The sequence below is a fragment of the Synechococcus sp. CC9311 genome (assembly GCF_000014585.1).
Classification (GTDB): domain Bacteria; phylum Cyanobacteriota; class Cyanobacteriia; order PCC-6307; family Cyanobiaceae; genus Synechococcus_C.
The window spans coordinates 1,131,917-1,586,301 of the sequence record NC_008319.1 but is presented as its reverse complement, the minus strand read 5'-3'; the positions used below and the strand labels follow the sequence as shown (position 1 = coordinate 1,586,301).

Annotated in this window: 453 protein-coding genes, 4 tRNA genes, 1 other RNA gene and 1 pseudogene (2 of these 459 running past the window's edge); 225 read left to right on the top strand and 234 right to left on the bottom strand. The window is 50.5% G+C overall.

Features of this window, described 5'->3' with window-relative positions; translation table 11 throughout:
• On the bottom strand, positions 1-79 hold the start of the coding sequence (locus SYNC_RS08080) for a hypothetical protein (protein ID WP_237699190.1). The gene continues 350 nt to the left of window position 1, outside the view; the window shows 79 of its 429 coding nt (coding positions 1-79); the start codon lies at positions 77-79; its stop codon lies off the left edge, out of view.
• A gap of 242 nt (positions 80-321) precedes the next feature.
• Here SYNC_RS08080 and SYNC_RS08075 point away from each other — a divergent pair, with 242 nt between their 5' ends.
• Positions 322-615 (top strand): c-type cytochrome, encoded by a 294-nt coding sequence (locus SYNC_RS08075; RefSeq protein ID WP_369791608.1) that lies wholly within the window; start codon positions 322-324, stop codon positions 613-615.
• A 399-nt stretch (positions 616-1,014) separates the two neighbouring features.
• Here the strand turns inward: SYNC_RS08075 and SYNC_RS08070 are convergent, their stop codons facing one another.
• The gene (locus SYNC_RS08070; RefSeq protein WP_148201884.1) at positions 1,015-1,386 is read right to left on the bottom strand and encodes a hypothetical protein; all 372 of its coding nucleotides are present in this window, start codon (positions 1,384-1,386) and stop codon (positions 1,015-1,017) included.
• Between the two features lie 843 nt (positions 1,387-2,229).
• On the opposite strand from SYNC_RS08070, the gene SYNC_RS08065 reads away from it, so the two are divergent.
• The gene (locus SYNC_RS08065; protein WP_041426591.1) at positions 2,230-2,742 is read left to right on the top strand and encodes a hypothetical protein; all 513 of its coding nucleotides are present in this window, start codon (positions 2,230-2,232) and stop codon (positions 2,740-2,742) included.
• A gap of 214 nt (positions 2,743-2,956) precedes the next feature.
• Here the strand turns inward: SYNC_RS08065 and SYNC_RS13825 are convergent, their stop codons facing one another.
• A complete protein-coding gene (locus SYNC_RS13825) occupies positions 2,957-3,124 on the bottom strand; it encodes a hypothetical protein (RefSeq protein WP_167897209.1) in 168 nt (55 codons plus the stop codon).
• A gap of 322 nt (positions 3,125-3,446) precedes the next feature.
• On the opposite strand from SYNC_RS13825, the gene SYNC_RS08060 reads away from it, so the two are divergent.
• Positions 3,447-3,635, top strand: coding sequence for a hypothetical protein (locus SYNC_RS08060; protein ID WP_041427037.1), 189 nt, complete (start codon positions 3,447-3,449; stop codon positions 3,633-3,635).
• A 116-nt stretch (positions 3,636-3,751) separates the two neighbouring features.
• Here the strand turns inward: SYNC_RS08060 and SYNC_RS08055 are convergent, their stop codons facing one another.
• On the bottom strand, positions 3,752-4,348 hold the full coding sequence (locus SYNC_RS08055) for a PCC domain-containing protein (RefSeq protein ID WP_041426590.1): 597 nt from the start codon (positions 4,346-4,348) through the stop codon (positions 3,752-3,754).
• A gap of 94 nt (positions 4,349-4,442) precedes the next feature.
• On the opposite strand from SYNC_RS08055, the gene SYNC_RS08050 reads away from it, so the two are divergent.
• Complete coding sequence (locus SYNC_RS08050) at positions 4,443-4,679, top strand: CopG family transcriptional regulator (protein ID WP_011619652.1); 237 nt, start codon at positions 4,443-4,445, stop codon at positions 4,677-4,679.
• An 8-nt stretch (positions 4,680-4,687) separates the two neighbouring features.
• Here the strand turns inward: SYNC_RS08050 and SYNC_RS08045 are convergent, their stop codons facing one another.
• Positions 4,688-5,737 carry a transporter substrate-binding domain-containing protein gene (locus tag SYNC_RS08045; protein WP_011619651.1) on the bottom strand — a complete coding sequence of 350 codons (1,050 nt, stop codon included), beginning with the start codon at positions 5,735-5,737 and terminating at the stop codon, positions 4,688-4,690.
• 285 nt (positions 5,738-6,022) lie between these two features.
• Here SYNC_RS08045 and pdeM point away from each other — a divergent pair, with 285 nt between their 5' ends.
• Both pdeM and SYNC_RS08035 read left to right on the top strand, forming a co-directional pair.
• Positions 6,023-6,748 (top strand): ligase-associated DNA damage response endonuclease PdeM, encoded by a 726-nt coding sequence (gene pdeM, locus SYNC_RS08040; RefSeq protein ID WP_369791607.1) that lies wholly within the window; start codon positions 6,023-6,025, stop codon positions 6,746-6,748.
• The gene (locus SYNC_RS08035; RefSeq protein WP_148201883.1) at positions 6,745-8,250 is read left to right on the top strand and encodes a hypothetical protein; all 1,506 of its coding nucleotides are present in this window, start codon (positions 6,745-6,747) and stop codon (positions 8,248-8,250) included. Before pdeM ends, SYNC_RS08035 begins: the two co-directional genes overlap by 4 nt.
• A gap of 119 nt (positions 8,251-8,369) precedes the next feature.
• Here the strand turns inward: SYNC_RS08035 and SYNC_RS08030 are convergent, their stop codons facing one another.
• The 3 genes from SYNC_RS08030 to SYNC_RS08020 form a co-directional block, all read right to left on the bottom strand.
• Positions 8,370-8,666, bottom strand: a complete 297-nt coding sequence (locus SYNC_RS08030) for a hypothetical protein (protein WP_167897207.1) — start codon at positions 8,664-8,666, stop codon at positions 8,370-8,372.
• A 697-nt stretch (positions 8,667-9,363) separates the two neighbouring features.
• Complete coding sequence (locus SYNC_RS08025) at positions 9,364-9,642, bottom strand: hypothetical protein (RefSeq protein ID WP_011619646.1); 279 nt, start codon at positions 9,640-9,642, stop codon at positions 9,364-9,366.
• A gap of 15 nt (positions 9,643-9,657) precedes the next feature.
• Positions 9,658-10,251, bottom strand: coding sequence for a L,D-transpeptidase (locus tag SYNC_RS08020; RefSeq protein WP_011619645.1), 594 nt, complete (start codon positions 10,249-10,251; stop codon positions 9,658-9,660).
• On the opposite strand from SYNC_RS08020, the gene SYNC_RS08015 reads away from it, so the two are divergent.
• Positions 10,210-11,394: a hypothetical protein gene (locus tag SYNC_RS08015; RefSeq protein ID WP_011619644.1), complete on the top strand. Its 1,185-nt coding sequence runs from the start codon at positions 10,210-10,212 to the stop codon at positions 11,392-11,394. The genes SYNC_RS08020 and SYNC_RS08015 overlap by 42 nt on opposite strands.
• Here the strand turns inward: SYNC_RS08015 and SYNC_RS08010 are convergent.
• Positions 11,391-11,861 carry a CBS domain-containing protein gene (locus tag SYNC_RS08010; RefSeq protein ID WP_011619643.1) on the bottom strand — a complete coding sequence of 157 codons (471 nt, stop codon included), beginning with the start codon at positions 11,859-11,861 and terminating at the stop codon, positions 11,391-11,393. The two genes, SYNC_RS08015 and SYNC_RS08010, sit on opposite strands and share 4 nt — an antisense overlap.
• 31 nt (positions 11,862-11,892) lie before the next feature.
• Here SYNC_RS08010 and SYNC_RS08005 point away from each other — a divergent pair, with 31 nt between their 5' ends.
• Positions 11,893-12,441, top strand: a complete 549-nt coding sequence (locus SYNC_RS08005; RefSeq protein WP_011619642.1) for a CDP-alcohol phosphatidyltransferase family protein — start codon at positions 11,893-11,895, stop codon at positions 12,439-12,441.
• Here the strand turns inward: SYNC_RS08005 and SYNC_RS08000 are convergent.
• Entirely contained in the window at positions 12,407-13,330 is a 924-nt protein-coding gene (locus SYNC_RS08000; protein WP_041427034.1) for an NAD-dependent epimerase/dehydratase family protein, read from the bottom strand. The two genes, SYNC_RS08005 and SYNC_RS08000, sit on opposite strands and share 35 nt — an antisense overlap.
• A 106-nt stretch (positions 13,331-13,436) precedes the next feature.
• Between SYNC_RS08000 and hisA the strand changes: the two genes are divergently transcribed.
• The 20 genes from hisA (at position 13,437) to fba (ending at position 31,352) form a co-directional block, all read left to right on the top strand.
• Positions 13,437-14,207, top strand: a complete 771-nt coding sequence (hisA, locus tag SYNC_RS07995; protein WP_011619640.1) for a 1-(5-phosphoribosyl)-5-[(5-phosphoribosylamino)methylideneamino]imidazole-4-carboxamide isomerase — start codon at positions 13,437-13,439, stop codon at positions 14,205-14,207.
• Between the two features lie 181 nt (positions 14,208-14,388).
• The gene (locus SYNC_RS07990) at positions 14,389-14,763 is read left to right on the top strand and encodes a Fur family transcriptional regulator (RefSeq protein WP_237699306.1); all 375 of its coding nucleotides are present in this window, start codon (positions 14,389-14,391) and stop codon (positions 14,761-14,763) included.
• Positions 14,764-14,832: 69 nt separating this feature from the next.
• Entirely contained in the window at positions 14,833-16,470 is a 1,638-nt protein-coding gene (locus SYNC_RS07985) for a DUF3685 domain-containing protein (RefSeq protein ID WP_049750396.1), read from the top strand.
• A 14-nt stretch (positions 16,471-16,484) separates the two neighbouring features.
• A complete protein-coding gene (locus SYNC_RS07980; protein ID WP_148201882.1) occupies positions 16,485-17,063 on the top strand; it encodes a thylakoid membrane photosystem I accumulation factor in 579 nt (192 codons plus the stop codon).
• 59 nt (positions 17,064-17,122) lie between these two features.
• The gene (locus SYNC_RS07975) at positions 17,123-18,289 is read left to right on the top strand and encodes a hypothetical protein (RefSeq protein WP_011619636.1); all 1,167 of its coding nucleotides are present in this window, start codon (positions 17,123-17,125) and stop codon (positions 18,287-18,289) included.
• 17 nt (positions 18,290-18,306) lie between these two features.
• Entirely contained in the window at positions 18,307-19,371 is a 1,065-nt protein-coding gene (locus SYNC_RS07970) for a hypothetical protein (RefSeq protein WP_148201881.1), read from the top strand.
• 23 nt (positions 19,372-19,394) lie between these two features.
• Positions 19,395-19,850 carry a Holliday junction resolvase RuvX gene (gene ruvX, locus SYNC_RS07965; protein WP_041426587.1) on the top strand — a complete coding sequence of 152 codons (456 nt, stop codon included), beginning with the start codon at positions 19,395-19,397 and terminating at the stop codon, positions 19,848-19,850.
• Between the two features lie 19 nt (positions 19,851-19,869).
• On the top strand, positions 19,870-20,415 hold the full coding sequence (locus SYNC_RS07960; protein WP_011619633.1) for a DUF3727 domain-containing protein: 546 nt from the start codon (positions 19,870-19,872) through the stop codon (positions 20,413-20,415).
• Positions 20,415-20,924, top strand: coding sequence for a YqeG family HAD IIIA-type phosphatase (locus SYNC_RS07955; protein ID WP_011619632.1), 510 nt, complete (start codon positions 20,415-20,417; stop codon positions 20,922-20,924). Before SYNC_RS07960 ends, SYNC_RS07955 begins: the two co-directional genes overlap by 1 nt.
• The gene (gene proB, locus SYNC_RS07950) at positions 20,921-22,036 is read left to right on the top strand and encodes a glutamate 5-kinase (protein WP_011619631.1); all 1,116 of its coding nucleotides are present in this window, start codon (positions 20,921-20,923) and stop codon (positions 22,034-22,036) included. Before SYNC_RS07955 ends, proB begins: the two co-directional genes overlap by 4 nt.
• A 4-nt stretch (positions 22,037-22,040) precedes the next feature.
• Positions 22,041-23,081, top strand: coding sequence for a UDP-3-O-(3-hydroxymyristoyl)glucosamine N-acyltransferase (lpxD, locus tag SYNC_RS07945; RefSeq protein ID WP_041426586.1), 1,041 nt, complete (start codon positions 22,041-22,043; stop codon positions 23,079-23,081).
• Positions 23,082-23,109: 28 nt separating this feature from the next.
• On the top strand, positions 23,110-24,183 hold the full coding sequence (gene leuB / locus SYNC_RS07940; protein ID WP_011619629.1) for a 3-isopropylmalate dehydrogenase: 1,074 nt from the start codon (positions 23,110-23,112) through the stop codon (positions 24,181-24,183).
• 74 nt (positions 24,184-24,257) lie between these two features.
• On the top strand, positions 24,258-25,160 hold the full coding sequence (locus SYNC_RS07935; protein WP_041426585.1) for a phosphoribulokinase: 903 nt from the start codon (positions 24,258-24,260) through the stop codon (positions 25,158-25,160).
• A gap of 52 nt (positions 25,161-25,212) precedes the next feature.
• Positions 25,213-25,542 carry a hypothetical protein gene (locus tag SYNC_RS07930; protein ID WP_011619627.1) on the top strand — a complete coding sequence of 110 codons (330 nt, stop codon included), beginning with the start codon at positions 25,213-25,215 and terminating at the stop codon, positions 25,540-25,542.
• Positions 25,539-26,372, top strand: a complete 834-nt coding sequence (locus SYNC_RS07925; protein WP_011619626.1) for an A24 family peptidase — start codon at positions 25,539-25,541, stop codon at positions 26,370-26,372. Before SYNC_RS07930 ends, SYNC_RS07925 begins: the two co-directional genes overlap by 4 nt.
• Positions 26,373-26,568: 196 nt before the next feature.
• Complete coding sequence (gene accD / locus SYNC_RS07920; protein WP_011619624.1) at positions 26,569-27,447, top strand: acetyl-CoA carboxylase, carboxyltransferase subunit beta; 879 nt, start codon at positions 26,569-26,571, stop codon at positions 27,445-27,447.
• Positions 27,444-27,842: a hypothetical protein gene (locus tag SYNC_RS07915; protein ID WP_011619623.1), complete on the top strand. Its 399-nt coding sequence runs from the start codon at positions 27,444-27,446 to the stop codon at positions 27,840-27,842. The genes accD and SYNC_RS07915 overlap by 4 nt, the downstream gene beginning before the upstream one ends.
• Positions 27,843-27,861: 19 nt before the next feature.
• Entirely contained in the window at positions 27,862-28,950 is a 1,089-nt protein-coding gene (locus SYNC_RS07910; RefSeq protein ID WP_011619622.1) for a Gfo/Idh/MocA family protein, read from the top strand.
• A gap of 134 nt (positions 28,951-29,084) precedes the next feature.
• Positions 29,085-30,152, top strand: a complete 1,068-nt coding sequence (locus tag SYNC_RS07905; protein WP_011619621.1) for a class I fructose-bisphosphate aldolase — start codon at positions 29,085-29,087, stop codon at positions 30,150-30,152.
• A 126-nt stretch (positions 30,153-30,278) separates the two neighbouring features.
• Positions 30,279-31,352, top strand: a complete 1,074-nt coding sequence (fba, locus tag SYNC_RS07900) for a class II fructose-bisphosphate aldolase (RefSeq protein ID WP_006853056.1) — start codon at positions 30,279-30,281, stop codon at positions 31,350-31,352.
• Between the two features lie 54 nt (positions 31,353-31,406).
• On the opposite strand, the gene SYNC_RS07895 is transcribed toward fba, so the two are convergent.
• The 3 genes from SYNC_RS07895 to purS all read right to left on the bottom strand — a co-directional run bounded on the left by SYNC_RS07895 (position 31,407) and on the right by purS (position 33,536).
• Entirely contained in the window at positions 31,407-32,339 is a 933-nt protein-coding gene (locus tag SYNC_RS07895) for an LD-carboxypeptidase (protein WP_011619620.1), read from the bottom strand.
• A 295-nt stretch (positions 32,340-32,634) separates the two neighbouring features.
• Entirely contained in the window at positions 32,635-33,285 is a 651-nt protein-coding gene (gene purQ, locus SYNC_RS07890) for a phosphoribosylformylglycinamidine synthase subunit PurQ (RefSeq protein WP_011619619.1), read from the bottom strand.
• Positions 33,282-33,536, bottom strand: coding sequence for a phosphoribosylformylglycinamidine synthase subunit PurS (gene purS, locus SYNC_RS07885; RefSeq protein WP_011619618.1), 255 nt, complete (start codon positions 33,534-33,536; stop codon positions 33,282-33,284). The genes purQ and purS overlap by 4 nt, the downstream gene beginning before the upstream one ends.
• Positions 33,537-33,637: 101 nt before the next feature.
• Here purS and SYNC_RS07880 point away from each other — a divergent pair, with 101 nt between their 5' ends.
• The 3 genes from SYNC_RS07880 to SYNC_RS07870 all read left to right on the top strand — a co-directional run bounded on the left by SYNC_RS07880 (position 33,638) and on the right by SYNC_RS07870 (position 35,287).
• Entirely contained in the window at positions 33,638-33,982 is a 345-nt protein-coding gene (locus SYNC_RS07880; protein WP_237699187.1) for a hypothetical protein, read from the top strand.
• 14 nt (positions 33,983-33,996) lie between these two features.
• On the top strand, positions 33,997-34,575 hold the full coding sequence (locus SYNC_RS07875) for an isoprenylcysteine carboxylmethyltransferase family protein (protein WP_011619616.1): 579 nt from the start codon (positions 33,997-33,999) through the stop codon (positions 34,573-34,575).
• 79 nt (positions 34,576-34,654) lie between these two features.
• Positions 34,655-35,287 carry a L,D-transpeptidase gene (locus SYNC_RS07870; protein WP_011619615.1) on the top strand — a complete coding sequence of 211 codons (633 nt, stop codon included), beginning with the start codon at positions 34,655-34,657 and terminating at the stop codon, positions 35,285-35,287.
• 110 nt (positions 35,288-35,397) lie between these two features.
• Here SYNC_RS07870 and cobW read toward each other — a convergent pair whose 3' ends face one another.
• Together cobW and SYNC_RS07860 are read right to left on the bottom strand one after the other, a co-directional pair.
• Positions 35,398-36,474 (bottom strand): cobalamin biosynthesis protein CobW, encoded by a 1,077-nt coding sequence (gene cobW / locus SYNC_RS07865; RefSeq protein ID WP_011619614.1) that lies wholly within the window; start codon positions 36,472-36,474, stop codon positions 35,398-35,400.
• Positions 36,474-36,992 carry a pentapeptide repeat-containing protein gene (locus tag SYNC_RS07860; protein ID WP_011619613.1) on the bottom strand — a complete coding sequence of 173 codons (519 nt, stop codon included), beginning with the start codon at positions 36,990-36,992 and terminating at the stop codon, positions 36,474-36,476. Before SYNC_RS07860 ends, cobW begins: the two co-directional genes overlap by 1 nt.
• 85 nt (positions 36,993-37,077) lie before the next feature.
• Between SYNC_RS07860 and SYNC_RS07855 the strand changes: the two genes are divergently transcribed.
• From SYNC_RS07855 to ilvD, 3 genes are read left to right on the top strand one after another with little or no spacing between them, the layout of a single operon-like run.
• Complete coding sequence (locus SYNC_RS07855; RefSeq protein WP_041427030.1) at positions 37,078-37,695, top strand: uracil phosphoribosyltransferase; 618 nt, start codon at positions 37,078-37,080, stop codon at positions 37,693-37,695.
• A gap of 24 nt (positions 37,696-37,719) precedes the next feature.
• Positions 37,720-38,010, top strand: a complete 291-nt coding sequence (locus tag SYNC_RS07850; RefSeq protein WP_011619611.1) for a hypothetical protein — start codon at positions 37,720-37,722, stop codon at positions 38,008-38,010.
• Positions 38,011-38,063: 53 nt separating this feature from the next.
• A complete protein-coding gene (ilvD, locus tag SYNC_RS07845) occupies positions 38,064-39,737 on the top strand; it encodes a dihydroxy-acid dehydratase (protein ID WP_011619610.1) in 1,674 nt (557 codons plus the stop codon).
• A gap of 131 nt (positions 39,738-39,868) precedes the next feature.
• Here the strand turns inward: ilvD and SYNC_RS07840 are convergent, their stop codons facing one another.
• The 7 genes from SYNC_RS07840 to glpX form a co-directional block, all read right to left on the bottom strand.
• Positions 39,869-40,252: a hypothetical protein gene (locus SYNC_RS07840; RefSeq protein ID WP_011619609.1), complete on the bottom strand. Its 384-nt coding sequence runs from the start codon at positions 40,250-40,252 to the stop codon at positions 39,869-39,871.
• On the bottom strand, positions 40,249-40,785 hold the full coding sequence (locus SYNC_RS07835; RefSeq protein WP_041426583.1) for a CIA30 family protein: 537 nt from the start codon (positions 40,783-40,785) through the stop codon (positions 40,249-40,251). Before SYNC_RS07835 ends, SYNC_RS07840 begins: the two co-directional genes overlap by 4 nt.
• A gap of 26 nt (positions 40,786-40,811) precedes the next feature.
• The gene (gene pgl / locus SYNC_RS07830; protein WP_011619607.1) at positions 40,812-41,528 is read right to left on the bottom strand and encodes a 6-phosphogluconolactonase; all 717 of its coding nucleotides are present in this window, start codon (positions 41,526-41,528) and stop codon (positions 40,812-40,814) included.
• Positions 41,529-41,536: 8 nt separating this feature from the next.
• Complete coding sequence (gndA, locus tag SYNC_RS07825) at positions 41,537-42,955, bottom strand: NADP-dependent phosphogluconate dehydrogenase (protein ID WP_011619606.1); 1,419 nt, start codon at positions 42,953-42,955, stop codon at positions 41,537-41,539.
• A 115-nt stretch (positions 42,956-43,070) separates the two neighbouring features.
• Positions 43,071-44,366, bottom strand: a complete 1,296-nt coding sequence (locus SYNC_RS07820) for a glucose-1-phosphate adenylyltransferase (RefSeq protein ID WP_011619605.1) — start codon at positions 44,364-44,366, stop codon at positions 43,071-43,073.
• A 93-nt stretch (positions 44,367-44,459) separates the two neighbouring features.
• Positions 44,460-45,773, bottom strand: a complete 1,314-nt coding sequence (locus SYNC_RS07815) for a glutamyl-tRNA reductase (protein ID WP_011619604.1) — start codon at positions 45,771-45,773, stop codon at positions 44,460-44,462.
• Positions 45,774-45,800: 27 nt separating this feature from the next.
• Entirely contained in the window at positions 45,801-46,805 is a 1,005-nt protein-coding gene (gene glpX, locus SYNC_RS07810) for a class II fructose-bisphosphatase (RefSeq protein ID WP_041427028.1), read from the bottom strand.
• Between the two features lie 156 nt (positions 46,806-46,961).
• Between glpX and rpe (SYNC_RS07805) the strand changes: the two genes are divergently transcribed.
• Both rpe (SYNC_RS07805) and rpe (SYNC_RS07800) read left to right on the top strand, forming a co-directional pair.
• On the top strand, positions 46,962-47,696 hold the full coding sequence (rpe, locus tag SYNC_RS07805) for a ribulose-phosphate 3-epimerase (RefSeq protein ID WP_011619602.1): 735 nt from the start codon (positions 46,962-46,964) through the stop codon (positions 47,694-47,696).
• A 49-nt stretch (positions 47,697-47,745) separates the two neighbouring features.
• A complete protein-coding gene (rpe, locus tag SYNC_RS07800; RefSeq protein WP_011619601.1) occupies positions 47,746-48,417 on the top strand; it encodes a ribulose-phosphate 3-epimerase in 672 nt (223 codons plus the stop codon).
• 236 nt (positions 48,418-48,653) lie between these two features.
• On the opposite strand, the gene SYNC_RS07795 is transcribed toward rpe (SYNC_RS07800), so the two are convergent.
• The 3 genes from SYNC_RS07795 to SYNC_RS13820 all read right to left on the bottom strand — a co-directional run bounded on the left by SYNC_RS07795 (position 48,654) and on the right by SYNC_RS13820 (position 49,809).
• Positions 48,654-48,860, bottom strand: a complete 207-nt coding sequence (locus SYNC_RS07795; RefSeq protein ID WP_011619600.1) for a hypothetical protein — start codon at positions 48,858-48,860, stop codon at positions 48,654-48,656.
• 118 nt (positions 48,861-48,978) lie between these two features.
• Entirely contained in the window at positions 48,979-49,536 is a 558-nt protein-coding gene (locus tag SYNC_RS07790) for a YqhA family protein (protein ID WP_011619599.1), read from the bottom strand.
• Between the two features lie 30 nt (positions 49,537-49,566).
• Positions 49,567-49,809, bottom strand: a complete 243-nt coding sequence (locus SYNC_RS13820) for a hypothetical protein (RefSeq protein WP_011619598.1) — start codon at positions 49,807-49,809, stop codon at positions 49,567-49,569.
• An 81-nt stretch (positions 49,810-49,890) separates the two neighbouring features.
• On the opposite strand from SYNC_RS13820, the gene mfd reads away from it, so the two are divergent.
• The 4 genes from mfd (at position 49,891) to SYNC_RS07775 (ending at position 54,791) form a co-directional block, all read left to right on the top strand.
• A complete protein-coding gene (gene mfd / locus SYNC_RS07785; RefSeq protein ID WP_011619597.1) occupies positions 49,891-53,433 on the top strand; it encodes a transcription-repair coupling factor in 3,543 nt (1,180 codons plus the stop codon).
• An 84-nt stretch (positions 53,434-53,517) separates the two neighbouring features.
• Positions 53,518-53,682: a hypothetical protein gene (locus SYNC_RS14705; RefSeq protein WP_011619596.1), complete on the top strand. Its 165-nt coding sequence runs from the start codon at positions 53,518-53,520 to the stop codon at positions 53,680-53,682.
• 84 nt (positions 53,683-53,766) lie between these two features.
• Positions 53,767-54,291, top strand: coding sequence for a hypothetical protein (locus tag SYNC_RS07780; protein ID WP_237699186.1), 525 nt, complete (start codon positions 53,767-53,769; stop codon positions 54,289-54,291).
• 35 nt (positions 54,292-54,326) lie between these two features.
• Positions 54,327-54,791, top strand: coding sequence for a hypothetical protein (locus tag SYNC_RS07775; RefSeq protein WP_011619594.1), 465 nt, complete (start codon positions 54,327-54,329; stop codon positions 54,789-54,791).
• Here the strand turns inward: SYNC_RS07775 and SYNC_RS07770 are convergent.
• Genes SYNC_RS07770 through SYNC_RS07755 form a run of 4 tightly spaced genes read right to left on the bottom strand, consistent with a single transcriptional unit; the run spans position 54,782 to position 58,403 of the window.
• Positions 54,782-56,134 (bottom strand): S41 family peptidase, encoded by a 1,353-nt coding sequence (locus SYNC_RS07770; protein ID WP_011619593.1) that lies wholly within the window; start codon positions 56,132-56,134, stop codon positions 54,782-54,784. The two genes, SYNC_RS07775 and SYNC_RS07770, sit on opposite strands and share 10 nt — an antisense overlap.
• Positions 56,135-56,170: 36 nt before the next feature.
• Positions 56,171-57,364 carry a (E)-4-hydroxy-3-methylbut-2-enyl-diphosphate synthase gene (gene ispG, locus SYNC_RS07765; RefSeq protein ID WP_041426582.1) on the bottom strand — a complete coding sequence of 398 codons (1,194 nt, stop codon included), beginning with the start codon at positions 57,362-57,364 and terminating at the stop codon, positions 56,171-56,173.
• The gene (locus SYNC_RS07760; RefSeq protein ID WP_011619591.1) at positions 57,364-57,969 is read right to left on the bottom strand and encodes a uracil-DNA glycosylase; all 606 of its coding nucleotides are present in this window, start codon (positions 57,967-57,969) and stop codon (positions 57,364-57,366) included. The genes ispG and SYNC_RS07760 overlap by 1 nt, the downstream gene beginning before the upstream one ends.
• Positions 57,970-57,989: 20 nt before the next feature.
• On the bottom strand, positions 57,990-58,403 hold the full coding sequence (locus tag SYNC_RS07755; protein WP_041427025.1) for a VOC family protein: 414 nt from the start codon (positions 58,401-58,403) through the stop codon (positions 57,990-57,992).
• 112 nt (positions 58,404-58,515) lie between these two features.
• Here SYNC_RS07755 and SYNC_RS07750 point away from each other — a divergent pair, with 112 nt between their 5' ends.
• The 6 genes from SYNC_RS07750 to SYNC_RS07725 all read left to right on the top strand — a co-directional run bounded on the left by SYNC_RS07750 (position 58,516) and on the right by SYNC_RS07725 (position 64,813).
• A complete protein-coding gene (locus SYNC_RS07750; RefSeq protein WP_011619589.1) occupies positions 58,516-59,694 on the top strand; it encodes a pyridoxal phosphate-dependent aminotransferase in 1,179 nt (392 codons plus the stop codon).
• 18 nt (positions 59,695-59,712) lie between these two features.
• Positions 59,713-60,627 (top strand): putative selenate ABC transporter substrate-binding protein, encoded by a 915-nt coding sequence (locus SYNC_RS07745; RefSeq protein ID WP_049750341.1) that lies wholly within the window; start codon positions 59,713-59,715, stop codon positions 60,625-60,627.
• On the top strand, positions 60,624-61,385 hold the full coding sequence (locus SYNC_RS07740) for a phosphonate ABC transporter ATP-binding protein (protein WP_011619587.1): 762 nt from the start codon (positions 60,624-60,626) through the stop codon (positions 61,383-61,385). The genes SYNC_RS07745 and SYNC_RS07740 overlap by 4 nt, the downstream gene beginning before the upstream one ends.
• Positions 61,382-62,911 carry a phosphonate ABC transporter gene (locus SYNC_RS07735; protein ID WP_011619586.1) on the top strand — a complete coding sequence of 510 codons (1,530 nt, stop codon included), beginning with the start codon at positions 61,382-61,384 and terminating at the stop codon, positions 62,909-62,911. The genes SYNC_RS07740 and SYNC_RS07735 overlap by 4 nt, the downstream gene beginning before the upstream one ends.
• 25 nt (positions 62,912-62,936) lie before the next feature.
• A complete protein-coding gene (locus SYNC_RS07730; protein WP_041426581.1) occupies positions 62,937-63,617 on the top strand; it encodes a GDSL-type esterase/lipase family protein in 681 nt (226 codons plus the stop codon).
• A gap of 380 nt (positions 63,618-63,997) precedes the next feature.
• Positions 63,998-64,813, top strand: a complete 816-nt coding sequence (locus SYNC_RS07725; RefSeq protein WP_011619583.1) for a sigma-70 family RNA polymerase sigma factor — start codon at positions 63,998-64,000, stop codon at positions 64,811-64,813.
• On the opposite strand, the gene SYNC_RS07720 is transcribed toward SYNC_RS07725, so the two are convergent.
• Positions 64,772-65,551: a TIGR00297 family protein gene (locus SYNC_RS07720; protein WP_148201879.1), complete on the bottom strand. Its 780-nt coding sequence runs from the start codon at positions 65,549-65,551 to the stop codon at positions 64,772-64,774. The genes SYNC_RS07725 and SYNC_RS07720 overlap by 42 nt on opposite strands.
• Positions 65,552-65,610: 59 nt before the next feature.
• On the opposite strand from SYNC_RS07720, the gene SYNC_RS07715 reads away from it, so the two are divergent.
• Positions 65,611-66,075 carry a hypothetical protein gene (locus tag SYNC_RS07715; protein WP_041426580.1) on the top strand — a complete coding sequence of 155 codons (465 nt, stop codon included), beginning with the start codon at positions 65,611-65,613 and terminating at the stop codon, positions 66,073-66,075.
• A 17-nt stretch (positions 66,076-66,092) separates the two neighbouring features.
• Here the strand turns inward: SYNC_RS07715 and SYNC_RS07710 are convergent, their stop codons facing one another.
• The 7 genes from SYNC_RS07710 to SYNC_RS07685 all read right to left on the bottom strand — a co-directional run bounded on the left by SYNC_RS07710 (position 66,093) and on the right by SYNC_RS07685 (position 71,593).
• Entirely contained in the window at positions 66,093-66,857 is a 765-nt protein-coding gene (locus SYNC_RS07710; RefSeq protein ID WP_011619580.1) for a 16S rRNA (uracil(1498)-N(3))-methyltransferase, read from the bottom strand.
• 5 nt (positions 66,858-66,862) lie between these two features.
• The gene (locus tag SYNC_RS07705) at positions 66,863-67,795 is read right to left on the bottom strand and encodes a glycosyltransferase family 2 protein (protein ID WP_011619579.1); all 933 of its coding nucleotides are present in this window, start codon (positions 67,793-67,795) and stop codon (positions 66,863-66,865) included.
• Positions 67,796-67,896: 101 nt separating this feature from the next.
• Entirely contained in the window at positions 67,897-68,052 is a 156-nt protein-coding gene (locus tag SYNC_RS14350; protein ID WP_006171625.1) for a hypothetical protein, read from the bottom strand.
• A gap of 38 nt (positions 68,053-68,090) precedes the next feature.
• Positions 68,091-68,783: a DevA family ABC transporter ATP-binding protein gene (locus tag SYNC_RS07700; protein WP_041426579.1), complete on the bottom strand. Its 693-nt coding sequence runs from the start codon at positions 68,781-68,783 to the stop codon at positions 68,091-68,093.
• A gap of 4 nt (positions 68,784-68,787) precedes the next feature.
• Positions 68,788-69,960, bottom strand: coding sequence for an ABC transporter permease DevC (devC, locus tag SYNC_RS07695; protein ID WP_011619577.1), 1,173 nt, complete (start codon positions 69,958-69,960; stop codon positions 68,788-68,790).
• Positions 69,957-70,859, bottom strand: a complete 903-nt coding sequence (locus SYNC_RS07690) for an HlyD family efflux transporter periplasmic adaptor subunit (protein WP_011619576.1) — start codon at positions 70,857-70,859, stop codon at positions 69,957-69,959. Before SYNC_RS07690 ends, devC begins: the two co-directional genes overlap by 4 nt.
• Complete coding sequence (locus SYNC_RS07685) at positions 70,856-71,593, bottom strand: phycocyanobilin:ferredoxin oxidoreductase (RefSeq protein WP_011619575.1); 738 nt, start codon at positions 71,591-71,593, stop codon at positions 70,856-70,858. The genes SYNC_RS07690 and SYNC_RS07685 overlap by 4 nt, the downstream gene beginning before the upstream one ends.
• 1,172 nt (positions 71,594-72,765) lie before the next feature.
• Between SYNC_RS07685 and SYNC_RS07680 the strand changes: the two genes are divergently transcribed.
• The gene (locus SYNC_RS07680; RefSeq protein WP_011619573.1) at positions 72,766-73,254 is read left to right on the top strand and encodes a hypothetical protein; all 489 of its coding nucleotides are present in this window, start codon (positions 72,766-72,768) and stop codon (positions 73,252-73,254) included.
• 217 nt (positions 73,255-73,471) lie between these two features.
• Here SYNC_RS07680 and SYNC_RS07675 read toward each other — a convergent pair whose 3' ends face one another.
• Together SYNC_RS07675 and SYNC_RS07670 are read right to left on the bottom strand one after the other, a co-directional pair.
• Complete coding sequence (locus SYNC_RS07675) at positions 73,472-73,762, bottom strand: Nif11-like leader peptide family natural product precursor (RefSeq protein ID WP_011619572.1); 291 nt, start codon at positions 73,760-73,762, stop codon at positions 73,472-73,474.
• 471 nt (positions 73,763-74,233) lie between these two features.
• Positions 74,234-74,533, bottom strand: coding sequence for a hypothetical protein (locus SYNC_RS07670; RefSeq protein ID WP_041426577.1), 300 nt, complete (start codon positions 74,531-74,533; stop codon positions 74,234-74,236).
• 106 nt (positions 74,534-74,639) lie between these two features.
• Here SYNC_RS07670 and SYNC_RS07665 point away from each other — a divergent pair, with 106 nt between their 5' ends.
• From SYNC_RS07665 to SYNC_RS07655, 3 genes are all read left to right on the top strand, one after another.
• Positions 74,640-75,911 carry a pitrilysin family protein gene (locus tag SYNC_RS07665; RefSeq protein WP_237699185.1) on the top strand — a complete coding sequence of 424 codons (1,272 nt, stop codon included), beginning with the start codon at positions 74,640-74,642 and terminating at the stop codon, positions 75,909-75,911.
• On the top strand, positions 75,908-77,170 hold the full coding sequence (locus SYNC_RS07660; protein ID WP_041426576.1) for a pitrilysin family protein: 1,263 nt from the start codon (positions 75,908-75,910) through the stop codon (positions 77,168-77,170). Before SYNC_RS07665 ends, SYNC_RS07660 begins: the two co-directional genes overlap by 4 nt.
• A 405-nt stretch (positions 77,171-77,575) precedes the next feature.
• On the top strand, positions 77,576-77,995 hold the full coding sequence (locus SYNC_RS07655) for a cupin domain-containing protein (protein WP_011619568.1): 420 nt from the start codon (positions 77,576-77,578) through the stop codon (positions 77,993-77,995).
• Between the two features lie 91 nt (positions 77,996-78,086).
• Here SYNC_RS07655 and SYNC_RS15030 read toward each other — a convergent pair whose 3' ends face one another.
• A complete protein-coding gene (locus SYNC_RS15030; RefSeq protein ID WP_041426575.1) occupies positions 78,087-78,329 on the bottom strand; it encodes a hypothetical protein in 243 nt (80 codons plus the stop codon).
• A gap of 364 nt (positions 78,330-78,693) precedes the next feature.
• Between SYNC_RS15030 and SYNC_RS07645 the strand changes: the two genes are divergently transcribed.
• Complete coding sequence (locus tag SYNC_RS07645; protein WP_011619565.1) at positions 78,694-79,164, top strand: hypothetical protein; 471 nt, start codon at positions 78,694-78,696, stop codon at positions 79,162-79,164.
• Between the two features lie 204 nt (positions 79,165-79,368).
• On the top strand, positions 79,369-79,593 hold the full coding sequence (locus SYNC_RS07640) for a hypothetical protein (RefSeq protein ID WP_011619563.1): 225 nt from the start codon (positions 79,369-79,371) through the stop codon (positions 79,591-79,593).
• A gap of 238 nt (positions 79,594-79,831) precedes the next feature.
• Here the strand turns inward: SYNC_RS07640 and SYNC_RS07635 are convergent.
• The 6 genes from SYNC_RS07635 to SYNC_RS07615 form a co-directional block, all read right to left on the bottom strand.
• A tRNA-Pro gene (locus SYNC_RS07635) sits at positions 79,832-79,905 on the bottom strand.
• Positions 79,906-79,919: 14 nt separating this feature from the next.
• On the bottom strand, positions 79,920-80,267 hold the full coding sequence (locus SYNC_RS07630) for a hypothetical protein (RefSeq protein ID WP_011619562.1): 348 nt from the start codon (positions 80,265-80,267) through the stop codon (positions 79,920-79,922).
• A gap of 67 nt (positions 80,268-80,334) precedes the next feature.
• On the bottom strand, positions 80,335-80,496 hold the full coding sequence (locus SYNC_RS14700) for a hypothetical protein (protein WP_011619561.1): 162 nt from the start codon (positions 80,494-80,496) through the stop codon (positions 80,335-80,337).
• Positions 80,497-80,500: 4 nt separating this feature from the next.
• Complete coding sequence (gene msrA / locus SYNC_RS07625; RefSeq protein ID WP_011619560.1) at positions 80,501-81,223, bottom strand: peptide-methionine (S)-S-oxide reductase MsrA; 723 nt, start codon at positions 81,221-81,223, stop codon at positions 80,501-80,503.
• 24 nt (positions 81,224-81,247) lie between these two features.
• On the bottom strand, positions 81,248-81,499 hold the full coding sequence (locus SYNC_RS07620) for a hypothetical protein (RefSeq protein WP_011619559.1): 252 nt from the start codon (positions 81,497-81,499) through the stop codon (positions 81,248-81,250).
• Positions 81,500-81,573: 74 nt separating this feature from the next.
• Positions 81,574-83,325, bottom strand: a complete 1,752-nt coding sequence (locus tag SYNC_RS07615) for an ABC transporter ATP-binding protein (protein ID WP_011619558.1) — start codon at positions 83,323-83,325, stop codon at positions 81,574-81,576.
• Between the two features lie 209 nt (positions 83,326-83,534).
• Between SYNC_RS07615 and trpD the strand changes: the two genes are divergently transcribed.
• The 8 genes from trpD to SYNC_RS07575 all read left to right on the top strand — a co-directional run bounded on the left by trpD (position 83,535) and on the right by SYNC_RS07575 (position 93,798).
• Positions 83,535-84,581 carry an anthranilate phosphoribosyltransferase gene (gene trpD, locus SYNC_RS07610; RefSeq protein WP_011619557.1) on the top strand — a complete coding sequence of 349 codons (1,047 nt, stop codon included), beginning with the start codon at positions 83,535-83,537 and terminating at the stop codon, positions 84,579-84,581.
• A gap of 30 nt (positions 84,582-84,611) precedes the next feature.
• A complete protein-coding gene (gene carA, locus SYNC_RS07605; RefSeq protein ID WP_011619556.1) occupies positions 84,612-85,751 on the top strand; it encodes a glutamine-hydrolyzing carbamoyl-phosphate synthase small subunit in 1,140 nt (379 codons plus the stop codon).
• 85 nt (positions 85,752-85,836) lie between these two features.
• A complete protein-coding gene (locus tag SYNC_RS07600) occupies positions 85,837-86,193 on the top strand; it encodes an STAS domain-containing protein (RefSeq protein ID WP_071813689.1) in 357 nt (118 codons plus the stop codon).
• Positions 86,190-86,597, top strand: coding sequence for a Mini-ribonuclease 3 (locus SYNC_RS07595; protein ID WP_011619554.1), 408 nt, complete (start codon positions 86,190-86,192; stop codon positions 86,595-86,597). The genes SYNC_RS07600 and SYNC_RS07595 overlap by 4 nt, the downstream gene beginning before the upstream one ends.
• A gap of 11 nt (positions 86,598-86,608) precedes the next feature.
• Entirely contained in the window at positions 86,609-88,378 is a 1,770-nt protein-coding gene (gene rlmB, locus SYNC_RS07590; protein ID WP_011619553.1) for a 23S rRNA (guanosine(2251)-2'-O)-methyltransferase RlmB, read from the top strand.
• Between the two features lie 55 nt (positions 88,379-88,433).
• A complete protein-coding gene (locus SYNC_RS07585) occupies positions 88,434-88,679 on the top strand; it encodes a DUF1816 domain-containing protein (protein WP_011619552.1) in 246 nt (81 codons plus the stop codon).
• Positions 88,680-88,722: 43 nt separating this feature from the next.
• Positions 88,723-90,186, top strand: coding sequence for an Asp-tRNA(Asn)/Glu-tRNA(Gln) amidotransferase subunit GatA (gatA, locus tag SYNC_RS07580; protein ID WP_011619551.1), 1,464 nt, complete (start codon positions 88,723-88,725; stop codon positions 90,184-90,186).
• 87 nt (positions 90,187-90,273) lie between these two features.
• Positions 90,274-93,798, top strand: a complete 3,525-nt coding sequence (locus tag SYNC_RS07575; RefSeq protein WP_011619550.1) for a DNA polymerase III subunit alpha — start codon at positions 90,274-90,276, stop codon at positions 93,796-93,798.
• 33 nt (positions 93,799-93,831) lie between these two features.
• Here the strand turns inward: SYNC_RS07575 and SYNC_RS07570 are convergent, their stop codons facing one another.
• The 3 genes from SYNC_RS07570 to ruvA are packed head-to-tail and all read right to left on the bottom strand — an operon-like array spanning position 93,832 to position 95,255.
• The gene (locus SYNC_RS07570) at positions 93,832-94,242 is read right to left on the bottom strand and encodes a PAM68 family protein (RefSeq protein ID WP_011619549.1); all 411 of its coding nucleotides are present in this window, start codon (positions 94,240-94,242) and stop codon (positions 93,832-93,834) included.
• 27 nt (positions 94,243-94,269) lie between these two features.
• Positions 94,270-94,539, bottom strand: coding sequence for a 30S ribosomal protein S15 (gene rpsO, locus SYNC_RS07565; protein ID WP_006852884.1), 270 nt, complete (start codon positions 94,537-94,539; stop codon positions 94,270-94,272).
• Positions 94,540-94,595: 56 nt separating this feature from the next.
• Positions 94,596-95,255, bottom strand: a complete 660-nt coding sequence (ruvA, locus tag SYNC_RS07560; RefSeq protein WP_011619548.1) for a Holliday junction branch migration protein RuvA — start codon at positions 95,253-95,255, stop codon at positions 94,596-94,598.
• A 2,255-nt stretch (positions 95,256-97,510) separates the two neighbouring features.
• Between ruvA and SYNC_RS07545 the strand changes: the two genes are divergently transcribed.
• The 4 genes from SYNC_RS07545 to SYNC_RS07530 all read left to right on the top strand — a co-directional run bounded on the left by SYNC_RS07545 (position 97,511) and on the right by SYNC_RS07530 (position 100,837).
• Positions 97,511-97,924 carry a hypothetical protein gene (locus SYNC_RS07545; RefSeq protein WP_041426573.1) on the top strand — a complete coding sequence of 138 codons (414 nt, stop codon included), beginning with the start codon at positions 97,511-97,513 and terminating at the stop codon, positions 97,922-97,924.
• A gap of 936 nt (positions 97,925-98,860) precedes the next feature.
• Entirely contained in the window at positions 98,861-99,136 is a 276-nt protein-coding gene (locus SYNC_RS07535) for a hypothetical protein (protein WP_041426571.1), read from the top strand.
• Positions 99,137-100,109: 973 nt separating this feature from the next.
• On the top strand, positions 100,110-100,235 hold the full coding sequence (locus SYNC_RS15155; RefSeq protein ID WP_255321977.1) for a hypothetical protein: 126 nt from the start codon (positions 100,110-100,112) through the stop codon (positions 100,233-100,235).
• Between the two features lie 128 nt (positions 100,236-100,363).
• Positions 100,364-100,837 (top strand): hypothetical protein, encoded by a 474-nt coding sequence (locus tag SYNC_RS07530; protein ID WP_041427016.1) that lies wholly within the window; start codon positions 100,364-100,366, stop codon positions 100,835-100,837.
• Positions 100,838-100,855: 18 nt separating this feature from the next.
• Here SYNC_RS07530 and SYNC_RS07525 read toward each other — a convergent pair whose 3' ends face one another.
• A complete protein-coding gene (locus SYNC_RS07525) occupies positions 100,856-101,770 on the bottom strand; it encodes a DMT family transporter (RefSeq protein WP_041427015.1) in 915 nt (304 codons plus the stop codon).
• A 103-nt stretch (positions 101,771-101,873) separates the two neighbouring features.
• On the opposite strand from SYNC_RS07525, the gene dnaG reads away from it, so the two are divergent.
• Both dnaG and SYNC_RS13815 read left to right on the top strand, forming a co-directional pair.
• Positions 101,874-103,955 (top strand): DNA primase, encoded by a 2,082-nt coding sequence (dnaG, locus tag SYNC_RS07520; RefSeq protein WP_041426570.1) that lies wholly within the window; start codon positions 101,874-101,876, stop codon positions 103,953-103,955.
• Positions 103,956-104,173: 218 nt separating this feature from the next.
• The gene (locus SYNC_RS13815; RefSeq protein WP_071813688.1) at positions 104,174-104,371 is read left to right on the top strand and encodes a hypothetical protein; all 198 of its coding nucleotides are present in this window, start codon (positions 104,174-104,176) and stop codon (positions 104,369-104,371) included.
• Between the two features lie 211 nt (positions 104,372-104,582).
• Here the strand turns inward: SYNC_RS13815 and SYNC_RS14340 are convergent, their stop codons facing one another.
• A complete protein-coding gene (locus SYNC_RS14340) occupies positions 104,583-104,789 on the bottom strand; it encodes a hypothetical protein (RefSeq protein WP_148201878.1) in 207 nt (68 codons plus the stop codon).
• A gap of 85 nt (positions 104,790-104,874) precedes the next feature.
• Here SYNC_RS14340 and SYNC_RS07515 point away from each other — a divergent pair, with 85 nt between their 5' ends.
• Together SYNC_RS07515 and SYNC_RS07510 are read left to right on the top strand one after the other, a co-directional pair.
• Positions 104,875-105,132: a hypothetical protein gene (locus SYNC_RS07515; protein ID WP_011619533.1), complete on the top strand. Its 258-nt coding sequence runs from the start codon at positions 104,875-104,877 to the stop codon at positions 105,130-105,132.
• Entirely contained in the window at positions 105,132-105,431 is a 300-nt protein-coding gene (locus tag SYNC_RS07510; RefSeq protein WP_011619532.1) for a hypothetical protein, read from the top strand. The genes SYNC_RS07515 and SYNC_RS07510 overlap by 1 nt, the downstream gene beginning before the upstream one ends.
• Positions 105,432-105,457: 26 nt before the next feature.
• On the opposite strand, the gene SYNC_RS07505 is transcribed toward SYNC_RS07510, so the two are convergent.
• Positions 105,458-106,420: an AEC family transporter gene (locus SYNC_RS07505; RefSeq protein ID WP_011619531.1), complete on the bottom strand. Its 963-nt coding sequence runs from the start codon at positions 106,418-106,420 to the stop codon at positions 105,458-105,460.
• 246 nt (positions 106,421-106,666) lie between these two features.
• On the opposite strand from SYNC_RS07505, the gene SYNC_RS07500 reads away from it, so the two are divergent.
• Positions 106,667-107,791: an NAD(P)/FAD-dependent oxidoreductase gene (locus SYNC_RS07500; protein WP_011619530.1), complete on the top strand. Its 1,125-nt coding sequence runs from the start codon at positions 106,667-106,669 to the stop codon at positions 107,789-107,791.
• An 82-nt stretch (positions 107,792-107,873) separates the two neighbouring features.
• On the opposite strand, the gene SYNC_RS07495 is transcribed toward SYNC_RS07500, so the two are convergent.
• The 3 genes from SYNC_RS07495 to SYNC_RS07485 form a co-directional block, all read right to left on the bottom strand.
• Positions 107,874-109,148: a Y-family DNA polymerase gene (locus SYNC_RS07495; RefSeq protein ID WP_011619529.1), complete on the bottom strand. Its 1,275-nt coding sequence runs from the start codon at positions 109,146-109,148 to the stop codon at positions 107,874-107,876.
• 16 nt (positions 109,149-109,164) lie between these two features.
• Positions 109,165-109,608 carry a LexA family transcriptional regulator gene (locus tag SYNC_RS07490; protein ID WP_011619528.1) on the bottom strand — a complete coding sequence of 148 codons (444 nt, stop codon included), beginning with the start codon at positions 109,606-109,608 and terminating at the stop codon, positions 109,165-109,167.
• A gap of 419 nt (positions 109,609-110,027) precedes the next feature.
• Positions 110,028-110,783: a GAF domain-containing protein gene (locus SYNC_RS07485; RefSeq protein WP_011619526.1), complete on the bottom strand. Its 756-nt coding sequence runs from the start codon at positions 110,781-110,783 to the stop codon at positions 110,028-110,030.
• Between the two features lie 301 nt (positions 110,784-111,084).
• On the opposite strand from SYNC_RS07485, the gene SYNC_RS07475 reads away from it, so the two are divergent.
• Positions 111,085-111,498: a hypothetical protein gene (locus tag SYNC_RS07475; protein WP_011619524.1), complete on the top strand. Its 414-nt coding sequence runs from the start codon at positions 111,085-111,087 to the stop codon at positions 111,496-111,498.
• Between the two features lie 19 nt (positions 111,499-111,517).
• Here the strand turns inward: SYNC_RS07475 and SYNC_RS07470 are convergent, their stop codons facing one another.
• Genes SYNC_RS07470 through SYNC_RS07450 form a run of 5 tightly spaced genes read right to left on the bottom strand, consistent with a single transcriptional unit; the run spans position 111,518 to position 114,308 of the window.
• Positions 111,518-112,261, bottom strand: a complete 744-nt coding sequence (locus SYNC_RS07470) for an SGNH/GDSL hydrolase family protein (RefSeq protein ID WP_148201877.1) — start codon at positions 112,259-112,261, stop codon at positions 111,518-111,520.
• A gap of 36 nt (positions 112,262-112,297) precedes the next feature.
• A complete protein-coding gene (locus SYNC_RS07465; RefSeq protein WP_041426569.1) occupies positions 112,298-112,732 on the bottom strand; it encodes a 23S rRNA (pseudouridine(1915)-N(3))-methyltransferase RlmH in 435 nt (144 codons plus the stop codon).
• A gap of 33 nt (positions 112,733-112,765) precedes the next feature.
• Positions 112,766-113,191 (bottom strand): hypothetical protein, encoded by a 426-nt coding sequence (locus SYNC_RS07460; RefSeq protein ID WP_011619521.1) that lies wholly within the window; start codon positions 113,189-113,191, stop codon positions 112,766-112,768.
• Positions 113,188-113,667, bottom strand: coding sequence for a pentapeptide repeat-containing protein (locus SYNC_RS07455; RefSeq protein ID WP_041426568.1), 480 nt, complete (start codon positions 113,665-113,667; stop codon positions 113,188-113,190). Before SYNC_RS07455 ends, SYNC_RS07460 begins: the two co-directional genes overlap by 4 nt.
• Positions 113,668-113,693: 26 nt before the next feature.
• Positions 113,694-114,308, bottom strand: a complete 615-nt coding sequence (locus SYNC_RS07450; RefSeq protein ID WP_041426567.1) for an AAA family ATPase — start codon at positions 114,306-114,308, stop codon at positions 113,694-113,696.
• A 67-nt stretch (positions 114,309-114,375) separates the two neighbouring features.
• Between SYNC_RS07450 and SYNC_RS07445 the strand changes: the two genes are divergently transcribed.
• The gene (locus tag SYNC_RS07445) at positions 114,376-114,810 is read left to right on the top strand and encodes a YraN family protein (RefSeq protein WP_011619518.1); all 435 of its coding nucleotides are present in this window, start codon (positions 114,376-114,378) and stop codon (positions 114,808-114,810) included.
• Here SYNC_RS07445 and SYNC_RS07440 read toward each other — a convergent pair.
• Entirely contained in the window at positions 114,799-115,410 is a 612-nt protein-coding gene (locus SYNC_RS07440) for a uridine kinase (RefSeq protein WP_041427013.1), read from the bottom strand. The genes SYNC_RS07445 and SYNC_RS07440 overlap by 12 nt on opposite strands.
• A 62-nt stretch (positions 115,411-115,472) precedes the next feature.
• On the opposite strand from SYNC_RS07440, the gene rsmA reads away from it, so the two are divergent.
• The 8 genes from rsmA (at position 115,473) to SYNC_RS07400 (ending at position 121,972) form a co-directional block, all read left to right on the top strand.
• Positions 115,473-116,306, top strand: coding sequence for a 16S rRNA (adenine(1518)-N(6)/adenine(1519)-N(6))-dimethyltransferase RsmA (gene rsmA, locus SYNC_RS07435; RefSeq protein WP_011619516.1), 834 nt, complete (start codon positions 115,473-115,475; stop codon positions 116,304-116,306).
• Between the two features lie 4 nt (positions 116,307-116,310).
• Positions 116,311-117,243: a 4-(cytidine 5'-diphospho)-2-C-methyl-D-erythritol kinase gene (ispE, locus tag SYNC_RS07430; protein ID WP_011619515.1), complete on the top strand. Its 933-nt coding sequence runs from the start codon at positions 116,311-116,313 to the stop codon at positions 117,241-117,243.
• The gene (locus SYNC_RS07425; RefSeq protein WP_011619514.1) at positions 117,240-117,557 is read left to right on the top strand and encodes a DUF3082 domain-containing protein; all 318 of its coding nucleotides are present in this window, start codon (positions 117,240-117,242) and stop codon (positions 117,555-117,557) included. Before ispE ends, SYNC_RS07425 begins: the two co-directional genes overlap by 4 nt.
• Before the next feature lie 200 nt (positions 117,558-117,757).
• Positions 117,758-118,741 (top strand): pyruvate dehydrogenase complex E1 component subunit beta, encoded by a 984-nt coding sequence (locus SYNC_RS07420; protein ID WP_011619512.1) that lies wholly within the window; start codon positions 117,758-117,760, stop codon positions 118,739-118,741.
• A gap of 3 nt (positions 118,742-118,744) precedes the next feature.
• Positions 118,745-120,229 (top strand): protein translocase subunit SecD, encoded by a 1,485-nt coding sequence (secD, locus tag SYNC_RS07415; RefSeq protein ID WP_011619511.1) that lies wholly within the window; start codon positions 118,745-118,747, stop codon positions 120,227-120,229.
• Between the two features lie 3 nt (positions 120,230-120,232).
• Entirely contained in the window at positions 120,233-121,234 is a 1,002-nt protein-coding gene (secF, locus tag SYNC_RS07410; protein WP_011619510.1) for a protein translocase subunit SecF, read from the top strand.
• Positions 121,227-121,457 (top strand): hypothetical protein, encoded by a 231-nt coding sequence (locus SYNC_RS07405; RefSeq protein ID WP_049750340.1) that lies wholly within the window; start codon positions 121,227-121,229, stop codon positions 121,455-121,457. Before secF ends, SYNC_RS07405 begins: the two co-directional genes overlap by 8 nt.
• A gap of 32 nt (positions 121,458-121,489) precedes the next feature.
• Positions 121,490-121,972, top strand: coding sequence for a flavin reductase family protein (locus SYNC_RS07400; RefSeq protein ID WP_041427011.1), 483 nt, complete (start codon positions 121,490-121,492; stop codon positions 121,970-121,972).
• On the opposite strand, the gene SYNC_RS07395 is transcribed toward SYNC_RS07400, so the two are convergent.
• From SYNC_RS07395 to mnmH, 4 genes are read right to left on the bottom strand one after another with little or no spacing between them, the layout of a single operon-like run.
• The gene (locus SYNC_RS07395) at positions 121,904-122,971 is read right to left on the bottom strand and encodes an AI-2E family transporter (protein ID WP_011619507.1); all 1,068 of its coding nucleotides are present in this window, start codon (positions 122,969-122,971) and stop codon (positions 121,904-121,906) included. The two genes, SYNC_RS07400 and SYNC_RS07395, sit on opposite strands and share 69 nt — an antisense overlap.
• The gene (locus tag SYNC_RS07390) at positions 122,968-124,047 is read right to left on the bottom strand and encodes an AI-2E family transporter (protein WP_011619506.1); all 1,080 of its coding nucleotides are present in this window, start codon (positions 124,045-124,047) and stop codon (positions 122,968-122,970) included. Before SYNC_RS07390 ends, SYNC_RS07395 begins: the two co-directional genes overlap by 4 nt.
• Positions 124,044-124,430, bottom strand: a complete 387-nt coding sequence (gene psb28 / locus SYNC_RS07385) for a photosystem II reaction center protein Psb28 (RefSeq protein WP_011619505.1) — start codon at positions 124,428-124,430, stop codon at positions 124,044-124,046. The genes SYNC_RS07390 and psb28 overlap by 4 nt, the downstream gene beginning before the upstream one ends.
• A 29-nt stretch (positions 124,431-124,459) precedes the next feature.
• The gene (gene mnmH / locus SYNC_RS07380; RefSeq protein ID WP_011619504.1) at positions 124,460-125,515 is read right to left on the bottom strand and encodes a tRNA 2-selenouridine(34) synthase MnmH; all 1,056 of its coding nucleotides are present in this window, start codon (positions 125,513-125,515) and stop codon (positions 124,460-124,462) included.
• A 40-nt stretch (positions 125,516-125,555) separates the two neighbouring features.
• On the opposite strand from mnmH, the gene SYNC_RS07375 reads away from it, so the two are divergent.
• Both SYNC_RS07375 and SYNC_RS07370 read left to right on the top strand, forming a co-directional pair.
• Positions 125,556-126,269: a GUN4 domain-containing protein gene (locus SYNC_RS07375; protein ID WP_011619503.1), complete on the top strand. Its 714-nt coding sequence runs from the start codon at positions 125,556-125,558 to the stop codon at positions 126,267-126,269.
• A 63-nt stretch (positions 126,270-126,332) separates the two neighbouring features.
• Positions 126,333-126,839, top strand: a complete 507-nt coding sequence (locus SYNC_RS07370) for an ATP-binding protein (protein ID WP_011619502.1) — start codon at positions 126,333-126,335, stop codon at positions 126,837-126,839.
• Here SYNC_RS07370 and SYNC_RS07365 read toward each other — a convergent pair.
• Positions 126,799-127,053 (bottom strand): DUF6439 family protein, encoded by a 255-nt coding sequence (locus SYNC_RS07365; protein ID WP_011619501.1) that lies wholly within the window; start codon positions 127,051-127,053, stop codon positions 126,799-126,801. The two genes, SYNC_RS07370 and SYNC_RS07365, sit on opposite strands and share 41 nt — an antisense overlap.
• Before the next feature lie 73 nt (positions 127,054-127,126).
• On the opposite strand from SYNC_RS07365, the gene SYNC_RS07360 reads away from it, so the two are divergent.
• Positions 127,127-127,393 carry a hypothetical protein gene (locus tag SYNC_RS07360; RefSeq protein WP_148201876.1) on the top strand — a complete coding sequence of 89 codons (267 nt, stop codon included), beginning with the start codon at positions 127,127-127,129 and terminating at the stop codon, positions 127,391-127,393.
• A gap of 21 nt (positions 127,394-127,414) precedes the next feature.
• Here SYNC_RS07360 and SYNC_RS07355 read toward each other — a convergent pair whose 3' ends face one another.
• Both SYNC_RS07355 and SYNC_RS07350 read right to left on the bottom strand, forming a co-directional pair.
• On the bottom strand, positions 127,415-127,729 hold the full coding sequence (locus tag SYNC_RS07355; protein WP_011619499.1) for a hypothetical protein: 315 nt from the start codon (positions 127,727-127,729) through the stop codon (positions 127,415-127,417).
• Between the two features lie 75 nt (positions 127,730-127,804).
• Complete coding sequence (locus SYNC_RS07350; protein ID WP_011619498.1) at positions 127,805-128,860, bottom strand: class I SAM-dependent methyltransferase; 1,056 nt, start codon at positions 128,858-128,860, stop codon at positions 127,805-127,807.
• Positions 128,861-129,011: 151 nt separating this feature from the next.
• Between SYNC_RS07350 and SYNC_RS07345 the strand changes: the two genes are divergently transcribed.
• Positions 129,012-129,278: a hypothetical protein gene (locus tag SYNC_RS07345; protein WP_041426566.1), complete on the top strand. Its 267-nt coding sequence runs from the start codon at positions 129,012-129,014 to the stop codon at positions 129,276-129,278.
• Between the two features lie 410 nt (positions 129,279-129,688).
• Here SYNC_RS07345 and SYNC_RS07340 read toward each other — a convergent pair whose 3' ends face one another.
• From SYNC_RS07340 to glnA, 6 genes are all read right to left on the bottom strand, one after another.
• Positions 129,689-129,886 (bottom strand): Nif11-like leader peptide family RiPP precursor, encoded by a 198-nt coding sequence (locus tag SYNC_RS07340; protein ID WP_011619496.1) that lies wholly within the window; start codon positions 129,884-129,886, stop codon positions 129,689-129,691.
• A gap of 203 nt (positions 129,887-130,089) precedes the next feature.
• Positions 130,090-130,266, bottom strand: coding sequence for a hypothetical protein (locus tag SYNC_RS14695; protein WP_167897205.1), 177 nt, complete (start codon positions 130,264-130,266; stop codon positions 130,090-130,092).
• 130 nt (positions 130,267-130,396) lie between these two features.
• On the bottom strand, positions 130,397-130,789 hold the full coding sequence (locus SYNC_RS07330) for a hypothetical protein (protein WP_041426565.1): 393 nt from the start codon (positions 130,787-130,789) through the stop codon (positions 130,397-130,399).
• Between the two features lie 197 nt (positions 130,790-130,986).
• The gene (locus SYNC_RS07325) at positions 130,987-132,582 is read right to left on the bottom strand and encodes an urea transporter (RefSeq protein WP_011619493.1); all 1,596 of its coding nucleotides are present in this window, start codon (positions 132,580-132,582) and stop codon (positions 130,987-130,989) included.
• Positions 132,572-132,997 carry an arginase family protein gene (locus SYNC_RS07320; protein ID WP_041426564.1) on the bottom strand — a complete coding sequence of 142 codons (426 nt, stop codon included), beginning with the start codon at positions 132,995-132,997 and terminating at the stop codon, positions 132,572-132,574. Before SYNC_RS07320 ends, SYNC_RS07325 begins: the two co-directional genes overlap by 11 nt.
• A gap of 127 nt (positions 132,998-133,124) precedes the next feature.
• Entirely contained in the window at positions 133,125-134,546 is a 1,422-nt protein-coding gene (glnA, locus tag SYNC_RS07315) for a type I glutamate--ammonia ligase (protein ID WP_011619491.1), read from the bottom strand.
• Positions 134,547-134,768: 222 nt separating this feature from the next.
• On the opposite strand from glnA, the gene SYNC_RS07310 reads away from it, so the two are divergent.
• Together SYNC_RS07310 and SYNC_RS07305 are read left to right on the top strand one after the other, a co-directional pair.
• Complete coding sequence (locus tag SYNC_RS07310) at positions 134,769-135,293, top strand: allophycocyanin subunit beta-18 (protein WP_011619489.1); 525 nt, start codon at positions 134,769-134,771, stop codon at positions 135,291-135,293.
• A gap of 108 nt (positions 135,294-135,401) precedes the next feature.
• Positions 135,402-136,586, top strand: coding sequence for an alanine--glyoxylate aminotransferase family protein (locus tag SYNC_RS07305; protein ID WP_041427009.1), 1,185 nt, complete (start codon positions 135,402-135,404; stop codon positions 136,584-136,586).
• On the opposite strand, the gene SYNC_RS07300 is transcribed toward SYNC_RS07305, so the two are convergent.
• Positions 136,516-137,070, bottom strand: coding sequence for a nucleoside deaminase (locus tag SYNC_RS07300; protein WP_237699184.1), 555 nt, complete (start codon positions 137,068-137,070; stop codon positions 136,516-136,518). The genes SYNC_RS07305 and SYNC_RS07300 overlap by 71 nt on opposite strands.
• A 42-nt stretch (positions 137,071-137,112) precedes the next feature.
• On the opposite strand from SYNC_RS07300, the gene SYNC_RS07295 reads away from it, so the two are divergent.
• Positions 137,113-138,549, top strand: a complete 1,437-nt coding sequence (locus tag SYNC_RS07295) for an aminotransferase class V-fold PLP-dependent enzyme (RefSeq protein WP_011619486.1) — start codon at positions 137,113-137,115, stop codon at positions 138,547-138,549.
• Between the two features lie 90 nt (positions 138,550-138,639).
• On the opposite strand, the gene SYNC_RS07290 is transcribed toward SYNC_RS07295, so the two are convergent.
• The 4 genes from SYNC_RS07290 to SYNC_RS07275 are packed head-to-tail and all read right to left on the bottom strand — an operon-like array spanning position 138,640 to position 143,456.
• The gene (locus SYNC_RS07290) at positions 138,640-140,235 is read right to left on the bottom strand and encodes a YcjF family protein (RefSeq protein ID WP_011619485.1); all 1,596 of its coding nucleotides are present in this window, start codon (positions 140,233-140,235) and stop codon (positions 138,640-138,642) included.
• Positions 140,232-142,418 carry a transglycosylase domain-containing protein gene (locus SYNC_RS07285; protein WP_011619484.1) on the bottom strand — a complete coding sequence of 729 codons (2,187 nt, stop codon included), beginning with the start codon at positions 142,416-142,418 and terminating at the stop codon, positions 140,232-140,234. Before SYNC_RS07285 ends, SYNC_RS07290 begins: the two co-directional genes overlap by 4 nt.
• Complete coding sequence (lspA, locus tag SYNC_RS07280) at positions 142,399-142,887, bottom strand: signal peptidase II (protein ID WP_011619483.1); 489 nt, start codon at positions 142,885-142,887, stop codon at positions 142,399-142,401. The genes SYNC_RS07285 and lspA overlap by 20 nt, the downstream gene beginning before the upstream one ends.
• A complete protein-coding gene (locus SYNC_RS07275) occupies positions 142,884-143,456 on the bottom strand; it encodes a biotin transporter BioY (protein ID WP_011619482.1) in 573 nt (190 codons plus the stop codon). Before SYNC_RS07275 ends, lspA begins: the two co-directional genes overlap by 4 nt.
• Positions 143,457-143,512: 56 nt before the next feature.
• Here SYNC_RS07275 and SYNC_RS07270 point away from each other — a divergent pair, with 56 nt between their 5' ends.
• Positions 143,513-143,740, top strand: a complete 228-nt coding sequence (locus tag SYNC_RS07270; RefSeq protein ID WP_011619481.1) for an NAD(P)H dehydrogenase assembly family protein — start codon at positions 143,513-143,515, stop codon at positions 143,738-143,740.
• Between the two features lie 107 nt (positions 143,741-143,847).
• Here the strand turns inward: SYNC_RS07270 and SYNC_RS07265 are convergent, their stop codons facing one another.
• A complete protein-coding gene (locus SYNC_RS07265; RefSeq protein ID WP_011619480.1) occupies positions 143,848-144,165 on the bottom strand; it encodes a hypothetical protein in 318 nt (105 codons plus the stop codon).
• 112 nt (positions 144,166-144,277) lie between these two features.
• Positions 144,278-145,069 (bottom strand): 3'-5' exonuclease, encoded by a 792-nt coding sequence (locus tag SYNC_RS07260; protein ID WP_011619479.1) that lies wholly within the window; start codon positions 145,067-145,069, stop codon positions 144,278-144,280.
• Between the two features lie 83 nt (positions 145,070-145,152).
• Here SYNC_RS07260 and SYNC_RS07255 point away from each other — a divergent pair, with 83 nt between their 5' ends.
• The 3 genes from SYNC_RS07255 to SYNC_RS07245 are packed head-to-tail and all read left to right on the top strand — an operon-like array spanning position 145,153 to position 146,853.
• Positions 145,153-145,611: a peroxiredoxin gene (locus tag SYNC_RS07255; RefSeq protein WP_011619478.1), complete on the top strand. Its 459-nt coding sequence runs from the start codon at positions 145,153-145,155 to the stop codon at positions 145,609-145,611.
• Positions 145,608-146,351, top strand: a complete 744-nt coding sequence (locus SYNC_RS07250; RefSeq protein WP_011619477.1) for a DUF1350 family protein — start codon at positions 145,608-145,610, stop codon at positions 146,349-146,351. The genes SYNC_RS07255 and SYNC_RS07250 overlap by 4 nt, the downstream gene beginning before the upstream one ends.
• A gap of 25 nt (positions 146,352-146,376) precedes the next feature.
• The gene (locus tag SYNC_RS07245) at positions 146,377-146,853 is read left to right on the top strand and encodes a TerB family tellurite resistance protein (RefSeq protein ID WP_011619476.1); all 477 of its coding nucleotides are present in this window, start codon (positions 146,377-146,379) and stop codon (positions 146,851-146,853) included.
• A gap of 52 nt (positions 146,854-146,905) precedes the next feature.
• Here SYNC_RS07245 and acs read toward each other — a convergent pair whose 3' ends face one another.
• Positions 146,906-148,876: an acetate--CoA ligase gene (acs, locus tag SYNC_RS07240; RefSeq protein ID WP_011619475.1), complete on the bottom strand. Its 1,971-nt coding sequence runs from the start codon at positions 148,874-148,876 to the stop codon at positions 146,906-146,908.
• A gap of 100 nt (positions 148,877-148,976) precedes the next feature.
• Here acs and SYNC_RS07235 point away from each other — a divergent pair, with 100 nt between their 5' ends.
• Complete coding sequence (locus SYNC_RS07235; RefSeq protein WP_071813710.1) at positions 148,977-149,696, top strand: HAD family phosphatase; 720 nt, start codon at positions 148,977-148,979, stop codon at positions 149,694-149,696.
• On the opposite strand, the gene sds is transcribed toward SYNC_RS07235, so the two are convergent.
• The 5 genes from sds to SYNC_RS07210 are packed head-to-tail and all read right to left on the bottom strand — an operon-like array spanning position 149,680 to position 154,186.
• Positions 149,680-150,651: a solanesyl diphosphate synthase gene (gene sds, locus SYNC_RS07230; RefSeq protein WP_011619473.1), complete on the bottom strand. Its 972-nt coding sequence runs from the start codon at positions 150,649-150,651 to the stop codon at positions 149,680-149,682. The genes SYNC_RS07235 and sds overlap by 17 nt on opposite strands.
• A gap of 37 nt (positions 150,652-150,688) precedes the next feature.
• A complete protein-coding gene (murI, locus tag SYNC_RS07225) occupies positions 150,689-151,480 on the bottom strand; it encodes a glutamate racemase (RefSeq protein ID WP_011619472.1) in 792 nt (263 codons plus the stop codon).
• Entirely contained in the window at positions 151,477-152,571 is a 1,095-nt protein-coding gene (locus tag SYNC_RS07220; RefSeq protein ID WP_011619471.1) for an N-acetylmuramoyl-L-alanine amidase, read from the bottom strand. Before SYNC_RS07220 ends, murI begins: the two co-directional genes overlap by 4 nt.
• Before the next feature lie 5 nt (positions 152,572-152,576).
• Positions 152,577-153,398, bottom strand: a complete 822-nt coding sequence (locus SYNC_RS07215; RefSeq protein WP_011619470.1) for a carbon-nitrogen hydrolase family protein — start codon at positions 153,396-153,398, stop codon at positions 152,577-152,579.
• 47 nt (positions 153,399-153,445) lie between these two features.
• Positions 153,446-154,186, bottom strand: coding sequence for a 2-phosphosulfolactate phosphatase family protein (locus SYNC_RS07210; RefSeq protein ID WP_011619469.1), 741 nt, complete (start codon positions 154,184-154,186; stop codon positions 153,446-153,448).
• A gap of 65 nt (positions 154,187-154,251) precedes the next feature.
• Here SYNC_RS07210 and SYNC_RS07205 point away from each other — a divergent pair, with 65 nt between their 5' ends.
• Positions 154,252-155,808, top strand: coding sequence for a UbiD family decarboxylase (locus tag SYNC_RS07205; RefSeq protein WP_011619468.1), 1,557 nt, complete (start codon positions 154,252-154,254; stop codon positions 155,806-155,808).
• On the opposite strand, the gene SYNC_RS07200 is transcribed toward SYNC_RS07205, so the two are convergent.
• Complete coding sequence (locus tag SYNC_RS07200; RefSeq protein ID WP_011619467.1) at positions 155,786-156,790, bottom strand: extracellular solute-binding protein; 1,005 nt, start codon at positions 156,788-156,790, stop codon at positions 155,786-155,788. The genes SYNC_RS07205 and SYNC_RS07200 overlap by 23 nt on opposite strands.
• Positions 156,791-156,896: 106 nt before the next feature.
• Between SYNC_RS07200 and SYNC_RS07195 the strand changes: the two genes are divergently transcribed.
• Positions 156,897-157,559, top strand: a complete 663-nt coding sequence (locus SYNC_RS07195) for a Fe2+-dependent dioxygenase (protein WP_011619466.1) — start codon at positions 156,897-156,899, stop codon at positions 157,557-157,559.
• A 51-nt stretch (positions 157,560-157,610) separates the two neighbouring features.
• Entirely contained in the window at positions 157,611-157,868 is a 258-nt protein-coding gene (locus tag SYNC_RS07190) for a hypothetical protein (RefSeq protein ID WP_011619465.1), read from the top strand.
• Positions 157,869-157,989: 121 nt separating this feature from the next.
• Here SYNC_RS07190 and SYNC_RS07185 read toward each other — a convergent pair whose 3' ends face one another.
• The gene (locus tag SYNC_RS07185) at positions 157,990-159,612 is read right to left on the bottom strand and encodes an iron uptake porin (RefSeq protein ID WP_041427005.1); all 1,623 of its coding nucleotides are present in this window, start codon (positions 159,610-159,612) and stop codon (positions 157,990-157,992) included.
• A 471-nt stretch (positions 159,613-160,083) separates the two neighbouring features.
• On the opposite strand from SYNC_RS07185, the gene SYNC_RS07175 reads away from it, so the two are divergent.
• A complete protein-coding gene (locus SYNC_RS07175) occupies positions 160,084-160,677 on the top strand; it encodes a Crp/Fnr family transcriptional regulator (protein WP_011619462.1) in 594 nt (197 codons plus the stop codon).
• A gap of 266 nt (positions 160,678-160,943) precedes the next feature.
• Here the strand turns inward: SYNC_RS07175 and SYNC_RS07170 are convergent, their stop codons facing one another.
• Complete coding sequence (locus SYNC_RS07170) at positions 160,944-161,492, bottom strand: ferritin (RefSeq protein WP_011619461.1); 549 nt, start codon at positions 161,490-161,492, stop codon at positions 160,944-160,946.
• A gap of 309 nt (positions 161,493-161,801) precedes the next feature.
• Positions 161,802-162,356: a helix-turn-helix domain-containing protein gene (locus SYNC_RS07165; RefSeq protein ID WP_011619460.1), complete on the bottom strand. Its 555-nt coding sequence runs from the start codon at positions 162,354-162,356 to the stop codon at positions 161,802-161,804.
• A 431-nt stretch (positions 162,357-162,787) separates the two neighbouring features.
• On the opposite strand from SYNC_RS07165, the gene aroA reads away from it, so the two are divergent.
• From aroA to SYNC_RS07150, 3 genes are read left to right on the top strand one after another with little or no spacing between them, the layout of a single operon-like run.
• On the top strand, positions 162,788-164,107 hold the full coding sequence (gene aroA, locus SYNC_RS07160) for a 3-phosphoshikimate 1-carboxyvinyltransferase (protein WP_011619459.1): 1,320 nt from the start codon (positions 162,788-162,790) through the stop codon (positions 164,105-164,107).
• The gene (locus SYNC_RS07155; RefSeq protein WP_011619458.1) at positions 164,088-165,035 is read left to right on the top strand and encodes a tRNA (5-methylaminomethyl-2-thiouridine)(34)-methyltransferase MnmD; all 948 of its coding nucleotides are present in this window, start codon (positions 164,088-164,090) and stop codon (positions 165,033-165,035) included. The genes aroA and SYNC_RS07155 overlap by 20 nt, the downstream gene beginning before the upstream one ends.
• A gap of 19 nt (positions 165,036-165,054) precedes the next feature.
• Positions 165,055-165,366, top strand: a complete 312-nt coding sequence (locus SYNC_RS07150) for a hypothetical protein (protein WP_237699183.1) — start codon at positions 165,055-165,057, stop codon at positions 165,364-165,366.
• A gap of 127 nt (positions 165,367-165,493) precedes the next feature.
• On the opposite strand, the gene SYNC_RS07145 is transcribed toward SYNC_RS07150, so the two are convergent.
• Positions 165,494-166,168, bottom strand: coding sequence for a hypothetical protein (locus SYNC_RS07145; RefSeq protein ID WP_237699182.1), 675 nt, complete (start codon positions 166,166-166,168; stop codon positions 165,494-165,496).
• Between the two features lie 737 nt (positions 166,169-166,905).
• Between SYNC_RS07145 and glmU the strand changes: the two genes are divergently transcribed.
• Both glmU and SYNC_RS07135 read left to right on the top strand, forming a co-directional pair.
• A complete protein-coding gene (gene glmU, locus SYNC_RS07140) occupies positions 166,906-168,270 on the top strand; it encodes a bifunctional UDP-N-acetylglucosamine diphosphorylase/glucosamine-1-phosphate N-acetyltransferase GlmU (protein WP_011619455.1) in 1,365 nt (454 codons plus the stop codon).
• Positions 168,271-168,375: 105 nt separating this feature from the next.
• Entirely contained in the window at positions 168,376-168,570 is a 195-nt protein-coding gene (locus SYNC_RS07135; RefSeq protein ID WP_011619454.1) for a hypothetical protein, read from the top strand.
• 1 nt (position 168,571) lies between these two features.
• Here the strand turns inward: SYNC_RS07135 and murF are convergent, their stop codons facing one another.
• From murF to menD, 6 genes are all read right to left on the bottom strand, one after another.
• Positions 168,572-169,942, bottom strand: a complete 1,371-nt coding sequence (gene murF, locus SYNC_RS07130) for a UDP-N-acetylmuramoyl-tripeptide--D-alanyl-D-alanine ligase (protein WP_041426559.1) — start codon at positions 169,940-169,942, stop codon at positions 168,572-168,574.
• A 2-nt stretch (positions 169,943-169,944) separates the two neighbouring features.
• The gene (locus SYNC_RS07125) at positions 169,945-170,772 is read right to left on the bottom strand and encodes a hypothetical protein (protein ID WP_011619452.1); all 828 of its coding nucleotides are present in this window, start codon (positions 170,770-170,772) and stop codon (positions 169,945-169,947) included.
• 18 nt (positions 170,773-170,790) lie between these two features.
• Positions 170,791-172,347 (bottom strand): glycogen synthase GlgA, encoded by a 1,557-nt coding sequence (glgA, locus tag SYNC_RS07120; RefSeq protein WP_011619451.1) that lies wholly within the window; start codon positions 172,345-172,347, stop codon positions 170,791-170,793.
• Positions 172,348-172,405: 58 nt separating this feature from the next.
• A complete protein-coding gene (locus SYNC_RS07115) occupies positions 172,406-173,095 on the bottom strand; it encodes a L,D-transpeptidase (RefSeq protein WP_148201872.1) in 690 nt (229 codons plus the stop codon).
• 70 nt (positions 173,096-173,165) lie between these two features.
• Positions 173,166-174,041, bottom strand: a complete 876-nt coding sequence (gene menB / locus SYNC_RS07110) for a 1,4-dihydroxy-2-naphthoyl-CoA synthase (RefSeq protein WP_041426558.1) — start codon at positions 174,039-174,041, stop codon at positions 173,166-173,168.
• A gap of 5 nt (positions 174,042-174,046) precedes the next feature.
• Entirely contained in the window at positions 174,047-175,780 is a 1,734-nt protein-coding gene (menD, locus tag SYNC_RS07105) for a 2-succinyl-5-enolpyruvyl-6-hydroxy-3-cyclohexene-1-carboxylic-acid synthase (protein WP_011619448.1), read from the bottom strand.
• A gap of 86 nt (positions 175,781-175,866) precedes the next feature.
• On the opposite strand from menD, the gene lepB reads away from it, so the two are divergent.
• Together lepB and SYNC_RS07095 are read left to right on the top strand one after the other, a co-directional pair.
• On the top strand, positions 175,867-176,481 hold the full coding sequence (gene lepB, locus SYNC_RS07100; RefSeq protein ID WP_011619447.1) for a signal peptidase I: 615 nt from the start codon (positions 175,867-175,869) through the stop codon (positions 176,479-176,481).
• Between the two features lie 15 nt (positions 176,482-176,496).
• On the top strand, positions 176,497-176,850 hold the full coding sequence (locus SYNC_RS07095; protein ID WP_041426557.1) for a DUF760 domain-containing protein: 354 nt from the start codon (positions 176,497-176,499) through the stop codon (positions 176,848-176,850).
• Between the two features lie 85 nt (positions 176,851-176,935).
• On the opposite strand, the gene SYNC_RS07090 is transcribed toward SYNC_RS07095, so the two are convergent.
• The 3 genes from SYNC_RS07090 to SYNC_RS14690 form a co-directional block, all read right to left on the bottom strand.
• The gene (locus tag SYNC_RS07090) at positions 176,936-178,141 is read right to left on the bottom strand and encodes a DUF4336 domain-containing protein (RefSeq protein ID WP_011619445.1); all 1,206 of its coding nucleotides are present in this window, start codon (positions 178,139-178,141) and stop codon (positions 176,936-176,938) included.
• 142 nt (positions 178,142-178,283) lie between these two features.
• The gene (locus SYNC_RS07085) at positions 178,284-180,563 is read right to left on the bottom strand and encodes an FdhF/YdeP family oxidoreductase (protein WP_237699181.1); all 2,280 of its coding nucleotides are present in this window, start codon (positions 180,561-180,563) and stop codon (positions 178,284-178,286) included.
• Between the two features lie 474 nt (positions 180,564-181,037).
• Positions 181,038-181,202 (bottom strand): hypothetical protein, encoded by a 165-nt coding sequence (locus tag SYNC_RS14690; RefSeq protein ID WP_167897203.1) that lies wholly within the window; start codon positions 181,200-181,202, stop codon positions 181,038-181,040.
• A gap of 257 nt (positions 181,203-181,459) precedes the next feature.
• Between SYNC_RS14690 and SYNC_RS14685 the strand changes: the two genes are divergently transcribed.
• The gene (locus SYNC_RS14685) at positions 181,460-181,729 is read left to right on the top strand and encodes a hypothetical protein (protein WP_011619441.1); all 270 of its coding nucleotides are present in this window, start codon (positions 181,460-181,462) and stop codon (positions 181,727-181,729) included.
• Positions 181,730-181,766: 37 nt separating this feature from the next.
• Here the strand turns inward: SYNC_RS14685 and SYNC_RS14325 are convergent, their stop codons facing one another.
• The 11 genes from SYNC_RS14325 to SYNC_RS07030 all read right to left on the bottom strand — a co-directional run bounded on the left by SYNC_RS14325 (position 181,767) and on the right by SYNC_RS07030 (position 195,896).
• Positions 181,767-181,952, bottom strand: a complete 186-nt coding sequence (locus SYNC_RS14325) for a hypothetical protein (RefSeq protein ID WP_148201871.1) — start codon at positions 181,950-181,952, stop codon at positions 181,767-181,769.
• 141 nt (positions 181,953-182,093) lie between these two features.
• Positions 182,094-182,396, bottom strand: a complete 303-nt coding sequence (locus SYNC_RS07075) for a hypothetical protein (protein WP_011619440.1) — start codon at positions 182,394-182,396, stop codon at positions 182,094-182,096.
• A gap of 477 nt (positions 182,397-182,873) precedes the next feature.
• On the bottom strand, positions 182,874-184,637 hold the full coding sequence (locus tag SYNC_RS07070; protein ID WP_202795156.1) for a CocE/NonD family hydrolase: 1,764 nt from the start codon (positions 184,635-184,637) through the stop codon (positions 182,874-182,876).
• A gap of 133 nt (positions 184,638-184,770) precedes the next feature.
• On the bottom strand, positions 184,771-185,298 hold the full coding sequence (locus tag SYNC_RS15265; RefSeq protein WP_011619437.1) for a class I adenylate-forming enzyme family protein: 528 nt from the start codon (positions 185,296-185,298) through the stop codon (positions 184,771-184,773).
• A 27-nt stretch (positions 185,299-185,325) separates the two neighbouring features.
• Positions 185,326-186,666: a GGDEF domain-containing protein gene (locus SYNC_RS13570; RefSeq protein ID WP_049750338.1), complete on the bottom strand. Its 1,341-nt coding sequence runs from the start codon at positions 186,664-186,666 to the stop codon at positions 185,326-185,328.
• A gap of 122 nt (positions 186,667-186,788) precedes the next feature.
• Complete coding sequence (locus SYNC_RS07055) at positions 186,789-187,760, bottom strand: ABC transporter substrate-binding protein (RefSeq protein WP_011619435.1); 972 nt, start codon at positions 187,758-187,760, stop codon at positions 186,789-186,791.
• Between the two features lie 262 nt (positions 187,761-188,022).
• Entirely contained in the window at positions 188,023-189,645 is a 1,623-nt protein-coding gene (locus SYNC_RS07050) for a bifunctional diguanylate cyclase/phosphodiesterase (protein WP_167897201.1), read from the bottom strand.
• 633 nt (positions 189,646-190,278) lie between these two features.
• Complete coding sequence (locus tag SYNC_RS07045; RefSeq protein WP_011619433.1) at positions 190,279-190,665, bottom strand: hypothetical protein; 387 nt, start codon at positions 190,663-190,665, stop codon at positions 190,279-190,281.
• A gap of 89 nt (positions 190,666-190,754) precedes the next feature.
• Positions 190,755-193,859 (bottom strand): efflux RND transporter permease subunit, encoded by a 3,105-nt coding sequence (locus SYNC_RS07040; protein WP_011619432.1) that lies wholly within the window; start codon positions 193,857-193,859, stop codon positions 190,755-190,757.
• A 12-nt stretch (positions 193,860-193,871) separates the two neighbouring features.
• Entirely contained in the window at positions 193,872-194,459 is a 588-nt protein-coding gene (locus SYNC_RS07035; RefSeq protein ID WP_041426556.1) for an efflux RND transporter periplasmic adaptor subunit, read from the bottom strand.
• Between the two features lie 375 nt (positions 194,460-194,834).
• The gene (locus SYNC_RS07030) at positions 194,835-195,896 is read right to left on the bottom strand and encodes a GTP-binding protein (RefSeq protein ID WP_041426555.1); all 1,062 of its coding nucleotides are present in this window, start codon (positions 195,894-195,896) and stop codon (positions 194,835-194,837) included.
• A gap of 601 nt (positions 195,897-196,497) precedes the next feature.
• On the opposite strand from SYNC_RS07030, the gene SYNC_RS07025 reads away from it, so the two are divergent.
• Positions 196,498-197,193: an SgcJ/EcaC family oxidoreductase gene (locus SYNC_RS07025; RefSeq protein WP_237699180.1), complete on the top strand. Its 696-nt coding sequence runs from the start codon at positions 196,498-196,500 to the stop codon at positions 197,191-197,193.
• A gap of 250 nt (positions 197,194-197,443) precedes the next feature.
• Here SYNC_RS07025 and SYNC_RS07020 read toward each other — a convergent pair whose 3' ends face one another.
• The 4 genes from SYNC_RS07020 to SYNC_RS07005 all read right to left on the bottom strand — a co-directional run bounded on the left by SYNC_RS07020 (position 197,444) and on the right by SYNC_RS07005 (position 201,575).
• Positions 197,444-197,701 (bottom strand): hypothetical protein, encoded by a 258-nt coding sequence (locus SYNC_RS07020; RefSeq protein WP_011619427.1) that lies wholly within the window; start codon positions 197,699-197,701, stop codon positions 197,444-197,446.
• A 329-nt stretch (positions 197,702-198,030) separates the two neighbouring features.
• Positions 198,031-198,930 (bottom strand): alpha/beta fold hydrolase, encoded by a 900-nt coding sequence (locus SYNC_RS07015; RefSeq protein WP_011619426.1) that lies wholly within the window; start codon positions 198,928-198,930, stop codon positions 198,031-198,033.
• Positions 198,931-199,176: 246 nt separating this feature from the next.
• Positions 199,177-200,514 (bottom strand): di-heme oxidoredictase family protein, encoded by a 1,338-nt coding sequence (locus SYNC_RS07010; protein ID WP_011619425.1) that lies wholly within the window; start codon positions 200,512-200,514, stop codon positions 199,177-199,179.
• Positions 200,515-200,567: 53 nt separating this feature from the next.
• Positions 200,568-201,575, bottom strand: coding sequence for an imelysin family protein (locus SYNC_RS07005; protein ID WP_011619424.1), 1,008 nt, complete (start codon positions 201,573-201,575; stop codon positions 200,568-200,570).
• Between the two features lie 359 nt (positions 201,576-201,934).
• Between SYNC_RS07005 and SYNC_RS06995 the strand changes: the two genes are divergently transcribed.
• The 9 genes from SYNC_RS06995 (at position 201,935) to SYNC_RS13565 (ending at position 210,589) form a co-directional block, all read left to right on the top strand.
• Entirely contained in the window at positions 201,935-203,533 is a 1,599-nt protein-coding gene (locus SYNC_RS06995; RefSeq protein ID WP_083756071.1) for an iron uptake porin, read from the top strand.
• Between the two features lie 177 nt (positions 203,534-203,710).
• Positions 203,711-205,273 carry an iron uptake porin gene (locus SYNC_RS06990; RefSeq protein ID WP_041426553.1) on the top strand — a complete coding sequence of 521 codons (1,563 nt, stop codon included), beginning with the start codon at positions 203,711-203,713 and terminating at the stop codon, positions 205,271-205,273.
• A gap of 103 nt (positions 205,274-205,376) precedes the next feature.
• Positions 205,377-206,294 (top strand): metal ABC transporter solute-binding protein, Zn/Mn family, encoded by a 918-nt coding sequence (locus tag SYNC_RS06985; RefSeq protein WP_237699179.1) that lies wholly within the window; start codon positions 205,377-205,379, stop codon positions 206,292-206,294.
• 2 nt (positions 206,295-206,296) lie between these two features.
• Entirely contained in the window at positions 206,297-207,073 is a 777-nt protein-coding gene (locus SYNC_RS06980; protein WP_041426551.1) for a metal ABC transporter ATP-binding protein, read from the top strand.
• On the top strand, positions 207,066-207,902 hold the full coding sequence (locus tag SYNC_RS06975) for a metal ABC transporter permease (protein WP_011619419.1): 837 nt from the start codon (positions 207,066-207,068) through the stop codon (positions 207,900-207,902). Before SYNC_RS06980 ends, SYNC_RS06975 begins: the two co-directional genes overlap by 8 nt.
• Before the next feature lie 85 nt (positions 207,903-207,987).
• Entirely contained in the window at positions 207,988-208,509 is a 522-nt protein-coding gene (locus SYNC_RS06970) for a thioredoxin domain-containing protein (RefSeq protein WP_148201869.1), read from the top strand.
• A 6-nt stretch (positions 208,510-208,515) separates the two neighbouring features.
• Positions 208,516-209,364: a cytochrome c biogenesis protein CcdA gene (locus SYNC_RS06965; protein ID WP_011619417.1), complete on the top strand. Its 849-nt coding sequence runs from the start codon at positions 208,516-208,518 to the stop codon at positions 209,362-209,364.
• The gene (locus SYNC_RS06960; protein ID WP_049750336.1) at positions 209,361-209,873 is read left to right on the top strand and encodes a sigma-70 family RNA polymerase sigma factor; all 513 of its coding nucleotides are present in this window, start codon (positions 209,361-209,363) and stop codon (positions 209,871-209,873) included. The genes SYNC_RS06965 and SYNC_RS06960 overlap by 4 nt, the downstream gene beginning before the upstream one ends.
• Positions 209,874-209,875: 2 nt before the next feature.
• On the top strand, positions 209,876-210,589 hold the full coding sequence (locus tag SYNC_RS13565) for an anti-sigma factor (RefSeq protein ID WP_011619415.1): 714 nt from the start codon (positions 209,876-209,878) through the stop codon (positions 210,587-210,589).
• Positions 210,590-210,749: 160 nt separating this feature from the next.
• Here SYNC_RS13565 and SYNC_RS14315 read toward each other — a convergent pair whose 3' ends face one another.
• Complete coding sequence (locus SYNC_RS14315) at positions 210,750-210,950, bottom strand: hypothetical protein (protein WP_148201868.1); 201 nt, start codon at positions 210,948-210,950, stop codon at positions 210,750-210,752.
• A 23-nt stretch (positions 210,951-210,973) separates the two neighbouring features.
• Here SYNC_RS14315 and SYNC_RS06950 point away from each other — a divergent pair, with 23 nt between their 5' ends.
• Together SYNC_RS06950 and SYNC_RS06945 are read left to right on the top strand one after the other, a co-directional pair.
• Entirely contained in the window at positions 210,974-212,680 is a 1,707-nt protein-coding gene (locus SYNC_RS06950; RefSeq protein ID WP_011619413.1) for an alpha-keto acid decarboxylase family protein, read from the top strand.
• A gap of 784 nt (positions 212,681-213,464) precedes the next feature.
• Positions 213,465-214,145, top strand: a complete 681-nt coding sequence (locus tag SYNC_RS06945; RefSeq protein WP_148201867.1) for a DJ-1 family glyoxalase III — start codon at positions 213,465-213,467, stop codon at positions 214,143-214,145.
• 191 nt (positions 214,146-214,336) lie between these two features.
• Here the strand turns inward: SYNC_RS06945 and SYNC_RS06940 are convergent, their stop codons facing one another.
• Positions 214,337-215,941 (bottom strand): multicopper oxidase family protein, encoded by a 1,605-nt coding sequence (locus tag SYNC_RS06940; RefSeq protein WP_011619411.1) that lies wholly within the window; start codon positions 215,939-215,941, stop codon positions 214,337-214,339.
• A gap of 665 nt (positions 215,942-216,606) precedes the next feature.
• Here SYNC_RS06940 and SYNC_RS06935 point away from each other — a divergent pair.
• Complete coding sequence (locus SYNC_RS06935; protein ID WP_237699178.1) at positions 216,607-217,161, top strand: 2'-5' RNA ligase family protein; 555 nt, start codon at positions 216,607-216,609, stop codon at positions 217,159-217,161.
• 17 nt (positions 217,162-217,178) lie between these two features.
• Here SYNC_RS06935 and SYNC_RS06930 read toward each other — a convergent pair whose 3' ends face one another.
• From SYNC_RS06930 to SYNC_RS06920, 3 genes are all read right to left on the bottom strand, one after another.
• Positions 217,179-217,733: a CAAD domain-containing protein gene (locus SYNC_RS06930; RefSeq protein WP_237699177.1), complete on the bottom strand. Its 555-nt coding sequence runs from the start codon at positions 217,731-217,733 to the stop codon at positions 217,179-217,181.
• A 307-nt stretch (positions 217,734-218,040) separates the two neighbouring features.
• A complete protein-coding gene (locus SYNC_RS06925; RefSeq protein WP_011619405.1) occupies positions 218,041-218,883 on the bottom strand; it encodes an ABC transporter ATP-binding protein in 843 nt (280 codons plus the stop codon).
• Between the two features lie 425 nt (positions 218,884-219,308).
• Positions 219,309-221,495 carry a mechanosensitive ion channel family protein gene (locus SYNC_RS06920; protein ID WP_237699176.1) on the bottom strand — a complete coding sequence of 729 codons (2,187 nt, stop codon included), beginning with the start codon at positions 221,493-221,495 and terminating at the stop codon, positions 219,309-219,311.
• 454 nt (positions 221,496-221,949) lie between these two features.
• On the opposite strand from SYNC_RS06920, the gene SYNC_RS13560 reads away from it, so the two are divergent.
• Together SYNC_RS13560 and SYNC_RS06910 are read left to right on the top strand one after the other, a co-directional pair.
• Positions 221,950-222,186, top strand: coding sequence for a hypothetical protein (locus SYNC_RS13560; RefSeq protein ID WP_011619402.1), 237 nt, complete (start codon positions 221,950-221,952; stop codon positions 222,184-222,186).
• A gap of 851 nt (positions 222,187-223,037) precedes the next feature.
• Positions 223,038-223,331, top strand: coding sequence for a DUF3764 family protein (locus SYNC_RS06910; protein WP_011619400.1), 294 nt, complete (start codon positions 223,038-223,040; stop codon positions 223,329-223,331).
• Between the two features lie 481 nt (positions 223,332-223,812).
• On the opposite strand, the gene SYNC_RS06905 is transcribed toward SYNC_RS06910, so the two are convergent.
• On the bottom strand, positions 223,813-224,214 hold the full coding sequence (locus tag SYNC_RS06905) for a hypothetical protein (protein ID WP_041426547.1): 402 nt from the start codon (positions 224,212-224,214) through the stop codon (positions 223,813-223,815).
• 1,223 nt (positions 224,215-225,437) lie between these two features.
• Positions 225,438-225,923: a hypothetical protein gene (locus tag SYNC_RS06900; RefSeq protein WP_041426546.1), complete on the bottom strand. Its 486-nt coding sequence runs from the start codon at positions 225,921-225,923 to the stop codon at positions 225,438-225,440.
• A 218-nt stretch (positions 225,924-226,141) separates the two neighbouring features.
• Between SYNC_RS06900 and SYNC_RS06895 the strand changes: the two genes are divergently transcribed.
• On the top strand, positions 226,142-226,402 hold the full coding sequence (locus tag SYNC_RS06895; protein ID WP_041426545.1) for a hypothetical protein: 261 nt from the start codon (positions 226,142-226,144) through the stop codon (positions 226,400-226,402).
• Positions 226,403-227,508: 1,106 nt separating this feature from the next.
• Here the strand turns inward: SYNC_RS06895 and SYNC_RS06890 are convergent.
• Positions 227,509-227,808: a DUF3104 domain-containing protein gene (locus SYNC_RS06890; RefSeq protein WP_011619396.1), complete on the bottom strand. Its 300-nt coding sequence runs from the start codon at positions 227,806-227,808 to the stop codon at positions 227,509-227,511.
• 136 nt (positions 227,809-227,944) lie between these two features.
• On the opposite strand from SYNC_RS06890, the gene SYNC_RS06885 reads away from it, so the two are divergent.
• Positions 227,945-228,319, top strand: coding sequence for a hypothetical protein (locus SYNC_RS06885; protein ID WP_011619395.1), 375 nt, complete (start codon positions 227,945-227,947; stop codon positions 228,317-228,319).
• Positions 228,320-228,364: 45 nt separating this feature from the next.
• Here the strand turns inward: SYNC_RS06885 and SYNC_RS06880 are convergent, their stop codons facing one another.
• On the bottom strand, positions 228,365-230,437 hold the full coding sequence (locus SYNC_RS06880; protein ID WP_041426992.1) for a 4Fe-4S binding protein: 2,073 nt from the start codon (positions 230,435-230,437) through the stop codon (positions 228,365-228,367).
• 120 nt (positions 230,438-230,557) lie between these two features.
• On the opposite strand from SYNC_RS06880, the gene SYNC_RS06875 reads away from it, so the two are divergent.
• Positions 230,558-232,090, top strand: a complete 1,533-nt coding sequence (locus SYNC_RS06875; RefSeq protein WP_011619393.1) for a class I adenylate-forming enzyme family protein — start codon at positions 230,558-230,560, stop codon at positions 232,088-232,090.
• A gap of 245 nt (positions 232,091-232,335) precedes the next feature.
• Entirely contained in the window at positions 232,336-232,629 is a 294-nt protein-coding gene (locus tag SYNC_RS06870) for a hypothetical protein (protein ID WP_011619392.1), read from the top strand.
• Positions 232,630-233,242: 613 nt separating this feature from the next.
• Here the strand turns inward: SYNC_RS06870 and SYNC_RS06860 are convergent.
• Positions 233,243-233,623 (bottom strand): hypothetical protein, encoded by a 381-nt coding sequence (locus tag SYNC_RS06860; protein WP_011619391.1) that lies wholly within the window; start codon positions 233,621-233,623, stop codon positions 233,243-233,245.
• A gap of 383 nt (positions 233,624-234,006) precedes the next feature.
• On the opposite strand from SYNC_RS06860, the gene SYNC_RS06855 reads away from it, so the two are divergent.
• Positions 234,007-234,483 (top strand): ureidoglycolate lyase, encoded by a 477-nt coding sequence (locus SYNC_RS06855; RefSeq protein WP_011619390.1) that lies wholly within the window; start codon positions 234,007-234,009, stop codon positions 234,481-234,483.
• A 444-nt stretch (positions 234,484-234,927) separates the two neighbouring features.
• Here SYNC_RS06855 and SYNC_RS06850 read toward each other — a convergent pair whose 3' ends face one another.
• Positions 234,928-236,568, bottom strand: coding sequence for a glycoside hydrolase family 44 protein (locus SYNC_RS06850; RefSeq protein ID WP_011619389.1), 1,641 nt, complete (start codon positions 236,566-236,568; stop codon positions 234,928-234,930).
• A gap of 177 nt (positions 236,569-236,745) precedes the next feature.
• On the opposite strand from SYNC_RS06850, the gene SYNC_RS06845 reads away from it, so the two are divergent.
• The 5 genes from SYNC_RS06845 (at position 236,746) to fghA (ending at position 242,753) form a co-directional block, all read left to right on the top strand.
• The gene (locus SYNC_RS06845; protein WP_011619388.1) at positions 236,746-237,927 is read left to right on the top strand and encodes an HlyD family secretion protein; all 1,182 of its coding nucleotides are present in this window, start codon (positions 236,746-236,748) and stop codon (positions 237,925-237,927) included.
• Positions 237,928-237,931: 4 nt separating this feature from the next.
• Entirely contained in the window at positions 237,932-239,920 is a 1,989-nt protein-coding gene (locus tag SYNC_RS06840) for a glycosyltransferase (RefSeq protein WP_041426543.1), read from the top strand.
• Positions 239,921-240,121: 201 nt separating this feature from the next.
• A complete protein-coding gene (locus tag SYNC_RS06835; protein WP_011619386.1) occupies positions 240,122-240,487 on the top strand; it encodes a DUF2834 domain-containing protein in 366 nt (121 codons plus the stop codon).
• 269 nt (positions 240,488-240,756) lie between these two features.
• Complete coding sequence (locus SYNC_RS06830) at positions 240,757-241,869, top strand: S-(hydroxymethyl)glutathione dehydrogenase/class III alcohol dehydrogenase (protein ID WP_041426990.1); 1,113 nt, start codon at positions 240,757-240,759, stop codon at positions 241,867-241,869.
• Positions 241,870-241,886: 17 nt separating this feature from the next.
• On the top strand, positions 241,887-242,753 hold the full coding sequence (gene fghA, locus SYNC_RS06825) for an S-formylglutathione hydrolase (protein WP_011619384.1): 867 nt from the start codon (positions 241,887-241,889) through the stop codon (positions 242,751-242,753).
• Positions 242,754-242,919: 166 nt separating this feature from the next.
• Here the strand turns inward: fghA and SYNC_RS06820 are convergent, their stop codons facing one another.
• The 4 genes from SYNC_RS06820 to SYNC_RS06805 all read right to left on the bottom strand — a co-directional run bounded on the left by SYNC_RS06820 (position 242,920) and on the right by SYNC_RS06805 (position 246,502).
• Complete coding sequence (locus SYNC_RS06820; protein ID WP_237699174.1) at positions 242,920-243,429, bottom strand: DUF411 domain-containing protein; 510 nt, start codon at positions 243,427-243,429, stop codon at positions 242,920-242,922.
• A 106-nt stretch (positions 243,430-243,535) separates the two neighbouring features.
• Entirely contained in the window at positions 243,536-244,630 is a 1,095-nt protein-coding gene (locus SYNC_RS06815) for a type III polyketide synthase (RefSeq protein WP_011619382.1), read from the bottom strand.
• Positions 244,621-245,781, bottom strand: a complete 1,161-nt coding sequence (locus SYNC_RS06810) for an NAD(P)/FAD-dependent oxidoreductase (protein WP_011619381.1) — start codon at positions 245,779-245,781, stop codon at positions 244,621-244,623. Before SYNC_RS06810 ends, SYNC_RS06815 begins: the two co-directional genes overlap by 10 nt.
• Before the next feature lies 1 nt (position 245,782).
• Positions 245,783-246,502, bottom strand: coding sequence for a class I SAM-dependent methyltransferase (locus SYNC_RS06805; RefSeq protein WP_041426541.1), 720 nt, complete (start codon positions 246,500-246,502; stop codon positions 245,783-245,785).
• Positions 246,503-246,703: 201 nt separating this feature from the next.
• Between SYNC_RS06805 and SYNC_RS06800 the strand changes: the two genes are divergently transcribed.
• Both SYNC_RS06800 and SYNC_RS06795 read left to right on the top strand, forming a co-directional pair.
• Positions 246,704-247,972: a cytochrome P450 gene (locus SYNC_RS06800; protein WP_041426540.1), complete on the top strand. Its 1,269-nt coding sequence runs from the start codon at positions 246,704-246,706 to the stop codon at positions 247,970-247,972.
• A gap of 404 nt (positions 247,973-248,376) precedes the next feature.
• Positions 248,377-249,225 (top strand): NAD-dependent epimerase/dehydratase family protein, encoded by an 849-nt coding sequence (locus SYNC_RS06795; RefSeq protein ID WP_011619378.1) that lies wholly within the window; start codon positions 248,377-248,379, stop codon positions 249,223-249,225.
• 287 nt (positions 249,226-249,512) lie between these two features.
• Here SYNC_RS06795 and SYNC_RS06785 read toward each other — a convergent pair whose 3' ends face one another.
• From SYNC_RS06785 to SYNC_RS06775, 3 genes are all read right to left on the bottom strand, one after another.
• Positions 249,513-250,178, bottom strand: a complete 666-nt coding sequence (locus tag SYNC_RS06785; protein WP_011619377.1) for an SDR family oxidoreductase — start codon at positions 250,176-250,178, stop codon at positions 249,513-249,515.
• Positions 250,179-250,790: 612 nt separating this feature from the next.
• Positions 250,791-251,018 carry a hypothetical protein gene (locus tag SYNC_RS06780; RefSeq protein ID WP_011619376.1) on the bottom strand — a complete coding sequence of 76 codons (228 nt, stop codon included), beginning with the start codon at positions 251,016-251,018 and terminating at the stop codon, positions 250,791-250,793.
• Positions 251,019-251,193: 175 nt separating this feature from the next.
• The gene (locus tag SYNC_RS06775) at positions 251,194-251,928 is read right to left on the bottom strand and encodes a 16S rRNA (uracil(1498)-N(3))-methyltransferase (RefSeq protein WP_011619375.1); all 735 of its coding nucleotides are present in this window, start codon (positions 251,926-251,928) and stop codon (positions 251,194-251,196) included.
• Between the two features lie 212 nt (positions 251,929-252,140).
• On the opposite strand from SYNC_RS06775, the gene SYNC_RS06770 reads away from it, so the two are divergent.
• Positions 252,141-252,953 carry a J domain-containing protein gene (locus tag SYNC_RS06770; protein WP_011619374.1) on the top strand — a complete coding sequence of 271 codons (813 nt, stop codon included), beginning with the start codon at positions 252,141-252,143 and terminating at the stop codon, positions 252,951-252,953.
• Between the two features lie 23 nt (positions 252,954-252,976).
• Here the strand turns inward: SYNC_RS06770 and SYNC_RS06765 are convergent, their stop codons facing one another.
• Positions 252,977-253,768: a DUF3598 family protein gene (locus SYNC_RS06765; protein WP_011619373.1), complete on the bottom strand. Its 792-nt coding sequence runs from the start codon at positions 253,766-253,768 to the stop codon at positions 252,977-252,979.
• 212 nt (positions 253,769-253,980) lie between these two features.
• Here SYNC_RS06765 and SYNC_RS06760 point away from each other — a divergent pair, with 212 nt between their 5' ends.
• From SYNC_RS06760 to SYNC_RS06750, 3 genes are read left to right on the top strand one after another with little or no spacing between them, the layout of a single operon-like run.
• Positions 253,981-254,484: an NfeD family protein gene (locus tag SYNC_RS06760; RefSeq protein ID WP_011619372.1), complete on the top strand. Its 504-nt coding sequence runs from the start codon at positions 253,981-253,983 to the stop codon at positions 254,482-254,484.
• A gap of 57 nt (positions 254,485-254,541) precedes the next feature.
• Complete coding sequence (locus SYNC_RS06755; RefSeq protein WP_083756068.1) at positions 254,542-255,858, top strand: flotillin family protein; 1,317 nt, start codon at positions 254,542-254,544, stop codon at positions 255,856-255,858.
• Positions 255,859-255,860: 2 nt separating this feature from the next.
• Positions 255,861-257,096 (top strand): flotillin family protein, encoded by a 1,236-nt coding sequence (locus tag SYNC_RS06750; protein ID WP_041426538.1) that lies wholly within the window; start codon positions 255,861-255,863, stop codon positions 257,094-257,096.
• 110 nt (positions 257,097-257,206) lie between these two features.
• On the opposite strand, the gene SYNC_RS14310 is transcribed toward SYNC_RS06750, so the two are convergent.
• A complete protein-coding gene (locus SYNC_RS14310) occupies positions 257,207-257,539 on the bottom strand; it encodes a hypothetical protein (protein WP_148201866.1) in 333 nt (110 codons plus the stop codon).
• A 478-nt stretch (positions 257,540-258,017) separates the two neighbouring features.
• Between SYNC_RS14310 and SYNC_RS06745 the strand changes: the two genes are divergently transcribed.
• Positions 258,018-258,500 (top strand): hypothetical protein, encoded by a 483-nt coding sequence (locus SYNC_RS06745; protein WP_011619369.1) that lies wholly within the window; start codon positions 258,018-258,020, stop codon positions 258,498-258,500.
• Between the two features lie 422 nt (positions 258,501-258,922).
• Here the strand turns inward: SYNC_RS06745 and SYNC_RS06740 are convergent, their stop codons facing one another.
• Complete coding sequence (locus SYNC_RS06740; protein ID WP_148201864.1) at positions 258,923-259,438, bottom strand: tetratricopeptide repeat protein; 516 nt, start codon at positions 259,436-259,438, stop codon at positions 258,923-258,925.
• Between the two features lie 714 nt (positions 259,439-260,152).
• Here SYNC_RS06740 and SYNC_RS06735 point away from each other — a divergent pair.
• The gene (locus SYNC_RS06735; RefSeq protein ID WP_237699173.1) at positions 260,153-261,244 is read left to right on the top strand and encodes a class I SAM-dependent methyltransferase; all 1,092 of its coding nucleotides are present in this window, start codon (positions 260,153-260,155) and stop codon (positions 261,242-261,244) included.
• A 1,077-nt stretch (positions 261,245-262,321) separates the two neighbouring features.
• On the opposite strand, the gene SYNC_RS06725 is transcribed toward SYNC_RS06735, so the two are convergent.
• The 9 genes and pseudogenes from SYNC_RS06725 to nadA all read right to left on the bottom strand — a co-directional run bounded on the left by SYNC_RS06725 (position 262,322) and on the right by nadA (position 273,535).
• The gene (locus tag SYNC_RS06725; protein WP_011619365.1) at positions 262,322-263,467 is read right to left on the bottom strand and encodes an acyltransferase family protein; all 1,146 of its coding nucleotides are present in this window, start codon (positions 263,465-263,467) and stop codon (positions 262,322-262,324) included.
• A 245-nt stretch (positions 263,468-263,712) separates the two neighbouring features.
• Complete coding sequence (locus SYNC_RS06720) at positions 263,713-264,093, bottom strand: hypothetical protein (RefSeq protein ID WP_041426535.1); 381 nt, start codon at positions 264,091-264,093, stop codon at positions 263,713-263,715.
• Between the two features lie 652 nt (positions 264,094-264,745).
• Positions 264,746-264,991, bottom strand: a pseudogene (locus SYNC_RS15025) (DUF1651 domain-containing protein); the annotation flags it as partial.
• Positions 264,992-265,680: 689 nt separating this feature from the next.
• Complete coding sequence (locus SYNC_RS06710; RefSeq protein ID WP_011619363.1) at positions 265,681-266,235, bottom strand: PAP/fibrillin family protein; 555 nt, start codon at positions 266,233-266,235, stop codon at positions 265,681-265,683.
• A complete protein-coding gene (locus tag SYNC_RS06705; protein WP_011619362.1) occupies positions 266,235-266,804 on the bottom strand; it encodes a DUF427 domain-containing protein in 570 nt (189 codons plus the stop codon). Before SYNC_RS06705 ends, SYNC_RS06710 begins: the two co-directional genes overlap by 1 nt.
• 83 nt (positions 266,805-266,887) lie before the next feature.
• Complete coding sequence (locus SYNC_RS06700; RefSeq protein WP_041426533.1) at positions 266,888-269,332, bottom strand: ligase-associated DNA damage response DEXH box helicase; 2,445 nt, start codon at positions 269,330-269,332, stop codon at positions 266,888-266,890.
• A gap of 206 nt (positions 269,333-269,538) precedes the next feature.
• The gene (locus tag SYNC_RS06695; RefSeq protein WP_011619360.1) at positions 269,539-271,236 is read right to left on the bottom strand and encodes an ATP-dependent DNA ligase; all 1,698 of its coding nucleotides are present in this window, start codon (positions 271,234-271,236) and stop codon (positions 269,539-269,541) included.
• A gap of 10 nt (positions 271,237-271,246) precedes the next feature.
• Entirely contained in the window at positions 271,247-272,224 is a 978-nt protein-coding gene (locus tag SYNC_RS06690; protein ID WP_041426988.1) for a ligase-associated DNA damage response exonuclease, read from the bottom strand.
• Between the two features lie 375 nt (positions 272,225-272,599).
• Positions 272,600-273,535 (bottom strand): quinolinate synthase NadA, encoded by a 936-nt coding sequence (nadA, locus tag SYNC_RS06685; RefSeq protein WP_011619358.1) that lies wholly within the window; start codon positions 273,533-273,535, stop codon positions 272,600-272,602.
• Positions 273,536-273,629: 94 nt separating this feature from the next.
• Between nadA and SYNC_RS06680 the strand changes: the two genes are divergently transcribed.
• From SYNC_RS06680 to SYNC_RS06670, 3 genes are all read left to right on the top strand, one after another.
• Positions 273,630-274,487, top strand: coding sequence for a TIGR04168 family protein (locus tag SYNC_RS06680; RefSeq protein ID WP_011619357.1), 858 nt, complete (start codon positions 273,630-273,632; stop codon positions 274,485-274,487).
• Positions 274,481-275,569 carry a hypothetical protein gene (locus SYNC_RS06675; protein WP_011619356.1) on the top strand — a complete coding sequence of 363 codons (1,089 nt, stop codon included), beginning with the start codon at positions 274,481-274,483 and terminating at the stop codon, positions 275,567-275,569. Before SYNC_RS06680 ends, SYNC_RS06675 begins: the two co-directional genes overlap by 7 nt.
• A 272-nt stretch (positions 275,570-275,841) precedes the next feature.
• Entirely contained in the window at positions 275,842-276,585 is a 744-nt protein-coding gene (locus tag SYNC_RS06670) for a glycoside hydrolase family 104 protein (RefSeq protein ID WP_011619355.1), read from the top strand.
• A gap of 27 nt (positions 276,586-276,612) precedes the next feature.
• On the opposite strand, the gene SYNC_RS06665 is transcribed toward SYNC_RS06670, so the two are convergent.
• Positions 276,613-277,422: a TPM domain-containing protein gene (locus SYNC_RS06665; RefSeq protein ID WP_011619354.1), complete on the bottom strand. Its 810-nt coding sequence runs from the start codon at positions 277,420-277,422 to the stop codon at positions 276,613-276,615.
• 30 nt (positions 277,423-277,452) lie between these two features.
• Between SYNC_RS06665 and SYNC_RS06660 the strand changes: the two genes are divergently transcribed.
• A complete protein-coding gene (locus SYNC_RS06660) occupies positions 277,453-278,715 on the top strand; it encodes a class I SAM-dependent methyltransferase (RefSeq protein ID WP_041426532.1) in 1,263 nt (420 codons plus the stop codon).
• On the opposite strand, the gene aroB is transcribed toward SYNC_RS06660, so the two are convergent.
• Entirely contained in the window at positions 278,687-279,820 is a 1,134-nt protein-coding gene (gene aroB, locus SYNC_RS06655) for a 3-dehydroquinate synthase (RefSeq protein ID WP_011619352.1), read from the bottom strand. The two genes, SYNC_RS06660 and aroB, sit on opposite strands and share 29 nt — an antisense overlap.
• 50 nt (positions 279,821-279,870) lie before the next feature.
• Between aroB and SYNC_RS06650 the strand changes: the two genes are divergently transcribed.
• The 3 genes from SYNC_RS06650 to ssrS all read left to right on the top strand — a co-directional run bounded on the left by SYNC_RS06650 (position 279,871) and on the right by ssrS (position 282,183).
• A complete protein-coding gene (locus SYNC_RS06650; protein ID WP_041426531.1) occupies positions 279,871-280,767 on the top strand; it encodes a carbohydrate ABC transporter permease in 897 nt (298 codons plus the stop codon).
• Positions 280,768-280,827: 60 nt separating this feature from the next.
• On the top strand, positions 280,828-281,997 hold the full coding sequence (locus tag SYNC_RS06645; protein ID WP_011619350.1) for a 5-(carboxyamino)imidazole ribonucleotide synthase: 1,170 nt from the start codon (positions 280,828-280,830) through the stop codon (positions 281,995-281,997).
• A non-coding RNA gene (gene ssrS / locus SYNC_RS13620) (6S RNA) lies at positions 281,996-282,183 on the top strand. Before SYNC_RS06645 ends, ssrS begins: the two co-directional genes overlap by 2 nt.
• Positions 282,184-282,719: 536 nt before the next feature.
• Here ssrS and SYNC_RS06640 read toward each other — a convergent pair.
• Positions 282,720-282,908, bottom strand: coding sequence for a hypothetical protein (locus SYNC_RS06640; protein ID WP_041426530.1), 189 nt, complete (start codon positions 282,906-282,908; stop codon positions 282,720-282,722).
• 92 nt (positions 282,909-283,000) lie between these two features.
• Complete coding sequence (locus SYNC_RS13800) at positions 283,001-283,285, bottom strand: DUF2103 domain-containing protein (RefSeq protein ID WP_011619349.1); 285 nt, start codon at positions 283,283-283,285, stop codon at positions 283,001-283,003.
• Positions 283,286-283,358: 73 nt separating this feature from the next.
• On the opposite strand from SYNC_RS13800, the gene SYNC_RS06630 reads away from it, so the two are divergent.
• Positions 283,359-283,586, top strand: a complete 228-nt coding sequence (locus SYNC_RS06630) for a hypothetical protein (RefSeq protein WP_041426528.1) — start codon at positions 283,359-283,361, stop codon at positions 283,584-283,586.
• Position 283,587: 1 nt separating this feature from the next.
• Here SYNC_RS06630 and SYNC_RS06625 read toward each other — a convergent pair whose 3' ends face one another.
• Entirely contained in the window at positions 283,588-284,988 is a 1,401-nt protein-coding gene (locus SYNC_RS06625) for a BCD family MFS transporter (protein WP_011619347.1), read from the bottom strand.
• A gap of 5 nt (positions 284,989-284,993) precedes the next feature.
• Complete coding sequence (gene clpS, locus SYNC_RS06620) at positions 284,994-285,290, bottom strand: ATP-dependent Clp protease adapter ClpS (protein ID WP_011619346.1); 297 nt, start codon at positions 285,288-285,290, stop codon at positions 284,994-284,996.
• 73 nt (positions 285,291-285,363) lie between these two features.
• Here clpS and petN point away from each other — a divergent pair, with 73 nt between their 5' ends.
• Genes petN through SYNC_RS06610 form a run of 3 tightly spaced genes read left to right on the top strand, consistent with a single transcriptional unit; the run spans position 285,364 to position 287,048 of the window.
• Positions 285,364-285,465, top strand: a complete 102-nt coding sequence (petN, locus tag SYNC_RS06615) for a cytochrome b6-f complex subunit PetN (protein WP_011619345.1) — start codon at positions 285,364-285,366, stop codon at positions 285,463-285,465.
• A gap of 1 nt (position 285,466) precedes the next feature.
• Positions 285,467-285,616, top strand: coding sequence for a hypothetical protein (locus SYNC_RS14670; protein ID WP_011619344.1), 150 nt, complete (start codon positions 285,467-285,469; stop codon positions 285,614-285,616).
• On the top strand, positions 285,603-287,048 hold the full coding sequence (locus SYNC_RS06610; protein ID WP_011619343.1) for a hypothetical protein: 1,446 nt from the start codon (positions 285,603-285,605) through the stop codon (positions 287,046-287,048). Before SYNC_RS14670 ends, SYNC_RS06610 begins: the two co-directional genes overlap by 14 nt.
• Here the strand turns inward: SYNC_RS06610 and psb29 are convergent.
• Complete coding sequence (gene psb29, locus SYNC_RS06605) at positions 287,000-287,743, bottom strand: photosystem II biogenesis protein Psp29 (RefSeq protein ID WP_041426987.1); 744 nt, start codon at positions 287,741-287,743, stop codon at positions 287,000-287,002. The genes SYNC_RS06610 and psb29 overlap by 49 nt on opposite strands.
• Positions 287,744-287,824: 81 nt before the next feature.
• Between psb29 and clpP the strand changes: the two genes are divergently transcribed.
• Positions 287,825-288,415 (top strand): ATP-dependent Clp endopeptidase proteolytic subunit ClpP, encoded by a 591-nt coding sequence (gene clpP / locus SYNC_RS06600; RefSeq protein ID WP_011619341.1) that lies wholly within the window; start codon positions 287,825-287,827, stop codon positions 288,413-288,415.
• 86 nt (positions 288,416-288,501) lie between these two features.
• On the opposite strand, the gene ftsH (SYNC_RS06595) is transcribed toward clpP, so the two are convergent.
• The 3 genes from ftsH (SYNC_RS06595) to pyk all read right to left on the bottom strand — a co-directional run bounded on the left by ftsH (SYNC_RS06595) (position 288,502) and on the right by pyk (position 293,534).
• A complete protein-coding gene (gene ftsH / locus SYNC_RS06595) occupies positions 288,502-290,433 on the bottom strand; it encodes an ATP-dependent zinc metalloprotease FtsH (protein ID WP_011619340.1) in 1,932 nt (643 codons plus the stop codon).
• 68 nt (positions 290,434-290,501) lie between these two features.
• Positions 290,502-291,731 (bottom strand): ABC transporter permease, encoded by a 1,230-nt coding sequence (locus SYNC_RS06590; RefSeq protein WP_011619339.1) that lies wholly within the window; start codon positions 291,729-291,731, stop codon positions 290,502-290,504.
• A gap of 18 nt (positions 291,732-291,749) precedes the next feature.
• Positions 291,750-293,534 carry a pyruvate kinase gene (gene pyk / locus SYNC_RS06585; RefSeq protein ID WP_011619338.1) on the bottom strand — a complete coding sequence of 595 codons (1,785 nt, stop codon included), beginning with the start codon at positions 293,532-293,534 and terminating at the stop codon, positions 291,750-291,752.
• A gap of 89 nt (positions 293,535-293,623) precedes the next feature.
• Between pyk and SYNC_RS06580 the strand changes: the two genes are divergently transcribed.
• The gene (locus SYNC_RS06580) at positions 293,624-293,953 is read left to right on the top strand and encodes a nucleoside triphosphate pyrophosphohydrolase family protein (RefSeq protein ID WP_041426526.1); all 330 of its coding nucleotides are present in this window, start codon (positions 293,624-293,626) and stop codon (positions 293,951-293,953) included.
• Between the two features lie 21 nt (positions 293,954-293,974).
• On the opposite strand, the gene SYNC_RS06575 is transcribed toward SYNC_RS06580, so the two are convergent.
• From SYNC_RS06575 to ilvA, 3 genes are read right to left on the bottom strand one after another with little or no spacing between them, the layout of a single operon-like run.
• Positions 293,975-294,277 carry a YggT family protein gene (locus tag SYNC_RS06575; protein WP_011619336.1) on the bottom strand — a complete coding sequence of 101 codons (303 nt, stop codon included), beginning with the start codon at positions 294,275-294,277 and terminating at the stop codon, positions 293,975-293,977.
• Positions 294,278-294,310: 33 nt separating this feature from the next.
• Positions 294,311-294,841 (bottom strand): SMC-Scp complex subunit ScpB, encoded by a 531-nt coding sequence (scpB, locus tag SYNC_RS06570; RefSeq protein WP_041426525.1) that lies wholly within the window; start codon positions 294,839-294,841, stop codon positions 294,311-294,313.
• A 60-nt stretch (positions 294,842-294,901) separates the two neighbouring features.
• A complete protein-coding gene (gene ilvA / locus SYNC_RS06565) occupies positions 294,902-296,428 on the bottom strand; it encodes a threonine ammonia-lyase, biosynthetic (protein WP_011619334.1) in 1,527 nt (508 codons plus the stop codon).
• Positions 296,429-296,507: 79 nt separating this feature from the next.
• Here ilvA and dxs point away from each other — a divergent pair, with 79 nt between their 5' ends.
• The gene (dxs, locus tag SYNC_RS06560) at positions 296,508-298,451 is read left to right on the top strand and encodes a 1-deoxy-D-xylulose-5-phosphate synthase (protein WP_011619333.1); all 1,944 of its coding nucleotides are present in this window, start codon (positions 296,508-296,510) and stop codon (positions 298,449-298,451) included.
• A 58-nt stretch (positions 298,452-298,509) separates the two neighbouring features.
• On the opposite strand, the gene psaK is transcribed toward dxs, so the two are convergent.
• Genes psaK through SYNC_RS06545 form a run of 3 tightly spaced genes read right to left on the bottom strand, consistent with a single transcriptional unit; the run spans position 298,510 to position 299,429 of the window.
• Positions 298,510-298,767, bottom strand: a complete 258-nt coding sequence (gene psaK, locus SYNC_RS06555; protein ID WP_041426524.1) for a photosystem I reaction center subunit PsaK — start codon at positions 298,765-298,767, stop codon at positions 298,510-298,512.
• Between the two features lie 33 nt (positions 298,768-298,800).
• A complete protein-coding gene (locus tag SYNC_RS06550; RefSeq protein WP_011619331.1) occupies positions 298,801-299,130 on the bottom strand; it encodes a DUF3593 domain-containing protein in 330 nt (109 codons plus the stop codon).
• Positions 299,127-299,429 carry a DUF2499 domain-containing protein gene (locus SYNC_RS06545; protein ID WP_011619330.1) on the bottom strand — a complete coding sequence of 101 codons (303 nt, stop codon included), beginning with the start codon at positions 299,427-299,429 and terminating at the stop codon, positions 299,127-299,129. Before SYNC_RS06545 ends, SYNC_RS06550 begins: the two co-directional genes overlap by 4 nt.
• 72 nt (positions 299,430-299,501) lie before the next feature.
• Between SYNC_RS06545 and csaB the strand changes: the two genes are divergently transcribed.
• Positions 299,502-300,581 carry a polysaccharide pyruvyl transferase CsaB gene (gene csaB, locus SYNC_RS06540; RefSeq protein ID WP_011619329.1) on the top strand — a complete coding sequence of 360 codons (1,080 nt, stop codon included), beginning with the start codon at positions 299,502-299,504 and terminating at the stop codon, positions 300,579-300,581.
• Between the two features lie 67 nt (positions 300,582-300,648).
• Here the strand turns inward: csaB and SYNC_RS06535 are convergent, their stop codons facing one another.
• The 12 genes from SYNC_RS06535 to SYNC_RS06480 form a co-directional block, all read right to left on the bottom strand.
• Positions 300,649-301,620, bottom strand: a complete 972-nt coding sequence (locus tag SYNC_RS06535; protein WP_011619328.1) for an ABC transporter ATP-binding protein — start codon at positions 301,618-301,620, stop codon at positions 300,649-300,651.
• Entirely contained in the window at positions 301,617-302,429 is an 813-nt protein-coding gene (locus tag SYNC_RS06530) for a carbohydrate ABC transporter permease (protein WP_011619327.1), read from the bottom strand. Before SYNC_RS06530 ends, SYNC_RS06535 begins: the two co-directional genes overlap by 4 nt.
• A 2-nt stretch (positions 302,430-302,431) precedes the next feature.
• Positions 302,432-303,307: a carbohydrate ABC transporter permease gene (locus tag SYNC_RS06525; protein WP_011619326.1), complete on the bottom strand. Its 876-nt coding sequence runs from the start codon at positions 303,305-303,307 to the stop codon at positions 302,432-302,434.
• Positions 303,304-304,575: an ABC transporter substrate-binding protein gene (locus tag SYNC_RS06520; protein ID WP_041426523.1), complete on the bottom strand. Its 1,272-nt coding sequence runs from the start codon at positions 304,573-304,575 to the stop codon at positions 303,304-303,306. Before SYNC_RS06520 ends, SYNC_RS06525 begins: the two co-directional genes overlap by 4 nt.
• A gap of 14 nt (positions 304,576-304,589) precedes the next feature.
• The gene (ggpS, locus tag SYNC_RS06515) at positions 304,590-306,074 is read right to left on the bottom strand and encodes a glucosylglycerol-phosphate synthase (protein ID WP_011619324.1); all 1,485 of its coding nucleotides are present in this window, start codon (positions 306,072-306,074) and stop codon (positions 304,590-304,592) included.
• A 68-nt stretch (positions 306,075-306,142) separates the two neighbouring features.
• Positions 306,143-306,694: a peroxiredoxin gene (locus tag SYNC_RS06510; RefSeq protein WP_011619323.1), complete on the bottom strand. Its 552-nt coding sequence runs from the start codon at positions 306,692-306,694 to the stop codon at positions 306,143-306,145.
• A gap of 34 nt (positions 306,695-306,728) precedes the next feature.
• A complete protein-coding gene (gene rpmB / locus SYNC_RS06505; protein ID WP_006852613.1) occupies positions 306,729-306,965 on the bottom strand; it encodes a 50S ribosomal protein L28 in 237 nt (78 codons plus the stop codon).
• 61 nt (positions 306,966-307,026) lie between these two features.
• Complete coding sequence (htpG, locus tag SYNC_RS06500) at positions 307,027-308,931, bottom strand: molecular chaperone HtpG (protein WP_041426522.1); 1,905 nt, start codon at positions 308,929-308,931, stop codon at positions 307,027-307,029.
• Positions 308,932-309,074: 143 nt separating this feature from the next.
• Positions 309,075-309,299: a ferredoxin family protein gene (locus tag SYNC_RS06495; protein WP_011619321.1), complete on the bottom strand. Its 225-nt coding sequence runs from the start codon at positions 309,297-309,299 to the stop codon at positions 309,075-309,077.
• A gap of 26 nt (positions 309,300-309,325) precedes the next feature.
• On the bottom strand, positions 309,326-310,504 hold the full coding sequence (locus SYNC_RS06490) for an ATP phosphoribosyltransferase regulatory subunit (RefSeq protein WP_041426986.1): 1,179 nt from the start codon (positions 310,502-310,504) through the stop codon (positions 309,326-309,328).
• A gap of 47 nt (positions 310,505-310,551) precedes the next feature.
• On the bottom strand, positions 310,552-311,418 hold the full coding sequence (locus tag SYNC_RS06485; RefSeq protein ID WP_011619319.1) for an inositol monophosphatase family protein: 867 nt from the start codon (positions 311,416-311,418) through the stop codon (positions 310,552-310,554).
• Positions 311,418-311,786 carry a 2Fe-2S iron-sulfur cluster-binding protein gene (locus tag SYNC_RS06480; protein ID WP_011619318.1) on the bottom strand — a complete coding sequence of 123 codons (369 nt, stop codon included), beginning with the start codon at positions 311,784-311,786 and terminating at the stop codon, positions 311,418-311,420. The genes SYNC_RS06485 and SYNC_RS06480 overlap by 1 nt, the downstream gene beginning before the upstream one ends.
• Positions 311,787-311,832: 46 nt before the next feature.
• On the opposite strand from SYNC_RS06480, the gene SYNC_RS06475 reads away from it, so the two are divergent.
• Positions 311,833-311,919, top strand: a tRNA-Ser gene (locus SYNC_RS06475).
• A gap of 352 nt (positions 311,920-312,271) precedes the next feature.
• On the opposite strand, the gene pstB is transcribed toward SYNC_RS06475, so the two are convergent.
• Genes pstB through pstC form a run of 3 tightly spaced genes read right to left on the bottom strand, consistent with a single transcriptional unit; the run spans position 312,272 to position 315,002 of the window.
• Positions 312,272-313,090, bottom strand: coding sequence for a phosphate ABC transporter ATP-binding protein PstB (gene pstB, locus SYNC_RS06470; RefSeq protein WP_011619317.1), 819 nt, complete (start codon positions 313,088-313,090; stop codon positions 312,272-312,274).
• 58 nt (positions 313,091-313,148) lie between these two features.
• Complete coding sequence (pstA, locus tag SYNC_RS06465) at positions 313,149-314,051, bottom strand: phosphate ABC transporter permease PstA (RefSeq protein ID WP_011619316.1); 903 nt, start codon at positions 314,049-314,051, stop codon at positions 313,149-313,151.
• 3 nt (positions 314,052-314,054) lie between these two features.
• Complete coding sequence (gene pstC, locus SYNC_RS06460; RefSeq protein WP_011619315.1) at positions 314,055-315,002, bottom strand: phosphate ABC transporter permease subunit PstC; 948 nt, start codon at positions 315,000-315,002, stop codon at positions 314,055-314,057.
• 142 nt (positions 315,003-315,144) lie between these two features.
• Between pstC and dnaK (SYNC_RS06455) the strand changes: the two genes are divergently transcribed.
• From dnaK (SYNC_RS06455) to murQ, 4 genes are read left to right on the top strand one after another with little or no spacing between them, the layout of a single operon-like run.
• Positions 315,145-317,139 carry a molecular chaperone DnaK gene (gene dnaK / locus SYNC_RS06455; protein ID WP_011619314.1) on the top strand — a complete coding sequence of 665 codons (1,995 nt, stop codon included), beginning with the start codon at positions 315,145-315,147 and terminating at the stop codon, positions 317,137-317,139.
• Positions 317,123-318,028 carry a DnaJ domain-containing protein gene (locus SYNC_RS06450; protein WP_011619313.1) on the top strand — a complete coding sequence of 302 codons (906 nt, stop codon included), beginning with the start codon at positions 317,123-317,125 and terminating at the stop codon, positions 318,026-318,028. Before dnaK (SYNC_RS06455) ends, SYNC_RS06450 begins: the two co-directional genes overlap by 17 nt.
• A 44-nt stretch (positions 318,029-318,072) precedes the next feature.
• Entirely contained in the window at positions 318,073-318,474 is a 402-nt protein-coding gene (locus SYNC_RS06445; protein ID WP_011619312.1) for a DUF3110 domain-containing protein, read from the top strand.
• Positions 318,471-319,406, top strand: a complete 936-nt coding sequence (murQ, locus tag SYNC_RS06440; RefSeq protein ID WP_011619311.1) for an N-acetylmuramic acid 6-phosphate etherase — start codon at positions 318,471-318,473, stop codon at positions 319,404-319,406. The genes SYNC_RS06445 and murQ overlap by 4 nt, the downstream gene beginning before the upstream one ends.
• On the opposite strand, the gene mtnP is transcribed toward murQ, so the two are convergent.
• On the bottom strand, positions 319,400-320,317 hold the full coding sequence (gene mtnP / locus SYNC_RS06435; RefSeq protein ID WP_011619310.1) for an S-methyl-5'-thioadenosine phosphorylase: 918 nt from the start codon (positions 320,315-320,317) through the stop codon (positions 319,400-319,402). The two genes, murQ and mtnP, sit on opposite strands and share 7 nt — an antisense overlap.
• A gap of 86 nt (positions 320,318-320,403) precedes the next feature.
• On the opposite strand from mtnP, the gene SYNC_RS06430 reads away from it, so the two are divergent.
• Complete coding sequence (locus SYNC_RS06430) at positions 320,404-320,829, top strand: peptidylprolyl isomerase (RefSeq protein ID WP_006852597.1); 426 nt, start codon at positions 320,404-320,406, stop codon at positions 320,827-320,829.
• A gap of 4 nt (positions 320,830-320,833) precedes the next feature.
• Here the strand turns inward: SYNC_RS06430 and ribBA are convergent, their stop codons facing one another.
• Positions 320,834-322,444, bottom strand: a complete 1,611-nt coding sequence (gene ribBA, locus SYNC_RS06425; protein WP_193328843.1) for a bifunctional 3,4-dihydroxy-2-butanone-4-phosphate synthase/GTP cyclohydrolase II — start codon at positions 322,442-322,444, stop codon at positions 320,834-320,836.
• 101 nt (positions 322,445-322,545) lie between these two features.
• Between ribBA and argC the strand changes: the two genes are divergently transcribed.
• Positions 322,546-323,610 (top strand): N-acetyl-gamma-glutamyl-phosphate reductase, encoded by a 1,065-nt coding sequence (argC, locus tag SYNC_RS06420; protein WP_011619307.1) that lies wholly within the window; start codon positions 322,546-322,548, stop codon positions 323,608-323,610.
• On the opposite strand, the gene purN is transcribed toward argC, so the two are convergent.
• Complete coding sequence (purN, locus tag SYNC_RS06415; protein WP_011619306.1) at positions 323,601-324,311, bottom strand: phosphoribosylglycinamide formyltransferase; 711 nt, start codon at positions 324,309-324,311, stop codon at positions 323,601-323,603. The two genes, argC and purN, sit on opposite strands and share 10 nt — an antisense overlap.
• A 9-nt stretch (positions 324,312-324,320) precedes the next feature.
• Between purN and SYNC_RS06410 the strand changes: the two genes are divergently transcribed.
• The 3 genes from SYNC_RS06410 to SYNC_RS06400 are packed head-to-tail and all read left to right on the top strand — an operon-like array spanning position 324,321 to position 327,291.
• The gene (locus tag SYNC_RS06410; RefSeq protein WP_011619305.1) at positions 324,321-324,692 is read left to right on the top strand and encodes a DUF1257 domain-containing protein; all 372 of its coding nucleotides are present in this window, start codon (positions 324,321-324,323) and stop codon (positions 324,690-324,692) included.
• Positions 324,692-326,389 carry a PDZ domain-containing protein gene (locus tag SYNC_RS06405; RefSeq protein ID WP_011619304.1) on the top strand — a complete coding sequence of 566 codons (1,698 nt, stop codon included), beginning with the start codon at positions 324,692-324,694 and terminating at the stop codon, positions 326,387-326,389. The genes SYNC_RS06410 and SYNC_RS06405 overlap by 1 nt, the downstream gene beginning before the upstream one ends.
• Entirely contained in the window at positions 326,371-327,291 is a 921-nt protein-coding gene (locus SYNC_RS06400) for an N-acetylmuramoyl-L-alanine amidase (protein WP_011619303.1), read from the top strand. Before SYNC_RS06405 ends, SYNC_RS06400 begins: the two co-directional genes overlap by 19 nt.
• Positions 327,292-327,349: 58 nt before the next feature.
• Here SYNC_RS06400 and SYNC_RS06395 read toward each other — a convergent pair whose 3' ends face one another.
• Entirely contained in the window at positions 327,350-328,036 is a 687-nt protein-coding gene (locus tag SYNC_RS06395; RefSeq protein WP_369791618.1) for a helicase DnaB, read from the bottom strand.
• A gap of 195 nt (positions 328,037-328,231) precedes the next feature.
• Between SYNC_RS06395 and SYNC_RS06390 the strand changes: the two genes are divergently transcribed.
• The gene (locus tag SYNC_RS06390) at positions 328,232-329,830 is read left to right on the top strand and encodes a glucose-6-phosphate isomerase (RefSeq protein WP_011619301.1); all 1,599 of its coding nucleotides are present in this window, start codon (positions 328,232-328,234) and stop codon (positions 329,828-329,830) included.
• Positions 329,831-329,834: 4 nt separating this feature from the next.
• Here the strand turns inward: SYNC_RS06390 and leuS are convergent, their stop codons facing one another.
• Positions 329,835-332,438 carry a leucine--tRNA ligase gene (gene leuS / locus SYNC_RS06385; RefSeq protein ID WP_011619300.1) on the bottom strand — a complete coding sequence of 868 codons (2,604 nt, stop codon included), beginning with the start codon at positions 332,436-332,438 and terminating at the stop codon, positions 329,835-329,837.
• A gap of 42 nt (positions 332,439-332,480) precedes the next feature.
• Positions 332,481-332,711 (bottom strand): hypothetical protein, encoded by a 231-nt coding sequence (locus tag SYNC_RS06380; RefSeq protein WP_011619299.1) that lies wholly within the window; start codon positions 332,709-332,711, stop codon positions 332,481-332,483.
• Positions 332,712-333,253: 542 nt separating this feature from the next.
• Here SYNC_RS06380 and SYNC_RS06375 point away from each other — a divergent pair.
• The gene (locus SYNC_RS06375; RefSeq protein WP_237699293.1) at positions 333,254-334,447 is read left to right on the top strand and encodes a site-specific integrase; all 1,194 of its coding nucleotides are present in this window, start codon (positions 333,254-333,256) and stop codon (positions 334,445-334,447) included.
• 114 nt (positions 334,448-334,561) lie between these two features.
• Here SYNC_RS06375 and SYNC_RS13795 read toward each other — a convergent pair whose 3' ends face one another.
• Together SYNC_RS13795 and SYNC_RS14660 are read right to left on the bottom strand one after the other, a co-directional pair.
• A complete protein-coding gene (locus SYNC_RS13795) occupies positions 334,562-334,789 on the bottom strand; it encodes a DUF1651 domain-containing protein (RefSeq protein WP_011619296.1) in 228 nt (75 codons plus the stop codon).
• Positions 334,790-335,153: 364 nt separating this feature from the next.
• Complete coding sequence (locus tag SYNC_RS14660; RefSeq protein ID WP_167897193.1) at positions 335,154-335,348, bottom strand: hypothetical protein; 195 nt, start codon at positions 335,346-335,348, stop codon at positions 335,154-335,156.
• A gap of 896 nt (positions 335,349-336,244) precedes the next feature.
• On the opposite strand from SYNC_RS14660, the gene dapF reads away from it, so the two are divergent.
• From dapF to dacB, 5 genes are read left to right on the top strand one after another with little or no spacing between them, the layout of a single operon-like run.
• Entirely contained in the window at positions 336,245-337,387 is a 1,143-nt protein-coding gene (dapF, locus tag SYNC_RS06360) for a diaminopimelate epimerase (protein WP_011619293.1), read from the top strand.
• Complete coding sequence (locus tag SYNC_RS06355) at positions 337,374-338,561, top strand: cysteine desulfurase family protein (RefSeq protein ID WP_041426520.1); 1,188 nt, start codon at positions 337,374-337,376, stop codon at positions 338,559-338,561. The genes dapF and SYNC_RS06355 overlap by 14 nt, the downstream gene beginning before the upstream one ends.
• A gap of 35 nt (positions 338,562-338,596) precedes the next feature.
• Positions 338,597-339,298: a DUF1995 family protein gene (locus tag SYNC_RS06350; RefSeq protein ID WP_011619291.1), complete on the top strand. Its 702-nt coding sequence runs from the start codon at positions 338,597-338,599 to the stop codon at positions 339,296-339,298.
• Positions 339,299-339,344: 46 nt separating this feature from the next.
• Positions 339,345-339,860, top strand: coding sequence for a DUF4330 domain-containing protein (locus SYNC_RS06345; RefSeq protein WP_011619290.1), 516 nt, complete (start codon positions 339,345-339,347; stop codon positions 339,858-339,860).
• Positions 339,857-341,134, top strand: coding sequence for a D-alanyl-D-alanine carboxypeptidase/D-alanyl-D-alanine-endopeptidase (gene dacB / locus SYNC_RS06340; protein WP_011619289.1), 1,278 nt, complete (start codon positions 339,857-339,859; stop codon positions 341,132-341,134). The genes SYNC_RS06345 and dacB overlap by 4 nt, the downstream gene beginning before the upstream one ends.
• On the opposite strand, the gene SYNC_RS06335 is transcribed toward dacB, so the two are convergent.
• Both SYNC_RS06335 and coaD read right to left on the bottom strand, forming a co-directional pair.
• Positions 341,109-342,059, bottom strand: coding sequence for a hypothetical protein (locus tag SYNC_RS06335; protein ID WP_011619288.1), 951 nt, complete (start codon positions 342,057-342,059; stop codon positions 341,109-341,111). The two genes, dacB and SYNC_RS06335, sit on opposite strands and share 26 nt — an antisense overlap.
• 10 nt (positions 342,060-342,069) lie before the next feature.
• On the bottom strand, positions 342,070-342,552 hold the full coding sequence (coaD, locus tag SYNC_RS06330; protein WP_011619287.1) for a pantetheine-phosphate adenylyltransferase: 483 nt from the start codon (positions 342,550-342,552) through the stop codon (positions 342,070-342,072).
• 55 nt (positions 342,553-342,607) lie between these two features.
• Between coaD and uvrC the strand changes: the two genes are divergently transcribed.
• The 6 genes from uvrC to SYNC_RS06300 are packed head-to-tail and all read left to right on the top strand — an operon-like array spanning position 342,608 to position 348,168.
• On the top strand, positions 342,608-344,563 hold the full coding sequence (gene uvrC, locus SYNC_RS06325) for an excinuclease ABC subunit UvrC (RefSeq protein ID WP_011619286.1): 1,956 nt from the start codon (positions 342,608-342,610) through the stop codon (positions 344,561-344,563).
• The gene (locus SYNC_RS06320) at positions 344,560-344,874 is read left to right on the top strand and encodes a hypothetical protein (RefSeq protein WP_011619285.1); all 315 of its coding nucleotides are present in this window, start codon (positions 344,560-344,562) and stop codon (positions 344,872-344,874) included. Before uvrC ends, SYNC_RS06320 begins: the two co-directional genes overlap by 4 nt.
• A 6-nt stretch (positions 344,875-344,880) precedes the next feature.
• Positions 344,881-346,287 carry a cryptochrome/photolyase family protein gene (locus SYNC_RS06315; protein WP_011619284.1) on the top strand — a complete coding sequence of 469 codons (1,407 nt, stop codon included), beginning with the start codon at positions 344,881-344,883 and terminating at the stop codon, positions 346,285-346,287.
• A 35-nt stretch (positions 346,288-346,322) separates the two neighbouring features.
• Entirely contained in the window at positions 346,323-346,916 is a 594-nt protein-coding gene (gene hemJ, locus SYNC_RS06310) for a protoporphyrinogen oxidase HemJ (RefSeq protein WP_011619283.1), read from the top strand.
• Positions 346,906-347,562, top strand: a complete 657-nt coding sequence (locus SYNC_RS06305) for a PHP domain-containing protein (protein WP_011619282.1) — start codon at positions 346,906-346,908, stop codon at positions 347,560-347,562. The genes hemJ and SYNC_RS06305 overlap by 11 nt, the downstream gene beginning before the upstream one ends.
• A 27-nt stretch (positions 347,563-347,589) precedes the next feature.
• Positions 347,590-348,168, top strand: a complete 579-nt coding sequence (locus SYNC_RS06300) for a hypothetical protein (protein WP_041426984.1) — start codon at positions 347,590-347,592, stop codon at positions 348,166-348,168.
• Here the strand turns inward: SYNC_RS06300 and cobN are convergent.
• A complete protein-coding gene (cobN, locus tag SYNC_RS06295) occupies positions 348,158-351,922 on the bottom strand; it encodes a cobaltochelatase subunit CobN (protein WP_011619280.1) in 3,765 nt (1,254 codons plus the stop codon). The genes SYNC_RS06300 and cobN overlap by 11 nt on opposite strands.
• Before the next feature lie 76 nt (positions 351,923-351,998).
• Here cobN and SYNC_RS06290 point away from each other — a divergent pair, with 76 nt between their 5' ends.
• The 3 genes from SYNC_RS06290 to SYNC_RS06280 are packed head-to-tail and all read left to right on the top strand — an operon-like array spanning position 351,999 to position 356,921.
• Positions 351,999-352,916 carry a branched-chain amino acid transaminase gene (locus tag SYNC_RS06290; protein ID WP_011619279.1) on the top strand — a complete coding sequence of 306 codons (918 nt, stop codon included), beginning with the start codon at positions 351,999-352,001 and terminating at the stop codon, positions 352,914-352,916.
• 58 nt (positions 352,917-352,974) lie between these two features.
• Positions 352,975-356,595 carry a methionine synthase gene (gene metH, locus SYNC_RS06285; RefSeq protein ID WP_011619278.1) on the top strand — a complete coding sequence of 1,207 codons (3,621 nt, stop codon included), beginning with the start codon at positions 352,975-352,977 and terminating at the stop codon, positions 356,593-356,595.
• Between the two features lie 53 nt (positions 356,596-356,648).
• Complete coding sequence (locus SYNC_RS06280) at positions 356,649-356,921, top strand: DUF4090 family protein (protein WP_041426983.1); 273 nt, start codon at positions 356,649-356,651, stop codon at positions 356,919-356,921.
• 29 nt (positions 356,922-356,950) lie between these two features.
• Here the strand turns inward: SYNC_RS06280 and SYNC_RS06275 are convergent, their stop codons facing one another.
• A complete protein-coding gene (locus SYNC_RS06275) occupies positions 356,951-357,181 on the bottom strand; it encodes a hypothetical protein (RefSeq protein WP_006852568.1) in 231 nt (76 codons plus the stop codon).
• A gap of 111 nt (positions 357,182-357,292) precedes the next feature.
• Between SYNC_RS06275 and SYNC_RS06270 the strand changes: the two genes are divergently transcribed.
• A complete protein-coding gene (locus SYNC_RS06270; RefSeq protein WP_049750334.1) occupies positions 357,293-357,700 on the top strand; it encodes a DUF2237 family protein in 408 nt (135 codons plus the stop codon).
• Here SYNC_RS06270 and SYNC_RS06265 read toward each other — a convergent pair.
• A complete protein-coding gene (locus SYNC_RS06265) occupies positions 357,682-358,410 on the bottom strand; it encodes an SDR family NAD(P)-dependent oxidoreductase (RefSeq protein ID WP_041426518.1) in 729 nt (242 codons plus the stop codon). The two genes, SYNC_RS06270 and SYNC_RS06265, sit on opposite strands and share 19 nt — an antisense overlap.
• A 55-nt stretch (positions 358,411-358,465) precedes the next feature.
• Here SYNC_RS06265 and SYNC_RS06260 point away from each other — a divergent pair, with 55 nt between their 5' ends.
• The 3 genes from SYNC_RS06260 to SYNC_RS06250 all read left to right on the top strand — a co-directional run bounded on the left by SYNC_RS06260 (position 358,466) and on the right by SYNC_RS06250 (position 360,985).
• The gene (locus SYNC_RS06260; RefSeq protein ID WP_041426981.1) at positions 358,466-359,386 is read left to right on the top strand and encodes a SpoIID/LytB domain-containing protein; all 921 of its coding nucleotides are present in this window, start codon (positions 358,466-358,468) and stop codon (positions 359,384-359,386) included.
• Positions 359,376-360,263, top strand: coding sequence for an ATP adenylyltransferase (locus tag SYNC_RS06255; protein ID WP_011619272.1), 888 nt, complete (start codon positions 359,376-359,378; stop codon positions 360,261-360,263). Before SYNC_RS06260 ends, SYNC_RS06255 begins: the two co-directional genes overlap by 11 nt.
• 65 nt (positions 360,264-360,328) lie before the next feature.
• Positions 360,329-360,985 carry a sigma-70 family RNA polymerase sigma factor gene (locus SYNC_RS06250; RefSeq protein ID WP_011619271.1) on the top strand — a complete coding sequence of 219 codons (657 nt, stop codon included), beginning with the start codon at positions 360,329-360,331 and terminating at the stop codon, positions 360,983-360,985.
• Here SYNC_RS06250 and SYNC_RS06245 read toward each other — a convergent pair.
• Positions 360,958-361,143, bottom strand: coding sequence for a hypothetical protein (locus SYNC_RS06245; RefSeq protein WP_071813708.1), 186 nt, complete (start codon positions 361,141-361,143; stop codon positions 360,958-360,960). The two genes, SYNC_RS06250 and SYNC_RS06245, sit on opposite strands and share 28 nt — an antisense overlap.
• A 209-nt stretch (positions 361,144-361,352) precedes the next feature.
• On the opposite strand from SYNC_RS06245, the gene SYNC_RS06240 reads away from it, so the two are divergent.
• Both SYNC_RS06240 and SYNC_RS06235 read left to right on the top strand, forming a co-directional pair.
• The gene (locus SYNC_RS06240; RefSeq protein ID WP_049750395.1) at positions 361,353-362,933 is read left to right on the top strand and encodes a DUF3370 family protein; all 1,581 of its coding nucleotides are present in this window, start codon (positions 361,353-361,355) and stop codon (positions 362,931-362,933) included.
• 42 nt (positions 362,934-362,975) lie between these two features.
• The gene (locus SYNC_RS06235) at positions 362,976-364,049 is read left to right on the top strand and encodes a molecular chaperone DnaJ (protein WP_011619268.1); all 1,074 of its coding nucleotides are present in this window, start codon (positions 362,976-362,978) and stop codon (positions 364,047-364,049) included.
• A 739-nt stretch (positions 364,050-364,788) separates the two neighbouring features.
• Here the strand turns inward: SYNC_RS06235 and SYNC_RS06230 are convergent.
• The gene (locus tag SYNC_RS06230; protein ID WP_011619267.1) at positions 364,789-365,283 is read right to left on the bottom strand and encodes an allophycocyanin subunit alpha-B; all 495 of its coding nucleotides are present in this window, start codon (positions 365,281-365,283) and stop codon (positions 364,789-364,791) included.
• Positions 365,284-365,363: 80 nt separating this feature from the next.
• On the opposite strand from SYNC_RS06230, the gene rlmD reads away from it, so the two are divergent.
• Positions 365,364-366,758, top strand: a complete 1,395-nt coding sequence (gene rlmD, locus SYNC_RS06225) for a 23S rRNA (uracil(1939)-C(5))-methyltransferase RlmD (protein WP_011619266.1) — start codon at positions 365,364-365,366, stop codon at positions 366,756-366,758.
• Here rlmD and pheT read toward each other — a convergent pair.
• The gene (gene pheT, locus SYNC_RS06220) at positions 366,736-369,186 is read right to left on the bottom strand and encodes a phenylalanine--tRNA ligase subunit beta (RefSeq protein WP_011619265.1); all 2,451 of its coding nucleotides are present in this window, start codon (positions 369,184-369,186) and stop codon (positions 366,736-366,738) included. The two genes, rlmD and pheT, sit on opposite strands and share 23 nt — an antisense overlap.
• A 128-nt stretch (positions 369,187-369,314) precedes the next feature.
• Here pheT and rpmG point away from each other — a divergent pair, with 128 nt between their 5' ends.
• The 3 genes from rpmG to SYNC_RS06205 are packed head-to-tail and all read left to right on the top strand — an operon-like array spanning position 369,315 to position 371,819.
• A complete protein-coding gene (gene rpmG / locus SYNC_RS06215; RefSeq protein WP_011619264.1) occupies positions 369,315-369,515 on the top strand; it encodes a 50S ribosomal protein L33 in 201 nt (66 codons plus the stop codon).
• A gap of 38 nt (positions 369,516-369,553) precedes the next feature.
• Positions 369,554-369,775 carry a 30S ribosomal protein S18 gene (gene rpsR / locus SYNC_RS06210; protein WP_006041316.1) on the top strand — a complete coding sequence of 74 codons (222 nt, stop codon included), beginning with the start codon at positions 369,554-369,556 and terminating at the stop codon, positions 369,773-369,775.
• Positions 369,729-371,819 (top strand): ribonuclease catalytic domain-containing protein, encoded by a 2,091-nt coding sequence (locus tag SYNC_RS06205; protein WP_083756067.1) that lies wholly within the window; start codon positions 369,729-369,731, stop codon positions 371,817-371,819. Before rpsR ends, SYNC_RS06205 begins: the two co-directional genes overlap by 47 nt.
• Here the strand turns inward: SYNC_RS06205 and SYNC_RS06200 are convergent.
• Both SYNC_RS06200 and SYNC_RS06195 read right to left on the bottom strand, forming a co-directional pair.
• The gene (locus SYNC_RS06200) at positions 371,816-373,642 is read right to left on the bottom strand and encodes an FAD-dependent oxidoreductase (protein WP_011619262.1); all 1,827 of its coding nucleotides are present in this window, start codon (positions 373,640-373,642) and stop codon (positions 371,816-371,818) included. The genes SYNC_RS06205 and SYNC_RS06200 overlap by 4 nt on opposite strands.
• The gene (locus SYNC_RS06195; RefSeq protein WP_049750333.1) at positions 373,639-374,289 is read right to left on the bottom strand and encodes a Mo-dependent nitrogenase C-terminal domain-containing protein; all 651 of its coding nucleotides are present in this window, start codon (positions 374,287-374,289) and stop codon (positions 373,639-373,641) included. The genes SYNC_RS06200 and SYNC_RS06195 overlap by 4 nt, the downstream gene beginning before the upstream one ends.
• Positions 374,290-374,349: 60 nt before the next feature.
• Here SYNC_RS06195 and metG point away from each other — a divergent pair, with 60 nt between their 5' ends.
• Positions 374,350-375,894, top strand: coding sequence for a methionine--tRNA ligase (metG, locus tag SYNC_RS06190; protein WP_011619260.1), 1,545 nt, complete (start codon positions 374,350-374,352; stop codon positions 375,892-375,894).
• Between the two features lie 137 nt (positions 375,895-376,031).
• The gene (gene lptC, locus SYNC_RS06185) at positions 376,032-377,108 is read left to right on the top strand and encodes an LPS export ABC transporter periplasmic protein LptC (RefSeq protein WP_237699292.1); all 1,077 of its coding nucleotides are present in this window, start codon (positions 376,032-376,034) and stop codon (positions 377,106-377,108) included.
• On the opposite strand, the gene SYNC_RS06180 is transcribed toward lptC, so the two are convergent.
• Positions 377,038-377,703 carry a cofactor assembly of complex C subunit B gene (locus tag SYNC_RS06180; protein WP_049750394.1) on the bottom strand — a complete coding sequence of 222 codons (666 nt, stop codon included), beginning with the start codon at positions 377,701-377,703 and terminating at the stop codon, positions 377,038-377,040. The two genes, lptC and SYNC_RS06180, sit on opposite strands and share 71 nt — an antisense overlap.
• 67 nt (positions 377,704-377,770) lie before the next feature.
• On the opposite strand from SYNC_RS06180, the gene SYNC_RS06175 reads away from it, so the two are divergent.
• From SYNC_RS06175 to SYNC_RS06145, 7 genes are all read left to right on the top strand, one after another.
• A complete protein-coding gene (locus SYNC_RS06175) occupies positions 377,771-378,178 on the top strand; it encodes a tellurite resistance TerB family protein (protein WP_011619257.1) in 408 nt (135 codons plus the stop codon).
• Between the two features lie 30 nt (positions 378,179-378,208).
• Positions 378,209-378,886, top strand: coding sequence for a photosystem II repair protein Psb32 (gene psb32, locus SYNC_RS06170; RefSeq protein ID WP_011619256.1), 678 nt, complete (start codon positions 378,209-378,211; stop codon positions 378,884-378,886).
• A 6-nt stretch (positions 378,887-378,892) separates the two neighbouring features.
• Positions 378,893-380,041: a proton extrusion protein PcxA gene (gene pxcA, locus SYNC_RS06165; protein WP_011619255.1), complete on the top strand. Its 1,149-nt coding sequence runs from the start codon at positions 378,893-378,895 to the stop codon at positions 380,039-380,041.
• A 7-nt stretch (positions 380,042-380,048) separates the two neighbouring features.
• Complete coding sequence (locus SYNC_RS06160; protein ID WP_011619254.1) at positions 380,049-380,612, top strand: bifunctional adenosylcobinamide kinase/adenosylcobinamide-phosphate guanylyltransferase; 564 nt, start codon at positions 380,049-380,051, stop codon at positions 380,610-380,612.
• The gene (locus tag SYNC_RS06155) at positions 380,609-381,139 is read left to right on the top strand and encodes a tRNA (cytidine(34)-2'-O)-methyltransferase (protein ID WP_011619253.1); all 531 of its coding nucleotides are present in this window, start codon (positions 380,609-380,611) and stop codon (positions 381,137-381,139) included. The genes SYNC_RS06160 and SYNC_RS06155 overlap by 4 nt, the downstream gene beginning before the upstream one ends.
• Before the next feature lie 109 nt (positions 381,140-381,248).
• Entirely contained in the window at positions 381,249-382,250 is a 1,002-nt protein-coding gene (locus SYNC_RS06150; protein WP_011619252.1) for a M23 family metallopeptidase, read from the top strand.
• 35 nt (positions 382,251-382,285) lie between these two features.
• Positions 382,286-382,359, top strand: a tRNA-Met gene (locus SYNC_RS06145).
• A 38-nt stretch (positions 382,360-382,397) separates the two neighbouring features.
• Here SYNC_RS06145 and SYNC_RS06140 read toward each other — a convergent pair.
• The gene (locus tag SYNC_RS06140; RefSeq protein ID WP_011619251.1) at positions 382,398-382,691 is read right to left on the bottom strand and encodes a hypothetical protein; all 294 of its coding nucleotides are present in this window, start codon (positions 382,689-382,691) and stop codon (positions 382,398-382,400) included.
• Positions 382,692-382,848: 157 nt separating this feature from the next.
• Between SYNC_RS06140 and SYNC_RS06135 the strand changes: the two genes are divergently transcribed.
• Positions 382,849-383,451 (top strand): peroxiredoxin, encoded by a 603-nt coding sequence (locus tag SYNC_RS06135; protein ID WP_041426515.1) that lies wholly within the window; start codon positions 382,849-382,851, stop codon positions 383,449-383,451.
• A gap of 370 nt (positions 383,452-383,821) precedes the next feature.
• Here SYNC_RS06135 and SYNC_RS06130 read toward each other — a convergent pair whose 3' ends face one another.
• Both SYNC_RS06130 and ftsH (SYNC_RS06125) read right to left on the bottom strand, forming a co-directional pair.
• Positions 383,822-386,626, bottom strand: a complete 2,805-nt coding sequence (locus SYNC_RS06130) for a UPF0182 family protein (protein WP_011619249.1) — start codon at positions 386,624-386,626, stop codon at positions 383,822-383,824.
• 14 nt (positions 386,627-386,640) lie between these two features.
• The gene (gene ftsH / locus SYNC_RS06125; protein WP_011619248.1) at positions 386,641-388,503 is read right to left on the bottom strand and encodes an ATP-dependent zinc metalloprotease FtsH; all 1,863 of its coding nucleotides are present in this window, start codon (positions 388,501-388,503) and stop codon (positions 386,641-386,643) included.
• A gap of 87 nt (positions 388,504-388,590) precedes the next feature.
• Here ftsH (SYNC_RS06125) and rpmF point away from each other — a divergent pair, with 87 nt between their 5' ends.
• Positions 388,591-388,761: a 50S ribosomal protein L32 gene (rpmF, locus tag SYNC_RS06120; RefSeq protein WP_011619247.1), complete on the top strand. Its 171-nt coding sequence runs from the start codon at positions 388,591-388,593 to the stop codon at positions 388,759-388,761.
• 2 nt (positions 388,762-388,763) lie between these two features.
• On the opposite strand, the gene SYNC_RS06115 is transcribed toward rpmF, so the two are convergent.
• The 3 genes from SYNC_RS06115 to SYNC_RS06105 are packed head-to-tail and all read right to left on the bottom strand — an operon-like array spanning position 388,764 to position 390,809.
• Positions 388,764-389,720, bottom strand: a complete 957-nt coding sequence (locus SYNC_RS06115) for a kinase (RefSeq protein ID WP_237699291.1) — start codon at positions 389,718-389,720, stop codon at positions 388,764-388,766.
• Positions 389,710-390,045: a DUF565 domain-containing protein gene (locus SYNC_RS06110; protein WP_011619245.1), complete on the bottom strand. Its 336-nt coding sequence runs from the start codon at positions 390,043-390,045 to the stop codon at positions 389,710-389,712. Before SYNC_RS06110 ends, SYNC_RS06115 begins: the two co-directional genes overlap by 11 nt.
• The gene (locus tag SYNC_RS06105) at positions 390,045-390,809 is read right to left on the bottom strand and encodes an HAD-IA family hydrolase (RefSeq protein ID WP_011619244.1); all 765 of its coding nucleotides are present in this window, start codon (positions 390,807-390,809) and stop codon (positions 390,045-390,047) included. Before SYNC_RS06105 ends, SYNC_RS06110 begins: the two co-directional genes overlap by 1 nt.
• Positions 390,810-390,870: 61 nt before the next feature.
• Here SYNC_RS06105 and recJ point away from each other — a divergent pair, with 61 nt between their 5' ends.
• Positions 390,871-392,766, top strand: coding sequence for a single-stranded-DNA-specific exonuclease RecJ (gene recJ / locus SYNC_RS06100; RefSeq protein ID WP_011619243.1), 1,896 nt, complete (start codon positions 390,871-390,873; stop codon positions 392,764-392,766).
• Entirely contained in the window at positions 392,763-394,127 is a 1,365-nt protein-coding gene (locus tag SYNC_RS06095; RefSeq protein WP_041426513.1) for a chloride channel protein, read from the top strand. The genes recJ and SYNC_RS06095 overlap by 4 nt, the downstream gene beginning before the upstream one ends.
• Here the strand turns inward: SYNC_RS06095 and psb30 are convergent.
• Positions 394,106-394,213 (bottom strand): photosystem II reaction center protein Ycf12/Psb30, encoded by a 108-nt coding sequence (gene psb30 / locus SYNC_RS06090; RefSeq protein WP_038013133.1) that lies wholly within the window; start codon positions 394,211-394,213, stop codon positions 394,106-394,108. The two genes, SYNC_RS06095 and psb30, sit on opposite strands and share 22 nt — an antisense overlap.
• A 118-nt stretch (positions 394,214-394,331) precedes the next feature.
• On the opposite strand from psb30, the gene SYNC_RS06085 reads away from it, so the two are divergent.
• From SYNC_RS06085 to fmt, 11 genes are all read left to right on the top strand, one after another.
• On the top strand, positions 394,332-394,706 hold the full coding sequence (locus SYNC_RS06085) for a YkgJ family cysteine cluster protein (protein ID WP_011619240.1): 375 nt from the start codon (positions 394,332-394,334) through the stop codon (positions 394,704-394,706).
• Positions 394,699-395,028: a TMEM165/GDT1 family protein gene (locus SYNC_RS06080; RefSeq protein WP_011619239.1), complete on the top strand. Its 330-nt coding sequence runs from the start codon at positions 394,699-394,701 to the stop codon at positions 395,026-395,028. Before SYNC_RS06085 ends, SYNC_RS06080 begins: the two co-directional genes overlap by 8 nt.
• A gap of 7 nt (positions 395,029-395,035) precedes the next feature.
• A complete protein-coding gene (locus tag SYNC_RS06075; protein ID WP_011619238.1) occupies positions 395,036-395,341 on the top strand; it encodes a TMEM165/GDT1 family protein in 306 nt (101 codons plus the stop codon).
• A gap of 126 nt (positions 395,342-395,467) precedes the next feature.
• Positions 395,468-397,849, top strand: a complete 2,382-nt coding sequence (locus tag SYNC_RS06070) for an RNB domain-containing ribonuclease (RefSeq protein ID WP_011619237.1) — start codon at positions 395,468-395,470, stop codon at positions 397,847-397,849.
• A 13-nt stretch (positions 397,850-397,862) separates the two neighbouring features.
• Positions 397,863-398,483 (top strand): flavin prenyltransferase UbiX, encoded by a 621-nt coding sequence (locus tag SYNC_RS06065; protein ID WP_011619236.1) that lies wholly within the window; start codon positions 397,863-397,865, stop codon positions 398,481-398,483.
• Positions 398,462-399,016 carry a hypothetical protein gene (locus SYNC_RS06060; protein WP_237699290.1) on the top strand — a complete coding sequence of 185 codons (555 nt, stop codon included), beginning with the start codon at positions 398,462-398,464 and terminating at the stop codon, positions 399,014-399,016. Before SYNC_RS06065 ends, SYNC_RS06060 begins: the two co-directional genes overlap by 22 nt.
• A gap of 45 nt (positions 399,017-399,061) precedes the next feature.
• Complete coding sequence (locus SYNC_RS06055) at positions 399,062-399,499, top strand: DUF2996 domain-containing protein (protein WP_041426511.1); 438 nt, start codon at positions 399,062-399,064, stop codon at positions 399,497-399,499.
• A 74-nt stretch (positions 399,500-399,573) separates the two neighbouring features.
• Positions 399,574-400,659: a magnesium-protoporphyrin IX monomethyl ester (oxidative) cyclase gene (acsF, locus tag SYNC_RS06050; RefSeq protein WP_041426510.1), complete on the top strand. Its 1,086-nt coding sequence runs from the start codon at positions 399,574-399,576 to the stop codon at positions 400,657-400,659.
• 79 nt (positions 400,660-400,738) lie between these two features.
• Entirely contained in the window at positions 400,739-402,184 is a 1,446-nt protein-coding gene (locus SYNC_RS06045) for a TldD/PmbA family protein (protein WP_011619231.1), read from the top strand.
• Positions 402,185-402,186: 2 nt separating this feature from the next.
• Positions 402,187-403,554 carry a TldD/PmbA family protein gene (locus SYNC_RS06040; protein WP_041426509.1) on the top strand — a complete coding sequence of 456 codons (1,368 nt, stop codon included), beginning with the start codon at positions 402,187-402,189 and terminating at the stop codon, positions 403,552-403,554.
• A 10-nt stretch (positions 403,555-403,564) separates the two neighbouring features.
• Positions 403,565-404,593 carry a methionyl-tRNA formyltransferase gene (fmt, locus tag SYNC_RS06035; protein ID WP_011619229.1) on the top strand — a complete coding sequence of 343 codons (1,029 nt, stop codon included), beginning with the start codon at positions 403,565-403,567 and terminating at the stop codon, positions 404,591-404,593.
• A gap of 10 nt (positions 404,594-404,603) precedes the next feature.
• On the opposite strand, the gene SYNC_RS06030 is transcribed toward fmt, so the two are convergent.
• From SYNC_RS06030 to SYNC_RS06010, 5 genes are all read right to left on the bottom strand, one after another.
• Complete coding sequence (locus SYNC_RS06030; RefSeq protein ID WP_011619228.1) at positions 404,604-405,884, bottom strand: DEAD/DEAH box helicase; 1,281 nt, start codon at positions 405,882-405,884, stop codon at positions 404,604-404,606.
• Positions 405,885-405,916: 32 nt separating this feature from the next.
• Positions 405,917-406,129 carry a hypothetical protein gene (locus SYNC_RS06025; protein WP_011619227.1) on the bottom strand — a complete coding sequence of 71 codons (213 nt, stop codon included), beginning with the start codon at positions 406,127-406,129 and terminating at the stop codon, positions 405,917-405,919.
• A gap of 137 nt (positions 406,130-406,266) precedes the next feature.
• Positions 406,267-406,635, bottom strand: a complete 369-nt coding sequence (locus SYNC_RS06020; protein ID WP_237699289.1) for a hypothetical protein — start codon at positions 406,633-406,635, stop codon at positions 406,267-406,269.
• A gap of 113 nt (positions 406,636-406,748) precedes the next feature.
• A complete protein-coding gene (locus SYNC_RS06015) occupies positions 406,749-407,090 on the bottom strand; it encodes a DUF6464 family protein (RefSeq protein ID WP_011619224.1) in 342 nt (113 codons plus the stop codon).
• A 4-nt stretch (positions 407,091-407,094) separates the two neighbouring features.
• A complete protein-coding gene (locus SYNC_RS06010) occupies positions 407,095-407,817 on the bottom strand; it encodes a membrane protein (protein ID WP_011619223.1) in 723 nt (240 codons plus the stop codon).
• Positions 407,818-407,854: 37 nt separating this feature from the next.
• On the opposite strand from SYNC_RS06010, the gene SYNC_RS06005 reads away from it, so the two are divergent.
• Positions 407,855-408,640, top strand: a complete 786-nt coding sequence (locus SYNC_RS06005; protein ID WP_041426507.1) for a hypothetical protein — start codon at positions 407,855-407,857, stop codon at positions 408,638-408,640.
• 218 nt (positions 408,641-408,858) lie between these two features.
• Entirely contained in the window at positions 408,859-410,739 is a 1,881-nt protein-coding gene (gene dnaK / locus SYNC_RS06000; protein ID WP_011619221.1) for a molecular chaperone DnaK, read from the top strand.
• Between the two features lie 1,016 nt (positions 410,740-411,755).
• On the opposite strand, the gene SYNC_RS05995 is transcribed toward dnaK (SYNC_RS06000), so the two are convergent.
• From SYNC_RS05995 to SYNC_RS05950, 10 genes are all read right to left on the bottom strand, one after another.
• Positions 411,756-412,052, bottom strand: a complete 297-nt coding sequence (locus SYNC_RS05995; RefSeq protein ID WP_011619219.1) for a DUF3104 domain-containing protein — start codon at positions 412,050-412,052, stop codon at positions 411,756-411,758.
• 483 nt (positions 412,053-412,535) lie between these two features.
• Positions 412,536-412,730: a hypothetical protein gene (locus SYNC_RS05990; protein WP_041426506.1), complete on the bottom strand. Its 195-nt coding sequence runs from the start codon at positions 412,728-412,730 to the stop codon at positions 412,536-412,538.
• Positions 412,731-413,563: 833 nt separating this feature from the next.
• Positions 413,564-414,496, bottom strand: coding sequence for a c-type cytochrome biogenesis protein CcsB (gene ccsB / locus SYNC_RS05985; RefSeq protein ID WP_041426975.1), 933 nt, complete (start codon positions 414,494-414,496; stop codon positions 413,564-413,566).
• Positions 414,497-414,538: 42 nt separating this feature from the next.
• Positions 414,539-415,717 (bottom strand): LptF/LptG family permease, encoded by a 1,179-nt coding sequence (locus SYNC_RS05980; protein WP_011619217.1) that lies wholly within the window; start codon positions 415,715-415,717, stop codon positions 414,539-414,541.
• Positions 415,714-416,442, bottom strand: coding sequence for an LPS export ABC transporter ATP-binding protein (lptB, locus tag SYNC_RS05975; RefSeq protein ID WP_011619216.1), 729 nt, complete (start codon positions 416,440-416,442; stop codon positions 415,714-415,716). The genes SYNC_RS05980 and lptB overlap by 4 nt, the downstream gene beginning before the upstream one ends.
• Complete coding sequence (locus SYNC_RS05970) at positions 416,439-416,864, bottom strand: LptA/OstA family protein (RefSeq protein WP_148201967.1); 426 nt, start codon at positions 416,862-416,864, stop codon at positions 416,439-416,441. Before SYNC_RS05970 ends, lptB begins: the two co-directional genes overlap by 4 nt.
• 66 nt (positions 416,865-416,930) lie before the next feature.
• Positions 416,931-417,290: a DUF309 domain-containing protein gene (locus tag SYNC_RS05965; RefSeq protein WP_011619214.1), complete on the bottom strand. Its 360-nt coding sequence runs from the start codon at positions 417,288-417,290 to the stop codon at positions 416,931-416,933.
• A complete protein-coding gene (gene typA / locus SYNC_RS05960) occupies positions 417,287-419,089 on the bottom strand; it encodes a translational GTPase TypA (RefSeq protein WP_011619213.1) in 1,803 nt (600 codons plus the stop codon). Before typA ends, SYNC_RS05965 begins: the two co-directional genes overlap by 4 nt.
• A gap of 63 nt (positions 419,090-419,152) precedes the next feature.
• Positions 419,153-421,663 carry a U32 family peptidase gene (locus SYNC_RS05955; protein ID WP_049750392.1) on the bottom strand — a complete coding sequence of 837 codons (2,511 nt, stop codon included), beginning with the start codon at positions 421,661-421,663 and terminating at the stop codon, positions 419,153-419,155.
• Between the two features lie 53 nt (positions 421,664-421,716).
• Positions 421,717-422,484, bottom strand: a complete 768-nt coding sequence (locus tag SYNC_RS05950) for a M15 family metallopeptidase (RefSeq protein WP_049750332.1) — start codon at positions 422,482-422,484, stop codon at positions 421,717-421,719.
• A 100-nt stretch (positions 422,485-422,584) separates the two neighbouring features.
• Here SYNC_RS05950 and chlP point away from each other — a divergent pair, with 100 nt between their 5' ends.
• The gene (gene chlP / locus SYNC_RS05945) at positions 422,585-423,973 is read left to right on the top strand and encodes a geranylgeranyl reductase (RefSeq protein WP_011619210.1); all 1,389 of its coding nucleotides are present in this window, start codon (positions 422,585-422,587) and stop codon (positions 423,971-423,973) included.
• Positions 423,974-423,990: 17 nt separating this feature from the next.
• On the opposite strand, the gene glyS is transcribed toward chlP, so the two are convergent.
• Positions 423,991-426,150, bottom strand: coding sequence for a glycine--tRNA ligase subunit beta (gene glyS, locus SYNC_RS05940; protein ID WP_011619209.1), 2,160 nt, complete (start codon positions 426,148-426,150; stop codon positions 423,991-423,993).
• A 128-nt stretch (positions 426,151-426,278) separates the two neighbouring features.
• Here glyS and SYNC_RS05935 point away from each other — a divergent pair, with 128 nt between their 5' ends.
• On the top strand, positions 426,279-428,036 hold the full coding sequence (locus SYNC_RS05935; RefSeq protein ID WP_011619208.1) for an NADPH-dependent assimilatory sulfite reductase hemoprotein subunit: 1,758 nt from the start codon (positions 426,279-426,281) through the stop codon (positions 428,034-428,036).
• Here the strand turns inward: SYNC_RS05935 and SYNC_RS05930 are convergent.
• From SYNC_RS05930 to SYNC_RS05905, 6 genes are all read right to left on the bottom strand, one after another.
• Positions 428,020-428,763, bottom strand: coding sequence for a M15 family metallopeptidase (locus SYNC_RS05930; protein ID WP_041426971.1), 744 nt, complete (start codon positions 428,761-428,763; stop codon positions 428,020-428,022). The two genes, SYNC_RS05935 and SYNC_RS05930, sit on opposite strands and share 17 nt — an antisense overlap.
• 87 nt (positions 428,764-428,850) lie before the next feature.
• Positions 428,851-431,385, bottom strand: a complete 2,535-nt coding sequence (gene recG / locus SYNC_RS05925) for an ATP-dependent DNA helicase RecG (protein WP_041426505.1) — start codon at positions 431,383-431,385, stop codon at positions 428,851-428,853.
• Positions 431,349-432,521 carry a hypothetical protein gene (locus SYNC_RS05920; RefSeq protein ID WP_011619205.1) on the bottom strand — a complete coding sequence of 391 codons (1,173 nt, stop codon included), beginning with the start codon at positions 432,519-432,521 and terminating at the stop codon, positions 431,349-431,351. The genes recG and SYNC_RS05920 overlap by 37 nt, the downstream gene beginning before the upstream one ends.
• Before the next feature lie 2 nt (positions 432,522-432,523).
• Entirely contained in the window at positions 432,524-433,180 is a 657-nt protein-coding gene (gene tsf, locus SYNC_RS05915) for a translation elongation factor Ts (RefSeq protein WP_011619204.1), read from the bottom strand.
• An 86-nt stretch (positions 433,181-433,266) separates the two neighbouring features.
• Positions 433,267-433,983, bottom strand: coding sequence for a 30S ribosomal protein S2 (rpsB, locus tag SYNC_RS05910; RefSeq protein WP_006852470.1), 717 nt, complete (start codon positions 433,981-433,983; stop codon positions 433,267-433,269).
• A gap of 134 nt (positions 433,984-434,117) precedes the next feature.
• Positions 434,118-434,567 carry a DUF3531 family protein gene (locus tag SYNC_RS05905; RefSeq protein WP_011619203.1) on the bottom strand — a complete coding sequence of 150 codons (450 nt, stop codon included), beginning with the start codon at positions 434,565-434,567 and terminating at the stop codon, positions 434,118-434,120.
• 107 nt (positions 434,568-434,674) lie between these two features.
• On the opposite strand from SYNC_RS05905, the gene SYNC_RS05900 reads away from it, so the two are divergent.
• A complete protein-coding gene (locus SYNC_RS05900) occupies positions 434,675-435,316 on the top strand; it encodes an ABC transporter ATP-binding protein (RefSeq protein WP_011619202.1) in 642 nt (213 codons plus the stop codon).
• Between the two features lie 12 nt (positions 435,317-435,328).
• Complete coding sequence (hslO, locus tag SYNC_RS05895) at positions 435,329-436,234, top strand: Hsp33 family molecular chaperone HslO (protein WP_011619201.1); 906 nt, start codon at positions 435,329-435,331, stop codon at positions 436,232-436,234.
• A 9-nt stretch (positions 436,235-436,243) separates the two neighbouring features.
• Here hslO and SYNC_RS05890 read toward each other — a convergent pair whose 3' ends face one another.
• The 5 genes from SYNC_RS05890 to SYNC_RS05870 form a co-directional block, all read right to left on the bottom strand.
• Positions 436,244-436,933, bottom strand: coding sequence for a CPP1-like family protein (locus SYNC_RS05890; RefSeq protein ID WP_011619200.1), 690 nt, complete (start codon positions 436,931-436,933; stop codon positions 436,244-436,246).
• A gap of 64 nt (positions 436,934-436,997) precedes the next feature.
• A complete protein-coding gene (locus SYNC_RS05885) occupies positions 436,998-437,234 on the bottom strand; it encodes a hypothetical protein (RefSeq protein ID WP_011619199.1) in 237 nt (78 codons plus the stop codon).
• Between the two features lie 60 nt (positions 437,235-437,294).
• On the bottom strand, positions 437,295-438,959 hold the full coding sequence (locus SYNC_RS05880) for a peptide chain release factor 3 (RefSeq protein ID WP_049750391.1): 1,665 nt from the start codon (positions 438,957-438,959) through the stop codon (positions 437,295-437,297).
• Between the two features lie 55 nt (positions 438,960-439,014).
• Positions 439,015-439,704 (bottom strand): trans-aconitate 2-methyltransferase, encoded by a 690-nt coding sequence (locus SYNC_RS05875; protein ID WP_011619197.1) that lies wholly within the window; start codon positions 439,702-439,704, stop codon positions 439,015-439,017.
• On the bottom strand, positions 439,704-440,072 hold the full coding sequence (locus SYNC_RS05870) for a hypothetical protein (protein ID WP_041426503.1): 369 nt from the start codon (positions 440,070-440,072) through the stop codon (positions 439,704-439,706). The genes SYNC_RS05875 and SYNC_RS05870 overlap by 1 nt, the downstream gene beginning before the upstream one ends.
• Positions 440,073-440,275: 203 nt before the next feature.
• Between SYNC_RS05870 and nrdJ the strand changes: the two genes are divergently transcribed.
• From nrdJ to SYNC_RS15020, 3 genes are all read left to right on the top strand, one after another.
• Positions 440,276-442,618, top strand: coding sequence for a ribonucleoside-triphosphate reductase, adenosylcobalamin-dependent (gene nrdJ / locus SYNC_RS05865; RefSeq protein WP_011619194.1), 2,343 nt, complete (start codon positions 440,276-440,278; stop codon positions 442,616-442,618).
• A 198-nt stretch (positions 442,619-442,816) separates the two neighbouring features.
• Positions 442,817-442,903 (top strand) — tRNA-Ser (locus SYNC_RS05860).
• Between the two features lie 323 nt (positions 442,904-443,226).
• Positions 443,227-443,511 (top strand): hypothetical protein, encoded by a 285-nt coding sequence (locus tag SYNC_RS15020; RefSeq protein ID WP_041426502.1) that lies wholly within the window; start codon positions 443,227-443,229, stop codon positions 443,509-443,511.
• 286 nt (positions 443,512-443,797) lie between these two features.
• Here the strand turns inward: SYNC_RS15020 and SYNC_RS05850 are convergent, their stop codons facing one another.
• Positions 443,798-444,646, bottom strand: a complete 849-nt coding sequence (locus SYNC_RS05850; protein WP_011619193.1) for an RNA polymerase sigma factor RpoD/SigA — start codon at positions 444,644-444,646, stop codon at positions 443,798-443,800.
• Positions 444,647-445,543: 897 nt separating this feature from the next.
• Between SYNC_RS05850 and SYNC_RS05845 the strand changes: the two genes are divergently transcribed.
• The gene (locus tag SYNC_RS05845; RefSeq protein WP_011619190.1) at positions 445,544-447,403 is read left to right on the top strand and encodes a M10 family metallopeptidase C-terminal domain-containing protein; all 1,860 of its coding nucleotides are present in this window, start codon (positions 445,544-445,546) and stop codon (positions 447,401-447,403) included.
• 357 nt (positions 447,404-447,760) lie between these two features.
• Here the strand turns inward: SYNC_RS05845 and SYNC_RS05840 are convergent, their stop codons facing one another.
• Together SYNC_RS05840 and SYNC_RS05835 are read right to left on the bottom strand one after the other, a co-directional pair.
• Complete coding sequence (locus tag SYNC_RS05840; RefSeq protein WP_011619189.1) at positions 447,761-448,033, bottom strand: hypothetical protein; 273 nt, start codon at positions 448,031-448,033, stop codon at positions 447,761-447,763.
• 406 nt (positions 448,034-448,439) lie between these two features.
• A complete protein-coding gene (locus SYNC_RS05835) occupies positions 448,440-448,877 on the bottom strand; it encodes a thermonuclease family protein (RefSeq protein ID WP_011619188.1) in 438 nt (145 codons plus the stop codon).
• Between the two features lie 687 nt (positions 448,878-449,564).
• Between SYNC_RS05835 and SYNC_RS05830 the strand changes: the two genes are divergently transcribed.
• On the top strand, positions 449,565-449,771 hold the full coding sequence (locus tag SYNC_RS05830; protein ID WP_049750390.1) for a hypothetical protein: 207 nt from the start codon (positions 449,565-449,567) through the stop codon (positions 449,769-449,771).
• A 486-nt stretch (positions 449,772-450,257) separates the two neighbouring features.
• Positions 450,258-450,491 (top strand): hypothetical protein, encoded by a 234-nt coding sequence (locus tag SYNC_RS05825; protein ID WP_041426501.1) that lies wholly within the window; start codon positions 450,258-450,260, stop codon positions 450,489-450,491.
• A 1,452-nt stretch (positions 450,492-451,943) separates the two neighbouring features.
• Here the strand turns inward: SYNC_RS05825 and SYNC_RS05810 are convergent.
• On the bottom strand, positions 451,944-452,579 hold the full coding sequence (locus SYNC_RS05810) for a DUF938 domain-containing protein (protein WP_011619184.1): 636 nt from the start codon (positions 452,577-452,579) through the stop codon (positions 451,944-451,946).
• A 322-nt stretch (positions 452,580-452,901) separates the two neighbouring features.
• Here SYNC_RS05810 and SYNC_RS05805 point away from each other — a divergent pair, with 322 nt between their 5' ends.
• Positions 452,902-454,385, top strand: partial view of a glutamine synthetase III gene (locus SYNC_RS05805; RefSeq protein ID WP_041426499.1) — the 5' portion only. It continues 688 nt past the right edge of the window; only the first 1,484 of its 2,172 coding nucleotides appear in the window; it begins with the start codon at positions 452,902-452,904; the stop codon falls past the right edge of the window.

Here is a 454,385-nt window from a genome sequence, read left to right as displayed (position 1 = left end):
GGAGGTGCTCGTTGATCTCTGATTGGGGCATTCCCCAGGCCAATCCTTCAACACAAGCGACCGCTGTGGACGGACCCATGACGAAGCAGGTCACTAGAGCGAAGGCGAAAAGTGCGGAGCGCACAGTTCGAATCATGGCTTAGCCAATTTGGGACATTCCTCTAGTTTGTTCGATTTTGGGGCTGACTTTACAAAACAAAAATGAAGCTCTATCTCGGTGAGCTTTGAATGGGGCGTCATTTGATCGAAAATAATGCGTCATCAACTCGAGTCATGCGTCACATTATTTCAGTCGCTTTGGTTGCCCTCATTGGCCTCATCATGCCCTCGTTTGCTCTTGCAGCAGATGTTGCCCATGGAGAACAGGTGTTTTCTGCCAATTGCGCTGCATGCCACATGGGCGGAGGCAATGTGGTGAATGGCCAGCGCACCTTGAAGCAGGATGACCTGAAGGCTTACTTGTCTGATTACAACGATGGCCATGAGTCTGCCATCGCTCACCAAGTCACCAACGGTAAAAACGGTATGCCAGCCTTTGGCTCCAAACTTGGCAGTGACGATATCAGTGATGTTGCAGCTTATGTTGAATCTCAATCAGTAAAAGGCTGGGCTTGATAGCAGGTATGGTTTTTGATTAAAAACCTATCGTTGATTGTTCCTATCCTCTGCTCTTCAAGGAGTAGAGGAGTTTTTTTGTCAAAATCCCTTTAAAATCTCAGACTTTTTTCCTCCCAGAGAGAAGCTTGTGAAATGTCAATGTGCTTGGCATTTAATCTAAAATGACCAAATTCCTTGCATCAAAGGGGCTTTGGCTGCTGGAATAATGGTTGAAATAATTGCTTTAGTTGAGTCTTGCAAAAATCAATTAAAGATTGAGATACATCTTTTCGGACTATGATTGTCGCGAAATTGCATATATATTGTGCTATTCAGGCTTCTTGATGGCGTCATTTTGCTCGCTTTGTGTGATTCTTGACCGGTGAAGAGATGTATATGGAGTTGATTTTTTGCGTTTCATTTGTAATCACACACCAATTCACTTTCTAATTGTGTTTGTGATTTGGGTGCTGCCTTATGCCATTGCATCTTGATTGTGGCCTCTTTAGGTTTGGCAGTTTTGACCTTGACGAGGTACCAATATCTGACCAAGATTTTGTTGTCTTCGCATCTTACAAGAATAATATTATTGTCTTCGTTTTGATAGGAAAACTCTTTGTCTCCTAATCTTCTGATGTTTTTGATAGAGATCTCCTGGAGATCTTGTGATGGTCCAACGTGATTCCAGCCTTTACCTTTTTTGTCACTCGCTGATGCAGTATTTAATATTGTTAATCCCGTCAGAATCATAATAACAAAAGCATATTTTCTGCGAATCAGTGTCTGCATTCTGTTGTTTTTGCTTTGCAAATTCTACACACTGTTGATTCCATACTATTGTTCTTGGCCGTTTGGCTTTTGATGTAGAGGTGGTTTGTCTTTTGTTGAGGTCATGAACTAGGTCCTGCATGACCATTTGCTCTGACACTTGATTTGCGTTGAATGCGACCCATTGATGGAGCCCTCCTTTCAAGAGCCGTTTCTTTTGCTGATCACTGCTCAACGCACGCACGTTTTCCCTCATTTGTTCGTGGGATACGGCTTTGCTTGTAAACCTTGAGATCCTATGGCCTCACTGGGATTTGTGCACTACATGCTCTATTGAGATATCTCTTTCACGAAGGAATAATAAGAACTCGTCACAAACTTTTATTCGTCGTATTGTCATGTGATCTCTCAGGGTAAAAGTTATGGCTGAAATCCAAAGGCGTATTCGTTTCAATACCATCACCATGAGCGTACTGATGATTACAATTGCTGTAGGAGTGATGACAGCGATGTGGATGTATGCAGATGCACTTGTTTGATTTTTAACAACTTCAATGGGGGACACTGGTTCTCTATTGACTAGTTCTTTCTCATTTGTTGTCTTGATCTGATGTTTGTTGTTTGCGTCTATAAAAGTAAATGATTGATGAATTGGTTGGTGCTTGATATTTGATGGGTCTGAGCTAAGTGCATTGATTCTGCAGATTTGCCCCCTATTGTTAATTCATAGATCCTGTTTCTTGATGGCATTTGGTCTTTTTGTTGTCTTTGAGCAACCTTAGACTCGTTGTTTAGGTGCACTTTCTCTTTTGTCAAATTGCTGGAGCCGTAACAGTTGTCGTTTTTAACTGTTATTTTGTATTCATGACCATTTCAGAAGACCGAGTTAAACGATTGGTGGAGGAGTTGTCTGATCCTCTTGCGGTGATAGCTGCTGATGTGAAAAAGCGTCTCGTATGGGACTTCAGCCTTCCTGTGGCTGTCATTGATGCTCGACAAGAGCCACCTGTGTTAACTCAAGCATCGGTTGGAAGTTTGGGAAATGTTTTGCGTGTCTCTACCAAGATTGATCACCCTTTGATTCGCCAATTATTTGATCTATACCCTGATCGTGGTTCTGATGCCGCTATCGAGGAAATGCTAAATGGCCAGAATGGAAAAGAGTTCTCTGATGTGTTTGAGGAATATCAAGAAGAAAAAAAAGCGGGACCCTTGATGTGGGGAGCTGATGATCTAGCCAGTTTTGTTGTCAAATCTCGGACATGCTTTGAGGGTGACGAATTAGCGATCGCAGCGGTCTTTCCTACAGATACAGGGGACAACGGTCATGCACTGGCTACCTTTGGTATTCCATGGAGATATTTCACTGTTATTTGATCTTTTTTAGCCATCAACCCTTACGCGTAGTTTTTTTGTTGCACCCATTAAAGCTTTAAATATTAAGACAATAGTCGCTAATTATTCCGTTTGCTGGCGGTTTAAACTGCTTTTTGTAGCAAGGCTGGTCTGTCACTTCCCTTTTCGGAGTGCATTTTTGGCTTCTGATTCTTTGTTTATGAATAACATTAGCTTGATTGAGCGATGATTATAATTAGTAATGTTCCCAGTCCAAGCGCCCACCAAATCCACTGTCGGTTGGCTGAGCGGAATGACTGTTGTTTGCCTCGATAGGTTTGTCCTTGACCAACTGAAGCACCACAATTAGTGCAAACGATGCGTCCTCCAAGGGAGCGATCAGCCCGAAGGGAGGTTGATCCACAGCGCGGGCAGCATCGGTTGGACATTGACTGTTCTCTCCTGAGGGTGTTAGCCCTGCAGGTTCCGTTTTGTGTGCTTAGATTATACTGTTTATCCTTGCCTTGCCGATTATCTGATCGATTGTTGATTCATAATCTTGTTTGTTTATTACTAGCTTTTGGTGATTTGCCGCGTCCGTCTATCTTGGTTTTTCATAATACGCTTTCTTTTGCGCTTTGTTGAATGGTTTGGCTTTTGGTAAGGCTTATACCTCTGCTTCGGTTACAAATGCTTTTCAAGACCCCTACGGTGTCATAGCCTCTTTTTGTGTGACAAGCTCAGCCATGAATTTCACAGCAAAAATTGATGCCTTGCAGCTGATGCTGACGGATCTACGAACGCGAAACGAGCCGATTCGCCATAAAGCTGCATTTCGTGGTTGCCAGCCTGAATTTCAGGCGCTTGTCACGAAGTTGATTCATCAATTAGAAACTGAGTTGCTTCATGAGAAGCAGCAGTTTAGAGAGAAGTAACGATTGAACTTAGTGAAATGATTTAGCCAAGAGCGCTCAACGTTGTTTTGGCCATCATCTCTTTATAAGTTGTCACTTGTGGACAACTTAAAATCTAGCTTTGATGATTGCTCTGCTCATTTGAGTGTGAGCAACTCGCCTGAACGTTGTAGTTTTTCAAGACTATCGAAGCCACCAACAGTGGCTCCATCAATAAACACCTGTGGGAAGGTATTCATCCCACTGCGTTGCTTACACTGTTGAAAGGTGTTGTCGTTATCAACAGTGATGACCTTGTTTGGAATGTTGTACGCGTCTAAGAGCCGAAGTGCACTGTCGCACCATGGACATCCAGGCAGTACTGCAATTTCTAGCCGTGTTTCGCTTTGGCTTCGTGCTTCCTGACCCTGTTTGAGAATTCCTAGGAGAAGATCTGTACCTTTCAATACCAGTGAGCCTGTTTCGAGATGGCCCCCCCAAACCTGACATGCACCATCAGAAAGGCTTAAGTGGAGATGAACTCCATCTACATCAAAGGTTCCATTCAAGGTGATGATTTCTAGTTCACCTTCTAGAACTGTTGGCTTATCTCGTCCGGGACATTGAAATGATGCTTTTGATAAATTTCCAACAACCCCTAATAAAAATCCGCTGACCCTCTTCTCTTTGGCTACCTCAGAAAGAGATAGAAGTAAGTCTTGGCCTGGCTCAAGATGAAGCGTCAGCGTATCCATTCGTCGAGTTGGACTTCCCTTTTGTAGTAAGAACAATAACCCGAGCCTGATCCTTTGCTAAGGTACTCAATAGAGCCGTAAGCGTTACGTAGCCGTGTCATTTCTCGAAAGTCTCTTGCATGAGTTGCAGGACCAACTTGCTTCTGCTGATTCCTCAGTCAGCGCAGGCCATGTGGCCGAGGCAGCCACATCTGAGCGTCTCAACGTGACTCTTCCCGCTGGCATTATGAGCCGGCTTAAGCAGCAAGCTCTCAAGGAAGGGAGGAGTTGTAGCAGTTTAGCAACATTTTTGATTGAAGATGGTTTGCGACGTCACACAGTTATTCGATAAAAGAGTTTTTAATCTAATAACTTGCTTTCAATTTTTTCTGTCTCCCCGTTTCGCTCCATAGCTAGTAGCTCAATATTTAATGGGTTTCTTAATGGGCTGCCCATAGGCAGTACGAAGCCATAGGTTTGAACGGCTAGTGGAAAGTTTGCTAGCTTTAGTTTGCTCTGTTCATTTTCTTTGAGATAATGCCGTAGAGGTGCCTCGTCAAAAATTACTCCTTCAACTTTTCCTTGATTAAGCATATTAATTGCTTCGTTCAGGTTTTTTGTTAGGGTTGGATCTATCTCGTATAATTTCCCCCATCTTAGACTTGTAGTTCCTTCTACAACGGCTATCTTTTTGCCCCTTAAGTCTGATTTGTCTCGAATTGATGAAGGAGCCAGCTCTGCAAGAGATAAGGTAAATGCTGATGCAAGTCCTGCGGTAATTGACGACACTGCTACAAGCGACATTACCATCCAAATGCCTGCAATGGTGCGACCACTTCTTGAAACTGGTGCTCGATCGCCGTATCCAACTGTGGTAAGTGTGACGAGGCCAAACCACATTCCGTTTCCGACGCCACGCATGTATTGCCGTGGAAATTGGTCGGTGTTGTTGCGTCGCTCAGCCAACCAAATCAGATTGCCAAAAATGAATAGAAGCGAGACAAGTATTCCAACCGATGACAATGCAGCCCAGCCAATAAATGGACGCAGACGTGTGATGAGTCCGGGTGGTTTCTGAGGGATTAGCAATCCTTCGTAGCCATGGAAATAGGGTTGTGTAAAATCAATCTTTGGATTGGCCAATCGTGCTGGAGTAATGCTGATTGGACCGATGGCGAGATCAACACTGCCATCAGCAACAGCTTTTATATTCGCATTGGTATTCGGCTGAATAACCAATTTGTAGGGTTGATCGAGTCGCTTTGCGACGTCCTTCCAGATTTCAATGCTGATCCCACTGAGATTGCCATCCTCATCCATCACAAATGGAGGAGATCCACTCACTCCCACCTGCAACTCCTTGGCGACTGTCTGAATGGGAAGTGAAATCAGGACGATTCCTGCGAGCAAAAGCGTACGTAACACGACGACCTCGGCTTGATTAGCCCCTTTCGAGGCGGCGAATAATGAAACCCATGGCCATCAGCGATCCAAGGAGTGCAAGTAGCAATGCCAGGGTCATCGTTCCAATGCGTCTTCCTTCAAAGACTCTAATTGCGGCTGTCTGGAGGGAACTCTCTAACGAACACTTGCGTGATAATTGCAATCAAACTGCGGCCTAAGTGCTCGTCTTACTTTGATCGGGATCCTGAGGCCGCCAGGTTGTCGTTGGGGACGCACCTTTTGAATCCAGAGTTGATCCCATCAAGACACGGTGATCGAAGAGAAGGGTATGGCCTGTCTTGGGGCTGGGAGCAGGAGCGCCTTGAATTTCTTGCTGAAAAGGCTCTCTGGCGTCCTGAAGGGCGTGAGCTTCTGATTGCCGATCTGCATTTGGGCAAAGCCGAAGTGTTTCAAGCCCATGGCATTCCCCTACCGAGTGATGGGGATCGCGGCACGTTGAATCCATTGCTTGAACTGTGCGCGCGGGTACAGCCCAAGACCCTCATCATCCTTGGGGATCTTGTCCACGGCCCTCTTGGGTTGACTGAATCCCTTCATCAGACGTTGTCTGCACTTCCTGAGCTCATTGGTTGCCCCATCACCCTTGTCGGTGGCAACCATGATCGTCACTGCCGCACGTTGGGTTTAGTTCAGCAACCGAGTTATCGCCTCGGACAACTTTGGCTCAGCCATGAACCTGACTATCCACCCGATCATTCCGGCCAACACGCTCGTTTGCTTAATGTCTGCGGGCACATTCACCCTGTTGCGAACCTCAGCTCTGGCAGTGATCGCCTTCGTCTTCCTTGCTTTGCCTACAACTCTTCTGAGGCGAGATTGTTGATTCCTGCCTTTGGTGAGTTGACGGGAGGGCATGAATGCGATCAGCTTTACCGCAAATGGTTGGTGGCTGAGGGCACCATCGTTCCTTGGCAGAACCCAGAATCCCGAGCTCGAAAAAAAAGGCTGGTCCGGTGATTCGCAATCGGACTACAGCTTCTGCTGCAGATATCTCCTCTAAGAAGAAGAGACGCAAGCCCAAGCCACGCCCCCAGCGTTCGATCCTTTGGCGCAAGCGTTGGCTAATCGTGGTTGTTCCTGTCACGGTCTTCACGGGTTTGATTGCTCTTGCGCCTGGAACTCCCGAAAACAACGAGATCTCGACCGAGCCCGAGCCCACCGAAACTTCCAACTCTTTGGCGGGGCCTTTTGCTTACCAACCTGACGATGAGGTCTATGCACTTGACTTTGACCCTCGTGATGTGCGGCTAGGCCTACTTGAAGGTTGGGATCGTGAACAGGATGCCTTTGAAGACACTGCTGCTCTCGCCTACGTCTCAGGACCGATGTACGAGCGCCATATTGATGAGTCTGGACAGGAAATCACCGTTCCCCTGGGTGATCTAAAACTTGGCAGCAGGGTGTGGCGTGGTCGCAATCGAACGGCCTCAAGACAACGTGCCTTTATCGGCATCCTTAAGGATGGAACCGTTGATTTTGGATATGGAGAGTTAACTCCGGATCGGGCCAAGGCCTACGACATGTTTGTGGGGGGGCTGCACAGCATCTACAACGACCTGGAGGAGCCACCTGAGAGCTACAAGGGGGCTTACAGCATCAGCATGGGGCAACGGATTCGTTATTACCTGCCTCGCATTCGCATGGTCTATGGCTTAAGGGCCGATGGTCGAATTGAAATGCTGATGAGTAAAGACGGTCTCACTCTTGAGCAAACAAAAGATCTGGCACGCAGGCGGGGTCTTGTGGCGGCCTACATGCCCGATCACGCCTCGAAGAGTCGTCTAATCATTCCTGGCGTGAAAGGTTTCACTGAAGAGGATGCCAACTGGATTAGTGGTGGTGCCACCAGTTTTGTGCATGTCCCCTACCTACTCCGGCTGAGTGAGCGTCGTGTCCCACTGGAAGGAGGGCTGATGGCTGATTTGACCAGACGCATCGAGTCCAGCAAGCGCTGTGATGGTGCATCGGATTGCGCGTTCTTTTATGGAGGGCAACTGATGGATCGTGCTTTGGCTGGTTTGAACCGTGTGATGGAGCAAGGTGTTGAGCCAATTGCGCGCATGATCTGGGCGCCCAAGCCCACACCACGTCTCGATCACAATCAGACCACCCCTGTCACTGAAATGGTGCCGACGAGGCAACCGCTGAGGGAACCTCCGATTACCGCCGACCCACTCGTGCTCCGAGAACGGTCGGACGTAGAGACCGAACAGGAGGAGCCTCTCAACTCAGATACGGAGTCTCCGTCATGGGATTTCGATCTTCCTCCCGACCTGCCCCCACCCGTCTTGCTTCAGGAGGATCAGATTCTTCCGGAGGATCCTGAAGCCTGGCCTGAACCCATCCCACCCACCTCTGGGCTTGAGGAGCAGGAATCTCTGTCGACAGCTGAGCAAGAGAAGAGCATCATTTATGGAGCACCACCTCCACCGGTGCTCCCTCCTCCGCCCTTGCCTTGATCGTTATCTGAAGGCACTTTAGTTGAGACACTTTTATGTATCCAACCATGTCTATGTACCACTAGCAAATGCTTCTGATGTATTGATCCGGCCGTGTCTTGTATAACTTATTCTCTTGGTTATTCGATAGACAAGGTAGTGCTTCCGTCTGCATTTATGTCGTATGTCAACTCTGAAATTAACGTAGCTCTTAACCAATGTTCAACGTAATCGCTTAGTGCGAAGCCAGGAGCATTTTTAATAACACTTGTCTCACTAATCAGCTGATTCCACGTCATTATTGCTACAAGAGCTTTATAACTTTCTAATGGGATCCCGTTAGCTTGTGTCCCGCCATCAGCGGCACATTGTTGAGCGTAATCGTTGATCACGGCCTGACGTAACTCGTCTATGGTTACTGATTCAATCATTGGCATCCTTCTGAGTTGAATGTTTGTAGAAGTCCTGATACAAGTTGCCGTAGGTTCCCGCTTTTTGATGTAGTTCAGGGTCTTGCTCCACATCTGCTAATAGTCGAGAAGCAGCGGCTCTTTGCGTAGCTTTCATTGAATTAAATTCAAGGTGTTAGCGATTATCAGAAGGAGAGGAAGAATCCTGATGCTTTAAGTTTCGCTGATTTCTTTGTTGTTTAAATCCCCCATTTGGGGGATGCTGGTCCCATTGTCACGCCAATCAGGCACAACCCAGAAACAATGGCCACGACATCTCAAAGGCCAACTGTTGTTCTGATGGCAAAAGGAATAAAGTTCAGAGAGCTAGCAAAGAAAGCATCTTTTGAATTCATGTCAGAGGGAGAGGCAAAAGCTGCATGAGCCATCCTCAGCTTGATGGCTTTTCATTTCTTCAACAGCTTCCATTCAACTCATGCTTTCAAAGGGATTGTCAAACACATTAGCAATGCGTCAATCTAAGTTTTAATTCTATTCAATATTAGAATAAAGCAATTTTCAGCGATGAAGCGTGCTCTCATGCGGCTGAATTCAACCAAGAAAAGTGTTCATGTCGCTTTAGAACCTAATGATCTGACCTCGGTGAGATCATTAGGTCAAGAGTTAAGTCACGTTTTTGGTTATTTGCGTTGGCTGTCTGCGTTCTCAGTTGCCGTATGCGTCGTTATCGTTTGAACAAACCGTTGCAATCTCCCTTGGGTGGATTGCTGAAACACACATCGTCGGGAGACCAGTAGCCCACAGCCGGAAATTTGAGTCCTTTGCGCCGGGCTTCAGCGTTGACAGCTTCAGCACCACGGGCTGAAATCAGAACATGACCAGGGGCTTCAACTTGATCTAAAAATTGTTGCTCTGGCATCTCTCGGCTGGATGAGCTTTGAGATTGAGCGGGGGCGGCGATGCAGGCTGAAATCGCAACCAACAGGAGGGGATTTAAACGCATGGCTTGATGGTGGGGTTATTTGGATGTCACAACGACGGGAGTTCCGACGTCCACTTGATTGAACAGGCTGATCACGTCTTTGTTGAGCATGCGAATGCAGCCAAGACTGACAGCAGCTCTGAGATTGACCCAGTTGGGCCAGGCTGTTCCGTGGATGGCGTATTCACCGGAACCAAGCTGGAAGTAGGCCATGTAACGCACTCCAACAGGATTCTTGGGGCCAGGCGCGATGACCTTTCCTTTCTTGTGATACACCGGCGCATCTTCCATACGGGTGATCTCGTAGCTCCCTGCAGGCGTTGGTGATTCAGGAGCTCCTATGGCAACGGGATAACGAGCGACAACAACCCCGGAATCCAGCAGCTTCAAATAGCGATCCTTCAAGCTGATTTCGATCGTCTTCTCAGCGCGGGCTGGAAGCTGCGTGGCTGAGGCAACCACCGCGAGACCGATGCAAACAGCCACTCGGCGTATCCAGGAATTTGACATGCGCCGCAAGCAAAACTGTGCGTATTTTGACTCATTAAAATAGGGAGCTACCGTCTCTGCACGTTTGATCACCAACCAATGATCCGCACATCGCGCCAGAAGACCCGTCAACAACTCCATGGCCGAGTGCTGCTGATCTGCACCTTGCTGGCTTCAGCTGTGATCAGCCCCCAGCGTGCTCTGGCTGGATTCAATGACGAGCAACTGGCTGGTTTTGAAGTGACGGAGCTGACAGGCACTGTTAGCGAAGCTCTGGCCAAAGAAAAAGTGATCGAAATTGTTGATCCAGAGGGGCACACCGAGGTTTATACGGTTGGCCTGGATCTAGCGCCCCTTGGCTTGCAACCTGGAGATGAGGTCAGCCTGTCCGTTCTCGATGGATTGCTGATCGACCTTGAGCCGAGCCAAGATCAAGATCTGAGCTTTAGTCGTGAAGACATCATCCTTCCTGGTGATATGGGGAGATTGAAGAAAGGAATGCGCGTCGCTCTTGCCTCAGGAACGGGAAGGGTGGTGAAGCTGGATCGTCAGGATGGAAGTCTGAGCCTGATGGGTCCGTTTGGGGGCATCAATAATCTCGACGTTTTAGTGACGCCAGAGAATGATCCTCTTGAGGATTTGAAAGTTGGCGAGTTCGTTGATTTCCGGTTGGTGCAGCCCATCGCAGTTGATGTTCGCAAGCTATCTAGCTCTGCAAGCCGTCCTTCTGCCTTAAAGGCTCCCTTAAAGGCCAATCTGCTTCGGTCTGGAACCACCCTGAAGGCGGAACTTCTGGAGTCGTTTGAGATCACCCATCTCCACGCAACCGTGACACGCCTTCTTCCAGATCAGAAAGTTCTGGAAATTGAAGGCCCAGAAGGCCACAACATTCTTGTGACTTCAGCCGTGGATCTCAACAGCTTGAAGTTGAGTCCAGGCACAGAGATTGCGATGGACATCCTGGATGGGTTGGTGGTTGACCTTCGCCCTGCCACAAATAAAGCCCTCAGTTTTGAGCGCCAGGATGTTGAAATTGCAGGAGATTTTGGTCCTGTTCCGAAGGGCACTCGCGTGGCGATGGCTACAGGCAGCGCCGAAGTGGTGAGGATTTCGCGGACCGATCGCACCTTGAGTCTCCGCGGACCATTCGGGAAGGTTCACAATCTCGACGTCAGCAACCGAATGCCTGAAACGGTGTTCGATGAGCTGGTGCTCGGGGATCTAGTGGAGTTCCGTTTCATCAAGCCAGTGGCGATTCGAATCACGCCACTTGCTTCTCGCTAAGGCTGCTCTGAGGCCAAGGCTCGGACGATGTCACCCCGTGTCAACACACCCACGGGGTGTTTGTCGTCATCAACCACGATCAGTCGCTGGGTGCTGCGCTCATGCAGCAATGATGCGGCTTTGGGAAGAGGGAGACTCTCTAAACAGCTGTGAAGGTCACGTCCCATGAGATCGCCAACAGTGGTGCCAAGCACTTGATGCACCTGTTTGTCCCAGTTGAGCGGGTTCTTCAGATAAATCACGCTGTCCAACAGCATCACGTAGGGGCCAGCATCCACTCCGCTTTCGCGAACCATGAGGTCTTGTTCCGTCAGCTCACCGATCAGAAGTCCGCTCTTATCCACCACTGGCAGGCCACTGATGTGGTGATCGCTCAGCAGACTCACGGCATCTTTTAATGCCGTTTCTGGTGTCACAGTCAATACGGGCGATGACATCACCTCTTTGACAGTCTGCTGAAGCACCATGGAATCCACGCATCTCAATGCATTCTGAGCCTTGATCTCTCCCTGGCGCCTCTGGGCTGATCGACTCACCCTGGCTCGAGCCCTGATGGGACTCCCGCTTCTTCTCGCTTTGGCGTTGCAATACGACGCGTTGGCCTGGTGGTTATTGCTGCTTGGAGGCTGGAGCGATGCAGCGGATGGGTGGTTGGCGAGACGTGCCGACGGTGGCAGTACCTGGGGTGCCCGGCTTGACCCTCTCGCTGACAAGTTGTTGATCAGCGCACCTCTGGTCTGGTTGGCGTCAGACGGAATCCTTCCGGTATGGGCTGTTTGGCTTTTGCTGGCCCGTGAATTGCTGATCTCTGGCTGGCGTGGTGACAGCAGTGATGGGGCGCCAGCATCCGCTGCAGGTAAAGCCAAAACAATCCTCCAATTCCTCAGCCTTGCCCTCATGCTTTGGCCTCCTCTCTGGGGAGATCCAGCACTGGTTCAGGCTTTGAAAGGGGTTGGTGTGGGGTTGTTTTGGCCCTCGTTGCTTTTGGCTTTGTGGTCAGCTTGGGGGTATCTCAAGCCTTGCCGATCAAAGCCTGGTCAGCGCTGAAGTCGGGATTGGACGTGGGCAGGTCTTTGTACTCCCGTTGATAACTGTCAACAAGCGAGGCACAAGCATCAAACCGCGGCTCCCAAGCCAGTTCACGCCTGACCCTGGTGATGTCGGTCAAAAAGTGACTCAGCCTTAGAGGGAAGGCCTTGCGCGCTTTGGGGTCAAGTCCACTGGGGTCAAATGGTCGTAAATCCAAGCTTTTGGGGTCTCGGCCACAGGCCACGGCTGCCGCTTCGATCAAGCCGCGGAAGGTGATGCCCCGGCTTGCGCTGCAGTTGTAAATCCGATTGCTAGCGGCATCCACCTCAAGTGACCGAGCCATCGCCTCAGCAAGGTCTTCTGCATGGCCGATCTGGGTGATGGTTTCACCTGATCCTGGAAGGGGAATCGGCCGATCATTCACGATTCGGTCAAAGAACCAGCGCTCCACTGGGTTGTAATTCCCAGGCCCCACGATGTAGGTGGGACGGAAGCTGGTGAATGGTATTCCCTGCTCTTGAAGCCATTGTTCGGTGTCAGCCTTGCCGGAATGTCGACTGGCGGGATCGATCGCAGCTGTTTCATCCAACGGCCATTGCGTCGATGCGGCATAGACCCCGGCGGAACTCACATAAAGAAAGCGATGTGTGGGGGCGCCTGTCATCGCTAAGACGCGACGACTGTCGTCCAAACTGCGCCCCGAGCTGTCGATGATCACCTCAAAGCCGCGTCCCTTGAGTTGTTCGAGATCGGCATCAACGCTGCGATCTCCTTGGACTGACTCCACTCCTTCGGGAGAAGGAAGGCGCCCTCGTGTGAACAGGGTGAGTGCATGCCCCTGGTCCTGAAGCCTTGCTACCAATGGCTTCCCAACAAAGCGGGTGCCACCCATTACGAGAATCTTCATCAGCAAGGCGCTCAACCCAGCCATTGAAGCGCGCCCATTCAACCGCAGGCATGAAGCTTGACCCCCTGGCCTGCAGGATGGGAGTGAGAAACGTGCCACGGGCGTCATGGAGATCATCCCCGCCATTGACCTCTTGCAGGGAAGCTGTGTTCGTCTGCACCAGGGTGACTATGACCAGGTCACGCGCTTTAGCGACGATCCACTCGCACAGGCTCAACAGTGGGTGAAACAGGGTGCAACCCGCCTCCATCTGGTGGATCTCGATGGTGCGCGCAGTGGTCAGCCCATCAATGATCAAGCGGTGCGCTTGATTGCCAAAGAGTTATCGATTCCCGTGCAACTGGGTGGCGGAGTGCGGTCGTTGGAGAGGGCTGAAGAGCTGCTCAGTTGTGGACTGGATCGGGTCATTCTCGGCACCGTGGCGATTGAGAACCCCGAGTTGGTGATGGAGCTTGCTAGCCGCCACCCGCACAAAATTGTGGTGGGCATTGATGCACGCAACGGGTTCGTCGCCACGCGTGGCTGGGTCGAAGAGAGCGAGGTGGAGGCCACGGCTCTGGCTCAGCGTTTGAGTAAGGCGGGAATTGCAGCAATTATCAGCACCGATATCGCAACGGATGGCACGTTGGCTGGTCCGAATCTGGAAGCATTGCGCGCCATGGCTCAAGCGAGTGAGGTTCCCGTCATCGCCTCTGGAGGCGTGGGTTGCATGGCAGATCTGCTTTCGTTACTAGCCCTGGAACCGTTGGGTGTGGAGGGAGTCATCGTGGGTCGAGCGCTCTACGACGGTCGCGTCGACTTGCATGAAGCCATCCAGGCGATTGCGGAGGGCCGTCTGCAAGACCCTCTGAGTGATCAGAGCCGCACGATCGCTTGATACGAATTGAATTCATTGGAACCCTGGAGACTCCTCGTGTTCAACGAAGTCTTGAATAGGGTTTTAAGATGCCGTTAATAAACTTGCATTAGTGGCGGTCGATAGCAGGAATCAAAGTTCGGAATTGTCCACTGCTTCCAGTGGACTCCAAGCCACTTTTGAGTTGTGCCGAAAGCTGGGAATGCGCCTCAGTCAGCAGAGGCGGATGGTTCTTGATCTGCTATGGACTGAAGCCAGCCACTTGAGCGCGAGGGATATTTTTGAAAAATTGAATGATCAAGGTCGACGAATTGGGCATACATCGGTGTATCAAAACCTCGAAGCTCTCCAGAGAGCTGGCGTGATCGAATGTTTGGATCGAGCGAGTGGTCGCCTTTACGGTTATCGAAGTGACCCTCACAGTCATCTCACCTGCCTCGAGAGTGGACGAATTGAGGATCTCGATGTTCAACTGCCTGATGAACTCCTGCGGGAAATCGAGGAGCGCACTGGTTACACAATTGAGACCTACACCCTTCAACTCAGTGGACGTCCCAGAGAGTTAGATGACCGCTGATCATTCTTGCTGGAGCATTTGCTCCTGCACCATTTCCCTGCGATCATTCGCGTGGGATGGATTACAGCGGTGAACGGGATTCCAAACAAGATTTTGCTTATCGCAAGGAATCTGCTTGCTGAATCTCTTTTGTCGGGGCTGGCTGGCAACAAAGATCTAGAGGTCTCTGTTTCAACAGATCAGCTGGATGGGCAACCTGATCTTGTGATCTGGTCCATTGAAACGGTTGCATCTCCGGCACTTCTTCAGCTCGAGGTTTTAAAGCTTCAAAGTCGTTGGGGATCAGCTCCTCTGTTGTTGTTGCTCCCCGCGACCCTCCCTTGCGACCCCACTGAGCTTCTTTCCCTGAACTGCGCGGGATTGCTTCAAGACCCTGATCTCACGCAATTGCAGCAGAGCATTGAAACTCTGCTGTCTGGGGGCAGGGTGGTCGAATTGACGGCGCACTCTTCGTCTGAGCCGTTTGAACCTTTTCAGACACCAGGGCTTGGGGCTTGGTTGTTGATGACTGGGCTTCAGCAAATTAATCATGACCTTCGCTTGATCGAGGTCATGTTGAACCCACCACCTGAGAATCCGATGTTGCGATTCATGCTGGAGGGACGCTGTCGTGAATTGTGCAGTGCCCGTCAGCTGTTGCTCTGGCTTTGGGGTCCATTGCAATTGGGGCTTGAAGGTTCTGTTCCCCTCCAACAATCGTCTTCCTTCAGTGAACCTCCAGGAACTTCGATTCAGTTAAAGGAGAGAAATGGTGCTGCGGTATGGGACGCCATTCATCAACGCCTTGAAACAGCGGTCTCTGGAGGCCTCAGCAACGCTACCGGTCAGATGCTGGCGATTGAAGGTCTTCACCCTGAGCGACGACGCGAGCTCCTGCTTGCCCTTTTGGGACAGCTCAATGCAGTTCTGCAAAGGTTGCGCCTCGATCAGCAGGCTTGCGTCGAAAAGCGATCCGATCAGGCGCTTTCGGAGCACTGGCAGGCTCTTCAACCTGAATTGCGTCAGCAGGCTTTGTGCACGATGGCGGGTCATTACGTGCGCCTTCCGATGGGAGAGGAATTAAGCGGTGTCGCCGATCACCTTCTTCTCAATACCGAACTCGAAGACATCGATGAGGAATTACCAAATCCGAAGCGGATGCTGGCTCCTTTTCTGGACGACCAGCCTGTTTTGGTCGATGGACAGCTACTGCCTGCCGATGATCCCCGCGCCTTGCTGCAGCTTGAAACGTTGGTGAGCAATTGGTTGGTGCGCACAGCGGAACTGATTGGCTCTGAGCTTCTTGGCGTCTGCGGAGATTGGCCTGAGTTAAGGCGCTATCTGTTAGAGCAACGCTTGATCTCCACCCGAGAGCTGGAACGTCTACGCAACCAACTCAATACCCAGTCTCGTTGGCAAACCTGGATTCAACGTCCGATTCGCCTCTACGAAAGCCAGCGGCTTCTCTATCAACTCAACAATGGAACGATTGCACCGTTGCTGCTAACGGAACCCAGAGACGAAGAGTTGCGTCGTCTTGGCTGGTGGCAACAACAGGTTGCTCTTCTGCTGGAAGCGCGGGATGCCCTGGCTCCTCAGGTTCAACTTCTCGTCCGCAGAGTGGGTGATTTGCTGGCTGTGGTTCTAACCCAAGTGATTGGTCGAGCGATTGGACTGGTGGGTAGAGGCATTGCTCAAGGGATGGGCCGCAGCTTCAAGCGCAGCTGATCCAAGCGGTCAGAATGCTGCATCAACTGTTCAGCACCATGCCTCTGCTCAGCATCATGCGCCCGGTCCTGCGTTCTCTCATCGTTGTGGGATTGAGTTTGCTGCTGCTTGCTAGCCCTTCCGAGGCAGCTAGGGACACCGATAGTTACGACGGCAATATTTTTGCGCTGTATGCAGGTAATGGGTCGCTTGTTCCACCCGCGACAACTCTGAAAGACGCTTTAGAGAAAGAACGCACCAGCGTGATCGTCTTTTACTTGGATGACAGCAGCACTAGCAAGATTTTTGCCCCTGTTGTGTCTGAACTTCAGCGCTTTTGGGGGCGTGAGGTGGATCTTCTGCCATTCACCACCGATGCCTTTCAAGGTGATGACAGCCAAGACCCATCCAATCCAGCGACCTATTGGCATGGCACGATCCCGCAGGTTGTGGTGATCGATGGAAAGGGCACGGTCCTGCTCGATGAGGACGGACAGGTTCCTCTTGAAGCCATTAACGCTGCCATCAGTGCAGCCACTGGAATTGAGGCACCTGCCAAGGGCAGTACAACAATCAGTTTCAACGAGCTCAATACAGAAGTGCTCTCGCGCTGATCAATCCACTGGAACGCTTTACGCTGCTTGATTGTTTCCGGTCGGCTGGCCGTTTCCCTATGTGTACGCTGCTGCTGATCTTGCTCCTGCTCGGCATCGGTGTTCTCTGGATTGAGGCACGGCACAGACTCAGGCCTTCGTCACCCCTTCAATTACGCGCTCACGATTGGCAAGTGCAACACACGCCCAAGAGCCTCGTTCTTGAGGGTTGGTTGACGATCACCAATCCGCATCAGCGCATGGAAGTGATGGTGCCTGAGATTGAAGTGAAACCGACCTTGCTCGGAAACAACGACCTCAGTTCACTCAACGTCCAAACCAACATCACACCGCAGCACCCTGATGAGGACGCACGTCCAGATGGGTATTGGGCTGCCTACATCGTGAAAGGTCGTCAGAGCACTCAGGTGAAGGTGCAACTCACAGTCAGTGCGGATCAAGAGGTTGCGATCAAGGATCGCGTCGACAGCGTTTGGGTTGATGTGCGGTGGGTGAATTATGGGCCGTTTGGCCGTTTACAACGTCGACAGGGCATGGTGGTTCCAACCCGTCAACCCGAACCGCTGCAGGTGGCTCATGCCTCATTCCGTCAGGGTGATGGATGCGCGGTTTTGCCAATCAAGACGCATTTGCTCGGTCCTTTAGATGACACGGTTGATGTGCTGAGGCATTACGCAGGAGGTCTGATTCAGCCTGAAGATGTTCTCACGATTGGGGAAACGCCTGTTGCTGTGATTCAAGGCCGATACGCTCACCCCTCCACTGTTCAGCCAAGTTGGATCGCCCGATTGCTCTGTCGTGTGTTCCATCCCACCAGCAGCCTCGCAACAGCCTGTGGCCTTCAAACGTTGATTGACCAGGTCGGTCCTACTCGCGTTCTGGTGGCTTGGAGTGTGGGGCTTGTTTTAAAACTCGTGGGTCAGAAGGGTTGGTTCTATCGACTTGCTGGTGACCAAGCACGCCTGATTGACGACATCACTGGCACCACACCTCCCTACGATCAAACGATTGTTCTTGGTCCGGACTCTCCCGCAGAGCTTTGCAACGCTGCTGCTGAGTCGCTGGGCGTGTCGGTGGCAATCGTTGATGTCAACGATCTAGGTCGGGTCAAAGTGTTGGCTTCCAGTCGTGGTTGCGATGAAGCGTTGCTCCACCGTGCTCTGAAGCCAAACCCTGCTGGTAATGCCAACGAACGGACGCCTCTTGTGTTGGTTCGACCTGACTAAATCCTCGGCTGCTCGAGGTGAGCGATACATTAAAGACCTACAGCGGACGCGATGTGGATCAAGCATCCGGCAGCTCTCCACGGGTGGAAGCTCTTAAAGCAGCCCATTTGCGCCTGCTGTTGACGTCTGCTCAGGTCAGCTCATCGAACCAATGGGCCGATCAACCGCAGGCGATGATTCTCCAGAGCTGGCTTCTCCGCAGGCTGAGAGTGCTCGTTGCTTTGGAGCAAGACGAAACAAGATCTGACCAATTGCTCTCCCTTGTGGTTTTGCGGTCATTGAATCGTCGCGGTAGCTGTTGGCAGCTCGAACTCGAGGAACGGCTAGCGCCAAGGTGTACCAGCAGAATTTCGGTGATCAGGCAGTTGCTGCATGAGGCCCTCAGCGATGGAGTTGCCCGTTCACAGAGTTGGTTGATTCGTTGCGATAGCAACGATCAAGATCAGCTTGATCTGTCCCGTGAACTGGGATTTCAACCGCTGAGAAGGTTTGGGATTTGGCGGGTTGATCCTTCCTCCCTCTCAGGGAAACCAATCTCTGAGCTGCCGCCTCACTGCCGTTGGAGCGCTCTCGACAACAGCACTGCGAGACAACTGCTCGCTCTCGAGCAAGCCTGTTGTTCGACGCATCATCGGCAACTTCTTGATCGCCAATGGCAAGACCTGGTGGATCAAGGTTCCAAGGGTTGCGGTCTCTTAGAACAGATCGACTCCGATCAAAATCAAGTTCTTGCAGGACTGGTTGCAAGACCCTCTGGCTTTGCCAAACCAAGGCTTGAGCTGTTGCGTGGTTTGGCCTGGGATGATCGCCTCACGGATGCCCTACCTCCTGCTTTGGAGCGCTTGGCAAGGCTTCAGTCAGCCCCTGAACTCCTGGTCGATGAGGATGATGACCGTCTCCAGACCATCGTTCAGCGTTCTGGATTCCAGTTGCGGCAAACCCAGCTCGTCCTTGGCCGTAGCCTCTGGCGCAAACTTGGCAGCCGAGAGCTCAGTGGTATTCGTCCCCTTGAATCGATGCTGGGTCGTCTCAAGCCGCAGCAGCCCCCCTTGCCGACACCAACATTGGGTCGTGAGCGCTGATCGTGAGCCCATCCTCCCGTTCAATGTTGAGCCTTGATGTGGGCCGAAAGCGTATTGGGTTGGCTGGTTGTGATGCTCTAGGGATCACGGTCAGTCCCCTCCCCGCACTTTTACGCAGGGCGTTTAAGCAAGACCTTGGGCATTTGGAACAGGTCTGCCTGACCCGTCGTGTGCAAGGGCTGGTTGTGGGTCTACCTCTGGATGCAGCGGGCCAATTCACAGAGCAAGCTGCCCATTGCCAGCGCTATGGCCAGCGCTTGGCCATGGCGTTAAAGCTGCCTCTTGCTCTTGTGAATGAACACAGCAGTAGTTGGGCCGCGGCCGAACGTTATGGCTTACAAGGTGATCGAAGCGGCAGACTCGATAGTGCTGCCGCCTCACTCCTGCTGGAGCAATGGCTTGCTGATGGGCCAGAGCCTGAACCGGTCGACATGGCGACCCTGTCTGCTAGCGAGACGGTCAGCAATGAAGGATCCTGAATGTACTGATTCCTGAGCAATGAGTTCTAGCGGCCCGAACAACAGCGGAGACGTGCCAACTCTGCTGGTGAAAGACAGTGAAGGTCGTGATCTTCTTTGTTTCCTTGAGCAGCTCATCCCCCTCGATGGTCAGGATTATGCGTTACTCACTCCTGTCGACACTCCGGTCTGCTTGTTTCGGTTGAAGGATGGAGATGAGCCTGAGCTCATCGACAGCATCACAAGCAATGAACCGATTCTTTCGGTTGCTGATGTGGTTCTACAAGAGCATGACCTCACCCTCGTGCGCTCCGCGGTAACCCTCACGGTGAATGGTGAGCTGGATGAGCCCGATCCTGAAGATCTCGATGAGGATGAGGCGGGTGACGATGAATCGGAGACCTATGAATTGCTGGTGAGTTTTTTGGTTGATGAATTGGAATATGGGCTTTACATCCCCTTAGATCCTTTCTTTGTTGTGGCTCGAATGGATGATGGCGCTGCAGTTTTAGTGGAAGGGGATGAGTTTGACCAAATTCAACCTCGAATCGAGGCTGAGCTTGATGAGCGTGAGCTTTCTGAGTGATGCGTCGTGATTGGCTGCGACCTGATTGGGATCCGGGGTTAACCCTGGCCAATCTTCCCTTGGAGCCCTTACTTGGCAGAGGCATCAAGGCTCTTTTGCTTGATGTTGATCGCACCCTGCTTCCAGGACGCGATGTTGAGTTGCCTGCCACCGTTCTTCGCTGGGTCCAAACGGCTCAACGCCATGCCCATCTTCACTTGATCAGTAACAATCCCTCCCGCCAGCGGATTGGGGCTGTCGCTGATCAGCTTGGGATTGGATTCACCAGCTCAGCCGCCAAACCGCGTCGGGGAGCGATCCGACGTGTCATTGAGACCCTAGATCTCAAGCCAGAGCAGATCGCCATGGTGGGCGATCGCGTGTTTACCGATGTTCTTGCCGGAAATCGACTGGGTCTGTATACCGTTTTGGTCAGACCCCTCAAAGAAGACGGAACACCTTGTCGTCACGATCGTGTTCAGGTGTTGGAGCGACAACTCGCCCGATGGCTTGGAGCAGGCCACGCATGAGCCTGCGGGTGGTGAAGGTGGGAACCAGTTTGCTGCGCAGCACGGAAAGTCGCAGCACTGCTGATGCCATCTCAGCTCTGTGTCTGAATCTCGCCCAATGTCTCCATCGAGGCGACCGCGTTGTCTTAGTCACGAGTGGGGCTGTTGGCCTCGGATGTCAGCGCCTTGGCCTGAAGGCCAGGCCTTCAACGCTGAGGGGTCTTCAAGCTGCTGCAGCGATCGGTCAAGGCCATCTGATGGCTCTGTACGAAGACGCGATGGCTGTCCATGGGATCCCTGTAGCGCAGGTGCTTCTCACCCGATCTGACCTGGCCGACAGTCGCAGCTATCACAACGCTTCCGCAACCTTGCATCAGTTGATCGAATGGAAGGTTTTACCCGTTATCAATGAAAATGACACGGTGTCTTCCGCTGAGTTGCGTTTTGGCGACAACGATACGCTCTCAGCCTTAGTGGCAGCAGCGATTAATGCGGACGATCTGATCCTTTTGACCGATATCGACCGCTTGTATTCCGCTGATCCGCGCAGTGATGCATCGGCTCGCCCGATTTCGGACGTGCATCACCCAGCAGAGCTGCAGGCCCTTCAACAGGGCGCAGGAGATGGAGGCCGTTGGGGAACCGGCGGGATGACCACCAAGCTCGCGGCCGCTCGGATCGCCACCGCGAGTGGAATCACAGTGCATCTGGCGGATGGTCGTGATCAGCACATGCTTGAAACCATGTTGGCGGGGGGGCGCGGAGGCACGGTCTTTCATCCCCATCCCCAGCCCCTTGGTCATCGAAAAAGCTGGCTGGCGCATGCTTTGCAACCTCTGGGCAGCCTGCAAATCGATCGCGGTGCCTGCAAGGCGCTCTGCAATAAAGGCGCCTCCTTACTTTTGGTTGGGATTACGGATTTCAAGGGGGAGTTTCAGGCCAACCAACCTGTGCAGATTCTTGATCAGGAAGGCCATGAAGTAGCCCGAGGTCTGAGCTCTCTCAGTAGTGAGACCCTTCGAAGTCTTGTGAAAGAGCCGGCGCGGACTGATCGGCAAGGGAGCTCGCCTGTGGTGGTTCATCGCGACGTGCTTGTCCTCAGCACGCCTACGATCCGCCAACCAGACCCCTGACTCCATGCGTTTCAGCCAGTTAATCGCCATCCTTCAGGACGGAGAGGCAGGCCTGCTGGAGCATCAGCTCAGCAGCAATCCTGAGCTCCGTGGTGCGGCATCTTTGGAGAGAGCCGGTTCCGATCAACTCAGCTTCCTTGAAAAGGGCAACGCTCTGATTCAGAGCTTGGAAACCAGCCATGTCGGCGCCGTTTTGATTCCTAATCAGGACGACCTCAAGGCCATGGCTCAGCAGCGCGGCTTGGCTTGGGCTGTGATGCGAGATCCCCGTTTGGCCTTTGCAGAAGCGCTCGAACGTTTGCATCCTCGGCCCAGAACACAAGCAACCATTCATCCTTCTGCGGTGATCGGTGAGAGGGTTCAAATTGATGCTGGCGTCTCGATTGGCCCTCACGTTTGCATTGGCGACGACACACGCATCTGTGCCAACAGCACCATTCATGCCGGTGTGGTGATTTACGGCGATGTGAAGGTTGGTCAGTTCTGCGAATTGCATGCCAATGCAGTGCTTCATCCCGGAGTGCGTTTAGCCAGCCATTGCGTGGTTCACTCCAACGCGGTGGTGGGCTCCGAGGGGTTTGGATTTGTTCCGACTGCTAAGGGATGGCGAAAAATGCCTCAAACGGGTCTGGTGGTCCTGGAGGAGGGTGTTGAAGTGGGTTGCGGCAGCACGATTGATCGCCCATCAGTTGGTGAAACCAGAATTGGGGCGGGAACAAAGATCGATAATCTCGTTCAAATTGGCCATGGCGTTGTCACCGGACAAGGCTGTGCCTTGGCTTCGCAGGTGGGTATTGCCGGGGGTGCTCGCCTCGGTAATGGGGTGATATTGGCTGGACAGGTTGGTGTGGCCAACCGAGCGGTGATCGGTGATCGTGCGATTGCGAGCTCCAAGAGCGGGATTCATGGTGAGGTGGAGTCCGGTGAAGTGGTGAGTGGCTATCCAGCGATTCCCAACAGGCTTTGGCTGCGATGTTCGGCAGCATTCAGCAAATTGCCTGAGATGGCGAAACAGATCCGTGAACTCAAGAAAGCCGCTCAGTAACCTCTCAGGTTCCTCCCTCTGAAAACCAATGCCACAGCATCGCGTTGTTTTGCTTCCTGGTGACGGCATTGGTCCAGAGATCACTGCCGTGGCGAAGCAGCTCCTTGAAGCCGTGTCTACTCGTCATGGTTTCTCGCTCGAGTTCAGTGAAGCGCCGATCGGTGGCTCTGCCATCGATGCCACGGGTGAGCCGTTACCGGCGAGCACCCTTGAAGCTTGTAAGGCTGCCGATGCCGTTTTGCTTGCAGCGATTGGGAGCCCTCGATTTGATTCGTTGCCCCGTGAGAAACGACCTGAAAGTGGATTGCTAGCCCTGCGCGCGGGCATGGAGCTCTTCGCCAATCTCCGGCCAGTCAAAATTGTTCCAGCGCTGATTGGTGCCAGCAGCCTGCGACCTGAAGTGGTGGAAGGAGTGGATCTGATGGTGGTGAGGGAGCTCACGGGCGGAATTTATTTCGGTCAACCGAAAGGTCGGGTGCAGGCCGATGGTGAAGAGCGTGCGTTCAACACCATGACCTACTCCGATTCTGAGATCGACAGAATCGCCAGGGTGGCTTTCAAACTCGCCTGTGAGCGTCGCGGGCAACTCTGCTCGGTGGATAAGGCCAATGTGCTCGACGTCAGCCAACTGTGGCGTGATCGCGTGGAGGGAATGAAAAGTGACTACGCCGCAGTGGATGTCAGTCACCTCTATGTGGACAATGCGGCGATGCAACTGGTGAGAGATCCTCGCCAGTTCGATGTGGTGCTCACAGGCAATCTTTTCGGAGACATTCTCAGCGATATCTCTGCCATGCTCACTGGCTCAATTGGCATGCTTCCCTCAGCTTCTCTGGGAAGCGAGGGGCCTGGTCTGTATGAACCGGTTCATGGTTCAGCCCCCGATCTCGCTGGTCAAGACAAGGCCAATCCGATGGCCATGGTGCTCTCCGCAGCGATGATGTTGCGGACTGGTCTCAAGCAAAACGCAGCTGCGGACGATCTTGAACACGCTGTCGATCGCGTTTTGGCAGCCGGATTCCGTACTGGAGATTTGATGTCTGAAGGCTGTACTGCTCTGGGCTGTCAGGCGATGGGGGAGGAACTTCTTAAGACACTCTGATGCGACCTGGCATGAAAAATGTGGAATTTGCCCTTTGACCTGCCAAACTCATCGGGCCATTTCCTCCTCCGTCGATGTCGAAGCGTCACCCCGTCGTGGCTGTCACGGGTTCCTCAGGTGCAGGCACTAGCACTGTTAAGAGGGCTTTTGAGCACATCTTCGCTCGGGAGAACATCACTCCTGCAGTGGTGGAGGGCGACAGCTACCACCGCTTCGAGCGGATGGCGATGAAGACCGCCATGTCTGAATCGCTTGCGAAGGGTGAGAATTTCTCCCACTTCGGTCCTGAAGCCAACCTCTTCGACAAGCTCGAAGAGCTCTTCCGCGTGTACGGCGAAACAGGTGGAGGCCAGAAGCGCTACTACCTTCACAGCCCAGAAGAGGCTGCTGAACACAACGCTCGCCTCGGTGTGAGCTTGGATCCAGGTCAGTTCACCCCTTGGGAGGACATCCCTGGTGGCACAGACGTGTTGTTCTATGAAGGCCTTCACGGTGGCGTTGTCGGAGACGGCTACGACGTGGCGTCGCACGCTGATCTACTCGTGGGTGTGGTTCCGATCACCAATCTCGAGTGGATCCAAAAGATTCAGCGTGACAACGCCGAGCGTGGCTATTCAGCAGAAGCGATCGTTGACACGATCCTGCGCCGCATGCCGGATTACATCAATCACATCTGTCCCCAATTCAGCCTCACGGACATCAACTTCCAGCGGGTTCCCACGGTTGACACCTCCAACCCATTCATCTGCCGGAACATCCCGACGCCTGATGAAAGCTTCGTGATCATTCACTTCCGCAAGGGAGCTCGTGAGAAGTGGGGAATTGATTTCAGCTACTTGCTGAGCATGATTCATGACTCTTTCATGAGTAGTCCCACCAGCATTGTTGTGAACGGAGGAAAGATGGGCTTCGCGATGGAACTCATCTTGACCCCCATCATTCACCGCATGATTGAGGAGCAAAGCAAGCTCTCCTGATTGCTTTGCTCGATACATGTTGAGCATTCACATCTATCGTGGACTCATCTGATTGATCAGGTGGGTCCTTTTTTTGTCGTCTCCCTCATTTGAGATTGCAGGTGCCAGTGGATCAACAACTCCTCCACCGCGCTGGGACAGAGTGGATAGTCGTCGTTTGATCGCTTTGGCACGACGGATCTACTTCCGCTTTTTAAGCGACTCAGGACAGCAGCTTGAACCGATGGGTGTTGTTGTGAATGAGCATTTAGATGAGGGCAGGGTTGTGTTCGAAAGCCCCACGCTGTTGCTTCAAGAACATTTCATCAGCATCGATCTGATCGGTCGAAGACTGCGGCGGCCGCGTGGCTGGCGAGAGCGACCAAGAGGGTCAGGGCTGTGAATAGTGCACTGGGCTTGGTCCTTGTGGTGGCTGGAGCCTGTGTGGGGAGTTTTGCCAATGTGGTGGCCTGGCGATTGCCTCGCGAAGAATCAGTGGTGTGGCCTGGCAGCCACTGCCCGAAGTGTGGGCAAGCAGTGCGCTGGCACGACAATGTGCCTGTGTTGGGGTGGCTCTGGCTTCAGGGACGTTGTCGCGATTGCCATCAGGGCATCTCGAGCCGTTACCCATTGGTGGAACTTTTGAGTGCCCTCCTTTGGCTGAGTGCATTGTGGGGAGATGGATTGCTCGCTGCTTCCGATCAATTAGGCCTGGCATTTCTCAATGTGCTGGCAGGAATTGTTCTCATCAGCGTGCTACTTCCATTGGTGTTGATTGATATCGACCATCTTTGGCTCCCCGAACCTCTTTGCAGGATGGGGGTGTTGCTTGGCCTTGCCTTCACCGGGGCTCTCTATCTGGTGATCCCAGGGCCAGAAGCCAGTGCCGTGCTTCTCAATCATCTTTTGGCGGCATCAGCAGGATTGCTGGCGCTGGAAGGGTTAAGCGCCCTTGCAGAGCGCATGCTTGGACAACCCGCCCTTGGCCTTGGTGACGCCAAATTGGCAGCTGTCGCGGGAGCTTGGCTCGGCTTGGGCGGCGTTTTGGTTGCTTTGGCAATCGCCGTTTTTAGTGGTGCAATCTTTGGCTCGATTGGACGAGTGTCTGGACGGTTAGGGCCGAGACAGCCCTTCCCCTTTGGCCCCTTTATTGCCCTTGGAATTTGGCTGACCTGGCTCGGCGGTCCTGAATGGTGGGGCCAGCAATGGCTCAGCCTGTTTGGTGGCGTTTAAAAGAAGAGAAATCAGCTCCATGGCTGGCGCACCGAGAGATTGCAACATCCCTGTCCTAGCCTTAGGTGATTGGTACAAGATTCAGGCCTTTGGTTTGATCATTCGTACCCTCGGATCTCCCCAATGTGGCTCTCGTACAAACCGAAAGCCCCAATGCCAACTGAGATCTGCTGTTGAAATTAAGGAGTAATCAACCTTGAGTTTGTTCGACTGGTTCGCTGACCGCCGTAAGGGTCAGTACGTCGGCAAGGTGAATCAAGAGCCCGATGAAGGGGATGGTCTTTGGAGTAAGTGCCCAGAGTGTGGGCAGGTGGTGTATCGCAAGGATCTGCTGAGCAACGCAAGTGTTTGCGGCAACTGTGGGTATCACCACCGCATCGATAGCACTGAGCGCATTGCGGTGTTGGTGGATCCCAACAGCTTCGTGCCCATGGATCAAGAGCTTCAACCCACGGATCCATTGGGTTTTAAAGACCGCAGGGCCTATGCGGATCGCCTGCGCGAAACTCAGGCCAGCACAGGGCTTCGAGACGGTGTTATCACTGGGCTCTGTGAGGTTGAGGGCATCCCTATGGCTCTTGCCGTGATGGATTTCCGTTTTATGGGCGGTTCGATGGGTTCGGTGGTTGGTGAAAAGATCACCCGCTTGGTGGAAGTCGCGACTGCCAAAAAGCTGCCACTCCTCATTGTGTGTGCGTCAGGTGGAGCAAGGATGCAGGAGGGGATGCTCAGCCTGATGCAGATGGCCAAGATTTCTGGTGCTTTGGAGCGCCACCGTGAGGCGGGCGTGTTGTACATGCCTTTGCTTACTCACCCCACCACCGGGGGAGTTACAGCAAGTTTTGCGATGCTTGGTGATCTGATTTTGGCGGAGCCAAAAGCTCTCATTGGCTTTGCAGGGAGGCGCGTGATTGAACAGACCCTGAGGGAAAAATTACCGGATAATTTTCAGACTGCTGAATATCTGCAAGAGCACGGATTCGTGGATTCGATTGTTCCGCGTACACAATTGCGATCGACCTTGGCGAGTTTGCTCAGATTGCACGGCTGTGAATCTCGGGTCGCCAGCTCATGATTCAAGTTTTGGCCTCACGCTTCAGGACGGTCGCTGTAGTTGTTTTAGCCCTGATCCTTTGCGTTGCTCCTGTTAGCGCAGGTCAGGTTGAATGGCGAGAAGTGCCTTCCAGTGGAGAGGGACAGCAATGGTGGGATGCCGGAAGTTTGCGGCTTAAGAAGGATGGCACCGTGTCAGTCCTGAGCCGCTACAGCTTGCGTCAGGAGGATGATCGCCCTGCTTTGGGAACGCTTGTTGTGATGGAGATTGACTGCAGCCAACAGCTGTATCGAGACAAGCAAAAAAATGGTTTGCCTCAATTCAGAGCCGAATGGCAACCTTCTGGTTCTGATCCTTTGATCGACGGTGTTCTCTCCGGTGTGTGCTCATCGGACGAGCTTTCGTCGCTTTCCTGACCCCAACTCGGCCTTCCTTATGGCGCTCCCATCTTCAAGCCATTCCCCCATTGGAGTGGCGATTGCGGGTCTTGGCTTTGGTGAATCGGTTCATCTGAAAGCCCTTGCCGCTCAATCTGATCTGGAAGGAGTAGCGCTCTGGCATCCCCGCCGTGAACGCCTAGATCAGGCCTGCCTTGAGCACAATCTCCCTGGTTATCACGATTGGGAGTCTTTGCTCAGCGACCCTCGCGTGCAGGCGGTGATCATTGCCACTCCTCCTGAGCCTCGCTTTGCGTTAGCCCTTCAAGCGCTAAAAGCAGGCAAACACTTGTTGCTTGAAAAGCCTGTTGCTCTCAAGGCTGAATCGGTGGCAGAGCTGCAACGCATCGCCATCCAGAACCGGCTCAGTGTTGCGGTGGATTATGAGTATCGGGCTGTGCCTCTGTTCATGCAGGCTGCGAGGATGCTGGAGGCAGGAGCCGTAGGCACTCCGTGGCTGGTGAAACTCGACTGGTTGATGAGCAGCCGTGCGGATGCGTCTCGACCATGGAGCTGGTATTCACAACGGGAAGCCGGTGGAGGTGTGCTCGGTGCCCTTGGTACCCATGCTTTCGACATGTTGGCTTGGTTGATCGGACCGATTCGATCCGTTCAAGGTCTCAATAGCGTGTCGATTAAGGAGCGTCCCCATCCCAGTGGGGGCATGGCTCCAGTGGATGCTGAAGATGTCTCGCTGATTCAGATGCAGCTCGATTGGCAGGGCCGCTCTGATCAGAGGGTTCCAGCCCAGGTCAATTTGGCGTCTGTGGCCCGCAATGGTCGAGGTTGCTGGCTGGAGATCTATGGATCTCATGGAAGCCTCACGCTCGGTAGCTCAAACCAAAAGGATTATGTCCATGGCTTCGGGCTGTGGCACACGCCGATGGGAGAGGCCACTCGCAATATCGAGGCGGATGCTGAGTTCATGTTCCCCACCACTTGGAGTGATGGTCGTGTGGCGCCGGTGGCCCGCATCCAGAGCTGGTGGGCGCACAGCATTCAAACCGGTGCTCCCATGGTGCCTGGCCTGTCAGAGGGGCTGATCAGTCAGCAAGCATGTGATCAATCACTCGCGGGAACCGATTGAATTTGACAGATTAAAGAATTAATAATCAATTTTCTCTGCGGCCTTCGATACAGGCATCAGCATCAAAAAATCTTTTTTCAGCTTAGATTTGGTGTGTATAGTTCTGGCGCTTTCGTCGTTGTTGCTTCATTCCTATGTCTCTCTCCGCTTATTCCAAAGAGTTAATTGCAACAGCCAACGCTTTGGCAGAGTCGGGGAAGGGAATCCTTGCTGTTGATGAGTCCACTAAGACCATCGGGAAGCGACTAGGTGGAATCCAAGTTGAAAATACTGAGGCTAATCGCCAGGCCTACCGTGGAATGCTGTTTACAACGGCAGGTCTTGGTGACTTTATTAGTGGCGCAATCTTGTACGAAGAAACCTTGTTTCAGAGCCATGCTGATGGCGAAACAATGGTTCAGAAGTTAAACAAAGCGGGGATAATTCCTGGTATCAAAGTGGATAAAGGCCTTTGCCCTTTACCCGGAGCCAAATCCGTTGAAACCGTTTGTACAGGCCTTGATGGCTTGGTGGAGCGGGCTGCAGATTATTACGCCCAAGGCGCACGTTTTGCAAAATGGCGAGCTGTACTTCAGATCACGGCTGATGGATGCCCCTCTGACCTGGCCATTCGTGAAAATGCATGGGGCCTAGCCCGTTATGCACGTTCTGTTCAGGAATCAGGTCTTGTGCCAATCATTGAGCCTGAGATTTTGATGGATGGTGATCATTCGATTGAAGTCACAGCAGCGGTTCAAGAACAGATTCTTAAGGAGGTGTACTTCGCTTGCCAGCTCAACGGAGTTCTGCTCGAGGGCACTCTTCTCAAGCCTTCGATGACAATTCAAGGAGCCGACTGTGCTCACAAATCTGATCCTCAAATTGTTGCAGAAATGACCGTGAGAACACTGGAGCGTTGTGTTCCTGCCAGTGTTCCTGGAATTGTCTTTTTATCAGGCGGTTTGAGTGAAGAAGCGGCGTCGGTGTATCTCAACAACATGAATAAGATTTCAAGAAAAGCGCAATGGAATCTTGGTTTCTCCTACGGACGCGCTTTGCAGCATTCCTGCCTCAAGGCATGGGCTGGTAAGGATCAAGTGGCAGGCCAGGCAGCCTTGCTTGCGCGGGCAAAAGCCAACTCTGAGGCCTCACAAGCGCGTTACGTGCCAGGCTCTCAACCCTCATCAGACGAGCAGCTTTTTGTAGCCGGCTACACCTACTAAGCCATCATTTGCTGGCACTCCGGTGTGATTTCTGCAACGGAGTGTCGTGACATTCACACGACTCAACTGTAAAGTCTCGCGGCTACGGACACATGTCCGTTTATCGGCCTTCGTTAGGACTTCACTATGGCGCTCGTTCCGCTTCGACTTCTGCTCGACCATGCCGCGGAAAACGGCTACGGCATCCCTGCTTTCAACGTCAACAACCTTGAGCAGGTGCAGTCGATCATGGAGGCGGCTCACGAGACTGACTCTCCTGTGATCCTCCAGGCTTCACGTGGGGCACGCACTTACGCAGGTGAGAATTTCCTGCGTCATCTGATCCTGGCGGCCGTTGAGACCTATCCCGACATCCCTGTCGTGATGCACCAAGACCACGGCAATAGCCCTGCAACTTGCTTCGGAGCAGCTGCTAACGGCTTCACCTCCGTGATGATGGATGGTTCCCTTGAGGCTGATGCCAAGACTCCTGCGAGTTACGACTACAACGTCAACGTCACCAAGGAAGTGGTGGACGTTGCCCATGCCATCGGCGTGAGTGTTGAAGGCGAATTGGGTTGCCTTGGCTCCCTTGAAACCGGTAAAGGCGAAGCCGAAGACGGCCACGGTTTTGAAGGTGAGCTTTCCAAGGATCAGCTGCTGACCGATCCCGCTGAAGCTGCTGACTTCGTCGCCAAGACCAAGGTGGATGCCTTGGCAATCGCCATCGGTACAAGCCACGGTGCCTACAAGTTCACCCGCAAGCCCACGGGTGAAGTGCTTGCGATCAGCCGTATCGCTGAAATCCACAAAGCCATCCCCAACACCCATCTGGTGATGCATGGCTCCTCCTCCGTTCCCCAGGAATGGTTGGAAATGATCAACAAGTACGGCGGTGCCATCCCTGAGACCTACGGCGTTCCAGTGGAAGAAATTCAGGAAGGCATCCGTAACGGTGTTCGCAAAGTGAACATCGACACCGACAACCGTTTGGCCTTCACCGCTGCCGTGCGTGAAGCAGCCATGGCTGATCCTGCCAACTTCGACCCCCGTCACTTCAACAAGCCCGCTCGTAAGTACATGAAGCAGGTTTGCTTGGATCGCTACCAGCAGTTCTGGGCTGCCGGTAACGCCAGCAAGATCAAGCAGCGCGACATCAACTTCTACTCCGGCCTTTATGCAAAAGGCACCCTTGACCCCAAGACAGCAGTTGCTGCCTGATCGTTCGGTCAAAACCAACAAAGCGGGGGGCACCAGCCCCCTTTTTTGATGGCTTCATGACTGCGTGCGATCGGGATCCAGAACTAGCGTGCCTCGATTGGCGTTGAGCGTTGCTGCGGCACCAAGGGGGAGAGCCATATTGGGAAGTCCATGCCCAAGGGGCAAATTCATGACCAAGGGGATGCCGAGATCAGAGAGTCGCTCCTCGAGGATCCCATCCATTGAAAAATCACCTGGCTCTACCTCTCCTTTCCAGCTGAAGCGTCCCGTTGCTACTCCCGCAAGGCCACGCAGTACGCCGGAGCTGCGCCACTGCGTAAGCATGCGATCCACTCTGTAGGGAGCTTCTCCAACATCTTCCAGCACCAGGATTGATCCACGCAGATCAGGGAACCAGGGTGTGCCAATCAAATGGGTTGCAACCGTGAGATTGGTCACCACGAGCGGACCTCTGGCCACTCCGGCACGTACGGAACGCCCTTGCAGTGGAGCGACCGGTTCCCCTCTCAGGAGATTGACCGTTCGCTCCCACTGTTGGTCAGGTCCAGTGGTGGATCCGTGGATGGCGCCACGCAAGCCAGCTGACCATTGCGCCATCAGCATCGAGCTGGTGTCAGAAAACCCCAGGGTCCAGAGCGGTCGATTGGGGAAGCGAAATCCAGCTTCTAAAACCCTGGCGCCTCCCCAGCCAGCACCGACATAAATCAGACCATCCAGGGAAGGATTGCGCCAGGCACGCTCAAGATCATCGACTCGCTGTTGATCGGTGCCCGAAAACCATTGCCATTGACGTTTCACCGATTCTGGGACTTCTAACGTCCAACCCTCTGCTTCACAGCGCTCCACTAACGGGCCAAAGTCTGTTTCAGGCTCGAGCCAAGTTCCGGCATTAACGGCTCGAAGCCTTGAGCCCTTTTTTAATGGACGAAGTGGGGGCTTCTTTTGAATCGATGCAGCTAAACCATTAGTAGAGAATGGAACGGCCATAGCGATGGCCGCTGGAACTCCCAACATTAAAAATGATCGACGACGCATCAAAGGGCTTCATCTCTGGCTAAGACGAGTCTGACAATTTGATCGGTTATATGCCTAAGTTATTAATAAAGTGCAGCCTTGAAAATAGGTGCAATAGTGCAGATCAGTTCGCAACTATTGATCAATGATGATCTGACTGCTTCAGATAAAAGCATGTCTTTATTGCATTAATTCTAGTTAGCGTCATTGAACTGATGCTCATGAGTTCCCTGGTTTCTTCTAGGGCTGATCAGGCTGGGTCATATTCCTAGATCAGGGCTTCCATCAGTCGACGTCCATCAACGCCACCCGTTGCAGGATCACAGGCCCGTTCAGGATGGGGCATCAACCCGAGCACATTGCCTGCTGGATTTGTAATTCCGGCAATGTCGGCAATGGAGCCATTGGGATTGTTGTTGTATTTCAGCGCGATGCCGTCGTTGTCTTGAAGAGATTTGAGCGTGTCTTCGCTGCATTGATAACGGCCCTCTCCATGGGCAATGGGCAGCTGAATTTCACGTCCTGCTTGTTCGTGAGATAACCAGGGAGTTCGAGCGCTCACCACGTTGAGAGGAGTGTCTTCGCAGATGAAATGGAGACCGCTATTACGAGTGAGTGCTCCCGGCAATAAGCCGAGCTCAGTGAGCACTTGAAATCCGTTGCAGATGCCTAACACCCTCCCGCCCTTGTTCGCGAAATCGATCAAGGATTCCAGCACTGGGGCAAACCTGGCGATGGCTCCGCAGCGTAAATAGTCGCCATAACTGAACCCTCCCGGTAGGACCACAGCGTCTAGGTCGCTCAGATCTGTTTCCTCATGCCAGAGGTAACGGGTTTTCATGCCAAGGCATCCCTCCGTTGCCCAACGGACATCCCGGTCGCAATTGGAACCAGGAAAAACAACAACACCAATGCTCATGACAACTTGAGTTCCAGGGTCCAGTTCTCAATCACAGGATTGGCGAGGAGTCGATCACTCAACAGTTCAACCTGTTGGCGTGCATCGGCTTCATCAGACGCTTCCAGTTCAAGTTCTACAGCCTTGCCGATGCGAAGGCGTTCGATGCCTTGCACCCCTAATCGGCTGGCAGCCGAACGCGTGGCCTCACCGGCTGGATCGAGGACAGAAGGGCGCAGATGCACCAGAACACGAGCTTGATAACGCGGCACGGGCTCGGAGCAGGAATTGTTAAATCTTGGCAGGCCGTAGTCCCGTTCCAGTGAGTTTCTCTTCACGTTGAAAACAGACCACGACCTCATGTCTTTTTTCTGTGATCCAATCCATCGGATTCACACTCAGATTGATCACACCACTGGTGTTGCTTGCGCCAGGCTTGATGCGTCTCTCACACGCTGAGCCGGTGGCCGTTGATGTGGAGTGTCGCTGGAGCCATCAGGCCTGGGAGCCATGCCGTTTTGTGGCCGATCCCGTGGGTAGCCGCTGGAATTTGGCATTCAACGACCACAGGATTCAGTTTGAGCATGACGGCACCGGTTTGATGCGGATGCGGATCAATGAACGCTCTTCTTGGAACAGCGTGCAGGCCAGTTGGAGTGATGAGGGTGCGCTTTGTTGGGGTGAGGTCTGCGCTCGAGGCGACCTTCCGATGGACTAAGCCTGAAGATCTCCATGGAAAACAATGACCTTCCCTGCGAGGAGCCAAGGCATCAGGTTGATTGGCGGGAGAGTTTTCAGGGTTGGGGGTTGAGCTGGACAGGTTTGCTCAACAATCAAAAGGGTGAGTGGTGGTTGCTGGCGCAACTGGCTTTGATCTGCGCTCATAGTCTTCCGACCTGGCCCTCTGAGCTTTTCGAGGATTGGAGTTGGCCTGTATGGCTTTTGTTTACGGGGTGGACGGTATTTGCTGTTGGGCTTGGGTTGGCTCTGCAGGGTTTTCTGGCGTTAGGCCCCAGCTTGTCCCCCCTACCCGATCCAAAGCCCAATGCCGCTTTGATTACCACTGGGGTGTATGGACGTTGCAGGCATCCTCTGTACCGAGCAGTTGTGATTTGCTCGTTTGGTGTGGTGGTGGCTAAGGGAAGTTTGCTTCACCTGGCGCTGTTTTTGCTCTTGGTTGCGGTGTTAAACGGCAAGGCCCACCGCGAAGAGAAGCGCCTCTGCTCTGTCCATCCGGACTATTTGATCTATCGCAGAAACACGCCAGCCATCCTGCCCGGCATTCCTGGCTTGGATTGGCGCAAGGGCTAGGGCCAGCTGAACAACCGTTTATTGTTTTCAAAAAAAATAAATAAAACCCTTAAGACAGGGGCGCTTTTGATCGTTCGGGATGGTCTGGTCTGCGCCCTTTCAGCTTCTGGCGAGTAGAGCAACCCCTTGCATGTTGCTGCTCAGTGCTGTTTGCGCAGGTCACGAATTCAGCGCCCCAAGTCAGGCCAACGACTTTGTGCTCAATAGCCCCCAACCCGTTGAGGTCAGTTCAAGGCTTTTAGCGATTCTGGAGCCTCCGATCGCAATCCCGGATCCCGAGCCTCAGCTGGTCCTTAACCGTACAAAGAGACAGATCCGCTCCACAGGAGATCCCATCTGGGATTTGCGGCTTGAGATACCTGGACAACCGTCGCGTCATTTCGATGCAGTAAGTGGTCGTGCGCATCGCCAGAACGCCGACCGTGATCAGATGGGGAGCAAAGCCCCCTTGCCAACTGGGAGCTACACCCTCGGACCAGTGGAGCCTCTTGCCAAAGGAGCTTATCCAGAACTAGGGCCGGTGTGGATCGGCATAGAACCGACCTTCACCACGGGCCGAAGGGTGCTCGGGATTCATCAAGACCCAAGTGCGGGTCTCAATGGAAACAGTGGCACCTTGGGATGTATCGGACTGATTCGTGAACACGACTTGATCGAACTGTCTCAGTTGATCCAAGTCAGTGATGTGCGTTTATTGGTCGTTGAAGATTAAAGATAGTGGCCAGTCTTAAGCGAATGAAAAGATGGATGTTTGGTTAAGTTGACGATTAAGTTTTAAATAATTGTGCTGAGATTGGTTAGCGATTTAAACACTTACTTAACTCATTGGCTCGCGCCGAGGAGAAGGGCTGTGAGTTTTTCAGAGGCCGTTGGGTCAAAGCCAATCACGACCAGATCCACTCCACACTGGCTTCCAGGGGTCCAGGCCTGATCGGGAGCCGCTTCAAACCAAGTCTCTAAGCGAGGACCAACCATTTGCACTTGCAATGGAAGCGATTTTCCAGGTAGCCAAACCCTCCCCTTGAGGCGCACCACCTGATGTTCGATCACAAAAGGAGGAAGGATTCGCTCGAAATCCTTACGTTGGATCACGCCTTCGAAACGAACATTGCCGCCCTCAACATCTAAGTGCGTGTGATCGTGGTGATCGTGCGCATGGTCGTGATGCTCATGCTCATGCTCATGCTCATGCACCTCATGGTCGCTAGATGTCTCACGTTCCACTCCCAGAAGCAAGCTCGGGTCGACTTGACCGCGAGTCATGGGGATCACAGATGTACCGGTTCGGATCTTGGGGACCAGTGATTGCTGGATCTGGTCCAGCTCGGCGGGCTCTAAGCAATCTGAACGGCTGACTAACACCAGGTCAGCGGATTGAAGTTGATCGGCGAACAACTCATCAATGGCCGTGAGGTGGTCCAGGCTTGGATCCTCTTGCCGTTGTCGTTCCAACGCCTCTGGATCTCCCACGGGACTTCCGTTGTTCAGGGCTTCTCCATCCACAACAGTGATCACCCCATTCACATGTACCCGAGCCCTGATCTCGGGCCATTCGAGGGCCTGAAGTAGGGGTCTAGGAAGAGCTAGCCCACTGGTTTCAACAACAATTCCATCGAGCTGATCAGCACGTGCAAGCAGCGTTTCCATCGTGGGAAGAAAATCGTCCTGCACGGTGCAGCACAAACACCCGTTATTGAGCTCAACAAGACGCCCATCGATTTCATCCTCTGGGCAGAATCCGCAGCTTCGGATGAGATCGCCATCCAGGCCCACAGTTCCGAATTCGTTGACCATCACTGCGAGGCGTTGGCCGCTGTTGATCAAGAGATGACGCAATAGTGTTGTTTTCCCGGCTCCTAAAAAGCCGGTAATGACAGTGACGGGAAGGCGTTCAGACATCAACGGCACCCCAGGCTTTCACGGGTGCTCACACCGCTGACGCTATTCACACCACTGGCGCGACCGCATAAAGCCTTCAACTGAGTGAGGTCGATCACTGCGTTGGTGAAATCCGTTCCCTCAATGCGCGCATCCACAAACCGGCTTTGCATCAGCATCGCGTTCGTGAAGTTTGCGTCGCTTAGGTCGGTTTCATCAAATCGGCTGGAGAAGGCCACCACATCCTCAAGGTTCGCTCCATGGAGATCAGCGCCCTGCAATTGGGAGGTATTGATCACTGCTCCGCGCAGATCGGTGTCGCTGAGGTCAATGCCACGGAGGTCGGCTTTCAAAAATTCTTTTTCTTTTAAATCACGGCCATGCATGTCTTCGCTGATGTCTTGCAGTGCAAACTGGCCGCGCAATTCAGGCGCCGTGATGGCTTGAGCAGCAAAGGGAAAGGCGATCAAGCTCGACGCAAGAAGCACCCCGAAGAGAACGGGTAGTAGGTGTTTGCGGAACAAATCGGGAAGGGGCATCAGAAATGGATGCAGCCGGCCTCAGGCTGCAGCTGCCGTAACTTGAATGGTCACGTTATGGCAGACACCTGCCCCTCCACGTGCCATGGCCAAAACCTTGAGGGTGGTTGTTCCTCCCCATCCACTCGTTGCTCACTGGCTCACGATGTTGCGCCATGCCGGCACACCACCATCGCTGTATCGAACTGCGCTCGAGGAATTGGGACGTTGGCTGACCTATGAAGCCTTGCGAGATTGGCTTCCCCATCGCCGTGAGGAGGTACAAACCGCGCTGGAGCTCACGGAAGGAACTGTGATTGAAACGGGTGTTCCCCTGCTGGCCGTTCCCTCTCTTCCTGGTGGGTTGATGCTCTGGGAAGGGGCAAGGCAAGTGCTGCCTCACGCAGAGCTCTGTCTTGGTGGCCTGCCAGAAATAATCGAAGCCAACGCAGGTCTTGTCTTGCTGATGGATCAAATCAGTGATGGAGAGGAGCTATCAGTGCTCATGGAAGAGCTCGTCTCAAAAGGTGTCGAAAGCCGAAGGCTTCGTGTGATTGCGGCTTTAACAGCCAGCCCTGGGCTCAAACACCTGGGAGAAGCATTTCCCGAACTCACCATTCATACCGCCTGCATCGACGAAGAAGTCAATGCAAACGGTCAAATTTCTCCTGGGATTGGCAACACATCTCAACGGCTGCAAATCAGAACAGCTCCCTCGACCTAGGCTTGAATAAATCCATCGGCGGCGATGAGCAGGCAGCAGGAATCCACCTCAGGGACACTTTTCACACTCCTGAGCGGAGCCCTCATTGGGGCGGCAGGAGTGGGTTGGTGGCTGCTCACAGAAGCAGAACGGCGTCAGCGGCTCAAGCGTCAGCGTTCCATGCTCTATGCGCCAAGGATGCAAGACGGCAGTGAGGCTTTTGAGGCGAATCAATACGCCGATCGTGATGATCAGCTGGAACATCGCGTTGAGCAGCTCAATTCAGCCATCTCTGATGTCCGTCGTCAGCTTGAAGACCTCGGCTCAAAGTCTTAATCCCCACGGCCGGTAAGTTGGGATTTGTCTCCAACTGCGATCCAGTCGTTGCCATGCTTCGCTCAGACGCCGTCACTCAAGGCATTCAGCGCTCACCCAATCGAGCAATGCTGAGAGCGGTTGGCTTCGGTGATGAAGATTTCGGCAAGCCCATTATCGGGATCGCTAACGGTTACAGCACGATTACACCTTGCAATGTGGGATTGAATGGTCTGTCCCGTCGTGCCGAAGATTCGGCTCGAAAGGCAGGTGGAATGCCTCAGACTTTCGGAACCATCACCGTCAGCGATGGCATCTCGATGGGCACGGAAGGAATGAAATATTCCTTGGTGAGCCGTGAAGTGATTGCTGATGCAATTGAAACGGCCTGCAATGGGCAAAGTATGGATGGCGTTCTGGCGGTTGGTGGTTGCGATAAAAATATGCCTGGCGCCATGTTGGCGATGGCACGTATGAATATCCCCTCGATTTTTGTGTACGGGGGAACAATTAAGCCGGGAAAATTAGGTGGCTGTGACCTCACTGTTGTGAGTGCTTTTGAGGCTGTCGGTCAGATTACGAGTGGGAAAATTGATGAAGAGCAGCTAACTGCGATTGAAAAAAATGCCTGCCCAGGTGCTGGCAGCTGTGGAGGCATGTTCACGGCCAATACGATGAGTGCTGCGATTGAAACGATGGGGCTGAGTCTTCCCCACAGTTCAACGATGGCTGCCGAAGATGAGGAAAAAGCAGAGAGTGCGGCTCGTTCTGGTGAAGTCCTCGTTGAGGCAATTAAATCCAATATTCGCCCCCTTGATTTGCTCACGCGGGAAGCCTTTGAAAATGCCATCAGCGTGATCATGGCGGTGGGCGGCTCCACCAACTCTGTGTTGCATTTGCTTGCTATCGCGCGCACAGCAGGCGTGGATCTCAGCATCGACGACTTTGAACAGATCCGCCAACGCGTTCCGGTGATTTGTGATCTAAAACCGAGTGGTCGTTTTGTCACCGTGGATCTTCATCAGGCTGGGGGCATTCCACAGGTGATGAAATTGCTTTTAGATGCGGGCTTGCTCCATGGCGATTGCCGCACGATTGAAGGGAAAACATTGAAAGAATTGTTGGCTGATATTCCTTCAACGCCTCCTGAAGGACAAGAAGTGATTAGGCCGTTAAGTAACCCCCTTTATGCCAAAGGGCATTTGGCCATTCTGAAAGGAAATTTGGCAAGCGAAGGAGCTGTCGCCAAAATCAGCGGCATCAAAACGCCTGTCCTCACAGGTCCTGCTCGCGTTTTTGAAAGCGAAGAGGATTGTTTAGCGTCGATTATTGGTAAACATATTCATGCTGGTGATGTCATCGTGATTCGCCAGGAAGGTCCAGTGGGAGGTCCTGGAATGCGCGAAATGCTTGCACCAACTGCTGCCATTGTTGGGCAGGGACTCGGTGACAAGGTGGCGCTGATTACGGATGGTCGATTCAGTGGTGGAACCTATGGTTTGGTGGTTGGCCACGTGGCTCCAGAAGCTGCCGTTGGTGGAGCAATCGGCCTTGTTATGGAAGGAGACAGCATCACTGTGGATGCCAATCAAAACCTTCTTCAACTCAATGTGAATGAGGCTGAACTCGAAACACGCCGCCGCACTTGGTCAGGACATAAGCCTAGATACAAGACTGGAATTCTTGGCAAATATGCTCGACTTGTCTCGAGTTCTAGTCGTGGTGCCGTGACAGATCAGCCTGATTAAGCTACTGCTACAGGGGTATTGAATTATCACTAAGGGTATGGCGTGGTTGATTGGCAGCCGAGTTATCCATGTGTTTAAAATATATTTTATTGACGAGTTGTCCAGAGGAGAGTTTGTTGGAGATCGCTTATTCAATCCGCTCGAGATTGACCAACCAGTTGTGCTCTGAGCCGTCGGGCGATCGCTTCTAAGGGTTGTCCGTCGGCTGGAGCTGTGCAACGCATGCCGTTGTCTGCATGCATCCAAACGGGATGTTGCCCTTGCCAAAGCATGGGACGCTCCGCTTGATCACACCAACTCAGCATGAGATTCACATCACTGCCGCTCCGATAGATCTCGAGTTCAAGATCCATGGCCTTCATCCGAGATCCGGACGCATCACGGGTCTCGATTCGAACGAAGAAATCGTCAATGCTGGCTGGTCCTTCCTCCTCGTGAATCGGAACAACAGCATGCTGATAAGGCTTGCGGCAAAGATCAGCCGTGTGGGCAATCACAACAGCTAAATCAATCATTGGTAGGCTTCGATCGAATGAATCAGAAGGCGGATTGCACCTGCACGGAAGCCCGGATTCGTGGATCCTGCCTCATCAAACCGTGAATGGAGCACTTGTAAGCGGGTAATCGCGGACGCATCAAAACGCAAAGGCAGTCCTACTGGTTTGGCACGAACAACAGGCTGAAGATCTTCGAAGGCAATCTCTGCAAAGGTGGTGCCTTCCACCTTTGTGGGAACGGGTGTTACCCAGCGCAGTCCGCCAGGAATCATCTCTGTGAGTCCCATCAATCCATCAGAGCAAGCCACTGCAAATTTCAAGGTTCGACCTTCACCTTCCACCGCTAAGCGCAATCCTCTGAAGGCGGAAAGATCGAGGGGCGGTCTGAGCAAGGGGGAACGGCAACTTACAAAACCTCCTCCATCTGCGACTAGCTCACCCTCCAGCAGCAGACCTTCGGGAGTGAGGCGGCAGCCGGCTTGGCTCGTCCCACCCATGATCGTGTCGTTGAGTGTGGCCCAGGAATCGAATGAAACACGGGACGTGGTCATCTCAATCCTGCACAAGGAATGCTTATTTAAAGACCTTCGCAGGCAGCTTCGTCGACAAGGACGATGATTTCTGACTCCGGTTGTGCCAATTTTGCTGGAGTTCGTTTTGGGGATTCAGTTGGATCGAGCAAGCGACGCAGGGCTTCCCTTTTCTTGGCTCCACTCACTAGGAACATCACGGTTCGAGACGCGCTGAGCACTGGAGCTGTGAGTGTGATGCGCTCCAATCCTTTACCCCGTCCAATCGTGGTCCAGCGATCACAAACGTCAGGAGCCTCAGTGCCAGGGAAAAGTGAGGCGGTGTGCCCGTCATCCCCAAGACCCAAGACCATCATGTCGAAGATGGGTGGCTCTCCAGTACAGGTTTTGCTGATCAGCTCTGCGAAAGCATCAGCGCTGGCTTCTGGTGAGGGAAGCTCAACGGTTGGAACAGGTTGAAAACAGGCTGCTGCTCCTGGCTCTCCGGTTTGCAGCAATGTGGCGCGGAGCATGCGTGCATTGCTGGACTCGTCATCCGCGGAGACCCAACGTTCGTCTCCAAGAAAGACATCCACGCGATTCCAGGGCAAATGTTGTTGGCCCAACCTCTGATAGGCCTGGGAGGGAGTGGTCCCTCCAGAGAGTGCAATCTGAGCACGATCGCGTTGATCAAGCGCCAGTTGTATTGCTGTGGCGATGTATTCAGAGGCCCGCAGCGCTAGATCCTGCGGATCTCGGGCTCGTTCAATTCGATAGGAGGTCATCAATCAGCTCAATCCAACCACTCGGTGTGAAACGTTCCTTCTTTATCAACGCGTTGATAGGTGTGGGAGCCAAAGCAGTCGCGCATGGCTTGAACTGCATTCTGAGGCAGACGAGCTGTGCGATAGCTGTTGATGTAGTCGAGTGTGTTGCTCAAGCAGGGCACAGGAATTCCGGCCTCAGCGGCTCCTGCAACGACTTGGGCTAAACCAGGAAGTCGGGTGTTGACCTGATTGGCAAACCAAGGATCAATGAGCAGATTGTTCAGCTGCGGATCGGTTGTGAAAGCATCCTGAATCCGTTGGAGAAGTCGCGCGCGAATGATGCAGCCACCCTTCCAGATCTGAGCGATCGAGGGCATGTTCAAGTTGTAATCATGCTCTGCGGAGGCAATCCGAAGAAGCTCCATTCCTTGGGCATAGCTGGCCATGCAGGAGAGCACCATCGCATCCATCAGTGGTGCCATGCCATCGGCAGGGGTGCCAAGATCAAAGGCTTTGACCGCAGGGCCTTTGAGGATGGTTTCCGCTTTGACTCGCTGATCTTTCATCGAACTCATCACGCGGCCATTGAGAGCTGCATAAATGGTTGGTACAGACGCACCCATCTGCAAGGCACTCACCACAGTCCATAAGCCTGTGCCTTTTTGTCCTGCTTTGTCCTGGATCTTTTCGATCAGATCGCTCCCATCATCAGGATCCTTCGTACGCAAGCAGACCTCTGTGATCTCAACGAGGTAAGAGGCGAGCTCCTCGGTGCTGTTCCAATGGGCAAAGACATCGGCCATCTGGGTGCCATTCATCCCCCCAACCCTCTTCATGAGGTCATAGCCCTCAGCCAGGATTTGCTCGATGCCGTACTCGATGCCGTTGTGCACTGTTTTGACAAAGTGCCCTGAACCGCCTGGGCCGATGTAGGTGACACAAGGACCGTCTTCGACTTGGGCCGCCATTTTTGTGACGAGACTCTCAATGGCGTCGTAAGACGCTTTGGTGCCGCCAGGCATCATGCTCGGCCCTTCAAGAGCACCTTTGGCCCCCCCGGACACGCCCATGCCAATAAAGCCAAAGCTCTTGCTTTCCAACTCGGCAACACGACGCTCCGTGTCGTGATATTCCGAGTTGCCACCATCAATCAGGAGATCACCTTCGTCTAAAAAGGGAGAAATCTGTTCAATCACTGCATCAACAGGACCACCCGCTTTCACCATCATCAAGATGCGGCGAGGTCGTTCTAATTTGTTGACAAAATCCTGAAGGTCGGTTGCTCCTTGAATGTTTTTTCCGGCACCTCGACCTTTCAGAAAGTCTTCCGTCTTTGAATAAGTGCGGTTGTAAACAACACTTGAAAAACCATTGCTCTCAGCATTGAGAACAAGGTTTTCGCCCATCACGCCTAGACCGATAAGACCAAAGTGAGACTTCGACATCAAAAACTGCATTCACTGAAGTCAGTGTGACCACAGGATCAAAAATCCGCTGCAAACTGGTCCACCTCTGTCAGGGATAAGAGATGGAGGAGCCAATCTTCTATGCAGTTTGTCGTCAAATCACTGTGTCGTCGGCAATCGATGCATTTTTAACGACAACGATGATTCCATTACGAATGTAGAAGCCTTGGTCAGGGCGATCAGCTTCTTCCACGCGATCCTTATTCACGATGGTGACGTTTTTACCAATGCGAGCATTTTTATCAAGAATGGCTCCCTTCACAGTGGTGCCTTCACCAACTCCAACTGGAATACCACCGCGTGCCCTTAAAGTTTCGCGTTCGCCTTGCGATTCAAAGAAGTCAGCTCCCATCAACAATGAATCCTGGAGGACCACATTGTTTTCCACGCGACTGCGCACACCCAGTACAGAGTGGTGGATGCTGCAGGCCTTGATAATCGATCCTTCACTAATAATCGAATCTGTGATCTGGCTGTCCACAAACTTGCTAGGGGGCAAATACCGAGGACGTGTGTAAATCGGGAAGGCTTCGTCGTAAAAGCTGAAGGGCGGTGTTGGCTGTTGAGTGAGAGCCAGATTGGCTTCATAGAAAGCACCGATGGTTCCGATGTCTTCCCAATAATCGTCAAAGACGTAGCTCTTGAGATTGTCGCCACGTGACAGCGCTTCTGGGATCACTTCCTTGCCGAAATCCTTATGGCCGGGATTGGCGTCAAGGAGATCAAAAAGAGTTTTGCGACTGAACACATAGATGCCCATGGAAGCCAGGTAAGGGCGCTCCTTCGAGGACTCAACACTGAGGCCAAAACGGGACGTGTCAACGGCCATTGCCTTTAAGGAATCTCCCTTGGGCTTCTCGCGGAATTCCTTGATATTCCCGACCTCATCGGTGCGCATCAAACCGAATGCTTCTGCTTGCGCAGCATCAACAGGCAGTGCTGCAACCGTGAGGTCAGCGCCGGTACTGCGGTGATGCTCCACAAAACGGCTGTAGTCCATTCGATAGAGCTGATCACCGGAGAGGATCAGGTATTCATCAACATCCCATTCTCGGAACAGGGTTTGGTACTGGCGCACGGCATCAGCCGTTCCTTCGAACCAGGACGGGCTGTCGAGCGTTTGTTGCGCAGCTAAGACTTCGACAAACCCTTGTCCAAATCCGGCGTTGAGGTTGTATGTCTGGCTGAGGTGACGATTCAGTGACGCACTATTGAATTGCGTCAACACATACATCTTGTTGATGCTGGAGTTGATGCAATTGCTGATAGGAATATCAATCAGTCGATATTTGCCCGCCAAAGGCACTGCTGGCTTGGCTCTCATCTTTGTCAGTGGTTGGAGACGGGTGCCAGCCCCTCCCCCGAGAATGATTGCCAGTACTCGCTTCATGCAGCTCCCGCCTTTCGGCTATGCGGGGCAAACTTACTGGATTTTTTGCATTCCAAACCAACCCTTGGGCCAGATCGTGGAGATTGCAGGAAATTAATCTTGCGTCGCAGCTCCAGATTCCAAATCAAAGATTTTTTCGACGACCTGGAGTGCCTGTTGTCGTTCGCTGCGTTGCTGTGGACTGCGGAGCTGAGTCACAGGTGTGTGGAGGATTTTGTTGATCATTCCCTTGGTTAAGGCTTCCACAACCTTGCGTTCTCGCGCTGAGAAATCAGGACCCATGCGGCTCAGTGCTTTGGTGAGTTCCTCGACTCGGATCTCCTCAAGTGAGGCCCTCAAACGGTTGATGGTGGGAACGGCCTCCAGGCTGTCCCACCACTCGAGGAACAGGCGTCCCTCTTCTAACAACAGTCCTTCAGCCTCCCGAGCAACCTGCTGTCGAGCTTCTTGGTTGCGCTCTACAACCTCCTGAAGATCATCCACATCGTGAGATTCAACCCCGGACACCTCGTGTACATCGGAAGCAATGTTGCGAGGCACCCCGATATCAATCAGTCGCAATGAGCTGCGGCGATTGAGAGCGTTCAATCTGTTGGCGTCAATGATCGGGTCATCGACTGCTGTGCTTGTAAAGACCAACGAACAGGTGCTCAGGCACTGATCAAGGTCGTCGAGTCCTCTGCACTGAATGGGCAGGTTTGGAAAGTCAGTTGCTAATGCTGAGGCTCGTTCAATGGTGCGATTCAGCAACACCACTCCAGAGGCTCCCTTCGCTTGGAGATGTTGGAGCAACAAACGGCTCATGCGTCCAGCACCAACAACGGCGATTTGCTCCGTTTCAAGGGTGACCAACGCATCTTGGCCGCGAGATTGTCCAAGTTTGAGTTGAGCCAATTCAACCGCTGCTGAGCTGACGGACACAGCACCGGTGCTGAGATTGGTTTCAGAGCGGACTCGCTTTCCTGTGCTGACAGCCTGCGTCAACAGACGATTGAGAATTGGACCGATTGATTTGTGCTCTTGGCCCAGGCGCATCATTTTCTTGACCTGGGACAAGATTTGTCCTTCACCAAGAACAAGGCTGTCGAGTCCAGCAGTCACTCGCATCAAATGCGCAATGGCTTCGTCATGGTGATAAGTGAAGAGGTGCGGAGATAGATCACGGCTTTCCAAACCGGAGTGTCCACTCAGAAAATCGCGTACAGCAGCAATCCCTAAATCCGGATTGCGCACCAAGGTGTAAATCTCCAGTCGGTTGCAGGTGCTGAGGATCGAGGCCTCCAACACCTGCTCATGATTTCGCAGGTTTTGTAGGGATTCCTCCATGGTTTGCTCAGGAATGCTGAGCTTTTCCCGCACTTCGACCGGAGCCGTTCGATGACTGAGGCCGACTACGGCGATATGCATGGAGAAATCCCTCTGTTGCTGCGTGAATCAGTTCAAAGCGATGCTTTGAGCTCCATCCTTCATGTGGATGGTGTTAGTGAAACTGCAGGTGTTGTTCAGGTTGCTGATGATCAAGCTGCTCGTGCGGGTGCAATCAGTTTCGAACTTCACTCCGTTGAAAAGAAGACCATCTGTGATGCCGCTGCCGGCGAACACAACGTGCTCTCCGCAGGCAAGCTCACTGGCTTCGTACACCTTATCGGGGTCGGTAATGCCCATTTCTGCGAGGCGGGCGAGATTGCCTTCCTTCGTCATATCTGCCCACTCAGAGGTCTGAGCAATGGCTGGGTCATACACCAGTTGTCCTTGGAAGTGTCCGCCTAATGCGCGCATCGCGGCCGCGGAGATCACACCCTCAGGAGCAGCACCAATGCCCATCAGGCAGTGGGTTCCAGTTCCAGCAAAACCACAAGCAATAGCCGCTTGTACATCACCATCTGAGATGGGCTGAATACGAGCACCGGTGGCGCGGATTTCAGTGATGAGGTCTTTGTGACGGGCACGGTCCATCACCACGATGGTGAGTTCATCAGGAGCAAGACCCAAGCACTCACTCAGAATCTTGATGTTTTCAGTCGCAGACTTGCGAATGTCAACCTTGCCTTTCGCTGCCGGTGGAGCAGCCAATTTCTTCATGTAGAAGTCGGGAGCGTTGAACAGTCCACCGCGGTCGGACGCTGCGAGAACCGCCATGGAGCCGCGTTGGCTGTACGCACAAAGGTTTGTGCCTTCGCAAGGGTCAACAGCGAAGTCGACTCCAGGGCCAGTGCCGGTACCGACTTCTTCACCGATGTAGAGCATGGGAGCTTCGTCGCGTTCCCCCTCACCGATCACAATGCGGCCCTTCATTTGAATCTGATTCATGCGCTTGCGCATGGCATCAACAGCCAAAGCATCGGCTTCATCCTTCAGACCTTTGCCGGAGAGCGTGGCGGAAGCGATGGCGGCCTGCTCGACGATCTCGAGAATTTCCTGGATGAGAGTGCGATCCACGTAAGTGCTGCGGGGGGTAAAGGGAGGCTTTGAGGAGAAAGCCTGCAACAGCAGGGATTTCTGTCTCATATGCGCGGCTCACTGTATCAGTGTTATCTGGACACCTCTAGAGCCCCAAAGCTTCTATAAAATTTCGCGAGTTAATGACAATTTTTAATGGCTGCGACGCATCGCCCTATTCAGATCATTCCCTCTGTTTTGCCTGCTGACTGGGCAGCAATGGGGCAATGCGTAAAAGATCTCGAAGATGCTGGTGTTGATCGCATTCAGTTTGATGTGATGGACGGGAATTTTGTTCCCAATCTCACCTTTGGCCCCGAGCTGATCAAAGCCTGCCGGCGTTACTGCAACGTCCCGTTTGAAACTCAGCTCATGGTGAGTCAATACAACTGTGAAACCATGCTCGAGGAGTACGTAGAGGCCACCAAAGGGGCCAATGGGGAGCCAGGAGTCGTTATCGCCCACGTTGAAGCGAATACCCATTTGCACCGAATTCTAGGAAGGATTCGTCAACTGGGTGGAAGCCCTTCTGTGGCACTCAATCCACACACTCCAATGGAAATGGTGAAGGACGTTTTGGACCTGGTTGACCACGTGCTGGTGATGACCGTCAATCCTGGCTTCGGTGGGCAGGCCTACATCCCAACCATGCTCAACAAAATCTCCGAGCTAAGAAAGAACATCGTTGAGCGAAATCTTGACGTGGATATTGAAGTTGATGGCGGCATCAAGGCCAACTGGACTATTTCCCAGTGCTGCGCAGCTGGTGCGAACTGCTTTATCGCTGGAAGCGGAATGTTTGCTTATCCGAGCCTGAAAGAAGGATGCGATGACCTCCGTCGCGTTGCTAGCGAAGCTCAGTCTGGAAACGTGTTATCGACACCAGCCTGACATCGTGTAACAGATGTAACGTAGAGGTGTATTAATCCATCTCTACTCGATGTCCCGCCAATCTCTTGTGGTGTCTCCGTCGATATTGTCTGCAGATTTTTCACGCCTTGGTGAAGATGTCAAAGCTGTTGACGAGGCAGGTGCAGACTGGATTCATGTCGACGTGATGGATGGTCGATTCGTCCCCAACATCACGATTGGTCCACTGATCGTTGAGGCTCTTCGTCCGGTCACCAAAAAACCTTTGGATGTGCACCTCATGATTGTGCAGCCAGAGAATTATGTGGAGGACTTTGCGAAAGCTGGGGCAGACATCATTTCTGTACAGGTTGAGGCCTGCCCACACCTGCACAGAAATCTTGCTCAGATTAAGGATCTTGGGAAAATGGCGGGAGCTGTTCTTAATCCGAGTACTCCACTCGATACTCTTGAGTATTGCTTAGAGCTTTGTGATCTGGTTTTGATCATGAGTGTGAACCCTGGTTTTGGCGGTCAGAGCTTTATTGATAATCAAGTACAGAAAATCCGCGATTTACGTCGCATGTGTGATGAAAAAGGTTTGGACCCTTGGATTGAAGTTGATGGTGGCGTGAAAGCAGCGAATGCCTGGAAAGTGATTGAAGCCGGTGCAAATGCAATCGTGAGTGGTTCCGGTGTGTTTAATCAACCCGATTATGCAGCGGCGATTCAGGGAATCCGTAATAGCAAGCGCCCTTCTTGATTCAGCGTTTTGCCAGGGAACTGGACGTTGGTTTAGGTTTAATGTAATTGTCTCTGGCCTCTGCCGCATGGCAGGGGTTTTTTGATAGGGCGACTATCAATTGTTGTAAGAGATGCGGCTTTTGTATTTTAAGCTCTCTACCTGAAGAATGCTTTGAAGGAATTGGTTGTATGTAGCTATTGCTTGCTTAGATCTATGGGTTACAACGACTATCGGTTGATAATCTCTTTAGCTCTTTAGATTTTTTCTTCGACCATTTTTCTGTAGTCTTGGCACTGGTAAGAGGAGTGAAGGCTTCGAGTTGTTTCGTCGATTGCACAACTAAAACCTTCTCTGAAGGCGGCACGCTTCATGGCTTCGATTTGAGAGACGGCGTAAATACCAAGTGCAATCACAATGAACAGTGAAATGCCTGCTCCCGTGCCTTTTGGATAAAATTTCATAGCAATTGGTCATGTCATGAATCAGTTTAGGGTGCTGATAATGACAGATCAAGATCTTCGGCTTGAGTCTGCTCTGTGATGGGGTTTCTATCGTTGATGGGCTGGCTGGCTGAAACCTTTATGTGCTTTTGTGGTTTTTGCCCACGAGCCAAGCACTAAATGCAAGCATGAGTACGCATCCACAGTATTGAAGTATGTCTGATATTGATTCCACTTCATAGCTAATCATTAGCTTGAATGCTGTTACGATTAAAGCAACAATGATGACGTTTGTTAGCTTCTGTTTGAGGGCTTCAAGTGAATTGATGCTCAGAATATTTCGCCTTTCTTTTGATAGGTCTTGGAGTCTTGGGTCGATGTCAGAAATGATCAGTTCGTAGATTCCATATCCGAAAATAAGCAAGGCGATGCCGATCACATAGTAATCGATTCCGCCAACTACTTTTCCGAGTAAAATAATACTTTTGTCTGGGTTGAAGGATCCTTGGAATAAATGGCTAAGTGCATGGACCTCCTCCTGAGTTCCAAGGATGAAACAACTAACGCTGCCAAGGAGACTCATCACAACAGGCAGGATGGTTACCAAGCGGAATCGCCAAAGAAAATGTTCAAAACGAGATTCGAATCGGGCTCTTCTACTTTTTTTGATTTTTAGTTCCGCCATTTGCTCATTCATGGTTGATTGTTAATGCCTAGGTTGTTGCGATTAAACTGTCCTGCCCGGTGGATTGGATTGAGGCGGTAGCGGCCGCGGAGTAAACAGTGCCGGAATCGACAGCGTGATTAAGGCGCTGCCTACGGCTAGCAATACGAGCAAGGGCACTGGTTTGACGAGGGGCTGCTTCTCTAAAACGGCTCCACAGCGCACACAAATCGGCGTCGCTCCAGGTGGTGGGTGAAGGACAACAGCTGGTCCACAACAGCATTCTGGGCAGCGAAAACGGGGCATGAATATTTTGGGTAGTTAGCGAATCACGCGCTACCAGGCAATGAATTGCGACAATCATGCGTTGCCGACGTTTGTTCTGCCATGCCCCTCAGCTCTTTGGTGCGTCTGTTGCAGACCTCAGCGCTGAGCGGTGAGTTGTGCGAACGAGCGCAACGTGACCAACGACTGCTAATGCGTGGGGCTGGCAGAGCGGCTCGTGCATTGGTTGCCAGTGCGTTGGCACGGCGGATGGATCAGCCACTGCTGGTGGTTGTTCCCACCTTGGAGGAGGCCGGACGCTGGACAGCCCTCTTGGAGCTTATGGGGTGGTCCCGGGCACAGCTTTATCCCACCAGTGAGGGCTCTCCCTACGAACCTTTTGACTCCACGACTGAAATCACCTGGGGTCAGCTCCAAGTCTTAAGCGAACTGCAAACAGACCGCAGCAAAAGCGATTTAGCGATCGTTGCCACTGAGCGATGTCTGCAGCCCCACTTGCCACCTCCACAGACCTTGGCAGAGCATTGCCGGGCTTTAAAGAAAGGCGACCTTGTCGATCTTGAAGAATTATCGACCTACCTAAGCCAACTTGGCTACGAGCGCGTCTCGACGATTGATCAGGAGGGAACCTGGAGCCGACGCGGCGACATTGTTGACGTTTATCCCGTAAGTAGTGAACTCCCCGTACGTCTGGAGTTTTTTGGGAATGAACTCGACAAACTTCGTGAATTTGATCCAGCCAGTCAGCGCTCCCTGGACGCCGTCGACACACTCAAGCTCACTCCAACAGGCTTCAGTCCGCTGATTGCTGAAGGTCTGCGCGAGCAGGTGCCTGACGACCTGGATCAGTTGCTGAGTGAGGCGCAGATTACTGAGCTTCTTGAGGGAGGAACTCCCGAGGGCATGCGTCGCCTGATGGGATTGGCCTGGGATGCACCTGCGTCGCTCCTTGATTATTTGCCTGCCGAGTGCTGTATCGCTATCGATGAGCGCCGGCATGGGAGCGCCCATGGGCAGCAGTGGCTTGACCACGCTGAAGAGCAACATGCTGAGCTTCCTGTTTCTATTCCTCCTCTGCATCGGCCCATTAAGGAGGCGATGGAGCTTGCCGAGTCGTTTGCTGGATTCGATCTGGCAGAACTTCAGGAACACGACAGCCACCCCAATGCCTTTGATCTCGCCAGTCGCCCAGTTCCGTCCTATCCCAATCAATTTGGAAAACTCGGTGAATTGATCAAACAGCACCAACGTGAGCGTCAGGCTGTTTGGTTGTTGTCAGCGCAGCCCAGCCGTGCCGTGGCTCTGCTTGAAGAACACGACTGCATTACGCGTTTTGTACCCAATGCAGCGGATACGCAAGCGATTGATCGCCTGATTGAGCAGGGCACACCTGTGGCCTTGAAAACCCGAGGAACAGCTGAGCTCGAAGGACTGCAACTCCCTGCTTGGCGGGTTGTGCTGCTCACTGACCGCGAATTTTTTGGACAGCAATCACTCACCAGTAGTGGTTATGTGCGACGGCGACGCAAAGCGGCCAGTCGCACCGTTGATCCCAACAAGATGCAGCAAGGGGATTTCGTGGTGCATCGCAACCATGGAATTGGTCGCTTTAAAAAACTCGAAAAGTTAGCGATCAGTGGTGAGGTTCGCGATTACCTCGTTGTGCAGTACTCCGATGGCATCTTGCGAGTAGCTGCCGATCAGCTCGGGAGTTTGGGGCGGTTTCGCGCCAATAGTGATACTCCGCCGCAGCTCAGCAAAATGGGCGGCTCCGCTTGGGTGAAGGCGAAGGAGAGGGCCACCAAGGCGGTGCGCAAAGTTGCCCTTGATTTGGTGAAGCTGTACGCCGAACGCCACCAAGCTGCAGGGTTTGCCTTCCCGATCGATGGGCCATGGCAGGTGGAGCTCGAGGATTCCTTCCCCTACGAACCCACCTCTGACCAGCTCAAGGCCACGGTGGATGTCAAGCGAGACATGGAAAAACCAGAGCCGATGGACCGTTTGGTCTGTGGTGATGTGGGCTTCGGGAAAACGGAAGTCGCTATCCGAGCGATCTTTAAAGCCATCACCGCTGGCAAACAAGTGGCGATGTTGGCTCCCACAACCGTGTTAGCGCAACAGCATTGGCGCACGCTCTCGGAACGCTTTGCCCCTTATCCAATCAAGGTGGCTCTTCTGAATCGTTTCCGCACGGCAGGTGAGCGCAAAACAATTCTTGAGGAGTTAAAAACCGGCACGATTGACGCCGTAGTAGGCACGCACCAGTTGCTCAGTAAGAACACCGCTTTCGACAAACTTGGCTTGCTGGTGGTGGACGAGGAACAACGCTTTGGTGTGAATCAAAAGGAAAAAATCAAGGCCTTGCGCAAGGACGTGGATGTCTTGACGCTCTCAGCGACGCCTATCCCTCGAACCCTCTATATGAGCCTGTCTGGGGTGCGTGAAATGAGTTTGATTACGACTCCACCACCTTTGCGCCGTCCGATCAAAACCCACTTGGCGGCATTGGATGACGAGGCTGTACGGAGCTCTATCCGACAAGAACTGGATCGAGGCGGTCAGGTGTTTTACGTGGTGCCCCGTGTGGAGGGCATTGAGGAGGTGGCCGGCAAGCTTCGTGAGATGCTTCCCGGTCTCAAGCTCCTAGTAGCCCATGGACAAATGGCTGAAGGCGAGCTGGAGAGCGCGATGGTGGCGTTCAACGGTGGAGAAGCTGACGTCATGCTCTGCACCACCATTGTGGAGAGCGGGCTTGATATTCCTCGTGTGAACACCATCTTGATTGAGGATGCGCACCGATTCGGTCTTGCTCAGCTTTATCAGCTAAGGGGACGCGTCGGTCGCAGCGGCGTCCAGGCCCATGCCTGGTTGTTTTATCCCGGTGATGCCTCACTTAGTGAAGCGGCTCGCCAACGCTTGCGTGCCATTCAGGAATTTGCCCAGCTTGGCAGTGGGTATCAACTAGCGATGCGCGATATGGAGATCCGTGGGGTGGGCAACTTGCTCGGTGTGGAGCAAAGCGGACAAATGGAGGCCATTGGTTTCGATCTCTACATGGAGATGTTGCAAGAGTCGTTGGCGGAAATCCAGGGGCAAGACATTCCCGCCGTGGACGACACGCAAGTGGATTTGCAGGTCACTGCCTTTATCCCTGCGGATTGGATCGTCGATGCCGACGAGAAGATGTCTGCGTATCGAGCCGCATCCGAGTGCCTCAGTTCAGAAGCTTTGGTGGAACTGGCTGCTGGTTGGGCTGATCGTTACGGGGCCCTGCCCGGACCTGTTCAATCCCTGTTGCAGTTGATGGAACTCAAGCTGCTCGCGAAACGCTGCGGATTTGCGCGGATTCGCCCCGAAAAACCCAATATTGCGTTCGAAACGCCGATGGAAGAACCTGCATTTCGTCTTCTTCGACAGGGTTTGCCGCAACATCTCCATGGCCGACTTGTTTATCAGGCAGGCACAGGAAGCGTGGCCAAGGTGCTGGTGCGAGGCCTAGGTGTGTTGCCTATGGAGAGGCAGCTGGATGAGCTCAAAGGCTGGCTAGAGCAGATGGCAGCCCAGATTCCGGATACGGATGGACTGACGCGTGAGCAGCGCGACCAACAGCAAAAAGACCGGAACGAAGCGGTTTTGACGGTTTGAGCTCAAGCCAGCACTTCAAAGATGAGAAAGTGCAACACAATTCGCAATCCTTCGTTACCATGGGGTCACACGAAGTGATACCAAGTGGCTGAATTCATCGACCCAATCGCTTCGGGAAGCTCTCTCAGCCTTCTAGGCAGTTTGGTCGGCGCAGCAGCAGTTGGGATTTTTGCTCTTTGGCAGAACGATACGGAAAACGACGACGACGATTCTTCTCCAGGTGGTGGCTTGATGCAACCCATCGCTTGAAGCGAGAGCCCCCACTCACATTTAGTCATATGAATCACCCGTTTGGGTGATTTTTTTTATGGATTGATCGTCGATTCTGGTGAGGTGCCCCGATGGCGGACCATGCCAATCAAGCCGCTTTATTCCTTCAAGCAATGGTCATGGATTGCATGCTTTACCCCTGTGCTGCTGCTTCTCGTAACAGCACCTGTTCATGCTCACTCTTGGGCAGCGGTTGATGCCTTGCGCCACAAACTCACGTCTCACGGCGTGAGAGTAATTCAACGGAATTGCTCAACACGGGGGTTGCAGGGGGCTTACCACCCGAAAAATGACACCTTGATCGTGTGTCGCACTCACCGCAATGCGGCACAGGTTTGGAACACCCTGGCTCACGAAGCGACGCACAGAATGCAGCGCTGCGCCGGTGGAGCGATCACCCTTCCCAGCCAACATCTCATGATGTCTCGCGTGCTGAGACGGGAAACACCGCAGGAGTGGAAATCAATTAGGGCTTATCCCCGGAGTCAGCAACTTGCTGAACTTGAGGCGCGCTATACGGCAAAACTTCCTGCCAACGATGTCATGAAGCTGTTCGATCGCTATTGCGGATCAACAGTTCGCGTCTAAAAACGTCTCCCTAACTAACGAATACCTATCAACTTATGAATAATCTTCTTCTCCAATTAGCCATGGCAGCTCTTGGGCAAATGTCTGGAGGTGGACCATCGCAAATGCCGCTCAATATTCCATCGAGGCCTTTCACCGTGAGTCGCCAGAGCCGACCTCTGTATCCCACTCGCTCATCTCAAGCGCCCAATCTTCAGGTTGCCACCTTGGCAACGACCACCTGTTTGATGCGATCAGGTTCAATCGGTCGTGGAGAGGCGGTCGCGTTGTTGGAACGTCAAGGACAAACCTGGGGATGGCCTAGGACTTGGGGACAACGCATTCCGTTGGGGGTCCTGGATCAGGCAATCCAATCAGCTGGTGGTTGCAATGCACTTGTGCAGAGGGCACGCGAGGCTGCCCCAAGACACACAACTACTATCCCAGCTATCCACAGAGGCAGAGGCTACGAAGGCAGTCAAAGTGAACGCGAAGGGTTCGGTTTAGCCCCTTATCGCTGAAGTGCCGACTGAAGGTTTGCCTCTCCTGGTTGATAGGTCTTACCAGTTTTTGGCGCTTGCAACGCTTTGAGCAGGGTGGTTTCCGCTACGCGGTACTGCCCATCTTTATTGGTCCCCAACTGTTCAACAGTGAGGGTTTTAATTTCCTTCTCACTCATCTCCACGGGAACATCTGGCCGGATGCCGTTTTTGTGGATGTCGGTGCCCTTAGGTGTGAGGTATTTCGCAATCGTGACGGTCATCCCAGATCCGTCAGAGAGGCCTCGCACGGATTGGACCAGTCCTTTGCCAAACGTTTTTTGGCCCACCAGAAGCCCGCGCTCATTGTCCTGAAGAGCTCCTGAAAGGATTTCGCTGGCACTTGCTGAGCCTTCGTTCACCAACACCACGACTGGACGGTCGGTTAAAGCATTTCCTGTGGCGCGGCGCACGTCCTGAATACCCTCACGGGTTTTTGTGCTGACAATCGTTCCTTCATCCAGCCATTGACGAGCAATGTCGACGCTGGCTTCAAGCAATCCACCTGGATTGCTGCGTAGATCAAGGACGTAACCCTGAGATCCTTGCTTCTCCAGCTCACGGATGGCCGCACGCATCTCTTTGGATGCGTTGGCATTGAATTGCTTCAGACGGATGTAGCCCACCTTGGTGCCATTGGCACTGGTATTGAGTTGACTATCAACTGCATGAATTTCAATGCGAGCCCGCGTGAGGGGGACGTCGATGACGGAGCCCTTGCGGCGCAAGCCCAGGACTACTTTGCTTCCTTCTGTCCCTCGAATGAGCTTCACCGCATCTTCCGTGGTCATCCCCTTGGTGAGTTGACCATCAATCGAAACGATGACGTCTTTGGGTTGGACCCCTGCTTTTGAGGCAGGTGTGCCTTCGATTGGCGACACCACCACGATCTCTTTGGTGTCTTTATCCAGTGAAATTTGAATGCCGACACCGGTTAATTCACCTGAAGTGTCGATTTGCATTTCCTTGAACTCTTTCGGGTCCAGGAATCGGGTGTAAGGGTCGTCAAGACTCGCCAACATGCCGCGAATCGCTTCATACGATTCCGCTGTTCCGGCATAGGACTTGGAGAGTAAATCCTTTCGAAGAATGGACCACTGATCCAGGTCATAACCGCCCGATGAATCCAGGAAATCTCGATAGACGATCTGCCATACCTGATCAATCACCTCTTTGGGGCTGTTGGTGATAGACGATGAGGATGTACTTGGCAAACCCAAACCAGGATTCGCCACAACCACGGCCGCTGTGACAGCCCCTGCGCCAAGAGCTACAAACCAGGTGCGACGTTGAGAAGCTTTGATGCTGGATTTTTTAGCGCGCATGCCGTCCATGAGGACCTTTTGATCACCCTAACGACATCAGTCGGGTTCAACCCAGCGACCGTCGTCTTTGATCAACTGCACTAGGGCCTCTACACCCTCCGACTCGGGGACTTTTCGGATCTCATCGCGGTTGCGATACAGGGCGATTACCCCAGGCCCCTTACCCACATAACCGTAGTCAGCGTCAGCCATCTCGCCAGGACCATTGACAATGCAACCCATCACCGCAATGTCGAGTCCGGTGAGATGACAGGTGGCGTTTCGGACCTGATGAAGCACCTCCTCAAGATTAAACAAAGTGCGACCGCAGCTCGGACAGGCCACGTACTCGACCATCGTCTTGCGGATTCCCAACGCCTGCAGGATCGAGAAGCACACAGGAATTTCCTTTTCAGGGGCTTCTGTTAAGGACACGCGAAGGGTGTCGCCAAGGCCTTCCGCCAGCAGTGTTGCGATTCCGGCCGTGCTCTTGATGCGCCCGTAGTCGCCATCACCTGCTTCAGTGACTCCTAAGTGCAGTGGGTAGTTGAACCCTTCCCGATCCATGGTGTCGGCCATTAATCGGTACGCCGCCAGCATCACGGGTGCACGGGATGCCTTCATCGAAATCACGATGTTGTGAAAATCGAGTGAATCGCAGATGCGTACAAACTCCATGGCCGACTCGACCATTCCTTGAGGTGTATCTCCATAGGTGAACAGCATTCGTTCAGCCAAAGAGCCGTGATTCACTCCAATCCGCAAGGCCTTGTTTTGCTCTTTCAGCACCTGCACGAGTGGGGCAAAGGTTTCCTTGATCCGATCTCCAATCGCATCAAACTCCTCTTTGCTGAACTCCTGGCGATCGGGATCCGGTTTGTCGAAAACAAATAACCCAGGATTAATGCGAACTTTGTCGACGTGCTTCGCGACTTCTAGGGCGATGCGCGTGCCGTTGTGATGAACATCAGCCACGAGCGGGATTTTGCATCCCTGAGCTCGAAGCGCTGAGCGAATCTTCCCCATCGCTTTGGCATGACCGATCGACGGAGTCGTGACACGCACGATTTCGCATCCGGCATCGGCTAGACGAAGAATTCCCGCGACCGAACCGTCGATATCAAGTGTGTCTTCATTGATCATCGATTGCACCGCAATCGGGTGCTCACTTCCGATGGGCACATCGCCGACCATCACGGTGCGCGTCACCCGGCGATGAATCTTTGTGTCGTAACGCTGCGAGGCGGTCATCAACGATCGCTCGAATCTGGGGTTAACCCTGACACAGCCCCGTTCAGTGCGTGCTTGACGTGGGTTAGGTCAGCCATGAACAGCGAGTGTGGTTTCCCAGGTTCCCGCGAAGGATTGCGCAAGAGGTAAGAGGGATGAAAACTCGGCATCACACAACGCCCTTTCCACTCCGTCCAATGACCCCTTAAGCGACTAATCGGTGTGCGGCATTCGAGCAGTGTCGCTGTGGCCGTCGCCCCAAGAATGAACAGGATCTCAGGATTGACCTCAAGAATTTGACGATCAAGCCAGGGTCTGCAGGCCTTGAGCTCGGCTGGGGTTGGACGTCGATTTCCAGGGGGACGGCATTTGATCAAGTTGCAGATGTAAGTGTCATCGGCTTGATCAAGCCCAACCTCTGTCAGGCATGCATCCAAGAGTCGTCCGGAACGTCCAACAAAGGGACGACCTTGAGCATCCTCATCAGCCCCTGGCGCTTCTCCAATCACCATCAGCCGTGCTGAAGGATGTCCGCGACTGACCACAACATGCTTTCGTTCTTTCGCTAAGTCACAGCGCTGACACTGGAGACAGGATGCCTTTAAGTCTTCTAACGACACGCGCATGGATCGCTCAGTTCAAAACCCTATGAGCCAACGAAACCTTGCTGCAGCACCAAGGTGAGAAAGGGCTGTCCCTCAGGATCCTCCATCCAGCATTCCGCTCCAAATGATTCAAGACGAGCGGGTTCGCGCCGCCGTGCTCCCAAGACCTCCAGTTGCTCGATCCAACCGGCGAGCTCCGTCTCAGGATGGTCGGTTCCGATCCGCTGAAAACAAGGGGCCAGGGCTGCACCTCGCACGGGCCAAGGCCGTTGATGAGAAGGGCGATAAATCTGCAGTGTTTCTCCCGTGGGTAGAGACACCATCCAGTGCTGGTCTGATAGTCCTTTACGGCACGAACATCCCAGAGCGTTCGCATAAAACTCCGCGAGAGATTGGGGATTATTGGCCGCCAACACCCAACTCAATGAGGTCGTTTCAGCGGACATGGTCGGCATGGTCAACATTTCGATCCAGGCTGTCATCAGCACATCGGTGTTGTCACCGACGCCACATCAGGCAGGATGTTGTTTCACATATCCGAGCATCCATCGAGGGGGTGCCGTGCTGATGCCAGGCCCCCCATCTCTCTCGCACCGAGCTTTGGCTCTTCAGCCATCGCTCACACTTGCCATTAGCGCCCGAGCAAAAGCCCTGCAGCAAAAGGGTGTGGATGTGTGCAGCCTGAGTGCGGGGGAGCCGGATTTCGGGACGCCAGACTTCATTGTTGAGGCGTCAATCCAAGCCCTCAGGGACGGCATCACCCGGTATGGCCCCGCTGCTGGCGATCCAGAGCTGAGGGCTGCGATCGCGCAGAAATTGAGTCTTGAAAACAACATCCCCACCAAAACCGATCAGGTCTTGGTCACCAATGGCGGCAAACAGGCGATTTACAACCTGTTCCAAGTGCTTCTGAACCCAGGCGACGAAGTCATCATTCCGGCCCCATTTTGGTTGAGTTACCCAGAAATTGTTCGCTTGGCCGGGGGAAATCCGGTCACGGTGCCGTCGTCAGCAAGCGATGGGTTTGGACTTGATTTGAACAAGATTGAACAATCCATCACACCGTTAACCAAGGTGCTGGTGCTCAATTCACCCGGCAACCCAACAGGTCGTGTGTTGTGTCTTAGTGAACTAGAAGCCCTGGCAGAGCTAGTGCGAAGGCATCCGCACCTGATGGTGATGAGCGATGAGATCTACGAATATCTGTTGGAAGAGGGTGAATCCCACCACAGCTTCGCCGCAGTGGCTCCAGATCTCAGAGAGCGGTGTTTTGTGGTGAACGGTTTTGCCAAAGGCTGGGCCATGACCGGTTGGCGACTCGGATATCTCAGTGGTGACAGCACGGTGATCAAGGCCGCGGCTGCCCTTCAAAGCCAAAGCACCAGCAATGTGTGCAGCTTTGCTCAACGGGGAGCTTTGGCGGCGCTTCAGGGGTCTCGGGATTGCATCCGGGCGATGGCCGCTAGCTACAACACGCGGCGAGCCGAGCTCTGCAATGGGCTGCAACAGATGAAGGGCATCACCCTTGTGCCGCCAAGAGGCGCGTTTTATGCGTTCCCTCGCTTGCCTGACTCCATTACCGATTCGCTGGCCTTTTGTGAGCGTGCTCTTGAGGAGGAAGGATTGGCGATTGTTCCGGGTGGTGCCTTTGGCGATGATCGTTGCGTCAGGCTGTCTTGTGCCGTCTCGCGTGAGACGATTTCCGATGGACTGAGTCGGTTTCAGAATTTGCTGACTCGTCGCTAACTCCATCATTTTTCAAGCATGACCAAGCTGTTGACACGGGTCCGAAAAAAAGGGGCCGTTGTTCTTTTGGCTTTTCTTTGTAGCCAGGGCTCAGCGGTCCTTCCAGCGAACGCTCAAGCAACACTCAGGATCGGAGCAATACCCGATCAAAACCCAGAACGGTTAAACCGTCGTTACGGCCAACTTGCCACTGAATTAAGCGACAAACTCAAGGTCCCTGTTCGGTACGTGCCGGTTAGCAATTACCCAGCAGCCGTGAGTGCTTTTAGGACAGGAAGTCTTGATCTTGTCTGGTTTGGAGGGCTCACAGGTGTTCAGGCCCGTCTTCAAACTCCAGGTGCCAAGGTTCTGGCGCAACGAGCTATTGATGCAAAGTTTCAAAGTGTCTTTATTGCCAATACTTCAGCGGGTTTAAAACCCTTCAGCAACATTAATGGTCTGAAAGGATTAAAGGGAAAGCGCTTCACCTTTGGATCAGAAAGTTCAACATCGGGACGACTAATGCCTCAGCATTTTCTGGCCAAAGCGGGCGTGACTCCGAAGCAATTTGCCGGCGGACAAGCAGGCTTCAGCGGAAGCCACGATGCCACGATCGCGTTGGTGCAGAGCGGCTCTTATCAGGCTGGCGCTCTTAATGAATTGGTATGGGATGTGGCCGTTAAAAAGGGGAACGTAGATCCCACAAAGGTGAAGGTGATTTGGAAAACACCCCCTTATGTGGATTACCACTGGGTGGCAAGACCCAATCTCGATCAACGTTTCGGGAAAGGATTCACAACCAAACTCCAGAAGGCCATTTTGGGTTTAACCCCCAGCACCCAGCGGCAGAAAACCATCTTGGAATTGTTTGGAGCCAAACGTTTTATTCCGGCACAGGAATCTGAATATCAACCCATTGAGCAGGTGGGCCGTCAGCTCGGCAAGATCCGTTGACCTCTCTCCTTGAGTTGGTGAATGTCAGCCTGAGTGGACCGAGAGGAGATCGACTGCGCTCGATTTCCCTCTCGGTGTTTGAGGGGGAGCGGATCGCTCTATTGGGACGAAGTGGGGCCGGCAAGAGCACTTTGCTGGCCATCGCCAATGGCAGTCTTCGTCCAGAACAGGGAGAGGTGCGTTGGTGTGGTGCGTCGATTCGCACCATGCCTCGTCGCAAAAAAAGGGAGATTGGAATGCTCTGGCAAGACCTGCTGCTTGTGGAGGAGCTCAGCGTTGGTCAAAACGTCAACAGCGGTGCCTTGGGCCGTCACAACCTGGTCTGGGGATTGGCCAACCTGTTGTTCAACGTGGATCAATCTTCCTGCAAAGATTGCTTGCAGCGAGCAGGTCTGGATTCAGAACTCATCGAGCGTGGATTGATCGATGCTCCGATTCGTCAGTTGTCAGGAGGGCAGAGACAACGCGTGGCTCTGGCCCGCTTGCTCCGTCAGCAACCGCAGCTGATCTTGGCCGATGAACCGATCGCGAACTTGGATCCTGCGATCGCCTCTGACTTATTGGATCACCTGCTGAATCGTTCACCAGACGGGCGGCTGAATTGTGGCGCTCAGGCCATTGTGATCAGCTTGCATCAACCCCAACTCGTTCATCGATTTGATCGTGTGATCGGTTTGCAGGATGGCGAGCTTGTGATGGACCAACCGTCTGACCAACTCACTCCTGCTGACCTTTCCAGGTTGTACGAGGCCGGATGAATCGCCCGAGACCAGCCGCACCACTACTAACCCTGTTGCCTTCCTTGGCGCTGGTGCCCGTTTTGATCGTGACTTGGACAGGGCTGCATGGAGGCGGGCTGTCGATTTGGCAGCAATGCCTTTCAGGCGCTTTGCATCCATCTTTGGATCCCAATGTTTTGCGCGCCGTTTGGCATGGTCTCGGAGTCACCATGGCCACTGCTTTTCTGAGCTGGAGTCTCAGCTTGTTGTTTGGTGTGCTTTTAGGCAGCGCTTGCGCGGATGTGGTCTGGAGAAGCTGGGCTTTTCCCACCTGGCCAGCGAAAGGTCTACGAGGGGCACTTGCCATCCCAAGAGCGTTGCATGAGCTGGTTTGGGGCCTGTTGTTGCTTCAGGTGTTTGGTCTTCATCCCTACGTTGCTGTCGCTGCTATCGCGATTCCTTACAGCGCCCTCGTGGCAAGGATTTGGCGAGATCATCTCGACAGCGCAGACCATCGTGCCCTCAACGCCTTGATCAGCGCAGGAGTGCATCCGCTGTCGGCCTTGATGACGGCTCTCAACCCAGGTATGGGCACGGTCTTGATGAGCTACGGGGGGTACAGGCTCGAATGTGCCTTGCGAAGCGCCACTTTGCTGGGGGTTTTTGGTTTGGGGGGGCTTGGCACCGAACTGCAGCTCACCCTTCAGTCGTTGCAGTTCCGCGAGCTTTGGACAGGCTTGTGGGTTCTAGCAGCTGTGATGTTGATTCTTGAGCAGCTCTTGAGAGTTTGGCGAGGACGTTCTGGAGACGGGGTTCATGGTCAGCGTCGAATTCTGTTGTTCGCCGCCTTGACGATCGTTTTGGGAGTGATTGGCATGTTTTGGCTACGGCTCATCGTTCCTGATCAGTTTTCTGGACTCAGCTGGATCGGGATGGCGGTTCCTTCTTGGACCCAGCTGAGTGCCGCCGCCACTGAACTTCCTTGGCTACGCATGATTTTGGAAACGCTGGTTCTAACCCTGCTGGCTGCGGGGATTGCGATCGGACTTCCACCCCTGGCCTTGCTTCTTTGGCCCTCGTCAAGGTGGCATCAGTTTTGCTCGATGTTCTGGGCCTGCATGCGCTGGATCCCACCGCCATTGATGGTGCTCCTCCTCCTGCTTAGTAATCGCCCAAGCCTGGCGATTGGTGCTTTGGCGATCGGCCTTCACAACAGTGGGGTGATGGGGCGTTTGCTGCTCGAAGGGCTCCAGCAACAAAGTGGCCAGCGTCAAGAAGCCCTCAGAGCGATGGGGAGTTCAGAGCGGATGAGTTGGTTGTACGGCCTGCTCAGTCCTCAAAGCCCTAGTTATTTGGCTTATGGGGCCTACCGCAGCGATGTGATTCTCCGCGAAACAGTGGTGGTGGGAGTCATCGGGGGAAGTGGTTTGGGCTGGCAGCTGCTGGAATCACTCAGCTCCTTTCATTGGGCTGCAGTGGTTTTAGTGCTGTGTTGCTATTGCGCCCTCACGATCAGTGGGGAATCACTCAGTGACAGCTTCCGTTCGCTCTGGCTGCAAAGCTGACGTCTGGATTGCGTGACCGCCAGTGATGACAACAGCGCCCCGGCAGCTTGTCGTGATCGGTGATAGCGGTGTGTATGGATGGGGTGATCCAGAGGGAGGGGGATGGTGTGAACGGTTGAGGCGTCAATGGATGACGATGCCCTCAGCCCCGGTGGTGTATGGGCTTGGTGTGCGTGGGGATGGACTGGAGCGCATCGCTCAGCGATGGCAACAAGAATGGGGTTGCCGCGGTGAGCTCCGGCGCCAGCAGCCCGATGGTTTGCTGCTCTCGGTGGGACTCAATGACAGTGCACGGGTGGGCCGGATTGATGGACGCCAGCAATTGAGTGCTGAAGCATTTCGCTTCGGACTGGAGCAATTGCTAGCAGCGATGACGCCAGCCACCCAAGTCATGGTGATGGGTCTGAGTGTTGTTGATGAAGCGGTCATGCCTTTCGCTGACTGCCTTTGGTACAGCAATGAGGCAGTGGCTATCCATGAAGCGCAATTGGAGGAAACGTGTCTGGAAGCCGATGTTCCGTTTTTAAGCCTGCACCGAGCGATGGCTGCAGAGCCTGATTGGCTGACCTGGTTGGAACCTGACGGCATTCATCTCAACAGCACAGGTCATCATTGGATTCATCAACGACTTCAGGAGTGGAAGCCCCTTCTCAATTGGGCTGGTCTGGAGCCCCATCGTCAGTTCACATCCTTGATGACGTATTGATCCGGGGTCGGAAAATTCGCGCAAGGGTCTGAGTCTCTTCCCCCGGGGAGTTGATCTGGTCGAATTGCCCCAGAGCGATAAAGCTCACAAAGTTGTGCTGGTGGGCGGCTTTCATACCATTCTTCAATCGATTGGGCGTGACTAGGCATGGCTTGTGTGATTGCTATGCCGCTTAAAAGAGACATGCAAACGAAAGCAATTGAGTGGCGATTGCGTGGTTTGATCATGGTTTAAGGGGTTGCCTCGTTCCACTCATAGCAAGTATTCACTCTTTGGATGACTTGGCTTTCATCCTTTCGAGTGGAACCTTTCATTGGAAAGGAGGAGGGTGGAAAGGCAGATGAAAGCGACGTTGAAAGGGTCCGAATAATCCATAGTTCATGCCTTCCACTCAGAGTCTTCGACGGCGCGAACAGCGCAGATCGTTGCCCAAGTCAATTCTTGAGCGCAATGATGCTGTGCTTGAACATCTTGGCTTAGCGCACCATGCCGCCATCCATCAGGCGGCTCGCTACCCAGGAGATCCAGACGATTTAGTGCAAGAAGGTTGCTTGGGCTTGATCAATGGAATGGCCAACTTTGATCCTCAACGTGGATTTCGTATCAGCACCTATGTGTTGGCCAGAGTTAACGGCCAAATCCTGCATTTCCGTCGCGATCGACAACATGCGCTGAGGATTCCTTGGCGCTTGAAGGACTTGCACAGTCGAGGTGTACGTCTTCAGGCGCAACGGTTGCAACAGAGCCTGGATCCACTGGATGAGCTAGGACTCGCAGCATCCCTCAACGTGAGCCCTCAACGTTGGCGAGAGGCTCTGATCGCCCACTCCTTCGGCCATGTCGATTCGCTTGATGTTGCTCCTTCCATTCAGTCGGTAGACGGAGAGCTGAGAAGCTCTCTGATCAATCAAATCGAGGATCCCTCATCTGTGCCTGCTTTGGTGGAGGAACCAACCCTTCGCTGGTTAAAGGACGCAATGATGAGCCTCGAGCCTCAACAGTGTTGTTGGCTCCTTGCTCGTTATGTCGACAACATTTCAATCAAAGACCTTGCTTTGAGAGACAAGGTTGATGCAGGGCTGTTACGCCAATCAATTCGAGAGTCGCTGAGCCGATTGCGACAGGCAGCACGACCTCTACAGCAGTGCCTCCCATTAGCCAGCAAGACCAAGAGGAACCGCAATCAGCATCGCTAAGACGGCGGCCCAGGCGGTTTGCAAGCCGTTGACGATCTCATTGGTGAGCCAGGTCACCCTCTCCTGAGCCAGAGCTCCCAGCAGGCTTTCCAGCAGGGTGGCGACCAGACCCACAATTGCGACCACGATCATCGCCGTGGGAGAGGTCAAGATCGATAGCCCCGCCATCACCAGCATCATCAGCAGGCTGCCAGCGGCACTTGCCAGGGTGCCTTCCAGGCTCACGGCACCCTCCGTTCCTGCTGGCACTCTGCGAAGACTGGTGATCAAAACGGTTGTTCGTCCCCAGCGTTTGCCGATCTCACTTCCAAAGGTGTCAGCAAGTTTGGCCGCGAAGCTGGCAGCAAATCCAATCAGCAACAACGTTGGGGAGCCGATACCTGCTCCAATGACAAGGGCGATCACCGTGCCAGTCAAGGCAGATCCCCAAACGTTTGCTGGACCTCGACGGCCACCTCGCGCCTCTGCAAGCCCTTGCTTTTGCTTTTGTGCAAAACCAAGGCGCGTGACTAGTGATCCCAGTACGAGGTAGATCACAACTGCAACCCAGCCTCTCCAGCCCAGGCAGCCCCAGAGGATTGTTCCAAGGATTCCGGCATGCACCCAGCCCCTGCTTGTCAGCAGGGGAACGCGCTGTGCCATGGCAATCAGCACGCCATTGAGAAGCAGGGCAATCCCCCACATCGTGATGTTCTGGTCAGGCAAAACCATCGAGCTGTGTTGCACTGCTCTAAGCATCAGCCCATTCAGACTGTTTGGATTGGATAATCAGCCCACGTTGTCCACCGGAACCTGGCATGGTGCTGAAGAGCAAAGGCTTTTTCCTCAACCTCGAGGAAGCTGCTTCGACCGACCAGGTCATTCAGATAGCGCCTGTGCGAGATCTTCCTGTCGAGGATGATCAAGAGGTCTCTCTTGCCCCGATCCCTGCCATCTCCAAAATGGTTGATGGGAGTAGCAAGGTTGAGCCCGCCAAACCAGTTCAAGCGGTTTCGACGCCAGTTACTGCAACTAAACCAGCAACTTCTGCACCCACAGCCTCTGCCCCAGCTGCCCCCGCAGCGGCAACAGGCTCCCTCACGACGGCGGAAGCTATCGCAGCTGCTCTAGCTGAAGCAGAAGCCGCCCGTCCTGTCGTAACGCTCAGTACTTTCGCTCCTGAGATGATCCGGCCCGGTCGTGCTTTGCGTCTTCAGCGTCGTCGTCCGGGAAGAAACTTGAAGGGGTTCAGCGACATGGCATCAGAACTGTTCAGTAGCTGACGCCATTTCAGTTTTTCTCAGCAGTTGGTTCTCTCACTGGTCAGCGTCGTCCGACGCCAATTGCTGAGTGTTGTCACTCCTGCAATTGCTGCTGTGGAAGAGCGCAAAATGTCCTCACTGAGACTGATCGGTGCCCATCCTTCGCTCAGAGCCTTGGCTTGTTCCAGAGGGTCCCAGCCTCCCTCTGGGCCAATAGCAAGCCAGATGCAGTTGTCCTTTAGGGTCTGGCGCCGCAACCAGGGCTCCAATGCAGTCAGCTCTTCTAAGCGTGTGGTGGCAATCGCCAGAGTGTCGTTGTTCCCATGCATCGTCCACCAGTCATCCGTGGATGCCAGCGGTAGGAGCCGGGGCATCCAGAGCCGCTCGCATTGCTCGACCGCTTCCTTGAGGATCAACTGCCACCGTTCTGGTTTGTAGTCCGCCTGGGGTGTGCTTCGCGCTGCTTGCAAGGGCTGGATGCAATCCACGCCTAATTCACAAGCCATACGCATGACGTCATCCATGCCTCGTCGCACCAGCGCAATCGCAAGGCCCAGCTGAGGTGTTTTGGCTGGGGTTGTGGTTTCACAACTGTTGGGGAGCAGGAGCTGTCCTTCCTCCTGAAGCGATCCCTCCCAAAGATGGCCGCGGCCATCCACAACTGCCACAGGCGATCCAGAACGCAGCCGTAAAACTCGGCGCAGGTAATGACGTTCGTCATCACGAAGGACAAGACATCCATTGCCATCACGATCGGCCAATCGCTTGGGCTCGATCAGTAGCCGACGCAGCTCCGCCACCATTCGGTTCAGTTCAAGCCAGCTTGTCGGGCTTCTCGATACAGCGCTTCAACACCAATTCTGTTGAGGGGGAGGCGCAATAACTCCATAGCCAGGGATGGTTGCCCCCTTTGAATCAGCCAAGCCATGAGCGGCCGAAGGCTGTGTTCATTGAGAAGCCCTCCGATCGTGAGCAAGGACCAAAGCAAGCGATGTAACCACGTGAATTGGATGATGAACCGGACCCGAAGACTGGGGTGTTTTCGATAGAACACCAATCCCATCCGGGCGCGTTCCCGCTCCACACGAATCAGGTTGGGGATTTGGTCCAGGTGAAATGCTGGATGCCAGTGATAGCCAACCGCTTCAGGACATTTCACAAGCTCCACACCCATTTGCCTGAGCCGCTCTCCGAGCTCCAGGTCTTCCCATCCGTACAGGCGGAAACCAATATCAAATAATCCGGAACGCTCCAATACATCCCGATCGATTGCCACGTTTCCCGTTGCGAAATACGCCCAAGACAAATCACGCAGTTTGTGCCGTTCTGCTGTTGGTTGATCAAAGTTGGCCGTATTGATCACTGCTCCATAGGTGAAACAGAGACGATTCCCCTGCTGATTCCAACGCCGACTTAGGGCACGCGCATGGGATGCCAGGAAGCTTGATGTGACGACTAAATCGCTATCGATAAAGACGATCACATCTCCTTTGGCATGATCAACGCCGCGATTACGGCCTTCGGCAGGTCCGCCATGTTGTTGTTCCACCAAGCGGACATGGGGGAATCGAGCTTCCTCTTGACGCAACCAATCGGGGGTGCCGTCACTGGAGCCGTCATCAACGACAACCACTTCGTAGTTCTCGATTTCTCCGCTGGGATCTTGGTGTTCCAGTGCCTGCAGACACTTCTCAAGAATGGAGCGTCGGTTGTAGGTGGGGATGACGACGCTGATGAACATCCGTGTGAGACAGGGAAAACAGTTCTTCAGCCTAAAGCCACAAAAAAAGGGGGATCTCCCCCCTTCCTTAATGCAAACGATGCAGAGTCACGCCAACGCGATCAATCCGCAGCACCACCGTTGTTGGCAGTACCGGTTACGCCGTTACCAGCACCTTCGCCACGGCCGTCATTGCGGAGCTTGCGCTTTTTAAATTTGCGGGCGTAAGCGCGATTGCGCTCCTGCTTTTCCTTCTTGAGGTTTCTGCGCTTGGCCATGCGTTTTGGAAGATTCCAACTCTTAAACTCAGACCAACTTAACTAATCGTCTGGTAAAGACGTCCATCTTCCATTCGAACAAGACGATCTGCCACATCAAGGATGCGCGGATCATGCGTCACCATCAGTACAGAACAGGACTGTTCTCGCGCTAAGCGCTTCAATAACTCAACAACTTCTCGGCCGGTGCCGCTGTCGAGAGCCGCTGTTGGTTCATCGGCGAGCAGGAGCTGAGGTTTAGCTGCAAGGGCTCTTGCGATCGCCACTCTCTGCTTTTGGCCCCCGGAAAGGTCATGGGGAAGTTTTCCTAACTCGTCTTCAAGTCCTACAGAGCGCAACCACTCTCGTGCTTGGTCGCGACGAGCTCTGTATCCAAGATTGGGCAAAAGATCAGCGCCCATCTGAACATTTTGTTCGGCGGTAAGACAGCGCAACAGATTGTGGCCCTGGAAAATCATGCCAATGCGACGGCGCAACCTCTGACGCTGTCCTCGAGCGGCTCCAAGTAGTTGCTCCCCAAATACTTCAACATCACCCTCTTGAACCTTTCGTAATGCTCCGATCAAGGTGAGCAGGGTTGTTTTGCCGCAGCCGGAAGGACCGGTGAGCAGCACCACCTCACCTGCAGAAATTTGCAAGTCCACACCTTGAAGCACCTGCCTACAGGTGGAGCCTTTGCCGTACCAATGGCTCAGAGCATGGATATCAACTGTGAGTGGACCCTTTCCCATCGCTTTAAAAAATCTCCGCAGGATCGGCATCAACGAGTCGGCGCATGGCAAGACCAGCGGAGAGCATGCACATGATCAAGATCATGCTGAATACGCTCACGGCTCGAACCGTGTTCATCGCCACTGGTAACTGGGTGGCATTACGCACCAATAAATACAAGCCCTGTCCGGCGGCATAAGCGGGTAGGTAGCCAAACAGAGCAAGCAACAATCCTTCTCTGACCACAACTCCCAGCAAGCTATTGAGCTTGTAACCCATCGCCATCAGGGTGGCGTATTCAGGAAGATGGTCGCTGACATCTGAATACAGAACCTGATACACAATCACGCATCCCACCACAAAACCCATTGCGGCGCCGAGGGTAAAAATGAATCCGATTGACGTGCTTGTTCGCCAATAATTTTGCTCGAAATCAATGAATCCCTGCTTGGTCAGCACGGTGACATCGTCTGGTAACTGAGATTGGAGATGTTGCGCTACCTGGTCTGCATCACTTCCAGGTTTGAGGCGAACTAAGCCCACTTCGATACTTCCCGAGGGGGTATTTGGAATTAAATCCAAAAATGTTTCGCTGCTCGTTATTAAGTTGCCATCAGCACCAAAAGAAGCCCCTAGGCCAATTAGACCCGCTACGCGAACTCTTTTGCCTGCAATTTCACTTTCAACGGTGCGTCCCTCACGAAACCATTTGGCAACAGGACCAAATTCTGCTCGCGATTTTTCATCAAATAAGACCCTGCCTTTTTGGGTGAGCAGATTGGCTTTTGCGGACAGGGTTGGATCGGTAAAGAGGGAATGGCTGGGTTCAAATCCCAACGCAAGAATCGAGCGTGTTCCAAGCGTTTCGGGATTTCTCCAAAGCAGAAGATTCCAGTGGACGGGCGTAATCCCCTCCACCTCTGGAGAGGCCATGGCTTGAATGAGTCGCCTGCGAGGGAAGCCGGCCATGCTCACCGAACTGGTGGAGCGTGGGCTGATCAAAACGATGTCTGCATCGAAAAGACGATGCACGGTGACGCTGGCGTCAAACAAGCCGTCGCGAAAGCCCAGCTGCATGAACATCAGAATTCCGGCAAAGCTGATGCCTGCCAGAGCAACCGCTAAACGGACGGGCTGGCGGATCAGCATCAACGATGCCAAAGGAATTCTGCGCCGCTGCCACAAGGCCCGGATCATCGGCTTTTGAAGCGAGCAATCACTTTCAAACCAGAAAGTTGCGTCACTCGCTGAGCCGACTCTGGTGAAAGAACCACATCCACCTCAATGATCCTGGCATCTGCGTCACCGGTGGGATCTGTTGAAAGAACCTGTCGCTGTCGTACCTGCGGAGTGATTCGCTCAACGCGGCCCTCGAGGGTCCCTTGGAATCCGCCATTTTCACTGGTCAAGGTCACGGGCTGACCAATTGAAATTCGATTGATATCCGATTCGTACACTTCAACCAGGGCCTCCATGCTTTGGCTGGCTCCCACCTCCATTACACCGTCGCTGCTAGGACGCTCTCCAACGCGGCTGTGAATTTTGAGCACCGTGCCATTGACGGGAGAAAGCAACTCGCTTTCAGCAAGGTCGGTTTCGAGGCTTCGTCTCTTTGCGATCAGTTCGACGCCTTCTCGTTGGAAGCGTCTGAGTTCATCCTGCTTTTCCTCATAGGCCACCATTGCAGCAGCTCCTACCTTGGCCGCGGCTGCGTAGCGGGACACCTCCCGCTGTTGGAGCTCGACTTCGATGGCAGCCGATTGAATTTGTGCGTCAACTTCAGCGATTTCGGCTTCGATTTGGGGTCGGCTGTCAAAGATTGCCAAGGGTTGGCCCTTGCGAATCTGGTCCCCTTCGTTAACCAGCAGGGCCAAAATGCGAGGGGTACCGCCAAACCCACTCACTGGAGCCGCCAAGCGACGCACTTCTCCAGCCGGTTTGAGTTGCCCTAGGGCAGCAACCGCTTCGGGAGCACGGACTTTTGGAGCTGCAGCCGCAAGTGGGGCGTCCGGCGCTGGCCTGCGTGTGATCCAGACACCGGCACCGACTACAGCAGTTCCAAGCACCCCAACGATCACCCACTTAGGTGGCTTCATTGAAGAGCTGGAGGATCGTCGAAGAGCATCTCTTCGATGTAGCGATCGGCCCAAGCGCTCCCGAAGGCTTTCTCTAAGACACGTCGAGTCTTGTCGTTGCGTTTCTGTTGCCGGCAATAGGAGAGTTGGCCCTGATGACGATTGATCGTAGGGAGTTCATCAAGGGCATTGGGAGCGGTTGCCAGAATCGCCTGGCGAAGGATGTTGAGGTACTCGCCAACGAGATCAACAAACCATGCCTCCTCTTGCTCATCGATGGGACGAATGAATTTCACATAAGGGGAAAAAATAGTTCCCCATGCAGGTAGGTCTCTCACTTGCTGAAATGGAGGCAATTGCAAAGCACTGAGCGGTTCACTTACCGCATCAGGTAATGCATTGCATACGGGTGAGAGATCAACAATGGCTGCCGAAATCCCTGCTTTGCTGGCAACAATATCGGCACCAAAGACTGGTAGGTCGAACCTGGGATCCGGAAAAAAGACGCAATGAAGGATCTGCAATCCCATGCCCAGGCGAGCAATCTCAAGATGAAGTTTGCGTAAACCAAGGCATTGATGCAGCTCGTTGCGAATGAAGAGCGTTTCGCCATCAAGCATTCCGCTGATTGCTTCTAAAGCGGGGTCTACAGCCAGAGGAGAGAGGTCAGGGAGGGCTGTCCGACACGTGCGAATTTGCTCCGCTAGAGAGGTCACCAGCGGGTGCAATTCAAGACCGTTGGTGGATTCGGACATCAGTCCAGCGAGGGACAACACAGAGTGGTACTACCCCTGACTTATCAACTGATCAAGGCTATGACTGGGGTTTGCTCAACCTTTTGTCACCGTACTGTCAGTGAATTGTCAGTGGCTAAGGGCCATCTGTTGGATAGGTAAGGCTACTTGAGGGTGTTGGCGAGGAGAGATCAACTGTCGAGAGTCTTTAAGCCTTGATGGCTCCACTCGGTCACGGTCGTCAACTGGTGTTGCCTCATGCCCCCCTACAACTCTTTCGAACACGAGCTAGGCCGTCTGTGATGGTCTATTCGCTGCTACTACAGCAGTGAGCGGCGGCGATGTTCATGAGGGGCTGGACCTGTTGACGTTGTTTGTTCGTGGATGAGCCGAGGTAGTTTGCCGATAGAGGTTGTTTTGCCTATTTGTCTTTTATCATTTGATGAGCGTTGGTTGGTTTCTGACGGCTGTTACTTGCCTAGTTTGTTCATCATCTTTCAATTGAATTCATAGGGCTGATAAGCCCACATTTGTTCAGGCGTATTTCTTAATGTAGGCATTAAGAAAATGATTTATGCCTGCCCTGCTCCTTTTTGCTGGACCTTGTAGAAGCATTTTTGGCGTGCACTAGAAGCATGGTCTCATTTAAGCCATTAATGAAACAAGCCTGGGTTCTGACTGCAAAGCAAAGAGCTGTCGAAACGTTTTAGCTAGATACTTTGTTGTGTTGTTCGTCGTTTCTTGAATCCACTAGAAGTTGCTTTCACGATCCTCTTCATTATGCAGGATTAGGATTTGTAGCTCTGCTGGCGAGAGGTGGATGGAGACTGATTTCCTTTTGCCGATGCCATGTAGGTTTTATGAATCGATTGAGTTGTCTCCCAAGGCTTAGTGGTGGCTCGATTTAGGTATGTCTTTGGCCATCGTTAGCTTTTTGCAAGCAGCGGCACGACGTTTGTAAGGTTATCTCGGTTCTCTCTGGAGTTTCTCAGAGTCTAGAATGAGAAGCTGATCGTAAGCTCAAGAAGCTATATATGGAAAGGAAAGATAGTGCATGGCTTCGATTAAGAAGTTTTGTGCATTCTGGTAAAGACTAGCCCATAAGTTTTTATTTAACCACGTTAAGGCAATCGATAATTTTAGGTTTCATCGTCTATGCTGTCTTGAAGGCTATATGAATAAAACTTGCCGGAATGAAGCAGCTGCTTTTTGGTCTGGGTGTCTTGCTGAGGAATTCTCTTGTTAAGAGCGACCATGCAGATCTTTCCAGCTTTGTTGGTAGTCTGCATCCTGGAGTGATCCAATGCAGCTGGAAAATTAGAGAAGGAACAAAGTGGCTGATAGATAGCAAATTTAACTCTGCTCTATTTTTAAGAATCAGGGATATCTCAGGCGATGGAACAAGTGCTTCGTTGATAATAGAAACAACAACCAGTCAAAACAATGCAGAGATTCCTCTTCCTACCGACAGCGGAAGAGTTTTGCTAGAGCTGGGTTATAAGGCAGAAGGTGGAGGCTTTATAACCCTTGAGTATATAGTTTATGACTTAGGGGTGAAAAAAATTGAAACACCTAAATATGTTGATTGGTTTCAGACAGAGTCGTCGAATATTCATCAAGAGATGTATGAATTGGGAAGAAGAAGTCTTGCTTTTGGAGGCTCGGAAGAGCGTATGGCTTGATCTTTGGTTTGAATAAATGCCTGTACGAAAGTGTTCAATGACAGGCTGTGAGTCAGTCATGGAGAATGCTGCTGGTACTGGCTTTCCCTTTTGTTAAACGTGGGAGGGGGGTGCATGCATGCCGCCATGGATGCGAACAGTAAGGGGGCCCAGTGATCGCTGAGCCCTAGTCTCTAGCATGAAAGATTAAGCGCTCATGTTTAGCAGAAAGTATAACTTAGTCTGATTCATAGCCGTTGAAATAGCACCCGCGAATTCCAGCTTTTCTTCTAAAACTTCGGTCTTCGTAGAGCCAAATATCTTCTGTGGAAGGGCAAAATCCTGCTTCCTTGGCAATCCTTACGAGGTCATCGTCATTGTTTGCAGTGCTAACTTTCTCGCGTAATTTGTGGTCGTTTCCAACTTCCTTCAAGAAAGCTAATGCCTGTTTCCGTCTCTCGGAGCAGTGGTAAAAGGCAAAGGGTTGAACTTCTTTCAGCAAGGTTTTTTGGTGCAGTTCAGCGATCACTGTGCAATGGTTTTGACTGGACTCACGAAAATTATTTAATACTTAAGTATTTATACCATCTCGCAATGATTGGTAGTTTTAATTCATCAAGTTTTATGCACACAGCTTGGTCTTTGGCGTATGTCCTCGCCATGAGCCATCCGTAAGGTTTTGTGCATCAAGTTTTGGTGGTCTCCAGGACACGCTTTCAACCATTGTCCTGCTGTAATCAGTGTTGCTAATCAAGCATCTTTCCCTTGCAGTTGGGAGCAGTTCCTGAGTATTCGGTCATTCCAGCTTCTTGATATTTTTCTTATATCTTCTCTTCTTGTCTCTCTTGACTTCTATTTCCTCTGCCTTGGACCACGAATTCGCTTTCTTGGAAATATGAATAGAGCTTGTATTTCTTTCCTATCAGGCCATGGGAGTTAAACAGATTGATTCACTTTGCTTTGGTGTGGCTCATCGCTCCAGCTCAGCTTATGTTTCAGGCTATCTGCTCATCGCCGTACTCTTCAGCTTGGTGTTGAGTGAGATGTCGTTCCGCTGTATTTGATCATTTTGACGAGGACCTAATGCCCGTTTTGTCCATCCTCTTAACGCCTGCTGGTACTTGGGGCATAGACATTGCAGCTCTACCTGATCTTCTTGTTCACAATGAGCGTCCAGTCGCTGTGAGATTTTCCTTTCGCAGGACAGCGCTTTGTCGCTTTCATCGTCAAACTGTTCTCTATAAGACTGATAAGCAATCACAGCTGGTCGGCACTCGTTGAGTCGTTCTTCAATGGTCATTAGCTCAGCCCGCAGTGTCAGTAGAGATCAGTTTTCATTACTACATGTCAGTCGTAGCAAGGCATCTGCTCCTGCCCATAACAGTTTGGGACTTTGCCACGGGACCATGAATGAGATCGCCTCTGGCCCTGGATTGCAGCATCAGCGCTTGAACAACGGTTGCCGGACCGTGTGTGCGGAGATGCCTGATGCAGACCTGACTTGTCTTGACTTCTGGTGTCGAGGAGGAAGCACCTGGGAAGGCCACGGGGAAGAAGGTCTCGCCCACTTTTTGGAGCACATGGTGTTTAAGGGCAGCGAAACCCTTCAGGCCGGAGAATTTGATCGTCGGATTGAGGCCCTCGGTGGCAGCAGTAATGCGGCAACAGGTTTTGATGATGTGCACTTTCACGTCTTGGTGCCTTCCAACTGCGCTCAGAACGCCCTGGATCTGCTGCTTGACCTTGTGCTCAATCCAGCGTTGAGAGAGGACGCTTACGGCATGGAGAGGGATGTGGTTCTGGAAGAAATTGCCCAGTACCGAGATCAACCCGATGAACAAGTCTTTCAAACCCTTTTGTCTAAAGGGTTTGGACAACACCCTTACGGCCGTCCAATCCTCGGATGGGAACAGAGTTTGATTAATAGCACTCCTGAGGGAATGCGCCAATTTCACAACAGGAGGTATCGCGGTCCCAACTGTTGTTTGGCCATCAGTGGAGCTGTGACATCGAGCGTGTTGGAGCAGATTCACTCCAGCCGTCTCACCGAGCTCGAAGGCAGTCTTGATCCTGAGGATGAAATCGCATCTTCTTCAAGTTCGCTCGCATTTCAAAGTGGCCGGCAAACCCTCCGTTTCCCTCGCCTTGAGGCAGCACGGTTGCTGATGGCATGGCCGATGGCTGCAGCCAACGACCAATACAGCGTGATGGGTGCCGACCTCGCGACCACCCTGCTAGCGGAGGGAAGGCGTAGTCGTTTGGTGCAACGCTTGAGGGAAGACCTGCAAATTGTGGAATCCATTGATATGGACGTCACGGTGATGGAGCAGGGAAGTGTGGTGATGTTGGAGGCATGTTGTCCTGAAGACCAGATTGAGCAGGTTGAAGCTGTGATCGAGGAGGAATTGAAACGGGTCACGGTGGATGCCATCGCTGATGACGAACTCCATCGAGCAAAGCAATTGGTGGGGAATGGCCTTCGATTCAGCTTGGAGGCGCCAGGATCAGTTGCTGCAATTGCTGGATCCCAATCTCTATGGGGGCGAACCCAAACGTTGCTATCTCCGCTCAGTCATCTGCAGACTTGGACGGCTGAGCGCTTGCAACAGTCCCTTCTGACTCGCTTGCAACCGAATCAAGCGTTCACCCTTTTGGCCTTACCTGAGGACTCGGAGTGAACACGACAGATTTGGTGCTGGATCCTGTTCAGACACCCGGGGTATTGGCCGCCAAAATGTGGATCGGTCGTGGTAGCTCTGCTGATCCGATCGGCCAGAGGGGAGCGCATCAATTGTTGGCATCCGTGATGACTCGCGGGTGTGGCTCCCTCGATGCCATGCAAATGGCCGATCTCGTGGAGGGGTGTGGCGCTGGCCTGCGCTGCGACACCAATGAAGATGGCTTGCTGATCAGCATGAAATGCCGGGATCTCGATAGTCCCCAATTGCTTCCGCTCTTGGGCTCGATGGTTCATGAACCGCATCTGCAAGCGGATCAGGTGAACCTGGAGCGGGAGTTGAGTCTTCAGGCTTTGCAGCGTCAGCGAGAAGATCCCTTCCACCTGGCTTTTGATGGCTGGCGTCAACTGGCCTACGGCGTGGGCCCCTATGGCCATGACCCCCTTGGAGTTTCGGCTGAGGTAGAGCAACTCAACGCTGAGTCTCTCCGACCAATTGCCACATCGCTCAGTTCCGAAGCAGCGATTTTGGCGTTGTCGGGTTCGATCCCAGCAGGATTGTTGGACCAGCTTCAAGCAGACGGAATTTGCTCTCAACCCCAATCCGCTGAATCGGATCTGGATGCCAAAGAATCGAGTAACCGAGCATCACTGAGCGCAGAACAAACCGTTCACCTCCACCCGCAGTCCACCGAGCAGGTTGTGCTGATGCTCGGTCAGCCAACGCTCCCTCACGGACACCCAGACGACCTTGCTCTTCGTTTGCTGCAAACCCATTTGGGTACCGGTATGTCCAGCTTGCTTTTTCGCCGGCTTCGCGAAGACCATGGCGTGGCCTACGACGTTGGCGTGCACCATCCAGCAAGAGCCAAAGCCTCACCTTTTGTTTTGCACGCCTCTACCGCAGTCGATAAGGCCTTAACCAGCTTGGACCTGCTGATGATGAGTTGGCAGGAACTGATGGAACACACGCTTGTGAGCGCAGATCTCAATCTGGCGCGTGCCAAATTACGTGGTCAGTTGGCCCACGCCTCGCAAACAACAGGTCAGAGAGCTGAACGTCGCGCTCAGCTCCGAGGCCTTGGCTTACCCGACAATCACGACCATTCCTGCATGGAGGCTTTAGAGACCCTTGATGGCACTGCATTGCGCTTGGCAGCATCCCGCCATCTTGTCAATCCTCTTCTCAGTCTTTGTGGACCACAATCTGCCATCGAATCCTTGGCTGATCGTTGGCAACAAGCACTTGGTCAACGTTGAATATCTGGAGGGCTTTGGTTGCTTTAAAACCAGGTTGTCATCCTTTCAATTGAAACCCTTAATAAGGGATTAAATGTATTTATTGTGGGATTTTGTTGAGGATATAAACAACGGATACATGACGATTGAATCTTGAACAGCGGTTTAGAAATGAATCCATATATTTGCTTGGGATCATCGTCTGATTTGTTAATCGTTTGTTCGAACTTGGTGTGACTCCCGTAATGCTTGTTTGCTCGATCAGTGAATCCATGAATCCGTTGAAATGTTTTTGATCTGATGGGCCAACCTTTAACTTCGCCAGAGTGTTCTTCCAAGCTTGTTCAGGCCTTTCAGCCAGATGATAAGGAACTTGTAAGGATTTCCGTTCTATGCTGCTAACGAATGGACTCATTGTGTTGAACAATGCAATTGCCAACGATTAAGTACTGGCGTGTCTGGGTCAATGAAATGGGGGCCAGCTCTCAGTCGCTTCATGCATTTGACAATCACCAGCAATCTGTTTTTGCTCAAGGTGCTGCGCCAATATGGAATGCACGTCACTCCACGGTTGAAAGTCAACTAGTCACATTGATTTTGATGCCTGGAGACGTGTTTGAGTGGCATGAAAATCCTGTTCCTCAATGGATCATGACTCTTCGCGGTCATTGGGCAGTGAAAACCATGGATGGCACAGTGGTGGAAATGGGTCCTGGGGATATTAGTTTCGGTGGCGATCAAGGAACATTCAATCAGCAAGGTCATTGCTCTTGGTGTATTGGTGACCTACCTGCTGAATTGCTCTTGGTTCATGCTTCAGAGCCACCGAGCTGGAATCCTTGCTGATGACCTCTAGGGTTTAATGGCCTTAATAGCTCCAATATCCATAGGTATTTATTTTCTTGTTTGTTGTTGGATTCTGTGCACGCAAATAGTACTAATCTTCAAATACTGCAAATTCCTTCACTCGTGACATGAAGTCTTTCATTTCGTGTTCGGAAATGCTGCATGCCATATCGGTCCAGCGATCAAGATGCATCTGTAGTTTTTGGCCAGAGTATTTGTCTGCAAATCTATGGAATGTATGGTGCAGGATTAATATTAAGTCACGCTTTGGAATCCATGGGTGGGCGAATGAAATCTGATCGAGTCTGTTTAGTCTGCCGATTTGTAAATCCATGAATGTATTAATGCCAGATGATTTAGACTACGAAGACAGGCTCAGCTCTTTTTATTCAAAAGAAAAGGAGATCAGTATCAAATGAATGAATGAAGACAATGATGTTTTACGAACCTGATTGCTGTCTGGATCTTCAAGGATATGTACCCACGACGACCATTGTGGATGTTTTGAATGGAGTGTGATCTGGTTCAGTGACAGCTGAAGCAACCATTCCTGCAGTCATTGATGATCTTTGCGTTTCAGGCTTGATACTGCTCTGGTTGCTGCTTTCGTGTGTGTTGTTTGAAAGCACTGCCTAGTGTTTTGTGGTAGACGTTGATCTAAGACACGGTGAAGGGTCGAAACTCGTCAAAATGGCCTTATGAAAAAGCAACTTCTTAAACTGATAGGTCCGCTGTTTGCGGCAATTGGCGTGTTCGGTCTGGCTGGATCAGGGATTGTTTGGAATTTCCTGGGCCGATCGCTGGGTCTACCCAGCACAGTGATCTCTTTGCTGGTGTTGATGCTTGGGTTTGTGCTTCTCCGCCCTTTGGCTCGTGCATCGGAATCAATCTCAGCTTCTGCTTCAGCGCCAGTTTCTCCAAGCGAATCTGAAGAGAGTCAGAAAGAGCTAGATCCTTCTTCCGGGGAGATGAAGCGGGCGCTTACGACAGCGGAATCAATTGCGCAAGAGCTCGCGGAATCGCAAAAATTTGTTGAGGATGCTCCTCCGGTTAATTTTGCTCCAGAAAGGCTTCTGCCCGGACAGGGCTTGCCAAACCGCAAGCGACGTCCAGGAGCATCCTTGAAGATTTATCAGGCGATGGCTGGCGAGTTATTTGAAACTAAATAGACATAGGCGATCAATTATTTAATTTGTGTTTATTCGCATTCGTCTGAAAATAATAAGTGCAGATGTGATCGCCAATGCTGCTTTTTTGAATAATGATCATGATCTTATTTTGAAAATACCATTTCAAGCTTTTGCTTAAGCTTTCTTTTTGGCAAATCCTGAATGTGTTGCTATAGAGGAGTTCATCTTCTTTATCGCTTGTCTATGAAAGCCATTCTTTCGCTTGCATCTGCTTTCATCCTGCTGGTTACCTGCGGGGTTGCTGTTGCTGGATCAGCAACTCAAGAAGCGATGGATGAAGAAGTCGCGACAAACAGGGCTTTATCTAAAGTTCCAGAAGGTAAAAAAGTGACAGGTACCTCATGTATATCCATTGAGATCGGCATGGGTGGTGAAACGTCCTATCGCTGCACAGCAACTTGGGAGTGAAGACGCAGCAATTCATGCTTGGTGCGTCACTGCTCAGTTGTACCAATGTTCTGACTGAATCGTTGCTACTGTCCCAGATCACAAATTATCTTTAATTTTGTTTGTTTTTGGGGGGCTTTCATCCCAAAGCGGTATGCAATTTATTGGCCAGATTTAAGACTATTGGAGTGATAGTGCAGGTCATGAAAAAGCCGGTTCTAAGAACCGGCTTGGTGAAAGGGATTTGAGCTTTTTGAAATCGGAGCGGCGGGATTTGAACCCACGACCCCCACTACCCCAAAGTGGTGCGCTACCAAGCTGCGCTACGCCCCGTCAGAAGGAAGCTATCACAGCGCATTCCCCGCTTTGTTCAACCGTGTGGAGCGTTTCAGCAGGCGGTTTGTCAATTTGTCGCGGGGGTCGCTGCTGTAACCCCAGAGGCGCAAATCCCTTGCAAGGAGACGCAACTCACAGAGCGTCATTGAAGCCAACTGGAGCTCAGGCAGGGTTCGCCAAGCTCTGCTGGTCATTGGCATTGCAGAGCGGCTAGGGCGCTCATTTAACGCAAGCGTTCCATCCGCAAGCCACTCAGGAATGAGCACAACCAAAACGGCAATCAAGCCATAGAGCTCCACCAACCCTTTAGGTAATGGGTGTAGCCGACGGCGCTGGCATGAGTCAGGTGAGGGCTTCACGAACCTTTTTTAGGTGCCTTAGTTGATCTAAATAAGCTGATTTTCACATTCAAATCTCTGTTTGTGATCAAATCGCCAAGGAGCTCCCGCTTGGGGTGGATTGCTCTTTCCAGAGAAATGGCTCTGCGTTGTTGTCATTGGGCCTCAGGCTGAAGATCAAAACGAACACCACAACAAGTGTGAGCGCAATTGCCGCCATGACAACCCTGTCTGGTAAAGCGTTGTTCATGGGTTTAAGCCTTCAGAGAAATGGGGCTGTTGTCACCGCGTAAAACACAGTGATTGATGGACCAGTCGTAGTGGCTCCAAACAGAACTGGGAAGCTTGTAGTTTGCACCTGCGAAGTCTCCTAGTAAGACACCGCTTGGCATGGCTGAGCAATATGGTCTGCTGCCTGGTCGCGCTAAGTATTGCTGGTGGTACTCCTCGGCCCTAAAAAAGACTTGGTTGGCTGCGATCTCCGTTGTGATTGCAGCAGTGTTTTGCTTGCTCAACGCAGACTGATACCAATCACGGCTTGCGAGTGCCAGCTCTGCTTGGTGCTCTGTGCTGGTGTAAATCGCTGATCGATACTGGCTGCCACGGTCGTTTCCTTGTTGATCGCCTTGCGTTGGGTTGTGGCATTCCCAAAACAACTTCAAGAGATCGCTGAAATCAATGGCCGTTGTGCTCCAAACCACTCGAACGACTTCCGAGTGGCCTGTGCGTCCGCTACAGACCTGTTCGTAGCTTGGATTTTCTACTTTTCCGCCTGCATAACCAACAGCTGTTGAAACCACACCAGGAAGTCTCCAAAAGCCTTTCTCAGCTCCCCAGAAACAGCCGCAACCAAATAGGGCCTCTTCCTGATCGTCCATGAGTGGCGCATTCAGTGCAGTGCCGAGCACCACATGCCGCCCTTGATCGCTGGACGGCTGTGATTGTGTTGTTTGTCCAGTAAGCCAGGAAGGCAGCATTGCGGGTAAGCCAATGCCAAAACCCTAGGCAACTGATTTGGGTTCCAGCTGAATGTGATTCAGGAGGGTCGTGACAAAGGCGAATAAAAGAAAGGGCAAGCTCAACACAAGAATCAGACCCACACCTACAAGCGCAAAAAGTGGCTTAGAAGACCCCATGAGCGCCAGGCCGGAGGCCAAACTCACAAATATCACTGCCATCCAGGCCAAGATTTGGCCGTAGACGTCGCCGAAGGTGAGGGTGCAGCGCACCGCGAAGGGAGTGCTGGAAGACATCGTTAAAACCTTTTGATCCAGCTAAGCCCCGAACGCAACATTTGTCGTGGCTTTATGGATAAGCGTTTCATGTTTCAAGCAACGGCATCCAAGCGTTCTGCTGCCTGCTCCCGCTCCCAAAGGCTGCGGTAAGGACCTTTGATGCTGATGAGTTCGTTGTGGTGGCCTTGTTGGACGAGGCGTCCCTGTTCCAGAACAAGAATCCGATCGCAAGCAGCTGCAGCCGACAATTGGTGACTGATCATCACAATCGTGCGTTGCGTTTGCCGACGGACGGACGCGAGAATTTCTGCGGCGGTGTTGTTGTCAACGCTGGCTAGAGCGTCGTCTAAAACCAACAACGGTGATGTCATCAATAAAGCTCTGCCAAGAGCCGTCCGTTGCCGTTGACCTCCGCTGAGCGTGATCCCTCTCTCTCCAACCAAGGTGTCAAAACCATCGGGAAAGCCTTTCACATCGGCGAGTAATCGGGCCTGATCAGCTGCTGCTTCGACGCGATCCATGCCTGCTTCAGGATCTCCATAGCGCAGGTTGTCGGCAAGGCTGCTCGTGAACAGATAGCCCTCCTGTGGCACTAGAGCGATCTGTTCTCTGAGGTCTTGGAGTCGAAATTGTGTGAGATCGGAGCCATCGAGAAACAGCTGTCCTTCAGGGACTTCCACCATGCGACCAAGGGCACGTGCAAGGGTGGTTTTTCCGCAACCAACAGGACCAACAACAGCCACCAATTCTCCAGGCGCAATGCGGAACGAAAGGCCTCTCAAGGTGTCTTGATCACTTCCGTCGTATCGAATATGCAAATTTTTTGCGATCAGTTCGCCCTGCATCGCTTTTTGAACCACAACAGGTTCGAGGGGATCTTGAATCCGAGGACGGCGAGAGAGCAATTCCTCAACCCGCTCCAGGCTCACCTGGCCCGTCTGAAAAGTGTTGAGCGTGAAGCCCAACAACGCCGTTGGAAAGACCAGTCTTTCCACGTAAAGGATGAGCGCAACCAAACCGCCGATGGTGAGCGTTCCGCGTTCCAACTGCCCACTGCCGAGTGCAATCAGGAGCAGCAAAGAGATGGAGGAAATGCCTTCCAGTAATGGGAACAGGGTGCTGCGGGTTCGAGCCAATCGAATGGCTGAATCTCTATAGCTTTTGTTTCGGGCGCCAAAGGCGTCTAGTTCCGGAGCCTCTTGTCCGTAAATCTTGATCGCTGCGATGCCAGAGAGATCTTCTTGGATGAGCTCACTTAGACCAGCTAGGTCTTCTTGTTGGCGTCGCTGTTGGCGCATCATCCGGCCGCCAAACAAGCGCACCGATCCAAGCATGACTGGATACAACGCGATTGCGGCAACGGTCAGTCCTGGATCAATTGCCAACATCGCTGGGAGCGTGAAGGCGTAAGCCAAGACGGTGTTGGTCAGGCTGAGGACAGCAAAGCCAAGAAGTCTTCTGACGTTTTCAACATCGCTCGTGGCACGGCTAATAATTTCTCCACTTCCTGTTTGCTGCACCCAGCCGGGCTCTTGCAGCAGCATTTGATCAAATAATTTTTGGCGTAATTCCACCTCGACTTGCCGCCCAACCCCAAACACCAATTGGCGTGAAATCAGCCTTGCCACCCCCATACTCGTGGCCAGCAGCACGATGAAGCCGGCTTGACGCAGCACGTCGGAGATTGCGAACCCGTCTTGTAAGTCATCAATCACTCGCCTTACTTCAAGCGGGATCGTGACGCTGAGAATATTCACCACAACCAGCGTCAGGGCTCCCACTACAACCGTGCGACGGTGCGGGCGCAGATAGCGACCGATTAAATCGAGGCGGAAGGCGGCCATGCCTGGTGCAGAACAGCCATCAACCTAGGCATTCGGCTTGGTTAGAAGTTGGTTCTCAACCTGTTCCTCGGCGAGTCATAGCTGGTTACTGATCGATCTGGTCATTGACTCGTTTGTGGGTGATAGTGGAGAAGTCCCCATCACCCGGCCCGGCGTGCATCTGCACACCGGGCTTTTTTCTGACCAGCTACTTCCATCGCGTTTCTCTCATGGTCACTGCATCAGAGTCCTGGCCCCAACTTCTTGAGCAGTTGTTGGTTGGAAACGTCTTGTCCAAGGAGAACGCTGCTGCGCTCATGGAGGCGTGGCTGGCGGAAGAGCTCACGCCAGTTCAAACCGGTGCCTTCCTTGCGGCGTTCCGTGCACGCGATGTTCAAGGCTCAGAACTCGCTGCGATGGCCGAGGTTTTGCGCAAGGCCTGTGCGCTCCCAGACGCGAAACCCAATCTCGGGCTGGTCGATACCTGTGGCACTGGTGGAGATGGAGCCGATACCTTCAACATCTCGACAGCTGTAGCTTTCACAGCGGCGGCCTGTGGGGCTCATGTCGCTAAACATGGCAACCGCAGCGCCAGTGGAAAGGTTGGATCCGCTGATGTTCTAGAGGGTTTGGGACTGCATCTCAAGGCTCCTTTGGAATCAGTGCTGGGTGCCTTGCCTGCTTCGGGAGTGACGTTCCTCTTTGCTCCTGCATGGCATCCAGCACTGGTCAACCTCGCGCCGCTTCGCCGCAGTTTGGGGGTGAGAACGGTTTTTAACCTGCTCGGCCCTCTTGTGAATCCACTCACACCAGAAGCTCAAGTTCTCGGTGTTGCAAAAGCTGAACTGTTGGACCCGATGGCGGAGGCATTGCAACAACTTGGGCTCACTCGCGCCGTTGTGGTGCATGGCGCAGGAGGGCTGGATGAAGCCTCGCTGGAGGGACCCAATGAAGTGCGCATACTTGAAAACGGAAACGTTCGTTCCGATCAACTCAGTGCCTCTGATTTTGGCTTGACACTTGCGCCCTTAGAGGCCTTAAGAGGTGGGGATTTGGTGACCAATCAGCAGATTCTTGAGGCGGTCTTGAAGGGTGAAGCTCCCGATGCGCACCGTGATGCGGTTGCCTTGAATACCGCGCTGGTCCTTTGGGCTGCAGGTGTTCAGTCTGACCTATCTGAGGGAGTCAAACAGGCTTTAACAAGCCTGGAGGAAGGTCAGCCGTGGCATCGACTTGTGTCTCTACGTGATGCCTTGGAAGGTCGCAAGGAAGAATGAAGAGGCCATGGCCGACACTTGCTTCCGCTAATGACCGCTCCTAACCCATTCACAGCGCGTCTGGTTCTGCAGGACGGCACAGTTCTCGAAGGTTTTGCCTGCGGTCAGCGCGGCAGCGTGATTGGCGAGGTGGTGTTCAACACCGGGATGACGGGATACCAAGAGGTTTTGACGGATCCCAGTTACTCAGGCCAGCTCATTACCTTTACGTATCCGGAAATAGGCAATACGGGTGTTAACCCAGATGATCAAGAGGCGGATCAGCCTCATGCCCGTGGATTGATCGTGAGGCAGTTGGCCCCACAAGCGAGCAACTGGCGCAGCCAACAATCTCTTCCTGAATGGATGGAGCAAAACGGTGTGATCGGAATTCACGGTGTCGATACCCGCGCTCTGGTGAGGCATCTGCGCGAGTTGGGCCCCATGAACGGTGTGATCAGCAGCGATGGTCGCCCGGCGCTTGAGCTTTTAGAGGAATTGAAGCAAGCCCCTTCGATGGAGGGGCTCAACCTGGCTGATCAGGTGACGACTTCCACTGCATACAGCTGGACCAAGCCTTGCAATGTCACGTTTGACCAACGGTTTCAGACGAGTCCTGCACGCCCTTATCGAGTTGTAGCCATTGATTTCGGAATTAAGCGAGCCATCCTTGAACGTCTGGTGAGCCATGGCTGTGACCTAACGGTTTTGCCCGCCAACACCGATATCAACACCGTGCTTTCCCACGAACCAGAAGGTGTTTTTCTGTCCAACGGACCTGGCGATCCAGCGGCTGTGCAATCAGGCATCACACTGGCCAGCAGCTTGCTGGAACACAGGCAGCTGCCGATGTTTGGGATCTGTCTGGGGCATCAAATTCTGGGATTGGCCCTCGGGGGCACAACGTTCAAGTTGGCGTATGGCCATCGGGGCCTCAACCACCCATGTGGCAGCACAGGTCAGGTGGAAATCACAAGTCAAAACCATGGTTTTGCTCTTGACGCAGCTTCATTGCCTTCAGAGACCGTAGAAATCACTCACTTCAACTTGAACGACCGCACCGTGGCGGCATTGGCCCATCGAACTCAACCGGTGTTTGGCGTTCAATATCACCCTGAAGCAAGCCCAGGCCCCCATGATGCCGACCATCATTTCGCCCGATTTGCTCGCTTGATGGCTGATCGCCGTTGAATCGTGATCAGATCGTGGTGAGAAGGAGCCAAGCTCACTAGTATTTATCGCAACAGAATTTCGGGGGATTAGTCCCATTACTGAACTGCAGCGATTAACCGTTTCGCTTCGGGGTGGCTTCGAGCAGAAGGGTGGCTGCGTGGTGTTTCATTTCACCGGTCAGCTTGATGCCTATTCCGAGAGTCAGTTCATGACCTACGTGACTGATGTTTTGAAAACGAATAAGTCACCGGCCGTGATCGACCTCATCAAGGTCGATTTTCTAGATTCTTCTGGCTTAGGTGTTCTTGTTCAATTTGCCAAACAATGCAAAGACTCCAAGCGACGCTTTGCGGTCGTTGGCAACGCCCGAGTTGTTCAAACCGTCAAATTGGTGAGACTTGAAGAGTTTCTCCACCTTTCCGAAGATCTTCATAAAGCTGTTAGCCAATTTGCAAGTTGAGTGACTGGATTCGTTCTCAGTTGCCTCAAGAGCCTGAGCGTGATCTTGGATCGTTGCAACTCGCTTGGCTTGGAGATGCTGTTTGGGAACTGCATCAACGACTGAGATTTTGTAAAACTCCGGGACGTTCTCAGGATCTACACCAAGCTGTTGTATCTCTCGTTAGGGCTGACGCCCAAGCGGCTGCACTTGAGAAACTTGAGCCGTTTTTAAATGATCAGGAACGCGATTATGTGAGGCGTGGTCGCAATAGGGCTGGGCGAGGACCCAAGCGAGCTGATGCCGGCATCTATGGAAGGGCAACGGGATTTGAGACAATGATTGGCTGGCTCTTTTTGCAGAATCCGGCGCGGCTTGCGCAGCTCTTGGATCGACTCGAGGAGACCGACACCGTCCTGTCATAACCACCCCTGCAATGAGCTCACGATTCGATCGCCGCCCCCCTTCCGCCTCTGGCAGCGGCTCAGGTTCACGTGGTCGACGTCCGTTTCGTGATGAATCACCACCCATGCGTCGCGATCGGAACGACAGCTGGGGAGGTCGTTCTGAAAAGGGGAACAGCGACCGTCGCTCCAGTGACCGGCGTCCTTCGGATCGACGCTTTTCAGAACGGCGTTCTGGTGAACCTTATGGAACCGACCGTCGGCCTGCTTTTGATCGCCGCTCTTCCGACCGAAGACCCTCGGACCGACCGTTTTCGGACCGACAGCCTTCTGATCGGCGTTTTTCAGAGCGTCGATATGGCGACTCGGGTTCCAATGATCGCCGGCCCTCCTTTGATCGTCGCTCCCCTGAGGGCCGTCCTTCAGGGAACCGTTTCCCAGAACGTCGCTCAAGAGATTCTGGCTCGATTGACCGTCGGTCTTCCTTCGACCGTCGCCCCTCCCTCGATAGCTCCTCAGACCGGTTTACCGAAAGTCGCCCCCCTGAAGGTTCGTTCTCAGATCAGCGTTTTTCTGAACGACGTTTTAAAGATTCGGGCACAACGGATCGCCGGCCATCTTTTGATCGCCGGTCGTCAGATCGCTCCTATGGAGAGCGTCGAGCACGTTTTGCAGAACGTCGTGGTCAGGGCGGCAGCGGCGGCAAAAGGCTTTCTTCGCCACGTTTGGACGATAAACCTCGTGGTGAGTCGAGTCCACATGCCGCGGAGGCTGTGGCCGATGACTTGCTCTGGGGGCGCCATGCCACTCAGGCGGCTTTAGAGGCAGGCAGGCCTATTCATCGCATTTGGTGCACCTCTGAGTTGCGCAGTGCTTCGAAATTCCTTCAGCTGCTCAAAGATGCCAAATCGTCTGGAGTCTTGGTTGAGGAGGTCACCTGGGCAAGGCTTGGCCAGCTGACCGGTGGCGCTGTGCACCAGGGCATTGTCTTGCAAACTGCCGCTGCTGAAACCTTCGATCTTGAGGATTTGGTGAAGGGATGCAGCGCCTTGGACGAGGCACCGCTGTTGTTAGCCCTCGACGGTTTGACCGATCCCCATAATTTGGGTGCCATTGTGCGCTCAGCTGAAGCGCTAGGCGCTCATGGTGTTGTGCTCCCTCAGCGAAGAAGTGCTGGGTTAACGGGCTCTGTTGCCAAGGTGGCTGCCGGCGCACTTGAGCACTTACCCGTTGCGCGGGTTGTCAATCTCAACCGTTCTCTTGAAACCTTGAAATCGTCTGGTTATCGGGTGATCGGATTGGCTGAGGAAGGAGATCTCACTCTCGAAGAAGTGGATCTGGATGGTCCCCTGGTGATTGTGACCGGCTCTGAAGGGCAAGGATTGTCGATGTTGACGCGTCGTCATTGCGATCAGTTGATCCGCATTCCCTTACGAGGTGTCACCCCAAGCTTGAATGCATCGGTGGCCACTGCCCTCTGTCTGTACGAGGTGGCACGTCGCGGTTGGATGAAGGGTCTCAAGGGACAGAACCCATCGCCACGAATCACAAGGCCGCAATTGGCTGGACCCGCTGTCGAAACACCCCCCGTTGTTTCAGAACCCGGCGATTCCTCCATCGCTGCTCAATCTTCTGCTCAACCTTCAGATCAGCTTCTAGATCAACCCCCAGAACAGCCATCTGGAGTGGCTTCTGAGCAGGTCACTGAGCAGGCCTCGGAGGCTTCACTAGTCAGTCTTGATTTACAGCGAGAGACTGAAATGTCAGGACCTGATGCTTTTGCAGTGAGTATTGATCTCTAATTTCGACCAAATGTCATGAAGCAAGGCAAAATATATTGACCTTGACCGCTCTTCCATGAGCCCCTTGATCAGGCCCCTGCGCAGTCTCGCCAACGGTCTTGGCTTTGCATGGTGGGCACGCGTCCAGACCCATGAGCCTGATGTCACGTATTGGTTTGGTCCTTTTGTGACCAAGAACGGTCTTGAACAAGTCTTGCCGGCATTTCTCGAAGACCTTTCTTCAGAAGCTCCTTCTTCAATCGATCATTCAGTTCTCCGCTGCCGTCGTTCCGAACCTCTAACCATCAACGCTCAGGGGTGATCCTGAGGCTGATAGCGTCGATGTTGGAACCTAAATCCTTCAGATGGCGATTGCCGAGTGGCGTCAGCAACTTGAAAGCGGTGAAGTCTCCGCCAGGGAGCTGACTGATCATCATCTGGCCCGAATCAAGGCAGTTGATTCAAGCGTTCACGCCTTTTTAGAGGTCACGGCAGATCGTGCTCGCGCCGATGCTGATCGATTGGATGAGGCCCGTGCTGCAGGGGAGGATCTTCCCCCCTTAGCTGGTGTGCCGATTGCTATCAAGGACAATCTGTGCACGAAAGGCATTCGCACAACTAGCTCCAGCCGAATGTTGGAGTCTTTCGTTCCGCCCTATGAATCCACCGTCACTGATCGCCTCTGGCGTTCAGGAGCGGTTCTGATCGGCAAGACCAATTTGGATGAGTTCGCCATGGGCGGCTCAACCGAAACCTCAGCATTTGGACCAACAGCCAACCCATGGAATACGGGATATGTGCCTGGGGGCAGTTCTGGCGGAAGTGCAGCTGCCGTTGCGGCAGGCGAATGCATGGCCTCCCTGGGATCCGATACAGGTGGATCCATCCGACAACCAGCATCTTTTTGTGGCGTGGTTGGTCTGAAACCCACCTATGGCCGCGTCAGTCGCTATGGGCTGGTTGCCTTTGCAAGCTCGCTTGACCAAGTGGGTCCCTTTGCCACGTCCGTGTCCGATGCAGCCGAACTTCTGCAAGCGATCGCTGGGGAAGATCCACGAGATTCAACCTGCCTCAAGGCCCCTGTTCCCAATTACCGCGAGGTTCTTGGGCGCTCAGTGAGCGGTCTTCGCATCGGAGTGGTGCGCGAATGCTTTGACCAGGAAGGAATCGATCCTCAGGTCAAAGCATCGGTGCTTGCCGCTGCTGAGTTATTGCAGTCCTTAGGGGCTGAGCTCGTTGATGTGAGCTGCCCTCGCTTTAACGACGGGATTGCCACTTACTACGTCATTGCCCCTTCCGAAGCATCAGCCAATTTGGCTCGCTACGACGGCGTTAAATATGGCTTTCGAGCTGAAGATGCCTCCAGCCTTGCCTCGATGACTGCTCGAAGCCGAACCGAAGGCTTTGGTAGTGAAGTGCAACGGCGAATTTTGATTGGCACCTATGCCCTCTCTGCCGGATATGTGGATGCTTATTACCGCAAGGCTCAGCAGGTTCGCACCTTGATCCGTCGTGACTTCGAGACGGCCTTTGCCTCCGTGGATGTGCTGTTAACCCCCACCGCTCCGTCAACGGCCTTTGCCGCTGGTGCCCATGCAGACGATCCGCTGGCGATGTACCTGGCGGATCTACTCACCATTCCTGCCAATCTCGCCGGTCTGCCAGCCATCAACGTGCCTTGTGGGTTTGACAGCGAGGGTCTGCCGATTGGTGTTCAACTCATTGGCAACGTGCTCGAGGAACCCTTGCTTCTTCAGGTGGCCCATCAGTACGAGCAGTCTGCGGATGTGATGTCCCGTCGCCCCGAGGGCGCTTTTATTCCCGTTTGAAGGAGCAGAACAGAGTCTTAACCCCTGCATGTGGTGCTTGCAGGGATTGTTACCTCTACATCTTGCGCATGCGCTTAGGCTGGGGGTATGGCATTTGTTCCCCTCCATAACCACAGCGATTACAGCCTTTTAGACGGAGCCTCACAGCTCCCTCAGATGGTTGGCCGTGCCAAAGAGTTAGGGATGCCGGCACTGGCACTCACTGATCACGGAGTGATGTATGGAGCCGTAGAGCTTCTCAAGCTGTGCAAAGGAGCAGGCATCAAGCCGATTATTGGCAATGAGATGTATGTCATCAATGGTTCGATTGATGACCCGCAACCCAAAAAAGAGCGCCGCTATCACCTCGTGGTTCTGGCCAAGAATGCCACTGGCTATCGCAACTTGGTGAAGCTCACCAGCATCAGTCACCTGCGTGGAATGCGAGGACGAGGAATTTTTTCCCGTGCATGTGTTGATAAACAGTTGCTGAAGCAATATGGCGAAGGTTTGATTGTGGCCACCGCTTGTCTCGGCGGTGAAATTCCTCAGGCGATCATGCGTGATCGTCCTGATGTGGCACGTGATGTGGCTCTTTGGTATCAGCAAACATTCGGCGATGACTTTTACTTAGAAATTCAGGATCACGGCTCACCTGAAGATCGCATTGTCAATGTAGAAATCGTTCGGATTGCAAAAGAACTAGGAATCCCTTTAATCGCAACCAATGATGCTCACTATCTCACGCGTAACGATGTTGAAGCACATGATGCCTTGCTCTGTGTTTTGACAGGCAAGTTGATCAGCGATGTTAAAAGGTTGCGTTATACGGGAACCGAATATCTTAAAAGTGAAGAGGAGATGTCACGGCTCTTTGTAGACCATCTTGAGCCGGATGTGGTGGCGGAAGCGATCAGTAATACCGTGCAAGTTGCTGACAAAGTAGAGGATTACGACATCCTTGGTCGGTATCAGATGCCGCGTTTTCCAATCCCAGAGCCACATACTCCTGTGAGCTATTTGCGGGAAGTAACTGAGCAGGGTTTACGCAATCGTTTGGAGATTGATTCCGAAACGGCCATTGATCCGAACTATGGAGATCGGTTGTCCCATGAGTTAAAGATCATGGAACAGATGGGATTCCCCACCTACTTCCTTGTGGTGTGGGATTACATCCGCTTTGCACGAGAGCAGGGAATTCCTGTTGGACCGGGGAGAGGCTCAGCGGCTGGATCACTGGTGGCCTACGCCCTAGGAATCACCAATATTGATCCTGTCAGTAATGGCCTGTTGTTCGAGCGATTCCTGAATCCTGAACGTAAGTCAATGCCTGATATTGATACCGATTTCTGTATCGAACGCCGGGGTGAAGTGATTGATTACGTCACCCGTCGCTATGGCGAAGACAAAGTGGCTCAGATCATCACGTTTAACCGCATGACGTCCAAGGCGGTCCTGAAAGATGTGGCAAGAGTGCTTGATATCCCCTATGGAGATGCCGATCGATTAGCAAAATTGATTCCGGTTGTTCGCGGTAAACCTGCCAAGTTGGCAGCGATGATCGGCGAGGAATCTCCCAATCCTGAATTTCGCGAGAAGTACAAAAAGGATCCAGTGGTGAAGCGCTGGGTTGATATGGCGATGCGTATTGAAGGGACCAACAAAACCTATGGAGTTCACGCTGCAGGAGTTGTGATTGCAGCGGATCCTCTCGATGAACTTGTTCCACTTCAAAGAAATAATGATGGGCAGGTCATTACTCAATACTTCATGGAAGATGTGGAGTCGATGGGACTTCTAAAGATGGATTTCTTGGGTCTCAAAAATCTCACGATGATTGATAAAACTCTGGAGTTGGTCGCCGCCACGATCGGAGAAAAGGTCGATCCAGACAAGCTTCCATTAGAAGATCCTGAAACGTACGCCCTGCTTGCCCGTGGTGACTTAGAGGGAATCTTCCAGCTGGAATCAACGGGAATGCGTCAAATCGTTCGTGATCTCAAGCCCTCATCCTTGGAGGACATTTCCTCGATTTTGGCTCTTTACCGACCCGGTCCTTTAGATGCAGGCTTGATTCCAAAATTTATCAATCGCAAGCATGGCCGTGAGACTATTGATTTTGCGCATCACTCGATTGAACCAATCCTTCAAGAGACCTACGGGATCATGGTTTATCAAGAGCAAATTATGAAAATTGCTCAAGACATGGCTGGGTATTCCTTGGGTGAAGCTGATTTGCTTCGTCGCGCCATGGGCAAGAAAAAAGTGTCAGAAATGCAGAAACATCGTGGGATCTTTGTGCAAGGTGCTTCCGATCGTGGTGTGGATAAAAAAGTTGCTGATGAACTCTTTGACCAAATGGTGTTATTCGCTGAATATTGCTTTAACAAAAGCCACTCCACGGCCTACGGAGCTGTTACTTATCAAACGGCCTATCTAAAAGCTCATTACCCGGTGGCTTACATGGCTGCCTTGCTCACAGTGAATGCTGGAGCCAGCGATAAAGTGCAGCGTTACATCTCCAATTGCAATGCGATGGGCATCGAAGTGATGCCTCCCGACATCAATGCATCAGGGATTGACTTCACTCCTAAGGGTGATCGCATCCTGTTTGGTTTGTCAGCTGTTCGGAATCTCGGCGATGGAGCGATCCGTGCCGTGATCGGGTCTAGAGAATCAGAAGGCGCGTTCCAATCACTCGCTGATCTCTGTGATCGTCTTCCTTCTGCGGTGCTGAATCGCAGAAGTATGGAGTCGCTGATCCATTGCGGGGCGATGGATGCTCTTGAGCCCGAGGCGAATCGGGCTCAACTGATGGCCGATTTAGATCTCCTTCTTGATTGGGCCACGTCGAGGGCCAAAGATCGGGCCAGTGGGCAGGGCAATTTGTTTGATCTGATGGCAGCAGCCTCCAGTGATGGTGCTGAGGATGCGGGAACGGATCTCAGCTTGGCGCCAAAGGCTCCTCCGGTGAAGGATTACCACCCCACCGAAAAGCTTAGGCTGGAGAAGGATCTGGTTGGTTTCTATCTCTCTGATCACCCGTTAAAACAGCTCACTCCTCCGGCGAAGCTTTTGGCTCCCATTGGGCTAGGGAGTCTTGAAGAACAAGCCGATAAAGCCAAGGTCAGCGCGATCGCAATGGTGAGTGAGATGCGCCAGGTCACCACTCGCAAGGGAGATCGAATGGCGGTCTTGACCCTCGAAGACCTCACTGGATCCTGTGAAGCGGTGGTCTTTCCCAAAAGCTACGCACGTTTGGCTGATCACCTAATGGCTGAGGCTCGTTTGCTGGTTTGGGCAGCTGTGGATCGCCGCGACGAGCGGGTGCAACTGATCGTTGATGACTGCCGGGCCATCGACGATCTACGTCTACTGATGGTGGAACTTGATCCAGAACAGGCCAGCGATGTGGCGGTCCAACACAAATTGCGTGAATGTCTTCAGGCCTACCGTCCAGATCAGGAACAGTTGGGAGTTCGCGTTCCCGTTGTTGCCGCAGTTCGACAGGGCAATACGGTTCGCTATGTGCGGCTTGGACCTCAGTTTTGTGTACGCGACGCATCCGCTGCAGCGCTTCATCTCCAAGAGAAGGCTTTTAAGGTGAAGTGCAGCGAACCTCTACTGAATTAAGTGGGGGTATGGATCACAAATTACAGCGTTGATTTAACTCTGTTTTTGAGCACGAATTGATTCGCGCATTCGTTGGATATTGGGCTTGATGTGCTCAAATCCAAGCAAGGATCCGGGATTCTGTTCCCAACTGGCAGAGAGAACGCCATAACTCAGACCTCCAAGCCCCAGCAAAAAGAAACCACCTGAGCCAAGCAAGGTGATCCCAGGAGGGACATCCATAATTTGCCTTGAGACCAGGAAATAACTTCCTACAAAAACACCCATCCCCATAATCGAAGGAATGCCAGTGGCGATTGCTACGCGTCTCGCCATTCGGTTAGCAACCGCCTTAGGGATGGGTTGACTGCTTTCTGATTTAGAAGCAGATCGTTTGGATTTTGATTTCGTTCCTTCAGCTGATCGGCTCGGCTCGAAGGGCAGAGAGTTGCGTCGATCAGCCATGCGCTCCTGAAGTCCTGTGCAGCTTGCTTAGCCGCGGATTCCAAGCTTAGAAATGAGATCGCTGTAGCGCTGCTCGCTTTTGCCTCGGACGTAACCAAGCAGACGCTTGCGACGGCCAATCATCTTCAGCAGACCCTGGCGGGATGAATAGTCGTGGATGTTTTGCTGTAGGTGGCTGCTGAGCTTGGAGATGCGCTCGCTCAGCATGGCGACCTGAACCTCTGCCGATCCGGTGTCGGTGGCATGGGTTTGGTGACTGTTGATGAGTTGCTGCTTTTCAGTTGTATCGAGCGACATGCGAAGCGTCCGGCCCTACTTGTGCAAAGAACCAATTTACCTCTTCATGGGCACTCTTACGCTGAAGGGCGGTTCAACCAACGCAGACTGGCGCGTAACCACCCATCCCCGTCATTGGCTGCCGGGACCTCTTCCCCGGTGGCAACTGCACGCATTGCGCGACGGATCTCTAAATCTTCATACCCCAGTGTGCTGAGGGTGAGCTGTAAATCTTGCAGTGGGTCGGGTTCAATCGGCAGCGATTTGAGATCACTCCTGTCCACAAGGGAGAGGTCAGAATGATCACTGTTCTTCTCTGCACTCCAAGCCCCCAGACGATCGCGAAGTTCGACTGCAAGACGTTCTGCTGTTCGTTTTCCGACTCCCTGCGCTTGGGTGAGGCGACGCAGGTCCCCATCAATGATCGCTTCGATCAACTCTGCAGCGCTGCAGCTCTCCAACAATGCCAGTCCCACCTGAGGACCAATACCATTCACGCTGATTAAAACGCGAAACAGGTCCCTTTCCCTTCGATCCGGAAAGCCAAACAAACTCGATCCATCGTCCCTTTGAACCTGATGAATCCAGACGGTGCAAGTTGCGCCTGCGGAGAGAGGTTGCAAATACCTCGAGGCAAGTTGAACCTCATACCCCACTCCAGCGCAAGCAATGACTAATCCCTGACGCCCACCCTGACTCCAGTGTTCGATTCGTTCTCCTCGCAGCCAGCCGATCATGCGAATCCTTCCAATGGGCCTATTGAGGCGTCTAAGGGTGTGTTGTGGTGAAAGGCATTGGACCAGTCAAGCCACCGATCACTGACAGCTGAATCTTGAACAAGCCTCAACATGCAACAACCAACCTTCAGGAGTCTGATGCAGCGACCCTGTGCCATCGAGGGGAGTCAATCCTTGCTTGAACGGTCAATAGGTGATCGCCTCGCTGCCCTGTCAGGGCACAAAAAAAGAAGGCGAATACGCCTTCTTTGGGGGTGTGAGGAGCCAAATCTTGTGAGGAGATGGCCACATCCATAATTAATAAGCATCTGCCATTCAGTCAACTAATCGATACGTAGAGACTTGTTTGCTCAGAGGCTTGAGTCATTTTTTACTGGAAGAGAGGGTGTTTCTTGGGGTGTCAACAAAAACCAAACCTGCTCAAACACAAGGAAAAACTCAACCTGTGTTTGATTTTCAGTCTATTTGGAAGTTCTTAAAGTGTTTGCAAGCCGTTGAGGCCCACCGGTGGCCAGGAGCAACTTGCACTAGCCTCGAACTGTTGTGATACAACGGAGTGGGTAGACACTAGAGATGCATTGTTCGATGCATAAAAGTGTATTTGATGCCTTCTTTGGTAGGCATTAGGAGTTAATCCTATGTCAGCAGTTGACGATTTCTTTATCAGTGAATGGTCTGGTTTTATGGCAATCCAATAAGTAACAAGACGTGTATTGCAGGAAGTTTCCCAACAACTAAGAAAACTTTGTGAGGAGAGCTTCTTCTTGAAATGGAAACGAGGCGACACGTCCTAAAAGAAGCCGAGAAACTCTGCTTTTGGAGTGGTTTCCTTTTGGTATTTGCCTTCTCCAAGGCCTAGTCCACTCTGCTTCACATCCGTCATGCATCTTGTTCCCAGGGATTGTCTTGATTCACGCTTGGTCGAAGAGCCAGGCTGATTGTTGACTAACAACCAGGGACTTGCGCAGCTTCATCAAGTTGTTTCGATGGAAAGGACAGTGCTGCTGACTCCAGCGGGACAACACACGTTTCTTGAGCCTGTCCAAAGCCAGTTGACTAAAGGCACGCGCTCGAGCTAGTACAGGTGTATTGCTTGTGAGGGACTGTGGAGGAGTGGGCCTATGTGGATGAAAGCGAGTTGAGCAACTGCCGTTGTTCAAGCGTGTGTGTGGCATGCCAGCACTTTCGCCATGGCGTAGACCAGCATTGCCGCACGTTGGTGGGGTGCAACATTCGCCTGAAACAACTGCAACAGGGCCAACACCTCACTAAAACCTGCAAGCTATGGGCTCCAACGTGGCAAAGCACAGTGGGCTGGGCCCCGGAGATGGGGTGATTGCGTGCACGCCTTCTGGGCCATGCCTTGTGTGTTGATCTCTCCAGCATGAGCAAGTTCACGAACCCTTGCTTCAAAGCCTTTTGATGGGGTCTATTTTGTTCTCTATTGCTGGATGGCTTTAAACCGTCTGATCGACTTCTCTCTCTCGGCGCTGATTGTTTTTGGAGGTGAATCATTCGTACTCCGCCAATGTTTGATCTAAAACATTTATTAGTTGGATTTTGTTTTAAATGATCATATGGCACGAGCAAATTGGCTGAGATGACAACTTGGTCGAATCGGCTACATCAGCTTGGCTTCACTAAAGAGAAGGAAACAGATGGATCCGAAAGATACCGTCTCTTTCCTGGTAAAAGTACGAATTCGTTTTGGACCCAAATTCTTGTCATCCCAATCGATTACTGCTGGCAAGTCACCTATTCCAGGTCAGAAGTCCAAGTTGGGCTTTGGGAGACGCATGATATTGTGAAAAAAATTGATGTTAATGTTCATTTTAGCCCTATTAGGATGATCGAAGAGATCGTTATTGAAAAGAATAAAAAGCCTGGACTACTTCGACGCTTTTAATATCGATGAATCCATTGGATGAATTTATTTCAGAATATTGGTATTACGAGTACTGCTTTTGGTCCAATAAGCCTTTGAGTAATAGTGACTTGCTTCGCTCTGCTCACTTAGGTTAGGAATCTTGGTTGAATCGTTTAGAGGACCTGCGGTTTTCAGGTCATGAGCTGGTAAGCCAACGGGGCAAAGGGCAGTAGCGACCATTAGGTGCTTTGGATCGCTTTCAGCCCGTTTTCAACGCTTGGCATGGAGACGAGCCTAAAGCTGCTTTGTTCATCGAGTCTTCCATCGTCTAGTAGTGACTAGAGGCTTGCTTCTCTTATGATTGAAATGTGGTTAAAAAAGTGAAACGATGAATCGTCTTAAAGTCTTCGTTGCAATGGCTGGACTAGGGGCTGCAACGATCGCAATGTCTTCGTTGCCTCAGGCCAAGGCAGAAACGAATTCCAATAATCCAGATGGACTCACTATTATGACGTTTAAGCAATGGGCTGATGTGAAGGATAATTGTGTTATTGAGGGCACTGAGGTTTATTCTCGTCTTGGGAATGCAGGCCGCTGGGAGAAAAAAGCTCAGCTCTGGGATAAGGATTGCGTGAAGAAGACAATGAAAAAAAGAGGATATGCAAATGCTGTTGTTTTCGATCCTGACGAAATGTCTGATTTCAAAAAGAAAACCTGCGATCTTTATGAAACATCAGTTGTCCGTGTTGATGGAGTTGTTGTTGAAAGAAAATTCGGATCTGCCTTTGAAAAATGTCAATAGTCCCTTTGTGACGGTGAAGGCTGGTTCATTCTTGGCCTTGTCTCAGGGATGATGGAGTCCGATCGTTCTTCCAATGTTCCTGTCTATGTGGAATGGATAGAGCCTTCGCCTCATGCCCTGACTTCAGGAGCGTCACGCTCAAAGCCCTGGAAAGCATTTGAGAGCAAGGCAATGTCCCTCAACTTCTTGCGGGCTTCTAAATCGCAAGAAGTTGATTGATTGTGGGACTGTCGACCCCGTCCAAAGAGTCACTCGACCATTCTTTGCCAAACGCCGTCACGGCAGGTGAGAAAAGTTCTCAATAGCTGTGACGAATGAGTGAGTTGCGTGAATAAAGCTGAGTCCTCGTGATTGCAACCTCTTCCACTCCTTCGCTCAGCTCTTTCAGTCAGCAGTCCGACCCTATCCATGACATCCAGGCCGACAACCCATCCATTTGCAGCTGGGTTGAACAGTCAATGTGTTGTCGGGAGTTGGCTGGACCAGTTCACTTGGAAACGGTGTGACAATCGCTTTAGTGTTGGTGATTACTGGCACAGTGCCAGTCCAGACGCAGAATGGTCGTGTGAGGAGGGCTTCTTCACGGAGTGGAAACAAGGCAACACGCCCTACGAGAAGCCGAGAAACCCTGCCTTTGGCGGGGTTTTCTTTTGTCCGACGATTCTGAGATGCCCGGAAGGTGAAGATCACTTCATTGGCTGGATTCAGTCAACCAGTCGTAGTTGTTGATCACGGACCAAAAAAACGAGCGGTTTCTCAGGCCGCTCGCGTTCTCCCTTGTGTCAGCAGCTCGACGCCGCTGGGCAAAGCATCTTGGATCTCCCTGCTTTTGTTTGTAGCGATACACACCCATTGCTGAGCCGTTCAAACTTCAGTGATGGGAAGTTTTCGAAGAGATTCTGCTTGTCATCGTTGAACTGAAGGGAGGCAATCGGCATGGTCACCAAGATGTATATGCGAGCTCATACGCAGCAGCGCAACAGCTCGAATGAAGCAGCATCCAATCGCGATCAGAGATCGATGCATGACAACTACAAACCGAATGTCTGCGGTCGGATTGCCTTGATGGTGGTGAACAACTGCGGAAGGGATTCAGGTGCTGATGCGTGTGAACCAAGCGGTGGCTTCACCACCAAAGTTGATACGCCTAAGCCTCGCTGGGTCCACGGTTGTCGCGTTTGTCGAGGAGTTTGGCGTTTCGATTGCCAATAACCCTGAGTGCTTGATAGAGGACGGGGTGGCTGAAATGCTGACAACAAGGCTTGATGCAGCAATGAATCAGCATTCTTCTTCCATAAGGAGAGGCCGCCTCTCCCAGATGGAAAAGACGGCCTAGCTCGCTCGTTTATTCATATCGCAAACCATTAATCAGTGAATCTGTATCGCGGAAGACTGAACCTCGTATCGAAAACAGTGAACTGAAAGATTGGCGCGAAGCGACTGTCTGCAGGATCACCTGGGGCCGGGGCTCTAGGTGTGGGGTCGTGTTCTCCGTAGGGCACCTAGGACGGTGCAGATGGAGTATCGATTGGCGTGGCGCGCAAGGCATTGCCTACCAAAGGAACAACCCACGTCTTGTTGAGACTGTTGGAGCAGGGACCTGAAGTCAGCTTGCTTCTGCTGATAACTCAGGTGGAGTGTCGTCTGTCAAAGCGCCTCCGATCTCGATGTCCATAGTTTGCGTCAGCGGAGCACACTTGCCATCGGTGTAAAGGCGCATTGCCTTCACAGCAAAAACCACTGAAACTTGGAATGGCGTGCCTCATCAGCAGAGGTCGTCAGCCAGTAGCGATCTTCTTCCATCATTCAGTGAGATGGAATCCACGGCTTTAGAGACGCTTGATTGGATCGTTTCATGATGAAAACCGATCAAATCTGCAACTCTCGAGCGTCTTATCGGTTCACTGCGTCAACAGCTAATCCTTGATCTTTGAGTGATTCCAAGCGTCTGATTCGCTTCGTTCATGTTGGAGTTCGGGACCACCTTCGATCAACGAAGGATTGAATGAGTCGATTTTGCTCATTCGATCGCCTACTCCATTGTGATGTCGCAGTCATAACCGCTTTCCGAACAGTGCGGCCTTTCGCCACAAGGGTGTGGGTGATAACCACCACGGATGGGCGGTTCTACCTATCGCATCTGGCTCATCGCCTTCCTAGAACAAATGCATTGGAACATTCACTCATGGAAATCCATACCGCTCATGCTCAACCGATGGGGAGCTTGATTTTTGAAGGCCATCACAAACCGTTTCATGCCTTGGCCTGTCCTCTCAATCCTCAGTTGGTACGGATTGCCAAGAAAAAGTAATCAGGTCATACCGCATCCGTCATTCAGCAGCCCTCCGCTTCGGGCAAATTTTTTGCTCCTTGACTGCTGGATTGCTGTCAAAATTCATTCAATTGGCAACTATCGTTGTCAGCATTGATTGGCTGCTCATGCCGCCTGCCCCGCCAAGCCTGAACGTTTGGATGAGATCGCTAAAGCGCAGCGTTCAACGTGTGCTGGTTGTTTGCGTGCTGTTGCTTCTTAACCTTGGATTAACCGGTTGCGGACCAGCCGATCAACCTCCACGCGGTGTGTTGCTGAAAGCGCTGGGGCTGCAAATTCAATTGACTCAAACAGCGATTGCCCAGTCCCTTGAATTAGATCCTGTGGGTGTGCCAGAAGTGAGTCGTGTTCGCATAGAAGAGCAGGAGTCCATCCGTCTTGGTGAGCAACGTGGAATTCATCTCACCGGACGCTTCGATTGGCGCCTTCCCGCTGATTCAGTGCGTGTAGATAGTCCTTTTGAGCTGTTCTTAGAGCGGGGTGAACGTGGGCAAAGTTGGCGTTTAGCCCGACCGGTTGGTTCCAGCGATGGAACCTCACAAGATTGGATCACCCATCCTTTGCCGATCGATTCGCTTTGATGTGTCAGTCGATAGGTTTCAGCTTTCAGCCTTGCGAGCAGTCCTGGCACTCAGGCTGATCAGCGTGGCCCCTAATACGCATAAGGCTCCAAGCACCACAGCACCGGTAATCGGTTCGGCAAAAAACAGCACGCCCCAAAGTGCCGCAAACACCACTTGGACGTAATTGATCGAGGTGGCACGCGCTGCGGGCAGGGCGGATAGGCCTTCGGTTAACCAGATCTGTCCGATCTGCGTGAACAACCCAACTCCGATCAGCCAGACCCACTCGGTTGGATTGGGCCACAGCGTGGCCTGCCCCCAGAGCAACGGCAGGGTTGCTGGAACCGATACCAAGGGGAAATAAAAGACGATCACGAGTGGGTGCTCTTGAACCGAAAGTTGACGCACACTCACGTAGGCCAGTGCCGTCAGCAACGCACCGCCTAGGCCGATCAAAGCTGCCATGGCAGGCAGGCTTCCCATCGTGCCGCCCACCCATTCGGGCTGAACCACCAACGTCACCCCCAGTAGGCCTAACAGCACAGCGATGCCGATTCGGCGTCGGATGGGTTCGCCTAAAAGTAGCCATGCCGCCAGTGCTGTCAGCGTTGGGTAGGTGTATTGCAGCAGGGTTGCTGCCGCGAGTGGAAGCCGAGCGAGGGCCTCAAAGAAACACAACAAGGCTGCAGTCCCTAATCCTCCACGGATCAACAACAACCCACGTTGCTCGCCCCAGGGCGAGACCTTGAGACGACGCAACATTGCCAGGGTGATGGCAATGCTGATCAAGGAGCGCACCAGAACGACTTCTGCCACTGGCAGGCGTCCTCCCAGGTGTTTCACGCAAACAGTCATCAAACTGAACGCCAATGCACAGGCGATCAGGGCACCGCAGGCTCGCCACTCCTTAGCGGACTGGCTGCCTCGTATCGCACCTAACAGCCCCTGCATGGTTGTTCCGACGACACCTGCCAACCATGGCGCATTGCGTTGAACAGTCACTGCGCATCGTGTTGAACAGCCAAAACGGCATCGGGGCTCGCAGAATGGAGACATGGCGATGCCCCGTCTACATCCCCGCACCATCGACGCCGTTAAGGAGCGCGCCGACATCGTTGATGTGGTGGGTGAGCACGTGGTGCTCAAAAAAAAGGGACGGGAATTCGTTGGCGTTTGCCCGTTTCATGACGACAGCAAGCCGTCGATGACGGTGTCGCCGCAAAAGCAGTTTTATTACTGCTTTTCCTGCGGCGCGGGTGGCAATTCCATCAAGTTTTTGATGGAATTCCAACGGCAGAGCTTCAGCGACGTTGTTCTGGATTTGGCGCGACGGTATCAACTGCCGGTGGAAACGGTTGACGGTCCTCAACAGGAGCGTCTCCGTCAACAACTCTCGCGGCGTGATCACCTGCATCGTGCGTTGGCCCTCGCCTCCGGTTGGTTTCGCAGTCAGCTGAAGAGTGCGTCGGGCAAAGAGGCCCTGGCTTACCTGCGCGATCAGCGTGGCTTGAGCGAAGCCACGATGGAGACCTTCGAGCTCGGCTATGCCCCCGATCAGTGGGACGGTTTGCTCAAGCATCTTCAACACGTTGAGGGTTTATCGCCAGAGCTGCTTGAGTCAGCAGGCTTGGTCGTCCCAAGGAAAGGAGGCAACGGGTTTTATGACCGCTTCCGTGGCCGTGTCATCGTTCCGATTCGTGATCGCCAGGGACGGGTCATTGGCTTTGGCGGTCGAAGTCTCGATGGCAGCGATCCCAAGTACCTGAACTCACCTGAAACAGAGGTCTTTGAAAAAGGCAAGCACCTCTTTGGTCTCGATCAGGCGGCCAATGCGATCCGTAAGGACGATCGCGCTGTGGTGGTGGAGGGCTATTTCGACGTCATCGCCTTGCATGCGGCGGGAGTCACCAATGCTGTGGCGTCACTTGGTACGGCCCTTAGCGGTCAACAGATCACCCAACTGTGCCGGTGCAGTGACGGCAAACGCATCGTTCTTAATTTTGATGCCGATCGTGCAGGGATCCGAGCTGCGAACCGCGCGATCGGTGAGGTGGAGCAGCTTGCGCTTCAAGGACAGTTGGAGTTGCGAGTTCTCCATACACCTTCTGGGAAAGATCCAGATGAGTATTTAAAGGATCATGGAGCTGGTGACTATCGCGCCCTGCTTGATCAGGCACCGCTTTGGCTCGATTGGCAGATCGAACAGGTGCTGGAAGGCCGTGATCTGACCAAGGCTGATCAGTTCCAACAAGCTGTTAGCGGTTTGGTGGAGCTGTTAGGCAAGCTTCCTCAATCAGCAATTCGCACCCACTACCTCCAGCAAGTTGCGGAGCGCTTAAGCGGTGGCCAAGGCCGTTTGGCGTTGCAGTTGGAGCAGGATTTGCGCCAACAGGTGCAAGGTCAACGCTGGCATGGACGCTCAGCCCGGCATGAAAAGGCTGGTGAAGTCAGCCAACGAGAGCGTTGTGAAGCCGAGATCCTGCGCATTTACCTGCACTGTCCGATTCACCGCTCCCAGGTGCGGTGCGAATTACGCCAACGTGAGTTGGAAGACTTCGCTCTTCAGCACCACCGTCTGTTGTGGTCTGCAATTACCGACCTTGAAGAGGGCAATATCGGCTCCGGTCGGCTAGAGGCGATCAGTCGGGGCAAAGATCCTGGTCATGAGTTGGCCGATCTGGATCTACCTCGTTTGCTTACCGATCAGCTGCTGCTGGAAAACAGCGCCTTAGTGGCCAGGTTGACGCCGCTTTTAGAACCCGCGGAGCTGCAGCGTTTGGCGTTGGCGCGTCCCATGGATGTTTTACGGGGCACCGCGGCTATTTTGGAGCGACAGAAGAGTCATAAACGTTGCCGTCACTTGCTAGAGGCTTGGGGTAGTCAACGGCTTGAAACTCTGGAACGGTGCATTGCTTCGCTGATTGCTAAAGAGCAAGAGCAGACAGAATCGGCAGGGGGAGAGGATATGGAAGGTCGTATTCAGGAAATGTTTGAACAGCTGAATGCGGATGCACTTCGATTGCAAGAGCTTTATTACTCCGAGAGGAAGCATATTCAGCATCTTGATCAACAACGCTGTGCTGGTTATGAGGTTGCTGTTGCTAACCCCCCTGAATTCATTCCTCCTGCGGCTTGATGGATTGGCGCTAGCCCAGCACCTGTATATCTTGATTTCACAACACCAGTGTTCCTCACCCTTGAATCAGCGGATGCAGATCGTCGCGTGGATGTGTCATTTGATCCAACGAGGTGTTCAAGATGATGGACAGAGACGGAGAACCCCTCCGTTTGACCTCATAAATGATGCCGCAGTGTTTTTTTAGAGCTAGACATAAAGGGTGTTCTTCAATACCAATGAAAACTGCGCTCGCCACTCTCATTGTTGCTCTTGCAGCACCTATGGCTGTCTCAGCTGCTCCAGAGGTACCTGACTCTGTCATGAGTGCAATTCAAGAGGCGTGCAATGCCTCTGTTGCTGGTAATAGTCAAGCTACTCAATCAGATGAAAACTGCATTGCAAGAGCGGTAGCCGTTTATAAGAAATCCCACTGATAGGACTACCAATATATCGCTGATCTAAGCGATAGAAGTTGAGCCTGAATCTTTTCTCGGTCCATCGCTCAATTTTGGTTTTTTGAGCCCTGCTGTCAGCAGGGCTTTTTTTTGCCAATCTTCACGTTGAGCGATTCTGATTGTTGTTCAGAGTAGGAATAGTTTTTTGCTTTTCTATCAAGCAAATCAACGAAGCTGTCGGCTTTCAGGATCAGATCGAATCTTTTGCTATGGCTACATTCGTCACAACGTCATCGTGATGGCTAACAGTTAGAACCGCCACTGCTCCACACGGATGGCTTGCGATGGTGATGGAAAACCATCCCGGCTCTTTCAAGTGTGGATCAACCTCAAGATCACTTGGCTTCACTGAGACGTGCCAACAGTGTTCGGTGTGGCAAGCAGCCAACGACGCCATCACATCTCAATGGCCTTCGAGAAAGGCTTGCAATAGTCCTGGAGATCTTGCATCACTGATAATGGGTGAACAGTTCTTCTCAGCGATGTCTGAATTTTTTGAAGCGATCTGGCATGGAGAAGGAATCGGTGATGGTGGCGATCTCGATGAAGCCCTTCAGGCCTTCGTGGTTGTGAAGCCTCAAAATAATGATTGGATCGAGGCGTGTGCTGTTGAGGGTGCTAACCCTCGTATCGAGCGTTTCGCCTCCTTCGATTCCTATCTTGATAATCAGGATGCTCTTGAAGTGATTACGGTGACTCCTCAGATGATTGCAGTCGCGATTGAGCAGTTGCCCGTTTGATGGCTGATTCCACGATTGACTTTTCGACCTACACGCCAGTGAACCACCTCTGGCCTGCTTTTGTGGAACGATTGGGATCTGAGAAAGCACAGCAAGCAGTGCGTCAGGCTCTTGATCTTCAAGGCATGAGTGGGAATGCCCGCAGCCTTCCCGTTCTGTTTGTTGAAACCTGCGGCCTGGCTCTCGCTCATACAGATCTTGTGCGAGAACAGACAGGCCTTAATAGCCACGGATATCGCATGGTTTTATTGCTCAGTCGACGTGAATTGGAAGTGCAGTTGTTGCAAGATTCTTTGTGAATTAGTGTCTATTCTTTAGCGTACACTTAAGTCACTAATGTTGGGTATTCCCTGGCAAGCATGGCAATAACGACTGCCATTGTCACCATGGAAAGAATCGTTGTTCCCGCTACAATTGATTCAGTTTCTTCAACATAAACATCGTGTGATCGGGCTACGGCATATTGGCATTTTGCTGTAGGTACTGCGCTGCATAGAATCACGGCAACCGAAGGTGCCGGTGGCAACTTGACCAGGTCACAAATTATCCAAGCAAGTACCGGCATCAGGAATAATTTAAAAAAGGTACATTCACTTACGATGCGAATGTGGTTTTTGAAAAGCGTGAAATTCAACTGAGCTCCAATGGCAAAGAGTGCGACTGGTGCTGTTGTGATACCAACTGCGTTTAAGCTCGTGCTTAAGATGCTTGGGAATTGGAAGCCTAGGAAAGAAAGAATTAAGCCCAACACCATAGCAATGAAGTAATTTGCTTTCATTGCTTTGCCGATTGAAACGAGTATTTTTCGCACATCTAGTTTTGAATTGTCTTCTGAGGTGTATTCATAGATGATAGATGTTGTTTGTAGTCCAATGATTAAAACAATCACTCCGATCACGCCATACGTTGCACCTCCCACTGGAAGCATGATGGCCAGGATTGGCAGTGCAATCATGCAGGTATTTGAATAGGAAGCGGCAGCGGAAAAGTAAGATCCAATTAATAGATTCTGACGCTTAACGATCCTTGCGTATGAATAGGCTATAGCGAATACAATCGCGGATACTAATAGGTATCCGCCGAAGAATTCAGCATACTTTGAAAGGTTTTTGAACATGTCCTGCCTTGTCATGTCAAGGACAATCATGCAGGGGATTGATATGTTTAGGACATAGCCAATTAAGATTCCGCTATTGCTGGGGTCGAATTTCTTGGTTCGTTTCGCGATGTAGCCAATGCATAAGTATGCAATGACTGGAAAAATTGCCTTGAGGATTGATCCTGGCATTTTGAGCCTATTTGCGTGCTTGTATTTAAGGCGTAAAAAGTGACGGTGTCAATTTCTTGTTGCTATAATCTGTTTTCTTTAGCGCTTAGGAAATTAGCATGCATAATCACGGTGGCCGAGGGTGCTGATAGCAGTATTAAGTTGTCTTTTCTGATGTTGATATTTCCTGTTCTTGGCTATAAAATTATCTTAACCACTCAGATCGGCTCGCTTTCGTCTTCTGGGTTCATTGCTTGGGATTGACTGATGAAAAAGGTGTTGGTGATAGGTGGAGGGATAGCTGGATTAACGCTTGCCTTAGCCCTTAAGAAAGTTGGGATTCCTGTCGCCGTTCATGAAAAATATAATCATTACCAAAATCAGAAAACAGGATTTCTGATTTGGAGTTACGCGATCAAAATCTTGCAGGATTTAGGAGTTCCTGTCGATGAGGTAGGCGCACCCCTCGAAGCGTTTCGAATCCATGGTCGAAAGGGAAGATTTGTTTGTAAGATGCCAATCGGTTCGGTTTCGCGATTGCATGGAGCAAATAGTTATGAAGTTAATCGATATCGTCTTTCCGAATTGCTATCTAGGATGGTTGGTGATGATTTAATTCTTGGGAGTGAATGTACTTCCGTCTCTAGTGTTGATGGCCAAGCGATAGCAACTTTTGCTGATGGTGGTTCGGATCAAGGTGATATTTTGATTGCCTGTGATGGCTCTAATAGTGTTGTTAGGAAGTTTATTCATCCAGGAGTTCATCTCAGAATGCTTGGTGCTGGTGGTTGGATCTCAGTGATCAATCAGCGACCTCCATTGTTGCCATTGAACACTCAAATGGAGTTTTGGCAGCCAGGGGTGAAAGCAGGTGTTGCTGATCTTGGGCATGGTGAAACACGCTGGTATGTTGCTTTTAAAAACTATGTTCCTAGTGCAGTTGAATCCAAAAAAGATCAGATTCTCAATCGCATGAAGCCGCTTCCTGAGATCATCAAGTCTTGTTTGGAATGCACTGATGAAGATCAAATGGTGCCTACTCAGGCCGGAGATCTTTTGGCTTTGTCACCTTGGTATCGTGATCGGGTTTTGATGATTGGTGATGCTGCCCATGCCACTAGTCCGTATGCCGGAATGGGTGCCTGTTCAGCGATTGCTGATGCTTCATTGCTTGCAGATTTGATTGCTTCTGGTCGGTCAGTTCCTGCCATATTTCAAGACTTCCAAGCGGTACGTAAGCCAGCAGCAGATTCAGTGATTAAGGACTCTCGACGTGGCCTTGATTTATCAACTTGTGGTGATCTCAAAGGCTGGGTTCGCGATTGGATGTTTACGAACATGCCAGAGAAGAAATTGAATCAGATCGTGACTGACATGGTGACTGGTCATTGAACAATTCCATCGTCTTTGATCTTTGTTTGTGGTGTCTATGAAGCACGGCGCTCTTTTGGATCTTTTTTGAGGCTTTCATCTCTTATGCCTTCACCACAGGCACGTCACTCAATCGAGTTGTGGCGGCCCGACCCAGCCGTTCGCGTCGCATGGCCCAGCTGGGATCCAGACCGCAGGCGGCCCATTGCACCGTGCCTCGCCCATAGCGGTGATTGAGACGATCGACCGTTGCCATCAATCGCTCCCGTCTCTGCTGATCTTCCTCCGTACAGGGCACCCATAGATGTTGTTGAAGTTGATCGACTCCCTGTAGGTGTTGCATCAGCACTCCTGCCTTCGCTAGCGCGCGGTGCGGTTGAAAAATGCGTTCCACCAGGGGTAACGCAGCTTCCAACAACACACCCGTGTCGTTGCTGGGTAGATCAAGGCTGGTGCTGGCAGCTCGGCTGTAAAAGCCTGGAATGAATGGGCTTGTGCGCGTATAAATCGTGAGAGCTGCTGTGCGTTGATGCTGCTTTCGCAGTTTTTCAGCCGCTCGCACCACATAGGTCGCTACCGCTTCGCGGAGTTCTTCCAGGCTGGTAATTGGATGACTGAAGCTGCGGCTGACGCAGGTCTCCTGTTTTGGAGAGGGGTCGAGATCAAGAGGCAGGCAGGCATGGCCTTGCAGTTCTCTTTGGAGCCGAACTCCCACCACACCGGCTTTAGCGCGCAGATATCCACTGGGCATATCACGGAGCTCACGGGCGTTGACCACTCCCCGCATTCGGCACCAGAGAGCGAGTTTGCGGCCGATCCCCCAGACGTCCTCAATGGAAATCGTTTCCAGCCAGCGATCGGGATCACGACACAATCCAAGATCAAAGAATCCGGCGTGGGCCGGTACTACTTTCGCTAGGCGGTTGGCGAGCTTGGCTTGTCCTTTGCTGGCTCCGAGACCAATGGCAATGGGTAAACCGAGGTTGCGTCGAGCCAAGGTTCTCAATCGCTGTGCCCATGGATGCAGATTTCCGTCCGATGGGCGGCTGAGCCGGGCAAACGCTTCATCAATGGAATAGATCTCCAGATCCTCCACCTGGCTTTCCAGCAAACTCATCAGCCGTTGACTCATGTCGGCGTAGAGCGCGTAATTCGAGCTGCGAATCACAACATTGTGCTGTTCTAGATGCCGCTTCGCCTTGAAATAGGGGGTGCCCATAGCGATGCCAAGAGCGCGTGCTTCAGCGCTACGGGCCACGATGCATCCATCATTATTTGAGAGCACCACCACTGGCCTGCCGATCAGGGCCGGATCCAGGCTCTGCTCGCACGAGGCATAAAAATTGTTGGCATCAATAAGAGCCGTGACCTGGGTCATTGCGACGACGTGAGCGTTAAAGCGGATGGATGACGTGAATTGCGACGCCCCAGATCTGCACATCTCCGCAATGATGGAGATCTAAATGGGGATAGTCAGGGTTGGCCGCTTCCAGGCGTAGATGGCCGCGATGGCGAACTAGGCGTTTGAGAGTGAAAGCCCCATCCAGGATGGCTACCACCACTCGGCCAGGGTGAGGGTCGAGGCTGCGATCGACCACTAATAGATCGCCATGATGAATGCCCTCGCCAGTCATCGAGTCGCCGCTTACACGCAGAAAAAAGGTGCTGCTGGGATGGCGAATCAGTTGTTCATTGAGATCGATCCCCACGTCGATGTAGTCGTCAGCTGGGGAGGGAAACCCTGCGGCAATCTGGTCATGCGCCAGAGGAAGGCAGAGGCTTTCACGCTGGAGTCGCAGAGGCTGGGGTGGCTCCAGCGATATCCGATCCACTTTCACGGAAGCTCACGTTCACACTCATTTAATAGTACAAACGTTCTGATTGCTTTTCTGTTGTTTCCCGGCGTGCGCCGTCCGCGGCATGGGCTTGCCAAGGCCTAACTGCTCGTTCGCCCACTGTGCTGTTAGGACTGCGAGTAAGTCGTCCCTGGTGCCGAAAAGACGGATCATCGCAGTTTAATGAGAATTGTTCGCAATTCAATCCGAAAGGGGGCGAAATTGCAAGTGATTCTCATTTGCTGGGGATTGAGGGGAAGCTGGCCCTCTGGATCCCCGCTTGCAAGGCCATCTTTGGCTGATCCCTGGGTGGCCATGCTTTGAAGCCGATGCCAGGCCTATGGACACCAATCTCAAAGACAGGAGGCCTGGCGTTTTGCGTAACTTGAAGGAGGCGGTATGCGCTGTTTCAGTAGCAACTTTTAGAGCACAATCTTTTGGTTTGTTGACTTGCATTCCAGCTTGGACTGTTCTTCTGACTGCCAGACTTCAAGAACATCAGGAAAGTGTTCTTCAATGCATGAATCGCAAATTCCATGACTGAAATTCAGATTAGTACGCTTAGATAGATATCGATCTAGATGTAACCAATGCCCATCAGTGTCTTTTGCTTTTCGACAGTAAGAACAGGTTGAAATGATATTTCCATTGTCTGCGAGTGAACAATAAGATTCAATTAATTTGATGGATCTTTTCCTTAGCTCAAGAAAGGCAACTGCTTGCCTGGACAAGGATTCCATGATGCTGAATTGTATGTCTGTAAGCCCATGTGGCTCTCGATCAATCACACAGAGCGTCCCAATTCTGTGATTTTCGTCGTTCTGCAAGGGAAAGCCTGCATACAGTCTGATCTTTGGGTCTCCTTTGACCAGGGGATTGTCAAAGAAGCGTTCGTCTTTTAACGCATCTTCAACGATTAACGGTTCAGAGGAGTGAATCGCATGAGCACAGAATGACCAGTCGCGCACAGTTTCTTCGGCTTCAATGCCAACCTTGGCTTTAAACCATTGTCGATCTGAATCAACCAGGCTCAGGAGAGCAATGGGAGTGCCACATGTAAGAGAAGCTATTTTCGTTATATCATTGTAATTTTCTTCGGGTTTTGTGCCAAGAATTCTGTATTCACTAAGTGCTTTTAGTCTTTCCGATTCATTTTTGGGAATATCTGGCTTTTTCAAGTGAGAAGTAGTGCTGATTCCAATAGTTTTATTCGCAATCGCTTGAAGTGCATAAAGCACAATAAAAGTTTATTTGATATCGCTGATGCTTTTCGTTGTTCCTTCGTTGTTGGCTAGTAGGGATTTGCAAAATTGCTGAACTGAATCGGATGGTTGCAGCGTTCAATGGGCGTGAGCCGGTGAGCTGTGCCGTGGACAGTCTTGGTTGGTCTGATTGGAGTTGTAGAAGTTCCCTGCAGGCGCAAAAACGAGGCGAGGAGTTCGTAGTCGATCAAGATGGTTGTCTCTGAAGCTTCTGCTGATGGCCGATTCTCCCTATCTCCTGGCAATCGCCCTGTTTGAGCAGAATGGGAAACGAGCCATGCCCCTCGGGGGACGATCTTTGCCATTGGATGCGACGCAAGCTGGAGAGGGGGTTCCTGAGCAGATAGCCCGTGAGCTGGCTTTGGAACTCCTTCTTCGCATCTGGCAACGCAGTGATCAGGGGCCTTTGCAACGTGACGAGGTGGCTGGAAGTTTGCTGATGGCTGAATTGGGCATGGAGCATTTGCCTGAGGCTTTACCGCGTCTCAAAGCGTCCTGGCTTAACACCGGGGATAGCGCAGCCTTTCAGCAGGGACTGTTGGCGATCACGTCACGCTGTTGGAGTGTGAGTATTGCCAAATTTGAGCCAATTACATTTACTGCACTTGAAGCCTTGCCGTTGGAAGGCTGAACGGGCAGCTGACTCGGTCTCACGATGAAATGGCTGTGATGAGTTCTGCCAATCCAGCAGCAATGGAGTCCTGCTGATCTGCACCGAAGTGAACACCGTCTAAAGGAGATGTTTCAGCAATAGCTTGAGTATCGAAAAAGAACACCGACTCCTGTTCAGCAAGGTTGCGATAGAGGGAGGGAAGCATTCGAGACTTTTCGGCGGCTCCTTTGAATCCCCAAGCAAGAGATTGTGGTGTGGTTTGAATGACTCCAGGAGTCACTAAAACAATCGTGGGGGGGTGATTGGAATAACGCGGCCCACATTGATAGGACATGCGTATATCGTGGATAAGAATTTTAGCTCCAGATGTAATCTCTTCCGGAGATAAATGTAAGTGGCTTTTGCAGTCATTGCATCCAAGCGCAAGAAGTACAACGTTGAGGGGTTTACAGCTGTGCAGAATCATGGACAAGTCTTGTCTGCCATTGCAGCTGTAGTCACCACCATAATTAACAGCTCCCAGAGGATCATCCATCACCCAGGTTCTTGAATTTAAGCCTTGTTCAATGACATTCCAGCTTTGATGATTGAGATTTTGCTGATTCAGAATCTGTTGGAGACGATTGGGCCAGCGTGTTTTAAATGGCAGGCGCCCACTCCCATCAGGCGCCATTCCCCAGGTGTTGGAGTCTCCAAAACACAAAATACTTTTTGGCTCCATGATGTCTTGATCCAATGCCTGGATCGATGATTGATCTGATGATTGAGTGGAAGACAGCATTACGACTCGCAGTAGGCCAAGGAGAAAGTCTCTTGCTTAGGCACGGTGATAAGGACTTCCTTGCAAAATGGCTTGGGCTCGGAACAATTGCTCGATCAAGAGAAGTCTTGCAAGCTCATGGGGGAATGTCATCGGTGAGAGGCTGAGCTTCCAATGGGCTAAGGCTTTCAGTTCTGCTGTTAATCCATCAGCACCACCAATCACGAACGCAAGCCGCTGCGATCCAAGGCTGCGGAGCCGCTCAGAAAAGTTGATCGACGTCAGCGTTTCACCCTGTTCCATCAACATCACAGGCCATTCATCCCTTCGCAGTGTCTGGCGAATCGATTCGGCTTCTTTTTCGGGATTGCTATCCCGTAATTCAACGATCGTGAGTCCAGGAAGGCGTTTGCGATAGAGCTCAATTCCGTCCTGAACCCAGGATTTGCGAACTTTGCCGATGGCGATAATGCGGCAGCGAGACGGATTCATCCCTGGGAATCCCAACGCATGCAGTCCTCAAGCTCAGTCTTCGTCATCTTCTAAAAGAAGCTGGCTAAAGGCCACATACAGCGACTCTTCTTCGCTCCCAGCTGCCACATTCGGACGGGAGGGACGGGTGGTTTTTCCCTGGCCGCCACGAAGCGGTTGTCTGGAAAGGGTCTGAGAAGACGACGGAATCTGGGCCTTTGCTTTCGCCTTGTTCTGAGTCGCAAGGTGACGCTCAGCATCCTTGAGCCGCGCCATCAAATGCTCAGGAACAGTGCCATCACTGCTCGCTTTCATCAGTTCCTGAAACAGGCGTTCCGGATTGTCTTCGGTTTCAATACGGTGGCGCTTTTCGGTCGCCTTCACTGGGCGATCAGGGTTTTGTTGGGGAGGCGCGATCGGCTCAGGCAACGAGCGGCCCAACTCCTTAAGACGCTCCAAGCTACGGGGATCAAAGCTCATGAGCAGCCCAGGGTCTCGCGAGTGTCTCGACCGGTGACAGGGTTCACCCCTTCAGCGTTGGCACACAGAACCTTGAGCGCGTCCGTTCGCAAAGGCACGTTGGTGAAATCAGCGCCTTCTACGGTGACGTTGATGAAGCGTGTGTTGAAAGCAAACGCATCCTCAAGCACTGCATTGGTGAGGTTGGTGCCGTCAAAGACCGCAGAATCAAGGGTGGCATCACGAAGGTTGCTGTTGCTTAGATTGGCGTCTTGAAGTTTGGCCCCATAAAGGCTTGCACCCTGCAGATCACTCCCTGAAAGATCGGCCTCTCGAAGATTGGTGAGGTTGAACGTCACACCTTGCATTTCCCGGTTTGAAAAATCGGCTCCAATCAACACCTGCTTGGCATAATCCATCGCGGCAAATGCCGGTTGCATCGGCAAAGCCAGCGTGACCCAAAGAACCATCAGCGGAGCCAATAAGCGCAATCGCATCGGGAGTGAGGTATCTGTTGTTCAGCCTAGGACTTTTGAATCCGTTTGTTCTTTTCGCATTGAATTGCCTGTTCCAAGCTGTTCAAGCGATCGTCTCTGGCACCCCAAAGCTCAATCAAGACTGGTGGGTTGTTAATTGGCATCACTGAGAACCGTTGCTCTCTGTAAATTTGTTTAAAAATGGCATCCACTTGATCGCGATAAGGAATGTCAATCGGGCGAATCCCATCATTTTCCATCGCAACTGGCCACTTACTTGTAATCGGTAAAAAGATTAGTAGATCAAGTTTCTGGAGAGAGTCCCTGACTCTTGCTGCTAGTGATTCGACAAATTCATTGTCAATGTCAGTGGTTCCATGATTGGCGGTATATTGTGAATAAGCGATGTAATCAACTGGGCAGCGATCGAAAATAACGCAATCACTATCTTTCTGATAGTTCATTAGTCTGCTTATATTGTAGTACATCTGAATCCCGTTATGTAGTCTCGTGCTTTCTTGGCGAAAGCGAATGTCATAGCCCTCTTCATGCAACGCTCGAAAAGGTTCTTCTTCGCGAATGTAGTGATCATGACGCTTGATCCAGTCGTGCACGAATGTGCTTTTCCCTTGTGAATGAGTGCCGCTAATCGCGATTCGCATACAACGATTCAATCTTTAAGGTTTATAGCCATTAAATTTCGCTTTTGAACCCTGCTCATCAGGGGGAATGGTTGAGATCAAGTTGTTACGCCATCCCTTGTTGTCTAACTCTCAAGCGCTAGGAGCTCAGGCAGAGCTCTATGTCAAAGAGGTTTTGCTGCGCCATGGATGGCGCTTGTTGGAACACAACTGGAGCTGTCGGTATGGAGAGATTGATCTGCTCTTCACGAAACAGTCCTTTCCAGCGAGTCGAATCCTGGTGGTTGAGGTGAAGGCTCGTCACCGTTCAGGGTTGGATGGTTGGGGTGTTGCTGCGTTTCATCAAGCCAAGCGAAGGTGTTTGGCCCGCACTGTCGAATGTTGGCGAGCAGCCAACGCTTGGAGTGAGGCCAGCTGTTTCGAAGTTGTGTTGGCGCTCGTGGTCCTTCCAGTGCACAGGCATGGCTTGCGCTGGATCCCTATCGACGTGCTTGATGGCATTAGTCGGAGATCACACGGCTGATTCAGTGAGCAGGGCTTGGATGAATGCAAGAGCAGCCTTTTGTCCCCGGCGTGGGTTGGTAATCACAAGCTTCGAGAACGATCGCAGTGGGTGGATAAAGGTTCGTTCACCCGGAATCATGTGCATCAGCATGTGTTGGATGATCTGCATTGGGTTTCGTCCGCGCTCTTGTTGATCCCGTCGGAGTCGTCGAATCATGCGCAGCACTAAGGGGGCTTCGAGATAGAACAACTCCGTGATCGAGCCGTCGTCTAGCAGGTCTTGTGGTCCATAGGCACCTTCAAGCAAGACAAGCTGATAGCGCTGATTGAGGGATTTGCGACCGACGTCACGCGTGTGCATGTCGTAGGTACGCAAGCTGCTTGCTGTGTAATGCGTGATCTGATCCAGCTCAGCTCGCAACGCATCGATCTCAATGGCTTCCGCCGTGTCAAATCCGAAGCGTGGGTGAGGTTGTCCATGCTGTTTGTAGTAGTCGTCGCAGCAGATCACGAGCACTTCAATCTCGATCGCGCTCAGTGCTTCTGCCAGTGCCAGGGTGAACCTGGTTTTCCCAACTGCGGAGGGGCCAGTGATGCAAACCACAGGAACCTTTGCCATCACGCTTTTGCCCCAGTCGTTCATTCCTGCATAGGGCACAGTGAATCAACGCTGTGAATGTCATGACCTTTTCAGGGCACACGGCCCGCAAGCGTTTCGGACAGCACTGGCTGATCAATGAGCGAGTGCTGGATCGAATCGTTGAGGCCGCCGAACTTCAGGACGGGGATCGAGTCTTGGAGGTGGGTCCCGGTCGTGGGGCTCTGACAGAACGACTCCTGGCCTCAGCGGCAGCGGCCATCCATGCGGTGGAGCTTGACCGTGACCTCGTCGCTGGGCTTCAGCAGACCTTTGCAAGCCATCCAAAGTTTTCCCTGCAGGAGGGAGACGTGCTGTCCGTTCCGTTGGAACTGTCCGGTGGGGTACCAGCTAACAAAGTTGTGGCCAATATCCCGTACAACATCACAGGACCCTTGCTGGATCGTTTGATTGGTCGTCTCGACCGTCCCGTCGACTTCTCCTATCAACGACTGGTTTTACTGGTACAGCATGAGGTTGCTCAACGCATTCGTGCTCGTCCTGGACACAGCAATTTCAGTGCCTTAAGTGTGCGCATGCAGTTGTTGGGACGGTGCAGCCATGTGTGTCCTGTGCCCCCGCGTTGCTTTCAACCACCCCCAAAGGTGCAGTCCGAGGTGATCTGCATCGATCCCTTTCCTCCTGAACGGCGTCCTACCGCTGCCCTGTCCCGTGGGGTGGAACGTTTGCTGAAGATGGCCTTCTTGAGTCGCCGCAAAATGCTGCGCAACACCCTGGCTCCTGTGGGCTCCACAGACCTCTTGCAATCCTTGGCAGAAGAGGCCGGCATCAGCCTTCAGCAACGACCTCAGGATGTGGCACCAGAAGCCTGGGTTGCCCTGGCGAAGGGTTTGAATCAGGTCGACTCTGTTGCTTGATCGGATGACCGCCACCGTTCGCGTCACCGCTCCCGCCAAAATCAATCTTCATCTTGAGGTGCTCGGTCAGCGCTCTGATGGATTTCACGAATTGGCGATGGTGATGCAAAGCATCGACCTCGCTGATCAGCTGGACTGTTCCAACAGAGCTGATGGATTGATTCAACTGAGCTGTGATCAGCCCGGTCTTAGTTGCGGCAATGACAACCTCGTGTTCCGTGCCGCCGCACTGCTTCGGCAGCGGTCTGGCTTTCATGAGCTTGGCGCTCAAATTCATCTGCGCAAACGCATTCCCATAGGAGCTGGGCTTGCTGGAGGTTCCAGTGATGGTGCTGCAGCTTTGCTGGCGCTAAATACGCTCTGGGGGCTCGGACACACCCATGACCATTTATGCGCCATGGCTGCTGAACTTGGCTCCGACATGCCGTTTTGTCTTGCCGGTGGGATTCAGCTCTGCTTCGGTCGAGGCGAATGTCTTGAATCAGTCCCGGCGGCTGAGCAGTCTTTAGGGGTGGTACTGGTGAAAAATCCCACCGTCAGCGTTTCGACGCCCTGGGCCTATGGCGAGTGTCGTCGTCTCAAGGGCGACCATTATTTGAGCGATGAAGTGGCTTTTGCACAACGGCGGCAGGATCTGCGTGCAGCGTCATGGTTGAACCCTCTGCGAGCCGCTGAGCCACCTCCACTTCGCAATGATTTGCAGGATGTTGTGGAACCTCAAACAGCTTCAGTGCAAATGGCCCTGCGCTTGCTCCAGGATCTTCCTGGTCAACTAAGAACAGCGATGAGTGGATCCGGCCCTAGCTGCTTCGCCCTGTTTCCTAATCGATTGGATGCTGATCAGGCTCTGGATGTAGCCCGTGACTCCTTCGCACAAGCCGGTTTTGACGCGTGGAGTTGTTCATTTGTGGGGCATGGCGCCAAGCTGATGCCATGAGCAGCAACGACATCCAGAAGCCAGAGGCGACTTCAGAACGCAAGAAGGGACCGATCAGTTTCCTTTCTGGTTCTCTTACAAGTTTGCTGATGAGCTGGCTCAGCTTCAGATTGAGCACAGGGATGGTGACTTATTTCGCTAACCGTCCATCCACATTTAGTTCTGCCACCGCTCAAAGCATTGCCTCTGCGCTGAAGACGTTGTTGATCGGCATGTGTTTCCTAGCCACTTTTAGTTGTGCCTTTGTTGGGATTGGCTTGTTCCTTGTGTTTCTTCGCAGTCTTTTCACAGGCAAAGAAGCTGATGCTGTCTAGCCTCAGATCTCTGTCCTGAACTGCCAGAGGCGGTTATTGGTGATGACTCCCCACGATCTTGGTCAGCTGATCTTGCTGCTCTCTCCGGGGTTACTTCTCTCCGTGCTCCTGCTCACGACGTTTGCTGCAGGGGGCTAATTATTTCGTTGCTGAGATAGCTTGGCCACTCACGCCGGCTTGGCCGGGATTGCAGCAACGCCGTGGCAGGGACTCTTCTCTTCAACGCACTTCGTGAGGCCATCGACGAGGAGATGGCCCGCGACCCCCACGTTTGCGTGATGGGTGAAGACGTCGGTCAATACGGCGGCTCATACAAGGTCACCAAGGATCTCTACGAGAAATACGGCGAGTTGCGTGTGCTCGACACGCCGATTGCTGAAAACAGTTTCACGGGCATGGCGGTTGGTGCAGCCATGACAGGCCTCAGGCCAATCGTGGAAGGCATGAACATGGGCTTCCTGCTTTTGGCGTTCAACCAGATCTCCAACAACATGGGGATGCTTCGTTACACCAGTGGCGGTAATTTCACGATCCCCACAGTGGTGCGTGGACCAGGAGGTGTGGGCCGTCAACTGGGAGCAGAACATAGTCAGCGCCTTGAGGCCTATTTCCATGCTGTTCCTGGCATCAAAATTGTGGCTTGCAGCACGCCTACCAATGCCAAGGGGCTGATGAAGGCTGCGATCCGCGACAACAACCCTGTGCTCTTTTTTGAGCATGTGTTGCTGTACAACCTCACAGAAGAATTACCGGATGGTGATTACACCTGCGCCCTTGATCAAGCCGATCTGGTGAAAGAAGGCAGTGACGTCACGATCCTCACTTATTCACGCATGCGGCACCATTGTTTGAAAGCTGTGGAGCAGTTGGAAGCGGATGGAATCAATGCTGAGTTGATCGATCTGATCAGTCTCAAGCCTTTCGATATGGAAACGATCGCCCGCTCGATCCGTAAGACCCATCGGGTGATCGTGGTTGAAGAATGCATGAAGACCGGCGGCATCGGCGCTGAGTTGATTGCGCTAATCACGGAGCATTGCTTCGATGATCTCGATGCCCGGCCCATTCGCTTGTCCAGCCAAGACATTCCCACGCCTTACAACGGCAATCTTGAAAATCTGACGATTATTCAGCCCCATCAAATCGTGGAAACGGCTCAGGCCATCGTGCGCAAGGGGCTCTGATTCATGGCCCGTCAACAGGGGTGGTTCGCCCTCATCCTCGCTCTGGCCATCGCAGCTGGATCCGTTCTCACAAGCTTCCCTCTTCAATTGGGGCTCGATCTCCGCGGAGGTAGCCAGCTCACGCTTGAAGTGCAGCCATCGGGTGAGATCACCAAAGTGAAAGCCGAGCAGCTGGAAGCCGTGAAAGCCGTGCTTGATCGTCGCGTGAATGGTTTAGGTGTCGCCGAATCAACCCTCCAGACCGTGGGTGATAACCAACTGGTTTTGCAGCTTCCAGGCGTCACCGATCCATCTAGGGCAGCTCGCGTATTGGGCAGCACAGCGTTGTTGGAGTTTCGGGCACAGAAGCCTGGTTCAGAACAGGAATTACGCGGATTAATTCAACTCAGAGCCCAGCTGAGAAGCGTGCTGGCACTAAACGCGAGCAAGGATGCCTCAGATCCAGTCGATCAAGAGGATGGCCCCACCCGTGAGCAGTTAGCCAAGGCTCAAAAAGAGTTGGGCCTTGAAGGAACTGCTGATTCTGAGCAAGAGCAGTTGGAACAGCTACTCGCTCGTGCCAACGAAGAAATTGTGGATCGGTTCGAGCCGGCGGCACTTACCGGTAAGGATCTTGTGACAGCAGGTCGCCAACAGCAGCAAAACGGCAGCAGCTGGGAAGTGACACTCACCTTCAACCGAGAGGGGGGTGACAAATTTGCAGAGCTCACCCGTTCGATCGCAGGCACAGGGCGTCTACTCGGCATCGTGTTGGATGGCCGGCCCATCAGCGAAGCTGGCGTGGGTGAGCAATTCAAAGCCGCTGGTATTACCGGTGGTTCCGCTGTGATCACAGGTAATTTCAGCGCTGAGGAAGCCCGGGACCTCGAGGTGCAGCTGCGTGGTGGCTCCTTGCCCCTTCCCGTGGAAATTCTTGAGGTGCGCACGATTGGCCCCAGCCTGGGAGCTGAAAATGTGCGTCGCAGCCTGATTGCTGCACTTGCAGGCTTGGTGTTGGTCGCCATTTTCATGCTGCTCGTCTATCGACTTGCAGGAGCGGTGGCTGTGCTGGCCCTCAGCCTTTATGCCTTGTTCAACATGGCCGCTTACGCGCTGATACCGGTCACCCTCACCCTGCCGGGAACGGCCGGGTTCATCCTCAGTATTGGTATGGCCGTGGATGCCAATGTGTTGATCTTTGAGCGCATCAAAGACGAATTGCGTCGAGGCAACACCTTGATCCGCTCAATCGAAACTGGGTTCTCTCAAGCCTTTTCCTCGATCGTTGATGGTCACATCACCACGCTGATTAGTTGTGCTGCGTTGTTCTTCCTCGGAACGGGTTTGGTGAAAGGTTTTGCTGCAACGCTAGGAATTGGTGTTCTGCTCAGCCTGTTCACGGCACTGACCTGCACGCGCACGCTCTTGCGTTTCTTGATGAGTTATCAATCTCTGCGCCGTCCAACCAATTTTCTGCCCGCAGGGCAGCTGCCTTCCTCCGCTGCTTGAGCCATGGCTGTGTCCTCCCCAACTGGTCAAGAACGCCCCTTGCGTTTTCCCCTGAGCCGCCAACGGCGAAAGGTTTGGTTGATCTCCGTGCTCGTGCTGTTGTTCAGCGCGCTTGGTTTGGTGCTGAGCTGGACGAATCCTCAGATTCGCTCCCCCTTAAAGCCTGGACTTGATTTCACAGGTGGAACCCAAATCCAGCTCGAGCGTTTGTGCACAGACAATTGCCAAGACGTCAGGGCCATCGACATCCAGGAGAAGCTGGCCAGCCTCACCTTGCCTGCTGAAGGTCGCGATCAAGACGCCGAGACCCTGCCGAACCTTGCTACGGCTCGGGTTCAGTTGCTCGATCGAGGCGAATCGGTGGTGTTGCGTATGCCGGCCCTAACCGCCTCACAGGGGCAGGCTGTCATCGAGGCTGTTGAGCCCATCGCTGGCCCCTTTGAAGTGGGTGGCCAATCTGTTGACACGATTGGGCCCAGTCTTGGCGGCCAGTTGCTGCGCAGCAGCTTGATCTCGTTGCTGGTGGCGTTTGCCGGCATCGCTCTCTACATCAGCATTCGCTACGACGGTCGTTATGCCGTTTTGGCACTTGTGGCCTTAGTTCATGACGTCTTGATCGTTTGTGGATTCTTCGCCTGGCTTGGACTGATCAGCGGTTTGGAAGTCGACAGTTTGTTTGCTGTTTCACTCCTCACCATCGCCGGCTATTCGGTGAATGACACCGTGGTGGTGTTTGATCGCATTCGCGAACGTCAACGAGAAGATGGTGACTTACCTCTGGATGCGCAGGTAGACCGTGCCGTTTCCGCCACTCTCACCCGCACCCTTTACACCAGTGGCACCACCTTGCTCCCCCTCTTGGGTCTGATTTTGTTTGGCGGATCCACCTTGTTTTGGTTTGCAGTGGCGCTTGCGATTGGCGTGATTGTGGGCAGTTGGTCGAGTATTGCTCTGGCCCCTTCCCTCCTCAGTATCTGGCCCAGACAACGTACGGCGGGTGCGTGATTTGACCATTACATCCAGCTCCCCAGCCCAACGCTGGGTCCCCCTGTTGTTGGGCATATTGGCTCTCTTGGATTTACGCGTGGAGCTTCGGCTTCTGCTCGATCACATCACTCTGACCAGTTTGATGTTTGCGATTCGGCACCATCTCCTGGCGGTTGTGGTCATCGTTCTCCTTCCCTCTATCTGGCGTCACTACGGACCTGTGCGTCGGTCTGAGCTCTGACTCCTAAGTTGGATGACCGCCTCGAATGCACGATGTCGCTCGATCTCGACGCCAAGAAAACCCTGCTTAGAAAAATCCCCCATGGCTTGTTCATCTGTGGTGTCGCAGAAGGGGATCAGGTCAATGGGTTCACTGCTAGTTGGGTGACGCAGGGATCGTTCGATCCACCCCTGGTGGTCATGGCTGTTCGTGCTGATAGCACCAGCAACGGCATGATCCAACGCACGCGTCGCTTTTCTCTCAACGTGTTGGCAGCCGATCAGAAGGATTTAGCTGCTGTGTTTTTCAAACCCCAGCAGGCGGTTGGCGGACGCTTTGAGGCCGCTCCTTTCACAACAGGCGAGCTGGGTTTACCGATTCTCAAGGACGCCCTCGGTGCCGTGGAGTGCGAGCTCGTAGGTGAACTTGCCCATGGCGATCACACCGTGTTTCTTGGGCAGGTGAAATCAGCGGTTCTCCACCGTGACGCTGCTGCCCTCGAGCTCAGCAGCACGGGATGGCAATACGGGGGATAACTCCCAGCGATCCATGATCTGCTTGATCACCACTTGCTGCATGATCACCTGAAGCACCACCACTAGAGGTAAAGCGAGTAAAACGCCTGGCAGCCCGAGTAGGGCTCCCAGGCTTAATTGAGCGGTTAACGCCACAGTTGGCAATAAATTCACTGTCCGACTGAGCAACACAGGCGTCAGGACAAAAGCTTCGAGGTTCTGCAGTGCAAACCGCAAGACCAACACCTGCAACATCAGGTTTGGGGAGATTAAAAGTGCAATCCCCATCGGCAAAAGCGTTGCTGCTGAAGGTCCAATCGTGGGAACAAAGGTGAGCAAGCCACACACCAAGCCGCTGAGCAAGGCCAATGGCACACCGAGGATGGCGAGCCCTGTCCAGGTGAGAACAAACACTGCAGTTGCTGAAATGGTCATGCCGGCAAGCCATCCGCCAAGAGCGTCTCGGCAGCGATCCAGCAGTTGCGTGACTTGAGCCCGTGCAGGACGAGGACTCACGGCGATCAGCATTTGCCGATGAGATTTGGGATCCAGTGCGAGCAGGATCGCTAACAGACTCATCAAAAGAACTTGAATCAAGCCATTTGCAGCACCACCTGCATAACCAAGCAGCTGCGCACCAACGGGCTGAATTCTCGTCCAGCTGAGCGATTCAGATGGACTGATGTTGAGGTCTGACAGGCTTGGTTGGCTTGCGATGATCGACCTGATCTTGTCGATCAGATTGGGCAAAAGAGCGGTGAGTTGTTCGAATTGTCCCAGCAGTTCTGGGAGGAGGAGTTGAACCACCAAGGTTCCGCCCAGGAACAGAATCACAAGAACGAGCAATAGGGCAACGGGCCGCTGGAGCCTGAAGCGTTCCATCAACTTCAGGATCGGAACATCGAGTGTCACGGCCAACACAACGGCTCCAAACAGAATCAGCAGCACCCAGCGCAGCTGCCACAACAACAGTGTGAGCAGGATGGATGTGAGCGCAATCAGCAGGGTGCGAGCGTTCATGAGGACAATTTCTGCCGCTTCCAGGGGTCAAGAAGATCGTGAACGACGACTTCGCGAATAAGAACCTGCAACACAACTGCTAAGGGCAGGGCGAGCAACAGACCAAGCGGACCGAAAAGAACAGTGAACACCAATTGAGCGGCAAGGGTGAGCCCTGGCAGCAAATTGACCTGGCGCTGCATCACGGAAGGCGTGATCACATAGCTCTCCAGGTTCTGAATGAATATGTAGAGCCCCAAGACAGCTAAGGCTTTCCAAGGGGCGTCGAGCAGAGCGACGGACATCGGAAAGACCGTGCTGAGGGTTGGCCCCACATTCGGAATCACGTTGAGTAAGCCAGCCAGCAAGGCATTGGCCATTACCAGCTTCACTCCCATCAGTGAGAGTCCGATTCCAGCCAAAACAGCAACGCAAACGGAACTGATCAATACGCCGATCATCCAGTTGCTGAGGGCTTCCCCGCACATGTTGAGGATTACGCGGGCCCGCCTTCGATAGAAGGACGGCAACATCTGAATGCCAACATTTTTGTAGGCATGGGGTTGGACTGCCACCATCAAAGTGACGGCAAAGACGATAAGAAGCTGAAGCAGACCACTGCCAACATTGCCTGCCAATCCAAGAAGTCCCAACAAGCCTCCGGTCAAGCTGGAGGCAATCGCAGGTCCGCCTGAGCTGTTGGCCAAGCCTTTAGGGAAGAGCAGCTGGCTCCAATTACTGGAACTCTCACTTCCGTACACCATGGAGCTAACCGACGAGAAAAACTGCAAAAGCAGGTCTTTCAGGGCTTTGGCAGCCGATGGCAGCTGAAGAATAAGTTGTTGAAATTGGCTCGTGAAAGGCGGCACGATCACGGTTAAACCAATGGAAACCATCACCACGAGACCCGCAATGCAGACCAGCAGTGCCAAGGGTCTGGGAAGGTTCCAGCGCTGACGAAGCGCTCCTACGAGTGTGCACAGCGCCATTGCCAAAACAATGGCCGCAAACAAGTGGATCAGGACTTCACGCAAACTCCAGAACAACAGTCCTGTTGCCAGTAAGGCGCAAAGTCCAAGCCAGTGTTGAAGCTTCACCCGTTCGAGCTGTCACTCGCAGGAGCTTCTCCTGAATCCTGGGAATAACCAAGACCTGAGGAATCGGCATACCTCTGAGCGAAGCGCATGAAGCGCTCAAAATCCTGTTCGCTTTTCCAGGTGTACGTGGCCTCCAAGGCGCTTGCTTTGCCGTTCACGAACTTGCCATTCACCTCACGGGTGACGAGCATGCCCTCTTCGTCAAGCATGAACATGCCTGTGATGGCTTCCATGACTTCAGGCGCAAGTGCCTCGGGTTGTTCAAACACGAAGATGGCCTGTCCAGTTCGTCCATCACGACTGCGAGTCACGCGGATGTCTGGAACGACGGGTTCATCCACACCACGAAGGAACTGGATCACTGCCTTGCTTCCGTCTGCCATGAATGCTGATTCAGTACCTAAGCGGGATCTTAGGGGGCATCGATCGGTGCAACGCGACCGGAGTTCAGCAGTTCTATCGCCGCATCCTGTGGAGTGCGGCCACTGAGATCAAGATGGGATGTTTCTTTGGCTTGTTTGAGCTCGTGGTCGTAACAGCGGTCGTAATAGTCGAGCATCGCTCTGCAAGCATCCCGCCAGCGCTGATCTCTGATCGCCTCTAAGGCAGTTTGCGTCCTTTGAGGACCCAGCCTGCGCTGGATGCGTTCCGTGGCTTGTTGCAGCTGATCGGGGTCTTGGCAGGCATACACCTCCACGAGCTGATCAATCCGCTCCTCGAGACTGCGGCGAATTTCGAGCACCGGTGCCTTTTGCATCTGCAGGAACAGTGCTTTCGGGATGCGGCAGCAGCCCACCGAGGAGCTCTCGGCTTCCAGCCAAATTTGTGTGGCTTGTCGTTGCCGATAGTCATCTAAGGCTTCAGCTAATCCATTTTCGTAATGCTCTGTGCTGGGCTGACGGGGTTGACCAAGACCCCCAAAGCTGCTTCCACGGTGATGAGCCAACCCCTCCAAATCCACCACAGCCACATTTAAGGCTTGCAAGGCGATCAGTAGATCTGTTTTTCCCGTGCCCGTCCGTCCGCCAAGAAGCTGGACGGGCCAACGGCGTTCAAATTGCTCGAGCACCCAGCGGCGATACACCTTGTATCCGCCTTCGAGTACGAGGGTGGGATGGTCCTTGAGAGCCGCAAGCCAGGCCATGCTGTTGGAGCGCATCCCTCCTCGCCAGCAATACAACCGAAGCGGCTGGTCGGGCCCTCCAGCTGCCTTTGTCAGCGCTTTGGAAAGATCGACAAGGGCTGGGCCGGTGAAGCTCAGGCCCAGCTCTATGGCTTGCTTCCGGCCCTTTTGCTTGTAGGCGCGTCCCACGATGGCTCTCTGTTCATCGTTGAAAAGTGGGATGTTGATTGCGCCAGGCCAATGACCCTGAGCAAATTCTGATGGAGTTCGTACATCAACCAGCGTTCCGCTCGCTGCCCGAAACAGATCGATACCGCTCACGTTTGTGGATCCCATCCCTGACATAGTGGGTCAACGCCGTGCCAGTTAGAGGCGGTAGTCCGTCATGCTTTCTGGTCTTTCTTCTTCTTCCGATCTCAGCGTCGACCAGCTCCTCGAGAAATTCTCCAGTGGCTCATCACGACAAAAACGCTCCTTGATCCCAGCAGTCGAGAAAGCGGCTGATCAGCTGGCTGCCATGGGTGAGGCTGCTCTTTCCTCCTTTGATCGTGAAGGAGACGAGTGGGCTGCGGGTTGGATTTTGCAGACCCTTCATCGTCATCAACCTTCGGCTCTGAGCTCTCTGTTCGATGCTTCACGGGGATGGTTTACCACCGGTTCGGAATCCGATCTGGATTACTCCCCTCTTCAGCAGGCTCTTCTTGAAGAACGCTTTGAAGAAGCTGATCGCCTCACGAGTGCCTTCCTTCGCAAGCTGGCCGGTGAGCAGGCCGAACGGCGCGGGTATGTCTACTTCAGTGAAGTGTTGTCGATGAGAGGGCTTGATCTCGTCACGCTCGATCGTCTCTGGATCGCTTACTCCCAAGGCCGGTTTGGGTTCACAGTGCAGGCTCGCTTGCTGGCCACTCTCAATGGTCGTTACGACAAGCTTTGGCCTCGGATTGGCTGGAAACAGGAAGGTGTGTGGACGCGTTATCCCAATGCTTTTGATTGGTCATTGAAGGCTCCAGAGGGCCATATGCCACTGATCAACCAGCTTCGAGGCGTTCGATTGATCGATGCCTTGCTCAACCATCCGTCTCTGGTTGCTCGTCAATGAGTTAATGCCCTATGGCATGGATCAGCTCAAGGGGTATGGTCAAAACAGAATGCTTCGGTCCTGATGTCATCACGGCTTGGATCGACTTCAGGGTCGTTCAGTTTCAATCTCACCCCTTCGTTCCAACGAACGCGATGGGCTGACTTCATTCTTCCTTCCACTCTGCAACTCTCTCCGTTGTTGGAGCTGCTACTCGACCCCGTGGATTGTGTGGAAACAACCGGTCGGCTTCAACTCGGTCTTCAGGAAGCTCTCGTGAATGCTGTTCGTCATGGGAACTCTGGAGATCCCAACAAGTGTTTGCGTGTGCGGCGCATCCTCACCCCTCAATGGATGATTTGGCAGATCCAGGATGAAGGTGAAGGAGTCCCTACCCATGCACGTCTTGGGGAGCTGCCTGATTGCATCGAAGCCAATCAAGGCCGTGGACTGTTTTTGATTTATCAGTGTTTTGATGATGTGCGTTGGAGTCGACGCGGGAATCGCGTCCAGCTGGCAAGCCGCCGGCCCGATGCTCGAGTGGCGTCCCTTAACGGTGCGGACAGCCAGGATCTTTCAGTTCCCGTCTAATCCAGCGGAGCGCTTGCTCGGTGAGCTCTTCAACATCGTGGCGCTCTCCCCCCTGGATGAGTTGCGATAAGGCCGCAGCCATCAGTTCAGCGCTACGACGGTCGGCATCGGTTTTTAAACGATGCCAGTCACGGTCGCCAAGACTTAAGCAACGATGGAGTTCTTTGGCGAGTTCAGGGGCGGGTTCTGGCCAGCGTGATTCAGTCGTTGGCATTGTCTTCTGATGGTCGGTTGCCTTTATCCTGATGCTTCACGTCTGACGCTGTGACGTGCGCAGTGAACGCTCCATGGCATCAGCTTCCCGTCGTAAACAGCCGCGTCCGTTACATGCCTTGGGCACTCTGATTCACGTTCAGCCAAGGCGTTGGGAAGGAAACGAAGTTCGCTCCAGACGACGATTGCAACGTCGAAACCTTCTTCAACAACTTGTTGAAGGCCAAGATGAATTTAAGTGGCTCTTTAAACCAAAATCGGCTCAAATCTTTTGGCGTTCTCTTCGTTGGGGAGGCCCTGGTGTTTTGATTGGATTTGTATTGGCGAAACTATCAGCGTGAAGCAATGACAAATTGTTGGATTTAACTAACAAGGGTTTTGTGTTGCACAACTACAAGGGATTCAGGTGCTGAAGTAGGTGTTTCAGCAAAACAGGGCAGTTCATTGGAATGAGCTGGCACTGCCTGACCTTTCAACCAAGCTTGATGCAAGGCGTGGCGCCGCGTATCTTCCTCGAGAACGAGTCGATCGGCGGCATCCTGAGGTGTTTCGCCATGCAAAAGAGCTGTACGGATACAGATTCCAAAACCATGTGCCTCCACCTGCACTTTCCCTTCCATTAAGACCAACTGAAATGTCCAGCCTTGAAGCCAACGGACATAAAAAGGGTTGATCATCAAAGCCCTCGGCAAGGGTTCCTGCACCTTATGGGGCGCTGGTCGACATCAATGCACGTATGTCAGGGAATCACTTCAAGGCTTGTTGGCAGTCCAAACTCTCACCATGAAATGGGATTCGGCTGAAATCCCTGTGAAGCCAGCTTCGCTCAGGCGTGATTCGATGTCATCTGAAATGAAATCTCTGTAAAAAGGCTCATGAAAGATCTTTCGGAAGTTATCCATCGGCACGCTGTACTGCGGTGAATCTTTGAGTTGGATGGAGTCGGCAAGAACAAGAACTCCACCAGGCTCAAGCACTCGGTAGGCATCATTGAGAACAGCCTGGCGAGCCTCAGCAGGAAGCTCATGCATTAGGAAAACGCATGTCACAGCCTGCATGCTTTCATCACCAAAAGGCATGGATTCACCATTGCCTCGTAGCAGCTGCACGAGGCTGTCGCGTCCCTTATTCAGCCAACGATTGGCCTGACGCAAATAGGATTCGGAAAGGTCAAGACCAAACAGTGAGGCTTTCGGTAGAGCAGCTCGGATTTGATGGAGCGTCCGACCGGTTCCTGTGGCGACGTCAAGGATGCGAAGACTGGCTTCGGGACGATCGCTAAATCGTTTCAAACCCCGTTTTAGAGGAGCAATCAGCCTGCGGCGCATCGAGTCGGCAGCACCGTTGAAGAGAATGTCGACCTGTAAGTCGTAAAGCTCAGCAGAGTGATCGCTGAGATAACCATCCGTTTGATGATGGAAGTTCTGTAAGTAATAATCTGGATACAGCTCTTTGTCGTGCGTGTCAGGGATGTCCTGGACGTTTCGAGACCTTCGCCTGGCCCAATTTGAGGGAAGGTCAAGCCAAACGCGTGGGTAACGCTCAGCCCACTCCAGCCAGGGAATATCAAACAGCAGAGATGAGGGATAGAGCCCTTGCTCTGATTCCTGCCAATCGATGTCCTGCAAAGCGCTTAATGAGCGCCGGAGTTCGCCCAGTAATTCGTCAGGAACAGGTTCTGTGTTGGGGACAACGTCGGGTGCCAACAGCTCCATGGCTTTGGTGCTCAGCTCCTTATGGGCCAGTCCTGCCAGGCTCCTGCCCTGCTGGATGGTGCGGTAAGCGATTTCAGTCAGGCTCGAAGCCATTGGGCTGTGGTCCCATCAACCTGACCATTTCAATGGATAAGTCCATGCAACCGGGGCTGTAAATCGGGCCAAATGGGCAAGAATTGTGAAGCTGGCGCAAATTCCGTATCAACCGATACAGAATGTTTGCATCGAAACGAGGCCTCATCCCATGACAGTCGTTCTTCGTTCTCTTCCGATTGACTACAGCGGCAATGTGCTGGAACGTCGCCAAAAGTCAGCTGCTGAGTTTCTTGCCTGGGCCGACCATCACGCCCATGAGCAAAGACTGAGCGAATCCAGCCATATTCAGCTCGAGGGACATCCAGACCTTCTTGATTCCAACAACGCTCTGGCTCAACAGCGCGTTTGGGCGGATCGCCATGCTCACGAAAGGCATCTACACGACAGCGCCATGGCCCATCTGCGCCATGGCTGAGTCCATAGGATAAATGCCTGCTCCTGTGTGTTGTCGTGGACGTGCGAAAAACATCAGTTGATCGTCTTCGCAGCGAATCAATGCTGAACACCAGGAACAGGCATTGACCGAGCCAATTCATTCCATGAGGTTTGGATGATGGCTCGTTAGTTGAGAGAATGCCACTTAAAGCAGCGATTCAATTACGCATTTCGCTGAATTTGTTGTTTGAAAAAACAACTTGGTGAATGCTGTTCAACTGCTGCTCAATTCTTTTTTTTCTATCAAAGATGCAGTCTCCTGAAAAAGGGACTTTGTGTCCTCATAGAACCTCTAAAAGAATTAATTGCTTTTAACTCACGCAATTAATGATTGATCAAGATGGAGCTGAGCAGGCCTGAAGGAGGCGATTGGGTTGAAGGCATTGGCTTTCAATCTCCACCTTCTAATTCTGCTTCTTGAAACTCCCACATCAGCATCCGTAAAGCGTTATCTGGCTTGAGCTGAAATCCGTTCTCGGCTGCAATAGCAGCGACCGCTTCGACGTCTGCGGCAGCTTTGAGCTGGCCTTGAAGAATGGCGTTGGATTGGACCTTTTCTATGAAGGCGTTTAATTGCTCTTCTGACATCGGTTCATTGCTTATCCGTTAGTAGGTATAGCACTAGGTATTGGGACATTATGTTCATGCCAGCGGGCGTGAATGGATCGGCTTCAAGGCGGAGGAATGTTTAAAGCTTGACTGGATCTCAAAATTTCAGGGGCCTTTGTTGAGCCTGCTAGTCAGCCTGCAAGGTGCATGCCTTTCAAGCCGAAGCAACCGAGCGAATGAAGTCAGCGTGTGGAGAGCTCTTCAATCGAAAACTCACCCCGCAAGGCCCTTGCATCTTGAATTCTTTGTTGGCTCACCAGGTGTCTCAAGCGCTCGTCAAGCCATTTCCGTAGGCGAGGGGTGAACAGCTGAGATGAGGGTGCATCAGATGGTTGGTAGTCGCCAAATGGAATCGTCATCAGATTCGCCAGGTGGTTCACATTAACGAGAAGCAAACAAGCCAGTGGTGAGGTTTGTTTAAGTCAGATAAGAATAATGATGATCTATTGGGATCATTCTATGCGGCGGATTGTGCATTGTTTGAGCTTTTCAATTGAATGATGACCAACATCCTTTGTCGTGCTTGTGAACCTTCTCCCCAATGCTGATTTTGTAGATGTCGGAACTGTCGAGACGGCATTTTTCCTCTTTATTGGCAATGGGAGCAGCTGCTTCTGTTTTCTCAAATCCCTCTTTACAGTATTTTTGGGCTATTGAATATGCCCAGTCTTTGAAGGCTACTTCGTTCGAAGTCTCTGCAGAACTTGAAGAATTAGTACATATCGTTTCTGCTGAAGCCCCGTTGCGAATATCAGATTGGATGGATTCGGCCCATTTTTTTTCATTGACGCCTTGCCATTGTGCTTGTGCGGATGGAGGAGCCCAGCAGAGTGCTGTGAACAAGAACAGTGAAGTAGCGGAGATTGGGACCAGGGGTTTCATTGGCTGTTGAATGGAGGATGTCCTTATAGACTTTGCTATTGTTTTATTGGATTCACAATAACCCAAGTCAAGTTGATGTCTGAGACTATCTAAACAGCAAGCGAACTATTTATTGGTGGACGTTCTCATTTAAAATTCAGTTAATGACTAGGTTGCTATAGGGATTTTTGTTGATTCGTTTTTATCCTCACCATTGCTTAGCTCAACAACAAGCGATCCACGAAATTGTGCCAGCTAAGACTTTGCTGCTGGTTTGGGAACACCAACGCTTGTTCCCCGGCGGTGAGCGGCGGTTGGCCGATGCTTTGCAGGAGTCGCGTTAATTCCTCTTGATCGAGACGATCGTTGCCATTGGCATCGACGGGCATTAAGTACAGCAGCAACCGCTCCTCTCCCTCTCGGAGTCGTTGCAAGCGTTGGATGAACTGGCTGAATTCAGCGGAGTCGATATGGCCATCACCATTGAGATCCATTGATCTCATCGTTGCCAACACTTGATTGTTCAGGGATGACGTTCGTCGCAGATGGGTTTTATGGTTCACACCGCCTGACAGCAGCGCATTGCGAAGCTCGTCAAGGCTGAGATGGCCATCACGATTTTGGTCGAGCTGATCGAAAAGATGTTGGATCTGGCTGTTCAGATCGGTTTGAGGCTGTTCCCCCTCAGCGTTGGGGGCCATGCCGTCCACCCTCTGTTTCAAGTTGCGGCGGAAGCTTCCTAACAGTTCACTCGCCACGAGAAACCGTTTGCGGTGTTCCTCAGGGGTGACGACTGCATGCACGGCAACAGGAATCAGTGCCGGCAGTGTTCTTCCAGCCAGACGCTGCATCATCCAAGTTGTGAGCACGAAGCTCAGAGTGAGAACTGGAAGGTTGCCCATCAACCTCCCCTGTAGCGCCTGTAGCAGGCTTGCAAGCCCGGCTCCCATGAGAGCTAAGACAAGGGTTCTGCGTCCGGGCACGTGGAAGATCCCACCGAGGGCGATCGCAACCAAAACGCCGTTGTAACCCCATAAACCTTGTGCCACAGCAGCGGTGTCGGTACCGCTTGCTAAGGCGGTCATCATCCCCATCAGGGCACCACACGCTCCCAGCGCGGCGGCGATGGGGCTAGCGATAGCAACCGCCAGGAGTATGAGCCATCCGCTGACAAGATCGGAGCAGAGAAAGACTTGTCCGAAGCTGTGGGGAAGTCCGACAGCCAACACCTGAACTGCAGTAGGGGAAGCAGCCGCTTTCACCGTCTCGATTGTGTCTGGTATGCGAGGGCTGACCAATGCCACAAGTCCCCAGGTGATGAGACAGAACGGCAGGGTGAGCGCCGGCGGGTCTCCGCGGCGATGAAAGCGGCGACGCCAAAGTTCGAGAATCAGCGTTGTGAGTCCGCCTCCGAACGCCACCAACACCGCGATCAGCCCAGCATCTTCCACTGAGCTGGAGTCTGATAAAACTGCCGCGGCACATCCCACAAGTGCACCGTTGAAGCCGTGGATTCCCTGATCGCGCAGGCTTTGGCCAAGATTCAGCAGCTTGGAAACGGAGTTTGCTGCAGCCATTCCCAAGGCAGCCAAAAGAGCCATCCAAGGCGATTGGATCAGAAAGGCCAGCAGCAGCAGCGCACCACTGAGTGGATGGTTGATAAAGATCACTTGGGAAAAGCTGCGTAGCCCGCTTCCCCAGGAGCCTGTCGGGAAATGCTGTTCAGCAAACAATCCTTTTCGTTCTACCGGTGGTGGCGGCGGAGGCAGTAGAGCTTGCAGCAGCTCATAACTAGAGGGTGCATCAGCTTGCATGGGATGAAGATGTCGAGCTGAACCGTTCCCCGAGAACCTCCAGCCCAGCCTGGAAGATGCCCAAAGACAGCTCGGCAATGGTAGTTAGCTCATCACGGTAGGGATTGATTTCACAAATTTCCCAGCAACAAACGCGTGGATCTGAGAGAAGCCTGAATAGCAGGAGAATGGCCTCATTTGCCCAGAGACCTCCTCGCCTCTGAAAAGTTGTCCCCATGCATGTTCCCCGAGGAGTCGTGAAGGGGGCATGATTATCAGCGTGGGAATCATTCCAGATCACCCCAAGCCGCGACTGAGGATGGGCAGGGCGGATTCCTGCAATTGTTGAGGCAGCAGTGGAGTGGTCTGCCGCAATGACGAGTGGGAATCTCTGCTGCTGAACAGTTGTGCACAACAAATTCGCTGCGTCGTGCATCACGCCAGCGATGGTTTCGCGGCAGATCTAACTTGTGTCACCCGTCTTTTCCCATAAAAAATGATCCCCATGACGGGGATCATTTGGGGGCCTGATTAAGGCCTGAGTGCTGTCAGGCCGCTTTTGATCAAGCGTCGTAGTACATGGTGAATTCGTGGGGATGGGGTCGCTGACGCAACTGCTGCACCTCTTCGTACTTGAGGTTGATCCAGTTGTCGATGAAGTCTTTCGTGAACACTCCGCCTTCCATTAAGTAGTGGTGATCAGCATTCAAAGCTTCCAAAGCTCCGTTCAGTGATGCTGGAACGGTGGCTATGTCCTTGAGCTGATCGGCTGGCAGCTCGAAGAGGTCACCATCGAAGCCATCGCCAGGATCAATTTGGTTTTTGATGCCATCGATCCCAGCCATCATCATGGCGGCAAAGGCCAAATAGGGATTCGCTAAAGCATCACCGGAACGGAATTCCAAGCGCTTGGCTTTTGGACTGGGGCCGGTGAGGGGGATCCGAACTGCAGCAGATCGGTTGCCTTCGGAGTACACCAAATTCACAGGTGCTTCGAATCCAGGAACAAGTCGCTTGTAGCTGTTTGTGGTGGGGTTGGTGAAGGCTAGGAAGCTCGGCGCATGCTTCAAAATTCCGCCGATGTACCAGCGGGCTGTCTGAGACAAGTTGGCGTAGGTTCCTTCCCCGAAGAACAAGGGTTGATCGCCCTTCCAAAGGCTTTGGTGCACGTGCATGCCAGTGCCGTTGTCATTAAAGACAGGCTTCGGCATGAAAGTTGCTGTTTTGCCGTACTTTTTTGCAACGTTGCGAACAACGTATTTGTAGGTCATTACGTTGTCGGCAGCTTGAATGAGTTCGTCGAACTTCATTCCTAATTCGTGTTGGCCAGCACCAGCCACTTCATGGTGATGCTTCTCAATGGGGATCCCCAATTGGGCCATCATCAATAACATCTCGGAGCGAATATCTTGCGCTGTGTCGTTTGGTGCGACAGGGAAATAACCTTCCTTTAGCTGAATTTTGTAAGCAAGGTTTCCGCCTTCTTCCATCCTCCCGGAGTTCCACCCAGCCTCAATGGTGTCAACGCTGTAGAAACAGCCGCCTTCGCTCGAGTTGTAGCGAACGTCATCGAAGAGAAAAAATTCAGGCTCGGGACCAAAGAATGCTTTATCGGCCAGACCTGTATTGGAGAGATAAGCCAAAGCTTTCTGCGCCAACGCACGGGGGCAGCGCTCATAGGGGTCCCCTGTTCTTGGGTCCTGGATCGAGCAGATCAGGCTGAGGGTTTTATGGCGATAAAAAGGGTCGACCCAGGCTGTGGCGGGGTCTGGAACCATGGACATGTCAGACGCGTTGATCGCTTTCCAGCCGCGTATGGAGGATCCGTCAAAGGCCAAACCTTCCTTGAAGGCATCCTCATCGACCATGTCTGAACACACGGTGAGGTGTTGCCACTTGCCGTGCAGATCGCTGAATTTGAGGTCGATCAGCTCGATTCCTTCGTCCTTGATCTGGCGAAGTACGTCCTGAGCAGTTTTAGCCATGGTTGAGGCTTCAGCCGTAAGTATCTTTTCTAACCGTAGGCATCGATCTGACACCCTTTTGTATCAACGCGCACTTTTTTGCTAGTGGAGGCCTCTTGGCGAGGCTTGGAGCTGCGCTAGGTAACCGTTTCTGTCAAATTCCTTGGATCCCAGGTGATGAGAGCGTTCTGGTCACCTTTGTGGTGTTACCTTCCAGCCAGTGATCCCTAGCGTCCCACCATCATGCGTGATGCCATCACCGGGTTGATCGGCCGTTACGACCAATTGGGTCGCTATTTCGATCGATCAGCGATCGATCGTATTGAGGGATATTTCGGCCAAGCCGAGTTGCGACTTAAGGCCGTTGAGTTGATTAATCGCGAAGCGGCTGAGCTGGTACGAGAAGCGAGTCAAAGGCTTTTTGTAGGCGACCCTGAGTTGCTTCTGCCTGGTGGCAATGCCTACACCACCCGCCGGCTTGCGGCTTGTTTGCGCGATATGGATTACTTCCTTCGTTACGCCAGCTATGCCCTGATTGCCGACGACAGCACGATCCTCAATGAACGGGTGCTGAACGGTTTGGACGACACCTACAAGAGCCTGGGTGTTCCAACTGGACCCACGGTTCGCAGCATGATCCTTTTGGCAGATGTTCTCTGCGAACGCATGGTGGCTGAAGGATCAAGTCCCAGCGAGTGCCAGACGCTTCGCAAGCCCTTCGATCATCTTGCCTCAGGTCTTTCCGCAAACGACATCAGCCAGCGCTGAGCGATCAATGATTGACCTCATTACAAGAGGCGTTGCAAGCAACCTTTTTGCTCCCTTTTTAGGCCTGTCTATGCGTAGGCTGCTGCCCATTGATTGGTGATCCTGGCTTTGGCGACGACGCACTCCCCCCTGTTGGTTGATTCGTCCCATCGAAGGGCTATTGCCCCGATCAGCACCCCCGATCGTTTGCTGCTTGGTCCAGGGCCTTCGAATGCCGATCCAACGGTGCTCAAAGCTTTGTCTCGAACTCCGATTGGTCATCTCGATCCGCTTTATGTGGAGCTGATGGGCGAAGTGCAGGAGCTTCTTCGTTATGCCTGGCAGACCGACAATCGCTTGACCTTGCCAATGAGCGGCACGGGCAGCGCAGCCATGGAAGCAACGCTTGCCAACACGGTGGAACCCGGCGACACCGTTCTCGTTGCTGTGAAGGGTTATTTCGGTAATCGACTTGTCGACATGGCCGGTCGCTACCGCGCCAATGTGAAGGTGATCGAAAAGCCCTGGGGTGAAGCCTTTACGAAGGATGAGCTCGAAACGGCACTGATTGAGCACAAGCCCACCATCCTGGCGATGGTGCATGCCGAAACGTCCACCGGCGTGTGTCAACCGATGGAAGGGATTGGAGATCTCTGCCGCAAGCACGATTGTTTGCTGTTGCTCGACACCGTCACCTCTCTTGGAGGCGTTCCCCTCTATCTCGATGAATGGAAAGTTGATCTGGCCTACAGCTGTAGTCAGAAAGGATTGAGCTGCCCTCCAGGTCTTGGTCCATTCACCATGGGCCCCAGAGCTGAAGCCAAGCTTGCAGCGCGTCAAGACAAAGTGCCCAATTGGTATCTCGACGTTTCCCTTCTCAATCAGTACTGGGGCAGTGACCGTGTGTATCACCACACAGCACCGGTCAACATGAATTTCGGCATGCGTGAAGCGCTCAGGCTGCTGGCAGAAGAAGGATTGGATATGGCTTGGGCGCGTCACCGCAGCAACGCTGAAGCGCTGTGGTCTGGTCTGGAATCAATGGGTCTTGAAATGCATGTACCCGAGGAGCTTCGATTGCCCACCCTCACCACTGTTCGTATTCCTGATGATGTGGATGGAAAGGCCTTCACTCAGCACCTGCTCAACAACCACGGCATCGAAGTGGGTGGTGGTCTTGGCGTTCTTGCCGGAAAAATATGGCGAATTGGACTGATGGGTTACAACTCAAACCCACAGAACGTCAGCAGGTTGTTGAACCTGTTTGAAACGGAGCTGCCCCAGTTCCGTCAGAACGTCGCCGTCGCTGCTTAAACCAGCTCGACAGCATCTCTTTCGCCTCCTCACCCAGCACACCACCGATCACGGTCATTCGGTGGTGTGCACTGATGTGGGTGGCCAAGTTGATCGTGCTTCCCATCGCTCCCCGCTTCGGGTCAGTCGCGGCAAAAATGACCTGGCCGACTCTCGCTTGAACCAAGGCGCCAGCGCACATGGGACAGGGTTCCAAGGTCACCAAAAGAGTGCAGTCATTGAGGCGCCAGTCACCACGCAGACGGCAGGCCTGACGAACGGCCATCAACTCAGCATGACCAAGGGGATCGTGATGCAGCTCTCTCTGGTTGATGCCATGGCCAATGCAGCGACCATGGTGATCCAACACAACGGCACTAACGGGAACTTCTCCTCGTTCGCCGAAACGACGCGCGCGTTCGATCAAAATCCCCATCCAGGCTTGCATCTTCTGCGGAGACAGTTCGATTGGAGACTGCATCGTCAGGCTCTTGGCTGAGCGCATCGTTTGATGTGCCACCACTTTGATGTGCCACCACAGGGGAGAATGTTCACTCCCCATCTTGTCTTCTTGGTCGGACCTTCAAGGAATCCTGAACCGTTGGCGCTTTCGGCGTTTGCCTCACCCGATGCGCTCGACCCTCAACTCCTTCAGTTTTTGGAGGGTGCTTCAGAGCGGCTATGCAGTTGGATCGCTTCGGCCAGTGAGCGGGGTCCACTGCCAGCGCTCCGGATCCTCCCCGATGCTGCACCGCAGGTTCATGGTCGCGACATGGGACAACTGCTGGATGACCTTCAGCAGGTGATGGATGGTGCGTTTCAGCCTTCCCATCCAGGCGCGCTGGCCCATCTCGATCCGCCGCCGCTAAGTGCGTCAATCGCTGCAGATTTGATTTGCGCTGGGCTGAATAACAACCTTCTGGCCGAGGAGTTGTCCCCCAGTTTGAGTCATCTCGAACGCCAGCTTTGTGCCTGGTTTGCTGAGCGCATTGGCTTTCCTGTCGGGGCTTCTGGTGTTGCCGCCAGCGGGGGCTCGCTGAGCAATTTGATCGCCTTGGTTTCCGCCCGGCATCAAGCTGGCTTGGATCACAACCCAGATGCTGTGGTTGTGGTCAGTGCTGATGCGCATGTGTCCTGGCGTAAGGCAGCCCGCGTGATGGGCCTTCAAAGCGACGGAGTTCGTTCCATCCCGGTGGATGAGCAAGGCCTCATCGATCTGCAGCAACTGGAGGATGAACTCTCAGCACTTTCCAGGCAAGGACGTCCCTGTATGGCAGTGGTTGCTACCGCAGGCACCACGGTGCGAGGTGCGATCGACCCCGTTTCTGCAATGGCTGATCTCTGCAGCCGCTTGGACCTTTGGCTGCATGTGGATGGGGCGATCGGCGCGGTTTTTGCTCTCAGTCCCATCACCACCTATCTTCTCGATGGGATAGGACGCGCTGATTCGGTCACAGTGAATCCCCAGAAAGTTCTTGGTATCACAAAGACGTCATCCCTCCTGTTGGTTCGCGAGGCCAGAGTTCTGGCCGAAGCGTTCTCCACAGGTCTCCCTTACATGGAGCCAGCCCTAGAGAACGATCACGGTGGAGAACTGGGTCTGCAGGGGAGTCGGCCGGGGGAAGTGCTCAAACTTTGGCTTGGCTTGCGCCAGCTCGGTGAATCAGGGATTGAACAGGTGTTGTCCGCCGCGATCGCTCGACGTGAGTATTTCCAGCAGCAATTGGATCCCAACAGGTTGATGATTCTCACCGGTCCCTTGCATGTGCTGGCCTGTAGGCCCCAACGCGGACAGGCGCAGCAGCACGAAGCCTGGTCGAACGAGACACGCCGGCTCTTGCTCAGCCGGGGAATCATGGTTTCGAGGCCGCTTCATCAAGGACGGCATTTCCTCAAGACTGTTCTTGGCAACCCGCACACCGATCACGGTTTGCTGGACCAACTGGCATCAATCTTGAATCAATCCGTGGAGGCTCTGCCCTAATGGCTGCCCCAAAACAGCAACGCGGCCGTTGGGTGGCGATCGTCACAGGCATTGTGTCCGTACTGATTGGTGTGGCCTATTTGGCTTTGATCACGGTTCTTGATGCCCGCGGCCCGATGCGTCCTCCTCCGCCCGAGGCCCTGGTTGGGGTGGTAACCGCTTCTTTGCCGTCTGTCGCAGTGGTTCCACCACTTGTCTGAGAGCGGTGTCGAGAAAGCGTTTGAGGGCACTATCGCGTCGGTTGAGGTCGTAGTGACGTTGCACTACGTCTTGCACGCCACCATCTCCCCAATCTTGATCTTGTTGGAAATAGGTGATGAAACTGGCTCCTGCAATCCGGGTTAACCACGCAGCAGCCACACCCTGAACGGCTTTTCCGAGTAGCAGGGTGGGCAGATTCACGCTGAGTGCGGTGCCGATCAAGGCGACACCGCCTTTGACAACGCCCAGGCCCGCCAGAGTTCTACCCACCGACACGGCCAACTCCTGAGCTTTGGCGCGGGTCAACTGCACGTTGTAGACCTTCGCGACCTCCATCACCATCTGGGCATTCACCGCCGCGGTGCCAAGCAAGTCGATACCCGGGAGTGGTGTCGCTGCCACAACGCCTGCACTAATCCAGCTGTAACGATCCACGATTCGTCGCGCTTCGGTCTGACGCTGTCGGTTGAGAAGCGATCGACCCTTGTCTCCCAGTGTTCTGCATTGCAGAAGAATGTTGTCGGCCAGAAGCTCTTCGCCGTCGGCATGGAGCACCACGGCCATGCGTTGGAGCAGCACAGCTACCTCAGCTGGAGGTTGCCAAGGTTTCTGGCCAGGTCTTGGCAAAGATTGGGGAGAGGCACTGGTCGGGATCACGTCTTCAGCGGAGAGAAGGCCTTGGCAACGTCCGCGAAGCAAGGCCAGTAGACGCTTTTCCTCCTCCTCTCCTCGTAAATCGCATTTGTTCAAGACCAACATCAAGCGCTTGCCCAAGCCCGCAAGGCTGCGCACTACATCCCATTCAGCAGAACGAAGATCACCATCCACCACCACCAGCATCAAGTCAGCACGGCTAGCGCGTTCACGGGCTTCTTGTTCACGATCTCTTCCATCCAGTCCGCTTTCGAGGATTCCTGGTGTGTCGACCAATTGCAGTCCGCGCTCCAGCTTGTTGAGACGCAGCCGATAGGTTTGGCTGCCAGTTGTGGAGCCCATTGGAGCTCCAACACTCCCAACGATGTCTTGGAGGAGGGCACGAATCAGGGATGTTTTCCCACTGGAGCCTGTGCCAAACACCACCACCACTAAATCTCCGCGTGCCAATTCACGTGCGACGCGCTCGCGCTCCAGATGTAGTGCTTTCCGGGCGACATCGTCTTGGAGACGTTCCAGAAGGCGATCAATGCTTTCCAGACTTTGTTCAGCCGCTTGACGACGCGACCCCGGTGGAGAAGGAGCTGTCGTGGTGGCTTTTGTGGCACCGCGACGGCTTTTCCATCCCTTCCACAACGGCCAGCCAACCTGCACGACTAAGGCAATCACCAGGATGGTGCCGATGAGCAGCACTGGACCCACAAGCCAGGGCGGAAGGATGTAGCTGAGATCCCAGAGCAGGTTGCGAATGGCTTGGAGCACCAGCCCAAGCACCAGCAGGACGATCAGCCCCGCTGCACCCAACAAAATCAGGCGATTGGATCCCTTCATCGGCCCGCCACACCCCCCTGTCCAGCAGCACGCATGATGCGACTCCAGAGCGAGGCTGCTAAGGCGCTGGAACTGGCTGAAGGACTGTTGTCATCGTTGCCCAGCCAGATTCCCAGCACCCAATGGCGACTCGGTTCGTAGCCAATGAACAGCAGGTCACGCCCATCGTTGGTGGTTCCTGTTTTTCCTCCTTCCTGTCCACCGAGCGAGGCTGAACGGCCGGTGCCGCTGCGAATGACTGCTCGCATTAAGCCCTGCATGTGCTGAGCTGTCTGTCCCTTCAGGACACGACGAGACGTTTGGCGCTGACTGCTTTGTTCAGAACTGCCATCTCCAGTATCTCCATCTCCAGTGAGGCTGCCGCAGCCACTTGGGCGATCCAAGCGGCAGGTTTCTGCATCGAGCAAACGACGGATGGTGGTGGGAGGTTGCCAGATGCCGCCATTGGCCACAGCGGCATAGGCACTGGTGAGCTCAATCAAGCGGACTTCACTCTGTCCAAGAGCTAGCCCCGGTACAGGATCTAGGGGAGTGGAGATTCCAAGACGTTTCGCCATGCTCACCACTTGGTCCAGACCTACGCGTTGGGCGAGGCGCAACGCTGCAGTGTTGTGGCTTGAGGCGAAGGCGCGAGCCAGGGTCAGTTGGCCTGAACAGGAGCTGTCAAAGCGTTGTCCTCCCCAGCGAAGTGGGCTGCAATCCAAGGTGTCGTTGGGTTTTAGTCCTTGCTCAAGGGCCGCTAGGTAAGTGATGAGTTTGAAGGTGCTGCCGGGTTGGCGCATTGCCATCGAGGCACGGTTGAACTGGCTCGAGTCGTAGTCACGACCACCCGCGATGGCGAGAACCCCGCCTGTGCGGCTGTCCAGCACAACAGCGGCTCCCTCCTGAACGCCATGTGTTGCATTGTTGGCTAATACACCGCTCAGCTGGCGTTCCACCACGGATTGCAGAACAGGGTCTAAGTGGGTTTCGATCAAGAAATTTCCTTCATCAGCCACGTCTGGGCCCACGAGCTCTGTGAGGTCTCGGCGCACTTGATCGGTGTAAAAGGGTGCGGAACGACTGACCTGTTCTCGACTGCAGGCCTGTTTTGCCAATTGAATCGGTTGTCGACGCGCCAGTCGTGCCTGCTCCAAGGACAGGCGACCGCCGTCGGCCATTTTGTTGATAACCCGGTTGCGAGCCTTGAGCGCGCGCTGTGGAAACTGACAGGGATCATGGCCATTGGGTGATGGCAACAAACCCACTAAGAGTGCTGCTTGCTGCACATTCAGGTCTGTTGCTGATTGATCAAAAAACACGCGTGAGGCATCTTCAAATCCCCAACCAACGCCTAAGTACACGCGATTGAGGTAGCTCAGCAGCAACTGGCTTTTGCTGAAGCGACTTTCCAACTGCAAGGACACGAGCAGCTCTTTCCATTTCCTGGCCAGGGTGTCGCCATCCCCCACGTAATCGGGATAGAGGCTGCGCGCTAATTGCTGCGTGAGACTGCTGCCTCCCTCCAGCACCTGTCCGCCGATCAAATTGGTGCTGAAGGCTCTCAGCGTGCCAATGGGATCGACCCCCGGATGCCACCAGAAGCGGTTGTCTTCACTGCTCAGCAGAGCGTCAACGAGTTGGGGGGAAAACGCATTCACCGACTTGAGCTCGCGATGACGACTGGAGTCAACCGAGGCCAGCGGTTGGTTATTGCCGTCGTAGATGGCGACAGGACCGCGCACGCGTGCCAATTGACCGCGGATCGGCATGGTGAGGTTGGACAGCAATAACAGCGCACCACCACCACCAAGGCATCCCAATAAGCACAGGCCCAACCAGCGTTCAATTCGATGGCGTCGTCGCCCTGTTGCATCGTCGAAGTGCAGAAAGGGAGCCGTTGCATCTAAGGCCGGCGCAAACTGAACGTTGTCTCCATCGCGAAGTTCCAGCTGCTTCACCCGGCGACCCTTCCACCACAAGCCATTGGTGGAGTCCAAATCTTGAAGGATCCACCGCCGGCCTTGGCGTTGCAGCAAAGCGTGTTGGCGACTGACGGCCGGATGATCGATGCTGACTTCCAGAGGACCATCGCGTCCAATCCGATAGCCATCGCCATGCAATGCAATGGTTCGATCTGCTTGACCTGGCTGATGAATGATCAGTTGGGCTGAGGAGGGGCCGTCAGGATTTCGCTTGTCCATTGCGTTGGGAGAGAGCGTCGATGGCGAAGCAGAGGACGGCGAGGTTGATGGCGATGTCTGCGCCGTTGAAGATGGGAAAACGGAAGGGCACGAGCTCCAGGAAGTCGGTGACATAGCCCAGTTGCCAGCGGTCGATGCCATTGCCAAGCGTTCCGCCCAGTAGGAAGGCCAGGGCCAGTCCTAACCAGAGGTCGAGTCGCTTGGATCGCCAGATCCAGCCCAGCAAGCCAAGCGAAACAAGCATGCTGAGGAGTCCGAGCAGGGCGGTGGAATCACTCAACATGCTGAAGGCGGCGCCCGTGTTGCGCACAAGCCTTAACTGCAGCAATCCAGGTAGGAATGGCTGCGACAGATTCGGTAGCAGTTGGGAACGAGCCCAATATTTCGAGGCTTGATCCAGCAGCAGGATCAACAGGCTGATCAACACAATCGTGCGACGCCGGATCAGTCGGTTGCTGCGGCTGATCATTCGATCCAGAGCAGACGACGAATTGGAAGCGCAATCAAGGCGATTGCGACGCAAAGAGCCAGTTGGGCTAGCAACGGGCCGATGCTGTAGCTGAACAACAAATCAAGAAGTGAATCATTCCAACGGCCCAACCCCGCTCCGAGCAACAAATTAAGAATTCCGCACAGCTGAATTGTGACCACACCGGCGATGCCCGCCAAAGTGAGCCTTGCTAAGTCGTTCATTCCCGCTTGATGGGCGAGCCGTCCGGTGAGCCAGGCTGCTGGCACAAAGCCAGCGAGATAACCAAAGGCGGGAGTGAGCACGTAGGCCAAACCTCCACCGTCATGAAAGACAGGAAGATCAACCAGTCCCACAGTGATGTAAGCAACCGCTGCGATCACGCCTGATCGTGGGCCGCAGACAAGGGCGCACAGCAGGAGTGCTGGAACTTGCCAGGTGCTGGGCAAACTCAGCAATCGGGGGGGGAGTTCTGCAACCGGCAGCAGGATGGCAGCCGGGATCAAACCTCCCACAAGAATGAGAAGCAGTCCCGCGATTGCGCCGCTCCAGGTGGCAAGAGCCCGCACGGGCAACGATCAACTGCCACCATCCTGCTGTAGGAGAGGGTGATTGCCCAGGTGTCATGACCGTTTCTATCGGTGACCAAGTTCAACTGATCAGCCCGATGCCCTATCTCAAAACGGCAGATCCCATGCCGATGCTTCGTCCTTCCGATCTCGTTGGCAGTGATGAATCAGGAGCGGTGGTGGCTCTTCATCCCCTCGAGATTGCCGCAGTGCGCTTCCGTCGCGGCACATTTTTAATTCCGATTGATCGTTTATGTCCTGCTGAATCAGAAAAGGAGCAATAAGCACTCACCGCGTTGACGAGGAATCCAGTGACGTAGTCCATTCCTTAACGAAAGCTATGTTCGCCTAGGACAAATGATTTCCTTGTTAGACAATCAAATCGATCGAATCATGTGTAGCGATGGTCTTGATTTGTGAGTGTCGTGCGATTGTCGGTTTGATCGTTTTGAGGGCAAATCAATCGCGTTGCGACGGAATAGCGATTGAGCCAACGGTTCACTCGGATGCGCTGCATCGGAGGTACTTCCTCTAGCAATTGTGAAAGTTCAATCGCTCCAAGCCGTCTTAATTCACGAACATCCACGTGCCAAAGGGATTCCGCTTCCCTGATCAGACGAGCCCAGGTGCGCACCTGCTGCCAGCGTCTCAATCGCCTCCGCAAGGGATCACATGTCCGGAAATCGCAGTGACTGATAGATCTCTGCACGCTGGACCGAAGGTAGAGAACAACCGTACTGACAGCCTGATGCCGTCCACCTGTCCTGTGAAAAATCCCCTATGTGGCTTCGGATTGCTGAAACAAAACAGGGTGGTTAATGTCAAATCTCGTCTTGTGGCACCACTGCAAATGGCAGTTCGTTTACTTCACGTTCGCTGAGACGCCTGGTCCAGGCTCCTTTCACCGGATCATTCCAGCGGAAGCCTGCATCTCGAGCGAGCTGGCGATCGTCGTACGAGACCTGAGCTTTCATTAAGGAACGGGGTTCGAGTCCACGTTCAATCAGTTGTTCAAGTTGATCGCAACGTCGGAACACTTCGGCCAGATAGATGCAATCGCTGAGAGCGCGATGGGCAGCCCAAACCGGAATCTCGTAGGCCAATGCCAGGTCTCGTACGGAGGGGCGAGATCTGAGCTGCTTTTCTTTCGGCCATCGCATGTCTTCCATGCTGCAGAGCCACGGCAGATCTGTTGCAGGAAGATGGCCCCTGCCAAACCACTGTTGGTCGAAGGCCGCGTTGTGTGCCACCAGAAGATCTGCAGCTTTCAGTAATTCTTGGAAGTAGTGGAGTCCTGGTTCCCAGGGTTGTGGCAGACGCGTCACTGCCGCGGGGATGCGATTGATGGCCTCAGCTGCATTGGATTCAACGGGCAACAGACAAGACATCTGGGCCAGGATCTGCCGGCTTGACACATCAAACAAAATTGCCCCGATTTCAAGGCAGTGATGGGCTTCAGGGTCCAGGCCTGATGTTTCCGTATCAATGATCAAGAGGGTGCGCGCAGCGGAGGCATCGCGCTCTTCCCTTGGTTGCTCCGGCAGAGGCTTCGGCTCTTCAACCTGGAACTCACCCAGAAGATTCAATTGACCAGGAACAGCGCCTGATTCCATCACTCCAGCTCGCTCGTTCTGCAACCCATTCTCCCGCCTAGCCCAGGTGCTTCCTAGGGTGCTGCCAATTCTTGATTCCCTCCATGGCGCTCACGATCGGAGACCGGGCACCTGAGATCGCCCTCGAAGATCAAGACGGCGTGTTGCGTCGTCGTGATGAGCTGCAAGACAAGGTCTTGGTGTTGTTTTTCTACCCCAAAGACGACACCCCTGGTTGTACGGCAGAAGCTTGTGCTTTTCGCGATACCTACGCCACTTTCGAGGCTCTCGGTGCTGTGGTTTGGGGTGTGAGCAGCGACGATGCTGTGAGCCATCGAAAATTTGCTCAGCGCTACCAGTTGCCGTTCCCTCTCCTTAGTGATCAGGGGCAGCGCCTGCGCACGAGTTTCGGGGTTCCAAAAGTTCTTGGCCTGCTTCCAGGACGGGTGACCTATGTCATTGATGCAGAGGGCACCATTCGCCATCTCTTCAACAACATGCTTGATGGCCCGGCGCACGTGCGTGAAGCCGAGCGGATCGTGACGGAGCTGTCAAAAGGATGAGCCGCTGGCAGCGACAACAGGGCTGCTGGTGCCTCTGGCCTGCTTCACCGCAAGGATTGATCGAATTCATTGGCGGAAGCTACCTCGCCACCAACCCGCAGATCAGTTACCGGCGTCTGTTGGAAGGATTGGCTGCCCGTCAGTTCGCGGTCCACGCTTGGAGCTATGTGCCAGGTTTCGACCATCAGCTGCAGGCGCGAGAAGGTTGGCAAGCCCTGCGCACCTGTCGCTCTGCTTTAAATCAGCGTTTAGGACAAGATCTCCTTCCAGTCCGCGTTGGTCACAGCTTGGGTTGCAAGTTGCATTTGCTGGCCCCGGACGGCGGACGCAACAGTCTTGCGATGGCCGCATTGAGTTTCAACAATTTCACCGCTGAACGGTCGATTCCCCTCCTTGGCACCCTGGCGCCAAGCCTCGGTGTGGTCACGGAATTCAGTCCTGGTCCTGAGGAAACACTGCGCTTGATCGAACGCTATTACTTGCAGCCCCACAATTTGGTGATTCGCTTTGGGACGGATCAGCTTGATCAAAGCCAGGACTTGATGCAGGCGCTGAGTAGGCGATCCGGTGACCAAAGCCAGTTTGTTGCCATGAAGGGAGATCACCTCACCCCCGCCAGTGCGGGACTTCGACAGGGGCTCCTCGGAGATTGGGCCGATGATCCATCAAGAGCCAGGGTGATCGGCGAACTGATTGATTCCATCGCCAACGTGGGACTTGGTCTTGAACGTCAGCGATGATTGAAGAAGCTCTTGTTCGATCGTTGTGAGCGACAACAACACACAAACAGTTCTTCTGCAGATTGCGAGGTCCATCGCGTTGAGTGATGGCAACATTTCAGATGAGGAAGAGCGTTTGCTCAAAGACTTACCTGAGCGCCTTTATCTCAAGGAAACCACCCCTGATTACAGGCCTAATCAGCCACAAAGTTTGACTGAGCTGGCCAAGTTGCTCACGAATCACACCGATCAGTGCACAGCGGTCAGGGTTGCTTGTTTGGTTGCTGGTGTGTCAAGGAACCCAGGCGATGATTCTGATATCAATCCAAAAGAACGGTTGGCTTATCGCGAGTTGATCGCAGCTCTTCAAGTTTCGGAGGAGGAATTAAGCGAAATTCAATGGTCTGTAAAAGAGGAGCTTCAACAGAAACCCTCGCTTCTCAACGTGATTTTGGACGCCATTTATGGAAAAGATGGATGGCCCGACCAAGCCTTGCTCCCACCTGATTTCCCAATGATTTGAGAGGTACCCATGCAGATACAGCGAACGCTGCTGCTGCATGGGCTGATTGGTTTTATCCGCGTAAACGATCAAGAACGGAGCGGTCTTCAAGAGTGCTGGTGTCGCCAGTTACTTCTTCGCCGGCAGCAAGCGCTCTCAGAATCCGGCGCATGATCTTGCCACTGCGCGTTTTTGGCAAGGCATCGCTGCAGCGAATCTCGTCGGGTCTTGCGATCGGCCCGATCTCCTTGCCGACATGGGTGCGCAGCTCGGCAACGAGGGCGTCGTTGGACTCTCGTCCCAGCTCCAGCGTGACGAAGGCAACAATCCCCTCACCCTTGAGATCATCGGGTCGTCCGACCACAGCCGCTTCCGCTACGGCGGGATGGCTCACCAAGGCCGACTCGATCTCCATCGTGCCAAGACGATGGCCTGAGACGTTGATGACATCATCCACACGCCCCATCACCCAGAAATATCCGTCGGCATCTCGACGTGCTCCGTCACCAGCGAAGTAGAGATGCGATCCATCTGAAGGGCGAATCGCTTCCCAGTAGCTCTCCCGGAACCGCTGGGGATTTCCATGAACGGTGCGCATCATTCCTGGCCAAGGAGCTCGCACCGCCAGGTATCCGCCCTCGTTTGCTCCACAGCTATTGCCCTCTGCATCAATGATGTCGGCCTGAATCCCAGGTAAGGGCAAGGTGGCAGAGCCTGGTTTGGTGGGGGTCGCTCCAGGTAAAGGGCTGATCATCACGCCACCGGTTTCGGTTTGCCACCAGGTGTCGACGATCGGACAGCGTTCACCGCCCACCACATCGCGATACCACATCCAGGCTTCAGGGTTGATTGGCTCACCGACGGTGCCGAGCAGGCGCAGGCTGCTCATGTCGTACTGATCAGGTACCGCACGGCCACTCCTCATAAAAGCGCGAATAGCCGTGGGAGCGGTGTAGAAAATGCTGACTCTGTGTTTCTGGATCAGCTCCCAGAACGCCCCTGGCTTGGAGGGTCGAGGAGCACCCTCGTACATCACAGTGGTGGCACCGTTCGACAGAGGTCCGTAGACGATGTAGCTGTGACCAGTGATCCAGCCCACATCGGCCGTGCACCAAAACACATCGTCGTCACGGATGTCGAAGATCCATTGAAAGGTCAAATGGGTCCAGAGGTTGTACCCGGCAGTGGTGTGGACCACACCTTTGGGTTTCCCGGTTGATCCAGAGGTGTAAAGCACAAACAAGCGGTCTTCGCTCGCCATGGGCTCAGCGGTGCACTCATCGGATTGATGGGCCACGAGTTCGTGCCACCACTGATCTCGCCCATCCACCATCTCCACCGGTTGGTCGGTGCGTTTCACCACGAGTACAGACTTCACCGTTGGGCAAGCACTGTTGGCAAGCGCTGCATTCACAGCAGGCTTCAGCGATACAGGCTTGTCTTTTCGGAAACCACCATCGGCCGTGATGACCGCTTTGACTTCACCATCGATGAGACGATCACGCAGGGCTTCTGCTGAGAACCCACCAAACACCACTGAGTGAGGAGCACCAATGCGTGCACAGGCCAGCATCGCGATGGCGGCCTCCGGAACCATGGGCATGTACAGAGCGACTAGATCGCCTTTGCCTATACCGATGGCCTTTAGCGCGTTGGCAGCACGGCAAACCTCGGCATGCAGCTCTTGGTAGGTGAAGGTGCGCACATCTCCGGGCTCGCCCTCCCAGATCAGGGCTGTCTTGCTGGCCTTCGGTCCATTCAGATGACGGTCAAGACAGTTGTAAGACAGGTTGGTTGTTCCTCCCTCAAACCAGCGTGCAAACGGAGGGTTATCCCAGTCGAGAACGGTGTGAAACGGTTCAAACCAATGCAGTTCACGACGTGCCGCGTCTCCCCAGAACGTGTCTGGATCAGATTTGGCCGCTTCAGCCAGAGCGCGATAGGAGTCCATCCCAGAAATTCGCGCATCCCTGGCGAGGTCCGCCGGTGGATCAAAGACACGCTGTTCTTGAAGCACGCTCTCAATGGTGGAACCCTCACTCATCGCTTGCTGCTCAAATGCACTGACAGCACAACACTATCGACGCTTTCAGTATCCGGACCAGTCGCGTTGTCAGAATCCACAGAAGAGTGATACGGCAACGATGCCAAAGGCTGGATCCTTGTCAGCACCAAAAGCATGCCTGTTTGACCTTGATGGTCTTTTGCTCGATACCGAACCCTTGCAGGCAGAGGCTTGGAAGGCAGCGGCAGCCTGCTTCAACGAATCCTTATCGCCTCAACAACTTCAACAGCTCAAGGGACGTCGCCGGGATGACAATGCCAAATTGGTGTGTTCATGGTTGCAGCAGTCAGTTTCAGCGGAGCAGCTCCTGACAGCGCGGGAGCCGATTGCTAAGCGATTAGTTGCTACGGCTCCAGCGGTTTCTGGCGCTGAGTCACTCATCCGTTTTTGCAGCTCTAAGCATTTGCCCATGGCGCTGGTCACCAGCAGTAAGGAAGCGTCCCTGCTCTACAAAATCTCTGGACATCCTTGGTTGGATTTGATTCAAAGCCGCGTGTTGGGCGATGACCCTGAACTTCGTGCAGGAAAACCAGCTCCTGACCCTTACCTGTTAGCGACCCAGCGGCTTGGGGTTTTGCCCAGTGAATGCTGGGTGTTTGAAGATTCAGAGGCTGGATGTCAGTCGGCTTTAGGAGCAGGCTGCTGGGTGTGGCAGCTGGTCGCAGACCCCAGTGAAACTGCACCCAGCAAAATCGCGTTCGGTGGGACCGATGTGCGACTCCATTCTCGGCTCACTCGTATCACCAGCTTGGGCGAAGCAGAGAGACAACTCCGCAAAAGCCTTAATACAAACGACTAAGAACGAAGTCTGGTAATTCGAGTAATGCAGTTCGTGACGGGGATTCTGGCAACCAATCCAAGGATTCTCTAGCTTCGCGAGCAAATGTTTTGGCGAGTTCGCGTGTGCGAGGAATCGCTTCTGACTCACGAACCAAAGCCAAAGCGGTTTCGAGATCACCGTCTCCACTGAACTCCCGTTCGATCAAACCCGACAAGGCAGGCCGCTCCTCAAGGGCATAGAGAGCAGGAGCTGTGAGATAGCCGCTCGACAAATCACTAGCTGCAGGCTTCCCAAGTTGTTGGTCACTTCCGGTGAAATCAAGGATGTCATCCACAACTTGGAACGCCAGGCCTAGCTGGCGGCCGTAGTGATACAGAGACTCGAGCTGAGGCTCAGACAAGCCACTTAAAACACCAGCTGCTTTTGCGCTATTGGCAATTAATGACGCTGTCTTGCAGTAACTCTTCTCGAGATAAGTTTCAAAGGATTGACCGGTATCGAAGCGAAACAAGCCTTGCTTCACTTCACCGTCAGCGAGATCCATGATTACGCGGCTGAGCAATTTCACGACATCGAGGTTGTCGAGATTTGCCAAATGCCAACTCGCCTGGGCGAACAGGAAATCACCGGCTAATACGGCAACTCTGTAATTAAAACGGCTGTGGACGGTTTCAACACCTCGGCGTGTGGACGCTTCATCGACAACATCGTCGTGGACGAGCGAGGCGGTGTGGATCATCTCAGTGATCTCAGCCAGGCGTCTATGCCGTGAACTCAACTCTCCGTCTGCTGAGAGCGCCCTTGAAATCAGCAACACGATTCCAGGTCTAAGACGTTTGCCCCCAGCGCTGAACAGGTGCTCAGCTGCTGCTTGGAGAATCGGGTGACCGGCTCCTATCAGGCTGCGAAGGTCGCTTAGCAGGATCTCAAGATCCGCCTCGACCGGCTGCAGCAACTCGGTGACGGTGGCCATGAATCCTCTCGGTGCATAGATCCTAGGAAACGCAGACCTATGGCTGCAGATTCACGAGATCAACGCAAGGCCTTTGGCCCAGCCAAGCCGTGGCTCTTTCAGCAAACCCTTGGGCGTCTTTCGTGACGCAAAGATGGGCTGCTTCCAGTGATACCGGTTGATTTTGGCTTCCTGGTAACGGTTGACCCAGAAAGGCGTCGAGTTGCGTTGCGACGGCGACAGCAGGGTCGATCAGACGCATGTGAGATGGCAATAAGTTCGCAAGAAGCGGAACGAGCAGCGGGTAGTGGGTGCAGCCGAGCACCACCGAATCAACCGAGGCCTCAAGTAAGGGTTGTAAATATCGAATTGCCGCTTCACGAAGTTCATCAGAACGGAGATCTCCGGCTTCGATCAGTGGAACAAAGTCTGGACAAGCCTGTTGCACGACCAGGGTTCCCGGATGGAGCGCTTCGATGCTCTCTCGATAGGCCCCAGAGGCCACCGTTGCTGGCGTGGCGAGAACGCCAACTCGCGATTCTTTAACCAAAGCAGCGGCAGCTCCAATCAGCCCTACAACCGGAACGCCGGCTTGTCCCTCGGTGACGTCTCTGGCGAGAGCATTGGTGGTATTGCAAGCCATCACAACGGTGGAGACCTGTTGTGCTCTCAACCAAGCCACAACCTCAGCCGCAATCGAACGTATTTCTGAAGGAGAGCGACTTCCGTAGGGAACACGGGCGGTGTCGCCTAAGTACGTCACTGGAACTGCACCGTGACGCTCCAGGATTCTGCGCAGCACGGTGAGCCCGCCAATGCCACTGTCAAACAGTCCAAGACGAATGGTCAACGCACCCCTTTCAGATAATCAAGAATGCCGGTGGCAATCGCTAAAGCAAGCCGCCGACGGTGGGACGAGGATGCGAGGCGCGGAGAATCAATGTTGCCAGTGACGAATCCCATCTCGACGAGAGCTGATGGCATCGTGGTGCGCCTAATCACAAAAAATCGACCTCTCTTAACACCCCGATTCGGGCTACCGGGTGACACATTTAGCATTTGCCGCTGAAGATGAGTGGCTAAGCGGGCGGAACGACGGTCGGAGTAAAAGAACGTCTCGATCCCATTCACATCTGGCCTGGCCATGCTGATCGCGTTGGCATGAATGCTGACGAAAGCATTCGCACCCACGCGATTGGCAATCGAAACTCGGGGTGGTAGGTCCACATCCACTTCCGCTGTACGCGTCATGGTCACCTGAACCCCCCTGGCTTCCAGTAATCGAGCGACTTGAAGCGAGATATCAAGAACGATTTCACTCTCCCGGATGCCTCGGATCCCTACAGCACCAGGATCGGGACCACCATGTCCTGGATCGATAACGACGCGATATTTTCCTCGAGTCACGGTGGGTAAGCCCGCCGCATTCACCGGAGTTCGGCTGGGTTGGATGCGTAGGCCACCGGTCCAGGACCTAGAGGATGCACGATTGATATTTCCTTCCCCGATCGCTCGCAATCCAGTGGTGGAAAGCCCTTGAAAACTCAGCTTCCAGCGATTTGAAGCGGTACCGATCAATTTCAATTGACTGGGATCGAGATCAACCCCTGGCTGAAACTCGATCACCAAACGGGTTTCACCCGGGCTCGGTTTACCAAGACGAATTTCGCGAACAGGGCCAGAACCAGGCAGGCTTCTGGCGCGGCTGAGCTCTCCTGGAAAATCGATCCACACCCTTGGACCACGCTTGCGATCTCCCGCTTCGAAGAAGGCTTGAAGTCGTGCACCCGCAGCGGTTCGTAACAGGAGCTCCCCTGAAGAGCTGAGTTTCCACGCTGCAAGGGCACTAGCGGCCTGGGCAGGCAGGCTAATCAGCAGCGATGAAGCTTGGACAGCTGCAGCAAGTAGTAGCGCACTGAGGCGAAAGGGCAGCGGGGCCATGACCTTCAGAACAACGCGGGTTGGCGGTGCTTCAGGCTCGGCATCTGGCCGCGGATGCGTTGGAGATGGCTTGGGTCAACCGGAGCGATGGCTGCTCCTGGCGCAACCCCAGCATCGGACAACACCGTTCCCCAAGGGTCCACCACCATGGAATGACCGTGGCTCTGTCTGCGCATGTAATGCACGCCCGTTTGGGCTGGTGCCAGCACGTATGCCGTGTTTTCGATCGCCCGAGACTGGAGCAAGACCTGCCAATGATCCTTACCTGTAAAGGCTGTGAAGGCAGCGGGAATCATTAACAACTCGGCTCCGGCTCCAACGAGATGGCGATACAGCTCAGGGAAGCGCACGTCGTAGCAAATGGATAGCCCCACCCGACACAGTCCAGGCACATCGACAACGGGAGGGGGCGACATTCCTGGGCTAAAGCTCGCTGATTCCCGGTACGAGCTCCCGTCTGGGAGATCTACGTCAAAGAGATGGATTTTGTCGTAACTCGCCAAGACTTGACCATCACGGCCTACGAGTTGTGACCTTTGAAAATGGTGTTGCCCATCACCTGTGGGAACGGGAAACCCTCCACCTAGAACAACGATCTGGTACCGGCGAGCCATCGTGACCAGAAAGCGAGACGCCTGTTCAGACAACGCCGGTGCAACTTCGAGTCGCTGTGCGTCGTCTCCCATAAAAGCGAAGTTTTCGGGCAGAGCGACAAGCTCTGCGCCACGACGTGCCGCTAAATCAATTTGCTCCTCAGCGGCCGCAAAATTGCTTTCAGGGTCTGTTGTGCTGGTGAGTTGCAGGGCCGCAGCCAAAAAGTCACTCACTTGCGTTATGTCCGATTGGCAAATGGTATTGGCTTACAGCTTTTCGGCTACCCAGAGACGGCACGAAGTACGCCTTGTTCTGCCTGTGTGGGCACCACCGAGAGCTGATCAAGACCAGCACAGCGTTGGAAATCAGCGTCGTGATCACCCAAGCGAATCAAACGCTGTCCGTGGGATGCGATCCGTAAACAGGCTTCAGGATTGTCTTTCCATTGGGACCACAGAGCGAGTGCCGCTTGCATTTCATCGTTCGCAACGGTGGCTCCTGCGGCAAGGAGGGAGTCGGCGAGAGCACCAGCTGCTAATGAATCCTCCAAGGAATAGGTGCCTTCCCAGCCGCTTCCCACCATCCACACCTGTTCTGGCTGATCATTGATCAGTCGTTGTGCCACCGCCTCACGGTTAGGCAATGCCACCGTGAGAACACAGGCCACCTCTCGAACCCGGTGCAAGGAGCGGGTGCCATTGGTGGTGCTCATGAAGAGGCGTTTGCCCTTCACTGTGTCGGGAACAACAGACATAGGGGAATTGCCAAGATCAAAGCCATCGAGCTTGCAACCTCCTCGCTCGCCTACCAGCAGACGCTGTTCATCGGGCCAGGAGTTGGCCTCCGCCCGAAGTTCATCGAGATCAGCAAAGGTTTGGACCGCTTCTGCTCCGTTATGCAGGGCCCAGGCAATGGTGGTGGTGGCGCGCAGTACATCGATAACAACAGCAGCGTCAGGACCATCTGGTCCATTGATGGTGTCTGGTACTTCACCAGCAACGTGGAAATAGGACACCTTCATGGCCACGATCTCGATCAGCGTGCGTCACAGTAACGAGATTGCTACCTGATCACCCTTTCATCTCCATGGCTTTGATTGGCCCCGGCCCTGGAACGAGAGATCTGCGGGACTTCCTCAAGCTGCTGGACGAGCGTGGGCAGCTACGTCGCATCACGGCGCCGGTTGATCCAGACCTTGAACTAGCAGCCATCGCTGATCGTGTGCTTGCTGCTGGTGGACCAGCCCTTCTGTTTGAGAACGTGATTGGCTCAAGCATGCCTGTCGCCGTTAACACTCTTGGCACTGTGGAGCGTGTGGTCTGGAGCATGGGTCTGGAGCGGGCTGAACAACTCGAGGAGCTTGGATCCCGACTGGCAATTCTTCAGCAACCGAGGCCTCCGAAAGACCTCAAGGAGACCAAACAATTTGCAAGGGTGTTTTGGGATTTGGTGAAGGCACGACCAGATCGCGATCTCGTCCCTCCCTGCCGTCAGCAGGTGTTTCTTGGAGATGACGTCAATCTTGATCAGATCCCTCTGATACGACCTTGGCCAGGTGATGCTGGTGGTGTGATCACGTTGGGACTTGTGATCACGAAGGACCCTGAAACAGGGGTTCCAAATGTGGGGGTGTATCGGTTGCAGCGTCAATCGGTCAACACCATGACCGTGCATTGGTTGAGCGTTCGTGGTGGGGCTCGTCATCTGCGCAAGGCAGCGGCGATGGGCAAAAAGCTGGAGGTTGCCATCGCTATTGGTGTGCACCCTTTGCTTGTGATGGCGGCAGCAACGCCGATCCCAGTGCAGCTCAGTGAATGGCTGTTTGCAGGCATTTATGCAGGGGAGGGTGTACGGCTCACCCCCTGCAAAACGATTGACCTGCAGGTGCCAAGTTGCAGTGAGGTGGTGTTAGAGGGAACGATTACCCCTGGAGAGGTGAGCCCAGACGGTCCATTTGGCGACCATATGGGTTTTTATGGTGGCGTAGAGGATTCACCCTTGGTGCGCTTCCACTGCATGACGCAGCGGCGGTCACCAATCTTTCTCACCACGTTCAGTGGACGGCCACCGAAAGAGGAGGCAATGCTGGCGATTGCTCTCAACAGAATTTACACGCCAATTTTGCGTCAACAAATTCCAGAAATCAGAGATTTCTTTTTACCAATGGAAGCCCTAAGTTACAAACTAGCGGTTATTTCTATTGACAAAGCCTACCCAGGTCAAGCAAAAAGAGCTGCAATGGCATTCTGGAGTGCACTCCCACAATTCACTTACACCAAGTTTGTTGTCGTTGTTGACGAACATATCAATGTGCGGGATCCACGTCAGGTTGTTTGGGCTATTGCTGCACAAGTTGATCCACAAAGAGATCTATTTGTTTTAGAAAATACACCCTTTGACACCCTTGATTTTGCAAGTGAACAATTGGGACTTGGTGGAAGAATGGCTATCGACGCTACAACTAAAATTGGACCAGAAAAGAATCACGAATGGGGTAAACCTCTGAGCCGACCAGCTGATTTAGAGCAAAAAGTATCAGATCGGCTCGAGGAGCTTGGCTTGTCAGATCTGGGCAATGCTGAACCAGATCCTGCACTATTTGGCTATGTATTGGACAAGCTTATTTCCATCCAGCCTCGGTAATAAGACGGATGGCTTCTTTGTTGTAACGACTTAGTTGCGAAATAGTGACTTGATCAGGAGTGAATTTTGTCATTCCTTTGAGATAAGTTGAACCACCAACACCTTGTAAGGGGAACTCATAGGTGGGCCCTGCAATGCCAGCGCTTCCCTTAGGTGATGCCAGAAATTCGATTAATTTGACTGCATTTTTTTTATTCTTAGAGTAACGCGAAACTGCTGCAGCACTAATATTTACATGAGCAGGATTTGGCATCACGATTTTTACATCATTGGCAAATTGCTGATCTTTTTTCCCGTTAACCCCCGCTCTCATGCGAGCTAAGTAATAGTGATTCACAACTCCAACGCCACACTGTCCTTGAGCGACAGCCCGAATGAGCCCGATGTCTCCACCAAAATACGGTTGACTGACATTGCTAGTAAGACCTTTCAGCCAGGATTTAACCTTGGCTGTGCCCTTCAGTGCTAGTTGATCAGCAACAAGTGATTGATTGTAGACATTTTTTCTCTTCCTTAGACATACTTTTCCTTTTAGAGCTGGGCTTGCTAGTTGTGAATATGACGTAACTGAGGATGGATTCACAATGGCTGGATTCACGATAATCGCGCGCACTCGTCGAGTTAAACCAAACCATCTTTTGTTTGGATCTCGATAGCGAGAAGGTACGGATTTACTTAGTGAAGAAGATTGAATTGGGGCAAAGAGCCCGGCGTTGGCTGCATTGTTGATGCGTGCAGCATCAACTAAAATGATTACGTCTGCTTTGGTGTTCTTGCCTTCACTTTTTAGTCGTTGAACTAAAGAAATGCCCGATGCTTCTACTAAGCGAACTTTGATTCCGGTTTGATCTGAAAACTTTTTATATACTTGACGGTCAGTATTGTAATGACGACCTGAGTAAACTCTGACTTCTTCTGCCGCATAAGCTGGTGCAAATAGAGCTAGTGGCAAAAGAGATGTGAGAAACAGAAAAGGTTTCATCTCAATAAAGCATTTTCTTTTATTATAGAAGCCTGTTGGGACGCAAACGAATCATTTGTCACAGGGGTACGCTTCGCCGATTTTCCAGAGATACAAGGACTGAACAATGAATCATTTGCGATTGCAAATACTGGATCAAGCAACCTGCGAGCGCTTGCTTGAAAGACTTGCTAACGAAGCGGAATGGCTGGACGGTTCGCTAACCGCTGGTGCTCACGCTAAGGGGGGTAAAAGAAATTTTCAAATTAACTATGACTCTGCATTGCGAAAAGAAATTCATGAGCTCGTAGAACGCGCAATGTGGAATCATCCAGTAGTGAAGGGGTTTTGCCTTCCTCGCAAACTCCACCGATTCTTGATTTCTAAAACAGAAAAGGAAGGTGGGTATGACACTCATGTGGATAATGCCTACATGAGTAGTGGAAGAAGTGATTTGTCTTTTACTTTATCTTTGACGGATGACACGATGTATGAGGGTGGTGATCTAGAGATTGACAGTATTTCTGAGTCATACCCTATCAAGCTTAAGCAGGGAGAAATTTTGATCTACCCCAGTACATCGTTGCATCGTGTTTGTAATGTCACCAGTGGTATTCGCACCGTTTGTGTGGGTTGGATTGAGAGTTATGTTCAAGCCGAAAATGATCGAATCTGTTTATTTCAGCTTGAAAGTGGTGCACGTGCGGTTTTGGCAAAGCACGGCCGAAGTGACGAACTTGATTTGATCTTTTTGGCTTATACAAACCTGTTACGCCGGTTAGGTGGCTAAGCATGTATAAAAAGATTCACTCTGCTCTCGATTTTTTCAGTAAGCTGATGTATGTGCTCAAATTTCATGAAAAAGACGACTGCCCTTTCAATATTTCTTGCTAGTGCAGCTGCACTATCAGGCCAGTTAGCAATCGTCGAACCAGCTCAAGCCGATCAAGACATGATTGGCGGAGGACTTCAGGAATGGTCGACAGATCAAGATCTTGATGCAGAAGCTAAGAAAGATGCTGATGCCAAGGCAGCAGCTGAAAAGGCAAAAGAGCAGGATATCTGTATTCCGATTGGTGAAGGTGAGAACTGCTGGTAACATCAATATTATTTTCTGACTTTTAGGAGGGACTTGTGAGTCCCTCCTTTTTTAATGGCAATTTGAAAGCAAAAAAAAGGAGGGTATGACCCTCCTCGTTTATGTGATTAGATTTAAAGTTCTAGAACTTAAATGTAGTCAACACAAGACCACCAAGGGTACTGAACTGGTCTGCACCAGTACCTCCTCTGGCTGCGCTATCCCCAGTTTCTTGGCCAAAAGGACGGCTCAAGTAGAACAAAGCAGGAGTCACAGTGATGTTATCGGTGACTTGGAAGTCGTAATACAGTTCGAAGGCATAGTTGCCGTCAGCTGGATACTTCTTACCGTTGCTTGGGTCTGTGCCTTTGATTTGAGTTACAAACTGAGGTTGCCCAACTGCGAAACCTAAGCGGTTGCCTCGCATAAATGCATCTTGCCAGTTTAGGCCCACAAGCCAACCTTGAGCCTGCTGACGTGTACCATCAGCAGCACCATCTTCCAAATTGAAACTGGTGAGGCTCCAGCCAACGCTGATGCTTGGAATCCAACCGCTATCGAGGGGCTGGTAATAAGCATTCAAGTTGAACTGGTTGGCATCGTCGTAACCGCTAGTGGATTTACCGAGTGGTGTACCTGCTCCACCCACAGTCATGCCAGCCTGTGAATAGGCGTAAGCCGCAGAAACTTGCCATGAAGGTGTTCCATAGGCGATTTGGCTCAGGAACTTACCTTTGGAACGATCACCTGCGATACCACCATCATTGGGGTCACTCTTGGCACCATTCTTAGCGACGTAGTTGACGCTAACTTTGAACTTAGGATCGCTGTAGTCAGCATTTCTATTGCTGATCCAGTTGATACCTGCGCCAGGTGATGTACTTGCGCCATAGGCACCGTAGTAGCCACCGAGCTTGAACTGCTTCAGTACATGCTTGTAAACGCCAGGGGTGGCGGCCAGCATGTAGTAGTTCTCGATTAGAGGACCAGCAAAGACTTGGAAATCATTTCCGAGGGGGAATTGATACCAGAGCTTGTCAACCTTCAGGCTGTTTGCGCTGGATTTGGAAGCCTCGATTTGAGTTTGGCTTCCGGTGTAGCTATCACTCTTACCGGAGAAACCGTTATCACCAAAATTACCCGTTCTTAAACGGGTATAGAGCAAATCCTTGCCCGTGAAGCTGGTGTTGAGGTTGAGAGTGGTGCGGTAAGAGAAGACCGTACCTGTATCACCTAGGTATTCACCAGTTGCTGGATCCTGCAGATTGTTGGTTTCATCTCCGCCATAGCTTTGAGCACCAATGGTGAACTCGGCTTTACCGGTCAACTTAGTAGTGGTGGAGAACTGAGTTGCTTCCAGTTCGCCAACGCGAGCTTCAAGTCCGTCAACACGGCCCTTGAGGATGGCGAGTTCCTTTTCGAACTCTTTCATCAGGCGCTTCAGCTCGTCGGTCACTTCGGTGACGCGGTCGAGACAGGCGTTCAACAGAGCAGCCGCTTCAAAGCGGGTCATGGCCCTGTTACCGCGGTAGGTGCCGTTGGGGTAACCGGCAACACAGCCGTAGCGCTCGATCAGGTTGCTAAGAGCCTGATAAGCCCAGTCGGTTGGGTAAACGTCAGAAAACTGAGTGATGCTGGTGACTTGCTCGCCAGAAGCGGCGTAGTCAGACACACCATTGATATTGAGCTCAGTGGCGTTTGCAGCCAAAGGTGCCAAAAGGCCCAATGCAGCTGGAGCCACCAACAGTTGTTGGAAAAGTTTCAAAATGATCCTCACACAAGATGACGCAAAATGCGTCGACGGAAACTTAATTGTTCTTTGTGGAAAATGCAATTTAAAAAAGACACTTACACCCGCTTGTACGTCACATACTCTTTTTGCATAAAGCACAAGTGCTCGTGTCATTTGATACGTAGCAGCTCGAGCCCGTCTGGTCCGTTGGATAATAACGCTGGATTTTTCTAGAGAATTGAACCTCACCAAATTCATTCTTAGAGCATCTTTGCTTGTTCTTGCAGTGCTTGTTGCGGTTGCGTTTGTTCTGGTAAGACGCGATTCGATTGTTGGCGGGGATTCATTTGTCGGCGATCAGACGAAAAGTCAGCGGTTTTTGGTCAGGAACGGTCGAGATCGCACACAATCTCCATCAACAAGCAACAGCTATTGAGAATCGATTGCAGAAAGCCTCTGATTCGTTTATGTTGCTATCAATTCTCATTAGCGTTAAACCACTCCGTGAGCTTCCGCTTTCTGCCTGACGATCCCACGTCTTCAATCCAAATCCCAACTGGGCAAACCGTTCTTGTTGACACTCACGGCCGCAGTGAGTGCATGAAATTAAATGTGCTTGAGGGAATTGCCAGGGTGTATTGCCCTTGCGAGGAAACAGAAGGCATGACACTTGCTTTCTTGCAGACGGGCGATCAGCTCCGCACCGATTGTTTGTGCAGTGATGGCATTTGCGTCGAAGCCATGACTCCTTTGAGAATCGAAACCAAATCGTTGGAGCCATCACCGAACGGTTATGACTCTGTGAATGAGTGGACTTTGCAACTGCTGCGAATTCGCCACTTAGGACAAGCAGAACAGCGACTTCACGCATTGTTGAGCCTTCTCGTGAATCGATTGGGTAAACGTTATGGAGAATGGTGCAACCTTCCTTTTCGCCTCACGCACGACCGAATTGGTGAATTGATTGGTTCCACACGAGTGACATCAACTCGTTTGATTTCCAAGCTTCGTAACGGGGAGATGTTGGTCACAAACTCTGGCGAGGCCACAATGAAACTCTCTCCCAGGTTGATTGAATCAAGTCCACTAGGTTTTTAGGTAATGGTATGGAAAGAATCTCAAGTGATTGCTTAGTTCTTGCCTTGAGCAAAGAAATAGAACATTTATCTAGCTATCAACGCATCGCGATCGAAAGAACAATTAAATCAATAACTCCATCTCTCAAACAGCGTTTGAGAGATGATTTGGAATCAATTCATAGAAGACTCGTTGAAATTTATGAGACTTTTGATGTCCTGAATATTGAGCAGCTAACAATCAGTACTCGTTTGCTCTATGAACAAAGCAAACGAGCAACGCTTAGGTCAACCTCGCTGCGTTTGACCTGCTCTTAGTTCGTTATCAATGACAAGCAGTGCTGTTGGGTCACCATTCGCGAATTTCACTCGTCCGAGTAAGTAAGCGAATTGATCTTCTGATTGAATTTGGGCTTCGATCAATGGGTCTAGAAATACGGTTGTTCTGGTATCGCTGTTTCTTTCAGCTAGGGCATACACACTTTGAATCGACGATGTCGTATCTGCTTCCATTTGAAACGCTGTTGCCATCAAGGAAGCTAGGCTGTCCCAGTTTTGGCGTGGTGCGTCCAAGGTTTGCAGGTCGTTGGACTGACTTCGCGCTATCAAATATTGGGTGAAATGCACTGCATGGGACTGTTCGTCTTTGGCTTCGCCGTCGAAAAATTGATAGAAACCAGCAAGCTCACGCTCCGCACACCAAATGGACATGGCCAAATAGGTGACCGAGGCATATCTCTCGATCGAAATGTGTTGTTGGATTGCGCTGAGTAAATCAGGATTCATGGACTCGGCGAGTGCACGCCCGTTAGGCCCCTGAGCAACGTCGGTAGCCATTTGGGTTGACGAATTTGAAGACGTCATATTGAACACCCCTTTGAATCAAAAAGCACACTTCGATTATTCACTTTATTGACTGTGTCGTCAAGCAACACTGTTTATTTTGTGCGCTTTCGACCATGTATAATGAGAGTCAGTCTCAAGATAGTTCGGATGTCGCGACTTCAGGGTTCACAAGAAAGCCTTGGGATCGAAAAACTTTCAAAAAAACTTTCAATTCCGATTTTGTTTAGTAAGAAAAAAGGTTGCAAGAAATCAAAATGTTCAAAGTGGAAAGGTGGGCATTGTAAATGTGGTAGGGGATGATCAGGTAAATTGTAGTTGATCCACAAATATTGATTCCTGTATAATTAATTTTTCGCTAACAAGAATCCTGTTATTGTTTTTGTCGGAGCTGATTAATTTTTTCTCTTTCAACAGCCCAAGTTGACGTGTGACGGTTGAGCGTGTGCAGCCTACTAGTAGAGCAATTTGTGAGTGGCTTAACTCAAATGGAAGCGTATAGCTCTCTTTATTTCTTCTTCCAAAAGAAAATACTAAAATAGCGATTAATCGGCAAATGCGAATTTCAACTTGATTTGATGATTTAATCATGCATAATATTAGTAACCAGTGAGAATGAAATACGGATTCTATCTTTTTTGTGGGATCATGGCTGGATGAGATTTTAAATTTGACTTCGTTCAAAGCTTCCAGTCGCAATGAAAAATCTCTAAGCCTCTCCTTTTCAAGTTGTAACCATTCTGATGCAAAAAACCCGATTGGAAACAACTCGGAATTGATTGTTGAAATGAGGCTGATCCGAACAACCCCTTCTTCTATGTTGATGAATTTTGAGGTTTTGGACTCATCAAGATCCATGAATGTGATATCTAAGCTCTGACCCCTTTTGAGGCAATGCAATTAATTTCTTTCAAGCTTGTCGAAGTACCATATCTAAGTCTTGCGAGGTGAAGGTCATCATATGAATCACGGGTTTGTATCAAATGATTGAAAGTTTGAGGGAGGCTTTCGTGGGTCCAGTTGTGGTAATCGTGTCACTATTCATTTGCTTCGAATGAATGAATGATTCACTTATGCGTGAACTTATTCATTTATCCTTTTTGAGTAGTTTTGCGAGAATTGACTGGTTTATTCTGTAGTTGTTTGAGTCGTTACTGCCACCTGCTGTCGGTTATCCCGCTTGATTTTTTTTGGTTAGTCCCGAGAGTTGGTGACAACTTCAACTTCAAGCCAGGCGTTTGAAGATCGAGCTAATAGGATTGTTTGAATCAACCACAGGCTGTTCAACGGTGTCGGGTTCAAATGGCTCCCCAAGGGATCTGAAGGCAGGTGGCAGCCTAAGAGGCCGTGTCCGCGTTCCAGGCGATAAATCTATTTCCCACAGAGCTTTGCTTTTCGGTGCCATTGCAGAGGGCACAACCACCATTGAGGGCCTCTTGCCAGCAGAGGATCCGATTAGTACGGCTGCCTGTCTGCGATCGATGGGGACAACGATTTCGCCTATTCAGAGTGGCGAAATTGTCACCATTGAGGGCGTTGGTCTTGATGGTTTGGAAGAACCTTCGGAAATTCTTGATTGCGGGAACTCCGGAACCACAATGAGACTGATGCTGGGTCTCCTCGCTGGCCGAGAGGGTCGTCATTTTGTTTTGACCGGTGATTCTTCTCTCCGTCGCCGGCCGATGAACAGGGTTGGACAACCGCTTTCCTTATTAGGGGCAAATGTGCGTGGTCGCGATCACGGAAATTTGGCTCCGCTTGCTGTTCAAGGCCAAAGGTTGAGGGGTGCTGTGGTGGGGACACCTGTTGCCAGCGCCCAAGTGAAATCTGCCATTTTGCTGGCGGCTCTCACGGCAGAAGGGTCAACGAGTGTGATCGAACCAGCTCATTCCCGTGATCACAGTGAGCGCATGCTTAGAGCCTTTGGTGCTGACCTTGAAGTTGGTGGTGAGATGGGCAGGCATATTTTGGTGCGTCCAGGCGCCACGTTGAAGGGACAGCATGTTGTGGTGCCAGGAGATATCAGTTCTGCTGCCTTCTGGCTTGTGGCTGGTGCCCTCGTTCCTGGGGCAACGATCACGGTGGAAAATGTGGGCTTAAATCCAACCCGTACTGGAATTCTCGAAGTGTTGGAGATGATGGGCGCTTCCATTGAAGTGTTGAATCGCCGCGATGTTGCAGGTGAACCTGTAGGCGATCTTCAGGTGAGTCATGGACCTCTCAAGGCCTTTCAATTTGGAGAAGAAATCATGCCGCGCTTGGTTGATGAAGTCCCAATCCTGAGTGTGGCGGCCTGTTTTTGTGATGGAGAAAGTCGAATCAGCGGTGCAGCTGAGCTGCGTGTCAAAGAAACGGATCGACTGGCTGTGATGGCTCGGCAACTCAAAGCGATGGGTGCCGATATTGATGAACATCCCGATGGCCTCACGATTCGAGGTGGCCACTCCCTGAAAGGTGCTGAATTGGATAGTGAGACAGACCACCGTGTGGCTATGAGCCTCGCTGTTGCTGGCTTAATGGCTGAGGGTGATTCAAGAATTACCCGCAGTGAAGCAGCGGCTGTGAGTTATCCCACCTTCTGGGACGATCTTGAGAGATTGCGTCGCTGATCTTTCTGTGCTGAGTGCGCGCTTCACGGCAGACGGCAGCTTCAGTTTGCATAGCCACAGCTTTGCCGAAAGCTTCCATAGTTCCGGCGGTGCCCTTGAGGAGGCCAACAGCAAGTTTGTGCTGCCCGCTCAGCTCGATCGCTTTCCCAACGACAGTTGTTTACGCGTTTTAGATGTTTGTTTTGGGCTTGGTTACAACACGGCTGCATTGCTAGCGGCCCTCCCCAAGGTGGGTGGTCCAGCTTTGGAATGTTGGGGGTTAGAACTCGATCGATCGCCTTTGCAGTTGGCCCTCGCTGAGCCGAGATTCAAAGCCCTTTGGCCTGACCATGTTGTGGCTTGTTTAGAAGCAGTTTCTACTCAGGGGTGTTGGCAGGATGCCTCTCGCCAGAAGTCGGTTCAGATGCTCTGGGGTGACGCACGACAACAACTCCGCCACTTACCAACGGGTTTGCGTTTGGATTTGATTCTTCTGGATGCCTTTTCGCCTGGAAAATGTCCCCAGCTCTGGAGTGAGGAGTTTCTACAGAGCCTTGCAGATTTGCTTGCTCCGGGGGGACGTTTGTTGACCTATTGCAGAGCAGCAGCAGTGCGAAGCAGTTTGCGCGATGCCGGTCTTGAGTTGCGCTCGCTCCTTCCTAAGCCAGGAGAAGGTGCAGGGTGGAGTTCTGGGACCATGGCGTTGCGACCCAGTAACGATGACGATCGGCATTTACCTGAAATCGGAGCTGGTTGGCGTTGTTTAAGCGTGATGGAGGAAGAGCACCTGCTGACGCGTGCTGGCGTCCCCTACCGAGATACATCAGGCACTGATACGGCTGCTTTGATTTTGAAGCGACGCGAGCAAGAACAGGCTTTAGGTCATCGCCCAAGTACCAGTTCTTGGCAGCGAAAGTGGCAGGGTGGTGAATTTCAGCGTTCATACTGAGGAATTGGGAGGCTTCACTTTGCGCAAGCTTTTGAGCGTTGTTGCTGCTACGTGTTTGCTGACTGCCACTCCATCCATCGCCGTGCCTGCTCTTGGCGATCTTGAGATCAAGTTGCGCGGAGAGGCCCAGGGTTGGTTGAATGCCACTTGCATGTATTACGGCCTTGGTTGGCTCCAACCTGATCAGGCTCGTCAGGCTTTAAAACGTTTGATGCTCTTAATTACCGCCCATCAACTTGGCAATCTGGATGTGGAGCAAGTGAAGGCTGCCGCATTAGCTCGAGACCCAGGATGTAAGGCGATATGGCCTGAAAGGATGGATGAAAATTAATCCATTTGTTGACAAAACTAGTGTGATGTGCGCCTATCGTGCGTAGCAATTGATTTGACTTTTTACTTGTCTTTGCAGCCATCAAAATTACTTGGAGCAGTGTTTGGTGCTCGTTTTGTTGTATGGGTTACCAGTGAATACTTGCATCGGCAATGCTCATGAGTGGAGGGATCACGTTGAACTCTTCGCGTAGTTGTTTCAGTGGAACCGTGGCCATTTCAATGTGATCAATCGTACTGAAATCTCGGTTGCACTTTGATCCCCTTTCAAATGCGTCAGCCAACATTTCAGGAGCACCATTCAAGGTCATCACACCCCGTTTCCCCTCAAGGCCATCAAATGGATCTCCATTGGCTCCGAAAGGTTCGTATTGAGCGCTATGCCCAGGTTTGAACACCCCGGCTTCGTGGATTAAAAAATTAGTCATGGATGCCATCCAATTGGCATCACAATCATTCATGCTCAATTTGAAAGCTCCTAAGCAAATTTCTCCAATGCCCGTTGGTTCGTATCCCGTAATCACATGGTTCATATCATGGCAAACATAATAGCCTGGGTTGATCGATGTTCTGCTCGGCAAACGCATTCCATTGCGCTCATAGAAGTTGAAAAATTCCTTACCCAAACTACCTTGATTCATGCTGGAGAATGAATCAAGTGTTTTGAAAAATGATTCGTCATATTGGCGGCTGCCATCATGATTAAAAGTCTGTGCCCCATGCTGTTCCTGTAGGGCTAAAAAATATTGTTCGTAGCGTCTGATGTAATCTGTGGTTGCTTCAAGTGCGGACAAATCGATCATTGTTCTGCAAACAGTTAAAGCATCTCCACCGAGCCCGAGTAATTCGGCTGATGATTCCAGTTTGCTGAGTTGTTGATGGGATTTTGGGTGTCTGCAAAGTTCAAGCATGATCGCGAATTGGATGTAGCGTCTTCTCAGAAATGGCTCAATCACAGCCTTGCCTAGCTTCTGCTGGCTGATCGGTTGTAGGTTGTTATAAGTCTCGCGAGGTATTTTAAAGATTCCGAGTGCGATCGCTTTGAGAACACTTAATTGCTCTTCAGTGCCGTAATCGCCGCAATCGATTAGGTCTTTGAGGCCGGCAATAAACATTTCACAATGCAGATTCTTTTGCATTTCTGTTCCTTGTCTTGTTTGAATTTATCATATCTTTTCTTTGTTGTTTTGTGTTTGAGCCTTTCCGGCTGTGGTTTAGTGGTGGCTAGAAACCGCCGGTATTTTTGAATCCAGGCTCTTTGTTTGTTGCAATGATTCCTTGCTTAGCTGTGTAGCGTGATTCTGATTTCTCCTGTTCATAGGTTTGACGAGTGTGATCAGTGTTGATTCCTATATCTGTTTTGGCTCTGTGTTTTAGGTCTTAGTGTTGAAGTCGCTGGCCTGGCGGCGGTCGGAGTGCCTGCGCAGCTTTCTTCTCGATACCCAAGTGTCAAGTGGCGATCTGACTGCAGCCGTTCACTGTTGGCGTGTTCCCAGAGTGAGGTTTCGCCGGTAGATTTCGCCGGTCTTGCACCCGTCTCATGCTCGCCGTTGCCGTTCTTGCTGCTGGGAAAGGCACCCGCATGAAAAGTGCGCTTCCGAAGGTGCTGCAACCCTTAGCGGGAGCCACCCTGGTGGAGCGCGTGCTCGCTAGTGCCCGTAATCTCGCGCCAGAGCGCCGGCTGTTGATCGTTGGCCATCAAGCTGAGCGTGTGGAAGCTCAGCTCAGCTCCAATGGCGGGCTCGAATTCGTGCTGCAACAGCCCCAGAACGGAACAGGGCATGCTGTCCAGCAGTTGTTGGCTCCCCTTCAGGGTTTTCAGGGAGAGTTGTTGGTGCTGAATGGTGATGTTCCCCTTCTGCGAGCAGAAACGATCGAAGCACTGGTGAGCACTCACCGAAGCAGCCAGGCAGATGTGACCTTGTTAACGGCGAGGCTCGATGATCCCACTGGCTACGGCCGTGTCTTTGCTGATGCCAATGGTCGTGTGAGCGCAATCATTGAACATCGCGATTGCAGCGATGAGCAACGGTCCAACAACCTCACCAATGCGGGAATCTATTGCTTCAACTGGGGAAAACTTGCTGAGGTGTTGCCGCAGTTGAGCACCGACAACGATCAGGGCGAGCTTTACCTCACTGACACGGTTCAGCTCTTAGACGTGGCGATGCAGATGGAGGTGAGCGATCCCGATGAAGTGAATGGAATCAACAACCGCAGACAACTGGCTCAGTGTGAGGGCGTTTTGCAACAGCGGTTGCGTGATCACTGGATGGATGAGGGGGTGACCTTCGTTGACCCTGCCAGTTGCACCCTCAGCGAAGACTGCAGCTTTGGCTGTGATGTGGTGATCGAACCACAAACCCATCTGCGAGGTGCCTGTCGTATTGGAGACAACTGCCGGTTAGGTCCAGGCAGCTTGCTCGACAATGCCGAACTCGGTTGTGATGTCACGGTTGTGCAATCTGTGGTGCGCGATGCACGCGTTGGTAACGATGTTGCGATTGGTCCCTTCGCCCATATCCGACCTGCCACGGACGTTGGTGATTCCTGCAAGATTGGCAATTTCGTTGAAATTAAAAAAAGTGTGATCGCTGCCGGCAGCAAAGTGAATCACCTCAGTTATATCGGTGATGCGGAATTAGGTGCCAATGTGAATGTGGGAGCTGGCACAATTACGGCCAACTTTGATGGCACGAACAAGCACCTCACCGTGATTGGTGAGGGCAGTAAAACGGGTGCTAATTCTGTGTTGGTCGCTCCTGTTGTGATCGGAAAAAATGTCACGATCGGGGCAGGATCCACGATTACCAAAGCTGTTCCAGATGGTTCGCTTGCGATCGGCCGTGCGAAGCAACTCACTAAGGAAGGATGGGACCGCAACACTCAGGCTGCTCAATCTTGAGCAGTGGTTTGTTGATGGCTGAGCTAAATCAACAGACTTTTTTCACAGCTTGGCCTTGCTTGCACTCATGGATGCGTAAGCGTGGGGCGTCAGGTTGTTAGTCCCATGACTGAACACAAGCGTTTCACCGTTCGCTATCGCGATGCGAGTAGTGATTACCAAGAAGAATGTTTCTATGCAGCCGATGCCTTTGAAGCTCGGGTTTTAGCGATGGAGAAAATTCGCTATATCCATGATCATCCGCATGCGATCGATTTGATCCGCTGCGAAGGCCAGTCTGATTCGCTGAGAGTCGCCTGATCTAAAGCTGTGGCAGTAGCGGCAGCAATCGTTCAAGAGCAATTCCTCGACTCGCTTTCAAGAGCACGGTGTCTCCAGGCCTGAGCCACTCGATCAGAGGCTCTGCAGCCTGTTCGGGGGTTTCCACCTGTTGAAATTGTGGCCATCTTGAACTGGCATCGCTCATGGCCTTGGCCTCCGCGCCGGTTGCTACAACCACCAGTCCATCAAGGTTCAGCGTTGCGGCATGGTCGATGACCGCTCTGTGCAAGCCAACACTGTCTGTTCCAAGCTCCAGCATCGTGCCAAGAACTGCGAAACGTCGACCTGGCTGAGCCGCTAGGAGATCCAACGCCGCAAAGACGGCTTCCGGTGATGCGTTGTACGTCTCATCGAGAATCGTTAATGAACCGATTTGCCGCTTACGATTGCGACCTCCTGGCACCTCAACCTTGAGCTGTACAAGGTCTGCGGGTGCAACGCCGAGGGTGCGAGCGACGGCGATTGCCAACATGAAATTACGGGCATTGTGCCTCCCTTCCAGGGGGCAGTTATAGGAGTCATTTCCCAGGCTGATGCGACCTGTGAGTGGGTTGTAGTCGCCGAGATCATCAGCGACATGCTCCGAGTCATTGGCATCGTCGACCAGTGCAACACGTCGAACGCGACCACTCCAGCATTGGGCCAGGGCTGCATCCAAGAGAGGGTCTCCAGCTGGAATCACAACAAGGCCATCGGGTGAGAGCGCTGCTGTGATTTCACACTTGGCAGCGGCAATTGCCTCGCGACTGCCCAAGCGGCCAATATGTGCTGTGCCGATATTCGTGATCACAGCAATCTCTGGTTCTGCACAACGAGACAAGCGTTCAATTTCACCGGGCCCGCGCATTCCCATCTCCACCACCACAGCAGCATGCTGCTCGTCTACTCCGAGCAAGGTGAGTGGCACGCCAACGTCATTGTTGTTGTTGCCGATACTGGCTTGGACGGCACCAAGGGGCGCCAGTGCGGCACGAATCAGCTCTCTTGTGGTTGTCTTACCGGCTGATCCTGTAATGGCGACAACAGCGCTGTTCAGGTTGCGTCGCACTAAACAGGCCATCTGTTGGTAGGCCTCGAGCGTGTCGTCCACGATCCAGTGCAGCAAACTCTGCGGTACGGGGATGTCGCTATCACGGGCTACAACGGCTGCCTGGATGCCTTGTTCAGTGGCAGATGCGAGGAAGCGATGGCCATCAAAGCGCTCACCGCGTAACGGCACAAAAAAGGCGCCTGCAGTGAGCAGTCGGCTATCTGTACAGACAGGGCCCAAGCGTTGTTGGAGGTTGGGTACGGCTCCATCAGCCTGTTGGGGTGGCCCCCAGAGCGAAACGAGATCAGCCAGATCCAGCACTTTCAAACCCTCTTTGGATCGAACACGATCATGCCTCCACCAATCCTGGCGGGTCGAGCCAAGAGGTTTTGTTGTGCATCCACCAGACGCAAATCGACGTAACCCTGGTCTTCCAGCCGGTTCCACCAGGCTTCTGCCAGTTGTTGGCGCTGATCTGGAGAGCGTTGCAGCCAAGTGGCAGCATCGATTTGCAGAATCACAGCATTCCGCTCCGGTTGCGGTTGGGCCGAAACAATCAGATCTGATCCCTGGCTGTCATCTGAGTTGCCTTCCTCCGCCAGAAGATCCAGGAGAGGGTCAAAGCGCAACAGGTCTTCGTCTGTTTCTGCAGATAGAGGCTCAACCTCCTGGTCGCTCAGCGGTGGGGATTCCTCAGCTGCCATGAGCTCTTCAGGATGATTGAGCTCGGTGATGTTCGGTTCCGCTGGGGCATCCGCCGTGCCTTGGTGGTCGAGATCGGATTCGAGGTTGGTGGTGATGGGTAAGGGACGTGCTTCAGGAAAGGCAGTGGTGCGGACGCGCTCCACCACTGGCGGTGCGGGTGGCGACTGGTCTTGAAGGGCCTGACGCAGTTGAATTCCGCCCAGGATCAGCACAGCGAGGCTGAACCCCAGCAGCACTGGCCAAAACAGAGCTGCCCATTGATCGGGCCAGAATGCTGGAACCGAAAGATCTCCCTCGCGGTTCCGTCGCCAGATCTCTTGGACGCGCAGACGTAGATCGGCGCTTACCGCCTTCAGATCTTGGCCAAGGGCCTTCCAGGGGCTGTTGTAAGGAGCCGGAAGGTCGCTTTGTTTGTTAAGAGACTGCGGTTCGAAGGAATCCTGCATTCGTGGTTGCCTGCAGCATCAGCGTCGCTGACCGCCAAACAGTTTGGCTAGGGGGTTGCGTGAGCCGGGTCCCTTGGACAGGTCTTCGCTGGATTGTTCAGGAGGGCTGGTTGGGGCTGCATGTTGTCCTTGGGCCAAGGAGGGATCGGCATCCTGTCCCTGGGAAAACTGTTCCACAGCAGCGGCATCGGGGCCTGGTTCCTTAAGGCCACAGACCTCGCGGTACATCTGGTCGTATTCCATCGCTGACCGGGCCCAGCTGTAGTCCTGCCGCATGCCCCTTCGCTGGAGTTCGCGCCAGCTGTCTTGATGGCGGAAGGCTTCCCAGGAGCGCACAAGGGCTGTGAAGAAGTCCACGGGATCGAAACGATCGAAGCAGAAGCCAGTACCGCTTTGCTGGGCTGGATCGTGCGGTGGAACCGTATCGACCAGACCACCTACCTTTCTCACCACAGGCACGCATCCGTAGCGCATGGCGAGCAATTGACTGATGCCACAGGGCTCAAAGCGACTGGGCATCAGGAAGGCGTCACTGCCTGCATAAATCAAGCGTGAGAGGTCGTCGTCGTAGGTGAGGAACACGGATACGCGTCCTGGATGGCGGGAGGCCATCTGCCACAGACCGGACTCCAAGCCGCGATCACCGGTGCCAAGCACCACGATCTGGGTGTCGGTGTAAGCGAGTAAGCGATCCGCCACTTGCAACAGCAGGTCAACGCCTTTTTGATCCACCAGACGGCTCACCATGCCCAGCAGATAGGCATCAGGTCTGACTTCAAGACCCATTCGCTCCTGCAGCACCTGCTTGTTGCGTGCGCGACCCGACAAATCATCGGCACTGAAGGTGGCGGGCAAGGCGCGATCAGTGGCTGGATTCCAGGCCTCAAGATCAATACCGTTCAGGATGCCGCGCAGCTTGCCGGAGATGTAATTGAGCAACCCATCCAGCTTTTCGCTGTATTCCGAGGTGCGGATCTCTCTGGAGTAAGTCGGTGAAACCGCATTAACGCCATCGGCATAGAGCAGGGCGGCAGCCATGGTGTGGTCGCCTTGCATGTACCAAGGGCACCAGGTCATCCGGTCCAGCTTCCAGCGCCAGGGGCCCTGGTATTTCAAGTTGTGGATCGTGTAAACGGTGCTGATCTCTGGGTCCTGGTGCATCCAGACCGGAATCATTCCGGTGTGCCAGTCATGGCAATGAAGAACATTCGGCTTCCAGACGTTCCAGGCAAATTCAGCCGCAGCGCTGGCAAAAAATGTGAAGCGCCAATCTTCATCTTCTCCGCCATAAATCCGTTCTGGATCAAAGACGGGGTGACCAACCAGGTAGATGGTGAGGCCATTGGTGGGATGACGGGTTTCAAAAACCGCAAACTCGGTACCCATGGTCTGGCCTCGCCAGATCGGTTCCGCAGGGATCTCCAATCGAGACCAGAGCTTGCCGTATCCCGGCATGATCAAGCGCACGTCGTGACCCAGAGCCTTCAAGGCAGGGGGAAGGGATCCGACCACATCGCCCATCCCACCGACTTTCACCATGGGGGCGCATTCGGCGGCGGCAAAGAGCACGCGCATGGACGATCAAACCTGTAAGCCGCGAGACTGTAGACGCATTACCGCGTTGTGATCGCTTTCACGGCAGGACGGTCACTTGCGTTCCCACTCTGACGAGATCAAAGACCTCCTGAACGTTCTCCTCATAAAGACGCACGCAGCCGTGGGAAACGGCCCGTCCCACTGTCCAGCGATACGGTGTGCCGTGGAATCCGGCCACGGTGCAGCCGTTGATATCCAGGTATTGCTCACCGTCCCAACCCGAGCGTCCATTGCAGTCGCGGTAGAAGCCAATCCAGCGTGAGCCCAGGGGGTTTCCCTTGCTTTCAGCATCCACAAGATCACCGCTCACCGGATGGGTCCACACCGGGTCTTTCACCTTTTCAAACACCCGGAAGCGTCCGGCAGGGGTCTCCCAGCCAGTGGTGCCAACTGCCGCTGGAAACCGGCGCGTCATCTGGCCATCCTTCAGCACCAGAAGTTGATGGTGCTTGCGGTCGAGCACGAGCTGCAAACCCTTGCGCTCCATCAGATCGTCTGGAATTCGGGCCAACGAGGCCGTATCGCTCAACGGGATCGCTAGTGGTGGGATCGGATCGGATTTGCGCTTGGGGGCTTCCTCTGGAGCTTCCACCAGAATCTCGCCCTTAATTTCTCCTTGACGCTCTTCCGCAACCTCTTGCGCTGTTGCAATGCCTGCTCCTCCAACGCCTGCTCCTCCAACGAGGCACAGCAGCGAGGCGGCTAGCAGCGAAGTACGCAGGCCCATCGACGGAGCATGCTTTGGACAACGCATCAGACAAGGCGAATCGGGCCTCCTGTTTTAGCGACTTCTGGGGCTATGGCAGCCATGGCGTGTCGGAAAAATCAGGATTTCGTTTCTCCAGAAAGGCATTGCGGCCCTCCTGGCCCTCCTCGGTTCGATAAAAAAGATGGGTGGCTTGTCCGGCCAACTCCTGGATGCCAGCCAAGCCATCGGTTTCTGCATTGAAAGCTGCTTTCAGGCAGCGAATTGCGGTGGGACTGTGCTGCAACACCTCTCTGGCCCAACGCACCCCTTCGGCCTCCAAGGCATCTAGGGGTACCACCGCATTGACGAGTCCCATTCGAAGGGCCTGTTCAGCGCCGTATTGCCTGCAGAGGAACCAGATCTCCTTGGCTTTGCGTTGCCCCACCACGCGAGCCAAATAGCCGGCCCCGAAGCCGCCATCAAAACTGCCAACCCGTGGCCCGGTTTGACCAAAGACAGCGTTATCTGCCGCCAGGCTGAGGTCGCAGAGCAGATGCAGCACCTGACCGCCACCGATTGCGTAACCCGCTACTAAGGCGATCACCACCTTGGGGAGGCTGCGAATGATGCGCTGAAGGTCGAGCACGTTGAGGCGTGGCAGGCCTGTTTCGTCGAGATAGCCCCCATCTCCGCGCACGCTTTGATCGCCGCCGGCGCAAAAGGCATAACCCCCATCGGCAGCAGGACCTACACCGGTGAGCAGCACCACTCCGATGCGGCTGTCATCGCGGATTCGGGCAAAAGCATCACAAAGCTCTGAGACCGTGCGAGGCCGGAAAGCGTTGCGCTTGGTGGGTCGATTGATCGCTAGACGGGCGATGCCCTCATCAGATCGATCCAGGAGCACATCCTCATAGCTGCCCCATGGCTGCCAGTTCACTCCGCTGGATCCTGGGAGCACCTGTCGGATGACGGGCTCTGGCATGGCGATCAGGAAAGGCTTTTGCTCTGTTGTAACGCCTTACGCAGATTCCGGCGAAGCTGGGCATCGCTGCTGCGATCGGTGCAGACCCGCAGGAGTGTTGGTCCAGCACTCCCCAAGCCCCATTCCAAAGCGCTGGGGAGATCGTCGAGGCAGGCGAGCTGACGAACAGGGATTGAATGGGCGGCCGCCAAAGCCAGTGGGTCCACCTGTTGAGGCATCGCAAACAGCTGGTTAAACCCATCTCTGGGGGTGGTTTCGATCGGCAGCTGTTCAAAAATGCCGCCTCCGGCGTTGTCGATCAACAGCACCAATAAGGGCTGCTGGGCAGCGCTGGCCAGCAGCCAGCCGTTGCTGTCATGCAAAAGCGCTAAGTCACCTGTGATCAGCACCGTTGGACCGAGCTCGGCCGCTATCCCCAGTGCCAAGGAGAGGGTGCCATCGATGCCTGAGGCTCCGCGAAAGCTGTAACAGCGCCTGCGGCCGGTATCGCTTGCGGCAAAGGCTTGCCAATCGCGCACCGGGCTGCTGGCTGCAAGCATCACGGGCAGCTCTGCGGGCAAGAGCCGCGCCAAAGCAAACATCAATGCCGGTTCATTCGCGGGGCCATGCCCTGGCAGCAGTTCATAGAGGCGCTGTTGCAGTTCAAGATCTGCCGTGCGCCAGGCCTGCAGTGGCGACCCTCCACGAGCCTCAATATCCGGCTTTGTTGCGTCAATAACTCGCAGCCTGGGGTTCAACTGCTTCCACCACTGCGCCAGGCCGCCGCTCCATTGCTCGGCGATTTCAAGGGGATCTAGCGGGCGGGGATCGCCTTCTGTGATCAGCAGTTGTGGGCCCTGTTGGTTCGCAATCCAGGCCTCGAGGCGACGACTGGCAGGCATCGAGCCCAGCCGCAGCACCTGGGCGTTTGCTGGTAGCTGGCTTAAGCCGTTTGGAAGCAACAGATCCCAAGAGCGAATCACGCCCCCTAAGTTGCTTGGGATGGCTGCGAGGGGATCGGCGAGCACTGGCCAGCCACTGCGCTGCTGCCAGGCGATTAAGGCGGCTTGATAGGGCTCAAGCGTGGCGCTCAGTCCTCTCCAGGGTCCGGCAACGATGACACCGGGTTGATCGGGATCGAGGGATGGAGCCTCGGAGTGGCTGGTGGGTTTGCAGAGCTCAGGGTTGTGGGTGATGGCCACGGACTCTGAACTATTCCATTGGCTCCAAAACGTGCTCTGCTGATCCAGATCAGGGTGCAGGGGCTCCTCAAAGGGGAGATTGAGATGCACAGGTCCGGGCTGCTGATGCAAATGCCTCCAGGCGTTCTGAGCAAGGGCTTGCAGCTCCTGATCCAGCCCTGCGCTGAGGCCATCTAAAGGTCCTGATCCGCACCAGCGGCACACCGGGGTTAGGAAGGCTTCCTGATTCACGGTTTGATTAGCCCCTTTGTTTTTGAGCCTTAGGGGGCGATCTGCGCTGATCAGCAGCAGCGGCTGGCTTGAGCGATCCGCTTCTACGGCGGCGGGCAACAGGTTGGCCACCGCCGTTCCGGAGGTGGTGATCACGGCTGTGGCAACACCAGAGGCGCTGGACCGACCCAGGGCATAAAACCCAGCAGATCGTTCATCGATTGCTGTGCTGAGAGTGATCAACCCAGCGCGCATCAAGCCTGCGGCGGCAAGGGCTAACGGGCCGGAGCGACTGCCAGGACAAAGCACCACATGGCGCAGACCCTGTTGCTGGAGGGTCTGAAGCAACAGGACAGCAGCCTGCAGATTGGTGAGGGCCTGCGTCAGGGAAGCGGCGATGGCTAATGCGATCCTCGGCTAACGCAGAACCTGCCATGGCAACCACTCCCAACTCAGAACCCAAGCGCAACAGTTGGAAAGGCCTCTTGTTGTGGGTGTTGTTGGCCCTCTTTCTGCGATGGCAGGTGATCGAACCCCGCTGGATTCCTTCGGGATCGATGTTGCCCACCTTGCAGTTGCAAGACCGCATCCTGGTGGAAAAGATCACTCCAAAATTGAGCCGCCAACGCCATACGCCGCTGGGCTTGAATCAAATTGTGGTGTTTGCAGCACCGCCTCAGCTTGTGGAGGCTGGTTATGACGCGAATGCCGCCTTGATCAAGCGCGTGGTGGGACTTCCCGGAGACACGATTGAAGTGCGAGGCGGCCAGTTGCTGCGCAACAACAAACCGGTGCTGGAAGACTGGATGCCAGCGGAGATGGATTACGACCAGGGGCCGCTCAGCGTGCCTGAGGGGCAGTACTGGGTGTTAGGCGACAACCGAAATGCCAGCCTCGATTCCCATGTGTGGGGGGCACTTCCTGATGAAAGGGTGATAGGGACAGCGGTTTGGCGCTACTGGCCCTTGAACCGGTTCGGTCCGATTCGGTTCTCACACCAAAATTCAGAGGGGCCTCAGATCACAGCTGCGATAAGGTTTGATGACTGACGAACGGTGGGCAGGATGTTCAATCCAGAGTTCCTAACCACGGACAGCCAGGACGGCCAGCCCGTTAACAGCTTGATCCAATACCTGCAGGACCAATCGCCAGACGTGCTCCAACGGGTGGCTCGTTCAGCAAGCAACGATATTCAAGACATCATTCGCCACAACGTTCAGGGATTGCTGGGCATGCTCCCCGGTGAGCAGTTTGAGGTGAAAGTCACGTCCAATCGCGACAATCTGGCCAACATGTTGGCCTCCGCGATGATGACTGGTTATTTCTTGCGTCAGATGGAGCAGCGCAAGGAACTCGAGGAATCGCTCTTCGCTGACGATGAAATGGCTGTAAACCCAGACGAAGATCTCAATCTCTGAAGCTTTTCTCTTGGCTTAAAGGGTTTAATCGTTCCCTTTTGAATGATTATTGGTTGTTTGATTATTGGACTAATCTTTATAAGGATTAGTCTTTTTTTAATGGATTCTCGGGCACGAATCCAAGCTCTAAAAGACGCTGATCGATGCCACCGAGGAAGGTCCAATTTCCTTCATTGGGTGCCCAGTTTTTTTGTTGTAGTTCCGATCGCAACACCGATGCCTGTTGCGCGTTAAAAGCAAGCGGCGCGCTGTAGTGGGCGGGGATCAACCAGCACAGATCCGATTTTGATTCCAGTTGTTGAAGCCAGGCGTTGATCGCTTGTTGGGCTCGCGGTAACACCAGTCGTTCCAGCACTGGGGCTACCTGCAGCTTGGCGGTCTCATCGCCCATCAAGACCGCAGCATCGTCACGCCACCCGTCTTGCCAATCGAACGGATACAGCCCGAAGTGGGCTTTCCACGACCGCAACCCAGGGCGAAAGGCATGGCGCAACAGCTCGGCGATGGGTGGCACTCGCAGGCAATGGGGCCTGAGATATGAGGCGAAGAGCACCAATCGTGCCCAGCCACGCCGGCGAGCCTCTGGCGAATCAGTGAGGGGTTGATCACCACGCTCGCGCGCATGAAACAGCACAGGCGTGGGATCGCGATCAAAGATCGCGGGTGGTGTGGAGTGAATGCCCACCAGGGCATCGGTAATCAACAGGGAGCCACTGGGTTGATGCAGGCAGCTGATCTCTTGAAACCGGCCCACACCGAGATCGAGTGGACCAAGCGAAATCCATTGGCACACCTCGGGATGGGGTACACCATCCGTGAGCAAAACTTTGGTGCGTGTTGCCGGTACCCCGAGCCAGCTCAGAGGAAGTTGCACCGGAAAACTCCACTGGCCTGGGCAGACCCACACGTCAGCCTTGGGAAAGGCGCGAGCGAGGGGGCCAAGCGGAAGCTTGTGCTCCAGGCCGGATGCGGTGGGTAACACGATCGTGCATACCGGCCCATGTTCCGTTTCCAGTGCCGCCAGGCCTGCGAGCAATTCCGTCGTGGGGGGCAGTGGATTCACCAGCATCAAGCCACCTGGCACCTTCACCACGGTGAGCCGGATCGGCACCGCCACGTAATAGACCCCCTGAAGCTGCTCAAAGCTCCAAACCTGGCCTGGGATCAGTTCTTCAAAGTGGGTGGCGCGCTTGCCATAGGGATACAGCGGCAGCAGCGGCCACCAAGGCCAGCGTTGCTCGCGCACTGAGGCATTTGATTCGTTTGTTTGCTGGGGTAGGGGATCGCTCATGAGCTCAGATCCATGACACTCATTTGACGACCTTGATCCCCGCTGAAGCACCTCTCAGGATAGGTGCACTGCCATTGATTCCAGAAGTAAGAGAAAGGATCTGCTTGAGTCGGTCACGATCGCAGGCAAATGAGAGTGGCGATCAGTTCATGCTTGCAAGAACTTGTGCTCGGATTAGAACAGGAACGCGCTTGAAAGCCGGCGTACCACAGGTCTGATCGGATATGCCACGCATTAATACATTGGCTTCCGGGAAAAACATCAGTCCGCACCCCTGTCTGATCGATCCTGGGATTAATTCAATCTGCTCAAGGCTCCCCGCTTCACCCTGAACTGTTACTCGATCGTGGGCCTCAAAACCAAAAGTCTGTAAATCCTCAGGGTTAATCAGCAATGTTTGTCGGTGGGGCATGCCGCGATACCGATCAGCTGCCTTATACACAACCGTATTGTGCTGCCCATGGCTGCGGGCGGTGATGAGATTAAGCACAAAACCCCGCTCACCATCGGCTAACCCACCAAAGTGATCCACATCGGGAAAACTCAATTCTGGCAACGGTGTTGGCGTGAGCTGAGCCCGTCCATTTTGTGTGGAAAAACGGGGCACTGAAAATACCCTGCCACTCACTTCGAACTCGCGATTGGAGGCATCAATACCCGCCATCCCCTCATATCCCGGCACAGTCTTGGCAATTAATTCACGCACGTAAATCGGATCCTGCAGACGTTTCCAGTGGATCGGCTCATCTCCAAAGAGGCGATGAGCCAATTCGGCTAAAAACCCCACTTCGCTGGTTAAATTGGCTCGTTTTAAATGGGTAGTTCCAGGCTCATTCAATCGAACCCAGTTGTTACCAGACTCCACCGTTGTGCGGTGAGGTGTCTCAAAACGGTTAAAGACAGGGAGGAGCAAGGTCTGGCGAGCACCCAGTCCATGAAAATGGCCCTGATTGGGTTTTGTTGCGAGATAGGCGATGGTGTCAATCCTTCCGAGAGCCCGACGAGCCTGAGTGCTGTCCGGATTGGCACCAAACAGATTTCCGCCAAGGCAGAGCAGTGCATCCACCTCCCCACGATCGGCGGCCTCAATCAGATCCCTGGCGTGAAAACCTGGGGTGCGGCTCAAGGGGCGTTGGAGCAAAGCCTCGAGGGCCAATCGCATCGGTTTGCGTAAACGAACTGACACCCCCATCGAGCCAAAACCCTGAACGTTGGAATGACCACGGATTGGCATTGTTCCCGCCCCAGGACGGCCCACATTTCCGCTTAAAACAGCCGAGTTGGCGATGGCCTGAACATTGGTCGTTCCATTGGAGTGATGTGTGATTCCCATCGCCCAGGCAAACACCACAGCACGGCAAGTTGCCAAACGGGCAGCGGTGTACTCCAACTCTTCGCGGCTGAGGCCACAGCACTGGGTAATCGACTCCCAGCTGCTGCCTATCAATTGTTCTTGCAAGGCCTCCCAGCCGTCGCTGTGAGACTTCACAAACTCCCATGCGATAGCGCCACTCTCCAACCAGGCCTTTTGAAGCCCAAGGAATACGGCTGTATCGGATCCCGGAATCGGTTGCAAATAAAGAGAAGCGATCTCACTGCTTAGCAATAAAGAACGGATCGGGAAGGCAGGAGAACCAAACTTGAGCAGCCCCCCCTCAATAACAGGATTGATGACCACCACCGTGCCCCCTCGTTCTCTGAGGCGAATCAACTCATTCATCAAGCGGGGGTGATTTGCCGGAGCATTGGAACCCACAAGCACCACACCATCGGCCTGACGCAAACTCTCCAGGCTCACATTGGAGGTGCCGCTTCCGAAAACGCGAGTGAGTCCCACACTCGATGGTGCATGGCAAAGATCAGAGCAATCAGCCAGGTTGTTCGAACCTCGAGCTCGCATCAGCAACTGAAGTAGGTAAGCCGCTTCATTGGAAGAGCGCCCCGAGCTGTATGAAGCCAGCCTCTCTGGAGTCGAGGTCTTGAAGGCATCGGCAAGAAGGTCGTGAACCTCGTCCCAACTGATCGGTTCATAGAAGTCGTGACCCGCGCGCTGAATCAAGGGATGGTCCAGGCGACCTAACCGGTCACAAGAGGCTGAATTCAACTGCTGCAGTTCCCCCAAGCTGCGACGATTAAAAACAGAACGAGGAACGGCAGGCTGCAGTTCGGCCCGGATCGCTTCCACGCTCTTGATACAACGCTGGAACGGCTCCCCGAGCTCATCGCGAAAGCCACCGTTCTGGCCTCCAGTCCCCCAAGCACAGGACAAACAAGCGCTCTTGTGATTCAAGGTTTGCCAGAGCCTCTTGCCTTTGCGGCTGAAGGTTGCCCTTCCCCACCCAGTGATTACGGACCAACCGCCACCACGTTTGCTGTCATCTAGTGGCAACTTACTGGGATCGACATCCATGGTTTGAGCCATCCGACAGCGTCTTGAAACTAGATAGCTCTGCTTGGCTCAACAAGAATCGAATACAAACGCAACTTCTTTAGGGGCTGAACTGGGCTTCAGCACAGAAAGCTGAAGTGCAGACTCAACGCTGAGGTAAGCCTTCAAAGAAAATTAAATAGCAATCGATGAGCTATAGACGCCCTTTTTGATCATTAATTACAACGTTTAGACAAGTTCTAGACCAGATTTATCTCTGAAGTCAGCAGAGCTCTCATTAAGTGATAGGCCAACCTTAAAGGTTGGGATCGCCTCCGAGAGTGGAAACCAAAGCTGAATGTCACTGCTGTAACTGGAGCGAATCTCAAGTGCAAAACTCAAACTCATCAATTGACATCTCGTGTAATACATCAAGAGAACGTTCTCAACGATCCGGATGATGCGGGGAGCCTCCTGATCAGTATCAGGTGCAATCCAGTTGGTCGTCGTATTGGGCCTGATTGCTAGTTACTGAGGATCACCACCCCCCAACCCGAGATGCTGTCGCAAGAGTCCAGCCGTTAGAAGACCGGGAAGCGTGGACTTTCGCCCTTGTTCTTTGATCGCGTTGCCATAACCAGGGTTCAAGAGCCTTAAATACCTTTCATCAAGTGGTTCTTCAGCGAGATGCATGATGCGGAGGAAAGTCTTTTTCAGTAACGGATCGAAAACCTTTATATACAAAGTACGAGGTTTTGTTTTTACTCTCAATACATCACTCAGTTGCATATATTCTTGCCCAGTTGCACAAAAAATAAGAGACGTCTCAGGGACTCGCCTCTTGCATTGGTTGCCATCAGTAGCTCTGAGGTGGCAGCAGCGGCCAGAAACTCCAGCGTTGATCAGAAGGATTCAGACCAGCTTCAGACACCACGCTCCCCATCAATGCAGTGATTCTGCAGACGAATGGATCAGGCCAGGGGGAAAGCACCAACCGCGGCACAAAACAGCACCAGCCGCCACGCCGGTTGCCGTCAACTCACCAACAGCACAAACGCGACCAAAGCCATGCTGAACTCAGACCTGCCGCGGATTCCCGTTTGCCCCAGGCACTGCTCAATTTGGCGGGGTTCACCACTGAGAGGAAGCTCGTTCGCTCAAGGGGGTCTCGGTCCTATCGCTATGAGGTGAACACCCTGGAGGTGTCCCCACTTTTTTAATGAGCTCTAAGGGCTTATTAACTCCATAACAAAACGGTCACATTAGCTGTCGCTCACGATCCCGTCTCGACCCCATCGGGATATGCATCCCTTTTTCGTCCATGCGAGGGAGTCGACCACAGCGAGCGACGAAGAACTCGCAAATCCCCTTGGCGGTTGAGTCATTGAGTACTGGGGGCGATGTGACCTCTGCCTCGCAGAAAACACAGTTCAGGTAGCTCATCGCTTCGCCCTCCCGATGCCGTAGCCAACTGCTAGCGCGATTGCACTACCGAGGGCCCCCGCACTGATTGAGTCAAGGTCTTTTTAATCCTGGTGACGGGGATGCGTCAAAGCCAACGCCAGAAGCTGCGAGCAGAAGGCATCACCACGATCGAGGAGTTGGCGTTCCATTGATGAACAGCTCGACTGCTCGGGAGATGTCTACGAAGTTGCTCACTTTGGAGGCAGTTTTCTTCGTTGCAAAACCGCCCTTGGTGAATGTGAGTTCACCAAGGCGAGATTTCAGTTTCTTGGGTGAACTTTCTCCATAGGCCCTGAGTGCACTGGGGCTGAGTTCAGCTTTGATGTCTGTGACATCAACGGATTGAGCATGGGCGATCGGTCCCCGTTCAGCTAATCCGCCAAAAACCAGACCTAAAGACAAAGTAATCGGGAGAGCACGCATGAAGATGAAAAAACTCTTGCTTGAGTCGCTTTTATTTAATCTGAATGATATTTGAGCTGCAAAAAAATTTGGTCCTGATAGTCCATTCTTTCTCTTATGGAGGTATTCAGCGTTGCCAACCGATTTTCTGCAGGTTGATCCATAGTTCGATGAATAGGTGCTAAGAATCCGCTGCTGCCTGATGGGTTTCCCAAGCCGTGTTGACTATGGGTAGTAGCTCACGGGAATGTACTGAGCATGTCGCGTTGCTGCATCGGCCTTGAATGAATTAGCATCCTTTATTGGCCATCAGTTAAGCCTTTGCCGGCTTACATTCCTTAAAAATCTGAATCAGCTCATGAGTTCTGCGTTCTCCCTGTAGACATCACAAAATAAAGATGATGAGTCATGATTGGATCACAATTTTTGCTTTATAGGCTAAGCAAATTATTGAAAGTCAAGCTACTAATTAGACATCTACGGTCTTAGCTCTTCACGCTAGATCTTTGGGACGAGAAGATGTGAGTCATATTTACCGCCATAGTGAATAATATGCTTTCCATGATTAAAAGAACTATTTTTTATATATGGAGGAGTAGAAATGATTTCGCTTGATCCAATTATAAGTTTGATGCTCTCACCTGCCATAAAAAATGTACTGCTGGGATACAAAGCAATATTGATCTGCACAATTTCAGCCTTCTTAAGTAACTGCCATCGCGAAGCAGAGGGCACAGGATTCCAATCGGTAGATTCCATAGGATCAAGTTCTCGAAGGGATGCCCTACCCCAGCCTCGTGTCACCATATCATTGGTCGTACCAATGCAGCCATAAAAGTGAACTGGTTTGTTTTCACTATCGAGCTTATTAACAGCAACATAAAAGGCCATGTCTTCCGGTTGTTTTTCACCAGCATCCCTTGACCGTGCCTCCACCCAAAGACAAAGTTTCATGTATCCGCTGAGTTCAGTATCTTCCGCAAATGTGTATTGGAAAGTTGTTTTTCCATGTTTTGCTGAATATGACAGTTCCGTTTCAATCTCCTGAGGCTCTAACTGAAGCGATTGTTGTTGCCCTAAAAAGAGTTTTGTATAATTAGTTCGAGCAATTGGCCACTCGTTCTCATGGCGAATCTCATGAATTTTGTCAAGGCTGGAGCGGACTTCTAGACGTACACTAGGTCTATTTAGAAATCCACTTGACTCATCTCCCTTCAAGAAACAATCCATAAAGTTACGAGTCAGAGTTTGTACTTCTGGTGAGTAGTACGAGTTCCACTGACCCGTGCGATGTGTATAGATCCACTTATGTTTTGACTGCGCTTTGATAAATGCTCGGAAAGAGCCCATTGTGTGCAAGCTTTGACAAGAAAACGAGCCGCAAACGAGCATGGGGATCGTGATCTCTTCTAATTTTGCTGCCTTAGATTTCCAAAAATCATCATAAAGAGGGTGCTTGTCTCCCCAATCTGTGGGGATGTCCCCTTCTGACTCCACAAAATCTTTCTGTGAACCGTTGATAACAGGTTTGACTTCAGTTATCCACCAGAAAGCTGGAAAACCAACTTCTGGAAGACCACCAATCGCATAAATATCTCGATATGGATCTGTAAGACCTTCCCAGGGTGAAATACAGCAGAGGGATGGAGGAGGGCCACCATATGCTTGGCATGCCGCAACATGAAACTGCGAGATAGCAAGGAAGCTGACCCCATTTAGACCAACTTTGCCTGTACACCAAGGTTGCTTTGCAACCCACTCAATAGCCTCGTAATAGCACTTGGCCTGATGTTCGGTAAATGCACTTGGTGGTCCCTCACTATTGGAATAGCCCGGCATATTCATATTGACAACGGCATATCCGGAGGAAACCCAAAAATTTGGATCTGGAGATTCCCAACTCGTAATCTTAGAGAATGCTGGCTTACCAGATGGTTGGGGAATCAAACGATATTGCTGAGGTGCAGCGTTAAAAGGTGTCTTCTTAAGAGCAGGGGTTAGATGATTGTCATATGGATGCGCGCACATCACTACAGGTACTTTCACTCCGTTCTTTGCCGCTTTTCTTGAGCGGTAAATATTTGCCGTGACGGAGAATCCCTCACTCACAGGAATTCTTACATCGTACTCGCACAAGACGTCTGGGTCGGGATCAGTGAGTTCGCATTGAGGAACAAACAATTGACCGCTTTTAATAGCGCTTAACAATATTGGACCAACAGCTTTAATCGTTTGGACAAGATCAACCAATGATTTTTTCACGACAACATCAATCAATACATTAAAATACTAGATACTGATCTTGCAATTGTCAACAAGAATGCAGATTCCGCTTAAATATAAGTAATTGATTAGGATAATGATTTGCCAGTAAATACTTAAAATTATAAGCAGTTCAATGCCTGGAGCTCATGGCATGAAGGGCCACACGGTTGATCTTTCCCACAGCATTAAGAGGAAGAGAGGGAAGAACCTGCAAAACTTCCGGAGCCTTGTACCCAACACGCTCACGCGCAAAAACAATCAGTTCTGGAACTGTGGGGACATCGAAACCAGATTTGAAAGAGACATAAGCATGCACATGTTGTCCATGCACAGCATCTTCAATCCCGATCACACCAGCTTGATCTACAGCGGGATGCTCCATCAAAGCTTCCTCTACATCTTGAGGACAAATATTGGATCCATCGTGAACGATGATTTGTTTGCGGCGACCACAAAACCAGAGATAGCCATCATCATCGAGACGCATGGCGTCACCCGTATTGAGCCAACCCTCCTGAATGATCTCTGCTGTAGCGGCGAGATTATTCCAATATCCGACCGTCAGAGTGGGCGACTTAACCCAAAGCACACCCTCCTCACCAACACTCAGCTCTCGTCGATCGGATGAGCGGATGCAGCCTTCAAAACCAGGACACATCTTTCCTACAGAGCCAAGCCGATTTTCTCAGATATTCATTGAATTGTTCGGTGGTTTCACGAACCAAGGTCGCTCAATCGAGTAGATGGAAACCTGATTGCGGCCATGCTTCTTTGCGCGATAAAGCTCTTGATCAGCGTGTTGAATCGCATCATCAAGGGATAAAGAGCAAGGGTTGAATACATAACAACCACCACAGCTAATTGTGACTCGTCCAGTCTTTACACCTCGATGTTCAATCGAAAGGTTTTCAACAGAATCACGCAGCTTATGACAAAAGTGATTGAAATTTTCAGCGGAAACGTCATACATGAGGATCAAAAATTCTTCTCCTCCATAACGAAAGCAATCATCCAAGGGACGTCGCAATACTTTAGGAAAACATTGAGCTATAGATACCAAAACATCATCGCCTTTGCTATGACCATAAATGTCATTGAACTGTTTGAAATTGTCAACATCAATCATCAAGATTGCTATAGGGCTAACTGTTCGCACTGCCTGCTTCCAAGCCTTTTCTCCATAAATGTCTAGAGATCTGCGATTACCAATCTGACATAACGGATCTGTCATCGAGAGATCATTCAGAGCTTCACAGGAGAGAAACAGACGGTTCAGAAGGCCAGACAATATCTGACGCAACATCCTGATTTCAAGGACTCCATTATCAGAAGATTGAAGTTCCTTGCCCACAACTTGAAGGTCAGCAAGACCCTCTGAGGTATCACCAGCTGTATTCAGAATAGGGACAGCTGAAGTAATCGCATAGATCGACTCCAGGGGTTTCACAATTGTGCGCTTATACACCAGGTAAGACGACACTATCGCTACACTTGATGCAACAAGAAGGGTGATAATAAGCAATATTTCGAAGTAATTCTCAGTTCTCCGAAGCTCTTGCTCAAGATCCTGGCTCAGTAAATTGAGATCATTATTGGAGGCTAAAAGATTGGAGTGAGCAAAACGGAGATCCATTAATGGGTATCCCCTTAAGAGATCCAGTACATCTTCTTGGGTCACTACACTATTTCTAAGCAGAAAGCTAGAAACAACACGTTGTGCACGTAAGATGCGCAATTGGGCTGAATCAAATTCTTTTGTGATAAGGGTAGGCAAACCATCGTCAGCTCGCCTCATCCAACCAACATTGAATTCAGAAGAAAGGTCTGAGAGATGTTTCTGTAAAAGTAAAACCAACTCTCGCCCTGACTGATCTGAATTGTTAACTGATAGCAGAAAATCTTCCTTTATATGATCAATTTCAGCCAATTCTCCAATAAGATAGGCAACTTGGTCTTCTTGAAGAAGAGCAGCATTGAGCTGATTTTTTAAATGTTTAGAAGAGATCGTTGAAAAAGCTTCAATCAAGATAACAGATGAAAGTATTAGAACAACTGTGACGAGTTGGATATAAAGAACAAGCCGGCTAACACTGTTGGACGAAGAATCAAACTGCCTACATAGATGGCGAAGCTGTCTAAAAAATGTAATCATGGTAAGAAACGATCAGTCACCTTTGGAGATGGCGCATCTGACGAAATGAAGTTTAATTTTTCCATCGATTGCTTCACCTTCTCAATGTTTTTCGCAAGATTACCTTGAGGTTGTATTAACGTAAGTTGCCCGTCGACTGTTGGGTAAAAGGCAATCCCATTCAATATATTTCTCAATTCCTTGGGCGAAAGATTCAGGCTGGAAGACATAAAGGCAATGGCAGATTGTTTATTATTCAATGCATATTCATGCGCCTTAAACCAACCAGAAACGATCTCAGAAATATCTTCTGCCCGCGCCGAATAAACAGATGGCGAAACAGCAAGAACATCCAAAATCTGACCAGGAATTTCAGAGCTATCGAAAATAGTTTTGCCGCCAATGGATCTTACTATTTCACTATTGGGAGGATATAAAACAGCAGCATCGATCTCACCACTAGAGAGCGCACTAGGCATCTCAGAAACCAACATAGGCATCATTCTTATATCATCGATTGAACTGTTGATAGACTTCAATGCCTGTTGCAAAACAAATGGCCCAAATGAATCAGTAGCTACCGCAACTTTTGAACCTCGCAAATTGGAAATTGAATCTATTTTCAAGGACATAATTTGATCTCCACCGACCGATTCATCCAATACCAAAACAATGACAGGACATTTCTCAGCCTGTTTCGAGCAAATCTCCAGAATCTCCACAGTAGTCAGCTGAACAATGTCAAGATCCCCCCGCAAATAAGCCCTTACCACCTCAGATTGATCTGTTAACGAGACAATCTCCGCACCTGGCAGGTAACCTTTAGATTCCGCTAGTTTTAGATATTCGAAGCCAGGCCATTGCGAATGCGAAATCTTTAATCGATCAGCACGCTCTAAGCTGCATCCAAACAGCGACAGAGTCAGTGCAAAAGAAGTAAGTATCGACGAGGGAAGACTATGTAGTGAATATTTCAGAAGGATATCCACTAATCCTATCTATCATAGCGTAGACAAGAGCTAAAGTGGGAAGATTAAGCGAACTCTCATGCAGTGCTCATAGAACGTCAACTGATAAAATTGAGCTCGCAAGAATCTATCAATAGTATCAATATGATGAACTTCAAAGTAAATCTGTTTACATGAGGATTGAAATAATGATGTGACAATTTGCAAGATTGTAAGAATATTAGTCTTAAGCTATCTTCAATTATAGAGCTAACCGAACACCGGAGGCCAGTTGAGAGTGAACTTAAATCAACTTGGCCATCTCAACAGCAGGTAATGGCTTGGATTTGAAATAACCTTGGAAATAATGGCAACCATAAGATCGCAAGAATTCAATTTGTTCAGAACTTTCAACGCATTCAGCACAGACTTCTAAGCCAAGCTCATTTGCCATAGAAATAGTTCCCTTAGTGATTGCAGTATTTGACAAATTTAATGGTACGCCATTGATAAAGCTGCCATCAATTTTGATGTATTTAATGGGCAATGCCTGCATGATTGACAAAGAAGAAAAGCCTGTACCAAAATCATCAATACATAGATCAACTCCAATATCCGTCAGTTCTTCGAACAATTCTTTCGCTTTCATCAAGTCAGTTAATAGAGACGTTTCAGTAAGCTCAATTTTTAGACATTTTGGAGATACCTTGTATTCTTCGCAAATGCTCTTGATCTGATTTGAGTATGAAAAACCGGTGTTTTTATAGTATTCAACCTGAACCGCTGAAAAGTTTATTGATAATGATATAAGTTTTGATTTTTCCTTCCACATATGAACTGTTTTGACTGACTCTTCCAGTACCCAATCCCAGATCCTGTGAATTTGTCCTGAAGATTCGGATAAAGGGATGAATATATCAGGGGGAATATTCTGCCCCTCATGTGTCCAGCGACATAATACTTCGACCCATGCTATTTGCCCATATCTGTCAAATATTGGCTGAAAAGCTAGATCAAGTTCTTTCTTTTTAACGGCAACTGAAAGGTTTGCTAGCATGTCTATTTCTTCATCTGTTTTAGTCTTTCTTGTGGCGACTTGGTGAGATGGATGGATTAGACTATTCTGCAAATGTTTTTGAGCTTTTTTTGCAGCTAACATTCGTGCGTCAGCCTTTCGAAATGCCTCAATAATTCCTTCTTTCTGTTTTGACATGCATACACCAGTAGCAGCATTAATTCCTGCCGCAATGAGTTCATTAGTAAGACGATTTGAAATACTGCTGGATATATCGGTACTTGATTCTAGTAAAATACAGAATTCGTCACCTCCAGTTCTAAAGACTTTATCCTGCTTGTTTCGAATAAGACGTTTCAAAGTCACTCCTAGTCTTTTGAGGACTCGATCACCTGCTTCGTGGCCAAAATCATCGTTAATGTTTTTAAAGTCGTTAAGGTCTACAACGGCCACACAATATTGCATTGAATAATTACCCAGTACCCAATCTTTTGTTCCAATTGAATCCCATGCTTTTCGATTTAAGCATCCAGTAAGGCTATCAATGTGAATACTTTTTTCGCTTGTTACATCTCTAAAAATCCATACACGCGATTTAAATTTATCCATGCCTGAGACGCAAATGCTTTTCCTTGCAAAAACACGGCCGTCCTTGAAATTTATTTCATCCTGCCAAGATTGATCAGTTGAATGAATTAAGTTTATCTTTTTTAAAAATTCATCCGGTGCTTCAAGTTGCGTTGCGACATAACATAAAAGCGCATGGTCATCAGAATTTTCAGATATGGATTGAGGGATTCTCCACAGTTGCTTGAATTTATCGTTAAAGTAAATGACTTTTCTGTTGTCATTATTTACAATTAAAATCCCATCCAAGAGCTCATCCATAACAAGCTCAAGTATCTGCGCCAATGGGGCGCAACAGTTTTTTGTCTGGAACTTCATTTGAAAGAGGCAGTTCTCTGACGATTTAATTATAGGCGTTGAAGCTGATTTTTTCTTGTGCCTCATCGAGTTTTAATGCAACTTTTAGTCTGCGGTAATTCTTCCTTAACTCCTTTCTATGATCACTGCTCCAACTCTCTCAATATACATGCTTCCATGCTCCTGTGTGGCACGTAAAAATTCTGTAGATCTCAATTTGTACATATTGATGTTCACTAGTCCATCCAGCGATGGTGGTACCTGACTCAAGTACGGACATTCCTGCGCTTAGGACCATTCTTTTCGCCAGAGTGAACATGCAACCCGCCACCAGTTGAGTTGTTCCCTGCATCGTTCTTTGGAAAATGACAATGATCCGCCCGATCCCCAAGTTGGCAGTGTCTCAATCTGATCATGGTGTCGTCATGGACTGCCGTACGGTTTGTTGGAACGGTGGCCGTCATTGTCTGGGACTACTGACACAAGTCCCGATGCATCAGTAGGAGAAAAAGAACCCTCGCTACTGCGCAAGTCCCGTTATTTGGCCTCACTGCCAAATTAATTGCTGACATCTCTACTTATCACAGCGGCCTATAAGGCACACAACTCTGGAGAGAGCTTTTAATGCAACTCATGAGCTTCTACCTTTTTCCGAATCGCTCTAAGCAGTTCACGAATCAATGACTCATCAGTGGATCGTCCACCGCTATGGCGATCTCGCCGCGCTTCAAAGAACAAGGCGCAGCGCAGTTCAGTCAGTGTTTTGGCCTCTCCACCATTGGCTAAATCCGCACAGGGTTTAAATCCACCATGAACCTCATATCCATTGACCATGTGTGCGAAACGAACCCATTGCTGCCAATTGCCATCCGGATCAGGGATTTCTTCCAACTTCAAGTTTTGATTACTGATCTGATGCATGCAGTGCCAATGATTTGATGTGGCTTTGTCTACGAGTCTGTATCCAGCAACGAATGACTGAATCCCCCATTTGGGGGATTCAGTCATTTAAGAAGAGAACAAAGTGCAGGGGCATTGATCTCGTCCATGCTCCACTGCCTGACCAGCCCGAGCCAGCTGTCGCTGTTCTCGATACGTTATCGAGTTGAAGCGTGGAGAAGCCAGCGCCCATAACGGGCGTACAGAGCAGGAATCACCACGAGCGTGAGCAGCGTGGAGGTGATCAGTCCTCCGAGCACAACGATGGCAAGTGGCTGAAGGATCTCATTGCCAGCACCAAAGGCAAGGGCCAGTGGCAACATGCCCAGTGAAGAGGTGAGTGCCGTCATCAAAATCGCATTCAGCCGCTCAAGGCTTCCGTTGCGGATCAACTCCATCAACGGCTCACCGCTTTGATGGCGACGATTGAAGTTGTCTACCAGCAGAAGACCATTACGAACGGCGACCCCGAATAGGGTGATGAACCCAATGAGCGACGCCACCGACAGCACCCCGCCACTAAGCAGAACTGCGACTAAACCACCAACCAGGGCCAGGGGCAAATTGACCAGAATCGCTGCCGTGGCAGGCCAAGAGCGCACCGCAATCACCATCAAGAAGGCGATCACCACAGCTGCTAAAACGCTGTAGATCAGCAAGGCACGGGTGGCTCGTTGCTCCGATTCGAACTGGCCTCCGTAGCGAATGGTGTAACCGGCAGGCAGCGTCACTGACTTGTCCACAAGGCTGCGAATGTTGTTCACAACGGACCCCAGGGGGCGTTCGGCAACGTTGGCTGACACCACGATTCGGCGAGCCACATCCTCGCGGTAGATCTCATTCGGGCCATGAGTCGACTCCACCATCACAAAGTCGCCGAGCGGTTTGAGCGCACCCGAGGCCGTTCTGATCGGTACACGACGCAGAGCGTTCAAGTTGCTCCGTTGCTCGGGAGGCAGAGTGACCACCACGGCATTGCGACCACTCGCGGATTCAGCAGGACTGATGAGCGCACCGTGCAGGGCAACTTCCGAGGCCTGCGCAAGCGTTGCAACGCTAACCCCTTCCTGCAGCGCCAGTTCCCGATCAATCCTCAGTTGCAGCTGGGGCACCGGCAGCTGGGGCTCGAGCTGTAGATCCACCACTCCAGACACCTCACCCACCACGTCACGGACCTGCTCACCAAGACGGCGCAGTTCGTTGAGATCGGGCCCAGAAATTTTGATCGCGATGGCACTCCGTACACCAGAAAGCACCTCATCCATCCGGTGGGAGATGAACCCACCGATGTTTGGTGCCACACCAGGCAAAGCAAGAAAAGCCTTCCGGATGCGAGCGATGGCAGAGGTGCGATCAGCCATGGCCTGATCACTTAGTTCCAGATCCACGTGGGCGATATTCACCCCTGCACCATCGGCATCTCCGGGGGCACGGCCCGAGCGCACCTGAATCCAGTCGACGTCATCGCTGGATTGGAGACGTTCCGAGAGAACTGTGCCTGCTCGGCTCGTCATCTCGAGCGACACACCGGGGTAGAGAACCATCGAGTTCAAAAGCGCCTGCTCACGAAACTCCGGCAGGAAAACGCGTCCGAGCCCAGGAAGGATCAAGACAGCAGCCACCACAGATGCCAGTGCAAGAGCCAACACGCGACGTGGTGTGGTCAGAGCGAGGTTGAGAATCGGCTTGTAGAGCCGCTCCGCAGAGCGTTCAACCCAAGAGTTGTCGACAGGCAGCGGTGTCCGACTCAGCAGTAGGGCGCAGAGAGCTGGTGAAAGAGTCAGAGCCACGAGGGTCGAAGCCACAATCGACAACACATAAGCGATGCCCATTGGCATAAAAATGCGGCCTTCTACGCCCGTGAGCGTGAAGACCGGGGCAAACACCACCACGATGATCAGGGTGGAAAACAGCACCGGCTGGCGAACTTCCACCGAGGTGCGGAACACCACCTCCAAGGGGTTTTGGGGCGACGGCAACTGCTTGTTCCGGCGCAGCCCGCGGTAGCAGTTCTCCATGTCGACGATTGCATCGTCAACCACCGATCCGATGGCTACCACCAGACCACCGAGCGTCATCGTGTTGAGCTGGAGACCGAGCCCCCGCATCAGCAACAAACCCACCAGCAACGACAACGGGATGGCGCTGAGGGTGATCACAGCGGTGCGCCAGTTCATCAAAAACAGCAACAGCACAGCTGCCACGATCACGACGCCCAGCAGCAGTGATTCGCTCACATTGCGGATGGCAATGTCGATGAACTCGGCCTGACGAAACGATTGAGTCACCACCACATCCTTCGGCAGGGATGCGTTCAGCTGCTTAACCCGTTCTTCCACAGCTTTCGTCAGCCTTGGGGTGTCCACATCCGGCTGCTTGTTGATCATCAACACCACAGCCGGCTTGGCATTGAACGTGGCTTCTCCACGCCGCATGGCTGCACCAGGGCGGATCTCAGCAACATCCCCCAGAGCGATGATTTGGCCAGTGGAGGAGCTCATCGCTGCACGTTCGAGATCAGCGCTGGCGGTACTGGAGGTGGGAGGGAGAATCAGACGTTCCTGGCCACCGGCAATCTGCACACCACCGCGTCCCTTGAACTGTGCGTCACGGGTCGCCTCGACAACATCAGAAAGGGCGAGATTCTGCTGCAGAAGCGCCTTCAGGTTCAGCTGAACCTGAGTCTCAGGTAGGTCACCGCCATAGATGGTGACCTGAGCCACGCCAGGTATGGCGAGTAAAGCGTTCTCGTAGGTGGTTTGAACCAACGAGCGCAACTGAAATTGTTGATCTGTCGGTGCCGACTCAGGCAGCGTGAAGGCGTATTGAAGAACTGTGCCGAGGGGCGAGAGGGGAGGAGATATTTCAGGTGCATCAGCCGTCGTCGGCAGTTGAGGGAGAACCTGCTGCAGACGTTCAGACACCAACTGGCGAGCGCTCTGCAACTTCGATGCATCACGAAACACCACCTGCACCATCGAGAGCCCGGGCTTGGATGCGGATCGCACTACATTCACTCCAGGCAGCCCATTCACTGCAGCCTCAATGGGCTCACTGATCTGCCGCTCAACCTGTTCCGGCGTGAGGCCAGGGGCTGCCGTTTGAATCTCCACCTGCGGTGGAGCGAAGGGAGGAAACACATCCAGAGGCATCTGCACAACGTTCAGAACGCCCCAGACACTGATGACGAGCGAACACAAAACAACGAGCCAACGGCGAGCAATCGAGCCGCGCAGGATGGCGTTGAGCAGTTTGTTCAACATCTCTCTCTACATTCAGCCCTGTTTTGATCCAGGGCCACGGCCGCGAAGCACAAGAACCAGACCAATCACGACCAACGCAGCTGCCCCGATGCCTCCGGGGAGTAGCCATCCAGGCGATGTGCCTGGAGCCGGCTCAACCTCAGCTTGAACCTGTTCGCCGTCAGTGGAGCTTATAGGACTCTTTTCAACCGGAACACGAACCTTCTTTTGCGACTCCGCGTAGAGCGAAAGAGCTCCTGAGACAACCACCTGTTCATCCGCGCTCACGCCCTCCAGAACAACTGTGCGATCGTCAGTTGCAGGCCCAAGACGAATAAACACCGGGTCGTAGGTGTCTCCGCTGCGCACAAACACCAGAGGCTTCCCCTCTGCATCGGCGATGGCCACGGTTGGCACCGTCAACTGACCATCAGGCCCACTCTGGGGTTGTGCTGTGGTAATGCCCAAGAGCTGATCTTGCTCAGGTGATGACTTCACCTGTCCCACGGCTCCGTTCTGCACGAACTCATCACCATGGCCGGAATGGGCCAGCACGAATGGAACGGCGAGCCCCTGAACACCCCCGCAGACAAGAGCACAGCTCAGAACAAATGCGCGCATGTGCCCAAAGGAAAGTTGAGAGTTCATTGTCTGATGACTTTTGGTAGATAACAAGCTCCACACTGCAGATGAGGCAGCAGCCTTAGCTGGCCTACGTAGCTCTTGAAGGAGAAGCCTGAGTTGCACATCGTTGTTCTCTATTGCACAAAATCTCAGGGACAAGTAACGAACGCCCCTCTTAAATTACTGCAATCAGACAGTTTGCAGTGTCAGTAGCTGACATCAGCGACAGTTTTGATCTTGCTCTGACGCTTCTGATTCCCTTGTTTGCTGGGCTAGGGGTTTCTAGGAATTTCATTTGTCGTAGTGGATCATGCATAAAGTAGTCGCAATAAAACTTGGTATCCAAGCTATGTACAGGTATTTAGTTGTTGCTTAATCCAGCTTTTTGGCAACACAATCCTTCAGTTGTTGACGCAAGGAGTCGTGATTGATGTCACGTCCGATCATGACAATCTGATTTTTGCGTTCTCCAGTCCAATCGCTGTCATTGATAGAGAAGCGCTTACCAGTTAAGTGGAACACATGACGGCGTTCACTCTCCTGAAACCAGAGAATTCCCTTCGAACGAAAGATCTCCTTGGGTAACTGGTTATCTAGAAAATTCTGAAACTTGCGTAATGAAAAAGGACCATCGCTTTCAAACGATAGGGAGGTAAACCCCTCGATTGCTTCATTCTCTTGATGGCTCCCATGGTGATGTCCGTGGTCGTGATGTCCGTGGTCGTGATGGCCGTGGTCGTGATGGCTGTGGTCGTGATGGCTGTGGTCGTAATGGCTGTGGTCGTGATGGCTGTGATCGCTCTGATTGACGATTTTGTCAGACTCAAATAAACCCACACTCAGTAGCAGAGCCAGGGGCACTTCACCTTGAATTGAGTGCATGATTCGGGCATCAGTCTTAATATGACGCAGCTTCTGTTCAACTTCTTCAAGACGTTCCCTAGAGACGAGATCAGTTTTGTTGAGCAACAAGATATCGCCGTAAATCACCTGTGCACGGCCTATCTGCGTGTGCAGTATTTCATCATTAAAATTCTCGGCGTCGATTAAAGTTATGATCGAATCGAGACGTGTGGAGTCACGTAATTCAGTGGCCCCGAATGTCATTGCGACCGGGAGAGGATCCGCAAGTCCGGTGGTTTCGACCACGATGTAGTCCATTTTTTCTGGTCTGTTCAGTATTCTCTCGACAGCATCTTTGAGCTCATCGTTAATCGTGCAGCAGATGCAGCCATTGCTCAATTCCACCATGTCTTCGTTGGTCGAAACGATCAGATCATGATCAATCCCAATTTCACCAAATTCGTTGACCAGCACCGCAGTTTTTACACCTACCTGATTGCTGAGAATGTGGTTGAGCAACGTGGTCTTTCCGGCACCCAGGAATCCACTGAGGATGGTGACAGGCACTTGAGAAGCAGTGGAGCTCGTCATTGCGAGAATGATTCTCATTCCATTTTGACAGGTCGTCCGGCGTTCTGTTGGTTTCTCTTTACAGGCTTCTCGCTTCAGATGCTTCTCATAGGCATGCGCACTTAACTAATTATTTTTTATGGATAGGATTTAGGGCGTTTATAATTGTTTTGCAAGGTTTAAAAAGTACAATTATTGTCACAATCGTGAATTTCATTTGCTTTTTTGGCATTGGATCGTTCTTCGCCTTGGCGGCGGGATGGATGCGTTCTGACATGGATTCAAAATGAATCATTGGCAATTATTACTGATTTTGCCAGATGGGCCTTTAATCATTTTCTTGTGATTTTTAGTTAGGTTTAGATTAAATAATTACTCTTTTAACTTTGAAGAACACTTCTGTAATGAGCCCTAGAGCTCTAACTTGTTTAGGTGTTCTTCTTTCGCCGCTGATCTGGATGAGGCTTGTGCAGAGTTACTGATTTTGTTGACCTGGCTAGATCCGGTACGGATTCGACCTAGACGCTCTGATCTCTACCAACTCCGCGGATGGGTAAAGAACGATAATCATTCTCATGTAATCTTAATGCAAAGCCACCACGAGGAGAGACTCGAACAGCTGATGATGCACTCCACCGGCTCCTCTGGCTCCAAAACGGTACTGACGGTTTCCATGCAGGCAACCGATTTGAATGAGAGGCTCACCACGGGGCGTCAGATTTTTTCAATGGCTGTCGGGCAAGGCAATCTTCCTCATTGGATTGAATCAGAACTTCTTGGTAGTTCCGTAGGACAGCAGTATCGATGGCGTCTCGGACCGCGGGACCGTCCCAGTTGCTTGTCCTACAGCTCGCTGATTCCGAGAAATAGCCTGATTTGGCTCAATCTTGAATTGCTAGATCGTCAATGCGGTGAATTGCTCAAAGATGGTGTCACCGGATGTGCGCTTATCTCTCAAAATGAAGTGCAACAACTTTTTGAGAGGTGGAATGCAGCATTGCAAACCAAAGATCCTGAACAAGTTGCAAAATTATATAGCCGTGATGCAATCTTGCTCCCTACACTGTCCGACTTGCCACGCACAGACCATGCCACAATAGTCGACTACTTCAAGCATTTTTTAGAGAAAAGTCCCAAAGGTTCCATTGATCAACGTGAGATTATTATCGGTTGCAATATGCTTCAGGATGCAGGACTCTATAGCTTTAACTTTGAGGATGGAACAACGGCAGAGGCTCGCTATAGTTTTATCTATATGCTTGAAGATGGAGAATGGAAAATTTCCCACCATCACTCTTCCCTTCAGCCAAACGGGTAGGTAGCCAAAATAATTTCCTCTACAACCAATAATTACTCTCTCATTCAAAACCTGAGAAGATTGACTATCAAGTTTCCCCATTATTGATTAGCTTTTTCTTGGAGAATATTGTCGCTTCAACTTGATGTGTTTTCAGTAGCTATGTTGATTTAGCCTTAAATCATTTGATCTCTTTGACGCTATTCGCCTTAATACTTGACATGTGTTTTGTATTTAGCGCTTTATTAGTAGCAGAAGAGAATCGCCAGTATTATGTTTTGTCTTGATTTATCTTCAAGGAGCGTTGTTCTATATTTGCTAATACTTTGTCAATAACAAACCCAAATCTTGAAAATGTTCTAATGTTTTTATGGCTAATGCTTTGTTCGCCTTTGATGCGATTGAGCTCAAAGCCACAACGATGAAGTCTATGCATCAGTAGAGCAGTTTCTTCGAATCTTCTTGCCATCTCCTCAAGAGTAAGACAGTCAGCTGTTAGGTTTGATTCCTTCCATAAGAATGAAGCCATAGCTTATGAAATAGTTGAAAAGCTAATGTCAGTATATGAAAAATGTTGAATCAATCTGCAGCATCAGGACATTTGTAATAAATATATTGTTCATGAATCGAGCCGAATGCTTGTACAGTATTGCCTGGCAAATAAACGCCGATATGACCGAGATTGACGGCTTTTGAATGTATTTGATTGATCTATTGATCCGACTAAGGATTGTTTGCCAGGCGGCTTCTCCTTCGTCGGTGTGTGTTGCCAATTACTGTCCTTAGGAGCATTAGACTCGCCATATTTGAAACTTGTGTGTTCTAATTGTTTTTGTTGTTCAGATGTCTGTGTTAATTCTAGAGAATTCTGTTTGATAAGAATGTTCCAAACTCTTGGTGTAATCCTAAGCGACCGTTTATTTGCAAGAACTGTTGAGCATGTTCTGCCAAAATTTGCATTTCTCTCTTTGAGCGCGCTGGTGCTTCCATCGCTACCACTACCTGCAATCTGCATTTGAGATGTCTTACTTTCTTCAACCACCAAGATCGCTCTCCTGATGGATCAAAGCCACCACTAACAAATGAAACGCTCGCAAATCTCGCCCCAGGTTTTCGGCTCAACTTTTGTTGCTCAAGAATCTCTGTTGGCGTTAATAATTCAATATCGGACCAAACATGTCTTCGCAACATATATTTCAAGATTCCTCGACTTGTATTGATGTAATAGAGTATTGGGCCAATTATTGGACAGGAGACAATCCAACGTAGCCAGCTAAAGTATTTTGGATGCCAACTGCTCATGCTGGGTAATGGGCCTCTCCATGTTGGTGCAACAAGAACGAGTTGCTCCCACTTCTCTGAATAGTCATCAGCCAAACTTAATACAACACAAGCACTGTGACCAGCCGCTATGACAGTAAGCTTGTCTTGCTTGTATCGCTTTAGGTAATCAAAAATGGCCGACAGTGATCTACTTAGAATATCAATATTGTATTTCAATTTTGGTCTATCACTATCTCCAAAGCCAGGCCAATCAAAGCTAATGACGTGGTATTCATCCTGAATAGATTCGACAAAATTTCGCCATTCACCCCTGCTAGACACAGTGCTTAGTGCTGGTAGTAAGAGCAGCATCGGGGCATCCTCTGGGCCTTGATGTTCAACAACCAGTTTAATGTTTTTTCCTGAGTATAAAAACCGAATTTCATCGATAGTTCCGCCCAGGCGGATTGTTTTCTTCGTTGATGCAACATTCATTGGTTTTGGCTTGTCCTATGTCATCTCTTAAATCTAACTCCTGCAACCCTTTGGAACACTTAAGACTAAGATGCTTTGTGATTATATATGATTTCCGAAACTGAAGTCTATCGGTATTCTCTTGACGTGCGACTTATCACCTTTCAGTAATAGCTTAATTCAGTGTGCCGATACTGATTCCAGTTGTTTTGATCGGTATTTGGTTGGTTTGACCTTTTTGATACTTAATTGTGTTCTCGCCTTGCTTTAAAGTTGATTTAGCCAGCTGAGTAAATCGTTTCGACGTTTTTGCGATAATTCAAGATATGCATTTTTACTTTGTAGTGCCTCACCGCCATGCCAACGTATGGCTTCGTCAATTGTCCTTGCACGACCATCATGTAGAAAACCTGCTCCACGATTGACTGGTTGTGTCATTCCAAGTCCCCACAGTGGTGCTGTTCTCCATTCAGATGACAAACTAAGTCCTTTTTCTGCGACACCATCATCCAGTCCAGGACCCATGTCATGAACTAAAAGATCTGTGTATGGCCAGATTTCTTGGTTATTAATTACACCAGCAACTGCCCCAGCATTAAAGCCAGTTTGTTGACTTGGAACATGACACTTAGCACATTCCAATTGGTCAAACACAAGTGAACCACGTCTTACTACTTTGCTAGATGCTTTTTTTGCCGTCGCAGGAGATCCTAGCGTCTGTGTGTAATAGGTCACACCAACGAGTTCGTTCCAGCTGATGTCTGCGGGTTTGCCATCAGCAGCTAACACACTGTTAGGACCTGTGGCTGTTGTAAGCCCCATATCCTGCTGATATGCATCTGCACTTTGTTCAATGACGCTTGCAGACGTGGATTTCCATCCGAAACGACCGATTCGACGTATTCCATTTTCATCATCAACCCAAACAGGACGTCCTGAAATTCCATCTTTATTGACATCATCAGGATCTGCATTTGCAATGAGATTGGATTCAGGGATCGCCTCAAGTAATCCCAGACCAATCATTGGTGGAGCGATCCTTAATGAACTTGCAACGGTGATTGGTGAGATGTCAGATCCATCTGGTTTTGTAAGTTTGGCTTGCATCCTCCGTAAACCATTGTCTTCAATCCATACCCTTTCAACAGTTGCTTCCGGGCTGTGGCCATAAATGGCCTTGTCTTGCAATTGAAACCCTAGTCCAGGTACAGGTTGGTCGCCTTCTCCTTCTCGCATCGCTATGCGAAACAGAGATTGACCAGTAACGGGACGTCCTCGACCATTCAAAACATGGCAGGACGCACATGATTTAGCGTTGTGAATAGGACCTAAACCAGCTCCAGCATGACCCACTAATGGAATATGGCTTTGCTCAAAAAGTGGATCTGTTTCCACATGTCGATCAAGTTCCGCCTCACTGAGACCGTCAGCAGGGGTTGCAAATGCGGTGAAAGCTCGATTAAAGATTGTCATCTGCCCCGCAGCCTTTTGGGGATCTCCAATTCTTGCCCACACGGGTCTTTCTAAGTTAAAAAAATTCCCAAGCCCTACTGTCAAGAGCAGGGCTAGGAATCCGACAAGAATTTTTGAAAGAGAATGTCTCATCTTTACATCCTCTCAGACAACACCCTTAATCATATTAAAGCTTTCTGAGTAAATCATCCAATCTTTGACTTCAATGCCTCAGTTGTATCAAATGCTTTCGAAATTGCTTCCATCAGCATTTTAACTTGCTTTTGGGTATCACCATTATCAAGTTTATCATTGAGACGTGTTGGTAGTTCTTTAGCCTGTGCCAGCGCTGTCTGCAATTCTACGGTCAACTGATTGGACAACTCTGCATCCTTTGTTTTGGCGTATTCTTGAATTTTTGACTTCTCCCAGGCCAGCTGAACACCTTGTAAGTTTGACAAAACATCAGCACCGGTGTTGCCACTAAAGGTACTTTCTAATTCCCCCTTTCCACTAGCAAGTGCTTCTCCCAATTTAGTATTACTTACCTCATCAAGGCATCCTGCCATTCCTTCAAGGATGTCATTCACTGTTTTGGCAGGGTCTGCTTCAACATCAGCCTTACCAAAGCCTTCTGGTCCACTCCATGCGGCCAGAAGCTGTTTTGCATTGGATTTTAAATTTTCACCCGCAATCCTTAAATAAGCTAGCTGCTGAGTGGTTAAATCAGATGCTTCAACAGGAGTATCGCCGTTACCAAAAATTACATATTCAATGCCGTGGAATCCTCTTCCTGTTGTATCTAGAGCATTAAATTTCTCTTTTGTGAAATCTTTTTCCGATAGTGCCTCTGCTAATTCCTTATCACTCACAGGCCAGTCATCAAGTTTAGGATCAAAATCTTCCGTTTCAGCAGGGCCGTAAGCCCACGTTTCCGTTACTTCCCAAGTGTTACGTGATTTTTTCCACTCATCACGAGCTAATTTAAGATTGGCAGGGTTTGGATCTTTGACTAGCACTTGAAGAGCCTGATTAAGCTTTTTAGTCCCACTAACTAACTTTTTATAGCTAGGAATTACCACATCATTAACTAAAGCTGAGCTGACATCCTGATCTGTTGGACCAGCCTGCGATTGAGAAGTGCAGGCACTAGTGACCGTTGCTGACAAGGCCGCTGCAACTAGTGCTGAAAGAAGTCCTGAACGTTGGTGCATGAAATAAAAATCAATTATCTTCAATATGGTCTGCCTAGCGCCGAAATAATGATTTAAGATTCATGTTTTTGTTTCTTTTGATTCACCTGGATGTTTTCAATGATCACTAATTTGTCGGCCTCGCCGATTTCTTTATGAATTAATTGTATTGCTCAGTTTGCGGTATATTTTTATTTGAATTTTTTTTTAATTTAATTTCTGCTTTGTTTAAATGGCTGAGAATTTGCTGACAAATTGATGTGGCCGCTACGGATGTTTTGCAAATCTTGTATTTCTGCCAAAATATGCGAAAAATGCATTTCCACTCGTTTTTTGTAGTAAATGTTTCTAGTAATTCAATCTGATTGGTTATTATTTCCATGACGCATTTTGCGTCATCTTGTGTGAGGATCATTTTGAAACTTTTCCAACAACTGCTGGTGGCTCCAGCTGCCCTGGGCCTTTTGGCACCTGTGGCTGCAAACGCCACTGAGCTCAATATCAATGGTGTGTCTGACTACGCCGCCTCTGGCGAGCAAGTCACCAGCATCACTCAGTTTTCTGACGTTTACCCAACCGATTGGGCTTATCAGGCTCTTAGCAACCTGATCGAGCGCTACGGCTGTGTGGCCGGTTACCCCAACGGCACCTACCGCGGTAACAGGGCAATGACCCGCTTTGAAGCGGCTGCTCTGTTGAACGCCTGTCTCGACCGCGTCACCGAAGTGACCGACGAGCTGAAGCGCCTGATGAAGGAGTTCGAAAAGGAACTCGCCATCCTCAAGGGCCGTGTTGACGGACTTGAAGCCCGCGTTGGTGAACTGGAAGCAACTCAGTTCTCCACCACCACCAAGCTTTCTGGATTGGCAACGTTTGTTGTTGGTGCGAATAATTTTTCTGGAACCAAATCGAAAGCCGATCCTGCGAACAGAGACTTTGGTGCCACTACATTTAATTATGACCTCCAATTAAGCCTTGAAACTAGTTTCACTGGAAAAGATTTATTAATTACAATCTTAAGGTCAGGCAATTTTGGTGAGAACTCTGTATTCGGTGGCAATCCAAACGGCTTATCAACCCTAGAAACAGCATTTCAGGAAGATTCTGGTGCCAACTCTGTTGGTATCGACAAGCTTTACTATCAATTCCCCGTCGCTAACTCGCTGACTTTCACGCTTGGAGCCCGTGTTGGTCAGGAAGACATGCTTGCTGTTTGGCCTAGTGCTTATCCAAGTGATCCAATCTTGGATGTCACAACCCTCAATGGTGCTCCAGCTGCTTACAACAAAAACCTGGGACCAGGAGCCGGTGTTAGTTGGTCTACTGATAGCGGTTTCAGTATCTCTGCAAATTATGTTGCTGCTCAAGGTTCGAGTTCAGACCCTAATGCTGGTGGTATAGGAACTGAATTCTCTGAGGCTTCAGGCACGGTACAACTTGCTTATGAATCAGAAAACTGGAACATTGCCGCTATTTGGTCAGGCGTTCAAAGTCCATCTGAATTAGTTGGTGGATTCGGCACTACATTCGCTGCAGACAACTACTTTTCTGGCCGAAAAGCCTTTATGAATGCTTGGGGTATTGGCGGCTCTTGGCAGCCACAAGAGAGTGGTTGGATTCCATCAATCTCTGCAGGATATGGATACAATGCTTTATATGCTAAGAATGTTGGTGATGTCACAACAAGTCAATCATGGAATCTTGGCTTGGAATGGAGTGACGTCTTCCTGAAGGGCAACAATGCAGGCATGGCCGTAGGTCAACCCGTATTTGCTACAGATTTGAAGGGCGATGAAGTTCCTGCAGATGGCAACTATGTATGGGAATGGTGGTATCAATTCCAGGTCACTGACAACATTAGCGTTACGCCCGCATTGTTCTATTTAAGTCGTCCTGAAGGTCAGAATACTGATCTAAATGGTGGCGATGATACTTTAAGTCAGCTTGGTGGATTGGTAAAAACAACCTTCAAATTCTAAGACACTTTTTACATACATTTCTGTTCGTTATTCTGTTATGTCTTTATTTCCTTCCATTCTCGACTCCAAATCTCTTTGCCCTGTTTCTGTAATGGCAACAAGGCACTAAAGCCTCTATAGTCGAAGGCGCTTGAGAACGATTATCATTTTCAAGCGCCTTTCCGTGTGAGGCCCGTTTTGAAACTTTTCCAACAACTGTTGGTGGCTCCAGCTGCATTGGGCCTTTTGGCACCTTTGGCTGCAAACGCCACTGAGCTCAATATCAATGGTGTGTCTGACTACGCCGCCTCTGGCGAGCAAGTCACCAGCATCACTCAGTTTTCTGACGTTTACCCAACCGATTGGGCTTATCAGGCTCTTAGCAACCTGATCGAGCGCTACGGCTGTGTGGCCGGTTACCCCAACGGCACCTACCGCGGTAACAGGGCAATGACCCGCTTTGAAGCGGCTGCTCTGTTGAACGCCTGTCTCGACCGCGTCACCGAAGTGACCGACGAGCTGAAGCGCCTGATGAAGGAGTTCGAAAAGGAACTCGCCATCCTCAAGGGCCGTGTTGACGGACTTGAAGCCCGCGTTGGTGAACTGGAAGCAACTCAGTTCTCCACCACCACCAAGCTTTCTGGATTGGCAACGTTTGTTGTTGGTGCGAATAATTTTTCTGGAACCAAATCGAAAGCCGATCCTGCGAACAGAGACTTTGGTGCCACTACATTTAATTATGACCTCCAATTAAGCCTTGAAACTAGTTTCACTGGAAAAGATTTATTAATTACAATCTTAAGGTCAGGCAATTTTGGTGAGAACTCTGTATTCGGTGGCAATCCAAACGGCTTATCAACCCTAGAAACAGCATTTCAGGAAGATTCTGGTGCCAACTCTGTTGGTATCGACAAGCTTTACTATCAATTCCCCGTCGCTAACTCGCTGACTTTCACGCTTGGAGCCCGTGTTGGTCAGGAAGACATGCTTGCTGTTTGGCCTAGTGCTTATCCAAGTGATCCAATCTTGGATGTCACAACCCTCAATGGTGCTCCAGCTGCTTACAACAAAAACCTGGGACCAGGAGCCGGTGTTAGTTGGTCTACTGATAGCGGTTTCAGTATCTCTGCAAATTATGTTGCTGCTCAAGGTTCGAGTTCAGACCCTAATGCTGGTGGTATAGGAACTGAATTCTCTGAGGCTTCAGGCACGGTACAACTTGCTTATGAATCAGAAAACTGGAACATTGCCGCTATTTGGTCAGGCGTTCAAAGTCCATCTGAATTAGTTGGTGGATTCGGCACTACATTCGCTGCAGACAACTACTTTTCTGGCCGAAAAGCCTTTATGAATGCTTGGGGTATTGGCGGCTCTTGGCAGCCACAAGAGAGTGGTTGGATTCCATCAATCTCTGCAGGATATGGATACAATGCTTTATATGCTAAGAATGTTGGTGATGTCACAACAAGTCAATCATGGAATCTTGGCTTGGAATGGAGTGACGTCTTCCTGAAGGGCAACAATGCAGGCATGGCCGTAGGTCAACCCGTATTTGCTACAGATTTGAAGGGCGATGAAGTTCCTGCAGATGGCAACTATGTATGGGAATGGTGGTATCAATTCCAGGTCACTGACAACATTAGCGTTACGCCCGCATTGTTCTATTTAAGTCGTCCTGAAGGTCAGAATACTGATCTAAATGGTGGCGATGATACTTTAAGTCAGCTTGGTGGATTGGTAAAAACAACCTTCAAATTCTAAGACACTTTTTACATACATTTCTGTTCGTTATTCTGTTATGTCTTTATTGCCTACGTCCTTTCGTTCCAAAATCTTTTTTTCTATCCCAGGAGCTCTGCTGCTTATGGCGGCTCTCGTTTCCTGTGGCACTCCACAAAAATCAGATGGCGCCAGTGATCAATCCAAACTAAATGTTGTGACAACGTTTTTGCCGATCACTCTTTTTACGGAAGCGGTTGCGGGTGAATGTGCCACTGTTACGGCACTGATTCCACCTAATCTTGGCCCCCATGATTTTCAGGCCACACCATCTGATATCGCTGCTCTAAGTAATGCTGCTGTCTTGGTTAAGAATGGTTTGGGTATCGAATATTTTCTTGAAAAATTGACCGACTCAGCTGAGAACGACACGCTTCAGGTGATTGACACCAGTCGCGGTGTAGCTGTGATTCAGTCGGCTGAGGAGGAGGGAGGTCATCATCATCACCATCATGGTGGTGATCATGGTGGTGATCATGGTGAGGTCAATCCACACATCTGGTTAGATCCACTACGCGCTGTCCAACAGGTCGAAAACATCCGTGATGGTTTGGTGAAGGCCGATCCAGATTGCGCTGACGGTTATATGCAACGGGCGGCAGCATATAGCGATCAGCTGAAGGAGTTGAATGCAACCTTTGCCACCCAGCTCAAGCCTTTTCGTGGCCAGACCTTCATCGCCTTCCATGACTTTGCTCCCTATTTCGCAGAGCGTTATGACATCAAAGCTGAGTTTGTCGTTGACGTTCCCGAGATGAACCCCACTCCAGCGGATCTCCAACGAGTGTCCAATCAAGTGGAGCGGTCTCAGCTCAAGGCTCTGCTGAGTGAACCCCAGGAAGGTGCTCGCTCTTTTAACGCTGTAGCAGAGGATCTTGGAGTCAATGTGGTGACCTTTGACCCACTGGAAACTGGTTCGGAAGAAGCGTCGAAACAACCCGATACGTATTTTAAGGTGATGAAGAACAACGTGGCCTCTCTCATCAAGGCTTTCGGCGTCTAGTGATGAGTGTGAAAGAAGCAGTCCTAACGGTTCATGATCTCAGCGTCGAACGTTCCGGACGTTTGGCAGTAGAGGGCGTTTCATTTGCCCTCCCCGCTGAAAGTGACACGGCCCTCGTTGGTCCTAATGGAGCAGGAAAGAGCACGCTTGTTTCCGCTTTGTTAGGGCTGCTTCCTCACGCGTCTGGTCGTGTTGAGTTGTTGGGTCAGCCCCTTGATGCACATGGTTCTTTGCCGCGTTCTGTACGTGCCCAGATCGCTTATGTTCCACAAAACCTTGTGGTTCAAGGTTTATTGCCTCTCTCTGTTGCTGAGTTTGTGGGCTTCGGGTTTGATTTGCCAGGGCCCCGCCTGCCCTGGAGTTCAGGAAAACAGAGAATGGAAGCCGTGTTTACGGCTTTGGAGCGAACTCAAACCTGTGATCTACGCAATCGCCTGTTGACAGAGCTTTCTGGTGGACAGCTGAAACGGGTGCTGCTGGCTTTTTGTCTGGTTCGTCCTCGACGATTGCTGGTGCTTGATGAAGCGCAAGCAGGTTTAGATGTTCATTCCAATGAGCAGTTTCAACAACAACTACTGGAATTACGCCGTCAGGAAGGCTGGACTGTCTTGCAGGTGTCTCACGACCTTGAGATGGTTCGTCGAAGCAGCGATCAGGTGCTTTGCTTAAACCGAAGTTTGCGCTGCAGTGGTAGTCCTGAGGCAACCCTCAGTGAGGAGCGTGTGGGCGAGCTATATGGGCTGAATATGGCGTCTCAGCGCCAACAGATCTATGGCTGAAGTCGATTTTTTAAGCCTCCTGTCTGAGCCGTTTATGCAACGCGCCTTGCTCGGCGGCATGTTGACTGGTGCCCTTGGCGGAGTACTCGGCAGCTTTGCCGTTCTTCGGCAGCTGTCCTTTTTCAGCGATGCCTTAGGCCATTCATCACTGTTAGGAATCACTTTAGGCATTTTGCTTGGTGTGAATCCCACCCTTGTGTTGATTCCTTTTGCTGTTTTGTTCGCATTGCTTGTCAGTCAGCTGGTCGAGCGCAGCGCTCTTCCCACGGATGCCCTGTTGAACATTGTTTATTCAAGTTCATTGGCAATAGCAATCTTGGCGCTCAGCCGTGTAGACACCTACCGTGGAGGAATTCAACAGCTGTTGTTTGGGGACATCCTCGGGATTAGTCGGCTTGATGTTGTTGTTATTGCGGGTTTCCTTATTGCAAGTGTGATCTATCTAGGTCTCAGTATGCGGGCTCAAGTATTGCTCACACTCAATCAAGATTTGGCGGGTGCGATGGGAGTTCGTACCCGTTGGCATGGTTTAGCATTTATCATTCTTTTAGCAGTTGTTGTTGCGATATCAATTAAAGCAGTAGGTGTTTTGCTTATTTCAGCCTTTGTTGTGATTCCTGCTTGTGCTGGTAAACTACTTAGCCGAAGTTTTCCTGTTTATGTGATGATTTCATCTGCTATTGGTGGTGGGTGTGCCTTGCTAGGACTTTTGTTTTCAGGTTTATCAAATCTTCCTTCAGGACCTTCAGTGGTGATGGTTCAGTTTCTAGGTTTCTTGCTTGCGTTGTTACTAAATAGCCGTATACGTTCAAATTTGGACCCCACTTGAGAAAAGTCCATCTTTTGAACGTCAGTTGCTTTGCAGGGGGCTCTTAGCTGGTGTTGGGATGAACTTTGCTCTTTTTTGAATCCGATTGAGCACTCGGCCGGTATGGATATCCAGTGATTCAACTCTCACTTTGAAACAACGTGCTTTGGTCATCACCCTGCTGGGTGCTGCTTTTGTTCCTATCGCTGCAACTCTGGCACCACTTCCAGAAACACCCGTGGCGCTCTCTCTCTTAAAACCAGCAAAAGCAGCAAGCCCTCTCGCCACGTCTCTACAAGGGAAACCAGTGATGGTTGAGGTATATGCAACTTGGTGCAGCGCTTGCCAGAAAATCAAGCCGGTCCTGAACTCCCTACGCCAAAAAGAAGGGAACACAGTGCACTGGGTGCGATTCGATGTCTCAAACTCCACTGCTGCTCAGAACTCAGCTGCTCGAGCACAGAAACTCGGCCTAGGCCAATTCTTTAAAAGCAATCGGAGTCAAACCAGTTTGGTGAGCATCTTCAATCCAGAAACCGGTGCTGTAGTCAAAACGTTCCGTGCGCAGCCCAAGCTTGATCCTTACCTCCAGGCCATCAAGAAAACTCGTTCCATGATTGGTCGCTGAGGGGAAATGTCAACTTTCAGCAAAAATCACTGGATATCACGCCGCGCACCACTCTTAGTTCTCGTCCTGACCGCAGCGGTCGTTGTCGTTTCTGCAGGACAGCTTGAGTCAGCTGTTCTGTCCGTCAGTCAGAGCTATGCCGACTGGCTCACACGTTGGACTGGAACAAATGACTGGGCTGTTTTGGGTTTGCCAGCGCTGGCCTTCGGAGGCGGATTGATTGCCAGTGTGTCTCCCTGCGTGCTCGCGTTGCTCCCCGTACAGCTCTCTTATCTGGGTGCTCAAAAGCAGCAACGCCCGAACCCTGGCAAGGTGATCCAGTTCAGCCTTGGAGTGGTGACGGCCTACAGCATTCTTGGATTGTTCACATCCTTGGCAGGAGCACTAATCATTGATTACCGAGGTGGATTGTTCATCACTGCAGGCGTGATCGTGATCGCCATGGCTTTGCAGTTGAAAGGTTGGGGACCACGGTTTCCCTGGCATCGCCTAGACATTGGAGCCATTGCTGCGCCGGGATTGATCAACAGGGTCCCTGCAGGTCCTTTCTTGATTGGATTTACCTTCGCTTTGGTCACATCTCCCTGCGCAAGCCCTGTTCTTGCCGCCGTACTCAGTGCATCTGCAGCCACAAGCTCCCCACCTTTGGCAGTCGCAGCAATGGTCTTGTATGCCATTGGATACAGCATGGTGATTTTGCTAGCAGGGTTAGGTGTTGAACTCGGTGGTCTTCGCCGCCAGCTGCTCAAACGAGGTGATCAGATCACGGGAATCAGTGCCATGGTTCTGCTGACATTTGGTGGGATCTACCTTTGGACTGGGTTCCAGGATCTGGTGCTGCAGGGTCACACGTGAGCTCTCATGAAGCCATTAGTCCAGAGGAGCTAGCCCTCCTCTACGACGAACATTCAGCAGCTGTGCATCGGCTCGCCTTCAGCCTTCTCTCACAGCGACAGGAGGCTGAAGATCTCACTCACGATGTCTTCTTACGCTTGCAACGTGGGGGCTTCGATTCGAATCGTGGGGAAATCCGTCAGTACCTTTTGCTGCTGACCCGATCGATGGGCATCAACAGAATTAACAAACATCGCAATCGTCGCCGAATCCTCGAACGATTCCGGCCAGCTCACTCTCAGCAAGATCCTATGGATCTCCAGTCAGTTGATGCCCGATACCAACTTGAACGGGCCCTGGCTCAGCTCTCATCACGTGAACAACAGATCCTTGCCATGAATTATCACCAAGACATCAGTCAAAGCAACATTGCAGAATCGCTACATCTGCCACTGGGAACAGTTAAGACGATCAGTCGTCGGGCATTGCTCAAACTCCGTAATGCACTTTCATCACAAGAGGAAAACTAACAATGACTTCGCGCTCTCAACCGAACGATGAATTCAGCAAACGGGATGAACTGTTGGCCGGCAGTGTGCTGGGCAACCTCAGTCCCGAGGAGGAAAAAGCTTTGGCGACTGAATCATTTTCACCAGAAGATCAAACTCTTCTCGAAAAACTGAAAACAACACACAGCCGAATTGAGAAGCATTCTGCACCGCCACTTTCTGATGCAGTAAGAGACAGGCTTCTGAATTCGTCGAAGAAAAAAAGCACCTCCAACCCCCAGAACTGGTTGATTGGAGCCTTACTTCTGATCCTCGCTATTACTGGCGGTGAGCTATATCAATCCAAACTGCAGATCGCTTCTGAGAGAAGAGAAACTTCCGCAATCTCTCTACATCCTGGTGACCACATGGTGGCGCTGCATGCCACGAAAGCAGGAAAGATGCAAAACGCCCATGGGGAGGTTCTCATTCGTCCTGGTCAGGCAAGCAACCTCCTCACCTTGAACCAATTACCGCAGGCACCTGAAGGAAGGCTTTACCGCCTCTGGGCTGTGACGCCTGAAGGAGTTAAAGGCTGCGTTCACTTTCTTCCGGATCAGGGAGGAAATGTGGTGATGACCATCCCACCACAACCCACCGGATCAGCAACAAAACTGCTGATCAGCCTCGACCCCCTTTCATCTCGCGAAGAGTCGGATTCTCAACCAGACGAACTTGTGCTGACCGGCGCAATCTAAAAATTCCGATGAAACATAATCAACATCAGTCGCACAAGAATCTGGAGACAGTTCAGGGTTCACAACTTCAAACCAACGACAGCTTGAAGTCCTGTGTGGCTTCAGCGTCCACCTAGGCAAGTGTTGGTCACCTGGTTTGATTCCGCCTGTAGCCAAGAATTCAATGGCAGATTCCACGATTCGGCATAAAGCTGATGCCAAGCAGTGCTCGGTTTCTTAGTGCACCAGCCGCAAGACCGTGGGCACCAACACCAAGGCCATTCATAAAAAGCTGCCTCAGTTCATCGCTATGGAAAGTCTGCATCGATACCGAATAGGGGGCTATCTCATGGCCTACCGGTATGACCACGATCAGACTCAAGAAGTGATCCTTATGTCGGCTTGATGACTCCTTCTGTCGTGACGTATGCCCTAGATCGTTTAGCAGATCTCGGTATCGGCCATGTGTTTGGTGTACCGGGTGACTATTCCTTTCCAATCAACGATGCGGTGGAGGTGCATCCCCGTCTGAGATGGGTGCCATCAGCAAATGAACTGAATGCGGCTTACGCCGCTGATGGCTACGCCCGCCGTCGAGGAGCTGCCATCGTCTGCACCACTTATGGAGTGGGCGAACTGAGTGCTCTTAATGGCCTGATGGGAGCAATGGCTGAACGTCTGCCCGTGTTTCATCTGGTTGGCACTCCCAGTCTTCGGATCGTGCGACAAGGACTCATCTGTCATCACACCCTTGGCGATCGAAACTATGACCGCTTCGAGGCCATCTCCGCTTCTGCAAGTTGTGTCAGCGCCAGGCTCACTCCCGAAAACGCCGTTATCGAATTGGAACGGGTGATTGACAAAGCTCTGGAGCAATCCAGGCCTGCTTATCTCACCTTTCCGATGGATCTGGCTCTCATGCCGATCACCGGTACGCCGATCCAGGGTTCTCCTCTTGGTGTGATCGATCAACACGACAGTGTTTCCGCGGAACTTGAGGCTGTACTTGATCTCCTGGAGTCACGAATTGCCTCAGCATCACGTCCCGTCGTGCTCCCCACAATCACCCTCAAGCGTTTCGGTCTTGTGAATGCATTCGAGGAATTCCTGAAGGCCTCTGGCCTGGCCTATGCAACGACACCCATGGACAAGGCACTGCTCAGTGAGCAACACCCCGCTTTCCTTGGGATGTACAACGGCGGTCGGTCAACCCCAGCTGCCCTGCAAAGCGTTGTGGAGGAAGCCGATCTGGTGGTTGATATAGGGGGGCTGGTTTTGGAGGATCTGAACACAGGCCTATGGAGTGGGTCACTCGATCCCAACCGAATCGTTGCTTTGCATGCCGACTGGGTCCAAGCCGGTCATCAGGTGTTCACCAGTGTCAGCATCAGTGATGTCCTGGCAGGACTAACGAGACGCTTTCAGACATCGTCGAAACGCCTCTCTTACTGGGGAGAGCATCGACCAGTACGGCCCGCTCCCATGCTTCCCCTTCTTGGAGAGCCAGATCAACCCACCGATTCAGCAAGCTTCTACCCCCGCTTGCAGCAATTTCTGCGCCCCAACGACCTGTTGCTATCCGATACAGGCACATGCCTGTTGAAACTCAACGCCATCCGACTACCGGACGGCGTGACTATGGAAAGTCAAACCCTCTGGGGATCAATCGGATGGGGCACACCGGCAGCTCTTGGATGCGCTTTAGCTGAACCCGAGCGTCGGGTCGTTTTGGTCACCGGTGATGGCGCCCACCAGCTCACCGTGCAGGAGATCGGGGTGATGGGCTTCACTGGGGTCAATCCTGTAGTGATCGTTCTGAACAATGGTCTCCACGGGATAGAGGCGTTGATCAGTGAAACGGGTCATGCTTACAACGATTTGCCCCCTTGGCACTACGCAAACATTCCTGCTGCCCTTGGCTGTAAGGATTGGTGGAGTGGACGGGCTGCAACCGTTGCGGAACTGGAGCAAGCATTGGCCGCAATCAGTGCTCATCAAGGAGCTGCTTACCTCGAAGTGGTCATTCCTGCTGAAGAGAGCCAGCCCCTAGCGGAGGAGGTCATTGAAATCTTTCACCAGACGACGACTCCTAAATCGGCGTTAACTGACTAATGGCTATCCATATGGCAATGTCTAAAGGATCAGCTGTCCCTGGATGGTGGTCATCCGTTTCGATCTCCAGAGTTGCAATTAGTCCTAAAAGATGGGCCAGTTAAAGAATTCTATAACTCTAATCACCCGTTGCTGAGAGGGCGGACTTCAGATCGAAATTTTGATGATATCTAAGACCAATTGAACCAAGATCTAGGGACTGCTTGCGGATAAGTTCTCCCGTGAAATTGCAATTTCAATATTTCCTGCAGCGACCACCAAGGCCAGCATTGATCTCGCTTATACGCTCAGATTCATGGCATTCATTTGACAACCTTGATCCTCTCTGAATTGCCTTTTGGGATAAGTACATTGGTTCGTGATTGCAGAACTATCCTGCAAGTGAAGTTTGATGTTGAGCTGATGCCACCCCTGAAAGTCTCCTGATTGGGGATATTCAGGCACTACCACTACCACTACCGCTAGAGACCTTCAACAACAAGGAGCTGGTGGCGATCCTAAAAACTCCTTCGAACTGAAATGATGATCATTTCCCGTTATGGAGACGCACTGATTTTGGCCGAGGTGTTGCATCGCAATCACAGGTGAAATGAAAATCGTTTCCTTAATGATTTTCGATGACGTCTATGGCTCTGCTGAACAGGCGAGAATTCTTCGCTTGGTTCTTTGCAGGCCTCGGTGCAATCGGCTTTCAGATCAGCTTTTCCAACTTCTAGGACTAATAATGGCATGACGTGAAACGATCAATTAGCGTGTAGAAGCTGGGCTGATCTAACAATTTTTTTTGACATTGTCCAATGTCCAGTCATGTTTTATGGGAATGTTTAAACCATCAAAAAGTATGAAAAAACAAGCTTTCCAGGGCAGATACAGAGCATTGATTCCTGTCGCCAATGGCAACGAGGATCTCGAAGTGATAGCAATGATAGATGTGCTTCGACGTGCTGATATTGATGTTGTGATTGCTAGTGTTAATAATGAAGAGACAGTTACACTGATGAAGGGCAGCCGCCTTGTTGTGGATGAGCCTCTCGTGAATGTTGTTCATCAGCAATGGGATTTAATTGCAATGGCAGGTGGTATTCCAGGTGCAATGAACCTTGCAGCATCAACGCTGCTGCGCGAAAGGCTACGTCTGCAACATAAAAACAAAGGCATCATAGGGGCGATTTGCTTGTCACCTGCACTGGTACTCAAGCCAGCAGGTGTTTTAGATGAGATGAAAATAGTTACTGGCAATCCCTTAGCAATTAAGACTCCAGAACAAAGTTGGCCTGCTGACCATTTCACAAGCATTCTCGGAGATCGGTTTGATGCAACGTTCAGGGTAATCAGCGATGAAGAGCAACAAATCGTGCTTTCGCAAACGCCAGGAACAGCAATTGAATACGCAATTGCAATGGTTAAAATGCTTTGCGGAGAAGAGCGCGCAAATGCCATCATCAATTATTTTTTAGTGCGCTAATGGATTAAGCCGCTGCATTGATTTCAAGTTGCTTGCTATCTTTTGAATGGATTGATCCCTAGCCTCACTTTTGCTAGTGTTGATCGTCCTAAATCGATGGTATTATCCCAGCAAAACGATACCAACAACTCCAATTGATTGAGGCTGTGAATTGGCGATTCACTCAGTTGAATTGCTAAAGAGCTGATCGCTTAAGTTTCAAAACGCAGGTGTTCGTGGCTGAAGCCAGTTGTATTCCACCAGCTCAAATCAGCGGAGCGATATGCCACCACGTTGAACATGCCGCGCACGTGGTGATAGCTGATGTGGCAGTGGAAGGCCCAAATACCTGGATTATTGGCATCGAAGGCAATGCGGCAAGTCCCCCCTTTGGGCACATAAACGGTGTCGCGCATGGCTCCGGCCAAGGGCTCGCCATCAATTTCAACAATTTGGAATTCGTGGCCATGCAGATGCATGGGATGCCCCATCGGGGTGGGATTGGAAAACACCATTTCCACCCTTTGGCCTTCTTCAACCCAGTAAGGATCGCGGTAGGGGTAAAAACGATGGTTTAGCCCCCAGGTGTATTTGGGAGCAGGTCCTGTCAGAGCAATGGGGATCGTGTTGTCAGCAGCACGATCAGTCAGAGGTTTTTGTGCCCTTAGCTGCTTGTCCTGGTTGAAATCGAGGCGACCGGTCCACTGATCCGTTTGCGGTTCCAACTCGGGCGCGCTGAGCTTCGGGTTGCTACGCAGCACAACGCCGCAGCGCAGATTGCTGCGTTCACCTAAGGCCAGTAATGGAAAAACTCCAGGTGCATCCGGCACCTTGACGCGTAGCGTCAAACGCTGAGCCGTAGCGAGTTGAAACACCGAGCCGTTGATCGGCTCCACGGGATTGGCATCGGTGCGCAGTAGCTCGCCTTCGAGATCACCAAGGTCGAGGAAAAAGCTCATGAAGGCACTACCTGCAATCCAACGGATCGCCACGGTTTCACCAGGCTCCACATCAATGATTTCTGGAGCATCGAGGCTGCGTTCATTCGCCAGCAGCGCGTCATAAACAACATCCGGGGCCATCATCAAGACCCCTTGCTCACGTTTCCAACAGAAGCGTTGATTTGCTTGATCCCAATGCTGGGTGAGCAGCATTCGCGGCTGATGCCAAGCGAAATCTGCCAAGTTTTTTGCCATGGCAGTCCCGCCACCGCGCTCGCCAGCAACGACGTTGTTGAGGATTTGGTTAGCGGGCGTGTAACTGAAATCACGCAGCATCACGGTGATCGTTCGATCAGCCCAACGTTCTTGCTCCTCATTGAGGATCACAAAAGGCTCAGCCACGTAGTTTTGGGTCTGAAGGCCATAGTGCGAGTGCATCCAGAAGGTGCCGTTTTGCACTAGCGGGTAGTGAATTCGTTGGCGTTGTCCAGGCGGAATTGGAGGCTGCGTGACAAACGGCACTCCATCCATGGAATTAGGAAGAATCAACCCATGCCAATGCACCGTTGTGGGTACCGGTAATTGGTTGATCAGTTCGAGATTGACGCCTTTGTCTTGTGAGGTGGTGTATCCCCGCTTGCCATCCAGCTGACGAATGCAGCCGCGAACAACGGATTTCCCCAAAACAGTAATGGGCGCCGTTGCTATTTCAAGGACAACAGTCTCTGGATTGCGGGGCCGCTGGAACGTCGGCTGGCTGATGAAACGCTCCCATGCCGAGCGAACTTTGGCTCTGGTTGTCCTGAATGCTTCCAGGCTGACGCTGCCCACAAGAGCGCTCAGCATGCCCAATTGCAAAAAGGAACGACGAAGCACGAACTTATGAGCCAGTTCTCACGTTTTAATGACGGTTTCGTGGTGGATGCTGATATAGCTTTCTTTTGTTCAGCATTGATGGCATCAGCCCACCTTTCTTTTTTTTGATTCGTTTGAAATGATCTGTCTCGGATTCTCTTAACTCCTCGCCGTTATGCGTTTATTTCTGCTCGCTCATTCATTCAAATAACTCATCACAGACTTATTCTTTTCTGATAATGATCTTTTGATTCAAGTGCTATTTCGATCCTTTTTGCGCAATTCTTTCTCTTTCTGATTTGGCAAATTTTTGGAGGTGTAGATCTCTAAACACGTGCGACTGGTGTTGGTTTGGTTGAGGGATTTGAATTATGAGATCACTTTGTTTCGTTGTAGATGATGGGTGACTTTGCTAGTTGTCAAGATCCAGAGAGTGTTGTTGATTTGTAGCTCTGCAATTTATCTTCTTTCAATCTTCTGCATCTGCCTGGTGGCATAGGCACACGATCGGAATTCCCAATCAGCACCTACTCGATTGGTTGAAACAGCAATCGGAGCGATTTGACGATGATTGAAACTGGGATCCAAGCTGCGATCCGTTTGACCCTTGCCAGCTGGTCCCTACTTAAGGGATTGTTCTTAGGTCAACAGAACACCACTGCCCACATCTGTTGCTCCCACCAGGATTGATAACGTCTGCACAAGCCGTGTCGTATTGGCTGCTTCCCGGCCGGGAGGATCAGGCGGCATTGGATCAGCTTTCGGCGCTGGCCTGTCAGGCGGTTGGGGCTTGCACATTGCCTCCGCATATCACGCTCTACAGCGAGCCTCTCGATGGCGAACATGACACCAGCCAAAAGCAAGTTGTCGATCGCCTCCAGCAGCTCGCCGATTGCCGTAAGCCTGTTCAGCTTTGGCCTAGCACCATTGAAGCCACTCGGATTTACACGCAGAGTCTTGTTCTGCGCTTCAACGCGAGCGCCAGGACGGAACTACTTCCCTGGTTCAGCCAGTTGCGTCAGCGCTCAGCGTCTGAGTTCGGCTACCGACTTGATCCGCACCTGAGCTTGCTGTATTGCAAAGACACTCTTGAGCGAAGGCAGGAGCTTGCTCAGCGACTTCCGCTTCCAGAAGGTCCACTGTTGTTTGAGCGGATCAGCGCAGTTACTCATCCGCTAACGATCAGCGGCCCGGCAGATATTGCTGCATTCATCACCATTCACACCTGTTCTTTGGCTTGATTCCATTATTAAGACGTTCAACCAAGAAGTTTCTTTTTTAAAAGTGCAATACGCGTCAATAATTCAGCTCTCTTTTGTTGCTTCAATAGATTGACTGTCACAAATCGAACCAACGCAACAATCCCAACAAGTTCTGCAACACCTTGAAGTACACCACCAAAAAGAGGTAGCTGATTCATTGATTGCAGCAGATTGAACGTCATTAAAAGTGCTAAACCAAGCAGGAATGCTCCAAAAATGGAGAGAAACACTGGATAGATCTGCTTAAAACCTTCTAGATTAAGCCCTCGTAACGTCTCCATCCCTTGTTGGAGATACTCAAAAAGCTGAGAAGCGTTTGGTGCAATCTCTTTGCTGTCCAGGTCCTGGGATGAAACAGCACCAAGTTGACCAGCTTCTGGAGCAACATCTATAACTGTCTCCGGAAGCGATTGAGCTTGTTCTCCTTCCGCTGAATTCAGCTCGATCGGCGAGACTGCATTAGGCTCCTTGAACGGTAACTCCTCTTGATTGGCTGAACTGTCTTTCTCCATTTCACCCATCAATGACATGTCTTCACTATGAGCGAACATGATGTGAGAAGAATGTGGATTTAAGGAATCATTAAATCTAAACACAAATCTCATCGTAAAGTTTCCAAAATGCAACAATGCTCCACCCTTGAGGTAACAAATGTACATTTGATGGGGTCATTTCTGGAAAGGGTATTAATTGATGGCTTAATCATCTGATGCTTTTATGAGTCAAGGTGGGATTGCAATAGGCTTATTGCTTTATGGCTGGAGATAATCAATGGCAACGGCTCTGCCTAGAGGGTCGTTGCGTTCATAGCGTTTTGAGAACAACAGTATGGTGTTGAAATCGAGCAAGCATTGATTTTTATCCTGGCAGAACCTGTCTGTAACCCTTGTGTTCAAAGACATGTAAGGGAGTGGCGAACAGATTGCTCAACTTATGATCCAGCAGTAATTGTTTAGGAGTTCCGTCCGCACAGAGTCTTCCATTTTCAACGAACAAAATTCTGCTCATTTCCGGAATGATGGTGTCGATGCGATGTGTGATCACAAGGAGAGTGGTGCCTTGATGGCATAGCTTCCTCATGGTTCCTAAGAGTTGATGGCATGCCCTGAGATCGAGAGCTCTACAGGGTTCATCAAGCACTAAGACCTTGGGATCGTGCACGAGTGCTCTTGCAATCATCAGCCGACGACGCTGGCCATCTGATAATTGTCCGAAGGGTTGCTCCGCAAACGAAACAAGATCCAACTGCTGCAGAAGCGATTTACACTTTTCTAGTTGTTGTGGATTAGGGATCTGGTCTCGCCCCAGTCTTGTAGATCCAAAAAAACCGCTTAAAATAAGTTCTTTAGCGCAAATTTGTGGTGAAAAACGCGTCTCTAAATCACTGCTTATAAGTCCAAGTGATGAGCGCAACTGCCAAATATTGATCGTGCTTTGACCAAACAGTTTGAGATGAGAATTGGGCCTCACTAATGGGTAAAGGTTGCGATTGATGAGGTTTGCTATGGTGCTTTTGCCTGCGCCATTAGGTCCTAGTATCGTAGTTGATTCTCCAATTCTTAGTTGTAAGCAAAGATCGTGAATAACTGGTCGGCCACCAAGCCAAGCTTCTACGTGATTGGCGTCAAACCATATATCTTTCATGATTTCCGATATTATGCTGATGACAATTGTAGCAATCTGGTTTAGTGATGTTTCCACTTGAGTGCTGAATTTAAAAATTGATTTTCAACTGTTTTGTCAGATCCGCTGCGACGTAGCCTTCCTTCTCTTTTTTGGCTTTTTGGCCCGTGACGTGTTGCAAAATACTTCGGACCTATTCACATCAGCACCCAGGATTGACGTGACTTAATCACCCGCATTCGAATTCCAACCTAGATTATTGTTGGTGTAAATAGCGTGGTCCCATAAGCGAGTCAATGCTGGATTCACACCCAGATTCCTAATTCTTTGCGAGAGATCTTTCCAATAGAAGCCGGAGGCCATCACTTCTCATTTCCAGAAAACCCAGAATGCTTTGATATTGTGCCTATAATGCTCATCAGGGGATTGTTAATATAATGCATCTATATGTCTAAATCACATGCACTGCTGTGCTTTCTCTCATCCCATCAAAGGTTTAAAAATTAATCAATGATTTTTTGGGTGCTAGTTCCACCTTCAGCATATTGATCATTCTGCTTTGAGAAGCGTTCGGGTTGTGATTCCAGTTCAATTGCTGTTGGGAAGGGAATCACAATCTCTGCATCCGCCATCGCTTTAAGTATTTTGCGGTTGATCAGATCGATTGAGTCTTTGAACTGTGTATATGTCAGACCTTGAGAGAAGGTATGGCATATGAAATCGTAGCTGAATTCAGAGATATCCATCAAACGGCAGGCTTTTAGCTCGAAGCCAGGGACGTCGTCAATGATGCTTTGTAGAATTCCCGGGATTGTGGATAGCTTTGAATCTGTTGTGGCGTAGGATACTGATAACACAAAATGAGATTTTTCAACTTGAACAATGAGTTGATTAAGTGCCAATGTGAGTGATTCAGTTAACTCGATATAGTCTCGCCAGTTTGATACCTTGATGAGCCCGATGCAGCGAAGGATTTGCTCACCTCCTGCTTGAAGTTCAACAGTGAGACAAGGATGACTGAGGTCTACGCGATTGTTGGCAAAGGTCCTTGACAGCAACAGCAAATCCGAAATCTGATCTGGACTGAATGGTGATTGACCTTCAAGATCAAGTTTTAATTCCAGTCCTTGCATCATCGATGTATTGGACTTGAATTGATGCCTTGACAGATTGTTTACTACGCAGTCTTCAGCAACTGCATTGGGAATGGTGATGATTCCCGTTGCAGTCTCTATCTCGACAGAACGCAAACCAATTTTGGTGATGAAACCCTGGTCATCTCCAAGTGCGCAGAATTCGCCTACGCGTAAGGGCCGATCGGTCTGTAGTGATAGACCCGCAAATAAATTACCTAGCAACTTGGATGCGCCTAGGCCAATTGCTAAACCAGGGACTGTAGATAGGGCAAGAACAACGGCTGGTGATAGTCCGAGTTGGAGCAGCATCCGGTAAATCAGTGCGATTGCGACAACACCGGAAAGAACGCGACAAATGGGCATGATCCGATTGCTGGTTCTTGACAATTCCCAGACCTCGTGACTCCCAGACATTCGAACAAGAGTTTCTGATGTTGATCGTCCGAACGCTTCAAAAAAGAGAAATACTAGAATCACGAGGAAGCTGAAATACGTAACTTCAAACATGATTGTGAATATCATCAGTGGTAAGCCTGTGAAGTTCAGGTATTCATCAATGAATACTTCGGTTAATTTTGCTAAGGGAACCAATGGCAGAACTAGCGCTGCTCGTTTCCAGGCAAGCGAATCCATCAGCCAAGCCCTAGATGGATCCTCTGATTTCTTCTTGTAGGTTTGAATTAATTGATGAAAGAGTATTGCGGTGACAAGTGCAAAGATGCTAAGTGCAATAGCCGCTAAAGTAACTTGAAATAGGGTTTCACCAAATAGGATTTCTGTTTCTATCGTACTTCTAATTCTACTAGGTAACTTCAAATACCACTTCGGTGGAAAGAGATGTCCGGGTGTATGGATAAAGTCCTGGTAAAAAGTAGTTGTTGCAAATTTTTGGCCTTCTATATATTCAAATTGATCCTTTACTTGCTCGTAGATGTTGGATGCATTGGCAACTGTTGAAGCCGAGAAGAAAAAATTGCTATTGATTGGATTCTCAGGCAGCTGACTGCTGAGCTCAATCGATGAGCCAGGTAGTGTCCATGATTGTGTCTGCTTTGATCGATTTTCATTCAGTGCCTTCATTCCACTGGCGTCTGGAATGGTGATTATTTGGCGGCTGTTGTGGAAAATGAAATCAAGTGCCTGTTTTAGTTGAATGGCCGCTTCATCTTTAAGGTAGGAGCGCACACCTAGTGGGAAGGATGATCCATCTAAAGCAGACACAGCTGCATCAAACAAAGCTTCTGCCTCTTCCATCTCGGTCTGTGTTTGACGAGTCCAGAACAGACCTGGATCATTCAAATGGTTTTCTGTAACCTGATCAATGAGAAGCCCAACATCTGCCATCACGGCATAGAAGTTCAGCAATGTGTCTCTTGGCGTATCGCCAACGACCTGACCTAAAGGAGTGTGTAGCCAAAGATCGGCTCTTTGTACGAGCTCCGGATAAAAGGGTTGATTCTCCAGTGGAATCACTGGCAGAGAACTTTCATGTCTGAGATTCAGTGGTTGATGGTCACTGCTTGGTGGCTCTGCAAAGGAGGGCAGCCCAGACACAATCAAGACGCAGCAAAGACCAACTAAAAAAGACAACACCAGATTGTTCCTTTTCAAGGCCAGTTATCGCAGACGCAGTCTCAGCATATTGAGCATTCCTCTACAGGTTCCCAATCTTCAATCAATATCTGAAATTCATGGCTAAACCGCTTCGTGGAATTTTTGACCTTTGAATCCGTTGTCCGAGGCAGGCATTTGCTTGGTCGTGTCTTCTCATCCCTCCTCTGGTACCAATGCGGCCTTAACGTTGTAGATCTGAATGCTGGTTACAGGCACAAGTGCCATTTGATGCCCATCACGAGATTCATTCTCATTGTTGGCATTGGCCTTTGCTGAGAATGCTCTCGTTAAATTCAGGCCCATGCAGCAGACCTGATTAATCGCTGGCCCCCCCCCCCCCGCCGGTTGCGGAAAAACCAATTGGATCCGCGAAATCCTGCTGAAGCATCATGGTTTGTGTGCCTATTTGCGGCTCGATGGATGTAGTCATGAAGGCTTAGAGGCGGCTATGAATGCAGGGATTGATCGCACGTGTTTGTGCGATCAAATTCCGCAGCTGCAAGATCTTTCCCTCTTAGGTCAGCAGGAGCTGCCATTTTCAGTGGACTGTTTGTTGCTCGTTGAGGCCCAACAGTTCAAACCGACCACAACGGGTGATGCCGATGGGATCGAGCCTCGGATCCTGCAGTAATTGGAACGGTTTAATCTCAGCTCTGACAAGATTTTTCTTTTTGGTCGCAACTCAGAGCTGCCTCAACAAGACACTCTTGATTTCACTCAGCTTGAGTCATGGATTTGAATATGCCGAACGTGCTGAAGATCCCAGCCACGTATGTGAGCGTTGATAAACCCCAATAACGCAGTAAAGTTATGGTTAACGTGGTAAATCTTTTGTTTGATCACTAGAGCAAGTGTGCCCCTGAGCGAGTTGATCGATGACTTACTGATTCAGATGTAAAATAGAATATTGAGTGTGAGTCTTGGGATAATCCAGAAAAAGAACGTTACAAAAAACCCTTCTCAGTGGGAGGATTATTGAATCGCGAGGCATCAACCAAGCAGCCTTCCAGACAGAATAGAAGAGATGAGACCAACACTCAGCAAAATGAGGAAACAACAAAGTATAAAAGTCATTTATCCAGGTTAATGACTGTAAGCAGCCAAGCGTGGGGCTCAAATCTTAAATAAATAAGAACTGGAGGCTTTCTACTCCTTCTGGCTTTGGAGTTCATTCTTCTTGATGTCCTCAGGCACGGGCTTCTGGGGTGATAACGCTTTAAGTATTGAGCCAAACACGATGAGTGCTATGAAGCCGATGCCTAATGTCTTTAATGCGCGACTCAAAGTCTTTGAAGATGAACTCACAGAGCAGGGCATCAATAACTCGCGTTGTTATGTGAGTTTAACCTACGCATTTGGTTTGGCTTGTGTAATTAGAAACACTCAGGGTTCATAAGTAAAGCTTCGTGCTCATCGCCAATCGTCACGGCTTCTTTGAGCTAAGGTTGATTTCAAGGGGAGACCATTTTCAACTTCATTAATATGATGACGACAAGTACAATCAAGGTCACCATTAATGTCCCATTCAGTGAATGGGTCATGGAATTTGATAGTGAGCTTACTCAAGAACGCCACTTAGAATTTGGTATTAAGCCGCTTTTTCGCGGGGTGAGTCAAGCAGATCCCACTCAAGTTTTGATTGTTCACCAGCATCCCGACGGCGCTGCAGAAAAGTTCATGGCTAAATACGCAGATTGGATTTCAAGCCATGGCGTCATGCTTGAGACAGCTGAGGTCTCTGAGTGGTCAGCTGATGGGGAACCTAGGAAGCACTAGCCCTCAGATTTTATTAGGCATAGCCAGTGAAGTGTCGGGGTTGATCTATTCGTCTCTTGTTATTACCAGTTTTTGTTAGTCCTACTTTCTCTTGCCACAACCAGTATTCACGCATGGTCTTGCCTTCCTTCTTTTGATAACAGGCTTGGCAAGCAATCACGAGGTTGCTTTCATCATTTGACCCAGCTCTGCTTGCTTTACTTTTGCGAGAACGACGGCGCACACTTTCAGGATTTTTCTGTCCTTAGGCACGAGTGCGTATGCTCATACAGGCACAAAAGAGACTACACAAACACTTTAATTAGGGACAAAGCGTTATGTTCATAATGATGGGAGACTTACTCAAATGGGTGGTTAGTCTCAGTCCTGACAGTTGAGTTCGTCATCAGCAGAGAGCTCAGTTTGGAAAGAAAAAATCCTGCTGTCTCATTAGAGGCAACAGGTATCAGAAGTTGTTCAGTTGTGTGCTTCATTCATTCATTCATTCAGCAGCAGCAGCAACGACGGTGGCTCGCTTACCCCTGCGCTTGGTGGTATTCGCAGTAAAACCCTTTGGCTTCGATGTCTTGCGTGTTGATTTTGTCGCTGGTGCTTTTACAGGAGTATCAATAGCGGAACCATCTTCAACCAAAGCTAGTGTCGGGATAGGCGTAATGTCTGTCACTGGTGCTTTGACAGGAGTAGCAAGAGTAGGCGCATCCTCAACCACTGCAAGCGCTGGGGCATCTGTAGTTTCAGTTGCTATCTCGGGAAGAGCAGCTGCTTTATTCATTAGGAATAACAGGTACTCAAACGAGACTTTCAAAGCAGGAAAAAGCCGTTCGGCTAGTGCATCAGGCACAGCAATGCAGTAAGCAAGAATGGTAGTGATCTTTGGAGGCATAGTTTGTCAGTAGAAAAGGTGTTAGTGTTTTGTGCTTCTGCTGTGTAGGCTGTTGATTTGAATCGTCATCGTTTACACAGGAATTAAATCTTGTAGGCATTCGTCGTCAATAGTGTCTTAATCTTCGGTCATACACTTGTTTTGCATTCACTTCATTTCTTATAAGGATTAAGGCAGATGTGAGGTCAACAGTGCGATAAGAAGTAGTTATCGGTATGACTACATTGAAACATTCATTTCTACGCCAGGGGTATCACGCAGCTTCTGTCGTTCTTCCTCATTCATAGAGTTAAAGAACTAACGAGTTAGGCCAGCGTCTATCGTGCCAAGACCAAGAAACCCGAGCACACCACAGATCTGAGCAAGACCTGGAAGGATAGCGTCGAAGCTAGCAACACACATAATCCACTAGGCGTTGCCCTTATCGTGTTGGAACGCTTGGGAAGCCTTCAGTAACGGGTCATACGAACAATTCATGAAGAGGTAGCTGCAGTATTCATATGGTGTCGTTAGACAGAAGTTGCTGTGATCGATTGCTATGAAGGCCTGTTTCGGACTACTTGCTGGATTATTTCTGTTTACTGCCCAAGCTCAAGCCAATACTCATTCTCTTACAAGAAGTGGAGTGAGTGAGGAGATCACACTCAATCTCCTAAAGTCAAAAGTTCCCCAAGGTGCAACAGTTATGGATACTTCATGCAAGGAAATACAAACAGCAGGGTTTAATACTACATATCGTTGCACCATTACTTGGGAAGAAAATTAGACGTACATCTTTTTATGGTTAATGCTCTTAGGTAAATATGGAGGTGATGTCGGACTATTGACCGCCACGAGCGAAGCGAGCATAAAAAGACCTAGCACTATTGAGGTATTACTTTTAAGACAACTAGCGTTAAGTTTGAATTGACTTTGTCTAGGCCAATTCCTATGTATCTACAATCTCAGCTGTATCAAAGTTTTGGGATTATAAAAGTATTTTGCGGATTTTCAGCAACACTGCTGTGGATCGTAAGTCCACATCCTTCCATTGGATATTTAATGCAATAACTGAATGGCAATGTCAGGATAAGATCGAAATGCCTGCCGACTTGGGAGGTTTATTTCAATTTATTGGATGATGATCTAATTATGGAAATTCAATGCAACTACTCCTTAGCCACCCGTACCTGCGACCACAGCCGAGCAATTCCCATAGGATTAAATGGTACAAAAGATGGTTTTTAAATCGCCTCTCCCCCTTCTTTGATGATATTAATGACAGTGTTAAAGTTGCGCATGTTCTTTTTGGTAAGTTTTTGAAATGTCTTGAATATATTTACGAACTGCTCTGGAGTAATCACTCCTTCATTGGGAAATATCTGTGAATATACGAACTCAAACGACTGATGTCCATCATCGTTCTTGCCTTTGTAGTGCAGGTGAACAGGGAACATATCAAAGAAGTTAGATGCGCTAAGAAGAACCATCTCTGGTGTGTTCTGTTCCCCATCGGCTATAAAACCATATGAGAACTGAATGAATTCATCATCTGTAGGAGTGATACGCCAATAACAACTCTCCTCTTTCACCCAAACATGCCCCCAATATTTCTGAGTCTCTCCATCCTTCTCAAACTTTGTTGGAACTATCTTCTCAACAGTTATGGATTCTGCTTCTAAAATCAACTTAATATTTTCAGGGCTAAGGTGCTTGAGAGTGAACTCCATGCAGGTCTGGGAAAATGTGATTTAGATAATAATAGACATATTCCCTAGTCCTACAATCACTCATTCGATACATTATCCTTGCTTATATGCAATGATGTTGTCCTTGAGAAGGACTGCAATACTTCTGATGAACCCATTCTCTCATTGCCATTTCAATGAAGACGTCAATTGTTGTCTTTACGAGCTCCTTTGAGCCGAAGTCAGGAAGATGAAAGCAAATGTTAACGTATTTTGAAGCATTATTTGCAGTTGTAATTCAAAATCAGACCGAGGCTTTCACTCAGTATATAAGTGAAGAGGAGTGGCATCTAATGCACGAACTAAGAAAAAATGGCAGAGGATTTGATCCTGGTCCAAATAGGCAGAAGCCACGCTCAGTCTTTGACCTTGATCTTGTTCCCGGTGAACCGATTGACTTTAAAGAACTTGAGATGCAATGGTTTGAAGAACAGATTAGACGACAAAAGAAAGAACCATAGCAAATGAATAAGTAGTGACTATTCAGTTACCCTGCTAGTGTGGCGACTAGGGATTCAACCAATCAATCCTTATGATATTAATGGTTTAACGTGGAAAAATATGCAAAGCCATTTTAAATTTAGTCTTGTAGCTAGTGTTGGTGGGCTAATCCTTGTCATTATTGCCTGTCAATTGACTGTTTTCATGCAAAATGCAATTGAGGAAATGCATTACAGGGAGACCTGTGCGCGAAGCTTAAGCGAGTCTCACTCATCAGATGCAGCAGCACTTAAAAAGCTTGGGTTAGTGGAAGGTTCTTCAGTTTCTATATTCTGTCAGCACTATAAGTAGACCTCCTGATATTCAGCAATTTAAATTGTATGAATACAACTTAGTAATAGCACCTCGATTGCGGCTGATCGCAATTCCAGTAGTCTGTTGTTCCAGATTTGTCAATCATGACTCATACTGTCGCCAATGACAGATCGGCATTCATTGGATTCTTTGTAATTATCTTGATGCCTACATAAAGCATTCGGCTTATGCGACTGCAAGTCACTGGTTTATCTACAGCTTGATGCCTGCTGGATTCAATATGTCTGTTTATTAAATGCTAGCTGTGTCACATTCGAAGCAGGCATTTTTCACTCTTGATGCACTAGAGCAAACTCATTGAAATGCCTATGCTTCGGCTATTGCTAAGTCAGTAGGTGAACAAAGTTACGGCTAGCTGTTTTATGGTGATTGTTATTTAGTTTTTTATGCACGGTCGTTTGAATTAATAGATAGGGATCAGCAGTCAACAACTTTCATGCGTCCCGTTTTTGTACCGACAGGAAAAAGCCGCCCCCTGCCAAGGAACGGCTCACTCCATGTGCGCCACCGAGCAGGTTCGGGGCTTACTTATCAAAGCAAATTCAAAACTGGTGGTTCTAGCTCTCAGCACATTTTCAATGTTCTCTTTTTATTTACTGGGGTAACCAATGCAATGCATTCAGTCATCGCTAAGGCGAGTTGATGAATCATGCGCAGCAATGATTAGGCGCTTATGGCTGCATCCTCGTTGAATGTGGACATTCAAGAGCCCAGTAGAACCATTCCTTTTCTTTTGGACGGCTAAGCGAATTCAAGTGTTTATCGGTAGTCCATCCAGTGATCGGACGACATGGGTCACCTCGTCCCCGTTGACCCAACGGATGCACCCGTTATCCACGTTTGAGACCTGAAACATTGTTTTCACTCGTGGATCTCTTGCTCCTCCTTCGCAGAAGATCACCTGACCCATCCACCATTGATCGTTGAGCTGCTGAGCAGTCTGCTGTTGTGCCTGGATGATCACCCAGTCGCCAGTCTTGACGCTGAGAAACGTTGGAGCTTTCGTCCCATCTAGTGGGCTGACAGCTGGAGACAAATGATCGGTGCTCACTAGTACGTCTGAACTATTGTTTTAGTTTTAGTGCGGCTTGCTCATCTGGTCAAGCCGCCTGGCCTGAGTAATTGGCAGAGATGCTGTTGAGCATCTGCGTTTTTATTCTCCGCTTCATGCCTTCAGCCGAGATTGGTTGGCGTCACCGCGGTTTGGCTTCATTGAACTGGATTGTGGCTTGATTCACGGCAGTTCAGCTGATGTTGGTGATTGTTTGCTTGAGTCAACGTCGCCGCTGATTCGTTTGGATCGTCTAACCCGTCTGGATGTGAATCGTCTGTTTACCGCTCGCAGTGGTCGGCAATTCCGACTTCAGCTCACAGGCGGTGAGATTCAGTCAAAGGTGTTCGATCCTGCAGGCGAAGCATTACAGGAACACACCGTTCCAAAACGTAGTGTGATCGGCATCGGCTCAGGGGCTAATTACACCCTGTATGACTCAGCTAGCAATAACATTGAATTTCTTAGCATTGCAGGCCGATCGGGTACGTCGAAGCTCGGATTTGGTTAATTGTCAGGACGGTAAGTAGGGGATGTGCTTCCAACCATGAGTGGGTTAGCTGTTGACGAGCCATCGTCCACCTATTGCAAGAACGGAAACCCAAGCGGAAGCGACAATCCAGGCCGAGCGATGGGTAGCCAGCTGACGCCTGAGTAGCACCACACTCCACAACAAACCCACACCTACAGCTCCGCTTTGGCAGAAACCAATCACATGGGAATCAGCTCTCCAAACAGGCAGCGCTTCCTGCCAGGAAAGATCAAGAGGAGAGAAGCTCACTGGTAAGAAAGCTCCACCTTCGCTCATACCTAGAGGTAGATATTGAGCCAGCATGAGTGCCCAAAGCAATGGCAGCAATCCATAGAGTGTGCGTTGGAGTCTTTGCTTTTTGAGCAGAAGACGAGCGATTGCGTAGATGCTTGCAGGAAAAGCCAGCGTGATTACCGCGATGCCAAGTCTTGGGAGCAATGGACCTTGGGCAAGGCTCAGCGGAGCCTGAGTCCACCAGCTCCATAGTTGTTGCCAGTTTTGCAAGCAAATATCACCTGCTAAAACCAAAATAAGCGCCGGTTCGCCACTTGGAAATTGCATCGTGCGCTGAATGTCTGCTGCAGGTGGCCGCACAGAAATTTGCACGGATTGATGTGGGCAGGCCTGCGCGCAAGTGAGACAGAGAACGCAGTTGCGGTTGTCTTGTAGATGGGCGGGGTGCGTTCCAAGTGGGCATCCTTCCGTGGCAAATCCGTCCCCTTCAGATGGTCCTCCTTTGAAACAGGCATAACTACTGCAGCTGCCGCTACATGTTCCTGCTTTCGCTCGTAGTTCTAAGACGGAAAGTTTGGCAAATAACCCATTCATTCCCCCGATCGGACAGAGGTAACGACACCAAAATCGTTTTTCAAAGTGCAGCGAACTGATCACTGCACCTGTTGTAATGACAAGCAAGAGGCAGCTGCTCAACCAAGCTGTGTTTTGTAGGTTCCACACCTCTTCCCAGATCAAAATCACAGAAAATCCAGCTGCGAGCACGGGTGAGGCCCAAGTGTCGCTTTGACTTCGAGGCCAGCGATTGGGTTGCCAGCCAAGTCTGCGAGCGCTGCGTTGAACAATCTCTCCCCAGACCATGAATGGGCAGAAGGAACACCACAGTCGACCCACGAATGGGTAACTCAAAAGAATGAGAGGCCACCACCAGGCCCAGAACAGATTGAGTGCGCCGTTATGGGCCCGGTCTTGTGGTCCGAGCCATAACCAAAGGTTCACCAACACAAACAACCAGCTCACAATTCCAAACAGCAACCCATTCCATAACGACTGGGAGCGCATCAACTCGCGTAGCTTTGGTTTCCAACGCCAAATGTCGAAGCGATAGAGCTGTTGCTTTGTAGGTGTCCAGAACACGACTTCTGGAATCACGTTTGGTGCGGCTTGGCCTTCCTGTTCCATTTGTTGGAGAGCCTGCTGTATCAGCGTTTCAAGCTCACGCAGATTGTTGGGGAAGTCGTAAGCCTGCAACTGTTTCACCACCGCCTCCGGAACTAGAGGAGCTTGAGCCCAGCCCAAGATGGAACTGCGTTGCCGAACTCCGTAGCGCAGCCATTCACCGAGATCCTGCCGGCGTACACGCAGGGGGGGAACTCGGATCAATGTGCAGCAACGATCAAAGCCAGGACTGACTGTTTCCGAGGTGAAGATCAGCCGGACTTGGATATCAACCTTTCCTTCTGCTAACTCCAACAGGCGAGATTTGAGCTGTTCTGGCACCCGTTCCAGCTGATCAATTAGTAGCGATCCATGCCCCAGTTGTTTCAGTAATGACGGTTTGGACGGATCTCCCTGAGAGCCGAAAATGTCGCTGCCATCTGGTTTGAGAAGAGCTCCATCCAACCGAAGCATGAAATGCTTGCGGTCTGGCGATCCAAAATGAATCAAAGACGCGATGTTGTCCTTTTCCAAGCCAGGCTCCCCGTAGATCAGAACAGGTCTGCGCTCGGAATCTGAGGCTGCGCCTCGGATCGCTTCACGTAGCTTGCAGGCGTAGCGACTGCTGCCTACAACTCCACGCCGAACGCGACCCACGATGTAGGGAGCCAACTGTTGGAGAGGGTGAAGCGGAGTCCCTGTCACAGATTTTTTATGGCAGAAGAGGACTCCTCCAGTGTGTTCTGTATGTGCCTTTGAACGCAGGTCTCTAAAGAATTCGATCGTTTGATGCGTGCTATCAAAGTAAGAAATTGAGTTGCTGCCTTGCAAGTCTCCGGTCGATCCCTTGCTGAACCAGTCGCTCTCAACGATCCGCTGCGTTCAGCTTTGAGCCGAGATTCAGCTGCAGTTGCTCTGCATGATCTAAGCCGCAGCATGAGCTGGGCTGAACTTGAACAGTCTTGCAATGATCTAGCTAAGCATTATCTGAGCATTGGTCTTCGCCCTGGTGACCGAATTGCATCACTGATGCCAAATAGTTTGGAGTTGTTGATTCATTATTTAGCTGGCTTGCGCTGTGGGCTTGTTTTAACGCCACTGAACTATCGCTATACCGTTCCCGAAATCAACCATGCTCTTGAGGTCAGCGGTGCCAGATGCGTGTTACATCACTGCGAACGTCAGACTGATATTGATGCCAGCAATGTTTCAAGTGCCTGCGATCTTGGATGCATAACGGCGAATGACGCTGGATTCATCTCCAAGCTGAGACAAGACATTGGAAAGCTTGCCCTTTCCCAAACAGATCATGAATCTGATCAGCCTTGTTTTTTGTTCTTCACTTCAGGAAGCACAGGGAAACCGAAGGGTGTCACTCATACACGGCAAAGCTTGGGCTGGATATTTTCTTCTGTTCTGGATGCCACCGGCTTAAAGCCTGGTGAGCAATTTCTAGCTGGTGGCTCTTTATCCCATATCGCTTCATCCACGTTTGCTTTGTCTGCGTTGTGCCGTGGCGCCTCTGTTCTGGTGCCTAACAATCTCAGTTGTAGCTGCCTTGAAATGTTGCTTCGGCAGCACCACCCCCAGGTCATGTTGGCCTTACCTGTCACGTTGTTCAGCCTTGTGCGTGATGAACGTCTACAACGCAGCGACTTTTCATCGGTTCGCCTTTGCATCAGTGGTGGAGACAAGGTGAATCATCAGTTGCATGTGGAGTTTGAGCAAGCAACCGGACAGCGTATTGATGAGTGCTACGGCATGAGTGAGATTGGCTTTGCAAGCCTCTCCCCAATTGAAGGTGAAAATCGGATTGGATCTGTTGGTCAGATGTGTCCTGGTTTTGAAGGCTGCATCCGCTCATCCGATCGACGCGAGCTGAGTTTTGGTGAGGAGGGTGTGCTCTGGGTTAAGTCGCCCACTTTGATGGTGGGATATTGGAATAATCCTGCCGCTACAGCAGAGACCATTCAGGAGGGTTGGCTTAACACCGGCGACGCTATGCGTCTCGATGATGATGGCTATCTTTGGTTTTGTGGTCGCCGAAAACAAATCATCGTTCACGACGGATCCAATATTTGTCCTCAAGATGTTGAGGAGGCTTTGATGGAGCATCCCGCTGTAGACCAGGCAGGCGTGATCGGGATTGAAGATGCCGTGCATGGACAAAATGTGCATGCGTATGTGTCCTTCAAATCCGGATGTGATCTCCCCACAGTTCCAGAACTGATTTCTTTCGCCCGTGAGCGTGTTGGGTACAAGGCTCCGGAAGTGTTGCAGGTCCTTACCTCTCTACCTCTGAATTCTGTAGGAAAGATCAATCGTGTGGCTCTTCATGCCATGACCTCCAAGCATTGATTTAATGATCAAGAACACATTCTCTCAATCGCTACTCAGATGACGTTGGTAGTAATCGAAAGCCAGTGATGACATGACGAACCATGATTTCAATCTCTGTTGATATTCAGACCTATGAAGAGAAGAAACTATGATCCGTCATAGATTTCATTGGCTAATGCGACTGGCTGTAAGTTTTCGTATCAACTCAACTTCCGGTCAAAGAGTGCAACAGCACGAATGACTGATGCTGACAGACTGAACTGATGAAACACACCTTGCTACTGATTTCGCTGATTGGAACATCAGCGCTGGCTCAGAGTTTTCAGATGCTTGATCGTGTCGATAGCTGGTTGATTGAACGCAAGCTTGACAACGAACAAAATCACGTTTGTCGTGCATCTATTCCTGGGGGTGGATCTTGGTTCTCTGCGCGGGTTCACTTGGATCCTAATGACGAACTTGTTGTGCCAAAAGGTTTGATCGCGCCCAACGAGGCATCGGTGGATTCGGCCCGTGATGCTCTTCGCCTTTGCCGATCAAGTCTTCTCTACTTTTAAGTGGATTTGAGCTGATCGAGATGAGAGCTAAAGAGGAGACTGGAAATTGATGATTTAGCCATCATGGTTTCCTAAAAATTCTCACCAGAGTATTGCGTTCGTTGCTCAGTGAATTTGAGCTTTGGAGCTTTGATGCCTCCATAGGTGTGATCTGTCGTGTTCTATAAAAAGCGACTGTATTAGCCCGCCATTTGGAGGCCTTCAAAAGGATTGCAATCAGTCCCAACTCCAATCCGCCCTGATCAGTAGTGCTTTCCCCGATTTTCAATAGCATCCCGTTTGAAGCACTCCAACTCTTCAGGTGTATGAAGCGGAGGCTTCTGCGTGTTTCCTGTTAGTCGCTTGATGAGTTGTAGGAGACGTTTCATGTTCTCAGTATGGCCGGTGATGTTCTACAAAAGCCATCCCTGCTTTTCGGTAGAGCCATGTTCTGTATTGTCGATGGCATGATTATTAGTGCGTTTTGAATTTTAGTGATAAAGCGTAATGGTATTTATATACAGCTGTAATAGCTGTTGCTTGCAACGGCTAGGTGGCTGAAAGATTGGTTGCTTTTGGTATTGACTACATACTTTGATCAATATCGAATGAATTGTTCTATTTGGATTGTCTATCAGCCTGCTTTGGTCATGGTTTTAAAGGCTTCATTGCCCGAATCGTTGGCCATGTCAGTCAACAATGCTTTGCTGTCTTCGCCAAGATTCTCAAGGGTTTTAGCTGTGTACTCATAGTTGTCAAAGATAGTTTCTATAGACCAGATGTAATCATTTTCAATGGCATAGCTGCAAATGCATTTAACAACTTCGTCTTGAGTGGCCCTTATTCCTTTGTCCCAGAGATCTTTGACGATGAAGTCCACGGTGACGGTCCCTTCAAGCATCGGGTCGAGGTCGAATGCCAGTACGCAACCGAGCTCGTTAAAAGTTTCAACCCACGCGTTATTTGTTTCAAGGCAATCCTTGATAATTGTATGTGCCTCTTGCTTTGTTGTCACTTGTGATCGATCAGATCTCCTCTTTTTAATGCATCAACACGGGCATTGCCTTGATATGTCAGCAATTTTTGTTGGGAATGTCTGACAAATCGCTTGGAGGCGCAGACTTTTTGTTCTGTAGTTGGATCTTTATGTGTAGACGCGTTTTTGGGGTCAATATTTTGAGTGTCCCTGTCATTAGACTTATCAAGGTTTTTGTTTCATGACAGTGCGAACGCTGTCTCGTGATATGGCTTTGTCCACATCTTATTCATTGCGTTGATTTAGCATGTTGTAATCGTTTCATGTCTGATGATAGGAGCGCTTCTGTTAACACTTTTTGGAAGTGATTCATCAACAACACTGGCGATGAGCTAAAGCGGATGTTGAGTGATCATCGTGTCATGACTGCAGCGACACTGACTGCCCTCCCCTTGGGACATTGCAAGTTTGAGCGCTTTGGCACTGCGATCTTCCCAGTGGACGACATGACGCCTCATAGCGACGTCGATGCCAAGCTCAAATTTGAAGGCGCAGACCTCCGTTACTACGTAATGCGTCTACGTCATCGACCGGCAGTGTTGGCAAGCATGACTCGCCATCAGCGGGCTACCCAATGTTTGGGGTCTGCTGATGCGCAACCTTGGTGGCTTGCCGTAGCCGCTCCAGCGCTTCAACCCGAGGAGCTCTCTTCTGCATCGGTGCTGTTGGTGGCAGTAGGCCCTGGTGAAGCTGTACAGCTTCACCAGGGCACTTGGCACTCTGGGCCATTTTTTCATGCACCAACTGCGCTTTTTTACAACCTTGAGTTGAGCGATACCAATCTTAATGACCATAATTTTCAGGCACTCAATGCCCCGCTCAAATTGATGATGGAATGAGTCCTAATTTAATTTAGAAGACGTTGAATTGTTACCCGTAATTTCTTATATTGCATCGCTCGTGAATGACCTATTCCGACATTTTAAGACCACTTACTTGCAGAAATTGTCTTAAAAGGAAGCGCAAATTTTTGGATAATTAAGAGATGCTGAAGGTTCATTAAATGCATGCTGCGAAAAAGCCGGCTCTTTTTTGTTACCACTATCTATATCCATATAAGCCCTTGTAGCAGGCGCCCAAGTGATTTATAAATTTAATAGGCTGGTGTTTTTGGTTAGTATTTTACATCCATAGCTTGAATATCAATTAAACAATTTAGCCATGATTTCCAAATTATTCAGGCACTAATACAGGAGTAATGAGTAGTATTTTGATCTTTGTGGATAACAAAGTTATTGCATTGCCTTAAATACAATTTATTCTTTATTGCGGTGGTGTGATTATTATTGTTTGTGCAAAAGAAGTAAACAAATTGATTGAGCTGGGAGAGTTAATTTAAATTTGTTCAAATCAGGCAGTAACACACGATTGGCTAAAATTGAAGAAGAATTAATTGAAGAAAATGTGTAAGTTTCTGCTTCAGCGGCAAACTCTTTGTTTGTAATATGTGACACATCAGCTAAAACAGTGTTGAATGACTTGTTAATAAATATTGTTGTAAGATTTCCTTTATCTTGCAGAGATGAGTAAACTGAAACTTTTTCTCTATTGCTGGAAGCAGCATTGACACCATTTAAACCAAAAGCACTCCCTTTTCCATCGAAGTTAGTGTATATCTGAAATGCATAAACACCAGGTTGTTGCATAGTTGCTTTGGGATATTCCCAATGAGTTGCAATATCTACCCCTTCGGACCCGAATATACCTAATATGTCAGCTTGAGCAATTGCTCCATTCACACTACTAAAGCCTCCCCAATTGTACTCTGATATTGCAATTTTAGTACCTGGGTAGTACAAATCAATCCAATTTTTCAATCTTTTAATCAAATAAATTGGCTGATTAATCCAACTTTCATCAATGTAAGACTTGTCCCATAGTGAATTTGTTGAACGCAATCGTAACTTCTGTGTTTTAATTGTACCAGGATTTTGAGAATAGATATTATCACCTTGAGGATAAATATGAACATCAAGAAAATCGAGGAGCCTGATTTTATTTTTCTTTTCCTGATTGTAAAATTGTTTTAAATACCATGGTAAAAAAGATAAGTTTTGGTTTTTTCTATAGTCTGATCCTGCTTTACAGCCATCTTGAGCTGAAAAGAAATATGCACACCAGCCCCACAAGACTGGACCTAATGTGGCGGCAGTTGGGTCAGTTTGTTTAATAATGGATGCACCCTTAATCTGTTTATCAAGTAAATCTGTGTAATTTATTGGTTTTTTAACAACGTCCCGATGGGTCTTATGCCACAACATTGGTTCATTATCTAAACTGTAGAATCTGACTCCTCCATTTCTTGCTAGTCCAAATTCTCTAATAAATAAATTTAGAAATTTAGATTGATAATCTTTACTAAATAAAATGCTCGCATCTTGTGGATTATTATTTGTAAGAGCTAAGTTATCTTTAAAACCATTACCGCAGTCGGTGTCCCATGTATCAACATCATCTTGTAAACCATATTTTGTTATACTAAAAGAACAATCATATGGATGTTCTTCCTTTCTTCTTTTAGGGATCCATCCCAATAATGGTAAAGTAATTATAGTGTTAATGTTAGCAGATTTATTTCTATTAACAAGAGTTGAAAGAAAGTCCTTTGGTTTCGGTATATTCTGAAAGAAATAATCCTTTCCTAGACTCGTTGTGTCAGAATTTATATTATATCTGCTTGTGTCATTCCCTCCCCAACGCATTATCGATGGTTTAACTTTAACGAGAACATCATCATCAAAACGATTCATACCAAATATAAGTGGACTTATCTTATGAGTAGCTTTTTTTGAATTGATCGTAATATCAACTGTCTCGTTTATGGTTTTTTGAGTAGAACCAAATGCCTTATTAAAACTATATTCATATATAGAATATAATGCCAACAAGGATAAAAATATTTTCGAATTGGTTTTCAATTTCATTTTACTTGTTTCTACTTACATCAAGTACTTGTAAACCTTGATACATACGGAATCAACTATCACATCATCATAGCGTTTTGCGAATTCTCTATGTGGTTTTGTGCATTTGCGTATGTCTGTAAATTAAGGGTTATGAATTTTCATTTACATAAAATTTGAATATATCACCGAGCTCTCATGAACACTGACAGCACGCACAATCAAAACATTTCTAAAGAGAACAAGAAATCTATAAGAAAAATAATTGTGGAATCTCCGATATTTAGGAATTTGTCGAGAAGAAAGCTGATTTCTTTTATCTCACTATTTGGTGGTATCACAGCCTTTTCTTTTCTATTTGTTGAAGATACAAGTCTTCGTGCATATATTACAGGTGATGTGACTGAAGTTGTATCTCCATTAGATGGTATGGTATCGCGATCGACTGTTCAAACTGGACAGCTAGTAAGTGCTAATGAGCTATTAATTGAAATTAATGGTTCAAAAAGAAGTAAAGATCTTCTTGAAACAACAATACTTGAAAGGGATACGATTCTAACTAAAATTGATAGACTTCAGCCTGAGCTTTCATTTCTTATTGAATCTAGTATTAGTTCAATAAAGGATGATTTGCATAAGACAAAATCACTGATAATTTCACTTGAAAATGATTTCCTTAAACACAAGTCACTAAAAGAATTGATTGATTTTGAAACTAATAAAGATGCAATATCGTTATCAGACCGACTAACTAATGATTCCGCCTACAATACTTTAAAATCCGAATTAGAATATCAAAAGAGATTAGAAAATAAACTTAAAATGCAATTGGCATCATCTTCAATATATTTAGCAGATTCTACTGGCAAACTTCCAATTTCTGCCAAGTCACTGTCTCAACATGATCTTCAAATAAGTAATCATAGACTTTCTCTCTATGAGTTAAACGATGAACTAAATATTAAAAATAGAGAAATTATGCAAATCAAATCTAGAAATTCATTCAAGTTTGCACCTAACTTTACTGGTTTAGTATTAGCGCGAAAGGCTAATTCTGGCAAAGAAGTTTCAAAAGGTACAAGCCTATTAACACTTGTGAATTGTGAATCATTACGTGTAGAAGCTCTTTTTGAACCTAGAAAAGTACGACATTTAAATCCTGGTGATTCTCTCAGTGTTTTTGATAAAATAAACAACAAAAAATACAATGGTGTTTTGCTTAGCAAACAATGGGAATCTATTGATTTGTCTGAGTTGAAATTTAGTTCAGTTATTTTTCCTACATCAAAATCTGAACGAGTAAGGCTTCATATTGCAGTTCCAAAACATGAAATTGGATCAAATTGTCCATACGGCCAACCAGTAAGAGTTGAGGTTTGAGATTATGAATTTTTGGGCTTTTATTTTTCTTAATGTCTGTGCAATTTTTTTCTTTTTTGGTTTTAAACCTTGCCTCTTAAGAAGGCTAGTTACCGTTACTGTATTCTTCCTAACTGGAGCAATCTATTTGTTTTGGAGGCTTAACGGTATTATTGCAAATGATTTTATATATACTTCTGATTACATTTTCACTGTTTTACTCTTTTGTTTGGAAATTCTTGCATATGTTGACTTTTTGCTTTATTCCTTGATTCTATTAAAGCCTTCTGGCAAAGTTCTTAATAGGCATTTACCTTTAATTAATTTTAGTACAAGATTTACTCCTGAGTTATGTTTAAGTAATAAAGCTTTAAGAAACTCTCCATCTGTTGATATTTTTATCACAACATACAATGAGGACGAGGAGATCATAACTCCGACTATTATGGCAGCAATGAATGTTAAGTATCAAAATTCTAACGTCTGGGTTTTGGATGATGGTAATAGAAAATGGGTAGATAAGCTATGTACTGAGCTTCAAGTCGGATACATTACTCGTACATCAAATGTTCATGCCAAAGCTGGCAATCTTAATAACGCTCTACAAAAAACATTTGGTAAATACTTTGTGATTTTGGATGCAGATTTTGTGATTTTCGCTGATTCATTAGGTCCTATCATTTCTAAGTTCGAGTCCAATTCGAACATTGCTACTATTCAAACCCCACACTGCTTTTTCAACCCTGATCCCATTCTTAGTAATTTGAGATTAAATAATTTTTGGGTTGATGAGCAAGCCTTCTATCACAATGTTGTGCAACCAGGAAAGAATTCAATTGGCCTTGCAACTTGCTGCGGATCATCTTCTATCCATAGACGAACAGCTATTTTAGAAATTGGTGGTTTCCCTACTAAATCAGTCACTGAAGATACTCTTCTTAGTATTATATTGTACTCTAAAGGTTGGAAGACATATTTTCATTCACTACCTATGGCAAGAGGTCTTTCACCTGAGTCCCTTAAGTCTTTCTTTATTCAACGTAGGAGATGGGTCCGTGGTGCAATTCAAACTTCCATGATTATGACTTTGATGAAGGGTTTACCTTTATCTCATCGTATTTTATTAAATCCTGCTTTGAGTATTTTGAATACGTTATTGCGTCCAATCTTTTTTATCATACCTGCACTTACCGTCTTCTTTGGTCTATCGCCATTTCCCGTATCTACTATATCTGAGTTTCCATATTTATTTATTCCATTTTTTGTGTCTATTCATATGGCAATGTTGCTATTGAGTGACAAGCATTACCTTCCAGTTTTGAGTGAAGGTGTTAATACATTTATTGGATTAGGCGTTTACACCGAAATTCTTTCTACATTTATAAAACCATTTGGAGCTCCGTTTAGAGTTACGCCAAAAGGTAAAATGTCGGTTAGTGAGCGTTACTACACGCCAACACTGAGGCCTGCATTTGCTTTATTCCTAATTAACTTTATCAGCTTGGTGGTTGTAGGTACTAATTCTTCTCATTACGTGCAAGTATCTCCTACGTCGTCGCGTCTAGTAACTCTTATTTGGATCATTTACAATATTTGTATATTAGGTGTTGTCTTGTTGATGTCCAGCCAGCGCGAAGACAACGAAGCTAAATATTTGCTTTCCTGTAATCAACGCTCTAAAATTGTTTTTGATGACAATCTCGTGTTACCAGTTTTGGTAACATCAATTTCTCCGCTTGGCTGCTCTTTTGTAATAGATTCTTCGTTTAAGGATATTCCTAAAAGTAGTGTTTGCAAGATTCATTTGACCAAAACTATCATTATTGATGCAGTTTGTGTTACTTCTTCTGATCATAGCGCTGCTTCTAGTCTTAGCTTTAATCGTTTTGACTCCATTCAACAACAACTTCTAAATAAATATCTTTACCAGTCTTCAAGGCCTTCTTTGCAGTATCCATATGGTAAGAGGCCTATTCAGGCTTTCATGAGATTGTTGCGTATATCTTATGTTTAAGCAACCGTTATAATAGCCATGGCTTTGTTTGGCTCGTGTCTTCTCATTGTTATGATTGACAATGCTGTACTTTGCTGTAGTTCTAATGCTTAATCTTTGACGACTATTGATTATTCCCAGATTAATACAAAGCGCCTCTGTAGCGTTTGTACTTACTGTCAGCTGTTCGTATGAGATAGTGGGCATTCTTCCTTTGTTGCTATGGCAAAGCTACGATTGTTGATTTATGCCGTCACAGCTGTGGGGGGGGTTGTCTGGCCGTGGTACTGCATTTACCAGTTCATCCAAGAAACAGAAGCTTTAGGTCTGACCGACCCACTCGAAATTGTTGAACTGTTTTCTCAGGGGGTCTGGGCGAATGCTTCCGCTGGTTTTATTGCGGCGGATTTAACGCTCGTCCTCATCGCTGCCTTTGCATTCATTGTTGCTGAGGCAATGAGGCTCAAGATGAAGTATTGGTATCTTTATTTTGTGGCAACCTTTGGAATCTCTTTCGCGTTTTCATTCGGACTCTTTATGTTTAATAGAGAGCGTAATCTAATGCGGTCCACCAATGCTTCTGCCTAGGTCAATGGTCTTGGATTAGTGACACTTTGCTTTGTCTGGACTTTCTGCAGTTTTTCCAATGCCTGTAGTTGATTGGCCAGGGATGAGTCTTGGCCGATTTTGTTGTCTAACATTTGATCAATGGTGTTGTTAATCACCACGCGTCTTCAGATTGATCTAGTTGCAAATCATTGTGTTTGTTTTCCGAGGTCTGTTCTGAATTGCTCTTTCTCTGCTGTCATGCTGAGCCTCAGAGCGATGATGCTGATGGATTCGATTTTCCCTCACTCATGATTCGCTCCAGAGCTGCGGTTGCTTGGGCTCCAGGCGAGCCTTTGGATGTCACCGAGATTGATGTCGCCCCACCTCGTTCTGGAGAAGTGCTTCTTCGTGTTGTGGCGACAGGGGTTTGTCATACAGACGCCTACACCTTGTCTGGTTCAGATCCTGAAGGTTTATTTCCTGTTGTGTTGGGGCATGAAGGTGGAGCTGTTGTCGAGGAGATTGGTGAGGGTGTGACCTCAGTGTCGGTAGGTGATCATGTGATCCCTCTGTACACCCCTGAATGCGGGCGCTGTCGGTTTTGTCTCTCCGGTAAGACAAACCTTTGCCAGGCGATTCGTTCGACTCAGGGCAGGGGTTTGATGCCCGACGGCAGCAGTCGGTTTTCTCGTGATCTAACGATGATCCACCATTACATGGGGACGTCGACATTTTCCGAGTACACCGTTCTGCCGGAGATTGCAGTTGCCAAGATCAATGCCGATGCACCCTTGGAGAAGGTGTGCTTGCTCGGCTGTGGTGTGACCACAGGCATTGGTGCCGTGCACAACACGGCCAAGGTGGAACCTGGCAGCAGCGTGGCTGTCTTTGGTCTTGGTGGCATTGGATTAGCCGTGATCATTGGTGCCGTTCAGGCAAGAGCTGAGCGGATTATTGGGATCGACCTGAACCCAGCAAAGTTCGCCATTGCTCAACAACTAGGGGCCACGGAATGCATCAATCCTCGTGACCATGCGACTCCAATCCAGGAGGTATTGATTGAACTTACCGATGGTGGGGTCGACTATTCCTTCGAGTGCATTGGCAATGTGGATGTCATGCGCGCTGCTCTTGAGTCATGCCATAAGGGCTGGGGTGAATCAACGATCATTGGTGTGGCGGGAGCTGGACAGGAGATCAGTACCAGGCCGTTTCAACTGGTTACTGGCAGGGTGTGGCGGGGTTCTGCTTTTGGAGGGGTGCGCGGACGAAGTCAATTGCCGGGTTACGTCGAGCGCTATCAAGCTGGGGAGATTCCTCTCGACAGCTTTATTACCCATACGATGGAATTAAATGACATCAACCGAGCATTCGAGTTGATGCATGCTGGCGAAAGTATACGCACGGTTGTTCATTTTTAACGGAGATTATTGAAAGAATGAAATTGCTGAGCAGCCAACGTTGTTTCGACGGGGAACAACGCCGCTATCTCTTGGAGTCTAAGCAGTTGAATGGCAGCAGCACCGTGGGCGTGTTTTTACCTCCGAGTGCTCTTGTGACTGATGCGGTACCTGTACCTGCATTGATTTGGTTGTCTGGACTGACCTGTACTGATGAGAATTTTGTGCAGAAAGCTGGTGCCCAGCGCCGAGCTGCTGAACTTGGCCTGGCATTAATTACTCCGGATACCAGTCCAAGGGGAGACAACGTTCCTACAGATCCATCAGGGGAGTGGGATTTTGGTTGTGGAGCAGGTTTTTACGTTGATGCTGAACGAGATCCCTGGTCTGAGCATTACCGGATGCATAGCTTTGTGCTGGAGGAATTGCCTTTAAGGCTTTGCTCTGAATTGCCTCTTGATGATCAGCGTCTTGGACTATCTGGTCATTCGATGGGGGGCCATGGTGCCTTGGTTCTTGGTTTGCGTCATCCAGACCGTTATCAATCAGTGTCGGCAGTAGCTCCGATTTCCCACCCCAGCCAATGTCCCTGGGGGCGAAAAGCCTTTAGTTATTTTTTTGGCACTACCCCTGAAGCGCAACTGCGATGGCGGCAGTGGGATGCCGTTGCCTTGTTAGAAGACGGTTACCGTCGAAACGACCAGCTGTTGGTTGACCTGGGTTCAGCCGATCCATTTCTGCACGAGCAGCTACGTGCAACTGATTTGCGCACTGCTGCGGCAAACAACCATCAACCACTGGCGTTATTCATTCATGAGGGATACGACCACAGCTATTTTTTCGTCGCCAGCGTGATCGATCGCCATTTGGAGCATCATGCGCATGCTCTTGGACTAATGCGCTAGAGGATGATGTCTTGCATGAAAATTGATTATTTAACTGTGAATTCACCTGCACAGTTGTCTGTAAAAATACGTTGGTAATTTTACCCGTTAAGGTCTTTTGGTAGAGCAGAGTTTTTCTAAATCTGTCGACTATCCGTGATGGTAAGTGTTTCAGGACTCGCCAAAATTATGGTTGCTTAGGCCTTATCTGATCAAAGACAGTGGTCGTTCCATCGTGCGCGATGGCAAGGACATCAAAGGCTTCAGCTTTGATACCTGCCGTTTCCATCCCAGGAGATCCCATGGGCATTCCAGGCGCTGTGAGACCTTTGATGTCTGGACGTTCGTCCAACATTTTGTTGATGGATGCTGCGGGAACATGCCCTTCCACAACGTATCCTTCCACTACCGCAGTGTGGCAAGACGCCAGCTCTGGGGTGATCCCATTGGCTTGTTTGAAAGCATCCATATCCTTCACCACCTTGTCTTGGATCGGGAAGCCTTCAGCTTCTATGTACTCCCCCCATTTTGTGCAGCACCCACAACTCTCAGATCGATAAATGGCAATCTTGGAGGGAGTGGATGGACTCAATGGTTCCTCTATGACGTTTGCTGTCTGCTGAGCATTCACAGGAAGAGAGAGGATTGCGAAAAATAGAGCGATTAAAATCCCCAAACAAACCCGTTTCATCCCCATCACATCGGTAACACTTCCATGATCATAAGTGGCTGGGTTCCTTTAATATCCCTATCGTTAGAAGTAGAAACTCAATCAATATTCATTGCACTTGAGTTCATTGCATTTACAGAGACATCAAAGCAACTTCTGCGCATAAGCCTGGCCCGAACGCAAGTGCAACACAGGGTCCATGGCAATGGTGCTGTCTCATATGCTCAAGAACAAACAAAACGGTTGCAGACGACATGTTTCCGTAGTGACTCAGGACATGTCTTGATACAGCAAGTTGGTTTTCACTCAGGGATAAGGCATCAGCACAAGCTTGCAGAATTCTTGGACCTCCAGGATGAATGGCCCAATGTTGAATGCTGTTGAGATCTGTGCCTCGCTCATTCAGCCATTCGCTTAACCATGGTTGCAATGTTTTGGCAATTTCCTTAGGCACTTTGGGGGATAAGCCCATGGAGAATCCTTGATTTCCAATCTGCCAATGCATTAAATCGCGGGTCTCTGGAATCACTGTGGATCCAGAAGCCTGAAGTGATAATCCTGCAGAGATTGGCTCTTTGTTGTTTATCTCAGAACGCGTCGCTATCAAAGCAGCAGCACCATCAGCAAACAACGTATTGGCCACTACTTGTTCAGGATTCCAGCCGTATTGCAAATGAAGACTGCATAATTCCACAGCGCAAAGCAGAACAACAGCCTTGGGATCGGCTTCTATAAAAGCGTGAGCAACGCGTAAACCATTTAACGCCGCATGACATCCCATAAATCCCACATGTGTGCGTTGGATATTGAGAGGTAGTTGAAGTTGATCAATCAGATCAAAATCAACACCAGGAGCATGAAAACCTGTGCAGCTGATAGTGATCAAATGCGTGATCCTATTGGCAGAGATTTGCGCTTCTGCTAGTGCATGTTTGCTTGCTTTGAGCGCCAATGAAGTGGCATGCAGCCGAAATGCCTCCATCCGTGTAGCCGTGCTGGGGCTATCAACTCCGTAAAACGGCAAGCGTTGATGAATTGCTTGCTTTGCATCACCAGTTAATAAAACACTGCCTCTGGTTTGGACTTGCGAGCGCCTTTGAATGCGGCGTACGAGCGACGCTCGTTCTGCATTGTCGGCACTGACCCATTCAGACAGTGCTGTTGACTCTGTTTGATTGACGGTTTGCTCGGGTATTGCAGTACCGAGACCGTGAATACTCAGAGGCATGGCTCACCTTTGGGCGATGGCAACTTGACCTCGTTCAAGTTGGAGATGATCTGTTCAGCCATGGCGGGCCAGCGATTTACGAGTTCAAATAACAAAGCTGTGGGGCTCTGCCGTTTTAACACCGAAGACAGGGCGCGGCAGACGGTTTGACGCCTGCCGATATGCCGCTGAAGTGTTGTCTTCCAGCGCGTTTCCAAATCCTCAGTCCATCGATCCAGTCCTTCCAGAACGAATGGTGCAGCAGCAGCACCCGCCGTTAGCGCCCAGGCCATTCCTTCACCGGTGAAGGGCTCGACATATCCCGCGGCGTCACCCATCACAAGAAAGCGTTCCCCTGCCACCACATCTGAGCTCCGGCTCAGAGCTGCAGTGAGTTGCCAGCGTTGTCCTTGTTGAAGTGCAGCTGGTACAGGAAATCCTGCCTGATTCAAAACGTGTTGTGCCGCATCAATTGCTCCTTGGCCTTGGGATAGAGCGTCACGATCAAAGGCTCCTGCCAGGTTGAGCAATCCGTCTTCCCTTCGCACCAAACCCACGTAGCCCCGATCACCAATAGCCATGTGAATGGCACCTGCCGGGTAGTGATGGCTGTCATCATCCACGACGCATCCAGCACCATGTCTTGATTGCTGACGAATGCTGCTTTGCCCTGCTTCATTTTGGGGAAGGCAGCGTTGGGTCAGACCAGCGGCCACCAGCACTACGCGAGCTTTGACATGGCTGGTAGCCCCACTTTGACGATCTTTAAGGCTCACACTTCTGTACCCAGGGGATGCGGTTCCAACTTGGGCTGTCACTCGAAAGCGAGCTGTTGCTCCAGCTTTGATTGCTGCATTGATCAGGGCTTGATCGAATCGCTCACGAGACAGTGCAAAGCCGTTAGGTAGCGCCAACGTTGCCTCCCGTCCACGCAATCCAAGTCGCAAGCTTTGTAGTGCTTGTCCACCGCTATCCACAATCAAGTTGTTCTGCCCTCGCGAGTTCAGAATCGCTTGGGCCTGGCTGTTGAAACAGCATCCACAGACCTTCCAGCGCGGAAATAACCGTTGTTCTACGAGCAACACGCGCAATCCATGAGCTGCACAATCCAAAGCAGCAAGACCTCCAGCCGGGCCTCCTCCAATGATCAGGACATCCCACAAGGTTTGCATCTCAATACCGTGTCCAGCTCAACAGGTATCGCTCTGGCCATGAGCATTCGATCTGCGCATCTTCCAGACCTGCTTGCTTGGCGATGGTGATCATTTCATCGGGTTGCAAAGCGCCCCGAACAGACAGTGGACCATCGGTATGAACCACCCAGGAACGACTTAACAGTCGGGTGCCAACCCAGGCCAATGCAAACCCAAGCCGGCTACGTATTAAGTCATCCACGAGGATGAGTTTTCGCGATCGCATCGCCATCACTTTTAAGAGACGAACCACGTCAATCTCATCAAGGTGATGCGCGAACAGTGTGCAATACACAACATCAAAGGTCATCGGGTCTGTCGGCATTTCCAGAGCATCAGCCGTAAAAAAATTGACTTCAGCTTTTCTTGTCCTTGCATTGTTCCGAGATATCTCTATAGCTTCAGGGTTGAGATCACAGGCATGAATGTCGAGTGCCAAACCCTTTCGCTTGGCCATCAGCGCTAGGTCGATGGCTGTATCACCGCCTCCACAGGCAAGTTCAAGAACTCGAACCAGCGTGGTTGGCTGCGTGATCGCTAGAGCCTCGATGGGACGAAACAAGCCAGCGGAGCAGCGGCTGATTGTATTGATGCGCCTCAAACCCTTCAAAGCTTCTGCATGCTCATTGGGATCGAGGCCCGCTTGATCCATCACTTCCGCTTGACGATCGCGGTTGTTGAGTGCTGTACCCCAGATCATCAAACCAGCATCTAAGTTTCAACAAGCTAGGAAATACATTGGCTGGATACGCGGGGCTCAGTGGGTTTAGTTGATTCTTAGGATTGTTGTGACAAGACAGCCCTCAATTATCTGATAAGGGATCTTCGCTTGCTTCTCCTGGGATCATCCTGAGTTGGATCGAACCTCGATCTCTGAGTTCCACAACCTCAACCAACCTTGATGGCTCACGCACATCTGCCTACCACCGGTGCTTTGACCGGAGTTTTTGAGTCTCTTGCGTTTTTCCGAGATCCCTCTTTTGCCAAACGGCGTTTCCGTGCTCACGGTGATGTCTTTGAGACCTGTCTCTTAGGCCAACGCATCGTGTTCATCCAAGGGGATCAACCCATTGCTGATCTCTTGGCACAAGGTGGATGTCTTGAGGGTTGGTGGCCTAAAAGTGTGCAACTGCTGCTCGGCAGCCGCTCCTTAGCGAATCGCAATGGTGATGGTCATAAAGTTCGCCGGCGTGTTGTTGGTCAATTGTTTTCAAGCGCTGCTCTGCGCCGCTATACACCAGAAATCTCAGTACTCGTGCAAAAGCTGGTGGATGAATTGCTGAACAGCACCTCTCCTCAACCACTGGCTCCGCGCATGCGTCGCTTTGCGTTCAGTGTGATCGCCAACGTTGTTTTGGGACTCGATGACCGCAATAGAGATGAATGTTTTGCTGATTTCGAGATTTGGACGAAGGCTTTGTTTTCGATCCCGATCTCGATCCCGGGTACTCCTTTTGCGCAAGCGATGAACGCACGAACGCGGTTGCTCACACGCTTTAAACAGCTGCTTGCCAATGACACTCCTTTGAGAGGTGGTCTAGATCTCCTCCGAGCTGGAGTGGATGAATCTGGAATTTCACTGGATGATGATGATCTAGCCGAGCAACTCTTGCTGCTTCTCTTTGCTGGTTATGAAACAACGGCATCGTCGCTTAGTTGTCTCTTTCGTGCATTGTTGATCGATCCAACGGTGAACACTTGGTTGTTATCAGAACTGGATGCTAAGTCTGCACAAGATGATTTAGATCGATCCTTACCCCGTTTGGATGCCACAGTTTTAGAGGTGATGCGTTTGACACCACCGGTTGGAGGGTTCTTTCGCCGTACGAAGGCTCCAGTCATACTTTCTGGTATTGAAGTTTCCGCCGATCGAGTGATTCAAGTGGTTCTGACTCCCTCATCACCTAGCGATGATTCAGACTTTTTTGATTTTCGTCCTCAACGTCATTTGGACGGATCATTCCATCAGACACTGTTACCTTTTGGCGGCGGAGAACGGGTATGTCTTGGCAAAGCACTCGCGGATCTTGAAATTCGCTTGATGGCTTTGGGTGTTCTGAAGAATATTGAGTTACAGCTTCACCCAAATCAGGATTTGTCGTTGCAGCAAATACCAAGCCCTACTCCGCGGGATGGTCTTGTTATCACTTCTCAGAGAAGACTTGAGTAAGTGATATTGACTTTTTTTAGGTCACCATAGACTCATCAGCAATGTCTATCAGTAGCGATACGGCCCAGATCATTTGATTTAAAGAAGTTGGAATCACTAAGTCTTTTGATTTACCAGTTCACTGTTGAATCTCTAGTAGCTGTGTCATGTGGTGGCGGTGTGGCCCATTTAAATTAGTGACGTCTTCGTGGTGGGCGGCTCACAAAGCCATCAGAAATTTTAGTTCAAAGAGACAAACTTGCATCATGTTTTTATGTGATTGCTGTTCATCATTCCGTTAGCAGACGACGAACCGAGCTCCCCTAGAACCTTCCCAATGTCAGAGATCCGGTGCATAGGGAACCGACCGACCCACAGTTGATGGGTAAAGAGTTGTAAAAATGGGTTGACTCGTCCTTGTCCTGATGTCCTCTTACTCAGTCATTGGCTGCGGCTACGTCGGTAGCTTTGTGGCGGCAAGCATGAAAAACCAAGGGCATTACGTTGTTGGCACCACCCGCACGTCACAGCGGTTTGCTGAGTTGCGCAACGTGGTCAACGAGCCAATCAGTCTTGATCTTGCTCAGCAAGACTGCGATTTTTCTTTTCTTGAAGACCAGCATGGTTTGCTGATTAGCGTCGCACCCACGCAGAATGGAGACGGGTATCAAGGCGTTTTTTCGAATGGCATACGAAACCTTGCCCGAGCTCTGCGCTGTCGTCAGTCCACCCATCAGCTTCATGTGACCTACATCAGTTCTGCTGGGGTGTATGGAGATCAACAAGGTGAGTTGGTGACAGAAGACTCACCTGTGGATTGTTTGAATCCTGTGAATGCGATGTTGGTTGAGGCTGAAAACGTTTTGCTCACAATCGATCGTCCCGACACCTCAATCTGCGTACTGCGCCTTGGTGGTATTTATGGCCCTGGACGAGACATGGTATCCATGATCAAGCAGGCAGCTGGAGAATCGATTCCCAAAAACGGAAATGATATTCCTGCTTGGAGTGGCATTTTTGATATCACCAATGGTGTGAGTTTTGCTTTCAATAATCAGCTTGTTGGGATTTATAACCTGGTCGACGATATGCAGCTGAGTCGGCGTCAATTGTCTAATGAAATCTGCGACATTGATGGTTTGCCCCCTGTGATCTGGGCGAATGAAAATGCACCAGGTGCTAGATCAATGAATGCGAAAGTTACCAATGACAAAATCAAAACAAAAGGATTCCGCCTTAGCTCACCTTCCATGTTGATGCCCACTCTTGTTTAGCTGTGATGTTTGTGAGGTTTAAGATCGTATTTGAAAATCAAAAACCATAATTTTTCGCAAATCTGTTCTTACTCTGCCGCCATGTATCACTTGCATCGTTGGATTCAACCAACAGAATGAAATCCTTGACATGATGTTTAAGGATAAGTTGTAGATAGAAATCAAAAAAAGAATCCTCTACGATAAAAATGAGTTCAATGCATTTTATCAAAAAACAGTTTGAACTATTGAAATTTTCAGCAAGAGTAATCATGTAGCTTGTGCTTTGACCATTGTCTCTTATCAACTCACCATGGAAGCTTTTGACCATTGGAGTGCCAAAACGTCCCGCTGGTTTCTAATTCAAGGTCATCAATCCTTGCCAGAAGACCTAGAACTGCTGTTTTTGTGCTGATGCCATTAGGGTTGAAATTGATCATTCGCGTGCTGACGAGCCCAGGATGGAGAATGGCTACTGCAATTCCGCGTGGTTTCAAATCGATTGATAATGATCGTCCAGCGATGTTCAGTGCCACTTTTGACATCCGGTAGCCATATGAGCCACCCGAAGTGTTGTCGTCGATAGATCCCATTCGACTGGTGATCAGGGCCAGCTTCGCCCCGTAAGGCATCTGTCCGATCAATGATTTTGCCAACAACAACGGGGCTAACGCATTGACCTCGAATTGACGTTTAATTCCTTCGCTATCCAGTTCCTCGAGCCCCATTGATTGCAGAATCCCTGCATTCAGAATGACTCCATCCAACTGCCGATTCATCAGGTTCCGAACTAGGTCAGCGATAGAGGTCTCACTGGTGAGTTCGATGTCCGACTGAATTTCCACACCCATGGCCTCAAGCTCTGGAGAGGCTTGGCGGCATACCGCAATCACATGATCATGACGAGCTTGCAATTGACGGCAGAACTCAAGTCCGATGCCCCTGTTTGCGCCTGTGACAAGAAAGGTGGCCAAAGGGTCCTCTGAATCAATGAACAGTTTGATTAGAAATCAATCAACATGTCAACATGTAGTGGATAAGGAACGGAATTCGTACGGTCAGCGAGAAAGCGATCAGGATCTACATGGCGAAACTTTGAAAAACGTGGGATTCCGTGTTAGCTCAATTGAGAGGCTTCGTGTATGACGGCCAGCATTGAGTGAGGAATCTGCGGTGTAGCGAAGATGCTGTATTGCATTCCACTTCTTCCGTTGAACAGCAAGAGGATGATGGGCATCCCGAACTTCTTCAATCCCAGTCCTTGCTTAAAGAGATCGTGGGGACTTTTTGTAGTGTCGAGGCAAATGGACTTCGCAATCGAGGGTCAACGTTGTCATAAAGGGTTAATCCAAAAAATTTCCAGAGTTGGCATGGCGAATTTCAAACAGTGGTCTGGGTGAGATTGCTTTTAAATACACAGGTAAAAGGTCTGAACCGCTGCATTACAGTGGGATATTGCAGTGATTAGGCATTGCGGAAAAGGGTACGAATCAATGTCCATCTGTGAATCTAAGCATGATCAGATTGGTGTTAAATTTTTTCCAATTTATAAAACCTCTCATTACATCTAAATCAGGGGTCATTAATCAGGAGATACGTGTGGATTGAAAGTTCCACATCTCTTCGGCCTCTTGCCACAACTCCCAAGAGTGACGGGACCCATCCACCAAAATCAGTTGTCCGGCGAAACCAGCTGGAGACGGTTGGTAGAGATCAATTAATTCCTGAACAGGTTCTCCATCTCGATTAAAGATGTTGGTGACTCTCTTCCCAATTCGCTTGGAAAGATCTTTCTGGAATTCGTCAAGACGCATTATCGTTCCTAGTTATGTGAGGTAAAATGCTCAACGGTCCTCTTAAGAAGCTGATCGTAGTCTCATGTTATCGCTATTCTTGTTTATTGCTTGTGATGGTACCTAGAAGTCACAATCATTCTAATAGCTGAGCAGCTTAACTTATGAGCTTTTATTCTCTTTTTTAGTTGATCATTTATTGGTGTCTACTTTTCGGTAAGGCTTGAGCTAACACTGTTGTTACTGCGGTATCTACGCTAAGAGTTCTTCCTCCTAGATGGACAGACCGTGCAATTTTTGTTTCTGCTAACTCAATTTCAAAGGGTACGAACCCACCTTCAGGCCCAATCATGACGACGGCAGGTTTTGAGGAGCTCTCAATATCAACAATTGATTGAGTTGCTTTCATATCTGTAAGCCAGCAAGTACGATTTACACATATCTCAGGCAATTGATCTTCTACAAAAGGTCTAAACCGTCGGTGCAATTTAACATTTGTCATTAATGTATCCTTGGAGCGTTCCATGCCTACAATCAGTGCATCGTGAATTTTCTCCGGTGTCAAGAGTGGGCTCTGCCAGAAGCTTTTTTCTACCCTCGCGCTATTGATTAAATGTAAGTTTTCTACTCCGTATTCAGCAATTGTTCGTAAAATACGTCGCAGCATCTTGGGTCGTGGTAATGCAAGTACGATGTCAAATGGATGTCTATGTGGTGCTGGTTCGTTTAGGACTATCTGAAGGATTATCCCGTATGAATTGATCGATTCCACGATGCCATAACCACAGTTGCCGCCTAAAAGACCAACTTTTAATGATTGCCCCACATTCGGATTCAAGACTTGTCGGATATGAACTAAGCGATCATCACGAATTATTGCAGTGGTTGAGTGATTGATAAAATCTTGTTTTTTGAGGAGAATAATATTCATAGATGATAACGAGTCTGGTTAGTGATGGACATCTCTGCGCTGATCGATTATTTTATTGTGTAGTAACAGATCTTTTGAATCAATGATTTCCTTGTAGTCAATCCATGTCAGATTTTCGGGCATTGATAACCACCTCATTGAGCTGCTGGATTGACACCCTATGGTGATCAGAGCAATAAGGCAGTGGATCCTGTGGCTTGTGTTGTCAGCTAATGGGGTTTGACCCTCGGCGTTGGTCGTCAGCGGCTGAACCGCATCGTCGTCAGACCGTTACAAGCAATGTTGATGCACTCTTGGCTGAAAACGACAGTCTTCGCAGAGAGGTACGGCAGCTCAAGAAGCAGATTGATTTGCTACGTCAGCGTCAGTGGACGCCTTCACAGTCAAGATATCAAAAGCGTTCTCAAGCGGAAAGCCATGAACGTGAACCAAAATCTTCATCTGTCTCCTCTGATCAGGTTGAACGTTGGGGCGAAGCGCTTTCACGCCAGCAAGGCTGGAGTGAGCTTCGCCTCAAGGACCTTGAAAACCTCATCGATGTCTTCAATCGCGAGAGTTTTCACTCTCACCTGAATCTCAAAGATCGTTTGGATCGGCTGATGCCTGGTTTAGGTACTGACTTGGTGGCTGCGATACCGAAACCGATGACCAAAAAAAAATATGCTGTGCTTGCTTCTTTTGCTTTGTATGGCATTAGATCTCGTGAGTGGCTGGATGAAGACCCGCAACGGGTTGTTTTTGAATTAAAAAATCGTCAACAGAGTTCGCGCCAACGTCGTAGAACTAGATCTGATCAGAGGGCCTCTGACCGAAGCTCTCAGGCTTACGGGAACGGCAACAATCCATCAGAGTTTTCGATTCGTGAGGCACTCGATGTTTTAGGACTTAAGCGGGGTGCATCGCAAGACGCAATTAAGAAGTCTTATCGTCGTTTGGTGAAAAACCATCACCCTGATATAGGCGGTTCTGCTGACGAATTTCGTAGAATCAATGAAGCTTATCAGTTCCTGCTGCTTCATGTTTAGATCATCAAATTCACTAATTCTGTTTATCGTGATAGATGCTGTAGGCGAACGTCAATTAAGCTTGAATCGGCCCCATAGGATGCCATGATTGTCCTTAGCTGATTGTTGGATTCAAGCCATATCGAACTTATTGCAAATGGTTTATTGAAACTAAGTCTTTCTGGACAGCGTAAAATTATGTTATCAGGAAAAAAGTATTCGTTATCACCAGGTTGTGAAGTCATTTCAAATGTACCTGCAACTCTCGATCGATTTAAAGTTGCATCAATAGTATTAGTGATTCCTCGCCAGTTGTTTCCTATGTCCCAAGACGGGATCATTTGAACGTCATCTGACCAGGTTGACTGAACTAGATTATTCCTCTGCTCACGAATGCAGGCTATTCTCTCAAGTGCACCGTTCAACCCATAGAGCATGCCGACGCTGAGACGTACATTTTTGTTGGCAAGAAAAAGCTCCATTGGAAAATATTGGTTTAGAATGAGCTGAGGAACGAGCCATGCGGCAGCACCATTCTTGAAAGCTAGGCCTCTCATGTAGTCACTTGCTGGATGCATGAATCCATCTTCTTTGCAGTGCTCTAGGAAGCTGTAATTCCATTCTTTTTTGACATTCTGTCCATCATCATATAAATACTGGTTCAATTGGTTGATACATTTTTTGTGTGGATCTGCACTAAAGGATCGGCAACTTAGAAATGTTTCTGATAACTCACCAGTTGGTTGATAACGCGACCACTTTCCACTCCAGGCTCCTAAGTGGAAATTCCAAAATGAATTCCAATTTTGTGTAGGTGCTGATTCACGCTCTTTCATGATCTGTCAGTTTGGATGAATTGTGCTCAATGTGTGGAAATTGATGAAAGCATAAGAGTTTTATTAATGGTTGATTGGTTTTGATGTGATGCTACTTATTACTGTTTCTTGATCTGGCCTATCCATTCATCCCATCAGTAGTGGCCTTGATCGGGTAACGGGACCAGAATCAATACAGATCGCCATTATGAGTACTCAGCTGCTGATCTTCGATGGTTTGGACCTACTCCTTTTGCCTTGTTGCAGGCGTTGTCTTGATTGCCCTCTCTCTTGACAATGATGCTGGTGGGCTGGATGGCGATGGTTTAGGCGGAAACCTAAGCCTGTTATTCAGTACGCCGTTTTGGTCATTCGGACTCTGTGGATTTGGGTTATGCGGTCTGTTGATGTTAATTCTTAGTCCTAAGGACAGCGGCTTGCCCACTTTGATCGTTGCCAGCGCTATGGGGCTGGCTATGGGATGGGGAGCTTCACACGTTTTGCGCTTGATGAGCCGCCGGGAGGCAGACACCCTCATCCGAAATGACGACTTAGTTGGTCAACAAGGACAAATCACTCTGACTGTTGCCAAAAACCAACGTGGCTTTGTTGAATTGAAAGTGCGTGGCAGTTTGATCCGCAGACCTGCTCTTAGCAATGCAGGAACACTCGAAGAAGGGACCATGGTGGTGGTCGTGGCTAGTGATCAGCACACCCTGCGCGTGGACCGAATGTGAGATCTGTGGTCAATCTGTTTGATGAGAGCTAAGCCAAGGTCAGTTGGTTGGATCTCAATGTCTTCACGACTGCTCCATGAGCAGCCCTCACAACCGCTTGGATTCCTGTCGAGGGACCAAAACAACACAGTCGCAGGTGGAGTGGGCATTGTTGTTGTCAGTCTTGTGGGACTGACCCTTCTGAGTCGATGGATGATACGAATCTGTCGCCCCAATGAAATGTTGGTTGTGACGGGGTCACGCTCCAACCAAGGAAGTCAGGGGTTCAAGGGATATCGAGTTGTTGCTAATGGTGGTTGGACGTTTGTGAAACCTGTGCTCGAAACAGCACGGCGAATGGATGTCACACTTCTACCTGTTTTGGTTGAAGTAAAAAATGCTTACTCCAATGGAGGCACACCCCTGAATATTCAGGCGATTGCCAACGTGAAGGTCAGTACGGATCCTGATGTTCGCAACAATGCAATCGAACGTTTTCTCGGACGTGATTCCCGTGAAATTATCCAGGTTGCACAAGAAAACCTAGAGGGCAATCTTCGTAGTGTTCTTGCACAGCTCACTCCGGAAGAGGTGAATGAAGACCGTCTTCGTTTTGCTGAGCAAATTGCCAAAGATGTGGGCGATGACCTGAGACGACTCGGACTTCAACTGGATACGTTAAAGATTCAAAGCGTTTCAGATGATGTTGATTATCTCAATTCAATTAGTCGAAGAAGAGTTGCTCAGATCGTCCGTGATGCAGAAATTGCAGAGGCTGAGGCGATCGGTCAAGCTGAGCGAGTTGAAGCGGAAATGGAAGAAAAAGCTGAAGTGGTGCGGACTGAGGCTCAGACCGTGGTTCTTGAAAAAGATAACGGTGTGCGTACCAAAATAGCCCAAATGGAAAAGAAGGCTCGATCTGAAGAGGAGAGAACAGAAGCGGCTGAATTGGAAGCTAGAGCGATAGCGGAGCAAAAACTACAAAAAGTAAGAGCTGAGCTGGAGCGATTAAGGCTGCAAGCCGAACAAGTTCTTCCTGCACAAGCAAATCAAAAGGCTAAAGAATTAAGAGCTCGTGGCATGGCTGCTGCAACGGCCGAGGACGTTAAGGCAAGTGCGTTAGTGAATGATCTACTCACACAGGTCTGGGAAGAGGCTGGTAGCACTGCAGAGCTCGTTTTTTTGCTTCAGCAAATTGAAATGGTGCTTGATCACGCCACACGTCTTCCTGGACGACTTCATTTGAAAAGGATTACAACCTTGGATGGAAACGATGCATCCAGTCTTGCCAGCCTTGTAGCGCTGAATCACGTTGTTGTCCGTCAGTTCTTTGATCAAGTCAAAGAAATTTTTGGCATTGATCTTATCGACACACTATCAAACAGAGGAAATTAGTAATGTTCGTAGCTATTGGGTTAACAGGTGCTGCAGGTTTATGGGCTTTTATTGCCCTTCTTCGTCAGTTGTATTACATCTGTCAACCGAGTGAGGCTTTGATCTTTGCTGGTCTGAGGAGAACAACTGGATCAGGTCAAAAGGTGGGATATCGCACAGTTCGTGGTGGAAGTGCGCTTCGCATTCCATTGCTCGAAGAGGTGATGCGCTTGGATCTAAGCAATATGATCATTGATCTGCAAGTAACAAATGCCTATTCACGTGGGGGTATTCCATTAAATGTATCTGGTGTCGCAAATATCAAGATATCAGGCGATGAGCCCGGAATTCATAACGCGATTGAGCGTTTAATTGGCAAATCTCAAGATGAAATTCGACACATTGCCAAAGAAACTCTTGAAGGGAATTTGAGAGGTGTGATGGCAAGTTTAACTCCGGAGCAATTAAATGAAGACAAGGTAACCTTTGCACGCACTCTTTTGGAGGAAGCTGAGGATGACCTTCAAAAACTCGGTTTAGTATTGGATACACTTCAGATTCAAAACATCTCAGATGATGTCTTATATCTCGACTCGATTGGAAGAAAGCAATTAGTTGAATTGAAGAGAGATTCCCGCATTGCAGAAGCAGAGGCTAAGTCACAGTCTGCTGTAAAGCGTGCTGAAAATGAAAGAATTACATCATTGAGAAGACTTGATAAAGACCTAGCTATCGCGACAGCAAATGCCAACAAGAGGGTGCAAGATGCATTGACGAGGCGAGATGCGTTAGTTGCTGAGGAGGAAGCACGCATTGGCGCTGAATTAGCTCGAGCCGAAGCAGAGCTTCCAGTACAAGAACAGCGTATTAAACAAGTGACACAACAATTAGAAGCTGACGTTATTGCACCTGCAGAGTCAGAATGTCAAACAATGATGGCGGAGGCGAAAGGTGAGGCCGCAACTATCATTGAACAAGGACGGTCTCAAGCTGAAGGTTTACGCGATTTAGTCGCATCACTGCAACGTTCAGGTGATGATGCTAAGCGACTATTTTTATTGCAAAAGCTCGAACCCCTTCTTACAATGCTAAGTGATACTGTTCGGCCTATTGAGGTTGAAGAAGTCAATCTCATTGGTGAACGACAGGGGCAGACTAATCTTTCAATTGCCACGTTGTTGAAGCAACTTCAGGTTAGTACAGGATTTAGGTTGCCAGAGGAAATAACCCAAAAAGATAGCAGTAATACAATCAGCTAATCAATCAAATAGAATCTGATCATCAGTAGTTCTCTTTGGTACTTTCAATAAGTTGATTGAAAAAAATCAAAAGTTCTCAATCTTGAGAATGGACAGACTTTATAAGTAATCTAGGGTTTTCTATTTAACTTTTCCCATGCATCACTATGACGAAATGCTGGCCAAGCCACAAAATAGTAAATAAATAACGGAAATAATGAATATTCTGGATGCACATAAGAACCATACAAAAGCCAATATCCTCCTACAGCAATTGGTAAAGCAATTAGTCTCGGACCATTTCCATAATCGTCTTCAGCCCAACGTGCACTTAATGCTTTACCTACAATCCAGGGTGACAAAATAAGCAAGAATGACCAATGAATCAAAAGACGATAAAGGTTCCAGAATGGTTTGAAAAATGATGATGCAATCAAAAATACGATTAAGTATGGAAAGATCATGGATGGCCTGGAGCTCATTTGCCATAATAGCGCTAAGTAAGCGCACGGAAAAGTTATGAGCTTCACCAATGCATAAAATGAGCTTATACTTATTAAGTACTGATCTCTAATTTGTTCTCATATATTGACTTTGCTTAAGGCTGATATGAAAATCTGTACTCATGTACATCTATCTGTGGTCGCAAAATCATGAACAGTACTGATATTCACTTTCCCGCTAATTTTATTTTTTATTGTATCTGCTAATAATATAAAACTAACCTGCTTTGACCATGTGTGAAGATTAAAGCAATTGGCAATGAAAGTTTAATGTGTCGCTATAATCAAAGTGTTCGCAATTGAGGCAGTTTTACTGTATCAAGTATCTTTCTGTTTTAATCGAATCAAGTAAACACTTTTCTCTTTTTTCTGAATAAAAATTCGTTATCCCCGTTTTACAAGAAAAACCAACCTCCTCTCAGTTAAAGGTTTTAAGGCTATGTCTTGCAGTTGGAAAGAAATTGAGAATCATTGGATTCTGCTACGAGATCATTCCATCTTTAATTTAAGTGCACCTTGTATTGTGATAAACAAAGATGGAGATCTATTTGAAAACACTTTGAATGATCTCGTAAGTTATATTGATATTCCAACCGATATTTCAATAGAACAGATATCTCTCTATCTTGCTAGTTCCCTTGAAATGGGCTCAACTGAAGCGGCAGCAAAGAAAATGATCGATGATGATCTATTGAGCGGTCAGAATTTTCTGAATCAACTTAATGTTATCAAGCAAAAAGCTCGCAACATAACCCTAGGGACAATTGATGATGTGTTTAATGCGATTAAAATCGCCAAGAAAGGTTTTAGTGCATATCCTCGTAAGATGTTAATTATTCAGCTTGGAGAGTATCGAGGAGATTTGCTTCTGGTTTCACCTCCAACAAATGATGGAAGAAGGATCAATGATGTTGGTTCTTAAGGTGCCAAAATATGAGTGTCAATATAAGACTTTTACCCCAAAGTATTCAACCATTTTTTGTGAATTCAAACAGATGCTTCCATTTCCAACTCAGTCTCACTAAAGGTGTTTTCTGATTTCGTGAGAAAATTTGTTCACATACCGATTATAACATTAAATGTTCTCAAAGCATTGATCTGCTCTTTTGAACTGGGCTTTGTATATTAACGATCTATAAATACTCTATCAGCAATAACTTGCTGAGCCTTTCAACGTTTTTCAAGAGAAAGGATCTAGCCTTCTCTTTCTAATAACAGATTAATCTGTGAGTTGTGCTCAATCATCAAATGACCATTCAGTGATAAAAGAAGGCAATACAAGCTGATAAAAAATACTGGTTAGATAATAGGCCACGCTTCTAGATTTGACTATTGGTTTTCATTCTAAGAACATTTTTGTTTCACAAATCTATTTGCTTCTTTGAAACCAAGATTATATGATTTTTCCCAATCAGAACAAGCACTTGTAATGTTTGAAATCATATCCATTGCCATGCCATGATTAAAGTAGGAATTGCCATTTAATGGGTCTATTGAAATAGCTATATCAAAGTCTGAAATTGAACCGTCAAGATCTCCAGTCCTTGCTTTAGCAATACCACGATTGTTTAAAGCTTCAATACTATTAGGCTCTAAGTTTATACTTCTATTGTAGTCCATTATTGCCCCATCAAAATCACCTAGTTTTGCTTTGGTTACCCCGCGATAGTTAAACGCAGGTGCATTATCTGGATTGAGCATGATTTCGCTATTGAAATCTATCAGTGCGCCTCTATAGTTCATGTCCTCAAGATGATTGATACCTTTATTTATGTGATCTTCGCTTGTGTTTGCATATGCCGCTAAAAGTAGCGACATACAAAGCATGAAGAAAGTAGTTACGACTGAACGCACGGTCACAAGTAATCGTTTGTCTTTGAGATTATACCCTTTCTGGGATTTTAGAGAATTCAAAACTTATATTCTCTTAGTTCCTAAATGCCAAATGTTGATTATATGTATCGTCGAATCAACTGCACTACGGTCATGTCGTTTCTTTCCATCTCTATGGGGTCGATGATCAGCTCTTTCGTTGTTTCCTAGGCATGAATATTCCTCCCCTGACTAAAAAGATGTCTAGCAGCTCTGATCTGTCCCCAAGGAGTTGGGAACTGACGCTCTCGCAGGAAACTGAGTTCATCTCTTAGCGAGTAGCAATCTCACGGGTTGTGCCAGACGACATTACATTGGTCTTTACTTGGTACCTATGGATAGAATTGGCATACGAATTATTTCTTTCCTGTAAAAATATGATCATCTACAACATAAAGCACAAATTGCTTGATTATTTATATTCCCTTTCAAGGGCGATCATTCCAGAACGTATTCAACGGTGAGAAGAGATTAGGATGTTGGCTAGGCGAAAAGTCCTTCTCTCCTGGCGTTATTTAATGTTTATAGATCATAGACAGAATAGCTTTAGCCATAAATTATACAGAATACACAATGAATTTCATTCTATATTTTTGAATCCTGTGTTTTTTATAAAGTATTTGCCAGGCTGTATTGTTGGTTTGCGATAATGACCAAAATTATTTAATTGATGGCTTGATTTCCATCTGTTTCTAGGAGTGAATGATGCCAACTACGTCAGGAATGAAAGGGGGTGGTTATTACGATGCTAACTCGTCAGCTCAACGTTCAGCGTTGGAAGCTTTTCTGCCTTGGCTCGAAGCTTCGATTCCAGGATTAGTCATTTCATCTGATTGCCAAACACCTATAGGCATATTGGATGTTGGATCTTCTGAGGGAGGCAATGCTATCTACGCAATGAACCGCCTTATCAGTACATTACGTTGCTGTTCAAGCCAGTCGATCTGGGTGTTTTTTAATGATCTTCCCACAAATGATTTTAATCATCTTTTTTTAAATCTTTCTTGTGATGATGATGATTTAACTCTTTCGCATACAAATATCTTTCCTGGTGCTATCAGTGGAACAGCGTTTGATCGTCTTGTTCCTGATAGGACTCTACATATCTCCACAACCTTCAACGCAATCGGATGGCTTGAGAAAGAACCAGACTCAGCAATTCCACATTATATACTCCCAATGGAGCCCGGGTTATTAGCTCCACGTGATGGTGTTTATGTCACTGAGAGTGAACAAGAACCGTTCAGACTTCAAGCTGCCAATGATCTACATCGTTACTATGCCACTCGTTCCCAGGAACTTGTTACCGGTGGCAAGCTTCTTGTCCAGGTCTTTGGCAGGAATAACTGCTTCTCAACTAGCAATGGAATCTATGATGTCCTGAGTGATGCGATTCTCGACTGTGTAGAGGGGGGCCTACTTCCACGTAAAGTCTATGAGGATCTCATATTTCCAATCTATTTCCGAACGATTGAAGAATTAAGTGCTCCAATTCAAACTGATGAACATCTTTCTCAAGCCTTTCATGTGGAGAAGGCCGAAAGCCGTGAGGTTCCTGTTCCATTTAATCTTGTCTTCGCAGATACTGGTGATGAATTGATATGGGCTCGCAGTTATTGTGGTTTTTTGCGTGCTTTTACAGAAACAATTCTGGCTTCTGCGTTACCAGGCAACATGTCAATATCAAGTGCTTTAGATAAGATTTACGGACAGGTAGAACAACGGCTCGTATCCAATCCTGCTCGTTATGAGTTCCATTACATATCTGTAGGATTATTATTAACTCGTCTCTAAGCCTTTATGCGATACATTCCAAACGATTCTGAAGCTTGGGTTGAATTTATTGTTTTAGATGTACGGATGTAAGCAAAAGGCGTAACGTTTTGGCTTTCAGTTCGTAAGGCGGGGGAGAGTGACTTTCAGAGTCCATCAACCCCAGTAGTGATCGACCCACCTTTGATTTTTTGAGTGCTTGCGCCTTTCTACAGTTTCTATGACAGAGATCCGTGCCCTAGGTCACCTTGAAAACGGATCAAAACTGAGGAGTTTGGGTTCATAAAGGAGGACGGTCCTGAGAATGCGACCGTTCTTTTTTATGCTTCAATGCCAGCTCTTGAGAAGCACTCAGTCTTTACTCATGTGCGCTGCGTTTAAGTAAGCCAAAATTGAGATGTCGAAACAGTCACCGTGGGAGGAGTAAGCACCCTCCCATTTTTATGGCTCAATGGCAGTTCCCAACCCAGGATTCAACTGTTGCCATCTTTGATGCGGAAGTGAAGCCTGCTCTTCAGCGATGCAGGCTTTCCGTTTTGTCAGCGTTCTAGCGCTGTCGATAAACACCTTTGGTTGGCGACATTTTGAGAGCTCTTCCCTGTGAAACTGTTGCTGCCAATAGCCCTCTCGATTAAAAGCAAACGTTCGGGTCCCATCGCAGCACTGTAACTGGTTCAAAATTACTATTTGGCTTGTCAGGTTCCATAGCGCGACACCAAGGTGCAGGAGCGATGTCAGCAGATAAGTCAGGGATAAGAAGCCATAAAAAAAGGTCTCCTTCCACAGAGACCTCAAAAGTGAATAAAAGCCTCTTCCCAGAGGGTTTAATCGCTGATCCCGTCCAAGGAACGCTCAACACAATGTAAAGCTTTAGTAACGGTTTGTAAAGTGCCAAGGCTAGGAATTTCTAGCCTTGCCTTCTTTGGCGGCACTGTGGTCATCGCGATCATGGTCATGGCAGCTTTCGTAAACATGGCAAACGTCTAAGAGAACTCAAGCGTTCAACTTCAGGTTTGTAAGGCAAGGCCATGGGACCTTCTTGGTCCATCGAATCCAAATTGACTGTCACTGCAGCGAGCAATTCGTCGGTTTTGTGGGTCAGATCACCTTGGCAATAGCTGGTATTCGCCGCAGCTGATGGCTGAGTCCGAATGAGATCACAATCCCAAGGGCTGACGCTGCTAAGAAGATCAGCCAATGGTTGAGGCCAATGAAACCAACGGCCTCAAGCACCACTACCAGTACTAAAGGATGAATTATGTAAGCTCCAAAGCTATCGATTCCAGCATTGGCCAGCCATTGGCCGTAGCGCTGCTCATGACGCTGGAACCACAAAAGCAGATAGGCCATAACTCCCCAGCCGATGAAGAGACTTAGGAGACTCATCAACAACGAAAATTTGACGGAATGAGCTCCATCAGCCCCACCGCCAAATGCAATAACTATTCCCACCATCAGAAGGCTGAGAGCTAACACCACTGAAAAGCGAAACCACCGCACAACCAAATGGGTATCAAGACGCTCCAGCCAACGATGAAACGATGCCTTGCATCCCAAAAAAAATAGAAATGCATAAGTGAATATATGCATGCCCTGGGTTCCTAGGCCATCAAACGGTGAACGCTGCAACGCTGCCCAGAGATCAGTCTGCATCGACATCACTAACTCGATCAACGCGAGTACAACGGCACTGATCAGCCAACAACGCTGTTTAGGCATGGGCACAGAAGTATCAATGGCAAAGTGATCACCCCGCAGCCGAATCCAAGTGCAATAGATCAAATCAAAGGCGAACAGAACGACCAAAAACCAAAGCACCCCTACCTTGTTAAAAGGCAACTGATTCCAGGCAATATTGGCCAATGGACTTTCAGGCGAGAGGCGGGCCAAAATCACTGAGGCGTTATTGATTAACAGCAAGCCGACCAGGAAGGGTACGCCGATGCGTAGGAGCCGATCCTTCAGGTAGCGCGCAATGCCCTTTTTGTGCACCGAACGTGGGACAAAGTAGCCCGAAAGTAGAAACAGCATACCCATAAAGAAGGCATTGGTGGTAAACAAAAACCAGTCCGCAACCGTTTCAAACAACAGGTGCTCTGATCCTCCGTTGGGAATTAGAACGCCGAGCCATGGATAGCGTATTTCCAACGCCACATGGAAGACAATCACCAACGCGATCATCAATGCTTTGATCTGGTCAAGGAAAAGCAAACGCTTGGTATTGCTGAGCTGTTGGCTATTCATCTGGCTGTCTTCACTAGGAATCCAAAAGGCTTTCCCACAGTATGCGTGAGGGAATACCTTTTTATATATGAGCTGTCCTCCAATAGCATAAAGCTATTAAGTTTTTTATGTTCACAGTTAATGCACTTATAGAAGTAGAGAAGACTCGTGCTTCTATGAAGCAGCTACTACAGAAAGACTTCTATGCTTAGATCACAAATGATGAGCAAGCAAACTGTTTTGTCTGAAGCTGTGATTCCATAAGCCTAAAAAGAATTGCACCTAATAGTGTTGTTATTATCAATATTCCTAAGGACAAATGGCTCTTTAGGGCTATTGCCACCCTTCATTGTCCATTTTCCTCCAAGGGTGTCAATTACATCGTAGTCATAAGCTCTTCTACCAGCTACTACATAAGAATAAATTTGCGATACGCCATCCAGCCATTCAAGTTTAAACATTGGCCCATTGCCAATTTGTTTTACTCCCATCTTCTTCCCAGAATTATAAGAGCACTTAAAATAAGACACATCCTTGTTTCTTATTGATTCAAACATTTTCTTGTCGGTTTCAGCAAAAGCAGATGCTGACAATAAATGAACAAATAAGGAAATGAATAAAATCATTGAATAACTAGATTTCTTCATTCCAACCGGTAAGGCATGATGATTTACTGTATAGCATATGGTATATAGCTAATTCGAATTTACACCTAAGCATTCTTCACAGTTGATGACTGCATAGCCTGTGTTTTCGCTCAGCCTTTAGGCTCCTAAAGCAAGGACGTGTGACTTTAAGAGTGATCTCAACCTTTATTCATAGACAACATCATCAAATTGATACCAATTAATCATAATCATCTGTATCCTTTGTTTAGCAAAAATGATACACCTGTGTTGAGACTTGATAAGTCTTCACCGCCCTCTATTCTTAAGAGATAGATTGCGATTATCGATTTTCACAATTGATGTTCGACTGGATTTTTTCGTTGCTCTCAGAATTTGAACTCTTCTCAGATGAGCACATACTTCTAGCTCTGGGGCCTGTTCCTAGAGAGGCGAGAGCTGAATTAACGAAATGAATCATTCAATTCTGCTAGCTGTGACATTAGGTCATCTTCAAATCAGCAATATAGGTGCTGCTGTTCTAGTCTCTTCGTCTTTGTTATTTCTTGGTAGTTTCATTTTTGTTTCGCTCAACAACGACAATCAAGGAATGTTGACATGGATATTTGCCAAGAAGAACGATTGAACTCAAGAGAACGCTGCCAGCGTTTGAGACGCACACGATAAGTCTCTCTCAGTCTTTACTCATGTGCACTGCGTTTTGAGAAGCCAAAATTGGGATGTCGAACACAGTAGACGTGGGAGGAGTAATCACCCTCCCATTTTTATGGCTTAATGCCTGCTCCTCAGTCAGGATCCACCTGATGCCATCCATGATGAAGAGATGACGTTTGCTCTTCAGCAATGCGGGCTCACCGTTTGGCATCGTCCTACCGCTATCGATAAACAACTTTGCGTTGCAACACCATGAGACCTCATCCCTGTGGAACCGTTACTGCCAACAACCCTCTCGATCAAAGAGCTAACCCTCGGTTAAAATTGCATTACCACAGCTAGTTCAGAATTACTAGAGTTCTTCTCTGGTTGTCGGCGCAAGACATAAAAGATGCTTTGCTGGCTGTCCGAACTTGATTCCATTGGTCTTGACAACAACAAAAGCCTTTAGAGAAATCGTGGTCTCCTTCGCTGGGTTATGTGTGATTGGAGTGACAGCCTTCGTTGCTTATGAACGCTTCGGAAACGGTCAAGGTGGAGAGATCTCGTCGTATTGCAATGTGAGCAGACTTCAGGGAGGTAAATGTCAGTTCACTGTTGAAGATAATACCTCTGGTCGCCAATGCGTTGAAGTATCTCTTACAAACAAATACAACTCAAATCTAAAGAGCTCTAGTATTGTCTGTTCAGGGTTGATCGGTCCCATGGAAACAAAGAATGTTGGATATAGCATGGATATAGATACACCTTGTCCCAATAGCTGGGATGAATGTGAGTTTGATGTCACCACGAAGGAAGTGATGTAGGTATTGCTTGAAATAGAGAGCTTCCGGGCAATGGAAGAGTAGTGACAGGGAAGATGTTTCTTTGATTGTTCATACCAGTCCTTTAGGTTTGATCCTAGAGAATGCAATTCGTTGTGGTATCTTTATCAAATTTCCAAAAAAGTTCACTCTACTCAGCTACGTTTTGTGGGGAAGCAGGAATCCAGTCAGTAACTGCCAAATCTTGTCTCTTAATGAGAGCGAAACATGTTCCTGCATTCCCACGACATATCCTTAATGTCTTATTAATTGCGGTAATATCTAGCCATGCAGGAAAAGATTGATTTATAGATTTCATTAATTTAGGTCTCCATCCATTGTTTGTAGAGGGTCCAATCCAACCTCCTTTTTTGAATTGCACGCCAACTTTATTGTCTCTATTAACAGATAATTCTGCTTCAACAGCAATCATAGCAAGCGATCCAATGGGTCCATTTACACGTAGTAAATTCATGCCCTTTTTTTGTTGTGGATCAAGAACTTGTATATTTTCAAGCCAGGAGGCTTGTTTAAGCCACGGCTGGGTTGAGCTACTCCATCTCAATTCCCAAACACCTTTTAGCAGATCTGCATCACTATCAAGGTTCACCTGTGAACAGGATTCAACTTCCTGAATGAGTGAAGCAATTAAATTGCTTTTGGGATTTTTACGAAGTAGCTCAATGAGTTGTTCAGTTTGATTCATTAGAGTAATTCAGGGTGGTTTGGATCTCCTTTAAATGGACCAATTGTCCAACTTGTTACCCATCCGCCATAAAATGATCCTGGCTGTGGCTTAGCCTTCTCTCCTTCCAATAGACAGGTATCCACTAATCGAGGGTAAACAGCAATCCAGTCCGTAAGTTGCTCAAAGCGTTTGCTAGGCCTTGGATAGCTCCATCCAGCACGATGTCGCACTTCACTTCCATCAGACTTGCTCAATGTCCAGTAATCAGCTAGTCCTTTCCATTCGCAGTATGAGACGGGTCCAGAGGCTCGTTTTAGTGTTCCAATAGTGAAAGCATCTTGGTTGATATAAATGGTAGGTGGATGGAATGTTTCACACACACGGATATAATAAGTATCCTCAGCAATCACTTCAGTTCCAATTGTCACAGATACATTCCCATTAATGAGTTCGACCTTTGGCGGTCTTGGATAATCTGATACATGCTCTTTGGGTAGCATTCGAATATGCATTTTCACTAAGTTTAGACGGCAGCAGGTGATACCGTTGACCGCTTCATTGATTATTGATAATTTGACGTCTATCATCTATACATTTTGATAATTTAAATTGCACTTGGGCTCGAATACTATTGGCTAACGGCAAATATTATCTCCTTAGAGTTGTTTCCTTAGTATTCATGTTTTAATGCCTCATTTTGCATTCTAGTTATTCTCTCTAGTACAGATTCATTGCTCATTCTATTTCGCAATCTTTCCACTAAAAGAGGGAAAGCCAATGGTCCTGGTCTTTGTATTTCACTATGAATGATATTACCTGTTCTCATTCGTTTTAATGCTTTTTTCAAACGTAACATTTCCAGTTGATCATGGAGAACTTCATATCGTGCCTGCTTTAGTAGCAAATTATCGGGCTCATGCTTTCTAAATACATCCCATAGAAGTGAGCTACTAATCTGAAGTTGACCACTACTTTTACTTTTGCCCGGATACCCTTGTACCATTAAACCGGACACTTGAGCGATACTTCTAAAGCGCCGTTTGCACAGTTCTGATAAGTTCAATGCATTCTCAAGATCAGATTCTAAATTTACATCTTCTAGTAGATGTTCTAAAATTTCAGTAAAGTGACTTGTTAATGGATATGTTTTGGGAGCTAATAGCTCAAAGCCATAATCATTCACTGATACCGTGATTGTACTTGTTTGCTTTTTAGTAAACCGAGATGCCCATAGAAATCCAAGGCCTTCGTGTACAAAACGTCCCTCAAACGGATAAGCGAATAAATGCTGCCCTTCCTTTGTTACGCAGGTTTCAATTAATAGTTCATTTTGTTTAGGCAGAATTGATAAGTCTTGTTGTCGGTCTAGAAGTGGTTTTAGTGCTAATAACTCTGCTGTATCGAGAATATGTTTTGATGCTAATTCTACTTCATCTCTCAACTTTGTAGTTAATAGATCAGACAAGGCCATTTGCCCTCCTGCCCACGCAGGCACAGTTTTGCTTTTCCGAGTGGATACTTTTACATAAGCTGTCATATCCTTTATCCTTATAAGTTCTAATTGACGTCCTGCAAAAAAGAAAACATCTTTAGGGTTCAATTGGCTGATAAAGTTTTCCTCTACATGTCCAAGGATGGCTCCGCGACTAAAACGAACCCGTATTGATGGTGCAGAGGTGATCGTACCAATATTTAGCTTATGAAGGCGTGATATAGATTTTTCCCGAACGAAAAACCTCTCAGCATGTGGGTTCCATTCAATTTTTCGATACCTTGAATACGCATTCAAACAACTACCTCCTTTTTCTAAAAATAGTAGACACCATTTCCACTCTTCATTGGTAATGGATTTAAAGCTAGCAGTTCCGCGAATTGCTATAAGAGTTTCTTTTGGATTAAAGCCAGGTCCACATGCCAAAGTCGTTAGGTGTTGCAGTAGAACATCGAGTGGTTTATGGGGTGGTTTTCTTGTCTCTATCAAGTCGTTGTCCAGTCCACGACGCAAGGCACTAAGTTCCAGTAGCTCAAGTGCATTTGTCGGCATAAACAAGACTTGCGATGTTCCACCTGGACAATGAGCCGATCGACCTGCCCTTTGCAGAAGTCTTGCAATATTTTTTGGACTACCTATTTGCACCACTCTTTCTACGGGCTGGAAATCAACGCCTAGGTCTAAGGAACTTGTGCAGACAACCCATCGGAGCTGTCCATTTTTCATCCGTTCTTCAATACATTCTCGTTCGGCTCTATCAATAGCGCTGTGATGTAGCGCTAATGCTTCTTCCATTTCTGGACATGCAAATCTCAAGCATTGATACCATCTCTCTGATTGATTTCGTGTATTTGTAAATAGTAAAGTGCTTTTATTAACATCTAATACTTCAATTAGATTCTCGTACATTCTTAGCCCAAGATGTCCAGCCCATGGAAATCCATTGATATTATCAGGAATGATACTTTTAATATTTGTAGAACGTTTTTGTGCTTCATTGATCAATTTCCCTTTAGTTCTTATACCTAATGCATGTTCTGATGCTTGATCAGTATTTCCAATTGTGGCACTCAAAGCCCATGTCTGAAGAATTGGTTTTTGCATCCGTAGCCAACTGAGTGCTAGCTCAGTTTGTGTTCCTCGCTTACTTCCTATTAATTCATGCCACTCATCAAGAATCACAGATTCGAGATTCTCAAAAAGTTCTGTTACCTTCGGATTACCTAACAACACACAAAGTGATTCAGGTGTTGTGACTAAAATCTGAGGTGGGTTTTTAAGTTGTTTCATTCTTTCTGCGTTTGTTGTATCTCCATTTCTAGTTCCAACTCGAATTGGCCAACCCATTGCTTCAATAGGTTCCCTTATGGCTATTGTCAGGTCACGACTTAGAGCTCTTAATGGTGTGATGTATAAGAGTCGTATTCCATTGTTGTGTGTCTTGTCTGAAAGGATTCGTGCGATTGGTCCCATCACAGCTGCAAATGTCTTGCCTGCTCCAGTTGGGACTTGAATCAGTCCGCTTGCCCCTTCTAGATAAGCATTCCAGCTAGACCTTTGAAACTGTGAGGGTTCCCATCCTTGTTGCTTAAACCAGGATTCAATTTGTCTAAGACTCTCCATCTTCAATCTGGCTTACTATTCTTCCAGAGAGCTTTATTTCCTGAAACCCTTACCAGATATGTTTTAGGTTTCAAGAAATACTTAAATAGATTGAGTACATGCCTGATTTGTTTGCTTATTCCAAATACAAAAAGATCGCTAAAGCCCAGTGAGCCTGAATTGCTTGTTTTATTAGAATAATATGGCCTTTTGTACGATGATGCCATTTAATCTCTCTTGCATAGAGCTTGTGCCTGTTCAAGGCAATCTGCCTCTTCAGCTATCTTATCGACTCTCCATCGGCGAATTCTAGGGAATCGAACTGCTAGTCCGCTTTTGTGTCGTTTCGATTCCATGACACCTTCAAAGGCAATTTCAAAGACCTGCTTTTGTTCCACCATACGTGTTGGTCCAAATCGTTCTTTTGTATTTTTTCTGATCCATCGATCTAGATGTTCAATTTCATTATTATCAAGTCCTGAGTATGCCTTTGCAAATGTCACGAGTTTCCTAGGCCCTATAGCTGTGTTTGGTGTATCCCATAATGCAAAGGTGTAGTCTGTGAATAGATTTGCTCTTTTTCCCGTCCCTGCTTGAGCATAGATTAATACAACATCTAATGTCATTGGATCATGTTTGTATTTCCACCAATTACCTCTTTTTCTTCCCGATAGATAGATCGAATCTATTTTCTTAATCATTAAACCCTCAGCACCCTCTTTAATTGTCTCATCTCTTGTTTTACTTAACTGATCCCAATTAGTAATCTTCTTTCCTTCACTTATGATTAGGTCATTATGATTGTGATTCTTATGAATCACTTCTAATAAGTTTATCCTTTGCCTCAGTTCTATGTTTCTTTGATCTTTACTCTCGTTCTCTATCAAATCGTAGGCAATAAATTTTACAGGATATTCTCTTAACATTGTCTTGGTAACTCTTTTTCGCCCAATTCTTCGCTGTAACGATGCGAAAGTCATTGGTTGTTTTGATCCATCTCTCCAGCAAAGTAATTCACCGTCAAGTACGGTTCCAATTGGCAGGTTTTCTGCCATATTTATGATTTCTGGAAACGATTCATTGATCAGCTCTTCCCCTCTACTCCATAGATAGATACCATTTTCTCTTCGTATTAATTGTCCTCTTATGCCATCCCACTTGCATTCTAGTCTCCAGTCATTTATAGGTGTCTCTTTCAACTTTATAAGGTTTACAGGACTTGCTAGATAAAATGGATAGGGAATTGCTCCACGATCAGATTGATTCTGCATAGGTGGTTTGACAAGGTCCTGAAACCACTTTTTTGTTATATTTTCTGACTTCATAAGTCGCTCCAGTATTGTGCTTTCATTAAGTTCGTAGGCTCTTGCAATACTCTTGACCACAAGCCCCTTTGACACCCCTATACGAAATCCTCCAGTTATAAGCTTGTTGAGAAGATAATGGTTATCATCTGGAATTTTCATCCATAACTCAATCACAGCATTCCTTTGTTCAGTCTCAGTTTTGTTTTTTAATGAAGGAAGTAATGTTTCCATCCACCAGTGAAGTGGTTTTGCTGTTTTTGTCATTGTATACAGTAGTTCATCGTTTTCTGATTTTTTAGGTGTTTTGTTCGTATTTTCTTCTTTTATTTGTGGCCATAATAAACTTATTGTTTCAGCGGAATCTCCTACCTGAGCAAAGCAATCATCGAATAACCATGAGGGCATACTTGTACTAGCCTGAAGTATTTCTCTAAGCTTTTTCCCTGTTATTAGTCTTTTCTGTCCTTGATTCATCAGAAGGCTAAGGGTCCAACATCCATCACATGGATCAATGTTGCGAATAAATTCTGAAATTAGATCGATCTTTTTATTGCTTCCACTGCTCTGATCAATTGCCGTGATCAGTTCACCAAATTGTTTTAAGTTTACTTGATTCATTTCTTATATCTTACCCTAACTTTTCTAGTGGATAGGCTTCTAATCCTTCCAACTCACTTAAATATCTAGCTAATACATCATCTTGTCCGTGGGTGACATAGACCTTTTTTGCTTTGCTCTCTTTTATTGTTCTTATCAAACCTTGCCAATCTGCATGATCACTTAGTACAAAACCACGCTCATATCCTCTCCTTCTTCTCGCACCTCTGACTGCCATCCATCCTGATGCAAAGGCTGTTTGTGGTTCTTTAAATCGTTTCATCCATACCGTTCGATATGCAGATGGTGGCGCGATGATTAAGCGTCCCTTCATTGGATCTTTACGAGAAAATTCGCTCACAGGTTTTGTAGGACACATGTCAACTCCAGCCTCTCGGTAATGCTTCGTAATGGTCTCAACTGCTCCATGTAGGAGAACTTCATCCATAACGCCCAGTGATTTCAGTTCAGCGAGTACCCGCTGCGCTTTACCAAATGCGTAACAGAAGAGTAATGATGGTTGTTCCTTCGCTGTACTCCACCATTCATAGATATCTCTCGCAACTTCCTTGCCTGACTGCCAATGATAGATCGGTAGGCCAAATGTTGATTCTGTGATCAGTACATCACATTTAACGGATTCGAACGGTTCACAGCTTGGGTCTTCGCAGCGTTTGTAATCACCAGTGACGAGCCATACCTCATCTTCTACTTCGATACGAATTTGTGCACTTCCTAAGACATGTCCTGCGCTATGTAACGACAATTTTGCTTTCCCCAGTGCGAATTCTTCTCTATAGGCCATCGAGTTGAGCTCGATGTCTCTTCCAAGTCGTTGTCGAAGTACGCCTTCAGACTGATTATTGGCCCAATATTCACCACATCCTGGTTTGGCGTGATCAGCATGAGCATGAGTGATTATTGCCCGTTTTACGGGGCGATTTGGATCAATCCATGCATCTGCTGCTGGGCAATACAAACCTTGGTTGTGGCGTTGCAAAACCGACATCAGCTCATTTTGTCGTAACTTTCTTCTGAACGTGGCCCTATTTACAATTGGCTTTGCATTAAGTGTTTCGCGTTTCAATTTTACATTCTCATTTTCAGCTTTATCTTTTTCCTGTGGATGTAGTTTAGATTGTTCTTTTTTCTGTGTTGCTCATTTGTTCATGTACAATGCTTTGAGATTTGAGCAGCAACATACTTACAGTGAATAGTTTTTTATTTTGTATCTTGTTTTTGAGTATATTGTACAACAATTTAATCCCGATTCTGGGTTAAAGCTTGGGTTGGCAAGGTATTGGCTTGGGGTAATTCTCAATAGTTTCTTGCAATTTTTTTAATTCTCCGGGTTTTGACGCTTTGTTTGCATTTTAACAATAAGCTATTTGCTCATTTGAAGCATTCGTTGAATTGGCTCCAATGCTTTCACTCTAATTTCTTCGTCCATCTCGATTCTTGGCTCTAGTGTTTCGAGACACTGCCAAAGTTTTTCAAGAGTATTCATTCGCATGTATGGGCATGTATTACAGCTACATCCGTCAAGTCCTGGCACATCAATAAAAGTTTTACTCGGAACCATTTTTTGCATTTGATGCAATATACCCGGCTCAGTGAGTACGATATATGTTGATGCAGCGCTCGTCTGTGCGTGCAATAATAATTTGCTTGTTGAACCGATGAAATCAGCCAGATCAAGAAGGTTTTCCATGCACTCAGGGTGAGCAATTACTTCAGCATCTGGATGCTTGAGCTTAAGCTTTAACAATGCTTCTTCGCTAAAAGTTTCATGAACAATGCATCGTCCCGGCCATAAAGTAAGTTCGCGACCACTTTGTTGTTGTACCCATCGCCCCAGGTTTTGATCCGGGGCAAATAGGATTGGTTGATTAGATGGAAGTTGGTTAACCAAATCTACCGCGTTGCTACTCGTGCAGATCAAGTCACTTTGGGCTTTTACTGCTGCAGTGCAGTTGATATAACTTACAACAAAATGTTCAGGATGATTGGCCCTGAAGGCTTTGAATTGATCGGCTGGACAATCATCTGCGAGTGAACAGCCTGCTTCGGTATCAGGTAGCAGAACAATTTTCTCCGGACTTAATATTTTTGCCGTTTCTGCCATGAAATGTACTCCGCAAAACACGATGACATCCGCATCTGTGCTTGCGGCTTTACGTGAAAGCTCTAACGAATCACCAATGAAATCAGCGATGTCTTGTATTTCAGGCTCCTGGTAATAGTGCGCCAAAACAACTGCGTTGCGTTCGCTTCGAAGCTGGTTGATTGCCCTGACGAGATCATCGGGAGTTTCTTTCATGATCCTGATCTCTAGACCTGTCTCGGTGTTGATTGCGGACATTCTGGCCACATCGGGCAGGATGTCCAAAGCCTAGGCACCACTCCTGACCCGATTGCGCCTCGCCATTGCCGGAGACCTTCACGGTGATTGGACCTCGAACGACGAGCAACTGCTCGATCAACTGAAGCCTGATGCCTTGTTGTTTGTTGGGGACCTAAGTGACGGTGATCTTCGCTTAGTCAAAGCAATCACCCGCCTGAAACTTCCCTGTGCTGTGATTCTGGGCAACCACGATCGAGGCAGAGATCGCAGTGGTGAGAGGCTGAGACAGCAGCTTTCCATGTTGGGCGATCTTGACTGTTCATGGAGGATGCGTAACTGGTCCTCTCCGGCCGTTGCGATTGTTGGTGCCCGTCCCTGCAGTTCAGGAGGCGGTTTCCACCTATCTGAAGCTGTTCAAAGTGTGTTCGGACCAGTCACCGAAGAGGAGTCGGTAAACCGGATCGTTCAAGCCGCGTCTGGCGCTCCCGAATCTTGGCCACTTGTTCTTCTAGCCCACAGTGGTCCCACTGGTCTCGGATCCGACGCCTCGAGCATCTGTGGTCGCGATTGGAAGCATCCCCACATCGACTGGGGGGATCGAGACCTTGCAATCGCTGTAGAGACCTTGCGCCCCCGGCGAGCTGCTGATCTCGTGGTCTTCGGTCATATGCATCACAGCCTCAGAGGTGGAAAAGGAGAACGCCTGACCTTCCATCGCGATCGCTACGGCACCGCCTATGTCAATGCGGCTTGCGTTCCCCGCTCTGGATCTGATGAGTCTGGACAGACCTTGATTCACTTCACCTGGGTTGAATTTGAGGGGCGTCATCTCAGCCTTGTCAGCCATCGCTGGTTTCATCTGAATGGAACGCTCGCCTATGAACAAACATTGTTGCGACAGCCGACTCAAAGCTTGACGCCATGCTGATTTATGTGTGTCTAAGCACTCATGGTTTTGGTCATGCTGCGCGGCAAGCAACTGTTTTAAGTGCGTTGCATCGGCTTCAGCCAACCTGGAGGCTTGTCGTCAGCTCCCTTGTCTCTGCCGATTTCCTCAAGCTGGTTTTTGGAGATGTACCCGTAGAACATCGTTCAGTCGGTTGGGATGTGGGAATGATCCAAGCCGATGCACTGGGCGTTGATCACGAGAAAACGTTGAGCTGCTTGAAGGCTCTCGACAGCTCTCTTCCACAACGTGTTGACAAAGAGGCTGCCTGGATTGCCAAGCAAAAAACACCTGTTCTGGTTGTCGGTGACATTCCACCGTCCGCAGCAGTTCTTGCTGAACGGCTTGGAGCTCCATTGGTATGGATGGGTAACTTCGGTTGGGATGACATTTATGAGCCTCTTGGTGCGCTCTTCTCCGAGTTTGCACTTGCTGCAAGAGCTCACTATCAAACGGGTGATCTGCTCTTGCGCTGTCCTTTCTCACTCGCGATGGAGTGGGGTTTAAAAGAGCAAGAGTTGGGTGTCACGGTTTCTGCTTTGCGAGAGCTTCCAAGCCAATTGCTTCATCACTTGGAACAGATTCATCATCCGCTTGTGCTTGTTGGGTTTGGGGGCCTAGGTGTTGCCATCGATCCTGCCTTGTTTCGTCTCTGGCCCAATCATCATTTTCTGATGCCAGCTCCGGTGGCGCCCCATCTTCGCGTCCGCTTTCAATCTGAAATCAATGTCACTCTTTTGCCTGAAAGTGTTCGCCCTTTTGATGTCATGCCCTATTGCGACCGGCACTTAGGCAAGCCTGGTTACAGCACCTTCTGCGAGGCATTAAGCCAAGAACTGGGTATGCATGTCGTGGAGCGTGATGGCTTCGCCGAAGCTCCCGTACTCATGGATGGTCTCCGTCGTTATGGAAATCACAGGATCCTGAGCCGCGAGGCTTTCGCTCAAGGTCAATGGGGATTGGACAAGCAACTGGTCAAAGCCATCCATCCAATGACGTCAAAGCATGGCGCTGAAGAGGCTGCAAAGGCTTTGGCCTTGGTTGCATCGAGCACTGTTCAGTAGGGCTGATTGCTTCAATTAATTTTTTTAATCTCAGCCGAGACGCCACCCCTGCTCTGGCTTTGACGCACTTTGCGTCCCACCTGAGTCTTATCAGGCTTTAGAGACAATTACTCATCTGGCACATCAGCTCTTGGGCTTCGTGAGCCTGTTCGTTAAAGTTCCACCCATTGAGCTCGATACGTTCAATTTCGTTCTTGTCTGATATTTCGATCGCCGTCTACTGAGCGGCTTGTTGATCACCTCCTCCGGTCAATTTTTTCTCTCTTTCACGTATGTCTTTTCTTGCGAAAACTGTCTGTCGTTTCCTTCCAGCGGCTCTCGCAAGTTGTGCTCCTGTTTTTATTTCGTTTGAGGCAGTTCAAGCCTCCGTTGCTGCGCTTCCAACGCTTCAAGTTTCCCGCTCTGGTCTGATCACATCTCCAGAACAGTCTCAAACGAGTGCTCTCCCTTACATCATCACTCCTGAACGTCGTGCGCTTCTGAATACGATTCGCTTCGCCGAGGGAACTTGGAAAAACGGTCACGATGTGGGCTACCGCGTGATGTTTGGCGGAAGTTTGATGCGCTCGATGGATCGTCACCCCGATCGCGTGATTTATTCCTCTCGTTATGCGAGTGCTGCTGCTGGTGCTTATCAGTTCATGCCTTTCACATGGGATCTGGTCAAGCGCAGTTTGGGGGTTAGGGGTTTTGGGCCAGAAGTTCAAGATCAAGGCGCCCTGTTTTTAGTCCAAAGGCGTAAAGCCTTGAGGCTCACCGACGTGGGTGTCATGACACCTCAGCTTGCGGCGAAGCTTGCACCAGAGTGGGCTTCATTCCCCACCCTTCGAGGCCGGAGCTACTACGGCCAACCAGTTAAACGTTTTGCCAATCTTCAGTCGTTTTACAAGGTCAATTTGAGCCAGCTACGTCAGATCAGAGATCAACGTCAGGAAGCACTCAGTGAAGAGTCGGGTAGCCAAGGAATTAAGGCACCCGTTTGCACCGGTCCAAAGATTCTTTGTGGGATGCCCTGAGCAGAAACCTGGCCGAAAGGATCCGAATTAGTTCTCTGACTCTTCTGCCAAATTTCTTCCCACTGTTGCTTGTGCGATCAGATAAGCGCCCACCATTCCTCCAATGAATCCCATGCCGTTCCGAATCAGCGGCAAAAGATCGCTGGTACGGGTGACCACAGGTGCGATCCCAAACACTCCAAACAACATCACCCATAGGGGAGACAGCAAAAGAACCCAAGCCCAGGCGATGCGTTCACCTTGTTTACGTGGATAGGCGGCAAATCCCGCGATTAATCCACCCAGCACAGATGTAGCCAAAGTTAAAAGCCATTGCTCCTGTGGTAAACCCGGAACGAATTGACAACCTCCCCGGTCAAGACAGAGCTCTACTGCCCCAACCGTTGCCAGGATTGAACCGTCCTCGCCATTGTCGCGGACGTAATACTGATTCCCATAACGGGTTTGGAGCTCCACCCACCAGGTGCGTGGCATTAAGGCAAAAAAGGCATCCCCCACGTTGAAATTGAGCAGGTTGCCGCCGCGAGGATCTCCGACAATTAACAAACTTCGTTCATCGAGACCCCAAAACTCTTTGATGGCGAGTCCAGGAGTCTTTTCATATTGGGTGAGAACTCTCAGTTTCCATCCGCTGCGTTCTTCAAAAGCATCCAGCGATGTTTCCAGCTCCTTGAGTTGATTGTCACTGAAGGCTCGAGCCAGATCGATCACTGGCGTTGGATGGTCTGGTAGCAGCTCTGGGTTGTCGATCGCCTGCACAGGACTTGCGACTAGGAGCAACAGAAATAAGCTGAACAGCGGGAACAAGAATCGTGTGAAGCGCGGTTGTGTTCCCATAGCTCTGTTGCATTACAGGCATTCTCCTCAATGACAGGCCCTGCTGCGCCCTGCCCTTTATGGCTTCAACAGCGTTTTGATCAATCAGGAGGTTCCGTTCCCTTCTCCCAGTTCATGGCCTGGGCCCTACATGACCCCGAGCACGGGGCCTATGGCAGTGGCCAGCTGAAGATTGGTAAGGGTGGTGATTTTGTGACGTCTGCAACTCTCGGACCTGATTTTTCAGCCTTGTTGGGTTGTCAACTGGTCCAGTGGGTGCGAACTCTCGCTCTGAACTACCCAACAGAAACCCTCTCCATCGTTGAAGTTGGTCCTGGAGAAGGGGAGTTGAGTTGTGATCTCATCGATCATTTGGCCGAGCATCTTCCTGACCTGATGCATCGCCTTGAGCTGGTTTTGGTTGAAACGAATCCTGGGATGGAACAGCGTCAACGCAATCGTCTGAAGCAGCACCAGGTTTCTCAACAGGCTCAACCACTCTTTCCGCAACGCTGGACTTCCTTGTCAGATCTCAAGGCAAAACCGGTGATTGGTGTCTTGATTGCTCATGAGCTCCTCGATGCCTTTCCGGTGGAACGCCTTGAATTGATCGATGGACAACTTCGTCGTCAGACCGTTCAATTCCAGCAAGAACATGTTGGTGGTGGAGATCTGCACTGGGGAACGGAACCCATCCCGCAATCGCTTCAAGAGCGGATGAATGCAACGCTCTCAGCAACGCAGATTGCCTTGCCTCCACCGGATGCGGAGGATGGTTGGACAACGGAATGGCATGACGCATGCGCCAGTTGGTTCGCTGAAGCGTCTGAGGCTTTAATCGCCGGTCATCTTCTTGTTGTCGACTACGTCCTTGAGGCTCATCGCTATTACTCCGCTCGACGCAGAGAGGGGACGCTCATGGCCTATCGAAACCAACGGGCCAGTAGCAGTGTCTTGGTGGATGCAGGACAGCAAGACCTCACGGCCCATCTGTGTCTTGAGACCATGGTCCATCAAGCCACAACCAATGGTTGGTCCCTGGAAGGGCAGTGTCGCCAGGGTGAGGCTCTACTCGCCTTAGGCCTTGCTGAACGCTTCAGCAGTCTTCAACAGCTTCCTGGCAGCCAACTCGCTGAGGTGTTGCAACGTCGTGAAGCACTCCTACGTCTCGTGGATCCTGCCTGCCTTGGTGAGTTCCGATGGCTGTCGTTCCTCCGATTCAACCCTTTGGTACCCAGAAACGGAACCGGGGAACGGAGTCAATTCCTTCAAGAACCGACTGGCATCAACGCATTGACGCCAAGCATGCTCTGATTTCCTCATGGGTTACGTCGTCCACGATCGACACAACACCGATGCTTGACGGCAACACAAAGCGAAGACGACCATTACGGACTTTTTTGTCGCCCTGAAGTGTCTTTAAGACCAAATCTGGATTGAGATCAGGCCATTGGCTAGGCAATCCAGCGCTTTTGATCAAACGTGTTTGTCGTTCCGCATCGGATTGGGCCATCACACCGCGCTGCACGGCAAGTGCAGCCACTGCCACCATCCCAATTGCCACAGCTTCACCATGGAGCCAGGTGCCGTATCCGGTCAGTGTTTCGACCACATGACCAAACGTATGGCCGTAATTGAGGATGGCCCTTTGACCACCTTCTTTTTCATCAGCAGCTACAACATCTGCCTTGGCTTGGGCAGAACGTTCGAGCATCGTTGCCAGCAACTCTTTTGAAATCGAAAGAGGGCTGTCAAAGCTGACGGATCGTTCGAGCAATTCGAACAGATCTGAATCTCCGATGACGCCGTATTTGATGACCTCAGCAAGACCAGCCCTAAATTCCCGCGCGGGAAGGGTTTGAAGTGTATCTGGATCAATCATGACCAGCCGGGGCTGGTGGAAGGCGCCGATCAGATTTTTACCGCTTGGATGGTTGACACCAGTTTTTCCGCCAATCGCGGCATCCACCATGGCCAACAACGTTGTAGGGACCTGAACGACGCCGATTCCACGCAACCAGCAAGCCGCGGCAAAACCCGTCATGTCACCCACAATCCCACCACCTAAAGCGAGCATGAGTGACTGGCGCTCTAACCCTTTCTCTTTTGCTGCATCAAGGATCGTGCTGAAGGTGTTCAATGTTTTCTGCTCTTCACCCGCGGGGATCGTGAGCAAAGTGGATTGAAATCCCGCCTGTTCGAGGCTGTTAAGACAACGGCTTCCGTAGTGCGTAGCAACATCTGCATTGCTAACCACCAGAATTTTTGTGTGTTCGCGAATCCCGAGTCGAAGCAATTCAGTGCCGAGATGGTCGATCCCGCCCGCTGTGATCACAACGTCATAGGGATTGCGTTCGAGTGCAACGCTGAGACGTCTTAACTCTGCCGATGCTGTTGTACTCGGTTGGGATTGGATCATGCCGCCCGCTGTGACGGATCTATTCTCCTTCAAACCATCTGGCGCTGGTGATGGCTCTGCCTTCGATGTCCAAACAGCGGTCCACGCTCATTGCTTGGGGATTTTTAGCTCCTGCTCTGATTCTTCTGAGCCTTTCCGTTTTAGTTCCGGCATTCATGGCTCTGGTGATTAGTTTCACGCAAACAGGCCTAGACGTTACCGAACCCCTTAAATTCATCGGCTTCGCCAATTTTCAGCGACTACTCGGTGATCCAATGTTTTATCAGGTGCTTGGTACCACTCTGATTTACTTATTCGGCGTTGTTCCACCCATTGTGATCGGCGCCCTAACCCTGGCGGTTCTTGTCAATCGAATCCTTCCAGGAGTGCATTTCCTGCGCGCTGCTTTCTACACGCCAGTGTTGGTATCGATTGTTGTTGCTGCCATCGCCTTTCGATGGCTCTATGCCGAAAACGGATTAATTAACGGTTGGCTTGGTGCTTTGTTTGGTCAGGGGTTTATCCCCATTGATTTTTTAACCAATCCATTTTTGGCACTTCCCTCAGTGATGCTCGTCACCCTTTGGAAAGGTTTGGGGTATTACATGGTGATCTTTCTGGGAGGTCTGCAAGGAATCCCGAAAGAGCTTTATGAAGCCGCTGAGCTGGATGGAAGTGAAGGTTGGCGGAAGCATGTCGACATCACGTTGCCGTTGCTCCGTCCGTACGTGACCCTTGTGGCAGTGATCTCGGCGATTGCTGCAACCAAGGTGTTTGAGGAGGTCTTTCTGATGACACAGGGAGGTCCTGCAGACTCCACACGCACCCTCGTTTATTACGTCTATGACCAGGCGTTTGCAGAACTAGAGATCAGTTATGCCTGCACGGTTGGCCTCGCGTTATTCCTACTGGTTTTGTTGCTGACAGCCATTCGACTTGCGTTCGGAGGAGAACGAAGCCTGATTTAGGTCTGCCAGCATTGCTACTAGGAGAGAATGGCAAGCTTCCCTCACACCAATCTGTAACGGATGCCCAGCGTTGACAACACAATTGGTGTAATCGGTGGCGGGCAACTTGCCCTGATGCTCGGTGAAGCAGCGCAAACACGAGGTTTGACGCTTGCGGTTCAAGCGTCAAAAGCTGAAGACCCTGCTGCCTCCCTGGCGAAGGATCTAGTGATCGCTGGATCCACAGATGCCCGTGCAACGAGGGAGCTTTCAACGTACTGCGCCGGCATTACCTTCGAAAATGAATGGGTTGCTGTTGATGCATTGATGCCTCTTGAGCGACAGGGAGTGCAATTCACTCCATCACTAGCCAGCTTGGTTCCTCTCGTTAATAAGTTGTCCCAGCGACGGCTTCTCGACGATCTGTTAATCCCAAGTCCAGAATGGATTTCATTAGCTGAGCTCAATCCTGGATCGCCATCCTTACCGAGCGGATGGACTTTTCCTGTCATGGCGAAGGCTGCCTATGGCGGTTATGACGGCAAAGGCACACGAGTTGTAAAAGATCTGAACGGCTTGGCTCAGTTGCTTCGCAACGTCGATGCCAATGAGTGGTTAATCGAAGCCTGGGTTTCCTACGAGCAGGAACTTGCTCTCGTTGTCAGCCGAGATTCAAAAGGGCGAATCCGAAGCCTTCCCTTAGCTGAAACGCATCAGAAAAACCAAGTTTGTGACTGGGTGATTGCGCCGGCAGCAGTGAGTCAACTCGTCGAGGCAACGGCTTACAACATTGCAGCTTCACTTCTTACAAAGCTTAGTTATGTGGGGGTGATGACTTTGGAGTTTTTCTATGGATCGTCAGGTTTATTTGTCAATGAAGTAGCGCCTAGAACACATAATTCAGGGCATTTTTCAATTGAGGCTTGTTCAAGTAGTCAATTTGATCAACAACTCTGTATTGCGGCAGGTCTGGATGTACCCAATCCAGATCTGATTGCAGATGGCTCCTTGATGGTCAATCTGCTTGGTCTAAGTCAAGACCATGCAGAACCGCTTGAAGAACGTCTTGCCAAACTCCGCTCGATGAAGGAGTTGCATTTGCATTGGTACGGAAAAGATGAAATCCCGGGACGCAAATTGGGGCATGTCACCACCCTGCTCAAGGGCCATAGCGCTGCTGAACGGGCCGAGATTGGACAGCAAATGCTGCAAAGCATTCGTGAAATCTGGCCTCTTCCCCTAAATTGGTAGAGAACTGCTGTGTTGGTGACAGCCTTTCTCTAGTGCTCTGATCTGACTCTCTTTCGACATGGGGTGACTGTCGTGCTGGTGCCGTAAACCGGTCTCGTAACCGGAAACGAATCCTCTCGAAATCTTTCGCCCCTTCTGGTAACTCCAGGTCGACCACAGATTGGCGCACGGCATGGTGGTTCAACCCAATGGGTTCAACGGGGCTCAGCTGGCGCCAAATCAGCTAATCCACCCACGTTTATACCTACAAAGCGGAAAAGCGGGATAGGGCGAGTGAAATAGAGGTCATAGCAAACTGAACGTTATGAGTATCTTTGCAATTACAATATTGTGAGTGGAACGATATTGAAGAGATTATCAGCAATGGCTTTTTCGTTATTTAGTTTATATAGGATTCGCAGAACTCGTCGATTTCAAAACCTTGTTCCGGTAAATTTTGTTTATCCAACTTCTCTATTGCTTCCGTAGCTGTTAATTGTCCGGCATTTCTAAGAGCACAGGTGCTCCTAATTCTCTGTTCCTCATCCTCCGAAGAACAGGAGATCATCAGTACCAAAACAGGAAGAGTTAAGGGCAGCCGTAATTTTTTCATTTTAAGACTCTACTGCGTCTTAAAAGAGCTCTGTGCTGCGTAGCAAAGTAAACCCGGCGAACCCAATAACAAAAGTGCCATAAAAGCCTAGAGCGCAAAGAAGTTGAAATATCTATTTTGGCGAAAATGTCTATTTATCTTCTATCATTGATTTTACCAATGCCGCAGTTGCGACTCCTCCAATCATTACTAATGCTATAATATGTTCTTTTCTGTCTTCACGATCTTTGGCGGGAATGCTAACATTATTCGAAATCCCGAAAAGAGTAAAGAGGGCGACAATGGCTAAAACAATTTGACCTGCTTTCCGTTGTTTCATTTTTATTGATTATAGCAGTGTAGCTTCTAGGCACTAATGTTCCACTTGTCAAAGTTTAGCGTTTCATATCGAAGTGTTATTGCTTTTAGCGTTTATAAAATTGAAGATTTGGAGCTGGCCAATCGTTCCATTAAGTCTGATTTTTCTAAAGATGTGATAACAAAAACCTCCTGTGCACTCCTGCCACGGCGTGCCATCAACTTGAACCCACCTCGGATTGGGACCGATGGCCTCAGCGTCAAGTCTGGGCAACGTCCCTTGACCCTTGCAATCACTCCTGGAGTGATGGTCTGGATCTGTGGGTCATTCGCCAAAACCTTGAGCCAGGGGATCAGCCCTTTTACGTAGGTGCTGTGCGTAATGACAAGACGGCCCACTAGGGGTTCAACAGTAAAGCTTGTTTAAGTTAGCCACTCTGGCTAGAGATCAGGTAAGTGTTGCTTGCGAGCCATGCTCCGATCTGTCGATTCCCTCAGAACTGAGGTCTCAGGTCCGTTGACATCTCGAATGGGCCCAAAAACCAAGATCCTCACGGCAGAGGTGCATGGCGATGAAGTGCGGGGGCTCGCTCTTTGTCCTGGAAAAGTGATTCGGTACGTCTTTGCTGCTCAAACTCAACGGTTACGTACAAAAGCTCTTTTATCTCTAACCCGCTATACCCGTAAACCTGCCGCTTGATTCAACCGTCGATTTCGGCCATCATCACAGTCTCAAGTCGTTGCGTTGTGGTTTCTCTGAATTGACCGACGCTGAGCTGATTAAGAACAATCAAAGCGCCTGCCATAACAAGAATTTCGATCGAAAAAACCAAGCCGTAACCAGCCATAGGACCAGCGTTTGGGAGTAGCTGACGACCCAGATCAAGCAGCCCACCACCCACGACCTTGCCCATACCTCGTGAGAGAGCTTGCGCTAATCCCCAAATTCCTACAAAAGTTCCTGCCATCGCTGGCAGTGTGAGATCAAGCATCAAGGTCAGTGCGCTGTTGGTGCCTACGCCTGCCGCTAAGCCAAACAACACCATGACGACGGGGAGAAGTCCTGATGCTTGCTGCCAACCACTGATTACCAATAGGAACAGAGAACCCATCACCATCAAGCAACCCAAACGGGCAGTTGCCAACTTTCCAAGTTGTGGTGTGATGAACCAGCCCGCTAGAAGCAAACCCACCAGTGTTCCTGATCCCCACCAAGCATTGAGCAAAGTGGTTTTAGACACAGGCATCCCAAAGACCTCAGCACCAAAACTTTCCAGAATTGGATCCTGTAAAAATAATCCGAGAGTAAATAAGACTAAAAATCCAAAAAAGATCACAATTTGGCGGCTTGATGTGACTACGCCCCACGCATCTTGAAGTGTGATCAAATCCTGGATTGGTCGTACCGTTCCAGATGCTGTTGGCTTTTCCACCCCCCAGGTCGAAATAATGGTCAACACCATCACGATCGAGGTAATCGAAATCATGAACTTCTGCAGCCAGCTCTGAAGAATCACGGGATCGGAAATGCCGTCGATGGAGCTGACAGCAAGACTTATGGCAATCGCTCCAACGATGATTCCTATGGTGAGCATCGCCCAAATCACACCGATGCATCGTGGCCTTTGTTCTTCTGTTGTGCGATCAATGACGAGGGCTAAATAGGAGGTGCTTGCTAACGAAGTCCCCAATCCGTAGAGTGCAAATAACCCACAAAATGCAGCAATTCCAGCAGCAGCGATCATTGGCGAACCGCTGTCTAGGGCTTCCTTTACTTTAAAACTAACGGGAACACTTAAAATCGCCAATAGACAGATGGCACTTGTTCCGAGCAGAACATAGGGCGTCCGATATTTGCCCATTAAGGGATGGGAGTCACTGAGATGGCCAAACAACACCCGTGCCGGTGAAACAAGTTGCTCAAATCCCAAACCACCACCGGCCAGCAACGCAGGAAAGGCGAGTTCTGTAATCAGAATCCGATTAAAGGTCCCAGTGAAAAGCACCGCGAGGATTCCAAGACAAGCCTGGAAAAGACTTAGGCGGAGCAAGGTTGGCCAGCGAAGACCTTGAACCTCGTTCATCTGAATGGAAGCGGCCATCGGCGTTAATTGCGTTCCAACGGAGCCATCGTGAGTCCCTCGCTACTGAGTTGTTGGTGGTAGAGCTCTGCGGGCTCTAGGGGGCCTGCCCACACTTCTGCAGCACCTTCTCCATCGATTTGATGGGCAAGGGTCCAAGCCTTATCGCTATTCATCCCAGGAATGATTTTGCATAAACACTCAACGACGTGTTCAAACGTATTCACGTCATCGTTGAGAACGATGACTCTGGCATTTGGGTAACGCAGGGTTGTGCGTTCCGGCTGAAGGACGCTCGCGGTTCCAGGAGTTGCCATGGTCATAAGAAGTAATGAATCAACCAGTCAGTTCCGGAGGGGAACCTAGGTAAACTCTCAGCATTCAAGCGTTATTTCAATGCTGTTCACGATTGCCTGGGCATCCCTTGCTGCTGTCTTCAGTTTCTCGATTGCGATGGTGGTCTGGGGCCGCAACGGTGATGGCACCCTGAATTTCTAAAGTGAACGAAGCACTGCAAGCTCCCATCGTCAGTCAGGGATTGGCGATGACCGCTGCGGTTCTTTTGGTCTTTGTCAGCGTAGTAGTCGTTTACCTCTCCACCATCGAGTGGAAAGATCGTCGTCGCAGGCGTTCTCGTGACCGCAGTTGATTCACTCCTTAAGATCTCCACCTACCGATCTCTCGTTCAGTCCCTTCCTGTCACGACGCTGGGTTTAGGCACTGTTTTATTGGGCGGTCTGATCGGGGTCACTCTTAATCATCCATTGCATCAAGACGATGGAACCCCTGCATCGCTAAGTCGCGTCTCAGGGGCATTCAGCTTGATTCAGTCTTTTTATGGAGATTCGAATCGCCCAGCACCCAAGCTTTGGAACCAACGTCTCGGTCTGGTTCGAGCTGGCAACTTATGGAAACGGCAGGGGCGATCGATTTGGTGGCAGGGTTGGTCAGAAGATGGTGACGCCTATTTGATTCTTCCCGATCAACTTCTTGCCGCTGACACCAAAAATCTCCGCAAACACCAGGTTTTGGGATTGACCTTGCTCGGCTCCGATGAGCTGCATCGTCAACAACTCATTCAAAGACTTCAGCGTCACTCCGAACGTCCTGCTCAACCAACATCCCTTCAAAGACGTTGTATGCAGCGTCTTGCTAACGCTCCAGCAGTGTTTTGGACGAGTGATGCACTCGCAGCAATTAGCGGAACAACAGCTCCGTTGCTTCAACAAGGAAGTCATGGGTGTCTTGCACTGCGTCTCAATGGAAATACTCTTCATTGGGGCGGATACGTTGGTAATCGCTCTCTAGCTCTTGCCGCATCACAACCCAAACGTGGCTGGGAATTTTCAGTATCTGATCATCAAAAGCCAGCAAACTTTGATCAGGACAGCCTTTTAGAAGTTCATGGAGCTCGTGTTGATTTGATACTCGGCACACTGTTGAGTCGTCAAATCATCCAAGAGCCCTTGGAATCTCAGTACGGACTGAATCAATCGATTCGATCGAGGCTTGCACTCTCACCGTTTTCTCTGCGACTCCAAAAGCAAGCCAAAGGGGCCTACAGAGCTGGGCTTCAATTTCAGGCACCGTTGCCTGGTGGTGCAGCCGCTTGGACATCAGTCCTTAATCGGGTGAGCAGCCGCTTAGAGGAGCGTGGCTATCAACGCTCTACTCCAGCTGAAGACAAATCAAAAAAAGCTGATGTCGTGATTTGGAAGGATAAGCGTGATGATCAAAACAAGATTGTGGGTGGGTGGCGTTGGTTGCAACAACCCCAGAAGCCCACTCTCCTGAGTGCAGGACTAGCCACTCTTCCTGACACAAAACCGTTTTATCAAGTGCTCCCAGCGTCATCATTTGCAGCGCTGAAGCTGAATGCACGTCCTCGAAAACTCGTGTCGCTTGGTCTGATGAATGGATCGTGGCCTGCACTTCTGAAGCAGGCCGATTCCCTACACCTTCAAATCAAACCGGCGATGGCTTCGATCAACCTGAAGGATTCAGGCCAACAAGCTTGGTGGGAGATCAAGGGTCAATTAGTGCTCTCTTCCGCAGCTAAATCATCTGGAGACTCAGATTGAGCTTCAGGTGTTTTTGAATCTCCGGGTTGAGAATCAGCCGCCTGACGATCCCGTTTGCGACGTTCTGCTGCCAAGGTTTCTTCAATCAGTTCCACAGCCTGAGCCATCTTTTCAAGATTGGATGTGTACAGGCTGAGGTCCTTGTCCAGGCGAGGCTTGGACAATCCGAGTTGCTCACCAATTTCATGGGCGAGTTTTTTGAGTTCGTCAGGATTGGATGGTTCACCACCTTGAGCGGATGAGAGCAGGCTCAACAAGCCCACAGCCATCAGTCGCGAGTAGTGAAATGACTCTCCGCCAACACTTGAGATGCCAGACGCCAAAGGCTCAGGAGCCCCAGCCCCGCGATTGGAAAGCCATTCACGCACTTCATTGATTGTGTGTCCTGAAACAGCTGAGGTTGATCCCTCGGCGAGCTGTTTCAAAGCTTCCGGTTCAAACCCATTGCATGTGCAAATGGCCGCATAGAGCTCATCGAGGTGTGTTTCAGGCTTGTAGCCCTGAGTGAACGCCATAAAAACTTGACGCAATCCAACAGCAAACAAAGCGTCGCTCTTGAAATGCTGTTGATGACTGAGAAGATGCAGTTCAACCAACAGCTCGTCAGCCGTTCTCCTGTAGAGAGACGGAATCACGTAAGGAAAAGATTTATGGAAGGCGCGCTTGCTGTCAGCGATCGTCCGTTGATCCGTCAAGGTCCATCCACCCAACTTTGAATCAAGACCATAGCGCCGCTGCTGCCGCCGTTAGGATTGTTCTAACTGATGCTATGCAACATGATCCCGATCGTGATCGAGGAATCAGGACGAGGTGAAAGGGCTTTTGATATTTATTCTCGTCTCTTAAGGGAGCGAATCATTTTCTTGGGTGAGCCGGTCACCAGCGATTCTGCCAATCGAATCGTTGCTCAGCTTCTTTTTCTGGAAGCGGAAGATCCCGAAAAAGAGATCTTCCTATATGTGAATTCTCCAGGTGGCTCTGTATACGACGGGCTTGGGATCTTTGACACCATGCAGCACATCAAGCCGGATGTTCATACCGTCTGTGTGGGCCTTGCCGCAAGCATGGGCGCATTCCTGCTCTGTGCTGGCGCGAAAGGTAAGCGCAGCAGTTTGCAGCATTCTCGGATCATGATTCATCAACCCCTGGGTGGAGCAAGTGGTCAGGCCAGTGATATTCGAATCCAAGCCGACGAAATTTTGTTCCTCAAGGATCGTTTGAATCATGAATTGGCTGATCGCACTGGACAACCTCTAGATAAAATCCAAGCCGACACTGACCGGGATTTTTTCATGTCTCCACAGCAGGCTATGGAGTATGGCTTAATCGACAATGTCATCGATAAAAGCCCTGTCCGTTCGGTATAAAAAAAGACCCTTTTCAAAGGGTCTTTTTTTTGATTATTTGAATTTGATTGAAGACCAGGCTGTGTAAGAAGCTTGGTCTTTTTGTTTTAAGCCAACAGGGGAGAGAAACGCTCCTTCTCAGGGATTTCAGCAAATTCAGCAACGACAACACGGAACTCATCACCGTCCATCGTTTCCTGCTCAATCAATTGCTCTACCAATTTGTCCATGGCTTGGCGATGTTGACCAACGAGTGCAACGGTTTCCTCGTAGCACTTCATCACGATCAATCTGACTTGCTCATCAATCTGTTTGGAGATGGCATCGGAAACATCGCTACGCGTCATCAAATCGCGTCCAAGGAAAACTTCCTGGCTGCCGCCCTCAAGAGCCATTGGACCCAATTGGCTCATACCAAATTGTGTCACCATCTGACGGGCCATCGAGGCCACCATTTGGATGTCACCACCAGCACCAGTTGTGACTTCGGAATGACCGAAGACAACATCCTCGGCAGCGCGACCACCCAAGGCACCCATAATTCGAGCTTTCAGTTGGGCACGAGAGACGAGCATCTGCTCTTCGTCAGGTGAGAACCAGGTCAAGCCCTGAGCCTGTCCACGTGGAATCAACGTGACCTTTTGAACCGGATCATGATCTTTGACGAGGGTGCCAACTAAGGCATGACCAACCTCGTGATAAGCAATTAATCGCTTGCTTCGCCCATCAGTGAGGGGATGACCTTCCATACCAGCAATGATGCGATCCACGGCATCATCGATTTCTGAAATTCCGATACTCTCCTTGCGACGTCGTGCTGTAAGGATCGCCGCTTCGTTCAATAGATTGGCAAGATCTGCACCTGTAAAGCCAGGGGTTCTTCTCGCAATGCTGTCAAGTGTGAGCTGTTCGTCAAGCTTTTTATTTCTGGAGTGAACTTCAAGGATTGAAAGACGCCCTTTGATATCAGGAGCATCAACGGTGACTTGACGATCAAAACGACCTGGCCGCATCAGAGCGGAGTCAAGAACGTCAGGCCTGTTAGTCGCTGCAAGAATAATGATTCCACTGTTTCCTTCAAAACCATCCATTTCGGTGAGCAACTGATTGAGCGTTTGTTCACGCTCATCATTTCCACCACCAATCCCTGCGCCACGTTGACGCCCTACAGCATCAATTTCATCGATAAAAATCAAACAAGGACTATTTTCCTTGGCACGTTTGAACAAATCTCGGACACGGCTAGCTCCAACACCCACAAACATTTCAACGAATTCAGAACCAGAAAGGGAGAAGAAAGGAACACCAGCTTCTCCAGCAATGGCTTTAGCCAGAAGGGTTTTGCCTGTTCCTGGGGGGCCTACTAGCAAAACACCCTTGGGAATTTGAGCGCCAACGGAAGTAAAGCGCTCTGGCTGCTTCAAAAAGGTGACAACTTCTTCCAGATCTTGCTTGGCTTCACTAACACCGGCAACATCATCAAATTTGACACCGGTATCGGCTTCTACTGCAAAACGTGCTTTGGTCTTACCGAATTGCATGGCTTGTCCAGGACCACCCGGCATCGAATTAGACCGACGAGCCAAAAAGATCAATGATCCGATCAGCAGTAGAGGGAACAGAAGATTTCCAAGAATTCCAAGGGCAGGGGGAGCTGTTTTTGGTGGATGAATGTCGAAACTGATGCCCTCATCTTTAAGGGTGTTGATCAGCTCAGGAGCCAAGCCAGGGAGGTCAACACGAAGTCTTTGAACACGATTATCAAGATCAGGATCAACAGCTTCTACAACCGCGTTACGGCCACCGTCATAGATATCTACTGCCGTGACACGACCCGCTGCCACGTAATCCAAGAATCGGCCGTAGCTCATTCGAGCAACTGCAGCGTTGCGTGGAGCAACGGTTGTGCCAGCGCTAGGGGGGGCATTACTACTACGAAGGTTATTGAGAGCTCCGCTTCCAACAAGCTGCCAAATCAGCAGCAACGCGACGCCTATGGGAAGAATCCAAAGGGCTATCTGACGCCAGCGTTGATTCATGGATTCATCGTGAGTCTCAAGACTGTAAGAGTTTCCTTACCTAAACCGCTGTTTGTGGGCAAGGTGATTTAGAGGCTTCTTAATGCAACGATCGGATCGAGCATCGCTGCACGCCTGGCAGGTACAACTCCGAAAAACAGACCGATAGATCCAGACAGCCCCACCGTGACCAAAATTGTGGAGGCGCCAATCGCTGCCGGTAAGGGCGAAAAGAAGGCAACCGCTGTCACAGTGCCCAGCCCAACGGCAGTTCCAATGACTCCACCGATGCTCGCCAAAACAAGACTTTCAACCAAAAACTGTCGAAGAACATCGGAACTACGTGCACCCAATGCCTTGCGTAAGCCGATTTCTTCCGTGCGTTCACTCACTGATACCAACATGATGTTCATGATTCCGATGCCTCCTACGAGCAGCGAAACGCCTCCAATCGCACCAAGCATCAGCGTTAGGCCGCCTGTAATCGTTCCCACGATGGTGAGGGCATCTTTCTGGGATCTGACGGCAAAATCGTCCTTCCGCAAAATGCGATGCCGTTGTCTCAGCAAGTTGGTGATCTGAAACTTGGCTGGCCCGGTGCTTTGCTCATCCTTAGCTTCAACACTGATAAAGCTGAGACTCACTCCATAGGTTGGATCCCGGCCAGTGAGACGGCTCACCATTGTTGTGAGTGGGATATAGGCGTTTTCATCTTGGTTTGAACCAAAGACCGCTCCTTTGGGCTCCATCACGCCAATCACATTGAAACGTTGGTCTCTGATCCGGATACTTTGCCCAACTGCTGCACCTGATGGGAAGAGCTTGTCCCGAAGATCTGGACCAATCACCACAACGGTCTTCGCACTCTGTTCATCCTCAGAACTGATGAATCGACCACGGGCAACCTCAAAACTTCGCACGGGTAAAAAGGCCGGCGTGACACCTGAAATCGAGGCGCTTGTACTCCTCGCTCCAGCCTGAACCACTTCATTCGCAGAGATTTGTGGAGCAACACGTTTCACACTTGGCACTTGTGCCGCAATGGCAGTGGCATCGTCCAGAACCAAGGTGCGCGGAAATGCAACCCCTTGCCTTCGTGTGTCATTGCTTCCAGGAACCACAAACAAAACGTTGGCACCAAGACTGCTGAGCTGGTCCTCCGCCAAATTTTGGGCACCTCGACCTACACCAACCAGCGTGATGACTGAGGCATTTCCAATCACGATGCCCAGCATCGTGAGCAAACTGCGTAACCGATTCGCCTTAAGTGTGCTGAGAGCCATGCCGACGGTGTCGGCGAGAGGCAGCTTGCTGGCCATGTCCTATTGGGACCAAACTCAGAGCATGGTGTCTAATTTCATCGCCAAGTTGCTGCCGGTTCCCCGATGAACCACACCATCTTTCACATGCAAGGTCACAACTTCGCCTTCTCTGAGATCCTGTGTGGCATTGACTACCCCAGTAATCACGGGAACACCCAAGCGTTTGGCGATGACAGCAGCGTGTGAATCCTCCCCTGGTTGTTCTGTGATAACGGCAGCAGCGTCGCGAATTCCGTCGAGGTAGTCGGCTGACGTATCCCGAGCCACAAGAATGTCTCCTGGTTCAAGTCGGGCGCAATCACTAGCCGAAATCGCAATTCGAACCTTTCCACTGACTGAGCCACTGCCAAAGCCCGTACCTCGGCCGAGCACAGCACTCACGATCCCGACTTTGATCAGGTCAGTAGAACCACTAATTCCAGCGAGCGTTCCTGCCGTTTGCACGCAAAGATCACCGTCTTTGACCACACCGATCTCTTGGGCGTAAGCCATTGCCAACGTGAAGGTGGCGGTGGTGCTCTTCTGAGTTTCTATTAGCAGTGGTGTCACACCCCAAACCAACTGAAGCTTGCGCGCCACGTTGACCTCGCTGGTAATCGCAAGTATCGGAGTGGACGGCCGGAACTTACTGACGTTATGGGCGGTAGCACCGCTTTTTGTTAACGGCAGGATTGCCGCTGCGTTGAGTTGCCGAGCAATGCTGCTCACGGCCCCACTAATCGCATTCGGGATCGTGCTCGGCAGATGGGTGTCAATTGGCCGTTGTGGGTAATCCCGCTCGATCCGTCTGGCGATCGTGGCCATCGTTTCAACAGCCTCAACAGGAAAGTCACCAACAGCGGTCTCGTTGGACAGCATGACCGCATCAGTGCCATCAAGGATGGCGTTGGCAACGTCACTGACCTCAGCACGAGTAGGCCTAGGGCTCGAGGCCATGGAATCGAGCATCTGGGTCGCCGTGATGATCGGAATCCCAAGGCTGTTGGCTTTGTGGATCAGATCTTTTTGAAGAAGAGGGACTTCTTCTGCAGGCATTTCCACCCCCAGATCACCTCGTGCCACCATCACGCCATCACAAAGCGGCAAAATCGCGTCGATTTGATCGATCGCCTCGAACTTTTCGATTTTTGCAACGACGGGAGTGCTGTATCCGTGCTTCCGAATCAGTTCTCTGATCTCCTGCATGTCAGAGGGATTGCGCACGAAGCTCAGCGCTACCCAGTCCACACCCTGCTGAAGACCAAAAGCCAGATCTTGACGATCTTTTGTGGTGAGCGCTCTCACAGAGAGCTGCACATCGGGGAAATTCACCCCCTTGTTATTGGACAGCACGCCAGGAACCGTGACCGAGCAGTGAAGGGTCTGATCGACTCCATCCACACGCTCAACTTTCATCTCGACGCGGCCGTCATCAAGAAGGATGCGACTGCCAGCAGTCACTTCTTCGGCCAGCTTGTCGTAGGTGACAGTTGCAACCGTCTGGTTGCATCGCACCTGCTTAGCCGTGAGTGCGAATTGATCACCTTTGGCGAGCGTGATCGGACCTTCTTCGAAGCGGCCTAAGCGGATCTTCGGACCCTGTAAATCCTGAAGAATGCCGATGTGGGCTCCCAATTCGTGGGCCACCTGCCGAATCGTGGCGATTCTTTCAGCATGCTCGCTGTGATCTCCATGGGAGAAATTCAGTCGAAACGTGGTCGCTCCGGCTTGGATGAGTTCACGGATCCGTTCAGGACTTTCCGTTGCGGGCCCGATGGTGGCCACGATCTTGGTTCTACGGGTTAGATCGATCTGGGCCATCCACAGGTCTTGAAGCTTGCGGAATCTACCGTCTTGCCCTTTTGGACACGAAAACTTGTTGGATGATGACTCCCTTCAACATGATTCGTATGGACCTGAATGCCTATCAGGCCGCTGCAAGGCAGACGGCTCTTTACCCAGATGCTGGCAACAATCCCATCTATCCAACTCTGGGCTTGAGTGGTGAGGCGGGGGAAGTCGCAGACAAAGTGAAGAAGGTGCTGCGCGATCGAGCCGGACTCTTTGATGATGAAGTGCGAGCTGAGATTGCCCTGGAGCTTGGTGATGTGCTCTGGTACGTGGCTCAACTCTCCAGCGAACTGGGCTATGACCTGGAGGATGTGGCCAACCAAAACCTCCAGAAACTGCGAGACCGATCAGCTCGTGGGCAATTGAAAGGAAGCGGAGATCACCGCTGAGATCCTTGGCCGTTGTCTCCCTTAGCCGTAGTTGGCAAATCCACCAGCAAACGCATAGCTGGCTGATACCAGGAGCTGCTGCATCAAGCTCAGGGCAATAAACGCGAGAATGGCTGATAGATCAAGGCCACCTAGTGGGGGGATCAGGCCGCGAAAGGCATTGAGATAAGGGTCAGTGATCGAACTCACTGTGCTGAGCACAGGGTTTCCCATATCCACATTGGGGAACCAGGTGAGCAGGACTCGGACGATCAGGACAAAGGAATAAATCTGCAGGGTCTGGGCAATGATCTGCAGAAAGGTGGAAACAAAACTCAAATCCATCGTTGCTTCTCAAGCGTGAGTAATGAATGAACTTTATGCACCCTGATCTGGTTCTGAGATCCCTCCATCAGGAAGCACAGAAAATGTGCGGTGAAACTTTTCAGAAAGGCTGAGCCAATAAGAACGCCCCTCGCTTTGGCGTTTGCGTTCAATGAAGTTCTGACTAAGCAGCTCTTTGATGTGGTCGTAAGCGCCTGAGCCCCGTAATTCAACGAGCTCTGACTGAAGGATTCGACGTTTCAGAGCAATCGTGGCAAGCGTTCTGAGCGTTGCTGTGGAGAGATTGACCGGCAAAAGATTACGCACCAGTTCGCCAAGTCCAGCCCGAAGCTGAAGGCTGTAGCGACCACTGTTTTCACAAATTTCCAAGGCCGTATCCCTTTGGGCGTATCCAGCGACCAATGCGAGCAAGCCCTGCTCAGCTTCTTTTTCACTGGCGTTCGCCAGCTCGGCCAGTTCCGAAGTGGAGAGTGCTTTTCCTTTCAGGTAGAGGATGGCCTCCAAGCGAGCTGGAAGAGAGAGTTTGAACTCCGACAAATTGCTTGGCTCCAATCCTTGTGCCATTACCTCCCCTTTTGAACCGCTTACAACGTAACGCTGGTGCAGGTTTTAGCCATTCATTCATCATCCACCAAGAAATAGTTGGTAGGCGGGATTACTTGTCTCCTCCCAGCTGCTGTACCCAAGTTCGCGCAGGAAGGATTGCCATTCTTTTAGATCATCCGTACTTACAAGAACACCCACCACAATCCGACCCACATCGGCGCCATGATTTCTGTAGTGGAAAATGCTGATGCTCCAGTCGCGATGCAAGGCCGTGACGAAGCGCATTAAGGCACCTGGACGCTCTGGAAATTCGAACCGATACAGAAGCTCCTGAACATTGCTAGCGATCGAACTCTCAGGTAGCCGACCACCAACCATGTGCCGGAGATGCACCTTGGAAAGTTCATCGTCACTCAGATCAAGACACGCATATCCATGCGTCTTGAGATGGCCAATCAATGTTGCTCTGTCGTCGGGCCCGCTCACCTGAACACCCATAAAGATGTGAGCCTGATCACCAGCCCCCATTCGATAAGAAAATTCAGTAAGGCTGCGGTCTGCAAGTAATTCACAGAGGGAGCGAAGACTCCCCGGACGTTCTGGAATCTCTACAGCGAGCATCGCTTCGCGTTCTTCACCCAGCTCGGCACGTTCAGCAACGAAGCGCAGACGCGCGAAATTGATGTTGGCGCCACAGGCCACAGCTACAAGATTTTGATTCTGGAGCGACCTTCGGCTCACATCAGCTTTGAGGCCTGCAATCGCAAGGGCACCTGCCGGTTCAAGAATCGAACGGGTGTCTTCAAAAACATCTTTTATGGCTGCACAGATTTCATCGGTACTAACGGTCACGATGTCATCGACATACTTTTGGGCTAGTTCAAAAGTGTGCTCACCTACCTCACGCACAGCCACTCCGTCCGCAAACAGCCCAACCTGCGGCAAACGGATGCGCTCACCTGCCTCTAAGGACAAGGTCATCGCGGCAGCATCGTGGGGTTCAACGCCAATGATTTGAACGTCAGGCCAGAGACTCTTCACGTAAACGGCGATTCCGCCGATCAAACCACCACCGCCAACGGCCACGTAAATCGCGTCGGGTGGCTGATGGCACTGGCGCAGGATTTCCATGCCCACTGTGCCCTGTCCAGCGATCACTTCAGGATCGTCAAATGGATGGATAAAGCAAAGTTGCTCCGCTTCGCTGCGTGACCTTGCTTCGGCGTAGGCCTCGTCGTAGGTCTCACCATGAAGCACCACCTCTGCTCCAAGCTGGCGCACAGCGTCAACTTTCACGCCAGGGGTTGTGACTGGCATCACGATCACAGCTCTACAGCCGAGATGGGAGGCGCTGAGGGCCACACCTTGGGCATGATTTCCAGCACTAGATGCGATGACCCCGAGTTTCAGCTCAGCCTCTGAGAGTTGAGCCATGCGGTTGTAGGCACCACGCAGTTTGAAAGAAAAAACGGGTTGAAGATCTTCCCGTTTCAACAAAACGCTGTTGTTCAGCCTTCGGCTCAAATTGTTGGCCAGTTCTAAAGGGGTTTCCCGGGCCACGTCATAGACACGGGCGCGCAGGATCCTCGGCAAATAATGATCCATCACTGCAGTCTGACAACCACTCAAGATCGCGAAGGGTCGGTGGGGCCCGTAGATTGACTGAATCGGTCTGGGGATGGGTATGCATCTGAGCGAATTAACCCATCCCAATCAGCTGCACGGGCTGTCAGAGACGCAGCTTGAGGCTGTTGCCAAGCAAATTCGTGAACGCCATTTGGAAGTGGTGTCCAATAGTGGCGGCCATCTCGGGCCTGGATTAGGCGTCGTTGAATTAACTCTGGCCCTGTACCAAACGCTTGATCTTGATCGAGACAAGGTGGTCTGGGACGTGGGTCATCAGGCCTATCCACACAAATTGATTACTGGACGCTATGGAAGCTTCGACTCCCTGCGTCAGCAGGGAGGAGTTGCCGGATATCTCAAGAGAACGGAAAGTCGTTTTGATCATTTCGGTGCAGGGCACGCCAGCACATCCATCTCGGCAGCTTTGGGGATGGCAATAGCTCGTGATCGGCAAGGTCTTGATTACAAATGCGTTGCAGTGATTGGTGATGGGGCCCTTACCGGTGGCATGGCCTTAGAGGCGATCAACCATGCCGGTCATCTGCCATCCACTCCACTTCTCGTTGTTTTAAACGACAACGACATGTCGATTTCTCCACCAGTTGGTGCTCTGTCGACCTATCTCAACCGGATGCGATTGAGCCCGCCTCTTCAATTTTTATCTGGAAGCGTTGAGGAAAGCGTGCGCAATCTCCCCTTCATGGGGGGCGAAATACCACCAGAGCTGAATCGTCTTAAGGAGAGCATGCGCCGCCTCGCTGTTCCCAAAGTTGGTGCCGTCTTTGAAGAACTTGGATTCACCTACATGGGTCCGATCGACGGCCATGACATTGCTGAAATGACTCGAACCTTCCAATCCGCTCATCGCGTGGGTGGTCCTGTGATGGTTCATGTTGTTACAAAAAAAGGAAAGGGGTATCCCTACGCAGAAGCAGATCAAGTCGGTTACCACGCACAGTCAGCTTTCAACCTCAGTACAGGTAAAGCGAGGCCTAGCAAAACGCCAAAACCACCGAGCTACAGCAAGGTATTTGGACAAACCCTTGTCAAACTCTGCGAACAGAATCCAAAAGTTGTTGGGATTACAGCCGCCATGGCGACTGGTACTGGTCTGGATATCCTGCAAAAAGCACTTCCAGACCAATACATCGACGTTGGCATTGCTGAGCAGCATGCCGTCACCCTGTCTGCTGGCATGGCCTGCGATGGACTTAGACCTGTGGTGGCGATCTACAGCACGTTTTTACAGAGAGCCTTTGATCAGCTCATCCACGATGTAGGGATTCAAAAACTGCCAGTGACTTTTGTTTTGGATCGGGCAGGAATTGTCGGAGCTGATGGCCCAACCCACCAAGGGCAATACGACATCAGCTACATGCGTGCGATTCCCAATTTCACCGTGATGGCACCCAAAGATGAGGCGGAGCTTCAAAGAATGCTGGTGACTTGCCTCAACCATGATGGACCCACAGCTCTGAGAATTCCTCGCGGCCCTGGTGAAGGTGTGCCATTGATGGAGGAAGGCTGGGAGGCACTCCCCATTGGCTGTGGTGAAGTTGTACGCGAAGGAAATGATGTCTTAATCGTTGCTTATGGAGCCATGGTGCCGAAGGCAATGGCTACGGCGAAATGTTTAGCAGCAGTTGGCGTAGAGGTTGCTGTAATAAATGCCCGATATTTACGGCCGCTGGATGAAGCACTCATTCATCCCATGGCGAAGCAAATCGGCAAGATTGTCACGATGGAAGAGGGAGCTTTAGCTGGCGGCTTCGGCTCAGCTGTTCTTGAATCGCTCCAGGAGAAAGGGTTAGCGATTCCCATGCTTCGCATTGGCATTCCTGATCGGCTGGTGGATCACGCAACTCCCCAGCAAAGTTTTGAAGCCCTGGGGTTGACGCCGGATCAAATGGCAGTGCGAATCAAGCAGCATTTTCTGCTGTCAACATCTGGATCCCTCACACTCGAGGAGAAAGCACCAGCTGAAGTTTCATCAGCTGGTTGAGCTTGAATCAGCTGATGCAGCAATGCAGCATCAGCTGAAATCATGCATCGAGGGAAATTTAAAGAACGCCTCTGGCTGCGAGTCCCTGAATCGCACCAAATCCAATGATGTGCCCCAGGCTCGTGGTGGCGAGCATGCTGCCGTGACTCATACCGCCAAAGAAATTAGCGCCAGGCAATTTGAGACCCACGTCTTGATGCTTAATCGTGGCTTTGCCAATCCCGATGGCAATGATGTTGCAGACCACCATCACGAGGGCAACCTTGGGTGACCAGGAAAGAGTGGCTGGAGCTACAGCCAGAAGAGGAGTAAACATGCAAAGCAACGAGCGACACCTCATCTTCCGATTTCAACGCCCCAAGATCTCCTCCTCGTAAGAGTTATTCACTGGCTCTTGCGGCTTTGATCGAAGCAGCCCGGCAACAATGCAGGCATTGCTCAAGGTAAGAAAAGCTTCAGCACCTCCGTGAAGCCAATCCACAGCTACCAATTCAGCGTCGTATCGAACGAGAGCAAACACCGCGGCAGCAATTGTGACAGCGACAAACAAGAGTGTGAGCTGAAACCCAAGAACGGTCAATTTTGGCAGTTGCCTGCTTCGGCCAAGGTGAAACAGAAACACCAAATAGGGAAGCAACGAGAGGGCAAAGAGGGGCGCTGGATCAAAGGTTGAGGTCATCCCTTCACCATGGCGTCGCGTTGCAAATTCCAAGCAGCAATGGCCAACGTGACATTTCCAAGCAGGGTGGTACTGGCTTGCAGAGTCACGAGCCAACGAAGGCTCTCGGTGTTGTCATACAAGTGCCAAGTGCAGGCAGCCATGGCACTGATCAAGGCAGGAATCATGGCTGCAGAGAGCCAGATCATGCTCGTTTGAGAACGTTTCGAACCGTGCTGAGCGATCAAGACCATCGCCAACAACCACTCAAAAACAGACGCCACATGGATCCACCATGTGCCAAGCGAAAGAGCATGCATGCTTCACAACCGAGCGTTTCACCAACGTACGCGCCCTAAGCGCGGATAATGAATGGACCCTTGGTGCTCTGAATGTCTGGCCTGGCTTCGTCTTCATCGCCGAGGCGGATTCTCCTTTGTGGCTATTACGGAGAACACAACCTGGGAGATGACGCCCTTCTTGAGGTGTTGAACAAACAGTTGCCTCAAGGATGGCAACCCCTGATAACGGCCAATGACAAAGCAGCAGTTCAAATGATTGTTCCAGGTGCATTGGTGGTGAACAGGAGGTCGTTGAAGACTGTCCTAAAGAGCATCAAGCAGGTGCAGGCGGTGGTACTTGGAGGTGGGAGCCTGCTCCAAGACAGCACAAGTTTTCGAAGCCTTATTTATTACATTGTTTTGATCGTGGTAGCGCAAGTGAAGCGCAAACCGGTGCTGTTATGGGGACAGGGACTCGGCCCACTTAGGCATGCGTGGAGCCGATATCTCGTGGGCCTGGTGCTGAATGGTGCGACGTCTATTACCTGGAGAGATACTGCATCAATGCAACTAGCCAAGCGACTGGGAATTAAAACATCGATGTTAGTAGCTCCGGATCCAGTCTGGACTCATCAAATGAGTGAGCATCAAGGAGGAGGAAATATTGTGTTGTGTTGGCGCCCAACCAACTTGTTAACAACTAGCGATTGGTCAGTGTTACTACAAGGCGTTGATCAACTCAGTAAAAAAACTGGCAAGCAAGTAACTTGGTTCGCATTTCATACCAATCAAGATTCCAACCTGCTACATACATTGAATGAAAAGGGATTGGTACCAGACAGGCTCGCCGTAAGATCAACGACTGTTCTCGCAGAAAGTATAGAGCATTCTCAGAGCGTCTTTAAAGAAGCAAGTCTAGTTATTGCAATGCGATTACATGCACTCATTCTTGCAATAGTCAGTCAATGCCCTTCTACAGCACTCAGCTATGACCCAAAAGTAGAAGCAGCAGCAAAAACTGCAGATGTTCCATGGTTTGATTTGGCAAAATTACCAAGACTGGAAATAATGTTAGCAAGTTGGAGTGAGTGCATGTCACATCCTCCATCAAAGCTACACCTTCAAAACATTCGTGAACAATCCTACGAACATGAGCGAGCACTCAGATCGAACCTAGAGAAGTTGAATTAAAGAACTGTACTGACAAGAAAAGACATAGCTAAAAATTTAAACAAAAACCAATCAGCAAACGAACGGATTAGTGAAGGCGATTTCCACTTGCTGCATCAAAATGATGCTCATCAGAAGGATTCCATGAAACATGGAGAGACTCAGGAATGTCTACAGTGGTGGAACAAGATAATCTCAAGGGGCCTTGAGGGGAATCAAGGTAAAGAAGCTGAGAACTACCAAGCCATTCGCGAGACATTAATTTGCAAGGAATTCCATCCTTGACAAAGAAGAGAGACTCAGGACGAATAGCACAAATAACACCATTATTGGGTCTCAGACAATTAATCTGAGGTCTACCAATAAACTTGGCAATAAACAAAGTTTCGGGACGATGATAGAGCTCAGCAGGAGTTGCAACCTGTTGGATATGGCCAGAATGCAAAACAGCAATACGGTCAGCCATCGCCATCGCCTCGTGCTGGTCATGAGTCACATGGATGACTGGTTTATTCCGATCCAGCACAAGACGACGAAGTTCTGGCCGTAACTCTTCACGAAGTTGGGCATCTAAATTGCTCATGGGCTCATCGAGCAAGTACACGTCAGGATCACGCAGCAAAGCTCTAGCCAATGCCACCCTTTGTCTTTGACCTCCAGATAACTGTGCCGGCAACACATTTGCACGGTCTTGCAGTTGAACAAGATCAAGCATGGCTTGAATCCGCTGTTTGCGCTCTAAAGGAGGAACTCCGCGTACGCGAAGACCAAGTTCCAAATTTGCAAATACACTCAAATGAGGAAGCAAGGCATAGCTTTGAAAAACCATTCCAACAGCTCTCTGAGCCGCTTTGGCATGCGTAACGCTCGTCTGATTGAGAATAATCTCACCTTCAGAAACTTGATCAAGGCCGGCAATTAGCCTCAGAGTACTACTCTTGCCACAGCCAGAAGGACCCACTAATGCAACACATTCTCCGTCATTAACTTGAAGATTTAAATGCCTAACAATCCATTGTTGGCCAACACGGCGTCCTAAATCTTGAATTTGAAGAGTCATCCCTTTACAGCTCCGCTAGTTAGACCAGACACAATTGGTTTTTGAAAAATCAACACAAGCAGCACCAAGGGGATTGAACCAAGAACAGTTGCTGCAGCATACGCACCAAAAGGGATAGCAAAAACTGATGAGCCAGCAATTCTTGCCATGGCTACAGGCAATGTCAATTTATTAGTGTCACTGATCCAGGTTAATGCAATCGGATACTCATTCCAACAAAATAGAAATACTAATATTGCAGTACTAGCAGTTGCGGGTGCAATTAGTGGAATTAGAACCCAACGAAGACGCTGCCAAAGGCCAAGACCTTCAAGTCTTGCTGCATCCTCTAATTCATTGGGAATATTATCAAAAGCACTACTAAGCAAAAGGATGGCTAGAGGCTGGGAAAGTGCTGCGTAAGGAATGCTTAACGCCAATAAATTATTGCCTAAATTAAAATCTCGAGCAATCTCCAATAGTGCTAAAAATAGCAATACATAAGGAAATAAAGCAGCACCGGCTAGAGATAGTCGACTAAACCAAGCCAATCTTTTTGGGATTAGATTTAGTGCATAAGATGCAGGTATTGCTAAGATGAGACAAAGAACAGTAGAAACAAATCCAACAATGAGACTGTTAAACAAATAAAGCCAAAAAGGAGGATTGGCAGTTAGTACACTTCGATAATGAATTAATGTCCAGCGTTGACCAATAGGTGCAAAAGGTTGAACAAGAGCTTGGTCTGTGCTGAATGAAGTATAAATTTGCCAAAGCAATGGCCCTAGAGACCAGATTAAAAGCAATGCTATTAAATATCGTTTATTCATGATTAGGCTCCAGGTCTAACAAAAGACTGCTGCGGAAAGAAAAACTTGACAAAAAACCAAGCAACTAAGCAAACGAAGCAGATTACAATAAAGCTACTAATTATAATCGTAGAACTATATCCAAAATCCAAAAATCTAAGAGCATTCAAATAAGCATATAAAGCAATGCTCTCAGTGCTACCAGCCGGACCTCCACCTGTTAAGACCTGAATCAAATCAAATACACCAAAAGCTTGTGCCAATCGAAACAACATTGCCAACAGAATATAGGGACGTAGCAAAGGAAGTGTGATGCGCCTTAGACAAGTCATTGAGTTAGCACCTTCAAGCTCAATTGCCTCATAAAGATCAGAAGGAATTGATTGAAGACCTGCAACGAGAATCAGTGCAGCGAAGGGAGTTGTTTTCCAGACATCGGCTAATACTGTTGCCAACCAAGCCATGCTGGGCTCACCAAGAATATTCAGTGATCCAAGGCCGAGTAAATTTGTAAAGTGATCTATTGGGCCAAAGGGTGTATTAAAAATCCATCGCCAACCAAGCGCCATAACTGTTGTCGGCAAAGCCCATGGAATAAGAGCTATGGCACGAACTACATCACGTCCTCGCCAACGTTGATCTAGAAGAAGTGCAATGATCAACGCCAGAAGTAATTCTAAGCTAACCGATACTCCAGAGAATCGAAATGTCTGGCTTAGGGCCTGCCAATACCTTTCATCTTGAGCTAATCTGAACCAATTTGCTCCGTTATTAGGTATAGCTATTAATCCTGTGACGACAGAATCAGCATGGAAACTTAACCATGAATAGCGAATTAACGGTACAACAAAAACGACAATAAGCAAAAGAAACGATGGTATTAATAACAGCCCAATCATGGTTCAACTCCTGCAGAAATTAAAATCTGTTCAGTGTTATCAGTGGCACGAATCATTCCGGCTTTAGGGAGCTGTTGGGTTGTTATTACAGTACTTAGCTGTCGTTGTAGAACATCGCTTATTTGGGCATAGAGTGGGGTCTCAGGTCTTGGCTTAGTTACATTTAAAGCAAGACCAAGCTCGCGTATAATTGGTGCTTGCAAGAATAGATCTGTGTCATCAATAACACTATTCATCGTTGGAGTATATCCATAATCAAGGAAGAGAAATTTTTGTGAATCTTCGTTCGTTAGAAAGCGTATTGCCTTAATTGTTGAGTCAATATGATTAGAGTTCTTCATGACTGTAAGTCCCCAGCTTCCTAATGTAGCTGTCGAAAAGCCAGGCTTAGCGACCATAGTCGTCACCCCTACATTCCCCTTAACTGAGCTATCTGCTTTTTGTAAATCAGCCCAGGCATAGGGCCAATTTCGCATAAAAGCTGAATCCCCTGCTCTGAAACTTTGCAAAGCCTCTTGTTCTGCAAAGTTGGTAACAGCCTGAGGGCTAACACCCTCTGTAATTAACGATTTCAACCAAGAGGCTGCTTCAACACCAGGTACCTGGTCCAAGCCAATATGATTGTTACTGGTGTTTAACCAATATCCACCAAATCCTTCGATCATTTCTAGATAAACACAACTCAGACCTTCATATTGTCGTCCTTGCCATACGTATCCCCAATCCACTCTATTTTCTTTCTGTAGAGTCTTACTAATTGAAACCAGTTCTTCTGGAGTCTTTGGGGGAAGATCCATTAAATCAGTCCTCCAATAGAGCAAGCCCATATCAGCCACAAGTGGCCAACGGTATAAGTGATTGTTAAAGTTGTTCCCCTCACGTGCCCCAGGTGCGAGTAAAGACACATCAACGTCATCAAAAAATGACTCAAGTGGCTCCAACCAACCCGCCTCCGCATATTTAGGTAGCCATGTAACATCCATAAGCAAACCATCAAATGGAGTGCTACCTAAAAGCAAGCTACTGATTGCTAAATCAGACATTGCATCTGTTGCTAATGGACCTCGAATTACCTTCAGCCGTATTTTTCCACGATTTTCACGATTAAATTGTTTAACCAGCTCTTGAGTGGAATCTGCAAATGGGGCAGGCATCAATATAGATACTGATTCAATCACCTGAGCGCGATAAAAGCTAATACCAGACAATGAAATGATCAAAATTAACAACGAAACTACGACCTTTTGAATGAATGTTATTTTTTTCATAGCGTGTCGTAGATTCAAGCCTCTAATGCATCCATCTGTTCACGAACCCAATCACTCACTGTAAAACTCTCTACAGCACTGCTCATGCGGCTCATACGTTTAATTTGTTCATCTTTAGGCATTTCTAGTGCTCGTTCAATTGCTTCATCCATCTGACGATGAGAATACGGATTGGTCAAAATTGCTCCATCAAGCACAACTGAGGCACCCGTAAACTCAGAAAGCACTAAAGCCCCGCCTCGATCCTTACGTGCAGCTGCATATTCTTTAGCAACCAAATTTAATCCATCTCGAAGTGGTGTAATCCAACAGATATCTGAGCGTGTGAACCATGCAACCATTTCTTCGTAAGGAATGCGTCGTGTAGAAAAACGGATAGGAACCCAATCAATCAAGCTAAATCGGCCATTGATACGCCCAGCGGTCTCTTCGATGGTTCGTTGCGTGTCTTCGTAGATTTTCATGCCGCTTGCAGCTGCAACACAAGCAAGCATGAGCACCACTTTTCCATGCCAATCGGGTCGACGTTCCAGTAGACGTTCAAATGCAAGTAAAAGTTCTTCATTACCCTTCGTGTAGTCAACACGACTCGCAGAAAGAATTAGCTTTCTACCTTTCTTAGTATCATCATCAATTTTATCTGCTAACTCTTGAACATCAGCCCGTGCTGCAAGTTCTTGGATCACATCTGGTGATGTTCCCACCGGAGACGATAACAGCTGAATTTTACGTCCCTTGTAATGTAAACAGGGGGTCTCCGATGGTTCAGTTAATGCCGATCCAGTAGAAACAAAGCGAGAGTTAACAGGTTGCTTTGATCCCTTTTTAGCACCTAATAGACAGTTGGCTGCACGAGCAAAGTTTTCGGTATAACGCGGAATATGGAATCCAACAACATCGCAACATAATAGGCTTTCGAGAATCTGTTCACGCCATGGCAAAATAGCAAAAACATCATTTCCTGGAAATGGTGTGTGATGGAAAAAAGCAATCTTTAGGTCAGGCCTTAATTCCCTGATATAACCAGGAACAAGCCACAAGTTATAATCATGTACCCAAACGGTAGCTGATTCAGCTGCCTGATGACATGCAGCTTTGGCAAACCTATAATTAACTTCTTCAAAAATACTCCAATCTGCGTTGTTTACATTAAAATGTGTAGGGAAAGTATGTAAGATTGGCCAGAATGATTCCTTGGAAGTTACATGATAAAAGCTAGAGATTTGATCTTCTTCTAGTGGGATTCTGCATAGGGTAAAGGGTTTCGGATTAGACATTGGAATGTTCTCATCATTCGCATCTTCTACTTTGTCAACTTTCCTCCAGGCTATCCAAGTACCGTTTTCCCGGGTTCGAAATAAATTTCTTAAGGTCGGGATAATTCCATTTGGACTTTTCTGATCGCACCAAATCCTGTTGCCCTTTTCATCTCTCCCTTCATCAAATGGCGTGCGATGGTACAGAAGAATGAAAGGACTTTGTCCCTTTGTGACCGCCATGCTTCACCTCTCTTTCATGGCTCTACAGAGCCATGGTCAACCCCCCATCTCTAACACGCGCAGCGAGCTCAACTCGTTTGTAAATCGTTGAGTCGGTTGAGTACCTCTTTGGCATGACCAACTGGGCGCACTCCTGTCCAAACAGCCTGAACGACCGATTCTGGATCGATGAGAAACGTATGCCTCATCGAGTAAGGCGCCATCCAAGATCCATAGGCCTTGCTCACCAGACCATCAGGATCGGAGAGCAATGGAAACTTGAGTTCCTCAGAGCTACAAAACGATTCGTGGTCGCTGACTGAATCTGCACTAATAGCAACAACCTCTGCCCCACTCTTATTAAAGGCAGACAATGAGTCCTGAAAGCCGTGAGCTTCGATCGTGCAACCAGAAGTGAAATCCCTCGGATAAAAATAAACCACCAACCAGCGACCTTGCAGACCGGTCAAACTCCAGTGTTTCTGATCAGGATTGACACTGCTAAAACCAGGAAGGTCAAAGTCAGGCGCTTTGATTCCAATCTCAGGTGATTGACCGCCCAGTGCATGGACACGGGTGGGAGCCAATAAAAAAATCCCTGCTCCCAGAACAGCTGTCTGGAGTAGGGATCGTCTGTTCATGGAACTGTTGTTAGTTCGAAAACTCTAGAGACGCTCAGAGTTTTGCGAGGTTAATTCCCAAGGAGCGTGCATAAGCACCCAACCCTTTCTTTTGAATGGTCTTCAGAGCACGAGTTGTAATCCGCAGATTGATCCAACGCTTCCCTTCAGCCCACCACAGACGGCGCTGCTGCAGGTTGGCCTGCTGCAGCTTTTTGGTACGTATATGCGAGTGGCTCACAGCCATGCCGTTGTTGGCGCGAGTTCCTGTGAGCTGACACACCCGTGACATAACTGCGTCCTGAAGAAAGCGATGGCCAATGGCCGAAAGGAAATATTAGCAAAGTGTCTGCTCAGACTCCTCGTTCCATCAGGCGAGACATGAGTTGCAAATTATTGGTCTGGAAATTTGCAAGCTCTTTTGGATCAAGTCCTCCCACAGACAGCTTTGCTGTTTCGTACAAATGTTGAGCCAGGTCTCGTGCAAGCATTTCACTCGGCGATTGATCAGCATCGCCAACAATGACGCCACCGGCCTGAAGTTTGAGAAGACCCTCCACAAGTGGATGCTTTTGATTGACGAGCAACACGTGATAGTCAGGCAAACCGGGCAGTCGCTGATCCATCAATGCGCCGATGTCATTCATCCGACGCATTTGCTCAGGAAGCAAAATGAGTGCTGCAGGGCCTTGCGAGCCAGATTTGAGAGCTTGCACTTGAACCGTTACTTTTTCGTTTGAAAGAGCCTTTTTTATCAATTTGCGCAAGCTTTCACTTTTTGTTTCTCCGTCTCCATCACTCAGCTCAGGTGTTTCTTCCTTGAGCGACGAATCCAACTCAGCATCAACACGTTGAAACTTTAGTTCTTCGTGGCGAGATTCAAGCCACGGAATGAATTGACTATCAATTACTGTGTCGGCGTATAACACTTCTCGTTCCTGTGAAGTCCATAAATTAAGCGCTGCTGATTGTGACGCTTCGTCTGTGCAATACAAAATTATTTTTTCATCGCTAGTCAGACGGCCCCTGTAGCCTTCAAGGGTTGTAAAGTCCCGCTCGTTCCCTCGAATTGGATCAGTTTCATCTGTACTAGAGGCAGGTGCACTTGTGGCAAACATCACAAGTTCTTCAACTTGTTCAGCAAATTTGTCATCTTCCATTGCTCCGATTTTTACGAACGGTGCAAGGGACTCCCATGCTTCTGCATAGGCTCGTGGATCCTCCTTTTTAAGACTGCGAAGCCTATCAGAAACTTTCTTGGCAACAAAATTGCCTATGGAGCGCACGCGTCGATCAGTTTGAAGTGCACTTCTGCTTACATTTAAAGGTATATCAGGCGAATCAATGACGCCCCTTAGTGGGAGGAGATAGCGGGGAACTACCTCTTTTATAGAATCGCTAACAAAAACTTGGTTGCAGTAGAGTTTAATCTCTCCTTTCTCCCAGTCAGCTCTTCCAGCTTGCTTGGGAAAGAAGAGAATACCTTGTAAATTGTAGGGATAATCAGTGTTTAAATGAACCCAAAGCAAGGGATCACCCTGAAAAGGATAAAGATAGTTGTAAAGATCAATGTAATCTTGATCTGATAGCTCTCTAGCACTTTTGCGCCATGGAGCTACCATTTTGTTAATAGTTTCCCCTTCAAGTTGCACAGGTACTGACATAAAATCGCAGTACGTATTAATAAGTGTTTTTATCCTGGCTGGCTCTATATATTCCAACTCCTCCTCCATGAGATGCAGAATCACATCGGTTCCTGCGTCGGTGCGCTCTGCAGCAGTCAGATTAAAATTGGGAGATCCATCGCAGGTCCAACGCACCGCTTCCTGGTCGGGCTTGGCAGATTTAGTGAGCAGTTCAACGCGCTCCGCAACCATAAAACTCGAATAAAAACCTAAACCAAAGTGGCCGATGATGGCATCGTCTTCTTGCTTGTATTTCTCGAGAAAATCTTCAGCGCTAGAAAAAGCAACTTGATTGATATAGCGTTTAACCTCATCTGCCGACATACCAATTCCGTTGTCGGAAATAGTAAGAGTTTTGGCCTCACGGTCTATATGGATTTTGATTGTGCCATCGTCTCCTTCGCTGCAGTCACCGGCCATAGCGGCCATTCTCCGCTTGCTGATTGCATCTACACCATTACTGACCAACTCCCTAAGGAACACCTCATGGCCGGAGTAGACAGCCTTTTTAATGATTGGGAAAATATTCTCGGTGTGGATCTGAATTTGACCCTGCTCGTCCAACACCGCCATAACACCAACGATAAAGCTCGACTTTAGGGATGGACCCCATCGCGGCACAACGGCGGAATCAGGGGGTTCTCCGAACCTCTTAGTCAGAGTTCAGGCTTGATAAAGAGATGTGCGAAATTCTCTTATCATGAGATCGATACACTTCAGCCACCCGATTGAAGGTCTGCTCGCTCCTCAGGAACGATGGCGTTAGCTACAGGACAAACCTGCAGGCAAATGCCACAGTCAATACAGGTATCAAAATCAATCCAATAAAAATCTGTTCCCTTTTTGTTTGCTCCACTTCCTGGTTTGATGCAGGCAACTGGACAAGCATCGACACAGTCAGCAACGCCTTCGCAGATGTCAGTGACGATTGTGTGTGCCATAGCTTTTGATCTCTATCTTGAGCAATCTAATCAGAGAGCCAGTCCATGGTGTTGCATCCCGATGACTGGAGACGCTTCTCGGCTTCTTGACGATTGCGACAAGACTTGAGATCACATTGAGCGATATTCCCTTGAGCATGCCAATGCGTCTGTTTTAGCAACGCCTTTTCAAGGCTTGAGTCATCGCTCCAGCAAATTAAAATTCGGGAATCTACTTTCACATCCTCAGTATTAGAGCCAGGAAGGTCACGAATATCGTCGAGACAGAAACTAAATCCCACACCACCAGCATTTACCTCGCTTTCACCACATCGCTCTACCAAGCCGTCGTAACGCCCTCCACGGGCAATCACCACTGGAGCTGAAACCCCCTGACAAACCAGTTGGAAAACCAAACCGTCGTAGAGCTGATGATGAGGGTGAAAGGTTGGATCCAATTGAAGTGCGAGAGATTGTTTTTCAGCAAGTGGACTGAGATGCACAAACAATCGTTTCAGGGCAGTCAAAACGGGTTGTGAGCCAAAGCTTTCTCCCAACAGTTCAAGGATTGTCATGGGTGTGCCACGACAATCGAGAAGGTTCACCAACCGGTTGAGATCTGCTGCTTCAAGCCCCATGGCTTCTAGCCCAAGTCGGTCGTATTGGATTAAGCAACTGCGGATTTCTTCCCGAATCGGTTGCTCAAATGGGGCCAAGACCAATTCCATCAAAGACGTATGGCCAATCAAAAGTTGTGGCTGATGCTCGCCGAGCAGCGAGAGAGCATTCATGGCCTCTAAGAGCAGAGTTAAGAGTTCAAGTTCTGCTGCAAGATCTTTAACTCCGAAAAGTTCAACACCACTGTGCAGTTTCTCTTCAATGCACAATCCCCCTTCTTCTGCAGTTCGGCTTTCGAAAATGGTTCCGCAGGCACAGAGCCGTAGCGGACGCGGTCGATCTTTGAGTCTTGTAGAGGCAGCTCTAGCAATCGATGCTGTCATCTCTGGCCTGAGACCGAGCGGGTCATCAGCCACAAGTCGAACCACGTCATGGCTTGCAATTGCACCACCTGCAATGAGTGTGTCGAGCCGTTCCACCTGTGGTGGCGATACTTCGTCATATCCCCAGTGGCGATAGACCGTCGCCAACTGTTCCCTCAAATACTGATTTTGTTGGACTTGCTTCGGATTCAGATCTCGAGCGCCCGTGGCGGGTTGCAGGGCCATCCAGCTAGTCAACGAATCACGAACAACGATCTTATGACTGTCGAACCTCAAGCCCCATAAAGCTTGGGTTCAAAGGCGGTAACGCTAGTCAACTCCTTTTTTAGGGGTAGATGAAGCCCGGGTGAGGTCGCGAGAATCCTGCCCTCATCAACATCAAATGGGGTGTCTTTGTAATCACCAACACAACCACCCGCACAAGCCACCAAAGCGGCACCTGCGGCGAGGTCCCATGGCGCCAAACCACGCTCCCAGTAGCCATCTAGTCGTCCTGATGCAACAAAAGCAAGATCAACGGCAGCGGCTCCCCCCCGACGAACACCACGACAACGATGGGTTAACCAACAAAACTCGGCGTAATTGTTATCGATCCGCTCATGCCTGTCGTAGGCAAATCCTGTGACAAGAAGGCTGTCTTGCAATGTGCAGCAATCACTCACCTGAATGGATTTGTCGTTCACAAAGCTGCCTTGGTGAGGGGAACACCAATAGGTCTCGTTAAGGAAGGGCACTGCCACCGAGCCCAGTAGTGGTTTCCCCTTCCAGATCAAGCCCACTGAGGTAGCGAAGAAGGGATAACCATGAGCAAAATTTGTTGTTCCATCGAGGGGATCGACGCACCAACACAGGGAACTGGGAGTCCCACTGGGGCCGGATTCTTCGGCAAGGATCGCAATCGAGGGAGTGTTCTCTCTCAAATAGTCGAGAACCACCTGTTCAGCGGCTACATCGGCATTCGTGACCAAATCGCCAACGCGGCCCTTGCTTTTGATACTGCTGAGGCGGCCGTAATGCTGCATCAGCACGGCCGCACCGAGATTTGCAGCAGTGCGAGCAAGCTCTGCAAGCTCTTGCTGGCAGGAATCGTCAAGTTGAGCATCGCTGGCAACTTGCCGGCAATCAAGCGCTGATGACATCACTCTTCCTCCAGTGGAATGCCGGGACGAACACGGCCGCGACCAAAATGACGGCCGAATTGAAGCTCATAAACCTCATCTTCATCTTGTGTGACTGCTTCTAGAGGCCCCATCGCTCTGGCAACGCAAAGCAATCCATAACCCTGTTGCCTGAGTTCTTTTGAGAGTCCCATGGCCTCAGCTTGATCAAGGTTTCCCTTTTTAATTTTTACCGCGCAGGACGTACAGCAACCATTACGACAGGAGAAAGGAAGCGGATCTCCCTGCTGCTCGAAGCTTTGGAGGATGTACTCCCCCTCAGGAACCTGATGGGTGATCGTTCGTCCAGCCTGTAGCCAGTGAATTGTGACTGTGTGCTTTGGTCTCATATCAGGCCCTCAGGAAACGCCCTGCTACATTCTCACTTCAGCCACTGGAGAGGTGGCCGAGTGGTCGAAGGCGCAGCACTGGAAATGCTGTATAGGGGCAACTCTATCGAGGGTTCGAATCCCTCCCTCTCCGTTCAAGCTCCTCAACCCCTTGCTTTGCGAGGGGTTTTTTATTGGAATCAATACATCCATGGAATGTGGGTCGTCAGTAAGAAGTGAATTGTTGAGAAAGCCATCAAGACGAGAACGACAGACGGAACACACTGAGCGAATCAATCAGATAAAAATAAGCATCTCAAAAACCATCAAAGATCATTAACTAGGTAAATCATACTAACGTCAAATCTTAATTCTTAAAAGTTTTAACAACGAACAAGATATTATAATGATGAGAAGTGGATCTCCAGAGTAAGTTTTTGGGGATTGAATCCATTGAATCTGAGACAGCACTAAGTTGGAAAGAACAGAAATGTTTGATGATTCAACTAGCCAAAGCGACCGGAAACGTAATCCTGGGTAGCCTGTTGTGAGGGAGCGTTGAAGATCTTATCTGTATCATTAAATTCCACGAGATATCCCACTTTTCCTGATTCCCCGTCTACAGCCTCAGCATTAAAGAATGCTGTCATATCACTCACACGTACAGCTTGCTGCATGTTGTGAGTGACGATCACGATAGTGAAACTTTTTTTAAGCTCATGGATGGTTTCCTCAATCTTCAAAGTTGAGATTGGATCGAGTGCAGAACATGGTTCATCCATCAAGATCACTTCAGGCTCAATTGCTATGGTGCGTGCAATACAAAGGCGCTGTTGTTGACCTCCTGATAATGAATTTCCGCTTTCATTGAGTTTATCTTTACATTCATCCCATATTGCTGCTTGACGAAGTGATCGCTCAACTAATTCATCCATATCGCCGTTATAGCCATTGATACGAGCACCAAACGCTATGTTTTCATAGATGCTCTTGGGAAATGGATTTGGTTGTTGAAAAACCATTCCTATGCGACGCCGAACTTCCACAGGATCAACTTCAGGAGCATATAAATCCGCACCATCAAAAAGAATTCTCCCTTTAAGAGAACATCCCTCAATCAAGTCATTCATCCGATTTAAGGCACGTAATATTGTCGATTTACCACAGCCTGAAGGTCCAATAAAAGCTGTAACTTGCCCTCTAGGAATATCACAATATACATTTTTTACTGCCTCAAAATCACCATAGCTAATGGTTGCATTTTGAATAGATACGCAAACGTCAACATTGGGATCGGGTGATTCAGAGGAAGATGTAGCGGTCATAGATAGGAAGGATGTTGTGTCTGCAAATTGAGTGGTTTAACGTTGTTAATCGTGCATGTCATTGACTGGCTATCCTCCCTAGCCAACGAGCTAGCAAGTTGAGTACAAGAATGAACACAACAAGAATAAAGGAGGCTGCCCAGGCGAGTTGGTTTTGAACCTCATAAGGCTGAGCGGAAAAATTGTAAATTAAGACGGATAAAGTTGCAATTGGTTCGAAGATCCCATTCGGCCAAAATGGTGAAAAAAGTGCGGTAAAAATCAAAGGTGCAGTTTCACCAGCCGCTCTAGCAATCGATAACACAACTCCAGTTGCAATTGGGGTGAAAGCCTTAGGGAGAGTGATTTGGCTAACGGTCACGAACTGAGAGGCGCCGACTCCGAAAGCTGCACGCCTTAGGTCGTTGGAGACGAGTTTCAAGCCTTCATCGGTTGTCTTGACCACAGTGGGAAGCATCAAGACAGAGAGAGCGGCTCCTCCAGCGATAGCACTGAATGTATGGCCAAAGAGGATTCGAGTGGAAACAATAACTCCATAAACAAAAACACCAGCAATAATCGATGGAACTCCAGCAAGTACGTTGGTTCCAAATCTAATAAACTGAGAAAATCTGCGACCGGTAGAGTATTCCGCTAAGTAAATTCCACCGCCAACACCAATGGGAATTGCAAGCATTGTGGCAATAGATGTGACAACAATACTTCCAATAATTGCATTGCCGACACCTCCGCCTTCACCGCCTGGAGGCGGAGGAAGCTTTGTGAATAGATCAAGATTTAAACTTGCTACTCCCTTTATTAGAATATAAACAAGAACAGCTATAAGTGGCAACACAGCCAATATGGCAAAAAAACCAGCCAACACAGATAAAAGACGACTACTGATATTGCGCTTTCTCCAGCTTTTATAGTTCAGGTCAGGGATTCCTTCTGCCGACCTAGCGATTGAGGGATACTTCATGGATCAGTACTTAAGACTCAAACGTTTTACGAGCCATTGAGCCAAGATGTTAACGATTAAAGTCAGCACCATCAAAACAAAAGCTGCATACATCAGCGAAGAGAGTTGCCCTACATCTGCTTCACCAAACTGGTTCGCCAGCATGGCTGAAATAGTATTTCCTGGAGCTAGTAATGACCAGCTAAAAACATTAGAGTTTCCGATAATCATTGTGACCGCCATTGTTTCCCCCATAGCTCTCCCGAGGGCAAGCATCACTCCACCAACAATTCCTGATACAGCCGCAGGCAAAATGACATTCAGAATGGCTCCCCAGCGCGTCGCCCCAACGCCATACGCTGCCTGGCGTAGTTGAATCGGTACTTGGTTTAATGAATCACGGGCAATGGCAGTAATGATGGGTAAAATCATCACAACAAGAATTAAAATTGCTGGTGCTATGCCTGGTCCCAATGGTTCAGTACTAAAGAGGGGTATCCAGCCAAAATCCTCATAAAGGAACATGAGAAATGGTCGAATAAATGGCTCTAAAATAAAGATCGCCCACAACCCTAAAACCACAGAGGGAATGGCGGCTAGTAGCTCCACCATCAAGCCAATAGTATTTCTGATCTTGAGTGGAATAATGTTTTCTGTAATGAATATTGCAGTACCAACTCCCAAAGGAACAGCAATAACAAGTGCCAACAAAGAGGTCACAAGTGTTCCATAGATTGCTGTAAAGGCACCGTATTCATCATCAACAGGGTTCCAGTTGGACGTGACCAAAAACTTCAGTCCGTACCGTCCCATGGACTCCAAAGATCCCCAAAACACCACCACAAGGATTGAGATGAGAATCAGCGCAACCATGGAGGCCATGACCACCACCAGCTTCTTAAAACTGCCATCCACCAACTTTTCCGCTGGTGGTCTGCTTCGAAGCAGGTATTGAGCCTTGAAATCGGTCACTCTGCAGGCAGACAGATTTCCAAACCGTACCCGTGCGCCTGCTGTTTGACAGGGATGAGAAAGAACACCACAGGATTCCTCTACATAGGAGCTTGGTGATTGGAGTTTGGCCCGTTAGCTTGGAGACACCAAATGCGCGGTTATGGGCCGGATCGTCGGAATCGACCTGGGAACCACGAACTCCGTTGTCGCCGTGCTTGAAGCGGGTCGACCGGTGGTGATTGCCAACGCGGAAGGAACTAGGACAACTCCATCAGTTGTGGGCTACACCAAAGAGGATGAGCTGCTGGTTGGGCAGCCCGCAAGGCGCCAGCTCGTCCTGAATCCTCGCAACACTTTTTCAAACCTCAAGCGGTTCGTGGGACGCGCTTGGGATGAGCTAGACGACAACACGCTCACCGTTCCCTACACCGTGAGTGCGAACAACCAGGGAAACGTTCGTGTGGCATGCCCTCAAACAGAACGTGAATATGCCCCGGAAGAGCTTGTCTCAAGCATCTTGCGCAAACTTGTTGATGATGCGAGCACCTATTTAGGCGAAACGGTAGACGCAGCCGTTCTCACGGTTCCGGCCTACTTCAATGATGCCCAGCGCCAGGCCACTCGAGACGCGGGACGTCTCGCCGGCTTGTCGATTGAGCGAATTCTCAATGAGCCCACGGCTGCAGCCCTCGCCTACGGCTTTGATCGCAGTGCAGTTCGTCGTGTTCTTGTCTTCGATCTAGGTGGAGGCACCTTCGATGTCTCACTTCTCCGAATCGCCAACGGTGTGTTCGATGTCAAGGCCACAAATGGTGACACCCAGCTTGGTGGTAATGACTTTGATCAACTCATCGTTGATTGGCTTGCGGAGTCTTTTCTCCAGCAACACCAAATTGATCTGCGCAGGGATCGTCAAGCGCTTCAACGTCTCACTGAAGCGGCTGAAAAAGCCAAACAAGAGCTCTCAGGCGTTTCAACAACACCCATTTCACTTCCTTTCATCGCGACCGGTGAAGAAGGCCCCCTTCACATCGAGACCTCCCTCGATCGCAAAACATTTGAAGGGCTCTGCCCTGATCTTCTTGATCGACTGCTAACGCCTGTTCAGGCTGCTCTTCGTGACTCAGGCTGGCTTGCGGAAGATATTGACGATGTTGTGCTTGTGGGTGGCAGCACGCGGATGCCCATGGTGATGCAGCTCGTGAGGACGTTGATTCCCCATGACCCCTGTCAATCCGTCAATCCCGATGAGGTGGTGGCTGTAGGTGCAGCCGTACAGGCCGGAATCATTACCGGAGAGCTGAGAGATCTTCTGCTCAATGACGTCACACCCCTGTCCCTTGGTTTGGAAACTGTGGGTGGACTCATGAAGGTTTTGATTCCACGGAATACACCTATTCCAGTGCGTCAATCCGATGTGTTCAGCACCTCTGGTGCCAATCAATCATCTGTGGAAATTCACGTTTGGCAGGGTGAGCGCCAAATGGCGCAAGACAACAAGTCTTTAGGCCGTTTCCGCTTATCAGGTATTCCTCCTGCTCCCCGTGGTGTCCCGCAAATTCAGGTTGCTTTTGATATTGATGCCAACGGAATCCTTCAGGTCAGTGCAACCGATCGCACCACGGGTCGCAAACAATCCGTCACGATCCAAGGTGGATCGAATCTCAACGAAGACGAATTAAAAGCACTACTAGCCGAAGCGGAAGCTCGCTCAGATGAAGACCGACGCAGGCGTGCGGCGATTGAGCGGCGTAATTCAGCCCTGACTTTGGTGGCGCAAGCGGAGCGACGTCTGCGCGATGCCGCTCTAGAGCTTGGTCCATATGGCGCTGAACGACAGCAGAGAGCTGTTGAAATGGCGATGCGAGATGTCCAAGATCTTCTTGAGCAGAATGATCCTCAGCAATTAGAGATGGGCGTTAGCGGCCTTCAAGAAGCTCTCTTCGGTTTAAACAGACGCCTTTCTGCAGAACGAAGCAGCGATGCAGGTCCACTACAGGGCATTCGCAGCACGCTCGGGACGTTAAAAGACGAACTCTTCGCAGACGACGATTGGGACGATGACCCCTGGTCCACGGGTAATAGTCGTTCCGACGAACGAATAAGAAGTGGACGTCGCGGAATCGACCCCTGGGATGATGACTTCTATCGCTGAGCCCGATTATTGGGCCCTCCTAGGTCTCAATCCAGGAAGTGACGGAGACGCGCTGAAGAGAGCTTTCAGGCGTGAGGCAAGGCGCTGGCACCCTGATCTCAACGGGAACGATCGCCAGGCTGAAGAGCGCTTCAAACTTGTCAATGAGGCCTATGCCGTCCTCAGTGATCACGACAGGCGTGACGCATGGGAGAGACGTCGCACCGGTCGCAGCAGTAGCAAAGACCCATTTGCTTCAGGATTCCCAGATTTCGAGGAGTATCTAGCTGTTGTTCTGGGCATTGGTAATCCTTCAGAGCCTGATCGGGCTGAACCCATTTACGAGGAGGATCAAGCACAATCCGAGGACAGACCAACTCCATCTCCCCAACCACCTCCGCCTGTTCGCTCTCAAGACAATCTTGAAACAACGGTTGTCTTGACCCCTGACCAAGCCCTTCACGGTACGGCTGTGAATTTGGAGCTTGCCGATGGAACGGTGATCGAAGTTGAGACGCCTCCATTCGCAGGGGATGGTTGGCGCCTTCGTTTGGAGGGAGTCGCACCTGGCGGACGTGATCATTTTTTACAGCTGCAAGTGGTGACCGCTGAGGGGCTTCGCATTGATGGATTGCGCGTGCTTTACCGCTTGGAACTGTTTCCTCCGGATGCGGCCCTTGGGTGCGCGGTAGATGTTCCAACGCTGTCGGGATCCGTCACCCTTCAAGTACCTCCAGGTTCATCGAGTGGTCGTCTGTTGCGATTAAGAGAACGCGGCCTGGCCTGGAACGACCGACAAGGAGATCAACTGGTGGAGGTGGTCATCGTGATTCCTGCCCAATTGAACGATGACGAACAAGCGCTTTACCAGAGGCTTCAGGAACTGAGTTTGGACCAAGGTCGGATCTAATCCATGACCTTCGATGAGAGACTGAAATCGACCTCAAACAACCCATGCTCGTTCACGTCCTTCTTTACGACGCCGGTCAGGACAGTGAGGGCATCCATTCCCTTGAGTTGTCTGGCCAAACTGTGGTTTTGATGTTTGAAAACTGCGACGACGCCGAACGATATGCAGGCCTGCTAGAGGCTCAGGATTTCCCAACACCAACCGTAGAAGCTCTCGATCAACACGAAGTGGAGCTGTTCTGCAAAGAAGCCGGGTATGAAGCGCGACTTGTCGAAGCAGGTTTTGTTCCCAAAACAGATGATGAGCGCCTGATGCTGGCTCCTCCAAGTTCCAATCGAGACGTCAGCAATTGGCAAACAGAAAATCAATCGGTGGATAGCGTTCAACCATCAAGCGCAAGCGATGGTCTGGATGATGTCCGCCGTCGCCTGGAAGGTTTGCTGTGAATCCCTCCGAAAATCGGGGCTACCTCACAACAGAGCAGTCCAACCCCCGCAGCGTTGATTTGGACGTTTTGTCCACAGACGATCTGGTGAAGCTATTCATCGATGAGGATCGCAGACCTCAATTAGCTGTTGAAGGTGCTTCAGAAGCTCTCAGTGCGGCAATCGATGCTGTGGCATTGCGTTTAAGCAAAGGCGGGCGCCTTTTTTACATTGGAGCAGGAACCTCCGGCCGTCTTGGTGTTTTGGATGCTGCTGAATGTCCGCCTACCTTTTGCAGCCCACCAGAATTGGTACAGGGTGTTTTGGCCGGAGGTGCTCCGGCCCTTCTGCGCAGTTCAGAGGGACTTGAGGATCTAGAGACGGCTGGAGTTGACGACCTCAAAGGACTTCAATTCGGCGCAGACGATTGTTTGGTTGGCATTGCCGCTGGTGGCACCACACCTTATGTACGTGGTGCACTGCAATACGCCGTTGATTTGGATGCTTTGGCTATCGCTATGGCCTGCGTACCCGCAGAACAGGCACCCATGCCTTGCCACCTGGACATCCGCTTGAACACAGGACCAGAACTACTGACAGGATCAACGCGTTTGAAGGCGGGAACAGCCACAAAAATGGCACTCAATATCCTTTCCACCGGGGTGATGGTGAAGTTGGGAAAGGTCTACGGGAACCGCATGGTTGATGTCGCTGCCAGCAACAGCAAGCTTGTCGACCGCTCCCTGAGAATTTTGACCGATCTCGTTGGTTTATCTCGTGAGCAGGGGCTTCCATTGCTGACGGAGGCACAGGGATCGGTCAAAAGGGCTCTGGTGATGGCGGCTGGATCCATGGATCTTCAAGACGCCCATACCCTGCTGGATAATCATGACGGCAACCTACGCGCAGCCCTTGGTTCGATCGGAATCACCCTGAATGCAACCGCTCAGTGAGATTGAGCAGTCGCAGGCCCCCAATAGGCACTTGTGAATAAATCCAGGCGATGCCTGATTGCCTGAGGAACGGCATCTGGAGGCGTCATCAAGGCATCCTTGAGGGCGTGATGAGCCGGTGAAGAAGGACGTTCACCGCCTAATTTCTCCATGAGGGCGAAGAGGATTGGCCCCGTGGCAGCGGCATTGGCCTTGAGGTTGCCAATGATCATTTCAACGGTCACAGCGTCGTGCTCGGTATGCCAGCAATCAAAATCAGTGACCATGCTGAGGGAGGCATAGGCGATTTCAGCTTCTCTTGCTAAACGAGCTTCGGTGTGATTTGTCATGCCAATCACATCGCAACCCCACTTGCGGTACAGCTCACTTTCAGCTCTTGTCGAGAAAGCCGGACCTTCCATGCACAGATAGGTACCACCACGATGCAGGCGATGCCCCGAAGGCATCTCGGTAGTGGCTGCGGATGCAAGCAGATCACTCAATCTCTCGCAAAACGGATCCGCCAAACTGACATGGGCAACGCAGCCATCTCCAAAAAAGGATTGGGGCCTCTGCATCGTTCTGTCGATGAACTGATTGGGGACAACCATGTCTCGAGGGCGCAGATGTTCCTGAAGAGATCCCACGGCGGAAACCGAGATCAACCAGCGCACCCCTAAGGACCTCATGGCCCAAATATTTGCCCGATAGGGAACTTCGCTAGGAAGCAGGTGGTGCGAGCGTCCATGACGGGCAAGAAACACCACCTCAACTCCATTCAGCTGGCCAACTCTCAAACAATCAGAAGGAACGCCGAATGGAGTGTCCAAGGTGACCTCCTCAACGGATTCGAGTCCTTCGATCGCATACAAACCACTTCCTCCAATCACACCAACTCGCGCGTCTTGGAGGGAAGAATGGAGTGTGGACATGGTTTAAAAAAGGGCGCGTATTGACACTCATCTTGCTCGCTTGCCTAAGATCCGTTTTTGCCTTTGGTGCCTTGACGACAGTCCTGATGAAAACGGATGCCGGCCAGATCAAGCTGGAAATGTTCGATCAAGATGCTCCGAACACCGTCGCCAATTTTGTGAAGCTCGCTCGAGAAGGTTTCTACGACGGTCTTGCTTTCCATCGCGTCATCGATGGTTTTATGGCACAGGGTGGATGCCCCAACAGCCGTGAGGGTGCCAAAGGAATGCCTGGAACAGGCGGTCCTGGCTACACCATTAATTGCGAAATCAACAGCCGGAAGCATGCTCCTGGCATTCTTTCGATGGCTCATGCCGGTAAGAACACAGGCGGAAGCCAGTTCTTCATCGTTCATGAAGCTCAGCCCCATCTCGATGGTGTTCATACCGTATTTGGACAAACCGGTGACATGGATGTTGTTCTTGCCTTAAAAAACGGCAGCCGTATTGAAAGCGTCACGGTGACCGACTAATCCGTTAGGACCAGTGAATCAAAATCGGCTGGTCAGATTCGTCTGACCAGCTGTTTTTTTTGTCACTCAAAAGAGAAGCCAAGTCCCTTTCTTCCCGATTGAGTTGCAATGAAGGATGGAGACGTTGTTCCGCTTTCGCCGTTTTCAAGAAACCAAGCCTTTTTGTTTCTGTCCAAGACGCCAACGTCTTGAGAAACAGCTCAATCGCGGAAGTCTCGCCAGAAACAGTCCACACAAATTGAGGACGTTCCCAAAGAGCAAGGAGTCTTGGTGTTTGTTCTGCCTGCAAGGTAAGACTAGATTTGACGGCTAACGCCTCAGCCCTATGCAAAAGATCTGGGAGTTTAGCGATAAATTCTTCGCCACAATCCCAGGCCAAAGTTGCAATTTCAGCGGCATTATACTCATTAAACAAGTGTCCTAGTTTGTCTCTCTTTGTAGCTAAATAGTTGGCATTATGGTCACCTGGATTAATGATTAGTGGGACTCTGCTCACCACTTCCAAGCCATAACCACCGAGTCCTGCAATTTTGCGTGGGTTATTGGTCAGGAGTCTTAAGCGATGAATACCAAGATCACCAAGGATCTGCGCTCCAACTCCATAATTTCGTAGATCGGCTCCAAATCCCAGCTTCTCGTTTGCTTCAACGGTGTCAAGGCCTCCATCTTGGAGGCTGTAAGCCTTCAACTTATTGATCAGACCAATGCCACGTCCCTCTTGCTTCAAATAAACAACAACACCTTCACCTTCTTGCTCAATTTGAGACAGCGCGGCTTCAAGTTGTGGCCCACAGTCACAACGAAGCGAACCAAAAGAATCCCCTGTCAGGCACTCTGAATGCATCCGAACCAACACAGGTTCTTGCAATTGCCCGGGGACACCTTTCACGAGGGCAACATGCTCACTGTTGTCCAGTTCATTGCGGAATCCGATCGCTTGGAACTGTCCAAACCGACTGGGCATCACACACTGAGCATGACGACGAACAAAACGTTCGTTCTGAAGTCGATAGCTGATGAGGTCAGCAATGCTGATGAGCCTTAAGCCAAATTGTTTGGAGTAGTTCTGGAGTTCTGGCAGGCGTGCCATCGACCCATCGGAGTTCTGAATTTCGCAAATCACCCCCGATGGAATAAGTCCGGCGAGCTGAGCGAGATCCACCGCTGCTTCTGTATGTCCAGCACGCTTGAGCACGCCTCCAGAACGGGCCCTCAGGGGAAACACATGCCCTGGACGCCTTAGATCGGATGGCTTGGCATCAGCCTGAAGCACAACCTGAATCGTGCGAGAGCGGTCCTCCGCTGAAATTCCAGTCGAAACGCCATGCTCAGGCCCGGCATCAATACTCACCGTGAACGCCGTTTGATTTTCATCGGTGTTGCGATCAACCATCAAAGGGAGGTCGAGAGCATCGAGACGATCTCCTTCGATCGCAAGACAGATCAAACCGCGAGCCTCTTTGGCCATGAAATTGATCTGCTCTGGCGTCGCAAACTGCGAAGCGCAAATCAAATCTCCTTCGTTTTCACGGCGTTCGTCATCGACGACAACAACGCACTCGCCATTACGGATGGCGTTGAGGGCATCGGGGATGGAGTCAAAGATCGGATCCATGCTCTCGGAAGCTACGGCTGAATGGCTCAGCGTTCTAGGTATCCAACAAGCTCTCATCATGATCGACGCCAGTACGATCAGCCGATCATTTCGCTCAGTTCATGGCGATCAAACGAGTTGCGGTCATCGGAGCATCCGGTTATGGGGGCTTGCAAAGCCTGAGGCTGTTGCAGTCCCATCCCGAATTTGAGATCAGCCTGCTCGGCGGAGAACGCAGTGCTGGCAAACGCTGGAGTGAGCTCTGCCCGTTTTTGCCCCTTCCGGATGATCCCCTTGTGGAGAGTCCTGACCCCACCAGAATTGCCGAGTGCGCTGATGTAGCTCTGCTCAGCCTTCCCAATGGACTGGCGAGTGGACTGGTTCCTGGACTTCTTGAACGTGGTGTTCGGGTCGTTGATCTCTCCGCTGATTACCGCTACCGCTCGCTCGATCAGTGGGCGAGGGTCTATGCCCAGGAGTCTCTCTCTTGCAAGCGCACGGATACTGACCTGTGTATGGAGGCGGTCTACGGATTGCCTGAGTGGAATGCTTCCGCCATCGCAACAGCACGATTGGTTGCCGCACCTGGCTGTTTTCCCACCGCGAGCTTGCTGCCTTTGTTGCCCTTCCTCAAGCAAGGGTTGATCGAACAAGACGGTGTGATCATCGATGCAAAGACGGGCACATCCGGTGGTGGACGCGCTGCGAAAGAACATCTTCTGTTGGCGGAGGCCTCTGAATCGATCTGTCCTTACGGCGTTGTAGGCCATCGCCACACCTCAGAAATTGAACAGATGGCCAGTGAGGTTGCAGGATGTGGCATCCAGTTGCAGTTCACACCGCATCTGGTTCCAATGGTTCGCGGGCTGCTGTCAACGGTGTACGCCAGATTGCGGGACCCTGGACTAACGGCCGAAGACTGCACCACTGTTCTCGATAGTTTTTACCGCCATCACGCCTGCGTCACGGTGTTACCTGTTGGCACCTACCCAGCAACCAAATGGGCCAAACACACCAACCGGGCCTTTTTATCCGTGCAAGTCGACAACCGAACCGGACGGCTTGTCTTGATGAGCGCTGTGGACAACTTGATGAAAGGACAGGCCGCACAAGCCTTTCAATGTCTCAATCTCATGGCAGGTCTGCCGGGTGAAACAGGTTTACCGCTAGTTCCCTTCTATCCCTGAGCTTCGCTGGGAAGTTTCTCGGCGGCCTGGCGCCAATTCAATCCTGCAAGAGCGATAGCCCAGGGCAGAATCCGATGTTCCTGAGATTGAATGCGTTGGGCCAGGGAAGCTCGACTGTCGTCCTGAAATACTGGAACAGCCGCTTGGGCAATGACCGGTCCGGTATCCACATCAGCCTGCACCAGATGAGCAGTGCAACCACTGATCCGTACCGACGCTTGGAGAGCTTGCCCAACCGCATCGAGACCTTTGAAGCTGGGCAGAAGGGATGGGTGGATATTGAGCAATCTGTTTGGGAAGGCTTCAATCAACACTGGAGTGACAATCCGCATCCAGCCAGCCATCACGATCAGTTCCACATCGGCCTCAAGGAAAGCCTTAACAAGTGCGTGATCGAGACTTTCTCTCGTCTCAAACTGTCGATGATCCAATAATTGGCAAGGGATATCGAGACGTTGTGCTCTCTCTTCAGCGCCACAACCTTGGTTGTTGACCACTAGGAGGTGAATGTCGGCATGCAGCGCGTTGGCAGAAATCGAGTCTTGGATCGCCTCGAAATTGCTTCCATTGCCAGAGGCCATCACTCCGAGACGCAGCGGTGGTTCAAAGTGAGGCCAATGCTGAATCAATGGGGAAATCAGCTCGAGACCTGAATCGAGAGAATCATCAACACAGTGGCTAAGGTTCGTACGCGCGGGCATCATGTGCTCATGTCCCATCTGACCATCCTGCCAACCGTCATCACGGACCTCGAGCTTCTTGAGGAAACTCTGTTGGCAGAGAACTATCTCGTACAGCGACCAGGGCTGATCAAAACGTTTGGCCAGGATATTTATTCAGCTGAATTAGTAGCCACAGATTGCAGCGGGCTGCAAATGGGCTGGAAGCGCGATGTCGATGGATCGTTGGTGTTGATGCTGGACCTTGGTCAAACCAAAGATTCCAAAGGACATAAAACGCATCTAAAAACTATTTTGCGGGCCTACGCCCTGAGGTCAGCCCTGCGCTCCGCAGACGAAACCAACTTGAGTCCTTCCGTTTCAACGAAAGACCAGCAGGGAGCTGAGCGAGCCATTTGTTGATGGATCGCGTCAGGATTTCGATCGATCTCTGTGAGCCTGCTCGTCAGCAACTCAGAGTGAAACTCGAGTGGAAACCTCGTGTCTTTCATCAATCGTGGTTGATGCCCGTATGGACTCCTGGGTCGTACACGGTGCGTGACCATGCACAGCATCTTCATAGTCTTCGGTTTCAACAATCAGGTCGTGTCATAAGCGCCAAGCGAGTTGCACCTTCGTGCTGGGAAGCAGAACTAGAAGACCTCGACCCGGTTTGCTTGACCTACACGCTGGAAGCCCGCCAACTCACGGTGCGCACCAATCACTTAGATCCAGATTTCGCATCTCTGTGCCTGCCGGCAGTGGTCATGCTGATTAATGGAGAGCGATGGAATCCGCATCTTCTCCATCTAACTTTACCGACCGGATGGTTAGAACACTTACCTCTGCCACGTGTTGACGATGGCTTTGAAGCAAAAGACTTTGACCATCTCGTCGATACACCCATCCACGCCGGTCCCTTTCATTCACGCCCTTTCAAAGTTTGTGGGCATCACCATGAATTACTAACGATTGGCGAACCACCGATGGGGTGGCCACCGACATTTCAAGCCGATATTGAGGCGATGTGTGAAGCCGCTTGCACGTTGATGGGAACCCCACCACCGGCTGGAGATCGCTATCAATTAGTGATTCAGCTTCTCGATCAAGGCTATGGCGGTCTTGAGCATGATCACGCGTCAGTACTTCAATTTTCCTGGGAAGCTCTAACTAAAAAAGATGGTTATCGACAACTTTTACAATTAATTGGGCATGAATACTTTCACCAATGGAATGTACGTAGGTTACGGCCCGGTGCCTACGTACCCTATCGATACGACAAGGCTGAAATCAGCGATGGACTCTGGTTTGCAGAAGGGGTAACCAGCTATTTTGATCTCACTCTGTCTCTCTTAGCATCTAAATCTGATCGGCAAACTTTCCTTGAGGATTTAGGCAAAGACATTTCTCATGTACTCCTTAATCCTGGATACAAGATCCAATCCTTGGCTGATAGTTCAAGAGAAGCATGGCTAAGGCTCTATAAGCAAACCCCCGCCAACTCTTTGACCCAGATCAGTTATTACCGGCTCGGGACTGTTATTTCATTCTGCCTTGATGTTCAACTAAGGCAGGCCGGTTCGGCACTCTCCTATGTCGTTCGAAATCTTTGGCAGAGCTTGGGACGTCATGGCAAGGGATATGAACCAAAAGATCTAATCCAGGCCGTGGCTGTTCGCAACAAGGCACTAGCTGAGGTTTTACCAACCTGGCTTGAAACAACGATGGTGGCTCCAATTCACGACAGCTTGAATGCCCTTGGCTTGATGGCCGTTCCGATTCACTCGCAGCATGCAGACGTTGGGATGCAACTTTCTAAGCAAAAAGGTCGTGTGTTGATCAATAAAGTGAGCCCTGGTGGTCCTGCCGAACAAGCAGGTCTCGTACCAGGTGATGAGGTGGTCGGCGCTCATGACTGGCGTCTCAGAGGTCTTGAGCATTGGCAAGCACTTCTTCAAGGCCCCGAACAGATTCCTGTCCTTTATGCACGTCGCGGCCGTCTCAGCTCGACAATCCTGAAGAAAAAGGATCCAATTGTTGAGCACTGGGAGATCACCTGGGACCCTGGTGCATCGTCATCACAAAAAGAATTACGTGATCGATGGTTTTCAATCGTGTGACTGAAATCTGGAAGCGAGTGCAGTCTCACCTATTCCATCGTGGTGCGACTCTGATTCTTTGTAGTGGCACTCTGGTTCTTGGCATCGGTGCTCTGGCCTGGTTGAGCAATGATCAAAGTGGTGCGCTTAAAGCCAGCAGTCCATCGCTGCTCGATCTACTTGATGAAGTAGGCAGCGAGGCGAAACGAGAACGTCAAAAAGCTCAGCCATCCAGCCAACCGCAACCCCCCAGGGCGATTTCCTGGTCTTCACCTCTAGCCAAACAATGTTCAGGCTTTGACGCGAAGGTCAAAAACCGGCTTGATGATCAACAACGCACACTCCAGCAACGAAGAGTGTCCGTAGCGACTGATCCTTCTAATTTTGGAGAACGCTTCAGGATTAATCCCTGGGGAGCAACTCTCAATCCTGATCCACGCGTCGTTGTACTCCATGAAACGGTGTACTCGCTTCAATCAGCTGTGAATACCTTTATGACTCCCCATCCCAGAGATGCAGATCAAGTGAGTTATCACACGGTGATTGGTCTCGATGGGAAGATCGTTGACCTTGTGGATCCACTCAAGCGCGCCTATGGAGCGGGCTATTCGGCTTTTCTTGGTGAGTGGGCCGTAACGAATGCAAAAATAAGGGGGTCAGTCAATAATTTTGCGCTTCACCTAAGTTTGGAAACACCTCGAGATGGCAGTAATAGCAGATCGACGCATAGCGGATACTCAACAGCACAATATGATTCATTAGCGCTTGTACTCAAAGACTGGATCGATCGTTTTGGATTTACTCCAGCGGCGATTACGACCCATCGGCATGTTGATCTTGGTGGAGAGCGTGGCGATCCAAGAAGTTTTGATTGGGATCAACTGCAAACACGTTTAGCTGCCTTAGAAGTTCTATGCCCCTAGCGAATCAGCATAGATTTTGTCATGTGTTAAGAGACTGTCAACCCCATAGAATCAACCCTTAAACCAACAGTTGAGTGGTGGGACGATGCTCCGAGAAGATCAAGCCATGTAACTCAGTGTCTTGCATGTATCGCAAGACGCGCCTTGGATAATCAAGTTTTCCGTTATGGAGATAAGCCAAAGTTGCGATCGCTTTAGCATCAACATACGAACGACTCGCAATTAGTACTTGATCAGGAGATAGTCCTAATTCACTTTTAAGTCGAGCAATTTTTGCCGCAAGTAACTCAACATTAGCTTCAGGATTCATTAAAAGATTTCTGGCTTCAGCGATTTCTGATTTTGATGGATGCAACGGAAGACGACCTTGATGAATTAATTCACTAATTCCAAGCTGGGCAGGGCCGTGAGTTGACACAAAACCTGAATGCACAACAAATGGAAGATCCTCTCCGGGCTTTGAATGCTGGATTTCATCAAACAAGATCGCTGTCACCAGCATCGGGTTCACCCGATAGCGTCGCGACTCCCTTTTGATGACTGGCTTTAGTGCTTGAAGTCGATTGACTGTTTGGGTTCGCAGAGGCTGGAATTGATCCATACCTCGGGTGAACAACTGAGCAAGTCGAGTCTGCGGCCCATGCACACCAAAACGGCGCTGCAACAGAAATAGTTCTTCTGGGCTGAAGACACTCGGATCTCTCTGGATGGGCTGCGTCTGGATCTCAGCATCGATCGATGGCAGTTGCGCGGTGCTGCGAAGGTGAGCAACGGACAAACAGATGAAGCCCAGAACTCCCGCTATGGCAACAACCTGACGTCCAAAAAGACTCACAAAACACAGTCAACGTTTCCGCCGAGAGAATAACCGCGATATTCCAATTCGTGGGCATCTCGGACAATCACGGATAGGTTCGGTGACGAAGGTTCTCCGCAAGAGATGAGCTTCCCGGATTTCAGCGCCATTGATAGCCAGACCCAGTGGCAACGCTTTTGCGATTTGCTTTGGTATCACGACGATCTCGGCCTTTGGCTCGATGTCAGTCGGATGCATCTCAACAGTTCTGCTCTCGAGACGCTCACTCCCCGACTTGAACAAGCTTTCAAGGCGATGGAGGACTTAGAGGGAGGTGCGATCGCAAACGCAGATGAGCAACGCCAGGTTGGACACTATTGGTTACGTCAGCCGCAGTTAGCGCCCGATCAACAGGTTGGGGCAAGCATCTCTGCTGAAATCGACGCCATCGATGAATTTGGCAAGTCAATTCTTGCTGGATCCATTCAGGCTCCAAACGGACAACCTTTTACGGATGTTCTTTGGATCGGGATCGGAGGCAGTGCCCTTGGACCTCTACTCATGGTTCGCGCTCTTCAGGACCATCAAGTAGGCCTTCCGTTCCACTTTTTCGACAACGTGGACCCCAATGGCATGAGCCGGGTTCTTGCAGGCCTCGGTGATCGTCTCCGTACAACATTGGTAATCACGGTAAGCAAATCGGGGGGGACACCCGAGCCCCACCTCGGCATGGAACAGGCAAGACATCGTCTTGAAGCTCACGGAGGCAGTTGGGCAAAGCAGGCGGTCGTTGTCACCATGGCGGGCAGCAAGCTCGATCAGCAAGCCGAAAAAGAGAACTGGCTCCAGCGTTTCGACATGTTCGACTGGATTGGTGGTCGCACCAGCATCACGAGTGCTGTGGGTTTACTTCCTGGTGCCTTGATTGGTTGCGATATCCGTGGGTTCTTGGCCGGGGCCGCCCAAATGGACGAAGCCACTCGCTGTCCAGATGTGCGTCGCAATCCATCAGCTTTGATGGCAGCAGCCTGGTATGCCGCTGGTGAAGGCAAAGGCAAACGCGACATGGTCGTGCTCCCTTACCGAGATCGTCTCGAGGTCTTCAGTCGGTATCTCCAACAGCTGGTGATGGAATCACTCGGCAAACACCTTGATCGCGATGGCAAGGAAGTGCATCAAGGCATCGCGGTCTATGGAAATAAGGGATCAACCGACCAACACGCGTACGTCCAGCAACTGCGTGACGGCATCGACAATTTCTTCGTGACGTTCATCGAAGTTCTGCGTGATGTGGATGACATCCCTTCGATCGAAGGGGAACGCCCTGGAGACTTCCTTGATGGGTTCCTGCAAGGAACGCGCTCAGCGCTTACGGAAGGAGGTCGTCAAAGCTTGAGTATCAGCATGCGTAGCTTTGATGCACGCCGTCTCGGAGCGCTGATCGCCTTGTTTGAGCGGGCCGTTGGTTTATACGGAGAATTGGTCAATGTGAATGCCTATCACCAGCCAGGAGTCGAAGCGGGCAAAAAAGCCGCTGCTGCCATTCTCAATTTGCAAAAACAAGTGGAGGAGGTCCTTTCCGACGGAGTGTCCAGATCTGCCGTGGAAATCCAAAAGGCCATTGGGTCAGGCACCGATGAGGCCATTTTCTGGATCCTGCGGCATCTCACTGGCAACAATCGTGGATACGTGGCACAGGGAAGCTGGGATCATCCAGCATCAATGCGCTTCAGCAAAGGCTGAACGGTTAGGAGCTCGGCACCAGGTTGACGAGCTTTCCTGGAACCACAATCACTCGTCTAGGGGGCTTGCCTTCAAGCCAGCGTTGGGCCACATCACTGGCAAGAGCCAACCTCTCTAGTTCTTCCTTGCTGCAGTCAGCGGCTACGGACATCGATCCCCGTACCTTTCCTTTGACCTGAATTACCACTTCAATGGACGCCAAGACCAAGGCCTCTGGGTCATGGTCAGGCCATGGCTGACAGTGAACACTGTCTTCACCGCCGAGTCGTTGCCAAAACTCCTCGGCCAGATGCGGTGCAAATGGCGCCAATAAGCGCACAAGAGCTGACATCGCTTCCTGCCGAACGCCAGGCGAGGCTTGCGCCAAGCCAGAGGAAAGGGAGTTGCTGAGCTTCATCAGCTCTGAAATCGCTGTGTTGAACTGAAAGTCATCGCTGAGATCCTCGCTAACGGCCTTAATGGCCTGATGCACAGCACGACGAATGTCACTGTCTGATTCGCCCGTTGCAGGGGAGACTCCGTCATGGTTGACCTCCGAATCAACCAAACGCCAAAGACGCTGCAAGAAACGGAATTGGCCCTCTACATCAGCGTCATCCCATTCCAAATCCTTTTCAGGAGGCGCTTTGAAAAGAATGAACATCCGAGCAGTATCGGCGCCATAACGATCGATCACAGCGGCAGGATCCACACCGTTGTGCTTCGACTTGGACATTTTTTCAAACAAAACTTCTAACGGTCCACCATCATCCGGATCGAGGGGATTGGATTCGTCTTTGACCGCCGCCGGGGAGATATAACGACCAGTTCTTGGATTGCGGTAGGTGGTGCCCTGCACCATGCCTTGCGTTAGCAAACGTTCAAAGGGTTCCTTTGTTTGCAGTAAATCACGATCATTTAATGCCTTAGTAAAAAAACGCGCATACAATAAGTGAAGAATTGCATGTTCAATTCCCCCCACATACTGCTTTACCGGCAACCAGCGATTCACAGAAGTTGCATTAAATGGAAGATCTCGATTATGAGGATCGGCAAATCGAAGGTAATACCACGATGAACACATAAAGGTGTCCATCGTGTCGGTCTCACGCCGAGCTGGTTTTCCACATTTAGGACAGGTGACACTGACCCAATCCTCCGCACGAGCGAGTGGTGATCCTCCAGCTCCTTTCAGATCAATTCCAGTTGGCAATTCCACAGGAAGCTGATCGCGGGGAACCGGAACAGCCCCACAATCATCACAATGAATGATTGGAATTGGACACCCCCAATATCTTTGCCTAGAGATCAGCCAATCTCGAAGTCTGTATTGACGCTTAGCCCGAGCCCAACCGTTTTCGGCCCCATGATTGGTAATCGCAGTTTTAGCCTCATCATTGCTTAAACCACTGAAGCCAGCACTATGAATCAGGGTGCCTGGTCCTGCCCAGGCTTCACCGTCATTAACATGTTCATTGGTACCTGAAACTTCAATCACTCTTTGAACAGGTAATTCATGTTGTCGAGCGAATGAGAAATCTCGAACGTCATGGGCTGGTACACCCATGACAGCGCCTGTTCCGTAATCGGCCAGCACATAGTCAGCAATCCAGATGGGAATCGATTTCCCATTGGCTGGATTGATAGCAACAGCACCTGTAGGAACTCCTCGTTTTGGTTGATCATCAGACGTTCGCTCATCTTGACTCAGTTCAGCCATGAGATCCCTGAATGCAGTCACCGAAATGCGTTCTTCACTTGTGGTGAGTTGATCAACAAGGGCATGATCAGGAGCTAAAACTAGATAGCTCACTCCAAACAATGTGTCTGGTCGCGTTGTGAAAACGGTGATTGAAGTGCCTGGATGGGCTTCCACTTGGAAATCGATCTCCGCACCAATGGAACGGCCAATCCAATTGGCTTGCATTGTGCGGACACGTTCAGGCCAGCCCTGAAGTTGATCGAGATCATCAAGTAGGGCATCGGCGTAATCCGTGATGCGTAAAAACCATTGGCGCAAGTCCCGTTTTTCCACCAACGCTCCAGAACGCCAGGAGCGACCATCCGCATCCACTTGCTCATTTGCGAGCACCGTTTGATCAACGGGATCCCAATTGACAGTGGCATCTTTTTGATAGGCAAGTCCGCCGGCATGCAGTTCCAGGAACAGCCATTGCGTCCAACGGTAGTAATCGCTATGGCACGTTGCTACTTCGCGATCCCAATCGATCGATAACCCCAGGCGACCCAACTGGCCTCGCATCTGAGCAATATTGCTGTCTGTCCAAACACCTGGTTCGATCTTCCGTTCGATTGCGGCATTTTCAGCGGGTAAACCAAAGGCATCCCACCCCATGGGATGAAGCACTGCATCACCCCGCATCCGTTGCACCCGTGCAATCACATCCGTAATCACGTAATTACGGACATGGCCCATATGAAGCGTTCCCGAGGGATAAGGAAACATCGACAACGCATAAAAGGCTCGCTGGCCTGGCTTCGGGTCCTGCGTTTCATAGAGACGCTGTTCCTTCCAAAGCGCTTGCCATCTCTCTTCGAGCGCAAGGGGTTGATAGCGATCAGTGGCCGAAGAGGCTGCGTTGGAGGATGGGGACGAGAAAGCCGTCACGGCAAAGGACCATTTGGACAGATCGTGACACAAATGCTGTTTTCAAAGGCCTCGGGGCAAAGGCCGGACCAGCAGCATGGCGGAACGACTGATCAAAACCGGGTCATCAGAATCAGAGGGTTGCAGCGCCAAACAATGTTGGTCTTGCCAGATCAGCACTCCAATCAGCCGACGTCCCTCGGATAATTCAAGACTAAGAATTTTCTTTTCACGAATCCATGTCTGCAGCAAGCGAATGCTGGGCAAGCTCGGATCAAAGGAACTTGGCTCCATAGATCAGAGAGGCGTCGGACATTTCATGCTGCAATTCAGCAAGATTCGGAGCATAAGACACGAGAGGCTTGATCACGCTTGAATATTTGCCATTGACCAACAACTGGGCATAGAATCTTGTCAAAGGCACAGGGCAGCCAGAGCAGCGCCGGTTGATCCAACACCCAAAGCATTGAGTCCCGACGCAACCCGCTCAACGATGAACAGGGTCCAGCCAATAGAGCTCTTCATCGCGGCTCTCATCAAGCTCTTGAAGGCCAGCTGCTGGGTGATTAACGAGCTAAGAGGTCATCACCAATCACAACCAAAATCATCAACGACATCAGGAACAACGCCACAACCATCAGCAGCACTACATGTGGGGGTTGGCAAGATTATGTACACCAAATCTGCCACTACATGTGTACATCGGTCACATGCGGGTCTCAGTGATCTGACCATCAAGCAGCTCCAAGCGGCTGCGGGAGTTAGTCCCAATCGTCACAGAAAAGCAGATCTAATCCAACTGGCTTTACATCAAAAAGAGAATGGGGGACTGGTCCTTGCCTAAGACCACTTCCTCTAACCCTCGCTACATCACCCGAAGGAAAGGCAGGGATGGCTGGTATTTCATCCGATCTGTCCCTCCAAAGCTCAGAGGCGCCATCGGGTGCTCGACATGGCGACGCAAGGCGGGCAAAACACTGGGTGAGGCAAAGAGAAACGCTCTCGTGTTCCTTGAGGAGACCGATCAGCTCATCAGGGAGGCCAAAGGCCAGCAGGAAACGCCAGACCAGAAGCTTCTGTCAGTAGTGCCGTGGAGGGGCCTGTTCCCTGATGACCTAGGCACCATCACCCCTCGCTACCAACAAGAATTCCCCGGCCGACCTGAAAAAGACCTGGAGGGGACCTGCAAGCCGCCCAAGACACCTGATGACCTTCTAACCCTCGCAACCCTGATGAAGAGCCCTGCACCATCCACAAAAAAGGAGTGGGAAAGGCATTTGGGAAAGCTGATGGAGCACTGCCAAAAGCAATTCATTACGGCACTAACCAGAGATGACGCTCTGAGCTACAGGCATCACCTACTAACGACCACAGCAGCCAGCACCACCAAGACACGCCTTAGGTATCTCTCTGGCTTGTTCAATGTGGCCGTGGATGAGGGCTGGATCAACAGCAATCCGATTGAAGGCTTGACCAAAAGGGTCAGGGGCAAGGCCGTGGTGAAGCAGGTGGTGAGACTGGACCAAGCCGATGAAAGATGGCAGAACCTGCCGAAGCACCATCAACTGCTCTGGCATGTACTCAGATGGACAGGCAGTCATGCCTCAGAAGCAGCAGGACTCCGATGGGAAGACATTGACCTGAACCAGGGAACAATCAGCTTCAAGGGGCATGAGACAAGGCCCCTGAAGAACGAATTCAGACAGAGAACTATCCCGATCCATCACAAGCTGATGGAGATCCTTCGCATTGAAAGCGAGCTCTCTATGGATCACTCTGGCTTGATATTCCCTTGGGCTTACAACCCAAACAGAGCGCGTTGGGCGGAAGGAATGCATTGGAGTGACATCATCGGCGTGTCACCCAAAGCAACACGTGACTGGGCAGCATCGTGTCTGAGCACGAAGAATCTGAATGAGAGGGCCATTCGTAAGTTATTTGGCCACAGTCCAAGCAATACAAGCATCTCTGGTATCTATGGCTCAGTTGATTTGGACACGATGAGAAGAACTTTGGACCAGTTGGAATAAAGAACTACTAACTAAAAACTATTAAACGAAGACACTGACAACAACAATGGACTGTGGGTTATTTATTCAAAATCAGGATCTTTTTGCGAAATCAGCTAAATCTATAAGCGAGCCTCACCAAATAGCATTTGTCTCTTCCCAACCACCACGTAAAAGATGTTTCCAGAGACTTACAGCGTCCTCGTACCTCATATATCGGCGTGACAAAAGAAGAGCAGGCTGTCCATAGGGCATCTCTCGACCATGATCCACAAGAACGCGTGCATCGTCATTTATGATGTTTGGGTCACTATAAAATCTCACTGACCAATACTTTTGAGAGTCCTGAAGCCATCCGTCCATCGTCGTGTAAACGATTGATCGTTTATAATTAAGCGCACTTCAATTAATCTTTGCCTAAAGAGGCCTGATAATGAGCTGAGAGACCGATGAGAAATCTGAGAAAATGATGAGACGAAGCTCAATCCAACCTGACCAACGCTCTTGGCATCCTTCCTAGATCCACTGATCCGCTCAAAACAGTTATGCAGATCTTGCTGATCATCCAAGCTATTGAACATGTACGACACCCGCGTGATCAGTACAAGCGGCTCCCATCCCTTGATCAACTCAAGCAAACTGTGAGCCATCAATCGGGCGCGCGAGTCAACCTCTCCCTCTAGATCTTTGTGGTCTCTGTGTAGGAAACGCTCCGAGCCAGAAACAATCAAAACAGCGGTAAAACTTGGTTCAAGGGAGTTAAGCCTGAGTAAGACTCCCTCGCAGCACCGCCAACATGATCCTTAGTTATCTTTTTAAGAGTGATGTGTGAAAGCAATCTTCCAAAACCAGAACCTAACGCTGATACATAACCTACTTCTAGGGAAATACGTATTAAACTTCCTGGGGTCTGTTGTGTCATTTACGATCAGCACCTTCCTCGTCCTGATTGTCTGGGCTTAGACGAACTGTTTAGATCGCGTATAAATCAATCAACATCCACAAAACAACACGCGCCAATCCTTCGAGGAGCACTGACCAAAAGAAAAGCATGAAAGACATTGCTTTACTTAACTACTTCAGCAGCCTTGCCACACCGTCTTTCCTCTTGAGGATTGTCTGATGCGAGCTGGCGATAAGGAGGAAGTTGGCGTTTAAGAGCCAGCGACGAGGGGGAGCATCAGAGATCTAAAGCCTTTAGTAGGCGATTCCACATTTCCTCTCGTACTTCTGGGTCACCAACCATTTGGATTACGCCTGTGGAAGGCCACCAATTCAATTTGAGGTTACTGACCTCGTCGTCAAAAAAAGCAGATTCGAAATCGTGTCGGTGCTCCCAATGACAAGGCACACCAAGTTTTTCAACAGCAGCCTTTAGCTGAAGCAAAGATCCGTGGAACTCCATTGAATTACTGCAGACAGATCATTATAGGAACCTAATGATGCCTAACTATTAGACGTAAATGCTCGGTGCTTGACTCCATAAAAAATTCTCAACAAGCCCAGCCAAGGAGTCGTAAGAGTAAAGACCTAATTCTTCTAAATCCTCTTCCATGTTTGGCGCTGATTTTTTCAGCATGACTGCGGCGTTTGACAGGCCTGAGAAGTGGCTGCAAGGCTTTGAGGCGAGCCTTAGCCTCTTCAGCAGAAACACGACTAGAAGTAGAGAGCCTTGTAAACGATCCTCTAAGGGCTGGGATTGTTAAGCACTAGAGTCGAATATGATGATCAAATATCACTTTTAACGAATCGTAATGGGCATAGATGCTGGCCTTGGCGCCTTTCAAGCAAACCAGTTTCAGACAAGAGATTGAGGAGATGTTGCAATTCAGCAAGTATCAGGGTTTAGGCAATGACTTCGTACTGTTGGAAGGTCGTGCTGGGCAACTTCCCCTCAACATCGCAGAACCAGATCCAAATTGGGTGCGCCAGCTCTGTGATCGGCGCTTTGGGATCGGAGGCGATGGCTTGATTTTGGCCCTGCCTCCAGAGCATGGCGAAGAACTGAGGATGCGGATTTTCAATGCGGATGGAAGCGAAGCAGAGATGTGTGGCAATGGCATTCGCTGCTTAGCCCGTTTTCTGGCTGATAGCGATGGTGATCAGCCAGGACGGACCTGGAGAACGGAAACCATGGCAGGCGTCATCGTCCCTGAACTGTGTGAAGACGGACAGATACGAGTTGATATGGGGAAGCCATTCCTTAATTCCGACCAAGTTCCGACAAATCTTCCGCAAGGACGGTCTGGACTTCCACAAGGAGAGATCGATCTCCAGGGCAGCACCCTTCAGCTTGCGGCTGTCGGGATGGGCAATCCTCATGTGGTTGTGCCCGTGCAAGACCTCAAATCCATTCCCTTTGACGCATGGGGATCGGCGCTGGAGGTCGATTCTTTGTTTCCAGCCAAAACCAATGTTCACTTCCTAGAAGTGATCGATCAGCACACCCTTGAGATCCGTGTATGGGAGCGTGGAGCGGGTCCAACCCTGGCTTGTGGTACGGGTGCCTGCGCCACACTCGTGGCCGCATCTCTGCTCGGTTTATCGGAATCAGAGGCCACGGTGAAACTTCCAGGCGGACCACTCGAGATCAGCTGGCCTGATCCCAAGGGCTCCGTTTTTATGACCGGACCCGCCGTATCAGTTTTTGATGGAGTTCTAAATCCTGAATTACTGCCACAGCCAGGACCAGAACAGCTCACTACAGCGGCAGCTGTTGGACGATCAACGCTATCTGGCGCTGATGCCTCCACGCCATCAACGCAGGCCGAGAACAGCTTGGACTGTGCGAACGATTGCAAAGACAACTGCAATCAACCTGACGATTGCTTACGCGATGAAGCACAAGCGCAGGTCCAAGAATTTTTGTCGTCAACATCTCTTGACGCCATGATCAACCTTGCTGGCGATTCCCTCGAAAAGCGAACCCTGTCCCGCTTTAAGCGCGATGACAGGCCCTGAACACCCCTACTTTTATCTGGATGGGTGTGCCACCGCTCCCCTAAGAGAGAGCGTGATCTCTTGCATGATCAGGGCGCAACAGGAGAGTTGGGGCAATCCTTCAAGCCTTCATCGCATCGGCTGTGATGCTGCTGAGTCACTCGAACGTGCGCGCCTTTCCATCAGCAACAGCCTGGGAGCTGACCGATCAGACATCTTGTTCTGCTCTGGTGCCACTGAGTCAGCCCATCTAGCCCTGATTGGACTCGCCAAAACCCAGTCACCAGGCAGATTGGTGATCTCTTCTGTAGAACACCCTGCTGTTGCGGCAGCTGCTCAGCAATTGGTTGCATGCGGATGGACGATTGAAGAATGGCCCGTGGATGCCTTTGGAAAGATCCAAATGGAACATCTGGATCGATTACTGCAAGCTCCAACCAAAATCGTCTCCTTGATCTGGGGTCAGAGTGAAGTCGGAACGCTTCAACCGATCCAGGTCGTGGGAGAGGCATGTCGTTCGAAGCGCATTCCGTTTCACACCGATGCCACCCAAGTCTTGAGCCAGGGTTGCCCGAATTGGAATGAGCTTCCAGTTGATCTCCTAACGGCCTCAGCACACAAGTGTGGCGGTCCAAGAGGCATCGGTTTGTTGCTCTTCAGACAGGAGATCGCTGAACGGATCCAGCCCTTATTTGCCGGCGGCGAACAGGAGAATGGCCTGCGAGCCGGCACCGAATGCCCGGTCTTAGCTCAAGGAATGGCTGCAGCATTCCGTGACATCGCTTCTTGTCAGGCGAATCAAATCGAATTATCAGGATCAGGGATCGCTTCCGTGCGCGATGCCTTGTTAGCCCTGCTTTGCCAAAACGATGCAATCCGTCTCAATGGGCATCCCACGGAACGTCTACCGCACCATCTCTCAATGCTGGTCTCCGATCGCCACGGTCAACCGATGTCGGGTCGTGCCTTGGTACGAGCCCTGGATCGTGAAGGAATCGCAGCCAGTAGTGGGAGTGCATGCTCCTCCGGCCGAGATAGTGACAGCCCCATCCTTAAAGCGATGGGCGTGGATCCCTTATGGAGGCGATCGGGGCTTCGGCTCAGTCTTGGCTACTGGATTAACCCTGCAACCTTGACTGAAATCAACGATCGGATTCAAAACGCCATTGATCGCATGAACCACAATCTCGCCTGACATCTAGGTACTCTCCGCGCAGCACTCCCATCGAGTTGAGTTTGTCCGTCACCCTTCCTGCCGATCTTGTACAGGCCGAGTCGATGACCCTCGCCTCCCTCAAGAAAGCACTGAGCGATCGTCAGCAACGACGCTGGACCGTGACCTGGCGCTTCGAAGGCCTAAGGGTTTTAAAACCAGCTTTGCGACTAGCCAAAGCATTGGAGGATGCAGGACACGACGTGGTGTTGGGCTGGCCTGATGCAGGGTCAGCGGCCCTGGCTCAGCGAGAAAGCAGCGAACTGGCGACTCACTGCTTTGCCCTCAAGGATCTAATGCTTTCCGAGGATCCCGAAATCACAGGTCGATTGCTCTTGGCCATTGGGCCGCAACCAAGTGATTACGAGATGGTCGAACAGATCTGCAAAAGCTGGCAGGGAACGGTGGTTCTTCTCAATGGAAAGCTTGAAGACGCTGGTGTGGGTATAGGCAGTGTCGCTAGGGCCAGACGCAAAGGGTTTCTCTCGATATGGCGGTCTGCTTTCCACTTAGAACCGCTGGCTGAAGGGGCACTCCTGCAAACCGAAGTGGAGATGTGGCATCTGTTTAAAGCGGATCCTGATGGTTATCGGTTCTTGGGAACGATGCCCTCAAAACCAGACGCAGAGGCCATTGACATGGCACTCAATGGTGAAAGTGACAGTCTTGGACGCCAATTAGGGGCAGTCGACCGTTTCATCGAGGATCTAAGTAGTTGATGTTCCTGAATATCGCTTTTACTGTGGCCAAGTGATCGGAATGGGTATGGCATTAAGAGACCGATTACGAGGGGTGTCAGTTCTCGATGTCACTGCTGGACTGATTGGTCTCATGGCCGTTGGTGGGGTGCTTTGGAGTCCCAAACTCTCTAATACGTTTGCAAAAGCGAACGGTTCGGTAAAAACCGTTCAGATCATGGTCGACGTCCGTCGTGTGAGTGCAGCAGACCCTGACGCATTGGTCCAGGAAGCACTTTCTTCAGGACGGGCGAGCATCATCATTCGGAATCAGCCCTCCGGAAGCGTCAAGTTGATTCGCGTCGACGACATCAACCGTGTGCTAGCGGCGGTTCAACCCGATGGATCAGTCGTGACGGCACCCGATCCAAACAGAGCAACTGTTGGCACATTGAATGCTCGCTTTGTACTTCAAGGTGATGCAACGGTGTCAAAATCCGGGGTGGTTCTCGCCGGAACCAAGTTGAAAGTCGGCACACCCGTAGAACTTGAAGGTGCGCTTTACCGCCTGAATGGAACGGTAAGTGGTGTGAAGGTGCAATGAAAGCAGCTCTCCTTGTCCTAACCCTGGCGTCAAGCACTGCAGCCTCAATCCCCGCTAGGGCCGAGCAGCCTCCGCTGCTAACCCTTCCACCACCGCCGTCCGACCAGCCTCTTCCCGATCTCCAGCAGAGAGGACGCTCCTGTGCACCTCTGCAGCAAGCTCTGAATCGCTTGCTCGCTCCCATTGCCAGGTCTTGGAGCGTTTCAGTGGTAAACAGCAATGGTGATTTGCTTGGTGACGTGAATGGTGCGATGGCACGCATTCCAGCCTCTAACCAAAAACTCATCAGTACGGCCTTCGCCCTCGACCGATTAGGCCCAGATTTCCGCTTGCGTACTCAGTTAGTCCAACGGGCTGATGGCACCCTTGAGCTCAAGGGGCAAGGAGATCCTGATCTTGGAATTGCTGGTTTACAGCGTTTTGCCATGGCCGCTATGGGACAGGGAGGAGCACGGGGAGCCTCGGCTGGTTCCGTGAATTTGATGGTGCAGGAAGAACCTCGCCAAAATTGGTGGCCAAACGATTGGCACCCCTCAGATCGCGCCTATGCCTATGGAGCCCCAATCACTCGCCTCGCCCTAACCAGTAACGCTCTGGGAGGTGCTGTGAGCGATCCCTACAGGCGGTTAGAGACGTTGTTCAAGAAAGAGGTTAAACGTCGCGGCGGATCCATCCAGGTTCAACAAGTGCAACCGATTCGCGACAGCCAACAGCCACAACAAAGCGACGATCAAATCGTGCTGCATGAAGAGACCTCTGCTCCGATGCATGCCTTGATGAGCCTTGCCAACACTGAAAGTCATAACTTCACGGCAGAAGTCTTGCTGAGACAAGCTGCTGACCAATGGGATGTGAGAGCGGCATCTGCGGCGGCACATCGTTGGATGCAACAACAAGGGATCTCCGTGGAGGGGCTCAGGGTTGCAGACGGCAGTGGGCTTTCGCGCAACAACCGTGTGTCAAGTCAGACCATCGCTGCGTTGTTGATGCGGATGGATCAACACCCTTACGCCTCTTACTACCAAGCCTCGATGGCGATTGCTGGACAGAGAGGAACACTGCGCAATTACTTCATCGGCTCACCGATCCAAGGCAAATTTTGGGGGAAAACAGGAACGATCCGAGGGGTGCGCTCGATTTCAGGAATTCTCCAAACGAACGACGGGCCGCGCTACTTGAGCATGATCTCAAATGGTGCGAGCCGACCCAACGCAACGATCGGCCAGATCTTGAGGACCGTGTACAGCCTCAGCCCGTGCCCTTCATCGATCTAAGACGGGAAGCTGCGCGACGTGCTTTGTTCATCGAGACGGCTTTACCCTGACGATTTTTTGCTTCAGGGCCTTCTGTCTCAGCTGCGGAACTATCGGGACGAATCATTTGAATTTTGACGAGTTCCTGGCGCCCAGCCAAAACCACTTGCGCCATCTCTTTAAGTCGTTGCTCTAGTTCGCCCAGGGTTTGCTCGGCGTAGCGGTTGGCACCGTCTTGAACAGAGGCTGCATCTTGACGTGTGCGCTGAATCAAAGACTCACACTGCTGTTGCGTCTGCTGACGGAACTGAAGTGCATCGTGATGAATCCGCTCAGCTTCCGTTTGAGCCTCTTTCTGGAGTTTGACCCCTTCATTGCGGATTTGCTCTAGCTCCTGAGCTGACTGCTGTCGACTTCGCTCATGATGCTCAGCCAATTGGCGCTTGAGTTCGAGAGCTTCCTGATCAAGTTGTTGACGACGTTGCAGAGCCTCCTGCTCTAACTGTTGACGACGCGTTGCATATTGCTGCTCCAGCTGGACCTGCTTGGACTGCATTTCGTGCTCCATTTGAGCGGCCTGCTGGCGAGAACTCTGAAGGAGCTGTTCGCACTGCTGGCGAACTTGATCTCTCATCTCATTAACTTGACGTTCAGCTTCCTGCCGAACCGCAGCGGCACTCACAAGCTGTTCGCGCTGAAGCTGGGCTTTTTGGACAATTTCGTCAGCCTGGCTGCGCGCTGAGGTGATGAATTCGTCCTTCTTTTGCAGCAACTGATCAGCTTGAGCGACCTGCCCGGGCAGCGACTCTCTAACGCCATCCAGGATCTCGACGGCATCTTGCTCATTGACTAGCCTTCCGCCACTAAAAGGAATGCGACTACCTTCGAGAACAATTTCCTCGAGCTGATCGAGCTGGTCGAGCACGGAGAACTGGATCTCGCTCATCGCAACTGGCTTATAAAGCCGAATTAAAGAACCTCTTGAGGTCTTCCGCCACCACCGCCGGAACCATATGTTCCACACGTCCACCAAATCGAGCCACTTCTTTCACAACGGAACTGCTCAAAAAGCTGTAGTGGGCTGCAGTACTGAGAAAAATCGTCTCAAATTCTGAGTCCAAAGATCGATTGGTATGGGCAATCTGGAGTTCGTATTCAAAATCACTCATCGCTCGTAATCCACGCAGGATCAACTGAGCATGGTGTTCTCGAGCGCAGTTCACGGTTAGGCCGTTGAAGCTGGTCACCGTGACCCCTTGCAAATGGGAGGTGGCCTGAGTGATTTGCTCCAACCGTTGATCAAGGCTGAAAGCTGGAGACTTACCTGGGTTCTGGAGAACAGCAACAACCACTTCTCCGAATAAGGAGCAACCACGCTCGATTAAATCGAGATGACCAAGGGTGAGTGGATCAAAACTGCCCGGGTAGAGAGCGCGCATCAGCCATGAAGGACTAATCGGATCCTATGCAGCGCAGGGTCTCTAGATTCAACGCATGCAGCGTCCTTTGCTAGAGCAACCGGAGCGCCTGGAACAGCGCCTGAAAGACATCCCCACTGAGCCGGGCTGTTATCTCATGCGCGATGCAGACGATCGATTGCTGTACGTCGGAAAATCAAAAACCTTGCGCAGCAGGGTTCGAAGCTACTTTCGCAGCAGCCATGACCTGAGTCCACGCATCCGCTTGATGGTGCGGCAAATCTGCGAAATCGAATTCATTGTCACGGATAGCGAGGCTGAAGCGCTTGCTCTGGAATCGAATCTCATCAAAAACCAGCAACCACACTTCAACGTGCTGCTGAAAGACGATAAAAAATATCCCTATCTATGCATTACCTGGAGCGAAGACTACCCCCGAATTTTTATTACTAGACGTCGAAGGTTTCGAAGCCCACTTGATCGGTTTTATGGACCTTATGTGGATGTGGGCTTACTGAGAAGAACCCTCTTTCTTGTAAAACGTGTCTTTCCACTACGCCAACGCCCACGACCACTTTATCCAAATCGCACCTGCCTTAATTATTCGATTGGCCGTTGTCCAGGAGTTTGTCAGGAGAAGGTTAGCTCTGAGGATTATCACCAAATTTTACGCAAAGTTGCGATGGTGTTTCAGGGGCGAAGTGATGAACTCAGGCAACTCCTGAACCAGCAAATGGAACGCTACGCCGAGAGACTTGATTTTGAATCTGCTGCGCGAATACGGGATCAACTTCAAGGAATTGATCAATTAACAGCTGATCAGAAAATGAGTTTGCCGGATGCATCAGTAAGTAGAGATGTTTTGGCTGTTGCCCAAGACGATCATTTTGCTGCCATTCAATTGTTTCAGATGCGTGCTGGAAAACTTGTGGGGAGACTTGGTTTCGCGGCAGATGCAACAGATTTACAGGCGGGATTAATCCTTCAGCGGGTGATTGAAGAGCACTACAGCCAGGTTGATGCTGTTGAGATTCCTCCAGAAGTTTTAGTGCAGCACGAGCTTCCTCAACAACGCTTGATTGCTGAATGGCTCAGCGAACAAAGAGAGCGCAAAGTTCAGGTGTTGCATCCCCAAAGGCGTCAAAAAGCAGACCTGATTGATTTGGTGATGCGTAACGCTGAATTTGAACTTGGCAGGGCTCGACAGAGCCAGGAACAGCAAGCCTTAGCGAATGAGGATCTCGCTCAACTTCTTGAATTAGCTACACCTCCAAGACGAATCGAGGGTTATGACATCAGTCATATTCAGGGCAGTGATGCTGTGGCCTCACAGGTGGTCTTTATTGACGGACTTCCTGCCAAGCAGCATTACCGCCGTTACAAAATCCAAAGCAGCAGTATTCAAGCCGGCCACAGCGATGACTTCATGGCCATGGCAGAAATCATGCGCAGGCGCTTTCGAAAATGGGCCCGCGTTAAAGCTGAAGGCGCTGACCTGGATCAGGTTCGGCGTCAATCCAGTAGCAGCCTGAACATGGATGGACTCCACGATTGGCCCGATGTCGTGATGATTGATGGCGGCAAGGGGCAGTTATCCGCAGTGATGGAGGCCTTACGCGAGCTGGATCTGCATGAGGATCTTGTGGTCTGTTCGTTGGCCAAACAACGAGAAGAGATTTTCCTCCCAGAAGCAAAGCAGCCCCTCGAGAGCGAACCAGATCAACTTGGAGTGTCTTTGTTGCGGCGGTTGCGCGATGAAGCGCATCGCTTCGCAGTGACCTTCCATCGACAGCAGCGAGGCCAGCGGATGAAGCGCTCTCGGCTATCTGACATTCCAGGGTTAGGGCCTAAACGCGTGCGTGATCTATTGGCCCACTTTCAATCGATTGACGCCATTCAGCTGGCCAGCGTGGACCAACTGCATCAAGCCCCCGGAGTTGGTCTCTCGCTGGCGAAGCAGATCCGTGCCTATTTTCATCCACAGGAAATGGATGAGGACAATATGGCGATGGCAGGTGAGGACATGGCATGAAACGCTGCTTTCAAGCCACAAAACTGATCTTCACTGTTTTGATCGCAGTCGCCATCTCTCTGATCAGTCCTGATCGTGCCTTGGCGGCACCGGGCCTGTGCACGGGTGTGGTGTGCGCCGATGAGATCACCCGCAGCGCTAAAAATCACTGGCAACTGCGCATGCGCCTGGAAGATCAACAAGGGCATCGGGAGCGTGTCGTGATGGACTGCCGAAACCAGCAGCTCAGCCCACGAGGCGGACTGGTGGATCGCATCCCAGCCACAGCGCTCGGACGGCGTGCCTGCCGACTAGCGGGAGAAGCCGGATAAGACGTTATGGAAATCACGCTTGTTTTTCCCCATCAGCTTTTCGAACACCATCCCGGAATTTGTGACAACAGAAGCATCGCCTTGATTGCAGACGGCTTGATCCTCGGAGGTGATCCTCAATGGCCGCTCACGATCCACCCACGCAAGCTCCAGTTGCATCAAGAATCGATGCTTGCCTATCAAAAGCATCTTGAGTTAAAAGGTTTTAGCGTTTTTACACTCACACCCAAGCAAAATCAGCAAACATCAGATCTTCTCAACCAACTAGTCGATTCTGGATATAAAACATTTTACTTGGTGAATCCAATCGATGATTTATTAAGCAAAAGAGTCAGAAACACCTTGGAACGGCGCCATTGCGTTCTCAATGTTCTGCCCACTCCGATGTTACTGACACCAACCGAAGTAATGGATGAACATTTCAATGGCCGACGCAAACCAATGATGGCCAATTTCTATCAAATGCAGCGCAAGCGCTTAGGGGTTTTGATCGATGATCAGGGAGCTCCTGTCGGTGGGCGTTGGAGTTATGACGCCGATAACCGTAAAAAACTTCCCAAAGGAATCAATGTTCCTGAAGAACCATCGATTGATTTACCCGTTGATCACCGATCAGCAAAACAATGGCTTGACACCTTTTTGGAACAGAGACTTTCTGGTTTCGGAACCTTTGAAGATGCCATCAGCTCAAAGCACCGCGTGATGTGGCATAGCGTTTTAACGCCGATGCTCAACCTCGGACTGCTTACTCCCCAGCAGGTTCTCAACCAAACGCTCGCAGTTGCAGAAACGAGTGAGATCCCCCTGAATTCTCTGGAAGGGTTTCTGAGGCAAATCATTGGTTGGCGTGAATTCATGGCTGCTATGTATCTGCGCCATGGAGTAACGATGCGCAACAGCAATTTTTGGAACTTTGATGATCGGCCTATTCCAGATGCATTTTACCAAGGGACCACAGGACTTCCACCTATTGACGATGCAATTAAACGCGCCCTCAACACTGGATATTGTCATCACATTGAGCGCTTGATGCTTCTCGGAAACATAATGCTTCTTTGTGGTTTCCATCCCACTCGCATCTACACCTGGTTTATGGAACTATTCGTGGATGCTTACGATTGGGTCATGGTTCCCAATATTTATGGAATGAGTCAGTTTGCCGATGGTGGAATCTTTACGAGCAAACCTTACTTATCAGGATCAAATTACGTTCGCAAAATGTCTGACTACAAACCCGGAGAGTGGTGTGGGATATGGGATGGCTTGTTCTGGAGTTTTATTCATCGTCATGAAGACTTTTTTCGTTCACAACCAAGATTGGCGATGATGACTCGAAATCTTGATCGCATGGCACCCGACGTGATGGAAACGCATTACTCCAACGCGCAACAGTTTCTTGACTCGCTCAGCTAGCGGCTTTCTATTGTCGAGATGAAATTGATGGGGTCATGACACTGACGCTTCCTCCTGAGGCTTACCTGTGGTTCAAGACCCTTCACATCGTTGGCGTGGTGGTCTGGTTCGCGGGTCTGTTTTATCTCGTTCGACTGTTCATCTATCACGTTGAAGCGGAAGAGGAGTCGTCACCTGTTCGCGAAGCCTTCAAAGCCCAGTACGCCGTTATGGAAAGGCGACTGGCCAACATCATCACCACACCTGGACTGATCCTCACAGTGACGATGGCTGCAGGTCTGTTGATCACGCAACCGTCCTGGCTGCAGCAAGGCTGGATGCACGCAAAGCTCGGATTTGTGGGCTTGTTGCTGGCCTATCACGTGTTCTGCTATCGACTCATGGGGCAACTGCAGGCTGGGGTCTGCCAGTGGAGCGGAAGGCAACTCCGTGCTCTCAACGAGCTGCCAACCCTGTTGCTCGTCCTCGTGGTGATGCTGGTGGTCTTCAAGACCCAGTTCCCCACAGGAGCAGCAACCTGGTTAACCGTTGGACTCGTGGTGTTCATGGCCGGAACCATTCAGTTTTATGCCCGCTGGCGACGTCTGCGCGAAGCAGCGCTCGCGCAGGAGTCAGCCAGTGACGCATGACCAGCACCCACTGCGGGCTGTTCTGAACACGGTCGGACCTGAGAGCTGTCCAGAACGCATCAATCTTCATTGCCACACCATTTGCAGCGACGGAAGCCTGGAACCCATCGCACTGATTGAACAAGCAACTGTCCGAAAACTGCTTCACATTGCGGTGACCGATCACCACTCGATCGCTGCCTACAAACCGATGGTCGATTGGCTGAATCAGGCCCGGGATCGGGGCGAGAGCACCCCGACCCTATGGAGTGGGATGGAAATTAGTTGCATCCTGCGTGGTTGTTTGGTCCACGTCTTAGCTCTGGGCTTCACTCCAGGACATACCGCTTTGTTGCCTTACTCCAGCGGCGATGCTGCGGTTGGTGCACCTCTGAGGGCCGGAGAGGTCCGCAAAGCCATTCATGAAGCGGGTGGGATTGCAATTCTTGCCCATCCAGGTCGCTACAGATTGGGGTTCTCAGATTTGATTGATGCAGCCGCTGAGCTCGGTTTCGATGGTGGTGAAGCCTGGTACGACTACGACATGCAACAACTCTGGGCACCCACGCCATTGATCTGCGAATCGATCGACAAACAGTTAAAAAACCTTGGCCTTTTGCGTACTTGCGGCACCGATACCCACGGAATAGACCTAAAAGGCCGCTAAGTTCACTTATCGATCTGGATGGTTGAAATGGGTCTTTTCGATCGGCTGCTGAAGTCAGGCTCCAAAAACGACGGTCAACAGGGCCTTCCTAAGGACAGTGTCAAACCGAAAGCAGAGGCCTTCTACCTCGATTCAGACACTTCCTCCTCCTACGGAAATGTTGACTACATGCGGGAAGCCAAAACCATCCGCCGCACCTTCCCAGGATCCGCCGACAATCCAGGCAATAAGGAACTGGTGACAGAAGTTGATGCAATGGATCTGAAAGTTGATACTCGTTCCAAGGGATTGGGCGCTGAAAAACCCAACGAAGAGCCCTCGATCCCATCTGTTTTTTCAAGTGGTGTCCCAACCCCTGTGAAAAAAACGTTCGCCGAGGCGATGACGAAGGAGCAATTGGATCAGAAACTCAAGGGCAACGCGTTGCGCACAGCTGGTGTCAATACACCGATGGCTCCGAATGCAGCCCCTGCGGGTCGCAAAGAAGAGTTGAAGCCCGAATCTGAAATCAAGCCAGCTGCATCTTCATCCTCTAAAGCGGCTCCTTCATCAAAACCTGGATCGATCGATCCTTTCAAAGCCATGGTCCGCGACCTCAACAGCTGAGGCCTCCTTTCTCGACAGCCTCCTCAGCTTGAAGAACCAATCCCCTGATCTGCTCAAGCTGATCGGGGGAAGGTTGTGACCACAATCCTCGATTTGCAGCTTCCAAAAGGCGTTCGGCCATATCTCTGAGAACCCACGGGTTAGACCTCCTTAAAAACTCTTGAGTGCTCTCTTCGAGCAGCCACTGATCGCAGATGGCCCCGTAGCACCAATCTGGAACTGCTTCAGTTGAAGCGTCGTAGGCAAACAGATAATCGAGGCTGGCGCCCATTTCGAACGCTCCTTTGTAGCCATGCTGTTGCATTCCTTGGATCCAGCGTGGGTTCAATAAACGGCTTCTCACCACCTTGTCGATTTCACGGCTGAGCGAATGAATGCGAAGTCGTTGCTGGCGAGAATGATCTGCAAACCAGGGCTGCACGCTGGTCCCTCCAGAGCGACGCACCGCTGCGGTCATCCCTCCATGAAACTGGTAGTAGTCATCAGAATCGAGTAAATCGTGCTCACGATTGTCTTGGTTATGGAGGACAACCTGCACGTACCGCAGAGCACCTTCTAACCCTTTGCGATTGGCACGAGCTTGAACATCGCCGTCGTAACTCCAGGAACTCCAGGCTAAAAACGCCTCGCCAAGTTGTTCCTGGTGCTCCCATTGACCCGAATCGATCAAGGCCTGCAATCCGGCGCCATATGCACCCGGTGCAGAACCAAAAATCCTGGCTTGAGGACCTTCCTGGCGGGTGATCGAGGCAAGCGGATTCTCATCGTCTGTTTCATCGAGTGTTGAGACGAGTTGCACAGCGCGATTCACCCAACCCACAAGCTGCGGGAAGGCATCGCGGAACAGTCCTGACATCCGCAAGGTGACATCAACCCGGGGTCGAGCCAACAGGCTCAAAGGAATCACTTCAAGGTCCACCATTCGCCGGGTTGGGCCATCCCAAAGAGGACGAACGCCAAGGAGAGCCAACATCTGTGCGATGTCTTCACCCCCGTTTCGCATCGTGGCTGTTCCCCACACCGATAGGGCAAGGTGACGCAGATCTTCTCCTTCCTCGAGTCGGTAGAGATCTAACAATTGCTCAGCGCTACGCCGTCCTAAATCCCAGGCCGCTTCGGTTGGAAGACCACGCAAGTCAACGGAATAGAAATTTCGACCCGTTGGCAACACATCTGGACGACCACGCGTTGGCGCTCCGGAAGGTCCACTCGCGATCCGTCGTCCAGACAAAGCAGCAAGGAAGGCCTTCTTTTCACTCGAGGCACAAGCCAACAATCGCGGTAATAGCTCATCGTGCAAGCGCAGCAAAGCAGGCTCCTTTTTGTCGTGGAGCCACTGCTGCAACGCTGGACATAGCGGTTCCGAGGGCTCGTCTGTGATCTGCTCCAGTAAGCGAAGCGCTTGACCATCGAGCCAACTCACAGCAGCCGATACACGTCGGGGCTGATCACAACCCAACTGCTCGAGGATTCTGCAGTCGTGGTCACTTAGACGGGCACCATCTTCATCCGACCAGGGGTCGCATTCCAGTCCAACCACCTTGGCCATCGCCTGAGTGATGCCTTGGCAACCACCGGATGGTGATCGCGCAATCGCCAGCAGGAGTTCTCTTTGAATCGATCGCTCAGGCTGACTGCCAAAACGGTGCAGGCCCGTTCTGATTTGCGCCTCCTTCAACTCACAGAGATAGGTCTCAACCTGATCAAGGCAGCGGGCCCAAGAATCGTTGTCTTGATCAGCAGCGCTGGATGGATCGTTTGATGAATTGGGGAAGGATGGCCAATCAAGGTGTTGAAGCAACTGCTTGATTTGCTGCTCGAGCACATCGCAGCGTTCAGCAGCAACTTGACGAGCCTCGACATACTCATCCAGCAAGGCTTCCAGAGACAGCAAAGATCCGTGCAACCCAGCCCGACCCAAGGGCGGAGTGAGGTGGTCAAGGATCACAGCATGTCCCCGACGCTTGGCTTGGGATCCCTCCCCCGGATCATTAACGATGAACGGATAAACGTGAGGGATCGGAGCAAGCGCCAGTCCTGGCCCACAGGCGTCACTCAGTCCAACCGACTTGCCTGGTAACCATTCGGCACTGCCATGTTTCCCCATATGGACCATTAGCTGGGTGCCATGCACCTCCTGCAGCCAGAGATATTGGGCCAAATAACGATGCGGGGGAGGAAGATCAGGCGAATGAAGATCACTGATCTGATCGGGGTCGTAGCCGCGGCTGGGCTGAATCAACACGGCCACATGACCCAGCAGCAGTCCATGGACAGCAAACCCCTTCTCCTCCAGATCCACAGCCTGTTCTGGGGAGCCCCAGCGGCGCTCAATCAGAGCTCGAGCTACAGGTGTGAGCTCTCTCCACCAGCGCAAGTAGTGGTTGAGAGGCAGATAGGCAAGCGGCTGAAGATGAAAACTCTCTGGATCGTTGCTGCGTCCCGACAACAGTTGGGCCATCAGCGCCTGCGACGCATCGGGACGCGACTGGCTGCCAAGATCAACGCCTGCTTCAGCAAGCCAATTCAAAATATTGATGGTGCTGGCAGGTGTGTCCAGACCAACTCCATTGGCCAAACGTCCATTGCGAACGGGGTAATTCGCAAGCACCAATGCCACGCGCTTGTCAGCTGATTCCGTTTGACGAAGATCCACCCAACCACGGGCATGGTCGGCCAGCCAATTCAGGCCAACAGAGTCGGGAACCAACCCTTTAACTGCCGTCGACAAACTGGATTCCGCATCCCGAACTTCACGGAAGGCACCGATTCTTGTGGTGATGCGACCATCCAACTCAGGAAGCACCACTTGAAGGGAGAGATCAATGGGGTCGAGCCCCTGGGTACTGGCGTCCCAGGCCTGCTTGGATCGTCCCGAGCAAAGCAGCTGCAACACAGGCAGATCAAGGCCATCCCAAAGCGGAGTGCCAAGCCCCGCCTCTTGAAACTGCACAGATGCAAATGCCGTGGTGCTCACGACCAGCTGCACATCCTGCGCTTGAAATGCTCGTTGCACCCCCTCTTGAACCACGGGATCTCTCAAACTGCTCACCCAGAGGGCACGCGGTGCTAATCCACGGTTGCGCAACGCCGTTAAAAGTTGATAACACCAGTCCGTGTCTGCGGCACGGGCATGAGCCCGATACAGCAGGACTCCGACCTTCGCACCAGGTTCATCGCACCAATCAAACGGGGCTGGATCAGCCATCCGTTCCGGCTGAAGATCGATGTCGTCATTGAGGGGGTCAGGGTCCTTGCACCGGGTGATGAAGGGATGAATCGCCTTCAAAACCTTGGTCATGTTGGGTATCCCGCCTTCGCGCAGCAACAGAGCGAGCTGTTGAGACAGCGTGGATGACACCGATCCAATCGGATGGAGTTCGTCGTTTTGATCCGCGGTGCCGGCCAGGACGATCAATGTTCGATGTTGAGCAGACGACTGCCAACGACGGCACTGCTCAAGCCCGTAGCTCCAGTGGCCCCGCCCTCCCAACAAGCGCACCACGAGCACACGAGCCGTACGACCCGTGATGGACAAATAATGATCAATCTGAGCTGGATGACGCAGACAATCAAGTGGCAAAGCACGCAATTGCTCCTTCAAGTGCCCCAGCTCTGGCTGATGAAGACAGGCTGAGAGCGTACTGATGTCGGTCGCAGCGCTCGTCAGAAAGAGAATGGGAGCCGGCGGTTGCTCCACAACGGTGAAATCCTCGTTGCTTTCAGCGCCAGGAAGACTGCTCAGTCGATGCATGTCTCCATTCTGGTCTGATCACATCTCACCAAGCGAGCAAGGTGAGTGAGAAAATTTGAGCATCGATCCATGAGCGATGCATCAGTTCCTTCCCTACGCCTGGTTTGAAGGCCGCTGCATCCCGTTTGAACAGGCCAAAGTTTCAATCGCTACGCATGCCCTTCACTACGGCACTGGTGCTTTCGGCGGCATGCGTGCGATTCCAGATCCAGAAAAGCCTGGCGGCATGCTGTTGTTTCGACCGGACCGCCATGCCAGACGGCTCTCCCAAAGCGCAAAGCTCCTGCTCGCTGATCTAAGCGAAGACACCGTGATGGAAGCTTTGGTTGCGGTATTAAGGGCCAACAAGCCCACCACGCCGATCTACCTGAGGCCGTTTGTTTACACCAGTGATCTAGGCATCGCCCCTCGTCTGCACAACATCGAGACTGATTTCCTGATTTACGGCTTAGAGCTCGGCGATTACCTCTCCCCTGATGGCGTGAGTTGCCGCATTAGTAGTTGGACCAGGCAGGAAGATCGCTCACTTCCCCTGCGCGGAAAAATCAGTGGTGCATACATCACTAGCTCGCTTGCCAAAACGGAGGCCGTCAACAGCGGATTCGACGAAGCCCTGCTGATGAACACCCGGGGAAAGGTGAGCGAAGCCAGCGGCATGAATCTGTTTTTGGTGCGCGATGGCGTCCTGATCACACCTGGCGTTGATCAGGACATTCTTGAGGGAATCACTCGCTCCAGCGTGATTGAGCTGGCAAAGCACATGGGATTGCAGGTAATCGAACGCCCCGTTGACAAAACAGAACTGTGTATCGCTGATGAAGTCTTCCTTACAGGCACGGCGGCGAAAATTACGCCGATTCGTCAACTCGAATCCACGCTCTTACCGACCAACCGTCCGGTGATGGATGCCTTAAGAAAACGCCTGGTGTCGATTACAGAAGGAAGAGATCCTGAATTCAGACACTGGGTGACCAGGATCGAGCTCGAAACCTAAGAATCGGCCATGGGATCAAGAGCGATTCATAGAATGGAATGAGAAAAGTAACCGAGCGATGCAGGCCGTCACCGAGACCCCAACCCTGGTCGCCTCACGGTTTTTAAAGCGTCTGCACGATCCGTCACGGCCCGTCTTGGTGTTTGACGGAGCGACAGGCACTTCTCTGCAGCAGATGGACCTATCCGCAGAGGATTTCGGTGGAGAAGCCCTGGAAGGTTGTAACGAAAACCTGGTGGTCACACGACCCGATGCCGTTCAAAGCGTGCATCGACAGTTTCTTGACGCCGGTTGTGATGTCATCGAAACCGATACCTTTGGAGCGGCTTCTGTCGTCCTTGCCGAGTACGGCCTAGAAAGCAAAACCTTTGAGCTCAACAAGCGTGCTGCTGAGCTGGCCAAAGAGGTGGCGATGGAATACAGCACCGATGAAAAGCCACGATTCGTGGCTGGATCGATGGGACCCACCACAAAGTTACCCACGCTCGGACACATCAGTTTTGATCTCCTTCGTGATTCCTATCAAGAGCAAGCGGAAGGACTGATTGCAGGGGATGTGGATCTACTCATCATTGAAACCTGTCAAGACGTTCTTCAGATCAAGGCAGCGCTCCAAGGAATTGAGCAAGCCTTTGAAACCAGCGGCGAACGCCGCCCCTTGATGGTTTCCGTGACGATGGAAACCACAGGCACGATGCTGGTGGGTTCCGATATTGCGGCTGTTGTTGCCATTCTTGAGCCGTTCCCAATTGATGTTCTTGGCCTGAACTGCGCAACAGGACCTGAACAAATGAAAGAGCACATGCGTTATCTGACAGAGAATGCTCCTTTTGTAGTGAGCTGCATTCCCAACGCAGGCTTACCTGAAAATGTTGGTGGGGTGGCGCATTACCGGCTGACACCGCTGGAACTGAAGATGCAACTCATGCACTTCGTTGAAGATCTTGGTGTTCAGGTTATTGGTGGATGTTGCGGAACAACGCCTGCACATATTGCAGCACTCTCTGAAATCTCCTCAGAGCTGAGTGCCGCACCAAGAAAGGTACGCTCTCATCACCATGAGAGAAAAGCTCTCAGTTACGAAGCCGCCGCGTCGTCAATTTATGGTGCAACGCCTTATTTACAAGACAATTCATTCCTCATCATTGGTGAACGGCTGAATGCCAGTGGATCCAAAAAAGTGCGTGAATTATTGAATAAAGAGGACTGGGACGGGCTAGTGGCTGTTGCTAGAGGCCAGGTCAAAGAAAATGCACACATCTTGGATGTGAATGTCGACTATGTAGGCCGCGATGGCGAAAGGGATATGCAAGAACTCGTGAATCGAGTGGTAACCAACGTGAACCTGCCATTGATGCTCGACTCAACGGAGTGGCAAAAAATGGAGGCAGGCCTGAAAGTTGCAGGTGGTAAATGCATCCTTAATTCAACCAACTATGAAGATGGTGATGAACGTTTTTTCAAAGTATTAGAGATTTCTAAAAGGTATGGGGCTGGAGTGGTAATTGGAACAATCGACGAAGATGGCATGGCCCGTACTGCAGACCAAAAAGTTGCGATTGCGAAAAGAGCCTATCGAGATGCTGTGGAGTTTGGGATTCCAGCTCGTGAAATTTTTTACGACGCACTTGCACTTCCAATCTCAACAGGCATCGAAGAAGATCGACGCAACGGGGCTGAAACAATCGAAGCCATTCGCAGGATTCGCGAAGATCTTCCCCAAGTTCACATCGTTCTCGGTGTGTCCAATGTGAGCTTTGGCTTATCTCCTGCTGCCAGAATCACGCTGAATTCAGTCTTTTTGCATGATTGCTGTGAGGCTGGAATGGATGCGGCCATTATTTCACCAGCCAAGATTCTTCCCCTCATCAAAATTAGCGAAGAGCATCAGAAAGTTTGTCGAGACTTGATTAATGATCGCCGTGGATTTGAAGGTGATGTTTGCACTTATGATCCCCTTACAGAATTAACAACCTTATTCGAAGGCGTAAGCGCTAAAGCGGCTCGTGAATCAGGGCCATCCTTGAGCGATCTTCCCGTCGAAGAACGACTGAAACAGCACATCATTGATGGCGAACGGATTGGACTGGAAGATGCTCTCAAGGAAGGGTTAAGCAGTTATCCCCCGTTGGAAATCGTCAACACATTTTTACTTGACGGAATGAAAGTAGTTGGGGAGCTATTTGGCTCCGGACAAATGCAACTTCCCTTTGTCCTTCAATCGGCCGAAACGATGAAATCGGCTGTTGCTTTTCTCGAGCCATTCATGGAGAAAGAGGAAGGCGAAAGATCAGCAAAAGCAAAGTTTTTAATCGCAACAGTTAAAGGCGACGTTCATGACATTGGGAAAAATCTTGTAGACATTATTTTAACGAATAACGGATACGAAGTTATCAACCTTGGAATCAAGCAAGATGTAAACGCAATAATTGCTGCCCAAGAAGAACATCAAGCAGATTGCATTGCCATGAGCGGCCTACTGGTGAAATCTACAGCGTTCATGAAAGACAACCTAAAAGCATTTAATGAAGCTGGAATCAACGTTCCAGTGGTACTCGGAGGTGCAGCATTAACCCCAAGATTTGTTAACAAAGATTGCAGCGATGTGTATGACGGCAAGGTCATTTATGGACGAGATGCATTCACTGATCTGCGTTTTATGGATGCCCTCGTAGCTGCCAAGTCCAAGGATCGCTGGGACGATCGCTCTGGCTTTCTCGATGGCACCCCTGAGGGCCTCTCAATCGGCGGTGATGCGGACCACTCAGATTCAGCCAACGCATCGACTCAAAGCTCCTCTCAGCAGGTTGAGACGCCTGATCTCAAGCTTCCAGTTACATACCATCGATCAGATGCCGTTCCTGAAGAGAAGGCCGTCATCACTCCTTTCCTCGGTGCATCCGTCCTGCAGGGAGAGGATCAGATTCCGCTTGATGAGGTGATTGCGTTCCTCGACCGCCAAGCACTGTTTGCAGGGCAGTGGCAGATGCGAAAAGCCAAAAACCAAAGCCGTGAAGAGTACGAGCAAGATCTCTCAGACAAGGCTGAGCCCATCCTTCAAAAATGGCTGGCGCGCGCGAAGGAAGACCAACTGCTGCAGCCGGCAGTTGCTTATGGCTATTTCCCCTCCGGCCGTGACGGCAATTCAGTGGTGGTATTCAACCCTGAAGGTGGTGCAGAACTGGGACGGTTTGACGTCCCCCGTCAACGCAGTGGCAATCGCTATTGCATCGCCGATTTTTTCCTAGACCTCAACGAGGGGGAACCCTGCGATGTGCTGCCGATGCAAGCCGTCACCATGGGTGCGGAAGCCAGTCGCTTCAGCGAAGAGCTGTTTCGCAACGATGCATACAGCGACTATCTGTTTTTTCACGGATTAGCGGTTCAGATGGCAGAGGCGCTTGCGGAGTGGACCCATGCGCGCATTCGCCGCGAATGCGGCTTCTCCGATCCCGACGGGATGCCTCTCAGAGACATTCTTGCCCAGCGCTACAGGGGAAGTCGTTACTCCTTTGGCTACCCAGCCTGTCCCAACGTGGCGGATTCTCGCCAACAACTGGAATGGCTACAGGCCGATCGGATTGGTCTGACCATGGACGAAAGCGACCAACTGCATCCAGAACAGAGCACAACCGCCCTGGTTGCCCTGCACAGCACCGCTCGCTACTTCAGCGCCTAGAAACCATGCAGCAATGTGGTGCCTCAGAATTCCTAGGCACTGCAATAGCTCCAATGGACTTCAGCGGCCCCGACGCCATCGATCATGCGATTAAGGCTGGATTGGACATCGATGGAAGCCCTCTTCCCGTTGCGATGCTCACTCTGTATCGCGAGGTGATGGATCAAGAGGCTCAACGAAAGCGCAGTGGAGTGAAGAAGTCGATGAGGAACCGCATCGTGCGCACGGGTGCCAAACATTTCAGCAGAGAGGTCTTGAACGCTCGCTTAATCGAGGCCGGCTGGGAAGGCCTCAAGGACAAGGAAATCAGTTTTTACTTCAGCTGACAGAACATTTCAGTCCGAGCTCTGCAGGATTACTCCTGGCAGAGCTTTTCCATCGTGTCGATGACTTCCTGCTGAAAATCATCCAGCGCACTGGACTCGCTCAAATCAAATCCTTCTCCCGCAGCGTTCTGCGCAAGATCCTGAAAGTGGAAGGCTCCCTCGCCATTGGCAAGGAACTCAATAGCCGATGACTCGCCACTTTCGCGGAACGCATCGCAGAGGGCGATGAACGCCGCGTCTTCAGTGAACTCCCAATCCATCGAGGAGGCATAACTGAACGACCTTTAACGCCTAACCCCCGTGTTCCGTCAACCATCTCGTCTCAGAATGTGCCAGTCGTTCGGCAGACTCCTGGCAGACAAAGCAAGCAAATGCCGTCACAACAACAAGAGCAAAAGCCAGTTGGGCAGGGTGATTTGAATGTTTTAGGTGGCGCGCTTGAAGGCTGTAGTTGTGAGCCGATGACAGGTTGGTTTCGAGATGGACTTTGTCGCACCGATCCCAGCGACTTGGGACAACACAGCGTCTGCTGCGTGATGTCCGAACGATTTCTGAATTACAGCAAGGCCCAGGGAAATGACCTGAGCACTCCAGTGCCCGAATTTGGCTTCACTGGCCTCAAACCAGGCGATCACTGGTGCGTATGCGCCCCACGCTGGAAACAGGCCTATGACGACGGAATGGCTCCGCCAGTCCGACTCGAAGCAACCGAACACACAACCTTGCAGGTGATCCCTCTAGACATCCTCAAGTCGCATGCTCACCAGGGAATCTCCTGACCATCCCAAGCCAGAAAACGTCCGCTGTCCTCTGCTGATTGCTCGAGCAAAACATCCAGCAAGAGCGCTGCCGCTTTCTGAGGACTGAAAAGGCGATCCGGCGGAACAAAATTTTGAAACGGCTTGGAAAGGGCTGTATCGGTAGTTCCTGGATGCAACATCGTGACTGTGGCGAGTGGAAATCGCCGCGCCCACTCCACACTCAATGAACGCAAATACATATTCTGGGCGGCTTTGGCACCGCGATAGGCGTACCAGCCCCCAGTTCTGTTGTCGCCGATGCTTCCCACTCGCGCACTGAGACTCGCAAAGTGAAAAAGATGGTCTCGCTTCAAAGCAGGCTCAATCGCCTTGGCCAGCAGCAGAGGACCCGCAGCATTGATTGCAAAGGATTCCATCAAATGCTCTGCATGAACCTGCTGCAGACGCTTCTCAGGGGACAGGGAGCCTCCATGCAGTCGCCCTGTGGCGTTAATCACTAAACGTAGGGGCTGTAGATCCTCCAGGAGCCTCTGGGACAACGCCTCGAGGCTCTTTGGGGACTGAAGGTCCACCAGCCAATCATCTGCTGAACCCAAGGTTCGACCGCAGAGCATGACTCCCAGAGCGGGATGACGGCGTTGCAGTTCCTGCGCAATTGCCGTACCAAGACCACCACGACCAACGATCAATGCACGGCCAACCCAAGCATCTCTGTTGATTTCAGGCATGATCTAAAACGTTGTCCGAGGGACAGTGAGACAGCTCACCCCACTCTTGCTGGGCATGACCGCCACCGCGGGACTGATTGCTGTGGTCTCCTTGACCATCAAAGCGATAGGGCAGCTCGAACAACAGCGCAGCCAAAAACACACCCTTGAAAAGCTGCTAGAGAACTCCTCAACAGATCAGCAAACTGCGCACTCTTCTGCTGATTCCTCCGTTAACTCATCCGATCCATCCAAATCGGTTCAGCACCCAACACCTGGCGCAAAACCGATAGGTGCACCTGGCAACCCGATTGTGCGTGTTGCTTTGTTGAGTCAATCGCCACCTCGTGCCGTGGACTTATCAGGGCAGGCCGAGTGCAGATTTAGCAATGGTGAAATCGTTGAAAAAAGAACACTTGAAATGGTGCTGGCTGAACGTCGTTCAAATTTGGTGACCTGCCAGTCGGGCCAAAATGGTGCCGTGGTTGTCAATGAACGCTCCTATCCAGAGACTGTTTATTTCCTCAACAGAGGTACAGGTTGGATTGTCATTAATCAACTGCCTCTGGAGCGATATGTTGCCTCTGTGGTTGGCGCGGAAATGCCGAGTCATTGGAATCCTGAAGCCCTAAAGGCACAAGCTGTAGCCGCACGCTCCTATGCCCTCGTGCATCTTGTGCGTCCTGCAGATTCCGATTTCAATCTTGGCGATACAACCCGATGGCAAGCCTATGGAGGCCTCAACACTCAGAGCGTGCGTACAGCCGCCGCTACAAAAGCCACCAAGGGTCTCGTGCTTAGTTTTCAAGGAGGACTCGTTGAATCGCTGTATGCATCCACCAGTGAAATTGTTGCTGAAGCGCACAGTCATTTAGGAGCAAGCATGAGTCAGCATGGAGCACAAAACCTCGCTACGAAGGGGCTCAAATTCAATGAAATCCTCGGACATTATTACGTGGGTGCATCCCTAGCAAGTCTCAAAACAAATGAAAGCTGAGACGTACTGGAAACGAGCTCTCCAGCAAAGCGAGAGGGCATTGAAGTCGGGTTCATTGGTCCCACTAAGTACATCATTAGAGCATCTTTTTAGCAGTTCAGAAAACAATTTTGAATTGCGAACACTCGAAAGCAGCCTTCCTAAACATTTAAAAAGAAAAGGTCCTAAACCCAATCCATTCCAACCATGGGATCAGCAGCTGGAAGTTGCGCGCCTGGATCCAGGCCATGCCGTCATCCTGAACAAATACCCTGTCCAACGCGGACACATGCTGCTAATTACTTCCGATTGGGCCGCTCAAGATGGCTGGCTTAATTTGGCTGACTGGACAGCATTCGTTCACGTTGACCAAGACACAACAGGACTGTGGTTTTTCAACAGCGGACCAATTGCAGGCGCAAGTCAGCCACACCGACATCTTCAACTCCTACCGCGCAGCAAAGACGAGACAAGCTGTCCCAGAGATCTCTGGTTTCAAAACCGATTGATATCACAAAGAACAAACGAATCTTCTAGCGATCCTTTATTCAACGGCTGTTCTGTTGTCTCGCGATTAAGTCACAACAAAGATCCCAATAAGCAAGCACAAGACCTCTACAAAGATTACCTATCACTTTCTGAAAAGTTGGGCATTGGTCACCCTTCTCAAGATCAACGGCCAAGATCTTTTTACAACCTGTTATTGACTCCGCAATGGATGGCGATGGTGAGGCGAGGGAGAGAGGGTGCTGCAGGTTTCAGCATTAATGCCCTTGGATTTGCTGGATATCTATTGGCCACTGCAAACTCAGATGTGAACTGGCTGAAGAGGCACGGACCCGAGGCTTTATTGCGTGAAGTGATTCTCGAAATCAGTGAAAACACGGTTGTGGAGTAATCCCCCTAGATGGCTGTCTGAGGAAGGACAACCGGCCGATACCGACCACTTCTTCGACAACAGCCATGAACAAAACCCACGCACTCAGAAATCAACGGATCGAGCGTCATCTGAAACTTGTTGATCCAATTGCTGGCCATTACGCCAAGCGATCAGGACTAGATCGAGATGATCTCAAACAGGTGGGAATGCTTGGGTTGTTACGTGCTGCGGAGGGCTATGAGCAAGGCCAAGAGAAACCATTTGAGGTGTATGCAAGGCCCCATATCAGAGGAGCAATCCTTCATTACCTCAGGGACAGTGTGGGACTAGTCAGACTTCCCAGACGACTCCAAGAACAAGCTCAGAACACGATTAAAAACAGCACTGCAGAACCACAACGAAGACAGGCGATGTCTGCTGAGCTGGAGCTGAACGTGCATGCCTATCGTTGCCGACAGACATGGGAACCTCTAGACGAGGGAAGGGTTGCAGCAGACGTACCTGGATGGCAACCACTGTTGAGGCAGGAGCGGGCCAAACGGATCTGGAAAGCAATCAACCGATTAGCGCCTTCAGAGAAGAGGGCGCTAAATGAAGTGGTTCTGGAAGGTGCCAGCCTGCGTGGAGCTGGAACAAAGCTGGGAGTTAGCGCGATGACAATGCAGCGGAGGCTGAAGCGCGCCCTAGCCCAGTTGCGACAAGAGCTTGCCGATCAGGATTCGTCGCTGTGGTCCCGCTGAATTTGCCCCTCAAGTGTGGACATCGCTGCTGTTACAGCAGCAAGTTGACGCTCAAGGCCATCACGCCAAAAACGGAGCATCTCCAGCTTGCGTTGCTGATGGTGACTGCGCCAATGACTGGACTCACATGAGGGTTGGCAGAAAAAGGGAGGCAGCATGAGTAAACACACGATCTCCCATAATCCTGGCGAATTGTTCCAGAAATCGGGACTGCCAACACACACTTGGCGCTTCTGAACCAGACGATTAGGTTTGGAACTTGCGGAAAGCTCAAGCCGCAGTGCTCAAAAACCAGTCTCGCGTGTCTCACCGATTATCAAAACTGGTCTTAATCAGCGTCGCATTTGCGACGGTAGATTTAGGTGTCATGGAGCGTGCGCACGCCTATGTGCCACTGATGGCAGGACAAAGGGCTCGTGCTCTCAATGGCACCTTTAATAACGTTCCAGTCCTGCATTCCAATCAACCCGAAATTGTTAAAGGACCTGGAATCCTCGTCAACACAGCACCAGGGTCTGCGACTGCCGCAGAAAACAACCAACCAATAAAAAATGCTGAATTTACTTTTAATGGCGAATTTGGATTGCATATGCACCATAAATACTATCCACAAGACAGCAGTAAATTAGGTGGACGGCGAGCAAGAGGCTTATTAACGGTTGCTGCAATAGCTATTAACCCAGGAAATAAACCCGTTACCCTTAAGTTTAAAAGAGGCTCTGTTAAAAACAGTTTTGAGGCTCCTTATCACCCCAACCGTTTAATGGGGGTTAAGCCCCTCGGCCGCCGCCCTTGGAATACAGGTCCTGGTGACGCTACAGCTGTACAAATGCTGCGAGGAGAACTCGATCGCAAGCTCCCTCCTGAGATAACGATCCCGGCTCGAAGTCGTAAAGTGATTGTGAGTTCTGTTCTTCCTGCCAGAGGAATTATGAATGGGCTGCTTAGGGGTCGCAGTGACGGACCTTTCCAATTAGCTGTAATTGCAGCAGAAGAAACCAACCAAGAGCAAGAACTAATCTCCGTTCTTGACAGCAAGAGGCTGGCCCCAGGTCGTATTTATTTAAACCGTCTCAATGAGATTCGTACCGGCAAAGTCTTTTCGAGAGTTGCTGGTGTAGCCCTTGGCGATCAGTACAAGGCCTCGATTAATCACGATCTCTCGCAGGGGGCTCTGCACATTCCACTAACAAGCACTCGCAAGCATCATTTTGGAACCAGAGATATACAGGTCAATCAATTATCAACACGAATGATTGATTCTGCACTCAATAATGTGGGCACCTATGGCGTTCGATTTGATGTTGAGATGAATCTCTCAGGAGTTGGTGCTCACGAATTAGTTTTAAGCCATCCAGTGGCGTCAGGTCGAAAACCTTTCACTGCGTTTCGAGGATCAATCGGAATTAAAACTTCCGAAGGCTATCGAGAGGTTCATGTTGGGATGAAATCAGGGCAGAGTCTGCCCCTTGGACAAATCACCGCTAAGGCAAACTCTGTCAATCCAGTTACGGTAAGCCTTGTTTATCCAGCGGATGCAACACCAGGTCATCTCTTAAGCGTGGTTCCAGTAACCCAGCTCGCCATGCTTCGCCGACGTGAAGAGATGCTGGAAGCGGCAAGAAAAGCTGAAGCAGCGGCTAAAAAGCGCAAAGTTGTTCCTTCAACGCCACCACCGGCGATCAATTCACAACCAAAATCCCGTCAGGCCAAAGAGAACAAGCCAACGCAGATCATTAGATCTCCCCAACCTCAAGCCACACCTCGGACTTATCCCAAACCAGCCCCAAAGATTCCGCCTCCAACGCTTGCCGCACCATCAAGTGGTGCCAATCAGTTGCCGTCAGCAATGATCATGCCTCAGCGTGTGAATGACTCGTTGGAGCAACGCTATCGCGATGCAATCAAGGCTCAACAGGATTGGTTGCGCCGACTACAAGGTCAATAGGTTTCGCGCATTTCATTTACTCGAATCATCGCGGCAGGCTGAATGGGGCGTCGGATCACACTTGAACTTCCTGATCATCTCGTTGATCGCCTCGACGAGCTGAAGAAAGAGTGGTGCATCAGATCTAGAGGCGATTGCTTAACGCGGCTGCTGGAAGAGATCTGGCCTGATGAGACAAATCTCGAGACTGTGGTCAATGATCTACTCGAGAACGGAGCCATCGAGGATCCAGCGGTCTTTTCAGTCTCAAGCTCGCCTGATGCCAGCGGAACCACTCCAGACCAGCAACCCACGAAACCTTCTTACGACGAAGACCGGGCCATCGTTTTAGTGCGCAGAAGTCAGGACCCTAAGGAGCAAGACACAGCTTCGCTCTTCAACAATGAGACCAGTCAGCCGAGAGAAAGCAACACGAAAAGTCGAGGCATTGACCTACCAGGATTTGTTCGAAGCCGAACACAAGCGATCCGAACCAGCCTCCAACAACCTCAAGTACCAGAAGAACGGCCTGACAGTCCCTTTGTACCAGTGGTCAGTTATGACCATCTCATCGCTTGCTGCGCTAAAGCCATTGATCATTGGACTAATCTCTATGGATCAATGCCAGGAGCAACCGTTCTTGAAGCAGTGATGCTCTGGATGGCCAGAGATATTTGGCCCCAATTAGATGGAAGCGAAGGGCGCACCTTCACCTGGAGTCAGGTGAACCAGTCAATGCAGGATGTCTGCGCGGATTGGTCAGTGCAGTCTCCAAAATTTGAACATGTGATTGTCGCGGCTGCGGTTCTCGAAGATCCATTTGCCGCAGGCAGCTTGGAAGATCGCATTCCAACCTTGATACGCCGCTTTGTGAACCGCTTCAAACGAAGCAGGCGAGTGACGTCATTTGAAACCTTGGAATCCACCATGACCCTGCATGGTGCTCTGCGTTTGTTAGATCTGCCCACACAGGCTGGAGCATCACTCACCCTGCGTACCATCCGAGACGCCTACAAAAGAAAGGCGATCGAAGCCCATCCAGATGCAGGTGGCTCTACGGACGGAATGAGGCGACTCAACGAGGCCTACCAAATGCTGCGCGAGCTTTACAGAGACAAAGCGCCTCAACAGTCTTAATTGAGAGCCAAAACAGGACTCATCGCAAGACACAGTCAAGACTCTTTAGAGTATTAAATCTCAAATAAGTCTCAAAGCGAGTCTAGTTAAAAGTCTCATCCAAGACTCGTGAATGATTTATTTCAATGAACCTATTTTTCCATTGTTTTAAATGCAGAAACCTTCGGCTGCTTGTCGTCTGAGCCAACAAAAACCAAAAGATCATTCAAGAAGGAAGCCCCATTGAGCTGCGCACAGCAAAAAACGACCCCCTATTCCCCGTCCAAGCCTGACGATTGAATGTCCAAGACCATCCTGGCCAAGAAAAATGCATGTGATTGCAACACTCTCGAAACCTGCGTACCTGCTGTAGACACAGTGACGCAAGAACAATGGCCTCGCTGTTCAGCCCTAGCGAGTCCTTTAGCCCGTACCAGCATCCTCAGAGCCAAACACTGGCATCAGCCTTCAGCGCACAAAAGCAGACGCATTTATCTCAATCAAATCTCACAGCTAGACCCAAACCGAGTCTCAACTGGGACTAGCGAGGCTAAATTCCACAAGTCGCTCGCGATCATGAGTTGCTTGCCTTAGCGCAAATATGCTGCACTCCGCTCATGCAAAGCAGCTTGGCTCCGCTACTCACATAGGGGACAAAGCGCCATGCCTAGCTACATCACCCAAGTTGAAAGCAAGACTCATCAAACGTCTCGCATGAGATGAGATTGTTCAGGCGGCTATGGGATAAAAACAAGACCGTTTAGGTCGGGGTCTGCATCCCTTGAATCAGGTACTCGAAATAAGGAGCTGCGAGTGCTTGCTGGTCTTCGGAAAGTAGTGACAAGGAAGCATCTCTCATACAGCGCATGGCTTCCACCATGCCAGGCATCGGCACACCAAGACTGTTGTACATCTCACGGGCGCCCACAAGACCAATCTGTTCGATGAGCTCAGTGCTCCCTGCAAGAACTCCGTAGGTCACAAGGCGCAGATACCAGCTGTAGTCACGGAGGCACTGGGCACGTTGCTTCTGACCGAAGGCGTTGCCTCCCGGCGCAACGTATTCAGGTTTACGACTAAACAGCTGTTTTGCTGATTCATCGATGATCTTCTTCTCGTTCTCAGTGAGACTTCGAACAACAGATAAACGAATTGAACCCTGGCTGAGGAAATCAACCATTGATCGCAGTTCACCGCTGCTTGGGTAACGCAGATCGTCATCTGCTTTGAGAATCAGATCCCGAACAACGCTCATGACAGCTGGCAAGCTTGAATGAGTCTAGAGCTATCGATCGCTTCGCATGCACTTGCAGCGATTGGTGTTACGCCTTTGCAATGGCCCAGTCCTTGAGCGACCCACCAGTAGCTGGTCAAATCATCACAGTTTTGGGGACCGATCTCAATCACCAGGGCCTCGGCCTGGCTCGCTGGCAGGGCTGGGTTGTGATTGTTCCCCAGTTGCTTCCGGGTGAGGAGGCCCAGGTGCAATTGCTACAACGCAAGAAGTCGCAATGGTTTGCACGCCATCTCAAAACGCTCGTTGCCGCTCCAGGCGCAAGGAAGCCTCCCTGCATCCTTGCCAAAGACTGTGGAGGCTGTTCTCTTCAACACCTCGAGGAGAGCATCCAGGCGGAATGGAAGCGCAGCCGTCTTGAACAGACCCTGAAACGAATCGGTGGGATCAACATCCAGTCGCCTGCCCCGATCAACAACGATCTTGAACACTTGGGCTACCGCAATCGAGCTCTGATTCCACTGCTGCGAAAAGAGGATCAGATGCGTTTGGGGTACTACCGGCGCGGAAGCCATCGCATCGTGAACCTCAGTCGTTGTCCTGTCTTGGACCCACGCATCGATGCACTCATCAAACCCCTAAAACAAGACCTTGAAGGCAGCGGGTGGCCAGCTGATGCTGACTTGCATGGCGAACTCGGTCTTCGTCATCTTGGTTTACGCGTGGGTGTGCGAACCGGAGAACTGCTGATCACGTTGGTCAGTGCAACAGCCGAACTCAACGGTATGAAAGACCTGGCAGTGGAGTGGATGAACCGATGGCCTGCCGTAACCGGTGTGACCTTGAATCTGCAACCACGCCGTAGCAATACCATCCTCGGTGCGATCACCCATACCCTCGCTGGTCGGGATTGCATCAGCGAACGCTTTTGCAATCTTCAACTCCTTCTTGGAACTACCACCTTCTTTCAAATCAACACCGATCGTGCCGAGCAGATCGTGATGGTTTTGCGCAATTGGCTTCTCCAGCGTGGGGACTGCAAACGCTTAATTGATGCCTATTGCGGAATCGGAACGATCAGCTTGCCAGTTGCTGCAGCTGGAATTGGCGTGGTTGGTCTGGAGATAAATCCCGCCTCTGTTCAACAGGCACGACAAAATGCGGCCTTGAATGGACTCACTGATGCCAAGTTTGAAGCCGGTGATGTGGCCTCGCTGCTGAGTGATTACCTTCCAGATCACGATGCTCTTGTGGTGGATCCACCGCGAAAAGGATTGGCATCAGATGTGCTTGACGCCATTTTGAATTGCCCGCCCAAGAGGCTGGCCTACTTGAGTTGTGACTCGGCAACCTTGGCAAGGGACCTCAAGCGACTGGTCTCAGATAACGGTCCCTACGCCATAGATCGCATTCAACCTGTGGACTTTTTTCCCCAAACAACGCATCTGGAATGTCTTGTCCTCATGGAGCGCGTCAACTGCGAAGTTCAACCTTGAATTGTTTAACCAAAGCCTGTCGAACCTTGTCTTGCACTGGCTGAAGTTGTTCATCAGTAAGCGTACTGTCCTTGCCGCGATACCGAAGCCTGAAGGCTTGGCTGCATTGATCATCAGGGAGTTGACCTCCTTCAAAACGATCGATCAACTCAACACTTTCTAGAAGTGGCTTTCCAGCCTTACGAATGGCCTGCATTAAGTCAGCAGATGGCAGTGTCTTCGGTACAAGCATCGCGAGATCTCTCTCCATTGCTGGAAGTGTGGAGAAGGCTTTGAAGGAAGGCACCCAGCGGTTGCGACGTGTCACCGCTTCCAGGAGTCGTTGAAGATCTAGATCAAACAGATAGGTGGCATCGGGGAGCTCGTACTGAGCACACAACATGGGATGGAGCTGACCAAAGCAACCAAGGGTTCGGCCCTCCACCACCACGGCTGCAGCCCGTCCGGGATGAAGACGCGGGTCGTCCGCCAAGGGTCGGTCCTGGGTCTCAAGTCCTAAGGAATTGAAGACTGTGGCGAGTGCTCCGCGAGCCATGAAGTAATCAGGCACGAGTGCCTTGCCGCTGGTGGCCCAGCGTGAAACACGCCGTTCTCCGCAAATCACTCCGCCAAGACGTGCTGACTGCACAATCTCTCGGTCCAGAGGATGAAAAACATGGCCAATTTCAAACACCCAACAACCGGGCTGGGAGGCCTGAAGGTTGCGTTGGCAGATCTGAAGATGCTCTTGCCATAGAGCGGTTCTGAGATGGCTGGTTTCCGCCAACAGTGGATTACTGATGGGAATCCGATTGGGATCATCTGCGTCTGCACCGGTAAGCGATAAGCAAGTGATCTCTTGAAGCCCAGCACTACAAAGGCGACGACGTAACCGACGCTCCGCCTGCTGCCTATCGGTAAGCCCTCCTGGAGCCAGTGGGTCAGGCAAGTGAGCACCAAAAGAGTCGAAACCCACAAGACGCGCCACCTCCTCGATCAGATCCACCTCCCGAAGAAGATCCATCCGACGGGAGGGGGGCACCAACACCGTCCAACCTTCCTCAGAAGAGTTGAGGTGGCAGCCCAGTGCTGAAAGACACTCCTCCACCTGTTGGTCACTTACATCGGTTGCTTCACCGTCTTCAGCAACCAATGGACCAAGAAGTTGATGAAGAGCGTGACGACGCAAGGTCACCAAAGGTTCTGGGCCTTCATCGGAACAGCACTGCCAACTAAGGCCTGCCATCCCTCCTAGAAGTTGTTCCATGAGTTCAAGCGCACGACCCGCTGCAGGCAAGGTGATCTGACGCGGTAAACCCTTCTCGTAACGAGAACTTGCATCTGTGCGCAGTCCTGTTGCACGACTACTGCTACGGATCGAGGCAGGAGTGAACAAGGCTGATTCCAGCAAAATCTTGCGAGTCGTTTCCGTTACTCCACTCTCAGCACTGCCGATCACTCCCGCAATTGCAACCGGCCGATCGCGACAAGTCACCAACTGGACGCGTTCATCAAGTTCGATGGTGCGGCCGTCTAACCCTGTGAAGGACTCCTTTGCCCGACCTTGCCTAAGGCCAAAATCAGAAGGCGTCAGGTCGCTGCCACATAGCCGTTCCAAAGCATCAAGGTCGAAAGCATGAAGGGGTTGACCTTGTTCCAACATCACCAAATTGGTGATGTCCACAATTGCGTTAACAGGTTTCACACCAGCGCGGAGAAGTCTCTGTTGGACCCAGGAGGGAGCAACTTGTCCACCATCGAGACCGCTAACTTCGGTTAAGGCGTACACACCGCCCTCCTTCATTGCGGCAGCGTGTTCTTCAGAAGGGTTCAAATCAGTCACTGACTGTGGAGCTACCGGCTGAGGCAAATGCAGTGGTGCTCCTGTCAGTGCCGCCACTTCCCTTGCAATTCCTGTCATCGACAGACCATCAGGCCGATTTGCCGTGATCGCCAAATCCAAAACGGTGTCATCCAAACCGAGGCACGACGCCACTGCCGTACCCGGTGCAGGCAGGCTTTCCAGCAGATCGTCCAAGACAGCAATACCGTCAACATCCGTGGCTTGCCCTAATTCAGCGAGCGAACAAATCATTCCCTGGCTCGCAACCCCACGCAGCTCACCAGCCTTAATCGTGAGATTCACCGCAGGAAGAACAGCGCCAATGGTGGCGACAGGAACATGAATTCCTGCCCTCACGTTGCTCGCACCACAAACGATCTGAACCGTCTCTTCCGCCCCAATGTCCACAACACAGACACTGAGTTTGTCGGCATTGGGATGTTTGTCGCGCTTCAAAACATGGCCGACCACAACACCTTGAGCCAATCGACTCAAATCGTCGATCTCCTCCACCTCAAATCCAGCCATTGAAAGGCGTTCGCCTAGTTGATCAGCGGCTTCAGTTACCTGGACGAGATCCTGCAACCAGGAAAGGGAGACCCGCACGTCAACGATTCAATCGAATAGGAATCTTACGAAGCTCCGAGGAATGATCAAAACTCTTTGAGGTGTCAGCTGAAGATGTAAAGTCATCGTTTGTTACTACGCTTCGCTTTTGCGGCGCAACGTCCTTTATGGCTAAAAACAAGGGCGTCCGGATCGTGATCACTCTCGAGTGCACTGAATGCCGGTCCGCCTCCGCCTCTGAAAAGCGTTCTCCCGGCGTGTCCAGGTACACGACGGAGAAGAACCGACGGAACACCACTGAGCGACTGGAGATCATGAAATTCTGTCCCCAGCTCAACAAAATGACTCTCCACAAGGAAATCAAGTGATTTTGCAGGTGTTCTTCGTTCAACAGCTTTCCTGAGTTATGTCTAGTTCCTTCTTTAAGAAGCGTCTTTCTCCAATCAAACCTGGAGATCCCATTGACTACAAAGATGTGGATCTGCTGAAGAAATTCATCACCGAGCGAGGAAAGATTCTTCCCCGTCGTCTCACCGGGCTGACTGCGAAGCAGCAGCGCGACCTGACGAATGCGGTGAAGCGTGCACGCATCGTTGCATTGCTGCCCTTCGTCAATCCTGAAGGCTGATCCACTGGCTTCACCCTCTCTCCAACCAGGAGATCTTGTCGGCGTCCAAGAGTCGAAGGGGAATTATCTGGCTGTCGTCGAATCTCTTCAAGGCAGCAAAGCGCGCTTGAAACTCGGGTTCGATCGCAAGCCCGTTGTTTTGCCCCAGCGGCAATTGGATCTTATTTGCCCCCTGCCATCCGGAGCTGAGCTTCCCGATGGACTGGGGGCTTCTCCATGGAACCTGAAAGCCGAACAAGTCAATCCTGACTGTCTCGACCGTCGCAGCTGGGGCTCAGCATGGGTCTTGCTTTTAGAGACTGATGAGACCGTTGAGATTGACTTTTTCAGCGATCTGGTTTGCGGAGGAACCAGTCCAAGCCAATTAGCGCTCTGTTGGCTGGCCTTGATGGGCCCGCAACTGTGGTTCCGTTACAAGCAAAATCAGATCAAGGCGCGCTCAGCGGCAGAACTCAAACCGTTGCGCCGACAACACCGGCTCAAAGTTCTTGAACAGCAAAAGGAACAACGCTGGAAACAGCTGTTGAGCACCCGCAAACAGGTGGACCTGGCAAGTCTCCCCCAATCCCTATGCGACAGGTTCGAGCAGCTCAAGGACTTGGTTTCAGGTTCCATCGAATTCGCACAACTTGACCGGCCTATTCAGCAGAGCCTGATGGGTCTACGTCTTGATCAAGACAGAGCTGAGCTTCGACTTCTCTTGGTGGATCTCGGCCTTTGGGACCCTCATCAACTGGCATCGATGGCCGGCACAACCTGGTCATCAGGTTTCAGCCCAGCTTTACTCGAAGAGGCTGAACGGTTGGTGGAGCTCAATGCAAGCGAATGCCCTGGTGACTCCGAGCGCATCGATCTTTGCCATCAACGCTGCGTCACGATCGATGATGAAGACACGCGAGATATTGATGACGGGATAGCGCTGGAACGTCGCGAGGATGGCTCGCAAAGACTATGGATACACATCGCTGACCCCGGTCGGCTGATCGAGTCAGACTCAGCCCTCGATCTGGAAGCGAGGCGTCGCGGTAGCAGCCTTTATTTGGCGAAAGGCAATCTGCCGATGTTTCCAGAATCCCTATCCACGGGGCCTTTCAGTTTGCGAGCACGGACTCGAACAGCTGCCTGGAGCATCTGGGCCGAACTGACCAGCGAAGGCGAGCTCGGAGATCACGGAATCCATCGCAGCTGGGTCCAACCCACTTATCGACTCAGTTACGACGATGCCGATGAGTTGATCGAATTGGCACCCCCAGAAGACACCGACTTGGCGGAGTTAGATGCGCTCTTAAGCCGAAGGCGAGACTTCCGAGTCCGCAATGGAGCCCTGCTCATGGATCTGCCAGAAGGCCGGATCCGTTGTCGAGATGGTCAACCGTCTCTCGAGGTCAGTGAACCTGGTCGAGCAAGGCAGATGGTGGCCGAAGCCATGATTTTGGCTGGTGCAGTGGTGGCTCGTTTTGCGGAAGTGCATGACCTGGCCTTACCGTTCCGCAGCCAGCTTCCAGCTGACCTCCCCCCCAGTTCCGAATTGGAGGCACTCCCAGATGGGGCCGTTCGATTCGCCGCCATCAAGCGCTGTCTCAGTCGCGGACTGATGGGAACGCAACCTGCCGCCCACTTCAGTTTGGGACTTGCCTCCTACGCCCAAGCCACCTCCCCCATTCGCCGCTATGGCGATCTTGTTGTACAGAGGCAACTGCAAGCACAACTCAGTGGAGAAGATCCGCTTGATCGCGATGTCCTTCAAACCCTGATCAGTGATTTCGATGCAGCGGTACGTGAAGGCATTGGTATTTCCAGAGAAGACCAACGGCACTGGCAGCAGGTTTGGTTTGAAACCCATCGCAAGCAGGAGTGGGCTGCTCAGTTCTTGCGCTGGTTGCGCCCTCAGGATCAGCTGGGACTCGTGCGAATTGACGACCTAGCCATGGATGTGGCGGCTGAATGCCCAAGAGATGCAGAACCAGGGGAAAGCATGCTCGTGAGGGTGCATCATGTTGACTCGGTGCGTGATCAACTCAGACTGGTGGCCTCAGCCCACTAAATCCCCCTAGAGCCATGCAGGCTGATGGCCCGTAGCCAAGGTCCCCAGGGGTTAGCGACTGCAATTAAGTCAACAGTTGTAGGGCGTTCCTGATCCGCAAGCCAATGGCAGAGCTCGGGCTCCAGCGTGATCAAGGGCCAACGGCGGCCACCCACCAGTTCCAGTTCGTATCCACCATTGTGATCAGGCAACAATGTGCCTGACCAAACGGCCTGTTTAGGCTGGGAAGGAGGCGCGATCGAAACCTGTTCATCTAGACCGAGCCAACAACCATTCGGGCCAAGTAGCTCAGGGTTGTCAAGACAAGCGTTCTGCCTTTGTTGCCAATGGGGATGGTGCCAAGGTGTGTCCCAAAGCGGAACGATTCCAGAAGGAGCCGTGGGCTCCTTGATTAAGAGGTCTTGAAGAAGCCGAACGGGCAGAGCTGCGAGGGGAAGTCGAAGCCGAATCGACAGGGCCGCCGCAGCTCCAGCAGCCTGTCCCACATTAAAAATGAGTGGCTGCAACCTTGTGGCCCCATTGGCCATATGGCTGGTGCTGAAGCACTTGTCAGCAGCCAACAGATTGTCCAAATCAGCACTCACAAGCGCTTGATAAGGGATGCAGAAAGGAGTTCCAGACCAACGGCCACCCCATCGACAGCTTTTTGGGGTTAACGGCCAATCAGAACCTGGATAGTGATGGTCGTTGGCGTAATTGCCAACAGCAATCGATTCCAGCTCACCAGCATCATTGAAAGGAAGTGCCGCGATGGATTGACCGGTCGTCTGAGGAAGCAGCTCCTGTTCAATCAAAGTATGGACACCGATCATCCGGCGCCCCTCCCGCCAGTAGGGCATCGCTGCCAACCAGGGAGCTGGGCTTCCAGCTCCCTTTGGGAACGCATCGCCGCGCGTTAGCCAACCGGCACTACAACGCTGAAGCTCATCGGCAAAATGCTGGCTGTGAGCTTGCATCTCAGCCATCAATTCCTGCTCCGCCCTGGGATCGGCATTGAAGGCTCGTTCCAAACCTCGATGCCAGTCGTTGCCATGCAGGGGCCAATTCAGCATTACCAATCCCCCCGGCAAGCGGCCGTAGCTGATCGTGCGCTGTAAACCAAAGGCTGCGCAGGCCTGTTCAAAAGGCTCTGACAACAACAATGGTGTGCCATTTGGATCAAACTCTGAAGCAGAATCAGCCAAAGGACGATCACGCTGCAGCTGACCCATCACCACCCAGGTGGGGGACTGCACAGGCTGATCTCGAAAAAATTCTTCTGACTTCAGCCGCTGCTCACTAGGAGCGCTCGGTTCCCCCCACCTCTCCTGAGCGTCCCAGCCAAGCCGAAAGGGTGTCTCAACCAAGGGCAGTAAATCTCCACGATCACTGCCATCGATCACCACGTCACAGGCAATGCGATGGACACCATCCGAACGTTGAATCAACACTGCTTGGACCAAAGATCCAGAACGTTCGACGTCCAGCAGCTGACAGTCCGACCACCATTGAAGATTTGGAAGTGCCCGCACCCAGTTTTGAAGAATTCCCTCAGCTGTGCTTGGCCGGTAACCAAAACAACTCACCCAGTTGTGATCGAGGCCTTCAGGCTCGGCTTGATACAGAGCCCTAAGGAAGGCTCCCCACAAACCGGTCTGCCAGGGGGCGAGTTCATTGCCATCAGGACAACACACTCCGGCTGTACTGACCATGCCCCCGAGCCAGCGACCAGGAGTGAGCAGAAGCGTAGTGGCTCCGGACCGAGACGCCTGGAGTGCAGCGGCAACACCTCCAGTACCACCACCCCAAACCAACACTGGGATGTGGCAAGTTTGCGCTGTCATACCTGTGCCGAATCGCGACAGCTGATCCGCAATTGCTCATCCATTGATAGATGACCAAGGCAACGAAACCGCAGTGCCACAAGCTGCTCGTACAAAGGGTTGATTTTGCACATCGGTGGAATGTGTACCAGCTTGCGACCAAACAAAATGATGTCGCGCTCAAACGGGCACTGGGAAGGAATCAGGTGAACAATGAAGGATGAAATCCTCTCGTCACCGGGGTCCAGATCATCAAGCCAATTTTTCAGGGGCGCTAATGGTTTCCATGGCTGAGTGCCCCCAGTTGAGCAGGGAACCAAGCTGCTGATCAATTCTCTTTTAACGCCAAGCGCTTCGGCCCATATATGCAGTAAGTCAAGTTCCACTTGGCTGAGATGCCCATCAGCGAGAGCAACCACTACAGCTGACCTCAGAAATTGCTCCGCATTGTTGGGGTTCGAGGAGAACAGTCGTTTGATGTCTTCCGGATCAGGGGCTTGCCAATGATTCCAATCAAAGTCTTGGAGAGGACAATCGAGATTGAGCTGTTCCGCGAGCAGCCGCTGTTCCTCAGGATCGAAGTCTCCATCAACTAGGGCCAACTGGTGCAACGCCGCAAGCCAAGTGGACCTCGCTTCATCTTCGAACGCAAGGTTGAGAATCGGCATGGCGGAGCGAAGGGGGGTCGTTAGGATCCAAGGCCGAAAGGGGACCACCCCGAGACGACCATGATTTATACCCTTACAACCCCTCTTTACTACGTCAATGACAAACCACATTTAGGAAGCACTTACACCACGATTGCTTGTGATGCACTAGCCCGCTTTCAGAGACTGGAAGGCCATGAGGTGGTGTTTGTGACTGGCGTGGATGAACACGGTCAAAAGATCCAACGCACAGCTGCTGATCAGGGAATTAGTCCAATTGATCACTGCAATCGGATCACAGCCAGCTATGAAAAAGCCTGGAACGAATGGGACATCAGCAACGATCGATTTGTCCGAACCACATCACCACGCCATTTGCCGCTGGTCCAACAGTTTTTCCAACGTTGTGAAGAAGCAGGGGATATCAGAAGTGGACGACAAACCGGTTGGTATTGCGTTGGCTGCGAGGAGTTCAAGGATGATCCTGCCGAAGCAGTTAACCCAACTTGTTCCATTCACCAGAAACCATTGGAGTGGAGAGATGAAGAAAACCTTTTCTTTTGTTTGTCGCACTACCAAGAACAAATTGAAGCAATAATCAAACAGTCTGATTTCATTGCACCAGCGAGTCGTCGCAATGAGATTCAAAATTTTGTGGCGGGTGGATTGCGAGACTTTTCCATCTCAAGGGTCAATGTGGATTGGGGATTGCCCGTACCAGGGCATCAAGGTCACACCTTTTATGTCTGGTTTGATGCTTTACTCGGCTACCTCACAGCTCTATTAGACGACGGTGGGACGATTGACCTTGATCGCTTAAATACTATTGGCTGGCCAGCAAATCAACACGTGATTGGAAAAGACATCTTGCGTTTCCATGCTGTGTATTGGCCAGCAATGTTGATGTCAGCAGGTTTACCTTTACCCAAAAAAGTATTTGGCCATGGTTTTCTAACCAGAGAAGGGCAAAAAATGGGCAAGTCGATTGGAAATGTTCTTGACCCAGAATTGCTCTTGAATCGCTGCGGCACAGATGCCGTTCGCTGGTATCTCTTAAGGGATATTCAATTTGGAGACGATGGTGATTTCCAACAACAACGTTTTGTCGATCTCGTCAACAATGACCTCGCCAACACCATTGGGAATTTGCTCAATCGAACCTCATCGATGTCGCGCAAATGGTTTAACGAGTCCACGCCCACTGTTGCGTCCAAAGACAGCGATCAACATGCGTTGCGCCAAGCCGCAGAAACAGCAATCGCTTCGGCCCGGGAAGCTATGCCCTCCATGGCCTTTCAGAAAGCGGCTGAGTCCATCCTTCAACTCGCCATTCAAGCGAACGGATACCTCAACGATCAAGCACCTTGGAGCAAAATGAAGAAGGGTGGTCAAGAAGCTCAAGTCGCGGTCGACCTATACGGAGTTCTAGAAAGCGCTCGACTTGTGGGATGGCTTCTAAAACCTCTTGTTCCTGATTTGAGCGAGAGGATTCTGTCCCAGCTCAACCAACCTTCAACAACAGCTAACTGGAGCGGACAACTGGTATGGGGACGTCTCGAGTCTGGCCATCCCCTACCCCAACCTCAGCCAGTGATGCAACGACTGGAACTCGAAGAAGCACTTTGACTTTCGATCAGCACTTCCACTTCAGCAATTTGCTGAAAAGCGCAACCTGGATGACTCCAGTAATAGTTAGCGCCCTCGTGCTCGGATGCACCTCATCCACAGGCAATCGCTCGGGAACTGATGCACCGCTGCCATTTATGTTTCGCAAATTGGAACTCGAACAAAAAAAATCGAGTGGAGATATCGACTGGAAACTCTCGAGTCCTGAAGCACGCTATGAACTGTCACGCAGACTAGTAAGAGCCAAGCAACCCGTTGGAATCCTCTACAACAAAAACAAACCATCTTTTGAAATTAGAGCTGAGTTTGCAGTAGTCATCAACGATGGCGAGAAGATAATCCTCGAAGGCGATGTTCAATTGCAACAAATAAATGGACAAAAGCTATTAATCAAAGGAGAAAGATTGCGTTGGAATCCAGAACTCTCTCGCTTGGTGATGGAAGAAAAGCCAAGGGCATTTGATGCTCGTTCGCGAATCACCGCAACGGTTGCCGTTCTTCAGCAAGACACTAATGACCTCACTCTCAGCGGTCCTGTTCAACTCGATCGCTGGCAAGACAAGCTCGCGCTCACTGTGAAACCAGATACCGCTGTCCGAACAGGAAATGCACTTTGGAATCTAGAAAACGGCGCACTTGAGGCGGATGGACCAGTTCTTGGTCAACGTCGTAATCAAGAAGGTGTTGTCTTAGAGCAGCTCGAGGGACGAAAATTGACCGGAAATACCCAGAAAGGGGTCATTACGGTTAAATCTCCTGTGATAGTAACCATGCCTAAAAACAAAGGCTTGTTACGCGCCAAAGACACCAGCTGGAATTTCCGTAAACAAACCCTCAAAAGTAACGACCCATTTGAAGGGTTGATCGATGAAATCCAGATCAATGGTGAACGTTTTAGCGCTGCACTCGATCAAAGTACTGTGATCATTCCTGAGGGCTGCCGAATCAAACAACCAGGCGAACGGTTACGCGCGCGCAAATGCCGATGGAATTGGGAAACAGACGAAGTATTAGCGACTGGAAACGTTCGGGTAGAACGAGATGAAAACAATCAAATTACAGAGGCACAAACGCTCAATGGATCTGTAGGAGAGAAAGGATCACTGATTTTCTCAGCTCCAGGAAACAAAGTTCGTTCCGAGCTCACGATTGAGGAAAAGAAGAATGGTCAGGATCAAACACCCCAGCGTTCTCAAGCTCCAGTGTTGTTTTAAGTCTTTCAGCCCAACCCGTCAGCCATCGTTCATCGGATCGACTGAAACAACGCTCTGACCAGCCACCAATCACAACCCAGCCACTTTCTCCGAGGGGTTGCACCATCACGGAAGGCAAGCCGGGCAAAACGGGGTCAAACTCAACTTTGCCCGGGTAGAGGGCTGTTTTCACTAGGGAAACAAGCTCTTGCTTTTGAAGGGCTCGTCGACAAATTTGGCCAGGTTCAAAATCACCAGTTCCTAAAAGACCACGGCGAAGCAGAACCGAGCCCTTCCAAAAGACAAGAATCGTGGCTGCAGAGGTCGCGGTAAGAAATTGATGGCTACCCCACGCCATTTCAGCCCGTACAGCATCGGTCAAGCTGGAAGAGAGCACAAAACCCTGCTCTCCGTCCAACTCAACAGCTTCAGGACTGCGTGGGGAGGCCCGTGTCCAGAGGATGGAAACAAGCATCAAACCAACGCCCGCCATCCCGGCAAGAACATCGGCTCGCTCCAGGCTTGGAGTGATGGTTTCAGCGGTGCTGGCGTTAAGGATTGAAAGCCCCAAAACAAGAACGCCTGCGAGCAAACACCATTGGGAGGATCTCAACATATTTTGCAACTCATGAGCAGTCAGATCGATGCACTCTTGCTGAAATAGAAGCAACCCCCCAACGCTGATGACTGAATCTGAAGCCTTTGCCGCAATTGCGCTGGCCACAGTGGCTTGCGATGGAGTATTAGGAAAGGATGAAGCGCATGCTTTAAGACGTCAACTGGAATATCGAACTCCATATAAAGATCGAAGCGAAAGTGAAATGGCAATGTTGTTTGACCAACTGCTCAAACGCCTTCGCGAGCATGGATCAAATCAATTGATCAAAGATGCCCTTCCTCAACTCAAAGAGTCCCAAAAGGAAACGGCTCTCGCCGTGGCCGTTCAACTTGTTCACGCTGATAGAACTGTGACCACAGAGGAACAAGCGTTCCTCAACGAGCTTGCTCAAAGCGTTGATCTACCTCAAGGCAAAGCTCAAGCCGTGATGGACGCGATCATGGCTTTGAATTACGACAGCCTTGCCAGCTGACGGCAGACTCTCCAAATCGAACGTCACATGATGCCTAGCCTCTTCAAGTCTCTGCAGCTGCTCATCGCCGCAAGCCTCTGCTTCTTTTTGGCAGTGCCCGCGGTTTTCGCCTTGTCTCCCCAAGATTTACCAGCTCAGCCGCCGGAAGAAGCCGTACTTGATTCAGCTGATGTACTCAGTCGGGCTGGAAAGAAAGAAATTGAAAGTCGGCTGAATCAACTGGAATCCTCCAAGGTTGATGCCCGGTTGATCACACTGCGGCGACTGGACTATGGGCTGAGTCTTTCAGGGTTTGGAGAAGAGTTAGTGGAGCGGTGGTCAAACAATGAGAACAGAAGTGAACGTCCTCTCATTCTTTTCCTTGAAGAAACACAGAGCAAACAAGCTGCGGTTGTTGTCTCACCAGAGCTGAGCGATCAACTTCCAGACGCATTACTCCGCAGCACCGGCCGGACCACAATGATTCAGCCAATGCGCGATGGAGAGAGATTCCGCCAGGCATCAATGGATGGAATTGAACGGATTGCGGTCGTTCTCAATGGAGGCGAAGATCCAGGTCCTCCGATTGAAATAGAACGCACCACGATTCCCACAAACGTGCCCACGGTTGAGGAAACGCGCGAGAGCAACGGCTTCACCTGGGTGATTGTGCTGCTAGTGGTCGGAACCATTGTGCCAATGGCCACTTGGTGGGTCTTCTCCCGCTGATCAGATATGGCATTTCGCAATTGGATAGGAGCCTTTGGAAAGGCCAACGCCCTTGATGTCAACTCTGATCTCGATCGGGGCTACGAGGCGGCCTTATTAATCCAGAGCTTGGAGCTGGAGTACTACGGCGACCGACCCATCCGTCCCGATCTAGAGCTCTCTGTTCCGAAATCAGTCCAGGCAACCGTTCTGCGGAAGTTTCGTGTTGCCATCAATGTTTGTCGAGCATCGCTCGATCAACTGGAATACCAGCGCTCTCAGCTGGATCCTCAGGAACTGCGTCAACTTCAGCTCATTGAAAGTGTCGTGAACCGGTACAGCCCCAAACGGGTCTCGACCGCTCCGACCATGACTCGCGATCCAGATCCGCTTCCGCGATCACTGCTTGGGGTCTTCGACAAGGTGCGACGGCAGCTCAATCCAGCTGGGGAAGCGACATTAGTTGCAGGATTTCGGAGACGAAGGGATTCAACCCTTATCTCATTGAAAGTTCTCTTGCTGCTGATTCTTGTGCCTTTGTTAGTCCAACAGGTCAGCCGCACCTACATCATTAGTCCTGCTGTAGATCGCTTTGCTCCAGATCTCCCCTTCTTGAGTTACCCAAAGCCACAACTCGAAGAGCAAGCTGTAGAAAAATTGAGAGTGTACAAGGCAGAAATTGAATTCGATGCACTGCTTCGCGGTGACACAATCCCAAGCCAAGAAGAACTGCAACAACAGCTTGGGAAAAAAGCTTCTGAGCTCAAAGAAGAGGCCGACGCAGAAAGCACCCATGCTGTGAAAAATGTTTTAGCAGACATTTCTGCCACGATTGCCTTTGTCGTTGTCTGCTTGTTCAGTCGTGAAGAGCTCAGAGTTCTTCGAGGATTTTTTGATGAAGCTGTCTACGGATTAAGCGACTCTGCCAAAGCCTTCGCGATTATTCTTTTTACAGATATCTTTGTTGGATTCCATAGTCCAGAAGGTTGGACTGTGCTTCTTGATGGAATTGCCAACCATTTTGGATTCCCAGCCCGTGAAAACTTTATTCTTCTTTTCATCGCTACGTTTCCAGTGATTTTAGCGACCATTTTTAAATATTGGATCTTCCGCTATCTCAACCGCGTCAGTCCATCCTCTGTTGCCACATTGCGAGGTATGAACGGAGGCGGATAACTCCTTGGTGCATCCAAACGCCATAAAACCCGATGTTCCCAACGGAATCATTGTTGTAAGCGGACCCAGCCGTGGAGGGAAAAGCCGATGGGCTGAACATTTGCTCAACGCTCAAGAATCTGTGACCTACGTCGCGACCTCGGCTCAACGTTCGAACGATCCAAGCTGGGAAGAACGGATGCGACTGCATCGAGAGAGACGCCCCTTGCACTGGCAGCTGCGCGAACCAGGATCAAAGCTTGCTGAATGCATTCGAAGAGAGGAGGCCAATCAACCCTTACTGATCGATGCCCTTGGCGGTTTTACTGCCTTGCATCTTGATCACAATGATCTGCAGTGGGAGGAAGAAGTAGAAGAGTTGATTCAAAGTCTTCTTACACGAAAACGCCCCGTCGTGATTGTGGTTGAAGAAACAGGCTGGGGTGTTGTCCCAGCAACAAAGATTGGTGGATTGTTTAGGGACCGCCAAGGCTGGCTGGCCCAACGCTTAGAACAACACGCGACCGATAGCTGGCTTGTTGTTCAAGGAAGAGCTTTGAATCTCTCTCAATTAGGCATACTCGTTCCGTGAACAAAGTTTCAAACAATCAATCATCAGAGGAGCAGTCCCTGATCCAAAAACCCTTAAGGGTGGCACTATTCGAACCACGAATTCCTCCAAATACAGGAAACATTGCCCGCACTTGCGCAGCATTTGGTTTACCACTGGATCTAATTGAACCACTTGGATTCAGTCTTGAAGATCGTTATTTAAAAAGAGCTGGTCTTGATTATTGGCCCCACGTTGACCTCACGATCCACAAGGATGTTGACGCGTTTTTCGAGTCACTAGCTCAGCCCTCAAGGGTGATTGGCTGTAGCCGTCGCGGAGGGATTCTCCTTCGGAACATGGAGTTCCAAAAAGGAGATGTTTTGTTGTTCGGTCGCGAAGACACTGGCCTACCGGAAACAATACGCAGCCGCTGCCACCAAATCACGACCATTTCAATGCCCTGCAGTGCCGGAGAAGATGGCCAAGGAGGCGTGCGGAGCCTCAATCTTTCTGTGGCTTGTGCCATCGTCAGCCATCAAGCAGGTTCGCAGCTTCAGCTGTGGTAATTGGCAAGCTGACACTTCAGCCCTTGCGCCGATCTCACACACCCGCTACTTTCAGCCCGTTCCTGAGCTGTGGTGGCTTCTCCAGGAGCGTTAAAAATCGCTGACTCAGATGAAGCCCATTCTCGTTCTCGTTACGGCAATCGCATCAGGAACGTCCTTGTCTGTTTTGTCTCAGCACCCAGGATTTGCTGATGCCGGTCATGTAGAGGCCCCTGTCCTCTTGGCATCAGCACCATCAACCCAAAGCAGAATATGGGTAAAGGTTTCAAAAAGAAGCACTCTTAAAGATATAGCCGCGGATCTCGGGCTTTCCTCCCCTGATTTAACTGCACTTAACGACCAGTCATCCTTTGAGTCCATCAAAGCTGGGGCATGGATTGTCATCCCCGCCGAAGCAGAGGAAAGTCTTGTTAACGCTACCCGTGTTGACGGAACCACGGTTCTTCGCAAGGCACCACTTCAATCACCTCCTGCTCCACAAGCCGTTGTTCGAATCAAAGCCAACGAGTCTTTATCAACGTTTTCTCGAGATCAAGGTCTGAGCTTGAGCGAATTGCGCTCACTGAACCCAGGCCTCGATCTAGCCCGTTTAGCAATTGGCAGTGAAGTGCGAGTTGCCAAGGCTTCTCCACGCGCTCTGCTTGCGATTCGCCCAACTGGATCTGGAGGGGCAAGCTTTCCCTCTCTGCCAGCATTGCCAGGCATCGAAGAGGGTGGAGAAGGCAATCAAAGCTTCATGTGGCCCACAAAGGGGGTGTTTACATCCGGTTTCGGATGGCGATGGGGTCGAATGCACAAGGGAATTGACATTGCAAACAACGTCGGGACTCCAATCGTTGCTGCCAGAGATGGCGTTGTGAAATTTTCTGGTTGGAGTAGCGGATACGGTTATTTGGTGGAATTGACTCACCCCGACGGTTCATCCAGCCGTTATGCCCACAACAGCCGCCTGCTCGTTCGCAAAGGTCAGATCATTCCCCAAGGAGCGAAAATTTCACTGATGGGAAGTACTGGAAGAAGTACAGGACCTCATCTGCATTTTGAAATTCGCCAACGTGGTGGTTCAGCATTAGATCCAATGGCGAAGCTTCCTGCACGTCGGCCGGCCTAAGACGTTCAGGCGATCGTCTAAAATGTAGAGGTTATGGCTCGGTAGCTCAGCTGGTTAGAGCGTGGGATTCATAACCCCAAGGTCGGGAGTTCAAGTCTCCCCCGAGCCACTTTATGTATTGATCAGATCGTTAAATACGACTAAAACTCAGCGCATTTCGATCGCGTTAAGTCTTTCTCTGAAAGATGTTTGGTTGTCCTTTGATGTTTCTTCAAGCGTCAATATTGGTTGATCCTCGGGAACAGGATTTGGGCGTCGCTGTTGTCGTACAGACTGCCCATGGTGCGGCCTGGCCTGAAGGGTGAGATTTCTGGTATGAGGGTCACGGTTCAATGGCTGACTTTTGAGCTCACTGCGGACTTGATTTAAGAGTCGGAAGTGACCTGTACTGCTGAATTTCCGCAATAAGGCCTGATCCCAAGACATGGATTGATCAATCATCAAACGATATTAGAGCTCCATCGTCAGCAAGCTATTCGAAATTCACCCCACGGCACTCATGGAGGGCGTGATAAATTAAGCCTTGTAACTAGAAGTTGGACCGACTTTGGATTGAGTCTGGTCCATTGCTTCCGTCACTACCCATCGAGCTTTCATCATGACCGACAACGGTTGCCTGCGCGTGGGCCAACAGGCCCCTGATTTCACCGCCACCGCTGTAGTGGATCAGGAGTTCCAAGAGATCAGCTTGTCTCAGTACCGCGGCAAGTATGTGGTCCTGTTTTTCTACCCTCTAGACTTCACCTTTGTCTGCCCAACAGAAATCACGGCGTTCAGCGATCGCTACTCCGATTTCTCAAGCAAAAACACTGAAGTGCTGGGTATTTCCGTAGACAGCCAATTCAGTCACCTTGCCTGGATCCAAACCGCACGCAATCAAGGCGGAATCGGCGATATTAACTATCCGCTCGTTTCAGACCTGAAGAAAGAAATTTCCACTGCTTACAACGTTCTCGATGACGCTGAAGGCGTGGCTCTGCGTGGCTTGTTCATCATCGACCCCGAGGGTGTGATCATGCACGCCACGATCAACAACTTGCCTGTTGGCCGGAATGTTGACGAGACCCTCCGAGTACTTCAGGCATTCCAGTACGTTCAGTCAAATCCAGATGAAGTCTGTCCAGCTAACTGGACACCAGGGGAGAAGACCATGAAGCCTGATCCCAAGGGCAGCAAAGAGTTTTTTGCTGCAATTGGCTGATTGATACCTTCATAACCCTGTAAATTTCATGATTTACAGGGGGTTGAGGAGATCAAAACTGATGATTGAGTGTTCGGGATAGATCAGTGATCTATCCCGATTTTTTATGTCTCATCATTCCTTGATGCCGCACATTAACCAGTCCTACACAGCAACACATGCTCTGACTCATTACCTAGCCGGTATTAGCTTCGGCATTGCGTTCAAGCTGGTGTAAATTGCCTTTGTGATTGGCTTAGATCATCCCCAATAAGCAATTGAAAGATAACCACAAGTAGGCACTTATACAAGCATATTTATCACACTTTTGCTTATTTGGAGGCTTTTTATTTTATTTAAGCCTGGTAAAACATTGTGAAAAGGACCAGCTCTATGAAGACTGATCAAGCTCCTGAACAACAACATCCTTCGATCCACTTCCCTGAAGCAGTGCTTCTAGACCCGTATTTAAATCATTCGCCATCGCCACACGACTTCCATCGCTGACAACAACGCGCGTTAGGGTTGGCAAGCCACCACGACGTGCTCTTAGATAAATCGGCTCCACATAGAGAAGAGCATTCCCGAGTGGCACCACCAAAAGGTTGCCTTGCACAACTTGAGAACCCGCGCGATCCCAGAGACCAAACTGTTGACTGATTTCAGGATTCTGATTAATCAAAGCCTGAATCTGTTCAGGCCCAAAAATCGGTACATCACTAGGAAAACGCAGGAGAACGAGTTCTCCGTAATGATCAGCATCACTTCTGGCTGCCAACCAACCGGAGAGATTGGGACGTGCTAGCGGAGTAAGTGGTTGTAAAAGCAAGAATTCAGAGTCTAAGCTTCGCTTCAATTGTGCTGTTATATGATATGGAGCAACAGGAATCTGCGTCTTTCCATATAGCTCTTTTGGAACCTGCCAAACATCATCACCACTATAAAAAATACGAGGATCGGTAACGTGATAACGGAGCAATTGTTGAACCTGCAGTTCAAACATGGAACTAGGAACCATGAGATGCTGACGCAAAGAAGTGGGCATTGATTCCAAGGGTTGGAACAATTCAGGAAACACCTTCTGCCAACCACGAATCATCGGATCGTCAGGTTCACTCACATAAAGATGAACAGTTCCGTTATAGGCATCAACAATCGCCTTCACCGAGTTGCGCAAATATCGCATCTCCTTACCGTCTGGAAGTGTTGAGGCATAGGGATAGGTATTGGAGCTGGTGAATCCATCAACAATCCAATACTGATGTTGATCGTCATGATACTGATCAAGACCAGACTCCATGGGAACAGAAACAAGATAGGGATCACCTTTCAACTGCAGAAATGGTGCTAATGCCTTTACACGCTTTTTAACGTCTCGTCGAAGCAACAAACGTGAATCAGGTTTCAAAACGCCCGTATTAAGCAACCTTGGATCACGGATATAAATCGATGCAGCAATCCGCTGTCCAAAAGATGCCAGAGGAATGCCAGCTCTCCCTGAATAATGGTTGTAAGTGTTTACGTCGCCTTCTGGATGATCAAACTCCTCAATTTGAGTTGGAGCAACGGCATAGGGAGAAGGTAGCATTCCAAAATACAATGCAGGCCGGCCAATTGGTACATTTTTTTTGACATCAGCGCGACTAATATCAAGAGCTTTATTACCATTAATACGCTCTGAACTACCGATATCGCTAATGAAATAATCAGGTAGTCCGTCTGCTCCTCTTGAGTTCACTGGACTCATCGTGAATCCAAAGCCATGCGTAAAGACAAAATGACGGTTTTGCCAGGTGCGTGATCGCTTGGGGAGGGCTGCTTGGTCGAGTTCACGAGCAGCAAGGATCACCTGCTGGCGTTCAAGTAATTCAGGACGCAACTGATAGCGATCTACCGCTGCATTGGTAAAGCGGTAGTAAACCCTGAGCTGTTGTAGCTGCCGATTGGTCGCAAGAAGCGGTTGACTATCCCACAAACGGATATTGCGCAAGGTACTCGCACCGTCCCGAAGATCTTCGCGGCTCAATCGAGACGAAGGATCAAAAGGCTCAGTCTCAATTGCATCCAATTGATAAGCGTGACGGGTAGCCTCTATCGCTCGACTTATGTAAGGGCGCTCGAGCTGTAATTCCCGCGGACGCACCACAAGCCAGTGCATCAAAGGGAAGAGCACCATCTCCAAGCCAAAGGACGCGATAGCAATAAAGGCCAGAATCAGCCGTAACTGACGGCGTCGAACACTGGAAAAGGGTGATGGCAAAACAACAAACGCCAACACAAGCAGCGCAATCGAGCCAAGGGATCTCAGAGGAAGCAGCAGATGAACATCGAGCCAACCGGCACCTGCAACAATTCCATCCTGAGTCCAAAGCAACTGGTGCCTTGAGAGCCACATCAATCCTGAGAAGCTCATCAGCACCAAGGCAAACCCAGGTCTCAAACCATGTCGCTGACGCGCAGTTAATCCTGGAAAAGCCCAATCACTTAGGCAAGTTGAGCGTGTTAATCGACTCCATAAAGCTGTACTCAGTGTGAGTGAAAGCTGCAAAAGCACTAACTCGAGGCCAAACGCGATTGCAGAAAAACGACCTAAACCAAAGCTCACATCAGACCCGAGCATAGGTTCAACGCGGCCGAGATTAGGAATCGAAAAAGCAAGACTCCAGAGTCCCCAGCTCCGCGCAACGATCAAACAAATACAAACACTTCCATAAACCTGGGTGAGACCTAAACGTCGACTGCGAGTGAGCCCGAACATGATCAATGTCAGCATCAGAATCGACAAACTCAGCAGCGGCCAACCTGTCGAAAAGGGCAGACTCCACCAGTACGACAATGAAAAAGGTTCGATCCAGGCGAGCCAAGCCAGTCGCGTGTCAATGGCCAGAACGGAGAGAAGGACAAGGAGGCACGCCAGGAGACAGAACCCATAGCGATAGCCCGTTAGAACAGGGCTTCGCTCATTTTTTTCGGATTCAGACGGGCGCAGCCAAGACTGACGCCAAAGAGCACAACTACCAACAAACAAAAAAGCAAACAGTGCCCCACCTAATTGAAGGAGTAAGCGTTTGCCGTAAACAGACCCGAGTTCAAATTGATCGAACCAGTACCACTCAACCTGCAGCCTGGAGATAATGACAATCAAGGGGATCAACAAGAGCCCAAACCGCCCAATCGTCCAGATGATCTTTGCCACTGGAGTAGAGCGAATCAAGTCACAGCTGGCTTTTCAGCCAGAACGGATTGACTGAGGGGTTCATCAAGACCGGCTAAATCATAAAAACGCGAACTCGATAGGGTCTCTTCCGCAATCAAGGCCTCAACAAGACGGTCCATCACCTCCCGACGCGGCTCCAACAAGGCGATCGCCTCATTAAGAGCTTGAATTGCCAGCTGGCGAACACAAGCATCAATCGCTTTACCTGTGCTCTCTGCATAAGAAGGACGGGTATGGATTAAATCTCTGCCTAAAAAGACCTCCTGATCACTACCTTCAAGGGCAACGGGCCCTAGAGAAGAAAATCCAAAGCGAGTCACCATTTCTCTGGCGAGATGAGACACCATCTGCAGATCTCCGCTGGCTCCCTGAGTGATTTCACCAGGACCAAACACAACCATCTCTGCAGCACGACCACCAAGTGCCATCACAAGGCGCGCCCGCAAATAAGCCTTGCTCACAAGGCCGGAATCAATGACCTCCTCATCAGGGAAGAATCGAGTGAATCCGCCCACACCACCGCTGCGTGGAAGCAGGGTCACCTTGTCCACGGGATCGGCATGAGGCGTGTGGGCTGCAACCAAGGCGTGGCCAATTTCGTGGTAAGCAATCAAGCGTTTCTTGGCACTGTCTTGGAGCGGAGACGCCGATAAACCCATCGTGATGCGTTCCAACGCAATTTCTAACTCTGAGCTCCCCACAAAAGAACGCTCATGCCGCGCCGTAAGAATCGCGGCCTCATTAATGAGGTTGGCCAAGTCAGCACCTGAAAAACCTGGTGTTCTTAAGGCCCAATCAGCTAAAGACACTTCGTCTGAGAGGGGTCTACTTCGGGCATGGACCGCAAGAATCGCTTCACGCCCTTTGCGATCAGGCAGGTCGACATGAATACGACGATCAAAACGGCCTGGACGCATCAAAGCTGTGTCGAGTACATCAGCTCTGTTGGTAGCCGCTAGCAGGATCACACCTGAATTATCCGCAAAGCCATCCATTTCAGTCAGCAACTGATTCAGGGTCTGCTCGCGCTCATCATTTCCTCCCCCAATTCCTGCACCGCGTTGACGGCCAACAGCGTCAATCTCATCAATAAAAATGATGCAAGGCGATTTTTCCTTGGCCTTGCGAAACAGATCGCGTACGCGACTGGCACCAACACCCACAAAAAGCTCAACAAACTCCGATGCCGCTATCGAGAAGAACGGAACTTCAGCCTCTCCAGCGATAGCTTTGGCAAGCAAAGTTTTTCCCGTTCCTGGTGGTCCCACCAACAGAACACCCCGAGGGATGCGGGCTCCAAGACGGATAAAACTCTCCGGTTGCTTCAGGAAGGTCACAACCTCCTGGAGTTCCTCCTTGGCTTCGCTGATCCCGGCAACGTCCTCAAAACGAACGGTAATTTCATCCTGGGGGCGGATTCGCGCCTGACTGCGACCAAAGCCCATGGCCTTATTAGCGACCTGCGCTGAGCGACGAAGAAGAAAGGAAAGACCGATCACAATCAAGGCGATCAAAGCCAAATTTCCTGCCAACCCAGCCAACGCTTGTTCTTGACGAACATCTTTCACCGACAGGGGTACGCCAGCAGATTCAGCTGTACGCAAAATTTGTTGATCATTCGCCAGCGTGGCGACGGTGGCGTTGCGGCCATCGTCGTATTCAACGATCACTTCACGACGCGCTGGAACCAATTGCAGATCTTTGACCTTTCCCTCTGAAATTTGCGTCAATAACTCGCTGTAGCTCGGAGGTGGATCCGATTTAAAACGAGCAAAAGGATTGGTGGACCTTTCCTTGGAATCGCTCCCAGATGCCTGGGAGACGATGATTTCACGATCTTCCTGACCTGAACTCACACCGTTCCTGCGATCTATTAAGAGTAGCGATTTGACGAGCGGACTCTCGAAAGTAGATTATGGGCGTTTGGAAGAGTTCCGGCTGCAATGGCTGTACCGAAGAAGAAAACCTCTAAGAGCAAGCGCAATCAAAGGCATGCTGTTTGGAAGGCAAAAGCAGCCACTGCTGCACAACGTGCCATGTCAATCGGCAAATCAGTGCTGAGTGGTCGCGCTCAAGGTTTTGTGTATCCGGTTGCTGATGACAGCGAGGACTGAATTTATTTCAAGGTGATCTCACGAACAGCGCGTTGGTTCGTGAGATCAATCACAACGTTGGATAGATGCAGATCTTGCAGCCACGAAACTGGAAATGCAGTTTCAATCATCCGAACAAAGTTTTGAAGAGCCGATTGAGGCACGACAACCCCGGTTGTCTTGGTTTGGGTGTCCACTTGCTGTCGCTTCCAAAGCCGGCTTGATGTGCCGCTTTGAGCTTTGAGGTGCCAAAGCTTATCGATTCGGTGCCAGAGAGGTGCGTAGTCAGGTACAAGCCGAATGAGCTGTTCGCGATACACCAGTTCTTCCCTTGTCAGCTCAAGCGAATGGGAGTTTTCAAGCGAAGAGATCTGCTCTGCAGGTACCTGATCGGGAACAAGAACGCCGACGAACCATCCCTCCAGAACAACCAAATCAGGAGTGGAGCGAACCCATTCACTGCGATCCCCTCGACCTTGACGGAGCGATTTATCAAAGCGAGGGGCATACAACACCCCCGTCTCTCGCCACTGATCAAGCGCTGTGGCCATCAGCTCCAGATCGTGACTACCCGGAATTGCCCTGGGCACTCCCCAGGGATTTCCTGCCATCCGTCGATCAAGCTCTGGTCCAGGCCAATAAAAATCATCGATTGAAAGGAAAGCGATCGACCACCCCAACTCGGAGCTGGCTTGCACAAGCCAATCGCAAAGGGTGGTTTTTCCGCATCCAGGGAGAGCACTTAATCCGAGCAGAGGACGTCCACCAATGTTCAAGAGAGACTCGGCCTGCGAAAGCAATGGCAAGGCCACTCCGAGCAGCCATTCATCGTTTACTTCCGCGGGCCAGACGCAACGGGCAAGCTGAAAACCTCCACGTTGCTGCCAATGACTCCACCAGAGATCAGGATCTGACCAACCCAAAGATTCAAGGAGCAAAGGAAACCCTTTGGGAGCCATTTGCAAAGGGTCAGGAGCCAAGCTTGAAGGCCTCAAAAACGACTGAAAACACGCAACCAATACGGATGTTGTCGAGGGCTAGCCACCCAATCGGCCAAGGTTCTTGCTTGACATAGGTCCGTGCTCGAATCAACAGCTCGATCACAACCACCATCAAGAAAACGACTACTGGGCGTTGGCCGATCTTTTGAAACCAATACATGGTGAAGTTGCTGCCCAAAAGGAACCCCAGCAGAAGGGAGAGAACACCAAGGCTGCGGCGACGCCAAGATCCGGTTAGCGCTCGTGTGAGTTGAACACCAATCCGGCGCTGAAACCGTTCATAGCGAGTGAGATGGGTCGTCATCAATCTGGTAAGACGAGAAGCATCTGCAAGTACTCCAGCGTGACAAGCCCATCCACACAAGGGGGGCCGCTCGAAACAGTGCATGGAACCTGGGTACTCCCAAGATGATCCAGCACCGCCACGGCTTGAGCCTGATAACGATGGAGCTCCTTATCCCATGGGGAAGGCATCAAGAGACAACGCAGGCCAGCCGTTTTGGCAGAAAGAAGGCCCGGGGTTGAATCCTCAAACGCCAAAGCTGAATCCGGATCGGTGTTGCTGCATTCGAGCGCTTTCAGATAGGGCTCAGGACGGGGCTTATGCCTTGATACATCATCTGCACTTATCACCCCAGCAAACGGATGGTCTCCGCCAGGAAACAAAGTGCCTAAAAGCGCGGAGACAGAGGGCCCGCCGCTACTGGTCACAATCCATTGAGCAATCGCACTTTCCTGAAGCTCACGAAGCACTCTTGCTACGCCTGGGCGAAGAGACACGGCTCCGGCACGCACTCCATCGAGATAGTGACGTTGTTTGGAAACACGCAGCTGAGCAAACTGCGCATCACTCAAGACCTCACCCTGCTGCTGCGCAAAGGTTTTCATCCGTAGGCTTCCACCAGGAATGCTGAGCAAGCGCTTGTAGGTCTCTGGGTCCCAGGTCCAATTCAAACCCTGTTCCGCAAAAGCTCGGTTGAAGGCTGGTCGATGCCCATCCATTTCAGTGTCCGCCAGGGTGCCATCCACATCCCAGAACACGGTTTTCAAGACAGGCATGACGGCCATGCAATTCATGGCAACAGCTTGAAGGACCGAGCACAATGCAGGCTTCTTAAGCGCTGGCCCGTTGCCGTCTGCCGTGTCCGTTCAGCAATGGCAACTACCAAGAGGAATAGACCTCACTGCTTTGGATTCGGTTCCACTCCCTTTGCCCCTCCGTGCACTGCTGTTCCGCCGTGGTCTGACAGAGCCGGCTCAAGTGAATGCACTTCTGAATGATTCAGCCCTACCAAAGCCTGGTGGCCACTTCCCTGAATTGGAAAAAGCCGTCCAACGTTTGCATCAGGCTTGTTTGAAGGCAGAGCGCGTTGCGATCTGTGGCGACTACGACGCCGATGGCATGACCAGCACAGCGTTGTTGCTGCGCACCTTGCGTACCTTGGGGGCGGAACCCCAGGCAGCGATTCCAAGCCGCATGGCTGATGGCTACGGCTTGAACTGTTCGATGGTGAATGAGCTCCACGACGCTGGAGTGCGCCTGATTGTCACTGTCGACAACGGAGTGGCTGCTCACGAGGCCCTGAGCAGAGCTGAAGATTTGGGCATGGAGGTGGTACTGACCGATCACCACACGCTCCCAAAGACACGCCCCAAAGCTCTCGCTTTGATTCATCCGGCCACCACGCCGGACCACTCTCCCTATCGCGGGTTAGCAGGCGTTGGGCTCGCCTATGTCGTCGCGCGAGAACTCGCAGAACGCATGCGCCAACCAGCCGCCATCGCCAGTGCTCGTGATTTGTTTTGCATTGGCACGGTGGCCGATATGGCACCGCTGACAGGCGCCAATAGGACTCTCCTGCGAGAAGGGTTGCTTCATCTCCATCGAAGTAACTGTCCGGGGGTGCGCGCCTTACAACAACTCGCAGGACTCGGCGATCGTCCCCTGCGCGCCGATGACATCGGTTTTCAACTGGCCCCCAGAATTAACGCGGTAGGGCGGATCGGCGATCCCCAGTTGGTAGTGGATTTGCTCACCGCTGACGACCAAAACAGCGCCATTGAGCTGGGTCGTCAATGCGACAGTCTCAACCGACAGCGGCGGGAGCTGTGCGATGCCATTGAGGCCGAAGCATTGGCCTTATTGGAGTCTGACCGTGATCCTTTACCACCCTTTCTACTTCTCGCACAAGGCCACTGGCATCACGGCGTGATTGGCATCGTTGCAGCACGTCTGATGGACCGATTTCAACGCCCAACCGCCTTGCTGGCTGCTGATGGCGATGGTCTGATGCGAGCCTCTGTACGGGCTCCCGAAGGATTCGCCGTCGACAAAGCACTCGACCACTGCACAGACCTTCTTGAACGCCATGGCGGCCACCCAGCCGCAGGAGGATTTACGGTAAAGGCCGCGCAAGTGCATCGCCTACATGAGGAGCTGAATGCCTTAGCTCTGTCCTGGATCCAAACGCGCGGAGAGGGAATTCTGGTGGAACCAGAAGCACTTTTATCACTCACTGCGATCAATCACGAACTCTGGTCTGCGTTGCTCTCTCTTGAACCCTTTGGGATCGGCCATCCAGCGCCACTGTTTTGGTCGAGAGGTTGCAAGGTGACATCACAACGATTGCTCCGTGGCGGTCACCTGAAACTCACCTTGGTGCAAGACAACTGTGAGAGAGAAGCCATTGCTTGGCGCTGGCAACAAACTCAACCACTGCCAGCCATCGTGGATGTTGCGTTTCGAATCAGCCTCAACCGCTGGCAAGGAGAAGCAAAACTGCAGCTCGAAATCCAAGCTCTAAGAGAACATCACGCCTGCTTAGATCTCCACCGCGGCCTTGGGGTTTATCGCTGCTCGAGCCCCTCCGCCTCAACCGTAGAGATTCGGAACCCCTCTGGAGAGCGACTGTCTGGATCGGTCAACAGCAATGGAGTTTTCGAAAGTGAAGACAACAGGGCAAGACACCCTTACGTTGCTGACCTCATTCAAGACGCTTGCATTGGCCTCGGCCTCCTGCCATGACTTCTGAACTCAAATCCACCAGCTCACGGTTCCGGGGCACAGCGTCGGTTTTCAACGAGATCACTCGACTTGGCCGCCACTTCATTGGCTTGCTGGTTGTTGGCGTCTTGATCGGGCTGGCTTGCCTCCCACTGAATCTTGTTGATCGCATTCAGGAGTGGCAGTTCCAGTTCCTGCCAACAACCGGCGAAAACCCCTGGACCTCCATCGGTCTGCTGATTGTTTTCGCTCCTTTGCTGGTGATGCCAATCCTGTTGATTCTTCAGCGAGGACCGTGGCGTGGAGGAGCTGGATCAGGAATTCCATCAACGATGAACGCCCTGGGAGATCCATCGTTGATGCCCAGTGCGATGGAAGCAGGGAGCACTGTGCACAGAGGAATCCTGTGGTCGGTGGCGACAGCAGCCATGTTTCCTCTGGGACGGGAAGGCCCGGTGGTGCAATTTGGCTCTGCTGTGGCACGCGCCTGTCAGAAACGTTGGCCCAATTGGATGCCGGCTCTTACCGAACGACAGATGGTTGCCATTGGCGGAGGTGCTGGCCTAGCCGGCGGCTTCAACACTCCCCTGCTTGGCGTTGTCTTCATGCTTGAGGAGCTCACAGCTGAATATTCAATCCTCACGATCTGGCCAGCTTTGCTGGTGTGCATCGCTGCGGCTGGTTTTTCGAACCTTGGAGGGGAGCCCATCTTTGGATTGGGGCTCATCAATGTGTTTGCACCCGAAAGTGAACAACTCTTGCTGGCCGTTCCGATCGGAATCGCCGCTGGTCTTGTCGGTGGATTCTTTAACCGTGGTCTGGTGTGGACCACATCGCGTTTAGCTCCAATGGTGCGGCAACGTCCACTGCGCACCGGCCTATGGCTTGGCGCCGCACTCAGTGTGCTTGCCCTGTTGAGCTGGGGAACTAGCACTGCGGACGGTGAAGCACTCGTGAAGCAACTGCTTGAACGAGGCTTACCAGAATTGGGGGCAGATCACAGTGATGTCCACTCTGGTCTCGTGAGCATTTGGATCACGGTGGTCCGGGTGATTGGCCCCATGCTCGCCCTGGCACCAGGAGTCCCAGGAGGATTGATCGATCCAGCTCTCACCTTCGGTGCCGTGCTCGGTTACAGCATCTGTGCGGTGATTGGATTCAGCACCCAAGTGGGTGTGGGACTTGGATTAGCAGCAGGACTGGCTGGAGCAACCCAACTGCCGCTGGTCTCCCTCATTTTTTCCTGGCGACTGGTGGGCGATCAACAGTTATTTGCAGGAGCTTGTCTCACGGCCGTAATCGCCGCTTACACCGGGCGGCTTGTCTCCAGAACACCGGTGTATCACGCACTCGCAAAGCTTCAGAGAGCTCCGCGCCTGTAAAAGAGGATAAAGATCACAGCTGGGCCAGCAAGCGTGATCAGAGCGAGGGCCCCAAAATTTGCAATCAGGTGGATATCAAATCCCATGGGAGGAAAGCAGTTGATCAGCATGATGCCTCCAAAAGGGTACGGGGCGTTCCACCGCATTGCCTTTAAAGAGAGGTATCACTGTGATGCCTTGTCACAGCACCATCCAAATTGAACCATGAGCCGCCCTCCCCTTCACTGGTCCTGCCTGAGTCAATGCGGTGCTTGTTGCAGGCTTGCTCCGGCGGAACGACCTGAAGCGCTTGAAGCGCTATCGGACGAGCAGCAAACGATCTACCTAGGAATGGTGGGGAAAGACGGATGGTGTCGACATTTCGACCAGGGAGGCCGACGCTGCAGAATTTATGAGGACAGACCTGACTTTTGCCGGGTGAGCGGTTTAGCCGATTTATTTGCAGTGCCAGCGGAGGAGGTCAATGCCTTCGCCATTGATTGCTGTCGACAGCAAATTCGCTCGGTTCATGGCGGAAGAAGCCTCGAACTGCGTAAGTTCGAGCGGTTGATCCGCTCACCTCAGAATTCCGATGACTGAAGCAGGTAGCGACAACAAGCTTGGATTCAACACCATTCTGCTGAGCACCTTCACCACCGTTTTTCTAGCTGAATTGGGTGATAAAACCCAATTAGCCACCCTCCTTCTATCCGCCCAATCCGGCGAACCATGGTTGGTGTTTATCGGGGCCGCGCTGGCATTGATCTGTTCAAGCCTGGTAGGAGTTCTGGTGGGACGCTGGCTCTCCACAATCCTTCCCCCAGAACGTCTGGAACAAATGGCAGGTTTGCTGATGGTGGGACTGGGTTTGTGGCTGGGCAGTCAGGCCTTGAAGTCACTGATGGAGACCCAATCACTCTGAAACTGTTATGGACTTCACCCTTCTCATTTCCACTTTTGTCACCGTGTTCTTGGCAGAGCTCGGTGATAAAACCCAATTAGCAACAGTGGCTATTAGCGGCACATCCAATCGACCCTTAGCGGTGTTTCTCGGATCATCCAGCGCTTTAGTACTCGCGAGCTTGATTGGCGCTGTAGCGGGAGGATCTTTATCAGCTGTGATTCCTGCCGACTGGCTTCAACTGATTGCTTCGACTGGGTTTCTAGTGATCGGTGGCCGCTTGCTAATGCCCATGCTCCAAGCCGGATTTGGATCCACCCAGGCCGAGGACTAAGGAAGGAATCGCGCACAGTCGGGCGATTAGAGTTGGGATGTCATTCACTGTTTGCACTACAACTCCTCGAGTGCAGCAGTTTTGATTCAACTCCCGGTCCTGAAGGCCGGTTTCTTGCATGCTCCGATGAAATTCACGGTCGCCGACCTTCTCGACCAGGTCCCCCATGACGGTTCCGTTGAGATCAGCAAGCTCGAAAAGATTCTCCGATTAACCAATCGAGCCGACAAACAATCACTCGGCATTGCGCTGAAGGGACTTGATCGACTTGGTGTGCTGAGCCTTGAAGAGGAGAGTTCAGTCTCCCGAGGTGACGACATTGGGTTGATTGAAGCCCGTTTGCGCTGCAGCAGCAAAGGATTCTGTTTTGCCATTCGTGATGACGGCGGTGAAGACGTCTATATCCGTGACCATCAGCTGAATCACGCTTGGAATGGTGATCGCGTGTTGGTACGCATCATCCGTGATGCAGGCCGCCGTCGATCTCCAGAAGGAGGGGTGCAATGCATTTTGCAGAGAGCCACCACAAGCCTTCTGGCTCAAGTGGAACAACAGGATGAGCGACTGCTCGCCGTTCCCCTCGATGACCGTGTTCTCGCCTCCATCGAGTTACCGGAGGGAGATAGCAACTATCAACTCGAGGGACCCGCCACATCAGTGGTTGAAGTGCAGCTCGATCGATACCCGATCGCTCAACACCCAGCCCGGGGTCATGTGGCCCGTTCGCTGCCACTCAACGGTGGTGTCGATGCTGATCGCGATCTCTTACTCACTAAGGCCCACTTACACAACAGAGCAACTGCACCAAGAACAACGATTAAGGCTCCCGTCGAGAAACGACGCAAAGACCTCACCGATCAGCCGTGTTTACTCCTGAACAACTGGGTGATTGATGGTGCTCCCCACCTACCTGCAGCCCATGTCATCCCCCATGAAGGTGGAACTCAGCTATGGATTCACGCTCCTGCTGTCGCTGAACGAGTGAACCCCGGCAACAGTCTTGATCAATGGTTGTGCGAGCAAAGCGAAGCTCTTTGTTTGGGCAATAAGTGGATTCCACTGCTGAGTCCGAACCTCTCCAAAGCGGCAGCGTTCAACGTTGGAGAAACACAAGCTGCAGTGAGTGTTCGCATCGATATTGACTCTGAAGGCGAAGCTCGGGACTGGGAATTCTGTTTGACACAAATTCGGCCTGTCGCTGAAGTGACCTCGCAAGCTTTAACGGCTTTGGCAGGGCGCAAGCCCCGTTCTCGAGCCATCCCAGCAGCACTGAAATCAATCAAAGATCACATCGGACAACTCGAGACACTGATCTTTTGCGCCAAAGCTCTTCACGCCGCAGAGTTAAGACAAGGCCAAATCGAATTGGATCTTCCAACCCCCGATTTGGAAACGCTGGGAGACCTGCGAGCCACCGAACCAGATGGTGGCAATCGTCAGTGGATTGAACCCCTGAGGGAAGAGGATCCCTTCTCAATCTTGGCTACGTTCCTACGAGCAGCGCATTCAACTTGGACTCAGCATTGCCTGGATTTCAATCTTCCAGCCCTGGTGCTTCAAGCCAATGATCCCGAGAGTGGATCCCTGAATGACGTCGCGAAAGCAGCCATTGCCCTAGAGCTGCCGATCTCCCTGGATGAAGAGGGCACCACTTCGGCGTCCGAACTCGCGCAAGCCTTAATTACAAGTCCATCCAGACGGGTGCTCAACCTGCAGCTGCGACAGACCCTCCCAGATTGCCAGTTCCGCCTGATCCAATCGAAAGCCAAGCAAATAGCACTCGCCAGTGAAAACGAGGCATCAGCGACTGAGACCAAAAAAGATCATGAAGAGCTCGACACTTCAGCAGACATTGATGCGATGTCTCCTCCTGCTCAGGATGGATCAACTCCGTTATTCGCTCCTTGGTGCTGTCCCACCCTGCATTACGCCGATTTATTGAACCAACAGGTGTTATGTCAGCTTCTCAACGACGGCAAAGATCGTCCAAGCGTTCGCCAAAAAGAAACGGTCAATTTGGGCAGCAAAGGTGCCGCTTCAACGCTGACCTGGCCGCTCTTCAGTGGGTCTCTCCAACAACGATTGCAGGAACTCCTCCAGGAACGCAAACTTCAACGTCTCAATTCTCGGCGTCGCCAACAAGCGGAGCTTTCTAGAGATGTGATTGCGATGGCGCAAGCACGAAGCGCCGAACCGATGCTCGATCACGAGCAACAAGGTGTGATCAGCGGCGTTCAAAGTTATGGGTTCTTCGTGGAAATTGCCCCCTCCATGGTGGAGGGACTGGTGCATGTCAGCTCCTTGAACGACGATTGGTACGAATACCGTTCTCGCCAAAACCGACTTGTGGGTCGTCGTAATCGCCGCGTTTACAAACTTGGAGATCCCGTCACAGTGCGTGTAACCAAGGTGGACGTTCTGCGCAATCAGATCGATCTAGACATTGTGCTTTCCCCGGAAGACGAACAGGAAGAGACCCCAATGCCTGTAGCCGTGAGTGAGGGTTAGGGGCGTGTCCTTCATGGAGCACCCTGATCGTCCTTATGTCCTTGGGGTAAGCGGCGCCTCAGCCCAACCGCTTGCTGAGCGAGCCTTACAACTTTTGCTTCAGAAGGAACGCAGTGTTCACCTGATCATGAGTCGTGGGGCGCATGAGGTTTGGCTCGCCGAACAATCCATCCAGGTCCCCGTCGATCCTGAGCTTCAGGAACGCTTTTGGAGATCACGGCTGAATGTTCAAACAGGATCATTAATTTGCCATCGCTGGGGAGATCAAGCAGCAACGATTGCTAGTGGAAGTGTGGCAACCCGCGGCATGGTGATTGTTCCTTGTTCGATGGGCACCGTGGGGCGTATTGCGGCCGGAGTAGCCAGTGATCTGCTCGAACGTTGTGCTGATGTTCATCTCAAGGAAGGACGACCCCTTGTACTGGCACCTAGAGAAATGCCATGGAGCCTGATTCATCTCCGCAACCTCACAACTCTGGCTGAAGCAGGAGCAAGAATTGCTCCACCCATTCCGGCCTGGTATAGCCAGCCCCAAAATCTCAGCGAAATGGTGGATTTCTTAGTGGTGAGACTCTTTGATTCCCTTGGTGAGGAGTTAAGCCCTCTGAAACGTTGGCAGGGTCGCCAGCCATGACAGCCTTTCAACGCTTGCTGCTGATTCCCTGTCTGAGTCCGGTGGTGTTGATGCTGTTGATTGCATCACTCAATCTCGGACAAGCGTCATCGTTACGGGTGCTCACTTGGAGGTTACCCCCATTGCCTATTGGAGCCTGGATCGCCGTCGCAACGGTGTTGGGATCGGGCGTCAGCGCTGTGGGTGGATTGGCCATGGTGACCTCGAGACCTGTCCTACGGCGAGAGGTTCGACGGCCGGTAACTGGGCCCGATGTTCAAGAGCCATTGCCTCGTGAGCAACCCCATCAGGCAAGACAAGCTCAACCCACCCCCTGGCCTGAACGTGACGTGCGCGATCCAGCTCCAACCGTCTCCGTTCCCTTCAGGGTGGTGCATCGAGGCAATCAAGCCAACGCAACACCAACCCAAGGCAAGGACAGCAGCCCAATTCAGCCAAGGGAACAACGTGCCCATTCATCTGCGGCCGACGCAGAGGGAACAGCAGGGGCTGATCCCGATGATTGGAATCAACAGATTGGCGATGATTGGTAGACAAAGCACTGGGCTGTCTACAGTTCGCCCAGCAATCAAAATCCGGTGAGCGAAACTCCCGAAACACCCAAAGCTGCAGCCAAACCAGCAGCAAAGCCTGCAGCGAAACCTGCTCCGAAGCCCAAGCTGGAGGACAAACCCTTTCAGGCGTTCATTAAGGACGATCTCATCCCCTCCCTCAGCAAAGCACTTAGCAGCAATCATCAGATCACCGCTTCGATCGATCTCATCGAAGGTGATCGTCCTGTTGTGGGAGGCCAATGCTGGATGGTCGCCGGAGAGTTACCTGGCGATCGGCGGTTCTGGGTCTGTTTTGAATCGGATTCGATCACATCCGGTAAAACCATTGCGCTCGCGGAATCCGGAACGGAGCCGAGCCTGTTGGAGTCCTTTTTGATCGATGAGAAGCGCATCAACCTGGCCCTTCTCCAGTCTCGGTTGCTGCAGCGTCTGAATGGCCAGAAATGGCTGGGTGGGAATTAACTGAAAGCTCGTAACACTGGGCTGTGGGTTACCAGAGGGCAACCTACGATGGGTTGTAGTGACTGACGCAACCGATGGTGCCTCCAACAGCCGTTACGGAAGCCACAGCAGTACCAGGGTCCAACGTAACGACGAAAGACCCGGCGAAGGACACGATCCTGACTCCTCGTTTTTACACGACAGATTTCGAGGCGATGGCCGCGATGGATCTGCGTCCAAATGAGGCAGAGCTAGAGGCAATCTGCGAAGAGTTTCGAAAGGATTACAACCGTCATCACTTTGTGCGCAATGGCGAATTTGATGGAGCAGCAGATCAGCTCGACCCCGAGACCCGCAAAGTATTCGTTGAATTTCTAGAACAAAGTTGCACGTCTGAGTTTTCCGGGTTTTTGCTTTACAAAGAACTCAGCCGTCGGATCAAAACCAAAAACCCCCTACTCGCCGAATGCTTCTCGCATATGGCCCGTGATGAGGCGCGGCACGCAGGCTTCCTCAACAAGTCGATGAGCGATTTTGGTCTGCAGCTGGATCTTGGCTTCTTAACATCCAGTAAGAGCTATACATTTTTCAAACCAAAATTTATTTTTTACGCCACATATCTGTCTGAAAAAATTGGTTACTGGCGCTACATCACCATTTTCCGCCATCTTGAGCAAAATCCAGACAGTAAAATTTTCCCGATCTTCAACTTCTTCGAGAATTGGTGTCAAGACGAAAATCGCCACGGTGATTTCTTTGATGCATTGATGAAAGCCCAGCCAGAGACAGTGCGGGGATTACGCGCTCGACTTTGGTGTCGTTTCTTTCTTCTCGCGGTGTTCGCCACCATGTATGTGCGAGATGTGGCACGCAAGGAGTTTTACGAAGCCCTAGGTCTGGATGCTCGGGAATATGACCGCTTGGTTATCGACAAGACGAATGAAAACACTGCACGAGTGTTTCCAGTGGTCCTCGATGTCAAGAATCCTCGCTTTTACAACGGTCTCGAACGCTTGGTGAACAACAACGCTGCGCTCAGCGCAGTGGATGCCACGCAAGCCCCTGCCCCCATCAAACTGCTGCGCAAACTTCCCCATTGGGTGGCCAACGGAGCTCAAATGGCATCCCTTTTTCTAATGGCACCGATCCGCAGCGATCGTTACCACCCAAGCGTTCGTTGAGAACTGGCAATCAACCAGAGCCTCTGTCACCAATTACCACCGCGATTCTCCATAATCAAGGTTGACGCAGACGAGGGGCTTGGTCGAAACCCATCCCGCTCTTAACCAGACCTTCAATCTGGATCCGGGCCACACACCCTGGAAAGATCGCCTGGAAACGCTTCTTCAGACAGGTGTCCGGGCTGGAGCTGATCTAGTTGAAGTGTTCCTAGAACGCACGGATCACCTTGGAGTTCTTGCTGAACAGGAACGCATTACCAGTGTGTCTCCATCCTTTGGGATGGGGGCTGGCATCCGCGTATTCCTCGGACATCGAGACGGTTTCGTTAGCACGAACGATCTCAGTGAATCCGGCTTAGCCCAAGCCCTTGACCAAGCCTTGGCCATGCTCGAATTGGAGCACAACACCCTCCAACATCAACGAGGGTTTGAAGGACTCCGTCAGCTCAAAGATTTTGGAGCCAATAAGGACGCCTGGCTCGCTCAGTCGCCTGAGCTCAGTGAAATCACACAACGACTGTTAGAAGGAACAGCTCGACTCGATCATCTCGGACAGCACCTTGAAGTCCGTCGTGGCAGCTTTTCACGCGATTGGCAAGAGGTCCTTGTTGCTGCCAGTGATGGAACTTATGCCCGCGACATTCGCCTGCATCAGTCCAGTGGCCTCAGTGTGTTAGCTGCAGATGGTGAGCATCGCGCAAACATCGCACGACGCTTTGGTTCTAGCGATCGCCCGGATGATTTACGGGAATGGGATGTGGATGCAGCGGCCAACGAAGTGTGCAGCAGTGCTGCAACCATGCTCCATGCCGATTACGTGGATGGAGGACAGATGCCCGTAGTCCTCGCCAATCGTTTTGGTGGTGTCATTTTCCACGAAGCCTGCGGCCATCTGCTTGAAACCACCCAGGTGGAACGCGGCACAACCCCGTTTGCCGATCAAGTTGGAAAAACGATTGCCAACCCTGCTGTGACAGCCATTGATGAAGGCCTCAGCACAGGCGCCTTTGGTTCCCTCTCCATGGACGATGAGGGGATGGAATCACAGCGGACGGTGCTCATTGAGGATGGCGTCTTAAAAGGATTTTTGAGTGATCGTGCTGGTGAACTGCGCACCGGTCATGCGCGGACCGGAAGCGGCAGGCGACAAAACCATGGCTTTGCTGCTGCGAGTCGTATGCGCAACACCTATATCGCTGCAGGCCCCCACAGCACCGATGACCTGATCCAATCGGTTGATCGTGGCTTGTATTGCAAGTCCATGGGCGGTGGAAGTGTGGGACCAACCGGACAATTCAATTTCTCGGTGGAAGAGGGTTACATCATTGAAAATGGCCAATTAGGCCGCCCTGTGAAGGGAGCCACCCTGATCGGTGAAGCCAAGGAAGTCATGCCAAGGATTTCCATGTGCGCCAACGATCTCGATTTAGCGGCTGGATACTGCGGATCGGTGAGCGGCAGCATTTTTGTCACGGTGGGGCAACCCCACATCAAGGTTGATTCGATCACGGTGGGAGGCCGCTGACCATGACCCATACACCTCTCAATGTGGAAGAGCTGCGGGACCAGCTCCATGCTTTAGCGACCAGAAGCGGAATCCGTCAGTGGGACCTTGGAGCCAGTCGAGGAATGAATGCTTCGGTCCAAGTGGATCGGGGTGAGGCCAAGCAAATGAAGGCAGCCCAACGCAGCTCCATCACTGTCCGAGTATGGAATGAGCAAGGATTGGTTGGTGTGACCAGCACCTCTGATCTCTCACCAGGTGGCCTCGAAAAAGCCCTCGATGGTGCCTATCAGGCCAGTTCGTTTGGCAACGCAGAAGACATCCCAGGCTTTTCGCCACTGGCAACAGCACCGATCCCAGAGCTGGATCGGCCTCTCAAACCCTCTCAGAGCATTCAGACATTGCTCAGCACGCTGAAAGATGTAGAAGGCGAGCTGCTTGCCAAGCACCCTGCAATCGCAACCGTCCCCTACAACGGCTTGAACGAGGGCAATAGCGAGCGGATCTACCTCAACAGCGAGGGGGCGCTACGCCACATGCAACGCACTCAGGCCAGCCTCTACCTGTACGCCCGTGCAGAGGAAAATGGAAGAAAGCCACGCAGCGGCGGTGCTGTTCGCGTAGCGCTTGGAAGTGCTGATCTTGACCTTAGTGGCTGCATCAGCGAAGCAGCCGAACGCACGATCAGCCATCTCAATTACCAACCGATCGATACAGGTCGCTATTTGGTCTGTTTCACCCCAGAGGCATTCCTTGATCTGCTCGGTGCTTTCAGCAGCATGATGAATGCCCGATCCATTTTGGATGGCGTCAGCTTGAGCAGTAAGGAATCGCTAGGTCAACAGATCGCCGTTCCGTTTTTCAATTTGCACGACAACGGTTTGCATCCCGATCACGTGGGAGCAGCTGCCTTTGATGGTGAAGGGACACCAACCAAACGTCTCTGTTTGATTGGCAACGGCACATTGGAGAATCTGCTTCATTCCGAAGCCACGGCTCGTCAGTTTGGTGTTCAACCCACCGGTCACGCCGGCCTGGGAGCCAAGGTTTCCGTGGGACCCGATTGGTTTGAAGTGAGTTCAAGCGAAGGGTCTAGTCGTCCCGTGGAGCATCTCGACCACCGCAATACGCGGGATACTTTCGTGTTGATCGAAGGCTTGAATGCACTTCATGCCGGCGTAAAGGCCAGCCAAGGAGCCTTTTCACTTCCGTTTGATGGCTGGCTCGTGAAGGATGGTGAGCGCATCTCAGTGGAAGCAGCCACGATTGCTGGAGACATCCGAGATGTTTTGAAAGGGATCGTGCACTTAGAACCCAATGAAGTGGTGACCCATCAAGGCGTTTCACCCCATGTTTGGGTGGATGGTCTAGCAATTACAGGCGAAGCCTGAGCTCCTCTCAATGAACATTTTGTTCTGGGGAACTCCCGACTATGCAGTGCCAACGCTGATGGCACTGCATCAGGCTGGCCACACGATTGTGGGAGTGGTAACCCAACCAGATCGACGCCGAGGGCGTGGCAAGACTTTGGTCCCATCCGCTGTGAAAGCCAAAGCCATCAAAATGGGGTTAAGGGTTTTCACCCCGGAGCGCATCAAGCAAGACGAAACCTGCCAACAACAACTCGCTGAGCTCCAACCTGACCTGTCTGTGGTGGTGGCGTTTGGGCAAATCTTGCCAAAAAATGTGCTGAACCAACCGCCGCTGGGGTGCTGGAACGGACATGGATCCCTACTTCCCCGATGGAGAGGAGCTGGACCGATTCAGTGGTCAATTCTTGAAGGAGACCCCGAAACGGGTGTGGGCGTCATGGCCATGGAAGAGGGACTCGACACCGGACCTGTTCTGATTGAGCGAAACCTACCGATTGGTTTATTGGATAACGGCCACACTCTGGCCGAACGCATGAGCGTTCTCACCGCTGAACTCATGGTGGAAGCGATGCCATTGATTGAATCAGCAGGACAAGGATCCGAGCCCGAACGCAGGGCACGCCTCAAGGTGATGAACCAGTCCGATCGCTCTGGAGACGCCAGTTACGCACGCATGCTCACCAAACAAGACCACCAGATCGACTGGTCAGCCTCGGCACTCAACATTCATCGCAAAGTGATGGCGCTCTATCCCAATGCAGTCACGCTTTGGAACGACAAACGCCTCAAACTCCTCCATTGCGAACCCCTCATCGATCGACTTAGAGAGGAGCTCCCCGCCGAAGTACATCCCCTCATCGGACGCTGGCCCACAGGAGGTCATCCTCCGGGAACAGTGTTGGAATCTGTGAAGGGGCTCGGGGTCGTCGTGAGCACGAGTGGCTGTCCGATCCTGGTTCGAGCCGCACAGCTGGAAGGGAAAGGGCGGAGCGATGGCGACTCACTTATTCAACAACTAAACGCTGCTGCCGAACAGCAATTCGGTACGTTTTCGTAACGCATGCGCGTTAGCGACGATACGTCCTCGTGCTACGAGTGTCTTTGCGGCTGCGCGACGAACCACCTGAGCGGCGACCGCGTCCACCGCTTAGGTCGAGGGGAGGAGCACTCAGAACGGTGGGTTCAAACCCAGGAACATTTTCCCGACGCAAGGACTCACCTGTGAGGCGCTCAATCGCCTTCAAAAGCAATGCCTCTTCAGCAGCAACAAGAGAGATGGCATGGCCGGTTTCTCCTGCACGACCCGTGCGTCCGATGCGATGCACATAGTCTTCGGCAACATTCGGGAGATCGAGATTCACCACATGAGGGAGCTGCTGAATATCAATCCCTCGAGCAGCAATATCTGTGGCAACAAGAACGCGCACCGATCCATCCTTGAATCCTTGCAAAGCCCGTGTTCGTGCACCTTGGCTTTTATTTCCATGGATTGCTGCCGCTAACAGACCTTGCTGGCTGAGACGATCCACGACGCGATTCGCACCGTGTTTTGTCCGGGAGAACACCAACACCTGAAGCCACTCACCGCTGCGAATGAGATGACTCAAAAGATCAACTTTGCGGGCCATATCGCAAGGATGAACAACCTGCTCCACAGATCGCACAGTTTGGTTGGCAGGGGCGACCTGAATTTGCACAGGATGGTCAAGCAACCCTGTCGCTAATTTCCGAATTGGCGCACTAAATGTGGCCGAAAACATCAAGGTCTGACGACGATCAGGAAGACGAGAAATCACCCGCCGGATGTCATGAATAAAGCCCATATCCAACATTCGATCGGCTTCATCAAGCACCAAAAACTCAACCCGATCGAACCGCACAGCACCCTGTTGGAGCAGATCTAGCAAGCGACCTGGAGTGGCAACCAACACATCAACGCCCTTCTGCAGACGCTGAATTTGAGGGTTGATCTTCACACCACCAAACACCACATCACTAGTGAGCTGGAGATACTTGCTGTACTCGCGAACACTTGCCAACACCTGTGCGGCCAGCTCTCGAGTCGGGGTCAGGACCAAAGCCCGTATCTGTAAACGCCCTGGACGTGCTCCATGGTTGAGACGTTCCAACATCGGGAGCGTGAACCCTGCCGTTTTACCTGTTCCTGTTTGCGCAGCAGCCATCACATCCCGCCCAGAAATCACAGCGGGGATGGCCTGCAATTGAATCGGCGACGGAGCGGTGTATCCCTTCTCCTGCAAAGCCTTCAGCAGCGGCTGACTCAAACCAAGGGAATCAAAACCAGAGGTTGCGGACTCCGACGGGACAGGGGAAGGGGAAATGGCCAATAGGGCGAAAGATTCAGCCTAAATCCACACCTTCAACATTCCGTGTAAAGCGAACGAGCTTGATTCCAAATCTGCTCTAGGTCCTCATCCGACAGGGCAAGTGCTTGCGGGTGGACCGAAGCCAACCACTGACGACGCTGTTCCATGCCAGTGCCATCAAAAAACTCCTGTCCCGCCGCTAACACCCTGAATTTCAGAAATTCAAGAAGCACAGAACGAGTTTTAATGCGTTCAGCATTAGTCATCGTGATTCAAACAACAAGAAGTAGCACCAGAGAAAGAGTATTGCTTATGAAAACAGAAATCAACCAACGATAAATGAAGCCAATGGGAATAGCGGCCCGCAAAATCGCAAATAATGCACCACAAACCAAGACCTACACTAGGAATTTAAAACCTGAATCGCAGCAGAATTAACCCCAAGCTCAAATATTTGCCCCAATGAGAGATGTTCAACGTAAGGAGCTAAAATTTCCAGAGTAGATCGACTTTGCCAATGTCTTACCTTTGTTTCTGGATGTGGCCAATAAACCAAACCCGGAACATTAAAATCGTAAATGCCAACAGAACGCAAGCGAATCCTCCAAAACGAAAAGGATTCAGGGGGATGCAAGTGGGTCCATTCCACATCACGAAATAAATAATCTGGACGGCTAAGATGTAGCTCAGAAGGAGAGAATGACAAATTCAATGTTCCAGGCCAATAAGGAGAAAGATCAAGGCCTAAGGCTGCAAAAAAGGGCGATTGCATCGCAATAGTCCCCTTGGGATAGGGAGACCTCCGTGATGCACCAGAGCCCGAAGCTTGACCTGAAGCAACACCGTGCCCCTTTAGGAGAACGGCAGCATGCCATCTAAGAGAAGTCATAGACGTTCTTCCCGGTGAACACAACGATCACATGGTCCATCAGGGAGAACGGCACAACGAAGCAAAGGGGTCAAGGCATTAAATCGGCAATCAGCATCTCCGATTACCCAACCATGACCAACAAATTGTGCGTCAGCAGGCTGTTTTTGTGGCTTAACAAGTAAAACAATAGAAGAGAGTTCATAATGACCTGAAAGCAACTTATACCGATGCCTTCTTTGCATGACAAGATAACTGGTTTGTTGATGAAAAAACCATTGGCCGGGCATTGGAGGATCACTCAACTCAAAGCGGTCGAGCAGAATCTGAGTGACTGACTGACGCATTTCAACAAGCATTGGATCAAACTTCGTGTCCCAACGTCTCTTTGCGCTCGGAAAAGCCCCAAATCATGAGCAAAGCAACAGTTAACAGGGTCCACCATTCGGGTGGCTGTAAGCCAGGCAAGGCCAGAGTTAAAATAAGTTTGACTCCTACCAAAGCGACCGCAAGATATCCGGCTGTTTCCAAGCGAGTATAAATTTGAAGCCAACGAATAAACAATCCCGAGGTAAATCGTAAAGCAACAACACCAATAAAAGCCCCAGTAATCACCAGAATAAGTTGATCACTAATCGCTACAGCAGCAGCAACACTATCAACAGAAAAAGCTAGATCCGTTAGGGCCAAGGCAACGATCGTTCGCGTGAAGGAGGTTGATGGTGGATGCTCTGAAGACCCGGACCGATCTTGAGAGCCTGATGGCTTGACCCAGATATGGGATAGGAATAGCCACAGCAAATAAAAACCAGCAATGAGTTGCAATGGCTTGAAAGCCAACACCCACTGAGCCAATAAAATCAGAGCAACCCTGAGAAAAAAAGCAATCGCAATTCCAAGGTCCAGCGCTTTTTTTTCCTTAATGGGGTCGTTTTGCTTTCGAGCTACAGCCGCTAAAGCAATCGCATTGTCAGCGGAAAGAACCAGTTCCAAGGCCACGAGCACTGGAAGGAGGGGCAGCAGCTCAGCCCATTGATCAACACCATCAAGAAGAGGCGTCAGTGAAGATAGGGCAGCTGAATCCATCGCAACAGCTTAGAAATGGTTACCCCCCTCCAGAGGCATGAAAACAAAGGTGGAGATTTGCCACATCGATAGCAACCGATGTGTAGTGCGTGTCAGCGGCTTTGATGGCGAACAAGAGCTTGGAAGCTCACTAGGAGAAGCTGCCGATGCTGAGGAAGCAGAAGACAGAGCGAGACAGCGGTTAGAGGAACGTCACCTGAGACAAAATCAAAGGAATGAGCCAAAACGAACCCTGCAAGCTGCCAACAAAAAACAACCAGAACCCGAGGCTCAACAACCAAAACCGGCCAGCAAATCTGACAACAAGGAACCTGACAGCAGTGAATCCAAGCCAATCAAGCCTGCCATGCCAGCTTTTCCAATATCCGCTCCAACCAACGAACAGCTCACGGAATCCAATACGGAGCCGAGCGAAGCACCCACAGACCCAGAGGATTGGAGCGAAGAACTCACAGCGATCGATCTACAACTCAAGCGCATTAGCTGGACCCGTGAACATGAGTCCAGGTATCTAGAGCGAGCGTATGGCCATGGGAGCAGGCACAAGTTAACGAGGTATAGCGACCTTGTTTCTTATCTCAATAAGCTGAAAAGCTTTGACGATGGGGCTGACGCCGAGTCAGCAGCGACTCCTCTACGCAGAAGCGACTTAATCACTCAAGGCGATGAAATGCTGACAACACTGCAATGGGATCAAGAAACCGCAAAACAGTTCCTGCAGAAGAAACTTGGAGCAACATCGAGACAACAACTTAGCGACGAACAACTGTTTGAATTCAACATGCTTCTAGAGGAGCAGCTGATAAACAATATGCCAAAATAGAATTAAATCAAAATCAGTCTTTTCATCTCTAGATCAAACCAAAGAGCAAAGCAACGAAAACAATGAATTTATATACGCAAAACAAAGTAGTCGTAAAAACCGTACTTTAACCGAACAAACGAATTAAACCTGTGGGTAAACCCACCAAACATGTTGGGTTAACACACTCCCTACTTTCGAGTTTTGGCAATAAAAATGAATTCACTTAAATCAAACAAATGACAAAAGTAATTGGCATTGACTTGGGCACGACTAACAGTTGTGCATCTGTGATGGAAGGTGGAACCCCCACCGTGATCGCCAATGCAGAAGGATTTAGAACAACACCCTCTGTGGTGGCCTACACCAAGAGCAAAGAGCAATTAGTCGGCCAAATCGCTAAACGTCAAGCGGTGATGAATCCAGAGAATACCTTTGGATCAGTTAAACGCTTTATTGGAAGGCGATCGGATGAAGTAGCGACGGAAACCAAAGATGTTCCCTACACCGTGGAAACGGTTGGAACAAAGGTCAAGATCAAATCAGCATGGATGGAGAAGTCATTTTCACCTGAGGAGATCAGCGCCAGTGTGCTTAGAAAACTCGCTGATGACGCTTCGAAGTATCTAGGTCAAGCCGTGACTCAAGCGGTAGTCACTGTTCCCGCTTACTTCAATGACTCCCAGCGTCAGGCCACAAAAGATGCTGGAAAAATCGCTGGTTTAGAGGTTCTAAGAATCATCAACGAACCCACTGCTGCAGCTCTTGCCTACGGGTTTGACAAAAAAGATGCAGAGAAAATCCTGGTCTTTGACCTCGGGGGTGGAACTTTTGATGTCTCCATCCTGGAAGTAGGAGATGGTGTCTTCGAAGTGATCAGCACCTGTGGAGACGCACACCTTGGAGGAGATAACTTCGACAAAGTGCTTGTGGATCACATGGCTGACACCTTCCAGAAAGCGGAGGGTATAGATCTCAGGAAAGATGCACAAGCCCTACAACGCCTCACCGAGGCAGCTGAAAAAGCAAAGATCGAACTCTCTTCTTCCACACAGAGCGAAGTCAATCTGCCTTTCATAACAGCAACAGCGGATGGGCCAAAGCATCTAACGATGACAGTGACACGAGGGAAATTTGAGGAGTTGTCTTCAAACCTGATTGACCGATGTAAGAAACCAATTCAACAGGCGATGCAAGACGCCAATCTCTCCAAGAGTGACCTGAACGAAGTAGTCATGGTTGGTGGTAGTTCACGGATTCCTGCAGTCCTAGAACTCGTCAAAGTTGCTACAGGCCAAGATCCAAATCAGACCGTAAATCCTGATGAGGTGGTTGCCATTGGTGCTGCTGTTCAGGGAGGTGTGCTCTCAGGCGAGGTGAAAGACATTCTTTTACTGGATGTCACACCTCTCTCATTGGGTGTGGAAACAATGGGTAGCGTGGTGAATGTAATGGTTCCTCGAAACACAACCATTCCTACGAACAAAACTGAGATTTATTCCACAGCAATGGATGGTCAAACAACAGTAGAAATACACATTATCCAAGGTGAGCGCCAGATGGTATCTGACAACAAGAGCCTTGGAACCTTCCGTTTAGATGGGATCCCTGCTGCCCCACGTGGTGTCCCTCAAGTAGAAGTAGCCTTTGACATTGATGCGAATGGCATCCTGAGTGTCACAGCTAAGGACAAAGGATCAGGCAAGGAACAATCAATCACAATCACTGGTGCCTCAACGCTTAGTGAAAGCGAGGTAAATCGAATGGTGAAGGACGCAGAAGCGAACGCTGAATCAGATCAGCAAAAGCGGGAAGCGATCGACACCAAAAACCAAGCGGAATCAGTGATTTATCAAGCTGAGAAGCAATTACTGGAATTAGAAAACAAGGTCACCCCTGAGTCCAGGACCAAAGTGGAGTTAGTTCTTTCTGAACTCAAAGAAACGCTTCAAACAGACAACACACAACACATCCAAGACCGTATTGAAGGAGTGAAAACTGCATTGATGGAAATGGGTGCCACTCTGCACTCTCAACAAGACGGAGCCCCTCAAGCTTCAGAAGAAAACAATGAGAGCGATGATGTGATCGATGCTGAATTTGTCGAATCACCCAAGTAAATATCCTCACTAGGATCAATAACACCAGAATCTGAATGGGGCAGGCACACCAACCTGCCCCATTTGATGGAATGAGCCTGGTGCCAGAGAGCCTTAACCTCAATGAAATGCCTGCCTGTCACAGGAGTCGCATCCGAGACTTCTTAAGATTTGCTCCATAGCGAAGGGGTTATATGGGCATACCGTGACAGAACAGGCGAAAAGCAATTAAATGGAAAGTACTCCAAAGAAAGGTGTGTTCTGCATGAAATGGGATTCGGATGGGGAGCTCTCTGTCCACGACACCCATGCACTGATCAAACGCTTGGCTAGTGCAGAAAAATCACGTCGCTCCATGCTTGATCACCATGAACTTCGCAGATGGCGATCAAGAGTCAACGGTGCAATGCAACCGTGCCAAACGCTAACCAGCTAGTAATTAGTGATATGGCGGTCAAAGCATCAATGAATCACCGTACAAGCTATACACAAGCAATCACCTACCTATACATCAATAACAATAAAAGTTGCGACTCTTCCCTAATTCATAATAGTTTCTAGGCCGCATCTACAGACAAAACAAACAATAGAACACCCAATCGCAGCTGAGATAGTATTTATCAATAAATAATATTGAACCACAACATCCCTAGTCACCAAATGTGATTGTCAAAGAACCATTCGGTCTCTAGAGTTTGGATACAAACAGGAGTCGCAACAATTTGGCAAAGAAAAAAAAGATCAAGCTTCCCTATTCACGAAAAGAAATGGTTGATTCACTCTGCTCCAAATGGAATTCAATGTGTGACGACAGCATTGAGAATCATCAGCTAAGTCCCGAACAATTTCGGGACTTAGCCAGAACAGAAACTGACGATGAACTTTATAGAGATTGCTGTAATTCCGCAAAAAAAGAAGGAATTACAATATCTGAGTTCATGGAACGCTATGTATAAGCATCTGCTCCTAAAGGATTGAATTAATTAATAACAGCGGAAAGATAGCTGAAGCAATTACTCACTTAAAAGATTCAATAGTCAATCATTTGACAATCCATCGAGTCCATAGAGTACATGTGAAATTTCATCTACGTTGACCCAACTGATCTTTTCATCATCAACATCAACAACTTGAATCACATGATGACCACTGGGATCTCTGGCTTCTTGTTTGCAGGACACAACCTGTCCCATCCACCAGCTGTGATCCTTTTTCAGTTCAACTTGATTTTCGCCTTTAACAATGATGTAATCACCTGGCTTTACACCAAGGAAGGCTGAATAAGCAACCTGTCCATAAGGAAATGGCGTGCGCTCCTTAGCTTCATAACTCATGACTTCAACCCTATCTTCTATAGCTCTAACCCATGAAAATGGCGAATGCCACTTTGGATGGCGAAATGTAAAGGCAATCTAAAAGACGAAATCCTTGTAAGGCCTAGCTGGGTGACCAAAAGGGGCCCTTCAAGATCAGAATTTGACTAGTGATAACTCAAATGAAGAGGAAACAACGATATAGAAGTAATCCTGCCTAGTAAACCAAGGCGAAAAATCACAACACATTGAATACGTCTGCAGACAAACCTAAAAGATTAGATTATAAAATCATAAGATCAAATCAAGTACTCGTGATGGCATACACATCTATAACCAATCAATGCATTTTTGCCAAAACCGAAGCATCATTGACAAGGAAAAAACGACTAAGTCATGAAAAAAGCTAAATACAAGACAAAAGAAAGGCTGCGAGATAGAAATGTTCGCTCAACATTCCACCCACAGCACCTTCTCTAGAGTCGTTTGATTGACTGATAGTGATTAGCAATCAAATACTTTACACATGGGCGAACCAGGATGAGTATCACAGATATCATCCAACACTTTGTCTTTATGACGATTGGCTGGATCGTCTAGACCACCGTTCTCCTTAGGGTCAAACTCGTCAGCAGTGTGCTTCTCATTGGTGCTGTAAGGGACTTTGAACTTTTCGTACTTATCAGTGATGTCTGTCATGATGAGTAAACCGGTACAGATTCATCGTAACAACTCTTTCCGCCCAATTGATTAAATGAATATGTCAATCAAGCATCCTGGCATAAAGTCTCACAATTAACAGGAGAATGGGAGTGCTCTTGTGTGAATTTCATCGAATAAGCTTGACATCATTTCCTGAACCCCTTGATGAGGGCATCACGTTGCTCAATCAAAACCAGACAAGCAAAAACAAGAGAATGCGAGTAAATATTTACATTAGCTGTAAGTCCTAGGCGAAAACAGCTCAACGCAACGAGAAATCAATTAATGTTGAAAGAAAATGGCAACAGTAAGCTTGATTTGCTAAGGCAATACAACTTACCAAATTACTAGAGATTTAAATTATTCTTGGCTAAGAGAAAATACTTTTGGTGTAGCCTGACGGATACCTTTAAATTCGCTTTGTCTGGACTTCCCGAAAAATGCCTTATCGGTTTGGCGATCATTGGAGGCTTTGTCTTGCTCTTCCCAATTGCCAAACAGGCATCCTCTCAGAACACATGCATATCTCATCACGCGAAGACGTCTTCAAGAGCAAGTAAGGGGACTAATCCTTCTGAAATCATGGGTAGTGTTCGTTATTGTGCTGGAGGTTCTTGACTATCAATATCTATTCAAAGAAGACTAACTGCGTTAAATAAACTATTGGATTAATGCACAATCATTTCTCTGACTTAAGCTTCCAAAGGAACCACCGAGCCTACATTAAATGCTATAATGTTTATTCAATGAAATCATAAAACCATTCCAATGCAAAAACAAAAACCTACCCACAAGGCTTGCAGTTACTGACATTTCTTAATTAAAATTGGTTATCCAAAGAACCAGCCATAACTATGGAGACCAATACCAAGAAGATTCACCCCGATATAACAAACACCAATCACAACCAATCCCGCGCTAGCGACTAGTGCAGGACGACGCCCCTGCCATCCTCTACTCAACCGCGTATGCAAATAAGCTGCATACACCAACCAGCAAATCAGTGCCCAAGTTTCTTTAGGATCCCAGCTCCAGTAACTACCCCAGGCCTCATTAGCCCACACGGCACCACTAATAATTCCAACTGTGAGCAATAAAAAACCAACCGTAATAGTGCGATAGCTAAGGCTGTCTAACAGCTCATTCCGAGTGAACTTTACGGAAGACAACTGAACCTCAGAGTCACCCACATTGCCGAGTGGAGTCGCAAGCGCTGCACGTCGATACCCTCCACTGCCAATCGAGCTGCTGCGCAGTTCCAAGGCATGACCACGATCAGTGACCAAGACAGCCACTGACAACAGAGATCCAACCAAAAGGGCGGCATAACTCACCATGATCACGCTCACATGCATCACGAGCCAACTGGAGCGCAACGCGGGAACAAGTGGAGAAGCCTCTTGCAGCTGGTCAGGAAGAGCAAAGCTTGCGAAAGCAATGCATCCCAGGCCCATCGGAGTGGCAGCAGCCGCAACAATTGGTGTTGGCCAGGATCTCTCAACTAAAAGTTGGGTGAGGGTGCAGGCCCAAGCCAGGAAGCAGAGCGATTCGTAGAGGTTGCTGATCGGGAAATGACCCGACTGCCACCAACGGAGAACGAGTTGAGCCGTCAAGGCGAGGTTTGCAGTTGCAATCAACAGCGTCACAAGGCCAGACGTCTTTTCTGAGCTCACTTTCCAGAAGGCAAGCGGCAAGGCCAACAGCAAAAGAGCAAAAGCAAACAATCCGAGCCCAAGAACCGGATCCATCCCTGCCAACTCCATGATTCGCTGCACCACTAAAGAGCTTGATTCTGACGTGTTGAGTTACCGGCTGGCCTGTCGCAACAACACTCCACCACCTGCAAGAGAAATCAATACGGGGCCCCACGCGGCCAAAAATGGAGCCAATGTCCCTTTGACACCGAGTGAACTAAAACTAAAGCTCAATACGTAGTAAACAAAAATAAGGACCACACTGATACCGAAACCCTGGCTACGACTTGTTCTGCTGTTGGGCTTTGCGCCCAAGCTTGAACCGATCAAACCAAAGACCAAGCAAGCCATTGGGACCGTGAATTTCTCTTGGATTCGAACTCTGAGCCTACGAGCTTCTTTGCGGTCCCCAGCATCTGATAGAAGTTGTTCAGCCTCAATAGCTTCAGAAACAGTCATATTGTTTGCATCTTTTGGTAATTTCGCAATCCGTAGTGGCGCAGGACTCAGAGGGTACAAGTAGCGATCAAAATCAGCCGATGTAGTGCTCCCTGATGGAGTGAGAGTAAGAATTTGCCCATCATTAAATTCCCACTTAGCCTGAGACTGATTCCATTTTGCCTTATCTGCGACAAGCATCTGAGTGAAACCAAACCGCGATAAATCTAAAACAGTAACGCCGATCATCGTTCCGTCTTCGAATTCTCGCGCATAAAATAATTGGGTTAAACCCTTACTTGATTTACCATCAGGCTCAGCAACTCGCCCAAAGCGAGAATAAACAATATCGTCCCCCTTCTCAGCAGCAATGGCTTTACCAAGGGCACGTTGCAATGTGAACTCAGCAGACCGGTTTGTTCGTGGCACGATCACATCATTGAAAAGAAAAGACAGGCTCGTCATCAACAGTGCCAAGGCGATCGCAGGTGCAATCATTCGACTTGCCGTAACACCAACACTTCGAAGTGCAGTCAGCTCGCTATTGGCAGAAAGACGGCTATAGGCGAGCAGAGACGCCATCAACGTGGCCATTGGAAAAGAAATCACCAAAAAGCTTGGCAACTTCAGCAACAGCACTTGAACAGCGATCGTCCAAGGAAGGTTCGATTCAACAATCTTGCGAACCAGGTCAAACATCACCCCTACGGAGAGGGACACCACCGTGAAAGCTGTAAGAGCAAACAACAAGGGCCCGATCAATTCACCAAGGAGCCAACGATCAATTAGGGGAATTCGATGAACAAGCCTGCGGAGCTGACGTTGAGCTGCAATCCAAAGATCATTGTTCAAAGCTGGAAACCCTCCCCGAGGTAGTGACGACGAACCAGTGGGTCATGGGCAACTTGATCGGATCGACCTGAAGCGAGGATGCTGCCATCCGTCAAAATGTAAGCCCGATCAGTAATTGCGAGGGTTTCGCGAACGTTATGGTCAGTGATAAGAATGCCCATACCTCGTTGGCGTAATCCATGGATCATTTGCTGTAGATCCGCCACCGCTAAGGGATCCACCCCAGCGAAGGGTTCATCGAGGAGTAAATAGCGAGGACCCTCCAAGCCAACAGCGAGAGCTCGGGCCACTTCGCAGCGCCTTCGTTCACCACCCGAGAGCTGATACCCGCAACGGTGAATAAAAGGCTCGAGATGAAAATCTTCGATTAATTGTTGGAGCCGGTGATGACTATCAACTTTAGAAAGTCCGCTTTGAACTAACACCAATTCAAGATTTTCTTGAACGGTTAATTGGCGAAACACACTGGGTTCCTGAGGCAAGTAGCCAATTCCAAGACGAGCCCTTTGGGGCATCGAGAGATCCGCAACGGGATGACCGTCCAGCAGAACTTGACCGCGATCAGGGCGCAACAGCCCAATGACTAAATTGAAGCTGGTGGTTTTGCCTGCCCCATTAGGCCCAAGCAAGCCAATCACCTCACCAGGCTTCAAGGTGAGTGAAAGGGAGCGAACCAATGTCCGGCCACCAAGGGTCAGAGTGACCTGATCAAGACTCAAACTCATGGCGTTAAGGGAGTCTGCGAATCGGGACTCTGCTTTAACAACAGGGTGGACTGAACTTGCTGACCTGGGATGGGGTTCGCCAGAGCGCGTTCATCATCAAGGTTGTAGGTAACCCGTTCAGCACGAATACTGTTTCCATCGTCCTGAACCACATCCACATCTCCGCTTAATACAAGCAGCGCTTCCCTGCTGAAGTACTGGGCTTGACGGGACGTTGCCACCATCCCTCGAGAGGGATAAACGATTCGAACATTGCCAACGGCGGTGACGACACCCGTGATGTTGTCAGCACTTTGTGTATCCGATTCGATCGTGATCAAGCTGTCTTCACCTGCTGCGGTCTGGGCACTCACAGGAAGAACAGAACCAGAACAAACCAGCAAGGCAACAATGGATAAGAGTTTGGCAGTCCAAGCGGTCATTACAGGAGTGAGGGAAGGAAAAAACATCAAGACACCCTCATTATCCCAGCCAATGTACATAGAAACCTAAGAGTGGTCACGCAACTCAGGAACTGGAAGTGCGACAGGATCGGTTTCCCGTTGAAGCGCTTCCAATCTCAAACGGGCCTGATCTCGAACCAATGGCAGATCGAGACCAAGATCTCCCGGAATAGCTGAGGAAAGACGTCCTACACCTTCACCCAACAAAATTGTTGCGCCTCTGAGATTGCCCCGTTCTAAGTGAACATGAGCGACTGCAATTTGCAGAATTCCTTGAAGTAATCGGCGGTCGGGACCGGCCGTTTCATGCCAGATCTCCTCAAACGCATCGTGAGCTTCATACCAGGCTCGTCGATTGAAAAGATCGACGGCCTGCTGGAATCGGGGATCGACCTGAACGCTCAACGCTTAGCCATTTTTTTAGCAGGTAATTTTCTTAAACGCATGGATTCAGGTGTGACTTCAAGCATTTCATCAGGTCCTATATATTCCAAAGCACGCTCCAATGTCATCTGAATTGGTGACTGAAGCGTATCCAAAACGTCTGCGCCAGCAGAACGAATGTTGGTGACCTGCTTCGCTTTACAGATATTGATTTCCATGTCTTGTTGACGAGTATTTTCACCAATAATCATTCCTTTATAGACTTTAGTGCCCGGAGTGATAAAGAATTGTCCACGATCCTCTGCTCCCTTTAGAGCATAGAAAGTAGCTGTACCTTCCTCAAATGCAATCAACACGCCATTCCTCCGAGTCTCAAAATCGCCCACCATCGGACGATATTCAAAAAACGAATGGCTCATAATTCCTTCTCCGCGAGTGGCACGAATGAATTCACCCCGGAAACCAATTAACCCCCGGGAAGGAACCACAAATTCAAGTTGCGTGCGATTGTCTGCTCCGGTTTCCATATTTTGCATTTCACCTTTTCGAGTTCCAAGCTTTTCAATGCAGCTACCAACTGCAGCTTCAGGAACATCCATCACCAATGTCTCCACAGGCTCACAAGGTGTGCCGTCGATAGTGCGGAAAATCACCTGGGGTTGAGAAACCTGAAATTCAAACCCCTCGCGGCGCATCGTTTCGATCAAGATACCGAGATGAAGTTCACCGCGACCACAAACAGAGAAACGATCAGGAGAATCGGTGTCTTCAACGCGTAGAGCAACATTCGTAAGCAGTTCGCGCTGCAAACGATCTCGAAGCTGACGGCTAGTGACAAACTTGCCCTCTTTTCCTGCAAAAGGAGAATCATTGACCACGAAGGTCATTTGCAGAGTTGGCTCGTCAACCTTGATAAGAGGTAATGCTTTGGGTTCATCAGGGCAAGCAATCGTCTCGCCGATATTGACATCGTCGAAACCAGCGACAGCAATAAGGTCACCGGCAGATGCTTCTGCAATATCCACTCTTTGCAAACCTTCAAAGCCTAAAAGCTTGCTAATACGACCTTTTTTTACACTTCCGTCATCCTTAATAAGCGTAGCTCTTTGCCCCTGTCTTATAACACCGTTGTGCACCCGTCCAATAATAATTCGACCGAGGAAGTCTGAATAATCGAGGGTAGTAATTTGAAGTTGTAGAGGCTTTTCAGGATCACCAACTGGAGGCGGTACATGACGCAAAATGGCATCAAAGAGAGGACGCATGTTGTCGCTCTCTGTTTTCATGTCGGGCTTTGCAAAGCCCCCTAATCCACTGCCAAACAAATAAGGGAAATCACACTGATCATCGTCAGCACCTAGCTCTAGGAAAAGGTCAAGAACCTTATCAACAGCCGTTTCTGGATCAACACGCGCACGGTCAATCTTGTTAACAAACACAATCGGTCTCAAACCCTGCTCCAGGGCTTTTTTGAGAACAAAACGGGTTTGGGGCATGGGGCCCTCATTGGCATCAACGATGAGCAAACATCCATCCACCATGCCGAGCACACGCTCAACTTCACCCCCGAAATCGGCGTGGCCAGGAGTATCAACAATATTGATTCTCGTATCGTTATAAGTAACCGCAGTATTCTTCGAAAGAATGGTAATTCCGCGCTCTCTCTCTAAATCATTGGAGTCAAGAACGCATGTTGGGACGGCCTCGTTGTCGCGAAAGATCCCGGACTGGTTGAGCAGGGCATCCACAAGAGTGGTTTTGCCGTGATCCACGTGGGCGATGATCGCAATATTGCGAATCGCCTTATTCGGGGCGCTCATGAGGTCCGTAACGTTATAAAGGAAACTTGGTAACGCCCGCAGGCGCAGCCGCGACATGCTATCTCAAAGTGAGACTTGCAACGCTTGATTTTCGCGCCCGATGCGCAAACTGCCACGCGTAACTCCGAGTCTGTGATCGATTTGCTCTCGCTTCCAAACGTTCGTTGACAACGTGCGTCCCAAAAGTGCATCGCTGTACAGCTGAACCCGCCGACGTGTTGCCTCGGCCTCTTCATCGAGAAGATCCAAGCGATAACGTCGAATTCCTGCATGACGCAAGGCGTGTAGGGCCTCGACCCCTGTCTGGGGCTTGCCATTAAAGAGCGTATTGCGACAGCCAAGATCCGCTTTCAGTGGATGCTCCACCCCACTTCGATCTCTCAGCATCACGGTGTGATGCTCACAGGGCCTTCCGCAATCGGTGTGATCGTGGCCTTCCGACAGAAACGAACAAAACAAACAGTGCTCCATATGGAAGAGAGGCATGTGTTGATGCAAGACCACTTCGATCCGTTCAGGCGGAGACGCCTGCACTAAATCAAGCAATTGGCTGAGGTTCAAATCACAACTGGCTGTGACCCGATTCAGCCCCCAGGTCTCGAGGAACCAAAGCAAGCTGAGTGGGTTGGCAACATTCAACGTGAAATCGCCAGCGCAGGGTGCCTGGCCCGTGAGTAATTCCAGCTGATCCGCATTACGCACGAGATAACCATCCGCTTTCGCTTTGAGAAGCGGTTCCAACATCCAGCGTTCACCAGGTCTGGTGATACGTGGTCCTGCCAACCAAACCCCCTCAGGCCAGCAGCCACGACCAATAGCAACAGCTTCCTTGAGCTCCTTCGGATGCTCTAGATCTGCAACAACTGAGGTAATCGGTCCCTCGCCAATCTCCTGAAGGGCACGTAACTGCTCGAGGCTCCGAACGAGCACAACCAACGATGGTGAATTGGACTGCTGCACTGCTGAGTCCCCACAATCAGCCAAGCGCTTGAGGGTGGCCGCAACGATGGGCTGAGGGTCCACTCGCTTGAAATCCACATCCATTCCCGCCTGTTGGAAGGCTGCTGTCAGTCCGCAATCAGCCATCTGCTGCAACAGCGAGCGGCGCATCCTGTTCAGCTCAGCGACGGGTAGAAATAAACCCGAGCCGAGGTCGGTTTCCAGATGCTCAAGACACCAACCCGTGCCACCCAAACGTCCAAGCTGAGAGATCAAACGCTCACGATCCAAACCGTGATCACGGGCTGTCACCAAAATGGCCTGACTCATCACGCTGCAGCGCACTCCATCAGGCAAAACAGGATCCACCAGCTCAAGAAGCAGAGGTTGACCTAAGTGCCCACTCACACGAACCCGAAGACCCCGTTCAAGCGGCGTCACCACGCGGTCCGCTCGACGCTGCCAGGTGCTTTGCCATTGCGGATCACTGGTGAGCCAAACCGAAGAGCCTGATCGCAAACCCGACACATCAACACGGCCCGGACCAAGCCGCAACCGCATGAGTCCCTTCGGCATCGTCTGAACCTCCATCACCCTTCCACCGATCTCACGCGGAGGGGTCAAAGGGTCGTACTCACGATCGTTCGCTTCAAGAACCACACCCTGACCGTTGCGAAGGCTCTCTGTACTACGCAACACCAACCAACCTTTGGGCTCCACTCGAACCAAGGCACCAATCACCGGTCCACGCTTCTTGCTCCAGCGACCATGCACGAGGAAACGGTGATCAATTCCCTGGAGCCAACCAGTGGACAAACCCCTGGAGAAACCAAGTTCAAGCTGGCGTTGAATCTCCACAGCATCACAATCCAAGCCATCGAGACTGCGGCGATAGGCATCCGTTACCGACGCCACATAGGTGGGATCCTTGAGACGACCTTCGATCTTGAAACTACTGATTCCGAGCTTCACCAAATCAGCGAGGAGCGGCCAAGCGGCGAGATCCTGGGGAGACAGTAAATAGCGTTGATCCCCGAGATCGAGGGATTCACCATCCACCACCAATTCATAGGGGAGACGGCAAGCCTGCGCACATTCACCACGATTGGCACTGCGCTGGCCCAGAGATTCACTCGTGAGGCACTGACCGGAATAGGCCACGCACAAGGCTCCGTGCACAAACACCTCTAGGGGCATGGCAAGGGATCTCTCCCGCAGTTGATTTTGCAGACGCTCAAGGTCTCGTAGGGCTAGCTCCCTCGCCAGCACAACCCGCTCGCAACCTGCAGCCGCTGCCTGTGCCACACCAGCGGCACTTGTAATCGACATCTGGGTGGATGCATGCAGGGATAAGGAGGGCACGAGAGCTTTGGCGAGAAGGCAAAGCCCTAAGTCCTGCACGATGAGAGCATCAACACCAGCCTGATCTGCAGCCAATAACAGATGGGCGGCCTGATCTAACTCATCACCAAAGATCAGAACGTTCACTGTGAGAAATCCCTTCACTCCACGGGCGTGAAGCCAGGCCATGATTTCGGGCAGCTCTACAAGCTGAAAATTCTCTGCGCGAAGTCGAGCATTAAAGGCCTCGACGCCGAAATAAACGGCATCAGCACCGTTGGAGACAGCAGCCATCAAGGCCTTCCAATCCCCAGCTGGGGAAAGCAATTCCGGGAAAGAGGTTGTGTTCAACGCCCAAGAGCAAGCTGACGTGCTGGTTCAAATTGACGCAAAGCATCGGCAGACCCCTCAAAACGCCAATGCCAAGGCTCATAACTGACACCCTGCGGATTCACCTCAGGAAAGGACAGCGTGAAGTGATAGCTGGCGGCGTAATCCTGCAACCAACGAAATGCCTGAGTCGTCTCAAACGAAACCGAAAGATTGGTATCTGGTCGGCTGCCATCACCAAGGTCAATCGCATAGCCAGTGCTGTGTTCGGAATAACCAGGTGGAGCCGAAACCTTTGCCCGTTCTTCGGCTGTTTGATTGCGTTCTGATTTCACATCAAAGAAAATCCCCTGCTGCAAATCATGAGAGCGATAGCCACTGATCAACCTGAGATCGATGCCATCGGAAGCAGCAGCACGACGCATCGAATCCAACGCAAGTGCTGCATCCTGATGCAACTCAATTCCAGCCTCAACAGGCACAAGTTGGCTGGCAATCGCTTCGTCATAAGGGAAATGTCCAAGCAGGCGACCGTCTTGATCCGGAGGTGCTTCAATCCCTTCCACCACTGGAACCGGATCCGAGAAAAACAAAAAAGAACGACGCCCCAACAAACCGGGGCCTAGCCAAACAGCAGCCAAACTGCCTCCACCTACAAGAAGACACGCGAAAAAGACACCAAACCCGCTTCGGCGCTGACGAGGAGCAGGCTTCGAGCGACGGGCGACAGGAATGTCATCCCGGGTGCTTCGGCGAGTGGCGACGGCCCTTCCCAGAGGATTCATGCAGTGTTGTTTCAATCGTAAAGGGGTCCGCCAGGGCCCAGTACCACTTTTCAGGATGCGTGATTAGTTTGAAATCAAAGACCCGGCGGAGTTTGCTGAGATGCTGAGAGTTGCCGTTGTCGGTGGTGGACCGAGCGGATCTTGTGCCGCAGAAGTGCTTGCACGGGCCGGCATCAAGACTTGGTTATTCGAGAGAAAGCTCGATAACGCCAAGCCTTGCGGGGGAGCGATTCCGCTTTGCATGGTTGAGGAATTCGATCTTCCCGATTCGATCATCGATCGAAAAGTTCGGAACATGAAGATGATTTCCCCTTCCAATCGTGAGGTGGATATCAAGTTGGATCCACTCGGTTATGACGACAACGCCTACATCGGCATGTGTCGGCGCGAGGTTTTCGACTCCTTCCTCCGCAACCGAGCTGCCGATCTAGGCACCACCCTTATTAATGGTTTGGTGCAAAAGATCGACACCGGCAACAAACGCCAAGGTCCTTACACCCTCCATTACGCCGATTACAGCGCTGGCGGTCCTACCGGCGAAATGAAAAGCCTGGAAGTGGATCTCATCATTGGCGCCGATGGAGCCAACTCCCGCGTCGCTAAAGCGATGGACGCAGGTGACTACAAGGTGGCGATCGCGTTCCAAGAGCGCATCAAACTGCCAGCAGAAGAGATGGCTTACTACGAAGATCTCGCCGAGATGTATGTAGGAACAGATGTCTCACCCGACTTCTATGCCTGGGTCTTCCCTAAGTACGACCACGTCGCCGTTGGGACTGGAACCATGCAACAAAATCAATCCTTGATTAAGGGTCTTCAGAAAGGCATCCGCGAACGCGCTCGTAAACGCTTGTTCAAGGGCGAAGTCATCAAGGTTGAAGCACACCCAATTCCCGAACATCCTCGCCCTCGCAGAGTGGTAGGCCGTATGGCTCTTGTGGGAGATGCAGCTGGATACGTCACCAAAAGTTCTGGAGAAGGGATTTACTTCGCTGCAAAAAGCGGTCGGATGTGTGCAGAAGCGATCGTTGAAATCTCCAAAAATGGCACCCAGATGCCCACTGAAAAGGAGATCAAGAACACCTACCTGAAGCGATGGGATCGCAAGTACGGAGCAACGTACATCGTGCTCGACATACTTCAACGCATCTTCTATCGCACCGATGCAGCTCGAGAAGCATTCGTTGAAATGTGCGATGACCAAGACGTCCAGAAGCTCACTTTCGACAGCTATCTGTACAAAAAGGTGGTGATGATGAATCCCTGGCAACAGGTCAAACTAACCGCTCGGACTCTGGGAAGTCTTTTACGCGGTCAAGCCCTAGCCCCCTCTTCTTACGACTCCGTTCCTTCAGCCGTAGGGCGATCGGATGGAGACTTCCTTGCCGACGAAGCCGCCCAAGCGATCAAAGCGCAGACCTCGGGCCATGCGCCAAAAAAAAGTGAGGCAGATATCGAGGAAGAGCGTTCCAAGGTCACTACAGGCTGAAGCCTCGTTCAGAGGCATCAGGACTGGATGCAATCAAATTGCGCCAGAACTGATGCCTGATTTTTCAAAACACCAAGAAGATTGAGGCGATTACGGCGAACATCGAGGTTATCCGTCATCACCATCACACTGTTTGGTCCATCAAAAAAGGCCTCAAGTGCCTTAGCTGCATCCTGCAAACCTTCTGCGAGCTGGATGTAATTCCCTGATTGTGCAAGAGGCGACAGGTCGTCCAACGATTGCAACAGCGAAGCTTCACTCGCTGATTCAAATAAATCGGGTTGTACAACCCCCGAAGGTGTGAGCTGATCGCTTCCGAGGTCTCCCTTCTCGGCGAGTTTGGCTGCACGTTGAACGACAGCTTGCACTGCCTGCAGTCGTTCATCGCGACGCAACTGATGCAGCAAGGCAAGACGTTCCCGAGCATCCACTGGATCGCTGAGCAGACGCGCATCGCCAACGGCCTCTCCAGCCACGGCTTGAACCAAATCGGCGGGGAAACCATCCTCCTCAAACTGAGACACCATCCGCTGTCGCAGTAAAAGCGACAGATCTGCCACTAAGACCTCCGGTTGCACAGCAAAAGAAGGAAATAGTTCTGCCCAATACCGCGCTGCATTCGACAGGAGGCTTTGCAAAGAAAGACGCCAACCGCGATCCCAAAGGATCTGAACAATGCCATTTCCAGCCCGTCGCAAGGCATAAGGATCGGATGAGCCACTGGGGCGATCGCCCTTGGCGTAGATGCTGAGTAGCAATTCCAAGCGTTCCGAAAGGGCCAAAAGCGCTCCTGCATCGCTGGAAGGAAGAGCATCTCCAGCACCGCGTGGTTGGTAGTGCTCAGCCACTGCGAGTGCAACCTGGCGATCTTCCCCCTCCTCTAAAAGATATTTACCGCCGATCAACCCCTGCAGCTCAGGGAACTCGCCCACCATCTGGCTCACCAAATCATGTTTGCAGAAGTGAGCTGCTCGCTTGGCATGAATGGCAATCTCTGAAGTGATGGAAAGCGAATCGATCAAACGCTCGGTCATCCAAGACATCCGATCACAGCGATCACGCAAGCTTCCGAGACCTTTCGCGAAGGTGACGCGATCTAGGGCATCTCGGCGCGCCTCGCTCGCACTTTTCCGATCCACATTGAGGAAAAATTCAGCATCGGCAAGGCGGGCACCCAACACCCGTTCATTGCCACGCACAATGGTTGCATCCGCACTATCAAGGCCATTGCTCACCAGCAAAAATCTTGAGAGCAGAGCGTCGCGAGCCTGAAGGGCCAAGGGATCATGGTGTGCGTTCTCCCGTTTCAAAGGGACATAGCGCTGGTGGGATTGCATCACAGTGACAATCACTTCTGGTGGCAAATCGAGATAACAATCGGCAATCTCCCCACTCAGAACCCTGGGTGCTTCCACAAGATCAACCAACTCTTCGAAGAGACTTTCAGGACAATCAACAGAAGCAGAACACGCCTGTGCTTCTGTTTCCAAGGCTGAGCGAATCAAGTGCTCACGTTGGGATCGATCCACCATCACACCAGCCTTCGCTAAGGCATCGCAATAACCATCCGCATGCTGGATCTCCACTGTGCTGTCGCGGAGACGATGGGATCGACTCAAGCGACCGCTTTGAACCGGTGGTGTAGCAGCTGAAAGAGTCACCGGAATGAGCTCAGACCCATACAGCGACACCAGCCAACGCACAGGACGACTGAAGCGCTGATCACCATCGCCCCAGCGCATGAATCGCCTGCCTTGCAACCCATTGATCCAGGCAGGAATTCGATCAATCAGCAGGGTTGTGGTGGCGTCACCTGGTGTACAAACCCGGGCGAACAAACAGGGCCCTTTTGAAGTGTCACGCGATTGGAGTTCGGCAGGGTCCACTCCGCATCGCTTAGCAAAACCCAAAGCAGCGGGACCGGGAATCCCATCCACAAGGGCCTGCTTCACGGGGGGGCCCTTGCGTTCTTCCTCTAAATCAGGCTGTCTATCAATCAATGACTCCACCACCACAGCAAGACGTCTAGGCGTCCCCGACACCCTGACTTGGCCATGACTTAAGCGAAGGTGCTTCAGATCGGACACCACCATTTGCTGAAGCTGCTTCAGTGCCGAGTGCACAAACTCTGCTGGCAGTTCCTCGGTACCGATTTCAAGGAGGAATGTTGAGGACACGCCGATTGGATAGGTAGGAATTGACTGTATTGGAAGCCGCTTCGCTAGTTTCAAAAGACCTATCCCTTGATTCCGTGAACGAAGGTTTGACGACGACCTCAGGGACGCAAGAAGCAGGGCGCGATCGGATGCTTGATGGCCCTTCAACACCTACAGAATCGATTGACACAGCTCTGTCGAAAGCTGAAAAGCGAAAGCTCTACAGCGGACATCTTCGAGAACCTTTATTAACAGAGCTGAGCAACGAAGAAATTCGCTTTAGTGAGGACGCAGTACAGCTACTTAAGTTTCATGGGAGTTACCAACAAAATCATCGAGAATTAAGAAAAATCGACAAGATTAAGTGCTGGCAGATGATGCTTCGCCTTCGAAATCCAGGAGGAAGAGTTCCGGCACAACTTTTTTCGGCTCTCGATGACCTTTCCAATCAATACGGAAACGGCACCCTACGTATCACCACACGCCAAGCCTTTCAAATGCATGGCATTCCGAAAGCAGACCTTAAAACAGTTATTGGCACAATCATAAAAAACCTTGGATCTACATTAGCTGCCTGTGGCGATATCAATAGAAACGTGATGGCACCAGCAGCACCATTTGAAAACAACGGATATCCTGCTGCTAGAAAACTTGCTGACGAAATAGCTGATTTACTCAGTCCAAAAGCAGCTGAAGGCTCTTACTTAGACATGTGGGTTAATGGTGACCTGAGTTATCGATTTAAACCTGCAAAACCTGTCAAGCAAGCTCGTAAACGACAGTTCGAAGAAGGGGTTTTTTCCGGAAGCCAGGATGAGCCGATTTATGGCGATACATACCTTCCAAGAAAATTCAAAGTCGCCGTTACGGTCCCTGGAGACAACTCAGTCGACCTGTTAACACAAGACATCGGTCTGGTTTTATTCACAAACAAAAACGGCACCATGCGTGGATGCAATGTTTACGTTGGCGGGGGCCTAGGAAGAACTCATAATCAAGAAGATACCTTTGCGCGTATCGCTGATCCCTTGGGTTATGTCGACGCTGAAAATATTTTTGACCTCCTACAATCAATTATGGCTCTACAAAGAGACCATGGGGATCGTGAGGTCAGAAAGCATGCTCGCATGAAATATTTACTTCACAATCGTGGAATTCAGTGGTTTCGCGAAACTTTGATCAATCACTATTTCAAACGAGATATCAAAAGTTTGATCAAGGAATCACCTGCAAAATTAATGGACTACCTGGGATGGCATCGTCAGAAGCCAGGCCTATGGTTTGTAGGTCTCCCATTCATGTGTGGTCGGCTAGAAGGATCTGTCAAAGCAGGAATTCGCACCATTGTTGAAAGATATCAATTAGAAATTCGACTAACACCAAATCAAGATTTATTGCTTTGCAACATCGGCTCCAATCAAAAATCGTCCATCAAAAGTGAGCTAACCGAATTGGGTTTTGAACTTCCAGCAGAGGTTGCTCCTCTTGTCCGCCATGCCCTTGCTTGCCCAGCATTGCCCACCTGCGGACTGGCCGTTACCGAATCTGAACGAGTGCTACCCGATGTTCTTGAACGACTAGATTCCCAGCTCAATCATTTAGAGATCAAGAAATCCATTTTGGTCCGCATGACGGGCTGTCCGAATGGTTGCGCGCGTCCTTACATGGCCGAACTTGGTCTTGTAGGAAGCGGCGTCAACCAATATCAGCTCTGGCTTGGGGGCAGCGCCAATTTGCAGCGACTGGCCCGTCCGTTCCTTCAGAAAATGCCTCTAGAAGACCTTGAAACAACCATCGAACCCTTGCTTCTGAGCTGGAAAGATGCTGGAGGCCGGCGTGGCTTTGGAGAACACATCTCCAAACTTGGTGATGCAACCGTTCAAGAGATGCTCAAGGTTCCAAGCTAAATAAGTTTGGATCTCGCCCATAAATGGCACGATCCGCATGAACGGTCCAAGCCCAAAGCTGATCTCCAAAACTGAAATGCCACCACTCATTCGGGTGACGTACAAATCCCGCTTGAGTCATCACACGATGCAGCAAGCATCGACGGCTATGAAATAAAGCAGCGGTTCCATCAGGATGATCAACGGCTGCGTCAACGTGGTGAAGCGGTAAGGATTCGGGTCCGATCGCATCGATCTCCCCCCCCATATCCAAGGGGCTACCTTGTGCATCAATGAGAGTGAGATCCACGGCAGCACCAGTGCTGTGGGGTGGCGGTATTAACAAATCAGTACTGGGTGGCGCCCAAAAACGAGCCACCTCTGCGCGAACGTTTTCCACGCGATTCAGCTGGTCTGAATCATCCGCATTGATGCCTTGGCGAGCACACTCCTGATCAATGGCGTGGTTCACCATGAAAGCTTGAACAGACACTGGACGCCAAGCATCGAAAATCCCAAGCCGAAGTGGTTGAAGTCCAGCCTCCGTCGTGATGCCCTGGAGATGAACTTGAGCAGCAAGCAAACGGCTCCTCACGCCTTGGCGAAGACAAAAGGGGTCTGCTCCGTTGCCATAGGGAGCACCTAATGACACATAGGGGTGCGGCTCCATGCAGGTCAAAAAAGACCGCAGCGATCGCAAAGATTCACCGCAATCGTCAATCAAGACGGAATGCCATGGACGCTGCATGCTGAAAAGGCAATGAGAACGCTGCAAGCAGATTGCCAGTTTGTTGGGAACGACGCATCCCAAAGGCGAGGCAAATCAGTTGATTGGCTAATTGAGTTGAACAGCTGCTGCAGCCCGCTTGCGTTGCTGTTCCAACAACACACGAATGTGCTCGAAAGACTTCAGGTCGGGATCTTCCTTCAGGATGCTCGCCGCCTCATCCCTGGCTTCCTCCAAAACAGAGCCATCGTCAGCCAGGCTGGCGAGAGCCAAATCGGGCAAGCCCGATTGCCGAGTACCAAGCACCTGACCAGGACCCCGAAAGCGAAGGTCCATCTCAGCAATCTCAAATCCATCATTGGAACGGACTAAAACTTCAAGGCGTTGTCTGGCCAATGGATTACGGCTGTCATTCACGAGTAAGCAGTAAGAAGCGGCCGCTCCACGGCCCACCCTTCCCCGCAACTGGTGTAACTGAGCCAAACCAAACCGATCGGCATGATCAATCACCATCACGCTGGCTTCAGGAACATCTACCCCAACTTCCACAACGGTTGTAGACACCAGAATCTGAGTGGTACCGGCGGCAAAATCAGCAATCACGGCCTGTTTCTCAGCACTAGCTAATCGGCCATGGAGCAGGCCGACGCTGAACTCTGGAAACACCTCCTCCGAGAGCTGACGATGTACATCAACCGCTGAGCGCAGATCGACTTTTTCTGATTCCTCCACCAGGGGAAGCACCACATAAGTACGCTGCCCCTGACTCACCTGTTCACGGATGAGTTCATAGGCCTCCTCACGCTCAGAACTCTTTACAACCCTCGTACGAATCGGAGTTCGCCCAGGAGGCAGCTCATCGATCTGACTGACATCCAGATCACCATGGAGCGAAAGCGCCAAGGTTCGCGGAATTGGCGTGGCCGTCATCGTGAGCAAATGGGGTTGCAAGCCTTTGTCGAGAAGACGGTTGCGTTGACGCACGCCAAAGCGATGTTGCTCATCAACCACCACCAGGCCCAGACGATCAAACGCGACTGGATCTTCCAAGAGGGCGTGCGTTCCCACAAGAATTCGCAAAGTACCACCAGAGAGATCGCTCAAAATTTGCCGTCGGCTGCGCCGCGGAGTTGACCCAGTCAGCAGTTCCACGCTGACGTGCAGTGGAGGCAACCAACAACACAGACTGCGATAGTGCTGCGCCGCCAAAACCTCAGTTGGCGCCATCAAGGCTCCTTGCCAGCCAGCTTCCACGGCCCTCAGCAGTGCCGCAATTGCTACAACGGTTTTGCCGCTTCCCACATCCCCTTGCACGAGGCGCGCCATCGGTTCAGGGCGCTCGAGATCCTGTTCAATCTCAGAGAACACCCGCTTCTGAGCACCCGTGAGTTCAAACGGAAGAAGAGAAAGAAAACGACCAACCAAACCTTCACGCTCCACCACCCCATGGAGCACGGGAGCTGAACGCTGACGTAAGGCAGCTCTGCGTTGCATCAAACTGAGCTGGAGAAGCAGGAATTCGTCAAACACCAAGCGATGACGCGCTTGCTGCAGTTGCTCACTGGTTTCCGGTCGATGGATCGCAACCAGTGCTTGATCGCGCGCCATCAAGCCACGAGCTTCCCGGCGCGACGCAGGCAGGGGTTCAGGCCAAAAGCGAACAGCAGGCAATACCGCTTCTACCAAGCTTCGAAAACGATCGGCCGTGAGTCCTTCGGTGAGGGGATAGACCGGCAACAACCTGCCAATTTGGCGAGAACGCAAGGGGGCATTGGCGCTTTCCATTACCTCAATCAAGGGATCTTGAAAGCTGACGCCATAGGGCCCGCTTTTGACCAAACCACTCACCGCCACGGTTGCCCCCACTGGATACTGACGGGTCTGACCATGGAGATAGGAGGGATTGCTAAATCGTTTTCCTGCCAAAAAGCGAGTCACCTTGATGCGACCGGTGGGGTCTTGCAGCTGCAACTCAATAATCGAAAGATTGGGGTTTCGAGGACTGGTAAATCCATGAGACCGACGCACCGTGGCCACAATCGTTGCGGTTTCTCCAGCCTCCAAAGCTTCAATTCTGCGTAAGGCGGAGTAGTCGACGTAGTCGCGCGGATAGTGCTGGATCAAATCCCGAACGACAAGCAAACCCAGGCTTGCCAGACGTTCTGCCAACTTGGGACCAATGCCATGAACCCTGGCAAGCGGTGACTCCAAATCGAGCGTGAAAGGTGCGGAAGCTGACCGACCAGGAGTGTGTTGCGACGACGACACCTTGATCCGCGGAGGTGCCATCGGTGCCGATGGTTCAAGGCGAGCGCGTAAACCATGGAGCCACTGCCGGGTGCCAGTGACGAGCCGACGCCGACCAGCATCACCAAGTTCGGGATACGAAGCAAAATCAGTGGCTAAAGACTGCAGACGCACCAAGCTGTCATTCGGCAAAGTCACCGAGGGCGGCGTTGCCAATTGGCGGCTCAAAAAGGCATGAAACCGTTCATGACGACCTTGAAGATCGAGAAATCCCCTATCAGCTTCTAAGGACAGGGACTGCTGCAGCGGGCGAAGCCAGGCAAGAAAACACTCCAAGCCCTGACGATCGAGTGCCGGGGTCAGTCCTGACCTGTCGTCGGCGGATTGGGCCACCACTGACTGTGCACCTCCTGACTGGTAAGACGGCTCTGCCAATGCCGCTGCTGCTGCACCATTGTGAGCAAAATGCTGCGATGTTGACGCAATCGGTACCGGCTATGCCGCAGTGAACCGTTGTCGTATTCAAGATCAGCCGGCCTGACCAAAACGCTGAGGATTTCCAAAGGCTGGTCTTGAGCGGGAATAGGCAACGGAAGCTTCAGCCGTAAAAGATTCGAGGGAGAGGGAAGCGCCTGCAACTGTCCAGCGATCGCAGCATCAAGAAGCGTGGTTGGGAGAAGGCTTCTAACCACACCTGCTCGCAGCAACTCAACATTGAGAGCGTGGGACAAATTTCGCATCCTGCGGCTTAAGGCGGCTTCCTGTCCATCCAGCCAGTTCACCAACGCAACTGGCATCGAAGGAAGCAATTCACCATCAGACTGATCCGCTGGAACAACGGATGAACCAAGGGCAGAGGCATCGGAGTTAAGACTGGCTGGCTCACCAGCCGGGTCACCCTGCTGCATCGCCTCACCAGCCATCAAAAACAGTGAACGCAAGAGATCAAAGTCAGCCGTTGTGCCTTCAGAAGAAGCCTCTGAATCGATCGGATCTTGAACAGATTGCGATTGTTCATCAATGGACTCAGTGGATGGCTGTTCAACCTGCGCTTCCAAGCGGGGAAGCAATCCCTCCAGAAGATCAGGATGCTCAATGGGAGGGCTAAGGCTTAACTCAATCCCGCCACGACTGATATCTGGCTGTTCACTCTCAGCATCAGCCTGAAGAGAGTGGCTCACCTCGATTTGGGCCTGCTGGCGATACTCCAATGCTTCTTTCTGAAGGCGCTTGGACAGATCCATGAGCTGCTCAACAGTCAGGAGACAAGAGCAGCGTTGAACCAGTCCATCAAAGGTCTGCTGGAGTTCGGACTGTTGTTCCGCAGATAGTCGAGAGAGTTGTTCACCCCTTTCACACAAGAGATGTCCAACGGCATTGCGGACGCTCGGCAACAAGAGGTTGCGCAGAAGCTGTAAATAAAGGGCTTGCTCTCGATACAGCAATGGAGCAAGACGCCGGCTTCGTTGTTGAAGCCGGCGCAGCTGTTCCTTAGGGTCGTAACCGCTTGTGGAGTGAGTCTCAGCCGTCAAAATCAGCTATTAGTCATCGATGCAACTTCCGTCGCAAAGTCGACCTGCTTGATTTCAATACCTTCACCAAGCGTGTAACGGGTGAAGCGGCGAACCTTGACGTTTTCGCCAATCTTTCCAGCAACCTCCTTGACCAAATCAGCAACAGACATTGAGCTGTCACGAATAAAAGGTTGGTCCAGCAAGGACATTTCCTTCAAGCGTTTGCCGATACGTCCTTCGACAATCTTGACCTTCATTTGATCTGGCTTGCCATCCAGGTCATCGCGACCCATCTCGATCGATTTCTCACGATCAATGATGTCTTGAGGAATATCGTCCGTGCTGACGTATTCCACGTTGGGGCATGCTGCAACTTGCATCGACACGTCGCGAAGCAATCCTTGGAAAAGATCTCCACGGGCGACGAAATCGGTCTCACAGTTGAGCTCTAGCAACACTCCCACGCGAGCACCGGTGTGGATGTAGCTACCAATCGCACCTTCTGCAGCGGCACGACTTGATTTCTTTTCGGCACTTGCAATGCCTTTCTGACGAAGCCATTCGACGGCTTTCGTCGTATCACCGCTGGTTTCTGCCAGGGCTTTCTTGCAATCCATCATCCCTGCGCCAGTTTTGTCGCGCAGTTCTTTAACCAGCTTGGCTGAAACGGCCGCCATGAGGTGAATTAAGTGGAGGGTCTATGAGAATGCCGCTACGGCTACGAGCACGCAGCGGCGAAAACTAAGCGTGCAAAAGCTGATGATCAGCCCTGGCCATCATCACCACGACCATCCTGGCCGCCGTGACGTCCTTCGTTAATCGCATCAGCCAAACGGCTCAAAACCAACTGAATTGAACGGACCGCATCATCGTTGCAAGGGATAGGAACCTCACACAAGTCAGGATCGCAATTGGTGTCCAACATCGACACCAAAGAGATGTCGAGCTTGCGAGCCTCGAGCACAGCGTTGGTTTCACGACGCTGATCCACAAGCACGACGACATCGGGAATACGTCGCATGTTCTTGAGACCGCCCAGGTACTTCTGCAGACGCTCGAGTTCACGACGTAGAACAGCACCTTCCTTCTTGGGGCGCATCGCGATAGCGCCACTCGATTCCATCCTCTCAAGATCTTTAAGACGATCAATCCTGGCTTTCATCGTGGTCCAGTTGGTCAGCATTCCACCAAGCCAGCGCTGGTTCACGTAAGACGATCCGCAGCGAAGGGCTTCTTGAGCCACAACCTCAGACGCTTGCTTTTTGGTACCAACGAAGAGAAAACGCTTGCCGCTCCGAGCAGCTGAACGCACCCACTTGTAGGCGTTATTCATGCAGACAGCTGTCTGCACCAAATCAATAATGTGAACTCCGTTGCGCGCGCAATAGATGTAGCGCGACATCTTGGGGTTCCAACGACGGGTCTGGTGGCCAAAGTGGGCACCAGCCTCCATCATCTCTGCGAGAGTGACAACAGCCATGTTTGTTGAGGGTTTCGGGTTCGCCTCCACCTGTCAGGTATGGCGTGTGATGAGCGAAAACTCAGAGCACAACGTCCAGCACCCGAAACGGACAGGTGTGCGGGTTGAGTAGGACGCCTTAATTTAACAAAGAGTCAGCTCATGTTTGGGAACACGCTGTCGGGATGATCCTCAACGGGCCAATCCTCATTGACTCCACCGATCAGCAATTGATCCAGCTTCACAACATCAGAGTTGAGCTGCTTCAAAGCATTGATTAAGACATCGAGACCAATCCCATCACTGGTACCCAAGTCCAACCAGCAACGGGCCCACTCCTCGTGATATTCGAGCTGACCCATGTTGTGCATCAAGGCCGGCATCGATGATGAGGCCTCGTCATTGTCGTAACTCATGAAGCTCAGATCCTCTGCTTCTTCATGCACTTGAAGGTTCTCGGCATTGAAGCCACCGAGCCGACCAATTACATACCAGCTGTCAAAAATGCCATCCACATAATTTCGCTCCCCTTGACTAGGAATTTCACTAAATCGAAGCCACACCCAGCAATTAAATGGATCAACCTCTCGGAAACGAACGTGCATGGCCTATTGGAGACCCTCGCATCATCGCTGTCTCAAAAGAGATCGGCCACGATCATGATCAATCATGCTGATCACAGCACTGCCATCAACAAAAGCATCTGAGCCGCATGCTGGAGCTGAACAACATTCGATTCCGGCCGGCGACGTCAGAGCGCGTTGTCCTGGACGAGATCAACCTCAAAGCATCGCCAGGCAAACCGGTGCTGATCTCAGGCAATAGCGGCAGTGGCAAAACAAGCCTGCTTGAAGTGATCAGTGGCTTAGCAGGAGAACAGAAAGGCTCGATTCTCTGGAATCAAGAGGTGCTCACGAGACGTCAAAGGCGCTGGCTATGTGGGGTGGTGTTTCAGTTTCCTGAACGCCATTTTCTGGGATTGAACGTGTCTCAGGAGTTAAAACTTGGCCACAAACGGCTCACGAGTGAGGAGCGAAGCAATGTGCTGAGGCGAGTAGGCCTTGGTGATGTGGATCTACGTCAGGCACCAGAACGTTTAAGCGGAGGACAACAACGACGCCTTGCCCTAGCCGTTCAGTTATTGCGTCACCCTCAAGTGCTGCTGTTGGATGAACCAACCGCTGGTCTTGATTGGTCCGTTCGCTCCGAAGTGCTCGAACTACTTCAAGGTCTCGCGCAAGATCGACTGCTAATCGTTGTAACCCATGAACCGGATCTCTTTGAGGGGTGGAGCGGAAACCATTGGAACCTGAGAGAGGGACGTCTCCACGCTCTGTCACCATTGCCGCTGTGATGCACAAACGCCATGGGTGACTGCCTTGTCCGGGCCACGGCAGCTGGCGGAGGCATCAGGCTTGTTGCGGTGATCACCACCGAAGCCACTCGCGAAGCGAGGCGGAGGCACCGCCTGTCTTATTTGACAACGGTGATGCTCGGGCGTGCCATGAGCGCTGGGCTGTTGTTAGCCAGCTCAATGAAGGTGCGTCACGGCCGTGTAAACCTTCGCATTGGCTCTGATGGACCCATCGGTGGTTTGTTTGTCGATGCAGGCAGAGATGGTCGCGTACGCGGGTATGTAGGGCATCCAGAACTGGAATTAGATCCAATCGAAGATGAAGCAGGTCACTACAGCTTTGATTTCAATGCCGCTGCAGGTACGGGCTACCTTCACGTTGTAAGGGACGAAGGCAAAGGAGAACCATTCAGCAGCACGGTTGAATTGGTTCGTGGAGGGATTGGAGAGGATGTTGCCTCCTATTTACTGCACTCAGAACAAACACCCTCTGCCGTATTTGTAGGCGAAACGATCAGTCAAGAAGGTCTTGAATGCAGTGGTGGACTGTTAGTACAGGTACTACCTAAAGCAGCAAGAGAACCAGCTCTTGTTGCTTTACTAGAAGAGCGTTGTCGCGAAATACACAACTTCAGCAAACATCTGCGTGACAACCAGGATCATCTAGAGGATCTGCTCAAAGATGTTTTTCCAGATTTAGATCCTCAACCAATTCCCGTTGGAGAACCGTTACAACCGATCCAATTCTCATGCCCTTGCAGCAGAGAACGAAGCATCAACGCCCTTAGATTATTTGGCAAAGAAGAGCTCAACAAGATGCTCAAAGAAGACAAAGGTGCTGAACTCACCTGCCACTTCTGTAGTGAGGTCTACAAAGTTGACGAAAAGGAGTTGTCAGAACTGATCAATAGCCTCTAAACAATCAATTCAAAGCAGCAGCAATATGCCAGCAACCAGAACTAAATAGGCTGGCAATGCCTCGAAGAGAATCGGATTAACGGGCAATCCTGCTTGGGTCGCGAGCAGGGCACCAATCACAGCTCCCAGAACCAAACCCAAGGCCACGAGAGCCAAACTCCAGCCCAAGGCACCCAGTGGTCTTCGACCCCGCTTGACCTGAGAAATAAACAAGCCAATGGTGGACAGAGCCAGCACTAAGTCGACAGCTGTGGGAGCAGCAAGAAGAAGCAACAGACCGATGCCTGCAGCGATGAGTCTCACCAGCAACCCCTGTCCTTCCACCAAACTCAAACTTGGAAGAAAACCGGCAGAGCTCAAACTGGGTCTTGGAAGAGAGAGGTTCCGAATTCTGGTTAAAAGAGCAGAAGCATTAACCGGCGTGGCTGAAGACGTTGATGCGCTTTGATTTTCAAGGCGAGAAGCCGTCACGGCAGCCGAACTAATGGTTCCGGACTGGCGTTCTCGCAAGCGGCCCATCAGCACTGCGTCATAAGCAGTTTCGATGCGAGCCCTCGCCATTGGATCGTCTCCAGCTGCCTTAAGAGAGGTTTCACGCGCCCGTTGAACCTCTTCAAACCCCGCATCAGCAGAGATTCCAAGCCTTTCATAAGGATCCTGGGACTCTGAACTCGAGCCGAGATCAACCCCTGACGCCATTAATTCAGTTCAATCTCTCTTGAGCGTATCGAGTTGGGCGGAGAATCGGGAGAGCTGAGTTGAATCAAAACAGAGGCTGCCCGTGTTTGAAGCCTTGAAGCTTTTCGAGTTGTTGTCTGCAATGAGGCACTTCAGCGCTGTCAAGCCATTTTCTGCGTTTGATCAAGGGCATCTGGGGCGGAAGGTGATAGCCCTCAACCACCTCAACACGATCTTGACCGGGACGAAAGCACACATATTCCGTACCGCCGTCCGAACATGGACGTAACAGCCAGATGTGTCTCAGCGCAAGCAGATCCATCGGAACAGTCTGGCGAGCATGAAGCAATGTTGCGAGCGAACTAAGAGTTGCGATTGCAACTCAAAGACTGATTGGCTCCACACCGCTCACAACAGGCGCGACATTACTGAGATCAAGCGCAGGATGCTCTTCAATAAGTTGGTTCAAATTCCATTCGTTTTTGAACAACAAAACGGGGCGATTCCATGCATCACGCACTGTCTTGCAATTAAAAATACGACCCACATCTTCCAGGGAAGACCAACCACCAGTCACCCAGCGTGCAACCTGAAAACCGAGAGGCTCTAAACGCGTATCAACGCCATACTCATTTTCTAGTCGATGCTGCACAACTTCCAACTGCAACTGTCCAACAGCAGCAAGAATGGGATCGCGCTTACTTTCGTCTGTGTCATAGAGAATTTGAACAGCTCCCTCCTCACGAAGCTCATTCACGCCTTTACGAAAGTTTTTGAATGCAGAAGGATTTGGATTACGTAACCAACTAAAGATCTCGGGACTAAAACATGGTATTCCCTCGTATTCGACCTTTGCTCCAGTATAAAGAGTATCTCCAATAGAGAACATCCCAGGATTATTTAATCCGATCACATCACCTGGATAAGCATCTTCAACAACAGCCCTATCTTGCCCAAATAATTTCTGAGGGCGCGAAAGACGAATGGTGCGGCCTGTCCGGGCATGACGAACGGACATATCTTTTTCAAAACGTCCACTACAAACACGAACAAAAGCAACACGATCTCGATGACGTGGATCCATATTGGCTTGAAGTTTGAACACAAACCCGCTGAAATCAGGACGCAATGGATCTACAGGGCCTTCCGTACCAATTCGTGCAACAGGCTTTTGGGCCATATCCATAAACGCATCAAGGAAAGGACGCACCCCAAAATTAGTCATAGCCGATCCAAAAAAGACCGGCGTAAGTTCCCCTGCATGAACCAGTTCAAGGTCCAGTTCTGCGCCAGCTGCTTCCAAAAGATCAAGATCCTCAACGGCCTGAGCTAGCAACTCTGGCTCCACCAAATTTTTTAATTCTGGATCATCCAAATCCAAGAGCTTTTCCTCAGATTGACGACCACGCTCAGCACGGCTGAACAGAACAACCTGACGCGTGCGGCGATCGATCACTCCTCGAAAGAGTTCCCCGCTGCCGATCGGCCAATTCACAGCCCAGGGAGTGAGACCTAATTCAGCCTCAATTTCATCCAACAGTGCTAAGGGCTCTCTTCCAGGACGATCCATCTTGTTGATGAACGTAAAAATAGGAATTTCACGCATCCTGCAAACCTCAAACAGCTTGCGTGTTTGAGGTTCCAGTCCCTTCGCAGCATCCTCAAGCATCACTGCGTTATCGGCGGCAGCGAGGGTGCGATAGGTATCCTCAGAAAAATCCTGGTGACCAGGAGTATCCAACAAATTAATCGTGCTACCGGAGTAGTCGAATTGCAATACGGTCGACGTAATCGAAATACCGCGCTGTTTTTCCAGCTCCATCCAATCGGAGGTGACCTTGCGTTGCTCACCGCGAGCCTTCACAGCACCAGCTTGCTGAATCGCACCTCCGTATAGCAAGAGCTTCTCAGTGAGAGTGGTTTTTCCTGCATCAGGATGGGAGATAATCGCAAAATTGCGACGTCGAGCCACGGCTTCGGCGAGATCTTCCTCACCGCTTAAGACGTTCAACGATTCGCTGCTACCAGTACCCAAACGCGTGCTCATGATCTCGCTGTTGACGCCACCAGCCTGACAGTCAATGGTCGAGGCAGCATCAAGATCACCACTGACCACAAACTTCAAGGTATCGGTCGTCGATCTCCATCACGGTGAACTGACCAAGACCAGCCTGGTCAAGTTGTTCGCGGACCTCATCTGCAGTGAAGGCAGCGATCAAGGATGCTCGAAAGTCGTGTTGCAACACCGAAGGAGCATTGCTCACATACCGTTCGCAAAGCGCGTCAACCTCCTGCTCATCGGAGGGACGACGAAGATCACGATGCAACATGAATGCGTTAGGCATGGCGAGCTGCTTGACAGACGCCCATAGGCTTTGAGGGTTATGGAGATGATGCAACAGGCTATTACTAACAATGACCGAAGCACCCTTTAATTGAGGAATATCCTCAAGACAACAATGACTTAAGTCAACAAGTAGATAGGTTAGATTTTGAATAGTAGGCCTTAAACATGAAAGTCGCTGATTAGCTATCCCAAGCATGGAAGGAGCCCCATCAAGTCCAATCACATCAGACAGGGGCCAATGAGCAGCAAGCCGTTCAGAGATATTCCCCGGTCCACAACCTAGATCCAAGATCAAACTATTTGCAGGGAGTACGGTGCAAGATTGATCCATCAGTTCCGACAAACGTTCGATGACTGATTGATCACTTGAACTAAAATCGGCGTCTGCATAGGCAATGACCTGATCAGGCACATTCATCAACTCTGGTTCAGGACAACGTTTCATCAGAGTTCGGAATAAAAAGACTCAACAAAAAGAGCCTGAGAAGGGAAGCGGAATTCAATATTATTCTCGGTAAGCACCTGAATGAAGAGCTGCTGAAGCCTAAGAACACTGTCTCCAAAATCGTACTGCATACGATGCAAAGAAGATATTTTCAGATCATAAACATAACGACAAGAGAAGATCTTCAGCAGACGACAATCAAAATAATGGAGATGGAGATCGTCATTGACAGCGGAGCGCCGCAGATCTGGAACACGCACCAACTGCTCTGAGTCTGTGGAGCAAGAGTCGCCAATCGTAATTTCATAGCAATGAATCCTTGCAAGTGATTCATCAAGCCGCATCAGCAACGATGAAAGCCAGAGCATGGCATTTATATGGACGACTGCGGCGGAGGCACTTGAACATGGCCTTTGGTCGCTGCAGATTGAGTTTCAACGTGCCAGGGAAGCAGCCTTCAGGGAAACAATAGGCCTCCATCCGAGGCAAAACACCGTTGATAGTGCTTATAAAGACGTGCACACCCTATCGGTGGCGTTAGGATACCCGAACGACAAGCCGACAAAAGCAAGTGACTCTCACCCCAAGCCGCACAGAAAAGCTAGATACACAGACCACTGGACTAGGCCCTAACAACGGCGACTTCCCAGCAAGTGCGCCCGCAGCCAATCCTGTGTTTTACCGCACCTACAGCCGTCGCTTGTCCAAAGGAAGAGAAAGTTGGAGCGAAGTTGGAGAACGAAATCGATCAGGGCTTCTCAAACTTGGCTCCCTCAATGCGGAGGAAATGGATCTATTGGCGAGGATGCAGTCTGAGAAAAAAGCACTTCCCTCCGGACGCTGGCAATGGATCGGTGGTACTCCATGGATCGAGAAACCTGAAAATTACTCAGGGGCCTACAACTGCACCTCCACAAATCTTGTGGATTGGGAAGCATTCGGCCTGATGATGGATTTAGCGATGATGGGATGTGGAACAGGCGCCATCATCGAACCCCACTTCATTGATCAGCTTCCAGTCGTCACCAATCCGATTGAAGTTCTAAGCGTTTCAAATATCGGTATTACACCCGCAGATAAGCGCCAAGAAGCCACGACCTACAGAATCAGCGATCACAGTGTTTCAATCAAGGTGGGGGACACAAGACGTGGATGGGTTGATAGCTACCAATTGCTCTTAGAACTGAGTAGCGATCCTCGTTTCGAAGGTCGAAAAGTTGAGGTCGAAATTGACCTTTCTGATGTTCGTCCCGTCGGTGAAACCCTCAAAGGTTTCGGTGGTATGGCGAACCCCGTGAAACTGAAAGATCTCTACGGTCGGGTAGCAAAATTACTTGGCAAAGCGATCGGTAGACAGCTCACATCCATCGAATGCTGTCTCCTTATCGACGAAGCAGCCGTGACGATTGTGGCGGGCAATATCCGACGCAGTGCAGGGATGCGTCAATTCGCATCCGACGACATTTCAGCTGCTGGTGCCAAGGAAAATTTGTGGCAACAGGATTCTGAAGGCAACTGGAGGATTGATCCTGAGCGCGACGCGCTGAGGATGGCTAACCACACCCGCGTGTATCACACCCGACCAAGCAGGGATGTTCTGCTTGAAGCAGTGACGCGTCAGTTCCACAGTGGGGAAGGCGCCATTCAATTCGCACCTGAAGCGCTCGCTCGCTCAAACGCCGATTTGCTAACCACCAAGGAACTTAGAGATGAATTTATCGAGATTTATTGCGACCAAGGCCGTGAGGAAGCAGGCCGCTGGCTCGAACAAAACCATGGTCCGATCTCAGAAGAGGAACTTGAGCATCGACTGAGCCGCTACGGATTAAACCCTTGCGGTGAAATCCTCGGTGCAGATTTTCATTGCAACCTTGCAGAGGTGCATCTCAACCAAATTGACCCCAAAGATGAAGCAGCGCAACGAGACGCCTTCCGAGCGGGTGCACTCTCTGTTGCCTGTCTGCTTAATCATAAATTCGAGGTACAGCGTTATCGCCAGAGTCGAGCTTGGGATCCAATCGTAGGTGTAAGTTTTACTGGTTTATTTGATTTCTTTGTTCATGCTTTTGGTACACCATGGTTGCAATGGTGGGAAGCAGGACGGCCAGAAACTGAAGAAGGCCTGAACTATAAACAGCAAGAAGCTGACTACTTGAAGCGGTGGAAATCAATCGTGAATGAAACCGTTTGGGATTATTGCGATCGTCATGGCCTGAGGCGTCCAAACCGCTGCACAACAGTTCAGCCCGCTGGAACAAAGAGTCTGCTGACAGGTGCTGCACCTGGTTGGCACCCTCCCAAAGCTCAGCGGTTTATCCGCAGGATTACTTTCAGAAAAAACGATCCTGTAGCGATGGCCTGCATGGACTACGGCTACACAGTGGTTCCTTCTCAGTCCGATAAGGATGATCAAGGTCGTCTATTGAACGATCCATTCGATACACGCTGCACAGAATGGTTAGTAGAAATTCCAACCGAGGTGAGTTGGGCCAATCTGCCTGGGGCAGACACTGTAGATATCAATGCGTTCTCAGCATTGGCACAATTTGACTTTTACATGCAAGTTCAATTGCACTACACGGCCCACAACACATCGGCAACGATCGAATTCCGTGAGCATGAGATTGAACCCTTAACCGACGCTCTTCATCAGACCATCCAACAGGGTGGCGGATACATTTCTGCAGCACTTCTCGCTCGATTTGATGCGAATGCAACCTTCCCTCGCTTGCCATTCGAACCAATCGATGCACAAACCTATAAGCTCTTGCAGAAAGAAGTCGTTGAACGTCGAGTCAACAATGACTTTTTCGACGCATTGCAAAGGTATGACAGTGGTGAGCTAACTGAAGCAGGTCCAGCTGGTTGCGATTCGGACAAATGCCTCTTACCTTTAGCAAAACCAAATAGCTAACAACCAAACAAAGGGCTTATTTTTTAAGTGTAAGCCCTTTGATACCAGAAACAATAAAAGCCAAACACAAAATCAAACTTTAATTTATCATGAATCAGTAATGTATTGCATTGGAAATATTTCTCAAACTGCAAGGTAAGAGAAAAATTTCCATCCGAGCCATAAAGATGGTGAGATGATAAAATATCCTTGCCTCCAGGAGAGGTGGTCGAGTGGTTTATGGCTCTGGTCTTGAAAACCAGCGTGTCTGCAAGGGCACCGTCGGTTCGAATCCGACCCTCTCCGTTCAATAGCAAAGCCCAGTCTACCACTGGGTTTTTTTAATGACTCGCTGTAGCACTGCAGAAGCTTGAGCCTGCTACAGAGTTACGGTAGTAACGTAATCTCGACAAGCTGCGCAAGAAATCCTGCAACAGATACGGGCTCTCGACCTTACAAACAAAGCACTCAAGAGCAGTGGGGGGAGGGGGCTAACAAAGTGCGGAAGATCGAGGTGTTTTTGTGGCGGGTTGGCAATGGCATGAATAGAATAGGAATTAGTTCTTGAAGACAACAAGTCCAAATCTCGGGCTCTACTGTTCTCTTCTTTTTTTACTTTGGATGCACTAATGAACAAATCCATTTGGGAAGAGCATGCAACCATACACAAGCAGATCGGAGAGTTTACACATGCAAACAAGGCAAAACCCCATACACCATGGCATCTGCTTGACAAAAGCCAACGGCGAGAAATTATTCAGCACAGACACAGCTGTAAAAACTACACGAAAATATTTCTAGGCGTCTTTATTGCAACCGTAGCAATCGCAAGCATTGTATCGATTAAAGAAGAAAGAAACCCGGCCATGTCATTGCTACAAAAAAACAGCATTAACCTCGTAGGAATATCATAGACAAGACATACCTGCTTAGGATAAAAAAATAAATTGACGGGACTTAATTAGATCCTTCAGGGTTCGATTTTTTGCCATCATCAGAATGAATTTACACACCAGTGTGCCTGAGTATGAGCCATTTCCTGAATTTCAAATGTCTTCGTTGAAATGATATCAACGTAGACCAGGCATTATGTTTTCAAATGGCAAAAGGCTAGCTAAATAACCGCTGGGGGCAAGTGAACTTTCGACAATGCGGACTAGCAGGGAAAACCAGGCAATGCCAACAAACAGCCCCTTGCACTCAGGCCACGAGATCCCTGTGCTCGATCATTATGGTGGCTAGGTGCTTTTTGGCTCGATCAACCTTCTGACGGACTCGTTCGCGACTAATTCCAATTTCGTTGGCGATTGACTGAAGGCTCTGCTCATCCACAACGTTGCGACGCAACAACTCTTGATCGTTATTCAGAGCTATTTTTGCTTGATCCCCAAGGCTTCGCTTAACTGCTTCCCACTGGAACTCATCATAGTTAAGTGTTGATTGCTCATCGCAAAGAAGTTCAGTAAGGGTTGAACCATCCCTATCTGCACCAAGCTTCATATCTAGCGATGCAATTCTTTTGGCAACAAAAGCGTGCCGAAGGTTTTTTAGCTGAGTATCACTAACCTCTAGTAGCTCGCAAATCTGCTCATCATTTAATCCCTGCGGCAGTTGATTGAGCTTTGCTAGCACAAGATTCATAGAAGTTGGAACCCTGATCGTCGCAGATGTCTGATCAATTGCCCTACTTATTGATTGGCGGATCCACCAATACGCATAGGTGCTGAATTTGTATCCCAGTTCAGGATCAAACTTCTCAACTGCACGGTTCAGGCCAATGCTACCTTCCTGAACCAGATCACCAAATTCCAATTGCCCAAGTTGACGATGCAGGTACTTGCGGCTAACGGTGACGACCAACCGAAGATTGGCCTTAATCATTCGATCTTTAGCTCGTTTGCCAGCCCTTTTTTGAGCAGGAGTTGCCTCGGGTGACTGGCTCATCCTCACTGAAGTTCCAAGCGTGATCTCCTCAGCTGCTGTGAGCAATGGAGTTCGGCCAATCTCATCCAAGAACTGATCAATGTTGCCGTTATCTGGGAAAGGCATCTAATTAAAAAACTTGACCGTCAGTTGTTGTGCTTAGAGCTTTGCCCATGCGGACGTGTATAAAGGAGCGCTTCGATACAAAATCGCAGGTCAGATCGATACCGACATTGGCATCAATTCGATCGGTGACCATCTGTAGGGTCTAGTGGGACTCATCAAAAGTCTGAAAGTTCAAGATCAAGACGGCAAGAAAGTCATCTATGCGAGCGAAACGAAGCAGATATCTCAGCCTTCGAGGCATCAAAAAATAACATAACAGAAGAAAAAACCTTTACTAAGGCAGAGTTTCTCAGCTACTCAGTGGACGAGATGACTCGTTGCCACTCCGAGAAGTAGCCCTCCTCAGATAATCATCTTGACGCAACATTCATCACAAGAGAAACAGCACAGATCGGTACCTTGACAGATCTGCAGCCAGTTCCTCTTCATTAAAGTGGTTAACTCTTCACAAGGGTTGGCAGCTACGGCTTCCACCCTCCGGGTAGCGCTTGTCGATCTTCAAACCAAAGAAAAATTGAAGGATTAAAGCTGGCCGCTGACTCGATTGACCTGTTACGTCGTTACTACAAAAATTAGCTTCGAAAGATTGTTGCGTGCCAGGAGCCAAAAAAGGGCAGAAAAATCAATCAAATGAACTGGACGTACTGAGCCTGAGCACGAAAGAAGATAAAGCGTACCGTTCACTCCAAGGCTTCGCATCTCAATGGTTCAGCTTCTGCGATCCTGATAAGTACATCACAAGAACGTGAGAACAGACAGAGATAGATATTGCGTCAAAACGAATGTGACGAAGATCACACACTAATTTGATGAGCATCAACACTAAACAACAGGAGTCAAGCGAAGCTGTTCACAGGTAATTATTTACCACTTCCATCAACCTATCACTCTAAAAAAATGACGATACAACCAACTCTTGGACAATTGTCTTTAATTGACAGTTTGCGTCGACGTCGCGCGACTATCGAAATCGAAAACAGAGAAGTGGATAGAGAGATTAAATTGCTAAAGACAAGCGAACAACTAGAGGAGGAAGCCAATCAAGACCCAATAGACTCTAGACAACTTGCAGAAACCTCGATTGAGTGGACCAATGAAGAGCAAGGGACTTCAACAACTAATTCAGCAAGCACTACTGATGGAACGCATGGGTTTGATAGGCAAGTAATTCGAGATGACGGAGGTCATGGGAGAAATAAAAGTTTAAGTTTAATTAGGTCATTAGCTGGAGATGAAGATGATGCTTGGCAAGGGCCAGGAATCGATAAAATAGGGACAATATATGACATTGCAGCAGAGATATACCCTCACGACAGCGACGCCTTCAGGGCTGGGCAAGTCATCAAATACAATTTGACAGGAGGTTATTCACATTGGGATCACAATCCACAACAGCAATTTGGTAACAAGAATGATTTTGATGGACTAAGCTTAAATCCCGAGAGGCAAGAATTATTAAGAAGCGTCTTCAAGTATCTATCGAATACACTCGATATTACTTTTATCGAAGATAATACCTTTACAGACTTCGACAATATTCTCGAAAACGACATAAACCCATACTCTGAGTATGACGGATATATAAGTTTTGGAGACGTAAACGAAGTGAATTATGCTTCGAAGAGGCAAATGCTTGAACGCAGGTTTTGCATTATAAATATAGATAATACAATAAATCCTAGTGGTGGAGTTGGTTCAAATGCGTGGACTGATGCGTTGCATGAAATTGGACATGCATTAGGCCTTTCCCACCCTGGCTCATACAATTACGACCCAGATCCAGAGAGCGAAAATCATAATGTAACTTTTGAAAGAATGGCTGAATTTTACAATGACACCAATATGCTAACCCTAATGTCTTATTTTAAGCCTAACAACAATCTTGGAGGCCTTGGTTCTCTTGAAAATCCGAATATCTTTGGCCCTCATATGAAACAAGCAACATTAATGCCAGCAGACTTTATTGCGCTAAGAGGAAGGTACGAAATTCAAAAGAACAATGCAGCACATGGCGATTGGAACGAAAAGAAGATAATTGGCGTAAATACAACAATTACAAATGAAGATCCTATTTGGAACCAAGTGGAATCACAAATCTCAACAAGCAGGTATTTTTACACTCAAGTAGCGAATCACAATGAGGATACAGTAGATTTTAGCAACACAACTGAAGACCAAAAAATCGATCTTCGTGTCACTACTGGAGATAATTACGATGCTTTTTGGTCAAACATTGGAGGTAACAAGAAAAATCTTGCTTTTTCCGAAGTATCAATATTTGAAGTCGCCAAGTCTGGAAGTGGTGATGACATATTAATTGGAAATAACGCCAATAATGCCTTATTTGGAAACGATGGAGACGATCATCTTATCGGCTGGGGTGGCGATGATGATCTTAGCGGTGGCCAGGGGAATGATGAACTATTTGGTGGCACTGGAAATGATCTGATTATTGCTGGTGAAGGTGATGACTATTTAAGTGGCTCAACAGGAATCAATGAAATGTACGGTGGCGTCGGTAAAGATACTTTTGTCCTGACACAAGGTTCAGGACATAGCACTATTCATGATTTTAGCGGTATTGATGATCAAATTAAGCTTGGTGATGGTGGTGAGAGCATTTCAATCATTAATAATCTAGATGGTAATGCAAGTATTTACCAAAATGGGGATCTTTTGGGAATCGTAAATGCAAAATCTGCCAATGCATTAGAGGTCAGTGGAAACTATATTATTGGAGTCGTTAATTATATGTGAAATGGCTGGGGCGGTTAAAAGAGATGCAGTTGAGCTTGCCAAGACATCTTACTGATCCTTTTACTCTTAATTAGAGGTGGGTTCTGCAATTTTGAACTCTTTGAACCCTGGTAACTGCAACCATAGATATTCAAATTTCAACAGGTTAGGAAACACATCAAACTAGGCACAATCCAAAGTTCATCAAAATTTTTCATACGGATATAACTTCTCGAAAACTTCAATGAAGAAAGATAGGTATCGCTAGAACAAAAAAATCACAGATACAACGGCTATTTGGAAGAAGACAGAACTGTATGGACTCTGATCTAACACTTAAAACAATCGAGATCTCCTCATACAACGTGATTTTACTGATCAAGATCTGTTGGCAGGTTTAAAGCCTGGTCCTGGAGAAACAGGAGTACCACCGTTGCAGAAGTTAGAAGCAAAAACTTCTTTGTCTTGAATCGTCCAGTCGGGTTTGTTGGCTTCATACCAAGCAATGCTGTCCGTGTAACACGTGTTCCAACGTTCCGAATGCTGAGCGATAGGTCGAAGTGAAATCGCAACTGAAACTGAACTCACGGTTGCAACAACAGCCAAAACAGGAAACAGATGAGCATTAATCATCTCGCGTGCTTGGGACATGGATGGAAGAATCGATTACGACCATTCTCACGAGATGGTTGGTTGATGTCAAACCCACATACGGTCTTTGACGAACATCGTTCCAACCAATGAATCAGAGGGGAAGATCTGCAATGGATGCGCGAGATCCACGGCCATGAAAAGGTGATCAAACAAAAGAAAACCCCGCCAAAGGCAGGGTTTCTCGACTTCTCTTTGGGCGTGTTGCCTAGTTTCCACTCCGCGAAGAAGTCTTCCTCACGATTTCATTATGCTTCGCAACTGGCACTGTGCCAGTGTTCGTCAACACTTGGGTGACTGGCACAAGATTGATGGAATTTGCTAGTGGCAGCAGCCTTCAAGTGAAGACTCGACAGGTTCCAAGCATCAACGGTTTGCTTCGGTTCAGTGAAAGATGCATGATTCATCAGGAGCGAGTAGCCCAAGCGCATTGCGAAGCGTATCTCTGAGAGATCACGGCATGGCCGTTGATAACCTGCTGCTGCCCAACATTGCGATTGTCAACGAAAAGCTCTGCAATGGTTCGTCCATAGCGGTCTGTAGTGATTCGGCGAATACGAACTAATCGACCTAAAACCAAAGCCCTCAAACCGTCGGCGGATCGTTCGGAGGAGGTGTTGTCATAAGCAATAGGACTCATCTTGGTGGCCCTAAAGCGAGGACGTTTTTTTAATTCCGGAGCATCAATACAAGCCAACCTGACTTTTTCAGCATCAGTGGTCGTACAGGTGTCCCCGTCGTAACAGCCCTGAAAACGAACGAGGGGCAGGTTTTGATCACTAGCTTTTGCAGCGACAACCTGAAGCGACAACAGAAAGACGAAGAAAGGAAGCAAATTGCCCATGACACAATTTCCACAAGAACGTTGGCATCACACAATATTCAGGGGAAACACCTGCGTTGCGCTGAGCTTGTCAGCAGAAGGCCTTAATCTAGATTCTGAGAACAAGATCAAGGACTATTGCATGACAGGGTTACAGAGCCTCAAGCTGAGAGAGATGTGGCAGTGGCCTACTTAGAAGTCGAGGCCCAATAGCGGCGATAGATCGACTGCGTTTTAGGAAGTGCGAAAAGAACAGCCATAACAAACTTTGTTATCTACTAATTGCTTGTTAGCCATAACGATTGATGGACGCAAGTATTGATTGACACAAACCAGGAAACATTGGGAATTCCCAACATTCAGAAAGATACTAGTGGGCATAAGTAAATCTTAAGATGATTCATGAGTTCACGGAGTAATTGGTGTCCTAGCAGGAGGCATTATTTGTCCATCAGCGAAGAAAAATGGTTGATCTCAAACCAGGGCAGGAAGTGTACAACTCAGGATGGACTAACAAAACATCAGAAATTAGAAATCATGGTAATCAAAGGCCGGCTTTATAGATCCAACAAAGACATTTCGATTCATATCTGCAGATGCTAGAAGAAAAAATCCAGGAGCCAGCAGTGAATAACTTCACACCAACCACAAAAACGAGGGGCTGTGCTGCAGAATTCGGTGGAAACCGCCTTAAGGACCCTGGATCGAATGGAAAAATTTGTCGATGTACGACTCAGCGCAGAAGAGGCGGAACTGATTGACTTTGCACTAGACCTAGTGGTTGATGCGTACGGCAAGAACCTAGATCAAGGAGGAATCGTTGATCAGCTCAAGGAAAAATACAGAGGCACAGAAGCCAGGGCTTTTGTCGATCAGCTACGTAGGCGCTGCTATATCGCCACGGATCTTGACTAAACGCACTTAAGCATGAAAACGTTGTAGTTCTTCAATTGAAGGGCAGGCATTCATCACCAAAATCATGGCTTTAAAGACTGTTATGTGAAAAAAATGTCTGTCTAGTACAAACTTTAAAAGTGAAAAGAAAGAGCCCCATTTGTACCGTCAAATGAATCTATAGGGCTTACAAGGAGCAAGTCAAAGGGTTTTCAACAATCATCCAAACCAACTAACCATCCAAAGTTTTCAAACAGAATCCGGCCAAAAGCAGTTCACAGGGGAAGACGTGGGTCTTCTCTGAATTAAAATCTAAAAACAAAAGGATAATACTTTATCAAAAAAAATTGCTTCAAACGCATATTAAGCCTCACATACAGATATCAACACAAATCACCAGACGAAATTCACCTACGCCAATACTCACCAATCGGTTTTGATGTGAACACTTTGCTTGCAAATAGGAACCACAATGCGAGAAGCTAAGCTCAATAAGTAATTTTACTCATGCTTGATATTGAACGGCTTACCCCTGATGGATGGAAGCCAAGTGCCAGTCAGGCAGATATTCATGCAGCAGTCAATTTCGCGAAAGAGCTTTGCATGGAAGAGCCTTCCACATACAGAGTTCTCCACAACAACGATTTAGTTTGTCTAGTACGGCAGCAGGGCATAATCTGGATCAATGCCAGCTCAGAAATAATGGGAGAAACCCAAGCTGAGAAAACTGTCTCGGTCTGACGAAAACTGCTCAAAAATCTGACCAACGCAATGTCTCGGTGGATCAAAAAACACCAATAGGCAAGATATTCGAATGACATGCTTGAAACAACAATCCGAGGAGAAAAGGTGTCAAACAAAAGAGAAGTGAAAAACTGCTGACTGGCAAATCGGTTCATCAGCCTCAGAAAACATGTTTTTATGTTTAACAAGCTGAAGGCTGAATTATTCCAAAGCATCAAGTACACCAGAAAAGCTCATTTCAACAAGTAAAATACGTAAAAATCAACTCAATTCAAACATGCAAAGAACTCAACTTTTTACTTTGATTCTTCTGACATGCACCCTTGGAATGAATCACATCAACCCTGCACTAGCAAAATCCACACGTAGCTTCAGTGGATCAAATCCAGCAGAGGTCGAGAAAAACGCACGAAAAGCTGGTTTTGACTATCCAGATGGAGAGATGCAATGCAGCAGTCGCTGTACCCAGAGGTGGGCAAAAGAGTAAAGAATTAATTGTGTTGTATCGTACTGATCAAAATTCAATGCGTTCATAAAGCTGCTTGCCAATTCTATTGATCCAACGATTCTCTTAATGCTCACAAAATAAGATTAAACGCCACTAATAATCAGTACTTTCAAGACTCCACGAGCTAACTTGCCAGCATAGTTACAATTAAAGCCAATAATATTGATGCCGGAAGTTCAATTTTGCTCTATGTCGATAAAACCAGTGGAAATGAACCCTGTATAGCTCATTCGTACTAGCAAGTTGGCTGCTTTTTTAGTTGCACAAAACAAAAATCCCCGCTTAGCGAAGCTAGGCGGGGCGGGTGATGGGGATCCACATCATGACATACTTTGGCTCGTTTTCCACAAAATCAGCCATTCAGCACCGTGTCACCACTCTTCTCCACAGCGTGTGGGAAAACTACTCTTGGTTCCGCTGATCTGTGGAGCGCTTGCTCAGATTCGTGGATAACAGCTGATCTACATGCTTGATATCGGCCTATTATCTAGCGGTGGGCTGGGTGATGGGGATCATTCCAGTGAACTTTCCCCCCACTCGAGGGGATTTTTAATTGTGATGCACCAACGAGGCGCCATCGATCTCTTGGTTTATAGCAGTGACAAAATTAAAACTGGCGAAGAACCAAAGCTCAACCATGGGTAAGTCTCAAGTGAGCACCATTAACATGGAATATAAATTTTGATATAATCATCATTATTCAACAATCCGATAAAAAACAACCCTTTACTTGATTTTGATTTCCGCAAGCATTTAGATAATCATACTGATAAATGCAAACCAAAAAGGTCAAAAATTTATACCATTGCGTGGCCTGATTGCAATAGAAATCTTTTCAAGAAGAAGCCCTAAGGATTGCTACCAAGCACAGCAAGAATGCAATTTACCGCAATTTCAAACAAGATTTAATTGTCAACAATCAGGTAAAAGCACTTGTCAAATTAAACAGATTTTAATACGCTAACGATAATATTGTTAGCGGGCAATTCAGTAAAATGCATATTTTTGAAGCCAACTTCGCTACAAAGTGTCTCAACAGCTTCAAGATCACGCACTCCCCAGGAGGGATTACGCTCCCGCAACGATTGATCAAAAGCTTCGTTGCTTGAACTCGTATGTAATCCGTTCCGACGAAAGGGCCCATAAAGAATTAAACGACCTCCAATCGGAAGGTGGTCAGATGCCTGCTCAACTAATGATTGACAACAGCTCCAAGGAGCAATGTGTATCAAATTGATCGCAACAACAACTTTTAATTCAACACTAGTTCTTTCAGGAAGAAGCCATGGCCGGTCAAGAACATCAAGTTGTAAGGCTGGCGGCATCAAATCACTCAAACACTCATGGGCAATCCAAGCATTGATACTTTTACAATGGCTTGGATCAGGATCACTGGCTTGCCATAAAATGCCAGGAAACCGGCGCTGAAACGTTACAGCGTGTTCACCACTTCCACTAGCAATTTCAAGGACAGCACCTTGTTCAGGCAGCAGTTCAGAGAGAGCAGCTCCGATAGGAGCACGGTTGCGCACCGTTGCCGGAAAGTAGAGACGATCTTGATTAGTAGGTGAAAGCATCCCTAAGCACGCAAATCAATCAACTAAGCAAATAATTCATTTTTAGCCATTCATCAAGCGTGATTAACACAACAACCCCTGAGTAACGCCCCATCAGTGGGGCCTGCTGAGTCAGCCTTCACGGGCAGTAGGCGGGAGTCGCCTTGAGCTCCAAGAATTGAAATTGAAAAGATCTAAAAAACGGGTTCCTACCGTTCCTCAGTTCCGCAACGGCAGGGTCCACATCAGGAGCAGATGTCATGGAACTCAAGCAGCAAAGGGATCAACCCCATTTGAGGGCCTAGCTTGGTGAGCAAAAATACGCACCTGAGGCCCATAAACCATGCCCAATCCATCACGTCTGGCTGCTCTACAAGCCATCCAACAACGCAAGCCAATGGATTGCGACAAAACTCCTTTCTTGAAGGAGATCTGGGCCAGTGACGTCTTCACCCTGGCGCGCATGAAAAATGCTCTGCCTAAAGAAGCTTTCAAGGTTGTTCGTCGCGTGATCCGTGACGGAGGCAAATTAAATTTAGAGGTGGCAGACGCGGTTGCTCAGGCGATGAGAGATTGGGCCGTCAGCAATGGCGCTCATTATTACGCTCACGTCTTCTATCCCCTCACAAACTCAACGGCTGAAAAGCACGACGGATTTATCAGCCCGCAAAAGGATGGCCAGGCCATTCATGAATTTTCCGGCAAACTCCTGATTCAGGGTGAACCCGATGGCAGCTCGTTCCCCAATGGAGGTATCCGCTCAACATTTGAGGCACGTGGCTATACAGCTTGGGACATCACCAGCCCTGCTTATTTAATGCGCACGCCCAATGGCGTCACCCTATGCATCCCCACCGTGTTCGTGAGCTGGACCGGCGAAGCTCTCGACAAAAAAACCCCACTGCTGCGCTCAAACGCAGCTATGAATCGCCAAGCACAACGTTTGCTGCGCTTGCTTGGCAACAAGGACGTTGCTGCAGTGAACAGTTCCTGCGGAGCTGAACAAGAATATTTTTTAATTGACACTCAATTTGCCACACTTCGTCCTGACCTACTCCTGGCGGGCAGAACTCTGTTCGGAGCTCCCTCTCCTAAGGGACAGCAATTTGACGATCATTACTTCGGTGCCATTCCTGAACGGGTTCAGGTCTACATGCAGGACGTTGAACACCAGCTGTATAGGCTCGGAATTCCTGCAAAAACTCGACACAACGAGGTAGCTCCAGGGCAGTTCGAAATCGCCCCTGTGCATGAAGCCGCCAACGTGGCGACAGATCATCAACAAATGATCATGACTGTGCTTCGTAGCACGGCAAAACGGCATGGATTTACATGCCTTATGCATGAAAAGCCCTTTGCTGGAATCAATGGTTCCGGCAAACATGTGAACTGGTCTGTTGGTAACAGCACCCAGGGCAATCTTCTGGACCCTGGCTCAACTCCCCACGACAACCTGCAATTTCTGCTGTTCTGCGCCGCGGTGATCCGTGGAGTGCATCGATTTGGCTCACTTTTACGAGCAGTCGTTGCGACCGCAGGAAATGACCATCGCCTTGGAGCCAATGAAGCTCCACCCGCGATCATCTCTGTGTATCTGGGTAGACAGCTAGAGGAGGTCTTCCAGCAGTTCCAGCGTGGCGAAGTAACCGGAAGCAGCACAGGCGATGTGATGCGTCTGGGTGTTGACAGCCTCCCTGAGTTCAAGAAGGACGCTGGTGATCGAAACCGCACATCACCGTTTGCATTCACGGGCAACAGATTCGAGTTCAGAGCCGTGGGATCTGGCCAATCAGTGGCTGGTCCACTGGTAGCGATGAACACCGTTCT

What these genes read in the sequence shown, in the direction of transcription:
- SYNC_RS08075 (WP_369791608.1), top strand. Translation starts at nt 322, where the DNA reads ATGCCCTCGTTTGCTCTTGCAGCAGATGTTGCCCATGGAGAACAGGTG.
- SYNC_RS08070 (WP_148201884.1), bottom strand. Translation starts at nt 1,386, where the DNA reads ATGCAGACACTGATTCGCAGAAAATATGCTTTTGTTATTATGATTCTG.
- SYNC_RS08065 (WP_041426591.1), top strand. Translation starts at nt 2,230, where the DNA reads ATGACCATTTCAGAAGACCGAGTTAAACGATTGGTGGAGGAGTTGTCT.
- SYNC_RS08060 (WP_041427037.1), top strand. Translation starts at nt 3,447, where the DNA reads ATGAATTTCACAGCAAAAATTGATGCCTTGCAGCTGATGCTGACGGAT.
- SYNC_RS08055 (WP_041426590.1), bottom strand. Translation starts at nt 4,348, where the DNA reads ATGGATACGCTGACGCTTCATCTTGAGCCAGGCCAAGACTTACTTCTA.
- SYNC_RS08030 (WP_167897207.1), bottom strand. Translation starts at nt 8,666, where the DNA reads ATGCCAATGATTGAATCAGTAACCATAGACGAGTTACGTCAGGCCGTG.
- SYNC_RS08025 (WP_011619646.1), bottom strand. Translation starts at nt 9,642, where the DNA reads ATGCGTTTAAATCCCCTCCTGTTGGTTGCGATTTCAGCCTGCATCGCC.
- SYNC_RS08015 (WP_011619644.1), top strand. Translation starts at nt 10,210, where the DNA reads ATGATCCGCACATCGCGCCAGAAGACCCGTCAACAACTCCATGGCCGA.
- SYNC_RS08020 (WP_011619645.1), bottom strand. Translation starts at nt 10,251, where the DNA reads ATGGAGTTGTTGACGGGTCTTCTGGCGCGATGTGCGGATCATTGGTTG.
- SYNC_RS08010 (WP_011619643.1), bottom strand. Translation starts at nt 11,861, where the DNA reads ATGGTGCTTCAGCAGACTGTCAAAGAGGTGATGTCATCGCCCGTATTG.
- SYNC_RS08000 (WP_041427034.1), bottom strand. Translation starts at nt 13,330, where the DNA reads ATGAAGATTCTCGTAATGGGTGGCACCCGCTTTGTTGGGAAGCCATTG.
- hisA (WP_011619640.1), top strand. Translation starts at nt 13,437, where the DNA reads ATGGAGATCATCCCCGCCATTGACCTCTTGCAGGGAAGCTGTGTTCGT.
- SYNC_RS07990 (WP_237699306.1), top strand. Translation starts at nt 14,389, where the DNA reads ATGCGCCTCAGTCAGCAGAGGCGGATGGTTCTTGATCTGCTATGGACT.
- SYNC_RS07980 (WP_148201882.1), top strand. Translation starts at nt 16,485, where the DNA reads ATGCTGCATCAACTGTTCAGCACCATGCCTCTGCTCAGCATCATGCGC.
- SYNC_RS07975 (WP_011619636.1), top strand. Translation starts at nt 17,123, where the DNA reads ATGTGTACGCTGCTGCTGATCTTGCTCCTGCTCGGCATCGGTGTTCTC.
- ruvX (WP_041426587.1), top strand. Translation starts at nt 19,395, where the DNA reads ATGTTGAGCCTTGATGTGGGCCGAAAGCGTATTGGGTTGGCTGGTTGT.
- SYNC_RS07960 (WP_011619633.1), top strand. Translation starts at nt 19,870, where the DNA reads ATGAGTTCTAGCGGCCCGAACAACAGCGGAGACGTGCCAACTCTGCTG.
- SYNC_RS07955 (WP_011619632.1), top strand. Translation starts at nt 20,415, where the DNA reads ATGCGTCGTGATTGGCTGCGACCTGATTGGGATCCGGGGTTAACCCTG.
- proB (WP_011619631.1), top strand. Translation starts at nt 20,921, where the DNA reads ATGAGCCTGCGGGTGGTGAAGGTGGGAACCAGTTTGCTGCGCAGCACG.
- lpxD (WP_041426586.1), top strand. Translation starts at nt 22,041, where the DNA reads ATGCGTTTCAGCCAGTTAATCGCCATCCTTCAGGACGGAGAGGCAGGC.
- leuB (WP_011619629.1), top strand. Translation starts at nt 23,110, where the DNA reads ATGCCACAGCATCGCGTTGTTTTGCTTCCTGGTGACGGCATTGGTCCA.
- SYNC_RS07935 (WP_041426585.1), top strand. Translation starts at nt 24,258, where the DNA reads ATGTCGAAGCGTCACCCCGTCGTGGCTGTCACGGGTTCCTCAGGTGCA.
- SYNC_RS07915 (WP_011619623.1), top strand. Translation starts at nt 27,444, where the DNA reads ATGATTCAAGTTTTGGCCTCACGCTTCAGGACGGTCGCTGTAGTTGTT.
- SYNC_RS07910 (WP_011619622.1), top strand. Translation starts at nt 27,862, where the DNA reads ATGGCGCTCCCATCTTCAAGCCATTCCCCCATTGGAGTGGCGATTGCG.
- SYNC_RS07905 (WP_011619621.1), top strand. Translation starts at nt 29,085, where the DNA reads ATGTCTCTCTCCGCTTATTCCAAAGAGTTAATTGCAACAGCCAACGCT.
- fba (WP_006853056.1), top strand. Translation starts at nt 30,279, where the DNA reads ATGGCGCTCGTTCCGCTTCGACTTCTGCTCGACCATGCCGCGGAAAAC.
- SYNC_RS07895 (WP_011619620.1), bottom strand. Translation starts at nt 32,339, where the DNA reads ATGGCCGTTCCATTCTCTACTAATGGTTTAGCTGCATCGATTCAAAAG.
- purQ (WP_011619619.1), bottom strand. Translation starts at nt 33,285, where the DNA reads ATGAGCATTGGTGTTGTTGTTTTTCCTGGTTCCAATTGCGACCGGGAT.
- SYNC_RS07875 (WP_011619616.1), top strand. Translation starts at nt 33,997, where the DNA reads ATGGAAAACAATGACCTTCCCTGCGAGGAGCCAAGGCATCAGGTTGAT.
- SYNC_RS07870 (WP_011619615.1), top strand. Translation starts at nt 34,655, where the DNA reads ATGGTCTGGTCTGCGCCCTTTCAGCTTCTGGCGAGTAGAGCAACCCCT.
- cobW (WP_011619614.1), bottom strand. Translation starts at nt 36,474, where the DNA reads ATGTCTGAACGCCTTCCCGTCACTGTCATTACCGGCTTTTTAGGAGCC.
- SYNC_RS07860 (WP_011619613.1), bottom strand. Translation starts at nt 36,992, where the DNA reads ATGCCCCTTCCCGATTTGTTCCGCAAACACCTACTACCCGTTCTCTTC.
- SYNC_RS07855 (WP_041427030.1), top strand. Translation starts at nt 37,078, where the DNA reads ATGGCCAAAACCTTGAGGGTGGTTGTTCCTCCCCATCCACTCGTTGCT.
- SYNC_RS07850 (WP_011619611.1), top strand. Translation starts at nt 37,720, where the DNA reads ATGAGCAGGCAGCAGGAATCCACCTCAGGGACACTTTTCACACTCCTG.
- ilvD (WP_011619610.1), top strand. Translation starts at nt 38,064, where the DNA reads ATGCTTCGCTCAGACGCCGTCACTCAAGGCATTCAGCGCTCACCCAAT.
- SYNC_RS07840 (WP_011619609.1), bottom strand. Translation starts at nt 40,252, where the DNA reads ATGATTGATTTAGCTGTTGTGATTGCCCACACGGCTGATCTTTGCCGC.
- SYNC_RS07835 (WP_041426583.1), bottom strand. Translation starts at nt 40,785, where the DNA reads ATGACCACGTCCCGTGTTTCATTCGATTCCTGGGCCACACTCAACGAC.
- pgl (WP_011619607.1), bottom strand. Translation starts at nt 41,528, where the DNA reads ATGACCTCCTATCGAATTGAACGAGCCCGAGATCCGCAGGATCTAGCG.
- gndA (WP_011619606.1), bottom strand. Translation starts at nt 42,955, where the DNA reads ATGTCGAAGTCTCACTTTGGTCTTATCGGTCTAGGCGTGATGGGCGAA.
- SYNC_RS07820 (WP_011619605.1), bottom strand. Translation starts at nt 44,366, where the DNA reads ATGAAGCGAGTACTGGCAATCATTCTCGGGGGAGGGGCTGGCACCCGT.
- SYNC_RS07815 (WP_011619604.1), bottom strand. Translation starts at nt 45,773, where the DNA reads ATGCATATCGCCGTAGTCGGCCTCAGTCATCGAACGGCTCCGGTCGAA.
- rpe (WP_011619602.1), top strand. Translation starts at nt 46,962, where the DNA reads ATGGCTGCGACGCATCGCCCTATTCAGATCATTCCCTCTGTTTTGCCT.
- rpe (WP_011619601.1), top strand. Translation starts at nt 47,746, where the DNA reads ATGTCCCGCCAATCTCTTGTGGTGTCTCCGTCGATATTGTCTGCAGAT.
- SYNC_RS07795 (WP_011619600.1), bottom strand. Translation starts at nt 48,860, where the DNA reads ATGAAATTTTATCCAAAAGGCACGGGAGCAGGCATTTCACTGTTCATT.
- SYNC_RS07790 (WP_011619599.1), bottom strand. Translation starts at nt 49,536, where the DNA reads ATGAATGAGCAAATGGCGGAACTAAAAATCAAAAAAAGTAGAAGAGCC.
- SYNC_RS13820 (WP_011619598.1), bottom strand. Translation starts at nt 49,809, where the DNA reads ATGCCCCGTTTTCGCTGCCCAGAATGCTGTTGTGGACCAGCTGTTGTC.
- mfd (WP_011619597.1), top strand. Translation starts at nt 49,891, where the DNA reads ATGCCCCTCAGCTCTTTGGTGCGTCTGTTGCAGACCTCAGCGCTGAGC.
- SYNC_RS07775 (WP_011619594.1), top strand. Translation starts at nt 54,327, where the DNA reads ATGAATAATCTTCTTCTCCAATTAGCCATGGCAGCTCTTGGGCAAATG.
- SYNC_RS07770 (WP_011619593.1), bottom strand. Translation starts at nt 56,134, where the DNA reads ATGCGCGCTAAAAAATCCAGCATCAAAGCTTCTCAACGTCGCACCTGG.
- ispG (WP_041426582.1), bottom strand. Translation starts at nt 57,364, where the DNA reads ATGACCGCCTCGCAGCGTTACGACACAAAGATTCATCGCCGGGTGACG.
- SYNC_RS07760 (WP_011619591.1), bottom strand. Translation starts at nt 57,969, where the DNA reads ATGCGCGTGTCGTTAGAAGACTTAAAGGCATCCTGTCTCCAGTGTCAG.
- SYNC_RS07755 (WP_041427025.1), bottom strand. Translation starts at nt 58,403, where the DNA reads ATGCCGACCATGTCCGCTGAAACGACCTCATTGAGTTGGGTGTTGGCG.
- SYNC_RS07750 (WP_011619589.1), top strand. Translation starts at nt 58,516, where the DNA reads ATGCCAGGCCCCCCATCTCTCTCGCACCGAGCTTTGGCTCTTCAGCCA.
- SYNC_RS07745 (WP_049750341.1), top strand. Translation starts at nt 59,713, where the DNA reads ATGACCAAGCTGTTGACACGGGTCCGAAAAAAAGGGGCCGTTGTTCTT.
- SYNC_RS07735 (WP_011619586.1), top strand. Translation starts at nt 61,382, where the DNA reads ATGAATCGCCCGAGACCAGCCGCACCACTACTAACCCTGTTGCCTTCC.
- SYNC_RS07730 (WP_041426581.1), top strand. Translation starts at nt 62,937, where the DNA reads ATGACAACAGCGCCCCGGCAGCTTGTCGTGATCGGTGATAGCGGTGTG.
- SYNC_RS07725 (WP_011619583.1), top strand. Translation starts at nt 63,998, where the DNA reads ATGCCTTCCACTCAGAGTCTTCGACGGCGCGAACAGCGCAGATCGTTG.
- SYNC_RS07720 (WP_148201879.1), bottom strand. Translation starts at nt 65,551, where the DNA reads ATGCTTAGAGCAGTGCAACACAGCTCGATGGTTTTGCCTGACCAGAAC.
- SYNC_RS07715 (WP_041426580.1), top strand. Translation starts at nt 65,611, where the DNA reads ATGGTGCTGAAGAGCAAAGGCTTTTTCCTCAACCTCGAGGAAGCTGCT.
- SYNC_RS07710 (WP_011619580.1), bottom strand. Translation starts at nt 66,857, where the DNA reads ATGGTGGCGGAGCTGCGTCGGCTACTGATCGAGCCCAAGCGATTGGCC.
- SYNC_RS07705 (WP_011619579.1), bottom strand. Translation starts at nt 67,795, where the DNA reads ATGTTCATCAGCGTCGTCATCCCCACCTACAACCGACGCTCCATTCTT.
- SYNC_RS14350 (WP_006171625.1), bottom strand. Translation starts at nt 68,052, where the DNA reads ATGGCCAAGCGCAGAAACCTCAAGAAGGAAAAGCAGGAGCGCAATCGC.
- SYNC_RS07700 (WP_041426579.1), bottom strand. Translation starts at nt 68,783, where the DNA reads ATGGGAAAGGGTCCACTCACAGTTGATATCCATGCTCTGAGCCATTGG.
- devC (WP_011619577.1), bottom strand. Translation starts at nt 69,960, where the DNA reads ATGATCCGGGCCTTGTGGCAGCGGCGCAGAATTCCTTTGGCATCGTTG.
- SYNC_RS07690 (WP_011619576.1), bottom strand. Translation starts at nt 70,859, where the DNA reads ATGAAGCCACCTAAGTGGGTGATCGTTGGGGTGCTTGGAACTGCTGTA.
- SYNC_RS07685 (WP_011619575.1), bottom strand. Translation starts at nt 71,593, where the DNA reads ATGTCCGAATCCACCAACGGTCTTGAATTGCACCCGCTGGTGACCTCT.
- SYNC_RS07680 (WP_011619573.1), top strand. Translation starts at nt 72,766, where the DNA reads ATGAAGCAGCTGCTTTTTGGTCTGGGTGTCTTGCTGAGGAATTCTCTT.
- SYNC_RS07670 (WP_041426577.1), bottom strand. Translation starts at nt 74,533, where the DNA reads ATGACCATTGAAGAACGACTCAACGAGTGCCGACCAGCTGTGATTGCT.
- SYNC_RS07665 (WP_237699185.1), top strand. Translation starts at nt 74,640, where the DNA reads ATGAATGAGATCGCCTCTGGCCCTGGATTGCAGCATCAGCGCTTGAAC.
- SYNC_RS07655 (WP_011619568.1), top strand. Translation starts at nt 77,576, where the DNA reads ATGCAATTGCCAACGATTAAGTACTGGCGTGTCTGGGTCAATGAAATG.
- SYNC_RS15030 (WP_041426575.1), bottom strand. Translation starts at nt 78,329, where the DNA reads ATGGATTTACAAATCGGCAGACTAAACAGACTCGATCAGATTTCATTC.
- SYNC_RS07645 (WP_011619565.1), top strand. Translation starts at nt 78,694, where the DNA reads ATGAAAAAGCAACTTCTTAAACTGATAGGTCCGCTGTTTGCGGCAATT.
- SYNC_RS07640 (WP_011619563.1), top strand. Translation starts at nt 79,369, where the DNA reads ATGAAAGCCATTCTTTCGCTTGCATCTGCTTTCATCCTGCTGGTTACC.
- SYNC_RS14700 (WP_011619561.1), bottom strand. Translation starts at nt 80,496, where the DNA reads ATGAACAACGCTTTACCAGACAGGGTTGTCATGGCGGCAATTGCGCTC.
- msrA (WP_011619560.1), bottom strand. Translation starts at nt 81,223, where the DNA reads ATGCTGCCTTCCTGGCTTACTGGACAAACAACACAATCACAGCCGTCC.
- SYNC_RS07620 (WP_011619559.1), bottom strand. Translation starts at nt 81,499, where the DNA reads ATGTCTTCCAGCACTCCCTTCGCGGTGCGCTGCACCCTCACCTTCGGC.
- SYNC_RS07615 (WP_011619558.1), bottom strand. Translation starts at nt 83,325, where the DNA reads ATGGCCGCCTTCCGCCTCGATTTAATCGGTCGCTATCTGCGCCCGCAC.
- trpD (WP_011619557.1), top strand. Translation starts at nt 83,535, where the DNA reads ATGGTCACTGCATCAGAGTCCTGGCCCCAACTTCTTGAGCAGTTGTTG.
- carA (WP_011619556.1), top strand. Translation starts at nt 84,612, where the DNA reads ATGACCGCTCCTAACCCATTCACAGCGCGTCTGGTTCTGCAGGACGGC.
- rlmB (WP_011619553.1), top strand. Translation starts at nt 86,609, where the DNA reads ATGAGCTCACGATTCGATCGCCGCCCCCCTTCCGCCTCTGGCAGCGGC.
- SYNC_RS07585 (WP_011619552.1), top strand. Translation starts at nt 88,434, where the DNA reads ATGAGCCCCTTGATCAGGCCCCTGCGCAGTCTCGCCAACGGTCTTGGC.
- gatA (WP_011619551.1), top strand. Translation starts at nt 88,723, where the DNA reads ATGGCGATTGCCGAGTGGCGTCAGCAACTTGAAAGCGGTGAAGTCTCC.
- SYNC_RS07575 (WP_011619550.1), top strand. Translation starts at nt 90,274, where the DNA reads ATGGCATTTGTTCCCCTCCATAACCACAGCGATTACAGCCTTTTAGAC.
- SYNC_RS07570 (WP_011619549.1), bottom strand. Translation starts at nt 94,242, where the DNA reads ATGGCTGATCGACGCAACTCTCTGCCCTTCGAGCCGAGCCGATCAGCT.
- rpsO (WP_006852884.1), bottom strand. Translation starts at nt 94,539, where the DNA reads ATGTCGCTCGATACAACTGAAAAGCAGCAACTCATCAACAGTCACCAA.
- ruvA (WP_011619548.1), bottom strand. Translation starts at nt 95,255, where the DNA reads ATGATCGGCTGGCTGCGAGGAGAACGAATCGAACACTGGAGTCAGGGT.
- SYNC_RS07545 (WP_041426573.1), top strand. Translation starts at nt 97,511, where the DNA reads ATGAATCGTCTTAAAGTCTTCGTTGCAATGGCTGGACTAGGGGCTGCA.
- SYNC_RS07535 (WP_041426571.1), top strand. Translation starts at nt 98,861, where the DNA reads ATGGTCACCAAGATGTATATGCGAGCTCATACGCAGCAGCGCAACAGC.
- SYNC_RS15155 (WP_255321977.1), top strand. Translation starts at nt 100,110, where the DNA reads ATGGAAATCCATACCGCTCATGCTCAACCGATGGGGAGCTTGATTTTT.
- SYNC_RS07530 (WP_041427016.1), top strand. Translation starts at nt 100,364, where the DNA reads ATGCCGCCTGCCCCGCCAAGCCTGAACGTTTGGATGAGATCGCTAAAG.
- SYNC_RS07525 (WP_041427015.1), bottom strand. Translation starts at nt 101,770, where the DNA reads ATGCAGGGGCTGTTAGGTGCGATACGAGGCAGCCAGTCCGCTAAGGAG.
- dnaG (WP_041426570.1), top strand. Translation starts at nt 101,874, where the DNA reads ATGGCGATGCCCCGTCTACATCCCCGCACCATCGACGCCGTTAAGGAG.
- SYNC_RS13815 (WP_071813688.1), top strand. Translation starts at nt 104,174, where the DNA reads ATGAAAACTGCGCTCGCCACTCTCATTGTTGCTCTTGCAGCACCTATG.
- SYNC_RS14340 (WP_148201878.1), bottom strand. Translation starts at nt 104,789, where the DNA reads ATGGCGTCGTTGGCTGCTTGCCACACCGAACACTGTTGGCACGTCTCA.
- SYNC_RS07515 (WP_011619533.1), top strand. Translation starts at nt 104,875, where the DNA reads ATGTCTGAATTTTTTGAAGCGATCTGGCATGGAGAAGGAATCGGTGAT.
- SYNC_RS07510 (WP_011619532.1), top strand. Translation starts at nt 105,132, where the DNA reads ATGGCTGATTCCACGATTGACTTTTCGACCTACACGCCAGTGAACCAC.
- SYNC_RS07505 (WP_011619531.1), bottom strand. Translation starts at nt 106,420, where the DNA reads ATGCCAGGATCAATCCTCAAGGCAATTTTTCCAGTCATTGCATACTTA.
- SYNC_RS07500 (WP_011619530.1), top strand. Translation starts at nt 106,667, where the DNA reads ATGAAAAAGGTGTTGGTGATAGGTGGAGGGATAGCTGGATTAACGCTT.
- SYNC_RS07495 (WP_011619529.1), bottom strand. Translation starts at nt 109,148, where the DNA reads ATGACCCAGGTCACGGCTCTTATTGATGCCAACAATTTTTATGCCTCG.
- SYNC_RS07475 (WP_011619524.1), top strand. Translation starts at nt 111,085, where the DNA reads ATGGCCGATTCTCCCTATCTCCTGGCAATCGCCCTGTTTGAGCAGAAT.
- SYNC_RS07470 (WP_148201877.1), bottom strand. Translation starts at nt 112,261, where the DNA reads ATGCTGTCTTCCACTCAATCATCAGATCAATCATCGATCCAGGCATTG.
- SYNC_RS07465 (WP_041426569.1), bottom strand. Translation starts at nt 112,732, where the DNA reads ATGAATCCGTCTCGCTGCCGCATTATCGCCATCGGCAAAGTTCGCAAA.
- SYNC_RS07460 (WP_011619521.1), bottom strand. Translation starts at nt 113,191, where the DNA reads ATGAGCTTTGATCCCCGTAGCTTGGAGCGTCTTAAGGAGTTGGGCCGC.
- SYNC_RS07455 (WP_041426568.1), bottom strand. Translation starts at nt 113,667, where the DNA reads ATGCGATTGCGCTTATTGGCTCCGCTGATGGTTCTTTGGGTCACGCTG.
- SYNC_RS07450 (WP_041426567.1), bottom strand. Translation starts at nt 114,308, where the DNA reads ATGCGAATCGCGATTAGCGGCACTCATTCACAAGGGAAAAGCACATTC.
- SYNC_RS07445 (WP_011619518.1), top strand. Translation starts at nt 114,376, where the DNA reads ATGGTTGAGATCAAGTTGTTACGCCATCCCTTGTTGTCTAACTCTCAA.
- SYNC_RS07440 (WP_041427013.1), bottom strand. Translation starts at nt 115,410, where the DNA reads ATGGCAAAGGTTCCTGTGGTTTGCATCACTGGCCCCTCCGCAGTTGGG.
- rsmA (WP_011619516.1), top strand. Translation starts at nt 115,473, where the DNA reads ATGACCTTTTCAGGGCACACGGCCCGCAAGCGTTTCGGACAGCACTGG.
- ispE (WP_011619515.1), top strand. Translation starts at nt 116,311, where the DNA reads ATGACCGCCACCGTTCGCGTCACCGCTCCCGCCAAAATCAATCTTCAT.
- SYNC_RS07425 (WP_011619514.1), top strand. Translation starts at nt 117,240, where the DNA reads ATGAGCAGCAACGACATCCAGAAGCCAGAGGCGACTTCAGAACGCAAG.
- secD (WP_011619511.1), top strand. Translation starts at nt 118,745, where the DNA reads ATGGCCCGTCAACAGGGGTGGTTCGCCCTCATCCTCGCTCTGGCCATC.
- secF (WP_011619510.1), top strand. Translation starts at nt 120,233, where the DNA reads ATGGCTGTGTCCTCCCCAACTGGTCAAGAACGCCCCTTGCGTTTTCCC.
- SYNC_RS07400 (WP_041427011.1), top strand. Translation starts at nt 121,490, where the DNA reads ATGTCGCTCGATCTCGACGCCAAGAAAACCCTGCTTAGAAAAATCCCC.
- SYNC_RS07395 (WP_011619507.1), bottom strand. Translation starts at nt 122,971, where the DNA reads ATGAACGCTCGCACCCTGCTGATTGCGCTCACATCCATCCTGCTCACA.
- psb28 (WP_011619505.1), bottom strand. Translation starts at nt 124,430, where the DNA reads ATGGCAGACGGAAGCAAGGCAGTGATCCAGTTCCTTCGTGGTGTGGAT.
- mnmH (WP_011619504.1), bottom strand. Translation starts at nt 125,515, where the DNA reads ATGTCAGGGATGGGATCCACAAACGTGAGCGGTATCGATCTGTTTCGG.
- SYNC_RS07375 (WP_011619503.1), top strand. Translation starts at nt 125,556, where the DNA reads ATGCTTTCTGGTCTTTCTTCTTCTTCCGATCTCAGCGTCGACCAGCTC.
- SYNC_RS07370 (WP_011619502.1), top strand. Translation starts at nt 126,333, where the DNA reads ATGTCATCACGGCTTGGATCGACTTCAGGGTCGTTCAGTTTCAATCTC.
- SYNC_RS07365 (WP_011619501.1), bottom strand. Translation starts at nt 127,053, where the DNA reads ATGCCAACGACTGAATCACGCTGGCCAGAACCCGCCCCTGAACTCGCC.
- SYNC_RS07360 (WP_148201876.1), top strand. Translation starts at nt 127,127, where the DNA reads ATGGCATCAGCTTCCCGTCGTAAACAGCCGCGTCCGTTACATGCCTTG.
- SYNC_RS07355 (WP_011619499.1), bottom strand. Translation starts at nt 127,729, where the DNA reads ATGATCAACCCTTTTTATGTCCGTTGGCTTCAAGGCTGGACATTTCAG.
- SYNC_RS07350 (WP_011619498.1), bottom strand. Translation starts at nt 128,860, where the DNA reads ATGGCTTCGAGCCTGACTGAAATCGCTTACCGCACCATCCAGCAGGGC.
- SYNC_RS07345 (WP_041426566.1), top strand. Translation starts at nt 129,012, where the DNA reads ATGACAGTCGTTCTTCGTTCTCTTCCGATTGACTACAGCGGCAATGTG.
- SYNC_RS07340 (WP_011619496.1), bottom strand. Translation starts at nt 129,886, where the DNA reads ATGTCAGAAGAGCAATTAAACGCCTTCATAGAAAAGGTCCAATCCAAC.
- SYNC_RS14695 (WP_167897205.1), bottom strand. Translation starts at nt 130,266, where the DNA reads ATGACGATTCCATTTGGCGACTACCAACCATCTGATGCACCCTCATCT.
- SYNC_RS07330 (WP_041426565.1), bottom strand. Translation starts at nt 130,789, where the DNA reads ATGAAACCCCTGGTCCCAATCTCCGCTACTTCACTGTTCTTGTTCACA.
- SYNC_RS07325 (WP_011619493.1), bottom strand. Translation starts at nt 132,582, where the DNA reads ATGCAAGCTGATGCACCCTCTAGTTATGAGCTGCTGCAAGCTCTACTG.
- SYNC_RS07320 (WP_041426564.1), bottom strand. Translation starts at nt 132,997, where the DNA reads ATGCACGACGCAGCGAATTTGTTGTGCACAACTGTTCAGCAGCAGAGA.
- glnA (WP_011619491.1), bottom strand. Translation starts at nt 134,546, where the DNA reads ATGGCTAAAACTGCTCAGGACGTACTTCGCCAGATCAAGGACGAAGGA.
- SYNC_RS07310 (WP_011619489.1), top strand. Translation starts at nt 134,769, where the DNA reads ATGCGTGATGCCATCACCGGGTTGATCGGCCGTTACGACCAATTGGGT.
- SYNC_RS07300 (WP_237699184.1), bottom strand. Translation starts at nt 137,070, where the DNA reads ATGCGCTCAGCCAAGAGCCTGACGATGCAGTCTCCAATCGAACTGTCT.
- SYNC_RS07295 (WP_011619486.1), top strand. Translation starts at nt 137,113, where the DNA reads ATGTTCACTCCCCATCTTGTCTTCTTGGTCGGACCTTCAAGGAATCCT.
- SYNC_RS07290 (WP_011619485.1), bottom strand. Translation starts at nt 140,235, where the DNA reads ATGAAGGGATCCAATCGCCTGATTTTGTTGGGTGCAGCGGGGCTGATC.
- SYNC_RS07285 (WP_011619484.1), bottom strand. Translation starts at nt 142,418, where the DNA reads ATGGACAAGCGAAATCCTGACGGCCCCTCCTCAGCCCAACTGATCATT.
- lspA (WP_011619483.1), bottom strand. Translation starts at nt 142,887, where the DNA reads ATGATCAGCCGCAGCAACCGACTGATCCGGCGTCGCACGATTGTGTTG.
- SYNC_RS07270 (WP_011619481.1), top strand. Translation starts at nt 143,513, where the DNA reads ATGACCGTTTCTATCGGTGACCAAGTTCAACTGATCAGCCCGATGCCC.
- SYNC_RS07260 (WP_011619479.1), bottom strand. Translation starts at nt 145,069, where the DNA reads ATGGAATCAGGCGCTGTTCCTGGTCAATTGAATCTTCTGGGTGAGTTC.
- SYNC_RS07255 (WP_011619478.1), top strand. Translation starts at nt 145,153, where the DNA reads ATGGCGCTCACGATCGGAGACCGGGCACCTGAGATCGCCCTCGAAGAT.
- SYNC_RS07250 (WP_011619477.1), top strand. Translation starts at nt 145,608, where the DNA reads ATGAGCCGCTGGCAGCGACAACAGGGCTGCTGGTGCCTCTGGCCTGCT.
- acs (WP_011619475.1), bottom strand. Translation starts at nt 148,876, where the DNA reads ATGAGTGAGGGTTCCACCATTGAGAGCGTGCTTCAAGAACAGCGTGTC.
- SYNC_RS07235 (WP_071813710.1), top strand. Translation starts at nt 148,977, where the DNA reads ATGCCAAAGGCTGGATCCTTGTCAGCACCAAAAGCATGCCTGTTTGAC.
- sds (WP_011619473.1), bottom strand. Translation starts at nt 150,651, where the DNA reads ATGGCCACCGTCACCGAGTTGCTGCAGCCGGTCGAGGCGGATCTTGAG.
- SYNC_RS07220 (WP_011619471.1), bottom strand. Translation starts at nt 152,571, where the DNA reads ATGGCCCCGCTGCCCTTTCGCCTCAGTGCGCTACTACTTGCTGCAGCT.
- SYNC_RS07210 (WP_011619469.1), bottom strand. Translation starts at nt 154,186, where the DNA reads ATGAAGGTGTCCTATTTCCACGTTGCTGGTGAAGTACCAGACACCATC.
- SYNC_RS07205 (WP_011619468.1), top strand. Translation starts at nt 154,252, where the DNA reads ATGGCTTTGATTGGCCCCGGCCCTGGAACGAGAGATCTGCGGGACTTC.
- SYNC_RS07200 (WP_011619467.1), bottom strand. Translation starts at nt 156,790, where the DNA reads ATGAAACCTTTTCTGTTTCTCACATCTCTTTTGCCACTAGCTCTATTT.
- SYNC_RS07195 (WP_011619466.1), top strand. Translation starts at nt 156,897, where the DNA reads ATGAATCATTTGCGATTGCAAATACTGGATCAAGCAACCTGCGAGCGC.
- SYNC_RS07190 (WP_011619465.1), top strand. Translation starts at nt 157,611, where the DNA reads ATGTGCTCAAATTTCATGAAAAAGACGACTGCCCTTTCAATATTTCTT.
- SYNC_RS07170 (WP_011619461.1), bottom strand. Translation starts at nt 161,492, where the DNA reads ATGGCTACCGACGTTGCTCAGGGGCCTAACGGGCGTGCACTCGCCGAG.
- SYNC_RS07165 (WP_011619460.1), bottom strand. Translation starts at nt 162,356, where the DNA reads ATGGATCTTGATGAGTCCAAAACCTCAAAATTCATCAACATAGAAGAA.
- SYNC_RS07145 (WP_237699182.1), bottom strand. Translation starts at nt 166,168, where the DNA reads ATGATCGATTTGTCCGCACTTGAAGCAACCACAGATTACATCAGACGC.
- glmU (WP_011619455.1), top strand. Translation starts at nt 166,906, where the DNA reads ATGCTCGCCGTTGCCGTTCTTGCTGCTGGGAAAGGCACCCGCATGAAA.
- SYNC_RS07135 (WP_011619454.1), top strand. Translation starts at nt 168,376, where the DNA reads ATGACTGAACACAAGCGTTTCACCGTTCGCTATCGCGATGCGAGTAGT.
- SYNC_RS07125 (WP_011619452.1), bottom strand. Translation starts at nt 170,772, where the DNA reads ATGCAGGATTCCTTCGAACCGCAGTCTCTTAACAAACAAAGCGACCTT.
- glgA (WP_011619451.1), bottom strand. Translation starts at nt 172,347, where the DNA reads ATGCGCGTGCTCTTTGCCGCCGCCGAATGCGCCCCCATGGTGAAAGTC.
- SYNC_RS07115 (WP_148201872.1), bottom strand. Translation starts at nt 173,095, where the DNA reads ATGGGCCTGCGTACTTCGCTGCTAGCCGCCTCGCTGCTGTGCCTCGTT.
- menB (WP_041426558.1), bottom strand. Translation starts at nt 174,041, where the DNA reads ATGCCAGAGCCCGTCATCCGACAGGTGCTCCCAGGATCCAGCGGAGTG.
- lepB (WP_011619447.1), top strand. Translation starts at nt 175,867, where the DNA reads ATGGCAACCACTCCCAACTCAGAACCCAAGCGCAACAGTTGGAAAGGC.
- SYNC_RS07095 (WP_041426557.1), top strand. Translation starts at nt 176,497, where the DNA reads ATGTTCAATCCAGAGTTCCTAACCACGGACAGCCAGGACGGCCAGCCC.
- SYNC_RS07090 (WP_011619445.1), bottom strand. Translation starts at nt 178,141, where the DNA reads ATGAGCGATCCCCTACCCCAGCAAACAAACGAATCAAATGCCTCAGTG.
- SYNC_RS07085 (WP_237699181.1), bottom strand. Translation starts at nt 180,563, where the DNA reads ATGGCTCAAACCATGGATGTCGATCCCAGTAAGTTGCCACTAGATGAC.
- SYNC_RS14690 (WP_167897203.1), bottom strand. Translation starts at nt 181,202, where the DNA reads ATGCATCTCGCTGAAGAACCACTTGATGAAAGGTATTTAAGGCTCTTG.
- SYNC_RS14325 (WP_148201871.1), bottom strand. Translation starts at nt 181,952, where the DNA reads ATGAGCTACCTGAACTGTGTTTTCTGCGAGGCAGAGGTCACATCGCCC.
- SYNC_RS07075 (WP_011619440.1), bottom strand. Translation starts at nt 182,396, where the DNA reads ATGCGTGCTCTCCCGATTACTTTGTCTTTAGGTCTGGTTTTTGGCGGA.
- SYNC_RS15265 (WP_011619437.1), bottom strand. Translation starts at nt 185,298, where the DNA reads ATGTGTCCTGGTTTTGAAGGCTGCATCCGCTCATCCGATCGACGAGAG.
- SYNC_RS07045 (WP_011619433.1), bottom strand. Translation starts at nt 190,665, where the DNA reads ATGACTGAATCCCCCAAATGGGGGATTCAGTCATTCGTTGCTGGATAC.
- SYNC_RS07040 (WP_011619432.1), bottom strand. Translation starts at nt 193,859, where the DNA reads ATGTTGAACAAACTGCTCAACGCCATCCTGCGCGGCTCGATTGCTCGC.
- SYNC_RS07035 (WP_041426556.1), bottom strand. Translation starts at nt 194,459, where the DNA reads ATGCGCGCATTTGTTCTGAGCTGTGCTCTTGTCTGCGGGGGTGTTCAG.
- SYNC_RS07030 (WP_041426555.1), bottom strand. Translation starts at nt 195,896, where the DNA reads ATGACGAGCTCCACTGCTTCTCAAGTGCCTGTCACCATCCTCAGTGGA.
- SYNC_RS07025 (WP_237699180.1), top strand. Translation starts at nt 196,498, where the DNA reads ATGATGCACTCCACCGGCTCCTCTGGCTCCAAAACGGTACTGACGGTT.
- SYNC_RS07020 (WP_011619427.1), bottom strand. Translation starts at nt 197,701, where the DNA reads ATGGCTTCATTCTTATGGAAGGAATCAAACCTAACAGCTGACTGTCTT.
- SYNC_RS07015 (WP_011619426.1), bottom strand. Translation starts at nt 198,930, where the DNA reads ATGAATGTTGCATCAACGAAGAAAACAATCCGCCTGGGCGGAACTATC.
- SYNC_RS07010 (WP_011619425.1), bottom strand. Translation starts at nt 200,514, where the DNA reads ATGAGACATTCTCTTTCAAAAATTCTTGTCGGATTCCTAGCCCTGCTC.
- SYNC_RS07005 (WP_011619424.1), bottom strand. Translation starts at nt 201,575, where the DNA reads ATGCACCAACGTTCAGGACTTCTTTCAGCACTAGTTGCAGCGGCCTTG.
- SYNC_RS06995 (WP_083756071.1), top strand. Translation starts at nt 201,935, where the DNA reads ATGACGCATTTTGCGTCATCTTGTGTGAGGATCATTTTGAAACTTTTC.
- SYNC_RS06985 (WP_237699179.1), top strand. Translation starts at nt 205,377, where the DNA reads ATGGCGGCTCTCGTTTCCTGTGGCACTCCACAAAAATCAGATGGCGCC.
- SYNC_RS06980 (WP_041426551.1), top strand. Translation starts at nt 206,297, where the DNA reads ATGAGTGTGAAAGAAGCAGTCCTAACGGTTCATGATCTCAGCGTCGAA.
- SYNC_RS06975 (WP_011619419.1), top strand. Translation starts at nt 207,066, where the DNA reads ATGGCTGAAGTCGATTTTTTAAGCCTCCTGTCTGAGCCGTTTATGCAA.
- SYNC_RS06965 (WP_011619417.1), top strand. Translation starts at nt 208,516, where the DNA reads ATGTCAACTTTCAGCAAAAATCACTGGATATCACGCCGCGCACCACTC.
- SYNC_RS13565 (WP_011619415.1), top strand. Translation starts at nt 209,876, where the DNA reads ATGACTTCGCGCTCTCAACCGAACGATGAATTCAGCAAACGGGATGAA.
- SYNC_RS06950 (WP_011619413.1), top strand. Translation starts at nt 210,974, where the DNA reads ATGACTCCTTCTGTCGTGACGTATGCCCTAGATCGTTTAGCAGATCTC.
- SYNC_RS06930 (WP_237699177.1), bottom strand. Translation starts at nt 217,733, where the DNA reads ATGTTCGCTCATAGTGAAGACATGTCATTGATGGGTGAAATGGAGAAA.
- SYNC_RS06910 (WP_011619400.1), top strand. Translation starts at nt 223,038, where the DNA reads ATGATGACGACAAGTACAATCAAGGTCACCATTAATGTCCCATTCAGT.
- SYNC_RS06905 (WP_041426547.1), bottom strand. Translation starts at nt 224,214, where the DNA reads ATGCCTCCAAAGATCACTACCATTCTTGCTTACTGCATTGCTGTGCCT.
- SYNC_RS06900 (WP_041426546.1), bottom strand. Translation starts at nt 225,923, where the DNA reads ATGGAGTTCACTCTCAAGCACCTTAGCCCTGAAAATATTAAGTTGATT.
- SYNC_RS06895 (WP_041426545.1), top strand. Translation starts at nt 226,142, where the DNA reads ATGTTAACGTATTTTGAAGCATTATTTGCAGTTGTAATTCAAAATCAG.
- SYNC_RS06870 (WP_011619392.1), top strand. Translation starts at nt 232,336, where the DNA reads ATGAAACACACCTTGCTACTGATTTCGCTGATTGGAACATCAGCGCTG.
- SYNC_RS06855 (WP_011619390.1), top strand. Translation starts at nt 234,007, where the DNA reads ATGACTGCAGCGACACTGACTGCCCTCCCCTTGGGACATTGCAAGTTT.
- SYNC_RS06850 (WP_011619389.1), bottom strand. Translation starts at nt 236,568, where the DNA reads ATGAAATTGAAAACCAATTCGAAAATATTTTTATCCTTGTTGGCATTA.
- SYNC_RS06845 (WP_011619388.1), top strand. Translation starts at nt 236,746, where the DNA reads ATGAACACTGACAGCACGCACAATCAAAACATTTCTAAAGAGAACAAG.
- SYNC_RS06840 (WP_041426543.1), top strand. Translation starts at nt 237,932, where the DNA reads ATGAATTTTTGGGCTTTTATTTTTCTTAATGTCTGTGCAATTTTTTTC.
- SYNC_RS06835 (WP_011619386.1), top strand. Translation starts at nt 240,122, where the DNA reads ATGGCAAAGCTACGATTGTTGATTTATGCCGTCACAGCTGTGGGGGGG.
- SYNC_RS06830 (WP_041426990.1), top strand. Translation starts at nt 240,757, where the DNA reads ATGATTCGCTCCAGAGCTGCGGTTGCTTGGGCTCCAGGCGAGCCTTTG.
- fghA (WP_011619384.1), top strand. Translation starts at nt 241,887, where the DNA reads ATGAAATTGCTGAGCAGCCAACGTTGTTTCGACGGGGAACAACGCCGC.
- SYNC_RS06820 (WP_237699174.1), bottom strand. Translation starts at nt 243,429, where the DNA reads ATGGGGATGAAACGGGTTTGTTTGGGGATTTTAATCGCTCTATTTTTC.
- SYNC_RS06815 (WP_011619382.1), bottom strand. Translation starts at nt 244,630, where the DNA reads ATGCCTCTGAGTATTCACGGTCTCGGTACTGCAATACCCGAGCAAACC.
- SYNC_RS06810 (WP_011619381.1), bottom strand. Translation starts at nt 245,781, where the DNA reads ATGCAAACCTTGTGGGATGTCCTGATCATTGGAGGAGGCCCGGCTGGA.
- SYNC_RS06805 (WP_041426541.1), bottom strand. Translation starts at nt 246,502, where the DNA reads ATGATCTGGGGTACAGCACTCAACAACCGCGATCGTCAAGCGGAAGTG.
- SYNC_RS06800 (WP_041426540.1), top strand. Translation starts at nt 246,704, where the DNA reads ATGGCTCACGCACATCTGCCTACCACCGGTGCTTTGACCGGAGTTTTT.
- SYNC_RS06795 (WP_011619378.1), top strand. Translation starts at nt 248,377, where the DNA reads ATGTCCTCTTACTCAGTCATTGGCTGCGGCTACGTCGGTAGCTTTGTG.
- SYNC_RS06780 (WP_011619376.1), bottom strand. Translation starts at nt 251,018, where the DNA reads ATGCGTCTTGACGAATTCCAGAAAGATCTTTCCAAGCGAATTGGGAAG.
- SYNC_RS06775 (WP_011619375.1), bottom strand. Translation starts at nt 251,928, where the DNA reads ATGAATATTATTCTCCTCAAAAAACAAGATTTTATCAATCACTCAACC.
- SYNC_RS06770 (WP_011619374.1), top strand. Translation starts at nt 252,141, where the DNA reads ATGGGGTTTGACCCTCGGCGTTGGTCGTCAGCGGCTGAACCGCATCGT.
- SYNC_RS06765 (WP_011619373.1), bottom strand. Translation starts at nt 253,768, where the DNA reads ATGAAAGAGCGTGAATCAGCACCTACACAAAATTGGAATTCATTTTGG.
- SYNC_RS06760 (WP_011619372.1), top strand. Translation starts at nt 253,981, where the DNA reads ATGGTTTGGACCTACTCCTTTTGCCTTGTTGCAGGCGTTGTCTTGATT.
- SYNC_RS06755 (WP_083756068.1), top strand. Translation starts at nt 254,542, where the DNA reads ATGTCTTCACGACTGCTCCATGAGCAGCCCTCACAACCGCTTGGATTC.
- SYNC_RS06750 (WP_041426538.1), top strand. Translation starts at nt 255,861, where the DNA reads ATGTTCGTAGCTATTGGGTTAACAGGTGCTGCAGGTTTATGGGCTTTT.
- SYNC_RS14310 (WP_148201866.1), bottom strand. Translation starts at nt 257,539, where the DNA reads ATGATCTTTCCATACTTAATCGTATTTTTGATTGCATCATCATTTTTC.
- SYNC_RS06745 (WP_011619369.1), top strand. Translation starts at nt 258,018, where the DNA reads ATGTCTTGCAGTTGGAAAGAAATTGAGAATCATTGGATTCTGCTACGA.
- SYNC_RS06735 (WP_237699173.1), top strand. Translation starts at nt 260,153, where the DNA reads ATGATGCCAACTACGTCAGGAATGAAAGGGGGTGGTTATTACGATGCT.
- SYNC_RS06725 (WP_011619365.1), bottom strand. Translation starts at nt 263,467, where the DNA reads ATGAATAGCCAACAGCTCAGCAATACCAAGCGTTTGCTTTTCCTTGAC.
- SYNC_RS06720 (WP_041426535.1), bottom strand. Translation starts at nt 264,093, where the DNA reads ATGAAGAAATCTAGTTATTCAATGATTTTATTCATTTCCTTATTTGTT.
- SYNC_RS06710 (WP_011619363.1), bottom strand. Translation starts at nt 266,235, where the DNA reads ATGAATCAAACTGAACAACTCATTGAGCTACTTCGTAAAAATCCCAAA.
- SYNC_RS06705 (WP_011619362.1), bottom strand. Translation starts at nt 266,804, where the DNA reads ATGATAGACGTCAAATTATCAATAATCAATGAAGCGGTCAACGGTATC.
- SYNC_RS06700 (WP_041426533.1), bottom strand. Translation starts at nt 269,332, where the DNA reads ATGGAGAGTCTTAGACAAATTGAATCCTGGTTTAAGCAACAAGGATGG.
- SYNC_RS06695 (WP_011619360.1), bottom strand. Translation starts at nt 271,236, where the DNA reads ATGAATCAAGTAAACTTAAAACAATTTGGTGAACTGATCACGGCAATT.
- SYNC_RS06690 (WP_041426988.1), bottom strand. Translation starts at nt 272,224, where the DNA reads ATGTCGGTTTTGCAACGCCACAACCAAGGTTTGTATTGCCCAGCAGCA.
- nadA (WP_011619358.1), bottom strand. Translation starts at nt 273,535, where the DNA reads ATGAAAGAAACTCCCGATGATCTCGTCAGGGCAATCAACCAGCTTCGA.
- SYNC_RS06675 (WP_011619356.1), top strand. Translation starts at nt 274,481, where the DNA reads ATGCTGATTTATGTGTGTCTAAGCACTCATGGTTTTGGTCATGCTGCG.
- SYNC_RS06670 (WP_011619355.1), top strand. Translation starts at nt 275,842, where the DNA reads ATGTCTTTTCTTGCGAAAACTGTCTGTCGTTTCCTTCCAGCGGCTCTC.
- SYNC_RS06665 (WP_011619354.1), bottom strand. Translation starts at nt 277,422, where the DNA reads ATGGGAACACAACCGCGCTTCACACGATTCTTGTTCCCGCTGTTCAGC.
- SYNC_RS06660 (WP_041426532.1), top strand. Translation starts at nt 277,453, where the DNA reads ATGACAGGCCCTGCTGCGCCCTGCCCTTTATGGCTTCAACAGCGTTTT.
- aroB (WP_011619352.1), bottom strand. Translation starts at nt 279,820, where the DNA reads ATGATCCAATCCCAACCGAGTACAACAGCATCGGCAGAGTTAAGACGT.
- SYNC_RS06650 (WP_041426531.1), top strand. Translation starts at nt 279,871, where the DNA reads ATGGCTCTGCCTTCGATGTCCAAACAGCGGTCCACGCTCATTGCTTGG.
- SYNC_RS06645 (WP_011619350.1), top strand. Translation starts at nt 280,828, where the DNA reads ATGCCCAGCGTTGACAACACAATTGGTGTAATCGGTGGCGGGCAACTT.
- SYNC_RS06640 (WP_041426530.1), bottom strand. Translation starts at nt 282,908, where the DNA reads ATGAAACAACGGAAAGCAGGTCAAATTGTTTTAGCCATTGTCGCCCTC.
- SYNC_RS06630 (WP_041426528.1), top strand. Translation starts at nt 283,359, where the DNA reads ATGCTCCGATCTGTCGATTCCCTCAGAACTGAGGTCTCAGGTCCGTTG.
- SYNC_RS06625 (WP_011619347.1), bottom strand. Translation starts at nt 284,988, where the DNA reads ATGGCCGCTTCCATTCAGATGAACGAGGTTCAAGGTCTTCGCTGGCCA.
- clpS (WP_011619346.1), bottom strand. Translation starts at nt 285,290, where the DNA reads ATGACCATGGCAACTCCTGGAACCGCGAGCGTCCTTCAGCCGGAACGC.
- petN (WP_011619345.1), top strand. Translation starts at nt 285,364, where the DNA reads ATGCTGTTCACGATTGCCTGGGCATCCCTTGCTGCTGTCTTCAGTTTC.
- clpP (WP_011619341.1), top strand. Translation starts at nt 287,825, where the DNA reads ATGATCCCGATCGTGATCGAGGAATCAGGACGAGGTGAAAGGGCTTTT.
- ftsH (WP_011619340.1), bottom strand. Translation starts at nt 290,433, where the DNA reads ATGAATCAACGCTGGCGTCAGATAGCCCTTTGGATTCTTCCCATAGGC.
- SYNC_RS06590 (WP_011619339.1), bottom strand. Translation starts at nt 291,731, where the DNA reads ATGGCCAGCAAGCTGCCTCTCGCCGACACCGTCGGCATGGCTCTCAGC.
- pyk (WP_011619338.1), bottom strand. Translation starts at nt 293,534, where the DNA reads ATGGCCCAGATCGATCTAACCCGTAGAACCAAGATCGTGGCCACCATC.
- SYNC_RS06580 (WP_041426526.1), top strand. Translation starts at nt 293,624, where the DNA reads ATGGACCTGAATGCCTATCAGGCCGCTGCAAGGCAGACGGCTCTTTAC.
- SYNC_RS06575 (WP_011619336.1), bottom strand. Translation starts at nt 294,277, where the DNA reads ATGGATTTGAGTTTTGTTTCCACCTTTCTGCAGATCATTGCCCAGACC.
- scpB (WP_041426525.1), bottom strand. Translation starts at nt 294,841, where the DNA reads ATGGCACAAGGATTGGAGCCAAGCAATTTGTCGGAGTTCAAACTCTCT.
- ilvA (WP_011619334.1), bottom strand. Translation starts at nt 296,428, where the DNA reads ATGGATCATTATTTGCCGAGGATCCTGCGCGCCCGTGTCTATGACGTG.
- dxs (WP_011619333.1), top strand. Translation starts at nt 296,508, where the DNA reads ATGCATCTGAGCGAATTAACCCATCCCAATCAGCTGCACGGGCTGTCA.
- psaK (WP_041426524.1), bottom strand. Translation starts at nt 298,767, where the DNA reads ATGTTTACTCCTCTTCTGGCTGTAGCTCCAGCCACTCTTTCCTGGTCA.
- SYNC_RS06550 (WP_011619331.1), bottom strand. Translation starts at nt 299,130, where the DNA reads ATGACCTCAACCTTTGATCCAGCGCCCCTCTTTGCCCTCTCGTTGCTT.
- SYNC_RS06545 (WP_011619330.1), bottom strand. Translation starts at nt 299,429, where the DNA reads ATGCATGCTCTTTCGCTTGGCACATGGTGGATCCATGTGGCGTCTGTT.
- csaB (WP_011619329.1), top strand. Translation starts at nt 299,502, where the DNA reads ATGTCTGGCCTGGCTTCGTCTTCATCGCCGAGGCGGATTCTCCTTTGT.
- SYNC_RS06535 (WP_011619328.1), bottom strand. Translation starts at nt 301,620, where the DNA reads ATGACTCTTCAAATTCAAGATTTAGGACGCCGTGTTGGCCAACAATGG.
- SYNC_RS06530 (WP_011619327.1), bottom strand. Translation starts at nt 302,429, where the DNA reads ATGAATAAACGATATTTAATAGCATTGCTTTTAATCTGGTCTCTAGGG.
- SYNC_RS06525 (WP_011619326.1), bottom strand. Translation starts at nt 303,307, where the DNA reads ATGATTGGGCTGTTATTAATACCATCGTTTCTTTTGCTTATTGTCGTT.
- SYNC_RS06520 (WP_041426523.1), bottom strand. Translation starts at nt 304,575, where the DNA reads ATGAAAAAAATAACATTCATTCAAAAGGTCGTAGTTTCGTTGTTAATT.
- ggpS (WP_011619324.1), bottom strand. Translation starts at nt 306,074, where the DNA reads ATGGCGGTCACAAAGGGACAAAGTCCTTTCATTCTTCTGTACCATCGC.
- SYNC_RS06510 (WP_011619323.1), bottom strand. Translation starts at nt 306,694, where the DNA reads ATGAACAGACGATCCCTACTCCAGACAGCTGTTCTGGGAGCAGGGATT.
- rpmB (WP_006852613.1), bottom strand. Translation starts at nt 306,965, where the DNA reads ATGTCACGGGTGTGTCAGCTCACAGGAACTCGCGCCAACAACGGCATG.
- htpG (WP_041426522.1), bottom strand. Translation starts at nt 308,931, where the DNA reads ATGGCGGTGTTGGACGAGCAGGGTCAAATTCAGATCCACACCGAGAAT.
- SYNC_RS06495 (WP_011619321.1), bottom strand. Translation starts at nt 309,299, where the DNA reads ATGGCACACACAATCGTCACTGACATCTGCGAAGGCGTTGCTGACTGT.
- SYNC_RS06490 (WP_041426986.1), bottom strand. Translation starts at nt 310,504, where the DNA reads ATGGCCCTGCAACCCGCCACGGGCGCTCGAGATCTGAATCCGAAGCAA.
- SYNC_RS06485 (WP_011619319.1), bottom strand. Translation starts at nt 311,418, where the DNA reads ATGTCATCAGCGCTTGATTGCCGGCAAGTTGCCAGCGATGCTCAACTT.
- SYNC_RS06480 (WP_011619318.1), bottom strand. Translation starts at nt 311,786, where the DNA reads ATGAGACCAAAGCACACAGTCACAATTCACTGGCTACAGGCTGGACGA.
- pstB (WP_011619317.1), bottom strand. Translation starts at nt 313,090, where the DNA reads ATGACCGCTACATCTTCCTCTGAATCACCCGATCCCAATGTTGACGTT.
- pstA (WP_011619316.1), bottom strand. Translation starts at nt 314,051, where the DNA reads ATGAAGTATCCCTCAATCGCTAGGTCGGCAGAAGGAATCCCTGACCTG.
- dnaK (WP_011619314.1), top strand. Translation starts at nt 315,145, where the DNA reads ATGGGCCGGATCGTCGGAATCGACCTGGGAACCACGAACTCCGTTGTC.
- SYNC_RS06450 (WP_011619313.1), top strand. Translation starts at nt 317,123, where the DNA reads ATGACTTCTATCGCTGAGCCCGATTATTGGGCCCTCCTAGGTCTCAAT.
- SYNC_RS06445 (WP_011619312.1), top strand. Translation starts at nt 318,073, where the DNA reads ATGCTCGTTCACGTCCTTCTTTACGACGCCGGTCAGGACAGTGAGGGC.
- mtnP (WP_011619310.1), bottom strand. Translation starts at nt 320,317, where the DNA reads ATGTCCACACTCCATTCTTCCCTCCAAGACGCGCGAGTTGGTGTGATT.
- SYNC_RS06430 (WP_006852597.1), top strand. Translation starts at nt 320,404, where the DNA reads ATGAAAACGGATGCCGGCCAGATCAAGCTGGAAATGTTCGATCAAGAT.
- ribBA (WP_193328843.1), bottom strand. Translation starts at nt 322,444, where the DNA reads ATGGATCCGATCTTTGACTCCATCCCCGATGCCCTCAACGCCATCCGT.
- argC (WP_011619307.1), top strand. Translation starts at nt 322,546, where the DNA reads ATGGCGATCAAACGAGTTGCGGTCATCGGAGCATCCGGTTATGGGGGC.
- purN (WP_011619306.1), bottom strand. Translation starts at nt 324,311, where the DNA reads ATGCCCGCGCGTACGAACCTTAGCCACTGTGTTGATGATTCTCTCGAT.
- SYNC_RS06410 (WP_011619305.1), top strand. Translation starts at nt 324,321, where the DNA reads ATGTCCCATCTGACCATCCTGCCAACCGTCATCACGGACCTCGAGCTT.
- SYNC_RS06405 (WP_011619304.1), top strand. Translation starts at nt 324,692, where the DNA reads ATGGATCGCGTCAGGATTTCGATCGATCTCTGTGAGCCTGCTCGTCAG.
- SYNC_RS06400 (WP_011619303.1), top strand. Translation starts at nt 326,371, where the DNA reads ATGGTTTTCAATCGTGTGACTGAAATCTGGAAGCGAGTGCAGTCTCAC.
- SYNC_RS06390 (WP_011619301.1), top strand. Translation starts at nt 328,232, where the DNA reads ATGAGCTTCCCGGATTTCAGCGCCATTGATAGCCAGACCCAGTGGCAA.
- SYNC_RS06380 (WP_011619299.1), bottom strand. Translation starts at nt 332,711, where the DNA reads ATGGAGCCAAGTTCCTTTGATCCGAGCTTGCCCAGCATTCGCTTGCTG.
- SYNC_RS13795 (WP_011619296.1), bottom strand. Translation starts at nt 334,789, where the DNA reads ATGGACGGATGGCTTCAGGACTCTCAAAAGTATTGGTCAGTGAGATTT.
- SYNC_RS14660 (WP_167897193.1), bottom strand. Translation starts at nt 335,348, where the DNA reads ATGACACAACAGACCCCAGGAAGTTTAATACGTATTTCCCTAGAAGTA.
- dapF (WP_011619293.1), top strand. Translation starts at nt 336,245, where the DNA reads ATGTTGCAATTCAGCAAGTATCAGGGTTTAGGCAATGACTTCGTACTG.
- SYNC_RS06355 (WP_041426520.1), top strand. Translation starts at nt 337,374, where the DNA reads ATGACAGGCCCTGAACACCCCTACTTTTATCTGGATGGGTGTGCCACC.
- SYNC_RS06345 (WP_011619290.1), top strand. Translation starts at nt 339,345, where the DNA reads ATGGCATTAAGAGACCGATTACGAGGGGTGTCAGTTCTCGATGTCACT.
- dacB (WP_011619289.1), top strand. Translation starts at nt 339,857, where the DNA reads ATGAAAGCAGCTCTCCTTGTCCTAACCCTGGCGTCAAGCACTGCAGCC.
- SYNC_RS06335 (WP_011619288.1), bottom strand. Translation starts at nt 342,059, where the DNA reads ATGAGCGAGATCCAGTTCTCCGTGCTCGACCAGCTCGATCAGCTCGAG.
- coaD (WP_011619287.1), bottom strand. Translation starts at nt 342,552, where the DNA reads ATGCGCGCTCTCTACCCGGGCAGTTTTGATCCACTCACCCTTGGTCAT.
- uvrC (WP_011619286.1), top strand. Translation starts at nt 342,608, where the DNA reads ATGCAGCGTCCTTTGCTAGAGCAACCGGAGCGCCTGGAACAGCGCCTG.
- SYNC_RS06320 (WP_011619285.1), top strand. Translation starts at nt 344,560, where the DNA reads ATGAAACGCTGCTTTCAAGCCACAAAACTGATCTTCACTGTTTTGATC.
- SYNC_RS06315 (WP_011619284.1), top strand. Translation starts at nt 344,881, where the DNA reads ATGGAAATCACGCTTGTTTTTCCCCATCAGCTTTTCGAACACCATCCC.
- hemJ (WP_011619283.1), top strand. Translation starts at nt 346,323, where the DNA reads ATGACACTGACGCTTCCTCCTGAGGCTTACCTGTGGTTCAAGACCCTT.
- SYNC_RS06300 (WP_041426984.1), top strand. Translation starts at nt 347,590, where the DNA reads ATGGGTCTTTTCGATCGGCTGCTGAAGTCAGGCTCCAAAAACGACGGT.
- cobN (WP_011619280.1), bottom strand. Translation starts at nt 351,922, where the DNA reads ATGCATCGACTGAGCAGTCTTCCTGGCGCTGAAAGCAACGAGGATTTC.
- SYNC_RS06290 (WP_011619279.1), top strand. Translation starts at nt 351,999, where the DNA reads ATGCATCAGTTCCTTCCCTACGCCTGGTTTGAAGGCCGCTGCATCCCG.
- metH (WP_011619278.1), top strand. Translation starts at nt 352,975, where the DNA reads ATGCAGGCCGTCACCGAGACCCCAACCCTGGTCGCCTCACGGTTTTTA.
- SYNC_RS06280 (WP_041426983.1), top strand. Translation starts at nt 356,649, where the DNA reads ATGGACTTCAGCGGCCCCGACGCCATCGATCATGCGATTAAGGCTGGA.
- SYNC_RS06275 (WP_006852568.1), bottom strand. Translation starts at nt 357,181, where the DNA reads ATGGATTGGGAGTTCACTGAAGACGCGGCGTTCATCGCCCTCTGCGAT.
- SYNC_RS06270 (WP_049750334.1), top strand. Translation starts at nt 357,293, where the DNA reads ATGCCGTCACAACAACAAGAGCAAAAGCCAGTTGGGCAGGGTGATTTG.
- SYNC_RS06265 (WP_041426518.1), bottom strand. Translation starts at nt 358,410, where the DNA reads ATGCCTGAAATCAACAGAGATGCTTGGGTTGGCCGTGCATTGATCGTT.
- SYNC_RS06260 (WP_041426981.1), top strand. Translation starts at nt 358,466, where the DNA reads ATGACCGCCACCGCGGGACTGATTGCTGTGGTCTCCTTGACCATCAAA.
- SYNC_RS06255 (WP_011619272.1), top strand. Translation starts at nt 359,376, where the DNA reads ATGAAAGCTGAGACGTACTGGAAACGAGCTCTCCAGCAAAGCGAGAGG.
- SYNC_RS06250 (WP_011619271.1), top strand. Translation starts at nt 360,329, where the DNA reads ATGAACAAAACCCACGCACTCAGAAATCAACGGATCGAGCGTCATCTG.
- SYNC_RS06245 (WP_071813708.1), bottom strand. Translation starts at nt 361,143, where the DNA reads ATGCTGCCTCCCTTTTTCTGCCAACCCTCATGTGAGTCCAGTCATTGG.
- SYNC_RS06240 (WP_049750395.1), top strand. Translation starts at nt 361,353, where the DNA reads ATGGAGCGTGCGCACGCCTATGTGCCACTGATGGCAGGACAAAGGGCT.
- SYNC_RS06235 (WP_011619268.1), top strand. Translation starts at nt 362,976, where the DNA reads ATGGGGCGTCGGATCACACTTGAACTTCCTGATCATCTCGTTGATCGC.
- SYNC_RS06230 (WP_011619267.1), bottom strand. Translation starts at nt 365,283, where the DNA reads ATGAGCGTTGTTCGGGATCTGATTCTCAAAGCAGATGACGATCTGCGT.
- rlmD (WP_011619266.1), top strand. Translation starts at nt 365,364, where the DNA reads ATGGCCCAGTCCTTGAGCGACCCACCAGTAGCTGGTCAAATCATCACA.
- rpmG (WP_011619264.1), top strand. Translation starts at nt 369,315, where the DNA reads ATGGCTAAAAACAAGGGCGTCCGGATCGTGATCACTCTCGAGTGCACT.
- rpsR (WP_006041316.1), top strand. Translation starts at nt 369,554, where the DNA reads ATGTCTAGTTCCTTCTTTAAGAAGCGTCTTTCTCCAATCAAACCTGGA.
- SYNC_RS06200 (WP_011619262.1), bottom strand. Translation starts at nt 373,642, where the DNA reads ATGACAGCGCAAACTTGCCACATCCCAGTGTTGGTTTGGGGTGGTGGT.
- SYNC_RS06195 (WP_049750333.1), bottom strand. Translation starts at nt 374,289, where the DNA reads ATGCCGATTCTCAACCTTGCGTTCGAAGATGAAGCGAGGTCCACTTGG.
- metG (WP_011619260.1), top strand. Translation starts at nt 374,350, where the DNA reads ATGATTTATACCCTTACAACCCCTCTTTACTACGTCAATGACAAACCA.
- lptC (WP_237699292.1), top strand. Translation starts at nt 376,032, where the DNA reads ATGTTTCGCAAATTGGAACTCGAACAAAAAAAATCGAGTGGAGATATC.
- SYNC_RS06180 (WP_049750394.1), bottom strand. Translation starts at nt 377,703, where the DNA reads ATGTTGAGATCCTCCCAATGGTGTTTGCTCGCAGGCGTTCTTGTTTTG.
- SYNC_RS06175 (WP_011619257.1), top strand. Translation starts at nt 377,771, where the DNA reads ATGACTGAATCTGAAGCCTTTGCCGCAATTGCGCTGGCCACAGTGGCT.
- psb32 (WP_011619256.1), top strand. Translation starts at nt 378,209, where the DNA reads ATGCCTAGCCTCTTCAAGTCTCTGCAGCTGCTCATCGCCGCAAGCCTC.
- pxcA (WP_011619255.1), top strand. Translation starts at nt 378,893, where the DNA reads ATGGCATTTCGCAATTGGATAGGAGCCTTTGGAAAGGCCAACGCCCTT.
- SYNC_RS06150 (WP_011619252.1), top strand. Translation starts at nt 381,249, where the DNA reads ATGAAGCCCATTCTCGTTCTCGTTACGGCAATCGCATCAGGAACGTCC.
- SYNC_RS06140 (WP_011619251.1), bottom strand. Translation starts at nt 382,691, where the DNA reads ATGATTGATCAATCCATGTCTTGGGATCAGGCCTTATTGCGGAAATTC.
- SYNC_RS06135 (WP_041426515.1), top strand. Translation starts at nt 382,849, where the DNA reads ATGACCGACAACGGTTGCCTGCGCGTGGGCCAACAGGCCCCTGATTTC.
- rpmF (WP_011619247.1), top strand. Translation starts at nt 388,591, where the DNA reads ATGGCTGTACCGAAGAAGAAAACCTCTAAGAGCAAGCGCAATCAAAGG.
- SYNC_RS06110 (WP_011619245.1), bottom strand. Translation starts at nt 390,045, where the DNA reads ATGACGACCCATCTCACTCGCTATGAACGGTTTCAGCGCCGGATTGGT.
- SYNC_RS06105 (WP_011619244.1), bottom strand. Translation starts at nt 390,809, where the DNA reads ATGGCCGTCATGCCTGTCTTGAAAACCGTGTTCTGGGATGTGGATGGC.
- SYNC_RS06095 (WP_041426513.1), top strand. Translation starts at nt 392,763, where the DNA reads ATGACTTCTGAACTCAAATCCACCAGCTCACGGTTCCGGGGCACAGCG.
- psb30 (WP_038013133.1), bottom strand. Translation starts at nt 394,213, where the DNA reads ATGGGATTTGATATCCACCTGATTGCAAATTTTGGGGCCCTCGCTCTG.
- SYNC_RS06085 (WP_011619240.1), top strand. Translation starts at nt 394,332, where the DNA reads ATGAGCCGCCCTCCCCTTCACTGGTCCTGCCTGAGTCAATGCGGTGCT.
- SYNC_RS06080 (WP_011619239.1), top strand. Translation starts at nt 394,699, where the DNA reads ATGACTGAAGCAGGTAGCGACAACAAGCTTGGATTCAACACCATTCTG.
- SYNC_RS06075 (WP_011619238.1), top strand. Translation starts at nt 395,036, where the DNA reads ATGGACTTCACCCTTCTCATTTCCACTTTTGTCACCGTGTTCTTGGCA.
- SYNC_RS06070 (WP_011619237.1), top strand. Translation starts at nt 395,468, where the DNA reads ATGAAATTCACGGTCGCCGACCTTCTCGACCAGGTCCCCCATGACGGT.
- SYNC_RS06065 (WP_011619236.1), top strand. Translation starts at nt 397,863, where the DNA reads ATGGAGCACCCTGATCGTCCTTATGTCCTTGGGGTAAGCGGCGCCTCA.
- acsF (WP_041426510.1), top strand. Translation starts at nt 399,574, where the DNA reads ATGGTGCCTCCAACAGCCGTTACGGAAGCCACAGCAGTACCAGGGTCC.
- SYNC_RS06040 (WP_041426509.1), top strand. Translation starts at nt 402,187, where the DNA reads ATGACCCATACACCTCTCAATGTGGAAGAGCTGCGGGACCAGCTCCAT.
- fmt (WP_011619229.1), top strand. Translation starts at nt 403,565, where the DNA reads ATGAACATTTTGTTCTGGGGAACTCCCGACTATGCAGTGCCAACGCTG.
- SYNC_RS06025 (WP_011619227.1), bottom strand. Translation starts at nt 406,129, where the DNA reads ATGACTAATGCTGAACGCATTAAAACTCGTTCTGTGCTTCTTGAATTT.
- SYNC_RS06020 (WP_237699289.1), bottom strand. Translation starts at nt 406,635, where the DNA reads ATGCAATCGCCCTTTTTTGCAGCCTTAGGCCTTGATCTTTCTCCTTAT.
- SYNC_RS06015 (WP_011619224.1), bottom strand. Translation starts at nt 407,090, where the DNA reads ATGCTTGTTGAAATGCGTCAGTCAGTCACTCAGATTCTGCTCGACCGC.
- SYNC_RS06010 (WP_011619223.1), bottom strand. Translation starts at nt 407,817, where the DNA reads ATGGATTCAGCTGCCCTATCTTCACTGACGCCTCTTCTTGATGGTGTT.
- SYNC_RS06005 (WP_041426507.1), top strand. Translation starts at nt 407,855, where the DNA reads ATGAAAACAAAGGTGGAGATTTGCCACATCGATAGCAACCGATGTGTA.
- dnaK (WP_011619221.1), top strand. Translation starts at nt 408,859, where the DNA reads ATGACAAAAGTAATTGGCATTGACTTGGGCACGACTAACAGTTGTGCA.
- SYNC_RS05995 (WP_011619219.1), bottom strand. Translation starts at nt 412,052, where the DNA reads ATGAGTTATGAAGCTAAGGAGCGCACGCCATTTCCTTATGGACAGGTT.
- SYNC_RS05990 (WP_041426506.1), bottom strand. Translation starts at nt 412,730, where the DNA reads ATGACAGACATCACTGATAAGTACGAAAAGTTCAAAGTCCCTTACAGC.
- ccsB (WP_041426975.1), bottom strand. Translation starts at nt 414,496, where the DNA reads ATGGAGTTGGCAGGGATGGATCCGGTTCTTGGGCTCGGATTGTTTGCT.
- lptB (WP_011619216.1), bottom strand. Translation starts at nt 416,442, where the DNA reads ATGAGTTTGAGTCTTGATCAGGTCACTCTGACCCTTGGTGGCCGGACA.
- SYNC_RS05970 (WP_148201967.1), bottom strand. Translation starts at nt 416,864, where the DNA reads ATGACCGCTTGGACTGCCAAACTCTTATCCATTGTTGCCTTGCTGGTT.
- typA (WP_011619213.1), bottom strand. Translation starts at nt 419,089, where the DNA reads ATGAGCGCCCCGAATAAGGCGATTCGCAATATTGCGATCATCGCCCAC.
- SYNC_RS05955 (WP_049750392.1), bottom strand. Translation starts at nt 421,663, where the DNA reads ATGGCTGCTGTCTCCAACGGTGCTGATGCCGTTTATTTCGGCGTCGAG.
- SYNC_RS05950 (WP_049750332.1), bottom strand. Translation starts at nt 422,484, where the DNA reads ATGAATCCTCTGGGAAGGGCCGTCGCCACTCGCCGAAGCACCCGGGAT.
- chlP (WP_011619210.1), top strand. Translation starts at nt 422,585, where the DNA reads ATGCTGAGAGTTGCCGTTGTCGGTGGTGGACCGAGCGGATCTTGTGCC.
- SYNC_RS05935 (WP_011619208.1), top strand. Translation starts at nt 426,279, where the DNA reads ATGCTTGATGGCCCTTCAACACCTACAGAATCGATTGACACAGCTCTG.
- SYNC_RS05930 (WP_041426971.1), bottom strand. Translation starts at nt 428,763, where the DNA reads ATGCAGCGTCCATGGCATTCCGTCTTGATTGACGATTGCGGTGAATCT.
- tsf (WP_011619204.1), bottom strand. Translation starts at nt 433,180, where the DNA reads ATGGCGGCCGTTTCAGCCAAGCTGGTTAAAGAACTGCGCGACAAAACT.
- rpsB (WP_006852470.1), bottom strand. Translation starts at nt 433,983, where the DNA reads ATGGCTGTTGTCACTCTCGCAGAGATGATGGAGGCTGGTGCCCACTTT.
- SYNC_RS05905 (WP_011619203.1), bottom strand. Translation starts at nt 434,567, where the DNA reads ATGCACGTTCGTTTCCGAGAGGTTGATCCATTTAATTGCTGGGTGTGG.
- SYNC_RS05900 (WP_011619202.1), top strand. Translation starts at nt 434,675, where the DNA reads ATGCTGGAGCTGAACAACATTCGATTCCGGCCGGCGACGTCAGAGCGC.
- hslO (WP_011619201.1), top strand. Translation starts at nt 435,329, where the DNA reads ATGGGTGACTGCCTTGTCCGGGCCACGGCAGCTGGCGGAGGCATCAGG.
- SYNC_RS05890 (WP_011619200.1), bottom strand. Translation starts at nt 436,933, where the DNA reads ATGGCGTCAGGGGTTGATCTCGGCTCGAGTTCAGAGTCCCAGGATCCT.
- SYNC_RS05885 (WP_011619199.1), bottom strand. Translation starts at nt 437,234, where the DNA reads ATGGATCTGCTTGCGCTGAGACACATCTGGCTGTTACGTCCATGTTCG.
- SYNC_RS05880 (WP_049750391.1), bottom strand. Translation starts at nt 438,959, where the DNA reads ATGAGCACGCGTTTGGGTACTGGTAGCAGCGAATCGTTGAACGTCTTA.
- SYNC_RS05875 (WP_011619197.1), bottom strand. Translation starts at nt 439,704, where the DNA reads ATGAAACGTTGTCCTGAACCAGAGTTGATGAATGTGCCTGATCAGGTC.
- SYNC_RS05870 (WP_041426503.1), bottom strand. Translation starts at nt 440,072, where the DNA reads ATGCTCTGGCTTTCATCGTTGCTGATGCGGCTTGATGAATCACTTGCA.
- SYNC_RS15020 (WP_041426502.1), top strand. Translation starts at nt 443,227, where the DNA reads ATGAACAAATCCATTTGGGAAGAGCATGCAACCATACACAAGCAGATC.
- SYNC_RS05850 (WP_011619193.1), bottom strand. Translation starts at nt 444,646, where the DNA reads ATGCCTTTCCCAGATAACGGCAACATTGATCAGTTCTTGGATGAGATT.
- SYNC_RS05845 (WP_011619190.1), top strand. Translation starts at nt 445,544, where the DNA reads ATGACGATACAACCAACTCTTGGACAATTGTCTTTAATTGACAGTTTG.
- SYNC_RS05840 (WP_011619189.1), bottom strand. Translation starts at nt 448,033, where the DNA reads ATGTCCCAAGCACGCGAGATGATTAATGCTCATCTGTTTCCTGTTTTG.
- SYNC_RS05835 (WP_011619188.1), bottom strand. Translation starts at nt 448,877, where the DNA reads ATGGGCAATTTGCTTCCTTTCTTCGTCTTTCTGTTGTCGCTTCAGGTT.
- SYNC_RS05830 (WP_049750390.1), top strand. Translation starts at nt 449,565, where the DNA reads ATGGAAAAATTTGTCGATGTACGACTCAGCGCAGAAGAGGCGGAACTG.
- SYNC_RS05825 (WP_041426501.1), top strand. Translation starts at nt 450,258, where the DNA reads ATGCTTGATATTGAACGGCTTACCCCTGATGGATGGAAGCCAAGTGCC.
- SYNC_RS05810 (WP_011619184.1), bottom strand. Translation starts at nt 452,579, where the DNA reads ATGCTTTCACCTACTAATCAAGATCGTCTCTACTTTCCGGCAACGGTG.